The organism is Telluria sp. LT2P80 (assembly GCF_059685955.1).
Window position 1 is genome coordinate 226,864 of the sequence record NZ_JCASIO010000002.1, and the last position, 458,393, is coordinate 685,256.

Genomic DNA, 458,393 nt, shown 5'->3' on the forward strand with positions numbered 1-458,393 from the left:
CCATGTCACGCAGTTCGGCGGGCAGGCCGTCGGCGTTCGAGCGGCCGGCGAAGGGCAGGGGTTTGCCCTCGAGTGAAACCGTGCCGGAGGTTGGCAGGCGCATGCCCGACAGGATGTGCATCAACTCGCTCTGGCCATTGCCCGATACACCGGCAATGGCGACGATTTCGCCAGCCCGCACCGACAGGGCGATGTCGCCCAGCAGCTGCACGCCGTTTGCGTCCTTCAGTTGCAGGTTCTCGACCTGCAGCACCGGGGCGCCCGGCGCATACGGTTTGCGCGGCAGGTTGCCTTCGATCGGACGGCCGACCATCATGTTGGCCAGCTGCTCCTTGCTGGTGTCGACCGTGGCGACGGCGCCGGCCAGGCGGCCCGCGCGCATCACGGTCACCTGGTCGGTGATGTCCATGATCTCGCCCAGCTTGTGGGTGATCAGGATGATGGTCTTGCCCTGTTCCTTGAACAGCCGCAGGATGTCGAACAGCGATGCGATTTCCTGCGTGGTGAGCACGGCGGTCGGCTCGTCCAGGATCAGGATTTCGGCGCTGCGGTAGATCTGCTTGAGGATTTCAACGCGCTGCTGCGCGCCCACCGACAGGTCCGAAATCACAGCCAGCGGATCGACGTCAAGGTGGTAGCGCGCGCAGATTTCGCGCAGCTTCACCTCGGTCTCGCGGCGTTTCTTCGACAGCTTGAAGGCGCCTTCGGCCCCCAGCATCACGTTGTCGAGCACCGTCATGTTCTCGACCAGCATGAAGTGCTGGTGCACCATGCCGATGCCGAGCCCGATGGCTTCCTGGCTCGAGCGGATCTGCTGCTCCTTGCCGTTGATGACGAGCTGCCCGCTGTCGGCATGGTAGTAGCCGTACAGGATGCTCATCAGGGTGGATTTGCCCGCGCCATTTTCGCCGATCACACCATGGATCGAACCCTTGGCGATCGAGAAGCTGACGTCGGCGTTCGCCTGCACCGGCCCGAAGGCCTTGCTCACGTTGCGAAATTCTACGGCTGGCTGCATTGCGATCTGTCGTAAAAAGGAAGTGTGCTTATCATTCAAAAGCGCGCCGGACCGGTAATCAACCGGCGCGGCGCGCTTCGAATGGAATGAAGGTGATCAGACCGGGCAGGAACTGCCGGCGCGGTAATCGATGACCTTGATCTTGCCGTTGATGATGTCCTGGCGTACGCCGTTGACGCGCTTTTCGATTTCCGGCGTGACGACCGCGCGGTTATCCTTGTCCAGCACCCAGTCGACGCCGCCTTCTTTCAGGCCCTTGTAGGTGACGCCTGCTTTCCAGGTGCCTTTCTTGACGGCCATGAACGAGTCATACACTGCCACGTCGACGCGCTTGACCATCGAGGTCAGCATCGTGCCCGGGTGCAGGTAGTTCTGGTTCGAGTCGACGCCCACGGCCAGCTTGCCCTTGGTCTTGGCCATCTGCAGCGCGCCCATGCCGCTGCCGCCGGCCACGGCGAAGACCACGTCCACGCCGCGGTCGAACTGCGCGCGTGCCAGCTCGCCGCCCTTGGCCGGGTCGTTCCAGGCTGCTGCCGTGGTGCCGACCATGTTCTGGATGATTTCCGCTTTTGGTGCCTGCGCCCTGGCGCCCTGGCCGTAGCCGCAGGCAAACGCGCGGATCAGCGGAATGTCCATGCCGCCGACAAAGCCGAGCTTCTTGGTCTTGGACGCCATGGCCGACGCCACGCCGACCAGGTACGCGCCTTCCTGTTCCTTGAACATCACCGATTCGATGTTCGGGCCTTGCGCCACGCTGTCGATCAGGATGAAGCGCACGTTCGGGAATTCGCGGGCGACTTTTTGCACGGCTTGGGTTTGCGAGAAACCGATGGCGGCGATCAGGTCGACCTTCTTGCGCGCCAGGCCGCGCATGACTTGCTCGGCCTGGGTATCGCTATTGGCCTGGACCTCGAACACTTTCACGCCGGTCTCTTTCGTGAAGCGCTGCAGGCCCTCGAAGGCCGACTGGTTGAACGACTTGTCGAACTTGCCGCCCGCATCGTAGACCATGCCGAATTTCGGCGCGGCGATCGGTGCGGTCGATGGCGCCGCCAGCGCGCTGCCGGCAAGGCACATGGCCGCCACGGTGATGCTGAGTTGCTTGAATTTCATGGTTGAGCTCCTGGAATAGCGATATTGTACCCGCCGCATGCCTTGCGATGGGATCGGCTGCGCGATTGTCGCAGCACGGCGCCGTGCAAGTGGTTACGGTTTGTATCTGGGGAGGGTCGTTGGGGCCAGGCCCGCGCCCTTCGGGCACAAGCTGTCAAATATGCATCAAGCTGCAAGTTGATGACAAATACGATTTTACTTCCCAATTTATTCACTGGAAATATAAATGCTGACAACTTTCATCAATTATTTTGTGGCGAGGACAAGATCGGGCGCTGCTGCGGTCGTTTCGACCGGTGGCGTGGCATTGGCCACGGCATCGGCCACGGCGGCCGCAGCGGCCGGCGTCACCGGTTGGCTGAACTGGCGCGTGAGAAATCCGGCGACCATGGCGTGTGTCGCTTCCAGATATGGGATGGTCATGTGGTCGGAGTCCGGCACCACCTCGTCGGCCACCAGCGCGCCCAGCTTGGCCACCAGCAGGTCGGTGTGGAAGTGGGGCACGACGTCGTCGCTGGCGGCGCGCAGCACGTAGGTGGGGGCCTTGAGCATCGGTGCGTACTTGATCGACTCGAAGCGGTGGCGCAGCATGTATTCAATCGGCATCACGCGAAAGCGCCGCTTGGCAATCGCCAGGATCGAGTCGTACGGCGTGATCAGCACGACTGAATGCGCGGGGCGTTCGCGGGCCACCTGCACCGCGACGCCCGAGCCCAGGCTGCGGCCAACGACGGCGATGCGCTGCGGATCGACCTGGCCGCGCGTGGCGAGCCAGTCGTAGAGCAGGGCGCCATCCTCGATCATGTGGATCTCGGCCGGGATGCCTTGCGAGTCGCCATAGCCGCGGTAGTTCATCGCCAGCACGGTCATGTTGGGGAACAGCTTGCCGGCGTCGCGCGCGACCCACGACACTTCTTCGGAGCGCCCGCCGAAATACAGCACGGCCGGGCGCGGGCCGGGAATGACGGGCGTCATCAGCCAGCCGGCCAGGCGCGTGCCGTCTTTCGCGCGCAAGACGACAGGGCGGGTGCGGTGGCCGCTCGAACGGGGGCTTTTGACTTCGCGCACGAGCGTCGGATTGAACACGAGGCGGCGCTGGTTGGCCGCAACGGCAGCGGTCAGGCCCAGCCACAGCATGCTGGCCAGTCCAGTGAGTCCCGCCGCCATTTTTTTCGAGGTGTCCATGCTTGCAAGTCTACGCCTGCCGTCGAGTTTTGTTCTTAGAGGCATCCTTCTATGCATGTTCCATGACGGTTTGTCAGCCTAAAAAGTTGTTTTATTCCAACATAGCTGAGCCTGTTTGATTGTAGCGATGCCGGACGGCACGCTTGCGCCGCCGGGTCGGCTTTCCGGTAGGATTGATGCATCCGGCCTCGCGCCATCTCCTGGAGTCTTTGTGCATTTTCTTTTGACCTATGATCTGGCCCCCGACTATCTCGAACGCCGCGGTGAATTTCGCGACGCCCACCTGGCGCTGGCGTGGGAGGCGCAGGAGCGAGGCGAATTGATCCTTGCCGGCGCCATGGCCGAGCCAGCCGACAAGGCCGTCCTCGTGTTCGACTGCGAGACCGCAGAGCTGGTACAGCTGTTCGCGGCGCGCGACCCGTACGTGCTCAATGGCCTCGTGCGCGCGTTCCATGTGCGCCAGTGGAACACGGTCGTCGGTGACCTGGCGACCAATCCCGTCCGGCCGGGCTAACCTTCGTTGGACATTCACCTCGGCGCCCCATGAACATCGGGTAAGATTGCCCGCGTTTATCACCGCCGGGGAATGCAATGCAATCTGCTGTGAATCTGTGGCCACTGCTCGGCGTGGTCGTCATCGTAGTGGGGTTCGTGCTGCGCGCCAATCCGGTGCTGGTGGCCGTTGCTGCCTGCGGCGTGACGGGCGTTGCCGCGGCGATGTCCGTCATGACGCTGCTCGAAACGCTCGGCGCCGCCTTCCTCAAGACCCGTAACCTGCCACTCATCCTGCTGCTGCCGCTGGCCGCCATCGGCCTGCTCGAGCGCTTCGGGCTGCGTGACCGCGCCCAGGCCGCCATCGGCAAGGTGCGCTCGGCCACCGCCGGGCGCCTGCTGATCGTCTACCTGTTTGCGCGCGAAAGCACGGCAGCGCTGGGCCTGACCAGCCTGGGCGGCCATCCGACGATGGTGCGCCCGCTGGTCGCGCCAATGGCCGAAGCCGCGGCTGAAGCGCAACACGGTCCGCTGCCGCAGCGCATCCGCTACCGCATCCGCGCGATGTCGGCCGCCACCGACAATATCGGCCTGTTCTTCGGTGAAGACATCTTCGTTGCGTTCGGCGCCATCGTCCTGATGCACACGATCCTGCAGGCCGAAGGCATCGAGGTCAATCCGCTGCATATCGCGCTGTGGGGCATCCCGACGGCGATCACGGCGTTCGTCATCCACGCCTGGAACCTGCGCCGCCTGGATGCCGAGATTGCCCGCGCCGTGCTGGACGAGAAGGGCGCCGCATGACGCTCTCGATCGATCACTTCTATATCCTCGTCGGCCTGCTGCTGGCGGCCGTGGCCATCATGAACCTGCTGGACCGCAGCAATCCGCGCCGTGTCACCACGGCCCTGTTCTGGGGCCTGTACGCGCTGCTGTACCTGGCGGGTGAAGCGCTGCCGCTGGCGGCGGTGGGCGCCCTGATGATCGGCATGGCGCTGCTGGCCGGCTTTGGCGGCGTGAAGGCCGGCCAGCCCAGGGCGCTGGCGCCCGAAGCGCGCCAGGCCAGCGCCGCGCGGCTGGGCAACCGCCTGTTCATCCCGGCGCTGCTGCCGCCGCTGGTAACCGTCATCGGCGCGACCCTGCTGAAGGACGTGCAACTGGGCGGCCTGCCGCTCCTCGATCCGGCCCACATCACGATCGTCAGCATGGGATGCGGCGCGGTCGTGGCGCTGATTGCTGCCTGCTGGCTCACGCGCGCCACGCCGCTGCAGGGCGTGCGTGAAGCGCGCCGCCTCGTCGACGCGATGAGCTGGGCGGTCGTGCTGCCGCACATTCTGGCGGTGCTGGGCCTGCTGTTTTCCGAAGCAGGGGTGGGCAAGGCGGTCGCGCACCTGACGACAACCTATATCGGGCTGGACTCGGCATTCATCGCGGTGGCCGTGTACTGCCTCGGTATGGCGCTGTTTACGATCGTGATGGGCAACGGCTTTGCCGCGTTTCCCGTCATGGCCGGCGGCGTCGGGATCCCGGTGCTGGTGGGGGTGTACGGCGCCAACCCGGCCGTCATGGCGGCGATCGGCATGTTCAGCGCGTATTGCGGTACCCTGATGACGCCGATGGCGGCCAACTTCAATATCGTGCCGGCCGCGCTGCTGGAACTGCCCGACAAGAACGCCGTGATCCGGGCCCAGATCCCGAGTGCGCTGCCGATCCTGGTGGCGAATATCTTCCTGCTCTACTTTTTGATGAACCTGTGATGATCAAGACTGTTCTGCTGACGGGCTTTGAGCCGTTCAATGGCGCCACCATCAATCCGGCCTGGGAGGCCGTGCGCGCGCTGGAAGGCTGGCAGGGCAACGGCTTTCAGGTCGAGGTCCGCCAGTTGCCGTGCGTGTTCGGCGACGCCATCGAGGATCTGACGGCGCTGATCGACGAGCTGCATCCGGACGTCGTCATCGCGGTGGGGCAGGCCGGCGGGCGGCCTGATATCTCGGTCGAGCGGGTGGCGATCAATGTCGACGATGCGTCGATTCTGGATAACGGCGGGCAGCAGCCGGTCGATACAGCGATTGCCGCCGACGGTCCAGCCGCGTATTTCTCGACGCTGCCAATCAAGGCGATCGTGCACGCGCTGCGCGCACGGGGGCTGGTGGCGGGGGTCTCGCAGACGGCCGGCACGTTCGTCTGCAACCATGTGTTCTATGGCCTGATGCATCACGCGGCGATGCAGCCGCAACCGATCAAGGCGGGCTTCATCCACGTGCCGTTCCTGCCGGAGCAGGCGGCTGCGCGACCGGATGCGCCACCGTCGATGGCGCTGGAAGACATCATCGCCGGGGTCAAGCTGGCGGTGGAAGTCACGCTCGGCGTCGACACCGACCTGCGCGAAGCGGGCGGTGCGACGCACTGACAGCGATCAGCGCAGCTTGATCGTGGTGACGGCTTTCTCGTCACGCAGCTCGAATGCCGCATCCTCGAAGCTCGGCGGACCGAAACGGCCACGGGCATCGCGGCTGAATGCGTACGGCTCTTTCGGGATGCCCAGCACGTTGCGATCGAGCTTGCCGTTGTCGTTCTCGTCCTGGTAGGACAGCACGGCCCACGAACCGGTCGGCACGCCATCGACCGTGACGACCGTCTCGCCCGCCTTGGCCGGGGCCGAGCCCGAATACGCGCAATCCTTCAGGAAGGTCGTCTTGTCGCACACGGCGACAAGCACCTTGCCCTTGGCCGTGACGCCCTGGACGCGCACTTCGATCGATGCGGCCGAGGCGCTGCCTGCGGCGCAAAATGCTGCGGCGAGTGCTAAAGTACGGAAAGTCGATTGCATGTATTCTCCAATGGTTCAATTGTTGGTGTATCGTGTTTGACCGCCTGCCGCCGTTGCTGCGCTACCGTGCGGAGCGGTCGCATGTTAGGCTGTCGGCATCCGCTTCCATGCCCGCCACCCCATCAAGGCGCTTACTTCATTATGCTGCTCAACGCGCTCATCGTTCTCGCCACCATCGCCTTCATGGAACTGTTTTCCATCGTCGCGCACAAGTACATCATGCACGGCTTCGGCTGGGGCTGGCATCGCTCGCACCATGAGCCGCGCACCGGCTGGTTCGAAAAGAACGACCTGTACGCCGTCGTCTTTGCCGGCATCGCCATCGCGCTGATCTGGTTCGGCACGCGCGGCTACGGGCGCATCGAATGGATCGGCGCCGGCATGACCGGCTACGGCCTGCTGTACTTCATCGCCCACGATGGCCTGGTGCACCAGCGCTGGCCGTTCCGCTACGTGCCACGCAGCGGCTACTTCAAGCGCCTGTACCAGGCCCACCGCATGCACCACGCGGTCGAGGGCAAAGAGGGCGCCGTGTCGTTCGGCTTCCTGTACGCGCCGCCCGTCACCAAACTCAAGCAGCAGTTGCAGGCCCAGCAGAACCAGTTGCGGGGTCCGCGCGGCCAGGCCGCTGCCACAGACCACGCCGCACCGGCAGCTCGCGACTAGACTGAAAGCGCGAGGCCAGCGCCTGCAGCCCGCCCAGCGCGAGCAGGCGCAGCTTGGTCGCCTTCGACGTGCCGACCCGCTTGTCCCACGCGCGCGGTCCGCGCCGTTTCACTTCCACCCCGATCTGCCGATAGACATTGCGCGCCGTGGCAATCGCCCACGCCGAGCGCAGCGGCAACGCCGCCAGACCGATCGACGCTGACGCATAGTACGGCTCCGCATGGTCCACCAGGCGTGCAGCGACCGTGGCCAGTGCGGCCCGGTGGCGCGGCAGCGCAACCAGATCCGGCTGGATGCCAGCCTCGATCAGCCACGCGTCGGGTACGTAGCAGCGGCCGATGGCCGCGTCGTCGATGATGTCGCGCGCGATGTTCGTCAGCTGGAACGCGAGCCCCAGATCGCAGGCCCGGTCGAGCACCGCCTCGTCACGTGCGCCCATGATCGACGCCATCATCAGCCCGACCACGCCGGCCACGTGGTAGCAGTAGCGCAGCGTGTCGTCGATCGTGCGGTAGCGCGCCTCGTTGACGTCCATCGCAAAGCCGGCCAGGTGATCGTACGCATAGCGCGGCGCAATCGCGTGGCCCAGCGCTACTTCCTGGAACGCGGCAAAGGCCGGGTCGCGCATCGGCTCGCCCTCATAGGCGCGGCGGGTGTTGTCGTACAGCCGGTCGAGTTCGAACGGCGCATCGTGCGTGACCTGGGCTGCCGGGGCGCTGGCAAAGCCCAGCTCCTGGCCGTCGACGACGTCGTCACAGTGGCGGCACCACGCATACAGCATCAGCACGGCGCGGCGCGTGGCCGGCGGGAACAGTTTGGCCGCCGCTGCAAAGCTCTTCGACCCGACCTCGATGGTCTGGGTCGCGTGCGCCATCAGGTTCTCGCCGGCCTGCGTCGTCATCGCAGCCCTCCGGCATGCGCTCCTGCGTTGACACCTTCGAGCATCAGGCCGGCCGTGGCCTTGGCCGAACCGATCACGCCCGGTACGCCCGCGCCGGGGTGGGTGCCGGCGCCGACCAGGTACAGGTTCGGCAGTTCGGCGTCGCGGTTGTGCGGGCGGAACCAGGCGCTTTGCGTCAGGATCGGCTCGAGCGAGAAGGCCGAGCCCACGTGCGCATTGAGCTCGTCGCGGAAGTCGTTCGGCGTGAAGATGCGGCTCGTGACCAGCTGGCTGCGCAGGCCCGGCATGTAGCGCTTCTCGAGGTAGTCGAAGATGCGGTCGCGGTAGCGCGGCCCTTCGACGTCCCAGTCGATCGGCGCATTGCCCAGGTGCGGCACCGGCGCGAGCACGTAGTGGCTGCCGCAGCCCGGTGGCGCCAGCGACGGATCGGTCACGCACGGCGCGTGCAGGTACAGCGAAAAGTCGTCGGCCAGCTTGTCGCTCTTGAAGATCTCGGTGATCAGGTCCTTGTAGCGCGCGCCGAAGCAGACCGTGTGATGTTGCAGCTGCTCATGGTGCTTGTTCAGGCCGAAGTAGATCACGAACAGCGAATTGCTCCAGCGCTTCTTGCGCAGCGCTTCGCCCTGGCTGCTGCCGCGACCGTGGTTGCTCAGCAGGTTGGCGTAGGTGTGCACGACGTCGGCATTCGAGGCGACGGCGTCGGCCGGGAACCAGCGGCCATCTTCCAGCCGCACGCCGCTGGCCAGGTTGCCGACGGTTTCGATGCGCGCCACGGGGGCGTTCAATTCGAGCTTGCCGCCCATGTCCTGGAACAGGCGCACCAGACCGTTGACGAGCGCACCGGTGCCGCCGCGCGGGAACCACACGCCCCAGCGCCGCTCCAGCGCGTGGATCAGCGTGTAGATCGAGCTGGTGGCAAAGGGATTGCCGCCCACCAGCAGCGAATGGAACGAGAAGGCCTGGCGCAGATGGTCGTTCTTCACGAAGCGCGAGACCATGCTGTAGACGCTCTTCCACGCTTCGAGGCGCGCCAGTTTCGGGCCGGCGTTGATCATGTCGCGGAACGACAGGAACGGCACCGCGCCCAGCTTCAGGTAGCCCTCGTCGAACACGGCTTTCGAATAGGCGAGGAAACGCTGGTAGCCGGCCACGTCAGCCGGATTGAGGGCATGGATCTGGCGGTCGAGCGCGTCCTGGTCGTTCGCGTAGTCGAAGAAGGTGCCGTCTTCCCAGCACAGGCGGTAGAACGGCGTGACCGGCAGCATTTCGACGTAGTCGCCGATCTTCTTGCCGCACAGCGTGAACAGTTCTTCGATCGCGGTCGGATCCGTGATGACGGTCGGGCCGGCGTCGAAGGTGAAACCCTGGTCTTCGTAGACGTAGGCACGGCCGCCCGGTTTGTCGCGTTTTTCGAGCAGGGTGGTCGGCGTGCCGCCGGCCTGCAGCCGGATGGCCAGGGCCAGGCCACCGAAGCCGGCGCCGATCACGACGGCGCGCTTGGGTTCGATTTTCATCTGGTTCATTCGGAATTCCTGATCTGATGGGGTTGTGTCTTGCGAACGGCTGTAAACGCTTCCATGACCGGCACCGGCGGCTTGCCGGTCAACAGGCGCAGCTTGTCGGCGAATGTCAGGCGGCCGGCGTAAAAGCGCGCGATCATCGGCGCGCCCAGCCGGTAAAAGCGCTGCATCACCTGCCAGCGGTGGTCGGGGCTGCCGGCCATGAACAGCATGCGGTTGAGCATGCGGAAAAAGCCTTGGCGCTGCCATTCCTCGCGTGCCTCGGTGCGGATCGCCGCAAACAGTGATTGTGCCGCAAATGGCGCGGCCAGGTCGGGCAGGGCCGCGATCCGTTCGGCCAGGCGTACGGCCACCGGCAGCGAATAGCCGGTTGTCTGGTGAAACAGGCCGGCGCGCAGGCCGACGGTGGGCTGGCCATCGAGGGCATCCCAGAAGCGGTCGAAGTCGCCGGCCAGTACGATCGGCAGCGAGCCCTGTTCTTCGCGCAGCACGTCGCGGATCTGCCAGCCACGCCCGGCGGCGTAGGCAGCGATGTTGGCGCGCAGCCGCTCCGGTTCCCAGACGGCGCTGTCGACGTAATGGGTATCTTCGATCAGCACGCGGTCGGGGCCGAACGGCAGCAGGTAGACGAAGCGGTAACCGCCTTGCTGGGCCACACTCGCGTCCATGATCACCGGCTGCGTTAGGCCGTGCGGCGCGTGCAGGCGCACTTCCTGGCCCAGAAAGGTCTGGTAGCCCAGTGCCAGGTGCGGGCTGGCGCTGGGGCCGCGCCCGTCGATGACGGCGTGCGCATGCAGCAGCGTGCCGTCGGCCAGGCGCACGCTCGTGGGCATGACGGCGTCGATCCGCACGCCGGTGCGCAGCAGCGGGCCCAGGGCGGCTTCAATGGTGCGCGCAAAATCGGGCGAGGCAATGCTGGCATACCCGCCGCTCAGCGCGCGCGCGTGTTCGGGAAACACGACGTCGTAGCCCGGCCAGCGGTGCGAGATGAGCGGCGCGATCCAGCGCAGCTGGGCCGCAGTCAGGTCGCTGTCGTGGAATGACCAGGTATGGTTGCCGCCCAGGTGCCGGCCCTGCTCGAGCAGCAGGATGCGCAGTTCCGGGCGCTCGGTGTGCAGGCGCCAGGCGATCAGGCTGTTGGCCAGGCCGCCGCCGACCAGGATCAGGTCGTGGTCGATGCTGGCGCGGCTACTGTTGCTGCGCTCATCCATGGCTGGCCACCGCCGTCGGCAGGTGCAGTGCGGTCTCGATGATGGCGGCTGCGCGCGGCGCGCCACCGGCAACGCGGATCGCGTCGGACAGCGGCGCCATGCGCGCGGCGAAATCCGGCTCGGCCAGCAGCCGGCGCAGCTTGCGCGTCAGGTCGGCCACGCTGCTCATGCGCGGCGAAGCGCGCAGGCCCACGCCGCTGTACTCGACGCGCGCGGCGCCGCCCGGGTGGTCGAAGGCAATGGGCAGCGCCAGGATCGGCGTGCGCGCCGCCACTGCTTCCATGATTGTGTTCGCGCCCGCATGCGAGACGATCGCGTCGGCGCGCGCCAAGACGGCCAGTTGCGGCACGTAGGCGTGCACGCGCGTGCTGCCGATGGCTTCGAGCGCGCGCACCTGCGCGTCATTCAGTCCGCCGCAGTGGGCGATCAACAGGTCGGCATCGAGCTGCTTGCAGGCCTTGGCAATACGCTTGAAAAGCGGGTAGCGGTCGCTGACCAGCGTGCCGAGCGACGCGTAGATGAACGGGCGCGTGCCGGAGGCCGGCGGCAGGAACGGCGCCAGTTCTTCCGGGCTTAAAGCCGGCGCCACGTTGGCCGCATGCAGCGGCCCGACATGGTGAAAGTGCGCAGGCAGTTCGCGGCGCGGGAAATCGAAGCCCGGCACGATCTGCGCGATCTGCGCCAGCGGCGACAGGCATTCGTGCAGCATGCTGCGTGGCGGCAGACCAAGGCGTTCGGCCTGTGCCGCGATCGCGCGGTGGTGCGGGCCCATCATCCAGTCATACACGCGCGTGCTGCCTTCGACAATCTTGAAGGCGCGCTCGCTGTCTTCGTAGACGAACGGCATCACGGGCAATGGGATGCCCGGCTCGCGGTTGACAGGCAGGGCGCACGCGATCGAGATGAACGGCATGCCGATACTTTCTGCGACCATGCCGCCGGCCGCTTCCATCTGGTCGGCCAGCACGCAGTCGACCTGCAGTTCCTTCAGCGCAGCCGGCAGTTCGCGGCACAGCATTTCGGTGCTGGCCGCCATGTCGAGGATCACGCGGCGCAGGCCCAGCGGGCTGCCGGGATTGGCCACACGTGCGAGCATGGCGGGCAGCGAGCCGGCCGGATGGGTGGCCGCGCCAATGGCGTGAAAGCCGACGCGCGCATCCTTGACGTAGGCAGCAGCATCCGGGCGATGGAGGAAGGTGACGCGGTGGCCGCGCGTGACGAGTTCGCGCGCGAGCACCATCAGCGTGTTGAAGTGGCTATACAGGGCCGGAGCCACGACCGCGAAGTGCGTCATGCGAGGGGTGATCAGATCAAAGATTCAATTCGGGAATTCAGTTCAGGCGCAACTCGGCCAGCTGGGGACTTGGGCGCAGTTCGCGCGGCTTGGCAGGTTCGGCGATGAAGCGCGCGCCCTTGGCTTCCTTGGCAAACAGCGCGCCCATGAAGTGCCGCGTGCGGCCCTTGCCGCCGATGGCGGCGCCCAGGCAGCGGTCGGCCTCGATCAGGCAGGCCGACAGGCGGCGCTGCGCTTCGTCGAAGCCGAGCGTGTTGATCAGGGTGGCCTTACCGATATCCTTGCCCGTGTCCTTGCCCGTGATCGCGCTGTCGTTGCCGGCGCCGTCCAGGAAGTCATCCTTGATCTGGAATGCCTGGCCGGCTGCCAGCGCAAAGGCGCGCAGCTGCTGCGACACGCTCTCGTCGGCGTGGCACATGATCGATGCCATATCGACAGCGACGCCCAGCAGCAGGCCGGTCTTGAGTTCATTGGTGGTGGCAATCGCCTCGGGCGAGCGTGCGCCGCCGTGCAGGTCTTCGAACTGGCCGCGCACGAGGCCCTGGTCGCCCACCGTCTGCGCCAGCGTCGCAACCAGACGCGCGCGGGTGACGGGCTGGATATCCTGCGATTGCGACAGCACGCCAAAGGCGCGGCTGAGCAGGGCAACCGAGGCCAGGATCGCGACGTCTTCGCCGAACTGGATGTGGATTGCCGGTTTCCCGCGGCGCAGGCTGGCGTCGTCCATGCACGGCAGGTCGTCGAGGATCAGCGACGCCGCATGCACCAGTTCGACCGAGCAGGCCACATCGATCAGGGCAGGCGAGGCGCAGCCGAGATCGCGCGCAACCAGCATGACCAGCAGCGGACGCATGCGCTTGCCAGCGGACAGGGCCGACGTGCGCATGGCCTTGGCCAGGCTGTCGGACTGGCCGTTCGCGCTCAATAGTTGTTCAATGCGATCGTCGATCGCCGAGCGCAGCGTGTCGATGTCATCGAACACGGCGTCGTCGAATTTTTTCAGGCGGAGCCCGTCGTAGCGCGGCGTTGCTGTAGTCATACGAGCTCCTCTGGAAAATTGATGGTCTTGATAACTATCATACCGGACCCAAAGTTAAAAAATAATTAATTGGCCTCAATCGTGCGTAGTTTCCTGCTTAGAAATTATACACATGCATGCAAAAAGGCAATACATGGCGGGACAATCACGGTTCGATTGTTCACGCGGCTGGTGGATCGGGAAAAAGGATTTTCAGAAACGCCCGGACGACCGGCGCATCGTCCTGCACCGGGTAGCTGATATACAGGTTGGCCGACGGCGCATGCTCGTTAATGGGCAGGAAGCGCACCCCCGGCCAACCGATGCGGCTCGTCGTTTCCGGCATCAGGGCCACGCCCAGGCCGGCGCCGACCATCGCCAGCAGCGTCTGCGGCTCGGCCGCTTCCTGGAAGATGGTCGGCTCGAAGCCCGCGTTCACGCAGCATTGCATCAAGTAGCGTGGCTCGGCCGACTGGTCCAGGTGCAGCGTCAGCATCGGCTCGCCGGCGATGTCGAGCAGCGAGATCGCATCACGGCCCGCCAGCGGATGGCGCGCATTGACGGCCACGCAGAACTGCTCCTTGAAGCACAGCTCCTGGCGCAGGTTGGCGGCCTTCAGCACGTCCGCCTCGATGCGCGGCTCGCGCCAGAAGCCGACGTCGATCTGCTTGTTGCGCAGCGCCTCCCACTGGTCGTTCGGCCCCAGCTCATGGATCGTCCACGTCACGCGCGGAAAATCGGTCTGGAAGCGTTCGAGGAGGCCAGGAATCGGCCCCCACATCGCCGAGCCGACGATGCCCACGCGCAGCCGGCCCACCTGGCCGCGGTCGATCTGGCGGATGGTGTCGATCGTCATGCGCATCCGGCCCAGCAGGTCGGCCGCCTCGACCATCAGCGCACGCCCGGCCACGGTCAGCTCGAAGCTGCGCGTGGTGCGGGTAAACAGGCGCACGCCCAATTCGCTTTCGAGCTTCATGATCTGCTGCGACAGCGGCGGCTGTGAAATGTGCAGGCGCTCGGCGGCGCGGCTGAAGCTCTTTTCTTCAGCCACCGCCAGGAAGTACTTCAGTTGTTTCAGGTCGATCGACATGGGCGGCTACGCTGACGACTCAGGCCGCGCGGTGGTTCAGTGCCACGGCCAGGCGCGCGCCGATCAGCGCGTTGTGTTTGACCAGTGCGATATTGGTGGCCAGGCTGCGGCCCTCCGTCAGCTCCTTGATGCGGCCCAGCAGGAACGGCGTGACCTTCTTGCCGGTGACGTTCTGGCTGGCCGCTTCGCCCAGCGCCTGCGTGATGATGGCGTCGATCTCGGCGGGCGCCATTGCGGCGTCGGCCGGCACCGGATTGCTCACCACGACGCCGCCGGCCAGGCCGAGCTGCCACTTGGTGCGGATGAACGCCGCCTGGTCTTCGGGCGAATCGATCTGGAAGTCGGCCTGGAAGCCACTGTCGCGCGTGAAGAAGGCCGGGAAGCCCGGCTGGCCGACGCTGATCACCGGCACGCCATGCGTTTCCAGGTATTCGAGCGTCAGGCCAATGTCGAGGATCGATTTGACGCCGGCGCAGACGACCGCCACGCTGGTCTGCGCCAGTTCCTGCAGGTCGGCCGAGATGTCGAAGCTCGTTTCGGCGCCGCGGTGCACGCCGCCGATGCCGCCGGTGACGAAGACTTCGATGCCGGCCAGCTGCGCGCAGATCATCGTCGCGGCAACCGTGGTCGCGCCCAGGCGCGCCTGCGCCAGCACGTAGGCCAGGTCGCGCCGGCTCACTTTCATCGCGTCTGGCGAGGAACCCAGCAGTTCGAGCTGCTCGTCCGACAGGCCGATGCAGATCTTGCCGGCGATGACGGCGATCGTGGCCGGCACGGCGCCGGCGTCGCGGATGATCTGCTCGACTTCGCGCGCGGTGCGCACGTTCTGCGGGTACGGCATGCCGTGCGAGATGATGGTCGACTCGAGGGCGACGATCGGTTTGCCGGCCGTGCGCGCGGCGGCCACTTCGGGCGAGAGCAGGAGGAAGTTGTGCATGGGGGGTCTCTGGTTAATCAGTCATAGGGAGTTGGCGGTCGGCCGGTTGATCGAGCAAGCCGGGCGCAAGTTGCGGGCAGACGGTCTGCGCGCAACCGATGGTCATGGCGGACAGTGCCAGGCCGCGGCGGCAGGCCAGGTCGAGCGAGGTGGCGCCGCTGTACAGGCTCCAGCAGACGGCGGCGGCAAACGCGTCGCCGGCGCCGGTGACGTCGACGACATCGACGGCCGGTGCGGCCAGGCTGCGCAGGCCATCGGGCCTTGTAAACATGACGCCCTGCGCGCCGCGCGTGACGATCACGTCCTGCGCGCCGTCGGCCTGCAGGTCGGCGCAGGCGCGCGCGATCGCGGCCTCGCTGTCCATCGCGCGGTCGGCGCGCTCGGCCAGTTCACCCAGGTTCAGGATCAGCAGTCGCAGGCCGCGCAGGTCGCGTGGCAGGCGGTTGATCTTCGGTTCGGATACGGCGACGACGACCATCGGCACACCGCCCGCCAGCGCGTCGCCCAGCAACCCGGCCACGGCATCGTGCGGCAGGTTCAGGTCGGCCACGATCAGTGCGGCGCCGGCGCGCTGCGGCGCGCGGCTGGCAAAGAACGCGGGCGTGAGCGCGTCGTTGATCGCCATGTCGGCCAGCGCGACGCGCATCTCGCCATCCTCATCGAGCACCGCCGTGTAGGTGCCGCTGGCCGCGCCATCGACCAGCAGCACGCTGCGCGTGTCGATGCCCGCTTCGTCGGCATGCGCGAGCAGCGCGCGGCCCGAGGCGTCCGGGCCGACTGCGGTGATGAGGCTCGTCGGGGCGCCCAGGCGCGCGAGGTTCTCGGCGATATTGCGCGCCACGCCGCCGAACGACTCGGTCTGGCGCGCCGGATTCGACGTGCCCAGGGCCAGCGGGCCGAGCGAGCGCAGCTTGCGGTCGAGGTTCGACGCACCGATGCAGACAACGGGGCGGTGATCCGGCAGCACATAGGCGCGGCCGAGGATGCGCCGCTCGCGCACGAGCGTGGCGATGTAGTTCGCCACGGCTGAACGCGAGAGGCCGAGGCGCGCCGCCAGGTCTTGCTGAGAGATGAATGGGTTGGCGCGGATCAGCTCGTACAACTGGTCTTTTTTCGGCATCGCTCGGCAAATGATTTAAACTTATGTCCTGCAATGCTAGACATTTGTCATGGCGCCGTCAACGTCGGCGTGGTCCTGCTAATTTATCGCGAAAACATATAAATCGGGAAGAAAAAGTGTATTTGCCATACATATCGGCATTCATGCATAGTTATAATATTCAGCTGACCAGATGCCGCCGCGCCTGCGAAGGCCGCGCCAGCCTCCATCCCACCTCCCCAAATCACCAGACCTCACAAGGAATAACATGTCCAGCAATTTCCCGTTCGACGCCGCCGACATCATCCGCGCCCGCAAGCCGGGCTTCGCACCGCGCGTCGCGCTGATCCTCGGCTCCGGACTGGGTGTGCTGGCCGAACAGATGACGGACGCCGTCTCGATCAGCTACGCCGACCTGCCTGGCTTCCCGATCAGCACCGTGCACGGCCACGCCGGTGAACTGGTGCTGGGCGAACTGGCTGGCGTGCCGGTCGCCTGCATGAAGGGCCGCGGCCACTTCTACGAAGGCTACGGCCCCGGCGTGATGACCAACGCCGTGCGTACCCTCAAGCAGATCGGCTGCGAGCTGCTGTTCGTGACCAATGCCGCCGGCTCGCTGAACATCGAAGCCGATGCCGGCTCGCTGGTCGCGATCACCGACCACATCAACTTCTTGCCGGGCAGCCCGATGTCGGGCCCGAACGACGAGCGCTTCGGTCCGCGTTTCTTCAGCATGTCCAATGCGTATGACGCCGAGACGCGCGAGCAGGTCAAGGCCGTCGCGAAAGAGAAGGGCATCGTGCTGAACGAAGGCGTGTACCTGGCCGCGGCCGGCCCGCACTTCGAGACCGTTGCCGAAATCCGCGCCTTCAAGACGCTGGGCGCCGATGTCGTCGGCATGTCGCTGATCCCCGAAGTCATCGCGGCGCGCCACTGCGGCCTGAAAGTGACGGCGGTGTCGGCCATTACGAATCTGGCCGAAGGCCTGTCGCCGTTTGCGCTGTCGCACGAGCAGACCCTGAAGTACGCGGCGATCGCGGCCAAGGACATGGTCACGCTGATCCACGCGTATATCGAGCGCCTTGGTTCGACCCCACGCGCAGACGCTTAATCACACTTACCGAAAGCGAGCGATCCAATGTCCCGTGCATTCATCCTCCTGCTGGACTCCTTCGGCCTGGGCGCGCTGCCCGACGCCGACAAATATGGCGACCTTGACGCCAACACCTTCGGCCACATCGCCGAATGGGCTGCGAAGGAAGGCAAGCCGATGGCGCTGCCGAACCTCGAGCGCCTCGGCCTGGGCGCGGCCGGCCACAAGGCCAGTGGCGAATGGGCGCCGGGTTTCAGCCAGCGCGACGGCTTCACCGGCGCCTGGGGCATCGCGCGCGAACAGTCGACCGGCAAGGATACGCAAAGCGGCCACTGGGAAATCGCGGGCGTGCCGGTGCTGTTCGACTGGGGTTACTTCCCGAAGACCGTGCCATCGTTCCCGAAGGAGCTCACCGACAAGCTGCAGGAACTGACCGGCGTGCCGGGCTGGCTGGCCAACTGCCACGCCTCGGGCACCACCGTCATCAACGACTTCGGCGATGAACACGTCGCCAGCGGCAAGCCGATCCTGTACACGTCGGCCGACTCGGTGCTGCAGATCGCTGCGCACGAAGAGCACTTCGGTCTGGAGCGCCTGTACGCCGTCTGCGAAGCGGCCTATGAACTGGTCAAGCCGTACAACATCGGCCGCGTGATCGCGCGTCCGTTCACGGGTGCCAACGGCGACTACAAGCGCACGTCGAACCGCCACGACTACGCCGTGCCACCGGTCGCGCCGACGCTGCTGGACCACGTCAAGGACGCGGGCGGCGATGTCTTCGCGCTTGGCAAGATCAGCGACATCTATGCAGGGCAGGGCGTCACGCGCCTGATCAAGGGCCCGGACAATATGGCGCTGTTCGACCGCCTGCTCGAAGTAGCCGACGAAGCGGGCGACAAGTCGCTCACGTTCGTCAACTTCGTCGACTTCGACATGCACTTCGGCCACCGCCGCGACGTTGCCGGCTACGCCAACGCCCTGCACGAACTGGATGCGCGCCTGCCGGAATTCATGGCCAAGCTGAAGGACGGCGACCTGGTCGTGCTCACCGCCGACCACGGGTGCGACCCGACCGCGCCGGGTTCGGACCATACCCGCGAACACATCCCGATGATCTTCTTCGGCCCGAACGTCGCGCCGCAAGAGCTGCCGGTCGCAGACACTTTCTCGGACATCGGCGCCACGCTGGCCAAGCACCTCGGCGTCAAACCACTTTCGAACGGAATCGCACAGCTATGAGCCAGCCGCTGGACTTCAAACGCAACGTCGCCATGGACCTGGACCTTGGCCTGATCAACAGTCTCAAGGTCAACCGCAATGCGGCCGACCGCCGCGCCGCGAGCCTGGCGAACCGCCGCACGGTGAAGAAGGAATACCAGGCCGCGTGGCTGGTGCGCGCGATCGAGTGCATGGATCTGACCACGCTGTCGGGCGACGACACGCCGGGCCGCGTCGAGCGCCTGTGCATGAAGGCGATGCGCCCGCTGCGCGCTGACCTGATGGCCGCGCTGGGTCTCGAGACCCTGAGCACCGGCGCCGTCTGCGTGTATCACGAAATGATCACGCCGGCCGTCAAGGTGTTGCAGGGCCGCTTGCCGATCGCCGCTGTGTCGACTGCATTCCCGGCCGGCCTGTCGAGCATGGAAACCAAGCTGCGCGAGATCGAACTGTCGGTCGCTGCCGGCGCCACTGAAATCGACATCGTCATCACGCGCCAGCACGTCTTGCTGGGCAACTGGCAGGCGCTGCACGACGAGATGGTGGCGTACCGCCAGGCTTGCGGCGACGCGCACGTCAAAGCCATCCTGGCCACGGGTGACCTGGTCACGCTGGAAAACGTGGCCAAAGCCTCGTGGGTCTGCATGATGGCCGGTGCGGACTTCATCAAGACCTCGACCGGCAAGGAAGGCGTGAACGCCACCATCCCGGTCTCGCTGGTGATGGTGCGCGCGATTCGCGACTACCACGAACTGACTGGTTTCCAGGTCGGCTACAAGCCAGCGGGCGGCGTCTCGACGGCGAAGTCGGCGCTGCAATACCTGACCGTGATGAAGGAAGAACTGGGCAACGACTGGCTGCAGCCGCACCTGTTCCGCATTGGTGCGTCGAGCCTGTTGACCGACATCGAGCGCCAGCTCGAGCACTACGTGACCGGGAATTACTCGGCCGCCCATCGTCACGCGCAACCTTAAATCCGGATACGTCATGCCAACAATTAAAGAGATTCTTCAGACCATGGACTACGGCCCCGCTCTCGAGACCACCAAGGAAGCGCAAGCATGGCTGGACGGTCACGAGCGCCGCTTTGGCCTGTTCATCGACAACGCCTGGAGCGATGCCGGTGAAACGTTCGCCACGACCAATCCGGCCGATGGCGTCGAACTGGCGCAGGTCACGCAGGCGACGAACGACGATGTCGAGCGCGCCGTGGCAGCCGCGCGCCGTGCGCAGCCGGGCTGGGTCGCGCTGGGTGGCCATGGCCGCGCCAAGATCATGTACGCGCTTTCGCGCCTGCTGCAAAAGCATGCGCGCCTGTTCGCGGTGCTCGAAACGCTCGACAACGGCAAGACGATCCGCGAAACGCGCGATGCCGATTTGCCGCTCGTGGCCCGTCATTTCTACCATCACGCCGGCTGGGCGCAGCTGCAGGCCGAAGAGTTCGCGGACTACCGCGCCGTCGGTGTCGTTGGCCAGATCGTGCCGTGGAACTTCCCGCTCCTGATGTTGGCGTGGAAGATCGCGCCGGCGCTGGCTGCCGGTAACACGGTGGTGTTCAAGCCGGCCGAGTACACGCCATTGACCGCCTTGCTGTTTGCCGAACTCTGCCAGCGCGCCGGTGTGCCGGCCGGCGTGGTCAACATCGTCACCGGCGATGGCCGCGTGGGCGAGGCGATCGTGAATCATCCGGGCATCGACAAGATTGCGTTCACCGGCTCGACCGAAGTCGGTCGCCTGATCCGCAAATCGACCGCCGGCAGCGGCAAGAAGCTGTCGCTCGAATTGGGCGGCAAGTCGCCGTTCATCGTGTTCGACGATGCCGACCTGGACGCCGCCGTCGAAGGCCTGGTCGACTCGATCTGGTTCAACCAGGGCCAGGTCTGCTGCGCCGGTTCGCGCCTGCTGGTGCAGGAATCGGTGTACGAGCGCTTCATCAAGAAGGTCAAGGCGCGCATGGAAACGCTGCGCGTCGGTTCGCCACTGGACAAGTCGAACGACATCGGCGCACTGGTCGATCCGGTGCAGCAGCAGCGCATCCACGGCCTGGTGGAATCGGCCCGCGCCGAAGGCTGCGAAGTCTGGCAACCTACGGGCGAATTGTCGACGTCTGGTTCGTGGTACCTGCCAATCCTGATCACGGGCGCATCGACATCGGCCGCCGTGGCGCAGGCCGAAATCTTCGGGCCGGTGCTGGTGGCGATGAGCTTCCGCACCCCGGCCGAAGCCGTGCAACTGGCGAACAACACCGTCTACGGCCTGGCCGCCTGTGTCTGGAGCGAGTCGATCAGCCTGGCGCTGGACGTCGTCCCGCAGATCAAGGCCGGCGTGGTCTGGATCAACACGGCCAACCAGTTCGATGCAGGCTGCGGTTTTGGCGGCTACAAGGAATCGGGCTACGGCCGCGAAGGCGGCAAGGAAGGCATGTACGAATACCTGACGCCGCTGTCGGAAGATGCACGGCCTGCCGCGCCGGTGTTTGCCGCGAAGGGCGCACTGAAAGCAGCGGACGCCGACAGCCCGTTCGCGATCGACCGCACCGCCAAGCTGTATATCGGCGGCAAGCAGGCACGCCCTGACGGCGCCTACAGCCGCGCGATCAATGGCGCGAACGGCGCGTTCCTGGCCGATATCGGCGAAGGCAGCCGCAAGGACATCCGCAACGCGGTCGAAGCGGCGCACAAGGCGGCCGGCTGGGCCAAGGCCACGGCGCACAACCGCGCGCAGGTGCTGTACTACATCGCCGAGAACCTGGCGATCCGCGCCGACGAATTCGCGGCGCGCATCGCGCAGCAGACCGGCTCGAACGATGCCGCGCGCGAAGTGGCAGCCTCAGTCGAGCGCCTGTTCTACTGGGCCGCGTGGGCCGACAAGTACGACGGCCAGGTGCACCAGCCGCCGATGCACGGCATCACCGTGGCGCTGAACGAGCCAGTGGGCGTGATCGGCATCGTGTGCCCGAACGAAAACCCGCTGCTGGGCTTCATCTCGCTGGTGGCACCGGCGCTGGCGCTGGGCAACCGCGTGGTGGCGGTGCCGTCGGAACAGCATCCGCTGTCGGCGATCGACCTGTACCAGGTGCTCGATACGTCGGACCTGCCGGGTGGCGCGCTCAATATCGTCACCGGATCAAGCGACGAACTGGCGCGCACGCTGGCCTCGCATGGCGAGATCGACGCCGTGTGGCGCCACGACGGTTCTGCCGAGGGGTGTGCCGAAGTCGAGCGCCTGTCGAGCGAGACGCTCAAGCGCACCTGGACGGGCGGCGCGAAAGGGCGCGACTGGTTCGATCCGAAGCAGGCCGGTGGCCGCGTCGTGCTGCAGCATGCGAGCCAGGTGAAGAACGTCTGGATCCCGTACGGCGTGTAACACACCACCAATCCACAACAACGTCATTCCCGGCCAAGGCCGGGAATGACGTTTTGAAGCCAATAATTGATAGAGACGTCCCCATGTTCCTCCCCCAAGAAATCATCCGCAAAAAACGCGATGGCGGCATCCTGTCGGCCGAAGAGATCCAGTTTTTTGTCCGCGGCATCCCTGATGGCAGCGTCACCGAAGGCCAGATCGCCGCGCTCGCGATGGCGGTCTACTTCAACGACATGACGATGGATGAACGCGTCGCCTTCACACTGGCGATGCGCGACTCGGGCCAGGTCATGGAATGGAAATCACTGGACCTCCCGGGCCCGGTCGTCGACAAGCACTCGACCGGCGGCGTCGGTGACGTTGTCTCGCTGATGCTCGGCCCGATGATCGCGGCCTGCGGCGGCTTCGTGCCGATGATCTCGGGCCGGGGCCTGGGCCACACCGGTGGCACGCTCGACAAGTTCGATGCGATCCCCGGCTACAGCACCGTGCCTGATCCGGCCACCTTCCGCAAGGTGGTGAAAGACGTGGGCGTGGCCATCATCGGCCAGACCGCCCAGCTGGCGCCGGCCGACAAGCGCTTCTACAGCATCCGCGACACCACGGCGACCGTCGAATCGGTGGCCATGATCACCGGCTCGATCCTGTCGAAAAAGCTGTCGGCGGGTCTCGATGCCCTGGTGATGGATGTGAAAGTGGGCAGCGGCGCCTTCATGCCGACGGCCGAAAAATCGCTGGAACTGGCCGAATCGATCGTCAGCGTCGGCAATGGCGCCGGCACCCGCACGTCGGCCATCCTGACCGGCATGAACGAGTCGCTGTGCCACGCGGCCGGCAATGCGGTGGAAGTGCGCGTCGCCATTGACTACCTGACCGGCAAGGCGCGCCCGGCGCGCCTGCATGAAGTGACGATGGCGCTGTGCGCCGAGATGCTGGTGATTTCGGGTCTGGCAGGCACGGACGCCGAAGCACGCGCCAAACTGCAAACCGCGCTCGATTCAGGCGAAGCGGCCGAGCGGTTCGCGCGCATGGTCACGGCGCTGGGTGGCCCGGCCGACCTGATGGACAAGCCGGACGCGCACCTGGAAACGGCGCCCGTCATCGTGCCGGCGCCAGCCCTGCAGGCCGGCTACGCCGTCTCGGTCGACACCCGTGGCCTGGGCCTGGCGGTCGTCGCGCTGGGCGGCGGCCGTGTGCGGCCACAGGACAGCATCGACTTCGCCGTGGGCCTGACGGGCCTGGTTGAACTGCGTGACCAGATCGCCGTCGGCCAGCCGCTGGCGATGGTGCATGCACGTTCGGCGGAGGCGGCCGAGCGCGCCGTACGCCAGGTGCAGGCGGCTTACCGGATCGGCGACACGCAGCCGGCTGCCGAGCCAATGATTCACCGCATCGTCCGTCCTTGAGAGACTCACCCATGACCTATACGAAACTGATCGATGAAGCGCGCGCCGCGCGCGAGCTGGCCTACGCGCCGTATTCCAACTTCCAGGTAGGCGCAGCGCTGGCGTGCAAGGATGGCCGCATCTTCCGCGGCTGCAATGTGGAAAACGCCGCCTACGGCCTGTGCAATTGCGCCGAGCGCACGGCATTCTTCAGCGCCATTGCCAATGGCTACAAGCCAGGCGACTTCGCAGCGCTGGCCGTGATCGGCCAGACCGAAGGCCCGATCGCGCCGTGCGGCGCCTGCCGGCAAGTGATCCTGGAATTGGGCGGTAATGAATTGCCGGTGATCCTGACCAACCTGACGGGTGCCATCTTCGAAACGACGGCAGCGGCGCAGTTGCCGAATGCGTTCGGGGGCCAGGACCTGCAGTCCTGAAGGAAAGTGTTCATGGCACGCAGAAACGTCTGCGCGCCATGATCGCAGCTTCGGTCAATCAGCTCTTGTAATCGCCAAGTTGATCACAAAGTGATTACATATACACATCGACTCGGAGCTTGTTATGAAAAAATTGATCGTTCTACTCAGTGGCGTCGTGATCGCGGCAAGTGCCGCAGCCCAGACCACCCCGACCACACCGCAGCCAGCCAAAGCAGGGTCTGCCCAGCAAAAAGCGCCGGTGATGGGTAGCGCAGACAAGCGCGCCAACCCTGCAGCTGAGCCGGAAGACAGCGCGAATTCGGTCTCGACCGATTTCCAGGGCAGCAGCAAGCAGGAAACGACGGCGGCAGGCATGGGTCAGCCGAAGAAGCAGACCGAGCGTACCTCGAGCGCAACCCGCACCGGGACTGCCACTCAGGACGTTGAAGACAAGACCAAGAAGTAAGCTAGTGCCGGAACGGCGTTGCAACGCCGTTCCAACTGCATTACAACCTACCATCACCACATCAGATCGTCCGGAATCTTGAAGTCCGCGTACGGATCGTCTTCTTCCACTTCCTGTACTTTCTTCTTGATCTGCACGACGATCGACGCATCGCGCTGGGCGATTTTTTCGCCGATGATGCGTGGCACCAGTTCGAAGCTGCCGTTCATGTGCACGATCACCAGGCGGCCTGCGACCAGGTGCTCGACGATCTGCGACGTCACGTGGATGCGCTCGATTTTGGTACCGAACGTGAAGTTGTAGGGCACGTCGCCCTTGCCCTTCGGCTGCTTGTTTTTCTGCACCATCTGCGCGATCTGCGCCAGGATGGCTTTTTGCGCAGCGGCGGCATCACGCTGCGTGTTCAGCTCGCGTGCACGCTCGGCGTTCTTGCGCTGCAGTTCGAGAGCCGCTTCGCGCGCCTCGTTGACCGACTCCACGCCCGTACGCAGCTCGTGCTTGTGCTGTTTGCTTTTTGCCTGGGTGACCTGTTTGACCTTTTTCTTGTCGACCAGGCCGGCCTTGAGTAACTGCTCTTGCAGCGAAACCATAATGTGCTTTCCCTAAATATGACGGGCCGCCCGATCATGAAGGCGGCGCAAGGGCGCTAGCATAGCAAACAAGCGCGGCCCCGAGCCAGTCAGGCAGCGCCCCACGGATCGTAGGTGCCGACCTGCCACAAATGGCCTTCCGGATCGCGGCAGGCGAATGCGCGCCCGCCCTGCGGCGCGTCGCCGATCGGCTGGGTGATCAGCGCGCCGCTGTGAATAACGCTGGCATGCACGGCGTCGGCATCGTCCACATGGAGCCAGATCGTTTGCGTCAGCAAGCCGCCTGCCTGTGCCGGTGTCGCCAGCAGGCGGCCATAGTCGTCTTCGGCATGGGTGCCGATCATCACCATGCCATCACCCAGCGTCAGCTCGGCATGCGCGACTTCGCCCTGACTGCCCGGGATGCAGCGCCGTATCGTGAAGCCGAAATTCGTGCACAGCCAGGCGAGCATGGCAGGGGTGTCGTGGTAACGCAGGCAGGGGACGACGGTGGACGGCATGGCACGCTCCTGGTTCGGTTGGTCGGAACAGCGAAGACAATCCAAAGATGCTTGAAATTTCGACAACGGGCCCACAATGTAAGCATATCGTACCTTCCAACCGGAGACCATCATGAACCCGTCAGACGAAAAAACCTTGCAGGACTTCCTGGGCCAGCTGGTCCAGGCCCGTGGCGTGACGAAAGATCCGCAAGCCGATGCGCTGATCCAGCGCGCGGTGGCCGAGCAGCCGGACGCCGCCTACCTGCTGGTGCAGCGCGCGCTGCTGGTGGAGCAGGCGCTGGGCAATGCCAAGGCGCGCATCGCCGAGCTGGAACGTCAGACCACGAAGGGCAGCGGCGGGTTCCTCGACGCGAATACGTGGGGCAATTCGGCGCGAAGCAATTCATCCACACCAGCACCGGTGCAGGGCGCAGCGCAAGGCATGGCGCCACCGACGCGCAGCGGTGGCTTCCTGGGCGGTGCCGGCGGCGGCATGCTGGGTACGATCGCGGCCACGGCGGCTGGCGTGGCAGCCGGCAGCTTCCTGTTCCATGGCATTGGCAATCTGCTCGATCACAATGATGGGGGAGCCGGCGCGGAAGGTGGCGCCAATCATCTGCTGGCCGACGCCGGGACGGGCGACGCAAACAGCGGTGGCGCACTGGCCGACCAGGCGGGCATCGGCGCCATCGACGAACCGGGCGCGGCCGACGATCCGCTGGCCGACAGCAACCATGGCGACGAGCCGAGCGGGTTCTTCGACGGCGACGGGTCGGACGAAGGCGTCTTCGGCTGATCGGCACCGTACTGCCTGACACATCAATGGCCGACGACGACCGCGCCGCCAGCCCGAGGCCCGTTCCTGAAGCCATGTGCCCGGGCTGACCAGACGATGCCCAGTGCAACGCCAAGCAGGCAGAGCAGGGCCCATGGGAAGGCGTGCGCGCCCCAGGTTTGCAGCATCACGCCACCCAGTACGCCGGCGCCGGCAATCGCACTGTTCCAGGCCACGACGTTCATCGAGAGGGCGACATCGGCGCCGGCGCCCGCACTGTCGGCCAGCGCGGTTTGCAGCAGGGTTGCGGCGCCACCAAAGGTCACGCCCCAGACTGCAGTGCCGACATAGATCGCCAGCGGATGATCGGACCAGGCAATGAACGACAGGGCGACAAGCGCGAAGGTCGCCAGGCTGGCCAGTACTGCAGTACGCAGATGGCGATCAACTGTGCGGCCTGCAATCCAGATGCCGATCAATGCCGCCAGGCCGAACACCAGCAGGATCAGGTCGACCCGGCCCTGCAAGCCGGCGTGCGCGACGAACGGCGCGATGTAGGTATAGAGAATATTGTGCGCCAGCATCCACGCAATGACCGTTGCCAGCACGGGCTTGACGCCCGGGGTGGCCAGCACGCTGCGCATGCCGACGCGTTCGCTCGCCGGCTGTCCTGCGTAATCGGGCACCACGGCAAGCACCCAGCCGATGAGCAGCACCGACAGTGCCGACATGATGCCGAACGCGCTGCGCCAGCCCAGCATATTCCCTAGCCAGGTGCCCATCGGCACACCGAGCGCGAGCGCAATCGGCGTACCGACCATCGCGATCGCCATCGCGCGGCCCTGCTGGTGCACGGCCACCATCTTGCGCGCATAGCCAGCGAGCAGACTCCACGCCAGACCTGCCGCGGCGCCAGCGAAAAAGCGCGCCGTCATCGTCAGCCAGAAGCTGGATGACAAGGCAGTCACCGAATTGAAGATGAGAAAACCGATGATCGTCAGCAGCAGGACGTTGCGCCGCCGCCAGCCGCCCGTGGCAATGGTGAGCGGGATGGCGGCCAGTACCGAGCCGAGCGCATAGGCGGTCACGGTCTGGCCTGCCATCGCCGTCGTCACGCCGAGCTCATCCGAAATATTCGGCAACAGGCCAGCTGGCAGCGTTTCGGTCGCAATACAGATGAATCCGGTCATTGCCAGGGCAAGCAACGCGGCGATGGGAAGTCGGTCGTCATCGGCCACAGTGTTTGGCGGATGGGCAGTCTTGGCGTGCATGGTGCGCTCCTTTGTAGGGTGGGAAGCGCCGCCGAAGCACCGCTCACGGCACTTATGTACCGATTGGTACGAATGTAGGCGATGCGCGCGCTGCTTGTCAATGACTTTTGTACCGACTAGTATGGAAGTATTCGACAAGGAGACTACGATGGCGCAGATGGGCCGACCCCGACAATTCGATCGCAATGCCGCGCTGACCACGGCCATGCATCTATTCTGGGAACATGGTTACGAGGCGACGTCGCTCAGCCGGCTGAAGAGCGCACTAGGTATTTCCGCGCCGAGTTTCTATGCGGCGTTCGGTTCGAAAGAAGCCCTGTTCCAGGAAACCGTGCGCTGCTATCTGAGCACGTACGGCACCGTCACCGACTGTCTGTGGGATACCGGAATGGCGCCGCGTCTGGCCATCGAGACGGCGTTGCGTCGCTCGGCCGCCATGCAGGCGGGAAGCGGCCATCCCACCGGATGCATGGTGGTGCTGGGCGTCGTGGGCACCGGCTGCGATGCCGATGCTACGCTGACTGCTGCGCTGGACGCGTCGCGCGCCCGTACCGGCGCCGGCATGCTGGCCTGCGTCGAGCGCGGCATTGCGCAAGGTGAACTGCGCTCGGATACCGAGCCTCGCGCACTGGCGACAGTGTTCGAGAGTTTTCTTCTTGGATTGACGACGCTGGCACGAGACGGCGTTTCAGCTGCGGCGATGGATGCCGCGATCACGCAGGTCCTGCGCCTGTGGGACTTGGCATGCGTGCAACCTCAGCCAGTCGATAACGCCACGATCCGCGCCGCATCCTCCGGCGTCGCCGGGTTGTAGACGACCATCGACAGGTCCGGCCGGCTATCGACGGCAAACGATAAATATTCCAGTGCGAGCCAGCCGGCCACCGGATGGCGCAACTGCTTCGTGCCTTCGCCGTAGGTGCCGACATCCCGGCTTTGCCACAGCGCGTCGAAATCCGGGCTGCGCTGGCGCAGCTCACGGACCAGCGGGTCCGAATGGACGTCGACACCAGCGCGCGTCATGTCCGCCCGGAAGGCCGCGACGACGAACCGTGCCACGCTGTCCCAGTCGCGCTGGGCGGCGCGCGTGGCGGGGTCACAAAAGATGCGGCGCAGGATGTTGCGTTGCTCGGGTGTGGCGCTGTCGTAGGCGAACACCGCCGCAGCGGCGCGGTTCCAGGCGATGACATCCCAGCTGGCGGTCTTGACGAAGGCCGGACTCGCGGGCAAGGCATCGAGTACGCGCTGGATGCGCGGCGAGATTGCCGCGTGCGGCGCATGGTGCGGGGCGGGTGGCCGGCCCAGGGCCAGCAGGAACAGGTGTTCGCGCTCAGCGCCGGTGAGCATCAGTGCGCGCGCGATGCGCCCGGCGACCTCGGCCGACGGGGCGCCGCCCCGGCCCTGTTCCAGCCAGGTGTACCAGGTGGTGCTGATGCTGGCGCGCTGCGCGACTTCTTCGCGCCGCAGGCCTGGCGTGCGTCGGCGCACGCTGCCCAGCCCGAGCGCTGCGGGATCGAGGCGGGCGCGGCGGTCTTTCAGGTAGCTGCCCAGCGGATTGTCGCGGCTCGTTGCACCATCCATCCTGTTACCTCTTATACCCGTATAAAGTCACTACTTTACCCGGATACGCAGCCCATCGATAGTGGACATCAACCCAACAAGGAGGATGTCATGCATGTATTCATTACCGGTGCGACCGGATTCGTAGGCACTGCCGTGGTACAGGATGTACTCGCCGCCGGCCATACCGTCACCGGCCTGACGCGGTCGGAAGGCGGCGCGGCGGCGCTGTCCGCGCTTGGCGTGCGGGCGTGGCGCGGCACGCTCGACGATGTCGAGGGACTGCGCGACGCAGTCGCGGCGGTCGATGGCGTAATCCATACCGCGTTCGATCACGACTTTTCACGGTACGCCGCCAACTGCGCGCAGGACCGGCGCGCGATCGAGGCACTGGGCGCGGCGCTCAAGGGCTCGAATCGTCCGTTGATCGTGACGTCAGGCATGGTGCTCGATGTGCAGGGCAGACCGGCAACCGAAGAGGATGTGACGTTCCCGCTCAGCCCGGCGTATCCGCGTGCATCGGAACATGCTGCCAGCGCGCTGGTCGCGCGCGGTGTGAATGCGTCGGTCGTGCGCCTGCCGCCATCCGTGCACGGTGAGGGCGATCACGGCCTGGTGCCGATGATGATCGGTTTCGCCCGCACGAAAAGGGTGGCGGCATTTGTCGACGATGGCGCCAACCGCTGGTCGTCGGTGCATCGTCTGGATGCCGCGCGCGTGTTTCGCCTGGCGCTCGAGCGCGCCGTCCCGGGTGCGCGCTATCACGCCGTGGCCGAGGAGGGCGTGCCGTTTCACGAGATTACAGCGGCGATCGGTCGGCGCCTGGGCGTGCCGGTGACGAGTATCGCGCGTGCTGCAGCAGCGCAGCACTTTGGCGCGCTGGCGCATTTCGCCGGCATGGACGTGCCCGCATCGTGCAGCTGGACGCGCGAGGTGCTCGATTGGCAGCCACGCCAGGGCACGCTGATGGAGGATGTCGACAGCACGCGTTATTTCCCTGCTTGATGGGAGACGCTTGTCAGACCATCGTCATCAGTACGCCGGTTGCGGCGGCCAGGGCCACGACCAGCCAGGCCGGCGCGCGCCACGTCACCAGCAGCAGGAAGCAGCCCAGCGCCACGGCGGCGTCACGCAGGTCGAGCACGGCGCTCGTCCACACGGGGTTGTACAGCGCCGCGCCGAGGATGCCCACGACGGCGGCATTCGCGCCCATGACCACGTGGCGCAGCGCGCGCTGGCGCTGCAGTCGGGCCCAGAATGGCAGCGCGCCGTAGACGAGCAACAGGCCCGGCAGGAACAATGCTACCAGCGCCACGCAGGCGCCGCCGACGGCGGTGGCGCTCATCCCGGCCTGCGCGCCAAGGAATGCGGCAAATGCAAACAGCGGCCCGGGCAGCGCCTGGGCCATCCCATACCCTGGCAGGAACGTTTCGCTGGCGATCCAGCCGCTGGCAACGGTTTCGGCCTGCAGCAACGGCAACACCACGTGCCCGCCGCCGAACACGAGCGCGCCCGACCGGTAGAAGGCGTCAAACAAGGCGAGTGGCCGGTACTGCGTGGCAGCGGCGGCGACGGGCAACAGCACGAACAGCAAACCACACAGGACCAGCGCGGCCACGCCGCCCGCCACGCGCACCGGAAACGCGAGCGGGGCAGCGCCGTGCGGGCCCTCGCCGCGGCACCAGGCCCAGCCGGCCAGCGCACCGGCCGCGATGGCAATCAACTGGCCACCGGGACCGGCAGCAACGACCACAATTGCGATGGCGGCCAGGGCAATCACCTTGCGTTGCCAGTCGGGCGTCAGCGTGCCCGCCATCCCCCACACGGCTTGCGCAACGACAGCGACCGCCACCAGTTTCAGCCCGTGCACCGCGCCAGTGGCCAGCGGGCCGGTCGTGACGGCGGCACCGAGCGCCCAGGCGAGCATCAGCAGCGCCGACGGCAGAGTAAAACCGAGCCACGCGGCGCACCCGCCCAGTACGCCCCCGCCACGCAGCACGCCCAGCGCGAAGCCGACCTGGCTCGACGCTGGCCCGGGCAGGAACTGGCACAGTGCGACCAGTTCGCCATAGCGCGCGTCGTCCAGCCAGCGGCGGCGCAGGACGAATTCGTTGCGGAAGTAGCCCAGGTGGGCGATCGGCCCGCCGAACGAGCGCAGGCCCAGCATCAGGAAGATCCGGAAGATGGCGAACAGCGAACTGGCGCCTGCGCCATCGGCAGCAGCGTCGGTCGTTGGGGCAGTTTGATCGTGCAACATTACATCTGCTGGAACAGCGTACTGTGATTGCGGCTCACTTCGAGTGCCTCGGGATAGCCGTGCAGCGTGAGCATCTGCCGGCCACGCAGGTCGCGTCGCACTTCGGCGATCGCATCGACGCGCACCAGCGTCGAGCGGTGGATGCGCCAGAATTCGTCCGGGTCGAGCGCTTCTTCGAGTTCCTTGAGCGTCTTGCGGATCAGGTGCTGGGCGGTGGCCGTCTGCACCCGCGTGTACTTGTCGTCGGACTGGAAAAACAGCACCTCGGACGTCGCGACCATGCGCAGGCTCGTGCCCGACTGGGCCTGGATCCAGCGCAGATACGATGGTTTTGACGAGGGCGCCGCGCGACCCAGCAGCTGGTCGCCCAGTTGCGCCAGCCGGGCCAGCTGGGCGCCGATGTCCTGCGGCTTGTGCTCGAGCTGGCGGCGCAGGCGCGCCACCGTGGTATCGAGCCGCGCCAGTGTCACGGGCTTGAGCAGGTAATCGATCGCGCCGTGCTCGAATGCCTCGACCGCGTACTGGTCGTAGGCGGTCGCAAATACGATGTGGCAGTCGGCGTACAACTGCCTTGCCGCGTCGATGCCGCCCATGCCCGGCATGCGGATGTCGAGGAACGCGATGTCCGGCTTGTGCTGCGCCGCCAGCGCCACCGCCTCGACGCCGTTGGCGGCTTCGGCGACAATGCGCAGCTCGGGCCACGCCTCGTGCAGGCGCGAGCGCAACTGGTCGCGCATCAGGGCTTCGTCATCGGCAATCAGGGCAGTGGGCATGGATGGTCAACCGTCTTCGGTCATCCGGTACGGCAGGCGAATCGACACGCAGGCGCCCCCCGTTGCAGGCGCTTCGATCACGAGTTCGGCCGACGTGCCGTACAACAGCGCCAGGCGTTCACGGATATTCGCCAGGCCCACGCCGCTGCCGGCATGCAGGTTGAAGCCGACGCCGTCGTCGAGGACATCGACATGCAGCGTGGCGCCTTCGACCCGCGAGCGCACGACGATCGTGCCGCCCGCAACCTTGGGCTCGAGTCCGTGCTTGATTGCGTTCTCGATCAGCGTCTGCAGCATCATCGGCGGGAACGGCGCGCTGCCCAGAAAATCGGGCACCTCGAAGCGGACCTGGAGCCGTTCTTTCATGCGCGCCTGCATGATGGCGAGGTAGGCGCGCGAGAGTTCGACCTGCTTGCCCAGCGTGCCGCCGGTGCCGCCTTTGCCCATCGCCCCGCGCATCTGCGGCAGCGACGCGCGCAGGTATTCGATCAGGTGGCCGTGCACGCGCGCGGCTTCCTTCGGATCGGTTTCGATCAGCTGACCGATCAGCGCCAGTGTGTTGAACAGGAAGTGTGGCTCGACCTGGGCCTGGAGCGTGGCCATCTGCGCCTCGGTCAGGCGCCGTTCGAGATTGGCCACGTCGGCCTTGCTCGACGCGTCGCGCGCCAGTAGTTCGGCGCGGCGCTTGCCGCCGGCGAGTACCTTCACGCCAAACGAGACCAGGATGAACCAGATCGCCGGTTCAACCAGGTTGACGAACAGGCCGGCGACGAAGCTCAGGAACCAGACCAGGTAGAGCTGGCGCCATTCGATCAGCGCGAGCCAGTCGAAGAAGCGCCACCACAGGGCGCCCGCTTCGCGCATGGCGTCGCGCACGAAGTCGAGCGCCCGGTTGATCTGGACCGCTGCCATCGCTTATTCTCCGCTCGTGTGGCGCAGGCGGCGCTGTGGGCGGCCAAACACGGCCACGGCGACGAACTTCAGTACCAGCAGGCCAACGAACAGGGCCAGCACGATCGGCACGATGGTGACCAGCGCGGCGAGGGCGATCGCGAGCACCAGCAGCACTGGCCACGGCATGCGGGTCAGGTAGCGCGCGCCGGATTTGGCCAGGCGCCAGGTGGTGCGGCCGGCCACTTCGGCATTGCGCAGGATCGACTGGAAACGGCTGGCGGGCGTATGAATGGTTTTCACGTGCAGTCCTTTCAAAGAGTAATGACCCTACTGTAGGTATGCAACCGGCCCACGCCAAGGGCGATCCGACGAACGGTGCGATTTCTGGGGCGAGCGGTCGTCAGCGTGGATGAGCGGGGCACGGTTTTGTGTGTCAATACGGCGGCGCTGAACGATGGGTGTTACGGCGCGATGAGCTTGAGCGCTTCCTGGCGCATCACGTCGAGCATCCCAGCCTGTGGCGTGCGCGCGCAGCCGGCCAGTGTCGCGTCGAACAGCGTGTCGGCCGGCGGAAAGGTGCGGCGTTCGCCTTCGCGTTGAAAGCTGTAGATCAGTTTGCCGACGCTCTCGTAGAACACCGGCAGTTCGCGCAGGCTGCGCTCCGGGAACGTCGCGCTGTGGTAGGCCACGTCGACGTTCAGGTCGGCGCAGGTCTTGGTAGCGATGGTCCCGGTGTGATCCTTGCGGAAGCGGTACGTGACCGTGCCGCTGGGGGCGCCATCCACGCTCGTGATGTCGAGTTGCCTTGCCATGCCGAGGGCCAGCGCGTCAAGGTCAGCCGAGCGCGATGAAGCGCGCACCGTCGCTGCGGCCTTGCGGCCCCGCGTGCCGGGCGTGAGTTCGATCATGACCATGCCCTGGACGCCGCGCCGCACGAGTGCCTGCGGATAGCTGGCGTCGCTGGCGTAGATCGTGATGTCGCGCCAGGCCGGCACCGTGGCCTGCGCCGCGACCGATTGCGGGGCCAGCCCAAGAACCCCAAGCGCCAGGGCCGAACACGCTGCGATGGTTTTCATGGGAGGCCTTTGCATCGTCGTCAGGACGCCTTGCGCTCGTTCCAGTAATCGCGCAGCAGGCCGTAGAACACGGTGTCGGCGTATTCGCCGTGCACGCGCCAGCGCTGCGGCATGAAGCCTTCCTTGCGAAAACCGAGTTTTTCCAGCACGTGGGCGGACGCGTCGTTGCGCGGGTCGATGTCGGCCTCGACCCGGTTGATGCCGACTTCGTTGAAGCCGTGATCGAGCACGGCTTCGATCGCTTCGCTGGCGTAGCCATTGCCCCAGTGGCCGCTGGCGATGGCGTAGCCCAGTTCGCAGCGGTTGTACTGGTTGTAGAAGTGGTGCAGGGCGACGGTGCCGATCACTTCACGGCTGCCCGCCAGCTCGATGGCAAAGCGCAGCTCGGTCTCGTCGCGGTAGGCTTCGAGGGCGCGCGCGATGGCAGTCTCGGCCATCGAGATGTCGGTCCACGGCTCGGCGCTCCAGTAGCGCACGACGGCAGGGTCGGAAAAAATGGCATACAAGGCCCGTGCATCGGTGGCGGCCAGCGGGCGCAGCATCAGGCGTTGGGTGGTCAGTACAGGGGTGATATAAGTCGACATGGGTTTGCATTGTCATAGTTGTAAGCGTTAGCATACCATCGACTCGGGGCGTACAGACAAACGCCGCACTGTTGACCATTGCCATCGAGGCAGGAGATCGTCATGCACCAGGCCAGGCCCAGCACCATGGCATCCTTCTGGATGCCCTTCACGAACAACCGCGACTTCAAACGCGACCCGCGCCTGCTGGTCTCGGCCGAAGGCATGTACTACCGCGACTTCGATGGCAATCAGGTGCTCGACGGCGCCGCCGGCCTGTGGTGCGTGCCGTGCGGCCACGGCCAGCCGAGGATCGCGGCGGCGATTGCGCAGATGGCCGGCCAGCTCGACTTCGCGCCCACGTTCCAGATGGGGCATCCGGGCGCGTTCGAACTGGCCGAACGGCTGATCGACTTTAGCGGAGGCCGTTTCTCCCACGTGTTCTATACCAACTCCGGTTCGGAGGCGGTCGACACCGCACTCAAGATCGCGCTGGCCTACCACCGGCTGCGCGGCGAAGGCGGGCGCACGCGTTTGATCGGCCGCGAGCGCGGCTACCACGGCGTGGGCTTCGGCGGGCTGTCGGTCGGCGGCATCGGCGCCAACCGCAAGGCGTTCGGCCCGCTGCTGCCGGGTGTCGACCATCTGCGCCACACGCACGACCCCGAGCGCAACGCCTTCGCGCGCGGCGAGCCCGAACACGGCGCCGAGCTGGCCGACGACCTCGAACGCATGCTGCTGCTGCACGATCCGTCGACGATCGCCGCCGTGATCGTCGAACCGGTGGCCGGTTCGACCGGTGTGCTGATTCCGCCCAAGGGCTATCTGGCGCGGCTGCGCGCGATCTGCGACCGGCACGGCATCCTGCTCATCTTCGATGAAGTCATCACGGGTTTCGGCCGACTGACCACGCCGTTTGCGGGCGACTGGTTCGGCGTCGAACCCGACATGATGACGACCGCGAAAGGCATCACCAATGGCGCCGTGCCAATGGGCGCCGTGTTTTCCAAGGGCTTCATCCACGACGCGTTCATGGACGCGCCGCCCGGCATCGAGCTGTTTCACGGTTATACCTATTCGGGCCACCCGCTGGCGTGCGCCGCGGCGCTGGCCACGCTCGACGTGTTTGCCGAGCAGGGCATATTGGCCAATGCGGCGGCCATCCAGCCGTATTTCGAAGAAGCGCTGCAATCGCTGCGCGGCCTGCCGCACGTGATCGACCTGCGCTCGCTCGGCATCATCGCCGGCATCGAGCTGGCCCCGATCCCGGGCCAGCCGGGCGCGCGCGGCTATGCGGCCCTCAAGGCGGCGTTCGCCGAGGGTCTGTTGATCCGCACGACGGGCGATATCATCGCGCTGTCGCCGCCGCTGGTCATGGGGCGCCAGCACGTGGATGAATTGTTCGGCAAGCTCGCTGCGGTGCTGAAACGGCTGGCTTGATGGCGCTGGCGCAGGTCAGCCCGGATTGGTGCCAAGGCGCGCGACCGCAGCATTGATGCGCGCCGCCTCGGCATGGGCATCAGGCACGCCGACGACCAGCCGTGTCCATTCATTGCCCGCCAGTTCGATGACGATGGTGTGGAGCTTGCGCCGCGTGAAGACGAATTGTCTGTCGCCCGCCTTGAGGAAGGTTCCGGCTGCGACAATAAATGGAACATGCGTTCCGGGAAGGCGCAGGCCCAGCTTGAAACCGCTTGCTCCACCAAAATTGGGGTCTTCGGTCGCGCCGCGTACCTGCTGCAGGGGAACGCGTACGTCAGGGTGCAGTGCCATCAGTTTTTCCCATTTGCCCAGATGAACGATGAGCTCCCTGTCGGTCAGTTCCAGTCGTGGCATTGTCATTCCTTGCGTGGTAGATGGTCGAGTAAACGGGAGCCCAGCAATTCTGCTGCGTTTGATGCATGTGCCGCCAATGCACAACGACACAGTTCGGCGACGGGGAGGTCGAAGCTTGCCAGTTCCCGCAACGCCGTGATCATCAGATCCAGCGATGCGCCATCGCTTGCCCAGTTGCCGGCCAGCGTCTTTTGCAATACTTTTTCAAAGAGACCCCGCTTGGAACCGAAAGCTTTGTAGAGGCTGCCCCGTTGCAGTCCTGTCGCTTCGACGAGATCGTCGATCGAGCACGCTGTATAGCCGAGGCGGCCGAACACCGCCGCCGCGCTGTCGATGACATCTTCTTCGACGAAATTTCTCGGGCGGGCCATGGGACAGGATCGGGTGCTGAAAGGTTATAAGATAATCACAATGTAAGGATACTTGAACGATCAGTCAAGAATCATCAACGGATCGTGCCTTACCGGTCGATTCATTGTTACCTCGAACAGGCACGCTTCATATGAAGAAATCATTTCGCACCATCGGCATCCTCGCGTTGCTGGCACTCGGCGCCTGTGCCCAGGATCGGCACCCGGTCGATCGCCAGCTGTCGCAACTGCGTCCCGACGCCGTCATGCCGCTGGTGGGTCTGGCGTGGCCTGCCGGGACCTTGCTGTGTCCGCTAACGCCTTACCAAAGTAGAGTTCCTGACGGTACTCTCGTGGCGGCACGCGTGAATGACTATTTGAAGCGCAAGCAATTTGTTGGCGATGAAAGTCACTGGTCGCTGGTCGTCGTCAAGCCGGCGCTGGCGGGTGACGACGGTATCGAGCATTTACTGTTCAAGCGCGGGAACTATGACGTGGTGACGGAAGAGAAGCGCGTTGCGGAGGCTGCCAAGGCGCAGTCCCGGACATTCACGCAGCAAGCATGTGTGCCGGTGGAACAGGCCCGCGTGCTGGTGACACGTGATCGGTCGCAACGCAACCTCGTCAGTTTTGGAACGTCTTGAGCACGGCGCTGCACGCAGAACATGCTGGTGGCTTGCTCAAGATGGGGCGCAAGCTTGACGTCGCTGTCAACTGCGCGCTTGAATGAAACGTCCAAGGAAGTCCAGCAGCACCCGCCCCGCGATATCGGCATCATCGGCCGTCATCGTCTCGAGCGGATTGTGGCTGATCCCGCCGTTGCCGCAGCGGACAAACAGCATCGCCACGTCGGTCAATTCTGCCATGCGCATGGCGTCGTGACCGGCGCCGGATGGCAGGTCGAAGCGGGGCAGGCCGGCACGTTCGACCGCGGCGCCCAGCTGCGCCATCAGGCGCGGCGCGCAGGGTACGGCGTCAATCTCCAGCAGCTTGACCAGCCGCTCGCCGATGCCGCGCGCGGCGCAGATGGCGCTGATACCGGCCAGGATATCGGCCACTGCGGCCAGGCGCACCGCATCGTCGGCGGCGCGTATATCAAGGGACAGGCGGCACGCGCCGGGGATCACGTTGACCGAGCCGCCCGGCACCTCGAGCTGGCCGACCGTGCCGACCAGGGCCGAGCCCTGGCGGCAGCGCGCTTCCACCAGCAGCACGATCTCTGCGGCAGCAGCGGCCGCATCGCGCCGCATGCCCATCGGCGTGGTGCCCGCGTGGCTGGCCACGCCGCGCAGTTCGACGATATGGCGCGAGCTGCCGGCAATCGCGTTCACCACGCCCAGTGGCAGGCCCCGTTCGAGCAGCACCGGGCCTTGTTCGATATGGACTTCGACAAAGCCGAGGAACGACGCAGGATCGCGTGCGATGGCGGCGATGTGCGCAGGATCGTGGCCAGCCTGCGCCAGCGCGTCCCCGAGCGTAACGCCGTCGCTGTCGACCGCGCTTAATAAACCCATGTCGAAGCTGCCCGCAACGGCGCTGCTGCCCAGGAACGTGCTGCGGAAACGCACGCCTTCTTCTTCGGCAAACGCGATTACCTCCAGGTCGTACGGCAGGCGCTGGCCGCGCGCATGCAGGTCGGCGACGACGGCGATCGGCAGCAGGATGCCCAGGCGCCCGTCGTACTTGCCGCCATCGCGCACGGTGTCGTAGTGCGAACCCGTCGCCAGCGTTTTTGCGCCCGGCTGCGCGGCAGCGTAGCGGCCGACGACATTGCCCACCGCGTCAATGTGGACCGTCATGCCAGCATCGCGCATCCAGCCGGCGATGCACGCGGCGGTGCGCTGGTGGGCCGGCGTCATGTAGGCGCAGGTCAGGTTCGTCTCAACGTCGCTGATGGCGCCCAGCGCTTCGCACCAGTCCATCACGCGCGCGCCAAGCGACGGTGTCACGCCCAGCAGCGCGTTCAGGCGAATCTCGGCGATGCGGTGCACCTGGCGCAGCGCCTCGCGCAGCTCGTCGCCACGTGCATTGCCGATGCGCCGCTCGAAAGTGGCGATGATGGCCTGGCGCGACAGGCCGTGGCCGGTCGGCCCCTTGACCGCAAGGATGAACGGAAAGCCGAAGCGGCCGTTGTAGTCGGCATTGAGCGCGTGCAGCTGCGCGTACTCGTGCGGCGTGCAGCGGTCCAGTCCCGAACTGGCTTGCTCGCTCGTGGATTCGGCGGTCAGGGCGCCGGCGATCGCGGCCTTGCCGGCCAGTTCCGGGTGGGCGCGCAGCAGCGCCAGTTGTTCGTCGATGCTGGCCGCGTCCACCACCGACTGCAAGGCGCGCTTGAGCGCAGCCAGGCTGGCGAACGGGCGGGCCTGCGCTGCGCGCGCGGCGATCCAGGGCGAATGTTCGTAGATGCCGCGCAGGGCCTCGACAAAGCCGCTGGCCTCGCATGCGTTCAGCGTCGCGATCGTGGTCATGTGCGCTCCATGGTGGTCAAGCGGTCGATCATACGGTCTCGCGGTGGCTGCGCCCATATCGCCCGGCGGATGGCTGCCAGCAGCCTGCGCATATAGAGCTAGCCCTGCACCAGGGCGCGCGCCGCGCTGCTGACCTGGTCGCGCAGCCATTTGTGCTCGGTCGACTGGTGCACGCGCTGGTGCCACAACTGATAAAAGCGCATCGGCGGAAACTTCACCGGCACCGTGAAGCTTTTCAAAGGCAGCGTCTTCTCGTAGGCGCGGATGAACTGGCGGCCGGTGGTCAGGACCAGGTCACTTTGCGTGAGCATGTACGGGATCACGCCGAAGTAGGGCGACTCCACCGCCACGCGGCGCTGCAGGCCGAGGCGTTCGAGATGCGCGTCGATCACGCCGTGGTACCCGGGCAGCATCTGGGTCGGAGCAACGTGGGGCAGGTCGAGATAATCCTCGAGCGTCATCGCGTCCGGCGCCGTGCGCCGCGCATACGGACTGTCGGCGCGCATCGTGCAGATGATCGGGTCTTCGAACAGCTTCGAGATGTGCAGGTGCGCCGGCGGCTCGTCCCAGTTGGCGATCACCAGGTCCATGTCGCCGTCCGAGAGCATGCGCAGATAATCCTGGCCCGGCCCCAGCGCATGGATCACGACCTTGCTGCCGGGCGAGCCGCGGCGCAGCAGCGCCACCACATTGGGCAGGAAGCGCGCATCGAGGTAATCCGGCGCGGCGATGTGGAAGGTGCGCGTGGCGTCTTCGGGCAGGAACGGCGCCTTGCGCACGAACAGGCTTTCGGCTTCGTCGAGGATGCGCTTGGCGGGCTTGAGCAGACCTTCGCCGTGCTGCGTCGGCACCATGCCGCGCGCGCCGCGCACGAGAATCGGGTCGCCCGTCAGCTCGCGCAGTTTGCGCAGCGACGCCGAGATCGACGGCTGCGGCTGATTCAGTTTGAGCGCCACGCGCGAGACGTTTTTCTCCACCAGCAGCAGGTAGAGGATGCGGATCAGGTGCAGGTCGAGGTTGCGGGGAAGGCTGGACATGGCCGTGAAGTCTTCGTTGTATATCGAGTTGGATATGTCGAATATACGCCGATTTTGTTGTTGCAGAAATGGAAATCAGCGTATCGTCAAGCCGTCGGTCGCCGTGGTTGCACTGGCGCGCTCGCGTAGTTCCCCTTGAATCTGCGACCCTGAAGGACGCCCATGTTCGACCCCGGATACCTGGCCCCCTACGTTCTCGAATGGCTCAATCTGCTGGTGCGCTGGCTGCACATCATCACCGGCATCGCCTGGATCGGCGCATCGTTCTACTTCGTCTGGCTCGACAACACGATCAAGCCGCCGGCGCCTGGCTCGGACCTCGAGCGCAAGGGTGTCGCCGGCGAGCTGTGGGCCGTGCACGGCGGCGGCTTCTACAACCCGCAAAAATACCTGGTGGCGCCTGCGGAATTGCCAAAGGAGCTGCACTGGTTCAAGTGGGAAGCCTATTCCACGTGGCTGTCGGGCTTTGCGCTCCTGACCATCGTGTATTACATGAATGCGAAAGCGATGATGATCGACCGCAGCGTGGCCGATTTGTCGAGTGGGCAGGCGATCGGCATCGGCATCGGCAGCCTGGTCGTGGGCTGGATCGTCTACGATCTGCTGTGCCGCTCTCCGCTGGTGCAGCGCCAGCTGGCGTTTGGCGCGGTGGTCTTCCTGTTCTTGGTCGGCAGCAGCTGGGTGCTTACGCACCTGCTCAGCGGTCGCGCGGCCTACCTGCACGTGGGCGCGATGATCGGCACGATGATGGTGGCAAACGTGGCGATGCTGATCATCCCGGGCCAGCGCAAGATGGTGAATGCCATGCTGGCGGGGCAGAAGCCCGATCCGGTCCACGGCATCAAGGCCAAGCAGCGCAGCGTCCACAATAACTACTTCACATTGCCGGTGCTGTTCATCATGATCAGCAACCACTACGCGATGACCTACAACCACCCGCATGCTTGGGCGGTGCTGGGCGTGATCATGCTGGCCGGCGTGTTGATCCGCCACTTCTTCAACCTGCGCCACAAGGGCCGTATCGAGTGGCGGTACCCGGTGGCGGGGGCCGCGCTGCTGTTGGGTCTTGGCGTGCTGCTGGCACCAGCCAGGCCGGTACGCGTCGATCCGGTCGTTACCACCGCGACCACCGACGCCGCCCGCTTTGCCGAGGTCCGCACGATCATGGGCGCGCGTTGCGTCTCGTGCCATGCAGCGCAACCGACGCAGCCCGGTTTTGCGGCGGCGCCGCTGGGCGTCATGCTCGAAACGCCGGAACAGATCGGCCAACACGCCGCGCGCATCTACCAGCAGACAGTCCAGACCAGGGCCATGCCGCTGGCGAATCTGACGCACATGACCGATGCCGAACGCGCCGTGGTCAAGGCCTGGTTCGAGGCCGGCGCCAACACAGGAAACACACCATGAACGCACTGCAGACACGCCTGGCCGACTGGATCGACGCGCACTTCGATGACGAAGTGGGTTTTTTGCAGGCCGTCGTGCGGATTCCCACCGATACGCCGCCGGGCAACAACGCGCCGCATGCCGAGGCCGTGGCCGACATGCTGGAGCGCGCCGGCTGGCCAGTCGAGCGGCATGCGGTGCCAGCGCAGCAGGTGATTGACTACGGCCTGGAAAGCATCACGAATTTGATCGTGCGCCGGCCGTATGGCGGAGACGGGCCGACGCTGGCGCTCAATGCGCATGGCGACGTGGTGCCGCCGGGCGAAGGCTGGACCCATCCACCATATGGCGCCGTCATCGAAGACGGTTACCTGTACGGACGCGCGGCAGCGGTATCGAAAAGCGACTTTGCCACCTATGTGTTCGCGGTGCGCGCGCTCGAAGCACTGGGCGCGCCGCTGCGTGGCGGCGTCGAGCTGCACTTTACCTATGATGAAGAATTTGGCGGGCTGCTGGGGCCGGGCTGGCTGCTGGAGCAGGGCCTGACGCAGCCCGACTACGTGATCGCCGCCGGTTTTGGCTACAGCATCATCACCGCGCACAACGCCTGCCTGCAGCTGGAAGTGACGGTGCACGGCAAGGCCGGCCACGGCGCGATGCCCGAAACCGCGGTCGATGCGCTGCAGGCAGCCACGCGGGTGCTCAATGCCATCTACGGCGACCTGCCGCGGCTCAAGACCATCAAGTCGGGCGTACCGGGCATCGATTCGCCGACGATGCTCGTCGGGCGCATCGATGGCGGCACGAATACCAATGTGGTGCCGGGCAAGGTGGTGCTCAAGCTCGACCGGCGCATGATTCCCGAAGAAGACCCGGTCGCCGTCGAAGCGCAGGTGCGCGCGCTGATCACGGACGCGGTGGCCGGCATGCCGGGCATCCGGCTCGAGATCCGGCGCCTGCTGCTGTCGCAGGCATTGCGCCCGCTGCCCGGCGCGCAGCCGCTGGTCGAGAGCCTGCGCCGCAACGCACACGCCGTGCTCGGCGAAGCGATTCCCGCCGTCGGCACGCCGCTGTATGCGGATGCGCGGCTATATGGGGAGCGTGGCATTCCGGCCGTCCTGTATGGCGCCGGGCCGCGCACGGTCATGGAGGCGAATGCGAAGAAGGCCGACGAGCGGCTGGCGCTGGAAGACTTGCGCCGCGCCACCAAGGTGGTGGCGCTGACGCTGCTGGACATGCTGGGCGCGCCGTGAACGGTCAAGGCCGCCCGGTTGCCCCGGCCTGGCCCAGCGCTTCAGCCATCCGCACGAGCTTCACGAACTCGGCACGATAACCGTCCGGATCCGTGCCCCGTGCGTCGTTCGCCAGCGTCGCGATGTCCGCATAGCTGTAGTCACTGACCTGCGGCTCGCCGCGCAGGCGCTGGCCGAACGCGGTGACCGCCACGGCGAAGCGCTGGTCGGCCGGCGCGGCGGCCAGCGTGGCGCCCGCCGTTGCCGGGCGCACGGGCTGCTCGGCCAGGCGGCTCTTGCTCTCGCCCGGCAGCTTGTAGCGCACCCGCACGAACGCCAGCTCGTCACTTCTACCCGCCGGGACGGCTTTCTTGCCGGTGCCATAGCGCAGCGGGTCGACCAGTTTGCCTGCGCCCGCTGCCGGCGTGATCTCGTAGATCGCGGTCACCGTGTGGCCGGCGCCCATATCGCCCGCATCGACCTTGTCGTCCTTGAAGTCCTGGCGCGCGAGCATGCGCGTCTCGTAGCCGATCAGGCGATACGCCGCCACGCGGGCCGGGTTGAACTCGACCTGCATCTTGACGTCGTTTGCGATCGGGAACATGGTCGAGCCAAGTTCAGCTTGCAGCGCCTTGCGCGCTTCCAGAAGCGAGTCGATGTAGGCGGCATTGCCATTGCCCGACTGCGTCAGGCGCTGGATCAGCGCATCGTTCAGGTTACCATCGCCGACGCCGAAAATCGACAGGTAGACGCCGCTCTTGCGCTTGTCGGCGATGAAGGTTTCGAGCTGGCGCGGGTCCCTCACGCCGATATTGAAGTCGCCATCGGTGGCCAGGATGACGCGGTTGACGGCTTTCGCATCGTAGTGGCGTTGGGCCATGGCATAGGCGCGCTCCAGGCCATCGCGGCCGGCGGTGCCGCCGGCTGCCTGCAACGCATCGATGGCGTCGATGATCTTCTGCCTGTCGCTGCCCGTCGTGGGTTCGAGCGCCACTGCCGTGCCATTGGCGTAGGTAACGATCGCCACCCGGTCCTGTGCGCGCAAGCCCTGTGCAAACAGGCGAAAGCCCTGCTTGAGCAGCGGCAGGCGGTCCTGCGGGGCCATCGAGCCGGACACGTCCACCAGCAGCACGACATTCATCGGCGGCCGTTCGGCGCGCTGCAGGTCGTAGCCGCGCACGGCCACGTGCAGCAACTGGTTGTCCGCATTCCACGGGCTGGGCATGATGGCCGTGGTCAGCGCGAATGGCTGACTGGCCTTGTTCGGTGCGGCATAAGCGTAGGGGAAGTAGTTCACCATTTCCTCGACCCGCACGGCGGCCGGTGGCGGCATGCGGCCGGCGTTCAGCTGGCGCCGCACATACGCATACGACGCGGTATCGACGTCGCTGCTGAAGGTGGATACGGGTTGTTCTTCGACCAGCACCGCACGGTTGGCCTGGACGTCGGGGAAGCGGTCGGCACCCGGTGCGTACTGTGGCATCGGATAGGGCATCGTGGCGACGCGACGCTGGAAGGTCGTCGGCTGCACGCCGGCGTAACCTGAATACGAGGAGAGCGCGCTGCCGGTGATCTCGACCCGCGTCCCGGGCGCCGGCGGCGGCGGGGGCGCTGCGGTGCTATCCACTTGCAGTTGCTGGGGCGCGCTGCAGGCGGCCAGCAGCAGGGTCGCCGCAAGCAGGGGCAAGGCGGCGGGGAGGGTGGCGCGCGAGCGTGGCATGGCAGGACCTCATGACGTGATGGTTGTCATAAGGTGCACCAGCCGCGCGCCGCCGGCAATCGCGCTTACATCCTGTAATGCCTATGCACGCAGGGTATGCGCAGCGGTTGCCGGCGCGTGGATTACTTCTGCTTGAGCGAGCGCTCGAACAGCTGATAGATCCGGCGGTACTGGTCGTACCACGCTTCCGGCTGCACATAGCCATGGCGCTCGAGCGGGTAGCTCGCCATTTCCCAGTGGTCCTTCTTCATCTCGATCAGGCGCTGCGCCATGCGCACCGAGTCCTGGTACAGCACGTTATCGTCGATCATGCCGTGCGAGATCAGCAGGTGGCCCTTGAGGTTCTGTGCGTACTCGATCGGCGACGATTTTTTATATGCTTCCGGGTCGATGTCCGGCGTGTTGAGGATGTTGGCCGTGTACTCGTGGTTGTAGCTGGTCCAGTCGGTCACGGGGCGCAGCGCGGCGCCGGCCTTGAACACGTCCGGTGCGCGCATCAGGGCCATGAAGGTCATGAAGCCGCCGTAGCTGCCGCCATAGACGCCGATATTGTTGGCGTCGCCCTGCTGCTGGCCGACCAGGTACTTCACGCCGTCGAGGTAGTCGTCCAGTTCCGGGTGGCCCATCTGGCGGTAGATCGCCGTGCGCCATTTGGCGCCATAGCCTTTCGAGGCGCGGTAATCCATGTCCAGCACGATGTACCCCTGCTGCACCAGCAGGTTGTGGAACATCTGTTCGCGGAAGTAGACCGGATAACGCTTGCTGACGTTCTGCAGGTAGCCGGCGCCGTGCACGAACATCACGACCGGATAGGTCTTGCCGGCTTCCAGCTGCGCCGGGCGATACAGCTTGGCGTGTACCGGGTCGCCGCCGGCGCTCGATGGCACGGCGACGTATTGCGGCTCGATCCACTCGCGTGCCTTGAAGTCGGGCGTGCGGGTGTCGGTCAGTTTGGTGGCCGCGCCGCCCGAGACGGGCACGGTCGCGATCTGGATCGGCGTGTAGCTCGACGACCAGTGCACCAGCAGCTTGTTCTGGTCCGGCGACAGGTTGAAGCGTTCGACGCCGTCGAGCTTCGTCACTTCGCGCACCGCGCCGCCCCTGGCGCTCACGGCGCAGACTTCGTAGTCGCCCGGTGCTTCGTGGTTGCACAGCATGTAGGCGGTGCTGCCGTCCGCGTTCCAGCGCACGTCGCTGGCTTCCCATTTGCCCGAGGTCAGCGCGCGTGGCGCGGCCGACCCCATGGTGTCCTGGGTGTACAGGTGCGAGTAGCCCGATTCTTCCGACAGGTACCACAGCGTGCGGTTATCCGGCAGCCAGCCGAATTCGGCGTTGTCGTAATTGACCCAGGCGCCGTCGGTCACGCGGTTCAGGGGTTTCAGCTTGGCGTCACGCAGGTCGACGCTGGCGATCCAGCGGTCCTTGTTGTCGACCGAACGCAGCATCACGGCGACGCTGGCGCCATTGCTGCTCCAGTCGATCGCGTTGCGGCCACCCGAGACGACCACCGGCCGGTTGCCCTTGAGTGGATCCTTCTTGGCAGCGGCGCGCAGCGCGGCCAGCGGATCGACAGTGATGCCCGGAAGGGTGTCGAAGCCGATGTCCTTGACGGTATTGGTGCGCAGGTCGACCAGTTTCAGCGAGTGCGCCGGCGGCATGTTGCGGCCCACGCGCGTGCGCACGTCTTCCGTTTCTTCGTAACCCGATTCGTTCACGTAGCGCGGCATCTTGCCCACGCGGCCCTTGTCGGCGCCCTTGGCGGCGGTGACGACCAGCAGCCAGCGGCCGTCCGGCGACAGCGAACTTGCCTCCAGCGTGACCTTGTCGCCCAGGTAGACGGGCGTTGGCGCCATCGAGGCATCGACGCGGCGCAGTTCGTCGTTGCGGGCGCGCAGCGCGTCGCGGTCATCCTTCTGGCGCTTGAGGTGCTCGATCAGGCGCAGCTCGGTCGCGCGGTAGGCGTCGTCTTCGGGGGCGTTCGGGTCCTTCGCCGCGCGCGGCAGCGCGGCCGGGCCGGTAACCCGGGTCACGCGGTCCCACACATACCAGTCGGTGCCGATGCGGTACTGCACCGAGCGCTCGTCGGCCGCGTACTGCGCGTTGCCGATGCGGCTCGCGCCGCGCGTGACCTGCACCAGTTGGCCCGATTTCAGGTCGCGCTCGAACAGGTCGTTGTTGCGGATGACCAGCATGCGCGTGTTGTTGCGGTTGTAGACCACGTCGGCGCTGTCGATCTTCGTCAGCTCGGCGTCGCTCACCATCTGCGCCTTGCCGGCGTTCGCGCCAGCCTGGAACGTGTCACGCACGGGCGAGCCGGTGCGCTTCTGCTTGTAGTACACCTGCTTGCTGTCCCAGCTGAACCAGGCGTCTTCCACCGGCGTGCCGATCCAGTCGGGATGGCTCATGGCCTGGTCGAGGGTGATGGGTGTCGGTGCTGCTGCTGCCGGCAGTGCGAACGATGCCAGCGAGGCCGCGAACGAGGCCGCAAAGAGGGTGAGTGCAGGTGTGCGCATGGGTATGTGGTAAGTGAAAGAAGGGCTTTCTGGCCAGAAATGCGAATGCATTCTAGCGCAGCCACTTGCCACGGCGCGCAGATCGAATAAGGTTTTTTTACTATAAATACAAACGCCGGCAGTATGTCAATACGGCCGGCGCTCGGTAAAACAGGCGGTTTATTCTGCCTTGACTGGGCGTGTGCCCTGTTGCTTACATTGCCTTGAACGGGCCTTTTGGCGGACGTGGCAGGTACATCGAGACGCGGGCGGCAACGGTCAGCACGGCCAGGGCGATGGTCAGGTATTCGAGTGGATGCATGATTAACCCCGCACCGATGGAGCGTAACCGCCGTGGGCGATGTACAGGTCTTGCGAGAAACTACGGATGGCGGCGATGGCCGCTGCGAAGAAATTGGTTTGCTGGATAGCTGCAGTCATGTTGCGCTCCTGGTTAAATACTGTCATGTTGCGTTGCAGTATAAGAGTCATCGAGTCATAAGAAAACTTTTCATTCGTGATTCCCGCGATTCACGAAACGAATAATTGTTTTGTTGCCCACTGGAAAGATATGCGCTTGACGCATATCTCGACAGTGGATACACGCATAAGAAGGGCAAGGATTCGATGCAATGTGGCAACAAGGTACGATTCTTGCATGCAAAAACGGCATGAAACCGCGAGACACAACAACCCCACATTTGCGCATTGTTGTCGTGCTGTCCGCAACGGCACCAGGCACCGACCCCGACGCGGCCCAGGCAGCGCAGACCCGGCGCAGCACCGCGCTGCGCATTGGCCTGCTCGAATCGGGCTACGATCTGGTTGCATCGCTGCCGGCCGACGTGTTCCTGCCCGAGCGCATCGCGCAGTTGCAGCCCGACCTGATCATCCTCGACAGCGAGTCGGACGCGCGCGACGTGCTCGAACACATCGTGATCGCCACCCGCGACGCGCGCCGGCCCATCGTGCTGTTTACCGAAGATGACGCGCCGGCCAGCATGGATGCCGCACTGGAAGCGGGCGTGTCGGCGTACATCGTGGCCGGCCTGCAGGCCGAACGCGTCAAGCCGGTGCTCGACGTCGCGCTGGCGCGCTTCCGGCGCGAGCAGCGATTGCTCGACGAATTGAGCGACACCCGGCAAAAGCTGGCCGAGCGCAAGGTGCTCGACCGCGCCAAGGGCATGTTGATGACGCGCTACCAGCTGACCGAAGACCAGGCCTACCAGCGCCTGCGCAGCCTGGCCATGAACAAGAACATGAAGCTGGTCGACGTCGCGCAGCGCCTGATCGACGTGGAAGACCTGCTGGGCTGAGCGCCCGGCATCGAAGAAGAACATCAGGAGACCTATGACATTGGCAGGCAAGGGCGCATGGATCGCCGGTACCGACCGTCCCGAGATCGAGACCATCCGCATCGGCTTCATGCCGCTGGCCGACTGCGCGCCGCTGGTGATGGCGTCGGTACTGGGCTTCGATGAACTGTACGGCGTGCGCTTTGCACTGAGCCGCGAACAATCCTGGACCGGCATGCGCGAGCACCTGGTGGGCGGGCAGCTCGATGCGGCGCAGGCGCTGTACGGCATGGTGTACGGGATCCAGAACGGCATCGGCACCGGCCAGTGCGACATGGCCGTCTTGATGAACCTGAACCAGAATGGCCAGAACATCACGCTCTCGCGCACCTGGGCCGACGCAGCAGCAGAGCCGGGCGGGCTCGCGCGCCTGGTGCAGGCCGGGCAGCGCCTGACGCTCGCGCACACGTTCCCGACCGGGAATCACGCGATGTTCCTGTATTACTGGCTGGCGGCGCAGGGCGTCGATCCGATGAAAGACTGCCGGGTGGTGACGGTGCCGCCGGGGCAGATGGCGGCCAGCCTGGCGGCCGGCCATATGGATGGCTTTTGTGCGGGCGAGCCGTGGGGCCAGCGCGCGCTGCGCGACGGCGTGGGCGTGCAGGCCGCGTCGAGCGAGCAGGTATGGCCGAACCATCCCGGCAAGGCGCTGGGCACGCGCGCTGCTTTTGCTGCCACCCACCCCAATGCCTGCCGCGCCATGATCGCCGCGCTGCTGCAGGCCGCGCGCTGGCTCGACGCCTCGCGCGCCAACCGCGAAGCGGCGGCTGAGGTGCTGGCCAGTCCTGCGTATGTCAATGCCAGCCGCGAGACGCTGCAGTACTGCCTGGCCGGGGCTTCTGACGGCGCGGCCTGGCGTGGCCATAACGGCCTGCGCTTCTACGGGGACGGCGAAGCGAACTTTCCGTGGCTGTCCGACGGCATGTGGTTCATGACACAGCACCGCCGCTGGGGCTTGCTCCGTACCGATCCCGATACCGGTCCCGATTACCTGGCGCTGGCGCAGCAGGTCAACCGCATCGACCTGTATCGCGAAGCGGCCGAGCGCACCGGCACGCCACTGCCTGCCGCCACGCTGCGCACGTCCACGCTGATGGATGGGCGGGTCTGGGATGGCAGCGATCCGCACGCTTTCGCTCAAGACCTCGCACCGGCTTGACGCCAATCGCGGTGCATGCGGGTGCATCATCTTGGGGAATGGTGCACCGCAATGCAGCGTCGGGCGGGCGCCGGTTGCCGGCCATGCCCTGAACTGCGCTTGGCACGCCTCTTGCTGATACAGAGCACAGGATCAATGACGATCTCCTTCATATAACGCCAGCCCAACGACGGGCCGGCACCAGGACAACGGCGTCCGCAGCTTCTGCCCCAGGCAGCAGCGCGGACGCCTTTTTGTTTTCCAAGGACGAAAATCATGACCGGCAAAGCAGACAACATCAACCTCTTCTCGTTCCAGGGCGCGCCAATGCGCGCCTTCCACCTGACCTGGGTGGCCTTCTTCATTTGCTTCTTTGCGTGGTTCGCCTGCGCGCCGCTGATGCCCGTCATCAAAGGCGAGTTCGGCCTCTCGATGGAGCAGATCGCCAACATCAATATCGCGGCAGTGGCGATCACAATTTTTGTCCGCCTGCTGGTCGGGCCTCTGTGCGACCGCTACGGCCCGCGCAAGACCTATACGGGCCTGCTGCTGATTGGCGCGATTCCCGTGCTGGGCGTGGCCATGGCGCAGAGCTACGAAACCTTCCTGCTGGCGCGCCTGGGTATCGGCGCGGTCGGCGCCAGCTTCGTCATCACCCAGTACCACACGTCGGTGATGTTCTCGCCGAAGGTGGTCGGCACCGCCAACGCGGCTGCGGCCGGTTGGGGCAATGCCGGCGGCGGCGCAGCGCAGGCGCTGATGCCGCTGCTGCTCACGGCCGTCGTGATGCTGGGCGTGAGCCAGTCGATGAGCTGGCGCGTGGCGCTGGTGGTCCCGGGCGTCATGATGATCGTCATGGCCTTTGTTTACTGGCGCTACACGCAGGATTGCCCGGCCGGTAATTACGACGACCTGCGCAAGACCGGCGACCTGCCGGCCAGCGCCGGCAAGGGCGGCTGGGCCAGTTTCACCGAAGGCTGCCGCAACCACCGCGCCTGGCTGCTGTTCGTCACCTACGGCGCCTGCTTCGGCATCGAGATCTTCATCCACAACATCGCCGCCGTGTACTACGTCGATCACTTCGACCTGACCCTGGGCCAGGCCGGCATGGCCGCTGGCAGTTTCGGCCTCCTGGCGCTGTTCGCCCGCGCGCTGGGCGGCTGGCTGTCGGACCGCGCTGCCAGGGGCGGTGACGTCAATCGCCGCGTGACCATGTTGTTCGTGCTGATGATCGGCGAAGCGCTCGGCCTGTTGTGGTTCGCGCAGGCCGACGGCGTCGTGTTCGCCGTGGTCGCGATGCTGGTATTCGGCCTGTTCACGCACATGGCCTGCGGCGCGACCTACGCGCTGGTGCCCTTCGTGGCGCCCAAGGCGCTGGGCGGTGTGGCCGGCATCGTTGGCGCCGGTGGCAATGTCGGCGCCGTCGCCGCGGGCTTCCTGATGAAAGGCACGGGTGACATCCAGAGCACGCTCACGATCCTGAGCGGCCTGGTGCTGGTGGCCAGCCTGTGCGTGCTTGGCGCGCGCTTCGGCAGTACGTCCCGCGTCCCGTCCGCAACCGTTGCAGCATAAAGGAGAACGTCATGCATATCGTCGTCATCGGCCACGGAATGGTGGGCCACAAATTCCTCGAAACGCTCGCTGCCAGCAGCATGCAGGACCCGGCGACACCGCTGCGGGTCACGGTGCTGGGCGAAGAGCCGCGCCCGGCCTACGACCGCGTGCACCTGTCGGAATTCTTTGCCGGGAAGAGCGCGGATGACCTGTCGCTGGTCGCGCCGGGCTACTTCGAACGCGCCGAGCTGGCCGAGCGCGTCGTGCTGCGCCTGAACGCGAAGGTGGTCGCCATCGACCGCGCTGCGCAATCGGTGCTGCTGGGCGACGGCAGCACTGTCTCCTACGATCGCCTGGTGCTGGCCACCGGCTCGTACCCGTTCGTGCCGCCGGTGCCGGGGGCCGAGCGCAAGGACTGCTTCGTGTACCGCACGATCGAAGACCTCGAGAAGATGAAGGAATGCGCCTCCCGCGGCGACGGGACGCGCCAGCGCATCGGCGTCGTCATCGGCGGCGGGCTGCTGGGCCTGGAGTGCGCCAAAGCGCTGCGCGACCTGGGCCTGCAGGCGCACGTCGTCGAATTTGCGCCGCGCCTGATGGCGGTGCAGGTCGACGATGCGGGCGCGCGCGTGCTGCGCACCCGCATCGAAGAACTGGGTGTCGGCGTCCACACCGGCAAGAACACGCTGGCCATCGTCGATGGCGATGAGACGACCCACCGCATGCAGTTCGCCGACGGCACGAGTCTGGACACCGACATGATCGTGTTCTCGGCCGGCATCCGCCCGCGCGACGAACTGGCGCGCCAGGCCGGCCTTGAGCTGGGCGCGCGCGGCGGCATCGTCATCGACGGCCAGTGCCTGACGTCCGACCCGCACGTCTACGCGATCGGCGAATGCGCGCTGTGGAGCGGCCAGCTGTTTGGCCTGGTAGCGCCGGGCTACGACATGGCGCGCACCGCCGCGCGCCATGTGCTGGGCGCCGAATGCGGCTTCCTTGGTGCCGACATGAGCACCAAGCTCAAGCTGATGGGCGTGGACGTGGCCAGCCTGGGCGACGCGCATGGCACCACGCCGGGCAGCCGCAGCTACCAGTTCCTGGATGAGCGGCGCCAGACCTACCGCAAGATCGTTGTCTCGAGCTGTGGCAAGTACCTGCTCGGCGGCGTGCTGGTGGGCGACGCCGCATCGTACGGCGCGCTGCTGCAGACAATGCTCAACAAGATCGAGCTGCCCGAAGCGCCCGAATACCTGATCCTGCCGGAGAGCGGCAACACGGTGCGGCCTGCGCTGGGCGTGGACAAGCTGCCAGCCACGGCGCAGGTCTGCTCGTGCAACGACATCTCGAAGGGCGCGCTGTGCGAGGCGGTGGCCGGCGGCGCCACCACGATCGGCGCGCTGAAAAGCTGCACGACGGCCGGTACGGCCTGCGGTGGCTGCGTGCCGCTGGTGACGCAGGTGCTGAACGCCGAACTGAAAAAGCTGGGCGTGGCCGTCAACAACCACCTGTGCGAACACTTCGCGTACTCGCGCCAGGAGCTGTACCACCTGGTGCGCGTGGAAGGCATCAAGGAGTTCGGCGAACTGCTGGCGCGCCACGGCAAGGGCCTTGGCTGCGACGTCTGCAAGCCGACCGCCGCGAATATCCTGGCCTCGGTGTGGAACGATTTCGTGCTCAAACCGAAGCACGCCAGCCTGCAGGATTCGAACGACTACTTCCTCGGCAACATCCAGAAGGACGGCACCTACTCGGTCATACCGCGCATGGCGGGCGGCGAAGTGACGGCCGACGGCCTGATCGCGGTGGGCATGGTCGCCAAGAAGTACGGCCTGTACACCAAGATCACGGGCGGACAGCGGGTCGACCTGTTCGGCGCGCGCGTGGACCAGCTGCCGGCGATCTGGGAAGAGCTGATCGACGCCGGCTTCGAGTCGGGCCACGCCTACGGCAAGTCGCTGCGCACGGTGAAATCGTGCGTCGGCTCGACCTGGTGCCGCTATGGCGTGGGCGACAGCGTGGGCTTTGCCATCGAACTGGAAAACCGCTACAAGGGTTTGCGCGCACCGCACAAGATCAAGTTTGGCGTGTCGGGCTGCACCCGCGAATGCGCCGAGGCGCAGGGCAAGGACGTGGGCCTGATCGCCACCGACAAGGGCTGGAACCTGTACGTGTGCGGCAACGGCGGCATGAAGCCGCGCCACGCGGAGCTGATCGCATCGAACCTGACCGAGGCCGAGGTCGTGCGCCTGACCGACCGCTTCCTGATGTTCTACGTACGCACGGCCGAACGCCTGCAGCGCACGTCGACCTGGCGCGAAAACCTCGAAGGAGGCCTGGAGTACCTGCGCCAGGTGGTAGTCGAGGACAGCCTGGGCATCGGCGACGAACTCGAAGCGCAGATGCAGCACGTGGTCGACACCTACGCGTGCGAATGGAAGGAAGCCATCACCAATCCGGCCGTGCGCAGCCGCTTCCGCCACTTCGTCAACAGCGCGGAACCGGACAGCAACGTGGTGTTCGTGCCCGAGCGCGGCCAGGTGCGCCCGGCCACGTTCGACGAACGCCGCCGCACGATTCCCATCGCTGTGGCTTGAGGAGAATGACCATGCATCGTGACACCCAACTTGCCAACTGGACGGCTGTGTGCCGGCTCGACGAGATCGTCCCCGATACCGGCGTGTGCGCGCTGCTCAACGGCCGCCAGGTGGCCGTGTTCCGCATCGGCGACCTTGAGCCGCGCGTGTACGCCATCGATAACTACGATCCCAATTCGCAGGCCGCCGTGCTCTCGCGCGGGCTGGTGGGCAGCATCGGCGAGCGCATCGTCGTGGCCTCGCCCATCTACAAGCAGCACTTCGACCTGGCCAGCGGCGAGTGCCTGGAAGCGCCGGCGCAGTCGGTGGCGAGCTACCCGGCCCGGATCGATGGCGCCGTCGTCTGGGTCGCCGCATGAATACGACGCACAGGCCCGCGCTGGTGGTGGTCGGCAACGGCATGGCCGGGATGCGCACGGTCGAGGAACTGCTCGCGCTGGCCCCTGGCATGTACGACATCACCGTGTTCGGCGCCGAGCCGCACGTGAACTACAACCGCATCATGCTCTCGCCGGTGCTGGCGGGCGACAAGACGCAGGACGACATCGTGCTGCATCCGCGCGCGTGGTACGCCGAGCATGGCATCACGCTGCACACGGGCGACCCGGTCGTGGCCATCGACCGCCGTCGCCGCATCGTGCGTTCGCAATCGGGTGTGGAAGTGGCATATGACCGCCTGCTGCTGGCCACCGGTTCGCAGCCGTTCATCGTGCCGGTACCGGGCGCGGACCTGCCGGGCGTGGTGGGCTTTCGCGACCTGGATGATGTCGACACGATGCTGCAGGCGGCGCGCGACGGCCGGCACGCGGTGGTGATCGGCGGCGGCCTGCTCGGACTGGAAGCGGCCAATGGTTTGCTGCGGCGCGGGATGGACGTCACGGTCGTGCACCTGACCGGCAGCCTGCTGAACCAGCAGCTCGATGGCGACGCGTCGCTGCTGCTCAAGGGCGCGCTCGAGCGGCGCGGTTTGCGCATCCTGCTGGGCGTGCAGACCGAGGCCATTCTGGGTGATGGCAAGGTCGCATCGGTGCGCCTGTCCGATGGCGTCACGCTGCCGGCCGATCTGGTGGTGATGGCCGCCGGTGTGCGGCCCAACGTGGCGCTGGCGCGCGCCGCCGGCCTGCATGTCGAGCGCGCGATCGTCGTCGACGACACGCTGCAAAGCTACGACCCGCGCGTGTACGCGGTGGGCGAATGCGTCCAGCACCGCCGCGCCACCTTCGGCCTGGTCGCGCCGATCTGGGAACAGGCGCGCGTCTGCGCGGCGCACCTGGCCGGCTTCGGGCACCGCCGCTACGTGCAGCAGGCCGTGGCCACCAAACTCAAGGTCACCGGGATCGATCTGTACTCGGCCGGCGACATCGTCGGCGGGCCGGGCACGCAAGACCTGGTGCTGCGCGACCGCCGCTCCGGCATGTACAAGCGCCTGGTCCTAGACGGCAATCGCCTGACGGGCGCCGTGCTGTATGGCGACGTGGCCGACGGCCCCTGGTATTTCGACCTGATCGGGCGCGGTGTCGACATCTCGGCGCTGCGCGACCGCCTGTTGTTCGGCCCTGCGTTGTGCGACGCGCAGGCCGCCTAGAAAGAGCACCCATGAGCATTCCGATCCACGCTGTGCGTACCACCTGTCCTTATTGCGGCGTCGGCTGCGGCGTGAAGGCGACCGCGCTGCCCGGTGGCGGCGCGACGATCGAAGGTGACCCTGAGCACGCCGCCAACCGCGGCCGCCTGTGCGTGAAAGGGTCGGCGCTGGGCGAAACGCTCGATCTGGACGGCCGCCTGCTGCATCCGGCCGTGCGGCAGAACGGGGTGCTGGCGCGCGCCAGCTGGGACGAGGCGCTGGATACCGTGGCAGACGGTTTCGCGCGCATCATCGCCGAGCACGGGCCGGACGCGGTGGCGCTGTACGTGTCGGGCCAGATCCTGACCGAGGATTACTATGTCGCCAACAAGTTCATGAAGGGCTACGTCGGCAGCGCCAACATCGACACCAACTCGCGCCTGTGCATGTCGTCCGCCGTGGCCGGCCACAAGCGCGCCTTCGGCGAAGACGTGGTGCCGGGCTGCTACGAGGATTTTGAATTGGCCGACCTGATCGTGCTGGTCGGCTCGAACGCGGCCTGGTGCCATCCGACGCTGTTCCAGCGCATCGTGCGCGCCAAGGAAGCGCGGCCCGCCATGCAGATCGTCGTGCTCGACCCGCGCCGCACGGCCACCTGCGAGCTGGCGGACCTGCACCTGGCCCTGAAGCCCGGCAGCGATGTGGCGCTGTTCAACGGTCTGCTGGCGCACCTGGCGCGCGGCGATGCGTTCGATGCAGACTACGTCGCAGCGCACACGACCGGCCTGGATGCGGCGCTCGATGTCGCCAACGCAGGCGACGACGTGGCGCGTGTCTGCGGCCTCGATCCGAACGATCTGCACGCGTTCTACGACCTGTTTGCCCGCACCGATAAAGTCGTCACCGCATTCTCGATGGGCGTGAACCAGTCCAGCAGCGGCACCGACAAGGTCAACGCGATCATCAACTGCCACCTGGCCACCGGCCGCATCGGCCGCCCCGGCATGGGGCCGTTCTCGCTGACCGGCCAGCCCAATGCGATGGGCGGGCGCGAAGTGGGCGGCCTGGCCAATATGCTGGCGGCCCACCTGGACCTCGACAACGCCGGGCACCGCGATGCGGTGCGCACGTTCTGGGATGCGCCGCGCATCGCCGACAAGCCGGGCCTCAAGGCCGTGGACCTGTTCCGCGCGATCGAAGCGGGCAGCGTGAAAGCAGTGTGGATCATGGCGACCAATCCGATCGTGAGCATGCCGGACGCCGACCAGGTACGGCGCGCCCTGGCGGCCTGCGAGCTGGTGGTGGTGTCGGACGTCATGGCCAGCACCGACCTGGCGCCGTACGCGCATGTGGCGCTGCCGGCGCTGGCCTGGGGCGAGAAGGATGGCACGGTCACCAATTCCGAACGCTGCATCTCGCGCCAGCGCGCCTTTTTGCCGGTCCCGGGCGAGGCGAGGGCCGACTGGCGCGCGCTGTGCGAGGTCGCGCAGCGCATGGGCTACGCCGGGTTCGGGTTCGACAGCGCGCATGCGATCTTCGACGAACACGCGCGCCTGTCGGCCTGGAAGAATGACGACGATGGCCACCGCCGTGCCTTCCGGCTCGATCCGCTGGTGGGCATGCGCCGCGCCGCGTATGACGAACTGCAACCGGTGCAGTGGCCGCTGAACCCAGCGGGGGAGGGCACCGCGCGCCTGTTTGGCAGCGGCGGCTTTTCGTACCCGGACGGCAAGGCGCGCTTCATCGCGACAGGCGTGCGTGCGCCGGCCAATGTGCCTTCGAGTGAATTTCCGCTGGTGCTCAACACGGGCCGCCTGCGCGACCAGTGGCACACGATGACGCGCACCGGCAAGTCGCCGCGCCTGGCCGGCCACGCGGCCGAGCCCTTCGTCGACCTGCACCCGCACGATGCGTTGCTGGCCGGTGTGCGCGAGGGCGAGCTGGCCCGCATCAGCTCACGCTGGGGCGCGATGGTCGCGCGCGTGGCGCACGGCGGCGGTATCGCGCGCGGCGCCGCTTTCGTGCCGATTCACTGGAACGGGCAGACCGCGTCCGATGCGCGGGTGGGGGCGCTGGTCAATCCGGCCGTCGACCCGGTCTCGGGCGAGCCCGAATTCAAGCACACCCCGGTGCGGATCGAGCCGTTCGGCGTGGCCTGGTATGGCTTCATCATGAGCCGGCACGATCTGAGCCTTGAGGCGGTCGCGCACTGGACGCGGGTGCGCGGCAGCGGTTTCATTCGCTATGAGCTGGCCGGGCGTGCACCGGTTACGCCCGATATGGCGCGCGCGCTGCTGGGTGCAGGCGAAGATGCCGACTGGATCGAGTATCAGGATCAGTCGGCAGGCATGCTGCGCGCCGCGCTGCTGGTCGATGGTTGCCTGGAAGCCTGCCTGTTCGTGGCGCGCGCTCCCGATCTGCCGGCGCGCGCATGGCTGGGTGGACTGTTCGCCGCACCCGAACTGGGGCCGCGCGAGCGGGCCACGCTGCTGGCCGGCCGCGCCGTGCAAGCCGGGCCCGATCCCGGGCCGACGGTCTGCTCGTGTTTCGGCGTTGGCCGCAACACGATCTGCGCCGCAATCCGGGCCGGGGACTTGCAGACGCCCGGTCAGGTGACGGCCTGCCTGAAGGCGGGCGGCAACTGCGGCTCGTGCATCCCCGAGATCAAGTCGCTGCTGCACGAGGTGCGCTTCGCCGCTGCCGCCGCCGCGTGATCAGCCCGGCGGCGTTTTTGGGACGGGTTTGGAGGTGAGCAGGCTGGCCACCACCGACCCTGCCAGAATCACCCCGACTACCCCCAGCGCGATGCCGGTCGGGATCTTGTAGATATCGAGCAGCAGCATCTTGATGCCGATGAAGATCAGGATCCCCGCCAGGCCATATTTGAGCAGGTGGAAGCGGTCCGCCATGTCGGCCAGCAGGAAGTACATCGCGCGCAGGCCGAGAATGGCGAACACGTTCGACGTGAACACGATGAACGGGTCGCTCGTGACGGCGAAGATCGCCGGAATCGAATCGACCGCGAAGATCACGTCCGTGATCTCGACCATGATCAGCACCACGAACATCGGCGTGGCAAAGCGCAGGCCGTCGCGCATGATGAAGAACTTTTCGCCATGGTATTCGTCGGTGATCCGCATGTGGCCACGCAGCCATTTCAGCACCTTGTTGTCGGCCAGGTCGGGTTCGCTGTCGGCCGAGATCAGCATCTGGATACCGGTGTAGAGCAGGAATAGCCCGAAGATGTAGAGGATCCAGTGGAACTGGGCCAGCAGGAGCGCGCCGAGATAAATCAGGATCGCGCGCAGCACGATGGCGCCCAGCACCCCATACAACAGCACGCGCTTCTGGTATTGGGGCGGCACGCCGAAGAAGCTGAAGAGGGTGATCCAGACGAACACGTTGTCGACCGCCAGCGATTTTTCGATCAGGTAGCCGGTGAGGTATTCAAGGGACTTCGCCTTGGCCACGGCCGGGCCGGCAATGCCTTCGAGATACCAGTAGAACCAGGCGCCAAAGGCCAGTGCCACCGAGATCCAGATCAGCGACCAGATGGCTGCTTCTTTCGTGCTGACCTTGTGATCGCCCGACGTTTTCAGGCCAAAGAAATCGATGGCCAGCATGACGACGACGAACGCGGTGAAGGAAAGATAAAGAGTAGGTGTGCCGACCGATTCGAGCATGTTGACTCCGTGGAGTGGCAATGGACGCTGGGCGCGCGTGCTGACTGGCACGCGCTGTCATTACAGCATGAATTTTATGGGCATGCCGCACGCATGGGGGCTCTTGACGCGCGCTTGTGGTGACGGTGGCGGAAGGAGGACTTGATCGTAAAATAAGCTCGTTTGTGTTACCTGTAAGGTACTCTACCGCTGCGTCACGATTGGTTGGGGAGAGCAACGTAACGCGCGGACGACGTAAAATCTACCGGCCTGACCTCGTAAAAATTCAACGTCCCAAATTCTACGCGAGCAATATGAGCAAACTATTACGCTTCCTTTTCGGTTCGCGTCCGCCAACGGTAGCAGGGATGCGTAATGAGTTGAAAACAGCATCCATTCCTCAATTGGTTGATTTATCGCGTGACTATCACGGATTCATTCGGGAGGACGTGCTGGTTCGTGCGGCCGAGCTTCGCTCGCCGGCGCTGCTTGAGGCGATCCTGGAGCGATTGAACGACTGGGTTCCACAAGTGCGTCAAGCGGCGCGTACGGCGCTCCTGGCGCTGGTGCCGGTTCTCCCGCCAGCCGCAATCCTGAAAACGCTGCCTGTCATTGATCGGTTGCGACTCGCAAAGCGCGAGAATCATGTCGTCTGGATTGAACAGTACTACGCCATCGTTGTCGATGTCGTGGGCGCCGATGCCCTGGTTGTCGAGGCCGTAACGGGGACTGGCGAAGTGGCGCGCTCGTGCTTCAATATTGTCAGCACACATTCCCTGCTCGACGCAGGCCAGCTGGCGCAGCGCGTGCTCGAGAATGGGGCCGACTTCGTCACGTCGCTTGCGGCTTGGCGTTTGGTAGCGGGACTGAAAGTAAACGAGCTGAGAACCCTGGCAAACATCGGGTTGGCAAGTCCCTTCGGCGCGGTTCGCACGGCCGCCCTGCGCGAGTCCTTGAATTCTGGTGGCGAACAGGCCGACGCTTTAGCCGAGCAGGCCTTATTGGATCCGCAAAGTTCGGTGCGCGAAGTAGCGATGTGGCACTTGAAAGAAAGAGGCTATCCGGTTGCGCAGTTTTATGCCGACCGCCTTGCGCATGACGTTCTGACGATGCGCAAAACGCGTATTTGCCTGGCCTCACTGGCTGCCTGCGGCACGCGCGACCATGTGGCGATCATCAAACGGTTCACCGTCATGCCGCACGCCCGGACGCAGGTTGCTGCTGTCATGTCATGGGCCCGTCTGGCGCCCGATGCACGTGACGACATCTTGCGATTTGTGCTGGCCAGCCAATTTGCCAGGGTTCGGCAACTGGCTCTTGTGTTAATCGAAGACTTCGGCGCGTACATCCCTCTGGACGAAGCGGTGGCCCTGGCAGAAGAAAAATCTGACCACACACTTGCTCTTTCACTGGCACGACAAGAGCCCTGGACGTGGCTTACAACCATCCTCAACATGGCAAATAGCCAGATCGATTCACTGCACAAGGCGCATCTGATCCGCGAGCTGCAAAAATGGCTGGCGGCGTCCACAAATATCTATACCAAACCGACGGCTGCACAGGTGAGAGTCCTGATTTCTCCAGATGCCCCGCGCGTGCTCAATGACCTCGTCGGCCGAGATGTCTTTTGTGCGAATGGCGCATTCCGTCAAATATTCGAACTGCATGGTCTCAGGTGGTGAGAAATCATGTCGTTGAACAAACAACTCTGCATCAGGTTGATAGGCTCGGCTCGTTCAAACGCCGTCGCCTGAGAAATGGAGATAGGGCAAAGTGTCTAATCTAAGCCCGGACTGTGGACGCGACTCGTGCAAGGCTGAGGCCGTGTCCAAATGTCAGACCTGACCCCAGCTTTTCTTCCTCAGTTGGTCGTGCCACGTGTAAAGAAGATTGTGAGAAAAGCTGTTGTCAGCAGTTCCCGGTTTTTCATTTAGTGCCTGATCCGGCAGACGATCATGGCGCCAGGCGCCGGATCAGCGCAGCGTGCGTGCGAAGAACTCGTCGGTGCGGCTGTTGGCCAGCGTGGCCGCGTCATGGTCGTAGTGACCGCCGCCCGGCCGGGCAAACGCGTGGTCGCAACCCGGGTAGACATGGATCTCGGCGTCGGTGCTGTCGGCGAACGCTGCCTTGATCTTCTCCTGCGCCTCAGGGCCGATGTATTCATCGGCGCCGGCCAGGTGGTACAGGAACGGCGCGCCGATGTTCTTTGCTTCGGACAGGTAGTTGTCGGTGCCGCCGCCGTAGTAGGCCGCGAACGCATCGCCATCGGTGCGCGCCGCGCTCAGGTAGGTCATCAGGCCGCCCAGGCAGTAGCCGGTGACGCCGACCTTGCCGGTGCTGCCTTCCATCGTGCGCGCTGCGCTGATGGTTGCGGCAATGTCCTGCACGCCATGGTCGAAATCGTAGCTCTTGTACAGTGCGAACGCGCGTGCAACGTCGGCTTCATTTGCTTCCGACAAATCCACGCCCGGCTCTTCGCGCCAGAACAGGTCGGGAGCAACGGCGATATAGCCCTTGGCAGCGTAGTTGTCGGCGATGCTGCGTATGCCGGCGTTCACGCCAAAGATTTCCTGCAGCACGATGATGACCGGGTAGGTGCCGACGACGTCGGGACGGGCCACGTAGCAATCGAAGCCGCGTTCGGCGGTGGTGACGGTGAGTGTTTCGGACATGGAATTCCTTTAGGTTGACGGGGAGTGTGCCGGCCGGCTTGCGTGGGCGGCCGTAGCGAGACATATGATAAGACGAATGGGACCGATGCTGCCACCAGCACGATTGCAGCGCAGACTTCAGCCCTGGAGACTGACGCCCATTTGCCGGCAATAGTGAGCGAGGCGTTCGGGCAGATCCGCCGGACACACGCCGCACGCCCGGTTGCCCGGCACGGCATAGTCGATGAAGGTCGGGTAGGGCAGGGCGAGCTCGGCCATGATCGAGCGAAACTCCTGCAGCGTCTTGCCGGCGCCGAGTCGCAGGTTGCGCTGTTTTTCCTGGGCAATTGAGGAAACATGGCGCTGCTGGTAATCGTGGGCGGGATAGACCGGCGTCTCATCCGGCAGCGCGAACAGTTTTTCAGTCACGCTGCGATACAGCGCATCGGCATCCCCGTTCTGGAAATCGGTGCGACCGCAGCCGTCGATCAGCAGGGCATCGCCGGTAAAGACCCGTTCGCCCAGCAGATAGGAAAAATGGCCATCGGTATGGCCGGGCGTATGCAGCGGCAGCAGGGATATGCCGCCGACCTCGAACGGGCGGCCTTCCTCGATCGCCACATCGGCGCAGGGCAGGTTGTCGAACGCGGGCGCGGCGATCTTGCTGCCGGTGGCGTTGCGCAATGCCAGCGCTGCGGTGATGTGGTCGGCATGAATATGGGTGTCGAGCGTGAAGGCCAGTGTCAGCCCCAGATCGTGCAGGACGCCAAGGTCGCGCTCCATACTCACGATTACCGGGTCGATCAGGATGGCCTGGCCGGTCTGCGGATCACCCAGCAGATAGGTATAGGTGCTCGACAGCGGTTCGAAAAGTTGCTTGAAAATCATGGTACCTCCGGTGAGCGGTGGATCAGGACCTGCGCCGTTCGATGAGTTCAAAGATGCCCATGCCAGCCAGCATGGCGGCGCAGAAAATGAGCGGCTGTACTGCGCCCGTCGCGAGCGAAGCCAGCGCCGGACCGGGACAGAAACCGGCCAGCCCCCAGCCGGCGCCGAAGGCGAGGCTGCCCAGCACCAGCCGGCGGTCGATCCGGGTGGCGGTCGGCAGGTGCATGGGCTCGCCCAGCAGCGATTGCCGGCGCCTGGCAGCGACGCGGAACGCGGGCAATGCCACCAGGATCGCGCCGGCCATGACCAGCGCCAGCGACGGGTCCCAGCGGCCGGCCAGGTCGAGAAAACCAAGCACTTTGGCCGGGTTCGTCATGCCGGATACGATCAGGCCGATGCCAAACACGAGACCGGTAATCAATGCCATCAGGATGCGCATGCTGTTCTCCTCAAGCCAGTAGATGGCGCACGATGAACACGGTCGCGAAGCCCGCGCCCATGAACGCCAGCGTCGCCGCCAGCGAACGGGCCGAACCGCGTGCCAGGCCGCATACGCCATGGCCGCTGGTGCAGCCGGCGCCGTAGCGGGTGCCGATGCCGACCAGCAGGCCGGCGGCGATCAGCGTGCCCATGCCGGCATCGATGCGCATGGCGGGCAACGGGGCGGCCAGCATGTACACGAGTGGCGCGGCGACCAGGCCGAGCAGAAACGCGATGCGCCAGCCACGCTCGCCCCGGGCCGGCCGCAGCAGTCCGCCGAGGATGCCGCTGATGCCGGCAATGCGGCCATTGAACAGCACGAACATGGCGGCCGCCAGGCCGATCAGCAGGCCGCCGCCCAGCGCGGTCCAGGGTGTGAAGTCAGTCCAGTTTACGGTCATCGCTGCCTCCCGGTTGTGCACAGAACTGCTGGTACAGGACCTGCAGCACGGCGCTGGCCGCGTCGCTGGCCAGGCTGTAATAGATCTGCTTGCCGTCGCGCCGGGTCGTGACCAGGCGCTCTTCGCGCAGCACGCCCAGTTGTTGCGAGAGGGTGGGCTGGGCAATGCCCGACGCCGCTGCCAGCTCGCTGACGCAGTATTCGGCCTGGGTCAGCTGGCACAGCAGCAGTAGCCGGTCCGGGTTGGCCAGCGTCTTCAGCAACGCGCAGGCGCGCACGGCGGCGGCTTGCATTTCAAGCAGGTTCAATGGTTCTGAATGGTTCATGGTATCGCTTTCGTCAGACTCCATTGAATCACACTATATCGAAAAACAAAATATATTTTTGTATATTGATTAGTCTGTCACCCTGGTTTGGGCGGCGCCGACGCGTGTGCCCGGCACGGGGTAGAATTTCAGGGCATTGTGGTCGTCATGCCGTCGTCGAACGTCTTCATGGCCCACCACGACCATTGCCATATTCTGAAAGAACCGTACATGAGTCATTTCGAGCACCTCCGCAGTCACGCCATTCCTGCACTCCAGGCCACGATGGAAGAGTATGTCGCGCCGGCGTCCGGCGCGCGCCACATCCACCTGACCACCAGCGGCGCCGACATGGCGTTCCTGGTGGGCTTCCCCACCGTGCCCGACGCCAGCGATGGCCGCGCGCACATCCTCGAACACCTGGCGCTGTGCGGCTCGCAGCGCTATCCGGTGCGCGATCCGTTCTTTGCCATGCTGCGCCGCTCCACCGCGACCTTCATGAATGCGTTCACCTATGCCGACCGCACCGTGTATCCGTTCGTCAGCACCGACGAAAACGATTTCTACAACCTGCTCGACGTGTACCTCGACGCCGCCTTCTTCCCGAAGCTCGACTACCTGAACTTCCTGCAAGAGGGCTGGCGCTACACGCTCACCGATGGCGTGCTGGGTTACCAGGGCGTGGTCTTCAATGAAATGAAGGGTGCGTTCGCCGACCCGGGCCACGCGCTGTACAAGGGCCTGACCTCGACGATCCTGACCGGCACCACCTACGAGGTCGATTCGGGCGGCGATCCGCTGGCCATTCCCGAGCTCACGCACCAGATGCTCAAGGACTTCCACGCCAGCCATTACCATCCGTCGCAGGCGGTCTTCATGACGGCCGGGCCATTGCCTGCTGCCGCGGTCCAGGCCCGCATTGCCGAGCGCGTGCTGGCACGTCAGATCGATGCATCGGCACGGCGCGTGCCGCAGTTGGCCAGCGCCTTCGCGGCGCCACAGCGCAATACCGTGCGCATTCCGTCGCAGCAGGGCCGCGACAACGAATTCGGGCTGCAAATGACGTGGCTGATGGGCGAGTCGGCGATCCCGAAAGTGGCGTTTGAAGCGAGCCTGCTGTCGGCCGGCCTGCTGGGCGACGCCGCCGCACCGTTGATGAAGGCGATGGAGACGGCGGGTTACGGCCGGCCGTCGGGCTTCAATGGCCATGACGACAGCGCCCGCCAGATGCTGTTCCATGTCGGCATGGAAGGCCTCACCGAAGCCCAGGCACCCATGGCCGAAGCGCTGATCTGGGCCACGCTGGAGCAGGTGGCCGAGCAGGGCGTGGAGCATGCCACGCTGCAGGCGGCGCTGCGCGACCTGAAATACCAGCAGCGCAACACCCGCAGTGGCAGCATGCCGAATGTGCTCGAGCGCCTCTTGATCGCGCTGCCGGTCGCGATGCGCGACGGCGACGTCGTCACGGCCTTCGACAGCGATGCGATCCTGCAGGCGATGGAAAGCGATATCGCCGATCCCGCCTACTTCAAATCGCTCGTGCGTAACCTGTTGACGTCGCCTGGCCGCCTGGTCTCGACCATCGTGCCGGACGCCGCCTATTTTTCTGACCGTGACGCCGTGGAAAGCGCGCGCCTGGCGCAGGCCTCGGCCCAGTTGACCGACGCCGACCGCGCGCGCATCGCGGCCGATACCGTGGCCCTCGAAGCGCACCAGAAAACAGCGTTCGATTCGCAGGTGCTGCCGCGCATCCGGCCCGGCGACGTGAGCACGCAGCCGCGCGCCTTGCCCGCGTTTGCACCGACCGCCGACGACATCCACGCGTTCAGCATCGGTTCGAACGGCATTTCGTCGGCCAGCATCGTGTATGACGTGTCGGCCATCCCGGCCGCCGACTGGCCATGGCTGGCGCTGTACACGCAGCTGCGCGACGATCTCGGCCTGGAGGGACAGGACTACGCCGATGCCGGCGCCTGGCGCCAGCGCATGGTGCCGTCATTTGGCTTCGACCTGCAGCCGTTCCAGATGCCGGACGGCGCGCTGCGCATTGACCTGACGGTATCGGCCAACGCCCTGCGCGAGGAGCATGCCAACATCGTCGCGGTGCTTGACGCCTACATGGCCCGACCACGTTTCGACGAGGCCGTGCGCCTGCGTTATCTGCTCGAGCGCAAGGTGGAAAACACGCTGGACGACCTGGCGCAGGCCGGCAGCCACTATGCGTCCATGGCCGTGAGCGCGCCGCTGGCGCAGGTGCGGCGCTTCCAGGACGCCATTGCCGGACCGACGGCGCTGGCATTCAACGCGCGCCTGAAAACCCTGGCCGCAACGCCGGAAGGCGTGGCGCAGGTCGCGGCCGAACTGGCGCGCATCCACGCTGCCATCGTGGCGCAGCGCCCGAGCATCCTGTGCGCCGGTAGTGGCGACGATGGCCATGACTTGGCGCGCCTGCTGGCGGCGGCGTGGCCAACGTCCGGCGCCACCACGGGTGCAGCTGCGGCGCCTGGCGAGGCTGCAGAAGCCGCGCCACAAGCCCCGGCGAATGTCGCGCTGCACGCTGCAGGCCAGGTCAATCACTGCAATATCGCTTGGGCAGTGCCGATGTCGCACGACGATGACGCCGGCGCCCTGAGCGTGGCTGCCGAGCTGTTCACCAACCAGGTGCTGCACACGGCGCTGCGCGAAGCGGGTGGCGCGTATGGCGGCAGCGCCTCGTATGCAGGTGATTCGGGGGTGTTCTCGATGGCCTCGTTCCGCGACCCGCGCCTGGCGGCCACCTACCGCGATTTCGACGCGGCAGTCGACACCATCCTGGCGTCCGACTACAGCGACGAGCAGGTTGAAGAAGCCATCATCGGCGTCATCAAGAAGCTCGACAAGCCGGAAGCCCCGTGGGATGCGGTGCGCCTGGGCTGGCGCATGTACCGGCGCGGCACCGACATGGCCACGCGCGAGCGTTTCCGTCAGGGTGTGCTCGGCTGTACGCAGGCGCAGGTCAAGGCGGTCGTGCAGAAGTATCTGAAGAACGGCACGTCGAGCCGCGCGGCGTTCGCCGGCAATACCGAGCAGGATCTGGGCGGCCTGGCCGTGGTGGATCTGTCGGTGCTGGCTGGCGCTTGATGGCGGTTCACCGATGGCAGGGGGCTGTCGTCGGTCGCTGCTGGTAATACTGATTCCCTATTAAAATAGTTTAAATACTATATTTAATAGGGAATTTCTTTTTGTATATTCGGCAGGTGCAATGCCTGCTGTCGGATTCAGTTAGCCTGAATTTTTTCGCTATTCCGATGCATTGACGGCACGCAGAATCCAATCGGGAGGTCCTGCATATCATCCAATGGTATTGCGCATACGCGCGGGATGTTTTGAAGATTTTCTCAATTAAATATCTGCACGGATAATGTAAGTGGGATACGCCATGAATCTGTTTGAACCATTGGATATTCTGCCGGATATCGCGCATGTCATCGATCATGACGCCAGATCGCCATCTGGCGCTGTTCAGTCTTGTAAAACCAGGACACCGCGTATCAGTCTCAAGCAATGGAACATGTTTCACGCGGTAATTGAGTTCGATGGTTTCGATGGCGCCGCCGATCAATTGCACGTGACCCAGTCGACCGTCAGCCATGCCGTTGCCAAGCTGCAAGAGCAACTGGGCGTCGCGCTACTGGAACTGAAAGGGCGCAAAGCGCAGATCACCGCCGCTGGCCAATGTTTACTGGAAAGGTCGCGCGAATTGGTCAGGCAGGCCAACGCGCTCGAGGTGCTGGCCGACACGCTGCGCCATGGCTGCGGTCCGGACATCCGCGTGGCGATGGACCCCGGCTTTCCATCCGACCTGCTAATCCAGGCCGTGCGGCAGTGCTCGCCGTCGCTGCACGATCTGCGCCTGAGCGTCAGCGAAGTCACGCCCGACGGCGCGCGGCGCGTGCTGCATGCGGGCGAGGCCGACATCGTCATCGGCGCGCAGCCGGTGCCGGGCTTTGCCGCCAGTTTTCTGTTCGAGGTCGAGCATATCGCCGTGGCGCATCCCGCCCATCCGCTGTTTTTGGGCAAGCGCGACATCACGCATGATGAGCTCAACACGCATTCTCAAATCGTCATCGCCCCGGCGCAACAGGGTGGCGGCGCCGGCATGGGCGAGGCGGTGCTGCCTCATCCCGGTTCCTGGCGTGTGTGCAATCCTGAGCGGGCCATCGGTATCCTGCGGCAGGGCGTGGGCTATGCGTGGTTGCCCAGGTTCCAGGTACAACAGGCGCTCGACGCCCGGCACCTGCGCGCCTTGCCGCTGGCGGGCGCGCGCCATCACGGCTCACGCTTGTACCTGATGTGCGCACAGTCGGTGGCGGCGGGGTCGGTGGCCAGGCAATTTGCCGATGCGCTGCATGCTTGCAGCGCGCGCTGCCGCCAGGCAGATGCGGGCCAGGCATGAAACGCGCTCTGCAGCCAATGGCCACGCCGCTGTCGCGGCGCAGCAGAGAGGGCACGGAGTCCTCGGCGCTGCTCAGGGTCCGGCACGTGCTGCGCAACGGCTGGCTGATCGCAGCCGTGGGGTGCGCGATCGCGATCTTCGCCATTGCCGTTGCACTCAGTGTGAAGCCGGTCTATGAATCGAACATCCTGATCCAGATCACGCGCAACGCGCCCCCATCGGCCGACGTGCAGACAGAAACCCCGGCCATTACCGAAATCGAGATCCTGCGTTCGCGTTCGATCCTGGCGCGGGTCGTGAATGCCCTGCACCTCGATATCGCCGTCGAGCCGACCCTGTTTCCCGTCGTGGGCGCCTTCATCGCGCGCAGCAATCCAGGATTGTCGGAGCCCGGCCTGTTCGGCGTCGGCGGCTATGTATGGGGAAACGAGCAGGTGCGGGTGGACACCTTCAATGTGCCTGATGCGCTGCTGGACCAGCCCTTCCATCTGGTCGTCAGCGGCCCGGATAGCTATACGCTCAGCCAGCAAGAGGCGGGCATCCGGCTGCACGGCAAGGTTGGCCAGCGGCTGCGCGCCAGGTTGCTTGCTGGACCGCTGGACATCCTGGTCGCCCAAATTCACGCCAGACCGGGCGCGGCGTTCACACTGTATCGAAGTCGCCAGGGGCAGGCGGTGGACAGGCTGCAACGGTCATTGGCGATCGCCGAAAAGGGACGGCTGTCGAATGTGATCGGCGTGTCGCTGCAGGGCGCCAGGCCCGAGCTGGTCAGCCGGATCCTCAATGAAATCGGCGACCAGTATATCCAGCAGCAGACTACCCAAAAAAACGACGAGGTGAAGAACCAGCTGGTGTTCTACGACCAGCAAGTCGCGCAAGCGCAACGCCGCATTCATGAACTCGATGCCAGGCTTGACGAACTCCTGCAACAGCACGGTGCGTCCGACCTGAGCGAGGACGCACGTATCCTGGCCCAGCAATCGCTGGTGCTGCAGGCCGAACTCACGGCGAAGGAGCAGCAGAAAATCGCGTTGTCGGGCCGCGTTGGGGATCGGCATCCCGATATGCTGGTCGTGACGCGGCACATTGCCTCGATCCGAGGTGACCTGGCCGATATCGAGGCCAGGCGCAAGGGCTTTGGCGCAGCCCAGCAAGAAATACTGGCGGTTAATCGTGACAAGCTGGCGCACAGCCAGATGAGTTTTGAGCTGCTCAATACACGCCACAAGCTCGATGCATTGATGCTGTCCAATCACGTCAACGTGCGCGTTGTCGACCGGGCCCAGATACCGTTGCAGTCGGTCACGCTCGGCTTGCCGGTCATGCTCGTACTGGCTTGTCTGCTGGGCCTGGCAGGCGGTGTCGGCGCCTCGGTATTGAAAAATGCACTCGTGCGGCGCAAGCACCGGGGCGGGGCGGCCTGGGCCGTGCGGCGGCTCGCGATCGGTACGCAGGCGCCGCTGGACGACGGCAATATTGGCCCGCGGGACGCTGCGCCGCCCATTGCTGAGCAAGGCGAGGGCGCCGTCAACGCCGCCAGACGTGAGGCGCCAGCGGCTCCAGGACACGGTGAAGGGTCAGTCGACGCCGCAAGGGGCGGGGCACCGACGACGACCGTGCGGTAGTGAGCTGGCCTGCAAATGCTTGCGCCGTCTGAACCGCGCTGTCGCCGCGCCCACGGCATCCCGGCGTGCACGTTTCTACTCCTGCGTCCTACCCCAGCCCGCCATCGTGGACGTATGTCGTTCGATATTTTCTAATGGATTGATCACTAAAGAAACCAATCATAAAAATGCATCTGATGACGGAGGTAAAACGGCCAATGCATCGATATTTTCAACGTTTTTTTACTCGCCAATTTGCTAAAGTAAACACCAGTTTAAAGACGGCCTGAACGAATATCGTGCGTATCGATAACATCGTCATTCTGAGCCGTGCATGTGCCTGGCGAACGTTTTTCAGATCAAAACGGAGGGCGTAATGGCGATAAAAAATTTTAATGATGTTGAATCCGTGTTGCCGCCTGAAGTAATGCTCCCGCTTCTTGAAACGTTTTTATTGGCATTACTGGTCAGCTTGTTCATTTGCATGCTCAATATCCTCACCGAGCGTTGGCATGGCAGGTTTTCATTTGATATCGATGTCAATGGTGTCCAGAAAGTTCACAAGAACATGGTGTCACGCACTGGTGGCGTGGCCATGGTGGCGGGCGTACTGGCCGTCCCGGCGTATGGTGCTCTGGTGGGCTATCCGCTAGCGCTGCAAACCGAAACAAACGCGCTTATTTTGCTGCTGTTGCTGGCAGCACTGCCAGCTTTTTTGGCCGGCATCGTCGAAGACCTGACCAAACAAGTGTCGGTCCGTCTCCGGCTGTGCGCCATCCTGACCAGCGCCGTGCTCGCCGCCTGGCTGGTGGAAGCGCATCTGCCGCGCCTGGATATCTGGGCGCTCGACGGCGTCCTGCACTGGCTTCCCGTGTCGTTTGCCGTGACCGCGTTTGCAGTGGCCGGTGTCTCCAATGCCATCAATATCGTCGACGGTTTCAACGGCGTCGCCGGTGGCACGATCGTCGTCATTCTTGCCGGCGCTGGGTTTCTGGCATGGCAGGCCGGGGATCCCATCGTCACCCTGCTGGCCCTTGCCGGGATAGGTGCCACCATCGGCTTCCTGTTGCTCAATTACCCGACCGGCCGCCTGTTCATGGGCGACGGTGGCGCGTATTTCATCGGCTTCTGGGCGGCAGAAGTGGCAGTGCTGACGATTGTGCGCAATCCCGGCATCAACGCGTGGCAGATTCTCGCCATCTACGCGTACCCGGTCATCGAGGTCCTGTTCAGCATGTATCGCCGAAAGTTCCTGTACAGCGCCCTGGTCGGTGCGCCGGACCGCCTGCATCTGCACTCGCTGTTTTACCGCCGCGTTGCCTGCAACAAGATCCGCGTCGTCCGCTACACATGGCGCCGCAATGCGGGCGTGGCCTGCTTCGTCACCGCCTGGCTCAGCGCCGCGACGATTGCCGCCGTGCTGCTCGGCGATACCGTGCCCGCTGCGGTGGCGCTGGTCCTGGCGCAGATGGTGATCTACGTGGCGGTCTACATGCGCCTCGTGCGAGGCCATTGGGGGCGCTGCCGCCGCCTCGCCGTCATTCTCGGTCTGCGGCCCCAGCCCAGAAGCAGGGCGGTCTGACCGATGCGGTCTCGCCCACACCCAGCACATCCATCCCATTTGCCACCCCTGACAGGAACCGGTCCATGTCCAACTTCGACGATATCCAGAAGGCGCTGCGCGCGCATCCCCAGCGGTGGCTGATCACCGGCTGCGCGGGCTTCATCGGTTCCAATCTGCTTGAAACGCTGTTAAAGCTCGACCAGACCGTCGTTGGCCTGGACAATCTGTCGACCGGCTTTCAGCGCAACCTGGATGAAGTGCGCAGTCTTGTCACCGCCAGCCAATGGCAGCGCTTCACGTTCCTGCATGGAGATATCCGCGATCCGCACATGTGCCGGCTGGCCGTCGCCAACGTCGACAAGGTGCTGCACCAGGCCGCGCTGGGTTCGGTGCCACGCTCGATTGCGGACCCGCTCGCTACCAACGACGCCAATATCAACGGCTTTCTTCACATGCTGGTGGCGGCGCGCGATGCGCAGGTGACGTCGTTCGTGTATGCGGCGTCCAGCTCGACCTATGGCGACCACCCCGATCTGCCCAAGGTAGAAGAGCGCATCGGCAAGCCGCTGTCACCCTATGCGCTGACGAAGTACGTCAATGAGCTGTATGCGGACGTATTTTTCCGTTGCTATGGACTGCGCACCGTGGGGCTGCGTTATTTCAACGTGTTCGGCAAGCGCCAAGATCCAAACGGCGCCTATGCTGCCGTGATCCCGACATGGATCGCAGCGATGATGGCAGGTCGCCAGGTGCAGATCCATGGCGACGGCAACACGAGCCGCGACTTTTGCTATGTCGAGAATGCAGTGCAAGCGAATCTGCTGGCGGCGATGGCGCCGGTCGAGGCAGGCAGTGCGGTCTACAACGTGGCCGTGAACGAGGCAACGACGCTGAACGAGTTGTTCGCCTCTCTAAAAACTATTCTCACCACGCAGGGTGTAACGGCAATCATGGAACCGTGTCACACCGCGTTTCGCGCCGGCGATGTGCGCCATTCGCGGGCGGATGTGAGCAAGGCCATGCGTGAACTCGGGTATGCGCCGGCTTACCGCATCGATGCCGGCCTCAAGGCGGCTGTGCCTTGGTATCGCAAGCACCTTGGCAATCCCACGCCGGGTGCGGGCGCTGTTGCCAGCGAATTTGCCGGCACGGTTGGGGACGAGTTTGTCAGCACGGTTGCGGACGAAGTCGCCGGCGCTGTTGCGGACCACGTTACCAGCACTGTTGCCAGCACTGGCGCCAGCATCGGCGCCAGTGATAAAGCCACGGCAGGCGCGGTGTAAACCATGCCCACGCCGGCCAAGCATCTGCCGCAGGCGCTGACGATGTCGCTCAGCCGCGACGCGGAGGGCAAGTGAGTCTGCTCGATACGCTCGGCGCACGGTGCCGCATCGCCGATCCGCAGCATCTCGCGATTTTCCGCGGGCTGCTGACTGTGGCGCTGTTCACTCTGCTCGGCAAGCTGATGAGCGCGATGAAAGAAATGGCCGTCGCCTACCGCTACGGCCTTGCCGCCGAGGTGGATGCTTACCAGTTCGTGTACAACCTGGTGTCCTGGCCACTCGGCATCTGGGCCAGCGTGCTGACTGCAGTGCTCGTGCCGCTGGTGGCGCGCATGCGCGAGTCCAGTCCGCAGGCGATCCCGCGTTTTCTTGCCGAACTGGCCGGTTTTACGCTAGTGCTGGGCATGACGCTGGCGCTGCTCGGGTGGCTGGGCATCGGCGCCTTGTTGCGGTTCGACCGCAGCGGCTTGCCGGCGCACTCGGCGCAGCTCGCCGCGACGGCGCTTCCCGGCCTGATCCTCATGCTCCCTCTTGGCCTGCTGGTCGCTCTGCTATCGACGTGGCTGCTTGCGGCGCAGCGCCACGTCAACACCTTGCTCGAGTGCGTGCCAACGCTGTTCATTACAGCCGCAGTCCTGCTATTTGCTGGCGGCGGTATCAACCCCCTTGTCTGGGGCACGATTGCCGGCTGCGCCTGCCACCTGCTGGCGCTCCTGGCGCCGATGTCGAGGCGCCGCGAATTCGAAGCGCCTGTCTTCACCAGAGACTCTGCCCAGTGGCAATGGTTCTGGCAAGGCTTCGGCATCATGCTCGCTGGTCAGGCCTTGATGAGCTTTACCGTGATCATCGATCAGTTCTACGCGGTTGGCCTCGGGACCGGGGCGCTCGCCACGCTGGGCTACGCGAATCGGGTGTTGTCGCTGATTCTCGGCCTGGCAGCCATCGCCGTCTCGCGCGCCACGCTGCCGGTGTTCTCGCAGGTCAGCGCCGATGCTGAAGGGCAGGTCTACCGTGTCGCCGTGTCGTGGGCGCGCCTGATGTTCGCCGGTGGGGTCGCCGTCATGCTGTTGAGCTATCTCGCCGCGCCGTGGGTGATACGACTCCTGTTCGAGCGTGGCCAGTTCGGTGCCACCGACACGGCGCAGGTCGCCGAGGTATTGCGCTACGGCTTGCCGCAGTTGCCCTTCTATTTTGCGTCGATGGTGCTGGTGAGCTATGCACTCAGCCAACGCCGCTACGGCTTGATTGCCTGGTCCGGCGTCATCGGCTGTGGCGGTAAGGTACTTGGCAACATCTTGTTGGTGCCACGTCTTGGCGTCAATGGCATCGCGCTGGCGACGATGGCGGTGTACGGTCTCAACGCGCTGTTCTTCTGGCTGGCGCTGCGGCGCCGGTCGCCACCACGGCGCCCTGCGCCGTGTCTCTGAACCATGGAGCGCATCCAGTGAAGATCCTGTTGCTGATGCATAGCTTGTCCGCCGGGGGCGCAGAGCGCGCCGCGTGCACACTGGCCAATTTCTGGGCGGGCAAGGGGAGCGAGGTGACCATCGTCACGTTGGCGCCGGTCAGCGCCGATTTTTATCCGCTCGATCGCAGGGTAGGGCGCATTTCGCTCGATCTGGCAGGGGCCAGTCGCCATGCGCTCCATGGCCTGTGGCAGAACACAAGGCGGGTGATGGCGTTGCGGCGCCTGTTGCGCAGTCTGCGGCCAGACATCGCGCTCGCAATGATGAGCACGCCAAATGTGCTGCTGGCCCTTGCCAGCCTGTGGTTGCCAGCGTTGCAGACGATCGGCTCCGAGCGTTGCTATCCGCCGCACGCACCGCTCGGCCGCCTGTGGCATGTTCTGCGCCGTACGCTGTACGGCAGGCTGTCGGCCATGGTGGCGTTGACGGGCGAGTGCGCGCACTGGATAGACACGCGAACATCGGCGTCACGGGTGGTCGTCATTCCCAATGCCATCGCCTGGCCACTGCCGGACAATCCGCCGCGGCGCAGTCTTCCCAGACTGTGCCAGCCGCAGCGCAAGCGCCTGCTCGCCGTCGGGCGCCTCGACCCCGTGAAAAACTTCGATGCACTGATCGTCGCGTTCGCGCGCCTGGCGGGTGCCTTTCCGGAGTGGGATCTGGTCATTCTTGGGGAGGGGCCCGAGCGTGCCCGGCTCGCAGCGACGATCGGGCGCATGGGACTGGTGCAGCGCGTGGCCATGCCAGGGATGGCCGGCAATGTCGCGTACTGGTATGGCCAAGCCGATCTCTTTGCGCTGACCTCGTTTTCCGAAGGCTTTCCCAACGTCCTGTCCGAAGCGATGGCCCATGGCGTGCCTGCGGTCAGCGTCGATTGCAATACAGGGCCGCGGGACATCATCCGGCACGGTATCGACGGTCTGCTGGTCCCGCCAGATGATATCGCCGCCCTGAGCGAGGCATTGTCACGCCTGATGGGAGACGCGGCATTGCGCGGGCAGTTGGCGATCAATGCGACGCAGGCGAGGGAGCGCTTCTCGGTCGAGAAGATCGGGCAGATGTGGGAAACATTGTTTTTGTCGCTGTGCGGCAGTCAGGCACTGGCCCATGCAGGTGGCCACAAAGTCAGCCATGCAGGCACGCAAAAAGTCAGCCATGCAGGCAACCACGAAGTCAGCCATGCAGACAGCCGGTTGGTTGCAACGCAAGACCCTGCCCATGAACCCTGACCTCGCCGCCGGCAACGAAGCGAGGCTGCCCAACTGGCATGGGTCACGAACACCGCCACGCACTGACCACCGGTTTTTCGTCAGATACCACACGCTGTTGATGGCGGTTGCGCTTGGCGCCATGTACGCCAATCTGCCGGTTTATTTATATGTCCTCGATACGCGATTATTGCCAAAGTTTATTTATTTCGGCATCTTTGCATTCATTGCGCCGCTGATGGCCATGCGGTGGCAAGCGCTTGGTGATTACCTGGTGTCCCCATTCGCGTTGTGGGCATTATTATTATTTTCTTTGAATATGATCCACTTGGCTGGTTTTCCTGCCAGCGCGGACGTTGGCGGGGCAGCGTTCATGGATATGCATGCCGAAGCCAGGCGCTCCCTGATCACGACGCGCGCACAATATATTCTGTTCGCCCTGTTCCTGGGATTCGTTGCCTATATCTCCCCCGCGAGAATGTATTTGCGGATCATGTTCGTCCTGATGGCCGTCGTGCCATGCGCCGTCATCGTCGATTTTGCCAATCCAGGATTGTTGTATCCGGTTGATCTGACCGGTGCAGTGCTTGGGCGGGCGGCAGCCATGTTCATCAATCCGAACCTGGCTGGAGAAGCCATCCTGCACATCGTGGTACTCGGCTTTGCCGTGCTTGATCGCCGCTATCGGATGCCCCTGTTTTTATTGGCCGGGATCGCCATCCTGAGCACATTTTCCCGTGCCGCAATCATTGCGTGGATGGTATTGCTGGGGCTCTTTATTTACAAACGAACATTACCGAAATCCGCTGTGATATCACTGACAATTGCGATCGGTATTCTTCTCGTCTTTATCGGCAGCTTCGAAAGTTATATATCTTCCAGAGAAGAATTTGAAGACGCAGCCACCAATATTCTGTCGAGGCTCAACTTCTTCTCCAGCTTTACCTTCGATGATGATAGCTCGGAAGAGCGGGCAGGTGTGATTCAGGCTGGTTGGGAGTTATTTCTTCAAAACCCTTTATTTGGTTCAGGTGCTGGCGCCACGCATTTTTGGCGACACCGGGGAAGCACGCATAACCAGCTTCTTCTTTTAGCGGCCGAATATGGCGTCATGGGGATTTTATTATGGGGATGGATGCTCATCATGCTCTGTAAAAGCAGGTTTTTCAGCGATCCGGGGTTGCGGTATGCGATGGCATTCCTGTTCGCGTTCATGTCGATGTTCACCCATCAGATGCTCGATGCCGCCTCGTACTGGCTGGCCACGTTCGCGCTGTTATGCGCCATGCCGGGCAGTGCACCGGCCGGCTCACTGACGCCTTGGCCCTGGCCCAGGCAACGCATGGCGCGCTAGCGCCGAAAAAACGCCGTCCAGCATGTCATGACCCGACCGGCCCGGCCTGCATCACATCACGCGTGCTTGCACGCACAAACGGTATCGACGACGCGCTCTTCGTACTCAACCATGGCTTTCGCAAAATTTGTCATTTCGCTCGATTTCGAGCTGTTCTGGGGCGTCGCCGATACGCAGACGATTGCTGGCTATGGGCGCAATGTGCTGGGCGAATGGCAGGCCGTGCCCCGTATGCTGGCCTTGTTCGCGCGCTACGGTGTGCGCGTGACCTGGGCAACTGTCGGGATGATCATGTGCCGCAACTACGATGACTGGCGCGCCACCCGGCCGGCGCTCTTGCCAGGCTATGCACGCCGTTCGCTGTCACCGTATGGCATGGACCAGTTCGTACGCAGCTATCCGCGGCTGTTCTTCGCGCGGCCACTGGTCGAGCAAATCCTGGCAGCGCAGGGGCAAGAACTGGGGACGCACACCTATGGTCATTTCTATTGCAATGAAGCGGGCGCATCACCGGCGCAATTTGCGGCGGACCTCGCATGCGCGCAATCGGTGGCTGCCGGCATGGGTGCCAGCTTGCGTAGCGCGGTACTGCCACGCAATCAGATTGTCGCGGCTTTCCTCCCCATTCTGTCCCAGGCGGCGATTCAGGTTTATCGCGGCAATGCGCGGCACCCGTTGTACCGCCATGGCGACGCCGTGGTCGGCGGCATTGCCGGTCGCGCAGCACGCTTTGCCGATGCCTGCCTGCCGCTGAGCGGCAAGCGCACCGTACGCCCGCAGTCGCATGGCGCACTGGTGAATGTGCCGGGGAGCCAGTTTCTCTACCCGTGGTCGCGGCGGCACCGTGCGTTGTTGCCCCTGCGCCTGCGTCGCCTGAAGCAGGGGATGGCGCTGGCAGCGCGTGAGGGTAGTACATTTCATCTGTGGTGGCATCCGCACAATTTTGGCGTGAACCTGGATGAGAATCTGGTACAGCTCGAAGTGTTGCTGCGCCACTACCAGCGCCTGGCCGACACCCATGGCATGCAAAGCCAATGCATGGCCGACTTTGCCTCAGCATCTGCTTCCCCCTCCGCTTCTGCCTCCGCAACTGCCTTTACGTCGCCCGCCGTACCGGGCGCACGGGATCCGTCATGATGCGCCACGTCCTGCATGTCATCACCGGCCTGGCGGTGGGGGGCGCCGAGATGGCGCTGTACCGGCTCATCCTCGCGTTTCGCGATAGCCAGTACCGCCACACGGTCATTGCCCTCAGCCCAGGCGGCGGCATGTATTCGCGGTTTGTCGCGTCCGGCATCACGCTGATCGTGCTCGATGTGCGGCGCGCGCCCGTCAGCGACCTCGTGCGCCTGATTCGCCTGATGCGCACGATGCGTCCCGATATCGTCCAGACCTGGCTCTATCACGCCGATTTTCTCGGCGGCCTGGCAGCCCGGCTCGCCGGCAACCGCAATGTCATCTGGGGCGTTCGCACGACCGATGTCGACGGCGGCTGTGCGCGCAGCACCGCGCTCGTGCGCTATCTGTGCGCTTCGTTGTCGCGCTGGGTGCCGCACACCATTGTGTGCGTGGCCGAGGCGGCGCGCCGCTCCCATTCCCTGCTTGGCTACGATGCCAACCGGATGGTGGTCGTGGGCAATGGCTTCGATCTGTCGGCATTCACGCCCGGCCATGACGAACGCGCAGCGCTGCGGGCACGCTGCGGCTTCGCGGCTGACGACATCGTGCTCGGTACGCTGGGGCGTTTCAACCTCGACAAGGACTATGCCAACTTCGTCAACGCCGCCGGCCAGCTTGCCAGCCGTTACCCGCAGCTGCGCTTCCTGATGATTGGCAAGAACCTGGATGCAGACAACGCCGAACTGTTGCGCTGGATCGCTGCCACGGGTTACACGGAGCGCTTCGTCTTGCTGGGCGAACGCACCGACATTGCCATCTGCCTGTCCGCCATGGACATTTTCTGCCTCTCCTCGCGCACCGAGGCTTTTCCCAATGTGGTGGGCGAGGCGATGGCGATGGGGTTGCCGTGCGTGGCAACCGATGTTGGCGACGTCGCCGTCCTGATGGCGGACACGGGCGTGCTGGTGCCCCGGGCCAACGCCGACGCGCTCGCGCAGGGCGTGGCGGGACTGGTAGCGCTGGACCCCGCGCATCGCAGGCAAATGGGGCAGCAGGCCAGGGCGCGGATCGGCGCCCGGTTCACGATGGGGTGCGTGCGGGCGCGCTTCGAGCGCATTTATGAAGGCGTCATTGCGAGAGGGGAACTCTGATGTGCGGATTCACTGGATTTCTGGCTGCGGCGCCTTTACCGGCAACTGATCAGGTCGGCTGGCTCAGGCGCATGACCGATGCGATCTACCATCGTGGCCCCGACGACGCCGGCTACTGGTCCGACGGCGAGCATGGCATCGCCCTGGGCCACCGGCGCCTGGCGATCATCGACCTGTCCCCAGCCGGTCAGCAACCGATGCGCTCGTGTTCGAACCGCTTCGTGCTTGTCTTCAACGGCGAAATCTATAACCACCTGGCCATGCGCGACGAGCTCGAGGCGAGTGCCGGTGTGTGCGGGTGGCGCGGTCGTTCCGATACCGAAACGTTGCTTGCCGGTTTCGATGCGTTGGGCATTGCGGCCACGGTCGAACGCGCCATCGGCATGTTCGCCTTTGCCGTCTGGGACCGGCAGACGGGCGTGCTGACGCTGGGGCGCGACCGCGTCGGCGAAAAGCCCCTGTATTACGGCTGGCAGGGCAGGGGAGACGATGCGGTGTTCCTGTTCGGCTCCGAACTCAAGGCACTGCGCGCACATCCGGCCTGTGCTGCCGATATCGATCGCGCGGCGCTGTGCCTGCAACTGCGGCACAGTTATGTGCCGGCGCCGCATTCGATCTATCGCGGCATCGCCAAGCTGCCGCCGGGCTGCCTGCTCACCGTCTCGGCCGGGCGCCCGGAACCGGTGCTGCACACGTATTGGTCGGCAGCGCAGCAGTGCACGGCGGGCGCGGCCACGCCGTTTGCGGGCACGCCCGGGCAAGCCGTCGATGCGCTCGACACCTTGCTCAGGGCCGCCGTCGGCGCGCAGATGATGGCTGACGTCCCGCTGGGTGCGTTTCTGTCCGGCGGCGTCGACTCGTCGACGATCGTCGCGCTGATGCAGGCTTGTTCAACGCGGCCGGTGCAGACATTTTCGATCGGGTTTCACGAGCAGGGCTTCGACGAGGCGCCCCATGCAAAAGCCGTGGCCCGCCATCTCGGTACCGATCACACCGAGCTGTACGTGACAGCCGCGCAGGCCCAGTCCGTGATTCCACGGCTGCCGTCGATGTACGACGAGCCGTTCTCCGACTCGTCCCAGATTCCCACGTTCCTGGTATCCCAGCTGGCGCGTCGGCACGTCACGGTGTCGCTGTCGGGCGACGCCGGTGACGAACTGTTTTGCGGCTACACCCGCTATGGTTTCGCCGCGCACCTGTGGAAGTCGATCAGCGCGGCGCCGTTGCCCGTACGCCGGCTTGCTGCACGGGGCATCATGCGGATGCCGGTGGCTTCGTGGAACCGGCTGGCGCGCACGCTGAGGCCGTGTCTGCCGCGCGCCATGCGCTTTGCCAACACGGGCGACAAGCTGCACAAAGGCGCGCACATCATGGCCAGCGCGTCGCTCGACGCGGTGTACCTCGGCCTCGTGTCGCACTGGGACGATCCGGCCGCACTCGTGATCGGTGGCCATGAGCCGCCCACCTTGCTGCGCGGCGCCGCGCCGGTGCTGGCCGGGCTCGGTGGTGTCGAACGCATGATGGCGCTCGACACGCTGACCTACCTGCCTGACGACATCCTGGTCAAGGTTGACCGGGCAGCCATGAGCGTGTCGCTGGAAACGCGGGTGCCGTTTCTCGATCACCGCGTGATTGAATTCGCCGCACGGTTGCCGCTGGCGCTGAAACTGCGCGATGGCGTGGGCAAGTGGGCGCTGCGGCAGGTGTTGTATCGCTACGTGCCGCAAGCACTCATCGAGCGGCCCAAAATGGGCTTTGGCGTGCCCATTGGCGACTGGCTGCGGGGCCCGCTGCGCGACTGGGCCGAAACCCTGCTGGCCGAGTCGCGGCTGCGCAGCGAAGGCTTTTTCGAGCCTGCGCTGCTGCGCACCCGCTGGCGCGAGCACCTGGATGGCCGCCGCAACTGGCAATACCACTTGTGGGATGTCCTGATGTTCCAGTCGTGGCTCGAACAGCAGGCCGGGCCGCACCGTGAAGCGGATGACGCCGCGCTGCACTGCCCGGCGCCGCCGGCTGTCGCGGCCCCATGCCCACTGGCGACATGACCCTCGTGCATCGCGTCCGATCTTCCTGAGGATGAACACCATGAACAAGAAAATCGTTATTTCGGTTAATACCGCCTGGAATATCCACAATTTTCGCTCCGGCCTGGTCAAGGCCCTGATCGCGCAAGGCTATGACGTCATGGTCATGGCGCCCGCCGATGCCTATGCGCACCGGCTGGCATCGCTCGGCTGTCGTTTCAAGACCGTTTCAATGGACAATAACGGCACCAGCCCCAGTCGCGACTTGTCGCTGCTGGTCAAGTATTGGCGTGTCTTGCAATCGGTGCGTCCGCTGGCCTATCTGGGCTACACGATCAAGCCGAACATCTATGGATCGATTGCCGCGCACCGGCTCGGTATTCCGGTCATCAACAATATCGCGGGTCTCGGCGCGACCTTCATCAACAACTCTCCATTAACGTACCTCGTCAAGCAGCTGTACCGCTGCTCGCTCAGGCATTCGAACCGGGTGTTCTTCCAGAATGCCGATGATTGCAAGCTGTTCGTCGACGCGGGCCTGGCGCGGCCCGATGTGGCCGAAGTCCTGCCCGGCTCCGGGATCGACTTGCAGCAATTCCAGCCGGATCCGGTGCAGCTACCCGCAGCGGAGGCGTTTTGTTTCTTGCTGGTGGCCAGGATGCTTCGCGACAAAGGTATTGAGGAATACGCCGCCGCAGCGCGCATCGTGCGTCAGCAATTGCCGGGGGTGCGGTTCCAGCTGCTGGGGCCGATCGATGCGCACAATCCGAACTCGATCCCGGTTGAGCGGATCGCGGGCTGGAAAACCAGCGGTCTGATCGAGTACCTGAAAGAGACCGACGACGTCAGGCCCTACCTGGCGCGTGCCGATTGCGTCGTGTTGCCGTCGTACCGCGAGGGCGTGCCGCATACGCTGCTCGAGGCGGCTGCGATGGCACGTCCGATCATTGCCACGAACGTGGCCGGCTGCAAGGATATCGTGGAGCATCAGGCCAATGGCTTGCTATGCAATGTAAAAGATGCGGCCGACCTGGCCGACAAGATGATCCGGATGGTAGGCCTGACGCAGGCGCAGCGCCTGGCCATGGGCCAGGCGGGCAGGACCAAGGTCGTCGCGCAATTCGATGAAAACGTCGTGATTGCGCGCTACCTGAGCGCGCTGCGGCAGATCGAAGCCAATGGGCACGCACATGCCGTGCAGGGCCTCGAAACAACGGCGCAAGTCTGATATGGCGCTGCGCTTACTGACCGGCGACGCCGCACTGGCCCATATCGGCGCGCAGACATTCGTCACGGCGTGGCGGGCACTGCATGCTGCCTGCCCTTGGGCCACTGCCTGCCAGCATCCCGATTTCGTGTTGCCGTGGTACGGCTTGTACGCGGGGCTGTTCGTGCCCGTTGTCGTCCTGCAGGAAACCGACGACGGCGCGCTGGTCGGCCTGTTGCCGCTGGCTCTGGACGACAAGGGCAAGCGCCTCACCGGTGCCGGTGAATGCCATGCCGAATACCAGGGCTGGCTGCAGCCCCCCGATGCTGGCACATCGTTCATCACGGGGGCGCTGCGGGCCATCCGCGAACGCTGTCCGCGCGCCGATCTCGCGTTGCGTTACCTGCCGGCCGGCACGCCGCTGTCCTGGCTCGATGCGTGGCGCAACGATGCATCCGATGCACGACGGTGGGTGACGCTGCGGTCCGTGCGCCGGCCACTGATGCAGATCGACCCGGTCGCGATGCACCGGCAGCGCAACAAGAAAAATCACCGGCAAAATAGCAATCGCCTGGGCCGGCTGGGCGCAGTGCGGTTCGAGCAGGTCGTCGAGCATGCCCATTTCTTGCGCGTCATCGACGCCATTTGCGACCAGTATGATTTCAGGCAGGCGGCGCTGTATCGCGCAAGGCCGTTCATGCTCGACGCAGCAAAAAAGCGTTTTTACATCGCGCTGCACCGGCAAGGACTGCTGCACGTCACGATCCTGACGGTGGACGGCGCCATTGCTGCATCCCACATCGGCCTCTTGAGCGCGGGCCGGGCCGTGCATCTCGGGATCAATACCTATCACCCTGCCACATCTGCCCACTCCCCAGGCAATTTGCTCCTGGCCATGCTGGGCGTGCATCTCGCGGCGCAGCAGATGCCGCTGCTCGACCTGACGCCGGGCGGCGATGGGTACAAGGAGCATTTTGCGACGGCGCACGATCACGTCTCGACACTGACGATCCACCGCGATCTGCGCAGCTTCTTGCTGACAGCGGCGCGCCAGCGCCTGATCGATGCCGCCAGGGCACTGGCGAGCCGGGCCGGCTGGCGTCACCATGACGTACTCGCCATCGTGCATGGCATCCGGCGGCAGCGCTTGGCTAGTATCGCTGCCGGGTGGCTGCGGCGCCGCGCACGCCCTGCAGTCGTCTCTCGCACCCTTCGATCCGCGTCTCTCCGCGGGGCCGCAGGGGCGCTGCTGCCATCCCGCGACAGCTTGCCCGATGTGCTGCAATTTGACGCCAACGATGCGGCATCGGGTTACTGCGCATTCTTGAACACCGTCATGAAGCGGATGGAACGATCCGACCATTTCTATAGCCTCGTCCAGGGCAACCGGCTGGGCCTGTTTTGCTGGGCGAAAGGGGGGGCGGGGGGCGAAGGCATGGTCCTGTCCGGCTTGTACGTGCATCGGCAATGCATGCAGCCCGATCTGGTCGAGGCATTCATCGCAGGCGTCGTGCAGGACATCCGCCGCCGCGATCCCCAATCGGCGATTCACTACCAGGGCAGCCTGAGCGCTGAACTGGACAACAATCTGGCGCGCTGTGGTTTCAGCCCGGCCAACCTGCAACAGGAGCAACCGGCATGCATGCAAGCGCATTGACTCCCCCGCCCGACAGCGTCACGTGTCACGTCGGGCAACTGCCCGCCGACGTCGAAGAAGCCCTGGTGACGACCTATGCGTCGCTGCATTCGTCACTGGCGTTTTTCAAGGTGTTCCGGTCGATCGAGAATGCCAGTTGCTATCTGGCCCACAGCGCCGGCGCGCCCAGCACGGTCTTGCTGTTTACGTTCAACGGTCGCCGGATCGACGTCATCAACGAAATGATCGAGGTCCCCCAGGCCGAGATGGCGCGCTTCGTGGCGTATGTTTTCGCGCATTTTCCGCAGATTGACGTCATCAGTTTCAAGGCCATCAAGACCGCGGCCGGCGAGCTCGGATTTCCGGTGCAACAGTACCCGGCCAAGGGCAGCTATGTCGTCACGCTGCCCGCCACGCCCGATGCCTACAAGGCGGGCATCGGCAAGTCCACGCGCGCCAGCATCAACCAGGGCCTGAATGGCATCCGGCGCCACTTTCCGTCGTTCGAGTCGCGCTTTTTCGTCAACGACGATATCGACGAAGATCATATCCGGGCGATCGTTGCGTTGAGCGAACAAAAGATCAATGCCGGCGACGCCGTGTTTTTCTACGACGTGGCGCGTCTTGCCCGGTTGGCCAGACTGTGCGGATTCGTGCACGTGATCCTGATCGACGGCCGCATCTGCGCCGGCTCCGTCAATTACCGGGTTGGCGCCAGCTTCTTCGGCGACGCGATGGGGTACGACCCACAGTATGAAAAATTCGGGCTTGGCAAGTTGTGGGTCTTCCTGACGATCTGCGAAAGCATCGTGCGCGGCGGAACCCGGTTCTATCTGGGTGGCGGCGTGTTCGCTTTCAAGGAACGCTTGCTGGGCGTGCCGTTTTACATGGATGAAGTGCATCTCTATCGTTCGCCCATAAAACTGCTGCGCAACATCGATCATGCGATCGGCGCCACAATCGCTGCGGCCATGCGGTCGACCAAGCAACGGCTGCACCAGCACAAGCGGGCGACCTGGGCGCGACTCGTGTTCAAGGCGTTTTACCTGTTACAGCGCCGCAAGTGATGCTTTGCTAGCATGGTGACCAGATGAAGAGCCTGTCAACAAGGCGGCGCAACTTGCTGCTGCGTGGCGCCGCCCTGGGCGCGGCGGCGGCATTGTTGCCAGCACCGGTTGGCGATGCAACGGGAGGCCAGCCCAGGCGTACTCAGGTGAGCGGCATCAAGGCCGCCATGGTACCGCCAGCCATCGTCAGCCTGTCCGACTACGGCGGTTTGCCCGGGGCGCGCACGGCAGCGCTGGTCGGGGCATTTCGCCAGGCACTCGATGATCTGGCAGTGCAGGGCGGCGGTACGCTGCTGGTGCCGCGCGGCGTTTATGATTTTGGACGCTGCACCGACGCCGCCACGTTCGTCCTGTGCCGCAATGCGCGCGACATTGCCATCTCGGCGTACGGCGCCCTGTTTACGGTCACGACAGACGCCAACGTCATGCCCAACCTGTTTTACTTTTTCAATTTTCAGAACATCACGATTGCCGGCGCCAGCTTCGCCGATGCAGGATTCGACCCGCGGCCCGACTGGCGCGGCATGGTGTGCGTGGGCATCCAGGCGGACCGGCCGAGCCACGGCTTCACGCTGGTCGACTGCTACGCCGAACGGGTCGTGAGTCTGCTCTCGTCGCATAACAACGCCGCCACGCGGCGCTTGCTTTCCAACATTCGTGTACACGGCGAAGTGCGCTACGCGTATTACGGCGTCAACGCCAGTTTCATCAGGGAGAACGCCGATATCGATCTGGTATGTCACGACGTGCGGCGTGCCGTTATCGCGTCGGCGCTGCGCAATGCCGACATCCGGGTAATGGTGTCCAGTACCGCCCAGTGGCCTGGTAGCAATGGGCTCATCGCACTGATTTGCGGCGGCGCGAGCGTGGGCAATGTAAAAAACGTACGGATCGCGCTCGAGGCCTCGGGCGAGGGCAACTACGGCAGCCATGTTCACCTTTATCACCAGGGCGCTGAACCGGACGGCACGATCCGCAACATCGACGCTACGGTCCATGTCGCCAATGCTGCTCCCGCCACGACACTGTTTCTGTTCGACCACGAAGCCCGTTTCGTCAAGGCGACCACGTCCCGGGTATGGGACCGTATCGTGCTGCACGGCACGATTGCCGGCGACTTCGACGGCCGCGTCGTCGCCAATCCATCGGCCAGCATCACGCCCGGCACGGTCTGCCTGGACCGTCACCTGGCGCAGTACGCGCATTCCGGGCATATGCCGTTGGTGGTGCAATGAAACCTGGAGGCAACGGTCGACGATGCGATTACTGATCTACATTCACTCGCTGGAAAATGGCGGCGCCGAGCGGGTGGTCGCCAATCTGGCCAACCACTGGGCGTCGCTCGGCTGGGCCGTCACGGTGGTGACCGTGGCCCCGCAGGCGCGTGATTTTTACGTGCTCGATGCCGGCGTCGGTCGCCGCTGCCTTGATCTGGCTGGCCAGGGCGGTGGCTTGCTGGCCGGGTTCGTGCGCACGGCCCGGCGCGCGTGTGCGCTGCGCCGGGTATTGCGCGAGGTGCAGCCCGCTGTGGCCTTATCCGCCATGCACACGGCCAATGTCGTGCTGGCACTGGCGGCGCGCGGGCTGCCTGGCATGCGCACGGTCGGCTCCGAACATAACTTCCCGCCCAAGGCGCCGATGGGCGTGATCTGGGAAACGTTGCGGCGTCATGCCTACAGCCGCTTGCACGCTGTCGTCGCGCTGACGCACGAATGCGCGCACTGGCTGGAGCGCCATTCCCGTGCCCGACGCATTCCCGTGATCCCGAACCCAGTCGTTTGGCCGTTGGCGCAGCATGCGCCGCATGTCAGTCCCGCGATCTCGTGCGCGCCCGGCCGGCAGATCCTGCTGGGGGTTGGCCGGCTCAGCGAAGAAAAAAACTTCACGACCCTGATTGCCATCTTTGCCCGGCTGGCAACCGCGCACCCGGACTGGGACCTCGTCATCCTGGGCGAGGGTGCGCAGCGTGCTGCACTGGCTGCGCAGGTGCAGGCCGGCGGACTGGGGCAGCGCGTGTTCTTGCCCGGCAGTGTCGGCAATGTGGGCGACTGGTATGCGCGGGCCAGTCTGTATGCCATGAGTTCGCATTTCGAAGGCTTTCCCAACACGCTGGTCGAAGCCATGGCGTATGGCTTGCCGGCGGTGAGCTTCGATTGCGATACCGGTCCGCGGGACATCATCCGTCACGGGATCGATGGCGTGCTGGTGGCGCCCGGTGACGTCGAAGGCATGGCGTCGGCGCTCGATACCCTGATGCGTGACAGCCGTGCGCGGGCCAGATTCGCGCAGCGCGCCGTCGATGCGCGAGAGCGGTTCTCGATGGAGAAAATATCGCGCATGTGGGAAACCGTCTTCATGCCGTCAACCTGCACGCATGACGTCAAGGCTGACGTTGTTGCTGAGTGAACTACGTAGTGTCATCACGACCCACAAGCAGTAACCCCCCCGCCTGTTGTTTTACCAACCTCATCGTTTCTCTACCAGCCTCAAGCACGCTCCGGCTGCGTCACGCATTTAAAAAATTCCCAATTTGCAATTGATTAAAACAATGTTGCAACGTTTCAGTTTTCCCAAAGAAAAATATTTTGGGAACTAATTGAGCCGAAGCATCTCCAACGCCAGTGTTTGAATTTTTAAGAAGCATTTTTCTGACACACATCAGACGTTGGCGCTGAATTTCTGCTAGCCCACTACATCCATTTGGGCTGGCAGGAACCGAAAGCGGTGACTTTTTCTCAAAGAAATTATTTTTTATTTCTTGGAACCAATCGCTTTGAGGAAACTCAAACGGTTTCATGATTTTAGGAATGAGGAGATGCCATGATCGATAGCACATCGTTGTAGCCACAGCACGCCCAGCAGGGGATGTCTGTGTGCGCTTTCTCGCGTCATGTCATGGGAAGACCAATCCGTCTTCTCGTCGCCAGTTATCCACCATAGCGTTTTGCCGCGCTCCCCGCCGCTAGCTGATCGCCAGTCGATACAGCTAGTCCATTTCAGCAGGTCCTGCGGATATCCCTGCCACTCCGATGCGAGCGGCAGCGGGATCGTCACGCTCTTCGTCTGCGGATGCTTCCCGCCACTTGCGCTGCAAGCGGCGACTGGATCGTCACGCGCCGGTTGTTGGATTTTTATATAAAGCGATTATCAAATGTCACCTATTCACATCAATTCCATTCCTTCCGTACGTCGCCCAATCGGGCTCGCACTGCTGTGCGCCGGGCTTCTTTCCAGCCCGGCGCTGATGTCGGCTGCCGTCGCTGCGCCTGTGGCGCTGGCCTCGGTCACGGCGGGCCCGATGACAGCCAGCAGCGACGGCACCAATCTTAGCATCCGCATTCGTTACGCCGGCACGCCGGCCTGGGTGCGCGTGTACATCGATAACGATGCCGTGACCACGACCGGCTATGCATTCAACGGCGTCGGCGCCGGTTACATGATCGAGAATGGCCGCCTGTACCGCTACAGCGGCAGCAACGGCTCCTGGGCCTGGACCTTCGTCAAAACCGTGCCGTACGCATCGGCCAATAACCTGGCAACGATGACGGTGACTCGTGCCGAGCTCGGCGGCGCGGACAACATCAGCCTCATCACCCAGACCGATCCACCAGCGCAACTCTCGCCGATCCTGCGCCTGTCGATCACCAAGACGACGCCAACACCGACGCCAACGCCAACACCGACGCCAACGCCAACGCCAACGCCAACACCGACGCCAACGCCGACGCCAACACCAACACCAACGCCCACGCCGACGCCGACGCCGACGCCAACGCCGACCCCAACGCCAACCCCGGGCACCACGGTGCCAGTGAACTACACCGCCAGCACGGCCGTCATCACCAACCCGGAGCGCGGCTTTTATCGCCACGTTGGCTGCGAGACGCCGCTGAGCCAGTCGCAACTGACGAGCTTCCGCACATCGGGTGGTGAATCGCTGATGCTGTGCGTGTTCTATCTGCGCAGCTTCGTCAACGCACCGATCAGCCAGTCCACGCTCAATCTGTTCCAGCAACAGATGGATACGGTGCGCAAGGCTGGCCTGAAAGCCATCGTCCGCTTCGCCTACAACGACAACAACTCGCCGGTGGATGCGACCCCGGCGATGGTCAACACCCACCTGACGCAGCTGGCACCGTACCTGACGGCCAACAAGGACATCATCGCCGTCGTGCAGGCCGGCCTGATCGGTGCGTGGGGCGAGTGGGGCAACACCAACAACTATGGCGACAGCTACAACATGACCGCCAAAAACATTGCTGACCGCAAGTCTGTGGTCGACAAGCTGCTGCAAGTGGTGCCGGCTGAACGCATGGTGCAGTTGCGCATGCCGCTGTTCAAGACCAAGTTGTACACCCCAACCGCCTTGACCGCGAGCGAGGCCTACAACGGTTCGGCCAAGGCGCGCCTGGGCCACCACAACGATTGCTTCCTGTCCAATGCATCGGACTACGGCACCTACATCAATCCATCGGTGGAGTTCCCGTACCTGGCGGCGGAAACGAACTACGTCGCATCGGGCGGCGAGACCTGCAACTATGCGCCGCCACGCAGCGATTGCCCGACTGCCCTTGCCGAAATGGGCCGCTTCCACTGGTCGTACCTGAACCTGGACTACAACACGACGGTGCTGAACAACTGGAAAACGCAGGGTTGCTTCACCCAGGTCAAGCAAAAGCTGGGCTACCGCTTCGTGCTCAAGAGCGGTGCGTTCTCGCGCACGGCGAAACCGGGTGGCGGCTTCGTCGTCAACCTGCAGCTGCAGAACGAGGGCTGGTCGGCGCCATTCAACAGCCGCGACGTGGAACTCGTGTTCCGTAACACGGCGAGCGGAGCAACCCATCGCGTCAAGCTGGCAACCGACCCGCGCCATTGGCTGTCGAACCAGACCGTGACGATCAACCAGACCGTGGCGCTGCCGGCCAATATGGCGGCGGGTTCGTACTCGGTGCTGCTGAACCTGCCGGATCCACAGACGTCGCTGCGCGATCGCCCCGAGTATGCGATCCAGCTGGCCAACAGCAACACGTGGGAAGCGTCGACCGGGTTCAACAATCTGCAGCATACGGTTGGCGTTGCGCCATAAGCCGCATATGCAGCATCGCGGCCTGATGCCGAAAGGCGGGTAATAAAAAAGCCAGGCCGGTTTGCCGGTCTGGCTTTTGATTGTCTGGTCGGGGTGAGAGGATTCGAACCTCCGGCCTCTACGTGCCGAACGGAACCTCTGATTTTGTATTCGTGTCCTGGGCCGGGCTAAATTTTTATAAATCAAAGTATTGTTGAAAACTCAAAAACGTTTCGGCGTTCTCTCCAGGGCGTGCTGGGCTGTAAGCTGGCGCCTGAACGTCGGTGGCACGGCACTGGTGTAGACTGGCAACTTGTGGTTGATCGACCGCATCAGACCATCTTTCAGACCAGGACAGCACACGATGAACAGTTTTGCCTCATGGCAGGCACGGGCGGCGGAATACAGCGCCACCAACAAGCGTGACACCGTGTTGTTTCTGGCATATGAAGCGGCGTCGGCATCTGAGGCCAGTGCCGCAGGCTTTGAATTGATGGGAACGAGCTGGGACGCCAATGGCGTCGAGGTCAAGGCGTATAAAGCCAAGCCGCCGGGCGTGCCGGAATTCGGGTGTGTCATTTGCGGTAAAAATTCGCAGTACTACCATGGGGTGTATTGCTGCGGAAGGAAACGGGTTCTGATGCTGTGAACGCTGCAATCGCAGCATGACGACAATCGCAACGTGACGCGGCGCGGTATCGCGCAAGACGACCACTGATCCAGGCATGGACAAATGAAAAGCCAGACCGGCTGACGCCTCGTCTGGCTTTTTGTTGTCTGGTCGGGGTGAGAGGATTCGAACCTCCGGCCTCTACGTCCCGAACGTAGCGCTCTACCGGGCTAAGCTACACCCCGACGGTTCGGAGTGTACGTACAACCACCCCGGGATGGTCGTAATATAAAATCGCTTAGTGGTTCCTGTCAACGGCGAAGCTGCTCAGTTGCAGCAGGCTGTTCTTGAACAGGCTGTCGGGCAAACCGGCAATGGCTTCGGACGCCCGGCGCGCTGCCTGTTCGGCCTGCGCCCGCGTGTAATCGAGCGCGCCGCTCGACGTCACGGCGGCCAGCACGGCGTCGAATTGCGCTTCGTCGCCTTGCTCGATACAGCTGCGGACCAGTTCGCGCTGTTCGGGCGTGCCGTGTTCCATCAGCCAGATCAGGGGCAGGGTCGGTTTGCCTTCGCGCAAATCGTCCCCCAGGTTCTTGCCGATCTCGGCGGCGTCGCCAGCGTAGTCGAGCACGTCGTCGATCAGCTGGAACGCGGTGCCCAGCGAGCGGCCGTATTCGCCGGCGGCGGCGATCTGGGCATCGTTTGCGCCGGCGATCAGCGCGCCCAGTTCGGCCGCGGCTTCGAACAGCTTGGCGGTCTTGGAGCGGATCACGAGCAGGTAGCTCGCTTCGGTCACGTCCGGGTCGTGCATGTTCAGCAGTTGCAGCACTTCGCCTTCGGCGATCACGTTGGTGGCGTCGGACAGGATCTGCATGATGCGCATGCTGTCCAGGCCAACCATCATCTGGAACGCTCGCGAGTAGAGGAAGTCGCCGACCAGCACCGAGGCGGCGTTGCCGAACAGCGCGTTGGCGGTCTGGCGGCCGCGGCGCATCGACGATTCGTCGACGACGTCGTCATGCAGCAGCGTGGCGGTGTGGATGAATTCGACGACGGCGGCCAGCTCGTGGTGCGCGGTGCCCCGGTAGCCATAGGCATTGGCCAGCAGCAGTACCAGTACTGGACGGATGCGCTTGCCCCCGGCACTGATGATGTACTCGGCGATCTGGTTGACCAGCGTGACTTCGGAATGCAGCCGCTGGCGGATCACCGTGTTGACGGCCTCCATATCGGGCGCGATCGACTGGACGATGGTGTTCTGTTGGGCGTGTTGGGTAGCGGCTGACAAGGCTGACCTGCGTGAGCGTTGGGTTAACTATAAGAGTGAGGCGATTATACGTCATGGGAGGGCGAACCGTCGGGCTGAGAGGGGTGCGCTTGCGAGAGAGCGGGCGATGCAGCCATGGATGCTGCCCGACGCAGTGAAGCGATCGCCGAATGGTTTTGACGCACTGCACCGACTTATGTATAATCCTCTGTTCCCCGGCTTAAGATTAGTCCTGCGTGTCAAGCGCAGGTCGACGCGCCGAGGGGTTCTTTTAACATTTGATGAGGTTTCAAATCATGTACGCGGTCATAAAAACCGGTGGCAAGCAATACAAAGTTGTCGCTGGTGAAAAACTTAAAGTAGAACAGATACCGGCAGACATTGGTTCCGAACTCACGATCGATCAGGTCCTCGCCCTTGGCGAAGGCGAAAGCATCAAGTTTGGTGCTCCGCTGGTCGAAGGTGCAACGGTGCTGGTGAAAGTGGTTTCGCAGGGTCGCCACGACAAAGTGCGTATCTTCAAGATGCGTCGTCGTAAGCACTACCAGAAGCGTATGGGCCATCGCCAAAACTTCACCGAAATCCAGATCGTTTCGATCAACGGCTAATCCCCGTTTCCGGTCCCCAGCAACGTCATCCAGGAGTAAATAAATGGCACACAAAAAAGGCGGCGGTACTACCCGCAACGGCCGTGACTCAGAAAGCAAGCGCCTCGGCGTGAAGATCTACGGCGGCCAGGCAGTCAATGCCGGCGGCATCATCATTCGTCAGCGCGGCACCCCAGTGCGCGCCGGCACCAATGTCGGTACGGGCAAGGATCACACCCTGTTCGCGCTGGTCACTGGCACCGTCAAGTTCGTCAAGCAAGGCGTCGGCTCGAAGCAATTCGTGACCGTCGTTGCTAACGAAGCAGCGGAAGCAGTCGCAGCGTAATAACGCACTCGCGCCGCTTCCGAGCGGCGCTTCTTTGCAAGGCGCAAGCCTTCCATCGAAAGGCTCTGCCCACGGTAGGGCCTTTTTTAGTTTTTAAGCGGTCACAATCATGAAGTTTATCGACGAAGCAAAAATTGAAGTCATCGGAGGCGACGGCGGCAACGGATGCGCCTCGTTCCGGCGCGAAAAGTTCCGCCCATTTGGCGGTCCCGACGGCGGCGATGGCGGCACGGGCAGCTCGATCTTTGTGGTTGCCGACCGCAACGTCAACACGCTGGTCGACTTTCGCTATTCGAAAGTCCACACCGGCAAGCACGGCGAACCGGGCCGCGGCTCGGATTGCTACGGCAAGGGTGCCGAAGACATCTATATGCGCATGCCGGTCGGCACGCTCATCATCGATGATGTCAATGGCGAAATCATTGCCGACCTGACCGAACATGGCCAGACCGAATTGCTCGCCAAAGGCGGCGAGGGCGGCTGGGGCAATATCCACTTTAAAAGTTCGACCAACCGCGCCCCGCGTCAAAAGACCGAAGGCAAGGAAGGCGAGCGTCGCACGTTGCGTTTGGAACTGAAAGTCCTGGCGGACGTGGGCCTGCTGGGCATGCCGAACGCCGGTAAATCGACCTTCATCACTGCCGTCTCGAACGCGCGCCCGAAGATCGCCGATTACCCGTTCACCACCTTGCACCCGAACCTGGGTGTGGTACGCGTGTCGCACGAAAAGAGCTTTGTCGTGGCCGACATTCCGGGCCTGATCGAAGGCGCCGCCGAAGGCGCGGGCCTGGGTCACCAGTTCCTGCGTCACCTGGCGCGTACCGGCTTGCTGCTGCACATTGTCGACCTGTCGTCGTTCGAAGCGAACATCGATCCGGTCAAGGAAGCCAAGGCCCTGATCAAGGAACTCGAAAAGTACGACGAAGAGCTGCTGAACAAGCCACGCTGGCTCGTGCTCAACAAGCTCGACGTGCTGGACGAGGCCGAGCGCAAGAAGCGCGTCAAGGACATGATCAAGCGCCTGGCCTGGAAGGGCCCGGTGTTCGAGATTTCGGCGCTGAACCGCGAAGGCTGCCAGGAACTGATCAACGCGATCTACCTGCACCTGGAAGAAAAGCGCCATGCCGAGCACCGCGCCGAAGAAACCGCGATGACCGAAGAAGCGCGCGGGATTTCGTCGATCGATCCGGACGATCCACGCTTCAAGATCCTCGAAGACTGACCCTTGGCCGGCGGCGCTCCTCAGACCCTGAGCTGGTCGCGTGCCTGGCTGCGTGGCCAGTTGCTTCAGCTGGTCGCGACCGTCAGCTCGCTGGCCTCGCTGGCGGCATTGCTCGATCCCGACCGTATTGCGTCGGCGATGGGCCTGTTTTTGGTTGGCGTGAATGGCTACAGCCAGTTCTACGCCATCTATGTGGGCGTGCGCCTCGCTACCGCGGGGTTGGCGCTGTTGGCGGCCAGGCACGGCGATCTGCCGATCCTGGGCGACTTGACTGCCTTGTTCCTCCTGGCCCAGCCGGCCGGCCGCCTTGCGGCGGCTTTCGCAATCGGCTTGCCCACGGGGGTCTTATTCGCTGTCTGCGCGGTTGAACTGCTGGCAGGACTTTCCCTGCTCGCATTGCGACCGCGGGGAAAATTCCTGTCGCCATGAACTCCGCTCTCCAACAAGCTTCCCGCATCATTGTCAAGGTCGGCTCCTCCCTCGTCACCGACGAGGGCAGGGGGCTGGACCATCATGCCATTGCCCGCTGGGCATCCCAGATTGCCGCGTTGCGCGCTCTTGGCAAGGACGTGGTCTTGGTCAGCTCGGGCGCCATTGCCGAAGGCATGCTGCGCCTGGGCTTCACGAAGCGCCCCACCGATATCCACGAACTGCAGGCGTGTGCCGCCTGTGGCCAGATGGGCCTGGCGCAAATCTATGAAACCAGCTTTCGCGCGCACGGCGTGCAAACGGCCCAGGTGCTGCTCACGCACGCCGACCTGGCCGACCGCGAACGCTACCTGAACGCGCGCTCGACGCTGACCACCTTGCTGCGCCTGAAGGTGGTGCCGATCATCAACGAGAACGATACCGTCGTCACCGACGAGATCAAGTTTGGCGACAACGACACCCTGGGTGCGCTGGTGGCCAATCTGATCGAAGCCGATGCACTTGTCATCCTGACGGACCAGCCCGGCTTGTACTCGGCCGACCCGCGCAAGAACCCGGATGCGCGCCTGATCGCGCATGCCCAGGCCGGCGACGTGGCACTGGAAAGCATGGCGGGCGGCGCCGGAAGCAGTATCGGCAGTGGCGGCATGCTGACCAAGGTACTGGCGGCCAAGCGCGCTGCGCGTTCCGGCGCGCACACCGTGATCGCCTGGGGGCGCGAGCCGGATGTCCTCACGCGTCTGGCGGGTGGCGAAGCGATCGGCACGCAGTTGCTGGCCCCGACCGGCCGCCTGACGGCGCGCCGCCAGTGGATGGTCGACCATCTGCACACGAGCGGCGAAGTCGTCATCGACGCCGGCGCCGCAGCCAAGCTCACGCGCGAAGGCAAGTCGCTCCTGCCGATCGGCGTCATTGCCGTCAAGGGCGAGTTCGGCCGCGGCCAGGTGGTTACCTGTGTGGACGAAGCGGGCAAGCCGCTGGCGCGCGGATTGACCAATTATGCGAGCAGCGAAGTGCGGCGCATCATGCGTCATTCGTCGACCGAGATCGAACGCATCCTGGGCTTCGTCGAAGGGCCTGAGCTCATCCATCGCGACAATATGGTCTTGCTGTAGACAGCGAGCACTAACCAACCGGCTGTTGCGCCAATCTGACGCAACGGCAGGTTTGTATCCAAAATCGTCCAAAAATATTGCCGTATAGATTCAAGAGTTACGCTTGGGGATACACTGCGCTTAAGCGCTTCGCGCGTATATATTCAGGACCTGCCATGAAACTAAGTCGCAAATTACCACTGGGTTTTGCCGCCGTCACCTTGCTCGTCGCCTGCGCAGGCTTCTTCGGCATGGCGCAGCTGAACAGCTCGGTCGACACCTATCGCCAGGCGGTGGTCACCGAAGGCCAGGCACAGCAAGTGCAAGCGTTGCTGTCCCATTTCCGCAAGCAGGTCCAGGAATGGAAGAACACGCTGTTGCGTGGCAAACAGGAAAGCGAACGGGTCAAGTACTGGAACGCGTTCCAGAAGAACGAGACGGAAGTCGCGCAACAGGTCAAGGCCTTGCTGGACGCCATGCCGGAAGGCGAAGTGCGAACGCTGGTGACGCAGTTCGGCGCGGCGCACGCGACCATGGGTGCGGATTTCCGGCGCGGCTACCAGGATTTCGAAGCGGCCGGTTTCGATGCCGGCGCCGGCGATATCGCCGTCAAGGGCAAGGACCGTGCTCCAGCCGAGTTGCTGGTGCAGGCCCAGGAAAAGATGTCGGCCGTCAGCCTTTCCAGCGCGGCCCAGGCCGATGCGGTCGGCAAACAGGCCACGCTGCTCAGCTATAGCCTGATGCTGGTGGGCGCCGTCGTGGCCGTCATCGCCGGTATCCTGGTGTCGCGTTCGATCACGCGGCCGCTCGACGAAGCGGTCGAGGCCGCGCGCAGCGTCGCGGCGGGCGATCTGCGCACTGCGATCACGGTGCGCAGCAACGATGAAACGGGCCAGCTCTTGATGGCGCTGAAGGAGATGTCGGCCAGCCTGCAGCGCATCGTGCTCGAAGTGCGGGGCGGGGCCGAGACCATCGCGGTGGCATCCGGCGAAATCGCGCAGGGCAACCTCGACCTGTCGGCCCGCACCGAGCGCCAGGCCGGCGCGCTGGAAGAGACGGCGTCATCGATGGAAGAACTGACCTCGACCGTCATCCAGAACGCCGACAATGCACGCCAGGCCAGTGTGCTGGCCGTGTCGGCCTGCGATGTGGCGGTCAAGGGTGGCAAGGTGGTCGAGCAGGTGGTGGGCACGATGGCGTCGATCAGCGCGTCGTCGCGCAAGATCACCGACATCATCGGCGTCATCGACAGCATCGCGTTCCAGACCAATATCCTGGCGCTCAATGCAGCGGTCGAAGCCGCACGCGCCGGCGAGCAGGGCCGTGGCTTTGCCGTCGTGGCCGGCGAAGTGCGCACCCTCGCGCAGCGTTCGGCGACAGCGGCAAAAGAAATCAAGGACCTGATCGGCGAATCGGTGGCCTGCGTGGAAACGGGCGACCGGCTCGCCGGCGAAGCGGGCGTGACGATGGGTGAGATCCTGGCCAGCGTGCGCGGCGTGATGGACATCATCACCGAAATCAGCGCCGCCAGCAGCGAGCAGAGCCAGGGTATCTCGCAGGTCAACCAGGCCGTCACCGAAATGGATGTCACGACCCAGCAGAATGCGGCGCTGGTCGAGCAGGCCGCCGCCGCCGCGCAGTCGCTGCGCGAGCAGACGGTGGCGCTGACGGAAGTGGTCAGCGTGTTCAAGGTCGAAGAGCCGGCCGGCGCCGTGGCGCCGCCCCGTACCAAACTGGCACTGGCGGCTTGACACGGACCGGGTGCGCGGTAAGATGCCCGCGCGCCCGTAGTGCCGGGATGGGCCCGGCAACCGGTGGCGCACCTTGTGAGCCACCATCCGATGACGCCACTTTCACGTTCCGCCGTGGTCCAGGCGCAGCTCGACGCCTACAACGCCAAAGACCTCGATGCACTGATGGCCACCTATGCGCCGGAGGCAGCGCAATTCGCGCTGCATGGCGACCTGCTGGCGCGCGGCCACGACCAGATCCGGCCGCGTTACGAACAGCGTTTTCTCGAGCCTGACCTGCAGGCGCGGCTGCTGTCGCGCACGGTATTGGGCAACTTCGTCACCGACCTCGAAATCGTGACCCGCAACTTTCCAGAAGGTCAGGGCACGGTCGAGATGTTGTGCGTCTACGAGGTGGTGGACGGGCGCATCGTGCGCGCCTCGTTCGCGACCGGCGAGACCCGGATCTAACTTGCCGCAGGTATCGCGGCCTCAGCTGCCGTGGCCGCAGCAACAGCAGCCGGCTCGAGAAGACCCGCCGGTGCCGGCGTCTTGTCCTTGAACTCGCACAGGTCGGCAATCAGGCAATTCCAGCATTTGGGCTTGCGCGCCACGCAGGTGTAGCGCCCGTGCAGTATCAGCCAGTGGTGGGCGTCGTGCAGGAATTCCTTCGGCACGAACTTCAGCAGCTTTTGCTCGACGATGTCGACGTTCTTGCCCGGCGCGATCTTGGTGCGGTTCGAGACGCGGAAGATGTGCGTGTCGACCGCCATCGTCGGTTCGCCAAAAGCCGTGTTGAGCACGACGTTTGCCGTCTTGCGGCCCACGCCCGGCAGCGCCTCGAGCGCTTCGCGCACGGGCGGCACCTCGCCGCCATGCTGCTCGACCAGGATCTGGCAGGTGGCGATCACGTTCTTGGCCTTCGTGTTGTACAGGCCAATGGTCGCGATATAGGTCTTGAGCTCATCGATGCCCAGATCGAGGATCGCCTGCGGTGTGTTCGCTACCGGGAATAAACGGCGCATGGCCTTGTTCACGCCGACATCGGTCGACTGGGCCGACAGCAGGACCGCGATCAGCAATTCGAACGGCGTCGAAAATTCGAGCTCAGTGGTGGGCGTTGGGTTGGTGGCGCGAAAGCGCGTGAAAATTTCGTGGCGTTTGGCGGAATTCATGCAGGTCAGGTCGGGTCGGTATTGCCGGCGGCCTTCAGGCGCGCGCGTTCCATGGCGGCGGCGATGATCGCGCGCTTGCGCTCTTTTTCTGCCAGCTCTTCGGGAGTATTGGTCGCTTCGGCCGTGACTTCACGCATTTTCTGGACGGCCTTGGCGGCCAGCCGCGCGTCATTCTCGTCGCGTTCGCGGCGCAGGCGCGCTTCGCGGAAGTCGTGGCGGCTGCGCGCCGCATCGGCGGCCGGCTGGCTCCAGGCATCCCAGCCGGTGCGCTCGCCCGTGACCGGCACCATCGCGATGCAGTCGACCGGGCAGGGCGCCACGCACAGGTCGCAGCCGGTGCACAGGCTCGGCAGGATCGTGTGCATCTGTTTGGCCGCGCCCAGGATCGCATCGACCGGACACGCCTGGATGCACAGCGTGCAGCCAATGCACAGTGCTTCGTCGATGAAGGCCACAGGGCGCGGACGCTCAATGCCATTGGCCGGGTTGATCGGGATGACAGCGCGGCCCGTGGCGGCGGCCAGGCGGCGCACGCCTTCCATGCCGCCGGGCGGGCACTGGTTGATGTCGGCTTCGCCGCTGGCGATCGCTTCTGCATACGGACGGCACGCGGGATAGCCGCACTTGGTGCACTGGGTCTGCGGCAGCAGGTCTTCGAGCTGGTCGGCGAGGGGTTTGGTCACGGTGTGGCGGATCTGGTAAAGCCGACATTATCCGCCAAAATGCCGGGCGCTGCGGTGAAACCCGGCGCGCCGGCATGGCGTGGAAACGGGAGCCTCACGTGCGTGGTCAATCGAACAGAGGCGTGGGCCGTAACCTGCTGTACTATAAACCGATCCACCGACGAGGACTGACATGAACGAATTGATCGCCCCGTTGCTGTTTGCTGCCATTTTTTCTGCAGGCGACAACCTGCACACGCGCAACACCAAGGACAGCCATGCCACGGCGCCGCCCGAGCAGACCGAGGTGCTGGCGCTGCCGTCCCTGTACCGCAGCGTCGAATCCAGCGGCGAATTGCGCCGAGGCGAGCGCTTGCCTGCACGCTATCAGGCCGCCCAGTACGTGGTCGAGGACTGGCGCAAGCTGCGCCTGACCAAGCCACCGCGCGGGCATCAGTGGGTGCAGGCCAATCGCAGCTTCGCGCTCGTGGCCATCGCGACCGGCCGGGTCGAGCAGGTGGTACTGGGGCGCTGAGCGTCTCGGCAGCACAAAAAAAATGCCATGGCGCTTGCCATGGCATTGTTTATTCAGCGGTCGTTTATTTGTTGTCGCGGATGAATTCCGTGATTTTTGGGCACACGATCTCGCGCCAGCGACGGCCCGAGAAGATGCCGTAGTGGCCGGCTTTCTCGACGACAAACGCGTGTTTCATCTCTGCCGGCACACCACTGCACAGATCATGCGCAGCGCTGGTCTGGCCGATGCCCGAAATGTCGTCCAGCTCGCCTTCGACGGTGAGCAATGCCACCGTTTTGATGTCCTGCGGGCGCACTAGATTGCCGCCGACGTTCCACGTGCCTTTTGGCAGACTGAAGTCCTGGAACACGGTCTTGATCGTGTCGAGGTAGTACTCGGCCGGCATGTCGAGCACGGCGTTGTATTCGTCGTAGAACTGGCGGTGCGATTCGGCCGAATCGTCGTCGCCCTGCACCAGGTGCTGGTAGAACTCGCGGTGGCTCTGGGCGTGGCGGCCCGGGTTCATCGCGATGAAGCCGGCGTGCTGCAGGAAGCCCGGGTAGACCTTGCGGCCAAAGCCCGGGTAGTTGCCCGGCACGGAATAGATCACGGTGTTCTCGAACCACGAGAACGGCTTTTCGACCGCCAGGTCATTGACGGCGGTGGGCGATTTGCGCGGATCGATCGGGCCGCCCATCATCGTCATCGTCTTCGGCAGTTTGGGGTCCTTCTCGCTTGCCATCAGCGCAATCGCGGCCAGCACTGGCACGGTCGGCTGGCACACGGAGATCACGTGCACGTCCGGGCCCAGATGACGGATGAAGTCCTGGACATAGAAGATGTAATTGTCGAGGTGGAACGGGCCATCGGACAGTGGCACCATGCGCGCGTCGGTCCAGTCGGTGATGAACACGTCATGGTCGACCAGCAGCGCCTTGACCGTATCGCGCAGCAGCGTGGCATGGTGGCCGGACAGCGGCGCGACGAGCAGCACGGTCGGCTGGGCGAGGGCAGCGATCCCGGCGTCGGGCAAGTCCTTCTTAAAGTGCAGCAGGCTGCAGAACGGCTTTTCGAGCACGATCTCTTCGACGATGCCGACTTCTTCGCCCTTGATCGTGGTGGTCTTCAAGCCGAAGGCCGGCTTCTGGTATTCCTTGCCCAAGCGATACATCAGCTCGTATCCGGCAGCGATCCGCTGCGAAAACGGGGTGTGTGCAAATGGCGAGACGGGATTGGAAAACATCTTCGACGACGCCTCAGCCCACTGCATGAGTGGGGTCAGGAAGGAGCGTTGCATTTCGTGCAATTGGTAAAGCATAAATAAATCCTTCTATTAACTGCGCGCGCCGCAAAAGATTTGCGTTGAAGCTTCAACGATTATAGGGGATTTGCTTTTGGCTTGTGGAAACCTGAGCGGACCTGACGCTGAAGCATGCTGCACTTGTAGCATATTTACCCGTGCGCGCTTCGTTGGGCATCCCACATAAAACAAAACGCCCCGCGATGCGGGGCGTTTTAACGGGACGTTGTCGTTGCGATGTTACTGAACGACGGTGACCGGCCGTTTAGTCGAAGACTGGCGTCTCGACGCCCAGGATCTTGTGCAGCTTTGGCGACGTGGTCGTGTACTGCATGTGGATCTTCTTGTCCGGGAAGATGTAGGGCGCAGCACCGAACGCAGCCAGTGCCGCTTCGTGGAAGCCCGACAGGATCAGCTTTTTCTTGCCCGGATAGGTGTTGATGTCGCCGACCGCGAAGATGCCCGGGACATTCGTCTCGAACTTCTCGGTGTCGACCACTTTCAGCTGCTTGCGCTCGATGTCCAGGCCCCATTCGGCGATCGGGCCCAGCTTTGGCGACAGGCCGAAGAACACCAGCAGCATGTCCAGCGGAACGCGGCGGGTGACGCCGTCGGCGCCCGTGACCTTCACTTCGGTCAGCTTGCCGTCTTTTTCATCGAAGCCGGTGACCTGGCCGGTGATCAGCTGCATCTCGTATTCGTCGCACAGCGCCTTCATCTTGGCGACCGAGCTTGGCGCCGCGCGGAAGTCGTCACGGCGGTGCACCAGCACCACGGACTCTGCTTTGCCGACGAAGTTCAGTGCCCAGTCGAGCGCCGAGTCGCCGCCGCCGCAGATGACGATGTTCTTGCCGTCGAAACGTGCCGGATCCTTGACGCGGTAGAACAGCTGTTCGTTTTCGAACTTGTCGATCGCGTCGACCTTGATCGTGCGCGCCTGGAACGAACCGACGCCGGCAGCGATGAAGATGGTCTTGGTAATGAACTGGGTACCGGTCGACGTCTCGACATTGAACCGGTTGTCTTCACGGCGCTGCACGCCGGTGACTTCCTGGCCCAGGTGGAACGTTGGCTCGAACGGCTCGATCTGCTTGAGCAGGTTGTCGGTCAGTTCCTGGCCCGTGCAGACCGGCACGGCCGGAATGTCATAGATCGGCTTGTCCGGGTACAGTTCCACGCACTGGCCGCCGACAGCTGGCAGCGAATCGATGACGTGGGCCTTGATTTCGAGCAGGCCGAGTTCGAAGACCTGGAACAGGCCGACCGGACCGGCGCCGATGATGACGGCATCGGTCTCGATGGCGCCGGCGAACGAACTGTTGGGAGCGATGCTGCCCGCTTCGTGGGTGGCACTGATAGTCATGCGCTTAAATCCTGTGATGTTTGAATGGTGAGGCGAGGGCGGCCGGAGCCGCCGTGCGTAACGCCCCCGGGACCGGCGCCGGCGCACAACAGCCGGTGCGACGGCAACCTGACCGCCCGATCAGCGAACCAGTTGGTCGAGCTTGTCCGTGACGTCTTTCCACTTGTCGGCGTCGGGCAGGGCGGCCTTCGTCTTGGTAATCGACGGCCAGAAGCGCGACAGATCGGCATTGATCTTGATGAACTGCTGTTGATCGCCGGGCACGTCTTCTTCGGCAAAGATTGCATTCACGGGGCACTCGGCGACGCACACGGCGCAGTCGATGCACTCGTCGGGATCGATGGCGAGGAAATTCGGGCCTTCCCGGAAACAATCTACCGGGCATACATCGACGCAGTCGGTGTAACGACAGCTGATGCACGATTCGGTGACAACGTGGGTCATAACAGTCCTATCAGTTGGTGGGGTGTCGCATTGCCGGGCGCACGAGGGCCGGCCGGACAAGACAAAGCACTGTATTTTAGGGCAATTCGGGTTTTCTCACAAACTCGCTTATATACACAATGGACATAAGCAAATGACGAGCGGTACCGCACGGGCGTGCGGTTCGCGCACGGGTGCGGGCGTCAGGCAGCCTGGCGCAACTGTACCAGCAGATTGTGCCATCCGCTGCCGCCGATGGCGGTGCGTGTGCTGATGCTCATGCTCATGTTCACGCGCGCAGTGACGCGTCGGCTTCCAGGTCGGCTGGGGATGTGGGCAGTATGGGCAGTGTGGGCAGGTTGAGGCCGAGCGGACCGGCGTTGCCGGGTTGGGTATGCCAACGGGCGACGACGCAGGTAGCGTCTTTGTATTCGGGCAATTGCATGGTGCCGCAGCAGGCGTGCCGGTCTTGCCTGGCGCCAGGGGCATCGCACACGCAGGCCGCCAGCGGCGCGTCGGGCAGGTACACGTCTTCGGTTGCGCCAGCTGGCGATTTGCCGGTCTCGACCACTTCGCGCCGGCTGAACTGGTTGCGGATGAAGCCGCCATACGCTGCGGGCTTGCCGTCGGCCGCGACCACCAGCAGCATGCCGTTGACCACGTCGGCGAACGTGGCGGCGGTATCGGGCGCGCCGATCAGGGCGCGCAGCAGCACGCCGCCCAGATAGGCCGCCACCCGGTGCAGCACGGCGGCGTCGTCTTCGCGCTCGGGATGGCGTTCATGGGCGAACAGGTCGGCCAGCACGTCGTACACGGCGCCCGTAAACACCTGGGAAATGGCATGCACCTGGGTGCCCACCTGGCTCAGGCGCAGGTCGTTGTCGGCATTGCGCAAGCCGTTGCGGTTGCCCAGCGCCAGCCCGAACTGCTCGGCGACGTCGGCCAGGAAGGATTTGTCGTGCAGATTGGCCTTGGTCTGAGCGACGATGGCTTCGCACTGGTCGAACTGCGACAAGGCCAGAAAGACGGCAGTGAGGTCGCCGAACGATTCGTGCAGGCCGCCCGTCTGGGGCGGGGCGTCGGCCTGCAGCCAGCGCGGCTTGATGCCGTCGAGGATCGCGTGGGCGGTCTCATGCGAGACGATATCGAACGAGCGGCAGGTAAATACGCGCTCGGCGCCGCCAGCGGGGACGAAGTCACCGAACTTCAGGCAGCCCTGGGTGCGGCTGTAGAACGCGTTCATGATGTCGGGCAAGCCGTGCGGGAAGACGCGCAGCGGACTGGTGTCGATGCTGCTATTCCATTGCCATGGCAGCGGCATGGCGACGCTGGCCGCTGCCAGCACGCGCTGGTACATGGTCAGGGTCTGGCGCACGACGGCATAGGTGTGCACGGCGTCGAACTGGGGCGTGTCGGCCTGGGTGACGAAGTCGCCACAGGGGTTTGGTTCGACCTGGTCGATGCCGGGCACGCCGGGCGCGATGCGGGCGTCGCGCGGACCGGCCAGCACGGCGCCGGGCAGATACGCCGTGCGGGTGCCGATGGCGCCGACCGACGGGTCTTGCTTCCACATCAGCACGCGGGCGCCGAAGGCTTGCGGCAGCGGCTCGGCATCGACAGGCGGGTCGGGGTCGGGCTCGGCGGTGGCGGCAGCGCCGTCGACCAGGCGCGCCATGCGGCCAGGTTGACGGGACCGTGCACCGTGCGTCGCCTCGTGCGGTTGCTGGGGGGGCATTTCCATGACGGCTCCTCGCGTAATGACGGCGTTCGCTTTCATGGTCGCCCGCCATGACGGGCACGCTTTGAGACGCGTCAATTGCGGCGTGACGAATGCATCAGTTCTAGCGAACTCTGGCATACGACCGCGTCAACTGGCATCATGGCGGATTGTTCGCAATATTTAGGAAGGAATGTCCCGATGGCGGAAATCAGCATCGTCCAGCAACACACCCTGAGCCCGGCTGCGGCGCGCACGGCGGCCGAGCAAGTGGCGCAGCGTATTGCGACCGAATATGGACTGGCATGCCAGTGGGATGGCGACGTGCTGCGCTTCGAGCGCAGTGGCGTGGAGGGGGCATTGACGCTGGAAGACCAGCAGGCGGCGATGCGGATCAACCTGGGATTCCTGATGGGCGCCTTCGCGCCGGCCATCGAGGCCAAGGTGGCGGAGAAGATGCGCAAGACCTTCGCCGCCTAGTCCACTACGACAGCGATTCCCTGAATCAGCCTTTCAGCTCTTCGATCAGATCGATGTATTGCTGCTGGGCTTCTTCTTGCGGCGTGCCGGCCAGACCGGCCCAGGCGTCGAACTTGGCGCGTGCCACGAAATCGGTCATGCCCGGACGCTCGCCGGTCGCGTCGCCGCTCGAACCCTGCTTGTACAGCGCATAGATCTTCAGCAAGGTCATATTGTCCGGACGCTCCGACAGATTCTTCGAATCGAGCTGGGCCTGGGTGAATTGTTCTTGGACGCTCATGGAAACTCCTGTGATGGTGGGTTGCAGTCTTGTCGCTTGGACAAGGCGGCAGGCATCTTAGCGCAGGAGGTGGCGACGACCCGGGGATTTGGGCGTACTTTAGAGGGGAACTTCAAATGCGGTGCAGTACCTGCCATGCGCCGCAAGAGAGGCGGGGCATGGCAGTGAAGCGATGCTATGGCTTAGACAGCCAGCAGGTCGACGTCGAAGATCAGGGTAGCGTTTGGCGGAATGACACCGCCGGCGCCGCGTGCGCCATAGCCCAGGGCTGCAGGAATGGTCAGGCGACGCGAGCCGCCGATTTTCATGCCTTGCACGCCTTCGTCCCAGCCGCGGATGACCTGGCGGGCGCCGAGTGCGAACTCGAACGGATCGCCACGGTCTTTGCTCGAATCGAACTTGGCGCCGAGGCTGCCGTCGTCGTTGCGCAGCCAGCCGGTGTAGTGCACGGTGACGTGCTGGCCAGCCTTGGCTTCGTCGCCGGTGCCGGTGACGAGTTCTTCGTATTGCAGGCCAGAATCGGTAGTGATGGTGGACATGGTCTTCCTTGTTGTTCAGATTGAACGACGATTGTAGTGCATGGGTCGGGAAACCGCCATTGTCCGGGCCAGCCGTGCGCCCCGTTGCAGCCCGGCGCGCTCCCGTAGAATGCGCTCTCGACCTTCCCAACTGGAGTAGCCATGCCGCATGCCGACAGCGCGACCGTGATTCCGAGGACCGCCCCGATGAAGGGCGTCCTGCTTGCCTGGCGGCGCGCGCTGCGCTCGCAGTTCAGCGGCCGCATGCTGCTGCTCTCGCTGGTCCCGCTGCTGCTGTCGCTCACGCTGTGGGGCGTCGCGATGTGGCTGGGCCTGCAGCCGCTGCTCGACTGGCTGCACGGGCTGTTTACCGACTACGGCGGCTTCGATGCGAGCAACAGCATGCTGGGTATGCTAGGGCTGGGCATGCTCAAGGTGATGGTCGTGCCGCTGCTGGCGATTGCCTTGCTGCTGCCCCTGATGATTGCATCGAGCCTGCTGTTCATGGGCATCGTCGCGATGCCGGCCATCGAGCGTCACGTGAGTGGCCGTCACTTCCCCGCGCTCGACAGGAAAGAGGGCGGCTCGTTCGTCGGCAGCCTGGCCATCAACGTCGGTAGTACGGCCGTGTTCGCGCTGTTGTGGCTGTTCACGCTGCCGCTGTATGCCATACCGCCGCTGGCCTGGCTGGTGCAGGCCGGCCTGTGGGCCTGGGTCACGTCGCGCGTGATGAGCTACGACGCACTGGCCGCGCACGCCAGCGGGGCCGAGCGCCAGGTGCTGATGCGCACCTGCCGTCCGGCGCTGCTGACGATCGGCCTGGTCTCGGGCCTGGCCGGCGCGCTGCCCGGCATCGCGTGGATGGGTGGGGCGGTGATCTCGGTCGTGCTGTTCCCGGTGCTGGCGCTGGTGTCGCTGTGGCTGTACATCATGCTCTTTTTGTTTGCCGGGCTCTGGTTCCAGTATTACTGCCTGCAGGCACTGGTGGAGCTGCGCGCGCAGCACCTTCCAGCACATCCCGGCGCCGGCGCTTCCATTTAAATCAGTGGTGCGCTGTGCACCGGCACCATGTCGGGCGCGTTAACTGCCAGCGTCAACCGTGCATACGACGCTTGATGCGTTGCTGCCAACAGTCGTGACGCACAGGCATCGCTTGCGGTCATGCCATTTAACCAACCCGTTGTTTTTTTGCGAAAATATTCCGGTATAGGCCGATTTGTTAAACGGTATCTCGCGTGTATCTTATTGATGTGGTGGAATATTACCTATGGACGGGGCAATCTGGAGTGGGATTGCACTGCTGAAATTTGTGAACTAACAGACACCACAATCACTCGAACGGACCAGCAGCAATAGATGGCGAGCAGGTTGGCGGGGGTTGCAAGCGTTTTGATTCGGACCGGTTAAGCCATCATGGAAAGTATTCGTCGCCTCGTGCGACCAAACAATGTATTCGGCAAGCGCGCCGCCACCTCGCGGAGCGAGCCGACCATGGACGGCGCAGTTGCCGCGCCAGTCGTCGTCGCAGCGGGCGCTGCAGCGTCGGGGGCGTCTGCGTCCCCGTCCGCCCCGGATTCGGCGGGTGACGTTCCCCTGCACGATGCCTTCCCGCACCTGGCTGACAACGGCCATGGCAGCGGCGGCGGGCCGGGCGACCCGTCCGGTGGGCCGGATGGGTCGCCGCCAGCGCCGCGCAAGCGCCGCTGGAAGCTCTGGCTGGCGCTGATCGGCTTGCTGCTGATCGCTGCCGCGGCGGCCTGGGCCGTGACGGAAACGCGCACCTCGCGCCTGCAGGCGAAAATCTTCGCCGACATGGCCAGCGAACTCACGTTCCGCATGGCCAATGGCCCAAGCGATTCGATCCGCTTCCCGGCCGCCAGCCCGTACGACACCCGGCTCGGCTATGCCGGCCTGCCGAAATACCTCGAACGCCTGCAGACGCGCGATTACGCGATCGCGTCGCAGGCGCGCATCTCGCCGCAGATGGTCAAGATGGCCGATCTCGGCCTGTACGCCACCTACCACGAGAAAACCAAGGTCGGCCTCGAGATCCTCGATTGCCGCGCCCAGCCCCTGTTCACGTCGCGCTTCCCCGAGCGCTTCTACGACAAATTCGACGCCGCGCCGTCGCTGCTGGTACAAAGCCTGCTGTTCATCGAAAACCGCGAACTGCTCGACGCGAGCCACCCGCGCCGCAATCCGGCCGTCGAATGGGACCGCTTCTCGAAAGCCGTGTTCGACAAGACGCTGGCCAGTGTCGGCCTGGGCGGCGACGGCCGCGTGGCCGGCGGCAGCACGCTGGCCACGCAGATCGAAAAATACCGGCACTCGGCCGAGGGCCGCACCGGCTCGCTGACCGACAAGATCATCCAGATGGCCTCGGCCACGCTGCGCGCTTACCAGGACGGCGAAGACACCACGGGGTCGCGCCGCCAGGTCGTGCTCGACTACCTGAACACCGTGCCGCTGTCGGCCAAGCCGGGTTACGGCGAAGTCAACGGTATCGGCGACGGCATGTGGGTCTGGTACGGCCGCGATTTCGCCAAGGTCAACGCCATGCTCAAGGGCCCGATGACGAGCCCGGACGCCGTCATGGCCTACAAAGAGGCGCTGTCGCTGATGATTGCCCAGCGCCGCCCGGCGTATTACCTGGGCGCCGGCGAAAGCGACCTGGAAACCCTGACCAACAGCCACCTGCGCGTGCTGTCGCAGCAGGGCGTGATTTCGCCGCAACTGCGCGACGCTGCCCTGAGCGCCAATCTGAAACCGGCGCTGCACACGGGCGTGGCGCCGCCACCGGCGGATGCGTTCGTCTCGCGCAAGGCGGCCAATGCAGTGCGCAACCATGTGGGTTACCTGATCGGCGACTCGCGCCTGTACAACGTCGACCGCTTGGATCTGTCGGTGGTCTCGACCCTCGACGGCAATGCCCAGCAAGCCGTCACGACTGCGCTGCGCAAGCTGTCCGACGCCGAACACGCGAAAGAAGCCGGCCTGACGGGCAAGGGCATGCTGGGCAATGGCGACCCGGCGCAAGTGGTCTACAGCTTCACGCTGATGGAGCGGGGCGAGCACGTCAACTACCTGCGCGTGCAGACCGACAACTACGACCAGCCACTGGACATCAACGAAGGCGCCAAGCTCGATCTGGGTTCGACGGCCAAGCTGCGCACGCTGGTGACCTACCTCGACATCGTCGACCAGCTGCACAAGCGCTTTGGCGCGATGGACAAGATTGGCCTGATGGGCGTCGAAGTCGATGCGAAAGACCGCATGTCGCAGTGGGGCCTCGACTACTTCCGCACATTGCCTGACGGCGCCGACCGCAGCCTCAAGCCCATGCTCGACGCCGCCATGGCGCGCAAGTACTCGGCCAATCCAGGCGAGCGCTTCTTTACCGGTGGCGGCCTGCACACGTTCGGCAACTTCAGCAAGCTCGACGACAGCCGCATCATGGATGTGAACCAGGCGCTGCGCAGCTCGACCAACCTCGTGTTCGTGCGCATGATGCGCGACGTCGTGCGTTACTACATGTTCCAGTTGCCGGGCTCGTCCGCGCAACTGCTGGCCGACGCCGACGATCCGCGCCGCGCCGCCTATCTGGCGCGCTTTGCCGACAACGAAGGCAAGGTCTTCATGGCCAAGTTCTGGAACAAGTACAAGGGCAAGACGCCGCAGGAAGTCGAGACGCTGCTGTTCTCCGGCGTGCGTCCGCTGGCCTCCAAGCTCGCGGCGGCCCACCGCACCGTGGTGCCGAACGCCACGCTGGCGCAGTTTGGCGCGTTCATCGATGCATCGGTCCCGGCCAGCAACGAGATCGATCCCGACCGTATTCCGAAACTGTACGAGACCTATGACCCACGGAACATGTCGCTGGCCGACCGCGGCTACGTGTCATCGGTGCACCCACTCGAACTGTGGCTGGTGAGCTACCTGCGCACCCATCCAAAAGCGACCTGGTCCGAAGTGACGGCCGCCAGCGTCAAGGAGCGCCAGGAAGTCTACCAATGGCTGTTCAAGACGCATCGCAAGCACGCGCAGGACAACCGCATCGCCGGCCTGCTCGAGGTGGAAGCATTCCTGAAGATCCACGCGCAGTGGAAGAAAATGGGCTACCCGTTTGATTCGCTCGTGCCGTCATACGCGACCACACTGGGCGCCTCGGCCGACCGGCCGGCCGCGCTGGCCGAGATGATGGGCATCATCGTCAATGGCGGCGTGCGCAAACCGATCGAGCGCATCGATTCGCTGCACTTTGCCAAGGCCACGCCGTATGAAACGCTCGTGCGCCGCAACAAGGGCGGTGGCAAGGAACAAGTGCTGGCGCCCGAAGTCGCGCGCGCCGTGGCCGACGCCATCCAGGGCGTCGTCTCGGACGGCACCGCCAAGCGCGTCAAGACCGCCTTCGTGCAATCGGACGGCAGCATCATCGCCGTGGCCGGCAAGACCGGTACCGGCGACCAGCGCTTCGATGTGTATGCCCGTGGCGGCCGCCTGGTCGAGTCGCGCTACGTGAATCGCTCGGCGACGTTCGTGTTCAACATCGGCGAACGCTTCTACGGCAGCATGACCGCGTACGTGCACGGGCCGCAGTCCGAAAACTACGACTTCACCAGCGCGTTGCCGGTGCAGCTGCTCGTCACGCTGGCGCCGAGCCTGATGCCGATGATCGAACCGCCGGCCGCGCCAGCGCCCGTGCCCGGCCAGGCCGTCGCCGCCGCGCCGCGGCAGTGCGTGCGTTGAGGCCAGGGCAGGATCTTCCGGGCGCGCCAGTCAAGGGGCTGCGCGCCCGCCTGCAGAACTTCAGCATCGTTTCGCTGCGCGACCTGGTCGTGGCCACCGGCCCGACGATCCTGCTGGTCGCGGCGGCCGTGGTGCTCGCCTACTGGTGGGTCGACCCGGCGCCGCCGCGCACGCTGCGGCTGGCCACGGGCCAGGAAAACTCCGCCTACGAGCAATTCGGCAAGCAATATGCCAGCGTGCTGGCGCGCGACGACATCAAGGTCACGCTGCAGGGCACGCTCGGCTCGCAGGACAATCTGCAGCAGTTGCTGGCCGGGCAGGCCGATGTCGCGTTCGTGCAAAGCGGCTCGACCGACGACAGGGTTGGCAACGCCGACAGCGTCGAGCGGCGCGGCCTGGTCTCGCTGGGCAGCTTGTTTACCGAACCCGTGTGGCTGTTTGTGCGCGACGAAGCGAATGTCACGCGGTTGCCCGATCTGCGCGGCAAGCGCATCAACCTGGGGCCGGAAGGCACCGGCGTGCCGCGCCTGGTGCGCCAGCTGCTCGACGCCAACAATATCGTGCCGGGCGCATTGACGATCAGCGACCTGGCCAACACGCCGGCGACGGTCGAATTGCTGGCCGGGCGCATCGACGGCCTGGTGTTCAGCTCGGCGCCGGAAGCGCCGCTGATCCAGATGCTGCTGCAAACGCCGGGCATTCGCCTGTTCGATTTTTCGCAGGCCGAAGCCTATACGCGGCGCCTGCCATTCCTGACGCACGTGGTGCTGCCGCGCGGGATCGTCGACCTTGGCCGCAATATCCCGAACCAGGATTACCACCTGATCGCGCCAACCGCCACGCTCGTCGCGCGCGAGGAAATCCATCCGGCGCTGGTGGGCCTGCTGGTCAAGGCGGCGACCGAGATCCACGGCGGCGCCGGCTGGTTCCAGCAGCAGGGCCAGTTCCCGTCGCCGAAGTACACGGAAATCCCGGTCGCGCCCGAAGCGGCGCGCTACTACCGCGATGGCCCGCCGTTCATGCAGCGCTACATGCGGTTCTGGCTGGCCAACCTGGCCGAGCGGCTGTGGGTCGTGGTGGTGGCGCTGACGGCGCTGTTGATTCCGCTGTCCAAGATCGTGCCGCCGATTTACGTCTGGCGCGTGCGTTCGCGCGTGTACCGCTGGTACGGTGAGCTGCGCGCCATCGAACAGTCGCTGGAGGAGAGCGGGGCCGACGCCACCGAGGCGGTGCGCAAGGAGTTGCTGGGCCGGCTCGATGGGCTGGAAGACCGCGTCAACCATATCTCGGTGCCGCTCGCCTACGCGGACGAGCTGTACCGGCTGCGCAGTCACATCCACCTGGTGCGCGAGCGGGTGCGCGGCGTGCACGAGGACCAGTCAGCGCAGCCGGTGGCTTGAGCATGTCTTTTTGGAATTGACCGGGAATCCCATTACACTGGCGTCCCCAGTCATCTCTTCGAAGGCCGTCATGATCCGCCGCACGCTTCCCGCCCTTGTTTTCGGCTTGTGCCTTGCCGCTGGCCTGGCCAGCCCGTCTGCCGCGATTGCCGCGGACAGTGTCAAGGACAGCAAGCGCCCGACGCGCGAAGCCTATACCAAGTACGAGTACCGGATCCCGATGCGTGACGGTGTGCAGCTGTTCACGGTCGTCTACGTGCCGAAGGACAGCTCGCGCAGCTACCCGTTCCTGATGCAGCGCACCCCGTACAGCGCTGGCGTACGTGCCGAAGGCGAACTGCGCTATGGCGTGGACTGGCTGCCCGAGTCGCTGGGGCCATCCCGCGAATTCGAGGAAGCCGGCTACATCTTCGTGAGTCAGGACGTGCGTGGCCGTTACATGTCCGAAGGGACGTGGCAGGAAATGACGCCGCACGGCAAGGGCAAGCTGGCAAAAGGCGAGGGCCGCGAGAGCGACGACATGTACGATACGGTCGCCTGGCTGCTGAAGAACATCCCGAACAACAACGGCAAGGTCGGCATCTGGGGCATCAGCTACCCGGGCTTCTACGCCGCCGCCAGCGTCATCGATTCGCACCCGGCGATCAAGGCCGCCTCGCCCCAGGCGCCGATTGCCGACCTGTACATGGGCGACGATTCGTACCACGGCGGCGCCTTCAAGCTGGCCGCCAACTTCGACTTTTATGCCGCTTTCACGGCCGCGCCGAACCCGACGCCGCTGCCAAAGACCGGCAGCGAATTCGATTACGGCGTGGCCGATGGCTACGATTATTTTCTGAAGCACCGCACGCTGGCGAATATCGCCGCGACCATGACCGACACGCAGCGCGAGCTGTTCATGCCGAACATCGAGCACGACACCTATGACAGCTTCTGGAAAGAGCGCGCCATTGGCCCGCACCTGAACAACGTCAAGGCCGCCGTGCTGACGGTGGGCGGCTGGTTCGATGCGGAAGACGCCGCTGGCCCGTTCATCGTGCACCGCGCGCTGGAAGCGCAGAACAAGGGCGGCAACCATGCCCTCGTGGTGGGCCCGTGGGTGCACGGCGGCTGGGAGCGCGGAGACGGCGCCCGGCTTGGCCACGTCAAGTTCGACGCGAAAACAAGCGAATGGTTCCGGCGCGAGGTCCAGTTCCCGTTCTTCGAGCAGCACCTGAAGGGCGTCAAGCCGAACACCACGCTGGCGCCGGTGACCGTGTTCGAGACGGGCACGAATGTCTGGCGCCAGTACGACGCCTGGCCGCCGAAACCGGCGAAGGCGCGCACGCTGTACTTTGGCGCGAATGGCGCACTGCGCTGGCAGCAGCCGACCGCGACGATGAGCACGACCACGGGCGCAGGTTTCGATGAATACGTGGCCGACCCGGCGCGCCCGGTGCCGTACATCGGCTACCCGGCGCTGGGCGTGCCGCGCGAATACATGGTGTCGGACCAGCGCTTTGCCGCCACCCGGCCCGACGTGCTGGTGTACCAGAGCGCCGTGCTGGAAGAGGATGTGACGGTCGCCGGGCCGGTCACGCCCAAGCTGTTCGTGTCCACGAGTGGCACCGACGCCGACTGGGTCGTCAAGCTGATCGATGTCTACCCGGCCAGTTTCCCGACCCCGGCAGCCGAGCGGGGCGGCGATGTCGGCCCGCCCACGGTGAGTCTGGGTGGCTTCCAGCAACTGGTGCGTGGCAATCCGCTGCGCGGCAAGTTCCGCAACAGCTATGAAAAGCCCGAACCGTTCGTGCCGGGCAAGGTCGAACCCATCAAGTATGAACTGGGCCAGGTGAACCACACCTTCCGGCGCGGTCACCGGATCATGGTGCAGGTGCAAAGCTCGTGGTTCCCGCTGATCGACCTGAATCCGCAAACGTTCATGCGCATTCCCGACGCACAGCCCGGCGACTTCAAGAAAGCGACCCAGCGCGTGTATCACGCGCCAGGAACGGCGTCCGGGCTGGAACTGATGGTGCTGCCGAACCCGGGTAGCGCCAACTAGGTCAGGCGCCGATCCACGGCAGGCCGGCCGTGCACCAGCCGCCGATCGTCTTGCGGTGCCCGTCGCCGTCGCGATCGCCTTCGAACCCTTCCAGGATGTCGAAGGCGTTTGCATAGCCCAGCTCGGTCGCCACGCGCGCGCCGTGGCGCGAGCGCACGCCCGAGCGGCACAGGAACAGCAGCACGTCGTCCTTGCCGGCTACCTGTTCGAGCTGTGCGCCAAAGTCCGGATTGGGGGCGCCGCCCGGATAGGTGGCCCACTGCACTGCCAGGTGCTGCGCCTGGCCGATCGCGACGCGGCCCACCCAGTCGCGTTCGGCGTTGGTGCGCACGTCGACCAGCTTGACGTCCGGGCTGCTCTGGAGCAGGTCGAATGCTTCCTGAGGCGTCACTGCACCAGCGTAGGGCTGGTCAGCGCCACGCTGGCGCGCCGCCGTGAGAATCTGTTCTTTGATCATGTCGGGTTGGTCCATTCATCGTTTGTCATCGTCAATGCACCATCCTGGAGCGCAGTCGGGTGCGCTCAATTGGTGCAAGCACGTAGAATTGCTCGTTAGTGGTGCAAATCGGCGTACAGGTAAATCTTGCCATACGCCCCCGGTCGAGGCGATTTTATGGGTAAACTAACCCATTGCCCAAGAACGATTTGCGCATAGCCTCATGCACTGAAGTTGGCATCGTCGTTGACACCCAGTTGGCACATTTCGTGCTTCATCATGATGCAAGTTGTCGGTTCGCATAGACTGACATCCCTTTTTCAATTAGGAGATTCCGAATGGCAAAGTCCGCCGCAGATGTAATGCAAATGGTCAAAGACAACGAAGTCAAATTCGTTGATTTACGCTTCGCCGATACCCGCGGCAAGGAACAACACGTCACGGTCCCGGTGTCGCACTTCGACCTGGACAAATTCGAATCCGGCCACGCCTTCGACGGTTCGTCGATCGCCGGCTGGAAAGGTATTGAAGCGTCGGACATGCTCCTGATCCCGGATGCAAACACCGCCAATATCGACCCGTTCATGGAAGAGACCACGCTGTTCATGCAGTGCGACGTCGTCGAGCCATCGGACGGCAAGGGCTACGACCGCGATCCGCGCTCGATCGCCAAGCGCGCTGAAGCCTACCTGAAATCGTCGGGCATCGGCGACACCGCCTACTTCGGCCCAGAGCCAGAGTTCTTCATCTTCGACGCCGTGCGCTGGAAGCTGGACATGTCGGGTTGCTTTGTCAAGATCGATTCCGAAGAAGCATCGTGGTCGACCGACAAGGAATTTGAAGGCGGCAACAGCGGTCATCGTCCAGGCGTGAAGGGCGGCTATTTCCCAGTGCCACCAGTCGACTCGTTCCAGGACATGCGCTCCGAAATGTGCCTGATCCTCGAATCGATGGGCATCCCGGTTGAAGTGCACCACCACGAAGTCGCCGGCGCCGGTCAGAATGAAATCGGCACCAAGTTCTCGACGCTGATCGAGCGCGCCGACTGGACCCAGAACATGAAATACGTGATCTGGAACGTGGCCCACAGCTACGGCAAGACCGCGACCTTCATGCCAAAGCCAATGGCTGGCGACAACGGTTCGGGCATGCACGTGCACCAGTCGATCTGGAAAGATGGCAAGAACCTGTTCGCAGGCGACGGCTATGCAGGTCTGTCGGACACGGCCCTGTTCTACATCGGCGGCATCATCAAGCACGCCCGCGCCCTGAACGCGATCACCAATCCAGGCACCAACTCGTACAAGCGCCTGGTGCCAGGCTTCGAAGCCCCGGTCAAGCTGGCGTATTCGGCCCGTAACCGTTCGGCCTCGATCCGCATCCCGCACGTGGCGAACCCGAAAGGCCGCCGCATCGAGACGCGTTTCCCGGATCCACTGGCGAACGTCTACCTGTGCTTCGCAGCACTGATGATGGCCGGTCTGGATGGTATCCAGAACAAGATCCACCCGGGCGAAGCGGCAACGAAAGACCTGTACCATCTGCCGCCTGAAGAAGACAAGCTGATCCCGACGGTGTGCGCATCGCTGGAAGAAGCACTGGACGCACTGAACGAAGACCGCGAGTTCCTGACCCGTGGCGGCGTGTTCAGCGACAGCATGATCGATGCCTACATCGACCTGAAGATGCAGGAAGTCCAGCGCATGCGCATGACCCCGCACCCAGCCGAATTCGACATGTACTACTCGTCGTAATCGGTCCATCCAGGCTGGCACGGATGTGCATCGCGCCGGCCTGGCGGGTAGAACAAACGCGGGGAAAGCCATGCTTTCCCCGCGTTTTTTGTTGCTTGGAGTTTATATTCCTTGGGGTATAGTCGGGCGCATCTACAATAGCGTGCCCTTGCGACCAACCGGGATGGGAATGACAAATAGTGTGTTTCAGGCCAGTGTGGCCGTTTTTACCGCCGTGTTTGCCTCAGTGCTGCTGTGCGCCAGTGCGCAGGCGCAAATCTACCGTTGTACCGATGCCAATGGCCGGCCGCTGTACACCGACACCAAGGTCGGCAAGTGCCAGCTGATCGACACCGGCTACAGCGCGCCGCCGGCAGCCTCGGCCCCGATTCCTGCACCGCGCTCGGCGGGCGGTGGGGGCGGTTCATCCGCGTCGAATTCCGCCCCGGCGGCGGCGCCAAGCGCGGCCCAGTCGAACTTCCCGCGCGTGGACAATGTGCTGCAGCGCGCCCGCGACGACGAGCGGCGCGAGATCCTGGGCGATGAACTGCGCCTGGAAGAACGCAAGCTCACTGATCTGAAGCGCGTCTTCAACAACGGCGAGCCGGAGCGCCAGGGCAACGAGCGCAACTACGCCAAATACCAGGAGCGCGTGGCCTCCATGCGCGACGAAATCAACCGCAGCGAACGCAATATCGAAGCGCTCAGGCGCGAGATCGGTAATATCAGATGACCCTGCCTCCGATGGCGCCACCCGTGTACGACCCGGGCAACCCGGCCCGTTATGCCGGCCTGGACTTGCTGGCCTCGGCCGTGATGATGACCGGGCCCGATGGCGAAGTGGTGTATGCCAACGCCGCCGCCGAAAACCTGATGGAGCTGTCGTTCAAGTCGCTGCAGCGCCATCGCCTGCCCGAACTGTTTACCAATGGCGCCGAGATTGGCGTGCTGATCACGCAGGCGCTGGTGCACCAGTATGCCGACCTGCGCCAGGACCTGACGCTGCAGAGGAGCGGGCGTGAACCGCTGCACGTGAACAGCATCGTCAGCGCCCTGGGCGACGGCACGGCGCTGATCGAGCTGCGCGAGAATGTGCAGCAACTAAAACTCGACCGCGAAGAGCGCCTGATGGACCAGAGCCAGGCCAACAAGGAGCTGATCCGCAACCTGGCGCACGAGATCAAGAATCCGCTGGGCGGCATCCGCGGCGCCGCGCAACTGCTCGAACTCGAGCTGCCGCCGCACCACCTGCTGGAGCTGCAGGAATACACGCAGGTGATCATCAAGGAAGCCGACCGCCTGCAGACGCTGGTCGACCGCCTGCTGGCGCCGCACCGCAAGCCGCACATCGTCGGCGACGTCAATATCCACGAAGTGTGCGAGCGCGTGCGCAGCCTGATCCTGGCCGAATTTCCGCAGGGGCTGTCGATCCGGCGCGATTACGATGCGTCGATTCCCGAGTTTCGCGGCGATATGGAGCAGCTGATCCAGGTGGTGCTGAACATCGCCCACAACGCCGCGCAGGCCGTCGCCGGGCGCATTGCGCAGGGCGACGCCGAGATCGTCCTGCGCACCCGCGTGGCGCGTCAGGTCACGCTGGCCAAGGTCCGCTACGGGCTGGCATTAGACTTGCATATCATTGACAATGGACCGGGCATCGCGCCCGATATCCGCGACCGCATTTTCTATCCGCTCGTATCCGGGCGTGACGGCGGGAGTGGCCTCGGGCTGACGCTGGCGCAAACGTTTGTGCAGCAACACCTGGGTGTGATCGAGTGCGAAAGCCGGCCTGGACTGACGGATTTCCGGATCCTGCTGCCCCTGCCATAAGCGGGAGAAAGCGGACCGCACCGGCCGGTCCTTTATTGAATCCATGTTGCGGGAAGCACGAAACCATGAAACCAATCTGGATTGTCGACGACGATGCATCGATTCGCTGGGTCCTTGAAAAAGCCCTGGCGCGCGAAAGTCTGGAGACCCGCAGTTTCGCCAATGCGCGCGAAGCCATGACTGCCTTTGAAACCGACACGCCGCAAGTGCTGGTGTCGGATATCCGCATGCCGGGCGAATCCGGCATCGACCTGCTGCAAGCCGTCAAGGAACGCCATCCGGGCCTGCCGGTCATCATCATCACGGCGTTCTCGGACCTCGATTCGGCGGTGTCCTCGTTCCAGGGCGGCGCCTTTGACTATCTGGCCAAGCCATTCGACATCGACAAGGCCGTCTCGCTGATCCGGCGTGCGTTAGAGGAGAGTTTGCGCGAAGCGAGTGTCGAAGCGCCGCCCGCTGAAACCCCCGAGATCCTCGGCCACGCACCGGCGATGCAGGAAGTGTTTCGCGCCATCGGTCGCCTGTCGCAGTCGAATGTCACGGTGCTGATCACGGGCGAATCGGGCACCGGCAAGGAGCTCGTGGCGCGCGCGCTGCACAAGCACAGCCCGCGCGCGCAGCAACCGTTCATCGCACTGAACACGGCGGCCATTCCGAAAGACCTGCTCGAATCCGAGCTGTTCGGCCACGAGCGCGGCGCGTTCACCGGCGCGCAGGCGATGCGGCGCGGCCGCTTCGAGCAGGCCGAAGATGGCACGCTGTTCCTCGACGAAATCGGCGACATGCCGTTCGACCTGCAGACGCGTTTGCTGCGCGTTTTGTCCGATGGTCACTTCTACCGCGTGGGCGGCCACCAGCCGGTCAAGGCCAATGTGCGCGTGATTGCCGCCACCCACCAGAACCTCGAGCAGCGCGTGCGCGACGGCTTGTTTCGCGAAGACTTGTACCACCGCCTGAACGTGATCCGCCTGCGCCTGCCGTCGCTGCGCGAACGCAACGAAGACATTCCTGTTCTTACGCGCCACTTCCTGGTGCAAAGTGCGCACCAATTGGGGGTGGAACCCAAGCGCATGAGCGAGCAGGCGATGCGCTTCCTGTCGGGCCTGGAGCTGCCGGGCAATGTGCGCCAGCTGGAAAACCTGTGCAACTGGATCACCGTGATGGCCCCGGGGCAGACCGTGGAGGTCAAGGACCTGCCGCGCGACCTGACCCAGGGTTCGGCGCCGCTGACAGGGAGCAGCGTGCCGAACGTGGTGCCGCTGTCCGACGGCATCGTCGGCGCCGGTGCGCTGCCGGTGGCATCCGGCGGTGGCGTCGTGCTGCAGACAGCCGGTGCGCAATCGCCCGAAGGCTGGCTGGGGCTGCTTGAACTGCAGGCGGCCGGCATGCTGAGCGCAGGGCAGATGGACGTGATGGATATCCTGGGCCGCCAGTTCGAATCGGCCCTGATCCGTACGGCGCTCAAGCACACGCACGGGCGCAAGAACGACGCGGCCATGCGCCTCGGTATCGGGCGCAATACCATCACGCGCAAGATCGTGGAACTGGGGATCGACGGCGCGCGCGAAGAGTAGGCTTTTAGATGACAGGGTGTTGGTGTAAAGTCCTGCATCGGCGCGCTGCGCCCGTTTCATTTTCTACTCAATGCTGATCAATTGCGTCGCCTACCAGGAAGGCAAGAAGCTGTCCGATATCCCGGTCGAGGATATCAGCGAATACATCAAGCTGGATGACACCTTTGTCTGGGTCGCATTGCGCGACCCGGACCCTGCCGACATCGCGCTGATGCAGGAAGAATTCGGCCTACACGAACTGGCGGTGGAAGACGCGCTGCGCGGCCACCAGCGGCCCAAGCTCGAAGAGTACGGCGACTCGCTGTTCGTCGTCGTGCAGATCGTCGAGCTGGTGGGTGACGAGATGTCCGTCGGCCAGTTGTCCGTCTTCGCCGGCCCCAATTACGTGCTGTCGGTGCGGCGTGACGCCAACCAGGGTTTTCTCGGCGTGCGGGCGCGCGCCGAGCGCGAACCGCACCAGCTCAGGAAAGGCGCTGGCTTTGTGCTGTACGCGCTGGTCGACGCCGTGGTCGACCGCTACTTCCCCGTGGTCGACACGCTCGAATCCGAGCTCGAATCGATCGAAGACCACATCTTTTCCATGCAGGGCAAGCAGCGCGACAATGTCGAGCGCCTGTATGACCTGAAACGCAAGGCCCAGACGCTGCGCCACGCCGTGATGCCCCTGATGGATGCGCTCGGGCGCCTGTACGGCGGGCGCGTGCCGGGCGTGGTGGACGAGACCCAGGAATACTTCCGCGACGTGCATGACCACCTGCACCGCATCGCCGGCCGCCTGGACGCCGTGCGCGACACGATCAACACCGCGATCCAGGTGACCCTGTCGATGGTGGCGATCGAAGAAAACGAAGTGAGCAAGAAGCTGGCGTCATATGCGGCGATCTTCGCGGTGTTTACCGCGTTCGCCGGCGTGTGGGGCATGAACTTCGAATTCATGCCGGAGCTGAAATGGAAGTATGGTTACCCGTTCGCGATCTTTACGATGGTGTGCGTGTGCGGCTACCTGTATCGCAAGTTCAAGCGGGTGGGGTGGTTATAGGGGCTGGCGCTTGCCAGCCGTGGCGGCCGCGCCGCCAGACGCCACGATCACCAGTACGATCGCCAGCCACTGCAGGCTGGTCAGGCGCTCTCCGAGCCAGATGAAGCCGGCCAGTGCCGCGATGGCTGGCCCGCTGCTGACCAGGATGCCGAACACCCGCTGCGGCAGGCGCCGCAGCGCCATCATCTCGAGCGAGTAGGGCAGGGCGGACGACAGCAGCGCCACCGCCACGCCGCCCGCCAGCATGGCCGGCGTGAACAGCGCCATGCCCGCATGCGCCACGCCGAACGGCACCGCGAACACGCTCGCCGCCAGCAAGCCCCAGGCCACGGCCTGGCCGCCGTGTAGCGTCGAGACGCGCTTGCCGAACACGATGTACATCGCCCAGCAAAATGCCGCCGCCAGCGCATACGCGATGCCGGCCGGGTCGAGCTGCGTTGCACCAGCCACCGGCAGCAGCAGCCACAAGCCGACGCCGGCGCACGCCACCCACACAAAATCGCGCGCATGGCGCGACGACAGCACGACGACCGCCAGCGGTCCCGTGACCTCGATCGCCACCGCGATCCCCAGCGGGATGCGCTCGAACGCGCGGTAGATGCACAGGTTCATCGCGCCCAGCATCAGGCCGTACACGAGCAGGTTGCCCACATCGGCGCGCGCCGGCCGCCCAAAGCGCCATGGCCGCACGATGGCCAGCAGGATCAGCGCCGCCAGGCCCACGCGCAGGGCAGTGACGCCTTCGCTGCCGACGGCCGGAAACAGGCCCTTGGCCCAGGCCGCGCCCGCATTGACCGACACCATCGAGGCCAGGATCGCCAGACCCGGGCCCCATGCCGCATGCCGGCCCGCTGCGTTCAACGTGGCGCCATGGCCAATGCCACCGCCTCGGCCACGCGGATGCCGTCGACGGCCGCCGACATGATGCCGCCTGCGTAACCGGCGCCTTCACCGGCCGGGAACAGGCCGCGCGTGTTCAGGCTTTGCAGGTCGTCGTTGTTGCGCCGGATGCGGATCGGCGACGAGGTGCGCGTTTCCACGCCCGTCAGCACCGCGTCTTCCTTGTAGTAGCCCTTGATCTGCTTGTCGAAGGCGACAAAGGCTTCGCGCATCGCGACGATGGCGTAGTCGGGCAGCGACGTGGCCAGGTCGGTCAGGTGCACGGCCGGCAGGAACGATGGCGTGACCGAACCGAGCGACGTGGATGGCCGGCCTGCCACGAAGTCGCCCATCAGCTGGCCCGGTGCGTCGTAGGTCGAGCCGCCCAGCACGAATGCGCGCGATTCGAGCTCGCGCTGGAACGCGATGCCGGCCAGCGGGTGGCCCGGGAAATCCTCGGGCGTGATGCCGACCACGATGGCGCTGTTGGCATTGCGCTCGTTGCGCGAATACTGGCTCATGCCGTTGGTGACGACGCGGCCTTCTTCGCTCGACGCGGCCACCACGGTGCCGCCCGGGCACATGCAGAAGCTGTAGACCGAACGGCCGTTGGATGCGTGGTGCACGATCTTGTAGTCGGCCGCGCCCAGCAGCTTGTTGCCGGCGTTCGGACCGAAGCGGCAGACGTCGATCAGCGACTGCGGGTGCTCGACCCGGAAGCCGATCGAGAATGGCTTGGCTTCGATGTACACGCCGCGTTCGTACAGCATCTCGAAGGTGTCGCGCGCGCTGTGGCCGATGGCGATCGTCAGGTGGCGGGTGGGGATTTCTTCGCCGCTGGCCAGGCGCACGCCGACCACCTGGCGCACGCCGCCGGTTTCTTCGATCAGGACATCCTGCATGCGCGTGTCGAAGCGCATTTCGCCGCCCAGGTTGATGATCTCGGCGCGCATCTGCTCGACCATCTTGACCAGGCGGAAGGTGCCGATGTGCGGCTTGCTGACGTACATGATCTCTTCGGGTGCGCCGAACTTGACGAACTCGGTGAGCACCTTGCGGCCGTGGTGGTTGCTGTCCTTGATCTGGCTGTAGAGCTTGCCGTCCGAGAAGGTGCCGGCGCCGCCTTCACCGAACTGCACGTTCGACTCGGTATCGAGCTTGCGCTTGCGCCAGAAACCGAAGGTGTCGACGGTGCGCTCGCGCACGACCTTGCCGCGCTCGAGCACGATCGGGTTCAGGCCCATCTGCGCCAGGATCAGCGCAACGAACAGCCCGCACGGACCGGTGCCGACGACGACCGGGCGCGGGGTGCCGGGGGCTGGTTTGGCGGCATTGACGAACTTGTACTCGACGTCGGGGGCGGGCATCACGTGCGGGTCGCGCAGCTTTGCCAGCACGGCCTTGTCGTCGGCAACGGTCGCGTCGATCGAGTAGATCAGAACGATGGCGGATTTCTTGCGCGCGTCATAGCTGCGCTTGTAGACGGCAAAGTCGAGCAGTTCGGCGTCAGCGATGCCAAGGCGGGCCAGGATGGCGTCGCGCAGGGCGGCGTCCGGATGGTTCAGGGGGAGTTTGAGTTCGTTAATACGCAGCATGGGAGTGGTTGCTAGTGAGGCAACAAAAGTAGGACGGCAAAAGCCGTTATTTTACCCCGCCCCATCGGTGCCTGACGGTATGTCACCTAAAAAAACGAATAGTCTTTAAATCGTAAATACAAAGTATGTGTGATCTTTGAAGATTGTCACAGCCAAAGTGCGGTGGTGGTCTCCATTCGTGCCGTTTTACAACGACTTTTGTGGAACTATCGCAACGTCGAGCCGCAGAAATCCATAAAAAAATCCTGCCGCGCGCACGTCGAAAAGTGCACTGCACCAGGGAGTTTTCTGAGCTGTTTTGGTGAATGAACGCACCACGCGCGCACGCTGTCTCGTACCCACAACATTGTGCGAACGAAAATAACGAAATGCACACGCATATGCATAAAAAGTTGTTGACGCCACAACGTCCTATGCATGAACGTAGATGAACGTTCATTTTCTTTACGAAGGAAAAATGGCATGAACGTACTTACAGGGTAATGTGGGTGTACAGGGAGGGGCGCTACCGCGATCGGTGCTGGTGCGACCAACAACAGGACTGCCATGAGCGGTCCGGCAAAAAAGAGAAAGCAAATCACATGTTGAAGAAAACTGTATTAGTTCACGCATTGAGCCTGGCCTTTGGTGGCGCAGTGATTGGCATGGCTGCCATGTCGCCGGCAATGGCACAGTCGAATGCATCGGGTAGTGTCTTCGGTACCGTCGTTCCAGGCAGCAACGTGCAGGTTCTCATCGAGAATACCGACATCGGTATCCGCCGCACCCTGACCCCGGATGCACAGGGCCGTTTCGTCGCCAGCTCGCTGCCGAGCGGCACGTACCGCGTGTCCCAGTTGCGTGACGGCGCCGTCATCGGCTCGGTCAACGTCGAGACCGGCATTGGCCGCAATGGCGAAGCCATCTTCGCCGCCGCCGCACCGGCCGGCGGCGCCCAGGTCGTCCAGGTGACCGGCACCCGCGCCACCATCGACACCAGCAGCTCCGGCAGCAGCGCGACCTTCAGCGCGCGCCAGCTCGCCGCGCTGCCGATCGCCCGCAGCGTCGAAGCCATCATCCAGCTTGCGCCCAACACCACCACCGCCGACTCGCGCTTCGCAGGTGGCGCGTCGTTCGGTGGCGGCGCAGCATCCGAGAACTCGTACTACATCAACGGTTTCCCTGTCACCAACCCGCTGACCGGTCTGGGCGCTGCCCAGCTGCCATTCGGCGCGATCGCCGAAGCGCAAGTGCTGACCGGCGGCTTTGGCGCCGAGTTCGGCCGTTCGATCGGCGGCGTGGTCAATATCGTCACCAAGTCCGGCACCAATACCTGGGAGGCCGGCGGCATCGCGACCTGGGAACCGAAATCGCTGCGCGCCAAACCGCACGATATCTATTACGCCAACACGGGCACCCCGAACAACACGGGCACCGACGGCACGCTGCGCCTGGCGCGCGCCGAAAACACGCTGGATCGCAAGGTGTATGGCGCCTACGTCGGCGGCCCGATCATCAAGGACAAATTGTTCTTCTTTGCTTCGGCCGAACAAACCGATGTCGAGGAAGGTGTGGTCAACACCTTCCGCATCGCCACCAACAGCGGCAACGTGGGGTGGCGCGAGCGTGACACCAAGATCGAACGCTATATGGCCAAGCTCGACTGGAACATCACCGACAACCACCGCCTTGAATTCACCACGCTGGGCGACACGCCGGAAGTGAACAGTTCGGACAGCGGCTTCAATTACGCAACCCGCACCCGCAGCGGCGTTGTCAACTCGAGCTCGCGCCGCATCAACGTCGACAGCAACGGCGCCAAGATCAACACCCTGCGCTATGTCGGCAACCTGACCGACGACCTGACCGTGACCGCCCTGTATGGCCGTTCGAAGTCGCCGCACGAAAACTACTTCACCGGCTACAACCCGGACCTGTACCAGACCTCGGCGTCGCTCGACGCACGTGCCCCTGGCCTCAGCTACCCCAACCCGCAAAACATCAGCGGCAACATTCTGGCGCCTGGCTCGGAAGACATCGTCGATTCGGGTCGTTTTGACGTCGAATGGCGCCTCGGCGCGCACACCTTGCGCGGCGGCTTCGACCAGACCAAGGTCGAGTCGGTTGCTGCCGGCGAATTCCGCGCCGGTGGCGGCCTGTGGACCTACTTCCGCACCGGCACGCCGTCGGCGCAGATCGAAGGACCGAACGGTGTGCTGATCCCGTCACCAGCGAGCACCGGTACCGCGCTGGGCAACCAGGGCTACTACGTGACCCGCGATCTGTTCTCGACAGTCACGAATTCGTTCGGCGAACAAAGCGCGTGGTACCTGGAAGACCGCTATCAGGCGACCGATAACCTGCTGCTGACCTTTGGCGTGCGTAATGAGTCGTTCAAGAACCAGAACGATTCGAAGACCACCTTCCTGGAAATGAAGAACCAGTACCAGCCGCGCCTGGCCGCAGTCTGGGACGTCAATGGCGACGCCAGCTTCAAGGTGTACGCGACCATGGGCCGCTACTCGGTGCCGATCCCGACCCACATCTCGGTGCGTGGCGCTGGCCGCTCGACCTACACCGCGCAATACTATGGCTACACCGGCGTCGACGCCAACGGTGCGCCGACCGGCCTGACGCAGCTGAGCGAACCGCTGTCGAACAACAACGAATATGGTCAGGACAAAGTTGTCGAGACCCTGGCAGCGCGCAATATGGAACCGACCTACCAGGACGAAATTACGTTCGGCTTCGAAAAAGCCTGGTCGCCATCGCTGAACTTCGGTGCCAAGGCAATCCACCGCAAGCTGCAGTCGACCATCGATGACTTCTGCGACGTGCGTCCGTTCCAGCGTTTCGCCGCAGCCAACGGCATTGCGATCACCAACCCGCTGTTCGGCAACAGCTGCCAGACCTTCAATCCAGGTGAAGACAACGACTTCCTGGTCGACTTCTCCGGCGACACATCGAACCTCACGCCCGTCAGTCTGACTGCGGCGGACATGGGCTTCGACAAGCCGAAGCGGACCTACTCGTCGGTCGAAGCCTTCCTGGAACACCCGTTCCGCAGCGGCTGGTACGGCAAGGTGAGCTATGTGTGGTCGCGCAACAAGGGCAATACCGAAGGCCAGGTGCGTTCGGATAATGGCCAGGCGGACGTCGCCGTGACGTCGTCGTGGGATTACCCCGAGCTGATGGAAGGCGCCTACGGCTACCTGCCGAACCACCGCAAGCACCAGGTCAAGGCGTTCGGCTTTTATCAGTTCAACGATGAGATCACCGTCGGTGGCAATGCGCTGATCGCGTCGGGCCGTCCGCGCAGCTGCATCGGCAGCGCCGCCAGCCCGGGCAATTCGCCGAACTATCCGAACCAGACGTTCTATTGCGGCGGCCTGCAACGTTCGCAAAATGTCCTGACCCCGCGCGGTTCGGTTGGCAGCCTGCCCTGGACCCACCGTTGGGACATGAACGTGGCCTACAAGCCTAACTTCATCAAGGGCCTGCAGCTGCGCGTCGATGTGTTCAATATGTTCAACAGCCAGTCGGTGGCCAGCGTCACCGAGGCGTACAACAACGGCGTCAATGTCAGCAGCCTGTACCAGACGCCGCTGTCGCTGACTGCACCGCGTTATGCCCGTTTCTCGGTGATGTACGATCGCAAGTTCTGATCCGTTCGTTTTCAGGACAAATGCCAAACCGCCCTCCGGGGCGGTTTTTTATTGGGTTGCTTAAATACATTGTGTTGTATTTATCCAACTTTTGCTTTCACGCCCAATAATGGTGCATCGAAATAAAAACGGCGATTGCCACAGGTCAAACGCACCGCAATGCGCATCATCCTCAAAAAATTTTGATGATAAAAAGATCGTAAATACAAGATGTTGCATACCTTTAGCATTCGAATGACAGTTCCGCGGGTTGCACCAGTTTGATATTGCGCCGCACCACCATTGCACTTTCCCGACTTTCAAATAAATAAAGTGTTGTATTTCACACTCTGCATTATTGGTGCTCGGTTGACACTATTCTTGACGCCATGTTTTTATAGCTCCACTTGAATAACGTTTGGTTTCATCCAAGCACTTATTTAGGCTGATCGTCCCCAGTCAGACGTATGCATGAAAAATACTGCCGTCCAGAATGCGATAAGCGGTCTACCTATTCCGGCTCGATAACACGATTCCGATGCTTTGCCGGCCCAGGCGACCGGCAGGCACGAGCCTGCAGAATAGGCACTGAGCATTCTGGTGAGCAATCACCGATAAGAAAGTACGAGGAGAATCACCCATGATGTTGAAACTGAAGTCGATGCCCTTCGCGATTGCCTGCGCAATTGCCAGTGGCGCCTTGACCTGCGCAGCGCCGGCGTTTGCCCAGGCCCAGCAGGGCAGCACCGAACCAGCCGCGCAACGCGTGGTCGTGACGGGTTCGCTGATCAGCCGCACCAACACCGAAACGCCGACCCCGGTCCAGGTGCTGACCGCAGCCGACATCCAGAAGAGCGGCAAGACCTCGGTTGCCGAGCTGCTGACCGACCTGGCCGCCAACGGCGCCGGTACCCTGGGCACCGGTTTTGCCGGTGCATTCGCCAATGGCGCATCGGGCATCTCGCTGCGCGGCCTGACCGTGGGCGCGACCCTGGTGCTGATCGACGGCCACCGCATGGCACCGTATCCGCTGTCGGATGACTCCCAGCGCTCGTTCGTCGACGTGTCGTCGATCCCGTTCGATGCCATTGAAAGCATCGAGATCCTGAAGAGCGGCGCGTCGTCGCTGTACGGCTCGGACGCCATCGCCGGCGTCATCAACATCAAGCTCAAGAAAAACCTGAACGGCACCCGCATGTCGGCCGAAGTCGGCGACACGCAGCATGGTGGCGGCAAGACCAAGCGCGCCTCGATCAGCACCGGCATCGGTGACCTCGACAACGACGGCTACAACGCCTTCATCACGGCCGAATACCGCAAGCAGAACGCGATCAAGGTCGTCGACCGCGAACAGTATGGCTACGCGAACCGCGACTGGCGCGCACGTGGTGGTAACGACCTGACCCTGGGCGTGCCGACCAACATCAACAACTTCCTGACCCCGGCCAGCAGCCCATTCCTGTACAACGCGTCGAACCCGAACAACCCGGCTGGCGTCACTAACGTCAATAACCCGGCGAACTACCAGTTCCTCGACCCGACGAACTGCAACTTCACCAAATACCGCGCCGGCGGCTGCTCGGTGCGCGATGAACAGTCGAACATCCAGCCAGAGACCGAAAACGTCAACCTGATGATCGGCATGACGAAAAAGCTGAGCGAAGACTGGGAAGTGCGCTTCAACGGCTCGATGTTCCAGCGCGAAAGCACCAACAACCGCAATGCGGCCCCGGCAGCATTCAGCCCGACCAGCTTCAACGGCACCACGACCCTGGTCAATGGCGTGCTGACTTCGCGCGTGGGCGCCATCCCGAACACGACCTTTGCTGCTGGCGCACCGGTCGGCGCGAATATCACCAATCAGCTGGGCGCACCGGCCCGCCTGTACGGCTACATCCCGGATGTCGGCGCCGCCCTGACCACCAACAACAAGACCACCGCGACCCGCTTCGCAGCTGACCTCGTCGGTAGCGCCTATGGCTGGGACGTGAACGCTGCCATCGGTGGCACCCGCGTCAAGAGCGACCTGAACTACAGCGGCTACGTCAACCGTACCAACCTGTACACCCTGCTGCGCAATGGCACATTCAATGTGCTGGGCAACAATGTGCCGGGCGTCGTGGATGCCGTCTCGCCGCGTTTCAGCAACGAGATCGAATCGACGCTGAACTACGCCGACCTGATCGGCTCGCGTGAACTGCTGTCGAATTTCGGCGCCGGCCCTCTGGCCTTCGCAGCCGGTGTTCACTGGCATGAGCGCAAGCAGAATGCGCCTCCGTCGAGCCTGACGCTCAACGGCGCGGTCGCCAATACGGCAGCGTTCACGATTGGTGACGAGACCAACAGCGCGGTGTTCGCCGAGCTGCAGGCCACGCCGATCAAGAACCTGGAAATCGGCCTGTCCGGTCGTTACGACCACTACGACACCTACGGCAATTCGTTCACGCCGTCGGCCAACTTCAAGTGGGCGCCGATCCAGCAGTTCGGTCTGCGCGGTACGTTCGCACGCGGTTTCCGCGCGCCGAACCCGGCCGAAGTCGGCAATGCCGGTTCGTTCTTCACGTTCAACGCGATCCGCGATCCGATCCTGTGCGCGAATGGCAGCCAGACCACGGCCGGCAACGTGCCATCGGCTTGCTCGTTCAGCCCACCGTACGTCCAGACCACCAATCCTGATCTGCAGCCAGAGAAGTCGAAGTCGTTCACGGCCGGTATCATCGTCGAGCCAATGCGCGGCCTGAACATGACCCTGGACTACTACAAGATCCAGATCAAGAACCTGGTCGTCACGCAAGCAGGTAACGATCCAAGCTTCACGCCAACCTGGGTCCGCGGTCCTGCCAACACGATCGACATCGCCACCGGCGTGGGCAACAACACGGTGCCTGGCATCCCTGCGGCTGGTCCGATCCTGTACGGCCTGTCGCCTTACATCAACGCTGGCAGCACCGAAACCCACGGCATCGAAGCGGACATCCGTTACCGTTGGCGCCTGGCCAACGACCTGGGCACCGTCAGCGCGAACCTGAGCGCAGCCCACGTCTTTGGTTATGTGACCGAACTGGGCAGCGATTCGTACCAGCTGGCCGGCACGCAAGGTCCATCGTCGGTTGGCGGCGCAACGGGTAACCCGAAAGACCGTGCGCAGTTCACCCTCGGCTACAACCGTGGCCCGCTGGACGTGACCGCCACCGTGAACTACACGAGCGGCTTCTCGACCTTCGACCCGGCACTGGGCGCGACCGACTGCGCATCGACTGCAGCCGACGTTGGTGGCCGTACCTACTTCCAGGGTCTGGTCCAGCCGATCGGCTACTGCAACGTGTCGTCGTTCACCGTCACCAACCTGAACCTGTCGTACAAGGTCACGGATAACCTGACGATCCGCGGCGCGATCCTGAACCTGTTCGACAAGGAAGCACCATACGACGTCGCCACCTACGGCAACGCCGGTGCACAAACGTCGTACAACGCTTCGCTGCACCAGCCAGGCGCAGTGGGCCGCTTCTTCAGCCTGGGCGCGAACTACACGTTCTAAGCCTGTCGCTGTATAAAAAAACCCCGCCGGCAGCGATGCCGGCGGGGTTTTTTCATGCGCTCTCTATCTACTCAGATGGCGTCCCAGGCACCTGCCAGCACGGCGAGCGCGGCCAGCCCGGCCGTCTCGGTGCGCAGCACACGCGGTCCCATCGACAGCGACAGCGCGCCGGCGGCAACGGCGGCGTCTTCTTCGTGCGGCGTGAGCCCGCCTTCCGGACCGATCAGGAGCGTGACCGCTTGCGGCCCATTCGCACGTGCCCAACCGGCCAGCGATTCGGTCGCGCGCGGACTGAGCAGGATACGGGTCGTGCCTGCGCTCGCCGCCAGCCACGGTTGCACGTCCATCATCGGCAGCAGCTGCGCCAGCCGGTTGCGCCCGCATTGCTCGGAGGCCGCGACGATCACGCCATGCCAGTGTGCCTGGCGCTTCTCGAGCCGCTCGCCGGACAGGCGCACGACGCTGCGCGCCGCCGCCAGTGGCTGGATCGCGGCCACGCCCAGTTCGACGGCCTTTTCGATGATCCAGTCCATTTTTGAGCCTTCCGGCAAGCCCTGGGCCAGCGTCACGGAATAGGGCGCTTCGGCCTCGATCGCCTCGTGCGCGTCGATGACGGCGGTGGCGCGCCGCTTGCCGGTCTCGACCAGCGTGGCGCGGTATTGACCGCCTTCGCCATTGAATAGTGTCAGCGTGGCTCCGGGCTGCAGGCGCACGACATGCAGGTGATGCGCGACCGCTTCCGGCAGCTCGATCGTGTTGCCGCTAACAAGTGGCTGAGGACAATAAAAACGCGGCATGACACTCCTGAAATCGCGGTGGACAGGGCTGCATTTTAAATCCTGGCCACATCGGTCTGGTAAAATAACGGGCTACGGCCAGCCGCAGGCCACCAGCTTTCCAATCCCTGATCCCCGATCTCCATGAAATCTACGCAAACCACCACCCTGATGGCCAACGCGATCCGCGCGCTGGCGATGGACGCTGTTCAGCAAGCCAACTCGGGCCACCCGGGCATGCCAATGGGCATGGCCGAGATCGCCGTTGCGCTGTGGGACAAGCATTACCGTCATAATCCGGCCAATCCGGGCTGGATGAACCGCGACCGCTTCCTGCTGTCGAACGGCCATGGCTCGATGCTGCATTACGCGCTGCTGCATCTGGCAGGGTACGACCTGACGATGGACGACCTGCGCGCTTTCCGCCAGATGCACTCCAAGACGCCGGGTCACCCAGAAGTGGGCATCACTCCGGGCGTGGAAACCACCACCGGCCCGCTGGGCCAGGGCATCGCCAATTCGGTCGGCATGGCGCTGGCCGAATGGCTGCTGGGCTACGAATTCAATCGTCCGGGCTACGACGTGGTGGATCACTACACCTACGCGTTCCTGGGCGACGGCTGCCTGATGGAAGGCATCTCGCACGAAGTGGCGTCGCTGGCCGGCACCCTCAAGCTCAACAAGCTGATCTGGCTGTACGACGACAACGGCATCTCCATCGACGGCAAGGTCGAAGGCTGGTTCACCGATGACACGCAAAAGCGCTTTGAAGCCTATGGCTGGAACGTGATCCCGAAGGTCGACGGCCACAGCGTGAAAGACATCGATGCGGCCATCGAGCAGGCCAAGACCTCCGACCGTCCAACGCTGATCTGCTGCAAGACGATCATCGGCAAGGGCGCACCGAACCTGGAAGGTGGCGACAAGGTCCACGGCGCGCCGCTGGGCGACAAGGAAATCGCGGCCGTGCGCCAGCACCTGGTCTGGGATCCGATCCCGTTCGATATCCCTGCCGAACTGTACGAAGCATGGGACGCGAAAGAGCGCGGCGCCCAGGCTGAAGGCGAGTGGAACACGATGTTCGCGGCCTACCGCGGCGCGCACCCTGAGCTGGCGAGCGAATTCGAGCGCCGCATGAAGGGCGAGTTGTCGGGTGAATTCACCAAGGCACTGGACGCCGCGATCGCGAGCTGCATCGAGAAGCAGGAAACCATCGCCACCCGCAAGGCCTCGCAAAATGCGATCCAGGCACTGGCCGCGAGCCTGCCAGAATTCCTGGGCGGCTCGGCCGACCTGACCGGTTCGAACCTGACCAACTGGAAAGAATCGGTCGCCGTGCGTTCGGGCATTGCCGGTAACCACATCAACTACGGCGTGCGCGAATTCGGCATGGCCGCGATCCAGAACGGCGTGGCGCTGCATGGCGGCTTCATCCCGTTCGGCGCAACGTTCCTGACGTTCTCGGACTACAGCCGCAATGCGCTGCGCATGGCCTCGCTGATGAAGATCCGTTCGATCTCGGTGTTCACGCACGATTCGATCGGTCTGGGCGAAGACGGTCCGACGCACCAGTCGGTGGAGCACGTCTCGTCGCTGCGCCTGATCCCGGGTCTGGACAACTGGCGTCCATGCGACACGGTCGAATCGGCCGTGGCATGGGGCGCAGCAGTCCAGCGCAAGGATGGCCCGACGACGCTGATCTTCTCGCGCCAGAACCTGCCGTTCATGGCCCGCGACACCCAGCAGGTGACCGACGTCGCCAAGGGCGGCTACGTGCTGCGCGACACGCCGGACGCCAAGGTCATCCTCATCGCCACCGGCTCGGAAGTCGAGCTGGCCGTGAAGGCCTTCGACGCACTGGCTGCTGAAGGCATCGCCGCGCGCGTCGTCTCGATGCCGTCGACCGACGTGTTCGACCGCCAGGACGCCGCCTATAAAGCCAGTGTGCTGACCCGTGGCACGCCGCGCGTGGCCATCGAAGCCGGCATCACCGCCTTCTGGTACAAGTACGTGGGCCTGGAAGGCGCCGTGGTCGGTATCGACACCTTCGGCGAATCGGCACCGGCGCCGGTGCTGTTCAAGCACTTCGGCTTCACCGTCGAGAACGTGGTTGCCAAGGCCAAACAAGTTATCGCAGCGTAAGCATTCGCCAGAAAACGGACTGTCCCAGTGGGATGGTCCGTTTTACTATGTTCGTTACGAAAAAGTTTTTTTTCTACTAGGAGCCAAGCATGACGATCAAAGTTGCAATCAATGGTTATGGCCGTATCGGCCGCAATATCCTGCGCGCATTCTACGAAGGCGGCAAGAAACAGGACATCCAGATCGTGGCGATCAATGACCTCGGCAATGCCGAGTCGAACGCCCACCTGACCCGCTACGACACGGCCCACGGCAAGTTCCCTGGCACCGTCACGGTCGAAGGCGACAACATGATCGTGAACGGCGATCCAATCCGCGTGTTCGCGCAGCGCAATCCTGCGGAAATCCCATGGGGCGAGCTGGGCGTCGATGTCGTGCTCGAGTGCACCGGTTTCTTCACCACCAAAGAAAAGGCTTCGGCCCACATCAAGGGTGGCGCCAAGAAAGTCATCATCTCGGCACCTGGTGGCAAGGATGTCGACGCGACGATCGTGTTCGGCGTGAACCAGGACGTGCTGAAAAGCTCGGACACCGTGATCTCGAACGCATCGTGCACCACCAACTGCCTGGCCCCGCTGGTCAAGCCACTGCATGACGCCATCGGCCTGGAAACCGGCCTGATGACCACCGTGCACTCGTACACCAACGACCAGGTGCTGACCGACGTGATGCACGAAGACCTGCGCCGCGCCCGCTCGGCCACGCAGTCGATGATCCCGACCAAGACCGGCGCTGCCGCTGCAGTCGGCCTGGTGCTGCCGGAACTGAACGGCAAGCTGGACGGCTTCGCGATCCGCGTGCCGACCATCAACGTGTCGATCGTCGACCTGACCTTCATCGCCAAGCGTGACACCACCGTCGATGAAATCAACGAGATCATGAAGACGGCCGCCGACGGCGCGCTGAACGGCATCCTGACGTACCAGACCGAGCCGCTGGTGTCGGTTGACTTCAACCACAACCCGGCGTCGTCGAACTTCGACGCGACCCTGACCAAAGTGTCGGGCCGCCTGGTGAAAGTGACGTCGTGGTACGACAATGAGTGGGGTTTCTCGAACCGCATGCTCGACACCACCGTCGCGCTGATGAACGCCAAGTAATCTGCTGGCGCTTCACTGAAAACCCGGTTGCTGCCAGCAACCGGGTTTTTTTACGCCTGTCACAGCCCGAGGGTGCCGAATTTGTGCGCGATGCGCCGTACGGTTGTGCGCATGCTGCCCCCGTTCGGCAATGCACTCGTTTGGTGCCGTTTGGCCACTACGGATAATAGAAGCGGCGTGTCATAAACCATGCTGCATGGATCGCACCTGTCTGCACCCTTAATGGTCGAAATTGCGCCTTTTTGGTGTGACCGGGGAATCCTGTCCAGCGTGACGACCGATCCTGATAATTTGGCTAAAATTGAACTAGGTAATATAGATATTACCTATTTCATCGATTTATTCGAATAAAAATCGGTGTTTGAAAAAAGCAACACATCGTTAGCAAAATGAATTTTATTTATATTAATCATTTTCTTTCTTGATTCCATCTGCGAAACTTATTGCGTGTATGTACGTGTCATGCACGAGTATCTCTAATAAATATAAACGCAGAGAGAGGGAATCGATGAAGCCGCCTGTCCTGAAACACAGCGTCATTCTGGTCGCCATGGCCATTGCGACGTCCCCCTACGCGTCGGCGCAAAACGCCGGCAGCGAGGGTGCCCAGACCGTGTACGTCACGGGGTCGAACCTGAAGCGCACCGAGAAGGAGGGCACCCAGCCTATCCAGGTCATCACGGCGAAGGATATTCGCGAAACCGGCGCCGCCACGGTCACCGAGCTGATCCGTCTGGTGCCGTCGATGGGTTCGGACGTGAATCTCGACACCAATGACGGCGGGTTTTCCCGTGGCGTGTCGACCGCTTCCCTGCGCGGGCTGTCGTCCAGTTCCACGCTGATCCTGCTGAACGGCCGTCGCATGACGCCGGTCGCCTATGCCGATCCGAACGATGGCAACTCGACCCTGTACGATCTCAATGCGATTCCGCTGGCCGCGCTCGAACGCGTCGAGATCCTGCGCGATGGCGCCTCGGCCGTGTACGGGTCGGATGCGATTGGCGGCGTGATCAACTTCATTACCCGCTCGAACTACAAGGGCGCCGAACTCTCGGCGCGCGTCAGCGCCAACGATGACAACGAATTCAAGCGCAAGGGCGTCAACGTGGTTGCCGGCACGGGCGACCTGGACACCGATGGCTACAACGTGTTCTTCACGGCCGACCTGTCCGACCGTGACCGCGTGCTGCGCGAAAACGTCAAGGACATCGAATTCGATCAGTACCGCCGCCTGTCGAAGCGCTACGCCACGCCCTATGGCAGCACGATTTCAGGCGCGCCCGCGTTCTACCGCGAAACCGCGCCGGGCTCTGGCCAGTTCACTGCGACCCGCGCCAACGCCGCCGACCGCCTGCGCCTGAGCACGAACTGCGATCCGGCGCGCCAGTTGACCGGCTCGACGGCCATGGGCCTGGCCGCGACCAGCGTCTTCGTGGACCGCACGTTCTGTAACTACGACACCAACCAGAACCTGGAAGGCACGGGCGAGGGCAAGGATGCCAGTCTCTTGAGCCGCGGCACGATCAAGCTGGGCCCGAACGTGCGCGCCTTCGTCGAGGGCGCCTACGCCCGCACCGAGCGCCTGTACACAGCCAATCCGATCACGCTCAATACCACGCCGGTGACCAACTTCACGGCGACCGGCGTGGCACCGAGCTACCAGACGATCCTGCCGGCTGGTCACCCTGACAACCCGTTCCCGAATGCGCGCGCCTCGGTGGCCTACCGCTTCGAGAACGCCCCGCGCGGCACCGAGACGATCAATGAACAGGGACGCCTGCTCACGGGCCTGCAAGGTTCGCATTTCAACTGGGACTGGGAAGTGGGCCTGCTCTACAACGAAGCACGCCGCAAGGACAGCTACGAGGGCCGCCTGTACCTGCCGGTGCTGCGCCAGTTGAACGCCGGCGCCACGCTGGCGCAGCTCTCGGCCAACCCGGATCTGTTCCGCAGGACCCAGAGCGACGACAAATCGTCGATCACGCATTTCGATGTCAAGGCCAATACCCAGTTCGGCCAGCTGGGCGGCGGCGCGATCGGCGTCGCGGTGGGCGCCGAAGCGCGCCGTGAAAAATTGCAGATGGATCCTGGCGAGTTGCTGGCAACCGGTCAAATCTATGGCCTGGCCAACACCATCATCGATGGCGAGCGTGACGTCAAGTCGGCTTTCGTCGAAGTGCGCACCCCGTTCTTCAAGAATTTCGAGATGGACTTTGCCGGTCGCTGGGACAAGTACCCGGGCATCAAGAACAACTTTGTGCCGAAGGTGGGCGCCAAATGGACCGCGACCAACAGCCTTGCCTTCCGCGGCAGCTACTCCGAAGGCTTCCGGGCGCCGGCGTTGTCGCAGGTGACGCCAGGTGGCGCGCAATTCTTCCTCAGCAACCTGTATGACCCACGCCGCTGCGAAAGCGACGAAGTGACGCCGAAGCCAAACGCGACCGAAGTCGATTGCCGCAAATCGGCCTCCGGCACCGGTGGCGCCAACCCGAACCTCAAGCCGGAAGAATCGAAGAGCTATACCTTCGGCATTCTGTTTTCGCCGACCCCGAACTTCGATATCGGCCTGGATTTCTTCAAGATCCGCAAGGAGGGCGAGGTGGCACTCGGTTCGGCGTTTGACGCGCTGCGCGACGAGGACACCAATCCCGGCCTGATCGTGCGCGATCAGACGCCGGCCAACTTCATCACCGATGCTGCCGGCAACCCGATCCCGGGCACCGGCCCGCTGCTGACGGTGCGCCAGCCGTGGCTGAACAAGGGTTCGGTGGAAGTGCAGGGCATTGATATTGACGTTGCCTTCCGCAAGAATCTGGGCGACTGGGGCAATTTCAGCGCCAAGCTCACGTCGGCTTACCTGCACTCGTACACGCTGCAGCAAGAGCCGGGCGACCCGGAACACAATCTGGTTGGCTACAATGCCGGTCTGGTTGACTGGAACCTGAGTAGTGGCATTGACTTGCCGCGCTGGAAAACGAGTCTGTCTGCCTCGCTGACCCGCGGTGCGCATGCCTTCAGTGCCAACGTCAACTACACCGGCCCGGTTTCGCTGCTGCGCAAGTACGATAACCAGACCACCTACGAGACGGCGTTCTGCCACTACCAGCCAGCCACCAGCCCAGGTGCGCCCAGTGCCAGCATCACCGTACCGGGTTATCTTGCTGAGTTCCCGGACTGCAAGGTCAAGGAGTGGGTGCGGTTCGGCGTAGGCTACACCTACACTGGCATCCAGAACCTGTCGCTGACGTTCAACGTCCAGAACCTGTTCGACAAGGCGGCGCCGTTCGATCCGCGCTATGGCGCCACGGCCGGTGCGCCACTGGCCGGCTACAACGAAGGATTGCACAATCCGTACGGCCGCTACTTTACCGCGTCGGCCCGTTACAGCTTCTAGGCATCCACGACGATCCTTACCCGGCCTGGCCTGGCGGGTAAAGAAAAGGGCCGGAACCGCATGCGGTTCCGGCCCTTGTCCGTTACAACCTCAGCGGCTGCCGGTCAGCGCTTGTCCGGCCAGGGCGTCAGGATCTCGGCGCCATTCCTGGTCACCACCAGCATGTGTTCCCACTGCGCCGACAGCGAGCCGTCGCGCGTCATCACTGTCCAGCCATCGTCGAGCTGGATCACGTCGTCTTCACCCATATTGATCATCGGCTCGACCGTGAAGGTCATGCCTTCCTTGAGCAGCAGGCCCGTATTCTTGCGGCCGTAGTGCAGCACCTGCGGTTCTTCGTGGTAGACGCGGCCGATGCCGTGGCCGCAGTAGTCACGCACGACCGAGAAGCCGGCGCCTTCGGCCAGCGTCTGGATCGCGTGGCCGACGTCGCCCAGGCGCGCGCCCGGGCCGACCGCGCGAATGCCCGCCATCATGGCGTCATAGGTGACCTCTACCAGCTTCTTCGCTTCGGGTGACGGCGTGCCGGCAAAGTACATGCGGCTCGTGTCACCGTGCCAGCCATCCTTGATCACGGTCACGTCGATATTGACGATGTCGCCATCCTTGAGGATGTCCTTCTCGCTCGGGATGCCGTGGCAGACCACGCCGTTGATCGACGTGCACAGGGTTTTCGGGAAGCCGTGGTAACCGATATTGGCCGGCGTGGCCTTCTGTACCTTGCGGATGTAGTCGTGGCAGCGGCGGTCGAGTTCTTCAGTGGAGACGCCGGGCACGACGAATTCCTTGATCATGTCCAGCACTTCGGCAGCCATGCGGCCGGCCACACGCATCTTGGCGATGTCTTTGTCGTTCTTGAGTTTGATGGTCATACGGGGAGGGAGTCACGCGGCAGCGCCGCAGGCAAACCGCCATGATACAGCGTAGTCGCAAGGCGGGCAGGGCAGGGATGTAAAAATGCCCGCCAGGCTGGGCCGGGCGGGCATTCGGTCAGGACTTCAGGACAGGGTCTTGCGACCCCGGTCCATTAGAAGTTCTGGGTGTAGCGGACGTAGAAGAAGCGGTCCAGCAGCTGGTCTGCGTCGATCTTCGAAGCCGATGCCTGGCTGCTGTAGACGATACGTGGCGACTTGTCGAAGACGTTGTTGATACCGAACAGGAAGCGGCCATCCCACGAGGTCTTGTAGCCAACGCTCAGGTCGTGAATCGTGACCGAACCCAGCTTGTTGGCGCCGGTACCGAACGAAGCGGTCTCAACGTTTGGCATGTTGCACTCGATGAGTGCTTCAACATCCCAGCACTGGTCCTTGACCGGGCTGTAGTAACGGAAGCCCCAGGTTGCGTTCCAGTTACCCAGCGACCAGTCGATCGACGTGTTCGACTTGACGCGGTTGTAGAAGTAGTCACCGACGTACTCTGCCCAGTCCTGATCAGCACCGCTGCGGGTACGGAACTTGTCGGTGTACGACGTTTCGTTGCGGAAGCCGAACTGGCCGTAGGCGGTACGTGGCAGGCGGTACGAAATTGCCAGGTCCAGACCTTCGGTTTCCATCTCGCCCAGGTTGGCGTTACCGCGCGACAGAGCCGTCAGGTTACCGTTGGCAGGATCGCGACGCAGCGAGTTACAGAAGTTCGCATTGCCCTGGATGTAGCACTCGTCGACGACGTATTCAGCACCGATTGCGGTGATGCGGTTGTCGATCTTGATGTTGTACCAATCCAGACCAACCGACAGGCCAGGCACGAACGATGGGCTGTAGACGAAGCCGATGGTCTTGGTGACTGCGGTTTCCGGGGTCAGGAACTCGTTACCAGCGCCGCTGTTGAAAGCGACCAGCGATTGGGTGCCGCTGGCACTGGTGATCGCGCCACCAGCCTGCTGCAGCTGACGGTAGTTGACCGGGGTGCCGGTGACGCCGCCGAAGCCGGTGGCGCAACGTGCCTGCACTGCAGGGTTGCGAGCTGCTTCACCGAAGCGGGTGTCGCATGGGTCGGTGAAGGTGTCGAACGACTGCGAACCGCCGCCGGCGATATCGTCCAGGGTTGGGGCGCGGAAGCCTTCAGCCCAGGTACCGCGGAACAGCACGTCCTTGACCGGCTTGTACATGAAGCTGGCCTTGCTGTTGTTGGTCACGCCGAAGTTGCTGTAGTCCGAGTGACGGGTCGCCAGGTTGAAGCTCAGCAGTTCTGCGAATGGCTGTGCCTTCAGGACTGGGATGTTCAGCTCGGCATACGCTTCACGCACGGTGTAGCGGCCGTAGGTTGCCTGACCCGACAGGTTGGTCGAGTAGCCCGACTGCGAGAACTGGTCAGGAACGTCCGAACCCTTGACTTCGCGGTGTTCCAGGCCGACTGCCAGGCCGACTGCGCCTGCTGGCAGCTGGAACAGTTCGCCGGCCAGGTCAGCAACTGCGCTGTTGATGGTCGAGCCGTAGGTCTTGGTGCCGGTCGTGTTGACGAATGCCAGCGCTTCCGGGGTCGATGCCGATGGGCCACCCAGGATGTTGAACGGGGTGCACGATGCCAGGCCGATCGGGTTTGCCGCGGTGCCGCACTGGACGACGCCCGAAGCGTTCATGAACGATGGGCCGAGGGCTTGCTTCAGGTTCAGCAGGTTGATGTTGCCGGTGTCGGTTGCGGTACCCGAAACCTTGTTGTGGTTGTAACCAACGCTCCAGTTCCACGCCAGATCCCGGACCGTGAAGTCGCCTTCGAGGGCGGCATCGATGTGCAGCGTGCGGTTTTCATTGTCGGTGACGCGTGGCAGCTCGATGGTACGACGCTGGAAGAACAGATCCTGGCCAAGACCGGCGCCGGCAACCTGGTTGCCGTACGGGTTGTAGTAGCTGTCCTTGTCGACATAGACCTTGTAGTTGTTCTGCGACGTCGACTGCAGTGGATAGCCGGCGATCTGACGCAGCGACTGACGCTGCGAGTACATCGCAGTGGTCTTCAGGCGCATGTCTTTTGGCAGAGCGATCTCGCCTTTGACGAACAGCGTATCGAGCTTGTTCGGCGACAGCAGGTCCATGTCCTGGGTGCTGTTGTACTTGTCTTCCTGGATTGCCGACGAGTTCGTGTGATAGTTGGCCGGGTTGCGCGAATCTGCGCCCACGCCGGAACCGTCGAACGAACCGGTGTGGTTCAGGTAGCGGTTGAAGCCGCCAGCAGCAGCGCTGGTGAGTGCGCCGCCGTTGGCTGGATTGACCGGAGCGATACGACCCCATGGACCTGCGCCCAGGCCGTCAAACGGGTGTGCCGGACCGTTCTGGAAACGGGTGATGTCACGGGTCTGGGTGCCGACACGACCTTGTTCGGTGTGCGACAGGCCAAACATCAGCGATGCCTTGTCGTCGCCTGCGCCGTAGGTCAGCGAGTAGTCTTTGTTCTTGCCGTCATTCTTTTCGTTCTGACCGTTGTAGATCGACAGCTGGCCGCCCTGCATGTTCTTTTTCAGGATGATGTTGATCACGCCTGCGATTGCGTCCGAACCGTAGATCGACGATGCGCCATCCTTCAGGATTTCCATGCGCTCGATCATTGCCGACGGGATGGTCGACAAGTCGGTGTAGCCGGCAACGGTCTGGGTCCAGCGCTTGCCGTCAACCAGCACCAGCAGGCGGTTCGCGCCCAGGTTACGCAGGCTGACGTACTGGCCGCCAGCTTCGGTGTTCGACGTCAGCGAGCCCGAACGCGAGAAGTCCGGTGCGCCTGCCGACGACAGGTTGTTCAGGACGTCACCGACGGTCACCAGACCGGTCTTCTGGATCTGTTCCTGGTTCAGGATCTGGATCGGCTGAGCCGTTTCCAGGTCAACCTGGCGAATACGCGAACCGGTCACTTCAACGCGCTGTGGCGCAGCGACTTCCTGCGCGATCGCAGCGGTCATGCCAAGGGTCATACCGCCGAGGCAGATAGCGCGGACCGAACGGGACAAGAGTGTTTCCATCATGTTGCAGAACTCCTAGGGGTGTATGCGCGGCGGGACCTGGGTAAGGACCTGCCACCGAAAAATGTCGCGGGGCGACTCGCTGAAAAACGCCAACTAATTTGGTTAAACGACTTTTCAAGTCAGCAATAAAACCATTCGGGGCGCTTCACTGTCAATGCATACGCACCAGAAGGGGAAGAATGTGACAGTTTTGTTGCAGAAATGTGTATTTACGGATTTTCAATGCCACATGTAATTGACTGCGTGGTTACTTGCTGATCTAAGTTTGGCTGAATGCAAAAAAGCCCGCCCGGCTTGCGCCGGTCGGGCTTTTCGCGCAATTAAATTGCGGTTTGTGTGGTTAGTACTTAGAACGCCTGGTTGTAGCGCACGTAGACGAAGCGATCGATCGGCAATTCCGGGCTGACCGACGACGACGACGAGTTGCCGCCGGTGGCCGAGCCGGCGCTGTAGTTGATGACCGGCTTCTTGTCGAAGATGTTGTTCGCACCGATCAGCAGCTTGGCGTTCCATGGCAGTGCGTAGCCGATCGACAGGTCGCCGTACCACATCTCCTTGGCGCGGGTATAGCCCGTGCCCCAGCTGGTCTTGGCGGTCGGGTCCGAGCATTCGCCCGGCAGGGTCAGCGAGAAGCAACGGTTTTTCTGGCTGCTGTAGAAGCGGGCCGTGAAGGTCGCGCTCCAGTTGCCCATGTTCCAGTCCAGCGACGTGTTCGACTTGACGCGGAACGTGTCGTATTCGCCGGCGTATTCGACCCATTCCGAATCCGGGGTCGACTGCTGCTTGTACGTGTCGGTGTAGGTCGTTTCGCTGCGGATGCCGAACTGGCCCCAGGCCGTGCGTGGCAGGCGGTAGTTGATCGCCACGTCGACGCCTTCGGTCTCGACCTTGCCACGGTTGGTGTTGCCGATCTGCAGATCGACGACCTGGCCGCTGGCGTCACGCGTGATCAGCGAGCAGAAGTTTTCCACGTTGTACAGGAAGCATTCCTCGATCGTGTCGGTGGCCGACACGCCGGTGATCAGGTTGTCGATCTTGATGTTGAACCAGTCGACCGAGACCGACAGGCCCGGCACGCTCGACGGACTCAGGACCAGGCCCAGCGTGCGGGTCTTGGCCGTTTCCGGCAGCAGGAAGCTGTTGCCGGCGCCGGTCGTAAACGGGAACGGGGTCTGGCCGCCTGTGGCAGGCACGTTCGCGCCCGTCTGGTTCTTCTGGCGGAAGCCGGCAGGCACGCCGCGCGCCGCGCAGCGCTGGGCCACGGCCGGGTTGACGGCCGCTTCGCCGACGACGCTGTCGCAGGCGTCGAGGTAGCTGGCGAAGGTCTGCGAGCCGCCGCCGAACGTGTCGCCCAGCGTCGGGGCGCGGAAGCCTTCGGCGTAGGTGCCGCGCGTGAGCAGGTCACGCACCGGCTTCCACATGAAGCTGGCCTTGCTGTTGGTGGTCGAGCCGAAGTTCGAGTAGTCCGAGTAGCGCGACGCCAGGTTGACGCTCAGCAGCTGGGCAAACGGCACGTCCTTGAGCAGCGGGATGTTTGCTTCCAAGTAGGCTTCGCGCACCGTGTAGCGGCCATAGGTCGGATTGCCGGCCAGGCTCGACGAGTAGCCCGAGCGTTCGAACTGGCCCGGTACGTCGTCGCCACGCACTTCGCGGTGCTCGATGCCGCCGGCGATGCCGACCGCGCCGGCTGGCAGCGTGAACAGTTCGCCGCTGATGTCGGCCGTGGCGCTGTTGACGACCGAGCTGTAGGTCGCCTGGGCGGTCGACATCACGTAGTCGAGCGCTTCCGGGGTCGAGGCCGACGGGCCGCCCAGGATGTTCCACGGGGTGCATTCGCCCAGGCCGATCGGCGCGGCGGCGGTGCCGCACTGGACGACGCCTGCGGCATTGCGGAACGACGGGCCGAGGGCGCGCTTGAGGTTGATGAGGTTCAGGTCGCCATAGCCGGTCACCTGGCCGTCGACCTTGCTGTGGTTGTAGCCCACGCTCCAGTTCCACGGCAGCGTGCGCAGCGTAAATTCGCCTTCGAGCGCGGCATCGATGTGCAGGCTGCGGTTGCTGTTGTCGGTCACGCGCGGCACTTCGATCGTGCGGCGGTAGAAGAACAGGTCCTGACCGTTGCCTGCGCCGGCCACCGAGTTGCCGTATGGGTTGTAGTAGCTGTCCTTGTCGACATACACCGGGAAGCGGGACTGCGAGGTCGAGCTCAGCGGATAGCCGGCAACCTGACGTGACGATGTGCGATCGGCGTACATCGCGGTGGTCTTGAAGCGCATATTGGCCGGCAGTTCGACTTCGCCCTTGACGAAGATCGAGGTCAGCTTGGTGGGCGTCAGGAAGTGCATCTGGCTGGTCGAGTTGAACAGGTCGGCCGGCGCATTGGTGAAGGGATGGTAGTTGGCCGGATTGCGCGCGTCCTGGCCCACGCCATCACCCAGCGGACCGCCGGTATGGTTCAGCACGCGGTCAAAGCCGGTCACGGCGCCGGTCGGGCTGACCTGGCGGATACGGCCCCACGGGCCGCTGCCCAGCGCCGAATTCGGCCGCGTCGGGCCATTCGTCGAGGCGGTGATGTCGCGCGTGCGCGCCCAGACGCCTCCCTGGTCGGTATGGGTCAGGCCGAACAGCAGCGACGCCTTGTCGTCGCCGGCGCCGTAGGTAACCGAGTAATCCTTGGTCTTGCCGTCGTTTTCTTCGTTCTGGCCGTGGTAGACGCTGACCTGGCCGCCCTGCATGGTTTTCTTCAGGATGATGTTGACCACACCCGAGATCGCATCCGAACCGTAGATCGACGAGGCGCCATCCTTCAGGATTTCGACGCGCTCGATCAGTGCCGACGGGATCGTCGACATGTCGGTGTAGCCGCTGACCGACTGGGTCCAGCGCTTGCCATCGACCAGCACCAGGAGGCGCTGCGCGCCCAGGTTGCGCATGTCGAGGAACTGGCCGCCCTGTTCGCGGCTCGCGCCCAGCGACGAACCGCGCGAGAAGGCCGGTACACCGGCCGACGACATGCTGTTGATGATGTCACCCACGGTCACCAGGCCACTCTTCTGGATCTGTTCCTGGCTCATCACCTGGACCGGCTGCGCCGTTTCCAGGTCGACCTGGCGAATGCGGGAACCCGTCACCTCGACGCGTTGCAAGGTCTCTTGTGCGATGGCGGTCATCGACGTCAGCGCCAGCGTCACGGCGAGTGCGATCTTGGTACGTTGTTGCATGTGCTCTCCATCCTGAGCCCCGTGCTGCGGGGCAGTCTTATGATTGATCGGCAAACTGAGGCGTGTTCAACAAATGGCAATACTTTTTGTTGGACGTGCATACCCCTCAGGTATCAAACCATTCGGTATTAACGGGTGTCAATATGTCAGGAAGGCATTTCTGTTGCAAATACAACAGTTAACAAAAAGAAATTAATTGACTAAAAAGTCAGCAGTTTGCATGTGGTTTTGGGGTGCAATCAATACTGCTTCTGGATGGAGGTAGTGCAGAGAAAAACCATGCGCACCAAGGTGGTGCGCATGGAATCAATCGGTAAAACAGGCGTGCCACAGGCGCAGTACGCTGTCGGGATGGGCGCCCACCTGGGCCGGATCGACCCGGGTCTTGTCGTGCCCCTGCAGCCGCACGCTGTGCTGCAGCTTGCGCATCGCGCGATACGCAGCAGCAACCTGGCTGGCCAGGGCCGCGTCGATCAGGCCCAGTTCGCCGCACAGGTGCAGCAGGGCGATGTTGCCGACGTTGGCGGTCAGCTGCGCGTAGGTGTGTGCGTGGCGCAGCACCAGGTATTGCACGATGAACTCGATGTCGATCATGCCGCCCGCATCCTGCTTGAGGTCGAACTGGGTGCTGCGGTTCAGGTTCGCGTCATGCATGCGTGCGCGCATCTGCACGACCTCGTTCTTCAGCACTGCTGCCTGGCCAGAGCGGTCCTTGCGCAGCACCTGTTCACGAATCGCCTCGAAGCGCGCGCCGATGGCGGCGTCGCCGGCGCAAAAGCGCGCCCGCGTCAGCGCCTGGTGCTCCCAGACCCAGGCCGCCTCGCTCTGGTAGCGCTCGAAGGCGGCGATGGACGACACCAGCATGCCGCTGGCGCCGTCCGGGCGCAGGGCGATGTCGATGTCGAACAGGATGCCGGCCGGCGTGGGCGCCGTCATCCAGGTGATGAAGCGCTGGGCCAGCCGGGCGTACAGGGGCGGCGCGTCGCCGTCGTCGTCCTCGTACAGGAAGATCACATCCAGGTCGGAGACATAGCCCAGCTCCTTGCCGCCCAGCTTGCCGTAGGCGATGACGGCAAAGCGCGGTACCTCGCGGTGGCGGCCATTGACCGCGCGCCAGGCGTGCGTGACCACCGCGCCGACGATGGTGTCGGCCAGCGCCGACAGGTGGTCGGCCAGGTGCTCGACCGACAGTTCGCCGGCCAGGTCCAGCGCCAGCAGGCGAAACAGTTGCGCATGGTGCGTCTCGCGCAGGATGTCGAGCTGGCGCTCGGTGTCGCCGGCAGCGTCGGTCAGTTGCGTGTCGAGGGTGGCCGCCAGTTGCGGCAGCGCTTCGGCGCCGGCGTTGCGGTCGTCCAGCAACTCGTCGAGCAGGATCGGGTGCTGGGTCAGGAACGTGGCAGCCCAGCCGCTGGCATTGATCATGCGGATCACGCGCTCGAGCGTGTGCGGATATTCGGTCAGCAGCGCCAGATAGGCCGAGCGGCGCGCGATGGCCTCGAACAGGTCGAGCAGCCGCCCCAGCGTGGCGGCGTGGCTGCCCATGCCGGCGTCCTTCACGACGGTGGCGATCAGGGGCAGGGCGGCCTCGACCAGCGCCAGCAGGCGCACGCGGCTGAAGTCGGGCAGGCTGGCCAGGCGCGCGCCCTGCAGCGTGGTGGTCAGGCGGTCGGCGGCGGCGCGCGTGTCGTTGAAGCCCAGCCCGGCCAGGCGCTCAGTCAGCGCGTCGAGGTTGTCCAGGTCGTCGACCAGCGCCGGCGCGTCGGGATCCTGGTCGGGCGCTTCCTTGTCGGCGAAGATGGCGTCGAACTGCTGCGCGACGTAGGTGCGCTGCTCTTCCAGCAGCGCCAGAAGCGTGGCTTCATCGGGGCAACCCATCATGCGCGCCACGGTCAGGCGGTCGTCTTCGCTCGCCGGCAGCGTGTGGGTCTGGGCGTCTTCGAGGTATTGCAGGCGGTGTTCGAGGTTGCGCAGGAAGGTGTAGGCCGCCAGCAGGCGTTCGACGGTGTCGACCGTCAATAGCTCACGCTCAGCCAGCAGCAGCAGCGTCTTGCGCGTGGAGCGCTCGCGCAGCGCCGGATCGCGCCCGCCGCGGATCAGCTGGAAGACTTGCGCCAGAAACTCGATCTCGCGGATGCCGCCACGGCCCAGTTTGACGTTGTGGCTGCGCTCGGGATGCAGGCGCTCCTGGCGTTTCACCTCGGCGCGGATCTGCGCGTGCATCGTGCGGATCGCGTCGATCACGCCGAAGTCCAGGTAGCGCCGGAAGATGAACGGCTGCACGATCGCGTCCAGCGCCGCGATGTCGTCCGGCTCGCCCGTGACGGCGCGCGCCTTGACCCACGCATAGCGCTCCCATTCGCGGCCCTGGACGATCAGGTATTCCTCGACCATGCCGAAGCTGGCTGCCAGCGGGCCCGACTTGCCGTTGGGGCGCAGCGCCATGTCGACCCGAAACACGAAGCCGTCCTCGATCACTTCGGACAAGGCCGCGCTCAAGCGGCGCCCGAGACGGATGAAGAATTCGTGGTTCGACAGCTGGCGCTGGCCGGCCTCGGCGGCCGTGTCGCCGTCTTCCGGGTACACGAAGATCAGGTCGATATCCGACGATACATTGAGTTCGCCGCCACCCTGCTTGCCCATGGCCAGCACGATCAGGTGCTGCGGGCGGCCCGAATCCTCGCCCACCGGCATGCCGTGCGCCGCGACCAGTTCGGCCATCAGGCTGGCCACATGGGTCTGGATCGCGAAGTCGGCAAAGTCCGTCATCGCGGTGACGACTTCATCGAGGTCGGCCTGGCCGCCGAGATCGCGCGCAACGATGGTCGAGATCAACAGGTTGCGCACCCGGCGCATCGCGCGCTCGAGTGGCAATCCTTTGGCCAGTTCGCCCTCCAGCAACGCGCGGAAATCGGCGTCGGCCAGCGATGCGGCGGACAGGCTGGCGAGCTGTTCTGCGCGCTCGGGCGCGGCGCCCAGCCAGCGCGCGACGAAACGCGACGCGGTGACAGGAACGGTGGATGGGACAGGCTGTGGTGCAGCGGAAACTTCGGTCATCGTTGATCCTGGGAAACGCGATGGATGGCCGTTTCAATAGGCCATTAGTCGGGGCCGGCAGGCAGTCGATGCGTTAAAATGGCCCGCTAACAGGCCGTCGCTGCTGCCCGGGTCAGCACCGATGGTAAGGTAGACGCCGCAACGCACGCAAGCGACCTGTTTTTTTGAGCTGTACATTTTTCGGCGAGCCTTTGTTATTAGCACCTTGATGCACAACCCGGATCCGCAGGCGACGTCCGCGTCCCGGCCGCTGGCCGTACGCTGGCGCCGGTTGCGCGCGTGCTATCGCTTCGCGAACCTGACCTCGCACCATGTGCTGGGCTTTGCGGTCAAGCTGCTGCTGATCGTGTATTTCGCGCTGGCCGTGCTGTTCCTGGTGCTGCGCTACGCCATCCTTCCCAACATCGATTTGTACAAGAGCGACATCGAGCGCGTGGCCGGCAATGCGCTCGGCAGCCGCGTCACGATCTCGCAGCTGGCGGCGTCCTGGCACGGCATGCGCCCGGCGTTGTCGCTGCGCGACGTGCGCCTGCACGACCGGCGGGGCCGGCAAGTACTGGCCTTGCCGCAAGTCAACGCCACGGTCGGCTGGTGGAGCATCGCCGCGCTCGAACCCCGGTTTGCATCGCTTGAAATCATCGGCCCGCGCCTGGCCGTGCGGCGCGGCCGCGACGGCGTGCTGGTCGTGGCCGGCGTGCGGCTCGAGCAGCAGCAGGGCAATGGCGCCGGCGCCGACTGGCTGCTGCGCCAGCGCGACATCGTCATCCGCGATGGCCGCGTCGACTGGGTCGACGAATTGCGCGGCACGCCGCCGCTGGCGCTGCAGGGCGTCACGCTGGCGCTGCTCAACCGCTGGGGTGCGCACCACCTGGCGCTGACGGCGACGCCGCCGGCGCGGCTGGGTGGCCCGGTCGACATCCGCGCGCGCTTCCGGCACCGCTTCGGCCAGCAGCCGTCCGATGTCACGCGCTGGAAGGGCGAGCTGTACGCCGACCTGCGCGACGTCGATCTGGGCGCCTGGAAGCGCTTCGTCGATTATCCGATCCAGCTCGAACGGGGCCGTGGCTCGCTGCGCACCTGGATCAACGTCGACCAGGCCCGCCTGGCCGGTTTCACCGCCGACCTGGCGCTGGCCGGCGTGAATGCGCGCCTGGGCCCGGACATCGCGCCGCTGCAACTGGCGCGCGTGTCGGGCCGCCTGAGCGCGCGCGAAACACTGTTGACCGGCAAAGGCGATGGCAAGCCCACCTTCGGCGCGAACGGCCACGCGCTGCGGCTCGACGGTTTTACGGTGGTGGCGCGCGATGGCCGCGCCTTGCCGCCGGCCACGCTCGAACAAACCTGGCGCCCCGCCGCCGATGGCAAGCCCGAGCAAGGCACGCTGCGCGCGCAGGGCCTCGATATCGGCGCGCTGGCGGCGCTGGCCCAGTACCTGCCGATCTCGCCCGTGCAGCGCGGCCTGCTGGCCGATTACGCGCCGCGCGGCCAGTTGCAGGATGTCCGCGTCGAATGGGATGGGCGCTATCCGGGCGTGACGGGCTGGCGCATCCGCGGCGACGTCGCCGGGCTGGCGCTCAAAGCCCAGGCTGCGCGCCCGGGGCGCGCCGCCACGCCCGGCTTCGAAAACCTGAGCGGGCGCATCGACGCCAACGAGCGCACCGGCAGCGTCAAGCTCGATTCACAGCAATTTGCCCTGAATATGCCGGCCTGGTTCGCCGAACCGCGCATGCCATTCGACCGCCTGGTGCTGGATGCGCGCTGGCAGTTTGATGCGGGCCGGCAGTTGCAGGTCGAGATCGACGACCTGGACTTCACGCAGGGCGCGTTCAAGGGCTCGGTCTCGGGCCGCCACGTCATGCCGCTCACGCCCGGCCACGGGCCAGGGACGGCCGACTTCACCGGCAGCCTCGACGGGTTCCCGATCAACCGGATCGGCGCCTTCCTGCCGCTGGCCACGCCGCACGGCCTGCACGACTGGCTGGTGGGCGCGCTGCAGGGCGGCCAGCTGCACGACACCACGCTGCGCCTGCGCGGCGACCTCGCGCAGTTTCCATTCAAGGCTGCCGACACCGGCGAATTCCGCGTCGCCGGCCGCCTGGCAGGCGCGCGGCTCGAATATGCCCCTGGCCACCGCCATCCGGACGGCATGCCACTGTGGCCGCTGGCCGAAGCGATCGACGGGCGCATCGTGTTCGACCGTGCACGCATGGAAATTAACGGCAAGACCCTGCGCACGTTGGGCGTGGCGCTGTCGAACGTCAAGGCCGTGATCCCCGACCTGGGCGCGCATGACAAGATGATGCTGGAAATCGATGGCGCCGGCGCCGGGCCGCTGCAGGAATTCCTGCGCTACGTGGCCGCCACGCCGGTGCTGGGCTGGATCGGCCACTTCACCGAGGACACGCAGGGCACCGGCAACGCAAAGCTCGACCTGAAGCTGCGCCTGCCGCTGTCGCACATGAACGAAGCGAAAGTGCAGGGCAGTCTGCAGTTGCAGGGCAACGACGTGGTGCTGTTCCCCGAGTTGCCGGCGCTGCAGAATGCCCATGGCAAGATCGCGTTCCATGACCATGGCTTTGGTCTGGAAGGCGTCGGTGCCGATTTCCTGGGCGCGCCGCTGGCAGTGGGCGGCGGCACGACGCCCGAGGGCAGCACGCGCGTGACGCTGGCCGGCACGCTGTCGGCCGAGGGCATGCGCCGCACCGCACCGGTGCCCGCACTGGGCCGCCTGGCCGAACGCCTGTCGGGCAGCACGCCGTATCGGGGCGAGATTGTCGTCAAGGCCGGGCATCGCACGATCACGATCGATTCGGCGCTGGCCGGACTGGGCATCGAACTCCCGGCGCCGCTGAACAAGGTGCAGGACGCGAACTTGCCCCTGCACTTCGTGCTCGAGGGCGAGCCGACCGTCGAGGGCCTGGCGCGCGATGTCATCCGCGTCGGCGTGGGGCAGGGCCTGGCCGCGCGGTACGAACGCGAAAAGCAGGGCAAGGGCGCCTGGCGCGTGACCCATGGCGGCATTGGCGTCAACGTGCCGGCGCCGCGCCCGGATCAGGGCCTGATGGTGCACCTGGACATGAAGGCGCTGAACGTCGACCACTGGCTGGCGGCGGGCCGCGCCATTGCCGGCATGGACGTCAAGTCGGCTGCCCCGGCAGCGGATGCAACCCCCGCCAGCGGCGCCGATGTCACCCAGTACGTGCTGCCGGCAGTGGTGGCCGGCCGCGTCAGCGAACTGACGGTCGGCGAGCGGCGCATGGCCGACGTGGTCATTGGCGCCACCCATGTGGGCGACACGTGGCGCGCCAACCTGCATTCGCGCCAGGCCAGTGGCTATCTGACCTGGGCCGAAACGCCCAGCGGCCTGGGCAAGGTCACGGCGCGCCTGGCGTCGCTTGTGATCCCCGAATCGGCCGAAGCCGAGGTCAAGGACCTGCTCGAATCGAACAAGGGCGCCACGGCCAGCATTCCGTCGCTCGACATCGTGGCCGAGCGCTTCGAGCTGTTCAACAAGAACCTGGGGCGCCTGGAACTGAACGCCAGCAATGTGCGCGCGCTGGCCGGGCGTGAGTGGCGCATCGACCGGCTGGCGCTGAGCAATCCCGATGGTAAGCTGAACGCGTCGGGCCGCTGGCTGACCAAGGATGGCAAGAGCAATACCAGCCTGAACTTCGCGCTCGACATGGACAATGCGGGGCGCCTGCTCGACCGCGTAGGCTTCCCGGACACGATCGGGCGCGGCAACGGCTACCTGCGCGGCGACATCTCGTGGGCCGGCCTGCCGTATGCGATGGACATCCCGAGCCTGTCGGGCCAGATCGAGATGAATGTGGAGTCGGGCCAGTTCCTCAAGCAGGATCCTGGCGCAGCCAAGCTGCTGGGCGTGCTCAGTCTGCAAGCGCTGCCGCGCCTGCTCAAGCTCGACTTTCATGACGTGTTTTCCGATGGCCTGGCATTCGACGGCATCACGGCCAACGCGCTGATCACGCGCGGCGTGGCGCGCACCGATAACCTCAGGATGCATGGCGTGGCAGCGACCGTCCTGATGAACGGTACGGCCGATATCGCCAACGAGTCGACCAATCTGCGCGTGGTCGTGATCCCGGAATTCAATCTGGGCACCGGCCCGCTCGTGTACGGCCTGGCCGTCAATCCGGTGCTGGGCCTGGGCGGCTATCTGGCCCAGCTGTTCCTGCGCGCACCGGTGATGAAGGCGCTGACCTACCAGATGCAGGTGACAGGACCGTGGAAATCGCCGACCATTACCAAAATCCCCAACGGACCTGACAATATCCCTGTCAGCACGCCAGCCGCCCCCACCGCCAGCAAGGAATGACATGACGACCGTAGCCGCGATCCAGATGGTTTCCACTCCTGATCTTGAAGACAACCTGGTCACCGTACGCCGCCTCGTGGCCGAGGCCGCCGGGAAGGGCGCCACGCTCGTGGCCTTGCCCGAGTACTGGCCGATCATGGGCATGACCGATGTCGACAAGGTGGCGCTGGCCGAAGACCCGGGCGCCGGCCCGATCCAGGCATGCATGGCCGAACTGGCGCGCGAGCACGGCATCTGGCTGGTCGGCGGCACGCTGCCGATCGTCTCGCCGAGCGCGGGCAAGGTGCTCAACACCACGCTCGTGTATGACCCGCAGGGCGTGTCGATGAGCCGCTACGACAAGATCCACCTGTTCGGCTTCAACAAGGGTGCGGAATCGTACGACGAGGCCCGTACCATCGTGCCGGGCGATACGGTGGGCGTGTTCGATGCGCCGTTCGGCCGCGTCGGATTGTCGGTGTGCTACGACCTGCGCTTTCCCGAGCTGTACCGCGCGATGGGCGAATGCGCACTGATCATCGTGCCGGCCGCCTTTACCTACACCACCGGCCGCGCGCACTGGGAAGTGCTGCTGCGGGCGCGCGCCATCGAGAACCAGTGCTATGTGCTGGCTGCGGCCCAGGGCGGCATGCACGTGAATGGCCGCCGCACCTGGGGCCATAGCATGCTGGTCGACCCGTGGGGCGAGGTCAAGGCGGTGCTGCCGGAAGGCGAGGGCGTGATTGCGGGCGAACTCGATCCGGCGTTCCTGCGCGGTGTACGCGACAGCCTGCCGGCGCTGCGGCACCGGAAGATGTAAAACCGGCGTCGCCTGTACCGGGCGCAGCGATGCGAATAAACGGGATATGGCACAATGCCCGTTCCAACCGAACGCATGAATCGACCCACAATGACGCCATTCGAACCGAACCTGTCCTCCATCGCTGTCGCCCGCGACGTCCTCCTGACGCCATTCGGCCTGGACGAAGACAAGCTGCTGCGCGCGCTGGGGACGATGTTCACGCACAAGGTCGACTATGCCGACCTGTACTTCCAGTTCACCAAGAGCGAAGGCTGGAGTCTCGAAGAAGGCATCGTCAAGAGCGGCAGCTTTTCGATCGACCAGGGCGTTGGCGTACGCGCCGTGTCGGGTGAAAAGACGGCGTTCGCGTATTCCGACGAGATTTCCGAACAGGCACTGCTGGACGCTGCCGCCGCCACGCGCACGATCGGGCGCCAGGGCGCCGGGCGCATCAAGATCGCGCGCAGCACCCAGCACAGCGGCGGGCGCTCGCTGTATTTGCCCAACGATCCGCTGGCTTCGCTCGATGCGACGGCCAAGGTGACGCTGCTCGAGCGCGTCGAAAAGATGGCGCGCGCGAAAGACCCGCGTGTGGTGCAGGTGATGGCGGGCCTGGCCGGCGAATACGATGTCGTGCTGGTGCTGCGCAGCGACGGTGTGCTGGCGGCCGATATCCGGCCGCTGGTGCGCGTGTCGGTGACCGTCATCGCCGAGCAGAACGGGCGACGTGAAGTGGGTTCGTCCGGCGGCGGCGGGCGCTTCGACTATGGCTACTTTACCGACGAGGTGCTCGACCGCTATGCGACCGATGCCGTCAAGGCAGCTTGCGTGAACCTGGAAGCGCGGCCGGCGCCGGCCGGCCCGATGACGATCGTGCTGGGCCCGGGCTGGCCCGGCGTGCTGCTGCACGAAGCCGTCGGCCACGGCCTCGAGGGCGACTTCAACCGCAAAGGCTCGTCGTCATATGCCGGCATGATCGGCGAGCGCGTGGCCGCCAAGGGCGTTACCATCGTCGACGACGGCACGCTGCAGGACCGCCGCGGCTCGCTCAATGTCGACGACGAAGGCAATCCGACCCAGTGCACGACGCTGATCGAGGACGGCATCCTGAAAGGCTATATCCAGGACACGATGAACGCGCGCCTGATGAAGATGCCCGTCACCGGCAACGCGCGCCGCGAATCGTTCGCGCACCTGCCGATGCCCCGCATGACCAACACCTATATGCTCGCCGGCGACAAGGACCCGCAGGAAATCCTGGCCTCGGTCAAGAACGGCCTGTATGCGGTGAACTTTGGCGGCGGCCAGGTCGACATCACGAACGGCAAGTTCGTGTTTTCCGCCAGCGAGGCCTACATGATCGAAGACGGCAAGGTGACGTACCCGGTCAAGGGTGCCACGCTGATCGGCAATGGTCCTGAAGTGATGAACCGCATCTCGATGATCGGCAACGACATGCGCCTGGATTCGGGCGTGGGCGTGTGCGGCAAGGAAGGCCAGAGCGTGCCGGTGGGCGTGGGTCAGCCGACCCTGCGCATCGATGGCGTGACGGTCGGCGGCACGGCTTGAGCCTGTAGTGCTGTGGTATGCGGTAACAAGCTGTCTGTACAAGCCGTCATCGACGGATAAAGGGCTTGCCAAGTTTTGCGGGTTGTTGTTATAGTCAATTGACCAAACACGGACGACATCATGCGCCACGCTTTCTTTACCCGCTTTTTTTACTTTAGCCATTCCAGCCTCAGGCGGTGGAACAGCAGCGGGTACGCGCAGTAAAAGTCCCGGCAGCATCCAGACAAACCGCCAGCAATGGCGGTTTTTTTATTTTCAGACGGTATAAAACCAAACTCAACCGAGCACGAAAGAGAGTCCAGCATGCCCCGCACCGACGACCTACGCATCCGTGAAATGAAGGAACTGACGCCACCCTCGCACCTGATCCGCGAGTACCCCGTCACCCCGGCGGCCGAGCAGACCGCGGCCGGCGCGCGTGTCGACCTGCACCGCATCCTGCATGGCCAGGACGACCGCCTGATGGTGGTGATCGGGCCATGCTCGATCCACGACCCGAAGGCCGCGATCGAGTACGCGCGCCGGCTGGTCGAACAGCGCCGCCGCTTTGCCGGTGAACTGGAGATCGTGATGCGGGTCTACTTTGAAAAGCCCCGCACGACGGTGGGCTGGAAAGGCCTGATCAACGACCCGTACATGGACAACAGCTTCCGCATCAATGATGGCCTGCGCATGGCGCGCGAGCTGCTGCGCGACATCAACGAGATGGGCCTGCCGGCCGGCACCGAATTCCTCGACGTGATCAGCCCGCAGTACATCGCTGACCTGATCAGCTGGGGCGCCATCGGCGCGCGCACGACCGAGTCGCAGGTGCACCGCGAGCTGGCGTCCGGCCTGTCGTGCCCGGTCGGTTTCAAGAACGGCACCGACGGCAATATCAAGATCGCGACCGAGGCGATCAAGGCCGCGTCGCAGCCGCACCATTTCCTGTCGGTGACCAAGGGCGGCCACTCGGCCATCGTGTCGACCTCGGGCAACGAGGATTGCCACATCATCCTGCGTGGCGGCAAGGCGCCGAACTACGACGCCGCCAGCGTCGAGGAAGCCTGCCGCCAGATCGCCGCACTGGGCCTGGCCAGCCGCCTGATGATCGACGCGTCGCATGCCAACAGCTCGAAAAAACCCGAGAACCAGGTGCCCGTGTGCGCCGATATCGCCACGCAGATCGCGGCCGGCGACGATCGCATCGTGGGCGTGATGATCGAATCGAACCTGGTGGGTGGGCGTCAGGATCTGGTGCCGGGCAAGGAATTGACGTATGGCCAGTCGGTGACCGATGGCTGCATCGACTGGGACAGCAGCCTGCAGGTGCTGGACGGCCTGGCAGCGGCGGTGCGCCAGCGCCGTTTGCGCCAGGAATAAACAAGCAGGCATAAAAAAACGGCGCACCGAGGTGCGCCGTTGTTCTATCTGCCCGCCGGGATCAGAACTTGGCGGTCAGGTTCAGGAAGATATGACGGCCCATCGCGTCATACACCTGTGGGTAGGTATTGCCGTTGCCGTAGACGGCAGCGACCACGCCCGACAGCGGTGGATCCTTGTCCAGCGCGTTGTTCATGCCGGCGCGCAGGGTGAAGTTGCGGTTGATCTGCCAGCTGCCGACCAGATCCAGGTAGTTGCGTGCGCCAAGGCTTGCATCTGCTGGTTCCGATTCGGTGTCGAGGTCCACACCGCGCACATAGCGCCAGGTCGCGCCCAGTTCCACGCCATTCCATGGGGTGCCCCAGACCGCGCGCACCTTGTGACGCCATTTTGGCAGCGGCACGCCGCAGGTAGGACCGTGCAGGCCGGCGCAGTCACGCGTATCGCCGCCTGGCAAGTCCTGCTGCTTGAACTCTTTCAGGTAGGTGCCCATCAGCGACAGGTTCAGGCTGCCCCAGGCGCCCAGCTTGGTGTTCCAGTTCGCGCCCAGGTCAATGCCCTTGGTCGATGCCATGCCCAGGTTCTGGTTGGTGGCGACGATCTGCGCGGTTTCCAGTGCCCACAGGGTGCCCAGACGGTCACGCGTGATCAGCGAGCAGAACGTCGGGTCGCCCGTTGCCAGGCAGCTCTCGAGGCTGGTCGTTGCCGGCAAGCCGCCGATGATGCCATTGACCTTCATGTCGAATGCGTCGATGGTGACCGACGTGTTGCGCGTCGGGGTCAGCACCAGGCCCAGCGTGTACGAGTCGGATTCCTCCGGCGCCAGGTTCGTATTGCCGCCCGTGATCTGGTTGTACTGCTGGGCTGGCGAATCGACGATGTTGCCGTACTGGGCAGCCGTGACGCCGGTGCGTGCGCACTGGGCCAGGGTCGCGGTCGGGGTCTCGCCCGCGCATGGGTCGGACGACATGTCGTACAGGCCCAGGCCGGCCGGCGTGTACAGTTCGACCACGTTGGCGGCGCGTGCGGCGCGCTGATAGCTGAAGCGGAACTTCGCTTCCTTGATCGGTGCCCATTCGATGCCTGCGCCATACGAGCTGGTCTTCTGGCCGGTCGAATAATCCGATTTGCGATAGCTGGCGGTGACGTTGAGCTGGTCGGCGAATGGTTGCTTCTGCAGGATCGGGATACGGGTTTCGGCGTAATAGTCACGCACGCTGAAGTGGCCGCTCACGTTCTTGGTCGGGCCGCCCTGGCCAGCCAGATCGCCCGATTCGAAGGCTGCATCGTTGTCCAGCGACAGTTTTTCGGTGCGGTGTTCCCAGCCGAGCGCCAGGCCGATGCCTTCGGTGCTGGTCGGGAGCTTCAGGCCGTATTCACCCAGGTCGGTCGACAGGTTGACGCCTTGCACGGTTTGCGACGTGCTGCCACGCTGGAAGCCCGGGGTTTGCAGGTAGGTCAGTGCTTCCTTGGTGATGCCGCCGAGGCTCCAGATATTGTAGGGCACGCAGTTCGGATCGATGCCGTTCAGGGTGCTGCGGCAGACCGGTGCGCCGTTGGCGCCAGGGACGACATCCAGTGCCCGCGCGCTGCGCGCCACCGAGAAGTCGTTGAAGTAGGTTTCGGCGTAGCGGACCTTGCCGACCTGCGCGAAGACGTCGTACTTCCAGTTGCCGACATCGCCCTTGACGCCGACCACGCCGCGGTAGGACGTGTGGTTCAGGTCGTCGCGGCGGCCACCGCCTTCGACGTTGCGGCGGAAGATGACCAGGTCGGCCGTATCGCCCGGCGCGTTCAGGCCCAGCGTCTGGCGCCAGGCATTCGACAGCAGCGGGTTCTCGAAGGTGATTGCATTGGCGCCGGAAGCGTCGAGGCCGAACAGGCCGGACGGCGCGATCTGGGCGACGGTGCTGTCATCGTGGAAGCTGGCTTCGCCGTAGACGCGGGTCTTGTCGTTGATGTCGTAGTGCGTGAACGAGCTGAACGTATAGCGCTCGGACGGACGGCGGAAATAGTTCAGCGGGCCGAAGTTGTAGGCATCGTTTGCGCCGATATACGGACGCACGCCGCCATTCGCATCGGCCACGGTGAAGCTGCGCGTGCCGACCAGGAAGCGACCCGGGAAGCTGGTGCCGGAGCCGCCGCAGTTGAACGTGTCGCCCGTGGTGGAGCCGCCCAGCGAGCACGCCGTGAAGTCACGCTCCGATTGCAGCAGCGGGTCTTCCTTCTTGTAGCCCAGGAACACCACGGCATTGCCGCGGCCGTCGGCGAAGTTGCCGCCCATCGTCAGGCTGATGTCCTTGACCTTGGCGTCGGCGCTCTTGTCGCCCGGCAGCTGGAAGTTGCGGCGCGTGGCGGCATCGGCTGCCGGCCCGCCGTTTTGCTGGTGGTTGTAGAACTGGTAGTTGCTGTCGATCTGGACGCCCTGGAAGTTGTCGTCCATGATGAAGTTGACCACGCCGGCCACGGCGTCGGAGCCGTAGATGGCGCCGGCGCCGCCGGTCAGCACTTCGACGCGCTTGACCAGGCCCACCGGGATCTGGTTCAGGTCGGCAGCCGGATTGCGCGGGCTGCCTGCTGGCAGGCGGCGGCCATTGACCAGCACCAGGGTGCGATCGGCGCCGAAGTTACGCAGGTTGACAGTCGCGGTGCCGGTCGAGCCGTTCGAGACCGAGCCACCCTGGTCGGCGAAGACCTGGGGCAGGTTGTTCAGCAGGCTCTCGACCGAACGCACACCTTCGAGCTTGATGTCCTTGGCGTTGACGACGGTAACCGGGCTGATGCTTTCCAGGTTGGCCGTGGCGATGCGTGAACCGGTCACTTCCACGCGCTGAGGTTCGCCTGTGGCAGGCGCCGTGTCCTGGGCGTGGGCCGCCGAGAACGCGACGACCATGCCGCCTGCACAGATCAGTCGAACCGATCGAGATAACACTGTTTCAACCATCATGTCGATTTTCCCAGGTAAGACCTGCAGAGCGGATGTCGCCTGCAGTAATGTCATTGGATTGCCACCGCGAATAGCAGCGTCGAATTTTTACTACCTGGCAATAAAAACATTTCCAGTAAGGTAGTGTCAACGTATAAAGTCTTTACGAATCAAAAATACAACTGCGCAACGACCAGTCTGTACAAGTATGCATTTTGGTGCTAGTCATGATTCCGACATGAAAAATAATATGTGGAATATATGAAGGAAAATATAGTTTGTTCGGTATTTAATGCGGTGATATAGCACTTGATTGGCAGATATTGCCGTTTGCGCGTATGTATTCAGAACCACCGATAACACGCTGTTATGGCCGTTTTCATGTCACAAACGTCAGTACGCTGGATAACCCATGTCTATTACCCCATGACATCCTGCCTCTGTCAGCCCACGCCGATATGCGCTATCGTGTCGGGTTCGCAACGCCTGTATCGGGTTGGTGAATTTCGCGGGAAATGGCACCTTTGCCTGGTCCCGGTTCGGGAGTGTCATGCTTGCTTATATCGTCCGGCGCCTGTGGCAAATGTTGCCGACCATGGCGGGCGTCGTGCTGCTGGTGTTTGTGCTGTTCAACTGGGTCGGCGGCGATCCGGCCTATCTGCTGGCCGGCAAGATGGCCGATGCGAACGCCATCGAGAACATCCGGCGTCAGCTGGGCACTGACCAGCCGTACCCGGTGCAGCTGTGGATCTTCGTGCAGCAAATCGTGACGTTTGACTTCGGCAATGCCTGGAGCACGGGCGAACCGGTGGCGCAGATCATCACCAGCCGCCTGGGACCATCGCTCACTGTCCTGATCCCGCTCACCGTCCTCGAAGTGTTCTTCGGCATTGCGCTGGCGCTGGGCATCGCCTTCGTGCGCGGCTCGCTGACCGACCGCGCCGTGATGATTGCCTGCACGGTGGGCATGTCGATCTCGATCCTCGTGTATATCTCGGTGTTCCAGTACGTGTTTGCTTACCAGCTGGGCCTGTTTCCGGTACAGGGCTGGGGCAGCAGCCTTGGCGAGAACCTGCTGCACTACGCGCTGCTGCCGATCATCATCGGCCTGGCGGTTTCGATCGCGCCGACGCTGCGGCTGTACCGCAGCTTCGTGCTCGACGAAGTAGGGCAGGACTACGTGCGCACGGCGCGCGCCAAGGGCTTGAGCGAGCGCCGCATCGTCTGGGTCCACGTGCTGCGCAATGCAGCCATTCCCATCATCACGCACGTGATGGCGAACCTGCCGGCGCTGCTGATCGGGGCGTTTCTTCTCGAACGTTTCTTCGGCATCCCCGGCATCGGGCGCGAAGTCATTCTTGCCGTTGAACGCAGCGACTTCCCGGTGATCAAGGCGATCACGGTCTACGTGGCCGCGGCGACGATGGTGTTCAACCTGCTGGCCGACCTGCTGTACCGCGCCGTCGATCCGCGCGTGCAATTCCGATGATGACGATGCAGACGTCCGACGATTCAGCCGGCCTGTGGACGCTGGCCTGGCGCCGCCTGCGGGCGGACCGCGTGGCGATGGCAGCGCTCGCCGTCGTGACCGGCTTCCTGCTCCTGGTGCTGCTGTCAAGCACGGGCCTGGTGGCCGCCGACTGGGAAGAGGAAGTGGCCGTCAATTACGCGCCGCCGAGCTTTGTCGGCGCCGATGCGACGGCGCGCGCACTGGCGCAGGCGCAACTGCCGCGCGCGACGCCGCCGAATGCGTTCGATCCGCTCGCGGCCGAACTGGCAGCGTTGCAGGCCCAGGTGGCGGCAACGCATCCGCCGGTGGCCAAGCGCACGACGCTGCTGTTTGGCGCCGACAAATGGGGCCACGACATCGTCAGGAAAACGATCAAGGGCGGCGAAACGTCGATCGTCGTCGGCCTGGTCGCGGCGCTCCTGGCTGTCACGCTGGGCACGCTGTTCGGCGCTGTCGCCGGGTTCTTCGGTGGCTGGGTCGACGACCTGTTCAACTGGTTCTACAGCATCTTCACGTCGATTCCATCGATCCTGATGATCCTGACCGTGGCCGCCGTGCTGCAGCAAAAGGGCGTGACGACCATCGTGCTGATCCTGGGCCTGACCGGCTGGACGGGACCGTTTCGCCTGATGCGCGCCGAGTACATCAAGCACAGTGCGCGCGAATACGTGATGGCGGCCAATGCCATCGGCGCGTCGAACTGGCAGCGCATGTTCGGGCATATCCTGCCGAACGTCTCGCACGTGGCGCTGGTGCAGATGTCGATCCTCGTGGTCGGTTTCATCAAGGCCGAAGTGATCCTGTCGTTCCTGGGCTTTGGCGTGCCGGTAGGCACGGTATCGTGGGGCAGCATGCTCAACGAGGCGCAGAATGAACTCATCCTCGGCAAGTGGTGGCAACTGGCGGCCGCTGCCGGCGCCATGTCGGTGCTGGTCACCAGTTTTTCGCTGTTTGCCGACGCCTTGCGCGACGCGCTCGACCCCAAGATCAAATGACCGACGAAACCATGCCTTTGCTGAGCGTGCGCGACCTGCGCATTGCGTTCCGGGTCGACAGGCACCGCACCAGCGCCGCGCTGAAAGGCGTCTCGTTCGACGTGCCGGACAACAGCACGGTGGCGCTGGTGGGCGAATCGGGCAGCGGCAAGTCGGTCAGTTCGCTGGCCGTGATGGGGCTGCTGCCGCCCGAGACGACCATCGTCGATCCGGCCTCGCGCATCGCGTTTGCCGGGCGCGAGCTGCTCGGCCTGCCGCTGGCCGCGCGGCGCGCCTTGTGCGGCAAGGACATCGCGATGATTTTCCAGGAGCCGATGTCCTCGCTCAATCCGGTGTTCACGGTGGGGTTCCAGATCGGCGAAGTGCTGCGCCAGCACATGGGCATGGACAAGCGCGCGGCGCGTGCCCGCACGCTCGAGTTGCTGGCTGAAGTGGGCATTCCCGATCCGGCGCGCAAGATCGACGCCTACCCGGGCCACCTGTCAGGCGGCCAGCAGCAGCGCGTGATGATCGCGATGGCCATTGCCTGCGAGCCCCGATTGCTGATCGCCGACGAGCCGACCACGGCGCTCGACGTGACGATCCAGAAACAGATCATGGACCTGATTGCGCGCCTGCAGCGCGAGCGGCGCATGGCCGTGCTGTTCATCACGCACGACCTGGGCCTGGTGGGCGAGATCGCCGATCGCGTGATCGTGATGCGCCACGGCGAGGTGCGCGAGGAGGGCGCCGCCGCGCAGGTGTTCGGTGCGCCCCGGGACGCCTATACCCGGGCCCTGCTGCATTGCCGGCCATCCCTCGATGCGCGTCCGCTGCGCCTGCCGGTGATCGACGATTACCTGGCGGGGCGCGTGCTCGCTGGTGCGCAACTGCCGCAGCGTGTGCGCGGCACGAACCCCGACGATGCGCCGCTGCTGGTGGTCAGGAACCTGGCCAAAAGCTTCTGGACGCGCGAGGGCCTGTTCGGCAAACGCGAATTCAAGGCGGTGAAGGATGTGTCGTTCACGCTGGCACGCGGCAAGACGCTGGGCGTGGTCGGTGAATCGGGCTCGGGCAAGACGACGGTGGGCCTGACGCTGTTGCGGCTGCACCGCGCGACGGGCGGTTCGGCGCTGTTTGAAGGGCGCGATCTGGTGGCCATGTCCGACCGTGAATTTCAGCCCTACAAGCGGCGCATCCAGATTATTTTCCAGAATCCGTATGCCTCGCTCAATCCGCGCTTCACGGTCGGCCAGATCCTGCTGGAACCGATGCGCATCCACGGGATCGGCGCGCACGAGGCCGAGCGCGCTGCGCTGGCGCGCACCTTGCTGGGGCGCGTCGGCTTGCCGGACGCGGCCTATGGGCGCTATCCCCATGAATTCTCGGGCGGGCAGCGTCAGCGCATCGCGATTGCGCGCTGCCTGACGATGCAGCCCGAGATCCTCGTCTGCGACGAATCCGTCTCGGCGCTGGACGTGTCGGTCCAGGCCCAGGTGCTGAACCTGCTGCAGGATTTGCAAGACGAATTTGGCCTGAGCTATATCTTCATCTCGCATGACCTGTCGGTGGTGAAGTACATCTCCGACCAGGTGATGGTGATGCAGAACGGCGGCGTGGTCGAGATAGCCGATGCCGATGTGCTGTACCGCAACCCACAGCATCCATACACGAAGTCGCTGCTGGCGGCAATTCCGCGCGGGGTGTAACTACAGGTCGTTGCCGATGCCGCAAAAGACCGTTGCGAATATGCTAAACAGGCTGCCGAAACAGGTCGCATTCCTGTGCCGCGACTGCAATTCACGTACACTGTGAGGATGCCCCAGTTAGTCGAACTCATTCAAGTCTATGGCGTGCTGATCGTGTTCGGCATTGTTCTCGTCGAGCAGTTCGGCTTGCCCATTCCCGCCTACCCGATCCTGATCGTGGCCGGCGCGCTGTCGGTCGAGGCCGACGTCAGCTGGCAGCTCGTGTGGCTGGCCGCCATCACCGCCTGTCTGATCTGCGATGTGTTCTGGTTCCGCGCCGGGCGCTTCTATGGCAAGCGCATCCTGCGGCTGCTGTGCAAGATTTCCCTGTCCCCCGATTCGTGCGTCAATCAGACCGAAGACCGCTTCAGCCGGTTCGGCGTCAAGTCGCTGCTGGTGTCCAAGTTCGTCCCGGGCTTTAATACCATCGCCGCGCCGTTGTCGGGCGCGATGGGCGTGGCCCCGAAGCCCTTCCTGCTGTATGCCGTCACGGGCGCGGCGCTGTGGAGCGGCGTCGGCATCCTGCTGGGCGCCTGGTTCCACGACAGCGTCGACGACGTGCTCGCCATCCTGTCGACGATGGGCAGCACGGCGCTCGTTGTCGTCGCCAGCGTGCTGGGTCTGTTTATCGCCTTCAAGTATGCCGAGCGGCGCCGGCACCGTTCGCGCAGCGGCGCCGAGCGCATCGAGATGGCCGAATTGCTGGCGCTGATCGACAGCGGCGCACAGCCGGTGCTCATCGATGCGCGCAGCCTGACCGCGCAGGACCTCGAAGCGGCCATTCCCGGCGCGCTCATTTTCCGCGCATGCGAGCCGGGTGCATTAATGGCATCGCTCGACCGCAAGCGCGAGATTGTGGTCTACTGCAGTTGTCCCGACGATGTGACGGCCGCCCAGGTCGCACACCAGTTCGCTGCCAATGGCTTTCGCCGCGTGCGCGCGCTCAAGGGCGGACTCGATGCCTGGAATGGGCGCGGTGACACCCCGTCCTCGCTGGACCCGGCGCCCTGCTGATCGGCCCTGCCGGCATGGTCGGTGGCGTAGTGCAATTACGGTGATCAAGCCGATTTTTACGTAAGTAAGCCCTGACACATGCCATTGTCTGTAGCAAAACTACAGATAGTTCTTGTCTTGGAGGCAAAATATTTAGTAAGCTTGCGGCTTCGTCTCCACTGTGCCCGCAATGACTGCATCCATGTCCATGAACGAGATTTCCCACCTGCATGCTGGCGGTCCCCGCCTGCTGGCCGATATCGGCGGCACCAATTGTCGTTTCGCGATCGAGCGTGGTCCCGGGCAGCTCGAGGGCATCGAGATTCTGCCATGCGCGGCCTATGCAACGCTGGGCGACGCCATGCGCACCTATCTGGCCGGTCCGACCGTCCAGGCGCTGACCTCCAGCCCGATCCGGCATGCGGCGCTGGCAATCGCCAACCCGGTTACGGGTGACTATGTGCGCATGACCAACCACCACTGGGAATTTTCGACCGAGGCATTGCGGGTCGAATGCGGCTTCGAGATTCTGATGGTGGTCAACGACTTTTCGGCGCTGGCCCGTTCGCTGCCGCATCTGGGCGAGCACAAGCGCCAGGTCGGCGGTGGCGTGCCCCAGCCGGATACGGCGCTGGGCCTGATCGGCGCTGGCACTGGCCTGGGCGTGTCAGGCCTGATCCCATGCGCCAGCTCATGGACCGCATTGCGCAGCGAAGGCGGGCACGTGAGCTTCGCGCCCATCAACGATGACGAAATCGCGATCCTGCAATTTGCCTGGCGCGAATATGACCACGTCTCGTTCGAGCGCTTCCTGTCCGGCGCCGGTGTCGAACTGATCTACCGCGCGCTGGCCGATCGCGCCGGCACTCCCGACGAGCGCCTCAGCGCCGCCGAGATCTCGCGCCGCGCGCTGTCGGGCGAATGCCCGCTGTGTGACGACGTGCTCGAGGCATTCTGCGGCATGCTCGGCACCGTGGCCGGCAACCTGGCCGTCACGCTCGGCGCGCAGGGTGGTATCTATATTGGTGGCGGCATCGTTCCGCGCCTGGGTGCGCGCTTCGACCGCTCGTCGTTCCGCCGCCGCTTCGAACAAAAAGGGCGCTTCGTCCATTACCTGACGGCCGTGCCGACCTACGTCATCACCGCCGAATACCCGGCTTTTGTTGGTGTGTCTGCGATTTTGTCGGAAAAACTGTCAGACTGACGCTACTAGCTACCCGCCGCGTGGATGGTCGCTTGTCCACTACGCGGTTTTATCGGGTACAATGGCCGCCAGTTGCAAGAAACGTCGTCGTCCCTCCGCGTGCCGCACAGGCCGCTCCCCGGCGCCTCCCGAACATGGCGAGTGCGCCGATGCGCCGCGTTTCCCAACGAGCATCAACACTCAGAGGCAGGTTGCCCGCGACGGGTTCCTTGCCCTTCGTGTAATAGACTGTCCGGCGCATCAGCCCCGGACCCACGGATTCCAGTATCAGGCAGCAGATCGCAAACAGCAGGCTAGCCGCCCATGCGCCGGCGCCGCTCGTTGCGTGGTCGCCGGACGCTAACTGTGTGTGCCCTGATTCTGTTGCGCGGATTCTGTTTCTGCTACCGCTACTGTTTGTGGATTGACGACATCGCACTATGAATACTGACGAGGCCAAGCGCGTCCTCGAAACCGCTTTGCTGTGCGCCCGCGAGCCGATGTCGATCCACGGCATGAAAAAGCTGTTCGCCGACGTCGACGGGAGCGGTCGCAGCCAGGGCGCCGGCGTTGGTGCCGATACGATCAAGATATTGCTGGAAGAACTCCGCCAGGACTGGGACGGCCGCGGTATCGAGATCGTCAGCCTGGCCTCGGGCTGGCGTTTCCAGAGCCGTCCCGAAATGAAGCCGTACCTCGACCGGCTGTCGCCCGAGAAGCCGCCGAAGTATTCGCGGGCGACGCTGGAAACGCTGGCCATCATTGCCTATCGCCAGCCGGTCACGCGCGGCGATATCGAAGAAATTCGCGGCGTGGCGGTCAATTCGCAGACGATCAAGATGCTCGAAGACCGCGGCTGGATCGACGTGCTCGGCCACCGCGAAGTGGTAGGGCGCCCGGCGCTGCTGGGCACGACACGCCAGTTCCTCGATGACCTGGGCCTGGCGTCGCTGTCTCAATTGCCGCCGCTGCAGGCGCTGGCCGAGGGGCCGGATGCACGCAGCCTGGAAGCACTGGAAGCAGCACTGAACGACAATTTTGAGAAGGCGGACGCCGGCGCGCCCGTCTTACATCCGGACACTTCACCGATTGAAGTGTCGATACCAGACCTGACAGACGACGGAATTGCCGAGGCGGGTCAGCACAATAAAGATACGAATGATGAACCCAACTGAACCAACCGAAAACAAGCCTGTCGACGCAGCCGAGACCGCCGTCGCCAAGCCGAAGCGCCGCACCAAGGCCATGATCGCCGCCGAGGCTGCTGCTGCAGTCTCCGCGCCGGTCGACGCCGCCGCTGAAGCGCCGGCCAAGCCGAAGCGCACGCGCAAGGTCGCCGTCGCCAGTGAATCCGGCGCCGCCGCGCCAGTCGCTGCCGAGTTGGCTGGTGATGCACCAGCTGCCGACGCACCAGCCGCGAAAGTGCGCAAGCCACGCGCGATGAAGGCCGCGAAAGAAGTCCAGGCCGCCAAGGAAGAGCTGGCCGCAGCGCCGGCCGCCGACGGCGCCGAGGCTGCACCTGCGCCTGCACCGAAGCCGCGCGGTCCCCGTCAGATGCGCGAAAAGCGCGCCGAACGCGAGGCACTCGAGCAGCTGGCGGCGCCTGCCGTTGCTGCTGCCGATGCTGCGCCAGAAGGCGATGCGCCGGCTGAAGGTGCTGGCGCCGAGGCCGCTGCTGCCGTCGACGGCGCGCCACAAGGCCGCGGCCGTGGCCAGCAAAAGCCGGGTATGCGCAACCAGCAGAGCAACCGTCCGGTGCAGGGCGCCGGCCGCCAGGGTCAGCCGGTCAAGCAGATCGGCCGCAATGGCAAGCCAGGCAAGCCCGGCGGCAAACCGCAGCCAATGGACGAGGCCGATAATGTGTTCTCGTTCGTCACGTCGGACGATTTCGACGCCAACGACGGCGCGCGCCGCAATGCGCCGGTCAAGGCCGTGCGCCGCGACCTGACCGCCGACGACGACGCGCCGAAGCTGCACAAGGTGCTGGCCGAAGCGGGCCTGGGTTCGCGCCGCGACATGGAAGACCTCATCGTTGCCGGCCGCGTGTCGGTCAATGGCGAGCCGGCCCACATCGGCCAGCGCATCCTGCCGACCGATGCGGTGCGCATCAATGGCAAGCTGATCCAGCGCCGTGTGAGCAGCAAGCCACCGCGCGTGCTGGTGTACCACAAACCGGCCGGCGAAATCGTCAGCCATGACGATCCGGAAGGCCGTCCATCGGTGTTCGATCGCCTGCCGTCGATGAAAGCAGGCAAGTGGCTGGCCGTTGGCCGCCTCGACTTCAACACCGAAGGCTTGCTGCTGTTTACCACGTCGGGTGACCTGGCCAACCGCCTGATGCACCCGCGTTATAATATTGACCGTGAATACGCGGTGCGTACGCTGGGCGAGCTCGAAGAAGGCATGCGCCAGAAGCTGCTGGCCGGCGTCGACCTCGACGACGGCAAGGCGGCGTTCTCCAAAATCCAGAACGGTGGCGGCGAAGGCATCAACCGCTGGTACCGCGTGGTCATCGGCGAAGGCCGTAACCGCGAAGTGCGCCGCATGTTCGAGGCGGTCGGCCTGACTGTCTCGCGCCTGATCCGTACCCGTTACGGCGCGATGACGCTGCCAAGTGGCCTGAAGCGCGGTCGTTGGGAAGAATTTGAAGAAAACGATGTCCGTTCGCTGATGACGGCGTTCGGTGTCGAGAAAAAAGCGGCGCCGGAGAAAAACGCCAAGTCGGGCGGCAAGCCGGGCAAGGGTCCGCGTCCGAATGGTGCGCGCGACAGCGAGCGTGGCAACGAACGTGGCGGTGAGCGTGGCAACAGCCGCGGCCCTGAGCGCGGCAACGTGCGCAGCGCTGGCGGCGACGATGAGCGTGGCAACGACCGCAGCGATGGCAACCGCATCGACCGCGCCGACGCCAACCGCAATGTCGATCCGTTCGGTCCGCAAGCAATGCGCGTGGGCAGCACCCGCGGCCAGGGTATCCTGAATGGTCCGGTGCCCGGCAACAAGCCAGTCGGTGGTCGTCCCGGTGGTCAGGGTGGCGGCAAGGGCCGCGGTGCCGGTTTCGGCGGCGGGCAGGGCGGCAAGACGGGTGGCGCTGGCGCCAGCAGCCGTCCACGCCAGCCCGATCCGTTGCAGACCACGTTCGGTTTTGCCAACACCGGTGGCGGCGCACGCCGCGGCGGTGCGGGTGGCGGCCAGGGTCCGCGGCGCGGCGCCGAGCATGCGGCACCGCGCCGCGGCCGTCGCGGCTAAGCCTCATTCAGTGCAGGCTGCCGATGGCAGTCTGCTAACTGTTGTATAGCTGCTCATTTTGGCGTGCGGATTGCGAGGCACGCCGAAAAGCAGTATAATTTGCAGCCTAATCGAAGACCTTCCCGACGTGTTGTTCAGCGTGCATCCGGTGTAAGCGTCATATTTTGATTGGGGTGTAATGACAAAAAGATGGGCAGATGCCCATTTTTTTTTTGGTAAATCGTTTTAGAAGCCCTGGAGAAGTGCCGTGCAGCAGTTTGATTTAATCGCCACGACAGTCAGTGGTCTCGGTTATGAACTCGTCGACGTGGAACGAGGCGACCGCGGGATCCTGCGTGTGTATATCGATTTTCCGGCTGCCGACGCGGACGAAAAGGGCCCGATCACGGTCGAGGATTGCGCCAAGGTGAGTCACCAGCTGTCGCATGTCTTCACCGTGGAAAACGTCGATTACGAACGACTCGAAATTTCGTCGCCGGGCCTCGATCGCCCGGTACGAACCCTCGCCGATTTCGCGCGCTTTGCCGGCCTTGAGTGCACGGTCAAGCTGCGCGTCGCGGTGCCGGGCAGTGATAACCGCAAGACGTTCACCGGTATCCTGCGCGGCGTCGAGAACGATAAGGTCGGCTTGGAATTTGACAGTAAAGATGGCCCGGCGTTGATGGAATTTACGCTGGCCGAATTGGATAAGGCACGTTTAGTGCCGCAGGTGGATTTTAGGAGTCGCAAAGCATGAGTCGCGAAATTTTGTTACTGGTGGATGCGCTTGCGCGCGAAAAGAACGTCGACAAGGAAGTCGTTTTCGGAGCGCTCGAGTTCGCGCTGGCACAGGCCACGAAGAAGCGTTATGAAGGCGAAGTCGACATTCGCGTGTCAATCGACCGTGACACCGGCGAATTCGAGACTTTCCGCCGCTGGCACGTCGTTCCCGACGAAGCCGGCCTGCAACTGCCTGATCAGGAGATCCTGCACTTTGAAGCCAAAGAGCAGATTTCGGACATCGAAGTCGACGAATACATCGAAGAGCCGATTGAATCGGTCGACTTCGGTCGTCGCTTTGCCCAGGACACCAAGCAGGTCGTGCTGCAGCGCGTGCGCGATGCCGAACGCGAGCAGATCCTGCAAGACTTCCTGGAACGTGGCGACTCGCTCGTCACCGGCACCATCAAGCGCATGGAACGCGGCGACGCGATTGTCGAATCGGGCAAGATCGAAGCACGCCTGCCGCGTGACCAGATGATCCCGAAAGAGAACCTGCGTATCGGCGACCGTGTGCGCGCTTTCATCCTGCGTGTGGACCGCAATATGCGTGGCCCGCAGGTGATCCTGTCGCGTACTGCGCCTGATTTCATCATGAAGCTGTTCGAACTCGAAGTCCCGGAGATCGAGCAGGGCCTGCTGCAGATTAAATCCGCAGCCCGCGATGCCGGCGTGCGCGCCAAGATCGCCGTGTTCACGGCCGACAAGCGCATCGACCCGATCGGTACCTGCGTCGGGATGCGCGGTTCGCGCGTCCAGGCCGTGACCGGTGAACTGGGTGGCGAGCGTGTCGACATCGTGCTGTGGTCCGATGACCCGGCGCAGTTCGTCATTGGCGCCCTGGCGCCGGCGAATGTCTCGTCGATCGTGGTCGACGAAGAAAAGCACGCGATGGATGTCGTCGTGGACGAAGAAAACCTGGCCATCGCGATCGGCCGTTCGGGCCAGAACGTGCGCCTGGCGTCCGAGCTGACTGGCTGGAAGATCAACATCATGACGGCCGAGGAATCGGCCAACAAGGTGGAGCAAGAATCGGCGGCCATCCGCGCGCTGTTCATGCAAAAACTGGACGTCGACCAGGAAGTGGCCGACATCCTGGTGGAAGAAGGCTTCTCGAGCCTGGAAGAAATCGCGTATGTGCCAATTTCCGAAATGCTGGAAATTGAATCGTTCGACGAAGACACTGTCAACGAACTCCGTACCCGTGCACGCGATGCGCTGGTCACCGAGGCGATTGCTTCCGAAGAAGGCCTCGAAGGCATGGAAGAAGCTCTGGTCAATCTGGAAGGCATGGACCGTACCGTTGCCGGCAAGCTTGGCCTGGCTGGTATCAAGACGGTCGACGCATTCGCGGCACTGGCCTATGACGAGTTTGGCGCCATCCTGGCGCTGCCGTCGGAACGTGCCCGCGACCTGATCAAGAGTGAATTTAATGATGTGACCGACGACGAGATGAAGCTGGTCGATGGCAAGTACGACGACCGGGCGAAAGCACTGCAGGCGAAAGCCTGGAGCCTGGCTGAAACGGCCAAAGCTTGAGCAAATCTTTATCATCTGTCGCGACACATAGAAAAGAGGACTGAATGGCGAGTAACAACGTAGCCCAATTTGCCACCGAGCTGAAGATGCCTGCAGACCTGCTGCTGACGCAGCTGCGCTCGGCCGGCGTCGAAAAAAGTTCGACGTCAGATCCGTTGTCGAAAGATGATAAGGACAAGCTGCTGAACCATCTGCGTCGTACCCACGGCGCGAGCGACACCGGTGAAAAGAAAAAGATCACGGTAACGCGCAAGGAAACCAGCGAAATCAAGCAAGCTGATTCGTCGGGCAAATCGCGCACCATCCAGGTCGAAGTCCGCAAGAAGCGCACCTTCGTGCAGCGCGACGACCTGGTCACGACCAAAGCACCTGAAGAGCCAGTCGTCGACGTTGCTGAACAAGCACGTCGCGAAGAGGAAGCAGCGCGCCAGAACGAAGCGATCGCCCGCCAAGAGGCTGATCTGCGCGAGAAGCAAGAGCGCCTGATCAAACTCGAAGCCGAAGAAAAGGCGCAAGCCCAGGCAGCGCAAGAGCAGGCCAAGCGCGATGCGGCTGAACAAGCCAAGCGCGACGCCGCCGAGAAATCGGCTGCTGCTGCCGTGGCTGCCGGTGCTGCCAAGGAAGCTGCTGCCGGCGCGAAAGAAGCCGCTGCCGGTGCTGCTGCTGACGAGTCGGCCAAGCGCGCCGCTGAAGAAGTCAAGGCCCGCAATGAAGCGGCAAGCAAGGAAGCGGCCGAACGCGTTGCCGCTACCGAGCGCGCCCGCAAGGCCGTGGCTGACGAAGTCGCGCAGATCAAGCTGATGATGAGTCAGCCGCGCCGTGTCATCAAGGCACCTGAGCCAGCACCGAAGCCGGTCGTCGCACCAGCGGCCCCGGCCGGTACGCTGCACAAGCCTGCCGACAAGAAGCCTGGCGAAGTCAAGAAAGACGACGCCAAAAAGCCTGGCGACAAGAAGTCGATCAAGTCGGCCAATGTGTCGTCGACCTGGTCGGACGACGCTAAAAAGCGTGGCGGCCCGAGCGTGAAAACGCGCGGCGGCGCAGGCAGCAGCACCGGTGGCCGTGATGGCTGGCGTGCTGGTGGCGGCCGTGGCGGTCGTCGTGGTCATGATGACCGCGAGACCAACTTCCAGGCGCCAACCGAAGCGATCGTGCGCGATGTGCACGTGCCGGAAACCATCACCGTGGCCGAACTGGCCCACAAGATGGCGATCAAGGCATCGGAAGTCATCAAGCAACTGATGAAGCTGGGCCAGATGTGCACGATGAACCAGGTGCTCGATCAAGAGACCGCGATGATCCTGGTGGAAGAGATGGGCCACAAGGCCTTCGCTGCCGCCGAGGATGATCCAGAAGCACTGCTGGCCGACAACGGCGAGCACGCCGAATTCGAATCGACCTCGCGCGCACCGGTCGTCACCGTCATGGGTCACGTCGACCATGGTAAGACGTCGCTGCTGGATTACATCCGTCGCGCCAAGGTCGCCTCGGGCGAAGCGGGTGGTATTACCCAGCACATCGGTGCATACCACGTGGATACCCCACGCGGCATGATCACCTTCCTTGACACCCCGGGTCACGAGGCGTTCACCGCCATGCGTGCCCGTGGTGCCAAGGCGACCGACATCGTCATCCTGGTGGTGGCGGCGGACGACGGCGTGATGCCGCAAACCAAAGAGGCAATTGCTCACGCAAAAGCCGCTGGTGTCCCGCTGGTCGTGGCGATCAACAAGATCGACAAGCCGGGTGCCAACACCGACCGCGTCACGCAAGAGCTAGTCGCTGAAGGCGTCGTGCCTGAAGAATACGGTGGCGAATCGCCATTCGTGCCGGTGTCGGCAAAAATCGGTACCGGTATCGACGATCTGCTGGAGCAAGTGCTGCTGCAGGCCGAAGTGCTGGAACTGAAGGCGCCGACCGAAGCGCCGGCCCGTGGCCTGGTGGTCGAAGCCCGTCTGGACAAGGGCCGCGGCCCGGTGGCAACGATCCTGGTGCAGTCGGGTACGCTGAAGCGCGGCGACGTCGTGCTGGCGGGTTCGTCGTTCGGTCGTGTTCGTGCCATGCTGGACGAAAACGGCAAGGCAGTCACCTCGGCTGGCCCATCGATTCCGGTCGAAATCCAGGGTCTGACCGAAGTGCCGACCGCCGGCGAAGAAGTCATGGTCATGGCCGACGAGCGCAAGGCGCGTGAAATCGCCCTGTTCCGTCAAGGTAAGTTCCGTGACGTGAAGCTGGCCAAGCAGCAAGCCGCGAAGCTCGAGAACATGTTCGAGCAGATGGCCGAAGGCGAAATCAAGAACCTGCCGCTCATCGTCAAGACCGACGTGCAGGGTTCGCAAGAGGCACTGGTCGGTTCGCTGCAGAAGCTGTCGACCTCGGAAGTGCGGGTCCAGATCGTGCACGCAGCGGTCGGCGGCATCACCGAGTCGGACGTCAACCTGGCAACCGCGTCGAAGGCAGTCATCATCGGCTTCAACGCCCGTGCCGATGCCCAGGCGCGCAAGCTGGCCGAGTCGAACGGCGTGGACATTCGTTACTACAGCATCATTTACGATGCAATCGACGAAGTCCGTACCGCTCTGTCGGGCATGCTGGCGCCAGAAAAGCGCGAGACCATCACCGGTCAGGTCGAGATTCGCCAGGTCATCCTGGTCTCGAAAGTCGGCGCGATTGCCGGTTGCCTGGTCACCGATGGTGTCGTCAAGCGTTCGTCGTCGGTCCGTCTGCTGCGCAACAACATCGTGCTGTGGACTGGCGAGATCGATTCGCTCAAGCGCTTCAAGGACGACGCAAAAGAAGTGCGCGCCGGTCTCGAGTGCGGCCTGTCGCTGAAGGGCCAGAACGAAATCCAGGTCGGCGACGTCCTGGAAGTGTTCGAAGTCACCGAAGTGGCACGTACGCTGTAAGCGACACGTTGGCGTAACATGGGGGCCAGGACGCTTCGCGGCAACGTCGCGAAGGGCCTGGCCCTTTTATTTTGGCTCTCTGATTTTCCAGAAAAAGATGCAGCAACATCATGGCTAAACACAGCAAAAGCATTCCCAAGCGCGGCCTGCGCGTGGCCGACCAGATCCAGAAGGATCTGTCGGAACTCATCGCCTTCGAACTGAAGGACCCTCGCGTCGGCATGGTCACGATCAGCGAAGTACAACTGACCCCTGACTATGCCCACGCCAAGGTGTATTTCACCCTGCTCAAGGATGGCGTGGAGGAAGTCAAGCAGACGCAGGAAGGCCTGAACAAGGCGTCCGGCTACCTGCGCAATATGCTGGGCAAGCGCCTGCACATCCACACGCTGCCGGCGCTGCACTTCGTGCATGACACGTCGACCGTGCGCGGCCTGCAGATGTCGGCCCTGATCGACCAGGCTAATGCGACGCGCTCGAAGGATGACCCGGAATCGAATCCGGCGCCTGAGGTGGATGTCGACCTGGACCAGTCGCAGGAGCAGGACCAGGATCAGGATCAGGATCAGGACAGCGATGCTGGTGACGACGCCGACAAGGCGAACAAAGCGTGAACGGTCGGCCCGCCAAAAAACCGCGCGACCTGGTCAATGGCGTGCTGTTGCTCGACAAGCCGGTGGGCTTCTCGTCCAATGACGCGCTGATCAAGGCCAAGCGCGTGCTCAATGCGAAGAAGGCCGGTCACACCGGCACGCTCGACCCATTTGCCACCGGCCTCTTGCCGCTGTGCTTTGGCGAAGCGACCAAGTTTTCGCAGGACTTGCTGGAGTCGGACAAGACCTATCTGGCCACGGTCCACCTGGGCATCACGACGACCACCGGCGACACCGAAGGCGAGGCCGTCGAGACCAAACCCGTCGATGTGACGCTGGACCAGATCGAAGCCGCGCTGGCCCGCTACCGCGGCCCGATCCTGCAAACGCCGCCCATGTACTCGGCGCTCAAGCGCGACGGCAAGGCACTGTACGAATACGCACGTGAAGGCATCGTGCTCGAGCGCGAAGCGCGCCCGGTGACGATCCACTCGCTGACGCTGGTTGCGTACGACGCGCCGTTCCTGAAGATCGCCGTGACCTGCAGCAAGGGCACGTATGTGCGCGTGCTGGGGGAGGACATCGGCGCCGCGCTCGGTTGCGGCGCGCACCTGAACGCACTGCGCCGCACCGAAGTCGGGCCGTTGACGATCGAGGGCATGATTACGCTGGACGATCTGCTGGCGCACCCCGACCCGTTGTCGCTGCTGCAGCCGGTCGACGCCTTGCTGTCGAGTTTTCCGGCCCTTGAACTGACGCCCGAGCTGGCGCGCCGTTTCCTGCAAGGGCAGCGCCTGGCGCTTGGCAAGGAAGACATCGTCGTTCCCGAACAGCAGGGCAGGGTGCGCATCTATCATGCTGGCAGCCTGCTGGGCACCGGTATTCTTGGGGAGTATGCGATCCTGGCCCCCGAACGCCTGATCTCGACCGCACCCCAGGGTTGATGTCACGCGGCAGTCATAAACGGGCGCTACCCTTGCAGGCAGCGCCCCGTCTGTCCAGTGACCGGGCAAGCTCTTGAAATACCTCGCTATTTCCAACCACCCCGGTTAGAGCGGTACTTTACCTGCTATACTAGTCGGTTTCCGAAATCAGCAAGTGCGCGGCAACTTCGCGGCACCATCGCGGCAACATCGTCGCAGTACCTCGGCAGCATCGCGGTACAGCGCAGCAGATACTCGGCAGATCGTACACTTCCGTACAACGCAACTTCTCAGAGACCATGTCAAACACCAAACGCGCGATTCGTAATATCGCAATCATCGCCCACGTTGACCACGGCAAAACCACCCTGGTGGACATGCTGCTGCGTCAATCCGGTACGTTCCGTGAAAATCAGCAGGTGGAAACCCGCGTGATGGACTCGAACGACCTCGAAAAAGAACGCGGCATCACCATTCTGTCGAAGAACTGCGCTGTCGAGTACGAAGGTACCCACATCAATATCGTCGACACCCCAGGCCACGCCGACTTCGGCGGTGAAGTCGAGCGCGTGCTGTCGATGGTTGACTCCGTGCTGCTGCTGGTCGATGCGCAAGAAGGCCCGATGCCACAGACCCGCTTCGTGACCCGCAAGGCACTGGCCCTGGGCCTGAAGCCAATCGTCGTCGTCAACAAGGTCGACCGTCCAGGCGCGCGCGCCGAATGGGCCATCAACCAGACGTTCGAACTGTTCGACAAGCTCGGCGCGACCGATGAACAGCTGGACTTCCCGATCGTCTACGCATCGGGTCTGAACGGCTATGCCGGCCTGACCGAAGATGTCCGCGAAGGCGACATGAAGCCGCTGTTCGAAGCGATCCTGCAACACGTGCCAGTCCGTGACGACAATCCGGACGGTCCGCTGCAGATGCAAGTCACGTCGCTCGACTACTCGTCGTACGTCGGCAAGATCGGCATTGGCCGTATCTCGCGCGGCCGTATCAAGGCTGGCCAGGACGTCGTCGTCGTGAACGGCCCAGGCGCAACCCCAATCAAGGGTCGCATCAACCAGGTCCTGAACTTCAAGGGCCTGGAGCGCGTGCTGGTCGATGAAGCCGTCGCTGGCGACATCGTCCTGATCAACGGTATCGAAGAAATCGGCATCGGTTCGACCATCTGCGCACCGGACACCCCGGACGCACTCGAAATGCTGACCGTCGACGAGCCTACGCTGACCATGAACTTCATGGTCAACAACTCGCCACTGGCCGGCCGCGAAGGCAAGTTCGTCACCAGCCGTCAGCTGCGCGAACGCCTCGACCGCGAACTGAAAGCCAACGTCGCACTGCGCGTTTCGCCAACCGACGACGACACGATCTTCGAAGTCTCGGGCCGCGGCGAGCTGCACCTGACGATTCTGCTGGAAAACATGCGTCGCGAAGGCTTCGAGCTGGCAGTGTCGCGTCCACGCGTCGTGTTCAAGATGGTCGATGGCGTGCGCCATGAGCCGTTCGAGAGCCTGTCGGTCGACGTCGAAGAAGCCAACCAGGGCGGCGTGATGGAAGAACTGGGTCGTCGTCGTGGCGACCTGCAGAACATGGAATCGGATGGCAAGGGCCGCGTGCGTCTCGAGTACCTGATCCCGGCGCGTGGCCTGATCGGCTTCCAGGGCGAATTCATGACCCTGACCCGCGGTACCGGCCTGATGAGCCACGTGTTCCACGAGTACGCACCAGTCGACAACAGCAAAGGCGAAATGGCCGGCCGTCGTAACGGCGTGCTGATCTCGCAGGATGACGGCGCTGCCGTTGCCTACGCGATCTGGAAACTGCAGGACCGCGGCCGCATGTTCGTGTCGCACAACGACCCGGTGTACGAAGGCATGGTCATCGGCATCCACTCGCGTGACAACGACCTGGTCGTGAACCCGATCAAGGGCAAGCAGCTGACCAACGTGCGTTCGTCGGGTACCGACGAAGCGGTGCGCCTGGTGCCGCCAATTCAGATGTCGCTGGAATACGCGGTCGAATTCATCGAGGACGACGAACTGGTCGAGATCACCCCGAAGAGCATTCGTCTGCGCAAGCGCTACCTGAAAGAGCACGAGCGCAAGAAAGCCAACCGCGAAGGTTAATGCCTTCCCCTCACCGGCAATCGAGATTGCCGGTGAATGAAAAAACCCCGCTGCATGCAGCGGGGTTTTTTTTTATTCATCAACGCGATGCGTTGAAGCAGCGCGATGTCAGACGTCCAATGGGTGGCAAGTGTCAGCGCAATCCGAGCAGCGCCTGCACCCGTTCGCGGCTCACGCCCACCAGTGCCGACGTGATGGCCAGCAGCGACTGGTAATCGTGGCTGGTGGCGGTACCGGAGAAATCCGCGGCCAGCAGCGCCAGTTCGGCTTGCGGCAACTCCGATTGCGCCGTGCGCGCCGTGGCCTGACTCAGGGCGAGGGCGGCGGCATCCTGCGAGCGGCGCACGCGCGCCAGCGCCTGCACCACCTCGCGCAACCCCTGGCGCAGGGCGTCCGGATTACCCAGTTGCCATTCCCGTGGCGCCAGCGAGGCTGGCAGCGCGGTCGTATCGACGCGGCCACGGCCCGTCACGGCAATGGCGTCCTTGACGCCGTCGAATGTGGCCTCGGGCGTCGTGAAGACGAGCGCGCGCTCCGTGTCGAGCCCGGCACGAATGCCGACCGGCGCCAGCGTGCGGTCCAGGCGCCGGGCGATCTCTTCCTCCGTCATGCCCGGTTCGAACGTGGCCGCCAGTTGCGGGCCGCCGATGCTGCCGACCGAAAAGCCCAGGGTCTGGTTGCCGGCCGCCTGCAGGCTGGCGATGTCCAGGCCGTCGATACGAAAACGCTGTTGTGCGACCCGGTCGCCGTCAAAGCCGAGCTCGGCATCGAGCCCGGCGCCGCCTTCGCTGCGGCGGGTGTCAAGCGTGTCGCCCAGTTGGCGCGCCCGCGCTTCGAGCTGGCGCGATGCCGCGCCGCGCCCGGCCAGGCGGGTACTTAAATCTGCCTTGAGCGCTTCGAGCTGGGCGGCGATGCGCGCCAGATAGTCGAGCGCCTGCTGGGCCTGCGCCACGCCCGTTTGCAGATCGGGGCCGTGCAAAGCGCTGCGGCGCGGTGCGCGCGCAGTGGCCGCCGTGGCGGATCCCGTCACCGGTTCGGCCGCAGACGGCTGCGCGGTAACGACGCGGGCCGCCATGGCGCCAGCGCGGACGAGGCCGGCCAGCGTGCTGCTACCCGGAACGGCCGGCGGGGTAATGGTGCGGGTCAGGGCGTCCATGGGCATCACAGCGCATCGAACAGCGACAGGTTGCCGATCTTGGCGTAGGCCTTGTAGGTCGCCTGCAGGGCCGATGAGTAGCCGCTGAGCTCAGTCGCGGCGACGCCGACGTCGAGCTGGCCGATGTCGAGGATGGCCATCTGGTTCGACAGGCTGATGTTGGCGTGGTTGGCCTCGAGCGTCCGGATGACGTTCTGGCGCCCGCCCATCGTGGCGATCTTGCTCGAGACCAGCCCCTGGGTCGTGTCGAAGCCCTTCAGGTTGGCTGTCAGCACCGCACGTACGGCAGGGTCATTGGCGCTCGCGCCAGGGGTCGACAGCACGCGGATGGTCTCGTCGAGCTGATTCAGCAGCGATTCCAGGCCCGCCAGGTCTTCGTTGGCGGGCTGGGTCAGGCCACTGCCGACCGTGACGTTCTGGCTGTTGGTGTTGCCCGCATACGTGTAACGCGCACCCGGTACGGCGGCCGGATCGTAGGCCAGCGGCGCCGTCCGCGTCAGCGTGCCCGAGAACAGATGGTTGCCTTCGTGGTCGACCGTATTGGCGCTGAAGAACAGGCTGTCCTTCAGCGCCTGCAGCGGCGCCAGCATCGCTTTCAGGTCGGCCGGGGCATTGCTGCCGTCGGAGGCCCATACCAGCAGGTCGCGGCCCTCGTTCATCTCGCCCACCATATTGCTCAGGTAGCCTTCCGATTTGGACAGGCGCAGCTGCAGCGCGCCGATATTGTCGCGGTATTGCTGGACCGACGATTCCTCGCGCTCCAGGCGCGACAGGCGCACGCTGTCGACCGGGTCGTCCGACGGCAGCAGGATGCGCTTGTTGCTGGCGATCTGCTGCATGATCTGGCTGACCCGCTCCTGGTTGACCTGGAGCGAGGCGTTCATCGTCGATTGGTACTGGGAAGTGGCGATACGCATGATTGTTCCTTTAGCCCATCATCGCGAGCGTGGCGTCGAACATCGAGTTGGCAATCGAGATCACCCGCATGTTCGCTTCGTACATCCGCTGCAGTTCCACCAGCTTGACTGCTTCTTCGTCTTCGTTGACGCCGCTGGTCGATTGCCAGTCGTCAACCGCTTGCGTGCGCACGGTGTCGGTGGTCTTGAGGGATGCTCTGTTGAGTTTGCTGTCGATGGCCAGTTTGCCCAGCAGCTGGGTATCGGCGTCGCTCAGCAGGACAGTCCCGATCCCGGGCAGCGTGACCGGCTGGCCCTTCAGCGCGGCAAGTTGTTGCAGATTGGCGGTATCGCCTGGCAAGCCGTCGCCCGAGAAGGCCAGGTCTTCGGCCTTGAAGCCGGCAACGACCTTCAGTGCATTCGCGCCGCCGCCCGGGGTGTAGACGAACAGCGGTGTGCCGGCCACGGCGGGGCCGCTGGCAGGCGTGCTGAACCCGAACGCCAGCTGGGCATTGACGCGCTCGGCAATGGTGCGGCCCAGCGTGTCGACATCATCCTGCAGCGGCTTGAGGGTTGTGATTTCGTACAGGCTCAGGCCACCGATCTGACCCCCCATTTTCGTGGCGTCCAGCGTGAAGGTGGCACTGGCAAACGTGATCGAAAACGCCTGCGGCGCACTCGTCGTCGCGGCGGCCTGCAGCGTGCCGTGCATGCTGCCGATCACCAGCGCCTGACCGCTCTTGAGCGCGACATCGCGGCTGCCATCGGCGTTGGTCGATACTTCCAGCGCCATCTTCGACGCCAGTGCGTCGATGGCGTTGTCGCGCGCATCGATCAGGCCAGAGGCCGAGACGCCGCCCGCCTGGGTTTCCATGATCTGCCGGTTCAGGCTCGCGATCGTGCCGATGTCGCTGTTGGCCGCATCGACCAGCGCGCTGCGCTGCTGGCGCACCGACGTGATCTGCGCGTTAAAGACATTGTTCATGCCGTTGATGCGCTCGCCCATCAGGCTGGCAGACGTCAGCACCTGCTGGCGCAGCGGGGTCGAACCGGGGTCGCCAGCCACGGCGTTGATGGCCTTGAAGAAATCGTCGATGCCGGCCGACAGGCTGGCCGAGGCGTCGCCCATCACGCTTTCGAGCTGCGTCAGGTAGGGCTGCGACTGGGCGTAGGCGCCTTGTTCCGACGCGGCGCGCCACATCGCCTGGCTCTTGTAGTTGTCCGAGAAGCGCATGAGCGAGCTCACCTCGACACCATTGCCGGCCGACCGCCCGCTGGCATCCGGGCCCAACGACGTAAACAGCGCCGATTGCCGGGTGTATCCCTTGGTTTGCAGATTCGCGATGTTCTGGCTGCTGGCCGACAGCGCGATCTGGGCGGCGAGGGCGCCGGACAGGGCATTGTTGATGATCGTCATGGTGGAACTCGTTTCGGGACAGGGTTAACCTGATAAGGCGACCAATCCTTGCCGCTTGTTAAGCTTTACTGCAGATTGGCGTTGCCGGTGCAGACGGTCAGGTCTTGCCGCCGCCAGCGCCCGGCACCAGCTGGCGCAGGATCGCATCGGCAATGCCGAACGCGCGCTGGCCGGCCATATTGCCTGCCAGCAGATCGTCGGCCATGTCCTGCATGTCCTGGTTCACGCGGTTGTTGAACACGCTGTCCTCGCTGGCCATCTCGCGGGTCGAGGCGCGCATCGTGCGCAGCATGTGGCCGATGAAGAAGCGCTCGAATTCCACCGCAGCCTTGGTGGCCTTGGCGACGTAGGCCGGATCGGCCGGCGGTTCAGCGGCAGGGGCGACATTGTCGGCATTGAGCGCCAGGCTTGTATTGCGAAGTTCGTCGATGCGCATCAGATCACCACCAGTTCGCCTTCGATCGCGCCGGCCTGGTCGAGGGCCTGCAGGATCGCCATGATGTCGTCGGGCGAGGCGCCCAGGCTGTTGACGGTGTCGATGATCGTCTGCAGGCGCGCGCCGGGCGGCCAGCGGAACATCTGGCCTGAACCCTGGTCGACCGACAGCTTCGATTCGGGCGTCACGGCGGTCTGGCCGTTGCTGAGCGGACCCGGCTGGCTGACACGCGAACTCTCCGAAATGATCACCTTGAGCGAGCCGTGCGTGACGGCGGCGGCTTTCACGCGCAGGCCGTCGGCAATGACGACGGTCCCGGTGCGCGAATTGAACACGACGCGTGGCACCTCGACGCCCGATTCGACGGTCAATGCCGTCAGGCGCGCCATGAACGCCACGCGCTCGGTCGGATTGCTCGGCGCGATGACATCGACGCTGGTGCCATCCTGCGTGGTCGCCACCGGGCCGTAGCGCTTGTTGATCGCATCGACGACATTGGTTGCCGTCTCGAAATGCGGCTGGCGCAGGCGCAGCGTGATCTGCGGGCGGGTGGCGAAGTCGCTGGCGATCTCACGCTCGATCTGGGCGCCGTTGGGCACGCGGCCGGCGGTCGGGGTATTCACGGTGACCGACGAACCGCTGCGGCCCGTGGCGTTCAGGCCGCCGACCACGACATTGCCCTGGGCCAGTGCATAGACTTCGTTGTCGGCCGCGCGCAGTTGCGTCAGCAGCAGCGTGCCGCCGCGCAGGCTTTTCGAGTCGCCCAGCGACGAAACGGTCACGTCGATCGTCTGGCCACGGCGGTAGCCGGGCGGGAAGGTGGCCGAGACCATAACGGCCGCGACGTTCTTGTTCTTGGCGTCTTCGCCCTCGGGCAGGCGCACGCCGAACTGCTTGAGCATGTTGACGACCGACTGGCTCGCGTATTTCACCTGGGTCGAGTCGCCGCTGCCGTTCAGGCCCACGACGAGGCCATAGCCGACCAGCGGATTGTCGCGCACGCCTTCGACACTGACGAGATTGCGCAGGGCCTGGGCGGCGTGGGCGGGGTGGATGGGCAGCAGGGCGCTCGCGCAGAACGCGGCAAACAGCAATGGCGCAAAACGGCGCGAAATCATGGAGATCCTCAGAACGGCATCAGGGGGCTGTTGAAAAAGCGCGTCAGCCAGCCCGGCGTGTTGGCCTCGGCCAGCGCGCCGCGGGCGGAATAGGCGATGCGGGCATTGGCCACGCGCAGCGACGAGACGCGGTTGTCGGTATCGATGTCGGCGGCGCGCACAAAGCCCTTCAGGCGCACGAATTCTTCGCCCTGGTTCAGCATCAGGTTCTTTTCGCCGGCCACGCGCAGCAGGCCATTGGGCAGCACTTCCTGCACGATCACGGTCAGCGCGCCGGACAGCGCATTTTGCTGGGTGCTGGTGGCGTCACCCTCGAAATCGCGGTCGGCCGAGATGTCGATCCCGGTTTTTCCGTAGACCTTGCCGAGCGCGGCCAGCGGCGCGATGCCGACCGACGACCCCTTCGAGATGCTGGTGCCGGCGCGCTTGCTCGCCTGCGTGGTCTCTTGCAGGATCACGGTGACGGCGTCGCCCACGCGGTAGGCGCGGCTGTCGGACGTCAGCGAGACCGTGTCGGCCGTGAACACGCCGCCTGACAGACCGGCGCGCACCGGACGCTGCAGCGGCATGGCGTCGTCGTCGGCCAGGGACACCGGCATCGGCGACGAGCAGCCGGCCAGGACCAGCCCGCACAGGGCGCCGGCAAGGGCGGTGACAATTGCGCGCATCAGCGTGCCGCCGCCGCCAGGGTCTGCAGCATATTGTCGGCTGCCGACAGCACCTTGGTGTTCATCTCGTAGGTGCGCTGGGCTGCGATCATGTCGACCATCTCTTCGACGACCTGCACGTTCGAGCCTTCCAGCGAGCCTTGCTTGAGCTTGCCGAATGCGGCGTCGCCCGGGCGGCCTTCATTGGCCGCGCCGCTGGCGGCGGTTTCCTGGAACAGGTTGTCGCCCAGTGCCAGCAGGCCCGTCGGATTGATGAAGGCGGTCAGGTTCAGCTGGCCGATTTCCTGCGGCGCCGGCTGGCCCGCGATCGTGACCGAGACGACGCCGTTCTCGCCGATCGTCACGCCGGCGGCATTCTGCGGAATCGTGATCTGTGGCACGATCGGCAAGCCCTGCGCGTTGGTCAGCGTGCCGTTGGCATCGACCTGCAACTGGCCGGCGCGGGTGTAGGCCGGTTCGCCGTTCGGGCGGCGCACCTGCAGGAAGCCGGCGCCCGAGATGGCGACGTCAAGCGGTTGGCTGGTCTGTTGCAGGCTGCCGTTGGTGAAGGCTTTCTGGGTGCCGACCACGCGCACGCCGTTACCGAGCTGCACGCCATTGCTGACGGTGTTGTCGGCGTTCTGGGCGCCCGGTTGCGCATCGACCTGGTAGAACAGGTCTTCGAACACGACGCGGTCGCGCTTGAAGCCGACGGTGTTGACGTTGGCCAGGTTGTTGGCGATGGCCTGCAGCTTGGCGTCTTGCGCCTGTACGCCGGTCTTGCTGATCCACATTGCTGGATTCATGGTTGCTCCCTGTGAGGTTGTGCCGGCGTCAAGCGCCGAGCAGTCGGTTGCCCGATTCGTTCATGCTGTCGCTGGCCTTGAACATCTTCATCTGCATCTCGAAGCTGCGGTTCAGGGCCATCACGGCGACCATTTCTTCCACTGCCGAGACATTGCTGCCTTCGAGTACACGGCTGCGTACGTTGATGTTCTGGTCGGCCGCGAGCGGCTCGCCGCCACGGGCCACGATCAGGCCCGCCTCGTTCTTGGTCAGTTCGGCGCCTTCGGCGCTCACCAGCCGCAGCCGATCGACGACCTGGGTCACGGTGCCGCCTTCGGGCATCACCGAGATCGTGCCGTCGTTGGCGATGTCGACCGCCGTGTGCGGCGGCAGCACGATCGCGCCGCCTTCGCCCAGCAACGGGCGGCCGGCGACCGACAGCGCGCCATTGGCGTCGATGGCAATGGCGCCGCTGCGGGTATAGGCTTCGCCGCCAGCCCATTCGACCGCCAGGTAGCCGTTGCCGGCGACGGCCACGTCCAGTGGACGGCCGGTCTCGCGCACGGTGCCGGTGCGGGTGGAAATGGTGTAGGCTTCCGAGCGCGACTGGTGCACGCTGTCGTAGCCGTAGCCACCCAGCGACTGCACCGACGCCAGTTCGATATTGGCGCGAAAGCCCGGCGTGTCGGCATTGGCCAGGTTGTTGGCCCGTACCTGCTGCGCGCGCAGCGTGCGTTCGGCGCCGCTGACGGCGGTAAAGATGAGCTTATCCATGGCGTGGCGCTTACAGGGCCTGCATCAGCGACTGCATCATCTGGTTCTCGGCGGTGATGACCTTCGAGTTCGCCTGATAATTGCGCTGCGACGTCATCAGGCCGACCAGTTCCGACGTGATGTCGACGTTCGAGCCTTCCAGCACGCCCTTGGACAGCTTGCCGCCCAGGCCCACGCCCGGCGTCGTGTACAGCGGCGCGCCTGAATTGGCATTCGCGATCCAGGCGGTATCGCTGACCGACACCAGGCTGCCTTCGTCGGGGAAGGTGGCAATGGCGATCGTGCCGACCACCTGCTGCTGCTCGTTGCTGTACTTGGCCACGATCGAACCGTTCTCGGCCAGCTCGACACCGACGAAGGTGCCCGAGGCATAGCCGTCGGCGCGGTTGGTGGTGTTGGTCGCTTCGCCGGCAAACCTGGACGTGCCCGTATAGTCGAAGCTGAACGTCATGTCGGCTGCGCCCGTTGCGGCGCCGGGGATGGTCAGGGCCGTGCCGCTCGTCGTCGCCGGCAGGATCTGGCCATTGGTGCCGAAGTTCATGGCAAAGCCGGCGCCGGCCGGCGCCGCGCCATCGAGGCTGTAGTGCACGGTCACGGTGTCGGCATCGGTCTTGACGAAGTACTGCGATACGGTGTGCTGGGTGCCGAGCGAGTCGTAGACCACCGACTGCTTGACCATATTGTAGGTATTGGCGTCGGTTGGGCTGAAGGCGGTGGCCGGGACTTTCCAGTCGCCCGACATATTGCCGGCGTAGCTGACCTTGGTGGTGGCCACGGCCGGGATCTGGCCGGTCGGGATGGCGATGTCGCCCATCGTGCCAAGCACGCCGCCCACGCTCGGGCCGTAGCCCTGGACCTTCTTGCCAGTCGAATCGACCAGCAAGCCATCGGCGTTGGTCGAGAAGATGCCTACACGCGAATACGACACGACGCCCTGGGCATCGCGGCTGGTGAAGAAGCCGCGGCCCTGGATCGCGGCGTCCATGCCGCGCCCGGTGCTCGACAGGCTGCCGTTCTGGCTGATGTTCTGGGTCAGCGACTGCACCTGCACGCCATTGGCCTGGTCGCCGGCATATACCGAGGCGAAGTTGGCGCGGCTGCTCTTGAAGCCGTAGGTGCCGGCGTTGGCGATATTGTTCGACAGCGTCGTGAGCTGTTCGTTGATGGCCTGGATGCCCGACAGGGCGATATTGAAGCTCATGGCTGATCCTTTTAATTGAACGTGACGGGCGCATCGGCGCCGGTGGTCTTGCCGTTGAAACCCGTGATCCAGCCCGGCTCGACGTCGCCGATGCCGGCCACCTGCATGACGATGCCGCCGGTCGACGACAGGCGCACGCTGTTCAGGCGGCCGTCGATTTCCACTGCCGGCTGGGTGCCGTCAGCCGCTTCGGCGGCGATGCTGTATTTGCCCGCTGGCAGGCCGAGTTTGGCCGGGTCGATCGTGAAATGCTGCGCGCCCGCGGCATGCGGCGGCAACTCGATCCGTGTCTGTGTCCCGGTGGCGCCCGTGAGCACCAGGTGGGTCAGGCTGCTGGCCCCGCCCAGCTGGACGCTGCCCTGCAGCGCCGTCTCGCCCAGCTGCACGCGGCCCGTCTCGACCGAGACCTGGTTGCCGACCTGGCCGCCCATCGCCAGCACCTGCAGGCTTTGCAGCATGGTGGCGCTGGCAGCGGTGGTCTGGGTCATGTTTTCCAGCGCTTCGGTCTGCGACAGCTGCGACAGCTGGTTGACGAACGTGGCCGGATCCGATGGCGCCAGCGGATCCTGGTTGCGGATCTGCGCGACCAGCAGCTTGGTGAACATGTCCTTGTTGGCGCTGACGGGGCTGGCCGCCGGGGCGACGGCGTTGCTGTTCGCGTTGCCGTTCGTGTTGCCATTCAGGCCGAACGCATTCGACGTGGTGGTGACCATGATCAGCTCTCTCCCATGCGGATCAGCGACTGCTGCATCGACTTGATGCGGCCCATGACCTCGACATTGGTCTCGAAGGCGCGCGAGGCGGCCATCATGTCGGCCATTTCGGCCACTTCGTTGACGTTCGCGTAGAACACCATGCCGTCGGCATCGGCCAGCGGATTGTCCGGTTCGTGCATGCGGCGCAGCGGCGCGCTCGACTCGACCACGTCGAGCACCTGCACGCTGGCGGTGCCGGCGTCGCCCACCATCGCGGCGAACACGGGCTTGCGCGCGCGGTAGGCATCGGCTTCGGTGCCCGCGACTGCGTTTGCGTTGGCCAGGTTGCTGGCGATCGTGTTCATGCGCACGGTCTGTGCCGCCATGGCCGAGCCGGCAATCTGTGAAATATCCTTGAATCCCATGGGATGCTCCTGGTTGGTCTTATTGACCGGAAATGACTTTGTTCAGACCGCGCAGCTTCATGTTGATAAAGGTAAGGCTGGTCTGGAAGTCGGACGCGTTCTGTGAAAACGCTGCCTGCTCGACGCCGATTTCGACAGTGTTGCCGTCGGCGCTGGCCTGGTACGGGACGCGGTACAGCGGGCCGTCGGCCGACAGGGTCGGCATGCCGTCATCGGCATCGCGCTGGTCTTGCAATGCACTGGCGAAATCGATGTCGCGGGCGGTGTAACCCGGCGTGCTTTCGTTGGCGATGTTGGCGGCCAGAACGCGGGTGCGTTCAGCGCGCAGCTGCAGCGCGTCGGCGTGTACGCCCAGCGCCTGCTTGAAATTGATCGACATGGCGATTCTCCGTGAAGTGCAGTGGGATTGGTTAAAATGACTGTTTCCGCCTGACCAATATTGTCCACCTATGAGTTTCCCTAAGGCAATACTGATAATTGTAGCGTGTGTGTTGTGCACCACAGCATGGTCAGCGCAAACTATTTCTGCGCAGATACAAAAAATTGCACGTGATGAGCTCGAAAAAGTGGCGGCCGCCAGCGGCTTGTCCGAACCCGAGTTCGACCTGACCGTGGTCAGCAGCCGGCCGGCGCCAGCGTGCAGCGTGGCGCCCGCCATCGAGGCCGTCGACACGCGCCAGCCGGCGCGCATGCGTTTTGTCGCGCGTTGCCCGGATGGCAGCGGCTGGCGCCATGAATTCATCGTGCGGGCGCGGGTGTCGGCCATGGTGGCCGTGGCCAGCGCGCCTTTGTCAGCCAATACGGTGCTGGGCGCGTCCAATGTCGCACTCGAGCGGCGCGACATCACCAATATTGCCGATCCGGTCGGCGTGCTGGCCAATGTCGTCGGCCAGTCGAGCCGGCGCAGCCTGCGCGCCGGCGATGTGTTGCGCGCGGGCAGCCTGGCCGCACCGGTCGTGGTCAAGCGCGGCGATGGTGTCGTGATGGTGGCGCGCCAGGATGGCATCGAAGTGAGCATGGCCGGCGAGGCGCTCGACGCTGGCGCGCGCGGCGCCGTGGTCCGGGTCAAGAACAGCGCCAGCGGCCAGGTCGTGCGCATGCGCGTGGTCGGCGCCGGCGCGGTCCAGCCGCCTGACTTGCCGTTGGGCGACTGACGGATCAAGCCGGGCATCATTCAGCTATCCCCTGCAGCTTGCCGGCGATGCGCGCCAGCTTCGACGCATAGTCGGGGTCGGTGGCGTAACCGCCGCGCGCCAGTCCCTGCGCAAACGCCTGCGCATCGTTGCCCGTATTGAGCGCGGTGCGGTAGCGCGGGTTGTCCAGCAACACGCGGGCGTAATCCTGGAATGCACTGGCCGCATCCGGATAGGCGCGAAAGCGCTCACGGGTGGTCAGCGCCGCGCCGTTCACGTATTCGGTGGTGGTCGAGTCGCCCGTTGCGCCATTCCAGCGCGGCCCGGCCTTGATGCCGAACAGGTTGTGGCTGCTCGCGCCGCCGGGGGCGCGCAGCGGCCGCTGGCCCCAGCCCGATTCTAGGGCAGCATGGGCCTGCACCAGTTCCGGCGTCACGCCGAGCTGCTGTGCCGCCTGGCGTGCCCAGGGCGCGATGCTGTCCAGGAATGCCTGCTGCTGGGGCGGCCTGGCGACGGCGTTTGGCGCGGGGACGCCATCAGCGCCGTCAGCGCCCTCGGTGCCATCCATGATCAGGCCGGTGGCGCGCGCGCGCAGCAGCGCACCTTCGGCGCTCAGTGCGCTGGCAGCGCCGCCATCCGGGTCGCCATGCTGGATGTAGGCAGCCACTTCACTGGCCACATCGTTCAACAGGCTGCCAAACCCCGTGCCCCCGCCGGAAGCGGCGGTCGGGCGCGTTGCGTTCGCTGCGCTCGTTGCGGCGGTTGGCGCGGTCGCGCGGGTCGTCAGGTCAACGTGGCGCATACAACTGCTCCTCGCCGTGCAGCACGCGCTGCATGATGCCGTGCTGTTCGGCCAGCAACTGGCCGTTGCGCAGCGTCGCATCCTTGCAGGCGCGCACCGTCTGCTCCAGCGCCTGCCAGGCCGCCTCGAAGGCGGCGCGCGGCGCGGGCGCCAGCGTCGCGCTGTACTGCGTCATCGTTCCCTGCGGACCCAGCAGTGCGCGCACGAGATTCACGCGCTGCTGGCGGCGCGCTTCCATGGCGTCGAGCAGCGGGGTGAGTTCATCGGCCAGCGCGCTCAGTTCGGCGCTGCGGTGGCGCACGGCGGCGTCGAACTGGCGTTCGAGCAGCATCAGGATGTTGGCTGCTTCCTTGACATCCTGCGTGACGCCATCGGCAAGCAGCGTGTTGGCCTGGGTGCGGGTGAGGGTGGCCATGCTCAGCGTCCCGAGTGGAATTTTTGAATCAGCCCGGCCAGGCGCCCGGCATCGAACGGCAGCTCGCCGCGTGCGAGCGCTTCGCGCAGCTCGGCCACGCGCACGGCGTCGAAGTCCGGCATCGCGCTGAGCGCATCGGCTGCAGGCTGCAGCACTGCCGACTGCAAGGCGGCTGCCGGCGCCGCCGATGCTTCGGTCTGGACCGGTACCGAGACCGCACCGGCGCCAGGCGTCACGGTGGTGATGGCGGACGACGATGTGCCGGAGATTTTCATGCGGTTACCTCGTGATTTGGTGTTGATGGTCATGGCGATGTCGGCAGCTGGCCGCGCAGAGTTTCCAGTGCCGCTGCATCGGGCAGGCTGACGGTCGCACGCGCATTTGCGGTCCCAGCCAGTGCCTTGCCAGCTGGTGCGCCGGCGGCCGGTGCGCCGAACATGCCGGCCACGGCGCGCGACTGCGCGCCCGTCAGGATCAAGAGTTCGATGCGGCGGTTCTTGCCGTCGAGCGGCTGTTCGGGATGCAGGGGCCCGCGGTCGGCCATGCCCACCACCTGCAGCACGGTGTCGGTGCGCATGCCGCCGGTGAGCAACTGGGCCCGCGCCGACAGCGCGCGGTCGGTCGACAGCGCCCAGTTCGAATAGGCGCCGCGGTCCATGCCGGCGTAGCGGCTGGCGTCGGTATGGCCGACGATCAGCATCTGGTTGCGCATCTGCGCGAACAGCGGCCCCATTTTTTGCAACAGGCGCGCAAAGCGCCCGGTCGGCAGCGCGCTGCCGCGCATGAACATGCCCTGCTTGTCGGTATCGTGCAGCATCACGCGCAAGCCGTAGGGCGTGACCACGGTGGCCAGGTTCGGCGCCAGGCCTGCTTCGGCCGACAGCTCGGTGAGTGCTTTGGACAGCGCGGACAGGTCGGCCTGCGTTTCATAGCCGACCTTCGGTGCGTTCGCATCGCCCCCGCTGCCCGGATTGCCGGGGCCGCCATTGCCCGTGTGCGGTACCGGGAAGCGTTCGATCAGGCTGCCGCTGGGTTCGCTGGCGATGGCCGGCTTCTGGCCCTGGCCTTCGAGCATGCCGCTTTCGGTCGCCTCGCTGATGATGGCTTTCAGATTCTGCTGCTCGCGCGACGCGATCAGCCACAGCACCAGGAACAGGGCCATCAGCGCCAGGCAGAAGTCGGCGAACGCGACTTTCCAGGCGCCGCCATGCTCGTCATGCTGGTGCTTGCCGCCACCGCGCTTGACGATGGTCGATTCGTGCTTGTCGTTCGTTTTCGACACGTGTTACCCCGTCATGCGGTCGGCAGCGCGCCGGCGCTTGTTCTGCGATTCGTCTTCGCCGCCCATCGCATTGATCCACTGTTCGAGCTGGGCAAAGCTGGGCTTGGTATTCAGCTGGATCAGGCGACGCCCGGCGTCGATCGCCAGCAGGGCAGGCTTGCCGGCCACGTGGGTGCACAGCACGACCTTGACGGTTTCCATCGTCGAGGCGTCCGAGTTGACCCGCTGTTTCATCAGGTTGGCCAGCGGCTCGAGCACGCCGTAGCAGGCGAAGATGCCGATGAACGTACCGACCATGGCCGCGCCGATCTTTTCGGCGATCTCGCCCGAATCGGCGCCGCCCGAGACCGAGTACATCGCCATCACGATGCCCAGCACGGCCGCCAGGATGCCGAAGCCCGGCATCGCCTCGGCGATCTTCTGCAGCGACTTGGCCGGTTGCGTCAGCTCTTCGTGGATGGCTTCGAGTTCCTGTTCGAGCACGCCTTCGAGCTCGTGCGCGTTGATCTTGCCCATCGCCATCAGGCGGAAGTTATCGACGATGAATGCCAACAGCTTGGTTTCGTCCAGGATCGCCGGATAGCGCTGGAACAGCGGACTTTCGGCGGGCGCCTCGACGTGCGCGTCGAGTGCCTTCAGGCCACCGGCGGCAGTCTGCAGCAGCTCGTACATCAGGAGCAGCAGCTGGCGCTGGAATTCCGAGTCGTGCTTCTTGCGCGCCGCCACCTTCTTGAGCTGGTGGCCCAGTTCGGCCAGGACGTGCCTCGGGTTGCCGAGCACCAGCGCGCCCAGCGCGGCGCCGCCGATGATCAACAGCTCGATCGGGTGGAAGATCGAGGTAAAGGTGCCGCCCATCAGGGTAAAGCCCCCGAAGACGGCGCCAAGCACGATGGCGATACCGAGTAATTGCTGCATGACGTGGTGCCTTTCTGGCGGTTTCTGTGGTGTCGGTTCAGTCGCGCCGGAGCGCGGTCTTCATTTTTGCCAGCGCGCTCTTGTTGAGCTGGCAGACGCGCGCGTCGGACAGGTCGAGCACGGCGGCGATTTCCTTGTAGCTCAGTTCGAACTCATAGATCATCTGGATCACGCGCTGTTCCTTGTCGTTCAGCCTTGCCAGCGCCTGTTCCAGGCTGCGCCGCACCATGTAGGCGTCTTCGGGGCCGGGCGTGTGCTGCTCGGCGCCGACCGCTTCCTGCAGGATCTCGTCGAAGCTGAGCATTTCTTCGGCGCTTTCGGCCAGCAGATACTGTTGATATTCATCCGGACTCAGGCCCAGTGCGCCCGCCGCTTCCTGTTCGGTCGGCTCGCGGCCCAGGCTGCGGGTGAGTGCGCGCAGGGCGTCGCGCTGACGGTGACTGTCCTGGCGCACGGCGCGCGGGCGCCAGTCCTGGCGCCGCAATTCGTCCAGGATTGCACCGCGCACGCGCAGCGCGGCGTAGCTCGAAAACCCGGTATCCGGCGTGCCATAGCGACGCAGCGCTTCCAGCAGGCCCATCAGGCCGATCTGTTCCATGTCCTCGCGCCCCATCGCGCCCGAGACCTGGCTGCCGAGCTGGCGCACGATGCGCTTGACCAGCGGCGCATACGCCACCAGGTGACGCGACTCGTCCTGCGGCGACAAGCCCGCGCTGGCCACCACGTCACCATATTCGCTGGCGGCGGCATCGACGTAATCGGTCATGTAGGCCACGGCGTCTCCGGGATCAGGCTGCGTATCACTCGATGATCAGCTTGCCGACCATGACTTCGGAAAACGGCTTGATGTGGTTTTCCTTCGCATAGTTGGCGTTGAAGACCTTGTTCAGCTCGGCCGCGTACTGGTCCACCGTCATGGCGGACGCTTCGGTCATCGTGCGGGCCGACAGGGCGGACACCACGATGCTGCGCAGCAGCGGCAACTGTTCCTTGGTGGCCTTTTCGTCCGCCGCCGTGGTGGCCAGCACCAGGTCGACCGACAGGTAATGGGTGGCCTGCTCGGCCGGCGCGCGGCGCAGCATGACGATGACCTTGTCCAGCGTGACATACTTGGTCAGCTTGGTCTCGGGCGCCGGCTTGGCGGCCACGGCGGCGCCTGCGGTCCTGCTCGTGTACCACATGGCGCCACCGGCGGCGGCGGCCGCCAGGACGGCGACTGCGGCAATGGCGATGATCAGTTTTGATTTCATGGGGGTCGTGTCAGTTCATCGAGAAAAGCGTGGCGCCGGCGGCGGTTTCGTCGTGCAGCGCGCGGCCAGGGGTGCGCGCCTGTTCCTGTTCCTGGCGCGAACGCCCCTGGGCATCGGCCTGGCCCTGGCCCGGCGTCTGGCCACCGGTCTGGGCGCTGGCCTGCATGCGCGGCACGTCGCTGACGTTGACCGAGACACTGCTGTACTGGCGCCCCGCGAGGTCGCTGCGCAGGCTGTCGCTGACGGCATTCAGCTGGCGCAAGACGTCGCTGTTGGAGGCGGCGATGTGGATCTCCAGGTTGCCACCGCTGTGGCGAATGGCGATGTCGATGCGGCCGAGCATCGGCGGCTCGAGGCGGATCGTGGCCTGGTCGATGTTGCGGCCAAGCTGGAGCTGCAGGCGCTCGCCCAGCGCTTCGTGCAGGTTCTGGCGCCATGCGGTCGGCGGGCCGGCCAGCACGATGCTGTCGGCGCCGCGCGCGCCGGCCGGCTGCGTGGCGGCGCTCACGCCCGGCGCCGTCGTGACGCTGGCGACCTCGGCGCTGGCCTCGGCCGCGGCCTCACCCGACACCGGCGCGGCGGCAGGCATGGCGTTCGGCTGCGCCGTCACCGGCTGGGCGGCGCCCGGGCCAGGCCCGGCTGCTGCTGCCGGCATGCCGGCGGCCTGCACGGCAGATGGCAGGATCGGCGGCGCTGCGGCGGTCAGCACATTGACCGTTGCCGGTGTGGCGTGTGCGCCGCCCGCCTGGGCGACGGCATCCGTGACGCCGACGGCATCGTCGGAAGGCGCAGCAGCGCCATCACCGGCAACGCCGGGCTTCGCACCCTGCATCGCCAGCATCATCGCTGGCAGTGCGGCCGGCGCCACCAGCGGCGCCATCGCGGCCAGCAGGACGTCAGGCGCGTGCGCTTCTTCGGGCGCTGCCTTGGCGTCGCCGGCGTCGGCGTCCGGCGTGGTCACGGTATCGCCCTGCGGCGCAGCGGCGGTCTCGGGCAACGCTTGCTCCCGTGCGATCCAGTGACCAAAGGGCAGGGCCGCCGCTGGCGGCGTCGCAGGCGCCGGGGCAGGCGTGTCAGCACCGGCTGCGCCGGCAGGCGGCGCCAGCGCATCGGGCGCCGTTGCCGGCGCGGGATTGCCGGCCACGCTGCCGGCCGCGCGCATCGCAGTATTCATGGCACTGTTCATCGCAAGGTTCATTGCACAATCTCACCAGGTTCGGTTGCGCCCGCGAGGGCATAGGCTATCCAGCCTTCCTTGTTGTCGCGCATCTCGTCCATGCGCGCCTGCAGGCCGGCAGCAGCAGCGGCGCCCGCATGGGCGGCGCGCTCGTGCGCTGCCTGCAGTTGCCGCAGGGCCGCACGCTCGGCGGCGCTCCACGGGCCCTTGACGGCCAGTGCCTGCAACTGGCGCGCCAGGTCGCGCACGGCCCGCTCGAGGCCATCCCAGTCGGCGCCGCTGACGGCGGCGTCGAGCTCTGCGCTCAGGCGGCCGATGATGAGTGACCTATCCATTGCGTTCCTGGACGCCTTTCCAGCCCTGGCGAATGGTCGACAGGATGCGGGTGACTTCATCGACCATGTCCGGGTCGAGCTTGATGCCGGCCGTGTGCAGGCGGCCCGCGCAGAAGTCGTAGATGCGTGCCAGGTTCGCGACCGTGTCGCCGCCGCCGTCGAAGTCGAGCGAGCTGGCCAGGCCATTGATGATCTCGACGCACTTGTTGATGCTGTTTGCCTTCTGTTCGTAGCGGCGGGCGACGATGTGCGCGCGGGCGCGCGCCAGTTCGTCGAGCAGGCCGTCGGTGAGCAGCAGCACCAGGTCGACCGGCGAGGCGCGCGTGGTCTGCGCGTCGAGGTTCACTGCGTGGTAACTGCCGTAGGCTTCTTGATAGGACATGGTGGGAATCCGGCTGTGGTTATTTGTCGTTGCTGAACAGGGCATCGAACAGGGATACGTTGTTGTTCATCACGGACTGCATCGTCTGCAGCTGCGTGAATTGGCGCAGGTAGCGCTGGTAGGCGGCTTCGTGCTGCCCGTCGAGCGAAGCCTGGCGGTCGCTCAGGCGCGATTGCTGGGTGGTGGTCTGTTCACGGCGCTGCCTGATCTGGCCGTCGACGCTGCTGCTCCAGGTTTTCAGGTAGGTGTCGAGCGCACCGGCGATGCCGGTCGGGGCCGATGAACTTGGCGCGCCGATCAGCGTGTCCAGGCCGGTCGGATTGACGGCCAGCTGGCTGGTCAGGCGCGCCGCATCCAGTTCGAGCGTGCCGCTGCGGGTGGAAATGATGCCGTAGGCCGCGAGCGAATCGCCATTGGCGGGCCGCAGCAGCGACCCGAGCCGGTCGCCCAGCGCGCGCACGCCACTGTCATGCGCGAACGCGCCCCCGGCCACGCCCTTGGCAGCGTCGCCGCTGGCGGTCAGCTTGCTCAGCGTGGTCTTGAGCTTGTTGTAGGCGTCGACGAACGCCTGCACGTTGGCCGTGGTGGTCTTGGTGTCGGCCGACACGGTCAGCGTGACGGGCGTCGCGCCGGTCGTCTGGGCCCGGGTGAATGTCATGCTGACGCCATCGACGGCGGTGAATGTGTTGCTGGCCTGCGTGATCGCGGTGCCGTTCTCGGCGCCGACGCGGATTTCGGCATCCTGGGCCTCGACCAGCACCCGGCGCCGCGCCGGATCGGCATTCGCGTCAACCAGGCTGGACGTACCGGTGATGCCGCTCGTATCGAGCGTGATGGCCGAGTTCAGGCCGGTATCCCGGGCGGTGAGCACCAGCTCCGCCGTACCGCCGGTGGTGACGATCGAGGCCGTGACCTTGCCCCCGTTGCCGGCTGCGCCATTGATGGCGGCGGCCAGTTCGCGCGTGCTCAGCGCGCCGCCGTCGGTATTGGCCGCGGCCATGTCGACGTCGAAGGCGAGGGCCCCGCCCATGTTCAGTTTGAGCGTGCCCGCCACGCCGGTGCTGTCGGTCAGGCCCGTGAGCGAGACCTGGCTGGCCGTGGCGATCTGCTTGACGAAGAACGCATACGTGCCGGCGGCGGCCTTGCTGCTGGCCGTGGCGCTGCCGATCGTGGTGTCGCCAAACACGGCGGACTGGGCGAACACCTTCTTGTTCGCGCCCGTGAGCGCCGCCAGGCTGGTCTGGAACGCCAGCAGCGCCGAATTCATCTCGGTCAGGCCGCGCTCGGCGGCCGTGGCGGCGGCAAGCTGCGTCGTCAGGATCTGCTGGCGCGGCGCGACGTACTTGTCCGCCAGATTCGTCGCGGTCGGGACGGGATCGTAGACCGGTGAGGTGATTGCCGTTGCCATGGGATGGGTTCCTTGTGGTTGCGTGTGCGTGTGCGTGTTCGTTCGGGTTGGGCTCAGGCCCGTCCGGCCAGCCAGGATTGGGTGGCGATATCGTCTTCGCGCTTGCGGGTGGCGCGCTCCTGCCCGGCGGCCTGCGCACTCTGTTCGCGCGCCAGTACCTTGCCCAGCAGTTCGCGTCCGACCCAGGCATCCCTGAGCCGGTCCTGCGAAACCGCCATGTTCGCCTGGTGCAGCGACAGGTCGACCCGGTGGCTGTCGGCCAGCGCCATCACGCCCTGCTTGTAGGCGCCGCAGTTCAGCGCCATGGCAGGATTGATCTGAAGCGCCGCGCCCGATGCGCCGCTGCCGTGCGTCAGCGCCGTCAGGCGTTGCAGATTGTTCTGGTAGCGCACCCGGGTCGCTTCCTGGCTCGCCAGATCGGCTTCCAGCCGTTCGACCTGGGTCGAACGCAGTTGCACCAGGGTGCCCAGGCTGCGGATCGTCGTCGAACGTGTCATGCCATGATCGCTTTCAGGGCGTCGATGCAGTTGTCGATGGGCGCGCCTTCGCGCGTGCCCTGGCACAGGAAAGTCTCGATATGCGGTTGCAGCGCCACGGCGCGGTCAGTCTCCGGGTCGGCGCCCGGCACGTACGCGCCCAGCGGGATCAGGTCGCGCACGCGCGCATGGCGCGCCAGGGCCGCCTTGAGCTTGCGGGCGGCCAGCGTGTGCTCCGGCGTGACCACCTGCGCCATGCAGCGCGAGATCGATTGCGCAATGTCGATCGCCGGGTAGTGGCCGCGCTCGGCCAGTTCGCGCGTGAGCACGATGTGGCCATCGAGGATCGCGCGCGCCGAGTCGACCACCGGATCCTGCTGGTCGTCGCCTTCGGCCAGCACCGTGTAGATGGCGCTCATGCTGCCTTGCGGGTTCTCGCCATTGCCGGCCGATTCGACCAGTTGCGGCATGTTCGAAAACACCGATGGCGGATAGCCGCGCGTGGCCGGCGGCTCGCCCAGCGACAGCGCCACTTCGCGCAGCGCCATCGCGTAGCGCGTCAGCGAATCGCACAGCAGCAGCACGTTCTGGCCGCGGTCGCGGAAATGCGCCGCCACCGCATGGCACAGCTCGGTCGCCATGACCCGCATCAACGGGCTGTCGTCGGCCGGTGCGACCACGAGAACGGCGCGCTTCAGGCCTTCGGGCCCGAGCGAGCGCTCGACGAATTCGCGCACCTCGCGATTGCGCTCGCCGATCAGGCCGACTACGATCACATCGGCCACGGTCTGGCGCGTGATCAGGCCCAGCAACACCGATTTGCCGACGCCGGAACCTGCCATCAAGCCGACGCGCTGGCCCTTGCCGATCGTGAGCATGGCATTGATGGCGCGCACGCCGACGTCGAGCGGCTCGTCCACCGGGGTTTTCTTCAGCGGATTCACGCGCGGCGGGGCAGGGGCGAGCGGGTGGTCGCCACCCAGGCGGCCCAGGCCATCGATCGGCTCGCCCAGGCCGTTGACCATGCGGCCCATCCAGCTCGGGCCGATCATCAGCTCGGCCTTGTCCGCCGCCGGCAGCACACGCGCGCCGGTGGCCAGGCCGGTCGCCTTCTTGAACGGCATCAGGTACGAGACCTTGTCGCGAAAGCCGACCACCTGCGCATCGAGCCACTCGCCATCGACCGTTTCGATGCGGCAGCGCTGGCCCGTGTGCAGGCGGCAGCCGCTCGCTTCCAGCAGCAGTCCCTGGGCGCCAACCAGGCGCCCGGTGGGCGTGGCCACCGGCACCGCGCCGAGTTCGACGGCGCGCAGCGAGTCGGCCAGCGAATGGGCCAGTGAGTGCGCCAACCCCGTCATGCCCGTTCCCCTTCACCGAGCAACTGGTTCTGGACCTGTTCCATCACGGCCGCGAGGCGCCCCTGGCAACCGGCATCGACTTCATGGTCGCCCGAACGCACGCGGCATTCGCCGGCGTCGAGCGCCGGGTCGGGCAGGATCGTCCATTTCTTGGCGCGCTTCGGATCGAGCTCCAGCACGCGGCGCAGTTCTTCCGGATTCATGAACACTTCGACCTGGTCGCGCGACGGCGGCATCACGGCCAGCGCTTCCTCGACCAGCGAGAGCAGCTGCACCGGTTGCAGCGCCAGTTCGGCGCGGATCACCTGGCGCGCGATCTTGCCTACCAGCTCGACCACTTCGGTGCGCTGCGCGGCGCGCAGGTCGGTCTTGAGTTTCTTGAGGCTCTTGAGCATCGCATCGACCGGTTTGGCCAGTTGTTCGAAGCTCTCGAGCGCCATCGCCCGGCCTTCGTCGATGCCCCGTTCGAGGCCTTCGATCTTGCCTGCGGCAATGCCGTCGGCGCGACCCTGGTCCAGCCCCGCCTCGTAGCCGTCACGCTGGCCCTGGCGATAACCGTCGGCCAGCGCGCTTTGCCACTCGTCGGCGGCATTGCCACCGGCCGCGCCGGCGGACGCGCCGGCAGGGCGCGCCGCGCTGAACTGGTGCAGCGGCGGAAAGTGGTAAGTGCGAAACGGTTTCATTCGGCGGTCGCTTCGGCAAACAGCTGGATGTCGATCTCGCCAGCGTCGGCCAGCTCCTTGACCGTGGTCATGATTTCGCGGCGTGTCTGCTCGATGCGCGACATCGGCACCGGGCCCGAGCGGCGCATCAGGTCTTCGAAGCTTTGTGCCTGGCGGCGCGGCATCGCGGCCAGGATGGTGTCGCGCAGCGGCGCTTCGGCGCCTTTCAGCGCGATCGCCCACTGCTCCAGCGGCACGTCGTCGAGCAGGCGCGAGATGACCGGTTCGGTCTGGCGCGACAGGATGAAGAAGTCGTACATCGACATCTCGATCTGCGAGACGACTTCGGGATCGTGGGCGCGCAGCAGTTCGACCATGCCGGCGCGGTTGTCCTGCAGGCGGTTGAGGATGTCGGCGACCTGGCGCACGCCTTCGACGCTGGCGCTTTGCGTATCGAACGCGGCCAGGCAGCGGCCCACCAGCTCTTCGAGCTCGTGCAGCACGTCGCGGTTGATCTCGTCCAGGCGTGCCATGTTCAGCAGTACCAGTTCACGGCCTTCCACCGGCAGTGCTTCGAGGATCTGCGAGGCGAGCGCGGGCGGCAAAAAGGCCAGGAACACGGCCTGCATCTGCACATGCTCGCTCGAGACGAATTCGGCCAGCCACTTCGGCGACGCGTACTGCAGGCGCGCCATTTTCGGGCGGATCGCATCGCCATAGATCGAATTGAGCACGCTGTTGGCGATGTCGCTGCCCAGCGCCAGGTCGAGCGAGCGCTTCAGGTAGCTGCGCGAGGCGCCATGCAGGCCGCTTTGCTGGCGGTAATCGTCGAAGAACGTCTGCAGCGCCGATTTGACGGTGTCGACCTTGATGCCGCTCATGCGCGACATGACCTGGGTCAGTTCCATCAGTTCGTCGCGCTCGAGACAGCGCAGCACGGCCGCAGCCTGTTCTTCGCCGATCGACAGCAGCACGATGGCCGCCTGCTCGACCGGGGTCAAGCCGGCCTCGAGGTCGCTGTCTTCGATGTTATTCAGTTCGGCCATGTTTTTTCTGTACCCATTGTTTGACGACTTCAGCAACGCGCTCCGGCTCCTTGGCCGCCAGCACTCTCAGGTGATCGACCATGACGTCGACCGGCGAGCCGGACGGCGGCAAGTCGTAGTTCTCGAGCAGGGGAATGACGGCGCCCGGGCTGCCCTGGGCAGGTGCTTCGAGCGCCGCCACGCTGCCAGGCAGCGCGGTGAGCGGCGCTGCGGCAGTGGCGCCCGGCAAGGCCGGAGTGGCCGGGATGGCCGGCGTGGCCGGCGACGGCGCCAGGCGCGTGGTGGCAGCGCGCAGCAGCGGCCGGGCCAGCAGGAAGTAGGCCAGCAGCGCGCCGACGGCCCACAAGGCCCAGCTCGCCATGTCGACGATGTTGTCGCGTTGCTGCCACCAGGCCTGTTCCACCGGGGCGGCCGGGAACTTCATGGCCGACACGGCCAGCACATCGCCCCGTGCAGCGTCGATGCCCAGGCCACCGGCCAGGATCTTCTCGATATTCGTCAGTTCGGCCGGTGTCCAGGCCTTGCCGTCGGCGGCGCTGGTCGCGTTGAGCACCACGGCCACCGACAGTTTTTTCAGCCGGCCCCGCTCGCGCTTGATCTGCGTGATCGCGCGGTCGTAGGCGTACTGGCGGGTGGTGGCGTTCTTGCGCGCGCTGCCATCGTCGGTTTTTTCGGCAGGCGGGGCGCCCGCCGCGTCCGTGACGGCCGGCGCCGGCGGCCGGTTCGACAGCGTGCCCGGCACGCCCATCGCCATGCGGCTTTTTTCCATCTCTTCGCGCATGGCTTCGCTCGTGACCTTTGGGGCTTCGCCGTATTTTTCCTGGGTTTCTTCGATGCGGTCGTTGTCCACGGCAGCCGTCACGCTGACCTTGTAGTTGGCCGCGCCGAGGATCGGCGCGAGCAGGTCGTTGACGTTGGCGCGCACCTCGTCGGCGTGGCGTTTTGCGGCCGTGTCGCCCTGCGCGGCGCCATCGAAGCCGTCGGCCAGGTCGATGCGCGAGGACAGGTAGTTGCCGGCCTGGTCGACCAGCGAGACGCGCTGCGGCGACAGGCCCGCCACGCTGCCCGAGACCATGTTGACGATCGCGGCGATCTGTTCGTTGCCCAGGCTGCGGCCCGGCTTGACGGCGACCACGATCGACGCCGAGTTGCCGTCGGCATTGCCGGTCACGAACGAGCTGGTCTTCGCGATGGCCAGGTGCACGCGGGCGCTGGCGATCGAATCCATCGTCAGGATGCTTTGCGCCAGCTCGCCTTCGAGGCCGCGCCGGAAGCGTACGTCCTGCACGAACTGCGACACGCCCAGCGGGTCGTTGCGGTCCATCAGCTCGAGGCCGGCCGGCAGCTGGGCGGTGACGCCCTTGGCCGCGAGCAGCATGCGCACCTTGCCCAGCTGCGACGACGGCACCAGCACCTGGCCGCTGTCCGGATGGACGCGGTAGGGAATCTGTTCCGCTTCGAGCACCGTCATCATGTCGGCGGCAACGACTTTCTCGCGCGCGCCGAAGACCGGCTTGTAGCTCGATTGATCCTGCCACATGAACATCATGACGGCAGCGGTGACGGCCACTGCCAGGCCCAGCATCAGCGACAGATTGTTGCGCAGCAGCGGTGGCAGCGCGGGCAGCGCGAACTTGCCGCTGAAGGGGGGCTTGAGGGAGGAGAGCACGTGAGCGTCGCTTGTCAGGTAGATCAGATCGGGAGCTTGAGCAGTTCGTCGACTGCGCCCATGACCTTGTTACGTACTTGCATCAGCATCGAGAACGAGAGACTGGCTTCCTGGCTGGCCAGCATGGCACCGACCAGGTCATCGCTCTTGCCGGTTTCAACCGCTGTCACGCGGGCGCTCGCGGCCTGATCCTGGGCATCGACGCCGGCGATGGCGCTCTGCATCGCCTGGGTAAATGAAAACGCCCCGGCGCCACCTGTCGGTGCGCCGAGTTCGGCAAACGAGGCAGCAGCCGGTGCAATTGCCAGACGATTTGCGTCGTTGGTCAATTGCGACAGATCAGCCCGGATCAGGCCAGCAAGTTCGGTTGCCATCATGGTTTCCTTGAAAATTTAATGTTGCTAATCGACCACAAAAAGCATGGGGTTTTCCAGTGATTTCCGGTCAGAAATTGTTAAATACTGCCGAGTATGGCGCGCCAAATATCATCACGACACAATGCGATACCAGTAGCGTCCTTGTTCAAAATCTCCTATGGGAAGTGGAGAATGATGCGGTGCAATGACTCAATATTACCGTAGGGCAAATGATAAATCAAAGCGATATGTCAAAGTTCCGACGGTAAAAGTCGCTGTATAATTATTGCTGCCTGGAATCAAATCAATGTGACATTTACTTCCGATTAAGACAGATGCCAATCAATCAACTTGACCGACGACGCGACCACCAGGTGCTCGATCCGTGCCTGCTGGGACGGCCGGTGCATCTGCTTCCAGCCTTTGCTGCCGGGCTGGCCGAGGCGATTGGTGCCGAGATGGCATCGCCCGGCGGGCGCCGGCACTGGGGTGCTTACCGTCTCGAACACCTCGCGTTCGAACGGGCGCCCGAGCAGCCCGGACTGCGCTGGCTTGGGGTCAGCGGACCCTATGGCGTGGCGGCTGTCGCCTTTGAACGAACCCTGCTTCTGGGGCTGCTGGAAGGGCGTTACGCACGCCGTCAACCAGCGACTTCTGCTGCGGTGCAGCAGAGCCCGGCGCTGGAGCGGGTCACGGCGACCGAAGAGCGTCTCGCTGTCACACTTGCCCAGCAACTGGCCGGCCAGCTCGATGCACGTGTGGCCGATGGCCTGGCCCGGCTGGACAGCGCGCCCGCACCCGTCAAGACCGGCGCCGGCGCCGCGATCGTGCCGGCGGGCGCACCCGGCAAGACCGGATGGGTGCTGCGCGCCGTGTTGCGCGCCCAGTACGGCCGGCGCGATACCGATGAGCCCACCCAGGCTGCGCCGGAAGGGCAGATCTGGATCGGGCTCGACCACGCCCTGATGGCCTGCGTACTGCAGGGCATCAAGGCCGACCGCGGCGCCGTGCGCGCGGCAGGTAGCGCGCGCATGCCGGGCGAGCCGCTGGCCACGCGCCTTGAAGTCAAGCTCGACGGCTGCCTGGTGAGCAAGGAGATCACGCTCGCCACGCTGTTCGGCCTGCAGGTCGGGGATGTGATTCCCGTGGCGCTCGGTCGCGCCGATGTCGTGCTGGACAACTCGCGCCTGTTCACCGCCGCAGTAGCAGAGCACAAGGGCAAGCTGTGTTTAACCTCATTTGAAGATGCCGAATAATGGACATGAATCTCAACGAGCAACTGGGTGGCGACGTCATCATTGACGACCTGGACGGCGAAGATGCGTTGCAAGCCGCCGCCGGGCGCACCGGTGCGCGCCAGCTGCCGCAGATGATGCGGCGCATCCCCGTCACGCTGACCCTCGAAGTCGGTTCGGTGCGGATCTCGCTGCAGGAGCTGATGGACATCGGGCCATCGTCGGTACTGCCCCTCGATTCGCTCGCCGGCGAGCCGCTGGTCATCAAGGTCAACGGCACCCCGATCGGCCGCGCCGAAGTCGTGGTCGCGGGCGAGCAGTACGGTCTGAAGGTGATCGATCTCGAAGGCCTGAACCTGGACATTCTCGCGCCATGATGTGCTTTACCGGGGGCGTCAGGGCCCGTGCCCCTGCGCTTCTGTCAGCGCTGCTGGTGGGTCTGCTGATCGCGGTCCCCGCTGCGGCCCAGAACCAGGACCTGCTGGCCGGCGTGCTGCCCGGCGCCACGTCCACCAGTGCCGGCATGAGCGTCAAGTCGCAGATCCTGGTGCTCATGACGCTGCTCGGGCTGCTGCCCGTGATGGTCATGATGATGACCTGCTTCACGCGCTTCGTGATCGTGCTGTCGCTGCTGCGCCAGGCCCTCGGCCTGCAGCAGGGCCTGCCCACCCGGATCATCACCGGCATCGCGCTGATCCTGACCATCCTCGTGATGCGCCCCGTGGGCGAACAGGTCTGGACCCAGGCCTTCCTGCCGTACGACCAGGACAAGATCGGCCTCGAGACCGCGCTGCGCATCGCCGAACAGCCCGTCTCGCGCTTCATGCTGGCCCAGACCAGCAAGGCGTCGCTGGCGCAGGTCGCCCGCCTGGCCGGCGAATCGACGGCCCAGCCGCCGCAGCAGCACAGTTTCCCCGTGAAGCTGGCCGCCTTCGTGCTGTCCGAACTGAAGACCGCGTTCCAGATCGGCGCGATGCTCTTCATCCCGTTTTTGATCATCGACCTGGTGGTCTCGTCGGTGCTGATGGCGATGGGCATGATGATGCTCTCGCCCCTTGTCATTTCCCTGCCGTTCAAGCTGCTGCTGTTCGTGCTGGTCGATGGCTGGACGCTCACGGTGAGCACACTGGTTGGCAGCATCCATGCTTACTAGTATCAAACCCGGCCTCACCACGGGAGAATCGCGATGAGTCCCGATATCGCCGTCGACCTCGTGGTCGAGGCCCTGCAGATCGTCATGCTGATGGTGATGGTGCTGGTGATCCCGGGCCTGCTGGTTGGCCTGCTGGTGGCGCTGGTGCAGGCGGCCACCCAGATCAACGAACAGACGCTGAGTTTCTTGCCGCGCCTGCTGGTGACGCTGCTGGCCGTGATCCTGGCCGGCCACTGGATGACGTCGACGCTGATGGATTACTGCGTCTCGGTGTTTCAGCGTGCGGCAACGCTCGTCGGCTAGGGCAGGGCGCGCGCCGATGGAACTGTACGGCTTCCTGATGCCGCTGATCGGCGCCTTGTGGTGGCCGTTCTGCCGCATCATGGCGATGATGATCACCGCGCCGGTACTGGGCGACGGCACGATCCCCATCCCGGTGCGCGCATTGCTGGCGGTGGTGCTGTCGTTTTTGATGCTGCCGCTCACGAGCAAGGGTGCGATGCCCGACGCGTTTTCGCTGGCCGGCGTGCTGGCGATGTTCGAGCAGGCCGTGATCGGCGCCGTCATCGGCCTGGCGCTGCAGTTCGCGATGGCGGCCATCAGCATGCTGGGTTTCCTGGCCTCGAGCCAGATCGGCTTTTCGATGGCGACCATGAACGACCCGGTCAATGGCCAGGCGTCGGATGTGATTTCCAGCCTGATGGCGCTGGTGGCGATGCTGGTGTTCTTTGCCATCGACGCGCACCTGGTGCTGGTGGCGGTACTGGGCCAGAGTTTTTTGGCCTGGCCGGTGGGCGGCGGCTTGCAGCCGATGCTGCTCGAAGCCGTGGCGCTGAACCTGAGCTGGGTGTTCGCCGCCGCGATCCTGCTGGCGCTGCCGCTCGTGTTTTCCACCGTGGTGGTGCAGATCGGCTTTGGTTTTCTGAACCGCGTCGCGCCCAGCCTGAACCTGCTTTCACTGGGTTTTTCGCTGGTGACGATTTTTGGCTTGCTGATGCTGATCCAGCTGGTGCGCTTCATCCCGGAGCACTACATCGCGATGACCAACCAGGTGCTGGAAATGCTGACCGAACAAATGAGGCTGGCCCATGGCCGATAGCAGCAGCGGCGACAAGACCGAAAAACCCTCGGCGCAAAAGCTCAAGAAAGCGCGCGACGAGGGACAGGTAGCGCGTTCGCGCGACCTGGCGACGGCCGTCGGCATCCTGATCAGCCTGAAGGTCTTCATGCTGATGCTGCCCGGTTACCTGGACGACATGCGCCACCTGTTTCGCCTCGTGTTCGTGCCGCTGGGCGAGGCGGGCGACCTGGAAAACGCGATGTCGACCGTGTTCTCCGCCGCGCTGCTGCTGCTCGTGCACATGGTGCTGCCATTGTTGGCCGTGCCGATGGCCATCGTCATCGCCGGCGCGATCCCGGGCGGCATCGTCGCCAGCGGCAAGAACCTGGCGCCGAAATTCAGCCGTCTCAATCCGCTGACCAATCTGGGTAACCTGTTCAAGCAGAAGCACTGGGTGGGCTTCCTGACATCGGCGGCCAAGGCGATCGTGCTCGGTATCGTGCTGTGGCATGTCTCGAATGGCAGCATCAAGGGTTATATCGAGTTGCAGCGCATGCCGCTGGACGACGCCATCGGCGCCGGCGGCACGCTGGTGTTCGACGCGCTGATGGCGCTGGTGGCGGTGTTCATCCTGTTCGCGCTGATCGACGTGCCGGTGCAGAGTTTTCTCTTCATGCGCAACCAGCGCATGAGCAAGCAGGACCTCAAGGAAGAGCACAAGAGCAGCGAAGGCCGCCCGGAAATCAAACAGCGCATCCGCCAGCTACAAAACCAGCTGGCCCAGCGCAGCGTGCGCAAGTCGGTGCCGACGGCCGATGTCGTGATCGTCAATCCCGAACATTACGCGGTGGCGCTCAAGTACGACGTCGACCGCGCCGAGGCGCCGTTCGTGGTGGCCAAGGGCGTCGACGAGATGGCACTGTTCATCCGCCGCGTGGCTGCCGAGCACGGGCTCGAGGTGGTGGAGCTGCCGCCGCTGGCGCGCGCGATCTATCACACGAGCCAGGTGCAGCAGCAGATTCCCGCGCCGCTGTACCAGGCCGTGTCGCAAGTGCTGAATTATGTTTTACAACTGAATGCGTTCCGTGCAGGCAGGCGCCAGGCGCCGCCCCGGTTCCCCAACGAGGTGGTCGTACCACCGCACCTGAGTGAGGCTCAAGCATGACTGTGACGAATACCTTCAACGCCTTCGTGGGAGAGCTGCGCCGCCACAAGTTCGCCGCGCCCGTGTTCCTGATCGCGCTGCTGGGCATGATCATCCTGCCGCTGCCGCCGATCCTGCTCGACGTGCTGTTCACGTTCAACATCGTGCTGGCGCTGATTGTGATCCTGGTGGCCGTGACAGCGCGGCGCCCGCTCGACTTCTCGGTGTTCCCGACCGTGATCCTGGGCACCACGCTGATGCGCCTGGCGCTGAACGTGGCGTCGACCCGCGTTGTCCTGCTCAACGGCCACGAAGGCACGCACGCGGCCGGCCAGGTCATCGAATCGTTCGGCAACGTCGTCATCGGCGGCAATTTCGTCGTTGGCCTGGTGGTGTTCGTGATCCTGATGATCATCAACTTCATCGTCGTGACCAAGGGCGCCGAGCGCATCTCGGAAGTCTCAGCCCGCTTTACGCTCGATGCGCTGCCGGGCAAGCAGATGGCGATCGACGCCGACCTGAATGCCGGCCTCGTCAACCAGGAGCAGGCGACCACGCGGCGCAAGGACGTCGCCGCCGAAGCCGACTTTTACGGCGCGATGGACGGCGCCTCGAAATTCGTGCGCGGCGACGCCATCGCCTCGATCCTGATCCTGATCATCAACCTGATCGGCGGCGTCGCCATCGGTGCGCTGATGCACGACCTGCCGCTGGGCGACGCATTCCGCGTGTACGCGCTGCTCACGATCGGCGATGGCCTGGTGGGCCAGATTCCGGCGCTGCTGCTGTCGGCGGCCGCCGCCATCCTGGTCACGCGCATCGGCGAGTCGGGCGACCTCGAACAGCAGGTCGGCCATCAGCTGCTGGCCCAGCCGGGCGTGCTGTACTCGGCGGCCGGCGTGATGATGATCCTGGCGATCGTGCCGGGCATGCCGTGGTGGTTCTTCACGGTGGCCGCGGGCGTTCTGGCGTGGGTCGGCTGGATGATGGCCAAACGCATTGGCGCGCCGGACGTGGCGGGCGTGGCAAAGATCGAAGCGGCGCTGCGCGATGATCGCGTGCCCGAACTCGATTGGCAGGCGCTGCCGGTGGTGCAGGCGGTCACGGTGGCGGTAGGCTACAAGCTGGTGGGCATGATCGACCGCGCCCAGGCCGAGCCGCTGGCCAAACGCATCAAAGGCGTGCGCCAGAGCCTGTCGGAGCAGATGGGCATGCTGCTGCCGGCGATTTCGGTGCGCGACGACCTGGCGCTGCGCCCGACGCAATACGCGATCAGCCTGTCGGGCACCGTCGTGGCCGAGGCCGAAGTCATGCCCGACCATCTGCTGGCGATCCCGTCGCCGAACGTGTACGGCGAACTCGATGGTATCCCCGGCATCGAGCCGGCGTACGGGATGGCGATCACGTGGATTTTGCCCGAGCAGAAGGCGCATGCGCTGGGGCTGGGCTACCAGGTGGTCGAAGTGCCGAGCGCGATTGCCACGCACGTGTCGAAAGTGGTGCGCGAATACCTGCACGAATTGTTCCGCCACGAAGACGTGCCGGCGATCCTGGAACGCCTGACGGCGCTGTCGCCCAAGCTGGCCGCGGCGCTCGACAAGGCGCTCACGCACACCCAGCTGCTGCGCGTGTTCCGCGTGCTGCTCACCGAAGGTGTGTCACTGAAGGACATCGTGGTGATCGCCACCACGCTGCTCGACAGCTCGGAGACGACCAAGGATCCGATCCTGCTGGCGGCCGAAGTGCGCTGCGCGCTGCGGCGCCAGATCGTCTCGACGCTGTTCGGCAAGAAGAAGGACATGCCGGCCTTTAACCTGTCGGCCGAACTGGAAAACATGCTGCTCGGCTCGCTGAACCAGGCGCGCCAGAACGGCGGCGGCAAGGTCGCGCTGGACAATTACCCGATCGACCCGCAACTGCTGGCGCAACTGCAGATCAATATGCCGGTCGCGCGCGAGCAGATGAAGGGCCAGCACACGCCGCCGCTGCTGCTCGTGCTGCCGCAGGTGCGGCCACTGCTGGCCCGCTATGCGCGCCTGTTCGCGCCGGGCCTGCACGTGCTGTCGTACAACGAGATCCCTGAAAACCGCGACGTGTCGATCGTCGGCACGGTGGGCTGATCAGCCGTTCGCCACCAGGCGCCGCGTGATCACCGGGCCGTCCGGCCCCAGGTGAAACGCCAGCTTGCGCTCGCGCAGCGCGGCGTCGCCTGCGGTAGCGCGGTCGAAGCGGCGCAAGTGCTCGGTCCAGGATGGATCGATGATCTGCTCGGTGAACAGGCCCGGATCGCTGACGTCGCGCAGCAACGTCCAGCTCAGCGCGCCCTGGCGCAGCCGCGCGCGCCGGCTCAGTTCCATCAGCGCCATGAAGGCTTCGGTGCGCTCCGGGTCGATCCGGTATTCCACCGTCAGCACGAGGCGCCCGCCATCCTGCAGCGGCGAGAGAGATGGCGCCAGCGCCTTGAGCGCGGAGGATGGCGTCATGTCTTCGAGCAGCTCGCGGTCCTGAATCAAACGCAGCACGAGCGCCATCACGACGACGCTGCTGCCGGCCGCATACAACAGGCTGTGCTGCACGCTGTCGAGCGTCGCCACTTGGCCCCAGACCGCGGCGCCCGTCGCGCTCGCGCCCATCAGGGCCATCTGGTAGATCGACATCCCGCGCGCCCGCACCCAGTCGGGCAGGGCCATCTGCATCGACACGCTCAGCGAATTGGCGGACACGATGAAGGCCATCCCCGACAGCCACATCGCGCCGGAGGTCAGCACCACGTTCGTGCTGACCGCCGCCACCGCGATCATCGCCGCCGACAGCACGGTGCTGGCCATGACGAGCGTATCGCGGCTGAACGCCTGGCGCATGCGCGGCAGGAAGAACACGGCGCTGATCGCGCCGCCGCCCATGCAGGCCAGCAGCAGCGTAAACACGCCGGCGCCGCCGCCGCCCTGCGCGCGCGCGACCAGCGGCAGCAGCGCCATCAGTGCGGTGGAGTGGAAGAACGACGCCGCCACCCGCGCTAGCACCGCCTTGACGCGGTTCGAATGCCGCGCAAACTGCAGGCCGACGCGCATCGCGCCGCCGATCCGCTCGCGCCCCAGCGGACTTGGCACGTGCGTGCGGCGCCAGCGCATGATCACGAAGCCCGAAATCACCGACAGCACCGCATTGAGCACGAACACATACGCGCTGCCCAGGCTCGCGATGATGGCGCCGGCCGCCAGCGGCCCGGCAATGCGCGACGCGTTCATCGCCACGCCATTCAATGCCAGCGCCGCCGGCAACTGCGCGCGCGGCACCAGTTCGGGCACGATCGCCGAGAACACGGGCCAGCGCATGGCCAGGCCAATGCCGTTGGCGAACGTGAGCGCCAGCAGCACGGGTGGCGTGATGGCGTCGGCCAGGATCACCGCGCACAGGATCGTGGCCACGACGGCGACCCAGAATTGCGTGATGATGAAATAGCGCCGCCGGTCGAGGATGTCGGCCAGCGCGCCGCTGGGCAGCCCGAGCAAAAACACGGGCAGCATCGATGCGGTCTGCACCAGCGCGACCCAGATCGGCGCGGTCGTCAGCGACGTCATCATCCAGGCCGCGGCCACGTCGTTCATCCACATGCAGGTGTTGGCGATCAGCCACGTCAGCCACAGCATGCGGAACACGGGCGCGCGCATCGGCCCGAACGCCGACGGCGGCGGCGCGGCGTCGTTGGCCGAGGGCGCGGGGGCTGGGGTCTGGGATTTGGTCATGCCGGTGAGCTCACCGGCAGCGGCGCGGCTGGCCGCGTGCATCTGCAGCGTGTCATTGATAGGGCGAATGCGTGAAGACAAGCGCCATTGTAGTCGCCGCAGCGCCGGGGGCGGCGCGCTGCTCAGCCGGCTCGATCAGTCAGCTGCGCCCGCGCTGCGCGGGCAGCAGCAGCGCCAGTTCGGCCACGGCGCGAAACACGGCGGGCGTCAGCGCCTGCGCCGCCTCTTCGGCGTTGGCGATCATCGCATGGCTGCGCCCGGGGGGCAGGGCGTCGCGAAAGCCCCAGCGCAGCACTGTCAGGCCAGCGCGCTTTAACACGGTTTCGAGTTCGGGCTGCAGCCAGCGCAGGCGCGTGAGCGCGCTCGCGTCGGGCGCGCAGACCTCGATCACCAGGCCCTGCGGCGTCGGTTCGACCTGGATCACGACGGCGCTGCCGTCGGCCAGTTCGAGTTCGAGCCGCAGCGCAGCGCGCGCACGGCGCCGGCGGCCGGGAGGCTTGTCGGCCTCGTCGGCCAGCACGGCCAGGTGCTGCGGCTTGTCGCCGGCGCCATGGACCGTGAAGCGCCATGCATCCTGGTGCGTGGCGAGCAGCTGGGGCTGGTGTACGACCTGGCCCTGTTGTCCGGCAGCGAGCATGGCCGGCGACAAATGCCCGCCCATGTCAGCCAGCGCGCGGCTGGTCAACTGGCTGCCATGGTTACGCACCTGGCTGCGCCAGGCGCGCGCCAGGCCGGCGCCGTCCTGCTGCTGATAGGCGAGCTGGCGCGCCATCAGCACCTGGTCCGGCCGCATCGCGGCGCCATCGCCGTCGGAGGCCGGGCCCGGCTGGCCGGTGGCCTGGGTTTCCGGCGCCAGTGGCGCTGAAAACGGCAGCGGCAGCGTATCGGCGCCACCGGCCAGGACGGCGGCCGGGGCCACCACGGCGCCGACCTGCAGTGGCGCGAGGGTTGGCGGGGGCAGCGCGGCAACGGGGAACATCTGGGCCATTGGAATGCCTGTCAAAAACGAAAAAAGGCCAACCGCGTGGCTGGCCTTTGAACTCTACCCGGGGTGAGGCCCGGGTATGCGGCCATTATTGCAGCAGCGACATGACCATCGACGACATGCTGTTCGACTGCTTGAGCATGGCGGTGCCGGCTTGCAGCAGCATCTGGCTCGACGTCATGTTGGCGCTTTCGGTGGCGAAGTCGACGTCCATGATCAGGCCGGTAGCTTGCTTGGTGTTGGTGCTGATATTCGACAGGTTGTTGTTGACGTGTTCCAGGCGGTTAGCGGCGGCGCCCAGGCTCGAACGGACTTTGTTGACCGATGCCAGTGCGGTGGTCAGGTTGTCGATCGCGGTGGAGGCATCGTCAGCGGTTGTGATTTCATCACCTCCGGTGCCGGCGGTGTAAGCTGCAGTCGCGGCCGTTACGTCGTCAGCAATGGCTGCGACATCGTCGATCATGTCAATCGACATAACTTCCGCAGAATCAGCACCAATCTGGAATTTCATTGCGGCGCCGATAGTACCAGCCACCAGCAACGTCTCACCACCGAACTTGGTGTTCTTGAGCACGTTGCCAAGTTCGGTACCCAGTGCGTCGTATTCGGATTGCATCGAAATTTTGTCAGCGTCACTCGACGACGTATCGGCAGCCTGGGTTGCCAGATCCTTCATGCGAATCAGCATGTTCGACACTTCATCCAGCGCACCTTCCGCGGTTTGCAGCATCGCGGTCGAGTTCTGGGTGTTACGCATGGCAACGGCCATACCCGAGGTCTGGGCTTTCAGGCGCGAAGCGATTTGCAGGCCGGCGGCGTCGTCCATTGCCGAGTTGATGCGGTAGCCGGTCGACAGGCGAGTCATCGAAGTCGACAGATTGCTCTGGGTCTTCGAGATGGCGTTTTGTGCGGACAGGGCGGCTGCGTTGGTGTGAAGGCTCAGCATGATGGACTCCGAAAAATGTAGGGGAAGAATTCTGTATGTCGAGTGCGTCACTCGCTCTCATGAGTACAAGGCGACACATTTCCGTACGGCATTAAATTCTTTATCGAATTTGTTGAAATAAATTTTTCAGTCGGTATTCAAGCCTGCGCTGACCGCCTCACCTTGTCGAACGTCGCAGCAATAGCAAGCGTTCGAGAATGCGAATGATGATGATAATGATTCTCATCTCTGTTAGAATCCCGGTTTTTCGCACCTTACGATCGCCAAACCATGACTCAACACGCCAATGCTCCTCTGCGCCCACCCGTCGAATCGATCCTGTCGCGCCTGATCAGGAGTGCTCTCGTTGGCGCTGTCGCCTCGGCGCCGATGCTGGTGCTGCCGTTTGCCGCCAATGCGCAGGAGGCAGGGCCCGCGGTAGAGAAGGTGATCATCACCGGTGCGAAAGTACAGGCCGATCCGGCCTACGCCGGCGGCCAGATCGGGCGCAGCGGCGGCCTGGGCATTCTGGGCGAGGCGGACATCATGAAGACGCCGTTCTCCACTACCAACTATACGTCGCAGATCCTCGAAGACCAGCAGGTACGCACGCTGGCCGACGTCGTCGTCAACGAAGCGTCGGTGCGCGTGATGACGTCGACCGGCGGTTTCAGCGAAGACTTCCAGATCCGGGGCTTCAATGTCACCAGCGGCGACGTCGGCCTGAACGGCCTGTACGGCCTGTCGTCGTCGAACCGCATGCCGGCCGCCATCATGGAGCGCGTTGAAGTGCTCAAGGGCCCTGGCACGCTGATGTATGGCATCAGCCCGAACGGCAGCGTTGGCGGCAATATCAATATCGTGACCAAGCGCGCCGGCGACCAGCCACTGACGCGCGTGACGGCCACCTATGAAAGCCAGGCGCTGTTTGGCACCCATGTCGACGTCGGCCGCCGCTTTGGCGACAACGGCGCCTGGGGCGTGCGCGTCAATGGCGTGATCCGCGGCGGCGACACCAATATCGACGACGGCAAGCAGGAGGTCGGCCTGGCTGCGATCGCACTCGACTACCGCTCGCCGAAACTGCGCTGGACCCTGGACAGCTACGGCCAGCAAGAAAAGACCGACAACTTCCGTGCGCAAAACAGCTTCCGGCCCGACATCGCGTCGATCCCGGCGCCGCCGTCGGGCCACCGCGCCGTGTACCGCGGCGCCGACCTCGAGTTCCGCGATGCGACGATCGCCTCGCGCCTCGAATACGACGTGTCGAAGCAGTTGATGGTCTACGCGACGGCCGGCTACCACTACGGCGCCAGCGAGCAGGATTTCCCGACGGCGCGCGCACTGAATGCCGTCGACGCTGCCGGCAACTTCCGCCTGACCAACGCCTGGTACGACGCCTATGGACGCAGCAAGACCGGCGAAGTCGGCGCCCGCCTGAGCCTGGACACGGCCGGCATCAAGCACTTCATCACCGCCTCGGTCTCGCGCCTGGACAGCGAAGCGGGCAGCTTCTATCTGACCGCCCCGGCCAGCTCGTCGCAGCTGTCGAACATCTACAACCCGGTGGCGATCACGCCGATGACGGGCAACCGTCTGGCGCCCACCAAGACGTCGGAAACCGAGCTGTCGAGCGTCTCGCTGACCGATACGCTGACGTTCCTCGATGGCCGCGTGCTGTTCACCGGCGGCTTGCGCAAGCAGAAGGTAGCGGCCGACAACGTGGCGCCAAGCGGCGCGGTGACAAGCTCATACAGCGAAAGCGCCGTGTCGCCGCTGGCTGGACTGGTTGTCATGCCGATGGAGAACGTGTCGCTGTATGCCAACTTCACGTCGGGCCTGACCCGCGGCAGCACCGCCCCGGCCACGGCCGCGAACGCCGGTGAAGTCTTCGCGCCATTTAAGTCCAAGCAATACGAAGTGGGCACGAAAGTCGATACCGGCCGCGTCCTGCTCGGCGCTGCCGTGTTCCAGATCGACCGTCCAAACGCCATCACCGATCCGCTGACGACGGTCTACAGCCTCGACGGCACGCAGCGCAACCGCGGCCTGGAACTGTCGGCAGTCGGCGAAGCCGCACCGGGCCTGCGCCTGATGACGAGCGCCACGTTCTACAACGCCAAGCAGCAGCGCACAGCCGGCGGCATCAACGAAGGCAAGAAAGCCACGGGGGTGCCGAAGAACGCGTTCAACGCCGGCGTCGACTGGGACTTGCCATGGATTAGCGGCCTGAGCCTCAATGCCCGCGCGATCCACACGGCGGAGCTGGCGCAGAATGTCACCAATACCGTGTATATCTCGTCGTGGACGCGTTTTGACTTGGGCGCACGTTATCGTACCGAGCTGATGGGCAAGCCCGTCGTGCTGCGCGCCAGTGTCGAAAACGCCGCTAATAAGCGCTACTGGCTGTCGAGCAGCACGCTGGCGACGGTTGGCACGGCCGCAGCCCCGCGCACGGTCCTGGTATCGGCGCAGGTCGATTTCTAAGTCATACTGCGTTGTCAGCTGGGACCTGCCTGCATGGGGACTGCAGGCAGGTCTTGCGTTTTTTGGCAGCGCCGGTATGAAGTACGAGATTCGGAACAAAAATTCGTTTCAGGTGTTGTTTTGCGGTAACTGAATCGCGTGTATTCTGTTGCTCTAGGGTATAGTTCTTCACATATTTTGCGAACATGTGATGAAACTTATAACCTTTGAAATCAGCGATCGTTCCCTTGCGATCACCACCGTGAAAAAAGCTGGAGAGCAGTGGGACTGCGTAATATCGGCTTCCAGCCATGCCGGTGACGGCGCGATGTCAGCCATCGTCCAAAAACAGGTCAAGTTTGACGGCGCCTATTGCGCCGATCTGGTGCTGGAGAAGGCGGTTGATTTCAGTGGGGCGTTCCTGCAACTGATGATGTAGCGTCGTTTGCCCTGGAATGTACCCGTTCCTTGGGCAGCTGGATGCGATAGAATCCACCGTTCGATTGTCGCCGTACTTCGCTCGGCAGACGAACTTCTTCTTTCTTCCTGATCGAGGTCATCCCCAATTCTCTGCAACGAGTGTCGCGCAGGGCGGGGCAGGCGCATACAAGCATACATCGCAATGACAGCAACTAACTATGGCGGACGGCGTCTGAGTGTCGCCCCGATGATGGACTGGACCGACCGCCACTGCCGCGTCTTCCATCGGCAGATCACCCGCCACACCTGGCTCTACACCGAGATGGTCAACACCGGCGCGCTGGTCTATGGCGATGCCGAGCGTCACCTGCGCTTCGACGACATCGAGCATCCGATCGCCCTGCAACTAGGCGGCAGCGATCCGGGCGATCTGGCCAAGAGCGCGAAGCTCGGCGAGCAGTGGGGCTACGATGAGATCAACCTGAACTGCGGCTGCCCTTCCGAGCGCGTCCAGAAGGGTTCGTTTGGCGCCTGCCTGATGAACGAGCCGCAACTGGTGGCCGACTGCGTCAAGGCGATGCGCGACGCCGTCTCGATCGACGTCACCGTCAAGCACCGCATCGGCATTGATCACAATGAAGAATACGGCTTCGTGCGCGACTTCATCGGTACGGTCGCCGATGCCGGCTGCAAGACGTTCATCGTGCACGCCCGCAATGCGATCCTGAAGGGCCTGTCGCCGAAGGAAAACCGCGAGATCCCGCCGCTGCGCTACGCCGTGGCATATGAGCTAAAGCGCGAGTTTCCTGACCTCGAAATCATCATCAACGGCGGCATCAAGAGCGACGACGAGATCGCGCTGCACCTGCAGCACGTCGACGGCGTCATGCTCGGGCGCGAGGCCTATCACAACCCATGGACGATGGCCGACTGGGACGCCCGTTTCTACGATGCCCCTGGCGCGGCACGCACGCGGATCGATGTGCTCGAGGCGATGATCCCGTACATCGAAGCGCAACTGCGCCAGTACGGCCCGCTGGGCTTGAAACTGAACAGCATCACGCGTCATATGTTGGGCCTGATGCAGGGCTTGCCGGGCGCACGCGCTTTCCGCCAGACGCTGTCGGACTCGAAGCAGCTGGCGCTGGGCGATGCACGCCTGCTGCTTGCCGCTGCCGCCCGGATGCCAGCGACCGCATAAGCACACCTCACCGACAAAAAGCGTGCCTTGGCACGCTTTTTTTTCGCCTGTCGACAAAGCGAGACATTTCCTTGTCGAAACTATCTTGAAGTTTCAAATTTGCTTGCCGAAGAGCAACCTCAGTTCCATAATGTTTCCCTGTTCCAATTCTTGAACTCTATCAGCGCTGTTGTTGCGGTGAAACAATTCATTCGAGAAAGAGATTTTCTCGCTGGTTGAGGAAATCTTGATTTATCCTTTAGGAAATAGCTGAAAACTATAAGAAACATAGATTTCACTTGCGCATCGTACGGTGTATCGCGTGACGCGATCTCAACCGGGCGAGTTTCGATCAATAAGTTACAGGAAAAACACGAATGAATTTGAATAACATGAAGGTCGGCACCCGTCTGGCCCTCGGTTTTGCACTGGTTCTGGTACTGCTGGTCGCAGTCGCGGTGGTCGGTATCCTGCGCATGGCGCAGATCCAGGATCGCCTCGATCACGTGGTAAGCGTCAGCAACGTATCGACCGGTCTCGTGGTCGAGATGCGCAACAATGTCAGCGATCGCCTCGCTTCGCTGCGCGTGCTGACCCTGATGACCGACCCGGCCGACATGGAACCGGAAATCGTCAAATTCAAGGAACAAACCGCCAAGTACGATGCGGCCCAGGCCAAGCTGGCGGCGCTGTTCGCACAGTACGCCAATGCCCAGGAAAAGACGCTGCTGACGCAGATTAAGGAACACGAGGCCACCGCGATGCCCGCCATCGCCCGCGCTACCGAACTGTACCTGGCCGCAAATGCGATGGACGCTACCCGCGTGATGATTCGCGAAGTGCGTCCCGTGCAGCGTAGATGGACCGACGCCCTGAACGCGTTGTCGGCCCTCGAAGACAAACAGAATGCCCAAAGCAAGGCCGATGCCGAAACAGCGTTCGCCAATGCCCGTAACTTCATGCTGATCCTGCTGGTCCTGGCTGTCGTCATGGGGATCGTGGCTGCCGTGGCCATCACCCGCAGCCTGCTCAAGCAGCTTGGCGGCGAGCCAGCCTACACGGCCAAGATCGCCGGCAGCATCGCCCATGGCGACCTGTCGATCGCCATCGATACCAAAGAATCGGACCGCGGCAGCCTGCTGGTCGAAATGAAGGAAATGCGCAACAGCCTGGTTGGTATCGTCGAACAAGTGCGTCGCGGTACGGAAACCATCGGTACCGCCTCGCGTGAAATCGCCGCCGGCAATATCGACCTGTCGTCGCGGACCGAACTGCAGGCAAGCTCGCTGGAAAAGACCGCCTCGGCGATGGAGCAGCTGACCGCGACCGTGAAGCAGAATGCCGACAGTGCCCGCGAAGCCAATGCGCTGGCGGCAACCGCGTCGGACGTGGCCCGCAAGGGCGGCGACGTGGTGTCGCAAGTGGTCGGCACGATGGGCGAGATCAATACGTCGGCCAACAAGATCTCGGACATCATCGGCGTTATCGATGGCATCGCCTTCCAGACCAACATCCTGGCGCTGAACGCGGCAGTCGAAGCGGCCCGTGCCGGTGAACAGGGCCGTGGCTTCGCGGTCGTGGCATCCGAAGTGCGCAACCTGGCGCAGCGTTCGGCAGCGGCAGCCAAAGAAATCAAGACGCTGATCGGCGACTCGGTCGAGAAGGTCGAGCGCGGCAGCAAGCTGGTTGGCCAGGCCGGCGTGACGATGGACGAAGTGGTCTCGAGCGTCAAGCGCGTGACCGACATCATGAGCGAAATCGCCAACGCCAGCGCCGAACAAAGTGCCGGCATCGCCCAGGTCAACACGTCGATCATCGAGATGGACAGCATGACGCAACAAAACGCTGCGCTGGTCGAACAAGCCGCCGCAGCCGCACAGAGTCTGCAGGATCAGGCAGGCGAGCTGGCCCGCGTGGTCAGCATCTTCAAGCTGGAAGAGGGCGAAGAGCACCACGTTCCAGCCCACGCCAAGGCCCCGGCAGCGGCGCCGGTCGTGACCTCCACGGCGGTGGTGGCGCGCCCGGTCGTCAAGCGCCCGGCACCACCGGCACTGAAGAAGCCGGCCGCAGCCCCGGCCGCACCGAAAAAAGCGGGTGAAGCAGTTGCAGCGCCGAAGCCGAAGAAAGCCGCCGTCAGCGCCACCGCCAGCGCCGACGAGTGGGAAGAGTTCTGATTTTTTAAGTAGTCGACCAGCGCCGGCCCGCCGTGCGGCGCACACCCAGACCATTGCCGTTCAATTCAAAAACCTTAAGTGGGGAAACCATGAAAAACCTGTCCGCCAAACTGTTCGTTGCACTGACCCTGACCGCCGCTGCCGGCGCGAGCTTCGCCGCTGAGACCTCGGCCCAGTTCGATCCAAAGAAATGCAGCATCGAGTACCCGAAGGCGTCGCTGATGAATGAAGAGCAGGGCACGACGACCGCGTCGTTCCTGGTCACCGCGGACGGCACCGTGACGGAATCGAAGATCGACAAGTCGAGCGGCTTCAAGAACCTGGACCGCGCGCTGGTCAAGGGCCTGACCTCGTGCAAGTTCAAGCCGGGCACCAAGGACGGCGCACCAGCACAGACCTGGACCAAGATCGACTACGCTTTCAAGCTGGACTGATCCACGCTCTCTTTACGTTTCCTTTCACGCAGCCGGCCCATGTGCCGGCTGCGTCGTTTCAGCCCCTGCAGCACTGTCTTGCGCGCCTTATCCCCTCCGCACCAAACAATCTTGGTTGTTACAAGATTGTTGCCATATGTTACTACTGTAATGACTTGGTTCAATCCCGTTTTTTACCGCATGTGCCCGCTATAGTAGGTTCATACAAACAGAAACCGAAACGGAGCACACCATGAAAACCTTCCTCTCGACCGCTACTGCTGCCGCTGCCGCGCTCCTGATCGGCACCTCGGCTTTCGCACCGGTGCAAGCCCAGCCGCATCATCAGCGCGCCGACGTCATCATCATCAAGAAGGCGCCGCCAGCGCTGCGCCGCGAAGCCGTGCCGAATGCACGCCGTGGTTTCGACTGGGTGCCGGGTTACTGGAACTGGAACGGTCGCCGCCACGATTGGGTGGGCGGCCATTGGGAAAAAGTGCGTCCGGGCTATGCCTATCAGCGCGCACAGTGGCGCCAGGACCGTAATGGCTGGCACCTTGACCGCGGTGGCTGGCGCCAGGAAGTGCGCGGCCGTGACAACGGTCCACGCGGCGACCGCGATCGCGACGGCGTCCCGAACCGCCACGACGACCGTCCGAACAATCCAAACCGCTATTAATGGGTCAGGCAGCGGCGCCGCAGTGCACGGTTCAAGCGACCGTGCCGTCGCCGCCGCAGACCTGGTTACGGCCTGACAGTTTTGCCTGATAGAGCAGGGCGTCAGCACGTTCTACCAGGGTACTGGCGGCAATCGCCACGCCTTCCCCGGTCGTGCTGGCCACCGTCGACGTGTACACGCCGGCGCTGATCGTCACGATCCCGGCGTCATTGCCGGCATGCGCGATCTGCAGCGCCATCACGGCGCAGCGGATGCGCTCGGCGACCATCCTGGCCCCGGCTGGGTCGGTATCCGGCAGCAGCGCCACGAATTCCTCACCCCCATAACGCGCCGCCAGATCGGCCGGGCGCACCAGGCTGTTCCGCAGCGCCGCCGCTACCTGGCGCAGGCAGGCGTCGCCCGCCACGTGGCCATAGGTATCGTTGAAGCGCTTGAAGTAGTCGACGTCGATCAGCACGATCGACAGCGGCAGCCCGCTACGCGCCGCGCGCGCATTTTCCAGCGTCATCGCCGCTTCGAAACGGCGCCGGTTGGCGATGCCGGTCAAGCCATCGTGGTCGGCCAGCACGGTCAATGCGCGGTTATGTTCCTGCAGTTGCTCGCGCGCCCCCACCAGTTCGTTTTGCAGATGGTCGCGAATCATGATCTGGCGCACCAGCCGCCAGCCAAAAGCCAGCAGCAGCACGATGGCGACAAACGTGATCGTGGCTTGTGTCAGCACCGACTGCAGCCATTTTTCGAGGATTTCCTCCCTCGATTGCGCGGTCGCGACAATCAATGGATAGGTGTCGAGGTGGCGGTAACTGTAGAGCCGCTCGATGCCGTCGATCTTCGAGCGCCGCATGCCGGAGCCCACCGGCCCCTGGCTCAGGTACATCTGCTGGATCGGGCCGTTGCTGACATTGGTACCGATCAGCGACTCGCTGTGCGGCAGGCGGTAGACCATCGTGCCATCGTCGAGCGTGAGCATGACCACGCCGGCGCGGCCGACGTCGAAGCTTTCGTACAGGGTCGAAAAATACGCGATGCGGATGGTGCCCAGTGCCACGCCGGCGAACGTGCCGTCGGGATGATCGAGCCGGCGCGATACCGGCAACACCCATTCGCCGCTCGACCGGCTGCGCACTGGCTTGCCCACATGCACGCCGCGATCCCGGTGTTGAGCGTGATATTGAAAGTATTCACGGTCGGCATTGTTGTACTGCGGCGTGCGGTCTTGCGACGTCATCAGCCAGCGCCCGTCGGCGCCGAACACAAACAGCGCATGCAGCTCATCGACCTGCGAGGCCATATTCTTCAGATGCAGCTGCAACCGGGCGCGCGCCGCGCCGCGCTCGGTGCCATCGGTTTCCACGCGCTCGACCACGCCGGAGAGCACGGTATCGACAACGCGCACGGCGCTTTCTCCCTGCGCCGCCAGCGCGTGCGACATATTGGCCGTGGCCACGGCCACTTCGGCCAGACGTTCCTGACGCGCACGCCAACTGTCGGAGATCTGGATCACCAGCAGCAGCAGGCAGAGTGCCACGACGAACAGCACGGCATTGCGCACGGCGGGGCGCTTTTCAGCGGTCAGGCGGGAGATTTCGGGAACGGCACTGGTGTCTGGCATCGGGGGGGATGGCGAGCCGCCATTGGTACAAACGCCCGAGGTCGTCAGCAACAGGGACTCTGATTACTTGTAGAAAACCAACAGATTGTCGCACAGCGCTGCCGCTGCACCCGGATTGTCGCCGCCCTGTTACAACTGCTGCATAGCTCAGGCCACACGCAGGCCCAGCTCGCTGATCAGTTCGGCCGCCTGGCGCGGTGTGATCCAGGCGCCCTGGAACAGCTTTACGTCCGCCAGTGTCAAGCCCGAGAGATCCGCTTCGCGCAGGTCGGCATTGTCGAAGCGCGCCTGTTTCAGGCTGGCATTGCGCAGGCTCCCGCCCTCGAACACGGTGTCCCGAAAGTCGCAGGCGGCCAGGTCGGCATCGGAAAAGTCGAGTTCTTTCAATGTCGATTTGCGAAACGACATGCGGCGCAGGTCGGCGCCGATCAGCAGGCATTCTTCAAAGGTCACGCCCAGGTGCGCCGCTTCTTCGAAATTTGCACCGGTCAGTTTGCAGCCCTTGAAGGTGAGTGAGGCAAGGCGCGCGCGACGCCAGCTGCTGTTATTCAGGTCGCAGCTCTGGAACTGCGCGTCGGTCAGGTCGGCCGCTTCGAAATCGGCTTGTCGGCCGCGGCAGCGCTGCCAGGTGGTCTGCGCCAGTTTGGCGGCGTAAAACGAGGTTTCGGCAATGCTGCAATTGATGAAACTGCTGCCGCGCAGGTCGAGCCGCGACAGATCGGCAGCATCGAGCATGCAATCGAGAAAAGTGACGTTGCCGCTGGCAAGTGCCGCATCGATCGCGTCACGGCCGGGAAATTGGGTAAATGTATGCATTGATTTATGTTGGAAAAGCGGATGCCAAAGAAGGGAACCGTTCTTCAAGTTCCCGGATTGCGCTGATGGCACGCAATATCACGTCAGGGAGCCAGCACATCGCCAGCGACATAATGACTGCGGCAGTCTACCTGAATTCTCCCCTGCCCAATCCGTACAACATTCCACCAAGAATTGAAGGCGTTTTGAAAGGCGGCGCGGGTGTTGTTCGCATGATGAGCAAGGCACCAGCTGCGTTTCCACTTGGACAAAAAAGAAGGTAAGATAGTGTTGCTCCCTTTATGTTTTTGATAATCCCTTATTCTTGGTTAAGCATATTGAAAATAGTTGAAGGGTAATCGTGTTTGAGAAATTCGGAATACAAGATGGATCATAAGAAAACGGCTGATTGGGATCTCGCTTCCGGCAGCTGGACAATGGCAGCCAACGATGGCGAGATTCGCCTGAATCGCACGGTGATGGGTAATCCCGTCGCCGCCTCATTGGGTTCTGCAGATATTGCCGCCATCATGAACATGCGCCGTGCGCACGGTGCGTCAACGCTGTATCCCCCCGATTTCAATTTTTCGCCCATTGACGGCGCGCAACTGGCGCCCAATGCACCGAGCGGTGCCAGCTGGATCGCGCCAAGTGGCGCGTCGGCCATCACTGATGCCGGGATGCCGGAAGCGGTTGGCCTGAAGCGCACGCGCCACAGCGTGCCGGTTGATCGCCTGCGCCGGCATGACGCCGACAGCATGGCCGACATGGAATTGCCGCTGCCACCGCCCGGCGAGTACGAATTTTTCTCGGGCACGTTCGGCACCGTCGGCGCCGTGTTGCTGGCGCTCGATACGGGCAAGGGCACGCTGTTCGGCTGGCTGCCGGCGTCGAAAAAATGGCAGCCGTTGCTCGGCACCGGCACGCGCCTGCTGTCCGAATCCAATTTACCGGTTCATGCCTGGCGCGCCGAGATGGCCGCCGCGTTCAACAGCCGCCTGTATATCCCCACCGAACATGGCCTGGCGATGCTGGTGCCCGATTTCGCGGCGCTGCAGTTCCGGATCGATTACGTCGGCAACGCCCCGGTCGTGGGCGCACCGGTAGCCTTCGATCACCAGGTCTGGGCGCCGATTCGTCATGAAAACGGTGTGGTCCAGTTCGTGTTTGCCGACGCCCATGGCGTGGCCGGTCCGCCACTGCGCGTCGATGGCAGCTGGACTTTGGGCGAGATGGGGGCGCCGTGCGCCTATGGCCGGCTTGCGGTCTGGCCCTGCGCGGAAGGGCAGTTGCGCCTGCAGAAAATGACCGACGGCAGTGTGGCGGCCACGTTCCTGGCCTGGCCGGAGGGCATCACGCCGCATTTCGAATTCGGCAGCGCGCACATAACGCGCTCGGGTTCTCTGTGGCAGTTGTGCTTTGACAGCCGCCTCGACAGTTATGTGTACGTGCGCCTTGGCGTGAACGAGCACGAACAGGTCGCCGCGCTCAATCCGCGCATCGGCTCGGGTACCATCAACTATCGCTTTGCCACCAAGCTGAAAACCGATCCGTGGGTCGAGCCGGAACATGGCGACGATGGCGCGGCCAACACGGTCGTGGTGCCGCTGCTCGAACTGGGCGAGCGCAGCGCCGTACTGGCCCTGCGCATCGACAGCACGGCTGGCCTGGGCACCTTGCTCAATTCGGCTGAACGCATGCGCGCCCAACTGGTCTACGATGATGAGAACAACGACATCGTATTCCACACCATCGCGGTCAGCAAACCATGGGAACTGCGCCTCTTCCTGCACAACGGTTACTTGTGGGCCTACCACCCCGGCATGCAGCGCATCCTCGGCTGGGACGTCCAGCAATGATGCCGCGCGCGTGGTGTGCGGCGCTCGCGAGCGTCGTCCTGGGTCTGTGCGCTGTGCCGGCGCAGGCCATCCAGCAAGCGTTTCTGGTGCAGAACTCCGGCTGGATGGAGCCGTTCTATGCCGATCCGCAATCGCAGTTCAAGCCGCTGATCGCCGCCGTGGCCAATGCCGCCGCGCGTCCGGGCGACAAGGTCATGGTGCTGGCGTTCAGCCAGTCCAGCGGCAACAATGTCTCGCCGCAATTGCTGGGGCAGGGCGATGGCGCCGCCCAGGTGGCCGGCTGGCTGGCGCCGCTCACGCCTGCGCGCAAGAGCGCCAGCGCCCTGGCCGACACCGATTTTCGCGAAGCGGTGACCAAGACGATCGGTGAGACGTTCAAGTCGCGCCCCGGCATCATCTGGATTTTCACCAACAACAAGAACAGCCCCGGCAATGATCCCGCCACGGCGGCGCGCAACCTGGAGTTCTATCGGCTATTGCACCTGGAGCCGTCGATTACGCGCACCGTGGTGTTCCCGCTGCGTATGCCGGTGCAGGGCAAGTTCTTTGCCGCCAAGGGCTTGATGGTCTACGGGCTTGCCTACGGCAAGGAAGCGGGCGACGAGCTGGGCCGCATGGTGGCAGAAGGCCGGCTCGCCAGCATCCTGACGAAACCGCCGGCGCGCCTGAAACCGGTGGACCAGGACGGCGTGCGCATCGTGCCGCAGGCGGTACTGAATACCCCGAACATGACGGCCTCGATGGGCACCGACAAGCGCACCGTCGTGCTCGACGTGGACGCTGACAAGCTGGTCCCGCAAGTGCGCCTGAAAGCGTCGTTGCAGAACCTGTTCTATCCCTACCTGATTGCGCAGGCCACCGTCGATGGCCAGTTGCGCACGCGCGCCGGCACGACGCCGCTCATGGTGACACCGACCGCCGTGAACAATCTCGCGCCCGGCGCCAGCCAGTCGATCGAGGTGAGCTTCAAGCTGCCGCTCGAAGAAGTGCCGTCGGCCTGGTCGCGCCAGGCCATTGCGGCGATGGGCAAGCAAGTGATCATGCCGATGTCGGTGAGCCTGGGCCTGCGCAATCAGCGGCTGGCCTTGCCGGCATCGTTCAAGACCGAGATGCAAGAGCTGTTCCCGGGCGACCCGCTGTCAGACGTGTTCGTGCCGCCCGACAGCGTGAAATCGTCCACGGCACAGGTGCCATTGATCGTGCGCGTGCAATATCCGCTGACGCCCGTGCTCGTGATCGTCGGCGGCGTGCTGGCGTTGCTGCTGGCGCTGGCTGCGCTCGCGTTTCTGGCGATGAAAACCACGCGCTATCCGATCATGGTCAACGGCGTGCGCCGCAATGTGCTGCTCAAGCCGTTCAAGTCGCTGGCCATCAAGGCCGACGACGGCGCCCCGGTCGGCGAAATCCGGCGCGGGCTCGGTCGCCCGAGCGTGGTCCAGGTCGAGCCGGGCCAGACGTTGACGATCGCGTCGTAATCCATTCAAGTAGTCTTTATCCCATTCAGGAGAACGTGGCATGACGCAGCAAGCAAAAGATAACGCAGGCTTTGCCCTGCCGGCACCGGTCGAAGGCCAACAGGCGCCAGCAGCGGCGGCGACCCCCGCGACCCCCGCCACGGGAACGCCCGAGACGGTCGAATCGCTGCCGGTGACCACCGACGTCGACACGTCGTCGCGCGATGCGCTGATCGGCGGCGGCGTGCTGCTGGTGCTGTTCATTGCGTTCTTCTTTGCCAAAAATGCCTACGCCAACACGCTGGTGGCAAAACGTATTCAACCGGGCAAGGCGAATGCGGCCGGCTGGTGGCTGTTCATCTTTTTGGCCAGCCTGTCGACCGGCGTCGTGCTGGCAGCGATCAATGCACCGAAGTTCATGGCGCCCCTGATCATCGGACCGCTGACGCTGATCGGCCTGATTGCGCTGGTGCTGATGCTGCTGTCTTCCCGCAAATAAGTACCCAGACCAGGAACAACGCGACATGGCAGATAATCTGAACCAAACGATCGGCGCCGGCACGGGCGAGCGCAAGCAGGAGCAGAGCATCGACCTGCGCCCGACGCTGTTCATCGGCATTGGCGGCACCGGCATGGAAGTGCTGATGCGCGTACGCCGCCGCATCCTCAACACGCTGTGGGGCGGCAACGGCGCGCGCACCCGCGTCGACAGCCTGGCCGAATTTCCGGTCGCGCAGTTCATCCAGTTCGACCTCGACACGGGCGCCGTCATCGACAGCGGCCGCGCCCAGGCCGAAGACCTGCAATTTGACCAGGTCAAGTTCACCGACGAAGAGAAAATCGTCGAAGCGTTCGACATGGACAAGTACAGCCGTGACGACGACGCGCTCGAGAAATACCCGCACATCAAGGAATGGCTGTCGCTGACGCCGAAGAAAATCCGCGAACTGGGCATCGATCCGTCGAAGGGCGCGGGCCAGATCCGCGCCGTCTCGCGCCTGTACCTGTTCGACAAGTACACCAAGATCCGTGACAAGATCCGCCTGAAGCTCAAGACGCTCAAGGCCGGCCTGTCGCACGAGCAGCAACTGGCGCGCCTCGGCCTGCGCATGGAAACCGAGAAGTTCCGCATCGTCATCGTGGGGTCGGTGGCCGGCGGCACCGGTTCCGGTGCCTTCCTCGACATGGGCCTGCTGGCGCGCTGGCTGGCCAAATCCGAGGTGGGCAATGCCGACGTCGAACTGATGCTGTTTTTGCCGACCGGCTACGCGGGCGCCAACAAGGAGCGCACCGAAGCGAACGGCTACGCCGCGCTGATGGAACTCGAATCGGCCATGCTCGGCAACAAGGGCTACGTGGGCCGCTGGGATGCCTACGACCAGCCGGAATTGCCGCGCGAGCCGTACAGTGAAGTCTATCTGATCGACTCGGGCAACCTGGCGCAGCAGCACACGAACGACGTCAAGGATGTCTACCACATGGTGGCCGACACGCTGTTCGAAGATTTTGCCTCGGGCGACTTCGCGCGCCGCAAGCGCTCGGTGGCCGTGAATCAGGCGCAGCACAAGAACTTCCTGCACGACGCGCTGGTGCCGAAGAACCGTTTTGCCGACATGCGCCTGTCGTACTCGAAGCGCTTCTCGTCGTTTGGCCAGGCCGTGCTCGACACGCGCCAGGAAGCGCGCCGCGAAGAGCGCGCGCACCGCTGGGCCGGCGCGATGCTCAAGGCCTTCTTTGGCGTGGGCGGCGCCGACACCGGCGTGAACCGCGCCACCGACAAGCAGCGCGACGAATTCATGGCGGCCCAGATGGCGCTGCGCGCCGCGCCGTTCAGCGACTTCCCGACCTTCTCCGACCGCAACGTCGAGCTGAAACGCTCGAGCGGCGAGTTCCTCGACTACGCCCTCGTCGACGACCTGCTGCAGGACAAGCACGGCCTGCTGCTGGCCGGCGTCGAGCAGCGCGTCAATGCGCGCATCGACAGCATCCGTACCGGGTTCGATCGCGCCGAGTGGCCGACGCAGGTGCGCGAAACCGTCCAGCAGCTCGAGCGCGACTCGGTGCGCGACCAGGATTCCACCGCTGATACCACCGAAGACCGCGTGGTCAAACGCCGCCGCGAAGTGCTGGAACGCATCAAGCTCGCAATCCGCGACCAGCTCTACGCCTACCTCGACAACAAGGATTTCGGCGGCCTCGAATACGTGCTGTCGCTGGTCGAGCAGATCAAGGACCGCCTGGAAGCACCGGGCACGGGCCTGATCAGCGCGCTCAAGCTCAACAGCGAGCGTTACCGGGAAATCAAGGAAGCGGTACGCACGCGCGAATACGAACGCCTGCTGGCCAACCTCGAACAAACCAAGGGCGGCTTCTTCAGCAGCAATAACGAAAAGCAGGCAGTCACGGTGCTGGACCACCTGCGCACCGAAATCGCCAACGCGCTCAAGTTCCACCTGCGCGCCAAGGCGGCCGACGAAGCGGCGATCCTCATGGCCGACCTGTCCGCCTGGCTGGGCAAGAAGAACGGTGTCGACGCGCAGGGCCGTCCCATCTGGAACGGTCTGGTTGGCGAATTGCAAGCCGGCCGCGAAGCCGTGCTGGCCATGCTGGGCCAGCTGCAGCACGCCAACGCCATCATCCAGCAAGACCTGAACAAGGACCACGCCACGTTGATCACGGTGCCAGTGGCCGAGCGCAACGTGCCGATGCCGAACGCGCTGCAACTGCGCGAATGGGCCGACGAAGCGTTCAAGGACCTGGGCGGCTCGAAGGTGCTGTTCCCGATGCTGGGTGACGCCGCCCAGCGCAGCGAGATCATCAACAAAGTCAAACGCATGGCCGAGCGGCAGTTGACGCTGGCCGGTGCAGGCGACGCGGACAACGTCGACCACGATCCGTTGATCGAGGCGCTGGAACAGATGAATCCAGCGGAACGGATGGACCGCTTCCGCAAACTGCTGGCCTGCGCGATGCCGTGGATCGATGCGAATTTGTCGGGCGACTTCACGGTGAAGGCCGACCAGTTCAAGTGCTTCGTGGGCGTGGCCAATGCCGACCGTTTTAAACGCCTGTTCGGCGCCGAACTCAATACCTGCGTGCCGACCCAGGCCAATATCACCGCGGCGCAATTGTCCATTGTCGAGACCGGCGTGCCGGGCCGCGCCGTCTGCTACTGCGAACTGTCCGGCATCCCGATGACGGTGCTGCGCGGCATGGAAGGGTGGCGCACCAGCTACCGCAAGGAAGCCGAAAAGAACCCGACTCACACGCACATCGACTCGACCCAGTTTAGCCATCCGATGGCGCCGACGACCGACGAGATCAATCGCCTGGCCGAAGACTTCAAGCAGTACCTGCAAGCGATCATGCTGGGCATCCTGACGCGCTCGACCCAGCGCGTGATCCCGCGCGGGCAGTACCAGTTTGCTGTCGCGCGCGGCGACGTGCGCCGCATTGGCAACGAACGGGCGATTCGCCAGAACGGCTTGCCAGCCACCTACCGCGACGCCATTGTCGAGCGGGTGCAGGAACGCCTGGCTGAACTCGACGCGAGCCAGACCGTCGCCCTGGCGGCGCTGGCCAGCTACTACGAGACGGCCGTCTACACACCGAAACTGGTGGAAGACGCCACCGGCGCGCAGGACGATCGCAAGGGCTTTGCCAGCGCGATTGCCGGCGAAGCCAAGCGCGAGCTGGCCGAGAAGGCCCGCCGCAAGGGCATGAGCCAGCGCGACATCGACCGCGCCGACGAGCAATTGCTTGAGGTGCTGACGGAGTGGGCGAGCGTCGTGCCGGATTCCGATGAAGACGCGTACGACTGGGAAGTGCGCGAGCCGGGCGAGGATGGTCATCTGCGCCTGAAATACGTGATCAAGCCGGACGCGTTCAATGCCGGCAAGTTGGACGCGTTGCTGGCGCCGCAGGCCACTGCGTCTGTTGCCACGTTCCCTGCCGGCACGCCGGGCATGCCTGGCATGCTGCCGCCGCTGGGCGCGACGCCACCGCCACTGGGCATGCCGCCACCGCTCGTCGAGCATCAATATCATCTGGGCATTGGTGGGCAGCAGTTCGGGCCGTACACCGCCCAGCAGATCGTGCAGATGGTGCAGACGGGGCAGGTTGTGGTTGCTGGCACGAAGGTGTGGCGCGCCGGTCTTGCAGCCTGGGGTGAGCTGGGGCAGTTGCCGGAATTGACGATGCTGTTCGCAGCGCCGGCACCTGCATCGCCGCCGCCGTTGCCACCGATGCTGTGAGGACGAGACTTTGAAACAGTGTTCTGGCTGCAGCGCGACGCTGCAGGGCGAGGTAGCGTTCTGTCCATTCTGTGGTGAAGGGGTGGATGGGGCGGTGCGCAAGGTGGGGCAGGTTGCTGCTCCTGCTCCTCCTGCTGCTGCTGCTGCGGTGCCGGTATCAGCGCCGCCGAGCGTGCCTGTGCCTCCCGCTCCTGCCGCACCTGTCGTAACGCCGCAATCTGCTGCCGCGCCGACGGCAAGCGTCCCGCCGGCTGCTGCCGTGCCACCGCCATCTGCGCCCGCAACGCCTTCCCGCCCTGCGGCCGATCGCGCGCCGATACCGCCCGCAACGCGCAAAGGCGGGAAGGGCAAGTGGATCGCCGGCGGGATCGCGCTGCTGCTGGTTGTGCTCTACAACGTGGGTTCCGGGGACAAGCCGGTGATCGAGGAAAACGCCTGCGAATCGGCCTTCGACCTGGGCACCCAGGCGGTTACTTCGGGCGACCTTGCCGCCGCGCGCACCCAGGCGCTGCGGGCCAGCGCCGAATGCGGCGACAAGGAGCGCCCCAAGGTCAACACCTTGCAACGTGCGATTGCGGCAGCGGAAAAGACCGACAATGCCTGCCAGCGCAATTTCCGCGCAATCGACGGCTTGCTGCAGGACAGCCGGCCTGGTCGTGCGCGCGCGGGACTGAACGAATTGACAGCGGCGTGTTCAAACAAGCCGGAGGCCGAAGCCTTGCGCACCAGGCTGGAAGTGACCCAGGAATCCATCAAGGCAGCGCTGGCTGACGTGCGCAGTGCGCTCGATGCACGTGACCAGGCGCAAGCCAGGGCCGCACTGGCCAAACTGACGGGCCTGAACCGCGATGAACCCAGCCTGAACCAGCTCAAATGGGAGGTCGACGCGCTGGATGCCGCCGCTGCCGCTGCAGCCCAACCGGCGCCGCCTGCCGAGGTCTTCATGCCGGGCGCTGCACCGGTCCAGCGTGCACCAAGTCAGGTGCAGGAGCCAATTGCGCCGCGTGCGCCGACTGCGCCAAGTGGTTCAGGTACACAAGACGGGGGCGCAGCGCAGCGCACGTCGATGGCGACGATGTTCCTGCGCGATGCCGAGCAGGCGCTGTTGCAGAGAAAATTTGATGCCGCCAAAACCTATGTAGAAAGCGCGCGCCGGGCCGACCCGAACAATCCGCAGCTCGACAGCATGATGCAGCAGATCCGGGATCGCGAACGCCAGATGCTGCAAGAAGAAACCACCATCAGATAAAGTAGTCTCATCAGGGAAAACCATGAAAACGCCAATGAAAAAGATCGTTGTCCTGACGTTGCTGACGAGCCTGGTATCAGGCTGCGCCACCACGGGCCAGAGCGGCATGTCGCAAACGCAGTACCCGCAAGGCGGCGTCGCCGCCGAGCAGGACCCGTGTGCCGTCGGCTCATCGGCACTGATGGGCGCCGCCGCCGGCGCACTGCTGGGAGCTCTGATGGATGGCAAACGCGGCGCAGCACGCGGCGCCGCCGCCGGTGGCATCGTGGCCGCACTCGGCTGCGTGGCGATCAACTCGCAATCACGCCAGACCCGCACCGCCGCCCAGGTCGACAACGACTTCATCCGCACGCGTGGACGCCTGCCAGCCGAGCCGCAAGTGGTGTCGTATCAACCGCGCTTGAATGCCAGCACGGTGCAGCGTGGCAAGCCGGTGGTGGTCAACTCAACCGTCGAACTGGTCAATGGTGCGACGACACCGGTCATGCAAGTGCGTGAAGAGCTGGTGGTGTTTGATCAGGATGGGAAGCAGTTCAAATCAGGCTCGAAGGCGCTGACCAACAACTCGGGCGGGCGTTTCGAGAACTCATTTGAAATCACGCTGCCAAAAGATGCGTCGCAGGGACGCTATGCACTGCGGACCAATTTGTATGTCAACGGCAAGCTGTCGGCGTCGCGGGATATGAATACGCAGTTGGTGTGGAATGGAGCAGAAGTAATGATGGTTGCCAGTCGTTGAAAATTGGCTTGATCATGACAGCTTGAATTTCAAATTATTGAACGGCTAAAAATTTTCAGCACAAAGATTCGATGTCAGGATGAAACTTAAAAATCGCATTACGTTTCCTCGAGAGTTATAAAAGTAACCCGATCAAAACGGCATGTGATTTTTTAAATCAGTAAGCGTAAGCCGAAATTTACTTTTCTACGCGCAAGGCATAATTACTTATTGATTGTCTTTATCTTTACTAAATGCCTGATCCACATTATCAACAAGGCACCAGAGATGAATTCATTGTCATTTTATTGCTTAAAATTTTCTGATTTTCCCTGGGATTGTGATTGCATCGTCGATGCTATTGCTCTCGACGATGCAACTCCAAACAATGTTTTCATCCCACTGGTTCGGCACGTCATCATATTAAACTGGCATTAACTCTCTGCTATCTTTTCTTCATTGCTTCACGGCGGAGAGAAGTAAGTCGCCTACGCGGCTTACTTGATCGCCATGGCTGAATCTGCAAAAGCGGACGCCCTGCAGGAAGGGCGGGGCGGCCGGCCCGTGTGCCGTGACCGGCCGCAAGTCAGCGCACCAAATGTTTTGCGAGCATTTTCATCCCTCTGGTACGCTGCTCTTCCGTGTTTTGCAATACCAGCTCGAGGTCCTCGTTTTGCAGTTTGCCGATACGCTCGGCTTTGGACAAGACGCTTAGGCTATTGACCCTGTCATAGGTTGCCGTATCCCCGAGGATCGTAGCAAGGCCCTTGCCACCCAGGTCGGCTGCAAGGTTGTTCGCGACTGCTTGAATTCCGGCAGAACGCTGCCCAGCTGTTCCTTGTAGCAGGAGATTTGCCTCGTCCGGCGTCAAGGCAGTGGCGAGCTTACCTGCGCTCACCAGCACACGCAGGCTGTTAACGCGGTCATAAGTCTCCGTGTTACCCAATACGATAGCGGCGTCTTTTCCATTTAATTGTTGCTCCATGCGTGAGGCGAGCGCAGTGATACCCGATGGGCGTTGACCTTCGCTTCCCTCCAGGATTGCATTTGCTTCGGCGGCGGAGAGCGCCGGTTCGACTTTGCCCAGACTGACAAGCAACTTGAGACTGTTGATTCGGTCATAGGTCGTCATGGAGTCGAGAATGCTGACGATGTCCTTGCCGTCGAGTTCCGTGGTAAGACGCGAGGCGATGAGCTTCAAGCCGGCGGGGCGCTGGCTACCCGCACCGTCGAGAAGGGCATTGGCATCGGCTGCACTCAAGCCCATCGGCAAGCGCTCGGCTAAAGAGCGTAAGGCGTTGATCCTGTCATAGGTTTCGGTACCACTCAGCAAAGGCAAGAATGTGCCGACTTGCAGCGGTCCGGAAGCGGCTGGAGCCACTGCTGCTGGTGGCGAAGAAGACGCTGATGCGGCTGCAGGGTGTACCGGAGCCAGCGCTGCGGGTGCCGCGGCAGACGCGGGCAGTGGCGGCGATATCGCAGCCTCAGTACGTGGCAAGGCCGCCGTCTGTACATCCCCTGGGTCTGCCAGATTGCCTTTCAACATCCAGCCAGCGCCCGCTAGCAAGACGAGTAAGACAGCCGCACCAGCCAACTTTAGGGGGATATTGTTCTTGGTGCGGCGCGGAGTGACAGGCGCCGCCGGCTTGCCGGCCGTGCTTGCTAATACCGAGTTGATCCGGTCAGCCAATTCATCGAGCTTGTTGTCAAAGTCATCGAACAGGTCGACAAACTGGCGATTCGACAACTGATATTGGAAGGATCCCTGCGGCACGACGTCTTCAATACGCGCTGGTATGAGAATTTTTTTGCTGGCGAGTGACAATTCCTTGGCGATTTCCGGCGATAGGTTCGCCATTGAAGAAAATACGAGCACCACGACTTCGCAAGCGTTGATTGCGTCGACAATACAGGACTGGTAATCAGCACCGGGCGGAATATCCTTGGTGCAGATCCAGCAACCGATGCCATTCTTTTTTAGACGATCGTAAATTTTCTCAGCAATTTTTCGGTCGGCGCTGGAAAAAGAAATGAAAACCTGCATATGCCGGGATCCTGTTTTGAAATAAAAAAGTGGAAAAGCTGTGGTGCCCGCAAGAGCAGCGAAATCGCTGGGGTTTTGCGGATGTTACTAATTATAGCTTAATCAATAACGTGAACTGACATGATATTTTGAGGCATGCCGTGCCTGGAAGCCGTATAGCGCGGCGACTTTTATCGATCAACCACGCGCTCATAGGTATTCCTGAAAATATCCTCCCTGACGACGCTGCAGTCACCGGAGGCATGCTGTACCAACCAGTCGCCTGCAGAGCCTGCCAGTTGACCACGCCCCGCCGACAGTGAAATCTTCACAGGAGTCGAGAGTTGTACCGCCTGCACGGTCCGGGGCAGCGATTGATACTGTCCGCTTTCACCATCGCCAGTCAGTGCCCTCGCGACATACCTTGAATGAAATACTTCAATCGGCACGGGCCATCGCTCCCCCGCGGTGCCGGTAATGATGGCGTCTCCCTCCCTGCAGAGCACTGGCCCTTCGAGGGTGGCAATGACCTGTTCGCGGACAGCAAATTCGACGGCGAAAAGGTCGGGCTTTCTACGGTATGAGGCGGAATTGGGGAACTGGGCTATATCCATGTTTACTATGGCCTTTCCTGTATCAAGCCGGGGTAGAATCATGCACTGGATGGCCAGCCGGAGCTGCGAACCGCCCGATTACGCGGCCTGCAGGCTGCGCTAATTGCCGTTCTTGGGCAAGCAAGCGCAAGATATAAATAATCGAAGCATCTTTCTGTTTGCTTTGCTCGCCGAGCCTCTCGAACATGACTAAATCGTGGTGCAATCGTTTGTCGGCGTTATCCGGGTGCTTCGGAGCATAGCGCCATCCGCTCAACAACCGCTCCGATACCCACCGGGTGTGCTCGATGCGTGACAATAATTCCTTTTCGCCAGCAGAAAGCTCTTGAACGAACAAGTCCTTATCGATAGCGCGTTGCTTGATAGGCAGGTGCCGCACTGTATCGCGACTTGACTCTCTCATCCACTCTGGCAACCCGGCCCAGTATTCATCCAGCGTTAACCAGTCCATACGAGCAGCATCGCTTCCCCCGCCTCGCAGCGAATTGGCCAAATCGACTACACTGGCCGTAGCAAGCTCAGGTGGTAAAGTTTTATGGCCATGTTCTTGGGTAAAGTATAAATGCACCAGGGCCGCCTCGCGCTCAGTGTGCTGACGCAAAAAGGCTTCATTGTCACAAAGCTGTAGACCTTGGCCCAATGCGTCGAAAACACGCACACGCGCGGATGCCTTTTCGATAAAGTGTCGCAAAGGTTCCAGACCGGTATTCGTACTGACGTAAATTGGGAACTGTAGCTGGGGCGTCTGGAGCAAGAGGGCATTAGTGACAGCCAGACCGGATTCCGCGTTCTCGGCGCAGACATAGGTAACAGAGACCGTCGACATGATTTTTCGAACAAGATCGCTGGCCGCGAAGCCATCTACCGGCGCTTCGATGATCTCTAGATCGATAATCGGCAGCATGCCTGCGCATTCACCCCAGGCTTCAGGATCTTGGTGGCCGTCTAGAGCAGGAAATCGCGTTAGCAGGCGTGCGCGGCTGGCGGTTGCGCAAGGAGTAATCAAGGTCACTTTTAATTTCTGCGAACAGGTGTAATGCCCCAGTCGCGCAAACTGTTCAACGAGCTGCTGGCCAAACCACGAGTAGCCAATGATCATGGCGTGTGGTTGTTTGTCGCGGTTTGCTGGTTGGGAGCAAAACAGGTCCGGGCCTATCTGTACCAGCGCGCGTCGAGCACTCTCTTTCCAGGAATTAAAAGGAACAACGTTCAAATGCAAATCGTCCAGCCAGTCCCTGGTGGAAATCAAGGTCTGCCGGGAGAGATAGTCGTCGAACACATGGACCAGGCAAGTAATCTGCCGTCCCACTGCCGAAGGTGACATTGCTTTTTTGACGGATTCGAGTACTCGCAGATTCACTTCGTCTGCACCCGCGACAATATAAATGACCGAGGCGCGATTAATGGCCAATCGCCCCAGTACTGCCTCATCGGTAGCATCGCCTTCTACCACCTTCACGCCCTCCCGCTGCAGCTTCTCGAGGTCGGCCTGGCCATGCGCGAGCGTGAGCAAGACGATGCTTTTCCTGTGCGCAATATCTTGCTTGAGGTGAGATGATGCAATCATTTTGGCCTGGTCGCCACTGCCGCAAATGAGGATGTGATTCGAGCAGCGTCTTGCCATCCACTGGTCAACGCTGCGTCCGGCCAAGGTCATATACGCCTTGATCAGCGCCCAAGAGGCAAGTGCGGGCAGCCCGAGCCGGCTGACATGATATAGCCATGAAGGCGTTGTGCCCTCGGGCTTATCGTAGTTAAGCACGATCATCTGCAAGGTATAGAAAACCGCATCCCAGGGCGTCACCCCCAGTCCGATCAGAGAGAAAAACCCGGCCACAAGGCCAGCAGCAAAGAGGACAGCGATAACGGGCGTGGCATTCTTCCTTATCCACGTACTTAAGTTCCTGAGCATTTCAATCATTGTATGAATTCCTTGCTGAACCGCCCAAGCCTCAACCAGCGCGGACAACGTGGACGCCAGCCATGCCGCCGTGTCCGATGATTAGTAAGAGCGCAACGTGCTCACATTTTTTGCAGTTCGGCGATACGCTTTTCGTAATTCCCGATCATCGCCGCATACTGGACCTTCATCTGGCCATAGCTGACTGACCTTCCAAGGCCGTTGTCGTCGGGGGGCATATGCACATCCGCGTCATCGGTACGCCAGCGATTTTCGCACGCAATGTTGCGAACGAAACCAATATTCCACTTCGTGCTCTCAATTACTCTCATCCGGATGTCTCTTTTGATGCTGGCGCTATCCTGGGTCGGCGCTTTCAACAGGTCAACATAGGTTTTGCACAGTAATTTCTTTTTCGTTTTCGGATCTGAAGGGATGCTATTTCCTTATATCAACAAGACGCTATAAGCGATCTTGAAGTCCTTCAACAGCGGGGCGCCGGCAGATACAAGAAGCGATGCGCGTTTGAAGCTGTCCTGACCCTTTGCACGCCATCGCGCTGCCATGCCGACACCGCTGAGGGTTAGGCAAGCCTAATTTCAAGGGACTGGAAATCCTCGCGACTTCATCAATCCGCGCCTCGAGGGGACTGGAAAACGCATCCACCCACTGCGCATTCGCGACAAAAAATTCCAGCTCACTGGCAGGCAGCACTTCCCGCAGGCGTATCAGGATAATCGTCTTCCGATAGCTGAATGTTCGCTCAATTTCACTCACCGCCGGTTTTGACTGGTTGGACTTTTCCATTGGCACCTTTACCGTCACAGCGCACTGTCGAATCGCTTCGATGATCGAGACCCCGTACTGCTGACCTGCGGGAATATTCCGGGGCGCGATCCAGCAGCTGATTCATTGCGGTTCAAGAAACTCACGGATCTCATCTCTCAACCTGAAGTTCTTGCTGGTATGGCTGATGAATACAGATCTGCCGAAAGTCCTGCCTGTTCCCGACAGCTGTTCCATGTTCTTTTTTAGACGTGTGAACGACGCAGTAGCGGGTTGGCTAGTGAGCTGGAAAGCAGATCAGCTTGTAGCTGCACATCTGACTTCACCGTAAAAATGACGCGGCATTAGAAACACATCGAGGAAGTCCTTCAAGGGCGTCATCCGCTGGCCAAGCTGGGTTACAAGTAGCTTTATTTGAAAAAAAGGTAGTAGCGGAAACAAAAAAAGGGTTACAAGCCGAAGCGTGTAACCCTTTGTTTTTACTGCCGAATTCTGTGGGGTGGCTGATGGGGCTCGAACCCACGACAACAGGAATCACAATCCTGGACTCTACCAACTGAGCTACAGCCACCACTGAACTACTACATCTGTCTCGTTGTTTCCGCGACAGAACAAGATTATATAAACTTTAGCCCGTGCTTGCAAATTTAATTGCATGTCGAAGCAGAGGGCGCTTGCGGCTCGGCAATGTCGACCGCGTACACAGGCGGGTCGATCCCCAGCAGGCTGCGAAACGCCGCCGTCAGCGCCGCCGCACTGGCCGTCGTATAGCCCGTCAGGCCAGCTGGCAGCGTATCCGAACCAACATCACGCGCCAGCCCACCAGCCACCAGCAAACGCGCCAGTTGCCGCGCCACAGCGTCCCCTGTATCCACCAGCGCGACATCACCACGCCCCGCATCCACCAGCAGCCGCTCGATCGCCCCACGCACCAGCGGATAGTGCGTGCAGCCCAGCACCAGCGTATCGGCATCCTGCGCCAGCAGCGGCGCGATGAAGCGCTCCAGCATGGCCGTCGTGACGCTCGATTCAATCTCGCCGAATTCGATCTGGTCGGCCAGGCCCACGCACGGCTGCAGCAGGAAGTCGACGCCCGTATCGCGATGGATCTGTTCACGCAGTTGCAGGAACTTGGCGCCGCGCAGCGTGCGCTCGGTGGCCAGCACGCCCACTTTGCCATTGCGGGTCAAGGCAGCAGCCGGCTTCAACCCCGGTTCCACCCCAACGACCGGCATCCCCGGATGCGTCTCACGCAGCACGCGCACGGCCGCCACGGTGGCCGTATTACACGCCACCACCAGAGCCTTCGCACCTTGCGCAATCAGAAAATCAGCAATCGCCAGCACGCGCGCAATGACCAGCGCTTCCGGCTTGTCGCCATACGGCGCATAGCCGGAATCGGCGACATACAACAGGTGTTCATGCGGCAGCTGCGCCTGGATGTGGCGCAGCACCGAGAGACCGCCGACGCCCGAGTCGAACATGCCGACCGGGGCGTCGTGGCAAAGCGTGGTGGAAACCATGCTGGAGGGGAGAGGTGTTATGCGATGTTGATCGGCACGCCGCGCAGCGATTCGATCTTGGCCGACCATTCCTTCGGGCCGGTCGTGTGGACCGACGTGCCGGTCGAATCGACGGCGACGGTCACTGGCATGTCGGTCACGTCGAACTCGTAGATCGCTTCCATGCCCAGGTCCGCAAAGCCGACCACGGTGGCCGACTTGATCGCTTTCGACACCAGGTACGCCGAACCGCCGACCGCCATCAGGTACGCCGATTTGTGCTTCTTGATCGACTCGATTGCGGCCGGGCCGCGCTCGGCCTTACCGATCATCGAGATCAGGCCGGTCTGCTCGAGCATCATGTCGGTGAACTTGTCCATGCGCGTGGCGGTCGTCGGGCCAGCCGGACCGACCACTTCGTTGCCGACCGGGTCGACCGGGCCGACGTAATAGATCACGCGGTTGGTGAAGTCCACTGGCAGCGATTCGCCCTTGGCCAGCATGTCCTGGATGCGCTTGTGCGCAGCGTCGCGACCCGTCAGCATTTTGCCGTTGAGCAGCAGCGTCTGGCCAGGCTGCCACGAAGCGACTTCTTCCTTGGTCAGCGTGTTCAGGTCGACGCGCTTGGATTTCTGCGTGTCCGGCGTCCAGTTCACGTCAGGCCAGCTCGACAGCGCAGGCGGTTCGATGTAGACCGGGCCCGAGCCGTCCAGCACGAAGTGCGCGTGGCGCGTGGCGGCGCAGTTCGGGATCATCGCCACGGGCTTGGAGGCCGCGTGCGTCGGGTACATATTAATCTTCACGTCCAGGACGGTCGTCAGGCCGCCCAGACCCTGCGCGCCGATGCCCAGCGCATTGATCTTGTCGCACAGCTCGATGCGCAGCTCTTCGAGTTTGTTGTTCGGGCCGCGCTGGCGCAGCTCGTACATGTCGATGTCTTCCATCAGCGACTCTTTGGCCATCAGCATCGCCTTTTCGGCGGTGCCGCCGATGCCGATGCCGAGCATGCCCGGCGGGCACCAGCCCGCGCCCATCAGCGGCACGGTTTTCAGCACCCAGTCGACCAGCGAATCCGATGGGTTGAGCATGACGAACTTGGTTTTGTTTTCCGAGCCGCCGCCCTTGGCCGCGACTTTCACGTCGACGGTTTCGCCTTCGACCAGCTCCATGTGGACCACGGCCGGGGTGTTGTCCTTGGTGTTCTTGCGCTCGAAATGCGGGTCGGCCACGATCGAGGCGCGCAGCTTGTTGTCGGCGAAGTTGTAGGCGCGGCGCACGCCTTCATTGACGGCATCCGTGACGGTGCCCGTGAAACCCTCGAAGCGCACGCCCATGCCGATTTTCAGGAACACGTTGACGATGCCGGTGTCCTGGCAGATCGGGCGCTTGCCTTCGGCGCACATGCGCGAATTGGTCAGGATCTGGGCGATCGCATCCTTGGCGGCCGGGCTCTGCTCGGCCTCGTAGGCGCGCGCCAGGTGCTGGATGTAATCCGCAGGGTGGTAGTAGCTGATGTACTGCAGTGCTGCCGCGACCGATTCGATCAGGTCGTCTTGGGTAATCACGGTTGCCATGTTCGCTCTTTCAGGGGTACCAGGAATGTTTGTTTTAAGCGTGCTTGTCGTTGTGCGTGCTCATCACGATGCGGTCGGTGTAGGCAATCGCCATGGCCGAGAGCAGGAACGCGAAGTGGATCAGGGTCTGGAAGAACAGCGTCTTCACATCGTATGACGACGCGTTGATGAAGGTCTTGAGCAGATGAATCGACGAAATGCCGATGATCGCCATGGCCAGCTTGGTCTTCAGGACCGACGCGTTCACGTGCGACAACCATTCTGGCTGGTCCGGGTGACCATCCAGATGCATGCGCGACACGAACGTCTCATAACCCCCGATGATCACCATGATCAAGAGGTTCGAGATCATCACCACATCGATCAGGCCGAGCACGACCAGCATGATGATGGTTTCATTGAGCCGGGTAGGGCGAATAGCGCCCGGAACGCTGACGGCATCGATGATGTGTTTGAGCGAATCGGCGTTGCCCATGGCGGCGCCGATCAGGTCGACGAGTTCGACCCAGAAGTGAAAGACGTAGACGCACTGGGCCAGGATCAGGCCCAGGTAGAGCGGCAGTTGCAGCCAGCGGCTCGAGAAAATCAGCGAATTGAGGGGCGACAGCTTGCGAAAAGGCTGGTTCGGCGGCAGAGACGACATCGGGATGGAACTCCAGGAAGTGCGAGAAAATTCAGCACGGCATTTTACACCGGCGCCAGCGTTCCGGTGGCGTCGGCAGAGCACTTGCCCGCTTTGCAACGGACGGCGTTAGAATGAATCGGGCGGCGCCAGCCAGTCGCCGGGGGGCGATGTGTAAGGGCTCAGTAAGCGAGCGCCCCTATGGTATCGGCATAACCCACTAACTAGAATGGAGACTGATATGTCCGACAACGAGACGACGCAGGAGCAATCCCAGGGCCTGCAAGAGCACCGCGTGTTCCAGCCGCCGCACGAATTTGCCGCCAACGCCACGGTCAGCGGCATGGCCGCGTACGACAAGCTGTGCGCCGAAGCCGCCAGCGACTACGAAGGTTTCTGGGCCCGTCTGGCGCGCGAGAACCTCGACTGGCACAAGCCATTTACCAGCACGCTCGACGAGTCCGACGCGCCGTTCTACAAATGGTTCGGCGACGGCCAGCTCAATGCGTCGTACAACTGCCTCGACCGCAATCTTGAAAACGGCAACGCCGACAAGACCGCGATCATCTTCGAAGCCGACGACGGCGCCGTCAATCGCGTGACCTACCGCGAGCTGCACGAGCGTGTCTGCAAATTCGCCAACGCGCTCAAGTCGCGCGGCATCAAGAAGGGCGACCGCGTCATTATCTACATGTCGATGTCGGTCGAAGGCATCAGCGCGATGCAGGCCTGCGCCCGTATCGGCGCGACCCACTCGGTGGTCTTCGGCGGCTTCTCCGCCAAATCGCTGCAGGAGCGCATCATCGACGCCGGCGCGGTCGCGGTCATCACGGCCGACGAGCAGCAGCGCGGCGGCAAATCGCTGCCACTCAAAGCCATCGTCGACGAAGCCCTGGGCATGGGCGGCTGCAACACGGTCAAGGACGTCATCGTCTACAAGCGCACCGGCGGCGACGTCGCCTTCCAGGAAGGCCGCGACCTGTGGCTGCACGAGCTGGTCGAAGGCCAGTCGGCCGACTGCGAGCCGGAATGGGTCGACGCCGAGCACCCGCTGTTCATCCTCTACACGTCCGGCTCGACCGGCACCCCGAAAGGCGTGCAGCACTCGACCGGCGGCTACCTGCTGTGGGCCGCGCTGACCATGAAGTGGACGTTCGACCTGAAGCCCGACGATGTCTTCTGGTGCACGGCCGACATCGGCTGGATCACCGGCCACACCTACATCGCCTATGGCCCGCTGGCCGTCGGCGGCACGCAGGTCGTGTTCGAGGGCGTGCCCACCTTCCCGAACGCCGGCCGCTTCTGGAAGACGATCGAAAAGCACAAGGTCAGCATCTTCTACACGGCGCCAACGGCGATCCGTTCGCTGATCAAGGCGTCGGACGTGGACGAGAAAGTTCATCCGAAGAATTCCGACCTCTCGAGCCTGCGCCTGTTGGGTTCGGTCGGCGAGCCGATCAATCCGGAAGCCTGGATGTGGTACTACAAGAACGTCGGCGGCGAGCGCTGCCCGATTGTCGACACCTTCTGGCAGACCGAAACGGGCGGCCACATGATCACGCCGCTGCCAGGCGCGACGCCGATGGTGCCGGGTTCGTGCACGCTGCCGCTGCCGGGCATCATGGCTGCGATCGTCGATGAAGCTGGCGCCGACGTACCGAACGGGCAGGGCGGCATCCTGGTCGTCAAGCGCCCATGGCCGTCGATGATCCGCACCATCTGGAACAACCCGGACCGGTTCCGCACCAGCTACTTCCCGGACGAGCTGGGTGGCAAATACTATCTGGCGGGCGACGGCGCGATCCGCAACAAGGACACGGGCAACTTCACGATCACGGGCCGCATCGACGACGTGCTGAACGTGTCGGGTCACCGCATGGGCACGATGGAAATCGAATCGGCGCTGGTGGCCAATTCGCTGGTGGCCGAAGCGGCGGTGGTAGGCCGGCCGGACGACACGACGGGCGAATCGATCTGCGCCTTTGTCGTGCTCAAGGGCGCGCGGCCAACGGGCGAAGAAGCGAAAAAAATCGCCAATGAACTGCGTGCCTGGGTGGGCAAGGAGATCGGTCCGATCGCCAAGCCAAAGGAAATCCGCTTTGGTGACAACCTGCCGAAAACCCGCTCCGGCAAGATCATGCGCCGCCTGCTGCGCGTGCTGGCCAAGGGCGAGAACATCACGCAGGATGTGTCGACGCTCGAGAATCCAGCGATTCTGGAGCAGCTGAAAGAATCGGCGTAATTACGCCACTGGTGCCGGCCTTCGGGCCCGAACGAAAATGCCCGTCTTCGCAATGCGATGACGGGCATTTTTTATGACGTAGGGTGGATGGCTCTGCCATCCACGCGTCCAACCACCATCACAACTTCTGCAACTGCTCCTTTGCATACGCCGCACCCGCACCGGTCGGCGCCAATTCAAGATACGTGGTGAACGCCGCCCTGGCTTTCTGCGGCTGCTTCGACCTGACATACGCATCACCCAGATTGCGATACGCGATTGCCCGCGACGGATCGATCTTCACCGTATTTTCAAACCAGCGCGCCGCCTCGACAAAACGATCCTGTTTGTAAAACACGAAGCCCAGATTGTTTGCCGCCAGCGCAAAATCCGGCCGCAGCTTGAGCGCTTCGGTAAACTGCGCCTCGGCCTGCGCATACTGCTTCTCCCGATACAGCTGCAGCCCCAGATCGTTGGCACGCTGCGCCTGCTGCCGGCTTGACACCGGCACCGCCGCCGGCGCCTTGAGCCGCGTCTCGCCGCCTTGCAGGTCCTTGACCACGACGGTGCCCGTTGCCTTCGACGCCTGCGCATCCAGCCGCGTGTTGAGCGCGATCGCATCATTCGACAACTGCGCCGTGCCGGCCGTGAGGAACTCGGTTTCTTCGGGCAGCTCGAATACGAAGTCGCCGCCTTCCGATCCCGGCAAGCTGCCAAAGGCCGGCGTCTGCTGCGACACGCTGGAGACGGCCGGCGCCACATACGCTGCCAGCTCGGTGGCCGTGATCAGGCCATCGCCATTCAGGTCGCCTTTGCCGCCCAGGCCTTGCATCAGCGTCCAGGTAAACACCGAGTGGCCATTTGGCCCGCCGTCGGCCACCAGCTGGTCGGTGCCGCCCGCCGTGAGCATCTGCCGGCCCAGGCGGCGCGCGTTATCGCGCAAGAACGAGGCATTGGCTGCGCCGCGTGTCAGACCAAGGCCGCTGTAGCAGGCGTCCATCACGAACAGCGCATGCTTGGCGGGCAGGCTCTCGGCGATGTTCTGGATTTCGGTCATCGGAATCGCATCGGTGGCCAGGTTGTTCGGGTCGGCGTCGAACGGCACGATGTAGCCCAGATCGCGCCCCGAACTGAGTTTGCGCGTGGCGCCGTGCCCGGCAAAGAACACGAACACGCGGTCGTTCGGCTGCAAGCCGCCATGGGCCAGGCGATCGTGGAATGCAGCTAGGATGCCCTGGCGCGTGGCCTGTTCATTCTTTAGCGTGATCACGCGTTCCTGCGCGAAGCCGAACTTCTGCACCAGCAGCCGCTCGACGCCTTCGGCATCGCGCACCGCATATTCCAGGCGCGGCCACTTCGGATAATTGTCGATGCCCACCAGGATTGCCCACGAATTGGCATAGCCGGTGGCCGCGGCGCGTGGCGCCGGCGTGGGCGCTGCCTTGCTGTCGACCTGGAACGTGGCGCCATCCCAGCCGGCAAATTGATAGCCCTCAGCGGCCAGCCGCTCGAGAATCATCGGCAGCGCCTTGACGGTGCGCTCATGGATATCGTGGAACAGGATGATGCCGCGGCCTTCCTTCTCGACGCTGCGCAGCACGCGGTCGGCAATCGACGACGGCACCGGATCGGCCCAGTCGAGCGAATCGATATTCCACATCATCGACGTGAGCTGCGCATCGGCCAGCAATTGCATGCCTTCGCGATTGCGCGCGCCGTACGGAAAGCGAAACAGCGACGAGCGCTGCGGATCGACCGCTTTGAGCAGCGTGTCGGTATCGAGGATTTCAGATTTGAGTTTCGCGCCCGTCTGCTTGGACAACTGCGCGTGCGTGAGGCTGTGATTGGCGAGCACGTAGCCGGCGTCCTTGAGCTTGCGGCTGACCTGGGCGTTCGCCCCCAGCTTGGCCGCACCCTGCGCATCGAGTGCGCCCAGGTTGCGCCCGACGTTGAAGAAGATCGCCGGCGCGTTGTACTGCTTGAGGATCGCGGCGATTTCTTCGCTGTAGCGGCGGTGCGGGCCGTCGTCGAAGGTGAGCAGTACGGTCTTTTTAGGCAGCGACTTGCCGAAGATCTCGGCGCCTTCGCGGCTGGCCTGCGCTGGCGCGCCCGGCTCAGAAGCAGCCGGTTCCGGCTCGGGCGCAGCGGGGTAGGGCAGCACGACGCCGTATTCCTTCAGGATGCGTTCGCGCGTGTAGAGCGTTTTCAGGTAGGCGATGTAGCTGTCCCACTTCTCGCGTTTCAGCTCGATCGCGCGGGTGTCGTAGCGCCGGAAGATCGCGCGGATCTCCTTCTCGTAATTGCGCTCGATCTCGGCCAGCGCGTCGAGGTCTTCCGAAATCCGCTTGTGCAGCTTGATCGCGGCGAGCGACGAATCGCTGGCGATCTGCGCCTGCAGGCTGCGCAGGGTTTCGCGAAACGCCAGGCGGTCGGCGTCGTACAGGCCGTCGCCCGACTCGATGTAGTCGAGCAGGGTGCTGATGGCGTCGAAGCGGCGTGGGTTGTTTGACGCGATCAGGGTAGCCAACGCCGTCTCGACGCGGCCGATGCGTTCCTGGTTTTCGTGGAACAGCTGCTGGCCGATGCGGTTCGCCTGAGCACGCTCGGCGGCGGGCAAGGTGGCCTCGTCGTGGGTCAGGACGATGATCTTGCGGTAGGCATCCAGCATGGCGCGCAGCTCGGTTGCGATGGCGCTGGCGTCCTGCGTGCTAGTGGCGGTTGCCGGGGCAGGCCTCGTTTCTGGCGCCCCGGTCGGGGTGCGGTTCACGAGCCAGGAGCCGGCGCCGGCGCCAGCAGCAGCCACGGCGAAGATGATGAAATAAAGTGATGTGCGTTTCACGACGTATCCGTTGCGGGTAGCGTGCCGGATGGGCAGGCCAGCCGGGAACGATACCATTCACGGGTCATGCGTGAAAAGAGGGCGAGCAGGGCGTTGCAGGATCGGTCTTGTACTACCAGGAATTGTTGTTATAATGAGCGGCTTCGTGGAATGCACACGTCGACCATCAGGAGAGATGGATGAGTGGTTTAAGTCGCACGCCTGGAAAGCGTGTGTAGGTTCATAGCCTACCGGGGGTTCGAATCCCCCTCTCTCCGCCAAGGATATACAAGGGCCGCTTCGATGCGGCCCTTTGCATTTGTACTATTGATTTGATGTGTGCTATTCGGTTCGATGCTATCTTGCTTGTTCAGTATCTCTTGGGCAAGCATTATGGACTTTATCGAATGGATGAAATTAACCGGATTGTCTGAGAAATCTGCCAACAGCTATCAGGGTGCGATCAAAGGACGTTTGACCAATTGGGCTCGGATTCATGGACTCACAACGAACTCGATTGCAGAGATTCCCAACCTCCCAGAGTTCCTCGCCCTTTCTGAAAAGTTGAGGCAAGCCCCTGAATTTCTTGACCGGAATAAGACCGGCAATGGGATGTACGCTGCTGCACTCAGCAACTATCAAAAATACCTCCAAGCCGTTGACGCTCTTCCAAAAAGAAAACAAGCAGAGTATGGGCCGCACCGACAGCAGGTAGCAAAAATCGAGTCCGCGTTAAGTGAATCGTTTGATCCGAAAAATCAAGAGGACGGGCGCGAACGAGTGTTGCGTGAAATCGTGCAGCGGCGGGGGCAACACAAGTTTAGGAAAAGCCTCATTGCCGCCTATGGTGGGCACTGTGCGATTACTGGATGTTCAGTAGCGCCTCTCTTAGAGGCTGCACACATCACGCCATACCTGGGGCCGGAGACAAACGCGGTTACAAACGGTTTGTTGCTTCGCGCAGACATTCACACCTTCTGGGACCTCGGGCTGATCGCGGTGGATCCTAGGGCTCACACTGTGTGGGTGAGCGCCGAAATCACAGACTCGACATACCAAGCCCTAACCGGAGTCCGTCTAAGGCCTCCGCTCGATTTGGCACAATGGCCGTCAACCGCAGTGCTTGACCAGCAATGGAATCTCGCGCATGCAAAATTTGCGGTGGCTGGTTCGAAGGGGTAGAAGCGCAGCTTACGAGCAAGCCGGGGAGCAGGTCTGGCAAACGAATACGGCCTAAACTGTAATGCGCCATATTCGTCGGCATGGCAGAGCTTGTGTCTGTAAGTCTGACCCTCTCAACCTGACCCCAGCTATGAAGGCCATGCATTCGCCAAGCTATGTGACCCGGTCAGTGAGTGTCACCCCGTTCAGTGTCAGTCGATGCAGTTGCACTGTGTGGCTGCACAGCCGACTTTTCGGCGTTGTCCTGACTGCGTCCGTCATCCGCGATTATTCGAATGCTTAAGATGAGGCTACCTGTCAGGTCGCAACAAACACGTGACGTGCTCGGTCTAGATTGACAATCTTGACCCACTGACCAAGGCAAGCCAATGATAAAACATGCACAAGTAACCGCCACGCCTTCTGTAAATGCCGGGATGAAAATGAGTTCTGAAGCGCGGGCCCGAATGCGTCGGTTGGAACGGGATGTATTCAAATACTACGACGATATGGGCACTGGAAAGGGAAACTGTACATGGGGCCCCGGCATCCTTGCCCACAGAGGCCCTTGTAGCAAAGAGGAACTGGCGAGGCCGGTCAGCGCAGCTGCCGTCGAGGCTGAGTTCGCCCGCCGGGTCGTAGAAGCGGAAGGCGGCGTTATACGCATGGTGCGCGTGCAGAAGCTGCCGCAAGACCAGTTCGATGCCCTGGTGAGTCTGACCTATAACGCAGGGGTCCACGGAACACGCAACGTGTACTCGTTGGTAGACACTGGCCGTTTAGCTGAAGCTGCTCGTCAAATTCGCACGATGACATCAGTACGGGTGAACGGCAAAAGTGTGGTGGCGCGAGGCCTCATTGCGCGCCGAGCAGGAGAGAGTGCGCCGTTTGACACAACTGCCAAATCTGCCGCGATGGCAAAAAAATAAACCAAGGAGCCGAACATGTCGTTTTTATCCATCGTTGGCAGATTGGCTGTCATGACTACCCTGTTTGCCTTCGTCGCCCATACAGCGCATGCCAAGAAGCCAGAAAAGGACGCCGACATTCTTGGGACATGGACGCTGACTAAAGTCTTGGATTCGGCTGACATCGCCTCGCTGACTGATCAGCAAGCTGCGGCACTGGTCGGCAAGGTCCTGGTTGTTCGGCGTGACAGCGTCATGTTCAATGGAGAGCCTTGCCGTGCACCAGAATTGACGCGTCGCCGCCATGACGCAGCCAAGTACGTTCGTGAAGGCTATCACGCTCGAGTCGGCGGTCTCGGTTTGCCTGATATCGTCACGGTGGTAGACCTGGACTGTACTGAAGTGTTTTTAAAAGAGAGAGAAAAGATCGTCGTGTTTTGGCAAGGTTACTTCTATGATGCAGTGAGGCAACCGCAAGCAAAGCGCTGACGTTCCCGGCCTGCATGACCTTTAGTTGCTTCCACATGCTGACTTGACTCAGCCTGGCGCACAACGCGTCCGCGTTTTCCGGCATACCTTCGCGCGATCCTGTGCCGAGAGGTGTTCTTCCGGCAAAGAGCGATCAACTAAAGGTCAGCGCAGGCTCGAGGTTCACGCAAGATGAGGTGCAGGTCGAGGCGGGCGCTCGCATCACACCACCATATATAATTGCAAAGTAGCCAACTTTGCCAATTATATGAATATTTCTAATCCTGTCTTCGCTGTCGCTTTAACGCTGTTGGCATTCCTGGCGATCAGAATCACATTTGTATTTGAAGAAAAAAGTCCCCCTCCGATGCGGTTTGGCACGATCAATGGTTTGCGTGGCTATCTCGCACTCTTCGTGATGTTGCACCATGCGTGCATGTGGTTCGTATTAGTTCAGACAGGCAAATGGGATGTACCTCGGCCAAGTCTATACGGACCTCTTGGCCAGGCCAGCGTTCTCATTTTTTTTATGATCACGCGTTTTTTATTCTATGACAAACTAATGAATGCGCGGGAGCGCAGGTTTGACTGGGCTGCGTTTTTAATCGGTCGTTTTTTTCGTATTGCGCCGCTTTATTATGTGGTCCTGATATTTGTATTTTTAACCGTAGCCTATCTGTCAGACTGGCGCGTCATCGACAGCCCGCAGGTAATTTCACTCGCCGTCGCGAAATGGTTGCTGTTCACCATTCCCACTGCAGCGCCACTCAACGGCCACACCGATTCCTGGATCATCATGGCTGGCGTGACGTGGTCGCTCCGCTATGAGTGGTGTTTCTATCTGGCTCTGCCATTGATTTCGCTGGCTGTAGGGCAACGTCCAGGTTGGCTCTTGTTGCTGGTTTCGGTCGCAGCACTCATCATCGGCTGGCGGATCGGATTGAATAGTCGATTCGCAGCCGTATTTGTAGGTGGCATCCTGGCAGCGTACCTGGTGCGTAATCCAAGATTTACGCGATTCTGTGAAAAAAAGGTAGCATCGGTATTGGTGCTGCTTTGTTTTGCTGCAGCCCTTCAATTCGACAATCTACTGAAGATTGCGCCGTGTATCGCGCTGATCACCGCCTTCTGCGTGATTGCCGGCGGTGCAAATATGTTCGGCCTGCTCTCGTTGCCGACATCTCACAGGCTCGGCGAACTCGCTTACGGCATCTATTTAATCCACGGCATCGTGCTATTTACGGCGATAAATTTTGTTGTCGGCAAAGATGTCGCGGCTGATATGTCGGTGCCAATATACTGGATGTTTGTTGCGGTGCTGGCGCTGATCACTCTGGCCCTGTCTGGCATGGCATACCACTATGTCGAGAAGCCAGGGATCTCTCTGGGCAAGCGACTTCGCAAGCGAAGCACATGATCCCTGGCCGGCCTTGATGGTCTAGGCCTTCGATTCATTCAGACAGGCCTTGGACCAAACGCTCGCGCGCGTTGATCAATGATCACCGCGCGCCGTACGCATCACGACCGCTTGTAACGCAGCCACACGCCGCCACCGTCCTGCACCTCTGCCGATTCGAGTTTCAGATAACTCGGCTGCTTCCAGGATTCTTCGGCAATTTCAAACGACGCAGGATGATGGCCACGCCCGTCGATCAGCGGCAGTATCAACACGCTGACTTCATCGACCAGGCCGGCATTGACGAACGAGCCGCTGACGTGCGGCCCGCCTTCGACGATCAGTCGCTTCGTGCCCAGCTCATCGGCCAGGGTCTGCACGACCTGCGCCAGATCGATATCGGTTTTGCCCGCGAAAAAATACGACACCTCGATCGACTGCAGATAGGCCAGATAGTCGTCCGACACGGCCTCCGTCAGAACCGCGACCACGTGGGAGCCGAGTGCTTCATTGCTCTTCCAGGCAACCTTGCCGTGACCATCGATGGCAATGGCGTAGGTCTTCGCATCACGCTTGGCGAAATAGGGCGTACGTGGAATCGGCTCCTTCGCCAACCCTTTCGGATAACCTTCGCCATGCGCGATTTCTTCCATGGTCGTACGGCCACAAATCCAGCCATCAAAGTCAAACGTCGCGGCGAGCTTTTCGTACAGCTCGCCCGCAGCGTTCTTGAATGGCCGATCCCAACCATCGGTCAGCGCGTGCCCGTCGATGGATGACATCATGTGGCAAATAACATAGGGTTTCATTAAATTCTCCAGAACGAGACATCAACAAATTGCTCGTCAATTAAAAGGGTCATGCCTCGTCATCAAAGTCGGCAGACAAACTCAGATCACGTTGCATCGAGATGTCGCGAACGCGTTCCTCCAAGCGCTCAACAACGGCAGTGAAACCCCAGGCGCCGAGCACGAGATGCCGTGGCGCGTCGGCGCCATTCGCAATCGTGACCATGGCCTGCGCGGCCCTGACCGGGTCGCCGGCCTGCGCGCCACTCGTTTCTTTCGTCCCGGCCAGGCGTTTTCCCGCCGTATCAGCGTAATCGGCGATTCCACTTGCTGTCTGGCGCAAGGAGCGGCCCGCCCAATCCGTGCGAAATGGCCCAGGCTCGACGCAGGTCACGCCGATTCCCAGCGGAAGTACTTCGGCGCGCAGCGCGTCCGACCAGCCCTCGACCGCATGCTTGGATGCGGCGTAGTAGCCGGACCCCGGATAACCGATGAGGCCAGCGACCGAGGTGATGTTGAGGATGTTGCCCTTGCGCTGCTCGCGCATCAGCGGAAGGACCGCCCGCGTCATGGCAAACAGGCCGAAGACGTTCGTGTCGAATTGCGCACGAATTTCCGCTTCTTCACCTTCTTCGACGGTGCTCTGGTAGCCGTACCCCGCGTTGTTGACCAGGACGTCGATGCGGCCGAATTGGTCGCGCATCGTAGCAACGGCTGCATCGATAGCTGCCGGACGCGTGACATCGAGAGACAGTGCGAGTACGCGGTCCGGTGCGCTGCGTTTGATGTCTGCAATGGCGTGCTTGTCGCGCGCGGTGACGACCACGCGCCAACCGCGCTGAACGATCAGTTCAGCCAACGCCCGGCCCAGGCCAGTCGAACAGCCGGTAATGAACCAGACCGGCGTGTTGTCCTGCTCCATAAAGCGCTGCATTACTTCTTCAAGTGCTCGCGCACCTTGGCCGCACTGTTGCCCACCTGGCCAACCACACGCTCCAGCTCTTCCTTGCTGATGCCCAGGGCTTCAGTCCAATAACGGACCTCATGAGCCTCGGTGAGACTGATGAGGTTGCGGTCCGGGTTGCCTTTGTTCGAAAGATTATCTGACATGGGGTATCTCCTCAAAACTGCAGGATGCGCGGCCAGAGAGTACTGAGTCAGTGCGTGATTTCACGAACCGCTGAACAACTTCATGTAGCAGACCGGCAGGGCATGCCTGCCATCCGGCGGCGCCTTCCTACCTGTCTGTTGTTTTCGCTGCATGCTGTTCGTCCATTGTTTTATGCAATTCGTCCAGCGTGGGTGTCCTGTCACTGCGGTTCGCCAGGTGCTTCGGAAAAAAGCCATTCAAAAATGCATAATAGCAACAAGATTGCAATATAAATATTGATCTTGCATATTGAGAACCTGCTAGAATATTTACAGGCAATAAAAATTGATCATCATCCACAAAAGTTTCATTGTCCGGGCCATGTCGATCCCAGGAAAATGCCGCTATCTGTCACCAATGTCGATATTCCACGGAGTCCGTCCCATGCGCATCAAGTCAGTCCTGCTGTTCCTGTCAGCCTTCATCACGTTCAGCGCGGGGATCGCCCACGGCAGCCCGATTCTGGTCAAGAACGGCGACTTCGAGTTGACCTCCAAAGGGGGTAACAAGAAGGTCAACGGTACGCATCTTGAATCTGACCGCACGACGCTGACCGGCTGGACCAGCAGCGAAAACGGCGGCAAGGGCGGCGGATATAACTTCGTATTGGATAGTACGATCGCGAACACCCCGCGGTCAGCGCTGTGGCTCGAAGGGAAGGGCAATGGCTACACTGCATCTCCAACCGGCGGCAATTTCTTTGCGTCGGATTCCCAATACCATCCGGGCATGCTGTCTCAACTGATCAGCGGCCTGACGATCGGCACCAGCTACTTGCTGACGTTTGATTACGCGCTGGCGCAGCAGGTCGGTTTCTATGGCGCCAACTACGACAACTTCTGGGAAGTGGGCTTCGGTAGTGCCACCGCCAGCACCGCGCCTTTGAGTATTGCCGACAATGCATTTAGTGGATGGAAAACGGCCACCATGGCGTTTACCGCGACCAATGCCAGCGAAATGCTGTCGTTCCTGGCCCGGGGCACCGCACCAGGCGCTCCACCATTCATGCTGCTAGATAATGTTGCGTTGAATGCAGAAGTGCCGGAGCCGGCAACGTGGATGCTCATGATCGGTGGCCTGGGCCTGCTAGCCTTCAACGCACGCCGCCGCCGCAACGCACGGATGTGATTTGGCAGGCCCGGTAGCGTCGCGCTTGCCCACAAAGGCACTTCCCGCTACCGGCTTGCTGTCGGTTGATCCTCATTTCGCACGCTGCATTTGCCATGAACGTTTCCCCCGCCGAATTCGCCGCCACCGCACTGCGCCTGTGCGTCTGGCTGATCCTGCTCACGGCCCTGTTCGTGCCGCTGGAGCGCTGGTTCGGCGTGCGCCACGACGGCCCAAACGGCGAGTTGCGCCATAACCTCGCGTATTACTTCCTCAGTAGCCTGGTGCCCATTGTGCTGCTGAGCGCGCCGATGGCGCTGCTGGCTGCGCTGGCCGCCTGGGTGGTGCCGGATGCGTTGATCACCGCCATCGCCGGCTTGCCCCTTGCCGTGCGCGTGGTGCTGGCCTTCGTGATCGCCGAGACCGGTTTCTACTGGGGCCACCGGCTCAGCCACGAGCTGCCGTGGCTATGGCGCTTCCACGCGCTACACCACAGCACCGAACGCATGCATTTTCTGGCCAACACGCGCAGCCATCCCGTCGACATGGTCATCACGCGCCTGTTCGGCATCGTGCCGCTGTATCTGCTGGGCCTGGCCAGCCCGACGGTGGTCGGCAGCGCCGCGCCCGCCGCATTGATCGTGCTGGGCACGTTGTGGGGCTTCTTCATCCACGCCAACCTGCGCTGGCGCTTCGGCCCGCTCGAATGGCTCGTCACGACGCCGGCCTTTCATCACTGGCACCACAGCCGGCACGAGCACATCAACCGCAACTATGCGTCCACGTTGCCATTCCTGGACCGCCTGTTCGGCAGCCACTACCTGCCGCGCCACTGGCCGGCCGAAGTGGGCACGGACACGCCGCTCGCGCCCACTTTGAGCCGCCAGTTGATCGAGCCACTGCTGCCAGTACCGACGGTCAAACCGGCCGCCGAACGGTCATTTTGAAGGGCGACGCCAATACAACGGCGGCCCCCGGGATATGGTTGATTGACGGCGTGATCGCGTACAATGACGAGCCAATCACTACCAAACACACCTAATGGAATGGCTTTTTGACCCAAATATCTGGGTCGGCTTGTTCACCCTTGTCGTGCTCGAGATCGTCCTTGGCATCGACAACCTGATCTTCATCGCCATCCTGGCGGACAAACTCCCCCCGCACCAGCGTGACAAAGCCCGCCTTGTCGGCCTGTCGCTCGCCATGATCATGCGCCTTGGCCTGCTGACCGTCATCGCCTGGCTGGTCAAACTCACCGCACCCCTGATTGCCCTCGGCCCGCTGACGTTCTCCGGACGTGACCTGATTTTGCTGGTGGGCGGCTTCTTCCTGCTGGCCAAGGCCACGATGGAGCTGCACGAGCGCGTCGAAGGCAAGCTGCATGTCGCCACCGGCAAGCGCGCCTACGCCAGCTTCGCGGCCGTCGTCGCGCAGATCATCGTGCTCGATGCCGTGTTCTCGCTCGACGCCGTGATCACCGCGGTCGGCATGGTCGACGAGCTGGGCGTCATGATGGCCGCTGTCGTCATTTCGATGGGTGTCATGCTGTTTGCGTCCAAGCCGCTCACGCGCTTTGTCAACGCGCATCCGACCGTCGTCGTGCTGTGCCTGAGCTTCCTGCTGATGATCGGCCTGTCGCTGATCGCCGAAGGCCTGGGCTTCCATATTCCGAAGGGTTACCTGTACGCGGCGATTGGCTTCTCGGTCGTCATCGAACTGCTCAATCAGCTGGCGCGCCGCAACTTCGTCAAGCAGGATGCGCACATCCCGCTGCGTGATCGCACGGCCGATGCGGTGCTGCGCCTGTTGGGCAGCACGCGCGGGATCGAGCCGGGCGACGAGCCGGCCCCGGTGACGAGCAAGCAGCAGAAGCAAAAGCCCGACGAGCCGACGTTCGAGCTCGAAGAGCGTAATATGGTCAGCGGTGTACTGAGCCTGTCACAGCGCTCGGTGCGCTCGATCATGACCAACCGCTCGGACATCTCGTGGATCAATATCGAGGACGATGCCGATACGATCCGCGCCCAGCTCCTGGCCACGCCGCACGGCTTCTTCCCGGTCTGCCGGGGCGAGCTCGATGAAGTGATCGGCGTCGCGCGCGCCAAGGATCTGATCGCCGACCTGGCGCTGTCGGGCGCGATCGATGCGAACCATATCCGCGTGCCGATCATCCTGCCCGATGCCAGCGGCGTGCTCAAGGTGATGGATCGCCTGAAGCGCTCGCACGGCCAGCTGGTCATCATCGCCGACGAATACGGTACCTTGCAGGGTCTGGTCACGCCAATTGACATCCTCGAAGCCATCGCCGGCGAATTCCCGGACGAAGACGAGCAGCCCGTGGTGCAGGACCTGGGCGGCGGGCGCTGGCGCGTGGATGGCACGGCCGATCTTCACTACCTGGAACAGGTGCTCGAGGTGGACGCGCTGGTGGGCGACACCGACGACTACACGTCGCTCGCCGGCCTGATGCTCGAGCGCTTCGGCACCTTGCCGCTGGTGGGCGACGGCATCGAGATCGAAGGCTTGCGCATGGAAGTCGAAGAAGTGCTGGAACGCCGTATCGCGTCGGTGCTGGTCACGCGCATCGCCGATCCGCTTTGACGACAAGTTGAACGACCGTTTTTGACAGGGACACGATCATGCAAGCACTCTCCCGGGGCCAGCGCCTGCCCCTGTCCACCGTGGCGCCAGAGGGCGTCCTGCAGGCGGGCGTGTCGGCCCAGGGCCTGGTACTCGATGTCGCGTGCTTTGCGCTGGATGCCAGCGGCAAGCTGGCGGACGAACGCTACATGACCTTCTTCAACCAGCCTGCGACGCCGTGCGGCGGCGTGGCGCTGGATGCGGTCGGCCAGGATGCCGAGGGCTTCAGTTTCCAGCTCGTGCGGCTACCTGGCTGGGTCGAGCGCGTCAGCATCGTCGCCAGCACCGAGGGCGCAGCGACGATGGCGCAACTGCAGACCGGTTATTTGCGTCTCGTTGGGCCGCAAGGCGAGTTCGCGCGTTTCACGTTCAGCGGCAGCGACTTTGCCGGCGAGCGCGCTGTCATGCTGGGCGAGCTGTATCGCAAGGATGGCGGCTGGCGTTTCATGGCCGTGGGGCAGGGCTTCAACGGCGGCCTGGATGCGCTGGTGCGCCACTTTGGCGGCGCAGTGGCGGAGGCGGCGCCCCCGGCGCCCCCGGCGCCTTCAACACCATCGGTCGACCTCGAAAAGCGCGTGGCCCAGGCCGCACCGCAGCTGGTCAATCTGGTCAAGTCGGCTGCCGTGTCGCTCGAAAAAGCGGGCCTCGCGCAGCATCGTGCCAAGGTCTGCCTGGTCCTCGACATCTCCGGTTCGATGAGCGCCTTGTACAGCAAGGGTCTGGTGCAGAAATTCGCCGAGCGCATTCTGGCGCTGGGCTGCCGTTTCGATGACGACGGCGAGATCGACGTGTTCCTGTTTGGCCGCAACGTCCATCAGGGCGAGGCGATGGATCTGTCGAACTGGCCGAACTACATCAAGGGCATCATCACGCGCCACCCGCTCGAAGGTGATACCCGCTACGGCGCCGCGATCGAAGCCGTGCGCCGCCACTACTTCCCGGATGCGTGTGGTGGCGAACGCCGTGCCGTCGCCAAGGCCGCCGTGCCGGTGTACGTGATGTTCGTTACCGACGGCTCGACGTCCGACAAGCCGCTGACCGAACGCCAGCTGCGCTGGGCCAGCCGCGAGCCGATCTTCTGGCAGTTCATGGGCATCGGCAAAGGGCGCAAGTCCAAAGCGAAAGCGCTGGCCAGCTTCGCCGACTCGGATTTCCCGTTCCTCGAAAAACTCGACGAGCTCGATGGCCGCCTTGTCGATAACGCGGATTTCTTCTCGGTGGCCTCGCCCGACGAGCATCCCGACGTCGCGCTGTACGACCTGTTGATGAACGAATACCCGCAGTGGGTGAAGCAGGTCAGGGCGCTTGGCATGATCGGCTGACGCGCGGTAGAAGGGTTCGCATTTGTCATGCAAACAGGCCCCGAAATACCGCTCTTCTCAATCGTTAGAAACCGGTAGTCGCACGTTACTCTTGTCGCATTGTCAGGACGTCGTTACGTCCACAGACCGTGTACAACAGGAGAAACAACGTGTTCGAAGGATTCATCCAGCTCACCCCAACGGGCGTCGCGCTCACCATGGCCGGGTCGTACATCATGACCGTGTTTGCCAGCGAACTGTATCTGCACCGTTCGCGCAGCCACCGCGCGATCACGTTCCACCCGATGCTGTGCCAGCTGTTTCGCCTCTGGATCTGGCTGACGACCTACGGCGTGACCGCCAAGGCCTGGGTGGCGGTGCACCGCAAGCACCACGCCAAGTGCGACACGGTCGACGACCCGCACAGCCCGCAGATCCACGGCCTCTGGACCATCCTGACCAAGGGCACGCTGCTGTACCGGAAGGCCGCCCGCAACGCGGACCTGATCAAGGCCTACGGCGTGGGCATCAAGGAAGACTGGATGGACGCGCACCTGTACACGAAGCACCGCTTCCGCGGCGCGTTCCTGTTCCTGGCGCTGGAAATGCTGGCGTTTGGCGTGACCAACGGCTTCTTGATCTGGCTGTTCCAGTTTTCGATCCTGCCATTCTGGGCCTCAGGCTTCATCAACGGGATCTTCCACGTGGTGGGTTACCGTAACTTCGAGACGAAGGAAGCGTCACGTAACTTCTTCCCGATCGGGATCATCTTCGGTGGCGCCGAACTGCACAACAACCACCACGCCAACCCGGCGTCGGCCAAGCTGTCGATGAAGTGGTGGGAGTTCGATGCGGGCTGGCTCGTCATCCGCATCCTCTCGTTCGTGCGCCTCGTGAAGATCAACCATGTCGACCGGTTACCGGCGCCGGACTCGGCGCAGGCACGGCGGCACGCGGCGGGTTGACGCCTGCCGGGCGCAGCTTCTTGCCAAGCCTGCGCCACCCGATCACCACGCCCGTCACGCTGAGCAGCAGACCACCGAGGCTCAGCACGACCAGCACGATGTCCCATAGCGGCCGCCGTTCCAGCAGCGGCAGCCAGTCCCACGAATGCAGCATCGCGAACAGCCAGCGGCTGGTGCGCTTGCCGCTGTCGATGTGGCCCAGCACCGCACCCGTATGCGGGTCGAGATGCACCCAGGTCGCGTGCGGATCGTCGAACACGAGACGTAATGCCGGTAGCGGCTTGTCGGCGCCGCCCATCATCGTGTGCGCATCGCGCGCGTAGTAATACAGGTCATACGCAGCCAGTTGCTCGACCCGTGCGACGGGTGCATCGACCAGGTGCGTGGCTGCAGCCCACAGCGCCGCCGTGTCGAGCGTCACCGGTCGCGCCGTGTGGCTGTCCAATACCTGCGGCGCGCCGCCCGCGTGGTACGCCAGCACGCGGTTCTGGCCCAGCACGCGCACCCAGCGCAACTCGCGCACCGCGCCCGTGCTGGCGGCCAGCAGCATCGGCGGCGCGGCGTCACGGCCCGTCAGCGTCAAGGGCCCGCCCTGCATCGCTTCGATGCGCAGCTTGGGCGCGCCGGTATCGAAGATGTGCCACGGGTTCATCGACATCAGGCCGCTGAAGATCCACGCGACCGTCACCAGCGCAAACAGCAGACCCGTCACGTGGTGCCAGCGCATCATCGCGCCCGGATACGGCGTGCGTGCGCCGCTCCGGTACGGCGTGCGAAAGCGCCAGCGCAGGATGCCGGCCACGGTGCCTGACAGCGCGGCCGCGATGCCGGCGATGGCCAGGTAATTGACGATACTGGTCCAGTAAGGCTGGAACACGTTGCCGCGAAACGGATACAGCCAGTGGATCCAGGCACCGGCGTAATTCCACAACTGTTCGCTGCGCGTTGCGTCGCGCACGACTTCGCCGGTTTTCCCGGACACGTACAGCAGCGTGCGATCGGCATTATTCACCTCGACCCGGTGCAGCGGGCGCTGCGCATCGAGCCCGCGCGAATGGGTGAAGGCGTCTTCATCGATGACGTCCCGGTAAAGCACGTTCACGCCGGGGCCGGCCCAGGCGCCAGCGCTGGCCAGCGCATCGGCCGCGTTCACCGATTCCACGCGCGCGCCGCTGATGGCGTCGATGACGATGGCGCCGGTCTTGCCGCTGGCGATCGGCGTCGCCACGTACACGGCGCGTCCGCCACTGGACGCCGCCAGGCGTAACCCGTCCAGCGACCCGGTGACGCCGGCCCTGGCCAGTGCCACGTCTGGTGCCAGCAGCGGGGCGTTCTGCGACAGCGCCGGCAAATGCGCCAGCCGTTCGGCATCGGTCAGCTTCGGGTAACCGACGTACATCATGACGATGCCCGATGCGAACCACATCGCAAACAGCACGCAACCACCGATGCCCAGCCAGCGGTGGGTCAGGAACAGCCAGCGTTTGAGTTGTGCTTTCATGCCCGACTCCCCGTCAGAACGCCACGCGCAGCGACACGTCCGCCGTGCGCGCCGCGCCCAGGTACGCCATCGTGCTGTTCACGTTGGCGGCGTAGATCCGGTCGGTCAGATTGCGCACGCGCCCGACCAGCGTGACGTCGCGGTTAATCTGGTAGGCCAGGCCAAGGTCGACGAACGTATAGGCCGGCCAGTACAGCGTGTTGGCCGCATCCGCATACACCTTGCCGACCCGGCGCACGCCGACGTTCGTCTGCAGCGCTGGCGTGATGGCGTACGACAGCCACAGGTTGGCCACGGTTGCCGGCGTGTTGACCGGCGTTTTCCCGGCCAGCGACACGTTGCCCTGGCGGTAGTTCTGGTATTCGGCATCCACGTACGTGACATTGCCCTGCAGGCCAAGGCGGCGCGTCGGCTGCAGGCCGATGGCCAGTTTGACGCCTTGCGACGTCTGCTCGCCCACGAGCAGGGTCAGGGCGCTGTTGTTCGGGTCCTGCGTCGCGATGTTCTTGCGCGTGATGTGGTACGCGGCCAGCGTCGCCGTGCCCTTGCCATCCCAGAATCCCAGCTTGCTGCCCACCTCATACTGGCGCCCGGTGGTCAGCTCGCTGTTATTGCGCACGTCCGCAAACGAGGCGGTCGACAGCACGCCGGACGGCGGATCGGCCGCCGTCGCAGTTTGCGCATACAGGTTCATGTCGGGCGTGACGTCCCATACCAGGCCAAGGCGGCCCGTCGTCGGCGTGTAGCTGCGCGCGAAGCTGGCCGGGCTGGCGCTGGTCACCTCCCGGCGGTTGGTCAGGTCGAGTTCAATGCGCTCGTGGCGCAGCGCGGTCACCAGGTTCAGGGTGGGCACCAGCGCCGTGCGGTTCTCGATATACAGCGCCGTTGTCGTGACCTTGTTGTCGCGGTCGGGGCGGAAGCCCGGGCTCATGCCCGGCACCGTGAAGAAGCGCTCGGTGACGAAGTCGTACGGGTCGACCGTGCTGACCGTGGCGGGCAGACTGTTCGGAAAGCGCGTCTGCTTGTTGACGCTGACGTCCAGGCCAAAGGCCCAGTCGCTGCGGCGTGCGCCGATGCGGCTCTTGTAGACGCCGTCGAGGCGATCGCCCACCATGCGCTGGTGGTGGCGCTGGAGCAGGGCGGCCGAGCGGATCACGGCCGTGTTGGACGGGTTGAAGCGGTAGGTCTCGACATTGCGGTAGTCGCGCAGCGCATCGTACAGATACAGCGTGTTCGTGAACTGCAGCGCGTCGCTCACCTGCCACTTGCCGATCGAGCGCAGCCAGTGCACGCGCTGGTCGTAGACGCCGTCGGCGCTGTTGTAGTTCTTGAAGCGCGTGGCCTCGAGAATGCGCGCCTGGCCCGCGATCGGATTGGCCAGCGGCGTGCCCCAGTAGGGCCGGTCCACGTCTTCCTGCTGGAATTCATAGGCCAGCGTGTGCGTCACGCCGCGCCCGAATTGCGACAGCAGGGACGCCGCAAGCTGGGTCGAGCGACTGTCGACGCCGTCGATCGGGCTGCCGGTGTCGCGGTGGTTGATGTCGATGCGCACGTACTGACCATCGCTCAGTTGGCGGTTCAGGCCGACCGACGCTTCTTTCAAGCCATGCGCGCCAAGCCGTGCCTGGGCTTCTGAAAACTCGCGCGCTTCGGCCAGTTTGGTGATGTAGTTGATCGAGCCGCCGACGGCGCCCGAGCCATACAGAAAGCTCGACGGCCCGCCGATGGCTTCGACGCGGTCGATGATCCAGCTGTCGACAGGGCGCGCGGCGATCGCATACTGGACGTTGATGCCGTTGAACAGCTGGCTGATCGAGCCGCTGCCGAAGCCTCGGTAGCTCACGCCAATATTGCCCGGCGCATTGTGGGCGGTCACGCCGGGGATCGCGCGCAGGATTTCCTGCGTGTCCTGGGCACCCCGCATGTCGATCAGTGCGCGGTCGACAACCGTGACCGTGGCCGGGGTTTCACGTGCGCTCAAGCCAAGGCGGCTGGCGGTATCGAGCGGCGTGTCGAGGTTGAGCAGGCTGCCGGCGCGCGGTGCGTCGGCCGTGATCTCGACGGTGGGTATGGTCTGGGCGTGCACCTGCCACGGGACGACGAAGGTAAAGCCCAGGGCGAGCGCGATCGTGCGCGGCCGCGTGTGAAGACATGGGGTCATTGCATTTCCTGTGCGCGCGACGAACGGCGATGGCGTGCCGCGCATGGTCCACCGGTGCTGCATGAAGATGCAGCGCCGGAATCAAGGGTGAGGACGGATCAGGAAAGGGAGGGGGGCGGCCCGCGCGATTGCGCAGCTGTCCAGGCGAATTGCGGACGTGGCGCCTGATAGAACAGGGGCGGGTAGGGATCGCGCTCGACGCTTGCCACCAGCAGTGCGCCGGCGTAGGGCGGCGGCGCCATGGCGGCGTGCTGGTGCGAACAGCACAGGTCACAGTGCGACATGTCGGGCACCGGTGGCGCCGTCGTCTGGCCCGCATCGTCCACGACCAGGACGTGGCGGGTGCCGCTGGCGCTGCAAATCTCGCTCAGGTAAGTGCTGGGCGGCTGGGCGGTGGCCAGGGCCATCGCATGCGACAGTACGGGCGTGAACAGGCCGAACAGGAACGCCACGAGGACGGTCCAGCCAAATAGCGCGCGAGTTGTGCGAAGCCTGTGCATCGGCAAATTATAGTCCTGGCAGCGCGCCGCGAACGACGATTGGTCAATTTGTCCATCTGGCCGGGCGGCACGCCACATCGCGCACGATTGCTATAATCGCGGCCTGTGCCCTTCGCCCAAGATTGATGAACACCATGCAGCGCACCCTTGTGATTTCCCCCAACTGGATCGGCGACGCCGTCATGGCCCAGCCCTTGCTGCGCCGGCTGCGGGAGCGTCATCCCGACCGGCCGATCGATATCGTCGCGCCCACCTGGGTAGCCCCGGTCTGGCGCGCAATGCGCGAAGTCGACACGGTGCTCGAGTCGCCGTTCAAGCATGGCGCGCTGCAGTGGAAAGAGCGCAAGGCGTTCGCAAAAATGCTCAAGGCGCGCGGCTATGCCGACTCATACGTCTTGCCCAATACGCTCAAGTTCGCCCTGATCCCGTGGCTGGCCGGCATCCCGCGCCGCGTGGGCTACAAGGGCGAGATGCGCTATGGCCTGGTCAATGTCATGCACCACGACGACAAGAGGGCGCCGCGTCCGATGGCCCAGTTCTACCAGGCGCTGGCCGATGCGCCGGTGCGCGACCTGGCGCGGCCCGAGCGTCTGCCCGAACCGGTGATGACCGTGGCGCCAGCAGAAGCGCAGACCGCGCTCGCGCGCCTGCAGCTGCCGGGCGGCGCGCACGTCGTGTTTGCGCCGGGCGCCGAATTCGGCCCCGCCAAGCGCTGGCCGTCCGCGTACTTTGCCGAGCTTGCGCAAACGATCCTGGCGCATCGCCCGGATGTACAGATCCTGCTGCTCGGCTCACCGAAAGACCGCGGGGTCTGCGACGAGATCACGGCGATCGCGCCGCAGGCGCATAACCTCGCCGGGTCGACTTCGCTGGCCGAAGCCATCGCGCTGATCTCGCGCGCTGCTGCCGTGGTCACGAACGACTCGGGCCTGATGCACATCGGCGCGGCGCTGGGGCGGCCCGTGGTGGCCATCTATGGCCCGACCGATCCGCGCCACACGCCGCCGCTGTCGCAGCTGGCGCAGATCCTGTGGCTGCACATCGAATGCTCGCCGTGCCAGCAGCGCGAATGCCCGCTGGGCCACCAGAACTGCATGAAGCAGATCCTGCCGCAGGCTGTCTGGCAGCCCTTGCAATCCATGCTTGCCGCCGCGTGATGCGGGCAAGCCAAACGATTTAACAGAGGACCCCATCATGATTCTGGTTACCGGCGCCGCAGGTTTTATTGGCGCGAACCTCGTGCATGCGCTGTCAGCGCGCCAGCCGTTCAGCGTGTTCGCCGTCGACAATATGTCGCGGCCCGAAAAATTTCATAACATCGTCGACGCCGAGATCGCGGATTACGCCGACAAGGAAGACTTCCTGGTGCGCCTGAAGGCCGGGGAGTTCGACAACAAGTTCACCGCCGTGCTGCACCAGGGCGCGTGCTCGAACACGATGGAGACCGATGGCCGCTACATGATGAAGAATAACTACGACTACACGGTCGCGTTGTTCGAATTCTGCCAGCGCCAGGACATCCCGTTCATCTACGCGTCGTCAGCCGCCGTGTATGGCGCCGGCACCGTGTTTCGCGAAGAGCGGCCGCTCGAGCGGCCACTGAACGTGTACGGCTACTCGAAATTCCTGTTCGACCAGTACCTGCGCCGCTACTGGGCCACCAAGGGCAAGGATGCGGGCAGCCAGGTCGTTGGCCTGCGCTACTTCAACGTCTACGGACCGCTGGAAGGACACAAGGGCACGATGGCGTCGGTGCCGTTCCACCAGTACCACCAGTTCCTGAAGGACGGCAAGGTGCGGCTGTTCGGCGCCAACGATGGTTACGAAGCCGGCGCGCAGATGCGCGATTTCGTCTACATCGATGATGTCGTCAAGGTCAACCTGTTCTTCCTGGACCATCCCGAACAGCGCGGCATCTTCAACCTGGGCACCGGTCGCGCGCAGCCGTTCAACGACCTGGCGGTGGCCACCGCCAACGCATTGGCCAACGAAGGCAAGCCGGCCTTGACGCTGCAGGAGATCGTCGACCAGGGCCTGCTCGAGTACCTGCCATTCCCGGACAAATTGAAGGGCAAGTACCAGAGCTTCACGCAGGCCGACATCTCGGCACTGCGCGCAGCCGGCTACAACGAACCGTTCACCGACGCGGCCACCGGCGTGGCGAAGTACATGGACTGGCTGCGCGCGCAGCCGGTGCGTTAAGGCCGACGTTTACATCACGTATACACCGGGGGCCAAGCTTTATACCCGGTTTTTACGCCTGAATCGCTAACCTGCTCGTGTTCCATGCAGCGCTATCGTGCGCCGCCTGGGTTCCAACACAACCACGAGCAGACACCATGAACGCATCGATTCAAGCACGGCGCGCCGTCCTGGCGGCAGCCGCCATGCTGGCCATCAGTGGCGCGGCCCAGGGCCAGGTCACCGACACCGTCGCGCTGGCCGAACCTTCCGCAGCCGCATCCCCCGTCACCTTCAACGCCGCGATCACATCGGACTACCGCTACCGCGGCATTTCGCAGACGCGCCTGCAACCGGCAGTGCAGGGCGGTCTTGATTACGTCCACGCCGCTGGCTGGTACGTCGGCGCCTGGGGCTCTACCGTCAAGTTCGCGAAGGACGCAGGGGGCGACGGCGACGTGGAGATCGACCTGTACGCGGGCAAGCGCGGCGAGATCGCGGTCGGCCTGTCCTCGGGTCTGACGTACGACGTCGGCGTGCTGCGCTATCTGTATCCGGACAATGGCCTGGGCCAGGTCGCCGGCTTCGTCAACGCCAACACCACCGAGGTGTATGCACAACTGGGTTACGGCCCTGCCTACATCAAGTATTCGCACGCCACCACGAACCTGTTTGGCTTCGTCGACAGCGAAGGCAGCGGCTACCTCGACATCGGCGCCAATCTCGACGCCGGCCATGGCATCACGGTGCAGCTGCACGCCGGCCGCCAGCGCGTGGACAACAATCCGGCAGCCGATTACACCGACTGGAAGATCGGCGCCTCGCGCAGCTTCGCGTTGGCCACGGTCGCCGTCGCGTATGTCGGTACCAACGCCAGCAAGAGCGCGTACGCCTCGCCAAGAAACGGCAAGTTCACGGGCCGCGACGCGCTGCAGCTGAGCCTCAGCCGCACCTTCTGAATCCAACCACCAGAATAACAACCTCGCTGAAAGCGAATGTCCATGGATCTCATCTATATCGGCGCGCTCCTCGTCTTCGTCCGCCTGACTTGCCTGCTGGTGAGCGGTTGCGGACTCCTCGGAGGCAAGCAATGAATCTCTCCTACGTGATCGGCGGCCTGGCCGCCTGCGCGCTCCTCGTCTATCTCCTGATCGCCCTCTTCAAACCGGAGGACATGTGATGGCCACCACTGAACTGATGACGCAGTTCCTGCCGCTGCTCGCGCTGTTTCTGGTCGTGCTGCTGGCGCTGGCCTGGCCACTGGGCGCGCTGCTGGCGCGCATCGGCGCCGCCGACATCCAACCGGGCGCCGTGCCCGGCCTGGGCTGGGTCGGCGGCATCGAGCGCGTGCTGCTGCGCGCTGCGGGGCCCGCTGCCGGCGCCGCCCAGACCTGGAAAGCCTATGCGCTGGCGCTGATCGCGTTCAATGCGGTGGGCGTGATCTTTGTCTATGGCCTGCAGCGCCTGCAAGGCTGGCTCCCGCTCAACCCGGAAGGCATGGCGGGCGTGAGCCCCGATTCGAGTTTCAACACCGCCGTCAGCTTTGTCGCCAACACCAACTGGCAAGGCTACAGCGGCGAGCAGACGATGAGCATCCTGACCCAGATGGTCGGCCTGGCCGGCCAGAACTTCTTTTCGGCCGCCACCGGCATCGCCGTCGCGTTCGCGCTGATTCGCGGCTTTGCTGCCCGTTCGGCCGGCGCGATCGGCAATTTCTGGGTCGACGTCACGCGCTCGACACTGTATGTGCTGCTGCCGCTGTCCGTGATCCTCGCCGTGTTTCTGGTGGGGCAGGGTGTGGTACAGAGCCTGGCGCCGCACGCCGAAGCGCAGATGATTGAGCCGGTCACCTACACGCAGCCGGCCAGCGATGGCCAGGCGGCAGTCGAGACACGTGCCGAGACGCAGGTCATTCCAATGGGTCCCGTCGCTTCGCAGGAAGCCATCAAGATGCTGGGCACGAACGGCGGTGGCTATTTCAACGCCAATTCCGCGCACCCGTTTGAAAACCCGACCGCGCTGTCGAACTTTGCGCAGATGATCGCCATCTTCCTGATCCCGGCCGCGCTGTGCTTCGCGTTCGGCCGCATGGTGGGCGACACCCGCCAGGGCTGGGCCGTGCTGGGCACGATGACGCTGATCTTCGTGATTGCGGCCATCGGGGCCTTCTCCGCCGAGCAGCAAGCCAATCCGCTGCTGGCGCCACTGGGCATCGACCAGGTGGCAAGCAGCCTGCAGTCGGGCGGCAATATGGAAGGCAAGGAGACCCGCTTCGGCATCGCCGCATCGAGCCTGTTCGCCGTCGTGACCACGGCCGCATCGTGCGGCGCCGTCAACGCCATGCACGACTCGTTCACGCCGCTGGGCGGCATGGTGCCGATGGTGATGATGCAGTTCGGTGAAGTGATCTTCGGCGGTGTCGGCTCGGGCCTGTACGGCATGCTGGTGTTCGCGATCCTGACGGTGTTCATCGCCGGCCTGATGATCGGCCGCACGCCGGAATACCTGGGCAAGAAGATCGGTGCGTTCGAGATGAAGATGGTCGCCGTCGTCATCCTGGTCACGCCGTGCCTGGTCCTGCTGGGCACCGCACTGGCCGTTACCACCGGCGCTGGCGCAGCCGGCGTGGCCAATCCGGGCGCGCACGGCTTCTCCGAAATCCTGTATGCGCTCACGTCCGCCGCCAACAACAACGGCAGCGCGTTTGCAGGCTTGTCGGCCAATACACCGTTCTACAACACGCTGCTGGCCGTGGCCATGTGGTTCGGCCGCTTTGCCGTGATCGTACCGGTGCTGGCCATTGCCGGCTCCCTGGCCGGCCGCCAGCGCCTGCCCACCACACCCGGCACCTTGCCCACCCATGGCCTGATGTTCGTCGCCATGCTGGCCGCGATCGTCGTGCTGGTCGGTGTTCTCAACTACGTCCCGGCGCTGGCGCTCGGTCCTGTGGTCGAACACCTGCAATTGTTCGGAGAATGACAATGGATCAATCAGTGACCAACCCAACTGAAGCAACCCCGGTGCAGGCGCCGCGCAAGTCGCTGAACCTGTTCGATGGGGCGCTGGTCTGGCCGGCGGTGCTTGACGCGCTCAAGAAGCTCCATCCGCGCACGCAGCTGCGCAGCCCAGTGATGTTCGTCGTCTACATCGGCAGCATCATCACCACGCTGCTGTGGTTCCAGGCGCTGGCCGGGCACGGCGAAACAAGCGCCGGCTTCATCCTGGCCACCGCTGTCTGGCTGTGGTTCACGGTGCTGTTTGCGAACTTCGCCGAAGCGCTGGCCGAAGGCCGCAGCAAGGCGCAGGCGGCATCGCTGCGCAATCTGCGCCAGACCGTGACGGCGAAAAAGCTCGAGGCGCCCAAGCATGGCGAGCCATGGCAGGCCTGCCCGTCGGGCGATCTGCGCAAAGGCATGTTCTTTTTGGTCGAAGCTGGCGACGTGATTCCCGTGGACGGTGAAGTGGTCGACGGCGTGGCCTCGGTCGACGAAAGCGCCATCACCGGCGAATCGGCGCCCGTGATCCGCGAGTCGGGCGGCGACTTCGGCTCGGTTACCGGCGGCACCCGCGTGCTGTCGGACTGGCTGGTGGTGCAGGTGAGCGCTAATCCTGGCGAGACGTTCCTGGACCGGATGATCGGCATGGTCGAAGGCGCGTCCCGCAAGAAGACGCCGAACGAGATCGCGCTGACCATCCTGCTCGTGGCGCTGACGATCGTGTTCCTGGTCGTGACGGTGACGCTGCTGCCGTTCTCGCTGTTTGCCGTGCAGGCGTCCGGCAGTGGTTCGCCGGTGACGCTCACCGCACTGGTGGCGCTGCTGGTGTGCCTGATTCCGACGACGATCGGTGGCCTGCTGTCGGCCATCGGCGTGGCCGGCATGAGCCGCATGTTGCAGGCCAATGTGATCGCCACGTCGGGCCGCGCGGTGGAAGCGGCCGGCGACGTCGACGTGCTCCTGCTCGACAAGACGGGCACCATCACGTTCGGTAACCGCCAGGCCGCTGCCTTCCTGCCGGCGCCCGGCGTGACCGAAGAGGAACTGGCCGACGTGGCGCAACTGGCTTCGCTGGCCGACGAAACGCCGGAAGGCCGCAGCATCGTGGTGCTGGCCAAGAACCGCTTCAATCTGCGCGAACGGGCAATGGAGTCGCTTGGCGCGGTGTTCGTGCCGTTCACGGCCCAGACGCGCATGAGTGGCGTGGACCTGGGTGAGCGGCAGTTGCGCAAGGGCGCCGCCTCGGCACTCCGGCGTCACATGGAGTCGCTCGGCGCGGTCTGGCCCGGCGACGTGGAACGCAGCGTCGACGAAGCGTCGCGCCGTGGCAGCACGCCGCTCGTGGTGGCCGACGGCAGCCGCGTGATGGGCGTGGTCGAACTCAAGGACGTCGTCAAGGGCGGTATCCGCGAGCGCTTCGCCGAACTGCGCCGCATGGGCGTCAAGACCGTGATGGTCACTGGCGACAACAAGCTCACGGCGGCGGCAATTGCGGCCGAAGCGGGGGTCGATGACTTCATTGCCGAAGCGACGCCGGAAGAAAAGCTCGCGCTGATCCGCAGGTATCAGAGCGAAGGCAAGCTGGTGGCGATGACGGGCGACGGCACCAACGACGCACCGGCGCTGGCCCAGGCCGATGTCGCGGTGGCCATGAATTCGGGCACGCAGGCGGCCAAGGAGGCCGGCAATATGGTCGACCTGGATTCGAATCCGACCAAGCTGCTCGAGATCGTCGAAATCGGCAAACAGATGCTGATGACGCGCGGCGCGCTGACGACGTTCTCGATCTCGAACGACATCGCCAAGTACTTCGCGATCGTGCCGGCCATGTTCGTCGCCACCTATCCCGAGCTGAAGGCGCTGGACGTGATGGGGCTGACCAGTCCATCGTCGGCCATCATGTCGGCCGTGATCTTCAATGCCCTGATCATCGTGGTGCTGATCCCGCTGGCGCTGCGCGGCGTGCGTTATCGCGCCATCGGCGCGGCGGCCCTGCTGCGCCGGAACATGCTGATCTACGGCTTTGGTGGCCTGCTGCTGCCGTTCGCCGGCATCAAGCTGATCGACATGGCGCTTGCTGCGCTCAATCTGACCTAGGAGTTTTCATGCAATCGATTCTTCGCCCCGCACTCGTGCTGTTCGCGGTGCTCACGCTGATCTGCGGCGTGCTCTATCCACTGGCCGTGACCGGGATCGCCCAGTCGGCGTTCCCCGTCCAGGCCAATGGCAGCCTGGTGGAACGGGATGGCAAGACCGTCGGCTCGGCGCTGATCGGCCAGTCATTCACTGCGCCAGGCTACTTCTGGGGCCGGCCATCGGCCACCGGCCCGATGGCCAATAACGGCGGCGGTTCGGGCGGCTCGAACCAGGGCCCGCTCAACCCGGCCCTGCAGGAAGCGGTCAAGGGCCGCGTGGCTGCGCTGCGCGCACTCGACCCGTCCAACACCGCGCCGGTGCCAGTCGACCTGGTGACGGCGTCGGCCAGCGGTCTCGATCCCGAGATCAGTGTGGCGGGCGCGCAGTACCAGGCAGCGCGGGTAGCGCGTGCGCGTGCGATGCCGGTCGAACGGGTCGGCGCGCTGATCGAACGGCACACCGAGCTGCCGCTGCCTGGCTTGCCAGGTGCGCCGCGCGTGAACGTGCTGGCGCTGAACCTGGCGCTGGACCAGGCAGCCGGCGTGGCCAGCGGCCCCGAAAGCGGTCATACTCGCTAGATGATGCCGCACGACGACCAGCGACCCGACCCCGACGCACTGCTTGCGCAACTGCGCGAGCAGGACCGGCGCGCAGCGCGTGGGCGCCTGCGCATTTATTTCGGCGCCTCGGCCGGCGTGGGCAAGACCTACGCCATGCTGCAAGAGGCGCGCAAGCTGCAGCGCGAGGGCGCCGCACCGCTGGTGGGCGTGATCGAAACCCACGGACGCACCGAGACGGCGCGCTTGCTCGACGGGCTCGAACTGCTGCCGCGGCGGCGCATCGACTATCGCGGCAAGACGCTCGACGAATTCGATCTCGATGCCGCACTGGCGCGTGCGCCCGGTGTCATCCTGGTCGACGAACTGGCGCATTCGAACGCGCCCGGTTCGCGCCATCCCAAGCGCTGGCAGGACGTCGAAGAACTGCTGGCGGCGGGCATCGACGTGCTCACCACCGTCAACGTGCAGCACCTGGAAAGCCTGAACGACGTGGTGGGCGGCATCGCGGGCATCCGCGTGGCCGAGACAGTGCCCGATCGCGTGTTCGACAGCGCCGACGAGATCGTGATGGTCGACCTGACGGCCGATGCGCTGCTGGCGCGCCTGAAAGAGGGCAAGGTGTATCAGCCGCAGCAGGCCGAGCGCGCGGCCGGTAATTTCTTCAGGAAGGGCAACCTGATCGCGCTGCGCGAACTGGCGCTGCGCCGCACGGCCGACCGCGTCGAAGGCGACGTGCGCGCCTGGCGCGAAGCGCAATCGATCGACGCGATCTGGAAGACCGGCGCCGGCCTGCTGGTGTGTCTCGGGCCGGGAAGCCACGCCGAGCACGTCGTGCGCAGCAGTGCGCGCATGGCGTCGCAACTGGGCACGGCCTGGCATGCGGTGTATGTCGAAACGGCGCGCCTGGGCAAGCTGCCCGAGACCGCGCGGGTGCGCATCATGGACACCCTCAAACTCGCGCACAGCCTGGGCGCCACCACGGCCGTGCTGTCGGGCGAGGACATCGCGGCCAGCACGCTCGATTATGCGCGCGACCATAATCTGTCGCGCATCGCGCTGGGCCGGGATGGCTCGCGCTGGCCGTGGCGCCGGCGAACCGCGCGCCGGCTTGCGCGGCTCGCGCCGGGTGTGGACCTGATCGAGATCGGGCAACCGGCGGTGCCGCCTGCTGCGGTCAGCGGCGCCACGGCGGCTATGGGTGCAGCAGCAGAGCCAGGCCAGCCATTGCTGCCGCACGCGTTGGCTGCCGGTGCCAGCCTGCTCACGGCGCTGGTGGCTACGCCACTGAGGCCGTGGCTCGATCTGGCCAATATCGTCATGCTGTTCCTGCTGGTGGTGCTGCTCGTGGCCATGCGTTTCGGGCGCGCGCCATCGGTTACCGCCACCTGCGTCGGCGTGGCCAGCTTCGATTTCTTCTTCGTGCCGCCGCGTTTCGATTTCGCGGTGAGCGACGTGCAGTACCTGATCACGTTCGCCGTGATGCTGGCCGTCGGCCTGATTACTGGGCACCTGACAGCTGGCCTGCGCTTCCAGGCGCGCGTGGCGGCGCAGCGCGAGCGGCGCGTGCGCGCGCTGTACGAATTCGCGCGCGAGTTATCCGGTGCGCTGGCGGCGTCGCAGGTGTTCGAGTCGAGCCGCACCGTGATCCAGAATGCGTTCGGCGCACGCGCCACGCTGCTGGTGCCCGATGCCGACGGGCGGCTCGGCATGCCGGCGGCGGAAGATGGCGGCGCAACTGGACCGGCGCCCGGCAACGTCGACCTGGGCATCGCCCAGTGGGCATATGACCACGCTCAGCCGGCGGGTCTGGGCACGGACACGCTGCCCGCATGCCCGTTGTTCTATCTGCCGCTGGTGGCGCCGATGCGCACACGCGGCGTGCTGGCGATCGAGCCGGAAGGCGGGCGCTGGGTCCTGATTCCCGAGCAGCGGCGCCAGCTCGACGCACTGGCGGCGCTGGCCGCGATCGCGCTCGAGCGTGTGCATTACGTCGAGGTAGCGCAGGCGGCATTGGTGAACATGGAATCGGAGCGGCTGCGCAATTCGCTGCTGGCGGCGCTGTCGCACGATCTGCGCACGCCGTTCACGGCGCTGGTGGGCTTGTCCGAATCGCTGCTGCGTGGCGAGCCGGCGCTGCCCGATAAATCACAGGCGCTGGCGCAGGCGCTGCACGATGAAGCGGTGCGCATGGGGACCCTGGTGGCGAACCTGCTGGACATGGCGCGCATCGAAAGCGGGGAAGTGCGCTTCAACCTGGAATGGCAGGCGCTCGAAGAAGTGGTCGGCAGCGCACTGCGCGCCTGCGGCGCGGCGTTGCGCCAGCACACGGTGACGGTGCGCCTGCCGCCCGATATGCCGCTGGTGCGTTTCGACGCCGTGCTGATCGAACGCGTGCTGTGCAACCTCGTTGAAAATGCCGCAAAATACACGCCAGCCGGCTCGCGCATCGAGATCTCCGCGCTGGCGCGCGGGGCCTGGATCGACGTCACGGTGAGCGATGACGGTCCGGGCCTGCGCGCCGGCAGCGAAGAAGCGATCTTCGAAAAATTCACGCGCGGGGAGCGCGAATCGGCGCTGCCCGGCGTAGGCCTGGGCCTGGCGATCTGCCGCGCGATCATCGGCGCGCATGGCGGCATGATCCGCGCCTGCGCATCAACCCTGGGCGGCGCCGGCTTCGTGTTCTCGCTACCGGCCGGCAGCCCCCCTGAACTGGACTTGCTATCGATGGAGACAAACGATGCTTGACGTGCCTTGCGCACTGCTGGTCGAGGACGAGCCGCAAATCCGCCGCTTCGTGCGCGCCGCGCTCGAACAGGAAGGCTGGCAGGTGCACGAGTCGGTGAGCATGGCGCGCGGCCTGATCGACGCCGGCACGCGCCGCCCCGATCTGATCGTGCTCGACCTCGGCCTGCCGGATGGCGATGGCATCGACTTCATCCACGACGTGCGCAAATGGTCGGTGGTGCCGATCATCGTGCTGTCGGCGCGCGTGGCCGAGAGCGAGAAAATCCGCGCCCTCGACGCCGGCGCCGACGACTACCTGACGAAACCATTCGGCACCGGCGAACTCCTCGCACGCGTGCGCGCCACGCTGCGCCGCCAGCGCCAACCCGCCGCCGGCGGCGACAGCAAAACACACTTCAGCGACGTGTCAGTGGACCTGCAAGACCGTGTGGTGACGAGAAATGGCGAACACGTCCACTTAACGCCTACCGAATACCGCCTGCTCGCCGTCCTGGTCAGCAACGCCGGCCGCGTGATGACCGCCCCGCAACTGCTACGCGCCGTCTGGGGCCCGGGCCACGCCGAAAGCAGCCACTACCTGCGCATCTACATGGGCCACCTGCGCCACAAACTCGAACCCGACCCCGCCCAACCCCGCCACCTCCTCACCGAAACCGGCGTCGGCTACCGCCTCTGGCTGGGCTAATAACCCCCAAATCAATGTTAAATAAATTAGGGTCAGAGTAGAATTAAAAAGCAATTTTTGAAGTTGCCAGTTAATTCGACTCTGACCCTAATTAATTTGCAACGCTTTCCCAAAATATAAATTAGGGTCAGAGTCGAATTGTTTGACAACATTCGGTAATTGCCCAATAAATCTACTCTGACCATCATTGATTCTGGCTTTTGATGCGCAATTTTTTTGCTCTATGGAATTCTTTGGAAAAAGAAAGATCCGCGCATAATTTAAATGCAACGTTAATTCGACTTAATGAAGCCAGGAATCAAATTATCGAAAAATGGCGATCAATTGCTCAATAATTCGACTCTGACCCTAATTAATTTGCAAGAGTTACTGCAAGAATAAATTAGGGTCAGAGTCGAATTGTTTGACAACTTTGGGTAATTGCCCAATAAATCTACTCTGACCCTATTTTTTAGGGAGGCCTTGGCCGCCGATGGGTTCGGTTTCGAAGCGTTCGCCGAAGCCGGCGATCAGGGGGCGGGCTTGTTTGATGGCGGCTTGGACTGACGGGAGGGTCAGTGAGGCCTTGTGGTTGTCTTGCGAGTCCCAGGTTTCGGTGATCCAGATGGCGTCGGCGTCCTGTTTGTCTTTGGCGATGATGTAGGCCAGGCAGCCGGGCATGGCGGTGGTGCCTTCGAGCAGGATGGCGATGAGGGCGTCGCGCTGGCCCGGCGTGGCGAGCATTTTTCCGATCAGACCGTACATGCGGGGTGTCTCTTTCATCGTGGTGGTGGTGACGGGGGCGGTGGCGCAGGCTTGGGTCAGCGGCAGGGCTGCCAGCGTCCCCAGCATCGTGCGGCGGGATACGGTCATGCCTGTCCTCGCGTGGAATTGTTTCTTGAGAAGTATAGGTGTGGCTCCTGGTGCCGCCAAGCACAAACGGGCGTCTTGGCGCATTCGATGCAGGTCGGGTTAAGATGGCTTTTCCATCATCCTGTCACGAAAGCCTCGATGCGACTTCATCCTCTTGCCCTGGCCGTCAGCGCCTGCATTTTCTCCGTCTCCCAGGCTGCGCATGCGCAGCAGCCGGCCGCCGTGTCCGAGACCGCTCTGCGCGCCCATTTGTCCTTCCTCGCTGACGATCTGCTCGAAGGCCGCGGCACCGGCCAGCGCGGCGGCGACCTGGCCGTGCGCTATCTGGAAACCCAGGCTGCGCTGATTGGCCTCAAGCCCATCCCCGGCGGTGGCTATCGCCAGAAGGTCGAGATCGAGGGCAGCAAACTTCTGAGTGGCAGCGCCACCTTCACCGCCGGCGGCAAGACCTTCAAGCCGGCGCTGGGCAAGGGCATTGTCATGGGCACCAAGAGCGGCAACGAGAACCTGTCGTTCGATGCGCCCCTCGTCTTCGTCGGCTATGGCGCCGCCGCACCCGAAGAAAAGTGGGACGACTACAAGGGCCTCGACGCCAAGGGCAAGATCCTCGTCATGATGGTCGACGATCCCCAGCCCACCGCAGAAGAGCCCAACCGCTTCGCCGGCAAGGCCTACACCTGGTACGGCCGCTGGATCTATAAATTTGAGGAAGCCGCGCGCCGCGGCGCCGCCGGGGTGCTGTTGATCCACACGACGCCATCGAGCTCGTATCCGTGGAGCGTGCCGGCCAATGGCTTCGGCAACGAGCGCTTTGGCCTCAAGGGCCCGGGCAATCCGATGGAAGGCTGGCTGCACGAAGACACGGCGCGCGAGCTGTTCGCCGCCGGCGGCCATGACCTCGACAAGCTGCGCGCGCAGGCCGAGCGCCGCGACTTTCGCCCGGTCGACCTGAAGATCGCGGGGCATGTCGAGTTGCGCTCGGCGATCCGGCCGGTCGAGCAGTTCAACGTCATCGGCATCGTGCCTGGCACCGACGCCAAGCTGAAAGAGCAGGCCGTCGTCTACTCGTCGCACTGGGATCACATGGGCATGGCCGAACTGAAAGCCGGCGACGATCCGAAGGCCGACCGCATCTACAACGGCGCGATCGATAACGCGTCGGGTACCGCAGCGCTCCTGGTGATGGCAGCCGAAGCGGTCAAGAAGCCGGCCAGGCGCACCCAGATCTTTTTGTGGCCCGCCGCTGAAGAGCAGGGCTTGCTGGGCGCGGCGGCGTATGTCGCCAACCCGGTCTGGCCGCTGGCGCAAACGGCGGCCGACCTCAATCTCGACAGCCTGAACTTCGTCGGCCGCACCCGCGATATCGGTGTCGCCGGCGCGGAGCGCAGCAGCCTGTTCGAGACCTCGACCCAGGTGGCCAAGTCGATGGGCCTGAAGATCGCGCCAAGCTCGCCGGACATGTCGGGCGCCTACTTCCGCGCCGACCACTTCGCGTTCGCCAAGGCGGGCGTGCCGGCATTTAACGTCGGTTCAGCCGTGTTCTCGGGCGATGGCCACTTCGAGTTCGAACAGCACCAGAACGAATCGAGCACCAACATCAAGGGCTTCAAGGACCACTACCACCAGGTCAGCGATGCATACCGGCCCGAGTGGGATTTGTCGGGCATGGTGCAGCAAGCGCAATTCACGCTCAACCTGGGTTACGCGGTCGCGAACGCGCCGGGCATGCCGACCTGGAAGAAGGGCGAAGCCTTCGGCAGCGTCAAGCGCAAATAGGTTCGGCGCCGGCCCTCACACGGGTCACACGGCGGCGGCGGCGCCACTGGCCGCCGCCGTCAGGATGCGATCCAGGTCGGTCATGTCCACCGGCTTGACCAGATGATGGTCGAAGCCGGCCTGGCTGCTGGCATCGCGATCCTGCGACTGGCCATAACCGGTAACCGCCACCAGCAAGGCATTCGCGGTCGCCGGTGCTGCGCGCAGGCGGCGCGCCAGTTCATGGCCATCCATCCCGGGCAGGCCGATGTCGAGCAGGCAGGCGTCGGGCACGAACTGCGCGGCGCGCCGCAAGGCGTCGAACGGATCATGTTCGACCGCCACCTCATGTCCCGCTGCGCTGACGTACATCGCCAGCACCTGCGCCGCGTCGATATTGTCGTCCACCACCAGCACCTTGAGCTGCTGCAGCGCGCCTGCCTCGGGCGTGTTTGCAGCGCTGCCGCCGGCGCTGCGGGCTTCGCTGCGCGGCAGCGTCACGATGAAGGTGCTGCCCAGTCCCTGGCCGGGGCTCTCCACGCGCACGCTGCCGCCATGCAGCTGCACCAGGCTGCGCACGAGCGCGAGCCCGATTCCCAGGCCGCCCTGCGTGCGGTCCGGCGTGCGCTCGCCCTGCACGAACATCTCGAATGCACGATCCAGTTCTTCGGGCAGCATACCGATGCCGTTGTCTGCCACCACGATGCGCAGGCGCGACGCGTCCAGTTCGAGCGCCACGCGCAGCTTGCCGCCGGCGGGCGTGAACTTGACTGCGTTGTGCAGCAGATTGCCCACCACCTGCACCAGCCGTTTGCGGTCGCCCATCACCCAGGCCGGCGTCGCCGGCAGCGATGAGGTCAGCGTGTGGCCTCGCTGGCGCAGCGGTTCCTGGACCTGTTCCATCGCTTCGGCCAGCACCTCGTTGACATCGAGGCGCACCTTCGACAGCGTCACCAGGCCGCGCGTGACGCGCGACACGTCCAGCAGGTCGTCCACCAGGCCGGCCATGTGCCGTGCCTGGCGCGCGATGATGCCGCTGATCTGGCGTGTGCGCGCCGGGTCGAGCGTGTCATGGCCCAGCAACTGCGCGCCGGAGGCGATTGGCGCCAGCGGATTGCGCAGCTCGTGCGCGAGCATTGCCAGGAATTCGTTCTTGCGCTGGTCGGCCTGGCGCAGCGCTTCTTCGGCGTTGACGCGGTCGGTCACGTCCTGGATCGTGCCGCGCAGCGCCGACACGCGCGCGTCGCCGTCCTGCACTGCCTCGCAATGCAGGTCGATCCAGATGCGGTGGCCTTCGGCGTGCAATACCTGCAGTTGCAGCCTGCCGCTGCCGCCGGTGCGTTGCAGCTCGCGGATCAGCGCACTGGCGCGCTGCCACGATTCTTCGGGCAGCACCGACCCGCGCTGTTCGTCGAATGGCGGCAGCTCACGTCCGTAGATGTGCGGCACCGATTCGGACGTGAACAAGTCGCCGCCCGGCAGTTGCATGTGCCAGGTGCCGAAGCGCGCCATGCGGTGCGCGTCGCGCAGTTCGGCTTCCTTGATGGCCAGCGCTTGCGCGCGTTCGCCCAGCAGCGTCGATGCGGCGCTGATCGCCTCGGCCACTTCGGCCGCTTCCTTGACGTGCACTTGCGTGAAGCGGGGCGGTGTTTCGCCTTTGCCCAGCGCCACGGCCGGCGCGGTCAGGGCCTGGACCGAACGCGCGAGGCGCCCGCCAATCTGCCAGGCCAGCCACAGGCCGACTGCAAACAGCAGCAGCACGCCGGTCAGCAGCGCAGCCAGCGGCTCGAACAGCACCTGGTTCAGGTTCGAGCGCGGCATGCCGATGGCGACGTGCCAGCCGGTGGCTTCGGAGCGCGAGTAGAAGGTGAGCAGGGCGGTGCCTTCCTGCGACACCGACTGGACGATCCCTTCGCGCTGGTGCTGCATGGCGCGGAACAGCGGATCGGTGACGCGGTTGCCGACGAAGCGCTCGGGGCTCAGGTTGCGCGCGAAGATGGTGCCGCCGGCGTCGACTACTGACGCCCGCGCGCCATCCGACACGGATCTGGGTGTGAGCATGTCGTCGAAATACCCGGGCCGTACGCCGATGCTCAGCACGTAGGCCACGCTGCCGTCGATCACTACCGGCACGTCGACACTGACGGTGGGCTCGCCGACGACCTTGCCGATGAAAACGCGCGAGATGCCTGGCCGGCCGCTGGCAAACACTTTCTCCAGCGAGTCGGACGGTTCGAGCGGAAGGCGTTCGCCATAGACGACAGCGGTATTGAGAATCTGCTGGCCGCTGCGCTCACGCAGCACGGCAGTCATGCCGTCGCCGGCCAGTTGCAGCGCCTCGCGCGCCTGCCGGTGCACGAGTGGGAAATCGCGGTCCTGGAGCGCGTCGAGCGTCGACAGGGTCTGGGCGATGACCTGCGCCTGCAGCAGCTTGCTGTCGACCGTGTGAACGAGCGCGCGCACGGTCTGCATCGTGTTGCGCTCGAACTGGGCGCGGTTTTTCTGGTACTGATGGACGAACAGGAGCGATGCGCCGACCACGCCCGGCAACAGTGTTACCAGAACCAGCCAGAGCAAATAAGCCCGCAGTGGTCTGCGGGGCATAGTGGACGATATGCCAGTCACATTGCTTTCCAGAACGTTTAATCCGGCAAATTCTACGCCACAAACCAAAAGTACATGCTTTCCTTTAGTGAGGCTGGCAGTGGGCTGTGTCGGTCAGCGCCGGTTACGCGTGAACAGGGTCTTGTAATAAATTGCCGTCGCGTGCCAGCGGCCATTGGGTGTACACGCGTACTCAGGCAATTCGCCAACCCGCTCGTAGCCGCTTTGTTGCACCAGTCGCTCGGCACCGGAGCCCACCGCCGCATCCAAAAACAACAAACCGCGGCGCAGGGCCAGTGCCTCGATCTCGAGCGCTTGCATCAGCGCCATCCCGATGCCACTGCGCCGTACGGTGCAGTGTACGAGCAACTGTTGCACTTCGGCGCGGTTGTGGCCATTTGGCTTCGTACACAATGCAAGCTGGATACTGCCGACCAGCACGCCGGCACGTTCCGCTGCCAATAGTACGCGCTGCCCCAGCCCGACTTCATCCGCGATGCCTTGCCAGTATGTGTCAAGCTGATCCTGGTCAAGACCATTGACGAATCCCAGTGAATGGCCATCGGCCACCGCATCGAGCAGCAACGTGCCCAGCGACGGCATGGATTGGGCGATGGTGCGTGGATCGAGTCTGCGGATGATCATGGAATTCCCTGAACAGAGGGTGAATGGATTGTCCGTTTATCTCAAGCACGATGCATGCCAACGTGTCGTGGTTCATATGGCCACTGTGTCATCCTGTTGTGGGCGCACCATACTTTCGACCTAAACCAAGTTTTATTTTCTGGTATTGACATGGATCTATCGACATGACGAAAGGTCGCTTGTAATGTTCTCGCAGAGTAACTATTTTCGGCGCCTGGCGCTGCACAAGGATGACCATGACAGAACCAACCAAGAAACGCCGTGCCATGACACTGGCAAATCTGCGCATCGGCAAGCGACTGGCACTGGGCTTTGGCTTGATCTGCATCATGCTGGTCGTGATGATCGTACTGAGCAATGCGATGCTGGCCCGCACCAATGCCGGCACCGCCGAGATCGTCAATGAACGCATGCCGCGCATCGCATTGACCACCCAGATGCAGGACCGGATCAACGATATCGCCATCTCGCTGCGCAACATGATCCTCAGCGAGAGCGGTTCCGACCACCGGCGCCAGGTCAAGGACATCATGGCCGCGCGCGCCGCGATGGACGCCATCCTGGTCAAGCTGCGGGCGTCGCTGCACAACCCGAAAGCGCTCGAACTGCTGGCCCAGATGGAAAAGGAAACCGCGCTGTACAAGGCCGGGCAGGATGCAATGATCAAGCACCTCGAGGCCGAGGAAGTCGACGAGGCGCGCGCGCTGCTTGGCGAAGACCTGGGCCCGCTGCTGATGCGCCTGAAGCGGGCGACGTCCGAGCAGACCGCGCTGCAGGTCGCGATCGCGGACGAAGCCGCGCGCGACGCCGCCGTCACCTATCGCAATACCAGTCTGCTGATGTGGGGCCTGGGCGGCGTGGCATTGCTGCTCTCATTGCTGGCGGCGTGGGCGATCACGCGCTCGATCACGCGGCCCCTGGCGCGCGCGCTGGATGTGGCCAACACGGTTGCCGCCGGCGACCTGACCAGCCGCATCGAGGTAACCACGGATGACGAAACCGGCCAGTTGCTGCAAGCCCTCAAGACCATGAACGAAAACCTGGCGCGCACCGTCGGCACCGTGCGCGTGGGGACCGACACGATTGCGTTGGCCGCTGCCGAAGTGGCAGCGGGCAACCATGATCTGTCGATCCGCACCGAGCAGCAGGCCGCGGCGCTGGAAGAAGCGGCGTCGTCGATGGAAGAGCTGACGGCGACCGTGCGCCAGAATGCGGACAATGCGCGCCAGGCCAATGTGATGGCGGGCCTGGCCTCGAGCGTCGCCTCGCGCGGCGGCGACGTGATCGAGCAGGTGGTCGGCACGATGGACGGCATCAACGCGTCGTCGAACAAGATCAACGACATCATCGGCGTCATTGACGGCATCGCATTCCAGACCAATATCCTGGCCCTGAACGCGGCGGTGGAGGCAGCCCGCGCGGGCGAGCAGGGCAGGGGCTTTGCCGTGGTGGCGGGTGAGGTGCGCAATCTGGCGCAGCGCTCGGCGGCGGCGGCCCGTGAAATCAAAGGCCTGATCCAGGATTCCAGCGGCAAGGTCGCCGAGGGCGGCAAGCTGGTGGCGCAGGCCGGCCAGACCATGCGCGAGATCGTCGACAGCGTGCGCAGCGTGACCGACATCATGACCGAAATCAGCGCGGCGAGCCTGGAGCAGACCGCCGGCATCGAGCAGATCAATCAGGCTGTGACGCAGATGGATGAGGGCACGCAGCAGAACGCTGCGCTGGTCGAAGAAGCGGCAGCGGCGGCGACCTCGATGCGCGAGCAGGCGGCCCGGCTGGCGCAGGCGGTGGCGGTGTTCCAGATCGACGGGGAGCAGATGCAAGGTGTGTCGGCGGCAGCGCCGCAAGCGGTAGCGCCGACGCAGGCAGTCCCGGCGCCTGCACCGGTCGCTGAAACGACAGCGGTACCGACCCGGACCCCGACCCCGGCCCCGCGCAAGGCGATCGCAGCAGCCAAGGTACCACCCAAACCAGAGGTAGCGGCCGGCGCAACGCCGGTGGCGGCCGGGGATTGGGAAGAGTTCTGACATCGCACCAGGCCTGAATTTCACCGGCCAAACGGCATCGGCACTGAAAACGGCAAGCTGCGGCTTGCCGTTTTTTTTTGCACGAACAACCAACACATGCGCAAAGAAAGCGTGCGCATCGTCCAGTATTCATTGCAATCACGCTGGCATTGCCTTTTCGTTAGCGTGCATGCATCGTTATCGTCCGCGTTAGAACTTACCCTGCTTGCCGAAAAGAAACACAACGAAATCTCACGGCATTGGAAGGTAATACCATGGAACACGCAGTCAACGATCGCGAAGTGCTCTCTTTCCGTCTCGGCAAGGAAGAATATGGCATCAGTATCCTCAAAGTGCAGGAAATTCGCGGCTACGAGGCGCCGACTCGCCTGGCCAATGCGCCCGAATTTCTCAAGGGTGTCATCAATCTGCGTGGCCGGATCGTGCCGGTGGTGGACATGCGCATCAAGTTCGGCTTTGCCAATCCGACCTATGACAGCCTGACGGTCGTGATCATCCTGAACATTGCGCAGCACGTGATCGGCATGGTGGTCGACAGCGTCTCCGAGGTCGTCACCCTCGAAGCCGACCAGATCCGGCCGGCACCTGCCATGGGCTCGCTCGATGCGGGCTACCTGCGTGGTCTCGGTACGGTCGGCGAACGCATGCTGATCCTGCTCGATATCGACGCCCTGATGCAATCCGAAGAACTCGGCCTCGTGCCGTCGCTCGCGCTGGCTGCCTGAGCCGCTCCGCAGAAAGAACCACCCCATGAAACTCGGTAATCTGAATATCGCCACGCGCCTGTCCCTTGGCTTTGGTATCGTCGGCGTCATGCTCATCGCGATGATCTTGATGAGCAATACGTCGCTGCTGCGCGTGAACAATGGCACCAGGGATCTCGTCGAGCACCGCATCCCGGCAATCGAGATGAGCAACCGGCTCGAAGGCCAGATCAACGTCATCGCCATTGCGCTGCGCAATATGATGCTCAACGCCGAGCCGACCGATCGCCAGAAGCAGGTGGATGCGATCGGCAAGGCCCGTGCGACGATCACCGCAACGCTGGCCGAGATCGAGCCGCTGCTGACGGCGCATCCCGATGAACTGGCCATCCTGCGTACCATGCAGAGCACGAGCACCAGCTACCTGACCGGCGTCACCGAACTGCTCGCCCTGATCAATGCAGGCGAGGAAGAGCCGGCCAAGGTCTACCTGACCAACGAACTGCGTCCACGCCTGGCCAGGCTGAAGGATGCCACTGCCGCCGAACTGGCGCTGCAGAAGGATCTGAGCGCCAAGGCTGCAGCAAGCGCCGCAGCAACCTATGACAGGACAATGTTGCAGACCTGGGCGCTGGGCGGTCTGGCGCTGGCGTTCGCGGCCCTGGTGGCCACCTTGATCACGCGCTCGATCACCGTGCCGGTACGCCGCGCGCTGGAAGTGGCCAATACCGTCGCCGCCGGCGACCTGACCAGCCGCATCGACGTCACCACGCAGGATGAAACCGGCCGGCTGCTGCAAGCGCTCAAGACCATGAACGAAAGTCTGGCGCGCACCGTGGGCGCCGTGCGGATTGGCACCGACACCATCGCGGTTGCCGCCAGCCAGGTGGCGGCGGGCAGCCAGGACTTGTCGGGCCGCACCGAGCAGCAGGCCGGCGCGCTGGAAGAAACGGCATCGTCGATGGAAGAACTGACATCGACAGTCAAGCAGAACGCCGATAATGCGCGCCAGGCCAACAAGCTGGCCGAGACCGCGTCGAACGTGGCGGCGCGCGGCGGGGAAGTAATCCATCAGGTCGTCGACACGATGGACCAGATCAACGCATCGTCGAACAAGATCAGCGACATCATCGGCGTGATCGACAGCATCGCGTTCCAGACCAATATCCTGGCGCTCAACGCGGCGGTGGAAGCCGCGCGTGCCGGCGAGCAGGGCCGCGGCTTTGCGGTCGTGGCCAGCGAAGTGCGCAATCTGGCGCAGCGCTCGGCGGCGGCGGCCAAGGAAATCAAGACGCTGATCGGTGACTCGAGCAGCAAGGTTGCCGACGGCAGCAAGCTGGTGGCGCAGGCAGGTTCGACGATGCAGGAAATCGTCGACAGCGTCCGGCGCGTGACCGACATCATGACCGAGATCAGCGCCGCCAGCGTCGAGCAGACCGCCGGCATCGAGCAGATCAACCAGGCCGTGGCGCAGATGGACGAGGGCACGCAGCAGAATGCGGCGCTGGTCGAGGAAGCGGCGGCGGCGTCGGCGTCGATGCAGGAGCAGGCCGCGATGCTGGCTGCCGCCGTGGCGGTGTTCCGGATCGATGCCGGACAGATGGCCGATGCGGCGCCAGCCGATGTTGCTGTCGTTCGTGCCAAGCCGGCAGCGGCGCCGGCACCGGCAGTGAAAAAGGTTGCCATTGCCCATGCCAAGCCGGCCCCGGCGCCGGCCCCGACGCGCACGCAGGCCAGGACGCCTGTCGCTGCGGACGAGTGGGAAACGTTCTAAGCCGGTCAGGACCGGCATGCCCGGATGGCGGGCAAGCAAAAAACGGCAAGCCGCAGGGCTTGCCGTTTTTTTGTTGCGTGGCCTGAACGTGGCAGGTGCTGTCATTGTCAGCGATCGATGAGAGCGCTGGCATGACCCCATGACTCCATGACCCCGTGCCGCCGTAACCCCGCTGTTCCATGACGCCGTACGCCACGTCTTCCCTCTGAGGCCGGTACGCTATCCGGTGCACCCAACGCATCCCCTATTTAACGTTGACAGCGCCGGCCGACAAACCGCAGACGTAAAAAAACGGCAGACCGTGAGGTCTGCCGTTTTTATGTCCGTCGCGCATCAGGCGACATGCGCCCGATGCGGTAAGGCGTCGCTTAGAACGAGTGACGCACGCCGACGTTGTAGACCTGTGGGTCCGCGCCGAAAGCCGTTGCTGGCAGGGCCAGCGAGCCAGCTGGCGAGCTCAGCGAGAACACGCCGTTGTTGTTGTTACGCAGTTTTGCGTACGATGCGTACACGTTGGTGCGCTTCGACAGCGTGTAGGTGTAGGCAACGGTAACTGCCTTGCCTTCTGCGCCGCTGGCCAGTTCTTGCTGCTGGTAGTTCAGGAAGACGCGGTTGGCGCCGAAGCCATACGACACGCCGGCGTTCTTCTGCTCGTACTTGACGCTTGGCAGGATGCCGGTTTCAGGATCAGCAGCCATGTAGCCAGCGCGCACTTCGAAGTCGCCGAACTTGTAGCCGATACCTGCGTTGTACTCTTTGTCGTCGCCGGTCGCCAGGCGCTCGACGTTCTGGTAACCAGCACCCAGGTACAGGCCAGCGTTTGCGTATTCCAGCGAGACGCCGGTCACGTCGCCCGATGGATCGATGCTGCGCTCACCGGCGCCGTAGGCTGCGCGCAGGGTGAAGCCGCTCAGAGCATTGCTCTGGTAGTTGACCGAGTTCGACAGGCGACGGGTCAGACGGTTGGCGCCGAAAGCTGCCAGGTTCGAACCGTAGAAGCCCTGGCCCAGGGTGTCCGATGCGCCGGCAACAGCAGCGATCGGGCCGTATTCACGACCGACGGTCACGGTACCGAAGGCGCCTTGCAGGCCCACGACAGCGCGGCGCTGGAACATGTTCGAATCGGTTGCGCCGGTATCGACGGCAACAGCGGCTTCGATGTTGAACAGTGCCTTCAGACCATTGCCCAGGTCTTCGGTACCGCGGAAGCCGATGCGGCTTGCCGATTGGGTACCCGACGACACAACGGTGCGGCTGCTCTCGCCAGGCGCATCGTTGTTTTCAACGCCGATCGACGCATCGACCATACCGTACATGGTGACGCTGGTTTGGGCTTGGGCGACGAGTGGCAGTGCCGACACGAGGGCGATGGCAAGAATTTTGTGCTTCATGGATGAATCTCCAGTGTTTGTTTGTGAAATAGCCTAGTAATCATGACATGCCCGACGGACATCTGTCACCGGGTTCGCCCAAGCGGAATTGACGTAACGGCGACCGCAATCGGCATCAAAAAAATCCCCCGAGAGCCAGATTCTCATAGGAGAACCGTGGATTCCGGCAGCCTTTCCAGCGTCGCGAATCGCGCCCGCGAAGCGCCTAAAATATTGCTGAAAATCAACCAGAGGCGTTGCAGCGACGCCACATTTTTGGCCTTGACAGCTGCTGCAATGCGCAATAACGGTGCACGCATGCGTTCCGCTGCCCATCGAGCCATGGGCGCGTCTGCATGACAGTGCGACCCATCCAGTCTCGAATCCGGCCATGTGGCCGTTTTTTTTGCACCGCAATAGTGCATCGGAACCTTTGTCCCCGTCACGCCGACAGCAACCTCGATCACTTGCAATGTCGATACGTAAATCGGTATCGGAACTGCGGAAAAATTGATTGGAACGTTCTCGGTGCATCTTCTACCATTCCGTACAGCATCGAAACAATAAAGTCGCACAGCGACGTATAACGATTAAGGAGACATATGACACGGTATTCGCCGGGCAGCATTGCGCCCACATTTTCCCCAACCCGCCGCATTCAGGTCCGCCGCAGGTTTGCCTTGCGTGCCACGGTCGCGGCCCTGGCCGGCGCTGGCCTGATGAGCGCGGCGACGGTCGGTGCCCAGGAAGTCGGCGCCGCCACGGCGGACATCCCGGCCGCCAGCGCGCCGTCAAATGCCGAAAACAACACGGCGCGCGCCGGCGCCGATCGCGATGCGGCCGTCGTGACCGTCACCGGAACCCGCCAGGCCGCCCAGAGCGCGCAGGCCATCAAGCGCAACGCCGAGCAGGTGCTCGATTCGATTGTCGCCGACGATATCGGCAAATTCCCCGACAAGAACGTGGCCGAGATCCTGGGCCGTGTGCCGGGCGTGCAGGTCATCCGCCAGAACGGCGAAGCCGGCAACGTCGTCATCCGTGGGCTGGGCGGCATCACCACGCTGTACAACGGTCGCGAGATGTTCACCGCCGCCGGGCGCAGCCTGTTCCTGGCCGATGTGCCGGTCGCCATGCTGCAGCGCGTGGACGTCTACAAATCGCAGGGCGCCGACATGGTCGAAGGCGGCACCTCGGGCGTCATCGACGTGCGCACCAACCGGCCATTCGATTTCAAGGGCGCGCAGGCCGCCTTCAATGTCCGCGGCGAGCACCGCGACAAGGCCGACAAGATCGATCCGAACGTCTCGGGCCTGTTGTCGAACCGCTGGAAAACGGCCATGGGCGAGATCGGCCTGCTCGGCGGCCTGTCGTACCAGCGCGGCCGCTACCATGACGAAACGGCCTTCGTGGGCGAACCACGCACGATCGACCGCGGCATCATCGGCGCACCGTCGATGGGCCGCGTGATGAGCGGCGGCGATCGCGAACGCCTGGCCGGTAACCTGTCGGCCCAGTGGCGCCCGTCGAGCGACCTCGAAGTGTACGCCGAGAGCTTCTCGACCAAGATCGACCACGACTCGCAAAGCATCTTCTTCGTTGGCGACCTGCCAATCAACAATCCCGGCTCCACCGTCACGCCGATGCCGGGCTCGAACTATCTCGGTTCGATCAGCAATCCCAACGTGAACACGTTCACGCTGAGCTCGACCCAGGCGCGGCGTGACGATTCGGAAACCCACCAGGGCGCCGTCGGTGCGATCTGGAAGGCCACGCCCGGCGTGCGCGTCAGCGGCGAGGTGGTGCGCACGGTCAGCAAGTACAGCCAGAAGAATCCGATCCTCGACACGGTCATGAACATGTCGAAGTCGATCAATGCCGAAGTGCGCGACGGCGGCGGCTATCTGGAATACCCGGGCACCGACATGACCGATCCGGCCAACTGGACGATGTTCGCACTGTTCGATAACCACAACCGCTCGCGCGGCGCCGCCACCGACTGGCGCGGCGACGTGGCCTGGACGCCGGAGGCCGACGGCTTCTTCAAGGAACTCAGCGTGGGCGCACGGCACGTCCAGCGCGACGCCTCGTTCGTGCACGAGCTGAATGGCTACACGGCCGCGCCGAATTCGTTCACGCCAAACGCGATCAAGGTCACCGATTTCCCGGGCCTGAACTGCACCAGCCCCAAAACGGGCGGCAATTACGGGATGAACCAGTTCTATGCGCCGTGCCGGGACTACCTGCTCGACAACACGGGCGCCATCCGCCAGGTCATCAAGGGTAATCCGAATCCGCAACCGGACAATCCGCTGTCGTTCTACTCGGACCGCGAACAGTCGAGCGCCGCCTACATCAAGGCCAACTTCGGCTTCGATGCATGGTCGCTGCCGATCGACGGCACCGCTGGCCTGCGCTACGTGAAAACCAAGCAGCGCATCAGCGGCTTCTCGTCCACGGCCGGCGTGGTCTCGCCCGTCACCGTGTCGAGCACCACCAACGACGTGCTGCCGAGCCTGTCGATGCGCGCCCACTTCAGGCAAGACCTGATCGGCCGCCTGTCGGCCAGCAAGGCGATCGAACGGGCGCCGTTCGGTGACTTCAATCCGGGCCTGACGCTGTTCCCGTCCACCACCACGACGCTGGCCACCGGCAGCGCCGGCAACCCGAACCTCAAGCCGCAAGAGGCGCGGAACGTCGACGTGGCGCTGGAGTGGTACTTCGCACCGGCCGGCTCGATCACCGGCACGCTGTTCCAGCACGACTACGAAAACTACCTGCGCCGCAGCGCGCGGCCGGAAACCTACGACGGCATGACCTACAACGTCAGCCGCCCGTACAACGCGGTCGAGGGCAAGCTCAAGGGCGCCGAACTGGCGTACCAGCAGTTCTACACGAAGCTGCCGGGCTGGCTGGGCGGGCTCGGGATGCAGGCCAACGTGACCTGGATGGATGGCGGCCTGGCCGAAGCCGACGGCACCATCAATACGTTCGCCGGCATGTCGAAGCTGTCGGCCAACCTGGTCGCGCTGTACGAGTACGGCAAATGGTCGGGCCGCATCGCCTACAGCTGGCGCGACAAGTTCACTGCCGAGTACAACTACCGCGCGCTGCCGTACAACATCGTCGTGGATCCGCTCAAGACGCTCGACGCCTCGGTGTCGTACAAGCTGACCGACAAGCTGACGGTCACGCTCGACGGCAGCAACCTGCTGGACCAGTCGTACCACGACTACCACAGCGTGCCCGAGCTGCCGCGCGACGTGCGCCGCTACGACCGCGTCGTGGGTCTGGCGCTCAGGTGGCGCAATTGAGGGGTGCCGGCCGGCCTTCCTTGATGGCCGGCTGACCTGTTCCAACCGGGCGCCGCGGGATTTCCTGCCGCGCCCCGTCGTTGTTTTGATTGGATGGAAAACGTGCAAACGCAAAAACTCTCGACGCTTGAAAAAGTCGGCTTCGGCGCCGGCGACATGGCGCTCAATGTGGTGATCTCGTCGATGATGCTGATCATCACCTTCTTCTACACCGACATCTATGGCCTGCACGTGCGCGACCTGGCGGTGCTGTTTGTCGTCGTCAAGATCGTTGGCGCCGTGGTCGACCTGGCGATGGGGCAGGTGACCGATTCGGTATTGACGCGCTGGGGGCGCTACCGCCCGTGGCTACTGCTGCTCGCGGTGCCGTACGGCCTGTCGGTGTTCCTCGTGTTTTCCACACCAGGCTGGGACTACGACGCGAAGCTGATCTGGGCCTATTCCACCTACATCCTGATGACCATCATGACCGCCGGCGTGGGCATTCCGTACATCTCGCTGATCAGCGGCCTGACCGCCGATCCCCAGCAGCGCCTGTCGGCCAATGGCTACCGGCTGTTCTTCGCCAAGGTGGGGGCCTTCATGGTAACGATCGTCGTGCCGGTCCTGGCCAGCGCCTGGGACGGCGCGCATCCCGCTGCCGGCTACCAGGCGGCGATGGCGGTGATGGCGGCCATCGGCGTACTGCTGTTCGTGTTCTGCTTTTTCACCACCACCGAGCGGGTCGTGCACAAGGTCGAGAAGCAGCCGCTGATGGCGCAGGTGCGCGTGCTGCTCAAGAACGACCAGTGGCTGATCCTGTGCGCCGTGTGCGTGACCGGCACCATCGGCTACGTGATCCGCGGCTCGGTGGCGATCTACTATGCCAAGTACTACCTGGGCGGCGACACGGCGGCCGTATCGGCGTTCCTGTCGACCGGCGTGGCGGCGGCGATCCTGGCGATGGTGGTCTCGACCTGGACCACCAAGTTCTATTGCAAGGTCAAGCTGTTCCGGCATTCGCAGATCGCGGTGGCGGTGCTCAGCGTGATGATGTATTTCCTGGTGCAGCCCGGCGACATGGTGCTGGCCTTCGTCCTGTATTTCCTGCTCTCGCTGGTGGTCGACCTGCACGCGCCGGTATTCTGGTCGGCCATCGCCGAGACGATCGATTACGGCCAGGTCAAGACCGGCAAGCGCGTCTCGGGCTTCGCGTTCGGCGGCATCTCGGTATGCCAAAAGATCGGCATGGGCGTGGCCGGCTACATGGTCGGCATTCTGCTCGACTACTTCCGTTACGTGCCGAACCAGTCGCAATCGGCGCTGGCGCTGCAGGGCATCGCGCTGATGCTGTCGGTGATTCCGGGCTTCTTCCACTTCTTGATGGGGATGCTGATGTTCAAGTACCGGATCAGCGACGACTATTACACCACCGTCAAGCAGGACATGCAGGCGCACGGCTACGCCACCACCTGACAATCACACACAGAGAACAAGATGCAAGAAACCATCCTCCAGCCGCTGATCGAGCAACGCGCCGATCCTTACATCTACAAGCACACCGACGGCTACTATTACTTCACCGCGTCGGTCCCGCTGTACGACCGCATCGAACTGCGCCGCGCGACGACCATCGCCGGCCTGGCCACCGCGCCCACGGTCGACGCCTGGCACAAGCCCGAGACCGGCCCGTATTCCGAGCTGGTCTGGGCTCCCGAGCTGCACTTCAATGATGGCGCCTGGTACGTCTACTTTGCCGCCGCGCCCAGCCGCGCGATCAAGGACGCGTTGTTCCAGCACCGCATGTACGCGATCCGCAACCGCCATCCCAACCCGCTGGAAGGCGAGTGGGAATTCATGGGCCAGGTCGACACCGGCATCGACAGCTTCTGCCTCGATGCGACCACGTTCACCCACAAGGGCACGCTGTATTACCTGTGGGCGCAGAAAGACCCCGCCATCGAGGGCAATTCGAACCTGTACATCGCCCCGATGAAAACGCCGTGGCAGATCGAGGGTGCCTCGATCCTCTTGAGCAAACCGGAGCACGACTGGGAAACGATCGGCTTCTGGGTCAACGAAGGCCCGTCGGTCCTGCGCCGCAACGGCAAGATCTTCATCAGCTACTCGGCCAGCGCGACCGACCACAACTACGCGATGGGGTTGCTGTGGGCCGACGAAGACGCCGATCTGCTCGATCCGCACTCGTGGACCAAGTCGGCGCAGCCCGTTTTGCGTACATGCTACGATCACGGCGTTTATGGGCCGGGCCACAACAGCTTCACGCTGGCCGAAGACAACGACACCGTGATGCTGGTCTACCACGCGCGCACCTACACCGAGATCGTCGGCGATCCGCTCTGGAATCCGGACCGCCACACCTTCGTGAAACCGCTGCGCTGGGACGACCAGGGCATGCCGGTGTTCGGCCGACCCTCTGTCTATTAAGGATCACATCACCGTGCAAACCGGTATCACGCAAGCGCCATTCGGCCACCTGCCAGGCGGCGCCGCCGTCACCCAGTTCACGCTCACCAATGCCCATGGCATGGTGGCAAAGATCATCGATTTCGGCGGCATCATCACCGAACTGCACGCGCCGGACCGCGACGGCAGGTTCGCCGACGTGGTGCTCGGCTTCAATTCGATCAAGCCATACTGCACCGACAGCCCGTACTTCGGCGCACTGATCGGCCGCTACGGCAACCGCATCGCCAGGGGGCGCTTCACGCTCGATGGCGCGCAGGTCCAGCTGCCGGTCAACAACGGCAACAACCATTTGCACGGCGGCGCCGGCGGCTTCGATCGGGTCCTGTGGACGGCGACGGTCGATGGCACCAGCCTGCGCCTGGCCTACCGCAGCGTCGACGGCGAGATGGGCTATCCCGGCAACCTCGATGTCACGGTCGTCTACCAGCTCAATGACGCCAACGAACTGGTGGTGCGTTTCCACGCCGTGACCGACAAGGCCACGCCGGTCAACCTGACGCAGCACAGTTACTTCAACCTGGCCGGCGACGGCGACATCCTGGGGCACTACCTGACCATCGATGCCGACAGCTTCGTGGCCATCGACAGCGAATCGATTCCCACCGGCGAACTCACGCCCGTTACCGGCACGCCGTTCGACTTTCGCCTGCCGCGCCAGATTGGCGAGCGGATCGGGCAGCCCGACAAGCAGCTGCGCCACGGCAGCGGCTACGACCACAATCTCGTCCTGAACAGGCCGCAAGGCACGGGGTTGACACGGGCGGCGCGGGTGAGCGAACCCGTCTCGGGCCGCGTGCTGGAACTGTGGACGCAGGAACCCGGCGTGCAGTTCTACAGCGGGAACTTCCTCGATGGCTCGCTGCACGGCAAGGGCCGCAGCTACGGACACCGCAGCGGCTTGTGCCTGGAGCCGCAGCATTTCCCCGATTCGCCGAACCAGCCGCAGTTCCCGAGTGTGATCCTGCGCCCGGGCGAGGTGTATGCCACCGAGTCGCGCTTTCGCTTTACCACCGAGGCCGCGTGATGGAGGTGCTGACCGACACCCGGCACGAGCTGGGCGAGTGCGTGCTGTGGTGCGAGCGCACCGGCCGCCTGCTGTGGACCGATATTCCCGCCGCCACCCTGTGGGCATACACGCCGGCCACCGGCCGCACGGCCAGCTGGCCGATGCCCGAGCGCCTGTGCTGCTTCGCGCTGACCGGCAGCGACGACCGCCTGCTGCTGGGGCTGGCGTCCGGTCTCGCGTTCTTCACTTTCTCGAGCGGCAAGGTCACGCGCATCTGCGATGTCGAACCGGACATTCCAACCACGCGCATCAACGATGGCCGCTGCGATCGCCAGGGGCGTTTCGTGTTCGGCATGTTCAACCAGGCCGAACATCCGAAGCACGCTTTGGGGGGCTTCTACCGCCTGAACCTCGACCTGTCGCTCGAACGCCTGCCACTGCCCAACGCCGCCATCGCCAACAGCATCTGCTTCAGTCCCAACGGGCGCCGCATGTACTTTGCCGACTCGGCGCAAAAGGCCATCCTGTACGCCGACTACAACCCGTGCAGCGCCGAAGTGGGGCGCGTGCACACGTTCGTCGCGGCCGATGCCGTGCCGGGGGAGCCCGACGGTTCGACGATCGATGCCGCCGGCTTCCTGTGGAGTACGCGCTGGGGCGCCGGCATCGTGGCGCGCTTTGCGCCCGACGGCCAGCTCGAACGGACAATACCGCTGGCGGCGCCGCAGCCCAGCTGCCCAGCCTTCGGCGGGCCTGACCTGACGACACTGTTCGTCACCAGCGCCCACCTTGGCATGACCAATGCCGAACGTGCGGCCGCGCCGCTGTCGGGCGCATTGTTTGCGCAGGCGCTGGAGATCCGCGGCCTGCCCGAGTCGCGTTTCCTGCACGTTTGACGGCTCATCAGCGATACGAAAAACGGTATCGATCTTCGTTAAAATTTGATTAGTAAGTTATCTGCCCGGACTTTAGACTTCCTCTCGGTAATCAAGTGATATGGACAGCGGCACCATGCACGCTTCATCCAGAGAATAACGAGGAGATACGATGTCCGAGGCAAAGAAAAAGACGCCGCTGCGCTCTGCGGCATGGTTTGGCACGCAGGATAAAAACGGGTTCATGTACCGCAGCTGGATGAAGAACCAGGGCATACCCGACCACGAATTCCAGGGCAAGCCGATCATCGGCATCTGCAACACCTGGTCCGAACTGACCCCGTGCAATGCGCACTTCCGCAAACTGGCCGAGCACGTCAAGCGCGGCATCCTGGAAGCGGGCGGCTTCCCCGTTGAATTCCCCGTGTTTTCGAATGGCGAATCCAATCTGCGCCCGACGGCGATGCTGACCCGGAACCTGGCCAGCATGGACGTCGAGGAATCGATTCGCGGCAATCCGATGGATGCGGTCGTGCTGCTGGTCGGCTGCGACAAGACCACGCCGGCGCTGCTGATGGGCGCGGCCAGCGTCGACCTGCCGACGATCGTCGTCACCGGCGGGCCGATGCTCAACGGTAAACTGAACGGCAAGGACATCGGCTCCGGCACCGCCGTCTGGCAGTTGCACGAGCAGGCCAAGGCCGGCACGATCACGATGCACGAATTCCTGTCGGCCGAAGCGGGCCACTCGCGCAGCGCGGGCACCTGCAACACGATGGGCACGGCGTCGACGATGGCCTGCATGGCCGAAGCGCTGGGCACCTCGCTGCCGCACAACGCCGCGATTCCCGCCGTGGATGCGCGCCGCTACGTACTGGCGCACATGTCGGGCATGCGCATCGTCGAGATGGTGCACGAAGACCTGCGCCTGTCGAAGATCCTGACGCGCGCAAACTTCGAGAACGCCATCCGCGTGAATGCGGCCATCGGCGGCTCGACCAACGCCGTGATCCACCTGAAGGCCATTGCCGGGCGGGTGGGCGTGCCGCTTGAACTGGAAGACTGGACCCGCATCGGCAAGGGCACGCCGACCGTGGTCGACCTGCTGCCATCGGGGCGCTTCCTGATGGAAGAGTTCTATTACGCGGGCGGCTTGCCGGCCGTGATTCGCCGCCTGGGCGAGGGCGGTCTGATTCCCAACAAGGATGCGCTGACCGTCAACGGCAACACGCTGTGGGAAAACTGCGTCGCCGCGCCGATCTACAACGACGAGGTCGTGCGCCAGCTGGACAATCCGCTGATCGCGGACGGCGGCATCTGCATCCTGCGCGGCAATCTCGCGCCGCGCGGGGCCGTGCTCAAACCGTCGGCCGCCTCGCCGCACCTGATGCAGCATCGGGGACGCGCCGTGGTCTTCGAAGACTTCGATCACTACAAGCAGCGCATCCTCGACCCCGATCTGGACGTCGACGAAAACTCGGTGCTCCTGATGAAGAACTGCGGCCCGAAAGGCTATCCGGGCATGGCCGAAGTGGGCAATATGGGCTTGCCACCCAAGCTGCTGGCCCGGGGCATCACCGACATGGTGCGCATCTCGGATGCGCGCATGAGCGGCACCGCGTATGGCACCGTGGTGCTGCACGTCGCGCCGGAAGCAATGGACGGCGGCCCGCTGGGCATCGTGCAGGACGGCGACATGATCCAGCTCGATTGCCAGAACGGGCTGCTCAACGTCGAACTGCCGGATGCCGAGATCGTGCGCCGGCTGGCCGAGCGCGCCGAAAAGAACAAGCCCGTGCAGCACAGCGGCTACCAACGCCTGTACCTCGATCACGTGATGCAGGCCGACGACGGCTGCGATTTCGATTTCCTCGTCGGCTGCCGTGGCTCGGCGGTGCCGAAGCATTCCCACTGAACCAAGAACCGAGGAGACCAGAGCATGCTGCTCATCCAATTTCTGACCGACGCGCAGGAGCGCCGGGTCGGCATCCTGACCGGCGCCACTATCCGCGTCATCGATGGCTACACCACCACCCTGGAGCTCGCACGCGCTGCGATCCGCGCCGGCCAAAGCCTGGCCCAGCTTGCCGAGGGCGCTGCCGGTGCGCAGCACGTCGACTATGACGCCACCGCGCAGGCCGGCCGCATCCTGCCACCGCTCGACCACCCGGACGCTGCCCACTGCTACGTGACCGGCACCGGCCTGACCCACCTGGGCAGCGCCGATGCACGCGACGCCATGCACCAGAAGATCGGCGGCGATATCGCCGCGCTCAGCGACAGCATGAAGATGTTCCGCATGGGCGTCGAAGGCGGCAAGCCGGCGACCGGCACGGCCGGCGTGCAGCCGGAATGGTTCTACAAGGGCGACGGCTCGATCGTGCGCGCCACCGGCCAGAACCTCGAGATGCCGGCCTTCTCGCTCGATGGCGGCGAAGAGCCGGAGATTGCCGGCCTGTACCTGATCGGTGATGACGGGCACCCGTACCGCCTCGGTTATGCCATCGGCAACGAGTTCTCCGACCACGTGACCGAGCGCCAGAACTACCTGTACCTTGCGCATTCCAAGCTGCGCAACTGCGGTCTGGGGCCGGCGCTGCTGGTGGGCGAACTGCCGGCGCACGTCGCGGGCGTCTCGCGCATCATTGGCGCGGATGGCCAGGTGCGCTGGGAAAAGCACTTCGTCAGCGGTGAACAGAACATGTCGCACACGCTCGAGAACCTCGAGCACCACCACTTCAAGTACGGCTTGTTCAAGCGCGCCGGCGACGTCCACATCCATTTCTTCGGCACCGCCACGCTGAGCTTTGCCGACGGCGTCCAGGTCAGCGAAGGGGAAACCTTCGAAGTCGCTTCGCCCACCTTCGGCCCGGCGCTGCGCAACCGCCTCGCGGTGCAAGCCACCCCTTACACGAAAGTGACCGCCTTATGAACATCACCGGCGACGCCATCATCAACGGCCTTGCGGAGCGCGGCGGCGCGGGCGCGTTCCAGGCCTGGGCGCCAGGCCAGCGCGAGCACATCGAGCCGGCCTTCCACATGGTCACGCCCGAGCAGATCGACCGCGCCTGCACGCTGGCCGGCGACGCCTTCGACGCGTTTCGCGCGACGGGCGACGCGGCCCGTGCGCAGTTTCTCGAGACCGTGGCCGAGCAGGTCCTGGCCCTCGGCGACGCGCTGATCGAGCGTGCGATGCTGGAAACCGGCCTGCCGCGCGTGCGCCTGGAAGGTGAGCGCATGCGCACCGTGGGTCAGCTGCGCCTGTTTGCCACGCTGCTGCGCGAAGGGTCATGGAACGATGCGCGCCTGGACACGGCGCTGCCCGAGCGCGTCCCGCCCCGGCCCGACCTGCGCATGCGCCTGATCGGCGTCGGCCCGGTGGCCGTGTTCGCCGCCAGTAATTTCCCGCTTGCGTTCTCGGTCGCCGGTGGCGATACGGCGTCCGCGTTTGCGGCCGGTTGTCCGGTCGTGCTCAAGGCCCACTCGGCCCACCCGGGCACGTCGGAGCTCGTAGGCCGCGCAGTCGCCCGCGCCGTCGCGCAATGTGGCTTGCCGGCCGGCGTGTTCGCGCTGTTGAGCGGAACCGGCAACGGCATTGGCCAGCGCCTGGTGGCGCACCCGGCGATCCAGGCCGTGGGCTTTACCGGCTCGCGCTCGGGCGGCCTGGCCCTGATGGCGGTGGCGGCCGCGCGCAGGCAGCCGATTCCCGTGTATGCCGAAATGAGCTCGATCAATCCGGTATTCCTGCTGCCCGAGGCGCTGGCCAACCGGGGCGAGGAGATCGGCAAGGGCTTCGCTGCGTCGCTGACCATGGGCGTCGGCCAGTTCTGCACCAATCCCGGGCTGGTGCTGGCGGTCGACGGGCCGGGCCTGGATGCGTTTACCAAGGTCGCAAGCGACGCCCTGGCGGCGTCCGGCAGCGCCGTGATGCTCAACCAGGGCATTGCAGACAGCTACCGCAAGGGCGTCGAGGCGCTGGCCGGCAACGACGCGATCACGACGCTCGCACGCCTGGCGCACGAAGAAGGCAAGGGCGGCGCGGCGTTGTTTCGCACGACGGCCGACGAATTCCTTGCGCGCACCGAGCTGCACGACGAAGTGTTCGGCCCCGCCTCGGTGCTGGTGGTCTGCAAGGATGCGGGCAAGATGCGCGACGTGGCCGAGGCCATCGAGGGCCAGCTGACCGCCACGCTGCAGCTCGACGCGGGCGACATCGCCGCCGCCAGAGCGCTGCTGCCGACGCTGGAGCGCAAGGTCGGGCGGATCCTGGCCAACGGGTATCCTACCGGCGTCGAGGTGTCGACGGCGATGGTGCATGGCGGGCCGTTCCCGTCGACGGCCGACGGCCGCAGCACCTCGGTGGGAACGGGCGCGATCAGCCGCTTCCTGCGGCCGGTCTGCTACCAGAACCTGCCGGCCGCACTGCTGCCGGAGGTCCTGCAGGATGGTAACCCGCTGGGCGCCTGGCGGCGCCGGGATGGCGCGCTCACCAAAGAGTGAGCGGGCAGACAACAACAAGATGGAGACAAGCATGCAACACATGGCGAACTACCCGAGCCTGAGGGACAGGCGGGTGTTTGTGACGGGCGGCGGCACCGGCATCGGTGCGGCGATCGTGGAAGCGTTCGTGGCGCAGGGCGCCATCGTCGCGTTCGTGGACATCGCGCGCGACGCCAGCGAAGCGCTGTGCGCGCAGCTGGCCGGTGCCGGCCACCGCGCGCCGCATTATCGGCACTGCGACATTACCGACATCCCTGCGCTGCAGCGCACGATGGCTGAACTGGCCGCGCAGCTGGGCGACTTCGAGGTGCTCGTCAACAATGCGGCGAACGACCAGCGCCACGATATCCAGGACGTCTCGCTCGATTACTGGAACGAGCGCATCGCCATCAACCAGCGCCCGATGTTCTTTACCTGCCAGGCGGTCTTGCCGGGCATGAAAAAGAAGGGCGGCGGCTCGATCATCAATTTCAGTTCGATGTCCTGGCATGCCAAAGGCGCCGGCTATCCGGTGTATGCGACTACAAAGTCCGCCGTGATCGGCCTGACGCGCAGCCTGGCGCGTGACCTGGGACCGTTCGGCGTGCGGGTCAACACCGTCACGCCCGGCTGGGTCATGACGCAGCGCCAGATCGACTTGTGGGTGGACGACGCGGCCGAAGCCGAGATCAAGAAAGCGCAGTGCCTGCCGGGCAAGCTGATGCCGGAGGATGTCGCGCGCATGGTGCTGTTCCTGGGCGCCGACGATAGCCAGATGTGCACGGCGCAGGATTTCGTTGTGGATGCCGGCTGGACCTGAGATGCGCCGGCCGTCACATCGCGGTAGTGATAAGTAAATCAAGCCTGCAAAAAAAAGCAGGCAAAACCAATGGAGACAATGTTGAAAGCACTCAAACCCCTCATCCTCGCATGCGGTCTGGCCGCCATGCCTGCCTTTGCCCAGGTCAGCGTGTCGGTCGACACCGGCAAGCCAGGCCCCGTCATCAACAAGAACGTGTATGGCCAGTTTGCCGAGCACCTTGGTACCGGCATCTACGGCGGCCTGTGGGTTGGCCAGAACTCCTCCATCCCGAATACCCGCGGCTGGCGCAATGACGTCGTCGGCGCCCTGAAGGAATTGAAGGTCCCGCTGGTGCGCTGGCCGGGCGGCTGCTTCGCCGACGAATACCACTGGCGCGACGGCATCGGCGCGCGCAACAAGCGCCCGGTCAAGGTCAACACGCACTGGGGCGGCGTGGCTGAGGACAACGCCGTGGGTACGCATGAATTCTTCGATCTGGTCGAGATCCTGGGCACGGAAGCCTACATCAACGGCAACCTGGGTTCCGGCACGCCGCAGGAGATGGCCGAGTGGCTCGAGTACATGACGTCGGACACCAAGTCGTCCCTGGCCGAGCTGCGCCGCAAGAACGGCCGCAAGGCGCCGTACAAGGTGGCTTATTTCGGCATCGGCAACGAAGCCTGGGGCTGCGGCGGCAACATGAAGCCGGAATACTATGCCAACCTGTACAACCACTACGCGACGTTCCTGAAAACGCCACCGGATGCACGCCCGAAAATGATCGCCAGCGGTGGCAACGACAACGACACCAGATGGACCGAGGTGCTGAGCAAGGAAGCCGCGCGCGGCACCGACGGCATCAGCTTCCACTACTACACGCTGCCGACCGGCGTATGGGAAAAGAAGGGCGCCGCCACGGGCTTCCCGGAATCGGAATGGTTCTCGACCATGCAGCAAACGCTGCGCATGGACCAGCACATCAAGCAGAACGTCGCCATCCTCGACAAGAACGACCCCGAGAAGAAAATCGGGTTCTACGTCGACGAATGGGGCACCTGGTACGACGTCGAACCGGGCACCAATCCGGGCTTCCTGTTCCAGCGTAACACCCTGCGCGACGCGGTCGTGGCGGCGCTGAACTTCAACATCTTCCATGCCCACGCCGAGCGTGTCCGCATGACGAATATCGCGCAGATGGTCAACGTGCTGCAGGCGATGATCATCACCGACAAGGAGAAGATGCTGCTGACGCCAACCTACCACGCGTACAAGATGTACATCCCGTTCCAGGATGCGACGTCGCTGCCGGTGGCGGTCGACAATGACGTGGCCTATTCGAGCAATGGCAAGGGTGTGCCGGGCATCAGCGCCACGGCGGCGCGCGCCAAGGATGGCAAGGTGTATATCGCGCTGGTCAACACGCACCCGACGCGCGCCAGCGATGTCACGCTCAATGTGGCGGGGCTGACGGTCGGTGGCGTTGCAGGCCAGGTGCTCACGGCCGACGCCATGGATGCGCACAACACGTTCGAGAAGCCGCAGGCGATCAAGCCGGCGCCGTTCAGCGCCAGGGCGCAGGATGGCAAGCTGACGATCAAGGTCCCGGCCAAGGCCGTGATGGTCTTCGCGGTCGAGGCGTAAATGCGGGCCGCACACCTCGTGTGGGCGGCGCTGGTGATCGCCAGTGCGGCCGGCGCGGCCAGCGCCGCCGGCGGCGCCAGTGCCGCGCAGGTCGGCGTGCACGACCCGGTCATGGCGAAGCAGGGCGGGCGCTACTACCTGTTCAGCACCGGCCCCGGCATCACGTTCTACAGTTCGACCGACCTGACGACGTGGAAGCCGGAAGGCCGCGTCTTCAAGGAGGGCCCGGCCTGGGCGACACGGGCCGCGCCGACCTTTGATGGCCATATCTGGGCGCCCGACATCTATCACCATGACGGCAAGTACTACCTGTACTACTCGGTGTCGGGCTTCGGCAAGAACACCTCGGCCATCGGCGTGACCGTCAACACGACGCTCGACCCGCGCTCGCCCGCCTACAAGTGGGAAGACCAGGGCCCGGTCGTGCAATCGGTGCCGGGGCGCGACCTGTGGAACGCCATCGACGCGCAGGTGATCGACGACGCCAAAGGCACGCCGTGGATGTCGTTCGGCTCGTTCTGGGGCGGCCTGAAACTGGTGAAGCTCGACGCCAGCCGCACCAGGCTGGCCGAGCCGCAGGAATGGCACACGATCGCGCGCCGCGAACGGCCGGCCTTCACGCCGGACGACGAAGCCGGGCCGGCGCAGATCGAGGCGCCATTCATCTTTCCGAAGAACGGCTGGTACTACCTGTTCGCATCGTGGGACCTGTGCTGCAAGGGCAAGGACAGCACGTACAAGGTGGTGGTGGGCCGCGCGAAAACGATCACCGGGCCCTACCTCGACCGTAACGGCGTCGACATGGCCAGGGGCGGCGGCACGCTCGTGATCGCGGGCGACAGCGACTGGCGTGGCCTGGGCCACAACAGCGCCTACACGTTTGACGGCAAGGACTACATGGTGCTGCACGCCTACGAGACCGCCGACCGCTTCAAGCAAAAGCTCAAGGTGCTGGACATGGGCTGGGACCGCGATGGCTGGCCGGTGCTCGATCAGAAGGACCTGAATCGCTACCAGAGCGCGCTGCAGCCATGAAGCTTCGCCTCCTGGCATGGCTGCTGCTGGGAGCGGGTACGCTGGCGCAGGCGGCCGCACCGTTCCCGCTGGCCGACGTGCGCCTGGGCGCAGGGCCGTTCCTCGACGCCCAGACCACCAACCTGAACTACCTGATGGCGATGGAGCCGGACCGCCTGCTCGCGCCGTTCCTGCGCGAGGCCGGCCTGGCACCGCGCAAGCCAGGCTACGGCAACTGGGAATCCTCAGGCCTGGATGGCCACATGGGCGGGCATTACCTGTCGGCGCTGGCGCTGATGTACGCGTCGACCGGCGACGCGGAAACGCTGCGCCGCCTGAATTACATGGTCGCCGAGCTGCAACGGGCGCAGCACGCCAATGGCGACGGCTACCTCGGCGGCATCCCGGGTGGCCGCCAGGCCTGGCGCGATGTCGCGGCCGGCAAGCTCGAAGCCGATGGCTTCTCGGTCAACGGCAAGTGGGTGCCGTGGTACAACCTGCACAAGGTCTATGCAGGCCTGCGCGATGCCTACCGCTATGGCGGCAATGCCGATGCCCGCGCCATGCTCGTCGCGCTGTCCGACTGGGCGCTGGCCTTGACCGCGCGCCTGTCGCCGGAACAGATGCAGGCGATGCTGCGCAGCGAGCATGGCGGCATGAACGAGATCTTCGTCGATGTCGCCGAGATCACCGGCGACCGGAAGTATCTCGACCTCGCACTGCGCTTTTCGCACCAGGCGATCCTGCAGCCGCTGGCGCGGCAGGATGACCAGCTCACCGGCCTGCATGCCAATACGCAGATCCCGAAAGTGATTGGCTTTCAGCGCATCCATGATGCGACCGGGCGCAAGGACATGGGCGACGCGGCCAGGTTCTTCTGGCAGACGGTGGTGGAGAAGCGCTCGGTGGCGATCGGCGGCAACAGCGTCAAGGAGCATTTCCACAGCCGGGACGACTTCGCGCCGATGGTGCATGACGTCGAAGGACCGGAGACCTGCAATACCTACAATATGCTCAAGCTGACGCAGATGCTGTTCGCGGCCGAGCAGAAGGGCGCGTACGGCGACTATTACGAGCGCGCGCTGTACAACCATATCCTGTCATCGCAGCGCCCGCAGGGCGGGTTCGTGTATTTCACGCCGCTGCGGCCCAATCACTATCGCGTGTATTCGCAGCCCGACCAGGGCATGTGGTGCTGCGTGGGCTCGGGCATCGAAAGCCACGCCAAGTACGGTGAATTCATCTACGCGCACGAGAAGGACACCTTGTTCGTCAACCTGTTCATGGCCTCGACCCTCGACTGGAAAGCGCAGGGTGTCCGGCTGACGCAGGCGACCCGCTTCCCGGATGCCGAGACGACGCGCCTGACGATCGACCGCGCCACACCCGGCTCGAACACGTTCACGGTCAAGATCCGCTATCCGGGATGGGTGGCACCGGGGCGCATGACGGTGCAGGTCAATGGCAGGGCGGTCAAGCTTGATGCACGGCCGGGCGGCTACGTGGCGCTTACGCGCAGCTGGCGCAGCGGCGACCGGATCGACGTGCGTCTGCCGATGACCACGCACCTGGAGCAGCTGCCGGACAAGTCGAACTATTACGCCGTGCTGCACGGACCGGTGGTGCTGGCAGCCAGGACACGGATGCCGGGCGACGAGCGGCTGCAGTACCTCGCCGACGACGCGCGCATGGGGCACATCGCATCCGGCCCGGTCTGCCCGATGGAATCGGCGCCGATGTTTGTCAGCGATTCGGTGGACTTCATCCGCAGGTTCAAGCCGGTGGCCGGCAAGCCGCTGACGTTCACCGCGCCGGGGCTGGTACATGGTGCGGACGGACCGGCCACCGAGTTCGTGCCGTTCTTCCGCCTGCACGAGTCGCGCTATACGATGTACTGGCAGCACGCGACGCCGGTGGGGCTGAAGGCGCAGCAGGCGGCCAATGCAGCGGGCGAGGCAGAGCGCCTGGCGCTCGATGCGCGCACGGTCGACCAGGTCGCGCCGGGCGAGCAGCAACCGGAGTCCGACCATTTCTTCAAGGGCGAGGGCATCGACGCCGGTGTCAGTAACGGACGCCACTGGCGCCATGCGTCGAAGTGGTTCAGCTACGAGCTGAAAGATCCGAAGCAGCAAGCCGCCGTGCTGCGGCTGACATATGCGAAAGCCGATGCGGGGCGGCGCTTCACGATCCTGGTCAATGGGCATTTGCTGGCCAACGTCATGCTGACCGGCGACGCGGCCGGGGATTTCTACACCGTCGACTATCCGATTCCGGCCGCACTGCGCGACCCCGCGCAAGGTCTGCTGAACGTGCGCTTTGTCGCGCAGGCCGATTCGGTGGCCGGCGGGCTGTACGGACTGCGGCTGCTGCGCTGACGTTGACGCCAGGCGCCGCTACAGCATCCGCACCCAGTTGCCCTTGTACAGAATCGGTCCAGTCGGTCCACCGGCGCCGGGCGAACCGCCGCGCGGTTCGAGCGAGACGGCCAGCGTGGCGATGTCGTCGCCGATGGCGCCGCCGGTCAGCGGCAGCTCGATCGCGCCTTCCGGCGGGATCACGCCGAGCGAGCGGGGTGCGCCTTCCTTCGGAACGGCCCACAGCTGCAGCGATTTGTCGGCGGCGACCGGTGCGTTCTCGACCAGGCGCGCCGTGAACACGCGACGCTCGCTGTCGGCGGTCAGCAGCAACGCCGTGCGGGCCTTGTCATCGATTAGCGTGGCGACCAGATCGACCTGCGGGGCCTCCACCAGCGTCGAGCGCAGTATGCCCACCATCAGCAAGGTCGCGGCCAGTGATGCCAGGCTCAGCGAACGCCAGAACGTCAGCGACTCGGTGCGCCAGAACTGCCAGGCCGCGTGCGCACGTTGTTGAGCCTGGCCCAGGCCCAGACGGCGCTCGATCGCGCGCCATACCTGGGCACGCGGTGTCTGCGCACCCGAGAATTCGGCCATCGGCATCAGGCGCTCCTGCCATTCGGCCGTCAGGCGCCGCAGGACCGCGTCGTCACGCAGATAGCGTTCGAAACGCCGGCGCGCGCCGCCCCTGAGCGTGCCGAGGACATATTCGGCCGCCAGCTTGTCGCACAGTTGCGGGTTGTTGCTGATATTCATGCTCGTTCGCCTTTAACCAGGCACGTCTTGAGCCGCTCCAGGCTGCGGCGGATCCAGGTCTTGACGGTACCAATCGGTATCGCCATCTGCTGCGCCACTTCGCTGTGCGACAGGTCGTGGAAGAAGGCCAGGCCAACGACTTGCCGGTGCGCGCCTTCGAGCAACGACATGCAGTAGGCCAGCGCCTTCGCATCATGGCTGATGAGCAGCGCGTCGATCGGCGTGGCGCGCGGGTCCTGCAGGGCCGCCATGATCTCGGCATCGAAGACAGGGCCGTCGATGTCGAGATCGTGGGCACAGCGGCGCAGCAGGTCGAGCGATTTGTTGCGCACGATCGTCGTCATCCAGGTCATGGGCGCGGCCAGGTGGCGCTGGCAACCGGCGGCGCCGTTCCAGATTGCCACGAATCCATCTTGCAGTGCTTCTTCAGCCAGTTCGCGCTTGCCTAATATACGTAGCGCGTAGCCAAACAGTTTCGGGGAAATCGTGTCATACAACGCGCGAAAGGCTGCCGCGTCACCTTGTGCTGTGCCGTGCAGCCATGTTGCCAGCTGTTCGGGATCGGGATGAAGGGTATCTGGCACTGCCATCCTTGGAAGTTGTGTGAGTGAAAAATCCGGTGATATTGACAATATCATATCGTCCCGCCAGCGCCCGCACGGATGGCCGACACCCTGGTTGAATAGTTTTTTTGAAATAGTTGAAACCGATTCAATCGTGCGTCAGTACAAGCTATACGCGCTGCATCAGCGGTGGCAGTCAGGTTTCCTGACTGAAATACCTGAGCAGACGCCAGCCCATTTACTTGATCGCATCAACCGGAGACACACCATGACAGACACGAATGTGACATTGGCACTGCTCGAATCACGCAAGGAAAAGCTGGAAAAGCGCCGCTCGTTCTTCAAGAACGTGGGAGGGATCAGCGTCGGTATGGTAGGCGGCACCTTCCTGTCCGCCTGCGGCGGCTCGGTCAAGGACGCGATTGCGCAGGCCGCGCAGCCGACCGACATCGACATCCTCAACTTCGCGCTGAACCTCGAGTACCTCGAAGCGCAGTTCTATTCGTACGCGGTGTTCGGCACCGGCCTGGCTGCGAGCCTGACAGGTGGCACGGGCACGCAGGGCGCCGTGACGGGTGGCCGCGCAGTCGCATTCAAGGATCCGCTGGTCGCGCAATACGCCAAGGAAATCGCGCAGGATGAAATCGCCCACGTGGGCTTCCTGCGCGCAGCGCTCGGTTCGGCGGCGGTTGCCCAGCCGGCCATCGACATCGGCGGCACCGATCCGAACGGCGCGTTCTCGAACGCTGCCCGCGCGGCCGGCCTGGTGGGCCCGGGCGTCGCCTTCGACCCGTATGCCAGCGATGAAAACTTCCTGCTCGGCGCGTTCATCTTCGAGGACGTCGGCGTGACCGCGTACAAGGGCGCCTCGCCCCTCATCACGAACAAGACGTTCCTGGAGGCGGCAGCCGGTATCCTGGCGGCCGAGGCGTACCACGCCGGTATCGTGCGCACCGTGTTGTACACGAAAGGCTTGACGGCGCCGACGCTGCGCACCGCAGCCACGGCGATCTCGAATGCGCGCGACAGTCTCGACGGTTCGACCGATGTCGATCAGGGCATCGTGAATGCCACCGACAGCACCGTGTCGAACATCGTGCCGCTCGATAAGGATGGCATTGCGTTCAGCCGCACGCCGGGCGACGTGCTCAATATCGTGTATCTGACCAAGGAATCAGTCACGATGGGCGGCTTCTTCCCGCGTGGTGTGAACGGACTGCTCAACATGAGTTCCGCCTACGTCTGATAGCCAGTAAGACCAGCGTGATGCGGTAGCCTTCTGCCGCATCACGCTGGATACCAGAAAAAGTATCACTCGGCGCAAAAAATTGATTGGATCAGTATCACGCTTTGTCCTACGATTGCAGAACAACAATATCGGAGACAAGTGATGCGATTCACCCGCAGGAAGTTCCTGGGCGTAGCCACGGCCGCCACTTTTGCAGCAACCCACCCGGCACTCGCCGCCAAGCCTCTCACCATCGGCTTTTCGCAGGTCGGCGCCGAGAGCGAATGGCGCACCGCCAACACCACCTCGATCAAGGACGCCGCCAAGAAGGCCGGCGTCGTCATGAAATTCGCCGACGCCCAGCAGCGTCAGGAAAACCAGGTCAAGGCCATCCGCTCGTTCATTGCCCAGCGCGTCGACATCATCGCGTTCTCGCCCGTCGTCGAATCGGGCTGGGACACCGTGCTGCGGGAAGCCAAGGCCGCGAAGATCCCCGTCATCCTCACCGACCGCGGCGTGAAAGTGGCCGACCCCTCGCTGTACGTGACGCTGCTCGGTTCCGACTTCGTGGAAGAGGGCCGCCGCGCCGCCCGCTGGCTGGTCGAGCACGCGAAGAAGAACCCGGGGCGCGCCTACAATATCGTCGAGCTGCAAGGGACCGTCGGCTCGGCACCGGCGATTGACCGCAAGGCAGGCTTCGCTGAAGTGATCAAGGGTGAGCCGCGCCTGAAGATGCTGCGTTCGCAAACCGGCGACTTTACCCGCACCAAGGGCAAGGAAGTGATGGAAGCGTTTCTCAAGTCCGAGGGCAAGAACATCACCGTCCTGTATGCGCATAACGACGACATGGCCATCGGTGCCATCCAGGCGATCGAGGAAGCTGGCATCAAGCCCGGCAAGGACATCCTCGTGATCTCGATCGATGGCGTGCGCGGCGCATTCGAGGCCATGTTGCAGGGCAAGCTGAACGTGACGGTCGAATGCAACCCGCTGCTCGGTCCCCAGCTGATGCAGGCCGCGCTGGCGGTCAAGGCGGGCAAACCGGTCCCCAAACGCATCGTGGTGAACGAGGGCGTGTTCCCGGCTGAAGTGGCCGCGAAGGAATTCCCGAACCGTCGCTATTGAGGCGGCCATGCTTCCCACGACAACGCAGGTGCCGGTCCTGGAAGTGACCGGCATCCACAAGCAGTTTCCCGGCGTGCGCGCGCTGTCGGATGCGGGCCTGCGCCTGTATCCGGGCGAAGTCCACACGCTGATGGGCCAGAACGGCGCGGGCAAGTCCACGCTGATCAAGGTGCTCACGGGGGTCTACCAGCCCGATCGCGGCAGCATCGTGTTCGCTGGCGAAGCGATCGCGCCGCGCTCGACGCAGGACGCGCAGGACCTGGGCATCAGCACCGTGTACCAGGAAGTGAACCTGTGCCCGAACCTGTCGGTCGCCGAGAACATCTTCATCGGCCGCTACCCGCGGCGCTGGGGCATGATCGACTGGCGCCAGATGCGGCAGCAGGCGCAGGCACTGTTGACGCGCCTGCAGGTGCACATCGACGTGCGCCAGCCGCTGGCCAGCTTCCCGCTGGCGGTCCAGCAGATGGTGGCCATTGCGCGCGCGCTGAGCATTTCGGCGCGGGTGCTGATCCTGGACGAACCCACATCGAGCCTCGACGAAGCCGAAGTCCAGCTGCTGTTTTCCAACCTGCGCGCGCTGCGCGAGCAGGGCATGGCGATCCTGTTCGTGACGCACTTCCTGGAGCAGACCTACGCGATCTCGGACCGCATCACCGTGATGCGCAACGGCGAGCGGGAAGGCGAATACCTGTGCGGCGACTTGTCGCGCCTGGCGCTGGTCAACAAGATGATCGGTGCTGCGCCCGATGCCCAGGCGCTGCCTGCCACCGGCCAGCAGGCGGCGCAGGCGCCCAGCGCCGTGGCGGGCGAGATTGTCCTGCGCACGCGCGGCGCCGCCCGGCGCGGCGTGCTTGCGCCGCTGGACCTGGTGCTGCGCAAGGGCGAGCTGTTGGGCCTTGCCGGCTTGCTGGGGTCCGGCCGCACCGAAACCGCGCGCATGCTGTTCGGCGCCGACCGGATCGACAGCGGCGCGATCGAGATCAAGGGCCGCGCGCGCGCCCTTGCCACGCCACGCGATGCCATTGCGCACGGAATCGGGTTCTGCTCCGAAGACCGCAAGCACGAAGGCGCGATCCTCGACCTGTCGGTGCGCGAAAACCTGATCCTGGCCCTGCAGGCGCGCCAGGGCCTGCTGCGCGCGATTCCGCTGCGCCGCCAGCAGGCGCTGGCCGATCACTATGTGCAGCAACTGGGGATCAAGACGGCCAGCATCGAGACGCCCATCGGCACGCTCTCGGGCGGCAACCAGCAAAAGGTGCTGCTGGCGCGCTGGCTGGCCACCGAACCAAGCCTGATGATCCTCGACGAACCGACGCGCGGCATCGACGTGCGCGCCAAGCAGGAGATCATGGATTACGTCACGAGCCTGTGCCGCAAGGGCATGTCGATCCTGTTCATTTCGTCCGAACTGCCGGAAGTGCTGCGCGTGAGCGACCGCATTGTCGTCATGCGCGACCGCAAGGCCTGCGGCGAGTACCGGCGCGGTGAACTCGACGACAGCACGGTGCTGCACGTGATTGCCGGGGAGGGCGCGTGATGGCCGTCAACGACATCCCGGCGCTGCAGCCGCCCGCGCGGGCGCCTTTGGCATCGCGCATGCTGGCGCACCGCCTGTTCCGGCCCCTGGCCGCGCTGGCCGTGCTGCTGCTGATCGACTTCCTGCTGATTCCCGGCTTCTTTCACCTTGAGGTCCGTGACGGCCACCTGTATGGCGCGCTGGTCGACATCGTCAACCGCGCGGCGCCCCTGATGCTGGCGGCGATCGGCATGACGCTGGTGATTGCCACGCGCGGCATCGACATCTCGGTCGGCGCCGTGGTCGCGCTGTCCGGCACCGTCGCCTCGATGCTGATTGGCGGCACGATGGTGATGCAGGATGGCGTGCCGGTGTATCTGGCCGACACGCCGATGCTGGTGGCGATTGCCGCCGCCCTCGGCGCAGCGCTGCTGTGCGGCCTGTGGAATGGCGCGCTCGTCGCCGGCCTGGGCCTGCAGCCGATCGTCGCGACGCTGATCCTGATGGTGGCGGGGCGCGGCCTGGCCCAGTTGCTCACCGATGGCCAGATCGTCACAGTCTACTACCAGCCGTACTTTTTCCTGGGCAGCGGGTATCTGTTCGGCTTGCCGTTCGCGCTGTTTGTCGTGGCCGTGGTGTTCGGCGTCACGGCGCTGCTGCTGCGCCACACGGCGCTGGGGCTGTTCATCCAGGCGGTGGGCATCAACCCGGTGGCGGCGCGCCTGGCCGGTATCCGCACGGCGGCGCTGATCGTGTTCGTCTACGTGTTCGCGGCCACCTGCGCCGGCATGGCGGGGCTGTTGATCAGTTCCAACGTGAAGAGCGCGGACGCCAACAACGCCGGCCTGATGCTCGAACTCGATGCCATCCTGGCCGTCACGCTGGGCGGCACGTCGCTCGCGGGCGGCAAGTTCAGCCTGGCCGGTTCGCTCGTCGGGGCGCTGATCATCCAGACGCTCACCTACACCATCTATTCGCTGGGCGTGCCGCCCGAGGTCAATATGGTCGTCAAGTCGGTTGTCGTGTTCCTGGTCTGTATCTCGCAGTCAGACCAGTTCAGGCAGTTGTGGCAGCGGAGGCGCGCATGAATGTCCGCCTGATTGCGAAGGCCCCGTCCTTCACATCCCTGGTCACGGTGGCGCTGCTGGTGGCGATGCTGCTCGTCGGCGGCGCGCTGTACGACGGCTTCCTGTCGCTGCAAGTGCTGCTCAATCTCCTGATCGACAATGCGTTTTTGCTCGTGATCGCGATCGGCATGGGCTTCGTGATCCTGTCCGGCGGGATCGACCTGTCGGTAGGCGCCGTGCTGGCGCTGGCGACGATGATCGCGGCCTGGCTGCTGCAGGTGGCGCACTGGCCACCGCTGGCGGTGATCGCGTTTGTGCTGCTGCTCGGCGCCGGCTTTGGCGCGGGCATGGGGGCGATCATCCATTACTTCCGGCTGCAGCCGTTCATCGTCACGCTGGCCGGCATGTTCCTCGCGCGCGGCCTGTGCTACCTGATCAGCATCGAGTCGATCACGATCGACGATCCGCTGTTCGTGGCGATGTCGCAAACCCAGCTGCCGTTTTTCGGCGGCTTCCTGTCGCCCGGCGCACTGATCGCGCTGGGCATGCTGGGCCTGGCCATCTGGCTCGCGCACTACAGCGGCTTTGGCCGCGCCGTGTATGCGATCGGCGGCAATGAAACCTCGGCCGCGATGATGGGACTGGCGGTCGGACGCACCAAGGTGCTCGTGTATGCCCTGAGCAGCTTCTGCGCCGCACTGGCCGGCGTGCTGTTCGCGTTCTACATGCTGTCCGGCTACGGACTGCATGCGCAGGGTACCGAACTCGATGCCATCGCCGCCGTCGTCATCGGCGGCACGCTGCTCACGGGCGGCTACGGCTACGTGGCCGGCGCGCTGTCGGGCGTGCTGGTGCTGGGCACGATCCAGACGCTGATCGCCTTCGACGGTACGCTCAGTTCGTGGTGGACGAGGATCGTGATCGGCGGCCTGCTGTTCGTGTTCTGCGTCGTCCAGCGCGTGATGGCATTCGGAAGAAAATAAAAGAAGGAGACACCATGAAACACACCATGTTCGCCGCGCTGCTGTGCGCGAGCGCCTGCGCGCAAGCCGCCAACCCGATCGTCCGGGACATCTTCACGGCCGACCCGGCCGCGCTGGTCGACAAGGGCCGCGTGTACCTGTACGTCGGCAAGGATGACGCACCGGCGGGCGGCAAGGATTACGTCATGAACGAATGGCGCGTCTACTCGAGCTGCGACATGCAGCGCTGGACGGACCACGGCTCGCCGCTGCGTTATTCCACCTTCAAATGGGCCGGGCGCGATGCCTGGGCCTCGGACATCGTCCGGCGCGGCGACAAGTATTATTTCTATTCGACGGTCGACCATGCGACGATTCCCGGCAAGGCGATCGGCGTGGCTGTGTCGGACAGCCCGACCGGCCCGTTCGTCGATGCACTGGGCCGGGCCCTCGTGACGAACGACATGACGAAGCAGACGCAGATCCTGTGGGATGATATCGACCCGGCCGTGTTCATCGACGACGATGGCCAGGCTTACCTGTATTGGGGCAATACGGTCATGAAGTATGTAAAACTCAAGCCGAACATGATCGAGTTTGACGGCCCGATCCAGACCACCGGCCTGGACAATTTCGTTGAGGCGGCCTATGTGCACAAGCACAAGGGCACGTATTATCTGACCTACTCGCGCCACTTTCCCGAAGAAACCGTGGCCATGCGCGGTCCGGGCGTGCATGGGCCGTGGTCGATGGATGGCGTCATCATGGAAAAGAACACGAATGTGAAGACCATCCACCAGGCAATCGTCGACTTCAACGGCAAGTCGTACATCTTCTACCATAACGGCAAGCTGCCCACGGGGGGCGAATTCCGCCGCTCGGTCGCGGTCGAGGAGTTGCACTACGCGCCGGACGGCAAGATCCTGCCGGTCGCGCAAACGACCGCCGGCCCTGCCGCCAATCCATCGCCGGGCTGCACGTGATCTGATGGAGACGACCAACCCCAACTGGTTCTTGAAGGCGCGCCTGAAAACGCGCCAGTTGCTGCTGCTGATTGCGCTGGATGATTACCGCAACATTCACCGGGCGGCCGAAGAACTGCACATGACGCAGCCGGCGGCATCGAAACAGGTCAAGGATCTGGAAGAGATGCTCGACGTGCGCCTGTTCGAACGGCTGCCGCGCGGGATGGAGCCGACCATCTACGGCGAAACGATGATCCGCCACGCCCGCATGGCCCTGACCAGCCTGGCGCTGGCGCACGACGACATCGTCGCGCTCAAGGCCGGCCTGGCGGGCCAGGTCGAGGTAGGCGTGATCATGACGCCGGCAATGGCGCTGCTGCCGCGCGCCATTGCCCGCATCAAGGAGCAGGCGCCGCTGCTGCGCATCGGTGTGCAGCTTGAGTCGAGCAATGTGCTGCTCGATAAGCTCAAGCATGGCACGCTCGACTTCATGATCGGGCGCATCCTCGAGAAAGAAGATTCCACCGGGCTGATCTACGAAGAACTGACCGAAGAGCCGGCCTGCGCGGTCGTGCGACCCGATCATCCTTTGTTGGAGAGTAAGAACCTGACGCTCGAGGAACTGGTCGGGCGGCCCTGGATTCTGCCGCCACCGGGCAGCATCCTGCGCCATCGCTTCGACATGATGTTCCTGCGCGCCGGTCTGCAGCCGCCGGTGAACGTCGTCGATACGACAGCGCTGTTGCTGGTCACCGCGCTGTTGCAGCAAACCGACGCATTGCACGTGATGCCGCAGGAAGTCGCGCAATATTATGCGTCGCTGAACGTGATGCGGATCTTGCCGATCGATTTGCCCTGCAAGATGGATGCGTTTGGCATCATCCGGCAGCAGGATCATCTGCTGTCTCCGGGCGCCGAGTTGCTGCTGGGCGCCGTGCGGGCGGCTGCTGCAGAGATTTACTAGGCTTGTGGCATCCCCGCCACGCTCGCTCGACACCTCCGGTGTAACGGGCGCGGTCCCGTTTGCTTGCTCGCTATAATCGCCCCAACAAGAATATATTGGCGGCGCTGCAGCAGGGCAGGATCAGATGTTTCAGGATATCGAGCTCGCCAGCCTTGCAAGAACCACACTGGGTATTCCTAATGAGTAATCTGAGCGGCTTCATGCCGATGGTCGGCGGCAGTTCCACGCTGTCCGGCGACCCCGCCGTACTGGATGCGCCTGCACCAGTTCTGGCTGCGCCGTCGGCGCCGTTTGCGTCTTCTCCTGCAGCATTTGCCCCTCCACCCGCATCCACCGAGCGTGCGCTGGCCGGGCTCGCATACTTGCATCCGGATGCCTGGCCCGAAGGCCTGCGCGCCATCGCCGACCTCATTCAGGCGTCGCGTTTCCCCATGTTTCTGGCGATCGGCCGCGAGCTGCGCCTGTTCTACAACGACGCGTATTCCGACCTGCTGGGTGACAAGCACCCGGGGGCGCGCGGCGCGCCGTATGCCAGCGTGCGTCCCGAGTTGTGGGAGCGCATGCGGCCGTATTTCGACGAAGTCCTGGCCGGCGAATCGGCCCAGCTCCAGCACGCGCTGATGGAATTCGAGCGCAACGGCAAGCGCGAACGGCGCTTTTTCTGCGTGTCCCTGTCGCCCGTGCGCCATGCAGGGCAGGTGGCCGGTGTCTATTGCGTACTCACCGAAACGACATCCGACGTGCTGTCCGATTACCGTCATGCCTTCCATCAGAAGCTCGGCGAAGCGCTCGACGGCCTCGATGACGCCGCCCACATCATGCGCGCGACGAGCGCCATGACCGGGCAGACGCTGGGCGTGGCGCGCGTGGGCTACGGCGAAGTCGACGTCCTTGGCCGCACCGTCAGCATCGACCGTGACTGGACCGATGGCCGGATGGCCAGCCTGGCCGGCAGGTCGTATCCCCTTGACGCGTTCGGTCCGGTGGTCAATGCCAAGCTGCGCCAGGGGCGCAGCGTGCGCATCGACGACGTCGATGCCGACGAACGCAGTGCGCCGCATGCCGCAGCCTACGACGCCATTGGCGCGCGCGCGCTTGTGATGGTGCCGATCATCGAGGAAGGGCGTTTGTGCGCCGTGTTCTACCTGCACGAACCGATGGCGCGCCACTGGACCGAACAAGAAGTGGCCCTGGCCGAGGACGTGGCGCGCCACACGCGTGAAGTGGCGCGCCGCTCGCGCGTCGAAGAAAGCCTGCGCGACGAGAGCCGTATCCTCGAAACGGTCAACCGCGCCGGGCGCGCGCTGGCCTCGACGCTCGACCTGGACACGCTGGCCCAATCGATCACTGATGCCGGGGCCGAACTGAGTGGCGCGCGCTTCGGCGCGTTCTTCTGCAACCCTGCAGGCCGGGGCGACCCGCTGCACGATCCGGTGGATGCGCCGATCGCCACCACGGCGCATGAACAGATGCGCCTGTACGCGCTGTCGGGCGCGTCGCGCGAGCAGTTCGACCGGCTCGCGCCCCCGACGGCGGCCATCTTCCGCCCGCTGATCGAAGGCGGGGCACCGGTGCGCAGCGACGACATCACCTGCGATCCGCAGCACGCTGCGCTGGTGGCCGACGGCACGCCGCTGGCGCAGCTGCGCGTACGCAGCTATCTTGCGGTGCCGGTCTTGTCGCAATCGGGCAAGGTACTCGGTGGCCTGTTCCTCGGCCACCCGGCGCCGGCCATGTTCACCGAACGCACCGAGCGCATGGTTGCCAATCTCGCCGCGCAAGCTGCCGTCGCGATGGACAATGCGCACCTGTACGAGATCGCGCAAACGTCGGCGCTCGAACGCGATGCGCTGCTGCAGAGTGAGCGCCTGGCGCGCGTGCAGGCCGAGCGCCTGAGCCATACCAAGGATGAATTCCTGGCCATGCTGGCGCACGAGCTGCGCAATCCGCTCGCGCCGATCAGCAGCTCGGCCAGCTTGCTGAGCATGCAGTTCGCGAACGAACCGCGCATCTGCCAGACCAGCTCCATCATCAGTCGCCAGGTCAAGCACATGAGCCGCCTGATCGACGACCTGCTCGACGTGTCGCGCGTCACGCGCGGGCTGGTCAAGCTCAAGCTGGCGACGGTCGATTTTCGCGATGTCGTGAACGGGGCACTCGACCAGACCCGCCCGCTGGTGCTCGAAAAAGCGCACCACGTGACGGTGCAGCTGCCCGAGACGCCCGTGTATGTGCGGGGCGACCAGACGCGCCTCGTGCAGAGCGTGGCCAACATCGTCGGCAATGCCGCCAAGTACACGCCCAGGGCCGGCACGCTGGCGCTGCGCCTGGTGGCCGGCGACGGACGCATGATGCTCGAAGTGCGCGACAACGGTTCCGGCATGCCGCCCGACCTGGTGCCCAATGTGTTCGACCTGTTCACGCAGGGCGCACGCACGCTGGCCCGCTCGCAGGGCGGGCTGGGACTGGGCCTCACGCTCGTCAAGCGCCTGATCGACCTGCACGATGGCGAGGTCACCGCGCACAGCGATGGCGTCGGCTGCGGCAGCACGTTCACGCTCTGCCTGCCTTGCGTGAGCGCGGGCGCCGGCAGTAATGACGACGACGCTGCGCCGCCGTCCGAGGCCGACCCGGTACGCGCTGCGCTCGGCCGCCAGCTGCGCGTGCTGATCGTCGACGACAACACCGACGCAGCCGACAGCCTGGCCACGCTGCTGCAGGTGCAGGGCCACGCCACTGCCGTCGAATACGACGCCGCCTCGGCCCTGCGCCGCGCGCGCGTCGAGCATCCCGACGTGATGCTGATCGATATCGGCCTGCCCGACATCGACGGCTACCAGTTGGCATCGAGCCTGCGCGCGCTGCCTGACATGGCGGCCACCGTGCCGGTGGCGGTGACCGGCTATGGCCAGGCGAAGGACCGCGAACGGGCGCTCGAGGCCGGCTTCGTCCATCATCTGGTCAAGCCGGTCGACATGACGGCGCTCGTGCGCATCCTGGATGCGAGCGCGGCGCAGGCGGCGCAGGCCGAGGCAACGGCCGCATCGGTCTGAGTCTGCGCCGTAGTCTTGCCGCCTTTCATGGCGGGAGTATGATGATGCTCCTGTCAATGAAAGGATGAGCATGACCAAATTCGTCATCACCGCACCCGACACGGCGTCCGTGGCCGTCGCCGGTTCCAGCGCCCGCTTCCCGGTGCGCCGCGTGTTCTGCGTGGGCCGCAACTATGCAGCGCACGCGCGCGAAATGGGCAGCGACCCGAATCGCGAACCACCGTTCTTCTTCACCAAGCCGGCCGATGCCATCGTACCGGCCAGCGGCGCGGTGCCGTATCCGCCATCGACGAATGACCTGCACCACGAGATCGAACTGGTCGTGGCGCTGAAAGCCGGCGGCAAGGACATCGACGCGGCGCAGGCGCTCGATCTGGTGTGGGGCTATGGCGTGGGCCTGGACCTGACCCGGCGCGACCTGCAGGCCGTGGCCAAGGACGCGGGCCGGCCATGGGACATGGCCAAGGGCTTCGATGCGTCGGCCCCGTGCAGCCCACTGCATCCGGTCAGCGACGTGGGGCATCCGGCCCAGGCGCGCATCTGGCTGGAAGTGAACGGCACGCTGCGCCAGGAAGGCAACCTCGATGAAATGATCTGGCCCATCGCGGACGTGATCGCGTCGCTGTCGCGCCTTGTGACGCTGGCGCCGGGCGACCTGATTTATTCGGGCACGCCGTCCGGTGTCGGCGCCCTGCAGCCGGGTGACCAGGTGCGCGGCGGCGTCGACGGCGTCGACACGTTCGAGCTGACCATCGCGCCACGCTGACGGTCAGCTTCTCCAGAATCTTTGTTCTGCGTCAACACGTGCGGAATTTGATACGCTAGGGATATCGGCGCGCGTGGGGAGGTGGCAATGACACAAGTTGCATTGATAGCAGTGCATGGCATGGGCGAGACCTTGCCCGACTATGCCGACGGCCTGATGGCGGGGCTGCGTACCCGCCTGGATGCGCTCGCCAGCCAGGTCGTCATGCGCTCGGTCTACTACCAGGGCATCCTGCACGATAACCAGCGCCTGGTCTGGGATCGCACCGCAGCCACCGGCCAGGTGCGCTACGCCGCGCTGCGCAAATTCGTCCTGTACGGCCTGGGCGACGCCGCCGGGCTGGAAAACCGCAAGGAAGATCCCGGCTCCGTCTATGAGCAGGCCCAGGGCGAGATCGCCAGCGCGCTGCTGTCGGCCCACGCCGCGCGGCCCGGCATGCCGGTCGTGTTCGTCGCGCATTCGCTGGGCTGCCAGGTGCTGTCGAGCTATCTGTACGATGCGCAGAAGGCGGCCGCCGGCAAGCCGGTCGGCGCGGGTATCTGGCGTGATATCGGTGCCTGGGCCGGTGCAACGCTCGGCCGGCTGCTGACAGCAAGCGAACTGGCGTTCATCGGCGGCGGCACCTGCGTCGGGCTGGTCACCACCGGCTGCAATATCCCGATTTTTGTGGCTGCGCACCAGGAAATGCACATCATCCCGATTGCGCCGCCGACGTCGCTGTTCAAGTGGATCAACTTCTATGATCCCGACGACGTGCTGGGCTGGCCGCTGCAGCCGCTGTCAACCGGCTACCGCACGCTGGTCGAGGACCGCGCGATCAATGCCGGCGGCGGGGTGGGGGACTTGTTGCTGCGCAGCTGGAATCCGCTGGCGCACAACACCTACTGGGACGATGACGCGGTGCTGGACGCCATCGCCGCGATGCTGCGCCGGCTGGCGGCGTAGAGGGCTTCCCGGCGCCTAGGCCGCCAGCGCCGGCACCGCGCGCGCTGCCAGTTGCGGGCGCATCTGCCCGCCGCTCTTGCCCAGTTTGAACGCGGCGGCCACCTGCGCCAGTTGCGCTGCCTGCTCCTGCATGCTCGCTGCCGCCGCGGCAGCCTGCTCGACCAGCGCCGCGTTCTGCTGCGTCACGTGGTCCATCTGCGTGATCGCCTCGTTGACCTGGTTGATGCCCACGCGCTGCTCCTGCGTGGCGGTGGTGATCTCGGACATCATGTCGGTCACCCGTGCCACGCTGGCCACCACGTCGTCCATCGTGGTGCCGGCCTGTTGCACGAGCGCCGTGCCGGCATTCACCTGCGTCATCGAGTCGCCGATCAGGCCCTTGATTTCGCGCGCCGCGCCGGCCGAGCGCTGCGCCAGGTTGCGCACTTCGGATGCCACGACCGCAAAGCCGCGCCCCTGTTCGCCGGCACGCGCTGCTTCCACGGCGGCATTCAGGGCCAGGATATTGGTCTGGAAGGCGATGCCGTCGATCACGCCGATGATGTCGACGATCTTGCGCGCCGAGGCGTCGATCGAGCCCATCGTGTCGACCACCTGGCCGACGATGGCGCCGCCACGCGCCGCAACATCCGAGGCCGTTTTTGCCAGGCCGTTGGCCTGCACCGCATTGTCGGCATTCTGGCGCACGGTGGCGGTCAGTTCTTCCATCGAAGCAGCCGTCTCTTCGAGCGAGCTGGCCTGCTGCTCGGTGCGCGCTGACAGGTCGAGGTTGCCGGCGGCGATCTCGCTCGACGCCGTCGAGATGGCATTGGTGCCTTGCTGGACCTGCGAGACCACCCGCACCAGCGAGCCGTTCATCGTTTCCAGCGCGCGCATCAGGTCGCCGACCTGGTCTTTCGGATAGCTCGCGAACGTGTGGCCAAGGTCGCCCGAGGCGACCGTTTCGGCCACGTCGAGCGCGGCGTCCAGCGGCCGGGTGATGCTGCGCGTGACGAGCACGGCCGCCACGGCGCCGATCGCCGTCGACAGCAGGGCCAGCAGCAGCACCAGTTGCGTGCTGCGTTCGTTTGCCGCCTCGATGGCCAGCGCCGTCTGGTCGATGCTCTTGCGCTGGATCTGCAGCAGGCTCTGGACCCGGGCGCCATAGGCGGCAGCAGCTGGCGCGAATACCTGTTCATAGGCCTGTTCTGCCGCGGCCGAGTCACCCGACGTGCGCGCGTTCATCACGGTTTCCTTGGCCTTCTGGTAGGTCTTGCGCAGGCCCAGGATGTCCTGCAGCGTGGCTTTCTCTTCGGGCGAGTCGAGCAGGGCTTCGACTTTCTTGAGGATGACCGTGGTATCGGCAACGCTATCCTTGATCGGCTTGGCGAACACGGCCGACAGGGTGCTGTCGGTGCTGCGCGCGATCAGCGAGGTGCGCGCGATGGCCGAATAGGTCAGCACATACCAGTCCGAGACCAGGCGTTCCTTGGTCAGGGGCTTTTGCATCATCTGCTGCGTCGCCTCGGCGCTGGAACGCGTGGTGTAGAGGGCGAACGAGGTGCCGGCCAGCGACAGGACGAGCATCGTGGCAAAGCCAAGGGTGAGGCGGGAGCCGATACGGAGATTTTTTAACACGATGTCATCACTTTGAAGAAAGGATTGAGCGCCGAGGAAATGCCTTGCGGCAAGTATCAACCCTTTAAGCTTCAAATGAAATAGCAAGAAGACAGGATGTTGTAATGACGCCGCACAAGCCGGATGCGGCGTTATCTGGCTTATGCCTGACGCGCCAGCTTGAACAGCGTACGGATGTCACCGGCCACGGCGCCGCGCGCATTCTTGATGACAGGCTGGCGATAGCGTTCGAGCAGCTCGCGCCGCGCCGCGTTCAGCAGGCCCAACTGGTCGAGCACCGCGTACACGGTCGGGTGCAGCGCGCGTACATTGCCATCGGTGATCTTGATCGCGATGCCGATCCCGGCCGAGCGGATGCCGATCGCCTGCACGGCGTCGGCGCCGATCTTCGTGACCCAGTCGCCACCGCCCGCCGTCATCCAGTGCAGGTCGGTGCGCTCCTCGCCCGAGACCAGATCGGGGCGGGCGATCATTGCGTCGCGCAGCGTGCCCATCGCGCCGCCCAGCTGCGGGTCTTGCGGGCCATGCGCGAGGCGCGCGTACAGGTGCGCCAGGCGACTGAGCGGCATCGCGTAGTTGGGGGCCGAACAGCCGTCCAGGCCAACCGGCATGGCTTCGGGCACCATGCCGATGGCGTCGGCCAGCGTGCTGCGCACGGCCTGCTGCAGCGGGTGTGCGCGATCGACGTAGTTCGCCGTGGGTGCATCGTGCAGGCGGCACCAGGCCAGAAAGCCGCTGTGCTTGCCGGAACAGTTGTGGTGCAGCGGCGTCCAGTGCGCGTCCTGCGGAGGCTTCTGGCCGGTGAACTCGTAGTGCAGCGGCACCGCGCAGCCGCATTCGAGGTGGCCGGGGTCGAGCCCGATCTTGTTCAGGATCGAGCTGACGCCGTCGAGATGCTTGTCTTCACCCGAATGGCTCGCGCACAGCAGCGCGACTTCGTCGCCGGAGAGGCCAAAGCGCGCCGGGCCGTCGGCCAGGATGAAGGGAAGGGCCTGGAACGGCTTGAGCGCCGAGCGCGTGAAGGTGGGGTAATCCGGGTCGCCGGCGGACCACAACAGGCGGCCGTGCGTGTCGACGACGGCGACCGATCCAAGGTGCACGTTCTCGATCACGTTACCGCTGTCGGGGTAGCCGCGCGTGGTCGCGGCGAGGGGAATGACTGGCATGGGAGAGGGTACATTGGCGTTGGAGGAACCCTACTGTACGACATACCTACGCAATGCAGACACACAGTTGAAATAAGGCGCGCTTTCATATATGCACCTCCCGTTCACCCCGCCGATTGCGCACTTCGTCGTGCATTTCCGGCGCTTGATGCCCCTGGTGCTTGAACAGGTTTTGCGGCTCGCTAGACTGGCTTCATCGTCAGGCAACGCAGCGCTGGCGACACGGACTTCTTCGCCACCGACCTGAAAGGAATTTCCATCATGCGCCTCTCCCGCCTCGCCTTCTTCGCCGCCGCTGCTGTTGTCTCGCTGGCCAGTACCGCCCAGCCGATAACTGCAACCAGCCCTGACGTCGTCAACGTGCACGCTGCGCAGCCAAAGAAAGTCTATATCGATCCGCTGATGTACAAGCGCATGCAGGGCGCCTATAAACTCGAGGACGGGCGCACGCTGCACGTGACGGGCAAGAGCCGCAAGCTGTACGCCGACCTGGGTGACGGGCCGCAGGAAATCGTCCACGTGGGCCGCGACCGCTTCGAGGCGGTCGGCAAGGACATGAGCGTGCGCTTTGACGGCGGACCGTTCCCGCACACGGTGCACCTGAAGGACGATGCCGGCCGGGTGCTGGCGTCAAGCCAGCGTTGAGCCGAAGCGGCCGGCCTGGTAGTCGGTGATCGCCTGCGTGATTTCATCGCGGGTGTTCATGACGAACGGCCCGTGCGAGACGACCGGTTCGCCGATCGGATCGGCATGCCCGAACAGCAGCAGCGAGCCGGACTCGGCGACGATCTCGAGCGCGTCGCCCTCCGTGCTCAGCTCCACCAGTTGGTAAGCGTTGGCGAGATCGCCGTGGTGACCCACGCCGATGCGTCCACGCACCACATACAGCAGCACGTTGCGACCTTGCAGGCCGGTGATGCGCAGTCGCCCGCCGGCCTGCATCGCGACCGTGCTCATGAACACGCCGGTCAGCGATTGCACCGGGCCCGTGCTGCCGTCCCACGCGCCCGCGATCAGGTTCAGCGTGACCTTGCCATCGTCGAGCGATAACGCGGGAATGCGGTCCTGCTGCACGCCGGTGTAGGCAGGCGCCGTCATCTTCAGGCGCGCCGGCAGGTTGACCCATAACTGCAGGATCTCGAGCGGGCCGCCCGTCTCCAAAAACGCGCGCGGCGAGACCTCGGCATGCACGATGCCGCTGCCGGCCGTCATCCACTGGATGCCGCCGGCATGGATCACGCTTTCATGGCCGGCGCTGTCGCGGTGGGCCAGCATGCCTTCGACGATGAAGGTGACGGTCTCAAAACCCCGGTGCGGATGCGGACCAAATGGCAGGCCGCGGTTGTGCGGACCATAGGTCTGCGGACCATGATGATTCAGGAACAGGAACGGATCGATCTGGTCGAGCTGCGGCGAGGGCACGGGGCGCTGCGTGAGCAGGTCGCCGATGTCGTCGCGCAGCGCGGCGTGGGTGCGCAGGAAGGTCTTGTCAGTCATGGTGTGGATGCCGTTTAGTCAGGATGCGTAACGATACGCTGAAAGTGGCTGTCGCGTTCACAGCGGTGGCAGAAGACGCTATGCTGGACGTTTGCGTGTCTGCAACCCTTGGAGATCGGCCCCGTATGTACAAGAACGCCTGCCTTGCCAGCCTGTTGCTGGCTTCATCCACTGTCCTGGCTGCCGCACCTGCTGCCGCACCTGCTGCCGCATCTTCTGCATCCTCGGCTGCAGCGCCCAGCGAGGCCGCCGTCAGCGCGGCCAAGTATGCGGTGGCCACCTACCGCAACGACGTCATCGACACGCTGGCCAAACTGGTGAGCTTCAATACGGTGGCCGATCCGCGCTACCCGTCGGACCAGAACCCGGTGCATGCCGCGTTCAAGGCCACGCTCAAGGCAGAAGCCGAACGCATGGGGCTCGACTACACCGATCACGGCTGGACGGTCGTCATCGGCCTGGGCAAGGGAACAGAGCGCGTCGGCATCGTCACGCATGGCGATGTGCAGCCGGTGGACCCGACCAAGTGGAAGAAGTCGCCGTTCGTGCTGGACCGCACGAGCGAGCCGGGCAGACTGATCGCGCGCGGCGCCGAGGACGACAAGGGCCCGATCGCCACCGCGCTGTATGCGATGAAGACGATCCGCGATCGCCAGATTCCGCTCACCAAGCGCATTGAACTGTACGTGTACATGGGCGAGGAATCCGACTGGGGCCCGCTGACCGAATTTCTCAAGACGCACGTGCCGCCGCAGATGAGCATCACGCTCGACGCCGAGTATCCGGTGGTGACGGCGGAGAAGGGCGGCGGCCTCGTGGCCGTGACGGTGCCGAAGGCCGGCGCGCAGGCGCCCGTGGAGGGCGATGCCTACATCGCCGCGTTCGGGGGCGGTTCGTTCAACACGCAGATTCCGGAAGACGCCGAAGCGCTGGTGGCCAATGCGACGCCACAGATCGAAGGCCAGATCCGCGCGCGCGGCGCGCAGCACGAGGGCATGACCTACACCTACACGTGGCAGGGCAAGGACCTGGCGGTGCGCGCCAAGGGATTGTCGGCCCACTCGTCCAAGCCGCAGGAAGGCGTGAACGCGGTGAGCATGCTGGCCGATGCACTGGCCGTGCGGCCGTGGGCCAATACGACCGCCGGCGGCGTCGTCAACTACCTCAACGAGATGGTGGGCACGGGTTACTACGGCGAGAAATTTGGCAGCGGCGCCGGCAACATCGCCTACCGCCACAAGTTCATGGGCCCGCTCACCTTCAAGCCGACCGTGATTCGCCAGCTGGACGACGGCATCGAAGTGGCGATCAATGTGCGCCGCCCGCAAGGCAAGACGGGCGCGCAGCTGACCGATGAAATCAACGCCGCACTGAGCCAGTGGCAGGCGCGCCAGGTCCCGCTCACCAACATCAAGGTCGGCGTGCGCGATCCGTGGGTGCTGAACGACGCGCCGCAGGTGCCGACGTTGCTGGCGACCTTTGCCTATTTCACCGGCATGAAGGATGCGAAGCCGGTCGCCATCGGCGGCGGGACCAACTCACGCCTGTTCCCGAATGCCGTCAGCTTCGGGCCATCGATGCCGGGCCAGAAATATTCCGGGCATTCGGAGCACGAATTCATCACGACCAAGCAGCTGCTGCTGAACCTGCAGATGTACACGTCGGTGCTGGTCGAGCTGGCGCGCTGAGCAAGCGCGCTCTGCAGCCCTGCAGGAATGCCGAAACTTGCCACGGCTGACCTGTAGGGCTGCTTCTTGCCAGGTAGTGTAAAAACTTCTAATTTTTACGTAGGCGCCGGACTACAATATCCCTGCCGTGGAGTGTCCGCGAGGGTGCTCTCCCTTGTGAATCATCGTTGTATGCCAAGGGCGGTATCGTCTTGATACAGCCACAGTATTGTCGCCTGGAAAAGTACGAAGTTCCGGGCAGAAAATGTGGCAAATACAGCATGATAGGATCGGCTTGGAGCCAAGCTCCTGCAGCCGCGAGCGCGCCAATGCGTCGATGTTGGCGTGCGCGTTCGCGCCGGATGTGACCGAACCTTATTGATTGCCATGCACAGTAAAGAACTCAAAAAACCGGACGGACGCAACCTTACCCTCTACAGCAACCGGCCCATCCCCGATGGCCTTGTTGCCCCCAGCCCGTTTCCGGATCCACAGCACGCCAACCCGCACCTGCGCTGGCATCCGCTGCGCGGCGAGTGGGTGACCTACGCCGCGTTCCGGCAGAACCGCACCTATCAGCCGCCACCGCAGTACAACCCGCTGGCGCCGACGATCGATCCTGCCAATCCCACCGAGATGCCGGCCGGCGACTACGAGATCGCCGTGTTCGACAACCGCTTTCCGTCGCTTGCGCTCGAGTCGCACGATCCCCCATCGGTGACGGTACAGACCGCGCCGGCCAATGGCCAGTGCGAAGTGGTCGTGTTCACGCAGGATCCGAACACGGCGCTGGCCCACCTGCCGCTGTCGCGCATTGCGCTCTTGTTGCAGGTGTGGGGCGATCGCACCACGCGCGTGGGCAGCCACCCGCACATCCAGTACGTGCTGCCGTTCGAGAACCGCGGCGCCGAAGTGGGCGTGACGCTGCACCACCCACATGGCCAGATCTATTCGTACCCGTTCGTGCCGTCGGTCCCGGCGCGCATGCTCGCGCAAGAGCGCGACTACTACCAGCAGCACGGCACGAGCATGCTGTGCGACATGGCGCGCGACGAAGCGGCCGATGGCAAGCGCGTGCTGTACCAGGACGATTTCGCCATCGCCTTCGTGCCGGCCTGCGCCCGTTATCCGTACGAGGTCTGGGTGATGCCGACCACGCCGTGCAAGGATTTCGCGGCGCTCACGCCGCCGCAGCGCGACTCGCTGGCGCGTGCGCTCAAGACCGTGCTGCTCAAGTACGAGACGCTGTGGAACCGGCCGTTCCCGTACCTGATGGCGTGGTACCAGGCGCCGACCGACGGCGCCGAGCATCCCGAGACGCAGTTGCACGCCCAGTTCTATCCGCCGTACCGTACGCGCGACCGTCTGAAATACCTGGCCGGCACCGAGCTGGCCGCTGGCATGTTCGCGATGGACGTGCTGCCCGAGACCACGGCGTACGAATTGCAGCAGGTCGAGATCGACCTGGAGGAGGGCGCATGACGGACATCGATATGCGCGCCCAGGAGGTCGCCGACAAACTCGCGCTGCTGCGCGCCACCCTTGCCGCCAGCGGCGCCGGCGCCGTGCGCCTGCGCGGCACCGACTGGTTCGCGTGGGTCACGGCAGGCGGCTCGAGTGCCGTGCTGCACACCACCGACACGGGCATTGCCGAAGTGCTGGTCACGCCGGGCGACGCTTGCGTGCTGACCGACCAGATCGAAGGCGAGCGCCTGCGTCTTGAAGAAGTGCCGGCCGGGTTCAGCTTTCATATCGAACCATGGGCCGAACCCGAGCTGCGCGAGCATTTCGTGCTCGCTGCGGCCGAGGGCCGGCCGGTGCTGTCGGACCGTCCGCAGGCCGACGAACTGCCGTTGCCACTGCCGCTCCGTCAGCGCAAGCTGGTGCTGGGCGACGCCGAACAGGCGCGCTACCGGCTGCTGGGACGCGAAGCGGCCGAAGCGATGACCGACGTGCTGCACCGTGCCCGGCCTGACTGGACCGAGCAGCAGCTGGCCGGTGCCGGCGCCGAGGCGCTGTGGCGCCGCGGCATCCATCCGGCGCTGGTGCTGGTGGCCGGTGCGCGGCGCTTGCCGCTGTTTCGCCACGCGACGCCGTCGCACGAGCCGATCGGCGAGCGCGCCATGCTCGTGTTCTGCGCGCGCCGTCATGGCCTGTACGCCAACCTGACGCGCTTCGTGGGCTTTGGCGGCGCCGCTGCCGCGCCGGCAGCGCAGCGCGCACTGATGGCGCTCGAGGCCACCGGCCTGGCGGCCGTGGCGCCGGGCAAATCGCTGTCGTCGGTGTATCACGCGCTGGCCCAGGCCTATCACCACGCCGACGTCGAAGACGCGATCCGCGAGCACCACCAGGGCGGCATCACCGGCTACCTGGCGCGCGAGATCGTGGCCACCCCCAGCACGGCCACGCAGCTCGAACAGGGCATGGCATTTGCGTTCAATCCAAGTTATAACGGTATGAAGATCGAAGATACATTCCTGCTCGGCCCCGACGGACTCGAAAACCTGACCTTCGACCCGGCCTGGCCGTCGGTGGATATCCAGGGCCGTCAGCGGCCGCTCTGGCTGGAGGTGGACGCATGACCATCACGACCGATACTTTCTTTGGCGGCGCCCCTGAAGTGAACGCGTCAGCCCCGGGGCGCGTGAATCTGCTGGGCGAACACACCGACTACAACGACGGGTACATGCTGCCGGTGGCCACGCCCCAGCGTACGCTGGTGGCCATGAGCCGCAGCGGCGACGACCACTTTCATTTCTATTCGCCCAACTTCGACGCGACTGTGACGTTTGCGAAGGACAGCAGCGCGCCGCAGGGCTTCGGCAGCTATATCGAGGGCTGCATCCGCCTCGTGCAGGCCGAGGGCATCGAGGTGCCGCCGCTGCGCGTGTATGTCGAGACCGATCTGCCGGTGGGGTCGGGCCTGTCGTCGTCGGCCGCGCTCGAAGTGGCCACGCTGCGCGCCATGCGCGCGTTGCTGGGGTTCGAGCTCGACGACGTCAAGCTGGCGCGCATCGCCCAGCGCGCCGAAATCGAATACGCGCACGTCAACTGCGGGATCATGGACCAGATGGCCTCGAGCCTGGCCGATGAAACCAATATGCTGTTCATCGATGCGCGCACGCTCGAACATCACCTGGCCGCGCTGCCGCCGGACACCGAACTGATCGTGATCGATTCGGGCGTGGCGCGCACGCTGGCGGCCAGCAAGTACAACGAACGCCGCGCCGAATGCGAAGAAGCCTCGCGCATTTTGGGCGTGACGGCGCTGCGCGACGTGGTCGACCCGGCCTCGGTCGAGATGCTGCCGTCGCCGCTGCGCGAACGGGCCCGCCACGTGGTGCAGGAAAACCTGCGCGTGCTCGAAGCGGCCAAGGGCGTCGACGCCGAGCGCTTCGGCGAACTGATGAACGCATCGCATGCGAGCCTGCGTGACGATTACGAAGTCTCGATCCGCGCGCTCGACGTCCTGTGCGAGGCGCTGCGCGCTGCGCCAGGCGTGCTGGGCGCCCGCCTGACCGGCGCCGGCTTCGGCGGCGCCTGCGTCGCCCTGTGCCGCAAGGGTCAGGCGCAAGAAGCAGCCGCCACCGCGCTGGCGGCGTATCACGACCATCATGGACCAGGCAATGACGTCCAGGGACGCATCCTGATTCCGGTGCCAACTGACAGAAAGGACAAGAATGAATCAGTTTGAATATCCGCGTCCACAACTGGTGCGCGACCAGTGGCAGAACCTGAACGGCACATGGCAGTTCTGCTTCGATGACGAAGGGCATTACACGCTGCCGTCGGACGTGAAGGAATGGACGCACGAGATCACCGTGCCGTTTGCCCCGGAAACCGCGATGAGCGGTATCGAGGACACGGGCTTTCACCGCTTCGTCTGGTACCAGCGCGAATTCGAGGTCATGCCCATGGAGGGGCGCACGATCCTGCACTTCGGCGCAGTCGACTATAGCGCGCGCGTCTGGGTCAATGGCCAGCTGGTCGTCGAGCACGAGGGTGGTCACACGCCGTTCTCGGCCGATATTTCCGGCACCTTGAACGCGGATGGCAAGCAGGTCGTTACCGTCTGGGTCGAGGACGATCCGGCCGATCTGGCCAAGCCGCGTGGCAAGCAGGACTGGCTGCTCGATGCGCACTCGATCTGGTACCCGCGCACGACGGGCATCTGGCAGACGGTATGGCTCGAGCAGGTCTCGCAGACGTATATCCAGAAACTGCGCTGGACGCCCGTGTTCGAGACTTACGAAATCGGCTGCGAAGTGTTCGCCACCGGCGATATCCAGGATGAGCTGTTTGTCGAAGTCAAGATCTGGCACGGCGACCAGTTGCTGGCCGACGATTACTACAAGCTGCTGGGCGGTGAAGCGAACCGCAAGATCGCGCTGTCCGACCCGGGCATCGACGATTCGCGCAATGTGATCCTGTGGAGTCCGGAACGCCCGACCCTGCTCGATGCCGAAGTGACGCTGCGCTGTGGCGACGTGGTGCTCGACCGCATCCGCTCGTACACGGCGCTGCGCTCGGTGTCGATCAACCGTGACCGCTTCATGCTCAATGGCCGCCCGTACCAGCTGCGTCTGGTGCTGGACCAGGGCTACTGGCCGGAATCGTTCATGACGGCCCCGTCCGACAACCACCTGAAGCGCGACGTCGAGCTGGCCAAGCAGATGGGCTTCAATGGCGTGCGCAAGCACCAGAAGATCGAGGACCCGCGCTTTTTGTACTGGGCCGACAAGCTGGGCCTGATGGTGTGGGAAGAAATGCCATCGGCTTATCGCTTCAGCCCGCGCGCGATCACCCGTATGGTCAAGGAGTGGACCGAGGCAATCGAACGCGACTACAGCCACCCGTGCATCATCGTGTGGGTGGCCTTCAACGAGTCGTGGGGTGTGCCGAACCTGACGCTCACGCAGGCGCATCGCAATGCCGTCGAGGCGCTGTACCACCTGACGCGCACGCTTGACTCGACCCGCCCCGTGATCGGCAACGATGGCTGGGAGGCGTCGGCCACGGACATCCTGGGCATTCACGACTACGACAGCGATCCCGAGAAGGTGCTGGCGCGCTACGCCGTCACCGATCCGGTGCGCACGCTGTTCGACCAGCGCCGCCCGGGTGGCCGCATCCTGACGCTCGACGGCTTCCCGCATCGGGGCCAGCCGATCGTGCTGACGGAATTCGGCGGCATCGCCTACGATCCGAAGCAGACGCCCAATCCCGACGAAACCACGTGGGGCTACAGCCGTGCGCACACGGCCGAAAGCTATCTGAAGCAGTACCGGCGCCTGCTGCAGGTGGTCAACGAGACGTTCATGTTCAGTGGTTTCTGCTACACGCAGTTCACGGACACGTTCCAGGAAGCCAATGGCTTGCTGAACGCCGACCGCTCGCCGAAACTGCCGCTCGAGGTCATCAGCGCTGCCACGCGCAATATTCCGCTGTTTCACCGCGAGGTGGAAGAGGGCAAGGACCCCGGCACGCCGTAACGTCGCAGGCAGGGCAGGGTCGTCAGGGCCTGCCCGCTGAGGCAGTCATGGAATGCTGCAAGCAAAAGGCCACATGTCGCGTCAGCGCATGTGGCCTTTTTACAGCCGTGCAGACGGTTTTATCAGACGCGACGCAAGGTGCGGCTGTCGACCGGTTGAATGCAAGACCCCTAGCGGACCTGACGACACCTTGCATCATTGCGATTTGTAGCGTGCCAGGATATTCACTCGCTCACCTTGGTGCCCAACTTTGCTGCCCCACTTACGTAACTGGGAAAGCTGTTCGCGCTCGTCCTGGAGACTAAGGGGATTGAGAGAGCGTCGCACGACATAGATGTCCAGTATAGGCTCTTCGTTGCAACGCACCGGTGGGCGTGTGCGAGAGTCACGCGCCATGGCTGCAATATCAACATCGTCGAGGACAACATGCCGGCACTCGTAATTTCGTAACGCAACAGCAGCCACGCTGCGTGAGCGCATGTCGACGATCACTGCCGCCTTCTCCATGCAGCTCAGGCGGCGACACCCGTCGATCATGGCGTAGGAGCCGAACTGGACGGGTTCTTCATCTCCAGGGATACCGATAAACTCATCAATCGTCCGGGCTAACGACGCGTTTGGGATATAGGCGTCAATATGCATGCCTGCGAATACAGATTTGCTATCCGGGTAGACAAGGCGGGCGACATCGTGAAAACCCAGCGGCGCGGATTGTGCCGAAGCCGTGGTTAACGCGACAAGCGCTAAAAGAACTTTACCGAACATTAAATCGCTCCCTGGGACGTGGACAGACGATGGTGGCTCAGCTGGGACGTGGTGATCTTGGCGCACCTGTTGCTGGTTCTGCTGTCCGCTCCTGGGCGGGAAGCGAAAGTTCGTCCCGGTCAGTGTAACTCGGCAAGAAGCGATCGACTTCGCTACTTGACGCCCGGTAGTCGCAGTACTGTCCAAACGTCGCTTCGATGTCGGAAAATTACAGTGCTGTCAGCGCGGACGCGCAGGATTGCGGCCGGACGCCTGCGGCATCGGGATGCGCGCGAGCAGTGCGCCCAGTGCCGTGGCTGCGACGGTCGCGGCGCTGACATCGACCAGCCAGTCGTGCACCGTGCCCGAACGGTAAGGCAGGAAGTGCTGCACACCCTCGTCGACAGCGCCCATCAGCGCAATTGCCAGCACTGCCTTGAGCGCGCGTTGCAGCGTGCTGCCGGTGCTGCCCAGGAACCAGAGCGTCGCGAGGCCGGCATAGGCCAGGCTGTGCAGCACGATGCCCGACGCGTATTCGCCCACCTCAGCGCGCGCACCGGGCACGGAGCCGGCAATCACGATGCAGGTAAACATGAGCAGCGCCGCAGCGTGCATGGCTCGGCGGTGACGTGGTTCGGCGTACAACAGGGGAGACAGGGCTGGCATGGCGACGTGGTGACAGTACAGAAACGGTGACGGGGCAAACGTCAACGTTACCATGCCGGGCGCACCTTGTGTGCCCGTTGCCGCCGGCCCGTGCGCCAGCCGCCCACCACGGCGTGCGTCAAATGGTCAGTGCCGGGGCGCCGTGGGCGTAATGGGCGTCGAAACAGCTGGCGCAGTCGGCGCAGAACAGGTGGGCTACGCGCACGCTCGCCTGTCGTAACACGAGTTTCAGGTGTGCCCGCCGGCACTTGGGACACACTTCGCGGACGCTGCCGAACGTGAGCAGATTGAGGGGGACGCTGTCGCGGTCGATATCGTCGACCACGGCGCGCGGATTGAGTTCGCTAAGAATGAGGTCGCTTGAATCCTGATGGCGACGGCAACTGTCTGGCGAAAGCGATGTTTCTGGTACACGTAAACTCATCGGACAATCTCCCGTGGTCGTTTCGTTGTACGCGGTCTCCACCCGCTGGACAAGGTGGGACGTCGCAGCTTCATGATAGCCCTATTGAAGACGGCTTCAAGCACATAGACAATATTTTCTGGCCCGAGTTGCCACAATGCCGAAAAAAAATGCCCGCTCAGGGCGGGCATAACCCGGGATCGGGCCAAGAGTGCGGAAACCGGGTTGGTGTGCAGCGCACGGAGCGCTCCACACCTGCTGGCACCACGCATATCGGTTACGTGTGTGTCAGGTGCGTTCGAGTATAGGCAGCGATTGTGACGGGTCCGTGACCGTCGTCAAGGTTCCGACGGGACAGTGGAAAATGTAGTGAGGACATTGGGCTCATGACAATACGGCCACAAACAAGGCGGACCGCACAAACCGTCCAGGCAAAAAAAAAGCCCGCTGTGCGGGCTTGAAACTATTTTCTTGGAGGAGAATAGTGGAGACAGGTGTAACTATAGGGATTTGGTGACCGAGCGTCCAATTGCGTTTTCGGATACCAGACATGTGATCTGTCAATATCTCTCGAACGTGGCCCGCGACGTATCAATCACGCACCGGCACCGTGTAGTTCAGCGCCATGCGGCCACCGTCGGCGTACAGGGTCTGGCCCGTCATGTACGAGGCATCGTCGCTGGCCAGGAAGGCAGCGATCGACGCGACTTCTTCCGGTTCACCGCACCGGCCCAGCGGTGTGCGCGACAGGATCGTGTGCCGTGCTTCCGGGCTGCCGAGCACCGCTTTTTTCGCCAGTTCGGTCAGGATCGTGCCGGGACCGATGGCGTTCACGCGAATGTCGTACTGGGCCAGGGCGATGGCGGCCACGCGCGTGAGCTGGTTGACGCCGCCTTTCGAGATCACGTACGGCACCTGGTTCGGGATCGTCAGTTCGGCATTCACACTCGACATGTTGATGATGCAGCCGCCTTCGCCGCGCGCCACCATGTCGCGCGCCGCCGCCTGGCTGCACAGGAACATCGATTTCAGGTTGATGCGCAGCACGCGGTCGAAATCGTCCTCGTGCAGGTCGAGGAACTCGGCCGCGTGGGTGACGCCGGCATTGTTGATCAGGATATCGATGCGGCCAAACGCGGCCAGCGTGGCCGCGATCATCGCATCGACCTCGACCTTGATGCCGACGTCGGCACGGCAGGCGCGGGCTGCGTCGCCCAGGCTGGCAGCGGCTTGCTCGACTTCGGGCCGGATATCGACGAGCATGACGCGCGCACCTTCGCGCACGAGGCGCTCGGCGCAGGCCAGGCCGATGCCCTGGCTGGCGCCAGTGACGATGGCGATTTTCTGATGTAGTTTCATGGCGGGCTTTCGACGCTGTGGCAAAAGCCGCCATTCTACTGCTGCTAGAGCATGATGGGCCGGTCAGGCAACTCGTTGGTGCGCTCGCCGCTGGCCGGGAAGTGCTGGTGCAGCAGGTCATTGACCTGCGCCACTGCCGCCAGCGTGGCGTCATGGAAGTGCCCGCCCTTGAAGCCTGCCGTCATCGTGCGGCACACCGCCTGCCAGGTGGCGGCGTCGATCTTGCGGTCGATGCCCCGGTCGGCCACGATGTCGATCTTGTGCTCGGCCAAATTCACGTAGATCAGGACGCCGCAATTGTCTTCGGTGTCCCACACGCCATAGTCGGCGAACAGCGCTAGGGCGCGCTGGCGGTTGGTGATGCCGTCCCAGGCCGCGTCGAAGGGCAGGGCCTTCTCGACGATCAGGCGCACTTCGCCGCGGTGAGTGCGCTCACCGGCATCGATGGCCTCGGCAATTGCCGTCAGCGTCGCTTCAGGAAACGCGCGCCGCGCTTCGCCCGCGCTGCTGGTGGCGTGGCGCCACGCGCGTGTCATTTTTTGTGCGATCGATCCCATTACCAGTCTCCCGAGGCGCCGCCGCCGTCAAAGCCGCCACCACCACCAGAAAAACCACCGCCGCCGAAGCCACCGCCGCCGCCACCGCCGCCAAAGCCGCCGCCGCCACCGTTGCTCATATTGCCGATGATATTGCCGAGAATGAAGCCGGTCGTCGCGCCACCCCAGTTCGAACGGCCACGGCTGCTGGCAACCGTACGGCCGCGCTTGCCGCCGAAGACCGAGCGCAGCAGGAAGGCACCGATCAGGATCGCGAAGATGGCGATCAACGGAATTCCGCCACCGCCCGCAGCTTCCTGTCGTTGTGGTGCTTGCTGCGCAGGTGCCGGGAAGGCTTCCTGGTTCAGCAGCGTGGCGATGGCGCCCACGCCGGCCACCAGGCCTTCGTAATAATGTTGTTCCCGGAAATGCGGCGCGATCACGTCCTGCAGGATGCGCTTGGATTGGGCGTCGGTCAGCACACCCTGTACGCCACGGCCAGCCTCGATCCGCAGGCGGCGCAGCGCCGATGGGTTGCCAGGTGCAACAACCAGCAGCACGCCGTCGTCGACGCCCTTGCGGCCCAGTTTCCAGGCATCGGTAACGCGGATGCTGTAGGCCTCGATGGCTTCGGGTTCGGTCGATTTGACGAGCAGCACGGCGATCTGGCTGCCCGTCTTGGCCTCATAGTCGGCCAGCACGGCTTCCAGGCGCTGGCGCTGGGTGGCGTCGAGCATGCCGGCCTGGTCAGTCACGCGCGTGGTGAGCTTCGGCACCTCCTTGAGCTGGGCATGGGCCGTCCCCGCACCGGCGAGCAGCGTCGCCATTGCGAACAGGAGCGTGGAAAACAAGCGCAGGAAGGCCGTCATCGCCAGCCTTACTTGCCGAAGTCGACTGCTGGTGCGGTCGAGATCGCTTTTTCATTCTCCACCGTGAACGATGGCTTGGTCTCGTAGCCGAACACCATGGCTGTCAGGTTCTTCGGGAACTGCCGCACGGTTACGTTGTAGTCCTGGACCGAGGCGATGTAGCGCTGGCGGGCCACCGTGATGCGGTTCTCGGTGCCTTCGAGCTGCGAGGCCAGGTCACGGAAGCTGGTGTCGGCTTTCAGGTCCGGGTATTTTTCGGACACCACCATCAGGCGCGACAGCGCGCTCGACAGTTCACCCTGCACCTGCTGGAACTTCTGGAACGCTTCCGGGTTGTTCAGCACTTCCGGGGTGATCTGGAAGCTGGTGGCCGAGGCGCGGGCGCGCGTGACGGCCTCAAGCGTTTCGCGTTCGTGCGAGGCATAGCCCTTGACCGTGTTGACCAGGTTCGGGATCAGGTCGGCGCGGCGCTGGTACTGGTTGACCACTTCGCTCCAGGCGGCCTTGGTCGCTTCATCCTTGGTCTGGAAATCGTTGTAGCCGCAGCCCGAGAGCAGGACGCCGGCGAGGATGGCGCTGCCGAGCAGGCGGGTCCAGCGGGAGATAAAGGTCGTAGTCATGGCAGTAAAGGTCCGTGCAAGTTGTCGAATAATCAAAATATACCTGAAACGCGCCGCAATTGGTGTTCCTGCAACCCCGAGGGGCAGGGGACCGCATGGCGGCGGGTACAATAATGGGTTTGCAATTATTCGGATACAAGGGGCTCGAAGTGACTTTCATTCAAAAACTGGCGGCTGCATGGACCCGCAACGATTCGCTGCTGTGTGTCGGCCTCGACCCGGACCTGGCGCGCTTCCCGGCGCACCTGACCGGCCAACCAGATGCGATCGTGCAGTTCTGCAAGGCGATCATTGACGCCACCGCCGACCTGGCCTGCGCCTTCAAGCCGCAGATCGCCTATTTCGCCGCGCTGGGCGCCGAAGACCAACTCGAAGAAATCTGCACCTATCTGCGCGAGACGTATCCACACATCCCGCTGGTGCTCGACGCCAAGCGCGGCGACATCGGCGCGACCGCGCACCAGTATGCGCGCGAAGCCTTCGACCGCTACGGCGCCGATGCGGTGACCGTCAATCCGTACATGGGCTTCGATTCGGTCGAGCCGTACATGGCCTGGCCGGACCGCGGCGTGATCGTGCTGTGCCGCACGTCGAACGCGGGCGGCTCCGACCTGCAATTTTTGGACGTGGGCGGGCGCCCGCTGTACCAGCACGTGGCGCAACTGGTGGCCGACAAATGGAACCGCAACGGCCAGTGCGCGCTGGTGGTGGGCGCCACGTTCCCGGAAGAGATCGCGCAGGTGCGCGCACTGGTGGGCGACATGCCGCTGTTGATTCCGGGCGTGGGCGCACAGGGCGGCGACGTCGAGGCGACCGTCAAGGCCGGCCGCACGGCGGGCGGCGCCGGCATGATGATCAATTCGTCGCGTGCGATTTTGTATGCGACGCCGCAGGATGGTGAAGACTTCGCGCAGGCAGCGCGGCGCGTGGCGACGGAAACGCGCGACGCGATCAATGCGGCGCGTAACGCGGCTTGATGAAACCATCGCGCTGTTTGGTGTAACGGCGTAACGGCGTAATGACGTAATGGCGGTAGGGTGGACGGCCAAGCCGTCCACCCTACGTTTCGTCGACTTTCAGTGCAGTTCGGGCGCGATCATTTCTGCATAGTCGTACAACGCGCCCAGAATCGCCTCGGCCCGCTCGTCGGCCGTCTCCGACAAGGCATCGATCTCCTGGAACAATTGATCGATCGTTCTGGCCCCGCCGGCGCCCTCGAACAGGCGCGCTGCGCGGTGCGCCTCCCAGGTTTGCATTTCTTCTTCCGACAGCGTCTCGGGGAAGTTGCGCGCCCGGTAGCGCAGTAGCAGTTCGTTGAGGCGCTCGTCCTCGAAGCTGACGCGCTTGCCGGTCAGGGCCGCGGGTTTTTGCATGCGGATCGATTCCAGCTGGCGCCGGTCATCCTTGCTGACGAAGCCGCCATACAGATCTTCATCCACATCGACGGGCGTGCCGGATGCCGGCTTTTGCAGCACCTGCGCCCAGACGGCGCGCAGGTCGGGGCCGGCAGCGGCCAGTGCGGCATGTGCGCGGCCCTGTTCGAGATCGATATCCCAGCGCGTGGCCAGTTTAGGCTGCAGCGTCTTGAGATTGGCCACCAGCATCGGCGACTTGTTCAAGTGCACGCTCTTGATCGGCAGGCGCGTGACGCCTTCCGGCAAGTCGTCGGTGCGCGTGAACATGCGCGTGCGGATCGTCTCGGCGTCCAGCGCGAACAGTTCGGACGGATCGTAGCGGCAATCCCAGACCAGGATTTCGTTCTTGTTGGTCGGGTGCTGCGCCAGCGGATAGACGAGGGCCAGGCAGCCGTGCTCGACCGGGAACATGCCGGACACGTGCAGGAAGGGCTGGCGCGCTTCAGGGGCCTGGTGCAGGCCGATCTCGGCGGCGACGCGGTCCTTGCGGCGCAGCTCCAGGCAAAAGTCGAACAGGCGCGGCTGCTTGCTGCGGATCAGGCGCGCCAGCGCAATGGTCGCGCGCACGTCCGACAGCGCATCGTGCGCGGCCTCGTGTGCCAGGCCGTTGGCAGCGCTCAGGTGTTCCAGCTTGAAGCTCGGCTTGCCATCGTCGCGGGTCGGCCACACGATGCCGTCCGGGCGCAGCGCATGCACCATGCGCACGACGTCGAGCAAGTCCCAGCGGCCGCAGTTGTGCTGCCACTCGCGCGCGTACGGATCGATCAGGTTGCGCCAGAACAGGTAGCGCGTGACTTCGTCGTCGAAGCGGATCGTGTTGTAGCCGACGCCGATCGTGTCGGGCTGGCTGAACGCGGCCTCGATCTGGCGCGCGAACTCGTGCTCGGGCACGCCGTGTTCGAGACAGTGCTGCGGCAGGATGCCGGTGATCAGGCACGATTCCGGATCGGGCAAAAAATCATTGGCCGGCTGGCAGTACAGCATGATCGGCTCGCCGATCTCGTTGAGTTCAGCGTCGGTGCGGATCGCGGCGAACTGGGCGGGGCGGTCGCGGCGCGGGGTCGCGCCAAAGGTTTCGTAGTCGTGCCAAAGGAAGGTATGCGGGCTCATGTCTTGTTGTTGTCTTGGCTGCAATCACAGCGTCGGCGACATGGTGGCACAGATGCGCCGTCCCGTCACGGCCCGGCGTCACGGTCCGTGCGGGACGGCGTTGGATGCTAGTTGCAGACGCGGTTGCGTCCGGCTTCCTTGGCCCGGTACAGGGCGGCGTCGGCCGCCGCCATCAGTGCGTACTCGTCGCCGTTCTCGCCCAGGCTGGCCACGCCGAACGACGCGGTCAGGTGCGGCAGTTCCACGCGCATGTCGGTAAACACCACGGTGTCGCGCAGGCGCTGGCACAGGCGCTCGGCCACCATCGTGGCCAGTTCGATGCCGGTGTCGGGCAGCACGGCCAGCATTTCCTCGCCGCCGAAGCGCACGGCGAAGTCGGATGGGCGCAGCGCATCGCGGATCAGGCTCGCTGCGGCCGACAGCGCCACGTCGCCAATGATGTGGCCGTGGGTATCGTTGAATTGCTTGAAATGGTCGAGGTCGATCATGACGATCGACAGGCCGCTGCCAGTGCGCGCTGCGCGCGCCGCCAGCTTCGGTAGCATGTCATTGAGCCAGGCGCGGTTGTACAGGCCCGTGAGCGGGTCGTTGAGCGACAGCTGGCGGTAGAATTCGCCAAGCTTCTGGCGGCGGCGCAACAGCGCATTGGTGGTGCGGATACGGAACGACAGCAGGCGCAGCAGATTGCGCGCCAGCACGCTCGAGTGGTCAATCAGCGTCCAGACGACGCTCGATTCGATCACCAGGAGCTCGCTGTCTTCCAGCGCCGTCATGGCCGCCAGGTTCGCGGCATCGTCCAGCACGGCCTGGTCGCCGACGCTCTCGCCTGGCAAGACGCGGGTGGTGCCGGTTTCGTCGCCTGCGTGCGCGTCCGATTCGATTTCGAGCTGGCCCGAGAGTACGATATACAGGTGCGCCTGGCCACTGTCGTCGATGCGCTCGCCCTGCGGCACGCGCACGATGGCGCAGTCGGCCAGCATCGCGGCGACGCCAGGGTCGGTTTCGTCGCGAAACAGTTGCAGGTCGTTGATATTGGTACGGCTGGTGCCGAAGGTGCCGATCTGTTCCAAGTGAGTCCTCGAGCGGTATGCCGCGTTGGCATGCGTGATTGCATGTGTTATTACATCAGCGGGATCATAGCCGATTGTGCCACCCTTGCGCGTTTGGCGAAACTTAAACCATCATGACGACATCTTCACATGACATCCAGCACCACTGAACTGACCGACGCGCTGGGCCAGGTGCACCTGCCGGCGCCCGGCGCGCGCATCGTTTCCCTCGTGCCGTCGATCACCGAATTGCTGTGCGACCTGGGCCTGGCACCGCAGCTTGCCGGCCGCACAGGGTTTTGCATTCATCCGCAGGCGCTCGTTGCCGCCATTCCCAAGGTCGGCGGCACCAAGGACGTCAATCTCGACAAGATTCGTGCCCTGGCGCCGACCCATGTTGTCGTCAATCTCGATGAAAACACGCGACCGACCTACGACGCGCTGGTGGAGTTCGTGCCACACGTGATCGTCACGCATCCGGTCGCGCCGCAGGACAATCTGGCGCTGGCCCGCCTGCTGGGCGGTATCTTCGGCGTGCAGGATGCCGCCGAATCCTGGTGCACCGCATTCACACAGGCATTGGCCGCGCTGCGTGCCCGGCCTGCCGGTCCATCACGCACGGTGCTGTACTGCATCTGGCAGGATCCGTGGATGAGCATCTCGGCCGATACCTATATCGCTGCGATGCTGGCCGAGCTCGGTTGGCGCGTGCCGCACCTTGGCGAAGACCGCTACCCGCGCTTCACGTGGTCGGACAGCCTGGTCGACGAGCTTGACGCCGTGCTGCTGTCGACCGAACCCTATCGCTTTACGCAGGCGCATGTGGACGCACTGGAAAAACAGATCGGCATTCCCGTGCTGCTGGTCGATGGCGAAATGCTGTCGTGGTATGGCAGCCGCGCGCTGGCCGGTGTGAATTATCTGGAGACGTTGCGGGAAATGCTGGAAGGTGCGCCGCGCTGAGTGCGGCGTTGGTATTGCCCCTGCGCCCATGGCGGGCGCAGGGTAGTGCAGGTACCGATCAGTTATCGGTCAGGTGCTTGTCGGCCGTCGGATCGATCTCGCCGTCAGCGCCGACCACCGGAACGGCAGTATGGCGATGCTTGTCGTGCAGGCGACCGATGGTGCTGTCGAGTGCGCGGGCCAGTTTGCCGCTGGCGTTGTTGATGGCCTGGTGCAGGTCGTTCGCGTGATCGTGCACGACGATCGGCGCCACGCCGGCCAGACGCGCTTCGAGCATGCAGTGGTTGCCGCCGTCCGCTTTCTTTTCCTTGTTTTCGTCGCTCAGGTGAACGTCGACGCGGGTCACTTGCTCGCTGAAACGACCAATGGAAGCGCGCACGACGGTATCCACGTGCTCGTCCAGGCCCTGGTGCTTGGTGATGGTGTTATCGGTATTGACATTGATCTGCATGGATGGCTCCTGTAATCGTTATGGCTTTATCTTACACGCCCCGCGATTTTTACCGCGTCCGCTCCGCCAACCGTGCTCGACCCGGCATACGACCATCAGACCACGTCTTTTTCGCGCGCTGCCTCATGGTGCGGAAAACGGTCCATCCGCGACAGCACCGGGAACAGCATCGCCCACACGCCCGTCACGACCAGCGTCGCCACGCCGCCGAGCAGGATCGCGCGGGTCAATCCCAGCCAGCCAGCCGTGACGCCGGACTCGAATTCACCGAGCTCGTTCGAGGCGCCGATGAACACCGAGTTCACGGCGCTCACGCGTCCGCGGATATCGTCGGGCGTTTCGTACTGCACCAGCAGATGGCGGATATACACGCTGACCATGTCGCCCACGCCCAGCAGGAACAGCGCGCCGAAGGCAACCGCGAAGTGGTCGGTCAGGCCCAGCACGATCACGCACACGCCAAACAGGGCAACGCCGCCGAACATCCAGGCGCCGACGCGGCGCGTGATCGGGAACATCACCAGCGCGACCGAGCACAGGGCCGCGCCCATGCCCGGCGCGGTGCGCAGGAAGCCCAGGCCGGACGGCCCGGCGCCCAGGATGTCATGTGCGTAGGCCGGCAGCAGGGCCGTCGCCCCACCGAACAGCACCGCGAACAGGTCGAGCGAAATCGCGCCCAGCACGATCGGGCGCGAGCGCACGAAGCGCAAGCCTTCGAGCAGCGTGTGCCAGCTGACGGGCGCCTTGTTGATCACCTGCGCGATGGTGCGCGTGTTCGTCATGAGCAGCACCGCCAGTGCCAGCAGCGAGGCGGCCGTCATGTGCACCGTCTGCGGTCCCAGCACGTAGAGCAGGCCGCCCACGATCGGGCCGAGGATCATCGCCACGTGCATCGTCGAGGAACCCAGCGCCACGGCCTGGCTGAAGTCACGGTCCGGCACCAGGTTCTTGAGCACCGCCTGCGAGGCCGGCATCATGAAGGCGCGCGCGCTGCCGAACAGCACCAGAATCGCGAACACGGGCCACACGGTCGTGCTGCCGCTGGCCGTGAACGCAATCAGCATGGCGCTGCACAGCAGTTGCACGGCCATGCAGCACAGCACGATCAGGCGCCGGTTGTAGCGATCGGCCACATGGCCGGCCCACAGGATCAGCACCAGGAACGGCGCAAACTGCGCCAGGCCGATCAGCCCCAGGTCGAACAGGCTGCCGGTGATCTGGTACACCTGCCAGCCGATCGCCACGCTCTGCATCTGCACGGCGAAGGTGGCGAGAAAGCGCGCCGACAGGTAGAACGCCAGGTTGCGGTTGCGCAGGACACCCAGGCGCCCGGTCGGTGAGATCAGCGGCATGGACCCTTACTGGCTGGCGAGATCGGCGGCGGTCGTGAACGCGTCGGCGAAGAATTCGTCTTCGGGCAGGCCGCACAGCGCCACGTAGTCGCGGCGCGCCGCATCGACCATGAGCGGTGCGCCGCAGGCATACACCTGGTGGCCGGAGAGGTCGATGATGTCCTGCACGACAGCTGCGTGCACGTAGCCGGTGCGGCCTGTCCAGGCATCCTCGGGCAGCGCATCCGAAATCACCGGCACGTAGGTGAAGTCGGGCAGCGTGGTTTCCCAGGCGCGGCACAATTCGTCCATGTACAGGTCTTGCGGGCGGCGGCCACCCCAGTACAGCGTGACCTTGCGCGTGGACTTCAGGTGCATCAGGTGCTCGACGAGGGCCTTGACCGGTGCGAAGCCGGTGCCGGATGCCAGCAGCACGATCGGCTTGTCGGAATCTTCGCGCAGGAAGAACGTGCCGAGCGGGCCTTCGAAGCGCAGGATGTCGCGCTCTTTCATGGCGCCGAACACGTGGTCGGTGAACAGGCCGCCGGGCAGGTGGCGGATATGCAGTTCGAGCGGACCTTCGAACGACGGCGCATTCGCGATCGAGTAGGCGCGACGCTTGCCGTCCTTGAGCAGGAATTCGATGTACTGGCCGGCGCGGTAGGCCAGCAATTCATTGGCCGGCAATTGCAGGTTGACGATGGCGACGTCCGGCGCGGCCTTGCGGATGCCGGCAACGCGGGTAGGCATCTTGCGCAGCGGGTAATCCGAGCTGCCGCCCACTTCGCGCGCTTCGATCACCAGGTCGGCCGACGGCATCGCGCAGCAGAACAGCGCCATGCCGGCAGTCTTTTCGATGTCGGAGAGGGCGCGCTGCTGGTAGGGCTTGTGCTCGATGGCGCCATCGAGCACCTTGCCCTTGCACGAGCCGCAGGCGCCATTCTTGCAGCCATACGGCAGGCCGACGCCGGCGCGGATGGCGGCGGCCAGGACGGTTTCATCGGCTTCGCAGCCGAACTGGCTGCCGCTGGGCTGGACGGTGATCTGGAAGGTCATGCGAATGAAGAAGTTGGGGCGCGAACGCGGGTGGTTGGTGGGGTGCGCCGGCGTGCGGCGAGAGGCCGCCATTCTACACCCGCCCTTGTTTTGCCGGGCGCGCCCTGTGCTACAGTTGCCGCCTCCACGACCCCGCGATTCTTCCATGACCATGCCATCCCGCCCCGCTTTTGCCCGTCCGCGCCTGTTGATCATCGGCTGCGGCGACGTCGGCATGCGCCTGCTGCCACTGCTGGCCGGGCGCTTCCGCGTGTTTGCACTGACCAGCCAGCCGGAGCGCTGCGCCGAACTCCGCGCGGCCGGTGCGGTGCCGGTTGTCGCCGACCTCGACCAGCCTTCAACGCTGGCGCGCCTGCGCAATCTGGCGCCGTGGGTGCTGCACCTGGCCCCGCCCCAGCCCGACGGCGATACCGACCGCCGCACGCGCCACCTGGTGGCGGCGCTGGGCGACGTGCGCCGCATCGTGTATGTGAGCACCAGCGGGGTGTATGGCGATTGCGGCGGGGCGCTGGTGAAGGAGTACCGGCCGGTGGCACCGAAGAACGGGCGTGCCCGGCGCCGTGTCGACGCCGAGCGCATCCTGCGCGCGTGGGCCCTGGTGGCCGGTGCGACGCTGTCGATCCTGCGCGTGCCAGGCATCTATGCCGCCGACCGGCTGCCGCTGCGCCGGCTGGAGCAGGGCACGCCCGCGCTGCGGTTTGAGGACGATGTGTACACCAACCATATCCACGCCGACGACCTGGCCCGCATCGTGCTGCTGGCCTTGATGCGCGGCCGGTCCGGGCGGGTCTATCACGCGGTCGACGACACGCGCATGAAGATGGCCGACTACTTCGACGCCGTGGCCGACACCTTCGGCATGCCGCGCTCACCGCGCCTGCCGCGCGCCGAACTGGCGCAGCTGGTCTCGCCGGTGCTGCTGTCGTACATGTCCGAGTCGCGCCAGCTCGACAACACGCGCCTGCGGCGCGAGCTGCGCGTGCGTCTGCAGTACCCGGACGTCGCCACGGCGCTGGCGCGCCTGCGGCGCTAACCCACGCCGTCGCCTATGCCCGCTTGCCGGGCGACGCGCAGAATGCGATCTTGCTCGTCATGAGGGCCGGCAGGCCCGGTGAGGCGCAGAAGGTGCTGTCTGTGCCTCTGGCGACCGGCTTGCCAGGCGAGGCGCAGAAGGCGGTGGCATTCGCTGCGGCTGCCGGTTTGCCCGGGGACGCACAGAACGCGGTGGCGCCGGCCGGCTTGCCTGGCGACGCGCAGAACGCAGCGTCGCCCCTGACCACGACACCGAACTCGGCCTCGTACAGCGCGCGCATGCGCTCGCCCGCCTGGACATGCTCGCCTTCGGTGCCGGCGGCGATGCCGACGTACGGATAGTGGTGCAGGAAGAAGCCGAAGGCGGCCTCGCAGTCGCGCGCGTACTTCATGGTGTCGAGGATGTGGTAGTGCCAGAAGGTGTCGACATCGACCGTTGGCGAGGCGCCGGCATCCGGGTACTTTTTCATGAGGAACAGGAAACGCCGGTATTCGGTTTCCACGGCGTTGGTGCGCATTTCGGACCAGCCTTCGCCGGACGCTTCGTGCATCAGCTTCATCTTGATCGGATTCAGGTCAAGCGCCTCGAAAGCGGCGTATTCGGTATGGGTCGACATCATGATCACCTCGTGTATGTTTGTGGATGAATCGGACAATGCTGGCGGCTGTCACGGTGTTTGAGGCGGTATTTCCGTAGCGCATTATCGGGAAATTCCGGTGGTATTGACCTGTGACAGACACAGCCATTGTCATGCGCTGGCTCAGCTCAGCAGTTGCGCTAGATCAAACTTGGGAGCATGGACGAGCGCGGTGACGGGCGACGTCGTCACCGTTGCTGGGAAAGGGGACGCCTCAGGCGGCGACGGGCGAGATTGGGGTGCTGTCAGTGCGCAGGCCAGGGCCAGCTGCCGCCGGGGTACCGGCCCCTGGAGCACCATCCACCGGAATACTGACCACGATCGTGGTGCCGCTGCCCATGCCGCTGCTGTTGATCGAGAACGAGCCGCCCAGGATGGCGATGCGTTCCTCGATGCCCACCAGGCCGAAGGAGCCGTGGCGGTTGCGGCTGCCCGGCTGCAGGCCGACGCCGTTGTCGCGGATCGTCATGGTGAGCATGCCGGCATGCTGGTGCAGCGTGATGCCGACCTCGGTGGCACGCGCGTGGCGCGCCACGTTGTTGAGCGACTCCTGCAGGATGCGGAAGAACGCGGTCGCACTGTTGTCATCGATGCGGTGCTCGCCATCGTCGTCCACCAGCTCGCAGGTGATGCCGGTGCGGCGCGCGAAGTCGGCCACCTGCCAGTCGACGGCGGCCGACAGGCCCAGGTCGAGTACGTTCGGCCGCAGGTCGTTGATGATCTGGCGCACGCTGCGGATGGTGACGTCGATCTGGCGCACCGTGGCGGCGGCGCGCGCGTGCAGGCGCTGCTGCGCCCCGCGGGTACGGTTGGCCAGCAGTTCGGCCTCGATTTTCAGCGCCAGCAGGTTCTGCGCCAGGTCGTCGTGGATTTCGCGCGCAATGCGCTTGCGCTCGCCTTCCTTGATCTGCTCCGCGTGGGCGGCAAGCAGGCGCAGTTTTTCATGGCTGGCCTGCAGCTTGGTCTGCGAGGCGCGCAGTTCGCGCGTCATTTCCTCGGCCATGCGCAGCGCGTTGCGGCGCGACGAAGCCAGCGTCTGGAACAGCGCGTAGAGCAGGGCGGTACTCATGCCGGCCGCAAGCGCTGCCAGCCATGGGTAATACATGTCGAAGCGGGTGTACATGTCGGACCTGGGAATGCTGAAGTCGGCGCGCCAGACGCGCTGGTTGAATTCAATGGGCAGGCTGGCCGCAAAGATCCCGTCGTCGGTCTGCGGGGTGGCCGGATTAGGTCGGGCGCTCGTGGCCAGGCTGTCGTACAGCACGGCGCGCGGCGGCGCTTCGCCCGGTTCGGGCGCCAGTGCGGTCAGCTCGGTCAGCACCAGGCGCACGCCCTTGACGGGAAATTCATCGAGCACACCGGCGACCAGCGGCGCAAGGCCGAAGCCAAGACCGGCCGAACCGATATACGCCAGGCGCCGTGCCTGTACGCTGTCATTGGGCAGGTCACTGCGGTAGACCGGCAGGCGCAGCGCCAGCGCGCTCTGGTTGGGGCCCGGCCGCAAGGCGATGCGGGTGCCCGAGGCGCTCAAGCTGCCGGTATCGCGCGCCACGGCCAGCGAGCGCCGGGTCGTGCCGCGCGCTTCCAGGTCCAGCCCCAGCCGGTCGAGCAGATTCAGTGGTAATGGTTCCATGTACACCAGCACCGTGTAGGTATCGCGATCCGGCGCCGTCAGCAACGGGGTGTGCGCGACGCCGCGCCGCGCCAGGCGCTTTTGCAACTCATCGTTCAGCGCCGGCAGGCCGTCGGCGCGCACCGCGCGCGCGTAGTTGATGTTGACGATGCCGGGGAAGTGGCGCTTGATGTCGAGTTCACCGACATACTGGTGGAACTGGGCGGCGCTGGTATCGGGTTCGGCGCGAAACAGGCCGGCGACCCCGCGCAGCACGTCGCTGTAGCTCTTGATCCGGGCGTCGATATTGTTCTGGGCGGCGCGCGCCATGGCGCGAAAGCGTGTCTGCGCATCGCTTTCGATCGCGCCGGACGTCGCACAATAGGCGCCGGCCCCGAACGCCAGCGACAGCACCACGCCGACGATCATGGCGGCGGGTACGAACGTCCCGGCTTGGCGGTCTGGATGCATGGCGGATCTCACGAACGTGAGGCTGGTTGTGGACGTGCGCGCGTGTCGCATGTTTCCACGCTAAGCATTGTCGGCCTCTACCGTAGCTAGCAGGTTTACTAGGTTCTGCAATCTGCCGGCTCTTTGATGAGAACACGGCGCCCGGCTCGTTGCGAGCGGGGCGCCGTGACACAGTTGGCGTGGGCCGGCCTAGTTGAAGCTCAGCCCGTTGTTGCTGGCGTTACTGACTTTCTTGCCCTTCAGGTCGACCGTGAAATGGTCGCTCGGCTTGGCTGAACCCAGGCCCTTGAGAATAGCAAAGACGCCCTTGAACTGCTGCTGGAACGGCACGTGCACCGGGTTCTGGTCGGACGGCTTGTCGCCGATGCGCACGATCGGCGCTGGCGAGGCAGGGAACGCCGCCATCAGCACCTTGTACTGGTTCACGCGTGCCTGGCCCATGTCGCGCAGGGCCAGTTCGCCCGCATACACGGTGCGGTGGAAGTCGCCGTAGAACGCGTACGGGGTGAGGTTCGCAAAGTCGTCCAGGCGCAGGCCGGCGGCCGTGGCCAGGCGTTCGGCGCGCACCGTGGCGTCCTGCCAGTCGGTGGCCAGCGTCGAGGCCGCAACCGTGGTGGTCTGGGGCGTGCCGGCGGCGGCGCATGCGGCGCTCAAGGGCAGAATGCCGGGCGCGTCCTTCAGTTGCGCCAGCGTGACCTTGGTCTGCAGTTGCGACAGGATCAGCATCTGCTTGCCGTTCAGGGCCATCGCGGCTTCTTTCATCTCGCACGGCCAGTACTCGTCCATGAAGCGCAGGCGCGACAGTTCGCCGAAGTACTGGTGCGTGAATTCGCCGTACGAGCGGGTGTCGAGGATGCTGCGGTCCCAGCGCTTGGCGACATCGGCGTTAACCGAGCTGCCCTTGAGGTAATCGTTTTCGACCACGTAGTGCGGGAACAGTTCGGCAAAGCGCGGCACCGTCGACAGTGGCATGGTCTGGACGTCGATCGTCTCGGCATCCTTGTAGGTCACGACCTTGTAGGCGGCGCCATACACGGCCAGCGACGGCGACTGCACGTTGACGAGGTAGTTGCCGCTGCCATCGGTGTGGTCGTTGGTGCCGTTGAAGTGCATGTGGCCGCCCACGTGCAGGCGCAGGCCCGTGGCCGCCACGGCATTGGCGACGCTCGCGTCCGGCACGCGCGCCGTCTGGAACGCGCCCGACTTGAACACGTCCTTCATGGCCTGCGTCTGGTTGGCGTAGAAGTCCATGGTCGGGTAGTGCGAGAAGGCCATCAGCTGCTTGCCCTCGGCCTTGGCGCGCGCGGCGACCGACTTGATGTAGTCCATCAGGAACATCTTGTGGGTGATCACCTTGTTCCAGCCGGCGTTGCCAGCGCCGTCGAAGCCCTTGAAGCTGGTCGGGTTGGCCGGATCGAACTTCGCGTTCGGCACGAACACATTGGCGTCGATCGACAGCAGCCACAGGCCCTTGACCGGCTCGACCAGATACGTCGTGTCGATCAGCTTCGTGCACTTGGTGAAGGCTTTGCCGAGCTTGGCCTCGCCAGCAGCTTTATAAGAGCCGCCCGAGCCTTCGGCGCAGATCTCGAATTCGCGGCTCTTGCCGCCAGACTGCGCCAGGGCTGCGTCATACGTGTATTTGCCGGCGTCGTACTTGCTGAACGGGGTTTCCCACAGCAGGTCGGCCTTGTTCGGCATGAAGCCGAATTCGCCCATCTTGACCATCAGGCGTTCGGTGCCTTGTTCCATGACCTGGTCGGTGCAGATCACCGTCGGGTCCTTGGCGATGCACGCTGGATTGCCTGTGGCGTAGATTTTCTGTTCCTTGCCGTCCTTGGTCAGAAAGTCGTTCTTGCCCGCTTCGTTGTCGTCAAACGGCTCGACCGGGTCGTGGTTGCCGGGTGCGATGAAAAAACGCATGCCCTTGGCCTGGTACTGCTTCATGATCTCGGCGATACCGTCGACGTTCATCGGCTGGGCATCGTCGGTATAGTCGCCCGGGAGCGCAACGACGCGGATGCCCTTGGCATAGGCGTCGTCGAGTGCGGCGTAGAAGGCGAAGTAGTTTTCGTTGAACAGGCGCGTGGAAGTCAGCTGCGCATACATCGTGCGGATGGTCGCGTTCCTGCCGTCTTTCGTCGGGATCCCGGCGAACTGGCTGCTCTTGAAGTCGCCGTAGACATTCTGGAAGTGGACGTCGCTCATGAAGGCGACGGCGGTGCTCACCGGCACTGGTGCCGGTGCCGGTGTTTGCACCGGCTGCGTGACGACAGGGGCGTCGCTGTCGCCGGGACTGCAGCCTGCCAGCAGGGCCAGCAGGGAAAGCGCCGCGCAGGTGGCGGCGCGGTGATGCATTGGACGGGTCATGCAATTACTCCGGTCATCAAGATGCCCGGAGGATGACATCGTTACATGACCGGATGGTTACATGACCGGCTGTAGAACCCGCTGCTTACTTGCCCCAGCTGTCCTTGAGCGTCGTCACCCGGTTGAAGACCGGCTTGCCCGGCGTCGAATCGACGCGGTCGGCCACGAAGTAGCCATGACGCTCGAACTGGAAGCGCTGGTCGCCCACGGCGTCCTTCAGGCCCGGTTCCAGATACGCGGTGATGGTCTCGAGCGCGTTCGGATTGAGCACCGTCTTGAAGTCCTTGCCGCCGGCGTCCGGCTGCGGGTCCAGGAACAGGCGGTCATACAGGCGCACTTCGGCTTCCAGCGCGCTGGCGGCGCTGACCCACGTGATGTTGCCCTTGACCTTGTAGTTGTCCGCGCCCGGCGTGCCCGACTTCGAATCCTCGAAGTACTTCACGTGCACGGCGGTGACGTTGCCGTCGGCATCCTTGTCGAAGCCCGTGCACTCGACCACGTAGCCATACTTCAGGCGCACGCGGCTGCCCGGCAGGTCGCCCTGCGGCGGCGTGAAGCGGAAGTAGCCCTTGACCGGCGTTTCCATGAAGTCTTCCTGCTCGATCCACAGTTCGCGCGTGAACGGGAAGGTGCGCTTGCCCATCTCGGGATGGTGCGGGTGCACGGGCGAGCTGCACTCGTGCGACTCGCCTTCAGGGAAGTTGTCGACGATGAGTTTCAAAGGACGCAGCACGGCAATGGCGCGCGGCGCTTTCGGGTCGAGATCATCACGCAGCGCGCCTTCGAGCGTGCTCATGTCGATCCAGCCGTCAGCTTTCGACACGCCGATGCGCTCGCAGAACAGCTGCAGCGATTCGGGCGTGTAGCCGCGGCGGCGCAGGCCAACGATGGTCGGCATGCGCGGGTCGTCCCAGCCGGTGACGGTGCCATCGTCGACCAGCGCGCGCAGCTTGCGCTTGGAGGTCACGACATAGGTCAGGTTCAGGCGCGCGAATTCGTACTGGCGCGGCACGGGCTTGTTGAAGAAGCCGCCCTCGGCCAGCGTCTCGACCAGCCAGTCGTAGAACGGGCGGTGATCCTGGAATTCCAGCGTGCACAGCGAGTGCGTGATGTTTTCGATCGCATCCGAGATCGGGTGCGTGTAGTCGTACATCGGGTAGATGCACCAGGCGTCGCCCGTGCGGTGGTGGTGCGCATGGCGGATGCGGTACAGGGCCGGATCGCGGTTCGTCATGATCGGCGACGACATCGCGTCTTCGCTCATCTTGGCGCGCAAGATGTGCTCGCCATCCTTGTACTTGCCGGCTTTCATGTCGCGGAACAGCTGCAGCGATTCTTCGGTCGGGCGGTCGCGGAAGCGCGAGTTGGTGCCCAGCGTGCCGAAATTGCCGCGGTTCTTCGCCATCTCTTCGGCGCTCTGGCTGTCGACGTAGGCTTTCCCGTTCTGGATCAGGTACTCGGCCATCGCGTACAGCTGGTCGAAGTAGTCGCTGGCGTAGTACAGGTGTTCCTGGCCGTCTTGCTGCCACGAGAAACCAAGCCACTTGACGCTGTCGATGATCGTGTCGACGTATTCCTGGTCTTCCTTCTCGGGATTGGTGTCGTCGAAACGCAGGTGGCACAGGCCGCCGTAGTCGCGCGCCAGGCCGAAGTTCAGGCAGATCGATTTGGCGTGGCCGATGTGCAGGTAGCCATTCGGCTCGGGCGGGAAGCGCGTGATCACGGGCGGCAGGCCCTCACGGGCATGCGTGCCGGCGGCCAGGTCGGATTCGACGATGGCACGCACAAAGTTCGACGACGGTGCGTTGCCCGGCGCCGGGGAATTCTTGTCGTTGCTCATGAGATAGTTCTGGGAGGGTAAGGTGTCGGGCATTTTACCGTAGACAGCGACCCTGTAGCATGCCCTCGTCGTTACCCTGCCTGCTGCCACCGCCATCCCGCAAAAGCAGGCACCCGCGCCCCGTCGAACCTTTTCTATAGGATAATCTCTCTTTAAACCGTGATTCATTGCCAGACGGCTGACGCCGGGAGAGTTTCTGTTGGAAAATTTATATGCGATCCTCGGCGTGGCCCCGAATGCCACCGACGACGAGATCAAGAAGGTCTACCGCTCGCTTGCCATGCGCTATCACCCGGACCGCAATCAGGCGCCGGGCGCCGAGGCGCGCTTCAAGGCGGTGAGCAAGGCCTACGAGATCCTCTCCGACCGCGCCAGGCGCGACGAATACAACCAGAGCCTGAACCACCGCATCGTGCTCGACGCCGAAGCCGAAGCCTTCGAGCTGTGGCGTTCGCTGTTCGCCCTGAACGGCGTCAACCTGCCCGCGCACTGACGCCTTGGCCGCGCATGCGGCCCGCCATACCCATCTACAGGACACACTATGAAAAACGTACATCCCGAATTCTCTTTCCAGTCGCGTGAACTGGAAGGCCAGATCGAAGGCACCCTGGGCGACCCGCCGAACCGCAAGAACTACGACATGATGGTGAACGCCCTGGTGTCCGAATACGCCGACGGCGGCGGCATCGACGACGTCAACATGATGGCCTTCGCACTGGTCGACAAGATCCGCTTCCTGGACGCCAAGGGCCTGATGGGCGAAGCACTCGACTACGCCGACGGCGACCCTGCCAAGGTGTTTGCGATGGCCGAATGCACCGGCGACGATGGCGCCAAAATGTACGAAGCGATGACGACCAACTTCCCCGAGCTGGCGCGCCAGGCGATCATCACCGCATTCCTGTTCAAGAACCAGAATCGCTGGGACGATGAAGACCAGTCGCTCGAGCAGCTGGGCCGCAATGACGATGGCGACGATGTCGATGAAGACGGCGAAGCAACCGACGACTTCAGCGGCCTGTTCGACGAAGGAGACCGCGATGAGCGATGACACCGGCAGCAAGAACGAACACCTGCCAGCCCTGACGCAGCAGGTGGGCGACCTGGTGCTGGCCGGCTCGCTCGACCACGCCGAAGAGGTGTTCTCGAAAGCGGCCGACGAGCATGGCGACTACGCCGTGGCGCAGGTGCTCAGCGACCTGCCACCGCAGGTGACGGCGCTGCACCTGGCCGGCTTTGACGGCGGCAAGACGTCGCTGGCCACGATGCTGGTACCGCCCAAGGCCTGGGCCGACAGCCTGGCCTACATCGCCGCGACTTGGCCCGACAACCTGATCGAGGACGATCCCGAGCGCATCGCCGAAAACCTGTTCAACCACGTCCATGGCGTGGTGTATGCGCAGGACGACGAAGAGCGCCGCAACGAGCTGCTCGAAGCGGCATCGGCCACCGACCATGGCGCGACGATCTTCGCGATCATGTGGTCGCTGGCCCCGCGCGAAATCCTCGAAGTGGCAGGCGAAATCCTGTCCAAGGGCCGTTACGTGAGCGGCCAGACAAGCGCCGACAGCGACATCGTGCCGCTGGCGGTCGACCTGGCCAAGGCCAGCGAAGATGGCTGGGAGCGTTCGCTGCTGGAGCTGTTCCCGGAATTCAGGCACAGCGCCGAGATGGCCGAAATCGAACTGCCGGACGATCCGGATGAAGAGTCCGAATTCATGCAGCGCTCGACCCGCGACCTGCTGCTGCGCCTGCGCAAGCAAGTGCCGTCGGTGCGCAGCATGCCGCGCCGCAGCCCGCGCCGCAGCCTGGGCTCGGACATCTTTTCGTGACGGCAGGCCCCAGCATGTTGCCTGCCATTGTCATTGAAAAGCCGCCCCGGCTGATCCGCGCGATCCGGCTGCTGCCGGTCGATGCCACGCCCGATGAAGCAGCGATCCTGGCCGACGAACTGTCGGGGATCACCGCCATGGTGGCCGAAAAGTTCACCAACGACCGCACCGCCGAGGGCATCGGGCGCGCGCTGCTGTTGACGGTCGGCGGCATCTCGCTGGGCCTCGAGCACCTGATCCAGACCGAGGAAGAGGGCGACCTCGATGCGCTCGACATCCTGATCGGGGAGGGCGCCGAGCACGCGTTCCAGGCGGGCTTTCGCCTGATCCGCGAGCTGGCCGCGCTGCCCGAGGACAGCCTGGTGAGCGAGTACGATCTCGACCCGATCTATGCGCAGCGGCGCCTGAAAGAACTGTTCGTCGACATCTGCACGGCCGATCCGGGCGAAACGTGGTCGGGCTACGAACGCTACCTGGGCCAGGTGCGCCAGCGTCAGGAAGTCCAGGCAGTCGTCAAGGCGGCCGAGTGGCTGCGCAAGCACCATTACGAGGGCGCGGTCGTCGATCCGGACCTGAATGCCGAAGGCGTGATCGCGATGGCGGTCATCTTCGCGGCCGAAGGCGGCGCGCGCATCACGGCGCGCACCGGCCAGCGCGAGTTTGAACGCTTCGTCAAGGCGGTGCGCAAGCACAATCCCGACTTCGAAGCCGGCTGGGCCGAGCTGATGGCACGCGTGCCGCCGGCGCACAAGCCCGTGATCGCCGCGCGCATCGCCACCTACCGCGCCAGTTGCACGGTGCTGCAACTGATTGGCACGACGGCGACGATGAAGCAGCTGTTCGCCGAAATGGAAAACTACGCCGGGTCGGAGCTCGATCCCGAGTATCCATGAAGGCTGCCAGGTGAGCGCGCCGGGCGCCCGCATTGCCGCCGGCAGCGCGGCGTTCCGGCGCATCAACCGCGCCATGGCGTTTGGCGGCTTTTCCACTTTTGCACTGCTGTATTGCGTGCAGCCCTTGATGCCGCTGCTGGGCCGCGACTTCGGGTTGTCACCCGCGCAGAGCAGTCTGGTGCTGTCGGTGGCGACCGCCACGCTGGCTCTCGCGCTGCTGGGCTCCAGCAACGTCGCCGAGCGCTTCGGGCGCAAGAAGGTCATGGTCGGCTCGATGCTCAGCGGCGCCGTCCTCACGCTGGGCTGCGCCTTTGCCTCCGACTACCTCCACCTGGTGGCGCTGCGCGCCTGCATGGGCCTGATGCTGGGCGGCTTGCCGGCCGTGGCGATGGCCTACCTGGGCGACGAGATCGAACCCACATCCCTTGGCCTGTCGATGGGCATGTACATCAGCGGCAGTGCCTTCGGCGGCATGACGGGGCGGGTGCTGTCGGCCTTCATCAGCGATTTCGCCTCGTGGCGCATCGCACTTGGCGTGCTGGGTGCCGCCGGGCTGTACGCGGCGTGGGAATTCTCGCGCAGCCTGCCAGCCTCGCGCCATGGCGCCACGCTGCCGGCCCGCGGCCCCGGCTTTGTCGCCGGTGTACGCATTCACTTGCGCGATCCGGGGCTGCCGTGGCTGTTCGCGCTGTCGTTCCTGCTGATGGGCGCGTTCATCACGCTGTACAACTACATCGGCTACCGTCTGCTGGGCGCGCCGTTCAACCTGCGGCCAAGCGCCGTCGGGTTGCTGTCGCTGCTGTACCTCTTGGGCATCGTCAGTTCGATGTGGGCTGGCAAGCTGGCCGACCGGCTCGGGCGGCGCAACGTGTTGTGGCTCCTGATGGGGCTGATGATCGCCGGGTTGCTGATTACGCTGGCCGATTCGCTGGTGGCCATCGTGCTGGGCGTGGGCCTGGCGACCTTTGGCTTCTTCGCGTCGCACTCGGTGGCCAGCAGCTGGGTAGGGCGCCGCGCACGGGCGCCGCAGGCGCTGGCCTCGGGCATCTATCTGTTCTTCTATTACCTGGGATCGAGCGTGGTGGGCTGGTCGGGCGGGTATGTCTACGAGCACTGGGGGTGGACCGGTGTCGTGACCTTGCTGGCGGGGCTGCTGGGAGTGGGGCTGGGGATTGCGTTGCATCTGCGGCGCCTGGCGCCGTTGCCGGTGAACTACTAGCTGGAGTAAGCAGGGGGCAATACTGACTGGCAGGGCAATACCGATGCCGTGCGCCGGCCGAAAACCGGTCGCACAAGTAAAAACGCCACGCTGCGAAGCGTGGCGTTGTCCGATCAGCGGCGAGCTGCGCGGTTTTGCGGGCGCGGTGCGCCGCCGGTTTTGCCAAGGTGACGGAAAGTGATCCGGCCCTTGCTCAGGTCGTACGGCGACAGTTCGAGGCTGACCTGATCGCCGGCAATGATGCGAATGTGGTTCTTGCGCATTTTGCCCGAGGTGTAAGCGATCAGCTTGTGGCCGTTTTCGCAGTCGATACGATAACGCGAGTCCGGCAGCACTTCAGCCACGACGCCATTCATTTCGATGAGTTCTTCTTTTGCCATGATGGAGCTCCTGTAAATTTTAATATTGGGTAATCACACCAGCCTGGCGCGCGGCGCACGGGCTGGCGGATGATGCGGCCTGCGTGAAGCAGGCGGTGTCAGGATGGGAATAATATTGACTTCGCTGGGTGTTGCGGCCCGTGTGCCATCTCGTGCCGTGGCGTCGCGCTTTGCGCGAATCATTTGTCCACAGGAACACGATATGGGGACGGTAGTAGAATTTTCCAGTGGCAATCTCGTGTTGTCATTCCTGAAACTTTGTAATCGTGGAGGAGTGATCGATGCCATACAAGCGATAGTGTAGCACGGTTGCCGCTCTGCGGCTCATGCGCACGCATAATGACGATATAATCTGCTTAACTTCCGTTGCAAAAAGCAACGCTTTTCACCAGGTCTTTCGCGTGCAGCAGTTGCCCCACGTGTCGATCGGCCGACTTTCCTGGGCTGCTCTCATGAACGACCGCACTTCCGCCAATATAACGGGCCGCATTTCCACCGGCATCGCCGGCCTTGACGACATCCTGGGTGGTGGCTTGACGCCCCAGCGCGTGTATCTCGTCGAAGGCTCGCCCGGCGCCGGCAAGACCACGCTCGGCCTGCAATTCCTGCTCGACGGAATGGCGCGGGGCGAAGCCGGCCTGTATGTCACCCTGTCCGAAACCACCGACGAACTGATTGCGGTGGGTCAAAGCCATGGTTGGGACCTGACCCCGCTGTCGATTTACGAGCTGGCAGGTGAAGACGACCTTGATCTTGACTCGCAGCAGTCCGTGTTCCATCCATCCGAGATCGAGCTGGGCGAAACGACGCGCAAGGTCATGGACCGGGTCGACCAACTGCAACCGGTACGGGTGGTGTTCGACAGCCTGTCCGAAATGCGGTTGCTGGCCCAGAATCCGCTGCGCTACCGGCGCCAGATTCTTGCGCTCAAACAATTCTTCTCCGCGCGCGGCTGTACCGTCCTGCTGCTCGATGACAAGACCAACCAGTCCGACCAGCAGCTGCACAGCATTGCCCACGGCGTCATCAGCCTGGAGCAGATTGCGCGCGACTATGGCAAGGAACGGCGCCGCGTCAATATCCTCAAGATGCGCGGGATTCGCTTCCGTGGCGGCTACCATGACTATGCGCTCGACACCGGCGGCATCACGATGTACCCGCGCCTGGTCGCCGCCGAACACGTGCGCGACTTCGTGCCGCTGGTCGGTTCGAGCGGTTCCGACGGCTTCGACGCGCTGCTGGGCGGCGGCCTGATTCGCGGCACCAACACGCTGATCGTCGGCCCGTCCGGCATCGGCAAGACCACGCTGTCCACGCGCTGCCTGCTGGCCGCGCTCGAGCGTGGCGAAAAGGCGGCCTATTACCTGTTCGACGAAGGCCTGGGCACCTTCTTTGCCCGCAGCACGCAGCTTGGACTGGACCTGCGGCCCTACCTGGCCACCGGCCAGCTCGCGATGTGCCACTTCGATCCGGCCGAACTCTCGCCTGGCGAATTCGCGCAGCTGCTGCGCGACGCCGTCGAACAGCAGGGTACACGCTTCATGGTGATCGACAGCCTGAACGCCTACCTGCAGGCAATGCCGGGCGAACAGTTCCTGACATTGCAGATGCACGAACTGCTGTCGTACCTGAACCAGCAGGGCGTGACGACCATGATGATCCTGGGCCAGCATGGCCTGATGGCCGAAGGCCGCACCGACGTCGACCTGAGCTACCTGAGCGACAGCACGGTGCTGATGCGCTTCTTTGAGACGAGCGGCAATGTGCGGCGCGCCATCAGCGTGATCAAGAGCCGCACCACGCAGCACGCCCAGACAATCCACGAGCTGCAGCTGGGCCACGGCGGCGTGCGTATCGGCGCGCCGCTCGTTGGTTTCGAGGGCGTGCTGACCGGCATCCCCAATTACCGCGGCGCCACGCCCATGATGGTTCCGGTTCCAGATGCCGGGCAATAGTCAGCCGCGCAGCGCGCACGAAGAGCGCATCCTGATCTTCGCGCCGCGCGGGCGCGACGCCGACGTCATGGCGTCGGTGCTGCAGCGCGATGGCCTCGAGTGCAAGGCCTTCACCGACTTCGCCCAGCTCGCCGCGGCGATTGAAGAGGGCGCCGGCGCGGCCATCCTGGCCGAAGAAGCGCTGCAGAACATCGATGCCAGGGCCTTGCATGCCTGGCTCGAGGCGCAGGCGCCGTGGTCTGACTTTCCGTTCATCGTGTTGCTGGCCAAGACCGTCGGCCTGCAGCAGGGCGCGGCGCGCGAGCGCCTGGGCGACTACGGCAATGTAATCCTGCTCGAACGCCCGCTCAATGCGCAGACGCTGCGCAGCGCCAGCATCTCGGCCCTGCGCGCGCGCCGCCGCCAGTACCAGGCACGCGACGTGCTGGCCGACCGCGAGCGCACGGCGCAGAGCCTGCACGACAGCCGGCAGGAACTCGTCGCCCTGAACGAAACGCTCGAATCGCGCATCGACGAGCGCACCCGCGCGCTGGCCCAGGCCAACGACCGCCTGATGAACGAAATCATCGAGCGCGAGCGCGTGCAGCAGGCGATGGCGCAGTACCAGAAGATGGAAGCGGTCGGGCGTCTGACCGGCGGCATCGCGCACGACTTCAACAACCTGCTCAATGTGATCCAGGGCAGCATGGATCTGATCCTGTTGATGTCGAAGGACGATGTGGCCAAGGGCCGCGCCGAGATCGCGCGCCGCGCCTGCCAGCGCGGCGGCAAGCTCACGAGCCAGTTGCTGGCGTTCGCGCGCAACCAGAGTCTCGACCTGCGCGAAACCCATATCGGCCTGCTGTTCGACGGCGTGCGCGAACTGGTGGCCAGTTCGGTGGGCTCGGCCATCCGGCTGCGCTTTGCCGTCGACGACGACTGCGCCGCGGTGCTGGCCGATGGCAACCAGATGGAGATGGCCTTGCTGAACCTGGCCATCAATGCGCGCGACGCGATGCCGGCCGGCGGCGAGCTGGTGTTTGCAGCGGGCCTGTCGGCGCCGCCGGCCGGCTTGCTGGCCGAGGGCGACTATGTGCGCATTGCGGTGACCGACAGCGGCGAAGGCATGGCGCCGGATCTGGTGGCCAAGGTGTTCGAGCCGTTCTTCACGACCAAGGGTGTCAAGGGCACGGGACTGGGCCTGAGCCAGGTGTACGGCATGGCGCAGCAATCGGGCGGCGCGGCGCGCATCCTCAGCGAACAGGGCGTGGGCACCACAGTGGAAATCTGGCTGCGCGCCGCCACCAATATCGACGAGGCCGAGCCGGCGCCATTGGCGCAGATGCCGGTCGCAAGCCACCCGGCGCGCATCCTGATCGTCGAGGACGACGACTTCGTGCGCGCCTCGATGGTGTCGTCGCTCGAAGCGCTCGGCCACCAGGTGACGCAGGCAGCCGACGGTGAAGCGGGCCTGGCGGCCCTGCAACGGGCGCGCCCGGAACTCCTGATCACCGATTACCTGATGCCCGGCATGACGGGCGCCGACCTGATGGTGCGCACGCGCGCGATGTTCCCGGGCCTGCCGATGATCATCGCCACCGGCTACGCCGACATGAAGGCGATCGAGCAGGTGATCGGCGACGATATCGTGCTGCGCAAGCCGTTCCAGCTGGCCGAACTGGCCGTGAGCGTCGGCCAGGCCCTGGATCGCCAGCGCCAGCGCGAGAGCGCGGTCCTGGCGTAACGCGCACGCAGTGCGCGATTCAAGTCTGATTGCGCCTATATAATCCGACAGACGCCACTTGCCAACGGACCACCGTGACAACCGCACCCGACCCATTCGACTACGAAGCCGCCATCGGCGCCTGCGCCCGCGGCGACCGGCATGCCCTGCGCCGGCTGTATGACCAGGAAAGCCCGCGCCTCCTGGGCGTGGCACTGCGCATCGTGCGCGACCGCCAGAGCGCCGAAGACGTCGTGCACGACGCTTTCGTGAGCATCTGGACCCGCGCCGGCACGTTTGATGCCACGCGTGGTTCGGGCCGCGGCTGGATGTACACGATCGTGCGCCACGCAGCGCTCGACGCCGTGCGCGATGGCGCCCACGAAGTCGGCGTCGACGAAGACACGCTCGATGCGCTCGACGCCGACGCCTTCGATCCCAATATGCAGGACGCTTTCGAGCTGCGCCAGGACATGGGCCGGCTGCACGAGTGCCTGACCCAGCTCGATCCGGCCAAGCGCAACAGCATCCTGCACGCCTATGTGGATGGCTTCTCGCACAGTGAAATCGCCGAGCGGCTCAAGTCGCCGCTGGGCACGGTCAAGGCCTGGATCAAGCGCGGCATGAGCGCGCTGCGGGAGTGCATGGTATGAACGCAACACACGATTACGACGAACTCGCCGGCCAATACGTGCTCGGCACGCTGCCGCGCGCCCAGCGGCTCGAGGTCGACGCCGCGCTGGCCAATAACGCATCATTGCGCGCCGCCGTCGCCTTCTGGGAAGAGCGCCTGCTGCCCCTCACCACACTGGTCGAACCGAGCACGCCACCGGCGTCGCTGTGGGCGCGCATCGAGCGCAGCCTGGGGCCTGTCAGCAAGCCAGTGACGGTCGCGCGCGCTGGCTGGTGGGAGCGTCTGGGACTGTGGAGGGGCCTGGCTGCCGGCGGTTTTGCCGCTGCCGCCGTCATGGCGGTAGTGGTGGGCCTGCGCGTCAACGACCTGCAGCAGCCGCACTATATGGTCGTGCTGGCCGCGCCGCAGAACGCGGCGCCTGGTTGGGTGCTCAAGATGACGGGCGCGACGACGCTGCGCCTCGAACCGCTGGTGGCGACCGCCGTGCCGGCGCAGCGCGCGCTGCAGTTGTGGACCAAGGCCGACGACTGGTCCGGTCCCGTGTCGCTGGGCCTCGTCAAGCCGGGCGAGACTGTCGAGGTCAAGCTCGACAAGCTGCCGAAGATCGTGCCGAACCAGCTGTTCGAGATCACGCTGGAGCCCGAAGCCGGCTCCCCGATCGGCAAGCCGACCGGCCCGATCCTGTTCATCGGCCGCGCCGTCGTCATCTAGGGTCAGGCGGCATCAACGAAAAAGGGCGTTCCCGCATCAACGGGAACGCCCTTTGTTCAATCTACGGGTTGATTAACGCAGCCAGATCAACGCAGCCAGATCGCGATGTCCTTCACGCCCGGCATGCCGCTGCCGATGCGCGATGCGGCCGGGTTGGCGGCGCCGCCGATCAGCGCGCCGGCGCCGGTGGTGATGTCGACGCGGTACAGCGACGTCGGGCCACCGTCGGTGGTGCGCAGCGCTGCCAGCACCAGGCCGTTCGCGCCGCCGGCGATGTCCATGCCGCCGTCGCCGGCGATCGTCACGCCCAGCGGGCCGACATTGACCAGCGTGCCGTCATTTGGCGGGTTCTGCAGGGCCAGCACCGAGCTGGCGCTGTCGACGTCGAACAGCTGCGTCGTGGTCGCGTTCAGGATGCTGTTCGTATAGGCGCCTGCTGCCACGACCGGGGCCACGCCGGCGCGGTTGATGACGCCATCGGTGGTCGTCGCGCCGGTGTCGACGTTGATGCGCAGGTTCTGGCCGCTGTTGCTGATCACGCGCAGGCGGTCGGCCACCGGATTGAAGTCGACGGCAAACGCGGTGCCGGCAATCGCGGTATACGGCAGCGTGGTGTCGGTGCTGTCAGCGGCCAGCGTGGCTTTCACGGTGGCGACGCCGGTGGCCGGATCGATCGTGATCAGGCGCGCGGTCGAGGTCAGGCCGTACAGCATATTGTCACGCGGACGCACGTCGATGCCCAGCACGACTTCGCCCGCGGCCAGGCCACTGATGGCGACATTGGTGTCGAGCGTGTTCGGCGTACCGACCTTGAAGCCGACTAGGCGGTTATCGTCGGTCAGGCCCAGCACGACCGGCGTCTGCGCCGCGCGCAGCGCGATGCCGCGGATGTCTTCGGTCACGCCCAGCGCGCCCACCAGCGTGGTCGGTGCGGTGGTGGCGGCCAGGTTCACGCCATACAGATTGCGTGCGCCGCCGACGGTGGCCACCATATAGCCCATGTTCGTGCGTGCATCGATGTCGAAGCCGTTGACGGCGCCGGCGACGATGCCCAGCGGGACCGGGTTGGCCAGCGTGCCGTTGTTTGGCGGGTTCTGGGTGTACAGCGTGTTGTTGACGGCATCGATGCCGAACAGCGTCGTCGAGCCGGTGCCGGCGAACGAGTTGGTGTAGGCCGAGGCGGAAATCGCCGTGTTCGCTGCGCCGCCGTTGATGCTGCCATCGGTGGTCGTCGCGCCGGTGTCGACGTTGATGCGCAGGCTCTGGCCCGTGTTGCTGACGATGCGCAGGCGGTCGGCCATCGGGTTGAAGTCGACGCCGAAGTTGGTGCCGGCCAGTGCGGTGAATGCGTCGGTGGTGTCGGCGGCATCAGCGGCCAGGCGCGACTTGTTGGTGGCAGCGCCAGTCGCCGGGTCGAGCGTGTACAGACGGCCGGTCGAGCCGACGCCGTACAGCATGCCGTCGGCTGGGCGCATGTCGATGCCGACCAGGTTTTCGCCGCTCTGCAGGCCGGTGACCAGCACATTGGTGCGGATGGTCGCAGGGGCAGCGCGGTCGAACGAGATCAGACGGTTGCTGACAGTCAGGGCAACCACATCGCCAACAGTCGCGGACGCCGGCGGCGGGGTGATCGGCGCCGGCGCGGCGTTGTTGTCGTCGTCGTCGCTGCCGCAGGCGGTCAGCGCAAGGGCGATCGAAGAAACGAGGACGAGCTTGGCGAATTGTGGTTTTTTCATGATGTGTCCTTATTAGTAGAATGGGTCGTCAAAGTGGATCAGGGCGCATGGCCCGCGGGCAGGCTGCCATGTCGACACGGGTACTACGCACCAGATGCAGGATTGGATGCAGCCGGATGAAAATAAATTTTTCTGCGTAGCCCGGCGGGTGCATCCAGCCTGCGTGCATGTGAGAATGCACGCATTTTGATGACAATGTCGCATGTTACTGTAGGGAAATTCTGGTGCAGCCGTCCTGCACCAGCAACCCCTGTTTCAACGGTGTCGTCATGCGTGTTTCCCTGGGTGAGGTCGTGTCCGTGGCCGCCTTTTCGCTGGCCGGGTCGGTCTCGTGCCTCAAGGCCTGGTCGGTCTTGTCGGGTACCCCATTCACGCCGGGCTTCTACATTGCCGGCGCGATCTTCAGTCTGCTGATCTGTTCGTTTTTTTTGCTGGCGTTCGCGTCGGTGCGGGCCTGGACCCGGGTGCGCTGAGGCAGCCCTGACGGCCGGGCGGCCGCCAGAATGGAGGGAAATGGCGCTAGACGACGCCGCGGTTCTGCAGGGCCGCGATCTCGGCGTCGCTCTTGCCCAGCACATCGCGCAGTACGTCCCGCGTGTGCTGGCCCAGCGTGGGCGGTGCCACGGTGCTGGTGGCCGGCGTGGCCGACATGCGGATCGGATTGCGCACCAGCGTCACTTCGCCGGCGCTCGGATGCGGCAGCGCGATCGCCATCGCGCGCGCCTGCACCTGCTCGTTGGCGAACACCTCCCCGACGTCGTTGATCGGCCCGCATGGCACGCCATGTTCTTCCAGCAGCGCGATCCAGTCGGCCCGCGTTTTTTCGCCGACCATGTTAGCCAGCAGCGGCACCAGCACATCGCGATGCTGCACCCGCAGCGGATTGGTGGCAAAGCGCGCATCGAGCGCCAGCTCGGGCCGGCCGCCCGCTTCGACGAACTTCTGGTATTGGCCATCGTTGCCGGCGGCGACGATGATGTGGCCATCCAGGCAGGCAAAGGTCTGGTACGGCACGATATTGGCGTGCGCATTGCCCCAGCGCTTCGGGGCCTTGCCGCTGTTGAGGTAGTTGCTGCCGACATTGGCCAGCATCGCCACCTGCGTGTCGAGCAGCGCCATGTCGATCCGCTGGCCTTCACCGGTGCGGTCGCGGTGCGTCAGTGCGGCCAGTACGGCCACCGTCGCATACATGCCCGTCATCAGGTCGGTCAGCGCGACACCGGCTTTTTGCGGCCCGCCGCCAGGCACGTCATCCCGCTCGCCCGTCACCGACATCAGGCCGCCCATGCCCTGGATCAGAAAGTCGTAGCCGGCACGGTGCGCGTACGGCCCATCCTGGCCGAAACCGGTGATCGAGCAGTAGACCAGGTCGGGTTTGAGCGCCTTCAGGCTCGCGTAGTCGAGGCCATAGCGCGCCAGGTGCCCGACCTTGAAGTTCTCGAGCACCACGTCGCATGACAGCACCAGTTCGCGCAGTAACGCCTGGCCTTCGCTGCTGGCGATGTCGACCGTCATCGAGCGCTTGCCACGGTTGGCCGTCAGATAGTAGGCCGCTTCCTGCGTATCGCGGCCATCGGCGTCCTTCGCATACGGCGGGCCCCAGGCGCGCGTGTCGTCGCCGCTGCCGGGACGCTCGATCTTGATCACATCGGCGCCCAGGTCGGCCAGGTTCTGCGCGCACCACGGGCCAGCCAGCACGCGCGACAGGTCGAGCACGCGGATGTGGCCGAGCGCCTTGGGCAGCGATGTGGAAGCGGAAGTGGAAGCGGAAGATGGCGTCATGGTGGAGGCAGGGTAGGCAATCATGAAGCGCCGATTATAACGGGCCGGCCGTGGGCTGCGGCGCTAGCTGGGCAGCCGCGGACAGCGCGCGTTCACGGTCGACGATGGCGTCGATCGTGCGTTCTTCGAGCCCCATCGCCCCGAGCACGAAGCTGGACAATTGCAGGCTCGCTTCCAGCGTTTCCGGCACCACGACCGAGGCGCCGGCCAGGCGCAGGTCGCGCGCGTGCTTCTCTTCGCGCGAGCGGGCAAACAAGGCCACATGCGGGAATTCGCGCCGGATGCCGTGCACGGCCTGCAGCGCCGCGAGCGGCTGGTCCATCGTCAGCACGATCGCGGGCGCCTCGTCGGCGTGCACGCGGCGCAGCAGCTCGGGGCGCGCCGCGTTGCCGAACCAGACCGGCCAGCCGTCTGCGCGCAGTTGCGCCACCAGCCGCGCATCGGTTTCGAATGCCACGAACGGAATCTTTTGCGCAGTGAGCAGCTTGCCCAGTTGCTGGCCGACGCGGCCGAAGCCGGCAATGATGACCTGGCCGCGCACAGCACTCAGGGCGGCATGATCGTGCTGCGCGGCCAGCTGGTCCCCGCGCGTTTCCAGCTGGTCGCCAATGGTCGTGCCCAGGCGCGCCAGCAGCGGTGTGATGAACAGCGACAGGCCGACCGCCAGCATCACGCGCGCGCCCAGCGCCGGGTCGAGCACGCCGCTGGTGGCCGCATAGCCGATGACGATGAAGGCGAACTCGCCGCCCTGGCCCAGCAGCAGGCCACCTTCGACGGCGCGGCCCCACGGCAGGCCACCAATCCGGAACAGCAGGGCCACGACAACGCCCTTGATCAGCACCAGCCCAAGGACGAAGATTGCCAGCCAAAGCGGTGCGTCGAGGATCTGACCGGTGTCGATGCTCATCCCGACCGTCATGAAGAACAGCCCCATGAGCAGCCCCTTGAACGGCTCGACCATCAGCTCGACCTCGTGCTTGAATTCGGTCTCGGCCAGCAGCAGGCCGGCAATCAAGGCGCCCAGCGCCATCGACAGGCCGGCGGCGGCCGACAGCGCCGCGATGCCGAAGGTCGCGAGCAGGACCAGCGCCATGAACACGTCGGGCTGGCGCTGGCGGGCAAAGGCGCGAAACAGCGGATGCACGACGCGCCCGCCCACGAGGTAGATGAGGGCAATCGCGCCGGCGGCCTTGGCCAGCGTGATCGCGGCCAGCAGCAGCGCGCCGTTGCCGTCGCCGGCGCCCTTGGCCAATGCGCCGATCAGGATCAGGATCGGCACCACGGCCAGATCCTGCAGCATCAATACGGCAAACGCGGCCTGGCCCAGGCGCGTGCCGGTGCTGTGCTGCTGGTTCATCAGCTGCATGACGACGGCGGTGGACGAGAGCGAGAGCACGAGGCCGAGGATCACCGCGGTCTGGCCCGGCAAGCCATACAGGTACAACGCGGCGCCGATCAGCGTGGCGCTGGCCGCGACCTGCGCGGTGCCGGCACCGAACACCCAGCGCCGCATCGACCACAGGCGCGCGGCCGACAGTTCCAGTCCAATCATGAACATCAGGAACAGCACGCCGATTTCAGCCAGCATCGAGATGCCGGGGCCGGCAGGGAAGGTGAGGAATGACAGCCACGGCGTGTGCAGGGCCAGCGCGCCCAGGCCGAAGGGGCCGAGCAGGGCGCCGACGGCGAGAAAGCCGAGCACCTGGTTGATGCGCAGGCGCTGCAGGGTGGGGATGAGGATGCCGGCCAGGATCAGGAACAGCAGGATTTCACGCAGAAAGGGAAAAGCGTGGTGGTCGTTCACGGAAGTACCTGTTCATGGAGGGTTGGCGCAATTGCCAACCCTACCACACCGACGGGTCAGGTCCCCGAGTGGATGGCCTCATCCAGTTCGGCCTGGCGCTCGCCGCCTGCGACGTCCTGGCGTCGTTCGGCCTGCGCCTCGAGCTCGCGCCGTTCGTCACGATCGGCATTGCGCAGGTCGATGTAGCGGCGCAGCGCATCGTCGAGCGTCGGCAGCAGCGCGCCCCGTTCGCTGGCGAGCGCGCAGTAGCGTGGCCGCGGCGCCGTGAAGCCGAATTCCTCGGCCGCTTTTGATTCCAGACTGCTGGCATCGATGCCGGCCAGTTCGGCCGCGCGGCACGCCAGCCCGGCCCAGGTCAGCTCGCCCTGGTTGGCCAGGTGCCAGATGCCCGCTTCGCCATCGACCGCGAGGTCGAGGCACGCATGCACCAGGTCGGGCACGAAGGTCGGCGACACGGTCAGGTCACCGGCTGCGACGAACGGGTCGCCCCGCTCCAGCGCAGCGAGGGCCTGGGTGACGAAGTTGTGCTCGTCCCACGGCCCGAAGAAGGCGCTGGTGCGTACGACCAGCGCGCCCGGATGATTCAGCAGGACGACGCGCTCGGCCTCGGCCTTGCTGCGGCCGTACACGCCCAGCGGCGCCACCGGATCGGATTCGACATAGGGCCGCTCGTTGCTGCCATCGAACACGAGGTCGCTCGAGAACGTGGTCAGGTGGATGCCATGCTGCGCGCAGGCGGCGGCCAGCGTCGCCGCGCCCACGGTGTTTTCGCGCATGCAGCGTTCGAGTTCGTTCTCTGCGTCGTCCACGCGCACGTAGCCGCAGGTATTGATCACGGCCCACGGCTTGTAGCGGGCCAGTGCACGCTCGACCGATTCCTGATCGGCGATATCCATGTCCTGGCGCGACAGCAGGCGGTGCGCCAGGTTGCGTTTTTCGCAGATACGGGCAAATGCGCGGCCCAGCGTGCCGGTGGCGCCCAGGATCAGGATCGGCGGGGCGCTCGTGTCGACCACGCGCTGCCCGTCGGCGGCGGTGGACGTGACCGAGTCGGGCGTCGCGACCGGCTGGCAGACGAAGCGGCCCGGGCGGCGCCACCAGCCTTGCGCGCGCAGCACCGGATGCGACAGCGGCTCGCCGGAAGCCAGTTCATTCATCATCGTGGCCAGCGCAGTGCGGCGGGGCAGCGGCGAGCGCACGTCGAGCGGGCCCGGCTCGTAATAGCCATGTTCGGCAGTGACGAGGCAGTTCCAGTCGAATGACCCGAGCAGCGCCCAGACGGTGACGGCGCGCACGTCGACGCCGTTGGCGCGCGACTGCTGCGCGGCTTCCCAGATTTCAAGCAGCCAGCGCATCTGGTCTTCGCGGTTGGCGTCGATGTGCGCTTCGGTGATCGCCAGCGGGATGCCGTAGCGGTCCCAGATTTCCTGCAGCAGCGGGGCGATGCCGGGCGTGGGCGTGGCCAGCACGCGCGACGCCTCGACGTCGGCGCAAGGGAGGTCGTCGGCCATGCCGCGGTGGTGCGCCGGATAGCGCTCCGGGCGATGGTCGAGCCAGCGCTCGCTCGTGACGTAGTAATTGCAGCCGATGATGTCGGGCGGGCACGGGTTGTCACGGAACCAGAGGAGTTCGGCGGCATCGGCGCCATTGCGCAGCAGGTAGTTCCACAACGGGTGGTCGGGCACGACCATCCCGCACAGCAGGTCCCAGCCGAGCCAGCGGCGCTCGTTGTAGAACTCGGCGACGTCGCTCAGTTCGGGCGTGCTGTAGGTCTTGCCGAGATCGTCGGTCTGGATCAGCTTGGCATCCGGATTGACCGCGCGGATCGCGCGCATCGACAGCACGGTGGCGCGGCACTGGTTGAGCAGCGCCTGGATGAAGGTGCGGTCGTCGCGCCCGTGCGGATACCAGACGCCGTACAGGCCGGCAAAGCGCGCCGTCGTGCAGATCTCGTTGACGGGCGTGTAGTACTCGAGCCAGGGATAGCGCGCGGCGACGGCGCCGGCGTAGTCGGCCAGGGCCTGCGCAAAGCCGGGGTCGACCAGGCTCGTATGGCGTGGACCGCTGCCGTGGTGGACCAGGCCGGCAATCGGCGTGACGCCGGCGGCGCGCAGGGCGTTCAGGCGTTCGTCGGGCCAGTGCCAGTTGGCGTGCTCGAGGCCATCCGGGGCCGTGCGTTCCCACAGGATCGGATAGCGGATGGCGCGGATGCCGAGGCCGGCGAAACGCTCGATGTCGCAAGGCCGGTCGGTGTGGCCGTTGCGGTCGAGCTGGCTGAAATACGCGTCCTGCACGCGGTTGACGGTGCATTCGAGGCCGCCCCAGAGTTCGAGGGGGTGGTCCTGGTGGTTCTGGCTGTTCGTGCTCTTGTTCATGGCTTTTTTCCTTAATATTATTACAACTAGCTGGTCGGCATGAAGTGCTCTGACTGATCTATGCTGTGTTGGGAGAGCCCTGCTGCCGAGTCATGGACCGGGTGGCGGTTGACAGCGCGGCGGCAACCTGCAACCATGCGGTCCATGATCTTTCCGAAAGCACATCCTATTCTTCTTTCCTGGTGGCGCCGCTGACAGCGCGCGGCCACGGGAAATGATGTGCATTTCATAGCCGCCTCGATTCAGGCGGCGTTCATTGTTGATACGCAGCGATCGGGGCATAGAACCAGGAACCTCGATGACACTGCCTACTTCAACTACGACTTCTACCGATATTGCAACGACTGCTGCAACGACCGCCGCAGCAACCCCACCTGCCAACTCGATCATCCTCACCGGTGACCGGCCAACGGGCCCGCTGCACCTGGGCCACTTCGTCGGCAGCCTGCGCGATCGCGTGGCGTATCAGCATCAATACCGTCAGTTCGTCATGCTCGCCGACTCGCAGGCCATGACCGACAATATGGATGACTTGGGTAAGGTACACCGGAATGTGGTCGAAGTGGCGCTCGATTACCTTGCTGTCGGGATCGATCCGGCCAAGACGACCGTGTTCATCCAGTCGCAAATCCCCGAGCTGACCGAGCTGACGTTCTATTACCTGAACCTCGTGACCGTCGCGCGCCTCGAGCGCAACCCGACCGTCAAGGCCGAAATCGTCCTGCGCGGCTTCGAGCGCGACATCCCGGCGGGCTTTCTGACCTACCCGGCCAGCCAGGCCGCCGACATCACCGCGTTCAAGGCGAACATGGTGCCGGTGGGGGAAGACCAGATCCCGATGATCGAGCAGTGCAACGAGATCGTGCGCAAGTTCAACCGCATCGTCGGGCGCGACATCCTGGTGGAAGCCAAGGCCTTCGTGCCCGAAGTGGGGCGCCTGCCGGGCATCGACGGCAAGGCCAAGATGAGCAAGTCGCTGGGCAACACGATCAACCTGGGCGCCAGCCCTGACGAGATCCGCGCCGCCGTCCGGAACGTCTACACCGACCCGCTGCACCTGAAGGTCTCCGATCCGGGCCACATCGAAGGCAACGTCGCCTTCACGTATCTTGACGCATTCGATACCGACAAGGATGGCCTGGCCGAGATGAAGGCGCATTACCAGCGCGGCGGCCTGGGCGACAGCATCGTCAAGAAGCGCCTCGAAGGCATCCTGCAAGAGATGCTGGCGCCGATCCGCACGCGCCGTGAAGAGTTCGCGAAAGACCCGGCGTACGTCATGCAGATGCTGAAGGAAGGCACGATGAAGGCGCGTGAAGTGGCGGCGGCGACGACCGATGAGGTCAAGAAGGCGCTGGGGCTGTCGTACTTCTGATTGGTATCGCACGGCGATGCTGGCAGTAGCGCAGCGCAAGGCCGTGTTGACTATCGGTAGCGTAGAGCGTCCGGGGATGGCAAGCTGCCTGCTTGTCCATCACCCTGGAGTTGATCATGAGCAAAGGCTTGCGCCTGACTGAAAAATGGATGCAGCGCGCCCTGTGGCTCGTTGCGTTCGTGTTTGCCGGCTTTTTGATCGGGCTTGGCAGCCTGATCGTGCAGAACGTGCGCGATGTTGAAGAACCACTGACGCTCGAGCAATTCATGGACCCGGCCCAATTGGCCAGTGTGCAGGCCGAGCGGGAAGCAGCGCACAAAGCGCAGGAACAGGCCCAGACGCGCCTGGAGCAGGCGACCCAGAAACACACGGTGGCCAGCGCGAATACTGCTTCGGCACGCGAGACGTTCGGCAACTGGCTGGCGACGCGGCAGGTGACGGCGCGGCCCGAGCAGGATCCGGAATTAATCAAGCGCACCGAAGCACTCGATGCGCTGGCAAGCGCCGAGCGCACGGCCCTTGCAGCAGTGGAGACCGAACTGCAGAAATTGCTGGACGCAACCCAGGCCGGGGAGCGTGCCGGCAGCCGCTGGCGTGCGCTGGAAGAGCCTGCCGAGATGGCGTTGTCAGAAGCGCAGGCTGCGCGCGATCTTCGCGTGTTTGGCTATCGGCTCGCGCTGACCCTGCCACTCCTGCTGGTGGCCGGCTGGCTGTTCAAGCACAAGCGCAAGACGCCCGACTGGCCGTTCGCCTGGGGCTTCATCCTGTTTGCGTTGTTCACGTTCTTCTTCGAGCTGGTGCCGTATCTGCCGAGCTATGGCGGGTACGTGCGCTACATCGTCGGCATCATCCTGACGGTCGTTGCCGGGCGTTATGCGATCCGGTGGTTGCAGGGATATCTGGCACGCCAGAAGCTGGCTGAAGCCTTGCCCGATGCCGAGCGGCGCCAGGGGATGCGCTATGACGTGGCCCAGACCCGGCTGGCGAAAAGCCTGTGTCCCGGGTGCGAGCGGGCGGTCGACCTGAAGGATGGCAAGAACGATTTCTGCCCACACTGCGGCATCGGCCTGTTCAACCGCTGTACTGCCTGCACGACGCGCAAGAATGCGTTTGCACGGTTCTGCTTCGCGTGCGGCGCGGCGGCCAACACGACACTGGCCGACTGAATGAAAAAAACCGCAGCCGGCGGGGCCGGTTGCGGTTTCGTGGAGTGCGCGCTACGGGGTATCAGTCACGCAGGTCAGCTGGCACCTTGCCGCCATTGGCTGCCAGCTTGTTCATGACCTGGCGGTGCAGCCAGATGTTCATCTTGGCCGAATCGTTCATGTCGCCCGTGTAGTTCAGCTCAGCGGCGAGTTCCTTGCGCGACTGCAGGCTGCTGTCCAGACCCAGCAGCTTGAGCAGGTCGACGATCGACGAACGCCAGTTCAGTTGCTGGCCCGACGAGGCGAGCATGCCGTTAAGAACTTGCTCGACGTCGACCGGCTGGGCTGGCGCCGCTGCTGGTGCTGGCGCTGCTGCTGGTGCGGCGGCCGTTGGTGCTGCCGGTGCTGCGGTCGGGGCAGCAGGTGCAGCCGTTGGCGTTGCCGCCGGTGCTGCGTCTTTTTTGCCTGGGAAAATTTTATGGAAGATGTTGCTCAGGATACCCACGGGACCCTCCTTTTCTGGTGATTGTTTACGGATATTGTTTGCCATGTAGCCCAGTGCAACGGCCAGGGCGGCGCCCCCGGCAGCCTTGATCAGCGTTGGATGCTCGGCGTAGAAGTCGCTCATGCGATCGACGATGCCGGGATTCTGCTGTTGTGCTTTTTCAGCCAGTTCCTGTACCTGCTCAGGCGAAACCTGCGCTGCCTGTTCAGGTGTGACCTGCGTTGGCACATTGTTGCCAAAGATCTTGCTCAATGCGCCACCGGCGACCGACGACAGCACGCCGCCGCCCGCGCCGCCCAGCAAGCTGGTCAGCATGCCGGCACGTTGATTCTGGTCGCTCTGGCCAAACAGCTGGCTGACCATTTGCGGGAACGGTGGGGTCTGGTCGGAGCGCAGTGCGCTCGCGATGCCTTGCGCGACGCTGGCCCGGGGCGCGTTCTGCGCTACCTGGTCGAAGTCGGCGGCAGCATTGCCGTTGGTGCTGGCGGCGCCTGCGCCACCAAGATATTGCTGCAACAAATTACCTAAATCAAAAGCCATGTGTTCTCCTGCTGGGTGAATGCCGGGATGGATGACCAGCGTAGGCGTTTTGATATCGACCGCTCTGTACGATGACGAACCCACGGTGCATCGATCATCAACGATCTGCGCTCTGTGAACGTTAAGTGGGTGTTGCGCGGGAAAGAGAAGCGCCGCATGTGTTTGCCAGGTGGACACGCCAGTACCGCAAACGGTAAGCTGCCGCTATGCCCTATGTCCCTCTCGCCGTGTTCCTCCTCCTGTACCTGTTTGCCAGCCTGGCCTGGAACATGTCCCAAGTGGTTGGCGCCGCCTACCTCGTTACCAGCCTGACCTGTTTCGTGGCCTACGCGATGGACAAGTCAGCGGCGCGCGCCAGCACCTGGCGCACGCCGGAAGCCACGCTCCTGCTGCTGGGCCTGATCGGCGGCTGGCCCGGCGCCGTGCTGGCGCAACAGTGGCTGCGCCACAAGACCAGCAAGCAATCGTTCCAGTGGAAGTTCCAGGCGACGGTGGCGCTGAACCTGGGCGTCTTCGCATTCCTCGCTTACCGCTTCGGCCAACCGGCCTTTGCATGATCATGATGAAGAACGATCCCGTGTGGCCATGGCCCCGCATCCTCGCGCACCGTGGCGGCGGCACGCTCGCGCCCGAAAACACGGTGGCCGGCTTACGCTGCGGCATCGCTGCGGGCTTTCGCGCGATCGAGTTCGACGTCATGCTGGCGCGCGACGGTGTCCCCGTGGTGCTACACGACCCTGGCCTGGGCCGCACGGTGCGGGGTAGCGGCAGCGTGTTCGAGCACGATGCACTGGACCTGGCCGCGATGGATGCTGGCAGCTGGTTCGGCCCGGCGTTCGCAGGCGAGCCGGTGCCGTTGTTCGACGCCTTCGCGCGCCTGTGCATGGCCCACGGCATCTGGATGAATATCGAGATCAAGCCGGCGCCCGGCTACGAACGCGAGACGGGCCGCGTCGTGGCGCAGATGACGGCCGCGCTGTTCGCTGACGCGCTCGCATCTGGCGACACAGCTGCGATGCCGCTGTTGTCGTCATTCAGCGACGTCGCGCTGGCGGCGGCGCAGGCGGCGGCCCCGACCCTGCCGCGCGCCTGTCTCATCAGCGCACTCGGCGCCGGTTGGCAGGCCAGGGCGCAGGCGCTCGGCGCGCGCGCCATCCATACCAACCACTTGCACCTGAGCCAGCTGCAGGCACGCGCTGTCAAGAACGCCGGCTACGGCCTGTTCTGTTACACCGTCAACGATGCCGGCCGGGCGCGCGAACTGCTGGCCTGGGGTGTGGACGCCTTCTGCACCGACCGCATCGACCTGATCACGCCCGATGTCGCCTGACGTCAGACCTTGGCACTATATTTACATTGTGACCTAAAGTAACAGGTGAGGGGTGACGTTAAGAACTGACGATCATTCCGACAGTGTTGCCACCATGGCGCTTTCCATCTCGACGAATACCCTGTCGCTCAGTACGCAGCGCAGCATGCGCACGCATGACACCGAGCAAGCAAAGGTCATCGAGCGCCTGAGTTCCGGCATGCGCATCAACCGTGCATCCGACGATGCGGCCGGCTAGGCGATCACCTCGCGCCTGACGTCCAGCCTGCGCGGCAACAGCCAGGCGATGCGCAGCCTGAGCGATGCGACATCGATGCTGCAGGTGGCCGATGGCGCCATGGCCAGCGTGACCGAGACCCTGCAACGCCTGCGCGAAATGGCGGTGGCCGCCGGCAACGGCAGCTACACGGACGGCGACCGCGGCGCGCTGCAGAAGGAAACGCAGGCACTGTTGCAACACATTACGCAGGTGGGCACCGACACCAGTTTCAACGGGGACGCGGTGTTTTCGCAGGACACCGTCAGTATCGGTGGCGACGAGCGGCGGCGCGCCGTGCTCGACGGCCTGCAGTCAGGCTGGCTCAGCTCGGCTGAGGACATGATCAAGCAGCATTACGGACTCATGGGCGACGGCGCCAAACTGACCGTCAATCTCGACACCACAGATGGCGCCTACAACGTGCTTGCCTCGGTATCCGGCACGTCGTCCGGCGGTAAGCTGAACAATCTGCACCTGAACCTCGACATGGCCGACTTCGGCACCGCCGTCACGCCCGACGGTGGCAGCGCGCCGCTCTACAGCGACCGCATCGTTGCCCATGAAATGGTGCATGCCGTCATGGGCCGCACGATGAACATGGGCGCGCTGCCCCAGTGGTTTGTCGAAGGCACGGCTGAACTGATCAATGGCGCTGACGAACGGCTGGCCGGCGCCGGCAGCATCGCGGGCGTGGTCTCCAACATCGCGGGCGGCGGTTTTTCGTACGAAGGCGGGTATGCCGCCAGCCGCTACCTGCACGACCGCATGAAAGGCCTGGGCGTGGAGGGTGGTATCAAGGGCATCATGCAATATCTGAACAACAACCAGTCGGCCGATCTCGACGCGGCGCTCAATGCCGTGTCAAAAGGCGTGTACACCAGCAATGCCGCGTTCCTGGCCGACTTCGGCGCCAACGGCGCGCAATTTATCAATACAAAAATGAATCTGACCAATGCCGATACGGGCGCCATCGGCGGCTTGGATGCCGACGGCGGCAACGTGCGCGATGCCCGCGCCGTCGTGCCCGCCAGCGGGACCAGCAATGCCGCAGACGGCCTGGCCGGTTTCAATGTCGTGTACCCGGACGAGGGCGGCGCCAGCGGCGTGCGGCGTGTGCAGGTGCAGGCGGGCGACAGTGTCGGTGACCTGATCGACCTGCAATTCTCGTCGATGAATGCGCGCGCCCTGGGCCTGGCCAATCTCGACATGACGCGCTCCACTGTGGCGCTGCTGACCATCGACCGGGCGCTGGAGTTCGTCAATGAGCAGCGCGTGCGCACCGGCGCCTCGAGCAACCGGCTGGATCTGGCCGCAGGTGCCCTCGAGACGAGTTCGCAGAACATGCAGGCGGCGCGCTCGCGCATCCAGGACACGGATTACGCGAGCGACACGGCGCGGCTGACCCGCACGCAAATCCTGCAACAGGCGGCGTCGGCGATGCTGGCGCAGGCCAACGGGCAACCACGCTCAGTTCTGAGCCTGCTGCGCTGAGAATGGATCGGGGAGCTAGGCTATAATCGTTCCTTTATAGGCACGCTGCCTCACTCCGCCCAACGATCAGACATGAAATCCTCCGACATCCGCGAAAAGTTCCTCAAGTTCTTTGAATCCAAAGGCCATTCCATCGTGCGTTCCAGCCCGCTGGTGCCGGGCAACGACCCGACCATGCTGCTGACCAACAGCGGCATGGTGCAGTTCAAGGATGTCTTCCTGGGCCTGGATTCGCGCCCGTACTCGCGCGCGACGTCCGTGCAGCGCTGCGTGCGCGCCGGCGGCAAGCACAACGACCTGGAAAACGTCGGCTATACGGCGCGTCACCACACGTTCTTCGAGATGCTGGGCAACTTCAGCTTCGGCGACTATTTCAAGCGCGATGCGATCCAGCTGGCCTGGGAACTCCTGACCAAGGTCTACCTGCTGCCAGCCGAAAAGCTGACCATCACCGTGTACTTCGAGGATGACGAAGCGTACGACATCTGGGCCAACGAGATCGGCGTGCCTAAAGAGCGCATCATCCGCATTGGCGACAACAAGGGCGCGCGCTACGCATCCGACAATTTCTGGCAGATGGCCGATACGGGTCCATGCGGTCCGTGCACCGAGATCTTCTACGACCACGGCGCCGACATCTGGGGCGGCCCACCGGGCTCGGCCGAAGAAGACGGCGACCGCTTCATCGAAATCTGGAACCTCGTGTTCATGCAGTTCTACCGCGACGAATCCGGCTCGCTCACGCCGCTGCCGAAGCCGTCGATCGACACCGGCATGGGCATGGAGCGCCTGGCTGCCGTGCTGCAGAACGTGCACAGCAACTACGAAATCGACCTGTTCCAGAACCTGATCAAGGCCGCTGCCCGCGAAACCGCCGCGCCCGACCTCGACAACAATTCGCTGAAGGTCATCGCCGACCACATCCGCGCTGCGTCGTTCATGATCGTCGACGGCATCATCCCGAGCAGCGAAGGCCACGGCTACGTGCTGCGCCGCATCGTGCGCCGCGCGCTGCGCCACGGCCACAAGCTGGGCCAGACCAAGCCATTCTTCTACAAGCTGGTCGCTGACCTCGACATCGAGATGGGCGAAGCCTATCCTGAACTGCGCACGGCCAAAGAACGCGTGGCGCAGGTGCTCAAGGCCGAAGAAGAACGCTTTGGCGAGACGCTGGAAAACGGCATGAAGATTCTCGAAGCCCAGCTGGCCAAGGATCCGAAGAACCTCGATGGCGGCACCGCCTTCACGCTGTACGACACCTACGGCTTCCCACTGGACCTCACCGCCGACATCTGCCGCGAACGTGGCATCACGCTCGACGAAGCGGGCTTTACCGCCGCGATGGAACAGCAAAAGAAAACGGCGCGCGCTGCCGGCAAGTTCAAGATGGCGGCCAACGTCGAGTACGCGGGTGAAAAAACGAAATTCGTCGGCTACGATTCGCTGGCCCACAACACGCACGTGCTGGCGCTGTATGCCGACGGCGTGAAGGTCGAGCAATTGAGCGCCGGCCAGGCGGGCATCGTCGTGCTCGACACGACGCCGTTCTACGCCGAGTCGGGCGGCCAGGTGGGCGACCAGGGTATGATTGGCGACGGCGCCATCCGCTTCGAAGTCGAAGACACGCTCAAGATCCAGGCCGACGTCTTCGGTCACCACGGCGTGCTGCGCGAAGGCACGCTGAAGGTCGGCGCAACGGTCGACGCACAGGTCGACACGGCCAAGCGTGCACGTACCATCCGCAACCACTCGGCAACGCACCTGATGCACAAGGCGCTGCGCGAAGTGCTGGGCACGCACGTGGCACAAAAAGGTTCGCTGGTCGATCCTGACAAGACCCGCTTCGACTTCAGCCACCCGCAGGCGCTGACGCTGGACGAAATCACGCAGGTCGAGACCATCGTCAACCGCGAGATTCTCGAAAACCACGCGACGCAGTCGCACAATATGTCGTTCGACGATGCGGTCAAGCACGGCGCCATGGCGCTGTTCGGCGAGAAGTACGGCGACACCGTGCGCGTGCTCGACATCGGCACCTCGAAAGAGCTGTGCGGCGGCGTCCACGTGACGCGCACCGGCGACATCGGCCTGTTCAAGATCGTGTCCGAAGGCGGCGTCGCTGCCGGCATCCGCCGCATCGAAGCCGTCACGGGTGAAGGCGCACTGGCTCTGGTGCAATCGATCAACCGCAAGCTGATCGAAGCGGCCGGCGCCCTGAAGACCAATCCTGACGAACTGACCAGCCGCATCGGCCAGGTGCAGGATCAGGTGAAGCTGCTCGAAAAAGAAGTCGCTGCACTGAAGTCGAAGCTGGCGTCGGGGCAGGGCGACGAGCTGATCGCACAAGCCATCGACGTCAACGGCATCAAGGTGCTGGCGGCGACGATGGAAGGCGCCGACGTGGCGACACTGCGCGAAGCAATGGACAAGCTCAAGGACAAGCTGGGCACGGCCGCCATCGTGCTGGCAAGCGTCCTCGAAGGCAAGGTCAGCCTGATCGCAGGCGTGACCAAGGATGCCACCGGCAAGGTCAAGGCGGGTGAGCTGGTCAACTTTGTGGCCCAGCAGGTGGGCGGCAAGGGCGGCGGGCGTCCGGACATGGCGCAGGCCGGCGGTACTGACCCATCGGGCTTGCCGGCAGCGCTGGCCGGCGTGGCGGGCTGGGTGGGCGAGCGCGCGTAAGCACGCCGCCTGCAAGAAAAACGCCGCCTTCGGGCGGCGTTTTTATTTCGGCACGCCGCTGGTGGCGTTCGATGAATACTGCGTAGGCTAACGCCGCTTCCAATGTCCGGGGATGTTCTTGCCCGGCCATTGCTTGTCGACTTTTTCCTTGAACGCGCAAAAATCCGGCGCAACGAACTCGCCCGACTGAACGCCGCGGCATTCCCACATCACGGCGCTTCTGTGTGCGAACTGGTCCCACGCATAGTCATAGTCGATCGGGGCCGGTGTATTCGGTGCAATGTCGATTACGGCATCCGGTCCGCCCTTCCCCTGGCCGGGTCGGTCTTGAAGCTTGTCCTGGGAATAGGCGACGGGAAGTAACTGCATCGCGATGAAGAGCGAGAAGGCAATAATTTTCATGTTCTGATATCCCCGGGTTGGCACATACGATGACGGCAGCTTAGCAGGTTGCCGGGCTGGAAAAGTCATCGACTGTCTCGAACGAGTCCAGGAACATTCGCAAGCACCTGCGCAATAAAGTCAATGAAGACCGCTGCACGCCGGGGCAGGCGCCGTTCTGCGGAATACAGCACATTGACGGGCACAGGCGGCGCCCCATGCCCGGTCAACACCGCTACCAGTTCGCCGCTCTGCAGTTCCCTGGTCACCATCCAGGCCGGCAGGTAAGCGATCCCCAGGTCGTTCAGGACGGCGCGCCGGATGCCGTCCAGACTATTGAGTCGCACACGTCCGCTGACCTTGCGATCGCCATCCCTGAACGGCCAGCTGTCATTGCCGGCCGCCAGCAAGGTATACACAAGGCAGTCGTGCGCAGCCAGGTCGCCGGGTTCCAGCGGTGTACCACGTTGTTTCAGATACGTCCTGCTTGCCACGCAGATGCGCGCAGATTGACCGACGCACCGCGCACGCAGGGTGCTGTCACTTAACTTGCCACCCCGGATGGCGATATCGATGCCTTCGGCCACCAGGTCGATGTACGCGTCGCCCAGGCGACATTCCACATCGACATGCGGATAGTGCTGCAGAAAATCCGGCAGGGCGGGTATCAATAGTTCAGTGCCGATACTCTCCGGGCACGCAATGCGCAGCAGTCCATGCGGATCTTGTTCACCGTGCGCCTCTGCTTCGACTTCTCCGATGATGTCGAGTGCCAGGCGCGCTTGCGCGTAGTAGCGCTGGCCCTCGGCCGTGGCGACCATCTGCCGCGTTGAGCGATGCAACAGCCGCGTACCCAGCGACTTCTCCAGTGCCGCCACGTGCCGGCTGACGTTCGGTTGCCCGATCCCGAGCTCCCGCGCGACAGCTGAAAAACTACCGGTTTCGACGGCGCGCACGAAGCATCGCATCCACAACAATTTATCCATTCCTGCCCGCGTGAATTGGTTTTATGCAGCGAGAGCATAAATGATATGGCCGCAGCATGGCTTCTCATCCATGCAGTCAGCAATCAGACTGCACGGATCGACCCCATGCACATAGCTCGTGCCCTGGATCTCACCATGACAGGAACCCATATGAATACTGCTTCCACTGAACGCTTCGTCAGCCTGGTCGGCACCTATGAAATCGATCCGCTGGACGCTGCGGCGTTCGCACGCATCGCGACGGCGTCGGTTGACCAGACCGTCAATAAGCCAGGCTGCCTGTATTACATCGCCTCGCAAGACCTGAAGCAGGCCAACGTGTTTCACCTGGCCGAAGGCTGGGCCACGCAAGAAGCGCTCGATGTTCACCTCGGCAGTCCTGATTTTCTGGCGATGCTGGAGCAGGCATTCACACTGCGCATCGTGCGCCGTGAAATTTACGTGTCGGCGTCGGCAGGGCGCACCTTGCTGGGTTGATCGACGCAATCCGGCCGCATATTCGGTTGTCGGACATGGATTGACCCGCCCATCAACGTTCGAATCGAACCAGCCCCCATTTTATTGCGCGAGATTGTCTGACCGTCTATTGCACGCGCCGATTTGGTTCGCATCTTGGCTGCATGATGCACCGCCATAGTGCTTTTTCGTGAGCATCCAGTACAGACTCGGTAGCAGCTCGTCAAGCTTTTAACACTTGGTTGCAGGCTCGCAACAATCTATGACTATTTTGGTGCGCTGCGTCATACTGTGGGAATTGGAGTAGTATTCGAGTTCCAGCACCCTCCTTACTGATCAGGAATGCGATGAGCGACATCATTTTCGACACTGACACCGACACCATGGAATTCCAGAGAGATCTGGATGCGCGGGGGCTCAATTGCCCACTGCCCATCCTCAAAGCGAAGAAGGCGCTCGCCGAAATGGAGAGTGGCCAGGTGTTGCGTATCGTGGCCACCGACACCGGCTCCGTGCGCGACTTTCAGGCGTTTGCCAAACAGACCGGCAATGCGCTGCTGGCCCACACCTTCGAACACGGCGAGTTCACGTTTCTGATGCGCCGCAAGTAGTCCAGGTTGCCGTGTTGCGCCTGTCGACGCGGCGCACACACTTGCCATGCCGGGGTCTGTGCCCCGTTTGTTTTCCCCGAATTCATGACAGACCGAGTACTTTAGGTGTTTTCCTCTACTAAAAAATCGCACGCTCGTGCTTTAATTTGGCCCGTTGCCCCGATTTCTCATATAATCTGAGCCACTTTAGTCTGTCTCCATCTCATTTTAAAAGGCACCCTATGAAAGTCCTGGTACCCGTCAAACGCGTGGTCGACTACAACGTCAAGGTTCGCGTCAAGTCCGACAACAGCGGTGTGGATATCGCCAACGTCAAGATGTCGATGAACCCGTTCGACGAAATCGCGCTGGAAGAGGCGACCCGCCTGAAAGAAGGCGGCAAGGTTACCGAAGTGGTGGCAGTGTCGATCGGCGTGCCGCAGTGCCAGGAAACCCTGCGCACCGGCCTGGCCATCGGCGCCGACCGCGCGATCCTGGTCGAGACCGCCGGCGACACCGAGCCGCTGGGCGTGGCCAAGATCATGAAGGCGCTGGCTGACAAAGAGCAGCCACAGCTGATCATCCTGGGCAAGCAGGCGATCGATGACGACTCGAACCAGACCGGCCAGATGCTCGCAGCACTGCTGGGCTGGCCACAAGCGACGTTCGCGTCGAAAGTGGTGCTCGAGGACGGCAAGGTCACCGTGACGCGCGAAGTCGACGGCGGCCTGGAAACCGTGGCGCTCAAGCTGCCTGCAGTCATCACCACCGACCTGCGCCTGAACGAGCCGCGTTACGTGACGCTGCCGAACATCATGAAGGCCAAGAAAAAGCCGCTCGAGACAATCAAGCCGGAAGACCTGGGCGTGGACGTGGCGCCGCGCCTGAAGACCCTGAAAGTCGTCGAGCCAGCCAAGCGCTCGGCGGGCGTCAAGGTCCCGGACGTGGGCACGCTGGTGCAGAAACTGCGCACTGAAGCCAAAGTCATCTGAGCCGTTTGTCGTCATTTACAAGATAGGAATCAACATGGTCGCATTAGTCATTGCTGAACACGACAACGGCTCCCTGAAGGGCGCTACCCACCACACCGTTACCGCAGCCGTTCAGTGCGGCGGCGATGTGCACATCCTGGTCGCCGGTTCGGGTTGCGGCGCCGCTGCCGAAGCTGCCGCGCAGATCGCGGGCGTTTCGAAAGTGCTGGTCGCCGACGCGCCGCACTTCGCCGACGGCCTGGCCGAGAACGTGGCCGAGCAGATCCTGGCGATCGCCGGCAGCTACTCGCACATCCTCGCGCCTGCCACCGCCTACGGCAAGAACATCCTGCCGCGCGTGGCCGCCAAGCTCGATGTCGCGCAGATCTCCGAGATCACCAAGGTCGATTCGCCCGACACGTTCGAGCGTCCGATCTACGCCGGTAACGCGATTGCCACCGTGCAGTCGGGCGACAGCGTGAAAGTCATCACCGTGCGCGGCACGGCGTTCGACTCCGCAGCCGCTGGCGGCTCGGCCGCCATCGAAGCCATCGCTGCCGTCGCAGACGCGGGCACGTCGAGCTTCGTGGGCCGTGAACTGGCCAAGTCGGATCGTCCGGAACTGACCGCTGCCAAGGTGATCGTCTCGGGTGGCCGTGGCATCGGCTCGGCCGACAACTTCAAGATTCTCGAGCCGCTGGCCGACAAGCTGGGCGCGGCGATGGGTGCGTCGCGCGCCGCCGTCGACGCCGGCTTCGTGCCGAACGACTGGCAAGTTGGCCAGACGGGCAAGATCGTCGCGCCAACGCTGTATATCGCCGTCGGTATTTCCGGCGCGATCCAGCACCTGGCCGGCATGAAGGACTCGAAAGTCATCGTCGCCATCAACAAGGACCCGGAAGCGCCGATCTTCTCGGTGGCCGACTACGGCCTGGTGGCCGACCTGTTCGAAGCCGTGCCGGAACTGGTCAAGGAACTGGGCTGATCGCCAGGCGCGGCGTCGTTGTACGCCGCGCCGACAGCCGCCAATGACGCCGTTCCCGCCCGTGCAGGAACGGCGTTTTTTTTGCATAAGAATTTATTCAGGAGACAATGGTGAGCTACAACGCCCCGCTGAAAGACATGCAGTTCGTGCTGACTGAACTGGCCAATCTGGCCGAGATCAATGCGCTGCCCGGCTGTGAAGATGCGACGCCTGACACCGTGGAAGCGGTCCTGGAAGAAAACGCGAAATTCTGCCGCGACGTGATCGCGCCGCTGAATCGCGTGGGCGACAAGGACCCAAGCTACTGGAAAGACGGCGCCGTCACCACGACCAAAGGTTTCCGCGAGGCGTTCAAGGCCTACGCCGAGGCTGGCTGGCAGGGCGTGCAGCACCCGCAGGATTTCGGCGGGCAGGGCTTGCCCAAGCTCGTGGCCACGCCGTGCATGGAAATGCTGCACGGCGCCAACCTGTCGTTCGCGCTCGTGGCGTTGTTGTCCGACGGCGCCATCGAGGCCTTGCTCACCGCCGGCTCGGACGCGCAAAAAGCGCGCTTCCTCGAGCCGCTGGTGTCGGGCCGGTGGACCGGCACCATGAACCTGACCGAGCCGCAGGCCGGCTCCGACCTGGCCGCCGTGCGCACCCGCGCCGAGCCGCAGGGCGACGGCACCTATAAACTGTTCGGCACCAAGATCTACATCACGTATGGCGATCACGACATGACCGAGAACATCGTGCACCTGGTGCTGGCGCGCACGCCTGACGCGCCGCCGGGCGTGAAGGGGATCTCGCTGTTCATCGTGCCCAAGTTCATGATCAACGACGATGGCTCGCTGGGCGCGCGCAACGACGTCGCCTGCGTCTCGATCGAACACAAGCTGGGCATCAAGGCCAGCCCGACGGCCGTGCTGCAGTTCGGCGACAACGGCGGCGCCGTCGGCACGCTGGTCGGCGAAGAAAACCGTGGCCTCGAATACATGTTCATCATGATGAATGCGGCGCGTTTCGGCGTGGGCATCCAGGGCGTCGGCCTGGCCGAGCACGCGTACCAGGGCGCTGTGGCCTTCGCCAAGGACCGCGTCCAGTCGCGCGATGTGGCGGGCTCGAGTGGCCCGGTGACGATCATCCACCACCCGGACGTGCGCCGCATGCTGATGTCGATGCGTTCGCAGACGGAAGCCGCGCGCGCGCTGGCCTATGTCGGTGCGGCACTGTCCGATCTGGCCCATCACCATCCGGACGAGGCCACGCGCACGGCGAACCTGGCCATCTATGAATATCTGGTCCCGGTCATCAAGGGCTGGGCGACCGAGATGAGCGAGCAGGTCGCGCGCGACGGCGTGCAGGTGCACGGCGGCATGGGCTTCATCGAAGAAACGGGCGCAGCGCAGCACTACCGCGACGCGAAGATCCTGACCATCTATGAAGGCACGACGGCGATCCAGGCCAATGACCTGGTGGGCCGCAAGACGGTGCGCGATGGCGGCGCCGTGGCCAAGGCGCTGATCGCGCAGATCCGCGATGTCGAGCGCCAGTTGGGCGACGCGCAGAACGCCGATTTCGCAGCCATTGCGCAGCGTCTGCAAGAGGGCAGCGCGGCGCTCGAGCAAGTGGTCGAGTATGTGGTGGCCAATATCAGGACGGACGTGAAGGCAGTGTTTGCCGGCAGCGTCACGTATCTGAAGCTGGCCGGCATCGTGCTCAGCGGCTGGCAGATGGCCCGCGCGGCGCTGGCCGCGCAGAAGCGGCTTGACGCAGGCGAGGGCGATGCCGCCTTCTACCGCGCCAAGATCGGCACGGCGCGCTTCTTTGCCGACCACATCCTGTCGCAGGCGCCGGGGCTGCGCACGTCGATCGTCGATGGCGCGGCGGGCGTGCTGGCGCTGGAGATCGAGCAGTTCTAAGCAGGCATGCAGGCCGGCACGCGCCTTGGGTAGTGCCGGTCACGTCGTGGTGTCTTAAGGCTCGTTGAACGCGTGGACGGAAAAACCGTCCACCCTACCGTGGGCATGTAGGGTGGACGGCTCTGCCGTCCACGCGTTCAACAAACCGTTGCCCACCACGATCGTACGCAACCCGCGTTCTTCACCCGTACGCGCCGCCCGTGTACACCACATCCGACAACCGTGCGATCGTCCCGATCAGCACGGTCGTTGCCACCAGCATCGTAATCACCAGCAGCAGCACCAGCACCCAGTTCGAGCGTGACTGGCGCCCGCTATGCGCGTTGTATTGGGCATCCCACTTTTCATCCGGCGTCAGCCCGATCACCAGTGCCTCGACAAAGCCAGCGATGTACGACACCAGCAGCGGCAGCACGATATAGAACGGATGCGGCTTGACCGCACCGTACAGGATCCCCGTGACCGGCAGGCAGCACAGGTGCAGCAGACCGATCCGATCGGCGCCCGGTTTCAGATAAAAGCGGTGAATGCCAAACCCACCCAGCAGCAGGGCGAGCAGGGTGGCGACAGTCTTGTTTTTGTGCGCAGCAGCCATGGATGTTGTCAATCGTTCAGGAAAGTCAAAGTATCGTCCAGATTGGCGCGAATGGCACGCTTTCGGCGATTGACAGCGTATTCCAGGGCATTTGGGCAGATGGCTGGTAGCGGTATGGCGCGAAATCGGTGATAATGGTTGATTCTCCTGGGACTGCGCGCCCTGTATCATTAACGCTTGCTGCTGTTCGGTGTCGCGCGCTATAATCGTCGACTTTCTCCGTCCAGAACAACTTTTTCGGAAATATTATGGTCGTTATTCGTTTGGCTCGTGGTGGCGCAAAAAAGCGTCCGTTCTTCAATATCGTTGCAACTGATTCGCGCAATCGTCGCGATGGTCGTTTCATCGAGCGTATCGGTTTCTACAACCCGATGGCATCGGGCGCTGAAGTCAGCCTGCGTATCGCTGCTGACCGTCTGTCGCACTGGCAAGGCGTTGGCGCACAACTGTCGCCAACCGTCGCTCGCCTGGTCGCCCAGCAAAAGCCAGCTGCTTAATTTTAATTAAGCAAGGTACGCAGGTTTGAACGATTCAGCAGCGAGCAACGCAGGTACGGGAACTTCGGTTCCTGCCGATCTGGCCGAAGTGGGATACGTGTCCGGTGCTTATGGCATCGTCGGTGGCATTCGTGTCACGCCGCACTCCGCTGACGCCGATGCGCTGCTGAACGTGAAAACCTGGTGGGTCAGCAAGCCGACTCTGCACGCCGTTACGGTGCGCAGTGCAAAACTGCATGGCGGCGATGTCGTCGCCACGCTGGTCGGCCTGCAGGGCCGCGATGCTGCCGAAGCGCTCAAGGGCGCCACGGTACAGATCGCACGCAGCGCGTTTCCCGCGCTCGAAGAAGATGAGTATTACTGGTCCGATCTGATCGGGCTTGACGTGGTCAACCTGCAGGGCGAAGCCCTGGGCAAGGTGGCCGACATGATGAGCAATGGCGCGCAATCGATTTTGCGCATCGTGCCGGTGCCCGATCCGTCGTCCGACGAAAAGGCCCCCGAGCGCCTCGTGCCGTTCGTCGACCAGTTCGTCAAGACTGTCAGCCTCGACCAAAAACTGATTACCCTGGATTGGGGTCTCGATTTTTGAACCCGTCCACGTGGGCTTGAGATCCGATGCAATTTGACGTCGTGAGCTTGTTCCCGGAAATGTTTGCCGCATTGACGCAGTCCGGGGTGACCCGCCGTGCGTTCGAGCAGCAACGCTGGGGCTTGCATCTCTGGAATCCACGCGATTTCACGCAAGACCGTCACCGCACCGTCGATGACCGCCCGTATGGCGGTGGTCCCGGCATGGTGATGATGGCACGGCCGCTCGAAGCGACCATCGATGCCGCGAAGGCGCGCCAGCAAGACCTCGGTCTGCCCAGCCCGCGCGTGGTGTTCATGTCGCCGCAAGGCAAGCCGCTGACCCATGCCCGCGCGATGGCACTGAAGGACGAGCCTGGTCTCGTCATCCTGTGCGGTCGCTACGAAGCGGTGGATCAGCGCCTGCTCGACCGCTGCGTCGATGAGGAAATTTCTCTCGGCGACTTCGTGCTGTCGGGTGGTGAATTGCCGGCAATGGCCCTGATGGACGCCGTGGTACGCCTGATTCCCGGCGTGCTCGGCGACGATGCCTCGGCCGTCGAAGACAGTTTCGTCAACGGCCTGCTCGACTCGCCGCACTATACGCGGCCTGACGTGTACGAAGACATACCGGTGCCACCTGTCCTGATGGGTGGCAACCACGCCGAGATCGTCAAGTGGCGCCGCCAGCGCATGCTGGAAGCCACCGCGTCTAAGCGGCCGGATCTGCTGGACGCGGCGCGCGCCGCCGGCCAGCTGACCAAGAAGGACGAACAGTTTCTGGCAGGGTTGGTCAAACCTGCCGAGTAAGAATGTGGCGTCGCAAGACGCGTAACGAATATGTGTTGCAAGACGCATGCAAAAGCGGGCACGTTGTCCGTTGTTCAACCCCATCCTCTACTGGGCGAAGGTAGCGCCGGCAAGATGGTTTATGGAGTCATAAAAATGAATCTGATTCAACAACTCGAGCAAGAAGAAATTGCGCGCCTCGGCCGCAAGATCCCTGATTTCGCACCTGGCGATACCGTTATCGTCAGCGTCAACGTCGTCGAAGGCACCCGCAAGCGCGCCCAGGCATACGAAGGCGTCGTGATTTCCCGTCGTAACCGTGGCCTGAACTCGAACTTCATCGTTCGCAAGATCTCGTCCGGCGAAGGCGTCGAGCGTACGTTCCAACTCTACTCGCCGCTGATCGCTTCGATCGAAGTCAAGCGTCGTGGCGATGTGCGTCGTGCGAAGCTGTACTACCTGCGTGAGCGTTCGGGCAAATCGGCGCGTATCAAAGAAAAACTGCCACAGCGTCGCGTCAAAGCAGCGCCAGCAGCTGCAGCTGAGTAATAGCCATCGTGCGCAAGCACCTTTGCTAATAAAAAGGCATCCGCAAGGATGCCTTTTTTACTATCCGCAGCGTTATTGAAAGAACGTTATTTTGGCCAAGCTCGTGTTCGACCCCACCCAGTTGCCCGTGATTAGTCTGGCCGGCGAGGCCGCGGTCGCGCCCGCGCGGCTCAATCCCACAGCGCTGCGTCAGCGCTTTGCGCAAACGCTGGCGTGGGACCCGGAAATTTCGACCGAGACCGACGACCGCCTGGCGGCACCGTTTCGCCGCGCTGCCGTGCTGATCCCGCTGGTCGAGCGGCCCGAGGGCGTGACGGTCCTGCTCACGCGCCGCACCGACCACCTGACGAGCCACGCCGGCCAGGTCAGCTTTCCCGGTGGCCGCTCGGAAGATTACGATTCGTCGCCCATCGAAACCGCGCTGCGCGAAACCGAAGAAGAAATCGGCCTGTCGCGTCACCGCATCGAGATCATCGGCGTGCTGCCCGACTACGCCACCATCAGCGCGTACCGCGTCACGCCGGTCGTAGCCCTGGTCGCGCCACCGTTCACGTTGCAGGTGGACCCGGGCGAAGTAGCAGAAGCGTTCGAGGTGCCGCTGGCCTGGCTGATGGACGGCCAGCATCACCAGCGGCGCGAAATCGACCTGCCGCAGGGCGGCAGCCGGGCCTTCTACACGATGCCCTACGAGCAGTATTTTGTCTGGGGCGCAACGGCCGCCATGCTGCGCAACCTGTTCCACTTCTTGCGGGCTTAAGGGAATGTTATTACCCGAAATTTGATTCTGGCGTGCTTCTCCGCTATCGTAGCGGGGCAGTCGTGTTGCCATAACAAAAAAGGGTTCCTGAATGACATTCTTTTCCATCCTGTGCGCGCTGCTCATCGAGCAACTGAAACCGCTGCGCGCGGACAACCAGGTGTACGGCGCCATCAAGGCGCTGACGATTCGCATCGAAACCTGGTTCAACGCCGGCGAGCAGACCAATGGCCGCATGGGATGGTTGCTGATGATGGGTGCGCTGATGCTGCCCACCTGGCTCGTCTACTGGGTGTTCATGCACTACAACCTGGTCTTCCTGGCCTTCGTCTGGAATGTCCTGATCATCTACCTGACGATGGGGTTTCGCCACTACAGCCACTTCTTTACCTCGATCCAGTTCGCGCTCAACGCCGGTGACGAGTCCCGTGCGCGCGCGCTTCTGGCCGAATGGACGCGGCTCGACACGGTTGGCATGGACAGCACGGAGATTACCCGCATCGCCGTCGAGAAAGCCCTCATCACGACGCACCGCAATGTGTTCGGCGTGTTCTTCTGGTTTTTGATGCCGCTCGGCCCGGCCGGCGCCGTGATGTACCGCGTCTCGGAATACCTGTCGCGTGCGTGGAACGAGCCCGACCACATGCGTAACGAAGCGTTCGGCGAGTTTGCCGCCAAGGCGTTCTATTGGATCGACTGGATGCCTGTGCGCCTGACGGCGGTGGCATTCGCCGTGGTGGGCAATTTCGAAGACGCCGTGTATGCGTGGCGCAATTTCGCCAACCGGTGGGTGGATGAAGCGCGCGGCATCATCCTGTCGGCCGGCGGCGGTGCGATGGGTGTGCGGCTTGGCACGCCCAACGAAAATGCCCCACAATTGTTGCCGGCGGACGCCGCCATGGTCGACCTGAGCGACAGCGAAACGGACATCCTGCCGGGCGAAGAACCGACGATCCGTGCGCTGCAAAGCACGGTCGGCCTCGTGTGGCGTGCGCTGATTCTGTGGATGATTTTGCTATTGCTGACCTCGAGCGTGGCCTGGCTGCGCTAGGGCAGAGGAGGGGGCGCCGCCCGCTTCCTCGTCCTCAGGTCTTCTATAAGATATAATAGTGGCTTCACTTAGCCCCTCAGGACTATGACCGACTTAGCGCAGACCAAGGACGAGGATCTCTCCGGAGAATTTTTTGTCCTGGGCATCACGAACAACGGCAAGCAATTCCGCCCGAGCGACTGGGCGGAGCGGCTGTGTGGCGTCCTGGCAGCTTATTGTCCCGGCACCGGCGGCCCCAATGCCCACCTGAAGTTTTCTCCTTACGTCTACCCGACCCTCGTCAACGGGATCAAGGCCGTCGTCGTCAACCGCAAGCTGCAGAAGATCGAACCACTGGCGTATCACTTCGTGCGCAGCTTTGCCACCGATAACGACATGCAGATCGTCGAGGCGTGCTTCGTGCCGCTGCCCGGCGAGAAGAAGCCCGAAGCCTGAACCTTCAGTACCACGCCACTGGCGCCTTGATCACATCAAGGCGCCAGTGTTCGTTTGGGGCCGGGCTTCAGCACGCATCGGATGCTTCCTGTCAACCCATCAACCGAAGGGGCATGCTGAGCTTGCCCATCTGCTACTATTTCGGCCGCAGGCGGGACGGTTGGCGTCCTGCCCCAATGATCGGACATCATGGATTCAAAGAACAAGCTGCGCGGTATGTCCGCGCATGTCGCGGCGCTGTGCCTGGCGCTGATCACCATTGCGCCCGCCGGTGCGCAGCCTGCAGTCAACGCACCTGCTGTCAATGCACCTGCGGCCAGCGCCCCTGCGGCCAGCGCCGCCAAAGCAGTGCTGCCCAAGGGCGTGACGCTCGGCCCGGCAGTCGAAGGCATCACTGAATATCGCCTGGCCAACGGCCTGAAAGTGCTGCTGTTCCCGGACGCTTCGCGCCCGACCGTGACGGTCAACTTGACCTATTTGGTCGGCTCGCGCCATGAAAACTACGGCGAAACGGGGATGGCCCACCTGCTCGAACACCTGCTGTTCAAGGGTTCGACAAAGAACCGCGACATCACCAAGCAGTTCTCGGAGCGGGGCATGCAGTTCAACGGCACCACGTCGCTTGACCGCACCAATTACTATGAAGTGTTCCAGGCGTCGAAAGACAATCTCGACTGGGCGTTGCAGATGGAAGCGGACCGCATGGTCAACTCGTTCGTCTCCGCCAAGGACCTGGCGTCCGAGATGACGGTCGTGCGCAACGAGTTTGAAAGCGGCGAAAACCAGCCGGGCAACGTGCTGTTCAAGCGCATGCAGAGCATCGCCTACGACTGGCACAGCTATGGCCGCTCGACGATCGGCAACCGCAGCGACATCGAGAACGTGCGGATCAAGAATCTGCAGGATTTTTATCGCACCTATTACCAGCCGGACAACGCCGTGCTGCTGGTGGCCGGCCAGTTCGAGCCGGCTGCCACACTGGCGAAGATCCAGCGCCTGTTCGGGGCCATCCCGAAACCGAAGCGCACCTTGCCCGTGTTCTGGACCGAAGAGCCGACCCAGGACGGCGAGCGCAGCTTTACTGTGCGGCGCCAGGGTGACATGCAGTTCGTCGCGATTGGCTACAAGATCCCGTCCGACCTGCACGCGGACGCCGAAGCGCTGGGCTTTGCGTCGCAGATCATGGGCGACGCACCCAACGGCCGCCTGCACAAGCTGCTGGTTGAAACCGGCAAGGCCAGCCAGGTGTTCAGCTTTGGCCAGACCGGCTATGCGCCTGGCCTGCAGTACTTCGGCGCCGTGGTCAAACTGGGCGAACCCATCGAGCCGGTGCGCGAGGCACTGGTCCAGGCCGTCGAAGAATTCGCCAGCAAGCCGCCCACGGCGGAAGAACTGGAGCGCGTGCGCCGTTCGTGGCTGAACACGATCGAGCGCAGCCTGAACGATCCGCAGGCGGTGGGCGTGGCGCTGTCCGAGCCGGCGTCCCTTGGCGACTGGCGCATGTTTTTCGTCAGCCGCGAGCGCGTGCAGAAGATGACGGCCGAACAGATCGCCGCCAGCGCCGGCCGCTACTACCTGCGCACCAACCGCGTGACCGGCACCTTCATTCCCGAAGAATCATCGAAACGCGCCGCGCTGCCAGCGGCGCCTGCCGTGACGGACGTGCTGAAGGACTTCAAGCCGGCGGTGTCGAACCTGGTCGCGGAAAACTTCGACCCGAGCCAGCAGAACATCATGCAGCGCACCACGTTGACGACGGCGGGTGGCGTGAAGCTGGCGCTGCTGCCGAAGAAGAACCGCGGCGAGACCGTCACGGTTGACCTGCGCCAGCACTTCGGTACCGAGCAAAGCCTGTTCGGCAAGGGCACGGTCCAGGGCCTGACGTCGGCGATGCTGATGCGCGGTACCACGCGCTACACACGCGCTGAACTGGCGGACGCGTTCGACAAGCTCAAGATGACGGGTGGCCCGACGCATTTCCAGACCACGCGCGAACACCTGCCCGAGGCATTGAAACTGGTGGCGCACGTGCTGCGTGAGCCGGCATTCCCGGAATCAGAATTCGAGCAACTGCGACAGCAGATCCTGGTGGGGCTGGAAGCGAGCCGCAATGAGCCCGACAGCGCCGCTGCGCGCGCCATGGCGCTGCACTTCAACCGTTATCCGAAGGGCGACGTGCGCCATGCGAACTCGCTCGAGGAAGACGTGGCCGAGGTCAAGGCGGCGCGCCTGGCCGATCTGAAGGCGTTCCATGCCGACTTCCACGGCGCCCAGCCGGCCGAGATGGCGATCGTGGGTGACTTCGACGCGGCCCAGATCACGCCGCTGGTGAATACGCTGTTCGGTGCCTGGCGCGCGCCGCAGCCGTTTGCACCGGTGCTGACCGGGCATGCCGATGTGGCGCCTCTCGCGCGCACTCTCAACACGCCCGACAAGGAAAATGGGTCGTACACGGCGCGCCTGAACGTCGACCTGAACGTCGAGGACCCGGACTATCCGGCCCTGATGCTGGCCAACTACATCTTCGGCGAAGGCGGCCTGAAGTCGCGCCTGATGGACCGGATCCGCCAGAAGGATGGCTTGTCGTATGGCGGTGGCTCGAACCTGATGGCGGGCACGCTCGACCGCTTTGGCGTGTTCTCGATCGGCGCGATCGCGGCGCCGCAGAACCTGGCCAAGCTCGATGCGGCAGTACGGGCCGAATTGACGCGCGCGGTCAAGGAGGGGTTCACGGCGGAAGAGCTGGCCGGTGCCCGCTCGGGACTGATGCAGCAACGCCTGCAGACACGCACGAACGACGCCGCGCTGGCCAGCGGCTGGACGTCGTACCTGTACCGCGACAAGACGTTCCTGTGGTCGCTGGAACTGGAGCGCAAGCTGAATGCGGTCACCTTGTCCGAGTTGAACGCAGCGTTCCGCAAGGCAATCGATCCGGCAAAACTGTCCGTCGTGATGGCTGGCGATCAGTCCAAAGTCGGGGAGCCGGTCAAACCGATAGTCGCTATGCCCTAACTGCAACAGTTGCCCCACTTAAATGTCCTGGATTGTGACGCCGGGGGAAGCATGCGTTAAAATGTTTCCCTTCGGAATCATCGTATCACCCAGGGAGTATCATGAAAGGCATCAGCAAATTGCCGGTAGCAGGCGGCATGTCGTTCACCGGCAAGGTTGTCCTGGTCACTGGCGCGGCCAGCGGCATCGGTCGCGCCATTGCCCTGGCCTTTGGTCGCGCCGGCGCCTGTGTGGTCGTGGCCGACATCTCGATCGAGGGTGGCCACGCGACGGCGGGCATGATCGTGGAAAACGGCGGCAAGGCGCTGTTCGTGCAGTGCAACGTCACACGTGCGCCTGAGGTCGAGGCGCTGGTGGACAAGACGATCAATTACTACGGTCGCCTGGACATCGCGGTGAATAACGCCGCCGTGGACGAAGAGCACCATCCGCTGGCCGACACCGACGACGAGCAGTTCGACCGCATCATGAACGTCAACGTCAAGGGTGTCTGGCTGTGCATGAAATACCAGCTGCGCCGGATGCTGGCGCAGGGCGGCGGGGCGATCGTCAACATGGCGGGCGTGGCCGGCCTGGTGGGCAGCCCGAACCATGCGGTCTACGGTGCCAGCAAGCATGCCGTCGTGGGCCTGACCAAGAGCGCTGCCGCCGAGTACGCACGCGAGGGCGTGCGCATCAACGTGCTGTGCCCGGCAGCGGTGAAGACACCGATGCTGGCCCGTGCGATCGAGCGTGATCCCGGCATCGAGAAAAAGCTCAAGGCAGCCCATCCGATGGGCCGCTTCGCCGAAGCCGGTGAAATCGCGCAAGCCGCCCTGTGGCTGTGCTCGGACATGGCCTCCTACGTCAATGGCCACGAGATGGTCATCGACGGCGGTTACACGGCCGTCTAGGTTCGCCGGCCCAGGTCTTACTTGGTTACTTGGGTCGGGGCTGCTTGAGGTCCTGGCTGGCCACGGCGACGCGGCCGGCGCGCACTTCGCCCACGGCAATCGCCACAGCGCGCGCGACGTTGCGCGCTTCTTCCTGCACCGCATGGTCGGCGTCGAACGTCTCGTGGCTGTCGGCATACGATTCGTAGTAGCCGATGAAGCGGTTGAGCTGGCCGAAGCTGCCTGAACTGATCAAGCCCATCCATTCCAGCCAGTCCGACAGCGAACGGCGCACGCCCTCGATGCCGGCCACGTCGCCATGCACGATGAGGCCGAATGCGCGACCGGCCAGGTGCTTTGGATATTCCCAGCCGTCGCGTTCGATCTGCTTGGCGATCTCGGCTTTCTTGCCCTGGGTTGAGGTGGGATCGGGATTGCCGCCGTCGGCGCAGACCAGGCGGTCGATCATCTGCTTGAGCACGCCCGGCGTCTGGTACCAGTAGACCGGCGTGATGATGATGACACCGTGCGCCAGCACCCAGCGCTCGTAGATCTCGTTCATCCAGTCATTGACCTGGCGCTCGGCGTGGTTCGGGTAGCAGCTGCATGGCCAGTGGCACAGCGGCATCGCGGTCGACACGCAACCCTTGCACGGGTGGATGTGGCGGTCGTAGTCGGAGTTGATCAGGCTGAGGTCGAGGATGTCGGCCTCGATGCCCTCAGCCTCGATGATCTCCCGCGCCATCTCGGACATGCGCCAGCTTTTCGAGATTTCGCCGGGGCAGGTGCCGTCGTTGCGGGCCGAGGCATTGATGATCAGGATGCGGCTTTTGGTGTCCGGGTTCTTCTGATGTTGTTCGGCTTCGAGCAGCCGGTCACGCGCGGCTTTCCAGTCGATCGACAGGTCGTAGTCGGGATCGGCAAAGCCGGGGCCGGCCTTGACGGTACGGGGCGCCTTGCGGCCGTCCTGGTAGGCATCCCAGGCCACCGCCTCGATGGCGGCCAGCTCGTTTTCCAGTGCGTCGTAGCCGGGGTCCTGGAAGGTGCGGCGAAATTGCAGGTGAAATTCGTTGCGCCCCAGTTTGGCGGGCGCCTGGCCCTTGCGTACCGTCGTCATAAGTTCTCCAATGTGAATGGGGTAATTATCCCGAGGAGTGGTCAAAGGCTATGTTCGGACGCGCACACAGAATCGCTGCACGAATCAAGTTTGCGTCCAACGCCGACAATACCACCTTGCGCTGATGGCCAAGCGCGGCCAGCCCGATATCCAGAGGCGTCGAGAAGGCTCCGCCATCGAGCGACACGATGACATGCTCGAGGCCGCAGAATTGCGCAGCGGAGATTCCGGGCCACAGCGCCGGATGGCCGCGCCTGCCAATCAGTACGTAATGCTCGTGGAACAGGTGCTGGCTGCAAAAGCCGGGGTCAGGTCTGACATTCGGACACGAGCTCAACAAAACGTCTATTTGTGAAAGCCTTGATGAAGGAACGAAGGACGAGTCCGTGTCCAAATGTCAGACCTGACCCCGGCTAGTTGATGAAGGAACGAATGAAGAGTCCGTGTCCGAATGTCAGACCTGACCCCGGCTATGCACCGTTGCTCGTAGAATTGATTCGGCAGAGATGATCAGTCCGAATTCCAGGTTCTTAATTGTGCTGCACGCTGTGTCGCATGTTCACGGCGGCAGTTCATTTTGTACCATGATTGCAGGCTTGCTCCGGGACGCAATTCGTATTTGGCATCGCAGTCCAGATCCCGGAACTTGATCCATTCACGCTGCGCTTTGATCAATCCCTCCCGAGCCTTCGAGCCCTCAAGGTTCGCAAGCAGTTGCGTGTAGGCCGAATTCAGACTCTGCTCTGGTTCCTTGAGCTTGTCCTCCTCACATCGTAGTGAGTCGAACGAGGTGCCGTCGTTTGTGCATCGCAGACTTTGCGCAAAGGCTGCTGTCGACAGCATGGCAAACGCGACGCCACAGATCCAGGTACATCGATTCATCGATTCATCCTCAAAATGGTTGTGATCGATGGCGGAGGTTCACACGAGCATGAGCGCGTCATGGCAATGCATGAAAAAAGCGGGCCAGACCCAGGGCCCGGCCCGCTTTCACGGGTCCATCGACAGCAGCAGTCTTACTTCTGCTGCTGCAGCAGCACCAGCCAGTACTTGGCCAGGTCGCCGGCACCGCCGCCGCCCTTGACGGTCTGGAAGGTCGAGATTGCTTCGGCTTTTTTGCCGGCGCGAACTTGTGCCATGCCGAGACGCAGCTTGGCTTCTTCCGCGTTCTTCAGGCCGCCCTTGGCGATACCTTGCTGGATGAAGCCGACACCCTTGTCGCCCTGGTCCATGGTCGCGTACGCCCAGCCCAGGTTGACGAGGCCGGCACCGGTCTTGGCCTTGGCCGCGCCTGCTTCACCGGCAGCGATGTTCTTGGCATCGTCTGCTGCGCCCTTGTTGGCCTTGTCGCGCAGTGCGTTGTGGGTCTTGGCATTGGCGCCTTTGCCCAGCACGCCGGCAGCGTAACCGGCATCCATCGTTTTCTTCGCTTCGGTCGGGAAACCGTCACGCAGCGACAGCTCGGCCAGGTCGACGTATTCCTCGGCCGCCATCTGCTTGACGGCAGCGGCTTCCAGGCGATACACGTTGATCATGTTGGTCTGTGCATCGAAGCCCGACTTGCGTGCCACGCCGCGGTTGAGCAGGTCGGTCCAGAAGTCGTCGCTCGGGTAGTGGGCGACCAGCTTTTCCAGTGCAACCAGGTAACCGGCATCGTCCTTGACCTTGTTGGCCGACGAGGCCAGGAGGCGCAGGTCTTCTTCGCTTGGCTTCTGGCCGGCTTTTTCAGTGGCTTCGATGGCTGGCAGCAGCGCCGTCTTGGCGCTGGCGTAATCGCCGCCCAGATAGTAGGCGCGGGTCAGTGGCGCGGCGACTTTTTCAGGCGTCGGGCTTTCTTTCTGGTAGCGCTTGAACCACTCGATCGCCTTCGGGTAATCCTTGGCGTTGTAGTGCATATTGGCCAGGGCCTGGATGAAGTCGGCCTGCTCGTTCGGCGCCAGACGGCCCGATGCGATGACGGCTTCGAGGGCCGGGATCGAGATGGCGTTGTCGTTCGTTGCCGAACCCAGCGACAGCTTCATGCGGTTGACGACGTAGTCTTCGTACGGCGTGCGGTTCGGGAAGGCTTCGGCCTGCGTCACGCGGCTCTGGATTTCGGCGTAATTCTTTGCATCCATCAGCGGCTTGATCTGCGCCGGGTCGAGCAGCTTGAACAGCTCTGGGCGGACGGTGTCCTTCGGCGCTGCAGCGGCGGCGGCAGGCTTGTCCTGCGCGTTGACGGCAGGAATCACGGCAGCGGAGCTCAGGCCGACGGCGGCCAGCATCAGGCAGAGGCGGGCGAGACGGAATTGGGACATTGGTTATCCTTCTATCTAGACAAAAAATATACGAAATGTGCGTTTTGCAATATAGCAAAAATGCCAAGCTCGGACAAAAAAGTATTGTCCCATATATCCAGCTTTTTCTGGATTGGCAATTGTGCCGCAGCACGGGCCGCCATGCCCGTGTCGTTACATCGCGTTACTTTGCCGCTGTCACGGCCCGTCAAAACCCGGCACCGGGCAGACTCCCGGTGCGTCGATCTCGCCGGCCAGCCAGGCCACGGCCGCGGCCAGTGCCGGCGGCGCGAAGCCATAGGTGAGCAGCGCAGGACCGGGGAAGTCGAGCGCCTGGTACGGATTCCACAAGGCCAGGTGCAAATCGGGCCGCCAGGTCGCGCAGGCCTGCGGCCCGTAGCGGCGGCGCGCGGTCGAGGCCAGGATCGTGAAGCGGCCATCGGCCGGCAGCGCGCGCCAGTCGAAGGTCTCGCTGTCGGCGAAGGTCACCAGGTCGACGTCGTACAGCTGCGACAACGCTGCCGCGATGCTGGCCGCCGGCACGCCGGCTTCCGACACGCCGTCGCTGACCACGTCGGCGCGTGCGACCACGCGCACGCGCGCACCGCGCTCAGGGCGCTGCGGCGAGCGCAATGCTGTCAGGCCCGCGCGCCAGGCGCGCGCCATCAGTGCGCGGTCATCCTCTTCGGCCGCGTACGCAACCGCACCGGCCGGATGCGCATCGGCCAGCTTGCCAAGGCGCGCCAGACGCGCCTGCACGGCGGCCAGCGGCAGCACGCCGTCGCGGATCGCCGCGGCGATCGCTTGCACGGTCTCGATCTGCGTAGCGCGCGTGCCGATGGCCATGACCATGTCGGCGCCGGCCACCAGCGCATTGACAGCTGCCTGGCCGACGCCGTAGCGGTGGGCGATCGCGTGCATGTCCATGCCGTCCGTGATGATCACGCCATCGTAGCCAAATTGCTCGCGCAGCACGCCGGTGAGGATCGCATGCGACATGGTGGCCGGATTGACGGGGTCCAGCGCCGGATAGACGATGTGCGCCGTCATCATGGCCGGTGCGTGTGGCGCAGCAATCTGGAACGGGGCGAATTCGAACTGTTCGAGTTCGGCGCGCGATTTGTCGACGTACGGCAGATCGCGGTGCGAGTCGACATGCGTGTCGCCGTGGCCGGGGAAGTGCTTGACGCAGCAGGCCACGCCTTCGCGCTCGCTGCCTTCCATCCAGGCCAGCGCAATGCGCGTTGCCTGCCCGGGATCGGCGCCGAACGAGCGCTCGGCAATCACCGGGTTGCGCGGGTTGTTGTTCAGGTCCAGCACCGGCGCGAAGTTCCAGTTGAAGCCCAGTGAGCGCACCGCGCGCGCCACGGCTGCGCCGACGTCGCGTGCCAGGTCCGGATCATTGGCCGCGCCGAGCGCCATCGCGCTGGGCGGGGCCGGCACCCAGGTCGAACGCACGACAGCGCCGCCTTCCTGGTCAAGGGCGATCAGGGATTGTGGCCCGATCGCGTCACGCAGCGCGCCCGTGAAACGCGTCAACTGCGGCGCGTCGCGCATGTTCTGGCGGAACAGGCAGGCGCCGCGAATCCGGTAGGTACGCAGGAAGGCGTCGGTCTCGGCATCGAGTTCGGTGCCGAACAGGCGCACCATCACCAGTTGGCCGGCCAGGTCGAGGTAGTCGTTCATGGTCGAGATTCGGGCGGTTAGTTCGTCTTGGTGACTTTGCTCAGGTGGCGCGGCTGGTCGGCATTCATGCCGCGCGCCGCCGACAGTGTGGCTGCCATTGTATAAAACGCCTGCGCCGCGACGATCGGGTCGAGGTCGGGGATCGCGGCGGTGGGCAGCGTCAGGTCGCGGCTGGCGATGTCGGCCGGCGCGGCGAGCAGGACGCGCGCGCCCCGTGCACGCATGTCGTCGGCCAGCGCCACCAGGCTGGCCTGGGTCGGGCCGCGCGTTGCGAAGATCAGCAACGGATAGCCGTCTTCGATCAGTGCCATCGGGCCGTGCTTGATTTCGGCGCCCGAAAATGCTTCGGCCTGCAGCGCCGAAGTTTCCTTGAACTTGAGCGCTGATTCGAGTGCGAGAGGGAAGCTGATGCCGCGGCCCACCACCATGATGTTGCGCGCCGGCGCCAGCACGTCGATGGCGGCCGACCAGTCGCCATCCTGGCCGAAACTGCGGGCAGCGCGCAGCGCGTCGGGCAGGGCGGCGATGCCGTCCTTCAGTTCGGGGTCGTTCTGCCAATCGGCGACCAGGCGCGCGCCGGCTACCAGGCTGGCGATGAAGCTCTTGGTCGCGGCCACGCTCTGCTCCTTGCCGGCATGGAGCGGCATCGTCCACTCGGCGGCGTCGGCCAGCGGCGAAGCGGCGTCGTTCACCAGCGCCACCGTGACGGCCCCACCGGCGCGGAAGTACTGCATCGGCTCGACCACGTCGGGACTCTGGCCCGATTGCGAAATGGCGATGGCCAGCGTGTCGCGCGCGATGATCGGCGACTTGTACAGCGTGATGAGCGACATCGGCAGCGACGTCACCAGGCGGCCCATGCGCGACATGATCAGGTAGGCCAGGTAGCCCGACGCGTGATCGGAGCTGCCGCGCGCCACCGTCACGGCGCTGTGCAACTGGGTCGCACGGAGCTGTTCGCCCAGCGCGGCGTAGCGGTCGGCGTCCTGCGTCAGGGCGTGGGCGATGCAGTCGCCGGACGACAGGGCCTCTTGCAGCATCAGCGATTGGTGACCGTCAGCAGTGGCGGGCGTGGCATTCACAGGCATTCTCCTTCGATATAAACAGCTTTGATGTTCAGGGCGCGGTCCAGGACCACGAAGTCGGCGTGACAGCCAGGCGCCAGGCGGCCGCGCCGGGTCTCGCCGAGGTAATCGGCAGCATGGGTCGAGACGCGCTTGCTGGCGTCTTCGATCGACAGCCCCATGCCCACCAGGTTGCGCAGCGCCTGGTCCATCGTCAGCGTGCTGCCGGCCAGCGTGCCGTCGGCCAGGCGCACGCCGCCCATGCATTTGTGGACCACCTGGCGGCCCAGCATGTACTCGCCATCGGGCATCCCGGCAGCCGCTGTCGAATCGGTCACGCAGAACAGCTTGGGGATGCAGCGCAGGGCAGCGCGGATCGCGCCCGGGTGCACGTGCAGCAGGTCGGGAATGATCTCGGCGTATTCGGCGTGCGCGAGCGCGGCGCCGACCATGCCGGGGTCGCGGTGGTGCAGACCGGGCATCGCGTTGAACAGGTGCGTGAAGCCGGCCGCGCCGTGTGCAAGGGCCGCCACGCCGACGTCGTAATCGCCGTTCGTGTGGCCGATCTGGACCCGGATGCCGGCCTTCGTCAATTGCCGCACGAGGGCCATGTGGCCGTCGATCTCGGGCGCCACGGTGATCAGCTTCATCGGTGCCAGTGCGTGAAAGCGCATGACTTCATCGAGATGCGCTTCGCGTGCGAACGGTGGCTGGGCGCCGAGTTTGCCGGCGTTGATGTACGGGCCTTCCAGGTGCACGCCAAGGATGCGCGCCTCGCCCTTGCCGCGCGCCGCGCAGGCCGCGCCGATGGCGCTCAAGGCCCGGTCGATGTCTTCGACGGGCGCGGTCATGGTTGTGGCGAGCAGGCTGGTGGTGCCGTGCTTCGCGTGCAGCGCGGCGATCACGTGCGGGGCGTCGCCGCCTTCCATCATGTCGCGGCCCGCGCCGCCGTGCGCGTGCACGTCGATAAAGCCCGGCACGATGTAGACGTCGTCGTTGTTGGCCGGGTCGACCCGGCGGCCGTCGATGCCGTCGACGCGCGCACCGAAGCGCAGCGCGCCGTGCACCCAGCCGGCCGGTGTGAGGATATTGCCCTTGATGGGGTGGCGAGTGTCGTTGGTCATGCGTTGGCGTCCTTCAGATGCAGTTCGATCATGCGCAGCGCGCCGGCGGCGGAGTCGCCATGCGGGGCACTGCAGCGGGCCAGCGTTTCGGCCGGCAGGAAGGCACGCAGCGTGTCACCCAGGCCGCCGCACAGTGCCAGCGGCAAGCTGCCCGACGGGTCGAGGGCGCGCGCGATGCGGGCCGCTTCTGCACCCGCCTGCGTCAGGATCCCGGCGGCCACGGGATCGGTGGTGCCGTGTGCCACGACGAAGCGCGCCAGGCCCGCGTAGTCGGTCTGCGTGGCGTGGCCGAGCCAGACCTGGATCGGATCGCGTGCGCCGCCGCAGGCGGCAATCACGGCGTCGGCCAAGGCGCCGCCTTCGGTGCGGCCGTCGAGCACCTGCTGGATGTGGCCGATCGCGCGCAGGCCCATCCAGGCGCCGCCCGCTTCGTCGCCGGCAGGGAAGCCCCAGCCGCCGACTTCGACCCGCGTGCCATCTGGCCGTAGTGCTTCGCCGACGCTGCCGGTGCCGATGGCGACGATCGCGCCGGGCTGCCCGCCATGGGCGCCCATCAGCGTCGTGAAGCCGTCGGTGTCGAGCACCAGGGCGCCAAAGCCGGGATCGGCGGCGCGGAAAGCGGCCGCCCATTCCTTGTTGTGGACGCCCGCCATGCCCAGGCCGATTGCGCAGGCTGACATGGGGACGGTGTCGATGCCGATTGCGGCGAAGGCCTGGCTGGTGGCCGCAATCACCGCGCTCCAGGCTTTGTCGATGCCGTGGCGAAGACCGGATGCGCCACTGCTGCCGGTTGCGAGCACGGCGCCGTCGCGGCCGGCCAGGCGCACGCGGGTGTTGGTGCCGCCGCCGTCAACGCCAATGAGATAGTCGATCATGGTGTCCAATGAGTGCCGGGAAAAGGGTCATCGCACTATAGGCAGGGCATTCTGGCATGTCAACAGGTATTTAACTGGTATTGATTATGACGAGTGGACGGTTAGGCGGTGCTCTCCTGATGAGAAGCGAGTATGCAATCCAGTAAGAAAATTGGTATCGTAATTGGTATTGTGGCTAATCCGATTAACGACCGGCACATTTGTCCGCGGGAAAAGGGCAACTTGCCGTGACGTCAAAGTGGTATTGTTCATGAACTATCCCACGTGAATAACCCCAATGCCCGACCTCTTGCCCCCGCACCTCCCGCCCTCGAACCTGGCGTTTGCCACCGGTGGCGGGGACATGGGCGCGCTGCTGCGCACGCTCGACTGGGCGCACCATCCGCTTGGCCCGCTGGCGGCCTGGCCGCAACCCCTGCGCACTGCAGTGAGCCTGATGCTCGGCGCGCGCCAGCCCATGTACGTGGCCTGGGGCCCGGCGCTGCACCTGCTCTACAACGATGCCTATCGCGTCGTGCTGGGCGCGCGCGGCGAGCATCCCGAACAGACGTTAGGCCAGCCGTTTGCCGAGGTCTGGGCCGATGTGTGGGAAGAAGTCCGCCCGATGCTGTCCGCCACGCTGCACGGCAATCCGGTGCACGAAGAAGACCATGGCTTCGTCGTGCACCGCAACGGCTACCCGGAGCAGATCTACGCCACTTTCTCGACCATCGCGCTGCGCGACGAAGCGGGGCAGGTGGCCGGCGTGTGCTGCATGTGCGCCGAAACCACGGCCCAGGTGCTGGCCGCGCAACAGCGCGACCACGCGCTGCACGCGCTGGAAACGACCAATGAAAAGCTGCGCATCGCGGCCGATGCCGGCGAATTCGGCCTGTTCGACCATTCGCTGACCCACTGTGACATCGTCTGGAATACGCACGCGCGCACGCATTTCGGTGTGCCGCCCGACGGGCCGGTGACCCACACGCTGATCGACGCCGCGTTCCATCCGGATGACCGCGAGCGCGTCGTGGCCAGGGTTGCGGCCCTGCTGGCCGCGCCGGGCGATGGCCACTACTGCGACGAATACCGCACGGTGAGCGCCATCGATGGCCGCGAACGCTGGATCGCAGCCAGCGGGCGCCTGCTGCGCGATGCTGCTGGCGCCCCGGAACGTCTGGTTGGCACCACGCTCGACATCACCAGCCGCAAGCTGTTCGAAGCAAGCGCGCGTGCCACTGCCAGCGAGGCCATGGCCGCAGCCGAAGCGAACGCCAAGTTCCGCACGTTCTTCGAGCAGGGCACGCACTTCGGGATTCTGATGACACCGGGCGGCACGCTGATCGAAGCCAATCATGTGGCCCTCGACGCCGGTGGCTATGCGCGCGACGATGTGCTGGGGCGCCCGTTCCAGGCCTGCGGCTGGTGGAGCGGCTCGCCGAAGGTGGCGGCCGAGATCGCAGCCTGCGTCGCGCTGGCCGCGAGCGGCGAGCGTGTGCGCCGCGAGCTGCCGTACTTCGTGGCGGGCGGGGGCGAGCGCTTCATCGATCTCGTGATCGCCCCGGTCATGGGCGACGATGGCGCCTTGCTGTTCGTGGCCGCCACCGGCAGCGACATCACCGAGCGGCGCCAGGTCGAAGAGCGCCTGCGCATGCTCGATGCGATCGGCGAAGCCACGCGCGTCGCGCACGATCCGAAGACGATCATGGGCGAGGCCACGCGTTTGCTGGGCCAATACCTGGACGTCACGCGCGTGGCCTATGCGGACGTCGAGGCGGACAACGACCGCTTCACCATCCGCCACGACTGGGTGACGCCGGGCGCAATCAGCACCGTGGGCGTGTATTCGCTCGATCTGTTCGGCTCGCGCGCCCGCGCCGACATGCGCGAAGGCCGTACGCTGCTGATCCACGACGTCGGGCGCGAACTGACGGACGAAGACGGCGCCGCGATGTTTACCCAGATCGATGTCAGTGCCATCATCTGCTGCCCGCTGGTCAAGGGCGGCAAGCTGGCGGCGATGATGGCGGTGCACCAGCGCACGCCGCGCGTCTGGACGGCGGGTGAGGTGGCGCTGGTCGAGGCGGTGGTTGAGCGCTGCTGGGCGCACATCGAACGGGTGCGCGCCACGGAAGCGCTGCACGACGCCGACCGCCGCAAGTCGGAGTTTCTCGCCACGCTGGCGCACGAACTGCGCAATCCGCTGGCGCCGATCCGCAACGGTCTCGAACTCATGCGCATGGGTGCGGACAAGCCGGGCAGTGCCTTGCGGCTGGGCGGCGTGCGCGCGATGATGGAGCGCCAGGTCGGTCACATGGTCCACCTGATCAACGACCTGCTCGACATCGCGCGCGTCTCGAGCGGCAAGCTGGTGCTGCAGATGCAGCCGGTCGACCTGCGCGACGTGATCGCAACGGCCATCGAAACCAGCAAACCGCTGATCGACGCTGCCGGCCATGCGTTGTCGGTCGATCTGCCGCTGCTGCCGGTGCCGGTCGACGTCGATCCGGTGCGCATCAGCCAGGTGGTGAGCAATCTGCTGTCGAATGCGGCCAAGTACACGCCGCACGGCGGGCGTATCGTACTGACGGCGCGCATCGAGGGTGATGAAGCGGTGGTGACGGTGCGCGATAACGGCGTGGGCATCGCGGCCGACATGCTGGCGGCCGTGTTCGAGATGTTCACCCAGGTGGCGCGCAGCATCGAGCGCGCCAATGGCGGGCTGGGGATCGGACTCTCGCTCGTGCGGCGCCTGGTCGAACTGCATGGCGGCGCGGTCAGCGCGCAGAGCGCCGGCGTGGGCATGGGCAGCAGCTTTGCCGTGCGTCTGCCGTTGATGACGGCGGCGCTCGTCGCTTCGCCGGCGCCTGCGCCGGCGGCGGCCGGCGCGCAGCATGGCGGGCAAGGCGTCGCACTCCAGGTGCTGGTCGCGGACGACAACGTCGATGCCGCCGCCACGCTTGCGGCGCTGCTCGAGATCGCCGGCCACGCGGTCCGGGTCGTGCATGACGGCGCGGCAGCGGTGGAAGAAGCCGCGCGCTTCCAGCCTGACCTCGTGTTTCTCGATATCGGCATGCCGCTCCTGGACGGCTACGAAGCGGCGCGCCGCCTGCGCCAGTTGCGCGCGCTCGACGGCGTCATGCTGGTGGCGCTGACCGGCTGGGGCACCGAGGAAGACCGCGCGCGCTCGCGCGCGGCGGGTTTTGATCGCCATCTGCTCAAGCCGGCCTTGCCGGACGATGTCGATGCGGTGCTGGCAGCGGCGGCAACACGCGCGTTGGCGTGATCCGGCACTTGGCTGTCCGGGCGCCACGCAGTGTCATAATGGGCGCCGATGAAGGAGAGTATCGCCATGATCTGCCCGGTTGTTGCCTGCCGTACCACTAAGCTGCTGCCGCTGCTCGCCGGCCTCGTGCTGTCCTGCACCGCAGTGGGGGCAGGCGCGGCGCCATCGACGTTCGGGCCGGTGATCGGCAGCGCGCTCCTGTGCCGCAGCCAGCTCGATAACGCCTACTTCCACGCCTATCTCACCGAGTTTTTCGGCCCGGCCTACAAGCGCGAGGGCGGGGCATACTGGTTTCGCACCGAGGCGTCGCTGTGGGGTTCAAATGTGGAACAAGTGATGGTCAGCGACGACACGAGCGCCGTGGTGTTCGTGGCCGCGATCCTCGAGGCCAAGCCCGACGAACTGGAAAAGTCGGTGCGCGCCGCCGCGGGTACGCCGTTTCGCGCGGCAGATGCCTCGCGTTACCCGTTGCGCAAGTCGATCCCGGGCAGCACGATCGCTTACGCGAACGACAAAAGCAAAATATACTGCGCCAAGTTCAAACCGCAGAGCGTCCCGCAGAGCATCCCTCAGAGCACCCGTTAGTCATTCATGTACAACCACTATTTCCAGCTCACGCACTCGCCATTTTCGATCGCCCCCGATCCGCGCTACCTGTTCATGAGCGAGCGGCACCGCGAAGCGCTGGCGCACCTGTTGTACGGGATCGGCAGCGGCGGCGGCTTCGTGCTGCTCACCGGCGAGATCGGCGCCGGCAAGACCACCGTCTGCCGCTGCTTCATCGAACAGGTGCCCGCGAACTGCCGCCTGGCGTACATCTTCAATCCGCGCCTGACGGCGCAGGAGCTGCTGCAGACCGTGTGCGACGAGCTGCATATCGAGGTGGCGCCGGCGGCCGCTGGCGCGGGCGTGAAAGGGTATGTGGATGCAATCAATCGCTACCTGCTGGCCTCGCACGCGCAGGGCCTGAACAACGTGCTGGTGATCGACGAGGCGCAGAACCTGTCGAGTGACGTGCTCGAGCAACTGCGCCTGCTGACCAATCTCGAAACCAGCGAGCGCAAGCTGCTGCAGATCATCCTGATCGGCCAGCCCGAACTGCGCACGATGCTCGCGCGTCCCGAACTCGAACAACTGGCCCAGCGCGTCATCGCGCGCTACCACCTGGGGCCACTGGGCGAAGCCGAGACGGGCGCGTATATCGCGCACCGGCTGGCCGTGGCCGGCGCGGTCGGCGTGCCATTCCCGCCCGCCCTGACGCCGCTGGTGCACCGCCTGGCGCATGGCGTGCCGCGCCGGATCAACCTGCTGTGCGACCGCGCGTTGCTGGGCGCCTACGTGGAAAACAGTCCGCAGGTCACGCGCGCCATCCTGCGCCGGGCGGCCGCCGAAGTCTTTGCCGACGATCCGGCCGCGCGCCGTGCGCCGCGGCGCTGGCCGCTGCTGGCCGGCGGCGCGCTGGCCTGCGTGGCGCTGGGCGCGGCGGCGTGGCAGATGCTGCCGCAGCATGCGGCGCGGCCGGCAGCGGCCAGCGTTGCGGCGGTCAAGCCGGCGCCGGTCGTGGCGAGTGCACCGAGTACACCCAAGCCTGTCGCCATCCCGGCCGCTGCACCCGGTGCGCCGTTGCCGACGCTCGAGAGCGAAACCGCGGCGCTGGGGGCCCTGGCGGCGCTGTGGGGACCGTCATTTGCCAACCTGGCCGGCGCCGATCCAAAGGCGATTTGCGAGGCCGCGCTGCGCGCCAATCTGCGCTGCCATGCGGGGCGGGGCGGCGTGTATGAACTGCGCCTGCTCGACCGGCCGGCCGTGGTCACGCTGCACGACGGATCGCGCACCGGCCATGCGGTGCTGGTCGGGATGGACGAGCGCAGCGTCACGCTGGCGCAGGGCGACCGGCGCGAGCGCGTCGACATTGCGGCCTTTGTCGCACGCTTCGGGGGCGAATTCACCACCTTCTGGCGCATGCCGGCGGCGTTTCGCGACGTCGTCGCCCAGGGCGACCGCGGGCCGGACGTCGACTGGATAGCCCAACGACTTGCAGGCCTGCACAGCGCCACGGCGCCGGCGCTCGATGCGCCGCTCGACGCGCGCACCAAGGAATGGCTGCGCGCCTTCCAGGCCGCGCAAGACCTGCAGGCCGATGGCGTGGTCGGGCCACGTACTTATATGCGTCTGAACCAGTTGTCGAACGTGGCCGAGCCCCGTTTGCTGGCCGCTGGCGGGACGGGAAGCTGATATGTCGTACATCCTCGAAGCACTCAAGAAGGCGCAAGCCGAACGCCAGCTGGGCAATGCCCCGACCATTCACGCACCGGCGCCGTCGTATGCCGCGCCGCGCGCAGGGCAGGGCGCGCAGCGGCGCTACCTGGCGCTTGGCGTGGGCGTCGTCGTGGTTGCCGCAGCAGTGGCGCTGCTGTGGCCGCGTCTGGCGGGCGAGGGGCCGGTGCGGTTGGCAGCCGTGACGCCGCCTGCGACGGTGGCGGCGACTGCGCCGGCTACCGCCCGGGTAGCGATGTCTGCACCGCCCGCTGTTGTGACAACCGCGCCCGCCCCGGTTATTCAGCCTGCACCTGCACCTGCACCTGCACCCGCGCCGGTGGCCGAAGCCCGGCCGGTACGTGTGAAGCCCGCACCGGCGCCGGTCGTGTCGACCGCATCATCATCACCACAGCCGCCGCTGCCGCAGCGCGAAGCCGCACCTGCACCTGCCACCGCGGCCCCGCAACCAGTTGGCGACGACCAGCTACGCACCCTGCAGCAACTGCCGGATACCCTCCAGCGTGAAATCCCGAAGGTGGCCTTTGGCGGCTACATCTATTCGCCGACGCCCGGTGAGAGCCTGCTGCTGGTCGACAAGATGCTGCGCCGCGAAGGCGAGGAAGTCGCGCCGGGTCTCGTGCTCGAGCGGCTCACGCCGAAGGCCGCCGTGATGAATTATCGTGGGACACGCTACCGTGCCGCATACTGAGTTGCCGGATCAGCGCGCGTGCGGCCCTGTGCTGGCGGTGGTCGGCTGGTCGGGCAGCGGCAAGACGACGCTGCTCGAACATCTCGTTGCCGGCCTGTCCGGCGCCGGCCTGCGTGTCAATATCGTCAAGCACAGTCACCACGATATCGAGCTCGAGCCGCCGCGCAAAGACAGTGCGCGCCTGCGTTTGGCCGGGGCGGCCGAGGTCATGATCGCCTCGCCGTACCGGATCGCCATCATGCGTGAGCTGCGCGCCGCCCCCGAGCCGCCGCTGGCCGAGCTGCTGGCGCGCCTGTCGCCCGCCGACCTGACGCTGGTGGAAGGCTACAAGTGGGAGTCGCTGCCGAAGCTGGAAGTGCATCGCCCGGTGCTGGACAAGCCGGCCTTGTACGCCGACGATACGACGATCGTGGCAGTGGTCTCGGACGTGGCCCGTCCCGCGACGCTGCGCGCCGGCGTGGCCTGGCTCGACCTGAACGACATCGGCGCGGTGCTGGCCTGGGTGAGTCAATGGGCGGGCGCCAACCCTCAAGTTCTGGTCGGCGGCGTCGTTAAAGACTGACGAGTCTTATTCTGGAGGAATATATGGACGTCACGAATATTGCCAAGCTGTCGACCAGCATGGCAGAAACGGGTATCCGTCAGGAAGTGGGCATGACGATGCTCAAGCGCGCGATGGACATCGAAGCCTCGTCGGCAGCCCAGATGATCGCCTCGCTCCCGCAGCCGCAGAACCTGCCGGCGCACCTGGGCAATTCGATCAACACCAAGGCGTAAACGACCCGGCGCGATGCCGGGTTGTCGTTATGGCGCGGTATATTGCTTAGTGAAACGCGCGCAGGATGCGCGATTCGCCCGAGCGGTCCGCGAACTGCTCGTTGGCAAGGCGAGTGGCGGCCATCATGCGTTCAAGCTGGGCATCCTCGAAACGCGACAGTTCTTCATTCGCCGCTTCCAGCGCCAGCGACAGCTTGGTCCGGGCGTTCTGGTACAGCGCGCTCGAGTATTGATCCGTGTTCTTGAGCAGTTCTTCCGCGTTTTCGATCACGAGACGCAGGTCACCGATCAGTTGCTCTTGCGACTGTGCGCGGGTTTCAGGGGTTTCCATCGCTTTCACCTATAAGCCGTTGATTAACGTCTTAAAATATAAACAAGGAAGCCCTGTTCTGTTTGTTAGGCCGCAAACATAAGAAGCTGTCTTTCTGTCTATTTTTTATTGAACGGTGATTTCGACGTCGCCCAGCGTGACGACCTGGCCGGTGCGGATCTTGGCCGTCTTGCGCAATTCCTGCTTGCCGTCGACCTTGACCACGCCGCTGGCGACCAGGTTCTTGCCGGCGCCACCGCTGTCGACCAGGCCGGCCAGCTTGAGTAGCTGGTTGACTTCGACAAATTCCGATGTCAACTCGAATTCGATTTTTTGCATGTTTTCCTCGGGTGTAAAAAGGGCGGCCTGATGGGCATGCGGCCGCCCGGGTGCTGGGTGTTTATTCGACCGGATCGGGCCGCGTCATGTCGATTGGCACAATCCACTGGTCAAACTGCTGATCGTCGACAAAACCGCTTTGCAGGGCAGCCTGGCGCAGGGTCAGGCCTTCCTTCGATGCGGTCTTGGCAATCTGCGCGGCGCGATCATACCCGATGTGCGGGGCCAGTGCCGTCACCAGCATTAGCGATTTTTCCATCAGTTCGCCGATCCGGACCAGGTTCGGCTCGATGCCTTGGGCGCAGTGCGTGTCGAACGAGCGCATGCCGTCGGCCAGCAGGCGCGCACTTTGCAGGAAGTTATGGGCGATCATCGGCTTGAACACATTGAGCTCGAAGTTGCCCTGCGAGCCGCCGATGGTGATCGCGACATCGTTGCCGAACACCTGGCAGCAGAGCATCGTCAATGCTTCGCACTGGGTCGGATTGACCTTGCCCGGCATGATCGAGCTGCCCGGTTCATTCTCGGGGATGGTGATTTCACCCAGGCCCGAGCGCGGGCCGGACGCCATCCAGCGGATGTCGTTGGCGATTTTCATCAGTGCCGTGGCCAGCAGCTTGAAGGCGCCATGGGCCGAGACCATCGCGTCATGCCCGGCCAGCGCCATGAACTTGTTCGGCGCCGACTTGAACGACAAGCCGGTGCGCGAACCGAGTTCGGCTGCGATGCGCGGTGCGAAATCGGGATGCGCATTGAGGCCCGTGCCCACGGCGGTGCCGCCGGCCGCCAGTTGCAGCAGGCCTGACAAGGTGGACTTGAGCGCGCTTTCGGCAAATTCGAGCTGGGCCACGTAGCCGGAAAATTCTTGGCCGAGCGTCAGCGGCGTCGCATCCTGCAGGTGGGTGCGGCCGATCTTGACGATCGGCTCGAAATCGCGCGACTTGCGCAGCAGCGTGCCGCGCAATTGCGCCAGGGCAGGCAGGACTTCCTTGGCCAGTGCCCAGGCAGCAGCCACGTGCATCGCGGTGGGGAAGATGTCGTTGGACGACTGGCCCATGTTGACGTGGTCGTTCGGGTGCAGCAGGCGTGCTTCGCCGCGCTCGCCGCCGAGCAGCTCGGAGCCCCGGTTGGCCAGCACCTCGTTCATGTTCATATTGCTTTGCGTGCCAGAACCGGTCTGCCACACGGCCAGCGGGAATTCGCCGGGGTGGCGCCCATCGAGCACTTCGTCGGCCGCGCGGATGATGGCGTCGGCCTTGTCGGCCGGCAGCTTGCCCAGCGAGCGGTTGACGGCAGCTGCGGCGCGCTTGACCTGGGCGAGGGCGGCGACCAGTTCGGGCGCCATGCGTTCGGTCGAGATGTGGAAGTGGTGAAGCGAGCGCTGGGTTTGCGCACCCCATAAATTGTTTTGTGGCACTTCGATCGGACCAAAGCTGTCTTTCTCAATCCTGTTTTCCATGGACATGTCCTGATATGCAAGAGGCTGGGATTAAAGAGTTTATCCCAATGTCCGTTAATGACGCTTGGGCTTCACTTTTGTTAGTTGCTATGGCCAGCCGCCTCCCTGTATTCATCACGTGTGCTTTGCTCTCCTGCGGCGTCGGCGCAGCCGAGCTCGGCGAACCGCGCATCAGTTCGTACATCGGCCAGCCGCTGGTGCTGGAACTCGAGCTGACTGCGCTGGCGTCGCCCCCGACCCCGGTTCAGGCACGCCTGGCGCACCCGGACGTGTACCGGGGCGCGAACATCGGCATGCCGGCCGTGCTGTCGACGCTGGCCATGCGTGTGAACCAGCGCGATGGCCGTCAGTTCCTGCGCGTGACGTCGTCGGCGCCCGTTGAATCTAGCCGCCTGCATTTGTACCTTGACCTGGCCGATGGCGGGACGCGCGACGTGCGTCTGGTGACGCTTTTCATTGCGCCGAATCCGAATCCGCCCGCGCCGGCGGTTCCATTGCCGGTTCCGGCGCCGGCGCCGGTGCCCATGCCCATGCCCATGCCCGCGAAGGCGCCGGTGCCGGTCGTGGCGGACCTTTCTGCTGCGCCCGTTGTGGCGGCCAAGCCAATGGTGGTCAAACCAAGGCCACCGAAGCCGCCAAAGCCACCACGCCCGGTCATGCCGACGGCGCCGCTCGTCGCCGAGAAGGTAGCGCCGGCGCCCGAAGCGGTTGCAGCCACGCAAGCACCGACGCCATTGTCCAAGCCGCTGCCTGTGCCAGTGCCTGTTGCTCTGCCTGCACCTGCATCTGCCGCGACCTGCGCGCCAGCGTCCTCGGTCGACAGCACAACCGTGTGCGCCGCGCTCGATGTCAAGAATGCCCAGTTGCGCGAGCAGATCGGCACGCTGGAAGACAAGGTGCGTGTGCTGCAGGTGGCGCTGGGCGCCAGCCCGTCCGCCGTTGTGCAGGACAAGGTCGCGCCGCGGGCCGCGCCACGGCCATCCCGCAAGCGGCCTGCGCCGGAACCGGAAGCCTCCACACCGTGGGGCTGGATCGCCGGGGCAGTGGTTGCTGTCCTGGCGCTGGTGGGGGGCGCGCTGTTCATCCTGCGCCGCCGCAAGCGGGCAGCGCCGATGATCCAGCCCATGCCGCGCGCTTCGCTGATGGCGCGTCTGCGGCAGCGTTTCGCGCGCAAAACGAAGGCGCCGGCGCCGGTCGAACCACAGCTGGACGAGTCGCACAATGAAATGTCTACACAACTTTGATTCTGCGCTATAATGGTCCGGTGATCGACAAGGTCACAGACAGCACAGGGTCTGGCGCAGTCACCAACGATAGGTGGCGCGGCAAGCAGACGACCGTTGAGGAAACGCCTGTGTCTGGAAGCAGTTCGCTTGCCTACAGTGGCAACGGACGCCGGCAGCAACCGGCACGAGGCGACGCCAGCAGATAGCTGGGGTTCGTCCTCTCACCGAATTCGCCACCCGGCTTCAAGCCCGGTGGCCTCCAAAGCGCCCACCGGGCGCTTTTTTATTGACTGTGCCATAAAAAAAGCACCCGAAGGTGCCTTGATCGACGATTCGATGGCGGATCAGTGTGGATGCAGGGCGCGATCGACTTGCGCATCCCACGGATCGGTAACGTCACGGATGGCGCGGTCATTGGCCATCAACTGTTTCAGCAGGTCGACCTTGCTGATGCGCTTTTCGCCCGTCAGTGCCGGCATGCCGGCTGTTGCCGGGGCTGCCTGAGCCCGGGCTTCCATATTCAATTGTGCAAACTCTTGCCAGTCGCGGGCCTTGGCGGCGTGCGTCATCTGGCCCGTTAGGCCAGCCAGGTTTTCGTAAATCGCAAGGACATCGTCTGCGTTCATAGGGTTACCAAAGCATGGTTTCTCAGGCCGGATTGCCGGTTGTCTGAATCATTTACGGCCTGGCTGATGGGAATTTTAGGGTAACCTGAAAAATATTTTCGATGCATTTTGCATGGGTGTGCATGCCGCAAGCAGCGCCCCCGCTGGCATACTATGCGCATGAACCATGACGACATCTCCCGCAGTACTCTCCAACACTACAACGAGCATGCCGAGGATTTCTTTGCCGGTACGATTAACCATGACGTAAGTCAAAACATTGACGCCTTGCTGGGTGCGATCACAACGCCAGCGCCGCATACGATCCTCGATCTGGGCTGCGGGCCCGGACGTGACCTCAAGACCTTCAGCGGCCTCGGCCATCGCGCCATCGGCGTGGATGGCAGCGAACGGTTTGTCGGCATGGCCCGGCAATACAGTGGTTGCGAGGTATGGCAGCAAGATTTTTTACACCTAAATTTACCGCCCGCACGGTTCGATGGCATTTTTGCCAATGCGGTACTGTTCCACGTTCCCAGCGCGGCGTTGCCAGACACGCTCGATCAATTGTTCGGCACGCTCAATCCGGGCGGGGTGCTGTTCACCTCGAACCCACGCGGCGAAAATCAGGAAGGCTGGAACGGCGACCGCTACGGCGCCTATCACGACTACGACAGCTGGGAGCGCTTCATGCTCGCAGCAGGCTTCGTGGCGCTGCATCACTATTACCGGCCACCCGGTTTACCGCGCGAACAACAACCGTGGCTGGCAAGTGTCTGGCGCAAACCCATGTGTTAAGCGCCGTACAGAACTGACCGGAAGTTACTCCTAGTGTGAAGCCTCATCCACGTCACGGGCAAGGAGATTGCAATGAACAAGGATCAAGTCAAGGGCAAGACCAAGGAAGTCGCCGGCAAGGTGCAGGAGAAAGTCGGCGAAGCCGTCGGCAGTCGCCAGCAGCAGAGTGAAGGCATGTCAAACCAGGCTGAAGGCAAAGCACAAAAGAAAGTTGGCGACGTCAAGGAAATCGCAAAAGGCAATCGCTGATGCACTTCTGCTGATGTATCGCTGCTGATTCTTACGGCAGCATCAACAACAAAGCCGCGCAGTGCGCGGCTTTGCTTTTATCAGGACGCCTTCGCGGGTCTGTCCCTGGATCTGTCGCCCAGTATGTCTTCGATATACAGCATCTTCACCAGCACGGACAGCACGGCCGCCAGTGGCGTAGCCAGCGCAACACCGGCGAAGCCGAACAGCGTGCCGAAGATCAGCTGCATCACGATTACGAGTGCCGGCGGCAACTCGATGGCTTTCGCCTCGATCATCGGCTGCAACACATAACCTTCGAGCATATTGATCGCCGCAAACAGCAGCAGCGCGTACAGGGCCAGGTCAGGGCTGATCGACAGCGCCAGCAATACGGCCGGAATGCCCGCCATGATCGGACCCAGGTAGGGGATGAAGTCGAGCAGGCCCGCAATCACGCCCAGGATCAGCGCCAGCGGCACGCCGAGCAGGCTCAGGCCAATGGCCGTGGTGACGCCGACGATCAGCATCGACACCGCCTTGCCCAATAGCCAGCTCGACAGATTGTCGCCAATTTCTTGCAGTACTTCACGTGCGCGGCCCCGCTTCTGTTGCGGCACGAGGCGAATGAAGCCACCCGTATACACGCCGGGGGAAGCGGCAAAATAAATACCCACGAAAATGATGATGACAATATTGCCCAGCGCGCCGATGACGCCACTGAAGAAGAGGCCAGCATTCGGCACGAGCGAACCCATCTGCTTGACGATGTCTTCCGGTGGCGGCAGCTCGGCCACGACGCGCTTGAGGACAGGATGTTGGGCGACTTCAGCCTGGAGGCGCTCGACGGCTGCGGGGATTTCCTTGGCCAGTTGACCCGACTGCTCCGAAATCTGCGGCGCCATGGCCCACCCGCCGAGACCGAAGACGGCAGTGAGCAGCAGCACGACGATGACCAGGGCGATATTGCGCTTGATGCCGGTGCGTTGATGCAGCAGCGCGCTCAGTTTGTAGAGCAGGATCGAAAACAGGATGCAGGCAAAGATCAGCAACAGGGCGTCGGCAGCAAGCACGACTGCTGCCAGGCCCAGGATGAAGAGGACGCCGATACCGTTGACAAGCGTGACGCGGCGCGCGAGTTTGCGCTGGGTGAGGGGAGTTTCGGGTGTCGTGGTGCCGGAGGAAGGCGGCGTATGGGGATTCATGGTGGTGTCTTGATCGTACGTTGAAAGGTATTGTTAAAACAGATGTCGTTACAGCTGGTGTTGTTAAAACAATAGCATTCTCAATGGCAAGATGGCGCGCAATTCGACATGCGCGTTGTGTGCGTGCGCTAACAGAAGAGCCGGAAAGATTCCGTTAATCTGTACTCATCGCATCGCCAACCGGCCATGCCAATCACAGGAGATCACCATGAACAAAGACCAAGTCGAAGGCAAACTGAAAGAAGTTGGCGGCAAAATCCAAGAAGGCGCCGGCAAACTGGTGGACAGCAAGGAACAGCAGGCCAAAGGTCTGGCGAACCAGGCTGAAGGCAAGGTCCAGCACGCAGCTGGCGACGTGCGCGAAGCCGTCGAAGACGCAGCTGACGACGCAAATCGTCCACGTCCACGTCCATAATACGGACTCCCTCACCAGCCGCGCATAACGGCAGGTGGATGGGAAAAGAAAAAGCCGCATCGTTTACGATGCGGCTTTTTTACGTCTGGCATGACAGCCTTACTTTGCCGGCGTCTCGCCCAAATGGCGCTTGAAGTACGCTTCGATCAAACCATACACATGGCGCTGGTTGGTGCGCCCCGAGATGCCATGCTTCGCGCCCGGATACGTCATCAGGTCGAACTGCACGTTGCGCTTGACCAGCTCATCAATCAGGAGCGTCGTGTTCGAGAACAGCACGTTGTCATCGGCCATGCCGTGCACCAGCAGCAGCGGCGACTTCATGCCATCCAGGTGCGCAAACACGCCGCTGCGCTTGTACGCTTCCGGATCGCTTTTCGGCGTCGCGCCGACGAACTGTTCGGTGTAATGGGTGTCGTACAGCGACCAGTCGGTCACTGGCGCCACCGACACGCCCATCGCGATCTTGTCCGATGCGGCTGACAGCAGGCGCAGCGTCATGAAGCCGCCGTAGCTCCAGCCGAACACGCCGATGCGCTTTGGATCGACAAAGCTCTGCTTGGCCAGCCAGTCGATGCCAGTCACCTGGTCTTCGACTTCGTGCTTGCCCAGATTGTTGTACAGCACGTCGGTGAAGGCGCGCTCGCGGCGGCCCGAGCCACGGTTATCGAGGCGGAACACGACAAAACCCTGCTGCGCCATGTATTGGTCAAAGTAATTGCCCCAGGCGCGGGTCACGCGTTGCGAATGCGGGCCGCCGTAGGTGAACAGGAACACCGGATACCGCTTGGTCGCGTCGAAATTGGCCGGTTTGATGATCGAATAGTGCAGCGTCTGGCCATCGTTGGCCTTCATCGTGCCGTATTCGGTCGCCAGGTGGTCGGCCATATGACGCGTGTACGGGTGGTTGGCATTGAGCTCGTTCTTTTCAATCCACTCGACCATCGCGCCATCGGCGCGGCGGATCGACACTTGCGGCGGGGTACGCGGATTCGAATAGGTGTCGACGAACAGTTTGCCATTGCCGGCAAACGCGGCGTCGTGCCAGCCGTCGCCCTGCGTGATGCGGGCCGGCTTGTCGGCGCTGCTGCCGTCCAGGGCCAGCGCATAGGTCTGCTTGTCGATCGCGGCGTCGCGGTTCGACGACACATACACCTTGCCGGCGCCTTCATCGACGGCCAGCACATCGTCCACGCCCCATGCACCGCGCGAGATCGGGTGCAGCAGCTTGCCGTCCAGGTCGTATAGATACAGGTGGTTGTAGCCGCTGCGCTCCGAGGCCCAGATGAAGGCCTTGCGGTTTTTCAGGAAGCGCAGATCGTTGTGGATGCTGACCCAGGTCTTGGAGTTTTCCGAGAACAATGGCCGCTGCGCCAGCGAGCCGACATCGACCGCCACCAGGTCCAGGCGCTTCTGGTCGCGCGTCTGGCGCTGGTACACGAGCGTCTTCGCGTCGGCGCTGAAATCGGCGCGCACCAGATAAATATCCTTGTCCGCGCCCAGGTCGACCTTGCGCTGCACGCCGGTGGCCGGGTCGACCAGCATCAGGTCGATCAGCACGTTCGGATCGCCCGCGGCCGGGTAGTGCTGGTCGATCACCTCGGTGCGATCGGCGAAGATCTCGAAGCGGCGCACGACCGGCACCGGCGCTTCATCGTAGCGGCGGTAGGCAATGGCCGAATCATCCGGCGCCCAGTAGTAGCCGGTGGTCTGGCTCATTTCTTCCTGCGCGATGAATTCGGCTGCGCCATTGTGCACGGTGCCCTTGCCATCGGTGGTCAGCTGGCGCTCGGCGCCGCTCTTCAGGTCGATCACAACCAGGTTCTGGTCGCGCACGAACGAGACATAGCGGCCGCGCGGCGAGATTTTCGGATCGGTCACGCTGCCCGAGGCAACCTTGCGTGCGTTCTCTGGCTTGGCGGCATCGACGAGGTACAGGTCGCCACCGATCGGCACCAGCAATTGCTTGCCATCCGGCGACCAGAAATAATTCAGGATGCCCGACAGGCCGGCGGTGCGGGCGCGTTCGCGGCGTGCTTTTTCTTCGATCGACAGGGCCTCGTTCGGCACCAGTTGCTTGGAATCCACCAAGCGCTGCGTGGCCTTGCTCTTGGTGTTGTATTCCCACAGGTCGAGACGGTACTGGTCGTCGGCGCGCGGGCGCAGGAACGTCACGCGTTCACCGTCGGGCGACACGCGCAGATTGCGCACACTGGCGCCGGCCAGCGAAGCGTCGCCATAAATACGGTCGAGGGTCAGACGTTCAGCCATGGCAGGAACGGCCGTGAGAGCGGCCAGAAGGACGAGGAGAGGGCGCATAGTTTCTCTGATGGATGTTTAATTAACAGCAACCGCGAGACGATACCAGAGTCAGACTGCCAGCGCTGTAATGACATGTCATAAAAACTAGGACACCAACGCTTTCACCACACCCTCGCGAATACGCTGGCGCGCCAGCTTCTCGAATTGCCAGGTCAGCAGCACTGCCGCGACCGTCAATGCGAACACGAGGCCGATCCAGAAGCCGGTGGCTTCCATCGGCGCCGCGGGCGTCCACGGGAACCATTGCGGCGCCAGCCCCAGCACGCAACCGAGTGGCAGCGACAAGCCCCAGAACGAGACCAGCTGGATCACCATCGGCGGGCGCGTGACCTGATAGCCGCGAATCGCCGAGGCGGTGGCAACCTGGGTGGCATCTGACAACTGGAACAGCGCCGCGAACAGCAGCAGGTGAGCGGTCACCTGCTGCACGGCCGGATCGGATGTGTAGGCCGCCGCGATTTCCCAGCGGAAGATGGCAATGAACAATGCCGCCAGTGCGCCGAACGTCAGCGACACGCCCACGCCGACCCAGCCGACGAAGCGGGCCCGCACCGGGTCGCCTTCGCCCATCGCCTGGCCGACGCGGGTGAGCATGCCGATGGCGAAACTGAGCGGCAGCATGAACACGAGCGACGCAAAATTGAGCGCAATCTGGTGCGCTGAGACTTGCACGACGCCATAGCGCGCCACCAGCAGGCTGATCAGACCAAAGGCGCTGACCTCGGCAAAATACGTCACGCCGATCGGCAGGCCCAGGCGCAGCATGCTGCCGATCGCTGCGGTGTCCGGGCCCTCGAAGCGGTCGAACGGATAGGTCATGCGGTAGGCCGGCGAGCGCCGCACCCACCACAGCATCACGCCCAGCATCAGCCACATGCCGCTGGCCGTGGCAATCGCGCAGCCAACCGCGCCCAGGCGCGGAAAGCCCAGTTCGCCAAACACGAGCAACCAGCTCACCAGGGTGTTGTACAGCAGACCGAAAATGGCGATCCACATGATCGGCTTGGTCTGGTTGATGCTGGTCGTGTAGCCGTACAGCGCGCGGTAGACGCCAAACGCCGGCAAGCCGACGCTGATCACGTGCACGACCAGCGACGCCCGCGCGGCGACGTGGGCATCAAGCCCGACATGGTCGAACAGCAGCGTGCACAGGTTGGCAAACAGCATTGCGACGGTGCCGACCAACAGGCCTTTCCACATTGCCTGGCGCACCGAGTGGGGTACCTGATCGTGCCGCGCGGCGCCCATTTCGTGCGCGACAACGGTGTTGATCGCCATCATCGTGCCCATCACGGTGACCAGCACGATCGACCACACGGCCGTACCGAGCGACACCGCCGCCAGTTCTTCGGCGCTGACGTGCCCGGTCATGGCGACATCGACCACGCCCATCCCGACGGTGGCCAGCTGGCCGACCAGCACGGGCCACGACAGGCGCCACAAGGTGAGAATTTCGGTACGGATCGGTGTGGCGGAGGTGGTCATGATGCGGGCTCGACTAAGGGAACCCGGGATTTTACTGACTTATTGTCAAGGTCGGTGGAAGCCGCACTGTCCACGCGCTGCAACGTGTCGTTTATCCGCGCGCATCCATTGCGCTTTCACAACGGCCATGCGCGCGATCTGACCGACCGTAGCGTGTCAGCCTGAGGGAGAATGCAATGAAAGCGCTGTTGCCCTACTACGAGCGCGAGCTGGTCTACCTGAACACGGTCGGCCGCGAGCTCGCCCACCAGTATCCGAAGCTGGCCGCCGAGCTCGGCCTGGGGCCGGAAGGCAGCGAGGATCCGCACATCCGGCGCCTGATCCAGGCATGCGCGCTGCTCAATGCGCGCACCGCGAAAAAGCTCGATGACGATTACCCGGAATTCACCGAGGCGCTGCTGGCCAGCCTGTATCCGCATTTCCTGCACGGCATCCCGAGCTGCTCGATCGTGCGCGTCGACGACAGCGACCGCCACGCCAGCTCGGCCACGCTCGGCCATGTGCACGTGGTGCCGCGCGGCACCGAGATGACGTCGCTGGCCGCAGGCGGCGCGCCATGCCGCTTCCGCACGACGGCCGACCTGATGCTGGCGCCCGTGACGGTGACGCGCGCCTGGTTCTCGCCGGTGGCGCAGGTGCCGCCGCCGCTCCGGCTGCCGGCCCGCGCCAGCGCGCGCATCAGCATCAGTATCGACAGCGCCATGCCGTGCCGGCTCTTGCCCAGGCTAGGCCTGGCGCGCCTGCGGCTGTACGTCGACGGCGATGCGCTGTTGACAGCCGCGCTGATTGACAGCCTGTGCCTGCACACGCTCGAAACGTGGGTCGAGACAGAAGGGCAGGACCGCTGGCGCCGCCTGGACCGCCCGGCCTTGTCGCTCGGCGGCCTCGAGCCTGATGAAGCCCTGGTACCCGAACCGGCGCATGCCCATCCCGCCTACCGCTTGCTGACCGAATACTTTGCCTTCCCCGACAAGTTCCACTTCCTGGACGTCGACCTGGCGGCACTGGCGCCGATGTTTCCCGCCGGCGCGCGCCGCTTCACGCTGCACGTGCTGCTGACCGGCCTGCACGCAGACGCCGGCCCGGCGCGCATCCTGCGCGCGCTGTCGCACCAGCATTTGCTCGCGGGCTGCGCAGCGGTGGTCAATTTGTTCCGGCAAGCGGCGGCGCCGGTGCGCGTCACGCACCGTTCGGCCATGTACGACGTGGTGCCGAGCCGGCATGAAGACCACGTCGAGGTCTATAGCATCGACGCAGTACAGCTGCTGACGACGCGTGGTGGCAAAACGACGGACGTGACCTATCGCCCCTGTTATGGCCTGCGCCATGGCGAAGGTGGCGAAGGCCAGCGCTACTGGTTCAACCGCCGCATTGATGGAGGCGACCGCCGGCACCGCATGCAGATCGCCTTCAGCGACGACGACACGGCGCTGGACGGGGTCGACCCAGCGATCGCATCGCTCGACCTGACCTGCAGCAACGGCCCGGCGGCCTGCGCGGTAGGCGTTGGCGCACCGGGCGGCGACCTGGCCAGCGAAACGGCGACAGGCGGCGTGCCCATCCGCCTGTTGCGCAAGCCATCCGCGCCGCTGCACTTCGGCAACCGCGATGGCACCGGCTGGCGCCTCGTGGCCCAGCTGGCGCTGAATCACCGTTCACTGGCCGAGCTCGACACCTTCCGCGACACGCTGGCGCTGTACGACCTGGCGCGCTCGGGCAGTTCGCAGCGGCAGATCGCCGGCCTCACCGCGCTGACCACGCTGCCGGCCACGGCGTGGCTGCGCAACCGGCACGGCGCCACGCTCGTACACGGCACCGAGGTGCGGCTGACGCTGGACGAAGAAGCGTTTGCCGGCAGCAGTGTGTTCGTCTTTGCACAGGTGGTCAGCCGCTTTCTGGGGCTGTATGTTCACCTGAACAGTTTCACGCGACTGGTGTTGATCTCTGGCCAGAGCGGCAAGGAACTGCTGCGCTGTGAGCCACGCAGTGGCAGCCTGACGCTGGTGTAGTGGGTGATTGCCGACCTGCTGGCGCATCCGCAGCGCTACGAATTTTTCCAGGCGGTGCGCCTGCTGCTGCGCTGGCTCGGCCGGCAGGGGATCAGCCCGGAGCAGGCGCTCGGCGGCGCCATCCGCTTTCGCAACAGCGTCGGGCTGGGCTTTCCACCGAGCGAGATCGAGGCCATCGAGCCCGGCACCGGGCACATGCCGGCAATCACGATCACACCCGCGATGATGGGCTTACTTGGCACGATGGGCGCCTTGCCGCTGCACTACACCGAACGGTTCGCCGCCTGGGCGCTGCGCAACCGCGACGACGGGCCGCGCGCCTTTCTCGATCTGTTTTCCAGCCGCCAGGTGGCGCTGTTCTACCGCGCCTGGTGCAAGTACCGCGTGCGGCAACCGCTGGCGGCGGGCGTCGACCGTTTTCAGCCGCTGCTGCTGGCGCTGGCTGGCGGGGCGTCGGGTCAGCAAGACATGGCTGGCGCCGACGCCATGGCCCGGTTTGCCGCGCCGCTGCGCAGCCGCGTGGTCAGCGCCGATCTGATCGCCGGCGTGCTCGGCGCCTGCTTTGGCGTGGCGGTGCAGGTCGAGCAATTTACCGGCCGCTGGGATGTGCTCGAACCGGGGCAGCGCACGCTGCTGGCCCAGGGTAATTGCGTGCTGGGAGCCGGCGCCACGGCAGGGGCGCGGCTGCTGCGGCCCGAACTCGGCATGCGCATCCGCCTGGGTCCGGTGAATGCCGCTACGTTTGCCCGGTTCCTGCCGGGGCAGGAGGGTAGCCGGGCATTGTCTATTTTGCTGGCGCGCTTCGCGATTGACGTACCGTTTCGCGAACTGCAGGTGGTGCTGCGGCGCGAGGCGATTCATGGTGTCCGTCTGGGTGGTCTCACGCGGCTGGGGCTGGATGATTTTCTGTGCACGCGCAGTGCTTCATCGGACCGTGACGACATGTGCTACCTGCTCGGCTGACTTATTCGATTCCTGAAGGCATACGCGCGCCACACAAGCTGTGCACGGCCTACAATCGATGTCAACGAATTAACACACCATCGACCAGGAGGTACCATGCAACAACCAGACAACATGCAGCCGGCGGATCACCTTGAGCCAGCGGCAACCCAATCTGTCGACGCACGGCGTGTCGCTGTACTGATGACCGACGGGGTCGAGCAAGTCGAATACACCAAGCCGCGCGCGTTCCTCGAAGCGCAGGGCGTGACGGTCGTGCTGGTCTCGCCAAAGAAAGTGGGCGAGCAGATCCAGGGCTTCAATCACCTGGAACCGGGTGACAAGTACGCGGTCGAACTGAACGTGAAAGACGCCAACCCGGACGACTTCGATCTGCTGCTGCTCCCGGGCGGCGTGGCCAATCCCGACAATCTGCGGTCGAGCCCGGAATCAATCGCCTTCATCAAGGCATTTGGCGATGGCGACAAGCCGATTGCCGCGATCTGCCACGGCCCATGGCCGCTGATCGACGCCGGCATCGCCGAGTCGAAGCACATGACCAGCTGGCCGACGCTCCAGATCGACCTGGTCAATGCCGGCGCCGAATGGACCGATGACGAAGTGGTCGTGGACGGCAAGCTGATCACGAGTCGCAAGCCGGACGATATTCCGGCATTCAACGAAGCCATCATGAAGCAATTGATGGTGCAACAAGAGGCCGGTACCGATCCGGGGCCGACCTCGTGATGTACTAGTCGTCAGCGGCCGGGCCGCGTCACTGCAAGTGTTCCCACAGCGTGACGCATCCGACCGCGATCAATACCAGCCCGCCGAAGATCTCGGCGCGCTTGCCCGCCAGGGCGCCGATACGGCGACCGACCAGCATGCCCAGCGTCACCATCGTCAGCGTCGCCAGGCCAATGGCCAGCGCAGGCCAGACGATATGGGTGGCCGTAAAGGCCAGACTCACGCCGACGACCATGGCGTCGATGCTGGTGGCGAAACCCGTCAATGCCAGCAGCCACAGCGGCCGGTTCGAGTCTTCGGCGTCTTCCGGCGGGGATAAGCCTTCGTGGATCATGCGCACGCCCAGTCCGCACAGAAGGACGAAGGCGACCCAGTGATCCCAGCTCTCGACGTAGGAAGCGGCAATGCTGCCCAGCGCCCAGCCGACCAGCGGCGTCACACCCTCGATCACACCGAACAGCAGGCCCACCTTCAACGCATCCTTGAACCGTACATGATGGCGGCGTGCGCCCATGGCAATGGCGACGGCAAAGGCGTCGGTAGACATGGCGAAGGCGAGGATGAGGATGGCAACGAGAGACATGACAGCTTTCCGATCGGGCACGACAAAAGGCATGTCGCGTGGCCCGAACGTCACGCAAACATGCCAATGGTCTTGCCAACCAGAAGGCTTGCGCACCATGACGTTGAGCGTCAAGTATGTTGATGCGACAAACTTCCGAAAGAGGAAGCAGGCTACTCCCCAAGGGCGGCGCTATGGTAACTCAGCGGTAGGGAATCGGCAAGGCGCGTTATGTGTGCGTGATGAGACCGTTAAGGATGCGTTAGGGCCACGTTGGCAGCATCAAGCGAGCACGGTGCGCCGTCCAGGTGCCCACGTCAGGGTGCGGCCGATCGGCAATTCGACGCCGTGATGGAACAGGGCGCCGGCAATCATGCTGGCAATCCAGGCAAGAATGACGCCGCCAGTCTGCACCAACACGTCCTGTGGCGCGAAACGGGTGAACGCCGCATTGATGACCAGGCACACAGGAAAATGCACCAGGAACACGGAGAACGAGATGTTCCCGGCAACGCGAATGACACGCCATTGTCCGCGGGCAGTCACTGCAGTCCGCACACGGCCGAACACGACCAGTGAACAGGCAACGATCAGTGCGAGCGCAATACGGCTGCGAAAGTCGACCGTCAGCGCAAGCAGCGCCGGCGCAGTCATCATCAGCAGTACGACAGCAGTCGAGCGCGGCCGACGGGCGGGATCGCTCGCCCACCACGCTAGCGCGCCCAGGCCATAACTGCCGAGAAAGTAGGGTGCCCAGACGTCCCAGTCGGCATCGAGGTTGAAGTACAGCAGCGAGGCGCCGGCGGCAATGGCCGTCAGAGCAGGGATCAGGTACGCCGCCATGGGCTGTGCCGATGCGCGGCTGCAAGCCCACAGCAGGACGCTGAACATGGCATATAGCTGCAGGTCGATGGCAACGTACCAGGCGCCGGCCGAGAGCGCGTCATAGCCAAGCACGTCGTGCAGCAGGAAAGCATGGGCGAGCAGCTGCCCGCCGCTGGGCGGTGCGGAGATGGCGTCATGGGTCATCCAGAGGCCTGCGAGCCATGAGGCGGCCACGGCCAGCAGGATTGCAACGAAGAATGGTGGGGCTAGTTTGATGTAGCGGCGCAGGATGGTTTTTAACGGATTCGCCGGGCCGGACAATGCCTGGGGTGACAATGATTTTGCGGCAAGGAAGCCGCCGATGACCAGGAAGACCTGGACCGCGATGCGGGCGTCCTGGGCGAGCCAATCGATCAGGTCGGGGAGTGCCTCGCGGGTGTAGTCGGCCATGGGGCCGTAGAAGGCCAGGTGGTGAAGGACGATCAGCTGGGCGGAGATGGCTTTCAGCAGGTTGATTGTGGCGAATTCAGTTGGGTATTGCTGCAGGGTTGACGGGGTAGGGGTGGGAGTGGACTTCATGTGCTTTCCGGGATACTGCTGACGCGCTTGGTGGGGCGCTATCATAGCTGATCTTGCTAGAAAGACATGGTGGGGCGGTGTGTGGGGGCGGTTTGTTTTGGGGTGGCTTGCGGCGATGCCCCTCTCCGATTTAGACCTGCTGCGTTTTAGCAGAGGCGGAAGGGCAAGCAATCGCGGAGCGATTTCCCTCTGGTCGGGCGAATCGGAGAGCCTTGCGCTTGCAAGCGCAAGGCGGATTTCCGGCGGGGAGCGGTGCTCCCCGAATTCCCGGAAATCCCCCGCGTCCGCAAGCACTCTACAGACAGTTCTACATACTTAGCACTATCATTTAATTTAGCCCGTACAGCGCGGATGTGCACGCTTTGGACAGGCGAGTTACCTTAAATTTCGGAAACAACCAAGTAACCCGGCTGAGTCCTAGCCTCTGTAAATGACTCTACTAGTCTTGCGACTCACCCCAGAGGCGAGGTGTTGTAGAGCTAGCAGCAATTAAGCTGCTTGTGCGTACGAGTTATCGTTTGCAGTTATTGATTTCTGGATGTATTTACGAGGTAACCAGTCCTCGGTATGCCCTGCGCTGCTTTGCAACCCACGTCGAAACCAGGTCGCCCCCAGTGTCGAGAAGTTTTATTGTACCCCATGCGTGGGTGATGTACACCCGTTTTCATGAGAAACGCCTTAAAGTCGCTGTTGGTGAAAAACCCACAATGCATGCTCGAATTGCAATATGCTCGTCGGATTCATTGTGTAACGACAGGGCTCGTAATGACATGTATTGTTTGTGGCGGTTCGCAGATCGCGGGACTAACTGGCTGGCACGCAACATGCCGCGGTTGCCGTTATGAAAGCGCCGCGTTGACGCCGGCGATCAATGCGCCAAGCACCGTGCCCATGGATGAAGCACAACGCGAGGCGGCCCTGAAGGCATTGCGCGTCCAGAATTTCAACACGATCGTCGGCTATGCCAAACAGCATGTTTCGTCCAGCAAACCGCGGCTGCTCGACGTAGGCAGCGCTCATGGCTGGTTTCTGGAGGCAGCGCGCGGCCAGTTCGATGTGCTGGGGGTGGAGCCCGATGCCGATGTGGGTGGACGGGCGGCTGCGCGTGGTTTGCCGGTACGCTCGGGGTATTTTCCCGATGTCGTGGGCCGCGACGAGCGCTTCGATGCGATCGTTTTCAACGATGTGATCGAGCATATTCCCGATATCCATAGCGCACTGGCAGCTTGCCACACGCATCTGAATGACGGCGGCATCCTGATCCTGAACCTGCCCAGCAGCCGCGGCTTTTTCTATCGCGTGTCCAAGGTGTTGGCCCGGATCGGCTGGCGCGGACCCTTCGAGCGCATGTGGCAAAAGGATATGCCGTCGCCGCATGTCCATTATTTTGACCCGCACAACCTGCGCGAACTGGTGCTCAGGCAAGGGTTCACGATGGCAAAAACGGCCGAGTTGCCTGCACTGCGGGCGGAAGGCCTCATGGAACGGCTGCGCTACGTGGGCAAGGCCGCACCGGTGTCCCTGTATCTCCAGTACATCGTGATTCGCTGCGCCATCCCGGTCCTGAGCGTTTTCCCGAGCGACATCATCGTCAGTATCTTCAAGAAAAAAGCCGCAAGCTGATCAGCTTGCGGCCAAGGGGAGGTGTAAGGTTGTCGCGTGCTTAGCGGTTGCGGTTGGCAATTTCATTGCCGAGCATGCCGCCGCCGATCACGCCGGCCACGGTGGCCAGTTTCTTGCCATTGCCGCCGCCGATCTGATTGCCGATCAGGCCGCCGATGACGGCGCCGGTACCGATGCCGACATAGTTCGGTTGTGCTGGCGCTGGTTCTGCGTAACGCGGCTGTTCATAGCGCACTGGCTTCGGCGCTGCGTGCACCACGCGGGTTTTCTCGACCACGCGCACCACCGGCTTTTCCTTGATGATCACCGTCGGCTGCTGCTGTTGCTGAGCCACTGGCTGGGCATACGCCAGCTGATTGGCGGGCACCATCGCCGGCACCATCCCAGGGACCAGTTGCTGCTGGTTAGCCGCGACCGGCACCAGTTGGCCGTTCTGGACCATATAGCCGTTAGGCACCTGCAGGCCAGGCTGCTGCATGCCAGGCTGCTGCAGATTGTAGGGCGAGGTGGCGGCCAGTGGCATTGGCTCGGGTGCGCTCTTGGACGATGGCAGCAGACCAGTGATCGCTGCGGCACCGGTCAGGCTGACGATGATGACCGACGCTGCTGCGGCTGCCATCATTGGGTGAATGCGGTTGGTGGTGTTTTCCATGATCTGCTCCAGTAAGTTATTGCTTGTTTGTATGGATGTAGATTACTGGCGAGGCCGCTTCCAAGCTAGACGCATCCCTGTATCAATCGTAAAGAGATGTAAGCCCCCACCCTTGGCTGGCACAAACAAAAATGGCGCCCGCAGAGGGCGCCATCGTGGAACGAAGTCATTCTGAAATCAGTCGGACCGCGCGATCAGGCCGCCCGATCTGCGCGCGATGTACTGTCCGCAGCATCGCGTAATGCAGCCAGCAATTGCTCCGGCGTGTCGAACAGGTAATCAGCGCCCCAGGTCGACGGTGCAATCGCGCCGCAGTAACCCCAGGCGCAGGCCACCGTGATCATGCCGGCTGCCTTCCCGGCTTCGATATCGCGCAGGTCGTCACCGACATACCAGCACTGTTCTGGTGCGACGCCCAGGCGGCGGGCCCCTTCGAGCACGGGCGCAGGGTGCGGCTTGGCAAACGCCGTGGTGTCACCGGAAACGATGCAGCCGGCGTGCGCCAGCGCGATCTGCGGCACCAGCGGGTCGGTGAAGCGCGAGGGTTTGTTGGTGACGATGCCCCATGCCATGCCGGCTTGTTCGATGCCGGTGAGCAGTTCGTTGATGCCGTCAAACAGCGTCGTATGGGCAGACATCGCGGTCTGGTAGCGGTCGAACCAGGCCAGGCGCAGTTCTTCGTAGCCATCGTCGCCCGGCGCCAGGCCAAAGGCCGCGCCGATCATGCCGCGCGCACCGGCCGAGGCCGTAGGACGCAGCACCTCGTACGGTGTCTCGGCCAGACCGCGCTCGGTGCGCAGCCAGTTGACGGCCGCAGCCAGGTCGGGCGCGGTGTCGGCCAGCGTGCCATCGAGGTCGAACAGGACGGCGCGCGGCGCCGGAATCGAAGCAGGAAAGGTCATCGGATCACAGGGGTTTGGTGCACGCCACCATGTAGTTCACACTGGTGTCGCTGTTGAGCGAATAGATCTTGGTCAGCGGGTTGTAGGTCAGGCCCTTCAGGCCATCGACCTGCAGGCCGGCCTGGCGCACGAACTGCGACAGCTCGGCCGGCGTGATGAACTTGCCGTAGTCGTGCGTGCCGCGCGGCAGCATGCGCAGGATGTACTCGGCGCCGATCACGGCGAACAGGTACGACTTCGGATTGCGGTTGAGCGTCGAGAAGAACAGGTGGCCGCCCGGTTTGACCATGGCTGCCGCGGCGCGCACGATCGAGGCGGGGTCGGGCACGTGTTCCAGCATTTCCATGCAGGTGACCACGTCGAACTGGCCCGGCTCTGCCAGGGCCATGTCTTCGGCGGCGATGTGCTTGTAACGCACCTCGACCCCGGATTCCAGACTGTGCAGGTCAGCGACCTTCAACGCTTTTTCAGACAGATCGATGCCCGTCACTTTGGCGCCTTTTTTCGCCATCGCTTCGGACAGCACGCCGCCGCCGCAGCCGATGTCGATCACGTTCTTGCCGGCCAGCGGCACGCGCGCGTTGATCCATTCAAGGCGCAGGGGATTGATCTCGTGCAGCGGCCGGAATTCCGAGGTTGGATCCCACCAGCGGTGGGCCAGTTCGCTGAACTTCTGAATTTCTGATGGGTCTGAATTTGTCGTCGTCATAGCTTGGAATAATAACGGAAATGGTGCGAGAGAATAGCGCGCATGAAAAAACCCCGCCGTGGCGGGGTTTTCATGGAACCGGTGAGGGTTCTGCGGGGCCTGATTACTTGGCGGCGCCGCGGGTACCGACCACTTCGATTTCCACGCGACGGTTCTGTGCGCGGCCTTCGGCAGTCGCGTTGTCCGCTTTAGGCTGGCTCTCGCCCTTGCCTTCGGTGTAGATGCGGGTTTCTTCGATGCCCTTGCCCTTCAGGTAAGCCTTGACAGCTTCTGCGCGGCGGATCGACAGTTTCTGGTTGTACGCATCGGTACCGACCGAGTCAGTGTGACCGACGGCGATGATGACTTCCAGGTTCATGTCGCCCAGCTTGCCGCTCAGCTCGTCCAGCGATGCCTTGCCGGCTGGCTTCAGGATCGCCTTGTCAAAGTCGAAGAATGCGTCGGCCGAGTAGCTGACTTTTTCCGAGGTTGGCACTGGGGCTGCTTCAGGCACTGGTGCCGGTGCTGGTGCAGGGGCGACTGGCGCTGGTGGCGCGACGCACTTGCCGTTTTCAAGCTTTTCTGGCTCGACGCACAGTGGCGCGTCGCAACCTGGGACCGCATCAGCCGGGGTCCAGTAGCCGGTACGCCAGCACAGACCGAAAGGATTGCGTGCGATCACGCCGCGGCTGTCCTGCACATAAGCGCTGTATGGGGTGCGCGCTTGCAGGTCAGTGGTCAGCGGCGCATAAGGTGGGGCGCTTTGGGCAGAAGCGACGCCCGCGATGGCGGCCGTTGCTGCGAACAGAACAGTGATCATTTTTTTCATATTCTTTTCCTTTCGGTAAATTCCGTGTCGATTCAGACAGTCTCCATGTGGTCATAACAATAACATGGTGGCTGCTCTGTCCGTTTCGTATTGTGAAACAAGCAATTGACTTCCTGGCCATTCTGCCACACGCACCAAAATCGTACGACTGCACCTAAATCAAACACCGAGCATTTGTTGCTTGACGTTGTTTAAGCGCAACATTTATGCAAGCAGGCGTCGCTGGTGACGACAATACTGGAACTTTTAGTGAGTCCGGTCCGGATTTCCCGTGCCAAAAAGGCATGACCCGGAATTGAGCAACTACTATGTTGCGCGTGGTAGAATCGCCCGCTGTAACTTATAACTTTCGCCTGAAAGCAGTCGACCCGCCAATGGATCAATTCGCAAAAGAAACAGTCCCGATTTCCCTCGAAGAAGAGATGCGCAAGAGCTATCTCGATTACGCGATGAGCGTGATCGTGGGCCGCGCACTGCCGGATGTCCGCGACGGCCTGAAGCCGGTGCACCGCCGCGTCCTGTACGCGATGCACGAAATGAACAACGTGTGGAACCGGCCTTACCTGAAGTGCGCGCGCGTCGTCGGCGACACGATGGGCAAGTTCCACCCGCACGGCGACTCGTCGATCTACGACACGCTTGTGCGCATGGCGCAAGACTTCTCGCTGCGCTACACGCTGGTCGATGGCCAGGGCAACTTCGGTTCCATCGACGGCGACAGCGCCGCAGCAATGCGTTACACCGAGTGCCGCCTGGACAAGATTGCCGGCGAAATCCTGGCCGACATCGACAAGGACACCGTCGACTTCCAGCCGAACTACGACGGCAAGGAAAAAGAGCCGACCGTCCTGCCAACCCGCATCCCGAACCTGCTGATCAACGGTTCGTCGGGCATCGCGGTCGGCATGGCCACCAATATTCCGCCGCACAACCTGTCCGAAGTGATTGCCGGCGCGATGCACGTGCTGCACAACCCGGATTGCACGATCGACGAGCTGATCGAGCTGATTCCGGCGCCGGACTTCCCGACTGCCGGCATCATCTACGGCGTCTCGGGCGTGCGCGACGGTTACCGCACCGGTCGTGGCCGCGTCGTCATGCGCGCCAAGACCCACTTCGAAGAAGTCGGCCGTGACGGCGCCCGTACGGCGATCATCATCGATGAGCTGCCGTACCAGGTGAACAAGAAGTCGCTGCTCGAGCGCATCGCCGAAAACGTGCGCGACAAGAAGCTCGAAGGCATTTCCGACATCCGCGACGAGTCGGACAAGTCGGGCATGCGCGTCGTGATCGAGCTCAAGCGCGGCGAAGTTCCCGAAGTCGTGCTGAACAACCTGTACAAGCAAACGCAGCTGCAAGACACGTTCGGCATGAACATGGTGGCGCTGGTCAATGGCCAGCCAAAGCTGCTGAACCTCAAGCAGATGCTCGAGTGCTTCCTGTCGCACCGCCGCGAAGTCGTCACGCGCCGTACCGTGTTCGAACTGCGCAAGGCGCGCGACCGCGGCCACATGCTCGAAGGCCTGGCCGTCGCGCTGGCCAATATCGACGATTTCATCGCGATCATCAAGGCGGCGCCATCGCCACCGGTTGCCAAGGTCGAGCTGATGCAGCAAGCCTGGGATTCGTCCCTGGTGCGCGAAATGCTCAACCGCACCGAGACCGGCGCGGCCGGCGGCATCGAAGCTTTCCGCCCGGAGCACCTGCCGAAGCATTACGGCATGCAGCCAGACGGCCTGTACAAGCTGTCGGACGAACAGGCGCAAGAGATTCTGCAGATGCGTCTGCAGCGCCTGACGGGCCTGGAGCAGGACAAGATCGTCAACGAGTACAAGGAAGTGATGACCCACATCGCCGACCTGCTCGACATCCTGTCCAAGCCGGAACGCGTCACCACGATCATCGTCGACGAAATGACGGCGATCAAATCGGAGTACGCCGACAATGGCAAGGATGCCCGCCGTTCGGCCATCGAGCACAATGCCAGCGACCTCGAAACCGAAGACCTGATCACGCCGCAGGACATGGTCGTGACGCTGTCGCACTCGGGCTACATGAAGTCGCAGCCGGTGTCCGAATACCGCGCGCAAAAGCGCGGTGGCCGTGGCAAGCAGGCGATGGCGACGAAAGAAGACGACTGGATCGACCAGCTCTTCATCGCCAACACGCACGACTACATCCTGTGCTTCAGCAACCGTGGCCGCATGTACTGGCTCAAGGTCTGGGAAGTGCCGCAAGGCTCGCGCAACTCGCGCGGCAAGCCGATCGTCAACATGTTCCCGCTGCAGGACAACGAAAAGATCACCGTCGTGCTGCCGCTGCAGGGCGAGAACCGCACCTTCCCTGAAGACCATTACGTCTTCATGTCCACCTCGCTGGGCACCGTGAAGAAGACGCCACTGCGCGACTTCTCCAATCCACGCAAGGCCGGCATCATCGCGGTCGACCTGGACGAAGGCGACGTGCTCGTCGGCGCGGCGCTCACCGACGGCAAGCACGACGTGATGCTGTTCTCCGACGCCGGCAAGGCCGTGCGCTTCGATGAGAACGACGTGCGCCCGATGGGCCGTACGGCGCGTGGTGTGCGCGGCATGAACCTCGAAGAAGGCCAGGAAGTCATCGCACTGCTGGTGGCCGAGAACGAGCAGCAAACCGTGCTGACCGCGACCGAAAACGGCTTCGGCAAGCGTACCCCGATCACGGAGTACACCCGTCATGGCCGCGGCACGAAGGGCATGATTGCGATCCAGACCTCCGAGCGTAACGGCAAGGTGGTGGCGGCGACGCTGGTCGAGCCAAGCGACGAGATCATGCTGATCACGACGGGCGGCGTGCTGATTCGCACCCGCGTGTCCGAGATCCGCGAGATGGGCCGCGCGACGCAGGGTGTGACCCTCATCGCCGTGGAAGACGGCACCAAGCTGTCGGGCCTGCAGCGCATTGTCGAAACCGACCTCGAAGAAGTCGAGTTCGAGCCTGCGCCAGAGTAATATCGTACTGAGCAGGGGCGTGCTGTCGTCCCTGTTGCTGCCATCCCGAATGGCCGGCCCGGCAGGCCGGTCATTGTCTCAAGTCGCCGGGCTCTGCCACCCGCATGGACTCCTGATGAAACACTTTCTTCGTTCCCTGACCCTCGTTGCCGCTGTCGCTGCTGCGCCATCGTTTGCCGTGGCGCAGACTGCGCCGGCCCCGGTGGCTACGGCCGCTGCCGTCAGCCCGCAAGCCAACGCCGCCGTCAAGGAACTGCTCGACGCGATGGACGTGCGCAAGATGATGACCGCGTCGTTCGCCGAGATGGAAAAGGCGCTGCCGCAGATGATGCGCGCCCAGCTGACGTCCGTGATCAACGCCGATCCGGGCGCCGATGCCGAGAAAAAGAAGGCCGCACTGGCCAAGGTCGAGCAGGTCTTGCCCGTGGCGTCGCAAGCCATCAACCGCATGTTCAAGGATCCGGCGCTGATCGATGAAATGATGGTCGAAATCGCGCCGCTGTACGCCAGGAACTACACGGTCGCCGAACTGAAGGAACTGACCGCGTTCTACCGCACGCCGCTGGGCCGCAAGATGCTGGCCCTGAGCCCGCGCCTGTCCGCCGAAAGCATGGCGATCGGCCAGCGCATCGTCGCGCCGCGCCTGAATGGCATGATGCAGGAAGTCATGCAGAGCACACAAGGCAAATAACCCTCCACGAAAGGACCGCATGACCCAGATCTTCAATTTCTCGGCCGGCCCCGCCGTACTGCCGAAAGAGGTGCTCCAACAGGCTGCGCACGACATGCTCGACTGGCATGGCAGCGGCATGTCGGTGATGGAGATGAGCCACCGTGGTCCCGAATTTTCCAGCATCCACCGCCAGGCGCTGGCTGACCTGCGCGAGCTGCTGAACGTGCCGGCCAATTACAAGATCCTGTTCCAGCAGGGCGGGGGGCTCGGGCAGAACGCCATCGTGCCGCTCAACCTGGCCGGGCGCCGGCCAGATCCGGTGATCGACTTCGTCCACACCGGCACCTGGTCGGGCAAGTCGGCCAAGGAAGCGGCGCGCTTTGCGCGCGTGAACATCGCGGCGACGGGCGAGCCTGAACACTTCACCCGCGTGCCGGCGCGCGACACCTGGCGCCTGAGCGACGACGCCTCGTACCTGCACATCTGCACCAACGAAACCATCGACGGCGTCGAATACCCGGACGCGCCCGACGTGCCGGCCGGTCTGCCGATCGTGGCCGACATGTCGTCGCACATCCTGTCGCGCCAGATCGACATCTCGAAGTACGGCGTGATCTTCGCCGGGGCGCAAAAGAACATCGGCCCGGCCGGCCTGACGCTCGTGATCGTGCGCGATGACCTGCTCGACTTTGCGTCGCCCCAGTGCCCGTCGGCCTTCCACTGGAAGACCTGCGCCGAGCACGATTCGCTGTACAACACGCCGCCCACCTACGCGATCTATATCGCGGGTCTCGTGTTCGCGTGGCTCAAGCAGCGCGGCGGCGTGGCGGCCATGGAAGCAATCAATATCGAAAAAGCGCGCCTGCTGTACGCCGCGCTCGACGCCGATGATTTCTACGCCAACCGCGTGGATCCGGTTTATCGCTCGCGCATGAACATTCCGTTCTACCTGCGCGACGAATCACTGAACGAGCAATTCCTGGCCGGCGCGAAAGAGCGCGGGCTGTTGCAACTGAAGGGCCACAAGTCCGTCGGCGGCATGCGGGCATCCATCTACAACGCGATGCCAATCGAGGGCGTACAGGCCCTCGTCGATTATTTGAACACGTTTGCAGGACGGTAAGCCGTCGCGGTTGAGCACGACGTAGGGTGGACGGGTATCCCGTCCACGCGTCCAATGCGCCGCTGATGCGCCCGAACGCAAACAACATCGACCAACCAGCATAACGATGACAGACAAACTTACCCCCTTGCGCGAACGCATCGATGCGATCGACGCACAAATCCTCCAGCTGTTGAGCGAGCGCGGCCAGGTCGCGCAGGCCGTCGGCCACGTGAAGGCCGAAACCAACGCGCCCGTGTTTCGCCCCGAGCGCGAAGCCCAGGTGCTGCGCGGCGTGGCCGAGCGCAATCCCGGTCCGCTCAAGAACAGCGACGTCCAGACCATCTTCCGCGAGATCATGTCGTCCTGCCGCGCCCTTGAAAAACGCGTCACGGTCGCGTTTCTCGGTCCCACCGGCACCTTCAGCGAGCAGGCCGTGTTTCAGCAGTTCGGCACGGCCATCGATGCGCTGCCGTGCGTGTCGATCGATGAAGTGTTTCGCGCCACCGAGGCCGGCACCGCCGACTTTGGCGTGGTCCCGGTCGAGAATTCGTCCGAGGGCGCCATCAACCGCACCCTCGACCTGCTGCTGGCAACGACCACCATCATCAGCGGCGAAGTCTCGATCGCGGTCCACCACAGCCTGATGACCAAGACGGGCACGATGGACGGCGTGACCGTCGTCTGCGCCCATTCGCAGGCGCTGGCACAATGCCAGGTGTGGCTGAACCAGCATTACCCGAACATCGAGCGCCGCGCGGTGGCCTCGAACGCCGAGGCGGCCGTGCTGGCCAGCCAGGATCCGACGGTCGCCGCAATCGCCAGCGAGATGGCGGGCGAGCAGTATCGCCTGGGCGTCGTGCAGGCGCACATCCAGGACGATCCGCACAACCGCACGCGCTTTGTCGTGATCGGCCAGTTGCAGACCGGCCGCTCGGGCAAGGACCGTACCGGCATCGTGCTGGCCGTGCCGAACAAGGCCGGCGCCGTCTACAACCTGCTCGCGCCTCTTGAGAAACACGGCGTGTCGATGACGCGTTTCGAATCGCGCCCGGCCCGCATCGGCACCTGGGAGTACTACTTCTACGTCGACATCGAGGGTCACGTGCACGACGCCGCCGTTGCGCGCGCGCTCGAGGAACTCAAGGACAACGCCGCCTTCTTCAAGGTGCTGGGGTCCTACCCGCAAAGCCTTTAAACGATTACGAGAGAGATTTTCATGTCGACATTTGGTCCTGAATACGTCCGTGCCATCGCCCCCTACCAGGCCGGCAAACCGATCGCCGAAGTGGCCCGTGAATATGGCCTCGACGAAGCGAACATCGTCAAGCTGGCGTCGAACGAAAACCCGTTCGGCATTCCGGCGTCGAGCCGCGCCGCGATGCTCGAAGCGGCAGCCGACCTGGGCCGCTACCCGGACGCCAACGGTTTTGACCTGAAGACCGCGCTGGCCAAGCGCTACGATGTGCCGCTCGAGTGGCTCACGCTCGGCAACGGCAGCAATGACATCCTCGAGATCGCGGCGCACGCCTTCGTCCAGAAAGGCGAAGCGGTCGTGTATTCGCAGTATTCGTTTGCCGTGTATGCGCTGGCCACGCAGGGCGTCGGTGGCCGCGCGATCGTCGTGCCGGCCGTCGACTACGGTCACGACCTCGATGCGATGGCGGCCGCCATCGATGCCGACACGCGCCTCGTGTACGTCGCCAACCCGAACAACCCGACCGGCACCTTCATCCCGGCCGCGCAGATCGAAGCATTCCTGCAAAAAGTGCCGGCGCGCGTGATCGTCGTGCTCGACGAAGCGTACAACGAGTACCTGGCGCCCGAACACCAGTTCGAGTCGAGCGCCTGGGTGCGCAAATACCCGAACCTGATCGTGTCGCGCACGTTCTCGAAGGCCTATGGCCTGGCTGGCCTGCGCGTGGGCTTTGCCATCGCGCAGCCAGCCGTCACCGATCTGATGAACCGGATCCGCCAGCCATTCAACGTCAACTCGCTGGCGCAGGCCGCTGCAGTCGCGGCGCTGAACGACACGGCGTTCCTGGACCAGGGCGCGCGCAACAACGCGGACGGCTATCGCCAGATGATCGCTGCCTTTGAAGAACTGGGGCTCGAGTACGTGCCGTCGTTTGGCAACTTCGTGCTGGTGCGGGTCGGCGACGACGACGGCGCCGGCGCGCGCGTGAACGTGGCGCTGCTCAAGCAGGGCGTGATCGTGCGCCCGGTCGGCAACTACGGCCTGCCGCAGTGGCTGCGCATCTCGATCGGCCTGCCGCAGGAAAACGCGGCCTTCATCGCGGCGTTGAAGAAGGCGCTCGGCTGAATGCTGGACAAGATCGTTATCGTTGGCGTCGGCCTGATCGGCGGGTCGTTCGCGCTGGCGCTCAAACGCGCCGGGCAGGTGCGGGAAGTGGTCGGCATCGGCCGCCATCCCGAGGCACTGGCCCGGGCACTGGCCCTTGGCATCATCGACCGGGTCTGTGACGACTACGCCGATGCGTTGAACGGCGCCGACCTGGTCATGCTGGCCGCGCCGGTGGCGCAGACGGGGTCGATCCTGGCCGCGCTGCTGCCGCACCTGGCGCCCGGCACGGTCATCACCGATGCCGGCAGCACCAAGTGCGACGTGGTTGCAGCAGCCCGCGCGGTACTCGGCGAGCGCGTGCACCAGTTCGTGCCCGGCCACCCGATCGCCGGCAGCGAAGCGAATGGCCCCGATGCCGCACTGGCCGGCCTGTACCAGGGCAAGAAGGCCGTGCTCACGCCATTGCCCGAGAACGCAGCAAGCGACGTCGAACGTGTCGCCGCCGCCTGGCGCGCCTGCGGCGCCGTGATCCACCAGTTGACGCCCCAAGACCACGACCGCGTGTTCGCTGCCGTCAGCCATCTGCCGCATTTGCTGGCCTACGCGCTGGTGGATGACCTCGCCGGCAAGCCGCACGCCGACATGCTGTTCCAGTACGCCGCCAGCGGCTTTCGCGACTTCACGCGCATCGCCGGTTCGTCGCCCGAAATGTGGCGCGACATCAGCCTGGCCAACCAGGCTGCGCTGCTGACCGAGCTGGATGCCTATCTGGCACAATTGACGACGATGCGGAGCATGCTGGCTGCCGGCGACGGGGCCGGATTGCACGATATTTATGCGAACGCGCAGCGCGCCCGCCACGAGTGGCAGATCGCCATCGAAGCTGGCCACGGGCAAAATGCGCTGCGCGCGCCTCTTCAGGAAAACACATGACGCAGCAAAAACACTATCCGCAGCATATCGACCTCGAACCCGTGCTGCACGCGCAGGGCGTGGTGCGGCTGCCGGGCTCCAAGAGCATCTCGAACCGCACGTTGCTGCTGGCCGCGCTGGCCGAGGGCACGACGACCATTCACGACATGCTCGCGTCGGACGACACGATGGTCATGCTGGGCGCACTGCGCTCGCTGGGCATCCGCTGGGATGAAGTCGACGAGCGCACGGTCATCGTGCATGGCAACGGCGGCGTGCTGCCCGAGCCTGCGGCCGATCTGTTCATGGGCAATGCCGGCACCGCGATCCGGCCGCTGACCGCGGCGCTGGCCGTCATCGGCGGCGACTACACGCTGCACGGTGTCTCGCGCATGCACGAACGCCCGATCGGCGACCTGGTCGACGCACTGAACGCCGTCGGCGCGCAGATCGAGTACACGGGCGAGCAGGGCTTTCCGCCGCTGCGCATCCGTCGCGGCCACATCACGGCCAACCGCATGGCCGTGCGCGGCAATGTGTCGAGCCAGTTCCTGACCGCGTTGCTGATGGCCGCGCCGCTGATGGCCACGACGCATCCGGTGTCCATCGATGTCGTCGGCGAGCTGATTTCCAAGCCGTACATCGAGATCACGCTGAACCTGATGCGCCGCTTCGGCGTCGAGGTCGAGCAGAATGGCTGGGCCTCGTTCACCGTGCAGCCGGGCCAGCGCTATCAAAGCCCGGGCACGATCCACGTCGAAGGCGATGCGTCGTCGGCGTCGTACTTCCTGGCCGCCGGCGCGATTGCGGGCGGGCCGGTGCGCGTCGAAGGCGTCGGTGAGCACAGCATCCAGGGCGACGTGCGCTTTGCCGATGCGCTCGAACGCATGGGCGCCATTGTCACGCGGGGCGAGAACTGGATCGAGGTGCAATCGAATGGTGTGCTGAAAGCCATCGACGCCGACTTCAACCACATCCCGGATGCAGCGATGACGATCGCGGTGGCGGCGCTGTACGCCGACGGCCCGAGCACGCTGCGCAATATCGCCAGCTGGCGCGTGAAGGAAACCGATCGCCTGAGCGCGATGGCGACCGAACTGCGCAAGGTCGGCGCCGAGGTGGAGGAGGGGCCCGACTACATTCGCATCACGCCGCCGGATGAGCTTAAACCCGCCACGATCGACACCTACGACGACCACCGGATGGCGATGTGCTTTTCGCTCGCGTCGCTGGACGGCAAGGCGCGGCGCGGCAATGCCATGAGGATCAACGATCCGAAGTGCGTCGCCAAGACCTTCCCCGACTATTTCGAAGCGTTTGCGGGCATTGCGCGCAACGAGCTGTTTTAATTGACCCGCCCCGAGCCCATGCCCAATTCAAACGTACCAGTCATCACCATCGACGGCCCGACCGCTTCCGGCAAGGGCACCGTGGCCAGCCGCATCGCCGACCGCCTGGGTTTTCATCTGCTCGACTCGGGCGCGCTGTATCGCCTGACGGCGCTGCAGGCGCTGCGCGGCGCGCTGCCGCTGTCGGACGAAGCGGGTATCGCGAAGCTGGCCCAGCAGCTGCCGGCGCGCTTCCGGGATGACGTGATCTACCTGGCGGATGAGGATGTAAGCCACGCGATCCGCGCGGAAGAGGTGGGCAATATGGCGTCGAAGATTGCCGCCTTGCCGAGCGTGCGCCAGGCGCTGTTTGACCTGCAACTGGGCTTTCGCCAGGCGCCGGGACTGGTGGCCGACGGGCGCGATATGGGCACGGTGATCTTTCCCACCGCCAAGCTCAAAGTGTTCCTCACCGCAAGTGCTGAGGCACGCGCGCAACGCCGGTATAAGCAATTGATTGACAAAGGCTTTTCTGCTAATATGAACGACCTGCTTGCAGATTTACGGGCTAGAGACGAACGCGACACCCATCGCGCAGTCGCTCCCCTGGTCGCAGCAGCTGATGCGCATATCCTGGATACCTCTGCGATGGGGGTCGACCAGGCGGTCGGGCAAGTCCTGGCCTGGTATGCGCAGAAATAAGACTTTGAATGGCGTGGTGGCGGTGGTGTCAACCGGTTGGAGTTCAAACCGTTAGACAGCAGCGCCTGAACGTCATTCCCGCGCAGGCGGGAATCCCGGTTCGATGCGTCACCATTGGCTTGAGTCATCGCCATGGTGGTTTGCAAGTAAATCTGGATCCCCACCTGGGTGGGGACGGTGGTCTCCCGGTTGGCATCTTCTTTGTTGAAGGTGGCACTTGAAGACCTTGTCCTTTGGTGCTTGCGACAGCATATTGGCCATCGCAAGCGTGTTTTAACCTAACCCAGTTCAGTCCGCACTATCGTCGGTCTGCTGGCTCACATGAAATAACCAACTTTTTTATGTCTACTGCAACTACCCAAGATACTGGTATGGAAAGCTTTGCCGCCCTCTTCGAGGAATCGCTGTCGCGTCAAGACATGCGTTCGGGCGAAGTCATTTCGGCTGAAGTCGTGCGTCTGGATCACAACTTCGTGATCGTCAACGCAGGCCTGAAGTCGGAAGCGTTCATTCCAATCGAAGAATTCAAGAATGACCAGGGCGAACTGGAAGTCGCAGTAGGCGACTTCGTTTCCGTGGCCATCGAGTCGCTGGAAAACGGCTTTGGCGACACCATCCTGTCGCGCGACAAGGCCAAGCGTCTGGCTTCGTGGCTGGCGCTGGAAAAAGCAATGGAATCGGGCGAAATCGTCACCGGTACCGTCAATGGCAAAGTCAAGGGCGGCCTGACCGTTCTGACCAACGGCATCCGCGCGTTCCTGCCGGGTTCGCTGGTTGACACCCGTCCAGTCAAGGACACGACCCCATTCGAAGGCAAGACCCTCGAATTCAAGGTCATCAAGCTGGACCGCAAGCGTAACAACGTCGTGCTGTCGCGCCGCGCTGTCATCGAAGCATCGATGGGCGAAGAGCGTCAGAAGCTGATGGAAACGCTGAAAGAAGGTACCGTGGTTACCGGTATCGTCAAGAACATCACTGACTATGGCGCATTCGTCGACCTGGGCGGCATCGATGGTCTGCTGCACATCACCGACCTGGCATGGCGTCGTGTGCGTCACCCGTCCGAAGTCCTGTCGGTTGGCCAAGAGATCACCGCCAAGGTCCTCAAGTACGATCAAGAGAAGAACCGCGTCTCGCTGGGCGTCAAGCAGCTGGGCGACGATCCATGGACCGGTCTGTCGCGTCGTTACCCACAGAGCACCCGCCTGTTCGGTAAAGTCACGAACCTCACCGACTACGGCGCATTCGTCGAAGTCGAGCAGGGTATCGAAGGTCTGGTCCACGTGTCCGAAATGGACTGGACCAACAAGAACGTGGCACCAAACAAAGTTGTCCAGCTGGGCGACGAAGTGGAAGTCATGGTTCTGGAGATCGACGAAGAGCGCCGCCGTATTTCGCTGGGCATGAAGCAGTGCAAAGCAAATCCATGGGACGACTTCGGCATGACCCACAAGAAGGGCGACAAGGTCAAGGGTTCGATCAAGTCGATCACCGACTTCGGCGTGTTCATCGGCCTGCCAGGCAACATCGATGGTCTGGTGCACCTGTCGGACCTGTCGTGGACCGAAGCCGGCGAAGAAGCCGTGCGTCGCTTCAAGAAAGGCGACGAACTGGAAGCCGTGGTTCTGGCCATCGACGTCGAGCGCGAGCGTGTTTCGCTGGGCGTGAAGCAACTGGAAGGCGACCCGTTCAACACCTACTCGTCGATGAACGACAAGGGTTCGCTGGTCACTGGCACCGTGAAATCGGTTGAGCCAAAAGGCGCCGTGATCTCGCTGAGCGAAGAAGTCGAAGGCTACCTGCGCGCTTCGGAAATCTCGCGTGACCGCGTTGAAGATGCTGGCACCCACCTGAAAGTCGGCGACACCGTCGAAGCTCTGGTGATCAACATCGATCGCAAGGCTCGCAGCATCCAGCTGTCGATCAAGGCGAAAGACAATGTCGATACGCAAGAAGCCATGAGCAAGCTGTCGAACGACAACAGCGCTGCTTCGGGCACGACCAGCCTGGGCGCACTGCTCAAGGCCAAGTTCGACAACAAGAACTAATCAGGTAAGCCCTGAGGAGCTTGCAGATGACCAAATCCGAGCTGATCAACCGACTGGCTGAGCGTTATTCTCAGCTGGTGGCAAAGGATGCGGAATTTGCTGTCAAGACCATCCTCGATGCGATGACCAACGCCCTGGCGACTGGGCAACGCATCGAGATCCGTGGTTTCGGCAGTTTCTCGCTGAACAGCCGTCCACCGCGCATCGGTCGCAATCCGAAGTCCGGCGACAAGGTGATGGTGCCCGAAAAACGGGTGCCGCACTTCAAGCCGGGCAAGCAGTTGCGCGAGCAGGTGGACGCGATGGTCGGGCAACCGATCATCAACGATTGAGTCAGTGCTTGCACCAAGAAACGGCATCCGCGAGGGTGCCGTTTTTTTTGGCCTGTCGGGTCAGCCAATGGCCCAACGCCGCACGCTATTTTGAAATATGATGGCGGATATGCGACACTTCGCCCTTACACCATTGTCTAGCGGAACCTGTTGATGAAATTCGTCTCGACCATTGTCGGATTTGTCCTGTTCATCCTGTTCTTCGGCTTCGCGCTGAAAAACACGAAAGAGGTCGACCTGCATTTTTTCCTCGACTATGAATTGCGCGGCCCCCTCGTGCTGATGCTGCTGGCGTTTTTTGTTGCCGGCGCCGCTTTCGGCATCCTCGCCCTGGCGCCGACCGTGTTCCGTCAGCGCCGCGAAAAATGGCAGCACAAGTACACCATCCAGGCTCTGCAAAGCGCCGCTGGTACCGGTGTGGTCGCCACCACGCCACCGCCGCCGGATGCGGTTCCACCGGTTGCACCCCGCCACTAACAACAAGAACACCATGGATTTCGAACTCTGGATGCTGCTTGGCATCCCCTTCTTCTTTGGCCTGGGCTGGCTCGCAGCCCGGGTCGACATCAACGAGGTGGTCTCCGAGTCGCGCACGCTCCCGCGCGGCTACTTCAAGGGCCTGAACCACCTGCTCAATGACCAGCCCGACAAGGCCATCGATTCGTTCATCGAGATCGTCAAGCTCGATCCCGAATCGAGCGATATGCACTTCGCGCTGGGCAATCTGTTTCGCCGCCGCGGCGAGACCGAGCGCGCCATCCGCGTGCACCAGAACCTGCTGGCGCGTCCCGACTTGCCGAGCGAAGAGAAAGCGCATGCGCAGTACGAGCTGGGCATCGACTACCTGAAAGCCGGTCTGCTGGATCGCGCCGAGGAATCGTTCAATGGCCTGGCCGACACGCCGTATGCGGTGCAGGCGCGCCGTTCGCTGCTGGAAATCTACCAGCGCGAAAAGGAATGGAAGCGCGCCATCGAGGCGGCCGAAGACTTGCAGGCGTCCGGCGCCGGCGCACGCCAGATCGAGATCGCCCAGCTCTATTGCGAACTGGCAGCCGACGCGCTGGTGCACATGGCACCGAGCGACGCGATGCTGCTGCTGGACAAGGCGCTGGAAGCGAATCGCCACAGCGTGCGCGCGACCATCCTGCGCGGCGACGCGCTGCTGGCCCAGGGCGACGTCGAAGAAGCGCTCAAGACCTGGCGCCGCGTGGAGCAGCAAAGCGTGCCACACGTGGCCCTGGTGGCCGCGCGCCTGATGGATGGCTACCGCAAGGTGGGCCGCCCGCAAGAGGGCGTGAACCTGCTGCGCTCCTACCTGGCCGAGGCCTCGTCGATCGACCTGATCGAAGTGGTGTTCAAGGCCGTGATCGAACTCGATGGCGTCGAAGCGGCCAAGGGCCTGGTGGTGGAAGAGCTGCGCCGCAATCCGACGCTCCTTGGCCTGGACAAATTGCTTGAAGCGCGCCTGATGGATGCACCTGCCCATGTCTGGGAAGAGCTGTCGATGGTCAAGAACCTGGTGCAGCGCTACACGCAGAAGCTGGCGCGCTATCAGTGCAGCCACTGCGGTTTCAAGGCGCGCCAGTTCTACTGGCAATGCCCGGGCTGCAACCGCTGGGATTCGTATCCGCCACGCCGCACCGAAGAACTCAATGTGATGAACTGACGGTTCATCGAACGATCTCAATGACAAGCGCTATGCCCATGACCCCGAGCCGCCTGCTGGTGGCCGACGAATATCGCCAGCAGGCGGCCCCTGAACTGTCCGCCGTGCGCCTGCTGGTGGTGGGCGACGTGATGCTCGACCGCTACTGGTTCGGCGACGTCTCGCGCATCTCCCCGGAAGCGCCGGTGCCCGTCGTGCGCATCGAGCGGCGCGAGGAGCGCCTGGGCGGCGCTGCCAACGTGGCGCGCAATGCCGCCGCGCTGGGCGCCTACACGGGCCTGCTGGGCGTGGTGGGGGCCGATGAGGCGGGCGATGAGGTCGAGCGCCTGCTGCAGGGCGCGGGCATCCACAGTTACCTCAAGCGCGACGACGCCATCTCGACCATCATCAAGCTGCGCGTCATCGGCCGCCAGCAGCAGATGGTGCGCATCGATTTCGAGGACGCGCCCACCGAGACCGTGCTGCGCGATAAGCTCAGCCAGTTCAAGGCGCTGCTGCCCGATTACGACGTGATCATCCTGTCCGATTACAACAAGGGCGCGCTGGTCAATGTCGCCGAGATGATTGCCTTGGCGCGCGCCGCCGGCAAGATCGTGCTGGTGGACCCGAAAGGCGACGACTTCACGCCGTACAAGGGCGCGAGCATCCTGACGCCCAACCGCGCCGAACTGCAGCGCGTCGTCGGTGGCTGGAAGAGCGAGACGCAGTTGCTCGAAAAAGCGCAGGCGCTGCGCGTGGAACTGGGCCTGGATGCGCTGCTCCTGACACGCTCCGAAGAAGGCATGAGCCTGTTCACGGCCGATGACGTGCTGCACGTAAACGCCGACGCGCGCGAAGTGTTCGATGTGTCGGGCGCCGGTGACACGGTGATTGCGACGCTGGCCACGATGCTGGGCACGGGCGCGCCGCTGGGCGAAGCGCTGGTGACGGCCAACCGCGCCGGCGGCATCGTCGTCGGCAAGCTGGGCACGGCCACCGTGACCCGCGACGAGCTGTTTCCGGGTTGAGTCGCACCTGATCTGCCTCAAGCCCGGCCCGTCAACGACGCGCCGGGCGATCCGTTGAAAGACCGATGGGCGGCGTCGCCGTCCAGCGTCTTCAACCAACGGAGAAATTCAATGATCAAGAAACTGATGCTTGCCTTTGCCGCACTGGCCGTCTCGGGGAGCATGGCGTTTGCCCAGGTCGACGTGAACAAAGCCGATGTCGCCGCGCTCGATGGCGTCAAGGGCGTGGGGCCGAGCATGTCCAAGGCCATCCTCGACGAGCGCGCCAAGGGCGAGTTCAAGGACTGGCCCGACCTGCAAACGCGCGTCAAGGGTCTGGGCGATAAAAAGGCCGCCAAGCTGAGCCAGTCCGGGCTGGTGGTCAACGGCAAGGGCAAGGAAGGTGTCGCCGCCAAGCCCGCCGCCGCCAAGGGCGACAAGTCGGCGGCCAAACCGGCAGAGACAAAAACCGCAACATGACATGTATTGACTGACAGCGTCACGGGCGCGTGGCAAGATGTTCCAGCTCTTCAAGATCGTGCTTGAACATCAATATCAGAAAGGTCGTCATGCCTCACGCCCGTGTTTCAACCGCCTTGTTGGCAGCCCTGCTGGCTGCTGCAGGCGTCGCTTCAGCTGCTACGCCAGTGGCCACGCCCGCCACACCGAAACAACCCGATATCACCGCGCAGCAAGCCCAGATCACGAAGATCCTCGGCGAAGTCTCGCAGCAGCGCATCGAAGGCCATATCCGCAAGCTGGTCAGCTTCGGCACGCGCCATACGATGTCCGAGACCGAGTCGCCAACGCGCGGCATCGGCGCTGCCCGTCGCTGGATCAAGGCCGAGCTCGAGCGCTGCGGCGCCGGCACGCCATTGCAGGTCACGTATGACAGCCACGTGGCGCCCGTTTCGGCCCGCATCACCAAGCCCACCGAGATCGTCAACGTCGTCGCGACGCTGCCCGGCACGCAGGCCGCTTCCAAAGAGCGCATGTACGTCGTCAGCGGTCACTATGATTCGCGCGCTTCGGACGTGATGGACGCCACCTCGGACGCGCCAGGCGCGAACGACGATGCATCGGGCACCGCCGCGATCATGGAACTGGCGTGCGTGATGGCCAAGTACAAGTTCGATGCGACGCTGGTGTTCATGGCCGTGGCCGCCGAAGAGCAGGGCCTGATCGGCGCCCGCCATTGGGCTGTCGGCGCGCGTGAAAAGAACTGGAACGTGGCCGGCATGTTCACCAACGACATCATCGGCAGCTCGAAGGGCGACGACGGCAAGGTCGACAACAAGCAGGTGCGCCTGTTCGCCCAGAGTATCCCGGCGACCAAGGAAATGAGCGAGGCCGTGCGCCAGCTGGTGGCCACGGGCGGCGAGAACGATTCGCTCTCGCGCCAGCTCGCGCGCCACACGAAGGAGCAGGGCGAGCGCTACGTGAAAGGCTTCAAGGTCAGCGTGATCCAGCGGCATGACCGCTATCTGCGCGGGGGCGACCACATGCCGTTCCTCGAGCAGGGCTACGCCGCGCTGCGCTTTACCGAACCAGCCGAAGATTTCGCGCACCAGCACCAGGATCTGCGCACCGAAAACGGCAAGGTGTATGGCGACACGATCGACCACGTCGACTTCGACTACATCGCCAAGGTCACACGCGTGAATGGCGCCGCGATGGCCTCGCTCGCAATGGCGCCTGCCGCACCGCAGGAGGTCAAGCTGCGCACTGCGGCCCTGACCAATGATTCGACCCTCGTCTGGAAAGCGAATGGCGAGCCCGATCTGGCCGGCTACCGCATCGTCTGGCGTGACACGACCAGCGCCAACTGGGAAGGTTCGAAGTGGGTTGGCAACGTGACGGAAGCCACGCTCGACCTGTCGAAGGACAATGTCTTCTTCGGCGTGCAGGCGGTCGACAAGGACGGTAACGTCAGCGTCGCGACGTATCCGCTGCCGCTGCGCTGAGCCGGTATCGCTACCGTGAAATCGTCCATCGTCATGTGCATCATTGCGGTGGGCGGGTGCGCACTCGCGTCGCCGGCTGCGGCGCAGGTCTACAAATGCGTCGATCCCAAAACCGGGGCCAAGACCTATTCCGACTCGGGCTGCGCCCGCAGCGCGCAGCGCACGACGATGGAGGCACTTCCGCCAGTCGTCACGCGTGCGCCGCAGGCAGCACGGCCTGCACCGGTGCAGGACTGGCGTGCAGACGACGCGCGTGCGGGCCTGCAGCCAGCCGTGGCCGAGCCGGTCGGCTCGATCGCGCCGCCGCAGGGTGACCCGAACTCGTACGAGTGCGAGCAGGCGAAGAGGAAACTGGCGGTGCGCCGAAGCCGCGTCACCAACTTTGCTTCCGATGCCAAAGAACCCATCATCGATGTCAACCGCATTTGCGGTTACTTCATGAATCCCAACCCCATGCCAGGCCAGCTGACGCGCCAGGGTACGCGCTGAACACCATTCCCTGCTGGCGTTTGCAGTCGTGACCGGCGGCTGCGCCGACGCCCGTGTGCGTCTCGGATTAAAATGGTGTTTTGGTATCGCAAGGAATAGAGAACGCAATGGCATACAAGACCATCGAATCCACGATCGGCAACACGCCGCTCGTGCAGCTGCAGCGCCTGCCGGGCGCGGAGTGCGCGGCCCGCAACAACATCATTCTGGGCAAGCTCGAAGGCAATAACCCGGCTGGTTCCGTGAAGGACCGCGCTGCGATGTCGATGCTGCGCGGCGCCGAACTGCGGGGTCAGATCAAGCCGGGCGACACGCTGATCGAGGCGACCAGCGGCAATACCGGCATCGCGCTGGCGATGGCTGCGGCCATCCTCGGCTACAAGATGATCCTGCTGATGCCCGACAATCTGTCGATCGAGCGGCGTCAGAGCATGGCCGCCTACGGTGCGCAGATCATCCTCACGCCAAAGACCGGCGGCATGGAATACGCGCGCGACATGGCCGAGCAGATGCAGAAAGACGGCCAGGGCATCATCCTCGACCAGTTCGCCAATGACGACAATCCACGCGCGCACTACGAGAGCACCGGCCCGGAAATCTGGCGTGACACCGAAGGGCGCGTCACGCACTTCGTCAGCGCCATGGGTACCACCGGCACCATCATGGGCGTGTCGCGCTATCTGAAGGAACAGAACGAGGCCGTGCGTATCATCGGCGCGCAGCCCGAAGAAGGCTCGTCGATCCCGGGTATCCGCAAGTGGCCCGAAGCCTACCTGCCCAAGATCTATGACAAGGCGCGCGTTGACCAGGTCGAGAGCGTGAGCCAGGCAGCGGCCGAGCAGATGGCGCGCCGCATGGCAGCCGAAGAGGGTATCTTCTGCGGCATCTCGGCCGCCGGCGCCTGTGAAGTGGCGCTGCGCATCGCGCAGACCGTCGAGAACGCGACCATCGTATTCATCGTCTGCGACCGGGGCGATCGCTACCTGTCCACGGGTGTGTTTCCTGCCTGAAGCAATGGCACGGCCAATGTGAATACCGCGTTGACTGTGCCCATAAAAAAAGCCGCCTGATGCCCGGGCGGCTTTGTGAATCAGTCCTTGGACTGCCTAGACCTTTCCATCGGCTCCAAGCCAATTTCCTTCGGTCGTCCGCCAATGCGGCGGCTCATACGCCCGCGCGGGCGTATGCACTACTGGTTCCGGCCGTACCATATGGCGACGGCCCGTTCAATCCTGGCCAGACGAACAACGCAGGCGCCCGGAAGCGCCCGGCGTTGCTCAGTCCTTCATTGCCGGGACTGCGCCTTCTTTTGGCTTGAACTGCTTGTCGCTGATGCGGAATTTTGCACGGCGATCGCCCATCAGGTAGCGCAGGTCGCGGATCGACAGGTCGCTCACCTCGTGCATGCGGATCAGCAGCGAGGCGCCGACTGGCAGGCGGTGGTGACGGATTTTCGAGATCACCGGCGGCGCCACTTCCAGTGCGCGCGACAGCGCTGCGTCGTTCTTCAGGCGCAGGTTCTCGATCAGCGTATCGAGCAGGCGATTCGGGTTGTACTGAAGCAGCTCGTCGCCTTCCGAATCGCTGTTCATATCAATGCCGACTTGGTTAGTCATGATTCATAGTCCTTAGGGGTTAGTGCGGAGTCATCAACATCTACAACGTCGAGTCCGGTTTTACTTTCGTAAATTTCTATTCAATTGTACAACTATTTCGATACCGATACTCATGAGCAAGCCGGAATCGTTTCTTTCGATTCGGTTATCGTTGTCTACTTGCAACAATAGCCGCAATGCAATTCTCTCATATAGTCACGTGAAACAACTATTGTTTTTTGATTAATCAATAGTGTACGGGCATCCAGCATTTGATGCCGCACAGTATGGGAATTGCTGACTTAATGGAAAGAAAATGGGGGGTATGACTACATTCGTAATATATTTACTACGAATAATGGCAAGATACCTGCGCATACCCCTGGGGAGTATGCGAGCGGGTGCTGGTCAGCAATATTGAAAGTTGGAGGGAAACTTGTTACAAAGGATTACAAAATTTCCCGCTTGGAAAGGGAGCGTGACGTGCCTCACTCTGGCCGGGCAGCGCGTACCGCACGTCCCAGGTCGACTACCGACATTGCATAGAAATAACTGCGATTGTATTTGGTGATGGCATAAAAATTATCGTTGGCGACCCAGTACTCGGTCGGCTCAGCGCCATTTTGCAGGTCAATTAAACCGTACAGGTTCTCCGCCGGCAGCGGCGTGCTGGTGACCACGCCAGCAGCGCGCAGCGCTTCCGGTTTCAGCGTCGCTTCCAGACCGAGTCCGAGCAGCGATTCCCAGGCGCGTGCTGGCGAGACGTCGGCGGCGTACGCGGTCGGCCCGCGGTGCTCGGGGTTCCAGCCATGCTGGATCAGGAAGTTGGCGACGCTGCCGATTGCATCGACGCTGGAGCCACGCAGATCGACGCGGCCATCGTTGTCGAAGTCCACACCGTATTTGAGGATGTTGCTCGGCATGAATTGCGGCAGACCGACTGCACCGGCGAACGAGCCGAGCAGCGAGAACGGGTCGTAGCCGCGCTCGCGTGCCAGCACCAGCGTGTTGGCCAGCTCATCGCGGAAGAACGCCTGGCGCGCAGCCTGGTTCGGTGCGGCCGGATAGGCGAACGCCAGCGTGGTGAGCGAGTCGAGCACGCGGAAGCGCCCGGTGTCGCGGCCATAGATGGTTTCGATGCCAATGATGCCGACGATGATCTCGGCCGGCACGCCATACGCTGCTTCGGCGCGCTTGAGCGCTTCGGCGTTGGCTTCCCAGAAGCGCACGCCGGCGCGGATGCGGATCGGCTCGATGAAGCGGGCGCTGTAGGCTTGCCAGTTCTTCGGCTTGCCCGGCGGCGCCGGCTTGACCAGCTGCACGGCCGTATCGATGTAGCGCACCTGGCCAAACAGCGTCTCGAGCGCCGCGCGTTCAAAGCCGTGCTGCGTCACCATTCCGTCGATGAATTCGCGCACCGGTTGCCATTCCAGAAAGTTGACGTGCTCGTTGTCGGTATCGACGACGCTGGCCACGGCGGCGCCGGCTGCCGCGACTGGCACAGCCTTGGCGGCCGTGCGGCGCGCCTTGGACGATTTGGCGTTCGTCGACTTGGCTTTCGCTGCGGCTTTGGCTTTGGCGGCCTTGGTCTTGGCTTGCGCGCTGCGCGCCTGGCTGTCGGAAGAAGGGGCGGCGAGCGCATCGCCATGCGCGCTGGCGGCAAGCGCGAGCGCGGCGAACAGGGTAACAATTAATTTCATCTGACTTGCGACAATAGACGTTTCAAGGTGGTGTGGAGCCGGGGATCGGCTGCGGGCGCGGCGTAGCGCCAGGCGCTGTAACGACGCAGGAAGGCGATGGCGGCCTCGCGGGCGGGCGGGCTCAGGGGCTGCGCGCCGGCGGCGGTAGCAGCGTCGGTGGCGAGGATGCGCGCCGCGTAGGCGCTGGGCCCTTCGTCTTGTGCGCGCGGCAGGCCGGCCTGGCCCAGGCGCTTGCACAAGACCGAGTATAGAGCATCGATCGGGTCGATTTCGCGACGGCGCCGCAAAATTTTCATGCCCCACCAGGCCAATCCGGCCAGCACCAGCGCGACGCCGAACGGCCAGCCGAGCAACTTGTCCTGCAAGCCCTGCACGACGCTGCGCTGGCGTTCCGGCGTGTAGTTCAGTACCCACTGGTTCCAGCCGTTGTTGAGCGCGCCCATCGCGTTACGCACATCGGCCAGCCAGGCGCCGGCTTGCAGTCCGAACGGGTTCACGCCGCGCAGCGCGTCGATGCCGAATGGCGCGGGCCGCTCCGTGGCCCGGTTCGTCCCCGACTGCACGCGCTCCGGCGCCACCGCCGCCGTCGGATCCACGCGCAACCAGCCGCGGCCCGCGATCCAGACTTCGGCCCAGGCGTGGGCATCCGACTGGCGCACCGTCATGAAGCCGTCGATGGGATTGAGCTCGCCCCCCTGGTAGCCGGTCACCACGCGCGCCGGCACGCCGGCCGCGCGCATCAAAAACACGAACGCGCCCGAGTAATGTTCGCAAAAGCCGGAGCGCGTCCCGTACAGGAATTCGTCGACCGTATGGCGCCCCAGCAGCGGCGGGGCCAGCGTGTATTCAAACGGCTGCTCGCGGAACTGGCGCAGCACGGCGTCCACCCGTGCGGCCGGGTCGCCCAGCGCGCGCAAGGCCATGCCGGCAGCCAGTGCGCGCGGGTTGAAGCCATACGGCAGCAGCAGCCAGCGATTGGTGTCAGCGAGCACAGGACCATTCTGCAGCGCATACTCGACATGCGAGCTGGCGCGGTAGCGCACGCGGCTCGCCAGCGGCGTGTCGGCCGTCAGTTCGAACTGGGGCGAGATGCGCAGCTCGTGGCCCGGCACGACGGGCAATTCGCCCGGCATCTCGAGCGCGAACACCCAGCGCGACTGAGATGGTTCGAGCGTGACTTCGTATTCCAGTCCCGGCCCGCCGACCGACAGGCGCAGGTTGCGGCCCGATGCGATGTTGTCGCCGCGACGCCAGGTCAGGCCATCGAAGGCGTCGAGCACGGGGCCGCGCCAGTACAACTGGGGCGGCAGTGGCGGGCGGCCAAAGAAGCGTACCCTGAACGCCGGTTCTTCGGACAGCGCCAGGTTCGACATCTGGCCCGGCGCCATCTGGTCCGACAAGCCCGAGGTGCCGGCGCCCGGGCCGCCCGGCATGCTCCACAGCGGGCCCTGGATGCGCGGGAACACGAAAAACAGCGCGATCGCAATCGGCGCCGCAAAGGCCAGCATGCGCGCGGCCATCGCCAGGCGCGTGCGCAGCGGCGGCACCGCGCCGGTGAACTGGAACGACAGCTGCGTGGCCAGCAGCAGCAGCACCGACGCGATCATCATGATGGCCGTGCCGATCCCCTGCGCGTAAAAGAAGTTGGTGAGCACCAGGAAGAAGCACAGGAACACCACGACGAACAGGTCGCGCCGCGCGTGCATCTCGAGCATCTTGAAGGCCACCAGCAGCACCAGCATCGCCACGCCGGCATCCTTGCCGAGCAGCGTGTCGTAGCTGAACTGCACACCGACCATGGCGGCAATGGCGATCGGCAGCAGGACGATGGTCCTGGGCATGCGCTTGCCGCGCAGCGTGATGGCGGCGCGCCAGCCCAGCGTGGCCGCGCACAGCAGCGACACCCACCACGGCAGATGCAGTGCGTGTGGCGCCAGCACCAGCACCGCGCTCCCCAGGAGCAGGAGTGTGTCGGCCTTGTCGCGTGGCAGCGGAGTACGCAGGACGTTCATGCGCGGCCCTCGATGCCGTACAAAGCGAGCGCGCGCAGGCATGCGGCCTGGTGCGCCGCGCCGCTGCCGGCATCGATGCGCACGGCGCCCAGGTAGAAGGCATAGGGCAGGGCGCGGCTTTCGGCATCCAGCACCCAGCGCGTCAGGCGCGCCAGGCGCAGTTCGATGTCAAGGTTGCGTGGCAGGCGGTCGAAGTCGAGCACCAGTTCGTCGCCGCCACCGCCTTCGAAGTGTTTCGTCACCAGCTGGCCGCCGATGCTGGGATCGAGCCGCGCGATCTGGCGCCAGGCCATCTGGCGCGGCGAGTCGCCCGCCTGGTAATTGCGCACGCCGGCAAAGTCGTCATGGCCGGCCGTGCGCACGCTGTTGCCGCCGCCGCCCTGCAGCGGCAGGCCGGGTGCGCCGTCTTCGGGGCGTGGGTAGACCAGCACGCGCGCGGCCGGCCGCCAGTAGCTCCAGGCGACGAACAGGCCAAGGGGAAAGCGCGTCGACAGCTTCACGCGCGCCGGCGCCGCCCAGCCACGCGCCGTGGTCGGCAGCGTGAGGGTGACGGTGGCCTGCGTGCCGGCGGCGATGTCGGCGACGTGGCGTGGCTCGGGCCAGTCGGCAAAGTCGGCCCGCACGGCGTAGCGCGCCAGGCGCGTGCGGTTGATCACATGCAGCTCGAACTGCGCGACCTCGCCCGCGAACACGGGCGCCGTGCGGCCCTGTTGCAGGCGCAGCTGCGCCAGATTGCGGTAGGTGCCGACCATGTCGACCAGTGCGCACGACAAAGCCAGGAAGGTGAGGCCGAAGCCCAGGCCCAGCCCGTAATTGACCGAGCCGACCAGCAGCACGGCCAGCAGCAGCACGAAGCCCAGGCCCGCGCGCGACGGCACGATGAACACGCGGCGCTGGCTGATGACCACCTCGCCCGCGTCGAGTGCGCCGCCGCGCGGCAGCCATGTGCCGGCCGTGCGGCGCAACCAGCCCCGTAGCGCCAGCGCCATCAGACCGGGACCGCCTTTTGCAGTTGCAGCACCAGGTCGCGGCTGGCCAGCGCGGTGCCGTGCGCGGCGCGCAGTGGCCGCAGGCGGTGCGCACAAACCGGCACCAGCACGGCCTGGATATCTTCGGGGATCACGTGATCGCGCCCTTCGAGCGCAGCCCAGGCGCGCCCGGCCTGCAGCAGCGCGATCGCGGCGCGTGGGGACAGGCCTTCGGCGAACATGCCGTTCTGGCGCGACGCCTGCGCCAGCGCCTGCACATACGTGATCAGCGCGTCTGACGCGTGGATCGTGCGCAGCTGATGCCGTGCCGCGGCCAGCTCGGTGGCCTGCATCGCCGGCTGCAGGGTCTTGAGCATCGCGCGCCGGTCTTCGCCCATCAGCAACGCGCGTTCGGCGGCGGCGTCCGGGTAGCCCAGCGTCAGGCACATCAGAAAGCGGTCGAGCTGCGACTCGGGCAGCGGGAACACGCCGACCTGGTTGGCCGGGTTCTGCGTGGCGATGACAAAGAAGGGCTCGGGCAGCGCGCGCGTGACGCCATCGGCCGAGACCTGGTGTTCTTCCATGGCTTCGAGCAGGCCCGACTGGGTCTTGGGCGTGGCGCGGTTGATCTCGTCGGCCAGCAGCACCTGCGTGAAGATCGGACCAGGGTGGAACACGAACTCGTTCTTTTCGCGCTCGTAGATCGAGATGCCGGCCACGTCGGCCGGCAGCAAATCGCTCGTGAACTGTACGCGGTTGAAGCGCAGGCCCAGCGAAATGGCCAGCGCGTGCGCCAGCGTGGTCTTGCCGACGCCCGGCAGGTCGTCGAGCAGCAGGTGGCCGCCGGCCAGCAGGCAGGTCAGGGCCAGGCGCACTTGCTGGTCCTTGCCGACCACCACCTGGTTGACCTGGCGTGCGACGGCGTGCAATTTGTTGAACATGGTTGGCTTTACGTTATTCGGTACATGGAACAGGTTGGCGAACCTGGCGCGCATGCATGATTGACAAGGCGGCACAGCAGCGCTGTGGCCTGCCGTGGTAGATTAGCGTCATTGGCAATCTTCATACGTCGACAGCAACAGCCGTCCCAAGGGATTCTATGCGAGAACGGCGCGGCAAGGTGTGAATGGATGAGCACAGGCGGAGACCGAGCATCATGAGTACAGCGATTTACAGCCACCCCGACTGCCTGCGGCACGAGATGGGCGATTGGCATCCCGAGTCCCCGGCCCGCCTGCGGGCGATTGACGACCAATTGATCCTGGCGCGCCTGGATGGCCTGATCGAGCAGCGCAGTGCGCCGCTGGCCGACACCGCGCAGATCCTGCGCAACCACACGGCGGGCGCGCTGGCGCTGGTGCGCGATCATGTGCCCGCCACGCCGGGCGACTACTACCCGCTCGATGGCGATACGTCGCTCAACCAGTACAGCTACCAGGCGGCGCTGCGCGCAGCCGGCGCCGCGGTGGCGGCAACCGACGACGTCATCGCCGGCACGGTCACCAACGCCTTCTGCTCGGTGCGCCCGCCGGGCCACCACGCCACGCCGACCGAGCCGATGGGCTTCTGCCTCTTCAACAACGTGGCCATCGCCGCGCGCCACGCGCTCGAGGCGCATGGGCTGAAGCGCGTGGCGATCATCGACTTCGATGTCCACCACGGCAACGGCACGGCCGACGCGTTTCGTGACGATCCGCGCGTGCTGATGGCGAGCTTCTTCCAGCATCCGTTCTTTCCCTACACCGAGCCCGAACCGATTACCGCCACCTGCGTGAACGTGCCGGTGCCGGCGCGCTGCGAGGGCGACACCGTGCGCCAGCTGGTGCAGGAGCAGTGGCTGCCGGCGCTGCATGCTTTCAAGCCGCAGATGATTTTTGTCTCGGCCGGCTTCGATGGCCATCGCGACGACGATATGGGCGGCATCGGGCTGGTCGAGGCGGACTATGCGTGGATCACGCGGCAGGTGCTGGCGGTGGCCAACCAATACGCCGGCGGGCGGATCGTCAGCTGTCTCGAAGGCGGCTACGAGCTGTCGTCGCTGGCGCGCAGCGTCGTGGCGCACCTGAAGGTGCTGGCCGATCTCGAATAGCCGGGAACCGCGGCGGCATTCTGCTCTCTAACGTAGCACCGGCACGCGCCGGGCAGCGAGGAGACCAGCATGAGCGAGGAGACCAGCATGAAACACCGCCGCATCCCGTACGCCCTCTACATCTTCTGCACCCTGTGCCTGCTGCTGGCCAGCACCGTGGCGGGCGCCACCAACTACACGCTCTGGATCAACGGTCGCAGCGGCGGCGGCGCGCCTGGCAACTACAGCGACTTTCGCTACTGGGGCCCGGCCGCTACCCCTGCCGGCGTCAACAAGCAGGCAGTCAACTGGGATGGCCGCAGCAGCATTGCCTCGCAAAGCGGGCGCGTGCGCGATGCGCTCGACTGTTTCTGCACGGGCCAGAACTGGTGCTATGTCGCCGCCTATAGCGCGGGCGACCTGCTGCTCGGGTACACGCTGGCCAATGACGGCGGTTCGGCGCGCGCCGTGACGAACGCCAGCGCGAACGCCAGCGGTGTATGCGCCGCCAGCGGCGGCGTGCAGACCGGCTGGAACCTCAAATGGGTGCGCGTTGCGGCTGGCGCGGCGGGCGGCTCCGAGCTCGCCAACGCCGGCGCCTGGACCACCTCCGAGCCGCTCGTGCAAGACCTCAAGACCAGCACCGCGCGCGCCATGTACAACCACAACGACACCCGCAACGTCTGGTTCTATCGCTACGCGGGCGCGCGCGGCACCGCGTACTCGTTCCTGCTACGGGGCCAGGACGACGAAGTCGTGGCCTACCACAGCAGCGGCGGCGTGGCCGGCAATGCAGGCCGTTCGCTGTGTAATCCGGGTGACTGGCTGTGCGACGATTTGCGCCTGGGCACCGCGCCAAACCAGGGCGGGAGTGTCAAGTGGAGCTGGCACTCGGTCGTGTTCCGCGACGACGGTGAACGCTTCAACCACTATGGCGACGGCAACTGGGCCGGCATCATCGGAGTCATGCGTGACGCGATGGTCGATACGGCCAACTAGGCGCCGCCTCGTTTGGCTGGCACTGTTTGTCGCCGGTGCGCTCATGGTTGGACTGTTCTGGCGCGAGGACGATCCGGCGCTGCCACTTGCAGCGTCGGCGCCGCCGGCTGGATTGCATTTTCTCGGGCCGGTGCCGGTCATGACCCCCGCCGGCGACGACCGTACCGTGCGCCGCCGTCAGCTTGCCGGGCAGGTTCGATTGACGCAGCACACCTATTGCAGCTACCTCCAGCACACCCGCTACCCGCATGCATCGCGTCCGGCCGCGCAGCATCCCGACCAGCTGTATCCGAACCAGCCGGTGCGCGAATCGAACCCGATGCGCATCGATGGCGGGGACAGCGATCCGGGCGTGCTGGTGCAGACCGCGCAGTCGCGCGTCTACCTGGCGGCGGGCGAGACGGTCGAGTTTTCGCTGCGCGCCGTCGACGCGCACGGCGCCGCGCTGCCGCTGGTGGTCACGCGCGCACTGGCCCAGGGCATGGGCGCCACGGGCAATCGCCCCGCGCCCCGTGTAACGCTGGCGTTTTCGCAGGATGATGACGGCCACTGGCGCGCCACGTTCGCGCCGCAGGCGGGCGCACTGGCCGGCTTTCACGGCACCATCCGCAGCGAAGTGCGTTTCAGCGCGGCCGGCCGTGCGGGTGTCGTGTTGTTCGACGTGATTTATTCGCCCGAGTTGCCGGCCGTGTGGGCGGGCGCGCCGCGTGAAGCGATCGGCGCGGACGCCCTTGAGTTCACGCTGCCGCTCGATGTGCGCCTGGCTGGCCGCTACGTGGTCAGCGGCCGCATCGACGATGCGCTTGGCCGCCCGTTTGCGCTGGCGAGCTTCAACGAGCTATTGGGGCAGGGCATGCAGTCGGTCGCGTTGCGCGTGCACGGCAAGCTGCTGCACGACGCCGATCCTGCGCCGCCATTGCCGCTCGTGCTGCGCGATGTCGAAGGCTATCTGCTGCGTGAGAACGCGGATCCGGATCGGCTGCTGCTGGCGCGCCGTGAGGGCCCCGTGCTGGTGAGCCGCACGCTGTCGCTGGCCGGCGTGCCCGATCACGTATGGCAGAGCGAGGAACGGAGCCGCTACCTGGCCGAGTATGCGAAAGACCGCGCGGCGGCGCGCGAGCGCTTGGCGGCGTTCGATCCGGCGGCCACCTTGCCGCCTCTTGAATGCAGCGAACCGGTGCTGGTTCAGTAAGGCACCAGCGGCAACTCGACCAGCGCGGACACCGCGATGGCGCAGCACAGCAAGCCGACGCCATACCAGCGCACCATCGATCGTTTCAGTCTGTCCCGTGCGCGCATATGTCGTCTCCGCTGCGTCCCGCCACCATGCGTGGCCAAGGGCCAGTGTGCACGCCGAATATGTCAACAGTGTTGCAACGGCTCAACGTCATGTGCAAGAGAAAGACCAGCTGTGGCGGGTTCGCGACGCCCGCGCGCGCCACCAGCGTAAAATAGCACCTTGAACGAAAGATAAAGAAAGCAACAGCATGTCGATACAATGGTTCCCGGGCCACATGAACGCGGCCAAGAAGGAAGCGGCCGAGCAGATGGAGAACATCGATCTGGTGATCGAAGTCCTCGATGCACGCCTGCCCGAGGCGAGCTGCAACCCACTGGTGGATCAGTTGCGCAAGTTCCGCCAGCGTCCCAGCCTCAAGATCCTGAACAAGATCGACCTGGCCGATCCGGTCGCCACCGCCGCCTGGAAAGCCTATTACGATGCGCAGGAAGGCGTGACCGCCTACCCGATGACGACCAAGAAGCCGGCCGACGTCGCCCGTATCCCCGATCTGGCCTTGTCGCTGGCGCCGCACCGCGGCGTGCCGACCAAGCCGCTGCGTATCATGATCATGGGCATTCCCAACGTCGGCAAATCGACGTTGATGAACGCGCTGCTGAAAAAACGCGTGGCCAAGGTGGGCGACGAGCCGGCCGTCACCAAGGTCCAGCAGCGCCTGTACCTGAACAAGAACGTGGTCCTGGTCGACACGCCCGGCATGCTGTGGCCAAAGATCGCCATGGCCACCGATGGCCTGATGCTGGCGGCAAGCCATGCCATTGGCACCAATGCGCTGGTCGAAGAAGAAGTGGCCGAATACCTGGGCGAGCTGCTGCTGCAGCGCTACCCGCACCTGCTCACCGCGCGCTATGGCCTGAAAACGGAGGGCATGGATGGTGTCGGCGTCATCGAAGGCGTGGCGATGCGCCGGGGCTTCCGTGTACGCGGCGGTGAGTACGACTACGAAAAGGCGGCGCACTCGCTGCTGCAGGATTACCGCCAGGGCGCCCTGGGCCGCATCAGCCTGGAAACGCCGGATTCGCGCGCAGCCAGCCTGGTCCTGCACGCGGCCGAAGTGGCCGAGAAAGCCCGCCTGGCCGCCGAGAAGCTCGCTGCCAAGCTCGAAGAGCAGTCGCGCGGCAAGCGCGGCAGCTGACCCGCCAGGGCGCGTGCCGACACGGTATAATCGCGCCGTTTTGGTGCTCTCGCGCGCATTCCAGCGCGCGAAGTTAAACGGGAAACACGACAGGGCTGCGCCGCGCGCCGTCCTGGAAGTGTGCTGCCCCCGCAACGGTCAACAAGCGCCGCGTCCGCACATCCTGCGCCGCGGCAGACAATCTCGATAACCACTGTCCGCACGACAGGAAGGTGAGGGCGTCCGCTTGCCAGCCCGGATACCGGCCAGGACAGGTGGAAGCGCAAGGCGCTTCCTTCGACGCCAGGCTGCGGGGACGCAGCGGGGCGCCCTTTACCGAGAACACACTCATCATGACTTTTGCAGCTCCCGCGCGCCGCGCGCCCCTCGTTGTGGCGTGCGCCTTCGCCGTGTCCACCTTCGCCACCATCGCCACCGCACAGGAAACGCTGGCGCCGGTCGTCGTCACCGCCGCCCGCTTCCCGGCCACCGCCACGCCAATCGGCGCCACCGTGATCACCGCTGACCAGATCCGCAGCGCCGGCGTGGCCGACGTCAACGCGGCCATCCGCAAGATTGGCGGCGTCTTCGGTCGCCAGAGCCTGGACGGCTCGCCCGACTTCAGCCTGGACCTGCGCGGCTTCGGCACCAACAGCGCGCAAAACGTGGTCGTGATGGTCGACGGCGTGCGCCTGAATGAAAATGAGCTGGCCAGCACGGTGCTCTCGAGCATCCCGGTCGACACGGTCGAGCGCATCGAGATCACGCGCGGCGGCAGCAGCGTGCTGTACGGCGATGGCGCCACCGGCGGCGTGATCCAGATTTTCACCCGCCGTCCGCAAGGCAGCGGCACGCGCGGCACCCTGTTCGTGGAAGGCGGGCGCTTCGATGCGCTCGACCTGCGCGCCTCGATCGCGCATGGCGCCGGCCCGTGGTCGTTCGACGCCGCCGTGGCCGACCGCCGCACCGACAACTACCGCGACAACAACAAGTACGAGCAGACGAGCTTCAGCGGCGGCGTGCAATATGCGTACGCCTCGAACGGCCGCGCTGGCCTGCGTTTCGAGAGCTCGCGCTCGGACTCGCGCCTGCCGGGTTCGCTGAACGAGGCACAGTTCCAGGCCAACCCGACCCAAAGCAACACGCCGGATGATTTCGGCTCGCTCGACACCGACCGTGTCAGCGCGTTCGTCGAACACCGCATCGGCGCCATCGAACTGGCGGCCGAACTGTCGCACCGCGAGCGCGATGTCGGTTCGACATATGTGTTCTCGGGCTTCCCATCGGCCTTGCGCTACCAGTCCGAGCAGACCCAGTTCTCGCTACGTCTGCGCCACACAGCCACGCTCGGCGACAAGCGCAATGAATTCGTCACCGGGATCGACCTGACCCGCTGGGATCGCCAAGTAACGTCGAGCTTCTCGGCAGGCGACGCCAAACAGGCGTCCAAGGCGATCTACGTGCGCGACGAACTGACCTGGAACGCGCCGCACAATGCGCGCCTGGCCGTTGGCGCGCGCCATGAACGTTTCGACAAGGACTACGCCGACCCGCTCGCGTTCACCGCCCCGGAAGACACCGAGCAGTCGGTCAATGCGTTCACGGTCGAAGGCAGCTTCGACGTCGCGCGCGACGTGACCGTGTTCGCCAAGGCCGGCCGCAGTTACCGCATCGCCAACATCGACGAAAACTCGTACCGCGCCACGACGGACGTGCTGGCGCCGCAAACCTCGCGCGACCTCGAACTGGGCGTCGCCTTCGGCAACGACGCGCGCAAGGCCACAGCGCGCGTGTTCCGTCACCGCCTGACGAACGAAATCTTCTTCGATCCGACGCTGGCCGGCGGCTTTGGCATCAACACCAATCTCGACCCGACCCGTCGCCAGGGTGTCGAAGTCGAAGGGCAGGCGCTGCTGGCGAACAACCTGCGCCTGACCGGTGCCTGGCAGTACGTGCAGTCCGAGTTCCGTGATGGCCCGAACGCCGGCCGCGAGATGGTGCTGGTGCCGAAACACGTCGTGACGACGCGCCTGGCCTGGACGCCGGGCAATGGCCAGAGCGCCGATGTCGGCGCGCAGTGGGTGGCCAGCCAGCGTTTCGGTGACGACTTCGCCAACAGTTGTGACGCCCGCGTGCCGTCGTACACGACGGTCGACGCCCGCTATGCGCGCCGCTTCGGCCCATGGGAAGCGTCGGTATCGGGCCTGAATCTGCTCGATCGCCAGCACTACAGCTATGCGTTCAGCTGCCGCGCCGGGATTTATCCGAGCGATGGCCGACAGCTGAAGGTGTCGCTGCGTTACGACTTCTGATCCATGTTCTGCCGGGCGCGGACGGCTGATGTATTTGCATGCATGTTTCAGCGGTAAGCAAATGCAATAAATCGCGCCCTGCAGACAGGGAAAGGGCAAAAAGTGGTAATCTCGCGATCGTTCGCTCAATCATATATGTGGAAGGATGTTATGCGCACTCTGCGTTTTGCCCTCGTTGCTGCCGCCCTGGTTGCCGGTTTCGCCAATGCTTCGCCGACTGATCCACGCGTCGGTTCCGAATACACCGTGCTGGCCGCGCCGCAGCCGACCCAGACCGTCGGCAAGAAGGTCGAAGTCGTCGAATTCTTCGCCTACCACTGCGGCGCCTGCAATGCGTTCGAGCCGACGCTCAATGCATGGATCAAGAAGCAGGGTGACAACATCGTGATGCGCCGCATCCCGCTGCCATTCCAGGGCCCAAGCGACCCGGAAGCACGCCTGTTCCTGACGCTCGACGCCATGGGCAAGCTGGAGCAGTACCATGACCGCGTGTTCCGCGCCGTGCACGTCGAGCGCAAGCGCCTGATGAAGGATGAGGACATCATCGCCTGGGCAACCTCGAACGGGCTGGACAAGGCCAAGTTCATGGAAGCCTGGAACTCGTTCGGCGTGCAGACCAAGCTCAAGCGTCTGCCGGCTGTTGCCGAAGCGTACAAAGCAAGCAGCACGCCGACCGTCGTCATCGATGGTAAATACGTCGTGTCGCCGGCTACTGTGGCACAATCGAACAAGATCCAGGACATGGGCCAGCTGATGACGGCCACTGGCCAGGTCCTCGATGCACTGGTAACGAAAGCAGCCCAGACCAAATGACCAACGACGTCGAACGCGATATCCTCAAGATCTATGAAGGGTCACGGCCCAAAGAGGAAGAGCTGTTTGAGACCAGCCGCGTGAACCATGTCGCGTGGTCGCTGGCGGCGATCTTCGCCCTGGTGGCCATCTGGCTGGCCATCGCGCTGGTCAATGCCGAAAACCAGCGTCATGCGCTGGCGACGAACAAGTGCCCCGACATGGTCTTCAAGTCCGGTGTCGACAAGGCCTGTCTCGTCACGGTCAATTCGCGCGATCACTGGTGGCAGCATCTGTGGCATGCGGTGACGAATGTGCGTCCGCTGCCGAGTAATGTCGGGCAGTAAAGGTTGTTGGTAGCAAGTTGAACGGCGTCCGATGGACGCCGTTTTTCATGGCTCAGTCAGTGTTATCTGTTGATGACACTGATAGCAATGCAAAGCAATTGCTCCGGCAAAATAACTCGCTTTCCATCCAGCGCCCAGCGCCAGCCCAGGTAATTGGTCAGGTAGCGCGACGCCACGCCGCGAAAGCCCTGTAGC

At 64.2% G+C, this 458,393-nt stretch carries 388 protein-coding genes, 3 tRNA genes, 1 other RNA gene, 4 pseudogenes and 2 riboswitches (1 of these 398 running past the window's edge); of the genes and pseudogenes, 229 read left to right on the plus strand and 167 right to left on the minus strand.

The genetic code is table 11. From position 1 onward, the window contains the following. From AC56LW_RS07355 to AC56LW_RS07365, 3 genes are all read right to left on the minus strand, one after another. Nucleotides 1-1,018, minus strand: partial view of an ABC transporter ATP-binding protein gene (locus AC56LW_RS07355; protein WP_499633186.1) — the 5' portion only. Its footprint begins 512 nt before the window's first position; 1,018 of the gene's 1,530 nt are visible here — the first part of the coding sequence; the start codon lies at nucleotides 1,016-1,018; its stop codon lies off the left edge, out of view. Between the two features lie 96 nt (nucleotides 1,019-1,114). Further along, nucleotides 1,115-2,131, minus strand: a complete 1,017-nt coding sequence (locus AC56LW_RS07360; RefSeq protein WP_499633188.1) for a BMP family lipoprotein — start codon at nucleotides 2,129-2,131, stop codon at nucleotides 1,115-1,117. A gap of 246 nt (nucleotides 2,132-2,377) precedes the next feature. Beyond that, complete coding sequence (locus AC56LW_RS07365; protein WP_499633189.1) at nucleotides 2,378-3,316, minus strand: alpha/beta hydrolase; 939 nt, start codon at nucleotides 3,314-3,316, stop codon at nucleotides 2,378-2,380. Nucleotides 3,317-3,527: 211 nt separating this feature from the next. Between AC56LW_RS07365 and AC56LW_RS07370 the strand changes: the two genes are divergently transcribed. The 4 genes from AC56LW_RS07370 (at nucleotide 3,528) to pcp (ending at nucleotide 6,218) form a co-directional block, all read left to right on the plus strand. After that, nucleotides 3,528-3,830 (plus strand): YciI-like protein, encoded by a 303-nt coding sequence (locus AC56LW_RS07370; protein ID WP_183557384.1) that lies wholly within the window; start codon nucleotides 3,528-3,530, stop codon nucleotides 3,828-3,830. A 77-nt stretch (nucleotides 3,831-3,907) separates the two neighbouring features. Continuing rightward, entirely contained in the window at nucleotides 3,908-4,612 is a 705-nt protein-coding gene (locus AC56LW_RS07375; RefSeq protein WP_499453587.1) for a DUF969 domain-containing protein, read from the plus strand. Beyond that, a complete protein-coding gene (locus AC56LW_RS07380) occupies nucleotides 4,609-5,565 on the plus strand; it encodes a DUF979 domain-containing protein (protein WP_499633191.1) in 957 nt (318 codons plus the stop codon). Before AC56LW_RS07375 ends, AC56LW_RS07380 begins: the two co-directional genes overlap by 4 nt. Nucleotides 5,566-5,567: 2 nt before the next feature. Further along, entirely contained in the window at nucleotides 5,568-6,218 is a 651-nt protein-coding gene (gene pcp, locus AC56LW_RS07385; RefSeq protein ID WP_499633673.1) for a pyroglutamyl-peptidase I, read from the plus strand. Nucleotides 6,219-6,224: 6 nt separating this feature from the next. Here the strand turns inward: pcp and AC56LW_RS07390 are convergent, their stop codons facing one another. Continuing rightward, the gene (locus AC56LW_RS07390; RefSeq protein WP_183557394.1) at nucleotides 6,225-6,638 is read right to left on the minus strand and encodes a DUF2141 domain-containing protein; all 414 of its coding nucleotides are present in this window, start codon (nucleotides 6,636-6,638) and stop codon (nucleotides 6,225-6,227) included. A gap of 141 nt (nucleotides 6,639-6,779) precedes the next feature. Here AC56LW_RS07390 and AC56LW_RS07395 point away from each other — a divergent pair, with 141 nt between their 5' ends. Then, nucleotides 6,780-7,304, plus strand: coding sequence for a sterol desaturase family protein (locus AC56LW_RS07395; protein WP_499633193.1), 525 nt, complete (start codon nucleotides 6,780-6,782; stop codon nucleotides 7,302-7,304). On the opposite strand, the gene crtB is transcribed toward AC56LW_RS07395, so the two are convergent. The 8 genes from crtB to AC56LW_RS07435 form a co-directional block, all read right to left on the minus strand. After that, the gene (gene crtB, locus AC56LW_RS07400; protein WP_499633195.1) at nucleotides 7,210-8,205 is read right to left on the minus strand and encodes a 15-cis-phytoene synthase CrtB; all 996 of its coding nucleotides are present in this window, start codon (nucleotides 8,203-8,205) and stop codon (nucleotides 7,210-7,212) included. The two genes, AC56LW_RS07395 and crtB, sit on opposite strands and share 95 nt — an antisense overlap. Continuing rightward, nucleotides 8,202-9,728 carry a phytoene desaturase gene (locus tag AC56LW_RS07405; RefSeq protein ID WP_499633196.1) on the minus strand — a complete coding sequence of 509 codons (1,527 nt, stop codon included), beginning with the start codon at nucleotides 9,726-9,728 and terminating at the stop codon, nucleotides 8,202-8,204. The genes crtB and AC56LW_RS07405 overlap by 4 nt, the downstream gene beginning before the upstream one ends. Beyond that, nucleotides 9,725-10,936 (minus strand): lycopene beta-cyclase CrtY, encoded by a 1,212-nt coding sequence (gene crtY, locus AC56LW_RS07410; protein ID WP_499633198.1) that lies wholly within the window; start codon nucleotides 10,934-10,936, stop codon nucleotides 9,725-9,727. The genes AC56LW_RS07405 and crtY overlap by 4 nt, the downstream gene beginning before the upstream one ends. Next, nucleotides 10,929-12,230, minus strand: a complete 1,302-nt coding sequence (locus AC56LW_RS07415) for a glycosyltransferase (RefSeq protein ID WP_499633199.1) — start codon at nucleotides 12,228-12,230, stop codon at nucleotides 10,929-10,931. Before AC56LW_RS07415 ends, crtY begins: the two co-directional genes overlap by 8 nt. A gap of 37 nt (nucleotides 12,231-12,267) precedes the next feature. Continuing rightward, nucleotides 12,268-13,269 carry a polyprenyl synthetase family protein gene (locus AC56LW_RS07420; protein ID WP_499633201.1) on the minus strand — a complete coding sequence of 334 codons (1,002 nt, stop codon included), beginning with the start codon at nucleotides 13,267-13,269 and terminating at the stop codon, nucleotides 12,268-12,270. A gap of 160 nt (nucleotides 13,270-13,429) precedes the next feature. After that, nucleotides 13,430-14,338 (minus strand): LysR family transcriptional regulator, encoded by a 909-nt coding sequence (locus tag AC56LW_RS07425; RefSeq protein ID WP_499633203.1) that lies wholly within the window; start codon nucleotides 14,336-14,338, stop codon nucleotides 13,430-13,432. 19 nt (nucleotides 14,339-14,357) lie between these two features. Beyond that, on the minus strand, nucleotides 14,358-15,275 hold the full coding sequence (locus AC56LW_RS07430) for a pseudouridine-5'-phosphate glycosidase (protein WP_499633205.1): 918 nt from the start codon (nucleotides 15,273-15,275) through the stop codon (nucleotides 14,358-14,360). Between the two features lie 13 nt (nucleotides 15,276-15,288). Further along, nucleotides 15,289-16,395, minus strand: a complete 1,107-nt coding sequence (locus AC56LW_RS07435; protein WP_499633207.1) for a carbohydrate kinase — start codon at nucleotides 16,393-16,395, stop codon at nucleotides 15,289-15,291. Between the two features lie 247 nt (nucleotides 16,396-16,642). On the opposite strand from AC56LW_RS07435, the gene xapA reads away from it, so the two are divergent. From xapA to AC56LW_RS07470, 7 genes are all read left to right on the plus strand, one after another. Continuing rightward, complete coding sequence (xapA, locus tag AC56LW_RS07440) at nucleotides 16,643-17,485, plus strand: xanthosine phosphorylase (protein ID WP_332530159.1); 843 nt, start codon at nucleotides 16,643-16,645, stop codon at nucleotides 17,483-17,485. A 27-nt stretch (nucleotides 17,486-17,512) separates the two neighbouring features. Then, a complete protein-coding gene (locus AC56LW_RS07445) occupies nucleotides 17,513-18,706 on the plus strand; it encodes a phosphopentomutase (protein WP_332530160.1) in 1,194 nt (397 codons plus the stop codon). After that, nucleotides 18,703-19,659, plus strand: a complete 957-nt coding sequence (gene deoC / locus AC56LW_RS07450) for a deoxyribose-phosphate aldolase (protein ID WP_332530161.1) — start codon at nucleotides 18,703-18,705, stop codon at nucleotides 19,657-19,659. The genes AC56LW_RS07445 and deoC overlap by 4 nt, the downstream gene beginning before the upstream one ends. 13 nt (nucleotides 19,660-19,672) lie before the next feature. Next, a complete protein-coding gene (locus tag AC56LW_RS07455) occupies nucleotides 19,673-22,051 on the plus strand; it encodes an aldehyde dehydrogenase family protein (protein ID WP_499633209.1) in 2,379 nt (792 codons plus the stop codon). An 83-nt stretch (nucleotides 22,052-22,134) separates the two neighbouring features. Continuing rightward, nucleotides 22,135-23,457 carry a thymidine phosphorylase gene (gene deoA / locus AC56LW_RS07460; RefSeq protein WP_332530162.1) on the plus strand — a complete coding sequence of 441 codons (1,323 nt, stop codon included), beginning with the start codon at nucleotides 22,135-22,137 and terminating at the stop codon, nucleotides 23,455-23,457. An 11-nt stretch (nucleotides 23,458-23,468) separates the two neighbouring features. Continuing rightward, complete coding sequence (locus AC56LW_RS07465) at nucleotides 23,469-23,873, plus strand: cytidine deaminase (protein WP_332530163.1); 405 nt, start codon at nucleotides 23,469-23,471, stop codon at nucleotides 23,871-23,873. A gap of 124 nt (nucleotides 23,874-23,997) precedes the next feature. Then, nucleotides 23,998-24,321, plus strand: coding sequence for a hypothetical protein (locus AC56LW_RS07470; RefSeq protein WP_332530164.1), 324 nt, complete (start codon nucleotides 23,998-24,000; stop codon nucleotides 24,319-24,321). 53 nt (nucleotides 24,322-24,374) lie between these two features. Here AC56LW_RS07470 and AC56LW_RS07475 read toward each other — a convergent pair whose 3' ends face one another. After that, nucleotides 24,375-24,911 (minus strand): DUF2058 domain-containing protein, encoded by a 537-nt coding sequence (locus AC56LW_RS07475; RefSeq protein ID WP_183557442.1) that lies wholly within the window; start codon nucleotides 24,909-24,911, stop codon nucleotides 24,375-24,377. Between the two features lie 89 nt (nucleotides 24,912-25,000). Next, nucleotides 25,001-25,411: a VOC family protein gene (locus AC56LW_RS07480; protein WP_332530165.1), complete on the minus strand. Its 411-nt coding sequence runs from the start codon at nucleotides 25,409-25,411 to the stop codon at nucleotides 25,001-25,003. Between the two features lie 112 nt (nucleotides 25,412-25,523). On the opposite strand from AC56LW_RS07480, the gene AC56LW_RS07485 reads away from it, so the two are divergent. Continuing rightward, nucleotides 25,524-26,189, plus strand: a complete 666-nt coding sequence (locus AC56LW_RS07485) for a DUF2076 domain-containing protein (protein WP_332530166.1) — start codon at nucleotides 25,524-25,526, stop codon at nucleotides 26,187-26,189. Between the two features lie 23 nt (nucleotides 26,190-26,212). Here AC56LW_RS07485 and AC56LW_RS07490 read toward each other — a convergent pair whose 3' ends face one another. After that, complete coding sequence (locus tag AC56LW_RS07490; RefSeq protein WP_499633212.1) at nucleotides 26,213-27,439, minus strand: MFS transporter; 1,227 nt, start codon at nucleotides 27,437-27,439, stop codon at nucleotides 26,213-26,215. Nucleotides 27,440-27,560: 121 nt separating this feature from the next. On the opposite strand from AC56LW_RS07490, the gene AC56LW_RS07495 reads away from it, so the two are divergent. Next, nucleotides 27,561-28,253 carry a TetR/AcrR family transcriptional regulator gene (locus AC56LW_RS07495; RefSeq protein ID WP_499633214.1) on the plus strand — a complete coding sequence of 231 codons (693 nt, stop codon included), beginning with the start codon at nucleotides 27,561-27,563 and terminating at the stop codon, nucleotides 28,251-28,253. Here AC56LW_RS07495 and AC56LW_RS07500 read toward each other — a convergent pair. Then, entirely contained in the window at nucleotides 28,196-29,020 is an 825-nt protein-coding gene (locus AC56LW_RS07500) for a helix-turn-helix transcriptional regulator (protein WP_499633216.1), read from the minus strand. The genes AC56LW_RS07495 and AC56LW_RS07500 overlap by 58 nt on opposite strands. 90 nt (nucleotides 29,021-29,110) lie before the next feature. Between AC56LW_RS07500 and AC56LW_RS07505 the strand changes: the two genes are divergently transcribed. After that, a complete protein-coding gene (locus AC56LW_RS07505; protein ID WP_499633217.1) occupies nucleotides 29,111-30,004 on the plus strand; it encodes an SDR family oxidoreductase in 894 nt (297 codons plus the stop codon). A 13-nt stretch (nucleotides 30,005-30,017) separates the two neighbouring features. On the opposite strand, the gene chrA is transcribed toward AC56LW_RS07505, so the two are convergent. From chrA to AC56LW_RS07535, 6 genes are all read right to left on the minus strand, one after another. Beyond that, a complete protein-coding gene (chrA, locus tag AC56LW_RS07510; protein WP_499633219.1) occupies nucleotides 30,018-31,256 on the minus strand; it encodes a chromate efflux transporter in 1,239 nt (412 codons plus the stop codon). Beyond that, nucleotides 31,256-32,029, minus strand: a complete 774-nt coding sequence (locus AC56LW_RS07515; RefSeq protein ID WP_258836443.1) for a LytR/AlgR family response regulator transcription factor — start codon at nucleotides 32,027-32,029, stop codon at nucleotides 31,256-31,258. The genes chrA and AC56LW_RS07515 overlap by 1 nt, the downstream gene beginning before the upstream one ends. Nucleotides 32,030-32,035: 6 nt before the next feature. Continuing rightward, on the minus strand, nucleotides 32,036-32,941 hold the full coding sequence (locus AC56LW_RS07520) for a sensor histidine kinase (RefSeq protein WP_499633221.1): 906 nt from the start codon (nucleotides 32,939-32,941) through the stop codon (nucleotides 32,036-32,038). A 3-nt stretch (nucleotides 32,942-32,944) separates the two neighbouring features. Continuing rightward, the gene (locus AC56LW_RS07525) at nucleotides 32,945-33,223 is read right to left on the minus strand and encodes a hypothetical protein (RefSeq protein WP_332530174.1); all 279 of its coding nucleotides are present in this window, start codon (nucleotides 33,221-33,223) and stop codon (nucleotides 32,945-32,947) included. A 161-nt stretch (nucleotides 33,224-33,384) separates the two neighbouring features. Next, on the minus strand, nucleotides 33,385-33,999 hold the full coding sequence (locus tag AC56LW_RS07530; protein ID WP_499633222.1) for a TonB family protein: 615 nt from the start codon (nucleotides 33,997-33,999) through the stop codon (nucleotides 33,385-33,387). Between the two features lie 20 nt (nucleotides 34,000-34,019). After that, a complete protein-coding gene (locus AC56LW_RS07535; RefSeq protein ID WP_499633224.1) occupies nucleotides 34,020-34,583 on the minus strand; it encodes a GNAT family N-acetyltransferase in 564 nt (187 codons plus the stop codon). A gap of 126 nt (nucleotides 34,584-34,709) precedes the next feature. On the opposite strand from AC56LW_RS07535, the gene aptA reads away from it, so the two are divergent. Further along, a complete protein-coding gene (aptA, locus tag AC56LW_RS07540; RefSeq protein ID WP_499633226.1) occupies nucleotides 34,710-36,002 on the plus strand; it encodes an omega-aminotransferase AptA in 1,293 nt (430 codons plus the stop codon). A 15-nt stretch (nucleotides 36,003-36,017) separates the two neighbouring features. Here the strand turns inward: aptA and AC56LW_RS07545 are convergent, their stop codons facing one another. Together AC56LW_RS07545 and AC56LW_RS07550 are read right to left on the minus strand one after the other, a co-directional pair. Then, on the minus strand, nucleotides 36,018-36,398 hold the full coding sequence (locus tag AC56LW_RS07545; RefSeq protein WP_499633227.1) for a hypothetical protein: 381 nt from the start codon (nucleotides 36,396-36,398) through the stop codon (nucleotides 36,018-36,020). A gap of 2 nt (nucleotides 36,399-36,400) precedes the next feature. Continuing rightward, complete coding sequence (locus AC56LW_RS07550; protein WP_499633229.1) at nucleotides 36,401-36,769, minus strand: TetR/AcrR family transcriptional regulator; 369 nt, start codon at nucleotides 36,767-36,769, stop codon at nucleotides 36,401-36,403. A gap of 131 nt (nucleotides 36,770-36,900) precedes the next feature. Between AC56LW_RS07550 and AC56LW_RS07555 the strand changes: the two genes are divergently transcribed. After that, nucleotides 36,901-37,392 (plus strand): hypothetical protein, encoded by a 492-nt coding sequence (locus AC56LW_RS07555; protein ID WP_499633231.1) that lies wholly within the window; start codon nucleotides 36,901-36,903, stop codon nucleotides 37,390-37,392. Nucleotides 37,393-37,458: 66 nt separating this feature from the next. Here the strand turns inward: AC56LW_RS07555 and AC56LW_RS07560 are convergent, their stop codons facing one another. Both AC56LW_RS07560 and AC56LW_RS07565 read right to left on the minus strand, forming a co-directional pair. After that, a complete protein-coding gene (locus AC56LW_RS07560; protein ID WP_499633232.1) occupies nucleotides 37,459-39,216 on the minus strand; it encodes an allantoate amidohydrolase in 1,758 nt (585 codons plus the stop codon). Between the two features lie 98 nt (nucleotides 39,217-39,314). Next, nucleotides 39,315-40,253, minus strand: coding sequence for a LysR substrate-binding domain-containing protein (locus AC56LW_RS07565; RefSeq protein WP_332530180.1), 939 nt, complete (start codon nucleotides 40,251-40,253; stop codon nucleotides 39,315-39,317). Between the two features lie 162 nt (nucleotides 40,254-40,415). Between AC56LW_RS07565 and AC56LW_RS07570 the strand changes: the two genes are divergently transcribed. Next, entirely contained in the window at nucleotides 40,416-41,660 is a 1,245-nt protein-coding gene (locus AC56LW_RS07570; protein WP_499633234.1) for a urate hydroxylase PuuD, read from the plus strand. Beyond that, nucleotides 41,657-42,892: a M20/M25/M40 family metallo-hydrolase gene (locus AC56LW_RS07575; protein ID WP_499633236.1), complete on the plus strand. Its 1,236-nt coding sequence runs from the start codon at nucleotides 41,657-41,659 to the stop codon at nucleotides 42,890-42,892. Before AC56LW_RS07570 ends, AC56LW_RS07575 begins: the two co-directional genes overlap by 4 nt. Before the next feature lie 4 nt (nucleotides 42,893-42,896). On the opposite strand, the gene AC56LW_RS07580 is transcribed toward AC56LW_RS07575, so the two are convergent. Together AC56LW_RS07580 and AC56LW_RS07585 are read right to left on the minus strand one after the other, a co-directional pair. After that, nucleotides 42,897-44,591, minus strand: a complete 1,695-nt coding sequence (locus AC56LW_RS07580) for a vWA domain-containing protein (RefSeq protein WP_499633238.1) — start codon at nucleotides 44,589-44,591, stop codon at nucleotides 42,897-42,899. Nucleotides 44,592-44,713: 122 nt separating this feature from the next. Beyond that, nucleotides 44,714-47,104, minus strand: coding sequence for a S9 family peptidase (locus AC56LW_RS07585; RefSeq protein WP_499633240.1), 2,391 nt, complete (start codon nucleotides 47,102-47,104; stop codon nucleotides 44,714-44,716). A gap of 650 nt (nucleotides 47,105-47,754) precedes the next feature. Here AC56LW_RS07585 and AC56LW_RS07590 point away from each other — a divergent pair. From AC56LW_RS07590 to AC56LW_RS07620, 7 genes are all read left to right on the plus strand, one after another. Beyond that, nucleotides 47,755-48,399: an ANTAR domain-containing response regulator gene (locus tag AC56LW_RS07590; protein WP_332530185.1), complete on the plus strand. Its 645-nt coding sequence runs from the start codon at nucleotides 47,755-47,757 to the stop codon at nucleotides 48,397-48,399. A 34-nt stretch (nucleotides 48,400-48,433) separates the two neighbouring features. Then, nucleotides 48,434-49,597 carry a CmpA/NrtA family ABC transporter substrate-binding protein gene (locus tag AC56LW_RS07595; protein WP_499633242.1) on the plus strand — a complete coding sequence of 388 codons (1,164 nt, stop codon included), beginning with the start codon at nucleotides 48,434-48,436 and terminating at the stop codon, nucleotides 49,595-49,597. Nucleotides 49,598-49,852: 255 nt separating this feature from the next. Next, a complete protein-coding gene (locus AC56LW_RS07600; RefSeq protein WP_499633244.1) occupies nucleotides 49,853-51,148 on the plus strand; it encodes an MFS transporter in 1,296 nt (431 codons plus the stop codon). A gap of 11 nt (nucleotides 51,149-51,159) precedes the next feature. Beyond that, on the plus strand, nucleotides 51,160-53,724 hold the full coding sequence (gene nirB / locus AC56LW_RS07605; protein WP_499633246.1) for a nitrite reductase large subunit NirB: 2,565 nt from the start codon (nucleotides 51,160-51,162) through the stop codon (nucleotides 53,722-53,724). Between the two features lie 11 nt (nucleotides 53,725-53,735). Beyond that, on the plus strand, nucleotides 53,736-54,083 hold the full coding sequence (gene nirD, locus AC56LW_RS07610; protein WP_499633248.1) for a nitrite reductase small subunit NirD: 348 nt from the start codon (nucleotides 53,736-53,738) through the stop codon (nucleotides 54,081-54,083). Further along, nucleotides 54,080-55,309 carry an NAD(P)/FAD-dependent oxidoreductase gene (locus AC56LW_RS07615; RefSeq protein ID WP_332530190.1) on the plus strand — a complete coding sequence of 410 codons (1,230 nt, stop codon included), beginning with the start codon at nucleotides 54,080-54,082 and terminating at the stop codon, nucleotides 55,307-55,309. The genes nirD and AC56LW_RS07615 overlap by 4 nt, the downstream gene beginning before the upstream one ends. An 11-nt stretch (nucleotides 55,310-55,320) precedes the next feature. Beyond that, complete coding sequence (locus AC56LW_RS07620) at nucleotides 55,321-58,002, plus strand: molybdopterin-dependent oxidoreductase (RefSeq protein WP_499633250.1); 2,682 nt, start codon at nucleotides 55,321-55,323, stop codon at nucleotides 58,000-58,002. Here the strand turns inward: AC56LW_RS07620 and AC56LW_RS07625 are convergent, their stop codons facing one another. Beyond that, nucleotides 58,003-58,971 (minus strand): TerC family protein, encoded by a 969-nt coding sequence (locus AC56LW_RS07625; protein ID WP_499633252.1) that lies wholly within the window; start codon nucleotides 58,969-58,971, stop codon nucleotides 58,003-58,005. Nucleotides 58,972-59,264: 293 nt separating this feature from the next. Between AC56LW_RS07625 and AC56LW_RS07630 the strand changes: the two genes are divergently transcribed. Further along, nucleotides 59,265-60,632, plus strand: coding sequence for a hypothetical protein (locus AC56LW_RS07630; RefSeq protein ID WP_499633254.1), 1,368 nt, complete (start codon nucleotides 59,265-59,267; stop codon nucleotides 60,630-60,632). Between the two features lie 291 nt (nucleotides 60,633-60,923). On the opposite strand, the gene AC56LW_RS07635 is transcribed toward AC56LW_RS07630, so the two are convergent. From AC56LW_RS07635 to AC56LW_RS07655, 5 genes are all read right to left on the minus strand, one after another. Beyond that, complete coding sequence (locus tag AC56LW_RS07635; protein ID WP_332530194.1) at nucleotides 60,924-61,622, minus strand: dienelactone hydrolase family protein; 699 nt, start codon at nucleotides 61,620-61,622, stop codon at nucleotides 60,924-60,926. 117 nt (nucleotides 61,623-61,739) lie between these two features. Beyond that, nucleotides 61,740-62,489: an MBL fold metallo-hydrolase gene (locus AC56LW_RS07640; protein WP_499633256.1), complete on the minus strand. Its 750-nt coding sequence runs from the start codon at nucleotides 62,487-62,489 to the stop codon at nucleotides 61,740-61,742. Between the two features lie 22 nt (nucleotides 62,490-62,511). Continuing rightward, nucleotides 62,512-62,928, minus strand: coding sequence for a YeeE/YedE family protein (locus AC56LW_RS07645; RefSeq protein ID WP_499633258.1), 417 nt, complete (start codon nucleotides 62,926-62,928; stop codon nucleotides 62,512-62,514). Between the two features lie 10 nt (nucleotides 62,929-62,938). Continuing rightward, complete coding sequence (locus tag AC56LW_RS07650; RefSeq protein ID WP_499633260.1) at nucleotides 62,939-63,370, minus strand: YeeE/YedE family protein; 432 nt, start codon at nucleotides 63,368-63,370, stop codon at nucleotides 62,939-62,941. Continuing rightward, complete coding sequence (locus AC56LW_RS07655; protein WP_332530198.1) at nucleotides 63,351-63,695, minus strand: ArsR/SmtB family transcription factor; 345 nt, start codon at nucleotides 63,693-63,695, stop codon at nucleotides 63,351-63,353. The genes AC56LW_RS07650 and AC56LW_RS07655 overlap by 20 nt, the downstream gene beginning before the upstream one ends. 210 nt (nucleotides 63,696-63,905) lie before the next feature. Between AC56LW_RS07655 and AC56LW_RS07660 the strand changes: the two genes are divergently transcribed. The 16 genes and pseudogenes from AC56LW_RS07660 (at nucleotide 63,906) to AC56LW_RS07735 (ending at nucleotide 87,198) form a co-directional block, all read left to right on the plus strand. Next, entirely contained in the window at nucleotides 63,906-66,794 is a 2,889-nt protein-coding gene (locus AC56LW_RS07660) for an insulinase family protein (protein WP_499633262.1), read from the plus strand. A gap of 298 nt (nucleotides 66,795-67,092) precedes the next feature. After that, nucleotides 67,093-68,109 (plus strand): LysR family transcriptional regulator, encoded by a 1,017-nt coding sequence (locus AC56LW_RS07665; RefSeq protein ID WP_499633263.1) that lies wholly within the window; start codon nucleotides 67,093-67,095, stop codon nucleotides 68,107-68,109. Continuing rightward, nucleotides 68,106-69,734, plus strand: coding sequence for a Wzz/FepE/Etk N-terminal domain-containing protein (locus tag AC56LW_RS07670; protein WP_499633265.1), 1,629 nt, complete (start codon nucleotides 68,106-68,108; stop codon nucleotides 69,732-69,734). The genes AC56LW_RS07665 and AC56LW_RS07670 overlap by 4 nt, the downstream gene beginning before the upstream one ends. Nucleotides 69,735-70,089: 355 nt before the next feature. Beyond that, nucleotides 70,090-71,295, plus strand: a complete 1,206-nt coding sequence (locus AC56LW_RS07675; protein WP_499633267.1) for an MraY family glycosyltransferase — start codon at nucleotides 70,090-70,092, stop codon at nucleotides 71,293-71,295. 65 nt (nucleotides 71,296-71,360) lie between these two features. Further along, a pseudogene (locus AC56LW_RS07680) lies at nucleotides 71,361-72,377 on the plus strand (SDR family oxidoreductase); the annotation flags it as partial. A 254-nt stretch (nucleotides 72,378-72,631) separates the two neighbouring features. Beyond that, on the plus strand, nucleotides 72,632-73,987 hold the full coding sequence (gene murJ / locus AC56LW_RS07685; RefSeq protein WP_499633269.1) for a murein biosynthesis integral membrane protein MurJ: 1,356 nt from the start codon (nucleotides 72,632-72,634) through the stop codon (nucleotides 73,985-73,987). A 17-nt stretch (nucleotides 73,988-74,004) separates the two neighbouring features. Then, complete coding sequence (locus tag AC56LW_RS07690) at nucleotides 74,005-75,255, plus strand: glycosyltransferase family 4 protein (RefSeq protein ID WP_499633271.1); 1,251 nt, start codon at nucleotides 74,005-74,007, stop codon at nucleotides 75,253-75,255. Then, nucleotides 75,182-76,588: an O-antigen ligase family protein gene (locus AC56LW_RS07695; RefSeq protein WP_499633272.1), complete on the plus strand. Its 1,407-nt coding sequence runs from the start codon at nucleotides 75,182-75,184 to the stop codon at nucleotides 76,586-76,588. The genes AC56LW_RS07690 and AC56LW_RS07695 overlap by 74 nt, the downstream gene beginning before the upstream one ends. Before the next feature lie 27 nt (nucleotides 76,589-76,615). Next, complete coding sequence (locus tag AC56LW_RS07700) at nucleotides 76,616-77,725, plus strand: polysaccharide deacetylase family protein (RefSeq protein ID WP_499633274.1); 1,110 nt, start codon at nucleotides 76,616-76,618, stop codon at nucleotides 77,723-77,725. Then, on the plus strand, nucleotides 77,722-78,858 hold the full coding sequence (locus AC56LW_RS07705; protein ID WP_499633275.1) for a glycosyltransferase family 4 protein: 1,137 nt from the start codon (nucleotides 77,722-77,724) through the stop codon (nucleotides 78,856-78,858). Before AC56LW_RS07700 ends, AC56LW_RS07705 begins: the two co-directional genes overlap by 4 nt. Next, complete coding sequence (gene asnB / locus AC56LW_RS07710; RefSeq protein ID WP_499633277.1) at nucleotides 78,858-80,903, plus strand: asparagine synthase (glutamine-hydrolyzing); 2,046 nt, start codon at nucleotides 78,858-78,860, stop codon at nucleotides 80,901-80,903. The genes AC56LW_RS07705 and asnB overlap by 1 nt, the downstream gene beginning before the upstream one ends. A gap of 40 nt (nucleotides 80,904-80,943) precedes the next feature. Continuing rightward, complete coding sequence (locus AC56LW_RS07715; protein WP_499633279.1) at nucleotides 80,944-82,110, plus strand: glycosyltransferase family 4 protein; 1,167 nt, start codon at nucleotides 80,944-80,946, stop codon at nucleotides 82,108-82,110. A gap of 1 nt (nucleotide 82,111) precedes the next feature. Then, nucleotides 82,112-83,746, plus strand: a complete 1,635-nt coding sequence (locus AC56LW_RS07720) for a GNAT family N-acetyltransferase (protein WP_499633281.1) — start codon at nucleotides 82,112-82,114, stop codon at nucleotides 83,744-83,746. Further along, a complete protein-coding gene (locus AC56LW_RS07725; RefSeq protein WP_499633283.1) occupies nucleotides 83,728-84,792 on the plus strand; it encodes a GNAT family N-acetyltransferase in 1,065 nt (354 codons plus the stop codon). The genes AC56LW_RS07720 and AC56LW_RS07725 overlap by 19 nt, the downstream gene beginning before the upstream one ends. Nucleotides 84,793-84,815: 23 nt before the next feature. Then, nucleotides 84,816-86,027: a hypothetical protein gene (locus AC56LW_RS07730; RefSeq protein WP_499633285.1), complete on the plus strand. Its 1,212-nt coding sequence runs from the start codon at nucleotides 84,816-84,818 to the stop codon at nucleotides 86,025-86,027. Nucleotides 86,028-86,049: 22 nt separating this feature from the next. Further along, nucleotides 86,050-87,198, plus strand: coding sequence for a glycosyltransferase family 4 protein (locus AC56LW_RS07735; RefSeq protein WP_499633287.1), 1,149 nt, complete (start codon nucleotides 86,050-86,052; stop codon nucleotides 87,196-87,198). Nucleotides 87,199-87,298: 100 nt separating this feature from the next. On the opposite strand, the gene AC56LW_RS07740 is transcribed toward AC56LW_RS07735, so the two are convergent. Continuing rightward, nucleotides 87,299-87,589, minus strand: coding sequence for a hypothetical protein (locus tag AC56LW_RS07740; protein WP_499633289.1), 291 nt, complete (start codon nucleotides 87,587-87,589; stop codon nucleotides 87,299-87,301). A 354-nt stretch (nucleotides 87,590-87,943) separates the two neighbouring features. On the opposite strand from AC56LW_RS07740, the gene AC56LW_RS07745 reads away from it, so the two are divergent. Together AC56LW_RS07745 and AC56LW_RS07750 are read left to right on the plus strand one after the other, a co-directional pair. Then, nucleotides 87,944-89,878, plus strand: coding sequence for a DUF4832 domain-containing protein (locus tag AC56LW_RS07745; protein ID WP_499633291.1), 1,935 nt, complete (start codon nucleotides 87,944-87,946; stop codon nucleotides 89,876-89,878). A gap of 343 nt (nucleotides 89,879-90,221) precedes the next feature. After that, nucleotides 90,222-90,506 carry a hypothetical protein gene (locus AC56LW_RS07750; RefSeq protein ID WP_332530216.1) on the plus strand — a complete coding sequence of 95 codons (285 nt, stop codon included), beginning with the start codon at nucleotides 90,222-90,224 and terminating at the stop codon, nucleotides 90,504-90,506. 129 nt (nucleotides 90,507-90,635) lie between these two features. On the opposite strand, the gene AC56LW_RS07755 is transcribed toward AC56LW_RS07750, so the two are convergent. Both AC56LW_RS07755 and ispB read right to left on the minus strand, forming a co-directional pair. Next, nucleotides 90,636-90,712, minus strand: a tRNA-Pro gene (locus tag AC56LW_RS07755). A 53-nt stretch (nucleotides 90,713-90,765) separates the two neighbouring features. Beyond that, complete coding sequence (gene ispB / locus AC56LW_RS07760) at nucleotides 90,766-91,755, minus strand: octaprenyl diphosphate synthase (RefSeq protein ID WP_332530217.1); 990 nt, start codon at nucleotides 91,753-91,755, stop codon at nucleotides 90,766-90,768. Between the two features lie 275 nt (nucleotides 91,756-92,030). On the opposite strand from ispB, the gene rplU reads away from it, so the two are divergent. The 7 genes from rplU (at nucleotide 92,031) to AC56LW_RS07795 (ending at nucleotide 97,613) form a co-directional block, all read left to right on the plus strand. Next, entirely contained in the window at nucleotides 92,031-92,342 is a 312-nt protein-coding gene (rplU, locus tag AC56LW_RS07765; protein WP_183549341.1) for a 50S ribosomal protein L21, read from the plus strand. Between the two features lie 43 nt (nucleotides 92,343-92,385). Next, nucleotides 92,386-92,667 carry a 50S ribosomal protein L27 gene (rpmA, locus tag AC56LW_RS07770; protein WP_332530218.1) on the plus strand — a complete coding sequence of 94 codons (282 nt, stop codon included), beginning with the start codon at nucleotides 92,386-92,388 and terminating at the stop codon, nucleotides 92,665-92,667. 109 nt (nucleotides 92,668-92,776) lie between these two features. Beyond that, nucleotides 92,777-93,889: an Obg family GTPase CgtA gene (gene cgtA, locus AC56LW_RS07775; protein WP_183549345.1), complete on the plus strand. Its 1,113-nt coding sequence runs from the start codon at nucleotides 92,777-92,779 to the stop codon at nucleotides 93,887-93,889. A 3-nt stretch (nucleotides 93,890-93,892) separates the two neighbouring features. Beyond that, nucleotides 93,893-94,318, plus strand: coding sequence for a hypothetical protein (locus AC56LW_RS07780; RefSeq protein WP_499633293.1), 426 nt, complete (start codon nucleotides 93,893-93,895; stop codon nucleotides 94,316-94,318). Continuing rightward, nucleotides 94,315-95,433, plus strand: coding sequence for a glutamate 5-kinase (gene proB / locus AC56LW_RS07785; RefSeq protein WP_332530220.1), 1,119 nt, complete (start codon nucleotides 94,315-94,317; stop codon nucleotides 95,431-95,433). The genes AC56LW_RS07780 and proB overlap by 4 nt, the downstream gene beginning before the upstream one ends. A gap of 155 nt (nucleotides 95,434-95,588) precedes the next feature. Further along, nucleotides 95,589-97,163: a methyl-accepting chemotaxis protein gene (locus AC56LW_RS07790; protein ID WP_499633295.1), complete on the plus strand. Its 1,575-nt coding sequence runs from the start codon at nucleotides 95,589-95,591 to the stop codon at nucleotides 97,161-97,163. A gap of 90 nt (nucleotides 97,164-97,253) precedes the next feature. Continuing rightward, nucleotides 97,254-97,613 (plus strand): nuclear transport factor 2 family protein, encoded by a 360-nt coding sequence (locus AC56LW_RS07795; RefSeq protein ID WP_499633297.1) that lies wholly within the window; start codon nucleotides 97,254-97,256, stop codon nucleotides 97,611-97,613. Here the strand turns inward: AC56LW_RS07795 and nth are convergent. Together nth and rsxB are read right to left on the minus strand one after the other, a co-directional pair. Then, nucleotides 97,610-98,317: an endonuclease III gene (gene nth, locus AC56LW_RS07800; RefSeq protein ID WP_499633299.1), complete on the minus strand. Its 708-nt coding sequence runs from the start codon at nucleotides 98,315-98,317 to the stop codon at nucleotides 97,610-97,612. The genes AC56LW_RS07795 and nth overlap by 4 nt on opposite strands. Before the next feature lie 5 nt (nucleotides 98,318-98,322). Continuing rightward, nucleotides 98,323-99,000, minus strand: coding sequence for an electron transport complex subunit RsxB (gene rsxB / locus AC56LW_RS07805; protein WP_499633300.1), 678 nt, complete (start codon nucleotides 98,998-99,000; stop codon nucleotides 98,323-98,325). A 172-nt stretch (nucleotides 99,001-99,172) separates the two neighbouring features. On the opposite strand from rsxB, the gene AC56LW_RS07810 reads away from it, so the two are divergent. After that, nucleotides 99,173-99,514 carry an RcnB family protein gene (locus tag AC56LW_RS07810; RefSeq protein ID WP_499633302.1) on the plus strand — a complete coding sequence of 114 codons (342 nt, stop codon included), beginning with the start codon at nucleotides 99,173-99,175 and terminating at the stop codon, nucleotides 99,512-99,514. A gap of 64 nt (nucleotides 99,515-99,578) precedes the next feature. Here AC56LW_RS07810 and AC56LW_RS07815 read toward each other — a convergent pair whose 3' ends face one another. The 4 genes from AC56LW_RS07815 to AC56LW_RS07830 form a co-directional block, all read right to left on the minus strand. Continuing rightward, the gene (locus AC56LW_RS07815; RefSeq protein WP_499633303.1) at nucleotides 99,579-100,814 is read right to left on the minus strand and encodes a polyhydroxyalkanoate depolymerase; all 1,236 of its coding nucleotides are present in this window, start codon (nucleotides 100,812-100,814) and stop codon (nucleotides 99,579-99,581) included. A 247-nt stretch (nucleotides 100,815-101,061) separates the two neighbouring features. After that, nucleotides 101,062-102,159, minus strand: a complete 1,098-nt coding sequence (locus AC56LW_RS07820) for an NAD(P)/FAD-dependent oxidoreductase (protein ID WP_258836386.1) — start codon at nucleotides 102,157-102,159, stop codon at nucleotides 101,062-101,064. A 120-nt stretch (nucleotides 102,160-102,279) separates the two neighbouring features. Next, on the minus strand, nucleotides 102,280-102,603 hold the full coding sequence (gene fdxA / locus AC56LW_RS07825) for a ferredoxin FdxA (RefSeq protein ID WP_482897632.1): 324 nt from the start codon (nucleotides 102,601-102,603) through the stop codon (nucleotides 102,280-102,282). A gap of 268 nt (nucleotides 102,604-102,871) precedes the next feature. Further along, the gene (locus AC56LW_RS07830) at nucleotides 102,872-104,323 is read right to left on the minus strand and encodes a hypothetical protein (RefSeq protein WP_499633304.1); all 1,452 of its coding nucleotides are present in this window, start codon (nucleotides 104,321-104,323) and stop codon (nucleotides 102,872-102,874) included. A 177-nt stretch (nucleotides 104,324-104,500) separates the two neighbouring features. On the opposite strand from AC56LW_RS07830, the gene AC56LW_RS07835 reads away from it, so the two are divergent. Next, nucleotides 104,501-104,779, plus strand: a complete 279-nt coding sequence (locus tag AC56LW_RS07835) for a polyhydroxyalkanoic acid system family protein (RefSeq protein ID WP_183549374.1) — start codon at nucleotides 104,501-104,503, stop codon at nucleotides 104,777-104,779. 25 nt (nucleotides 104,780-104,804) lie between these two features. Here AC56LW_RS07835 and AC56LW_RS07840 read toward each other — a convergent pair whose 3' ends face one another. Beyond that, entirely contained in the window at nucleotides 104,805-105,059 is a 255-nt protein-coding gene (locus AC56LW_RS07840; RefSeq protein WP_499633305.1) for an acyl-CoA-binding protein, read from the minus strand. 182 nt (nucleotides 105,060-105,241) lie between these two features. Then, on the minus strand, nucleotides 105,242-105,598 hold the full coding sequence (locus AC56LW_RS07845) for an FKBP-type peptidyl-prolyl cis-trans isomerase (RefSeq protein ID WP_499633306.1): 357 nt from the start codon (nucleotides 105,596-105,598) through the stop codon (nucleotides 105,242-105,244). Between the two features lie 141 nt (nucleotides 105,599-105,739). Between AC56LW_RS07845 and AC56LW_RS07850 the strand changes: the two genes are divergently transcribed. From AC56LW_RS07850 to AC56LW_RS07865, 4 genes are all read left to right on the plus strand, one after another. Continuing rightward, the gene (locus tag AC56LW_RS07850) at nucleotides 105,740-106,618 is read left to right on the plus strand and encodes an EI24 domain-containing protein (RefSeq protein ID WP_499633307.1); all 879 of its coding nucleotides are present in this window, start codon (nucleotides 105,740-105,742) and stop codon (nucleotides 106,616-106,618) included. A 372-nt stretch (nucleotides 106,619-106,990) separates the two neighbouring features. Continuing rightward, on the plus strand, nucleotides 106,991-110,320 hold the full coding sequence (locus AC56LW_RS07855) for a transglycosylase domain-containing protein (protein WP_499633308.1): 3,330 nt from the start codon (nucleotides 106,991-106,993) through the stop codon (nucleotides 110,318-110,320). Then, nucleotides 110,317-111,720, plus strand: a complete 1,404-nt coding sequence (locus tag AC56LW_RS07860; RefSeq protein ID WP_499633309.1) for a TAXI family TRAP transporter solute-binding subunit — start codon at nucleotides 110,317-110,319, stop codon at nucleotides 111,718-111,720. The genes AC56LW_RS07855 and AC56LW_RS07860 overlap by 4 nt, the downstream gene beginning before the upstream one ends. Before the next feature lie 70 nt (nucleotides 111,721-111,790). Continuing rightward, entirely contained in the window at nucleotides 111,791-113,764 is a 1,974-nt protein-coding gene (locus AC56LW_RS07865) for a CocE/NonD family hydrolase (protein WP_499633310.1), read from the plus strand. Between the two features lies 1 nt (nucleotide 113,765). Here the strand turns inward: AC56LW_RS07865 and AC56LW_RS07870 are convergent, their stop codons facing one another. Further along, on the minus strand, nucleotides 113,766-114,221 hold the full coding sequence (locus AC56LW_RS07870) for a rhodanese-like domain-containing protein (RefSeq protein WP_499633311.1): 456 nt from the start codon (nucleotides 114,219-114,221) through the stop codon (nucleotides 113,766-113,768). Between the two features lie 317 nt (nucleotides 114,222-114,538). Between AC56LW_RS07870 and glnA the strand changes: the two genes are divergently transcribed. From glnA to corA, 5 genes are all read left to right on the plus strand, one after another. Next, nucleotides 114,539-115,954, plus strand: a complete 1,416-nt coding sequence (gene glnA, locus AC56LW_RS07875) for a type I glutamate--ammonia ligase (RefSeq protein WP_183549392.1) — start codon at nucleotides 114,539-114,541, stop codon at nucleotides 115,952-115,954. A gap of 196 nt (nucleotides 115,955-116,150) precedes the next feature. Further along, nucleotides 116,151-116,666, plus strand: coding sequence for a DUF4124 domain-containing protein (locus tag AC56LW_RS07880; RefSeq protein ID WP_332530232.1), 516 nt, complete (start codon nucleotides 116,151-116,153; stop codon nucleotides 116,664-116,666). Continuing rightward, nucleotides 116,663-117,763 carry a nitrogen regulation protein NR(II) gene (glnL, locus tag AC56LW_RS07885; RefSeq protein WP_183549396.1) on the plus strand — a complete coding sequence of 367 codons (1,101 nt, stop codon included), beginning with the start codon at nucleotides 116,663-116,665 and terminating at the stop codon, nucleotides 117,761-117,763. Before AC56LW_RS07880 ends, glnL begins: the two co-directional genes overlap by 4 nt. 65 nt (nucleotides 117,764-117,828) lie before the next feature. Then, nucleotides 117,829-119,337 carry a nitrogen regulation protein NR(I) gene (gene ntrC / locus AC56LW_RS07890; RefSeq protein ID WP_332530234.1) on the plus strand — a complete coding sequence of 503 codons (1,509 nt, stop codon included), beginning with the start codon at nucleotides 117,829-117,831 and terminating at the stop codon, nucleotides 119,335-119,337. 70 nt (nucleotides 119,338-119,407) lie between these two features. Next, nucleotides 119,408-120,376 (plus strand): magnesium/cobalt transporter CorA, encoded by a 969-nt coding sequence (gene corA, locus AC56LW_RS07895; RefSeq protein ID WP_332530235.1) that lies wholly within the window; start codon nucleotides 119,408-119,410, stop codon nucleotides 120,374-120,376. Here the strand turns inward: corA and AC56LW_RS07900 are convergent. After that, nucleotides 120,371-121,180, minus strand: a complete 810-nt coding sequence (locus AC56LW_RS07900) for an EamA family transporter (protein WP_499633675.1) — start codon at nucleotides 121,178-121,180, stop codon at nucleotides 120,371-120,373. The genes corA and AC56LW_RS07900 overlap by 6 nt on opposite strands. A gap of 53 nt (nucleotides 121,181-121,233) precedes the next feature. Further along, on the minus strand, nucleotides 121,234-122,850 hold the full coding sequence (locus AC56LW_RS07905; RefSeq protein WP_183549403.1) for an NAD(P)/FAD-dependent oxidoreductase: 1,617 nt from the start codon (nucleotides 122,848-122,850) through the stop codon (nucleotides 121,234-121,236). A gap of 581 nt (nucleotides 122,851-123,431) precedes the next feature. On the opposite strand from AC56LW_RS07905, the gene AC56LW_RS07910 reads away from it, so the two are divergent. Together AC56LW_RS07910 and AC56LW_RS07915 are read left to right on the plus strand one after the other, a co-directional pair. Continuing rightward, nucleotides 123,432-126,494: a TonB-dependent receptor gene (locus AC56LW_RS07910; protein ID WP_499633314.1), complete on the plus strand. Its 3,063-nt coding sequence runs from the start codon at nucleotides 123,432-123,434 to the stop codon at nucleotides 126,492-126,494. A gap of 619 nt (nucleotides 126,495-127,113) precedes the next feature. Further along, a complete protein-coding gene (locus AC56LW_RS07915) occupies nucleotides 127,114-130,011 on the plus strand; it encodes a TonB-dependent receptor (protein WP_499633316.1) in 2,898 nt (965 codons plus the stop codon). A gap of 71 nt (nucleotides 130,012-130,082) precedes the next feature. Here AC56LW_RS07915 and AC56LW_RS07920 read toward each other — a convergent pair whose 3' ends face one another. Continuing rightward, nucleotides 130,083-130,808, minus strand: a complete 726-nt coding sequence (locus AC56LW_RS07920; protein ID WP_332530238.1) for a 16S rRNA (uracil(1498)-N(3))-methyltransferase — start codon at nucleotides 130,806-130,808, stop codon at nucleotides 130,083-130,085. Nucleotides 130,809-130,931: 123 nt separating this feature from the next. Between AC56LW_RS07920 and tkt the strand changes: the two genes are divergently transcribed. The 3 genes from tkt to AC56LW_RS07935 all read left to right on the plus strand — a co-directional run bounded on the left by tkt (nucleotide 130,932) and on the right by AC56LW_RS07935 (nucleotide 137,423). After that, complete coding sequence (gene tkt / locus AC56LW_RS07925) at nucleotides 130,932-132,929, plus strand: transketolase (protein WP_499633318.1); 1,998 nt, start codon at nucleotides 130,932-130,934, stop codon at nucleotides 132,927-132,929. A gap of 89 nt (nucleotides 132,930-133,018) precedes the next feature. Next, nucleotides 133,019-134,029 carry a type I glyceraldehyde-3-phosphate dehydrogenase gene (gene gap, locus AC56LW_RS07930; RefSeq protein WP_258836371.1) on the plus strand — a complete coding sequence of 337 codons (1,011 nt, stop codon included), beginning with the start codon at nucleotides 133,019-133,021 and terminating at the stop codon, nucleotides 134,027-134,029. Nucleotides 134,030-134,537: 508 nt separating this feature from the next. After that, a complete protein-coding gene (locus AC56LW_RS07935) occupies nucleotides 134,538-137,423 on the plus strand; it encodes a TonB-dependent receptor domain-containing protein (RefSeq protein WP_499633320.1) in 2,886 nt (961 codons plus the stop codon). 104 nt (nucleotides 137,424-137,527) lie between these two features. Here AC56LW_RS07935 and map read toward each other — a convergent pair whose 3' ends face one another. From map to glnE, 4 genes are all read right to left on the minus strand, one after another. Further along, entirely contained in the window at nucleotides 137,528-138,295 is a 768-nt protein-coding gene (gene map / locus AC56LW_RS07940) for a type I methionyl aminopeptidase (RefSeq protein WP_499633322.1), read from the minus strand. 155 nt (nucleotides 138,296-138,450) lie between these two features. Beyond that, nucleotides 138,451-141,312: a TonB-dependent receptor domain-containing protein gene (locus AC56LW_RS07945; protein ID WP_499633324.1), complete on the minus strand. Its 2,862-nt coding sequence runs from the start codon at nucleotides 141,310-141,312 to the stop codon at nucleotides 138,451-138,453. Between the two features lie 410 nt (nucleotides 141,313-141,722). Then, nucleotides 141,723-144,596, minus strand: a complete 2,874-nt coding sequence (locus AC56LW_RS07950) for a TonB-dependent receptor domain-containing protein (RefSeq protein ID WP_499633326.1) — start codon at nucleotides 144,594-144,596, stop codon at nucleotides 141,723-141,725. Between the two features lie 306 nt (nucleotides 144,597-144,902). Further along, nucleotides 144,903-147,650: a bifunctional [glutamate--ammonia ligase]-adenylyl-L-tyrosine phosphorylase/[glutamate--ammonia-ligase] adenylyltransferase gene (glnE, locus tag AC56LW_RS07955; protein WP_499633328.1), complete on the minus strand. Its 2,748-nt coding sequence runs from the start codon at nucleotides 147,648-147,650 to the stop codon at nucleotides 144,903-144,905. Nucleotides 147,651-147,858: 208 nt separating this feature from the next. Here glnE and AC56LW_RS07960 point away from each other — a divergent pair, with 208 nt between their 5' ends. The 4 genes from AC56LW_RS07960 to aroG all read left to right on the plus strand — a co-directional run bounded on the left by AC56LW_RS07960 (nucleotide 147,859) and on the right by aroG (nucleotide 155,698). Next, the gene (locus AC56LW_RS07960; RefSeq protein ID WP_499633330.1) at nucleotides 147,859-151,986 is read left to right on the plus strand and encodes a YhdP family protein; all 4,128 of its coding nucleotides are present in this window, start codon (nucleotides 147,859-147,861) and stop codon (nucleotides 151,984-151,986) included. Nucleotide 151,987: 1 nt separating this feature from the next. Beyond that, entirely contained in the window at nucleotides 151,988-152,785 is a 798-nt protein-coding gene (locus AC56LW_RS07965) for a carbon-nitrogen hydrolase family protein (protein ID WP_332530246.1), read from the plus strand. Nucleotides 152,786-152,875: 90 nt separating this feature from the next. Then, the gene (gene tldD, locus AC56LW_RS07970) at nucleotides 152,876-154,336 is read left to right on the plus strand and encodes a metalloprotease TldD (RefSeq protein ID WP_258836361.1); all 1,461 of its coding nucleotides are present in this window, start codon (nucleotides 152,876-152,878) and stop codon (nucleotides 154,334-154,336) included. A gap of 303 nt (nucleotides 154,337-154,639) precedes the next feature. Then, entirely contained in the window at nucleotides 154,640-155,698 is a 1,059-nt protein-coding gene (gene aroG / locus AC56LW_RS07975) for a 3-deoxy-7-phosphoheptulonate synthase AroG (RefSeq protein ID WP_332530247.1), read from the plus strand. 61 nt (nucleotides 155,699-155,759) lie between these two features. Here aroG and AC56LW_RS07980 read toward each other — a convergent pair whose 3' ends face one another. After that, nucleotides 155,760-158,591, minus strand: coding sequence for a TonB-dependent receptor domain-containing protein (locus AC56LW_RS07980; RefSeq protein WP_499633332.1), 2,832 nt, complete (start codon nucleotides 158,589-158,591; stop codon nucleotides 155,760-155,762). A 583-nt stretch (nucleotides 158,592-159,174) separates the two neighbouring features. On the opposite strand from AC56LW_RS07980, the gene AC56LW_RS07985 reads away from it, so the two are divergent. From AC56LW_RS07985 to typA, 13 genes and pseudogenes are all read left to right on the plus strand, one after another. Further along, complete coding sequence (locus AC56LW_RS07985) at nucleotides 159,175-160,113, plus strand: ABC transporter permease (protein WP_499633334.1); 939 nt, start codon at nucleotides 159,175-159,177, stop codon at nucleotides 160,111-160,113. Then, nucleotides 160,113-161,129 carry an ABC transporter permease gene (locus AC56LW_RS07990; protein ID WP_499633676.1) on the plus strand — a complete coding sequence of 339 codons (1,017 nt, stop codon included), beginning with the start codon at nucleotides 160,113-160,115 and terminating at the stop codon, nucleotides 161,127-161,129. The genes AC56LW_RS07985 and AC56LW_RS07990 overlap by 1 nt, the downstream gene beginning before the upstream one ends. Next, nucleotides 161,126-162,817, plus strand: coding sequence for an ABC transporter ATP-binding protein (locus AC56LW_RS07995; protein ID WP_499633336.1), 1,692 nt, complete (start codon nucleotides 161,126-161,128; stop codon nucleotides 162,815-162,817). The genes AC56LW_RS07990 and AC56LW_RS07995 overlap by 4 nt, the downstream gene beginning before the upstream one ends. Nucleotides 162,818-162,925: 108 nt before the next feature. After that, complete coding sequence (locus tag AC56LW_RS08000; protein WP_499633338.1) at nucleotides 162,926-163,870, plus strand: VTT domain-containing protein; 945 nt, start codon at nucleotides 162,926-162,928, stop codon at nucleotides 163,868-163,870. 187 nt (nucleotides 163,871-164,057) lie between these two features. After that, a complete protein-coding gene (locus tag AC56LW_RS08005) occupies nucleotides 164,058-165,053 on the plus strand; it encodes a glucokinase (RefSeq protein ID WP_499633340.1) in 996 nt (331 codons plus the stop codon). Nucleotides 165,054-165,472: 419 nt separating this feature from the next. After that, entirely contained in the window at nucleotides 165,473-166,207 is a 735-nt protein-coding gene (gene scpB / locus AC56LW_RS08010) for an SMC-Scp complex subunit ScpB (RefSeq protein ID WP_332530253.1), read from the plus strand. After that, nucleotides 166,194-168,278: a 23S rRNA pseudouridine(2605) synthase RluB gene (gene rluB, locus AC56LW_RS08015; RefSeq protein ID WP_499633678.1), complete on the plus strand. Its 2,085-nt coding sequence runs from the start codon at nucleotides 166,194-166,196 to the stop codon at nucleotides 168,276-168,278. The genes scpB and rluB overlap by 14 nt, the downstream gene beginning before the upstream one ends. A gap of 247 nt (nucleotides 168,279-168,525) precedes the next feature. Further along, nucleotides 168,526-169,014: a ribosome maturation factor RimP gene (gene rimP, locus AC56LW_RS08020; RefSeq protein ID WP_183549472.1), complete on the plus strand. Its 489-nt coding sequence runs from the start codon at nucleotides 168,526-168,528 to the stop codon at nucleotides 169,012-169,014. Beyond that, nucleotides 169,011-170,576: a transcription termination factor NusA gene (gene nusA, locus AC56LW_RS08025; RefSeq protein WP_183549475.1), complete on the plus strand. Its 1,566-nt coding sequence runs from the start codon at nucleotides 169,011-169,013 to the stop codon at nucleotides 170,574-170,576. The genes rimP and nusA overlap by 4 nt, the downstream gene beginning before the upstream one ends. A 44-nt stretch (nucleotides 170,577-170,620) precedes the next feature. Then, the gene (gene infB / locus AC56LW_RS08030; RefSeq protein WP_499501170.1) at nucleotides 170,621-173,482 is read left to right on the plus strand and encodes a translation initiation factor IF-2; all 2,862 of its coding nucleotides are present in this window, start codon (nucleotides 170,621-170,623) and stop codon (nucleotides 173,480-173,482) included. Between the two features lie 110 nt (nucleotides 173,483-173,592). After that, nucleotides 173,593-173,967: pseudogene (gene rbfA / locus AC56LW_RS08035) on the plus strand (30S ribosome-binding factor RbfA); the annotation flags it as partial. Nucleotides 173,968-174,092: 125 nt separating this feature from the next. Further along, on the plus strand, nucleotides 174,093-175,019 hold the full coding sequence (gene truB / locus AC56LW_RS08040; RefSeq protein ID WP_499501171.1) for a tRNA pseudouridine(55) synthase TruB: 927 nt from the start codon (nucleotides 174,093-174,095) through the stop codon (nucleotides 175,017-175,019). A 278-nt stretch (nucleotides 175,020-175,297) separates the two neighbouring features. Continuing rightward, on the plus strand, nucleotides 175,298-177,130 hold the full coding sequence (gene typA / locus AC56LW_RS08045; RefSeq protein ID WP_183549484.1) for a translational GTPase TypA: 1,833 nt from the start codon (nucleotides 175,298-175,300) through the stop codon (nucleotides 177,128-177,130). Nucleotides 177,131-177,263: 133 nt separating this feature from the next. Here typA and AC56LW_RS08050 read toward each other — a convergent pair whose 3' ends face one another. The 12 genes from AC56LW_RS08050 to flgB all read right to left on the minus strand — a co-directional run bounded on the left by AC56LW_RS08050 (nucleotide 177,264) and on the right by flgB (nucleotide 187,060). After that, a complete protein-coding gene (locus AC56LW_RS08050; RefSeq protein WP_499633342.1) occupies nucleotides 177,264-178,286 on the minus strand; it encodes a hypothetical protein in 1,023 nt (340 codons plus the stop codon). Nucleotides 178,287-178,291: 5 nt separating this feature from the next. Next, nucleotides 178,292-179,203: a flagellar hook-associated protein FlgL gene (flgL, locus tag AC56LW_RS08055; protein ID WP_499633344.1), complete on the minus strand. Its 912-nt coding sequence runs from the start codon at nucleotides 179,201-179,203 to the stop codon at nucleotides 178,292-178,294. 10 nt (nucleotides 179,204-179,213) lie between these two features. Further along, on the minus strand, nucleotides 179,214-180,599 hold the full coding sequence (flgK, locus tag AC56LW_RS08060; RefSeq protein ID WP_499633346.1) for a flagellar hook-associated protein FlgK: 1,386 nt from the start codon (nucleotides 180,597-180,599) through the stop codon (nucleotides 179,214-179,216). A gap of 97 nt (nucleotides 180,600-180,696) precedes the next feature. Then, nucleotides 180,697-181,035, minus strand: a complete 339-nt coding sequence (locus tag AC56LW_RS08065) for a rod-binding protein (RefSeq protein ID WP_183549494.1) — start codon at nucleotides 181,033-181,035, stop codon at nucleotides 180,697-180,699. Beyond that, the gene (locus tag AC56LW_RS08070) at nucleotides 181,035-182,153 is read right to left on the minus strand and encodes a flagellar basal body P-ring protein FlgI (RefSeq protein ID WP_332530264.1); all 1,119 of its coding nucleotides are present in this window, start codon (nucleotides 182,151-182,153) and stop codon (nucleotides 181,035-181,037) included. Before AC56LW_RS08070 ends, AC56LW_RS08065 begins: the two co-directional genes overlap by 1 nt. A gap of 8 nt (nucleotides 182,154-182,161) precedes the next feature. Further along, nucleotides 182,162-182,821 (minus strand): flagellar basal body L-ring protein FlgH, encoded by a 660-nt coding sequence (gene flgH / locus AC56LW_RS08075; protein WP_499633348.1) that lies wholly within the window; start codon nucleotides 182,819-182,821, stop codon nucleotides 182,162-182,164. Then, complete coding sequence (gene flgG / locus AC56LW_RS08080) at nucleotides 182,821-183,606, minus strand: flagellar basal-body rod protein FlgG (protein ID WP_183549500.1); 786 nt, start codon at nucleotides 183,604-183,606, stop codon at nucleotides 182,821-182,823. The genes flgH and flgG overlap by 1 nt, the downstream gene beginning before the upstream one ends. Before the next feature lie 28 nt (nucleotides 183,607-183,634). Further along, nucleotides 183,635-184,360, minus strand: coding sequence for a flagellar basal body rod protein FlgF (locus tag AC56LW_RS08085; RefSeq protein ID WP_499633350.1), 726 nt, complete (start codon nucleotides 184,358-184,360; stop codon nucleotides 183,635-183,637). 10 nt (nucleotides 184,361-184,370) lie between these two features. Then, a complete protein-coding gene (locus AC56LW_RS08090; RefSeq protein ID WP_332530267.1) occupies nucleotides 184,371-185,561 on the minus strand; it encodes a flagellar hook protein FlgE in 1,191 nt (396 codons plus the stop codon). Between the two features lie 11 nt (nucleotides 185,562-185,572). Then, entirely contained in the window at nucleotides 185,573-186,274 is a 702-nt protein-coding gene (locus AC56LW_RS08095; RefSeq protein WP_499633352.1) for a flagellar hook capping FlgD N-terminal domain-containing protein, read from the minus strand. 2 nt (nucleotides 186,275-186,276) lie between these two features. Further along, complete coding sequence (flgC, locus tag AC56LW_RS08100; RefSeq protein WP_258836342.1) at nucleotides 186,277-186,681, minus strand: flagellar basal body rod protein FlgC; 405 nt, start codon at nucleotides 186,679-186,681, stop codon at nucleotides 186,277-186,279. Nucleotides 186,682-186,700: 19 nt separating this feature from the next. Beyond that, nucleotides 186,701-187,060, minus strand: a complete 360-nt coding sequence (gene flgB / locus AC56LW_RS08105) for a flagellar basal body rod protein FlgB (protein ID WP_332530270.1) — start codon at nucleotides 187,058-187,060, stop codon at nucleotides 186,701-186,703. A gap of 187 nt (nucleotides 187,061-187,247) precedes the next feature. Here flgB and flgA point away from each other — a divergent pair, with 187 nt between their 5' ends. After that, entirely contained in the window at nucleotides 187,248-187,835 is a 588-nt protein-coding gene (gene flgA, locus AC56LW_RS08110; RefSeq protein ID WP_499633354.1) for a flagellar basal body P-ring formation chaperone FlgA, read from the plus strand. A gap of 16 nt (nucleotides 187,836-187,851) precedes the next feature. On the opposite strand, the gene AC56LW_RS08115 is transcribed toward flgA, so the two are convergent. Genes AC56LW_RS08115 through fliE form a run of 17 tightly spaced genes read right to left on the minus strand, consistent with a single transcriptional unit; the run spans nucleotide 187,852 to nucleotide 201,365 of the window. Then, nucleotides 187,852-188,616, minus strand: a complete 765-nt coding sequence (locus AC56LW_RS08115; RefSeq protein ID WP_499633356.1) for a glycoside hydrolase family 73 protein — start codon at nucleotides 188,614-188,616, stop codon at nucleotides 187,852-187,854. Further along, a complete protein-coding gene (flgN, locus tag AC56LW_RS08120) occupies nucleotides 188,603-189,031 on the minus strand; it encodes a flagellar export chaperone FlgN (protein ID WP_499633358.1) in 429 nt (142 codons plus the stop codon). Before flgN ends, AC56LW_RS08115 begins: the two co-directional genes overlap by 14 nt. A gap of 2 nt (nucleotides 189,032-189,033) precedes the next feature. Next, nucleotides 189,034-189,306, minus strand: coding sequence for a flagellar biosynthesis anti-sigma factor FlgM (gene flgM, locus AC56LW_RS08125; RefSeq protein WP_482897688.1), 273 nt, complete (start codon nucleotides 189,304-189,306; stop codon nucleotides 189,034-189,036). Between the two features lie 29 nt (nucleotides 189,307-189,335). After that, nucleotides 189,336-190,313, minus strand: coding sequence for a flagellar motor protein MotB (locus AC56LW_RS08130; RefSeq protein WP_499633360.1), 978 nt, complete (start codon nucleotides 190,311-190,313; stop codon nucleotides 189,336-189,338). A 3-nt stretch (nucleotides 190,314-190,316) separates the two neighbouring features. After that, complete coding sequence (gene motA, locus AC56LW_RS08135) at nucleotides 190,317-191,228, minus strand: flagellar motor stator protein MotA (protein ID WP_332530275.1); 912 nt, start codon at nucleotides 191,226-191,228, stop codon at nucleotides 190,317-190,319. 37 nt (nucleotides 191,229-191,265) lie between these two features. Continuing rightward, nucleotides 191,266-191,994 carry a FliA/WhiG family RNA polymerase sigma factor gene (locus tag AC56LW_RS08140; protein WP_499633680.1) on the minus strand — a complete coding sequence of 243 codons (729 nt, stop codon included), beginning with the start codon at nucleotides 191,992-191,994 and terminating at the stop codon, nucleotides 191,266-191,268. Nucleotides 191,995-192,028: 34 nt separating this feature from the next. After that, entirely contained in the window at nucleotides 192,029-192,478 is a 450-nt protein-coding gene (locus AC56LW_RS08145; RefSeq protein ID WP_499633363.1) for a flagellar basal body-associated FliL family protein, read from the minus strand. A gap of 10 nt (nucleotides 192,479-192,488) precedes the next feature. Further along, entirely contained in the window at nucleotides 192,489-193,652 is a 1,164-nt protein-coding gene (locus tag AC56LW_RS08150) for a flagellar hook-length control protein FliK (protein ID WP_499633364.1), read from the minus strand. Between the two features lie 20 nt (nucleotides 193,653-193,672). Next, nucleotides 193,673-193,990: a hypothetical protein gene (locus AC56LW_RS08155; protein ID WP_499633365.1), complete on the minus strand. Its 318-nt coding sequence runs from the start codon at nucleotides 193,988-193,990 to the stop codon at nucleotides 193,673-193,675. Beyond that, nucleotides 193,983-194,372 (minus strand): flagellar export chaperone FliS, encoded by a 390-nt coding sequence (gene fliS / locus AC56LW_RS08160; RefSeq protein WP_332530279.1) that lies wholly within the window; start codon nucleotides 194,370-194,372, stop codon nucleotides 193,983-193,985. Before fliS ends, AC56LW_RS08155 begins: the two co-directional genes overlap by 8 nt. Before the next feature lie 19 nt (nucleotides 194,373-194,391). Beyond that, nucleotides 194,392-195,780: a flagellar filament capping protein FliD gene (gene fliD, locus AC56LW_RS08165; RefSeq protein ID WP_499633367.1), complete on the minus strand. Its 1,389-nt coding sequence runs from the start codon at nucleotides 195,778-195,780 to the stop codon at nucleotides 194,392-194,394. A 53-nt stretch (nucleotides 195,781-195,833) separates the two neighbouring features. Then, on the minus strand, nucleotides 195,834-196,277 hold the full coding sequence (locus tag AC56LW_RS08170) for a flagellar FliJ family protein (protein WP_499501197.1): 444 nt from the start codon (nucleotides 196,275-196,277) through the stop codon (nucleotides 195,834-195,836). Next, nucleotides 196,274-197,614 (minus strand): flagellar protein export ATPase FliI, encoded by a 1,341-nt coding sequence (gene fliI / locus AC56LW_RS08175; protein ID WP_499633368.1) that lies wholly within the window; start codon nucleotides 197,612-197,614, stop codon nucleotides 196,274-196,276. Before fliI ends, AC56LW_RS08170 begins: the two co-directional genes overlap by 4 nt. After that, nucleotides 197,611-198,297 (minus strand): flagellar assembly protein FliH, encoded by a 687-nt coding sequence (fliH, locus tag AC56LW_RS08180; RefSeq protein ID WP_499633370.1) that lies wholly within the window; start codon nucleotides 198,295-198,297, stop codon nucleotides 197,611-197,613. The genes fliI and fliH overlap by 4 nt, the downstream gene beginning before the upstream one ends. Further along, nucleotides 198,294-199,322, minus strand: a complete 1,029-nt coding sequence (locus AC56LW_RS08185; protein ID WP_499501200.1) for a FliG C-terminal domain-containing protein — start codon at nucleotides 199,320-199,322, stop codon at nucleotides 198,294-198,296. The genes fliH and AC56LW_RS08185 overlap by 4 nt, the downstream gene beginning before the upstream one ends. Further along, nucleotides 199,306-200,991: a flagellar basal-body MS-ring/collar protein FliF gene (fliF, locus tag AC56LW_RS08190; RefSeq protein WP_499633372.1), complete on the minus strand. Its 1,686-nt coding sequence runs from the start codon at nucleotides 200,989-200,991 to the stop codon at nucleotides 199,306-199,308. Before fliF ends, AC56LW_RS08185 begins: the two co-directional genes overlap by 17 nt. A gap of 23 nt (nucleotides 200,992-201,014) precedes the next feature. Further along, a complete protein-coding gene (fliE, locus tag AC56LW_RS08195; protein ID WP_332530286.1) occupies nucleotides 201,015-201,365 on the minus strand; it encodes a flagellar hook-basal body complex protein FliE in 351 nt (116 codons plus the stop codon). A 317-nt stretch (nucleotides 201,366-201,682) separates the two neighbouring features. Between fliE and AC56LW_RS08200 the strand changes: the two genes are divergently transcribed. From AC56LW_RS08200 to AC56LW_RS08230, 7 genes are read left to right on the plus strand one after another with little or no spacing between them, the layout of a single operon-like run. Further along, entirely contained in the window at nucleotides 201,683-202,603 is a 921-nt protein-coding gene (locus AC56LW_RS08200; RefSeq protein WP_499633374.1) for a FliM/FliN family flagellar motor switch protein, read from the plus strand. A 5-nt stretch (nucleotides 202,604-202,608) separates the two neighbouring features. After that, nucleotides 202,609-202,959 (plus strand): FliM/FliN family flagellar motor switch protein, encoded by a 351-nt coding sequence (locus tag AC56LW_RS08205; protein WP_332530426.1) that lies wholly within the window; start codon nucleotides 202,609-202,611, stop codon nucleotides 202,957-202,959. Beyond that, a complete protein-coding gene (gene fliP / locus AC56LW_RS08210) occupies nucleotides 202,959-203,735 on the plus strand; it encodes a flagellar type III secretion system pore protein FliP (RefSeq protein ID WP_183553437.1) in 777 nt (258 codons plus the stop codon). The genes AC56LW_RS08205 and fliP overlap by 1 nt, the downstream gene beginning before the upstream one ends. Nucleotides 203,736-203,768: 33 nt before the next feature. Next, entirely contained in the window at nucleotides 203,769-204,038 is a 270-nt protein-coding gene (gene fliQ, locus AC56LW_RS08215) for a flagellar biosynthesis protein FliQ (RefSeq protein WP_332530288.1), read from the plus strand. A 16-nt stretch (nucleotides 204,039-204,054) separates the two neighbouring features. Continuing rightward, nucleotides 204,055-204,834: a flagellar biosynthetic protein FliR gene (gene fliR / locus AC56LW_RS08220; RefSeq protein ID WP_499633376.1), complete on the plus strand. Its 780-nt coding sequence runs from the start codon at nucleotides 204,055-204,057 to the stop codon at nucleotides 204,832-204,834. Further along, nucleotides 204,824-205,960 carry an EscU/YscU/HrcU family type III secretion system export apparatus switch protein gene (locus AC56LW_RS08225; RefSeq protein WP_499633378.1) on the plus strand — a complete coding sequence of 379 codons (1,137 nt, stop codon included), beginning with the start codon at nucleotides 204,824-204,826 and terminating at the stop codon, nucleotides 205,958-205,960. Before fliR ends, AC56LW_RS08225 begins: the two co-directional genes overlap by 11 nt. Next, nucleotides 205,957-208,059, plus strand: a complete 2,103-nt coding sequence (locus AC56LW_RS08230) for a flagellar biosynthesis protein FlhA (RefSeq protein ID WP_499633380.1) — start codon at nucleotides 205,957-205,959, stop codon at nucleotides 208,057-208,059. Before AC56LW_RS08225 ends, AC56LW_RS08230 begins: the two co-directional genes overlap by 4 nt. Here AC56LW_RS08230 and AC56LW_RS08235 read toward each other — a convergent pair whose 3' ends face one another. From AC56LW_RS08235 to AC56LW_RS08245, 3 genes are all read right to left on the minus strand, one after another. Then, complete coding sequence (locus tag AC56LW_RS08235) at nucleotides 208,060-209,685, minus strand: MFS transporter (protein ID WP_499633683.1); 1,626 nt, start codon at nucleotides 209,683-209,685, stop codon at nucleotides 208,060-208,062. A 139-nt stretch (nucleotides 209,686-209,824) separates the two neighbouring features. Then, nucleotides 209,825-210,673 (minus strand): hypothetical protein, encoded by an 849-nt coding sequence (locus AC56LW_RS08240; protein WP_499633382.1) that lies wholly within the window; start codon nucleotides 210,671-210,673, stop codon nucleotides 209,825-209,827. 85 nt (nucleotides 210,674-210,758) lie between these two features. Beyond that, nucleotides 210,759-211,616, minus strand: a complete 858-nt coding sequence (locus AC56LW_RS08245; protein ID WP_499633384.1) for a flagellin N-terminal helical domain-containing protein — start codon at nucleotides 211,614-211,616, stop codon at nucleotides 210,759-210,761. Nucleotides 211,617-211,886: 270 nt separating this feature from the next. Between AC56LW_RS08245 and AC56LW_RS08250 the strand changes: the two genes are divergently transcribed. The 6 genes from AC56LW_RS08250 (at nucleotide 211,887) to AC56LW_RS08275 (ending at nucleotide 218,927) form a co-directional block, all read left to right on the plus strand. Continuing rightward, nucleotides 211,887-214,082: a TonB-dependent receptor gene (locus AC56LW_RS08250; RefSeq protein ID WP_499633385.1), complete on the plus strand. Its 2,196-nt coding sequence runs from the start codon at nucleotides 211,887-211,889 to the stop codon at nucleotides 214,080-214,082. A gap of 190 nt (nucleotides 214,083-214,272) precedes the next feature. Further along, the gene (locus AC56LW_RS08255) at nucleotides 214,273-214,500 is read left to right on the plus strand and encodes a hypothetical protein (RefSeq protein WP_332530294.1); all 228 of its coding nucleotides are present in this window, start codon (nucleotides 214,273-214,275) and stop codon (nucleotides 214,498-214,500) included. A 183-nt stretch (nucleotides 214,501-214,683) separates the two neighbouring features. Next, on the plus strand, nucleotides 214,684-215,682 hold the full coding sequence (gene dusA / locus AC56LW_RS08260) for a tRNA dihydrouridine(20/20a) synthase DusA (RefSeq protein WP_499633387.1): 999 nt from the start codon (nucleotides 214,684-214,686) through the stop codon (nucleotides 215,680-215,682). Nucleotides 215,683-216,038: 356 nt separating this feature from the next. Then, complete coding sequence (locus AC56LW_RS08265; RefSeq protein WP_499633389.1) at nucleotides 216,039-217,835, plus strand: methyl-accepting chemotaxis protein; 1,797 nt, start codon at nucleotides 216,039-216,041, stop codon at nucleotides 217,833-217,835. Between the two features lie 89 nt (nucleotides 217,836-217,924). Further along, complete coding sequence (locus tag AC56LW_RS08270; protein WP_183549598.1) at nucleotides 217,925-218,269, plus strand: energy transducer TonB; 345 nt, start codon at nucleotides 217,925-217,927, stop codon at nucleotides 218,267-218,269. Between the two features lie 232 nt (nucleotides 218,270-218,501). Then, on the plus strand, nucleotides 218,502-218,927 hold the full coding sequence (locus AC56LW_RS08275) for a YXWGXW repeat-containing protein (protein WP_332530299.1): 426 nt from the start codon (nucleotides 218,502-218,504) through the stop codon (nucleotides 218,925-218,927). A 31-nt stretch (nucleotides 218,928-218,958) separates the two neighbouring features. Here AC56LW_RS08275 and AC56LW_RS08280 read toward each other — a convergent pair whose 3' ends face one another. Together AC56LW_RS08280 and AC56LW_RS08285 are read right to left on the minus strand one after the other, a co-directional pair. Beyond that, on the minus strand, nucleotides 218,959-220,539 hold the full coding sequence (locus AC56LW_RS08280) for a sensor domain-containing diguanylate cyclase (protein WP_499633391.1): 1,581 nt from the start codon (nucleotides 220,537-220,539) through the stop codon (nucleotides 218,959-218,961). Nucleotides 220,540-220,686: 147 nt separating this feature from the next. After that, the gene (locus AC56LW_RS08285) at nucleotides 220,687-221,355 is read right to left on the minus strand and encodes a pentapeptide repeat-containing protein (protein ID WP_499633393.1); all 669 of its coding nucleotides are present in this window, start codon (nucleotides 221,353-221,355) and stop codon (nucleotides 220,687-220,689) included. Here AC56LW_RS08285 and AC56LW_RS08290 point away from each other — a divergent pair. The 7 genes from AC56LW_RS08290 (at nucleotide 221,346) to AC56LW_RS08320 (ending at nucleotide 230,888) form a co-directional block, all read left to right on the plus strand. Next, nucleotides 221,346-221,618 (plus strand): hypothetical protein, encoded by a 273-nt coding sequence (locus AC56LW_RS08290; protein WP_499633395.1) that lies wholly within the window; start codon nucleotides 221,346-221,348, stop codon nucleotides 221,616-221,618. The two genes, AC56LW_RS08285 and AC56LW_RS08290, sit on opposite strands and share 10 nt — an antisense overlap. A 102-nt stretch (nucleotides 221,619-221,720) precedes the next feature. After that, complete coding sequence (locus tag AC56LW_RS08295; RefSeq protein ID WP_499633397.1) at nucleotides 221,721-223,193, plus strand: hypothetical protein; 1,473 nt, start codon at nucleotides 221,721-221,723, stop codon at nucleotides 223,191-223,193. Next, the gene (locus AC56LW_RS08300; RefSeq protein WP_499633399.1) at nucleotides 223,190-224,668 is read left to right on the plus strand and encodes a hypothetical protein; all 1,479 of its coding nucleotides are present in this window, start codon (nucleotides 223,190-223,192) and stop codon (nucleotides 224,666-224,668) included. The genes AC56LW_RS08295 and AC56LW_RS08300 overlap by 4 nt, the downstream gene beginning before the upstream one ends. Nucleotides 224,669-224,708: 40 nt before the next feature. Next, nucleotides 224,709-225,146: a hypothetical protein gene (locus tag AC56LW_RS08305; RefSeq protein WP_332530305.1), complete on the plus strand. Its 438-nt coding sequence runs from the start codon at nucleotides 224,709-224,711 to the stop codon at nucleotides 225,144-225,146. A gap of 25 nt (nucleotides 225,147-225,171) precedes the next feature. Continuing rightward, nucleotides 225,172-228,900, plus strand: coding sequence for a tubulin-like doman-containing protein (locus AC56LW_RS08310; protein WP_499633401.1), 3,729 nt, complete (start codon nucleotides 225,172-225,174; stop codon nucleotides 228,898-228,900). Between the two features lie 10 nt (nucleotides 228,901-228,910). Then, complete coding sequence (locus AC56LW_RS08315) at nucleotides 228,911-230,149, plus strand: hypothetical protein (protein WP_499633403.1); 1,239 nt, start codon at nucleotides 228,911-228,913, stop codon at nucleotides 230,147-230,149. Between the two features lie 34 nt (nucleotides 230,150-230,183). Then, on the plus strand, nucleotides 230,184-230,888 hold the full coding sequence (locus AC56LW_RS08320; protein ID WP_332530308.1) for a hypothetical protein: 705 nt from the start codon (nucleotides 230,184-230,186) through the stop codon (nucleotides 230,886-230,888). Between the two features lie 565 nt (nucleotides 230,889-231,453). Here AC56LW_RS08320 and AC56LW_RS08325 read toward each other — a convergent pair. From AC56LW_RS08325 to AC56LW_RS08365, 9 genes are all read right to left on the minus strand, one after another. Continuing rightward, complete coding sequence (locus tag AC56LW_RS08325; protein WP_499633405.1) at nucleotides 231,454-232,911, minus strand: toll/interleukin-1 receptor domain-containing protein; 1,458 nt, start codon at nucleotides 232,909-232,911, stop codon at nucleotides 231,454-231,456. Nucleotides 232,912-233,081: 170 nt separating this feature from the next. After that, entirely contained in the window at nucleotides 233,082-233,504 is a 423-nt protein-coding gene (locus AC56LW_RS08330; protein WP_499633407.1) for a PGDYG domain-containing protein, read from the minus strand. Nucleotides 233,505-233,526: 22 nt separating this feature from the next. After that, entirely contained in the window at nucleotides 233,527-235,425 is a 1,899-nt protein-coding gene (locus tag AC56LW_RS08335) for an NAD-binding protein (protein WP_499633409.1), read from the minus strand. A 101-nt stretch (nucleotides 235,426-235,526) separates the two neighbouring features. After that, a complete protein-coding gene (locus AC56LW_RS08340) occupies nucleotides 235,527-235,784 on the minus strand; it encodes a hypothetical protein (protein WP_332530312.1) in 258 nt (85 codons plus the stop codon). An 82-nt stretch (nucleotides 235,785-235,866) separates the two neighbouring features. Next, the gene (locus tag AC56LW_RS08345) at nucleotides 235,867-236,211 is read right to left on the minus strand and encodes a hypothetical protein (protein ID WP_499633411.1); all 345 of its coding nucleotides are present in this window, start codon (nucleotides 236,209-236,211) and stop codon (nucleotides 235,867-235,869) included. Between the two features lie 474 nt (nucleotides 236,212-236,685). Further along, nucleotides 236,686-236,761 (minus strand) — tRNA-His (locus AC56LW_RS08350). Nucleotides 236,762-236,837: 76 nt separating this feature from the next. After that, entirely contained in the window at nucleotides 236,838-237,713 is an 876-nt protein-coding gene (gene murI / locus AC56LW_RS08355; protein WP_499633413.1) for a glutamate racemase, read from the minus strand. 17 nt (nucleotides 237,714-237,730) lie between these two features. After that, nucleotides 237,731-239,266 carry a fumarate hydratase gene (locus AC56LW_RS08360; protein ID WP_499633415.1) on the minus strand — a complete coding sequence of 512 codons (1,536 nt, stop codon included), beginning with the start codon at nucleotides 239,264-239,266 and terminating at the stop codon, nucleotides 237,731-237,733. Nucleotides 239,267-239,300: 34 nt separating this feature from the next. Beyond that, nucleotides 239,301-239,909: a TIGR00645 family protein gene (locus AC56LW_RS08365; RefSeq protein WP_499633417.1), complete on the minus strand. Its 609-nt coding sequence runs from the start codon at nucleotides 239,907-239,909 to the stop codon at nucleotides 239,301-239,303. Between the two features lie 220 nt (nucleotides 239,910-240,129). On the opposite strand from AC56LW_RS08365, the gene acs reads away from it, so the two are divergent. Beyond that, a complete protein-coding gene (acs, locus tag AC56LW_RS08370; protein ID WP_332530315.1) occupies nucleotides 240,130-242,130 on the plus strand; it encodes an acetate--CoA ligase in 2,001 nt (666 codons plus the stop codon). 118 nt (nucleotides 242,131-242,248) lie between these two features. Here the strand turns inward: acs and AC56LW_RS08375 are convergent, their stop codons facing one another. Further along, complete coding sequence (locus AC56LW_RS08375) at nucleotides 242,249-244,948, minus strand: polysaccharide deacetylase family protein (protein ID WP_499633419.1); 2,700 nt, start codon at nucleotides 244,946-244,948, stop codon at nucleotides 242,249-242,251. A gap of 169 nt (nucleotides 244,949-245,117) precedes the next feature. Here AC56LW_RS08375 and AC56LW_RS08380 point away from each other — a divergent pair. The 5 genes from AC56LW_RS08380 (at nucleotide 245,118) to AC56LW_RS08400 (ending at nucleotide 248,881) form a co-directional block, all read left to right on the plus strand. Further along, nucleotides 245,118-245,208 (plus strand) — tRNA-Ser (locus tag AC56LW_RS08380). A gap of 112 nt (nucleotides 245,209-245,320) precedes the next feature. Continuing rightward, entirely contained in the window at nucleotides 245,321-246,109 is a 789-nt protein-coding gene (locus AC56LW_RS08385) for an HNH endonuclease (RefSeq protein ID WP_499633421.1), read from the plus strand. Between the two features lie 368 nt (nucleotides 246,110-246,477). Further along, entirely contained in the window at nucleotides 246,478-247,017 is a 540-nt protein-coding gene (locus tag AC56LW_RS08390) for a glycoside hydrolase family protein (RefSeq protein ID WP_499633423.1), read from the plus strand. Between the two features lie 15 nt (nucleotides 247,018-247,032). Further along, complete coding sequence (locus AC56LW_RS08395; protein WP_499633425.1) at nucleotides 247,033-247,485, plus strand: hypothetical protein; 453 nt, start codon at nucleotides 247,033-247,035, stop codon at nucleotides 247,483-247,485. Nucleotides 247,486-247,732: 247 nt separating this feature from the next. Further along, entirely contained in the window at nucleotides 247,733-248,881 is a 1,149-nt protein-coding gene (locus AC56LW_RS08400; protein WP_499633427.1) for an acyltransferase family protein, read from the plus strand. A 101-nt stretch (nucleotides 248,882-248,982) separates the two neighbouring features. Here AC56LW_RS08400 and AC56LW_RS08405 read toward each other — a convergent pair whose 3' ends face one another. From AC56LW_RS08405 to AC56LW_RS08415, 3 genes are read right to left on the minus strand one after another with little or no spacing between them, the layout of a single operon-like run. Beyond that, nucleotides 248,983-249,669 (minus strand): dihydrofolate reductase family protein, encoded by a 687-nt coding sequence (locus AC56LW_RS08405; RefSeq protein ID WP_499633429.1) that lies wholly within the window; start codon nucleotides 249,667-249,669, stop codon nucleotides 248,983-248,985. Between the two features lie 49 nt (nucleotides 249,670-249,718). Then, nucleotides 249,719-250,570, minus strand: a complete 852-nt coding sequence (locus tag AC56LW_RS08410) for an oxidoreductase (RefSeq protein ID WP_499633685.1) — start codon at nucleotides 250,568-250,570, stop codon at nucleotides 249,719-249,721. Between the two features lie 11 nt (nucleotides 250,571-250,581). Then, the gene (locus AC56LW_RS08415; RefSeq protein WP_499633431.1) at nucleotides 250,582-250,758 is read right to left on the minus strand and encodes a DUF3606 domain-containing protein; all 177 of its coding nucleotides are present in this window, start codon (nucleotides 250,756-250,758) and stop codon (nucleotides 250,582-250,584) included. Between the two features lie 424 nt (nucleotides 250,759-251,182). On the opposite strand from AC56LW_RS08415, the gene AC56LW_RS08420 reads away from it, so the two are divergent. From AC56LW_RS08420 to AC56LW_RS08440, 5 genes are all read left to right on the plus strand, one after another. Beyond that, nucleotides 251,183-251,926: a PEPxxWA-CTERM sorting domain-containing protein gene (locus AC56LW_RS08420; protein WP_499633433.1), complete on the plus strand. Its 744-nt coding sequence runs from the start codon at nucleotides 251,183-251,185 to the stop codon at nucleotides 251,924-251,926. A gap of 95 nt (nucleotides 251,927-252,021) precedes the next feature. Beyond that, nucleotides 252,022-252,852: a sterol desaturase family protein gene (locus tag AC56LW_RS08425; RefSeq protein ID WP_499633435.1), complete on the plus strand. Its 831-nt coding sequence runs from the start codon at nucleotides 252,022-252,024 to the stop codon at nucleotides 252,850-252,852. A gap of 94 nt (nucleotides 252,853-252,946) precedes the next feature. Beyond that, nucleotides 252,947-254,506 carry a TerC family protein gene (locus AC56LW_RS08430; RefSeq protein WP_499633437.1) on the plus strand — a complete coding sequence of 520 codons (1,560 nt, stop codon included), beginning with the start codon at nucleotides 252,947-252,949 and terminating at the stop codon, nucleotides 254,504-254,506. Nucleotides 254,507-254,544: 38 nt separating this feature from the next. Further along, a complete protein-coding gene (locus AC56LW_RS08435; RefSeq protein WP_499633439.1) occupies nucleotides 254,545-255,867 on the plus strand; it encodes a VWA domain-containing protein in 1,323 nt (440 codons plus the stop codon). Between the two features lie 149 nt (nucleotides 255,868-256,016). Continuing rightward, on the plus strand, nucleotides 256,017-256,811 hold the full coding sequence (locus tag AC56LW_RS08440) for a fatty acid desaturase (protein ID WP_332530331.1): 795 nt from the start codon (nucleotides 256,017-256,019) through the stop codon (nucleotides 256,809-256,811). On the opposite strand, the gene AC56LW_RS08445 is transcribed toward AC56LW_RS08440, so the two are convergent. From AC56LW_RS08445 to AC56LW_RS08455, 3 genes are all read right to left on the minus strand, one after another. Then, the gene (locus tag AC56LW_RS08445; RefSeq protein ID WP_499633440.1) at nucleotides 256,747-258,312 is read right to left on the minus strand and encodes a PepSY domain-containing protein; all 1,566 of its coding nucleotides are present in this window, start codon (nucleotides 258,310-258,312) and stop codon (nucleotides 256,747-256,749) included. The two genes, AC56LW_RS08440 and AC56LW_RS08445, sit on opposite strands and share 65 nt — an antisense overlap. Nucleotides 258,313-258,325: 13 nt before the next feature. Then, nucleotides 258,326-260,473, minus strand: coding sequence for a TonB-dependent receptor (locus AC56LW_RS08450; protein ID WP_499633442.1), 2,148 nt, complete (start codon nucleotides 260,471-260,473; stop codon nucleotides 258,326-258,328). Between the two features lie 98 nt (nucleotides 260,474-260,571). Further along, nucleotides 260,572-260,925, minus strand: coding sequence for a DUF2946 domain-containing protein (locus AC56LW_RS08455; protein ID WP_499633444.1), 354 nt, complete (start codon nucleotides 260,923-260,925; stop codon nucleotides 260,572-260,574). A 182-nt stretch (nucleotides 260,926-261,107) separates the two neighbouring features. Between AC56LW_RS08455 and waaF the strand changes: the two genes are divergently transcribed. The 9 genes from waaF to kdpE all read left to right on the plus strand — a co-directional run bounded on the left by waaF (nucleotide 261,108) and on the right by kdpE (nucleotide 272,276). After that, a complete protein-coding gene (gene waaF, locus AC56LW_RS08460) occupies nucleotides 261,108-262,130 on the plus strand; it encodes a lipopolysaccharide heptosyltransferase II (protein ID WP_499633446.1) in 1,023 nt (340 codons plus the stop codon). A gap of 34 nt (nucleotides 262,131-262,164) precedes the next feature. After that, nucleotides 262,165-263,175: an ADP-glyceromanno-heptose 6-epimerase gene (rfaD, locus tag AC56LW_RS08465; RefSeq protein WP_332530429.1), complete on the plus strand. Its 1,011-nt coding sequence runs from the start codon at nucleotides 262,165-262,167 to the stop codon at nucleotides 263,173-263,175. Between the two features lie 137 nt (nucleotides 263,176-263,312). Continuing rightward, entirely contained in the window at nucleotides 263,313-264,113 is an 801-nt protein-coding gene (locus AC56LW_RS08470; RefSeq protein ID WP_499633448.1) for a TorF family putative porin, read from the plus strand. Nucleotides 264,114-264,244: 131 nt separating this feature from the next. Continuing rightward, nucleotides 264,245-264,334 (plus strand): potassium-transporting ATPase subunit F, encoded by a 90-nt coding sequence (locus AC56LW_RS08475; RefSeq protein ID WP_332530337.1) that lies wholly within the window; start codon nucleotides 264,245-264,247, stop codon nucleotides 264,332-264,334. Further along, nucleotides 264,334-266,133 (plus strand): potassium-transporting ATPase subunit KdpA, encoded by a 1,800-nt coding sequence (kdpA, locus tag AC56LW_RS08480; protein ID WP_499633450.1) that lies wholly within the window; start codon nucleotides 264,334-264,336, stop codon nucleotides 266,131-266,133. Before AC56LW_RS08475 ends, kdpA begins: the two co-directional genes overlap by 1 nt. A 14-nt stretch (nucleotides 266,134-266,147) precedes the next feature. Beyond that, the gene (kdpB, locus tag AC56LW_RS08485) at nucleotides 266,148-268,247 is read left to right on the plus strand and encodes a potassium-transporting ATPase subunit KdpB (protein ID WP_499633452.1); all 2,100 of its coding nucleotides are present in this window, start codon (nucleotides 266,148-266,150) and stop codon (nucleotides 268,245-268,247) included. 8 nt (nucleotides 268,248-268,255) lie between these two features. Continuing rightward, entirely contained in the window at nucleotides 268,256-268,864 is a 609-nt protein-coding gene (gene kdpC / locus AC56LW_RS08490; protein ID WP_499633454.1) for a potassium-transporting ATPase subunit KdpC, read from the plus strand. Next, nucleotides 268,865-271,591: a two-component system sensor histidine kinase KdpD gene (kdpD, locus tag AC56LW_RS08495; RefSeq protein WP_499633456.1), complete on the plus strand. Its 2,727-nt coding sequence runs from the start codon at nucleotides 268,865-268,867 to the stop codon at nucleotides 271,589-271,591. Beyond that, on the plus strand, nucleotides 271,584-272,276 hold the full coding sequence (gene kdpE, locus AC56LW_RS08500) for a two-component system response regulator KdpE (protein ID WP_332530341.1): 693 nt from the start codon (nucleotides 271,584-271,586) through the stop codon (nucleotides 272,274-272,276). The genes kdpD and kdpE overlap by 8 nt, the downstream gene beginning before the upstream one ends. Before the next feature lie 444 nt (nucleotides 272,277-272,720). Here kdpE and AC56LW_RS08505 read toward each other — a convergent pair whose 3' ends face one another. After that, nucleotides 272,721-273,128: a putative quinol monooxygenase gene (locus AC56LW_RS08505; RefSeq protein ID WP_332530342.1), complete on the minus strand. Its 408-nt coding sequence runs from the start codon at nucleotides 273,126-273,128 to the stop codon at nucleotides 272,721-272,723. A gap of 138 nt (nucleotides 273,129-273,266) precedes the next feature. On the opposite strand from AC56LW_RS08505, the gene AC56LW_RS08510 reads away from it, so the two are divergent. Further along, nucleotides 273,267-274,904, plus strand: a complete 1,638-nt coding sequence (locus AC56LW_RS08510; RefSeq protein ID WP_499633458.1) for a M28 family peptidase — start codon at nucleotides 273,267-273,269, stop codon at nucleotides 274,902-274,904. Between the two features lie 24 nt (nucleotides 274,905-274,928). Here AC56LW_RS08510 and AC56LW_RS08515 read toward each other — a convergent pair whose 3' ends face one another. Further along, the gene (locus tag AC56LW_RS08515) at nucleotides 274,929-277,460 is read right to left on the minus strand and encodes a hybrid sensor histidine kinase/response regulator (RefSeq protein ID WP_499633460.1); all 2,532 of its coding nucleotides are present in this window, start codon (nucleotides 277,458-277,460) and stop codon (nucleotides 274,929-274,931) included. Between the two features lie 141 nt (nucleotides 277,461-277,601). Continuing rightward, nucleotides 277,602-278,132 carry a GNAT family N-acetyltransferase gene (locus tag AC56LW_RS08520; protein ID WP_499633462.1) on the minus strand — a complete coding sequence of 177 codons (531 nt, stop codon included), beginning with the start codon at nucleotides 278,130-278,132 and terminating at the stop codon, nucleotides 277,602-277,604. Nucleotides 278,133-278,398: 266 nt separating this feature from the next. Between AC56LW_RS08520 and AC56LW_RS08525 the strand changes: the two genes are divergently transcribed. From AC56LW_RS08525 to AC56LW_RS08535, 3 genes are all read left to right on the plus strand, one after another. Then, nucleotides 278,399-280,159, plus strand: coding sequence for a methyl-accepting chemotaxis protein (locus tag AC56LW_RS08525; RefSeq protein ID WP_499633687.1), 1,761 nt, complete (start codon nucleotides 278,399-278,401; stop codon nucleotides 280,157-280,159). A 254-nt stretch (nucleotides 280,160-280,413) separates the two neighbouring features. Then, nucleotides 280,414-280,884 carry a chemotaxis protein CheW gene (locus AC56LW_RS08530; protein WP_499633464.1) on the plus strand — a complete coding sequence of 157 codons (471 nt, stop codon included), beginning with the start codon at nucleotides 280,414-280,416 and terminating at the stop codon, nucleotides 280,882-280,884. A gap of 25 nt (nucleotides 280,885-280,909) precedes the next feature. Beyond that, nucleotides 280,910-282,637 carry a methyl-accepting chemotaxis protein gene (locus AC56LW_RS08535; protein ID WP_499633466.1) on the plus strand — a complete coding sequence of 576 codons (1,728 nt, stop codon included), beginning with the start codon at nucleotides 280,910-280,912 and terminating at the stop codon, nucleotides 282,635-282,637. 368 nt (nucleotides 282,638-283,005) lie between these two features. Here AC56LW_RS08535 and AC56LW_RS08540 read toward each other — a convergent pair whose 3' ends face one another. Both AC56LW_RS08540 and AC56LW_RS08545 read right to left on the minus strand, forming a co-directional pair. Further along, nucleotides 283,006-284,028, minus strand: coding sequence for a porin (locus AC56LW_RS08540; protein WP_499633468.1), 1,023 nt, complete (start codon nucleotides 284,026-284,028; stop codon nucleotides 283,006-283,008). A gap of 143 nt (nucleotides 284,029-284,171) precedes the next feature. Then, nucleotides 284,172-284,474 (minus strand): hypothetical protein, encoded by a 303-nt coding sequence (locus AC56LW_RS08545; RefSeq protein ID WP_499633470.1) that lies wholly within the window; start codon nucleotides 284,472-284,474, stop codon nucleotides 284,172-284,174. Between the two features lie 135 nt (nucleotides 284,475-284,609). On the opposite strand from AC56LW_RS08545, the gene AC56LW_RS08550 reads away from it, so the two are divergent. The 12 genes from AC56LW_RS08550 to AC56LW_RS08605 all read left to right on the plus strand — a co-directional run bounded on the left by AC56LW_RS08550 (nucleotide 284,610) and on the right by AC56LW_RS08605 (nucleotide 301,979). After that, on the plus strand, nucleotides 284,610-287,318 hold the full coding sequence (locus tag AC56LW_RS08550; protein ID WP_499633472.1) for a TonB-dependent receptor: 2,709 nt from the start codon (nucleotides 284,610-284,612) through the stop codon (nucleotides 287,316-287,318). A 93-nt stretch (nucleotides 287,319-287,411) separates the two neighbouring features. After that, nucleotides 287,412-288,773 (plus strand): MFS transporter, encoded by a 1,362-nt coding sequence (locus tag AC56LW_RS08555; protein WP_499633474.1) that lies wholly within the window; start codon nucleotides 287,412-287,414, stop codon nucleotides 288,771-288,773. A 21-nt stretch (nucleotides 288,774-288,794) separates the two neighbouring features. Continuing rightward, the gene (locus AC56LW_RS08560; protein WP_499633476.1) at nucleotides 288,795-289,745 is read left to right on the plus strand and encodes a glycoside hydrolase family 43 protein; all 951 of its coding nucleotides are present in this window, start codon (nucleotides 288,795-288,797) and stop codon (nucleotides 289,743-289,745) included. Nucleotides 289,746-289,758: 13 nt separating this feature from the next. Then, nucleotides 289,759-290,811: an aldose epimerase family protein gene (locus AC56LW_RS08565; protein WP_499633478.1), complete on the plus strand. Its 1,053-nt coding sequence runs from the start codon at nucleotides 289,759-289,761 to the stop codon at nucleotides 290,809-290,811. Beyond that, entirely contained in the window at nucleotides 290,808-291,689 is an 882-nt protein-coding gene (locus tag AC56LW_RS08570; RefSeq protein ID WP_499633480.1) for an SMP-30/gluconolactonase/LRE family protein, read from the plus strand. The genes AC56LW_RS08565 and AC56LW_RS08570 overlap by 4 nt, the downstream gene beginning before the upstream one ends. A gap of 151 nt (nucleotides 291,690-291,840) precedes the next feature. Further along, nucleotides 291,841-293,583 (plus strand): IlvD/Edd family dehydratase, encoded by a 1,743-nt coding sequence (locus tag AC56LW_RS08575; protein ID WP_332530356.1) that lies wholly within the window; start codon nucleotides 291,841-291,843, stop codon nucleotides 293,581-293,583. A 24-nt stretch (nucleotides 293,584-293,607) separates the two neighbouring features. Further along, entirely contained in the window at nucleotides 293,608-294,600 is a 993-nt protein-coding gene (gene araD1, locus AC56LW_RS08580; RefSeq protein WP_499633482.1) for an AraD1 family protein, read from the plus strand. Beyond that, nucleotides 294,597-296,168 carry an aldehyde dehydrogenase (NADP(+)) gene (locus tag AC56LW_RS08585; protein WP_499633484.1) on the plus strand — a complete coding sequence of 524 codons (1,572 nt, stop codon included), beginning with the start codon at nucleotides 294,597-294,599 and terminating at the stop codon, nucleotides 296,166-296,168. The genes araD1 and AC56LW_RS08585 overlap by 4 nt, the downstream gene beginning before the upstream one ends. A gap of 31 nt (nucleotides 296,169-296,199) precedes the next feature. After that, the gene (locus AC56LW_RS08590) at nucleotides 296,200-296,967 is read left to right on the plus strand and encodes an SDR family NAD(P)-dependent oxidoreductase (protein WP_499633486.1); all 768 of its coding nucleotides are present in this window, start codon (nucleotides 296,200-296,202) and stop codon (nucleotides 296,965-296,967) included. A gap of 78 nt (nucleotides 296,968-297,045) precedes the next feature. Next, the gene (locus tag AC56LW_RS08595; RefSeq protein ID WP_499633488.1) at nucleotides 297,046-298,590 is read left to right on the plus strand and encodes an alpha-N-arabinofuranosidase; all 1,545 of its coding nucleotides are present in this window, start codon (nucleotides 297,046-297,048) and stop codon (nucleotides 298,588-298,590) included. Further along, nucleotides 298,591-299,625 carry an arabinan endo-1,5-alpha-L-arabinosidase gene (locus AC56LW_RS08600; RefSeq protein WP_499633489.1) on the plus strand — a complete coding sequence of 345 codons (1,035 nt, stop codon included), beginning with the start codon at nucleotides 298,591-298,593 and terminating at the stop codon, nucleotides 299,623-299,625. It abuts the gene before it with no gap. Beyond that, on the plus strand, nucleotides 299,622-301,979 hold the full coding sequence (locus tag AC56LW_RS08605) for a beta-L-arabinofuranosidase domain-containing protein (protein ID WP_499633491.1): 2,358 nt from the start codon (nucleotides 299,622-299,624) through the stop codon (nucleotides 301,977-301,979). Before AC56LW_RS08600 ends, AC56LW_RS08605 begins: the two co-directional genes overlap by 4 nt. Before the next feature lie 18 nt (nucleotides 301,980-301,997). Here AC56LW_RS08605 and AC56LW_RS08610 read toward each other — a convergent pair whose 3' ends face one another. Both AC56LW_RS08610 and AC56LW_RS08615 read right to left on the minus strand, forming a co-directional pair. Next, nucleotides 301,998-302,714 carry an anti-sigma factor gene (locus AC56LW_RS08610; protein WP_499633493.1) on the minus strand — a complete coding sequence of 239 codons (717 nt, stop codon included), beginning with the start codon at nucleotides 302,712-302,714 and terminating at the stop codon, nucleotides 301,998-302,000. Continuing rightward, nucleotides 302,711-303,304, minus strand: a complete 594-nt coding sequence (locus AC56LW_RS08615) for a sigma-70 family RNA polymerase sigma factor (RefSeq protein WP_499633495.1) — start codon at nucleotides 303,302-303,304, stop codon at nucleotides 302,711-302,713. Before AC56LW_RS08615 ends, AC56LW_RS08610 begins: the two co-directional genes overlap by 4 nt. Nucleotides 303,305-303,545: 241 nt before the next feature. Between AC56LW_RS08615 and AC56LW_RS08620 the strand changes: the two genes are divergently transcribed. The 10 genes from AC56LW_RS08620 (at nucleotide 303,546) to AC56LW_RS08665 (ending at nucleotide 315,871) form a co-directional block, all read left to right on the plus strand. Further along, entirely contained in the window at nucleotides 303,546-304,523 is a 978-nt protein-coding gene (locus tag AC56LW_RS08620; RefSeq protein ID WP_183549775.1) for a ferritin-like domain-containing protein, read from the plus strand. A gap of 144 nt (nucleotides 304,524-304,667) precedes the next feature. Then, complete coding sequence (locus AC56LW_RS08625; RefSeq protein ID WP_499633497.1) at nucleotides 304,668-305,630, plus strand: ABC transporter substrate-binding protein; 963 nt, start codon at nucleotides 304,668-304,670, stop codon at nucleotides 305,628-305,630. A 7-nt stretch (nucleotides 305,631-305,637) separates the two neighbouring features. Continuing rightward, nucleotides 305,638-307,170 carry a sugar ABC transporter ATP-binding protein gene (locus AC56LW_RS08630; RefSeq protein WP_499633499.1) on the plus strand — a complete coding sequence of 511 codons (1,533 nt, stop codon included), beginning with the start codon at nucleotides 305,638-305,640 and terminating at the stop codon, nucleotides 307,168-307,170. Nucleotides 307,171-307,229: 59 nt separating this feature from the next. Next, the gene (locus tag AC56LW_RS08635; protein ID WP_332530431.1) at nucleotides 307,230-308,237 is read left to right on the plus strand and encodes an ABC transporter permease; all 1,008 of its coding nucleotides are present in this window, start codon (nucleotides 307,230-307,232) and stop codon (nucleotides 308,235-308,237) included. After that, a complete protein-coding gene (gene yjfF / locus AC56LW_RS08640; protein ID WP_499633501.1) occupies nucleotides 308,234-309,199 on the plus strand; it encodes a galactofuranose ABC transporter, permease protein YjfF in 966 nt (321 codons plus the stop codon). Before AC56LW_RS08635 ends, yjfF begins: the two co-directional genes overlap by 4 nt. A gap of 14 nt (nucleotides 309,200-309,213) precedes the next feature. Beyond that, entirely contained in the window at nucleotides 309,214-310,161 is a 948-nt protein-coding gene (locus AC56LW_RS08645; protein ID WP_499633503.1) for a glycoside hydrolase family 43 protein, read from the plus strand. Nucleotides 310,162-310,165: 4 nt separating this feature from the next. Next, entirely contained in the window at nucleotides 310,166-311,107 is a 942-nt protein-coding gene (locus AC56LW_RS08650) for a LysR family transcriptional regulator (protein WP_183549798.1), read from the plus strand. A 179-nt stretch (nucleotides 311,108-311,286) separates the two neighbouring features. Beyond that, a complete protein-coding gene (locus AC56LW_RS08655; RefSeq protein ID WP_499633505.1) occupies nucleotides 311,287-314,160 on the plus strand; it encodes a hybrid sensor histidine kinase/response regulator in 2,874 nt (957 codons plus the stop codon). A gap of 70 nt (nucleotides 314,161-314,230) precedes the next feature. Continuing rightward, the gene (locus AC56LW_RS08660; protein ID WP_499633507.1) at nucleotides 314,231-314,926 is read left to right on the plus strand and encodes a fumarylacetoacetate hydrolase family protein; all 696 of its coding nucleotides are present in this window, start codon (nucleotides 314,231-314,233) and stop codon (nucleotides 314,924-314,926) included. A gap of 87 nt (nucleotides 314,927-315,013) precedes the next feature. Next, entirely contained in the window at nucleotides 315,014-315,871 is an 858-nt protein-coding gene (locus tag AC56LW_RS08665; RefSeq protein ID WP_499633509.1) for a hypothetical protein, read from the plus strand. A 15-nt stretch (nucleotides 315,872-315,886) separates the two neighbouring features. On the opposite strand, the gene AC56LW_RS08670 is transcribed toward AC56LW_RS08665, so the two are convergent. Both AC56LW_RS08670 and AC56LW_RS08675 read right to left on the minus strand, forming a co-directional pair. Further along, nucleotides 315,887-317,437 (minus strand): methyl-accepting chemotaxis protein, encoded by a 1,551-nt coding sequence (locus AC56LW_RS08670; RefSeq protein WP_499633690.1) that lies wholly within the window; start codon nucleotides 317,435-317,437, stop codon nucleotides 315,887-315,889. A gap of 191 nt (nucleotides 317,438-317,628) precedes the next feature. Then, nucleotides 317,629-318,654: an asparaginase gene (locus AC56LW_RS08675; protein WP_499633511.1), complete on the minus strand. Its 1,026-nt coding sequence runs from the start codon at nucleotides 318,652-318,654 to the stop codon at nucleotides 317,629-317,631. A gap of 261 nt (nucleotides 318,655-318,915) precedes the next feature. On the opposite strand from AC56LW_RS08675, the gene AC56LW_RS08680 reads away from it, so the two are divergent. After that, nucleotides 318,916-319,299: a hypothetical protein gene (locus AC56LW_RS08680; RefSeq protein WP_499633513.1), complete on the plus strand. Its 384-nt coding sequence runs from the start codon at nucleotides 318,916-318,918 to the stop codon at nucleotides 319,297-319,299. Here the strand turns inward: AC56LW_RS08680 and AC56LW_RS08685 are convergent. Beyond that, complete coding sequence (locus AC56LW_RS08685; protein ID WP_332530380.1) at nucleotides 319,285-320,151, minus strand: pirin family protein; 867 nt, start codon at nucleotides 320,149-320,151, stop codon at nucleotides 319,285-319,287. The two genes, AC56LW_RS08680 and AC56LW_RS08685, sit on opposite strands and share 15 nt — an antisense overlap. A gap of 125 nt (nucleotides 320,152-320,276) precedes the next feature. On the opposite strand from AC56LW_RS08685, the gene AC56LW_RS08690 reads away from it, so the two are divergent. The 5 genes from AC56LW_RS08690 to AC56LW_RS08710 all read left to right on the plus strand — a co-directional run bounded on the left by AC56LW_RS08690 (nucleotide 320,277) and on the right by AC56LW_RS08710 (nucleotide 327,310). Then, nucleotides 320,277-321,839: a dipeptidase gene (locus AC56LW_RS08690; RefSeq protein WP_499633515.1), complete on the plus strand. Its 1,563-nt coding sequence runs from the start codon at nucleotides 320,277-320,279 to the stop codon at nucleotides 321,837-321,839. A gap of 366 nt (nucleotides 321,840-322,205) precedes the next feature. Further along, a complete protein-coding gene (galT, locus tag AC56LW_RS08695) occupies nucleotides 322,206-323,300 on the plus strand; it encodes a galactose-1-phosphate uridylyltransferase (RefSeq protein ID WP_332530382.1) in 1,095 nt (364 codons plus the stop codon). Continuing rightward, complete coding sequence (locus AC56LW_RS08700; protein ID WP_499633517.1) at nucleotides 323,297-324,400, plus strand: M24 family metallopeptidase; 1,104 nt, start codon at nucleotides 323,297-323,299, stop codon at nucleotides 324,398-324,400. The genes galT and AC56LW_RS08700 overlap by 4 nt, the downstream gene beginning before the upstream one ends. Further along, the gene (galK, locus tag AC56LW_RS08705; protein ID WP_499633519.1) at nucleotides 324,397-325,512 is read left to right on the plus strand and encodes a galactokinase; all 1,116 of its coding nucleotides are present in this window, start codon (nucleotides 324,397-324,399) and stop codon (nucleotides 325,510-325,512) included. The genes AC56LW_RS08700 and galK overlap by 4 nt, the downstream gene beginning before the upstream one ends. After that, nucleotides 325,499-327,310 (plus strand): glycoside hydrolase family 2 protein, encoded by a 1,812-nt coding sequence (locus tag AC56LW_RS08710; protein ID WP_499633521.1) that lies wholly within the window; start codon nucleotides 325,499-325,501, stop codon nucleotides 327,308-327,310. Before galK ends, AC56LW_RS08710 begins: the two co-directional genes overlap by 14 nt. A gap of 195 nt (nucleotides 327,311-327,505) precedes the next feature. Here AC56LW_RS08710 and AC56LW_RS08715 read toward each other — a convergent pair whose 3' ends face one another. The 7 genes from AC56LW_RS08715 to AC56LW_RS08745 all read right to left on the minus strand — a co-directional run bounded on the left by AC56LW_RS08715 (nucleotide 327,506) and on the right by AC56LW_RS08745 (nucleotide 332,507). After that, nucleotides 327,506-328,075 (minus strand): hypothetical protein, encoded by a 570-nt coding sequence (locus tag AC56LW_RS08715; RefSeq protein ID WP_499633523.1) that lies wholly within the window; start codon nucleotides 328,073-328,075, stop codon nucleotides 327,506-327,508. Nucleotides 328,076-328,294: 219 nt separating this feature from the next. Continuing rightward, complete coding sequence (locus AC56LW_RS08720) at nucleotides 328,295-328,720, minus strand: VanZ family protein (protein WP_499633525.1); 426 nt, start codon at nucleotides 328,718-328,720, stop codon at nucleotides 328,295-328,297. A gap of 118 nt (nucleotides 328,721-328,838) precedes the next feature. Next, entirely contained in the window at nucleotides 328,839-329,144 is a 306-nt protein-coding gene (locus AC56LW_RS08725; RefSeq protein WP_499633527.1) for a hypothetical protein, read from the minus strand. A 570-nt stretch (nucleotides 329,145-329,714) separates the two neighbouring features. Then, complete coding sequence (locus AC56LW_RS08730; protein WP_499633529.1) at nucleotides 329,715-330,482, minus strand: SDR family NAD(P)-dependent oxidoreductase; 768 nt, start codon at nucleotides 330,480-330,482, stop codon at nucleotides 329,715-329,717. A gap of 44 nt (nucleotides 330,483-330,526) precedes the next feature. Then, entirely contained in the window at nucleotides 330,527-331,039 is a 513-nt protein-coding gene (locus AC56LW_RS08735; RefSeq protein ID WP_332530390.1) for a TPM domain-containing protein, read from the minus strand. Continuing rightward, nucleotides 331,039-331,887 carry a TPM domain-containing protein gene (locus AC56LW_RS08740; protein WP_499633531.1) on the minus strand — a complete coding sequence of 283 codons (849 nt, stop codon included), beginning with the start codon at nucleotides 331,885-331,887 and terminating at the stop codon, nucleotides 331,039-331,041. Before AC56LW_RS08740 ends, AC56LW_RS08735 begins: the two co-directional genes overlap by 1 nt. A gap of 8 nt (nucleotides 331,888-331,895) precedes the next feature. Beyond that, on the minus strand, nucleotides 331,896-332,507 hold the full coding sequence (locus AC56LW_RS08745) for a LemA family protein (RefSeq protein ID WP_258836249.1): 612 nt from the start codon (nucleotides 332,505-332,507) through the stop codon (nucleotides 331,896-331,898). 149 nt (nucleotides 332,508-332,656) lie between these two features. Between AC56LW_RS08745 and pyrF the strand changes: the two genes are divergently transcribed. Next, nucleotides 332,657-333,484: an orotidine-5'-phosphate decarboxylase gene (gene pyrF, locus AC56LW_RS08750; RefSeq protein ID WP_499633533.1), complete on the plus strand. Its 828-nt coding sequence runs from the start codon at nucleotides 332,657-332,659 to the stop codon at nucleotides 333,482-333,484. Nucleotides 333,485-333,583: 99 nt separating this feature from the next. Here the strand turns inward: pyrF and sbcB are convergent, their stop codons facing one another. Further along, nucleotides 333,584-335,032, minus strand: a complete 1,449-nt coding sequence (gene sbcB, locus AC56LW_RS08755; RefSeq protein ID WP_499633535.1) for an exodeoxyribonuclease I — start codon at nucleotides 335,030-335,032, stop codon at nucleotides 333,584-333,586. Nucleotides 335,033-335,139: 107 nt separating this feature from the next. After that, entirely contained in the window at nucleotides 335,140-336,102 is a 963-nt protein-coding gene (locus AC56LW_RS08760; protein ID WP_499633537.1) for a GGDEF domain-containing protein, read from the minus strand. Nucleotides 336,103-336,231: 129 nt separating this feature from the next. Here AC56LW_RS08760 and AC56LW_RS08765 point away from each other — a divergent pair, with 129 nt between their 5' ends. Further along, entirely contained in the window at nucleotides 336,232-337,044 is an 813-nt protein-coding gene (locus AC56LW_RS08765; RefSeq protein WP_499633538.1) for a helical backbone metal receptor, read from the plus strand. Between the two features lie 58 nt (nucleotides 337,045-337,102). Here the strand turns inward: AC56LW_RS08765 and AC56LW_RS08770 are convergent, their stop codons facing one another. From AC56LW_RS08770 to AC56LW_RS08780, 3 genes are all read right to left on the minus strand, one after another. After that, complete coding sequence (locus tag AC56LW_RS08770) at nucleotides 337,103-337,495, minus strand: HPF/RaiA family ribosome-associated protein (protein WP_499501372.1); 393 nt, start codon at nucleotides 337,493-337,495, stop codon at nucleotides 337,103-337,105. A 95-nt stretch (nucleotides 337,496-337,590) separates the two neighbouring features. Further along, nucleotides 337,591-338,847: an MFS transporter gene (locus AC56LW_RS08775; RefSeq protein ID WP_499633540.1), complete on the minus strand. Its 1,257-nt coding sequence runs from the start codon at nucleotides 338,845-338,847 to the stop codon at nucleotides 337,591-337,593. A 6-nt stretch (nucleotides 338,848-338,853) separates the two neighbouring features. Then, nucleotides 338,854-339,882 (minus strand): CDP-6-deoxy-delta-3,4-glucoseen reductase, encoded by a 1,029-nt coding sequence (locus tag AC56LW_RS08780; RefSeq protein WP_499633692.1) that lies wholly within the window; start codon nucleotides 339,880-339,882, stop codon nucleotides 338,854-338,856. Nucleotides 339,883-340,033: 151 nt separating this feature from the next. Here AC56LW_RS08780 and AC56LW_RS08785 point away from each other — a divergent pair, with 151 nt between their 5' ends. Further along, on the plus strand, nucleotides 340,034-340,915 hold the full coding sequence (locus tag AC56LW_RS08785) for an NAD(P)H-binding protein (RefSeq protein ID WP_499633694.1): 882 nt from the start codon (nucleotides 340,034-340,036) through the stop codon (nucleotides 340,913-340,915). Nucleotides 340,916-340,928: 13 nt separating this feature from the next. Here AC56LW_RS08785 and AC56LW_RS08790 read toward each other — a convergent pair whose 3' ends face one another. The 4 genes from AC56LW_RS08790 to AC56LW_RS08805 form a co-directional block, all read right to left on the minus strand. Then, nucleotides 340,929-341,534: a glycine-rich domain-containing protein gene (locus AC56LW_RS08790; RefSeq protein ID WP_332530399.1), complete on the minus strand. Its 606-nt coding sequence runs from the start codon at nucleotides 341,532-341,534 to the stop codon at nucleotides 340,929-340,931. 232 nt (nucleotides 341,535-341,766) lie between these two features. Then, entirely contained in the window at nucleotides 341,767-343,635 is a 1,869-nt protein-coding gene (locus AC56LW_RS08795) for a sensor histidine kinase (protein ID WP_499633542.1), read from the minus strand. Nucleotides 343,636-343,824: 189 nt separating this feature from the next. Further along, complete coding sequence (locus AC56LW_RS08800; protein WP_499633544.1) at nucleotides 343,825-346,005, minus strand: metallophosphoesterase; 2,181 nt, start codon at nucleotides 346,003-346,005, stop codon at nucleotides 343,825-343,827. Between the two features lie 85 nt (nucleotides 346,006-346,090). After that, nucleotides 346,091-347,845, minus strand: a complete 1,755-nt coding sequence (locus AC56LW_RS08805; RefSeq protein ID WP_332530402.1) for a glutamine--tRNA ligase/YqeY domain fusion protein — start codon at nucleotides 347,843-347,845, stop codon at nucleotides 346,091-346,093. Between the two features lie 199 nt (nucleotides 347,846-348,044). Here AC56LW_RS08805 and AC56LW_RS08810 point away from each other — a divergent pair, with 199 nt between their 5' ends. Genes AC56LW_RS08810 through AC56LW_RS08830 form a run of 5 tightly spaced genes read left to right on the plus strand, consistent with a single transcriptional unit; the run spans nucleotide 348,045 to nucleotide 351,789 of the window. After that, on the plus strand, nucleotides 348,045-348,338 hold the full coding sequence (locus tag AC56LW_RS08810; protein WP_332530403.1) for a DnaJ domain-containing protein: 294 nt from the start codon (nucleotides 348,045-348,047) through the stop codon (nucleotides 348,336-348,338). Between the two features lie 48 nt (nucleotides 348,339-348,386). Further along, entirely contained in the window at nucleotides 348,387-348,896 is a 510-nt protein-coding gene (locus AC56LW_RS08815; protein WP_332530404.1) for a hypothetical protein, read from the plus strand. After that, a complete protein-coding gene (locus AC56LW_RS08820) occupies nucleotides 348,886-349,677 on the plus strand; it encodes a hypothetical protein (protein WP_183549872.1) in 792 nt (263 codons plus the stop codon). Before AC56LW_RS08815 ends, AC56LW_RS08820 begins: the two co-directional genes overlap by 11 nt. A gap of 14 nt (nucleotides 349,678-349,691) precedes the next feature. Beyond that, nucleotides 349,692-350,570 carry a hypothetical protein gene (locus tag AC56LW_RS08825; RefSeq protein ID WP_499633546.1) on the plus strand — a complete coding sequence of 293 codons (879 nt, stop codon included), beginning with the start codon at nucleotides 349,692-349,694 and terminating at the stop codon, nucleotides 350,568-350,570. A gap of 10 nt (nucleotides 350,571-350,580) precedes the next feature. Beyond that, nucleotides 350,581-351,789: an MFS transporter gene (locus AC56LW_RS08830; protein WP_499633548.1), complete on the plus strand. Its 1,209-nt coding sequence runs from the start codon at nucleotides 350,581-350,583 to the stop codon at nucleotides 351,787-351,789. 113 nt (nucleotides 351,790-351,902) lie between these two features. Here the strand turns inward: AC56LW_RS08830 and infA are convergent, their stop codons facing one another. After that, on the minus strand, nucleotides 351,903-352,169 hold the full coding sequence (gene infA, locus AC56LW_RS08835) for a translation initiation factor IF-1 (RefSeq protein WP_183549881.1): 267 nt from the start codon (nucleotides 352,167-352,169) through the stop codon (nucleotides 351,903-351,905). Between the two features lie 452 nt (nucleotides 352,170-352,621). Here infA and AC56LW_RS08840 point away from each other — a divergent pair, with 452 nt between their 5' ends. The 4 genes from AC56LW_RS08840 (at nucleotide 352,622) to AC56LW_RS08855 (ending at nucleotide 357,171) form a co-directional block, all read left to right on the plus strand. After that, nucleotides 352,622-354,124 (plus strand): ATPase domain-containing protein, encoded by a 1,503-nt coding sequence (locus tag AC56LW_RS08840; RefSeq protein WP_499633551.1) that lies wholly within the window; start codon nucleotides 352,622-352,624, stop codon nucleotides 354,122-354,124. After that, nucleotides 354,111-355,847, plus strand: coding sequence for a response regulator (locus AC56LW_RS08845; protein ID WP_332530408.1), 1,737 nt, complete (start codon nucleotides 354,111-354,113; stop codon nucleotides 355,845-355,847). Before AC56LW_RS08840 ends, AC56LW_RS08845 begins: the two co-directional genes overlap by 14 nt. Before the next feature lie 74 nt (nucleotides 355,848-355,921). Continuing rightward, complete coding sequence (locus AC56LW_RS08850; protein ID WP_332530409.1) at nucleotides 355,922-356,479, plus strand: sigma-70 family RNA polymerase sigma factor; 558 nt, start codon at nucleotides 355,922-355,924, stop codon at nucleotides 356,477-356,479. Next, nucleotides 356,476-357,171, plus strand: coding sequence for an anti-sigma factor (locus tag AC56LW_RS08855; RefSeq protein WP_499633553.1), 696 nt, complete (start codon nucleotides 356,476-356,478; stop codon nucleotides 357,169-357,171). Before AC56LW_RS08850 ends, AC56LW_RS08855 begins: the two co-directional genes overlap by 4 nt. 86 nt (nucleotides 357,172-357,257) lie before the next feature. On the opposite strand, the gene AC56LW_RS08860 is transcribed toward AC56LW_RS08855, so the two are convergent. Beyond that, nucleotides 357,258-358,907, minus strand: a complete 1,650-nt coding sequence (locus tag AC56LW_RS08860; RefSeq protein WP_499633555.1) for a DUF4394 domain-containing protein — start codon at nucleotides 358,905-358,907, stop codon at nucleotides 357,258-357,260. Nucleotides 358,908-359,176: 269 nt separating this feature from the next. Here AC56LW_RS08860 and AC56LW_RS08865 point away from each other — a divergent pair, with 269 nt between their 5' ends. Further along, a complete protein-coding gene (locus tag AC56LW_RS08865) occupies nucleotides 359,177-359,380 on the plus strand; it encodes a hypothetical protein (protein ID WP_499633557.1) in 204 nt (67 codons plus the stop codon). A 46-nt stretch (nucleotides 359,381-359,426) separates the two neighbouring features. On the opposite strand, the gene AC56LW_RS08870 is transcribed toward AC56LW_RS08865, so the two are convergent. Genes AC56LW_RS08870 through AC56LW_RS08880 form a run of 3 tightly spaced genes read right to left on the minus strand, consistent with a single transcriptional unit; the run spans nucleotide 359,427 to nucleotide 364,868 of the window. After that, complete coding sequence (locus tag AC56LW_RS08870) at nucleotides 359,427-360,689, minus strand: CaiB/BaiF CoA transferase family protein (protein WP_499633559.1); 1,263 nt, start codon at nucleotides 360,687-360,689, stop codon at nucleotides 359,427-359,429. A 34-nt stretch (nucleotides 360,690-360,723) separates the two neighbouring features. Further along, nucleotides 360,724-362,493: a cation:proton antiporter domain-containing protein gene (locus AC56LW_RS08875; RefSeq protein ID WP_499633561.1), complete on the minus strand. Its 1,770-nt coding sequence runs from the start codon at nucleotides 362,491-362,493 to the stop codon at nucleotides 360,724-360,726. Between the two features lie 56 nt (nucleotides 362,494-362,549). After that, on the minus strand, nucleotides 362,550-364,868 hold the full coding sequence (locus AC56LW_RS08880; RefSeq protein WP_499633563.1) for a family 1 glycosylhydrolase: 2,319 nt from the start codon (nucleotides 364,866-364,868) through the stop codon (nucleotides 362,550-362,552). Nucleotides 364,869-365,166: 298 nt separating this feature from the next. Here AC56LW_RS08880 and trpS point away from each other — a divergent pair, with 298 nt between their 5' ends. Further along, nucleotides 365,167-366,243 carry a tryptophan--tRNA ligase gene (gene trpS, locus AC56LW_RS08885; protein WP_499633565.1) on the plus strand — a complete coding sequence of 359 codons (1,077 nt, stop codon included), beginning with the start codon at nucleotides 365,167-365,169 and terminating at the stop codon, nucleotides 366,241-366,243. 116 nt (nucleotides 366,244-366,359) lie between these two features. Further along, nucleotides 366,360-367,409, plus strand: coding sequence for a serine endopeptidase (locus AC56LW_RS08890; protein ID WP_499633567.1), 1,050 nt, complete (start codon nucleotides 366,360-366,362; stop codon nucleotides 367,407-367,409). A gap of 61 nt (nucleotides 367,410-367,470) precedes the next feature. Here AC56LW_RS08890 and AC56LW_RS08895 read toward each other — a convergent pair whose 3' ends face one another. Next, nucleotides 367,471-367,893 carry a DUF3597 domain-containing protein gene (locus AC56LW_RS08895; protein ID WP_332530914.1) on the minus strand — a complete coding sequence of 141 codons (423 nt, stop codon included), beginning with the start codon at nucleotides 367,891-367,893 and terminating at the stop codon, nucleotides 367,471-367,473. 746 nt (nucleotides 367,894-368,639) lie between these two features. Here AC56LW_RS08895 and AC56LW_RS08900 point away from each other — a divergent pair. The 4 genes and pseudogenes from AC56LW_RS08900 to alaS all read left to right on the plus strand — a co-directional run bounded on the left by AC56LW_RS08900 (nucleotide 368,640) and on the right by alaS (nucleotide 374,195). Continuing rightward, nucleotides 368,640-368,990, plus strand: a complete 351-nt coding sequence (locus AC56LW_RS08900) for a DUF1294 domain-containing protein (protein WP_499452772.1) — start codon at nucleotides 368,640-368,642, stop codon at nucleotides 368,988-368,990. Nucleotides 368,991-369,010: 20 nt separating this feature from the next. Continuing rightward, nucleotides 369,011-369,763 (plus strand): glycerophosphodiester phosphodiesterase, encoded by a 753-nt coding sequence (ugpQ, locus tag AC56LW_RS08905; RefSeq protein WP_499633696.1) that lies wholly within the window; start codon nucleotides 369,011-369,013, stop codon nucleotides 369,761-369,763. A gap of 94 nt (nucleotides 369,764-369,857) precedes the next feature. After that, a pseudogene (locus AC56LW_RS08910) lies at nucleotides 369,858-371,513 on the plus strand (flagellinolysin). 72 nt (nucleotides 371,514-371,585) lie between these two features. After that, nucleotides 371,586-374,195, plus strand: coding sequence for an alanine--tRNA ligase (gene alaS, locus AC56LW_RS08915; protein WP_499633569.1), 2,610 nt, complete (start codon nucleotides 371,586-371,588; stop codon nucleotides 374,193-374,195). Nucleotides 374,196-374,282: 87 nt separating this feature from the next. Here the strand turns inward: alaS and AC56LW_RS08920 are convergent, their stop codons facing one another. Next, on the minus strand, nucleotides 374,283-374,597 hold the full coding sequence (locus tag AC56LW_RS08920) for a hypothetical protein (protein ID WP_499633571.1): 315 nt from the start codon (nucleotides 374,595-374,597) through the stop codon (nucleotides 374,283-374,285). Nucleotides 374,598-374,662: 65 nt separating this feature from the next. Beyond that, nucleotides 374,663-375,562 carry a LysR family transcriptional regulator gene (locus AC56LW_RS08925; RefSeq protein ID WP_499633573.1) on the minus strand — a complete coding sequence of 300 codons (900 nt, stop codon included), beginning with the start codon at nucleotides 375,560-375,562 and terminating at the stop codon, nucleotides 374,663-374,665. A 150-nt stretch (nucleotides 375,563-375,712) separates the two neighbouring features. Here AC56LW_RS08925 and AC56LW_RS08930 point away from each other — a divergent pair, with 150 nt between their 5' ends. The 5 genes from AC56LW_RS08930 (at nucleotide 375,713) to AC56LW_RS08950 (ending at nucleotide 380,465) form a co-directional block, all read left to right on the plus strand. Then, entirely contained in the window at nucleotides 375,713-376,039 is a 327-nt protein-coding gene (locus tag AC56LW_RS08930; RefSeq protein WP_332530690.1) for a putative quinol monooxygenase, read from the plus strand. A gap of 362 nt (nucleotides 376,040-376,401) precedes the next feature. After that, complete coding sequence (locus AC56LW_RS08935) at nucleotides 376,402-376,629, plus strand: sulfurtransferase TusA family protein (protein WP_183553472.1); 228 nt, start codon at nucleotides 376,402-376,404, stop codon at nucleotides 376,627-376,629. A 221-nt stretch (nucleotides 376,630-376,850) separates the two neighbouring features. Next, entirely contained in the window at nucleotides 376,851-377,600 is a 750-nt protein-coding gene (locus AC56LW_RS08940) for an electron transfer flavoprotein subunit beta/FixA family protein (RefSeq protein ID WP_183549925.1), read from the plus strand. A 34-nt stretch (nucleotides 377,601-377,634) separates the two neighbouring features. Then, a complete protein-coding gene (locus AC56LW_RS08945) occupies nucleotides 377,635-378,564 on the plus strand; it encodes an electron transfer flavoprotein subunit alpha/FixB family protein (protein WP_332530691.1) in 930 nt (309 codons plus the stop codon). 110 nt (nucleotides 378,565-378,674) lie between these two features. Continuing rightward, a complete protein-coding gene (locus AC56LW_RS08950; RefSeq protein ID WP_499633575.1) occupies nucleotides 378,675-380,465 on the plus strand; it encodes an acyl-CoA dehydrogenase in 1,791 nt (596 codons plus the stop codon). 181 nt (nucleotides 380,466-380,646) lie between these two features. Here the strand turns inward: AC56LW_RS08950 and AC56LW_RS08955 are convergent, their stop codons facing one another. After that, complete coding sequence (locus AC56LW_RS08955) at nucleotides 380,647-381,060, minus strand: NINE protein (RefSeq protein WP_499633577.1); 414 nt, start codon at nucleotides 381,058-381,060, stop codon at nucleotides 380,647-380,649. Between the two features lie 248 nt (nucleotides 381,061-381,308). On the opposite strand from AC56LW_RS08955, the gene rpsP reads away from it, so the two are divergent. The 9 genes from rpsP to AC56LW_RS09000 all read left to right on the plus strand — a co-directional run bounded on the left by rpsP (nucleotide 381,309) and on the right by AC56LW_RS09000 (nucleotide 389,613). Then, nucleotides 381,309-381,557, plus strand: a complete 249-nt coding sequence (gene rpsP / locus AC56LW_RS08960) for a 30S ribosomal protein S16 (protein WP_183549939.1) — start codon at nucleotides 381,309-381,311, stop codon at nucleotides 381,555-381,557. A gap of 25 nt (nucleotides 381,558-381,582) precedes the next feature. Further along, the gene (gene rimM / locus AC56LW_RS08965) at nucleotides 381,583-382,149 is read left to right on the plus strand and encodes a ribosome maturation factor RimM (RefSeq protein ID WP_183549942.1); all 567 of its coding nucleotides are present in this window, start codon (nucleotides 381,583-381,585) and stop codon (nucleotides 382,147-382,149) included. A 26-nt stretch (nucleotides 382,150-382,175) separates the two neighbouring features. Further along, a complete protein-coding gene (gene trmD / locus AC56LW_RS08970; RefSeq protein ID WP_258836217.1) occupies nucleotides 382,176-382,937 on the plus strand; it encodes a tRNA (guanosine(37)-N1)-methyltransferase TrmD in 762 nt (253 codons plus the stop codon). A gap of 135 nt (nucleotides 382,938-383,072) precedes the next feature. Continuing rightward, the gene (gene rplS, locus AC56LW_RS08975; protein ID WP_183553473.1) at nucleotides 383,073-383,465 is read left to right on the plus strand and encodes a 50S ribosomal protein L19; all 393 of its coding nucleotides are present in this window, start codon (nucleotides 383,073-383,075) and stop codon (nucleotides 383,463-383,465) included. A gap of 91 nt (nucleotides 383,466-383,556) precedes the next feature. After that, a complete protein-coding gene (locus AC56LW_RS08980) occupies nucleotides 383,557-384,222 on the plus strand; it encodes a CoA pyrophosphatase (protein WP_499633580.1) in 666 nt (221 codons plus the stop codon). Between the two features lie 91 nt (nucleotides 384,223-384,313). Further along, nucleotides 384,314-385,273: a CobD/CbiB family protein gene (locus AC56LW_RS08985; protein WP_499633582.1), complete on the plus strand. Its 960-nt coding sequence runs from the start codon at nucleotides 384,314-384,316 to the stop codon at nucleotides 385,271-385,273. 84 nt (nucleotides 385,274-385,357) lie between these two features. After that, complete coding sequence (locus AC56LW_RS08990; protein ID WP_183549952.1) at nucleotides 385,358-385,708, plus strand: DUF3579 domain-containing protein; 351 nt, start codon at nucleotides 385,358-385,360, stop codon at nucleotides 385,706-385,708. Between the two features lie 189 nt (nucleotides 385,709-385,897). After that, nucleotides 385,898-388,720 (plus strand): M16 family metallopeptidase, encoded by a 2,823-nt coding sequence (locus tag AC56LW_RS08995; RefSeq protein ID WP_499633584.1) that lies wholly within the window; start codon nucleotides 385,898-385,900, stop codon nucleotides 388,718-388,720. 101 nt (nucleotides 388,721-388,821) lie between these two features. Next, a complete protein-coding gene (locus AC56LW_RS09000; RefSeq protein WP_499633586.1) occupies nucleotides 388,822-389,613 on the plus strand; it encodes an SDR family oxidoreductase in 792 nt (263 codons plus the stop codon). Nucleotides 389,614-389,638: 25 nt separating this feature from the next. Here AC56LW_RS09000 and AC56LW_RS09005 read toward each other — a convergent pair whose 3' ends face one another. From AC56LW_RS09005 to AC56LW_RS09040, 8 genes are all read right to left on the minus strand, one after another. Then, nucleotides 389,639-390,709, minus strand: coding sequence for a flavodoxin family protein (locus AC56LW_RS09005; protein ID WP_499633588.1), 1,071 nt, complete (start codon nucleotides 390,707-390,709; stop codon nucleotides 389,639-389,641). Between the two features lie 25 nt (nucleotides 390,710-390,734). Then, a complete protein-coding gene (locus AC56LW_RS09010; protein ID WP_499633590.1) occupies nucleotides 390,735-391,103 on the minus strand; it encodes a type 2 periplasmic-binding domain-containing protein in 369 nt (122 codons plus the stop codon). Nucleotides 391,104-391,219: 116 nt separating this feature from the next. Then, nucleotides 391,220-391,591: a lysozyme inhibitor LprI family protein gene (locus AC56LW_RS09015; protein WP_499633592.1), complete on the minus strand. Its 372-nt coding sequence runs from the start codon at nucleotides 391,589-391,591 to the stop codon at nucleotides 391,220-391,222. 134 nt (nucleotides 391,592-391,725) lie between these two features. Continuing rightward, complete coding sequence (locus tag AC56LW_RS09020) at nucleotides 391,726-393,006, minus strand: tetratricopeptide repeat protein (RefSeq protein ID WP_499633594.1); 1,281 nt, start codon at nucleotides 393,004-393,006, stop codon at nucleotides 391,726-391,728. A gap of 177 nt (nucleotides 393,007-393,183) precedes the next feature. Continuing rightward, on the minus strand, nucleotides 393,184-394,671 hold the full coding sequence (locus AC56LW_RS09025; RefSeq protein WP_499633596.1) for a glycoside hydrolase family 3 protein: 1,488 nt from the start codon (nucleotides 394,669-394,671) through the stop codon (nucleotides 393,184-393,186). 17 nt (nucleotides 394,672-394,688) lie between these two features. Beyond that, complete coding sequence (locus AC56LW_RS09030; RefSeq protein ID WP_499633698.1) at nucleotides 394,689-395,711, minus strand: SIS domain-containing protein; 1,023 nt, start codon at nucleotides 395,709-395,711, stop codon at nucleotides 394,689-394,691. A 38-nt stretch (nucleotides 395,712-395,749) separates the two neighbouring features. After that, nucleotides 395,750-396,859 carry an N-acetylglucosamine-6-phosphate deacetylase gene (nagA, locus tag AC56LW_RS09035; protein WP_499633598.1) on the minus strand — a complete coding sequence of 370 codons (1,110 nt, stop codon included), beginning with the start codon at nucleotides 396,857-396,859 and terminating at the stop codon, nucleotides 395,750-395,752. Next, nucleotides 396,856-397,734 (minus strand): glucosamine kinase nucleotide-binding domain-containing protein, encoded by an 879-nt coding sequence (locus tag AC56LW_RS09040; protein ID WP_499633600.1) that lies wholly within the window; start codon nucleotides 397,732-397,734, stop codon nucleotides 396,856-396,858. Before AC56LW_RS09040 ends, nagA begins: the two co-directional genes overlap by 4 nt. Before the next feature lie 277 nt (nucleotides 397,735-398,011). On the opposite strand from AC56LW_RS09040, the gene AC56LW_RS09045 reads away from it, so the two are divergent. The 6 genes from AC56LW_RS09045 to AC56LW_RS09070 are packed head-to-tail and all read left to right on the plus strand — an operon-like array spanning nucleotide 398,012 to nucleotide 404,744. Continuing rightward, nucleotides 398,012-400,999: an ATP-binding protein gene (locus tag AC56LW_RS09045; RefSeq protein ID WP_499633601.1), complete on the plus strand. Its 2,988-nt coding sequence runs from the start codon at nucleotides 398,012-398,014 to the stop codon at nucleotides 400,997-400,999. 48 nt (nucleotides 401,000-401,047) lie between these two features. Beyond that, nucleotides 401,048-401,584, plus strand: coding sequence for a hypothetical protein (locus AC56LW_RS09050; protein WP_499633603.1), 537 nt, complete (start codon nucleotides 401,048-401,050; stop codon nucleotides 401,582-401,584). Between the two features lie 6 nt (nucleotides 401,585-401,590). Continuing rightward, nucleotides 401,591-403,234: an AAA family ATPase gene (locus AC56LW_RS09055; protein WP_499633605.1), complete on the plus strand. Its 1,644-nt coding sequence runs from the start codon at nucleotides 401,591-401,593 to the stop codon at nucleotides 403,232-403,234. Nucleotide 403,235: 1 nt separating this feature from the next. Beyond that, a complete protein-coding gene (locus AC56LW_RS09060) occupies nucleotides 403,236-403,967 on the plus strand; it encodes a general secretion pathway protein GspB (protein WP_499633607.1) in 732 nt (243 codons plus the stop codon). Continuing rightward, nucleotides 403,954-404,529 (plus strand): molybdopterin-guanine dinucleotide biosynthesis protein B, encoded by a 576-nt coding sequence (gene mobB, locus AC56LW_RS09065; RefSeq protein ID WP_499633609.1) that lies wholly within the window; start codon nucleotides 403,954-403,956, stop codon nucleotides 404,527-404,529. The genes AC56LW_RS09060 and mobB overlap by 14 nt, the downstream gene beginning before the upstream one ends. Before the next feature lie 23 nt (nucleotides 404,530-404,552). Next, nucleotides 404,553-404,744: a putative motility protein gene (locus tag AC56LW_RS09070; RefSeq protein ID WP_332530710.1), complete on the plus strand. Its 192-nt coding sequence runs from the start codon at nucleotides 404,553-404,555 to the stop codon at nucleotides 404,742-404,744. A 46-nt stretch (nucleotides 404,745-404,790) separates the two neighbouring features. On the opposite strand, the gene AC56LW_RS09075 is transcribed toward AC56LW_RS09070, so the two are convergent. The 3 genes from AC56LW_RS09075 to fumC form a co-directional block, all read right to left on the minus strand. Continuing rightward, nucleotides 404,791-405,075 (minus strand): DUF883 domain-containing protein, encoded by a 285-nt coding sequence (locus AC56LW_RS09075; protein WP_332530711.1) that lies wholly within the window; start codon nucleotides 405,073-405,075, stop codon nucleotides 404,791-404,793. A gap of 105 nt (nucleotides 405,076-405,180) precedes the next feature. Beyond that, complete coding sequence (locus AC56LW_RS09080; RefSeq protein WP_183550004.1) at nucleotides 405,181-405,393, minus strand: RNA-binding S4 domain-containing protein; 213 nt, start codon at nucleotides 405,391-405,393, stop codon at nucleotides 405,181-405,183. Nucleotides 405,394-405,454: 61 nt separating this feature from the next. Then, the gene (gene fumC, locus AC56LW_RS09085; protein WP_499633612.1) at nucleotides 405,455-406,852 is read right to left on the minus strand and encodes a class II fumarate hydratase; all 1,398 of its coding nucleotides are present in this window, start codon (nucleotides 406,850-406,852) and stop codon (nucleotides 405,455-405,457) included. 89 nt (nucleotides 406,853-406,941) lie between these two features. Here fumC and AC56LW_RS09090 point away from each other — a divergent pair, with 89 nt between their 5' ends. Continuing rightward, complete coding sequence (locus AC56LW_RS09090; RefSeq protein ID WP_499633614.1) at nucleotides 406,942-408,096, plus strand: FimV/HubP-related protein; 1,155 nt, start codon at nucleotides 406,942-406,944, stop codon at nucleotides 408,094-408,096. 326 nt (nucleotides 408,097-408,422) lie between these two features. Here the strand turns inward: AC56LW_RS09090 and AC56LW_RS09095 are convergent, their stop codons facing one another. Continuing rightward, nucleotides 408,423-408,704, minus strand: a complete 282-nt coding sequence (locus AC56LW_RS09095) for a flagellar protein FliT (protein WP_499633616.1) — start codon at nucleotides 408,702-408,704, stop codon at nucleotides 408,423-408,425. 159 nt (nucleotides 408,705-408,863) lie between these two features. On the opposite strand from AC56LW_RS09095, the gene AC56LW_RS09100 reads away from it, so the two are divergent. Both AC56LW_RS09100 and AC56LW_RS09105 read left to right on the plus strand, forming a co-directional pair. Continuing rightward, nucleotides 408,864-409,481 (plus strand): class I SAM-dependent methyltransferase, encoded by a 618-nt coding sequence (locus AC56LW_RS09100; protein WP_499633618.1) that lies wholly within the window; start codon nucleotides 408,864-408,866, stop codon nucleotides 409,479-409,481. A 72-nt stretch (nucleotides 409,482-409,553) separates the two neighbouring features. Then, nucleotides 409,554-409,730 (plus strand): CsbD family protein, encoded by a 177-nt coding sequence (locus tag AC56LW_RS09105; RefSeq protein WP_332530716.1) that lies wholly within the window; start codon nucleotides 409,554-409,556, stop codon nucleotides 409,728-409,730. An 80-nt stretch (nucleotides 409,731-409,810) separates the two neighbouring features. On the opposite strand, the gene AC56LW_RS09110 is transcribed toward AC56LW_RS09105, so the two are convergent. Beyond that, a complete protein-coding gene (locus AC56LW_RS09110; RefSeq protein WP_499633620.1) occupies nucleotides 409,811-410,914 on the minus strand; it encodes an AI-2E family transporter in 1,104 nt (367 codons plus the stop codon). 208 nt (nucleotides 410,915-411,122) lie between these two features. Between AC56LW_RS09110 and AC56LW_RS09115 the strand changes: the two genes are divergently transcribed. Continuing rightward, on the plus strand, nucleotides 411,123-411,329 hold the full coding sequence (locus tag AC56LW_RS09115) for a CsbD family protein (protein ID WP_332530718.1): 207 nt from the start codon (nucleotides 411,123-411,125) through the stop codon (nucleotides 411,327-411,329). A 99-nt stretch (nucleotides 411,330-411,428) separates the two neighbouring features. Here AC56LW_RS09115 and AC56LW_RS09120 read toward each other — a convergent pair whose 3' ends face one another. Together AC56LW_RS09120 and AC56LW_RS09125 are read right to left on the minus strand one after the other, a co-directional pair. After that, entirely contained in the window at nucleotides 411,429-413,648 is a 2,220-nt protein-coding gene (locus AC56LW_RS09120) for a S9 family peptidase (protein WP_499633622.1), read from the minus strand. 87 nt (nucleotides 413,649-413,735) lie between these two features. Next, the gene (locus AC56LW_RS09125; RefSeq protein ID WP_499633625.1) at nucleotides 413,736-415,136 is read right to left on the minus strand and encodes an MATE family efflux transporter; all 1,401 of its coding nucleotides are present in this window, start codon (nucleotides 415,134-415,136) and stop codon (nucleotides 413,736-413,738) included. Between the two features lie 176 nt (nucleotides 415,137-415,312). On the opposite strand from AC56LW_RS09125, the gene tssF reads away from it, so the two are divergent. From tssF to AC56LW_RS09140, 3 genes are all read left to right on the plus strand, one after another. Further along, on the plus strand, nucleotides 415,313-417,145 hold the full coding sequence (gene tssF, locus AC56LW_RS09130) for a type VI secretion system baseplate subunit TssF (RefSeq protein WP_499633626.1): 1,833 nt from the start codon (nucleotides 415,313-415,315) through the stop codon (nucleotides 417,143-417,145). A 3-nt stretch (nucleotides 417,146-417,148) separates the two neighbouring features. After that, nucleotides 417,149-418,108 carry a type VI secretion system baseplate subunit TssG gene (gene tssG, locus AC56LW_RS09135; protein WP_499633627.1) on the plus strand — a complete coding sequence of 320 codons (960 nt, stop codon included), beginning with the start codon at nucleotides 417,149-417,151 and terminating at the stop codon, nucleotides 418,106-418,108. Between the two features lie 96 nt (nucleotides 418,109-418,204). Next, the gene (locus tag AC56LW_RS09140) at nucleotides 418,205-418,834 is read left to right on the plus strand and encodes a type 1 glutamine amidotransferase domain-containing protein (RefSeq protein WP_332530723.1); all 630 of its coding nucleotides are present in this window, start codon (nucleotides 418,205-418,207) and stop codon (nucleotides 418,832-418,834) included. A 28-nt stretch (nucleotides 418,835-418,862) separates the two neighbouring features. Here AC56LW_RS09140 and AC56LW_RS09145 read toward each other — a convergent pair whose 3' ends face one another. From AC56LW_RS09145 to ssrA, 3 genes are all read right to left on the minus strand, one after another. Further along, nucleotides 418,863-419,417 (minus strand): manganese efflux pump MntP, encoded by a 555-nt coding sequence (locus AC56LW_RS09145; RefSeq protein ID WP_332530724.1) that lies wholly within the window; start codon nucleotides 419,415-419,417, stop codon nucleotides 418,863-418,865. A gap of 3 nt (nucleotides 419,418-419,420) precedes the next feature. Further along, a riboswitch (yybP-ykoY riboswitch) is annotated at nucleotides 419,421-419,594 on the minus strand. An 84-nt stretch (nucleotides 419,595-419,678) separates the two neighbouring features. Then, entirely contained in the window at nucleotides 419,679-420,800 is a 1,122-nt protein-coding gene (locus tag AC56LW_RS09150; RefSeq protein WP_499633628.1) for an acyltransferase family protein, read from the minus strand. A 279-nt stretch (nucleotides 420,801-421,079) separates the two neighbouring features. Beyond that, nucleotides 421,080-421,413: a transfer-messenger RNA gene (ssrA, locus tag AC56LW_RS09155) on the minus strand. 278 nt (nucleotides 421,414-421,691) lie between these two features. Here ssrA and AC56LW_RS09160 point away from each other — a divergent pair. Then, nucleotides 421,692-422,423, plus strand: a complete 732-nt coding sequence (locus tag AC56LW_RS09160) for a class I SAM-dependent methyltransferase (protein ID WP_499633630.1) — start codon at nucleotides 421,692-421,694, stop codon at nucleotides 422,421-422,423. A 40-nt stretch (nucleotides 422,424-422,463) separates the two neighbouring features. Here AC56LW_RS09160 and AC56LW_RS09165 read toward each other — a convergent pair whose 3' ends face one another. The 4 genes from AC56LW_RS09165 to ompA form a co-directional block, all read right to left on the minus strand. After that, on the minus strand, nucleotides 422,464-423,075 hold the full coding sequence (locus AC56LW_RS09165; RefSeq protein ID WP_499633632.1) for a glycine zipper 2TM domain-containing protein: 612 nt from the start codon (nucleotides 423,073-423,075) through the stop codon (nucleotides 422,464-422,466). A 194-nt stretch (nucleotides 423,076-423,269) separates the two neighbouring features. Beyond that, nucleotides 423,270-423,977, minus strand: a complete 708-nt coding sequence (locus AC56LW_RS09170; protein WP_499555239.1) for an HAD family hydrolase — start codon at nucleotides 423,975-423,977, stop codon at nucleotides 423,270-423,272. Nucleotides 423,978-423,981: 4 nt separating this feature from the next. After that, nucleotides 423,982-424,686: a bifunctional 2-polyprenyl-6-hydroxyphenol methylase/3-demethylubiquinol 3-O-methyltransferase UbiG gene (gene ubiG / locus AC56LW_RS09175; protein ID WP_332530729.1), complete on the minus strand. Its 705-nt coding sequence runs from the start codon at nucleotides 424,684-424,686 to the stop codon at nucleotides 423,982-423,984. A 103-nt stretch (nucleotides 424,687-424,789) separates the two neighbouring features. Then, entirely contained in the window at nucleotides 424,790-425,494 is a 705-nt protein-coding gene (ompA, locus tag AC56LW_RS09180) for an outer membrane protein OmpA (RefSeq protein ID WP_183550055.1), read from the minus strand. A gap of 374 nt (nucleotides 425,495-425,868) precedes the next feature. Here ompA and gyrA point away from each other — a divergent pair, with 374 nt between their 5' ends. The 17 genes from gyrA (at nucleotide 425,869) to cysM (ending at nucleotide 444,001) form a co-directional block, all read left to right on the plus strand. Beyond that, nucleotides 425,869-428,484 (plus strand): DNA gyrase subunit A, encoded by a 2,616-nt coding sequence (gene gyrA, locus AC56LW_RS09185; RefSeq protein WP_332530730.1) that lies wholly within the window; start codon nucleotides 425,869-425,871, stop codon nucleotides 428,482-428,484. Nucleotides 428,485-428,599: 115 nt separating this feature from the next. Further along, nucleotides 428,600-429,175: a DUF2059 domain-containing protein gene (locus tag AC56LW_RS09190; protein ID WP_499633635.1), complete on the plus strand. Its 576-nt coding sequence runs from the start codon at nucleotides 428,600-428,602 to the stop codon at nucleotides 429,173-429,175. 19 nt (nucleotides 429,176-429,194) lie between these two features. After that, nucleotides 429,195-430,280: a 3-phosphoserine/phosphohydroxythreonine transaminase gene (serC, locus tag AC56LW_RS09195; RefSeq protein WP_499633637.1), complete on the plus strand. Its 1,086-nt coding sequence runs from the start codon at nucleotides 429,195-429,197 to the stop codon at nucleotides 430,278-430,280. 106 nt (nucleotides 430,281-430,386) lie between these two features. Beyond that, a complete protein-coding gene (gene pheA / locus AC56LW_RS09200; protein ID WP_183550066.1) occupies nucleotides 430,387-431,457 on the plus strand; it encodes a prephenate dehydratase in 1,071 nt (356 codons plus the stop codon). A gap of 21 nt (nucleotides 431,458-431,478) precedes the next feature. Then, nucleotides 431,479-432,582 carry a histidinol-phosphate transaminase gene (gene hisC / locus AC56LW_RS09205; RefSeq protein ID WP_499633639.1) on the plus strand — a complete coding sequence of 368 codons (1,104 nt, stop codon included), beginning with the start codon at nucleotides 431,479-431,481 and terminating at the stop codon, nucleotides 432,580-432,582. Next, nucleotides 432,583-433,497, plus strand: a complete 915-nt coding sequence (locus tag AC56LW_RS09210; RefSeq protein ID WP_499633641.1) for a prephenate dehydrogenase — start codon at nucleotides 432,583-432,585, stop codon at nucleotides 433,495-433,497. Further along, a complete protein-coding gene (aroA, locus tag AC56LW_RS09215; RefSeq protein ID WP_499576630.1) occupies nucleotides 433,494-434,825 on the plus strand; it encodes a 3-phosphoshikimate 1-carboxyvinyltransferase in 1,332 nt (443 codons plus the stop codon). Before AC56LW_RS09210 ends, aroA begins: the two co-directional genes overlap by 4 nt. A gap of 18 nt (nucleotides 434,826-434,843) precedes the next feature. Next, complete coding sequence (cmk, locus tag AC56LW_RS09220; protein ID WP_499633643.1) at nucleotides 434,844-435,506, plus strand: (d)CMP kinase; 663 nt, start codon at nucleotides 434,844-434,846, stop codon at nucleotides 435,504-435,506. A 341-nt stretch (nucleotides 435,507-435,847) separates the two neighbouring features. Continuing rightward, a complete protein-coding gene (gene rpsA, locus AC56LW_RS09225; RefSeq protein WP_183550082.1) occupies nucleotides 435,848-437,554 on the plus strand; it encodes a 30S ribosomal protein S1 in 1,707 nt (568 codons plus the stop codon). A 26-nt stretch (nucleotides 437,555-437,580) separates the two neighbouring features. Continuing rightward, nucleotides 437,581-437,886 (plus strand): integration host factor subunit beta, encoded by a 306-nt coding sequence (locus tag AC56LW_RS09230; protein ID WP_183550085.1) that lies wholly within the window; start codon nucleotides 437,581-437,583, stop codon nucleotides 437,884-437,886. A 153-nt stretch (nucleotides 437,887-438,039) separates the two neighbouring features. After that, nucleotides 438,040-438,363 (plus strand): LapA family protein, encoded by a 324-nt coding sequence (locus tag AC56LW_RS09235; RefSeq protein ID WP_183550089.1) that lies wholly within the window; start codon nucleotides 438,040-438,042, stop codon nucleotides 438,361-438,363. A 13-nt stretch (nucleotides 438,364-438,376) separates the two neighbouring features. After that, nucleotides 438,377-439,552, plus strand: coding sequence for a lipopolysaccharide assembly protein LapB (gene lapB, locus AC56LW_RS09240; protein ID WP_499633645.1), 1,176 nt, complete (start codon nucleotides 438,377-438,379; stop codon nucleotides 439,550-439,552). Nucleotides 439,553-439,590: 38 nt separating this feature from the next. After that, complete coding sequence (gene rfaE1, locus AC56LW_RS09245) at nucleotides 439,591-440,559, plus strand: D-glycero-beta-D-manno-heptose-7-phosphate kinase (RefSeq protein ID WP_499633700.1); 969 nt, start codon at nucleotides 439,591-439,593, stop codon at nucleotides 440,557-440,559. A 111-nt stretch (nucleotides 440,560-440,670) separates the two neighbouring features. Continuing rightward, the gene (locus AC56LW_RS09250; protein ID WP_499633647.1) at nucleotides 440,671-441,018 is read left to right on the plus strand and encodes a ComEA family DNA-binding protein; all 348 of its coding nucleotides are present in this window, start codon (nucleotides 440,671-440,673) and stop codon (nucleotides 441,016-441,018) included. An 89-nt stretch (nucleotides 441,019-441,107) separates the two neighbouring features. Next, on the plus strand, nucleotides 441,108-442,502 hold the full coding sequence (locus AC56LW_RS09255) for a M20/M25/M40 family metallo-hydrolase (protein WP_332530740.1): 1,395 nt from the start codon (nucleotides 441,108-441,110) through the stop codon (nucleotides 442,500-442,502). Between the two features lie 15 nt (nucleotides 442,503-442,517). After that, nucleotides 442,518-442,991, plus strand: a complete 474-nt coding sequence (locus tag AC56LW_RS09260) for a DUF4124 domain-containing protein (protein WP_499633649.1) — start codon at nucleotides 442,518-442,520, stop codon at nucleotides 442,989-442,991. A gap of 107 nt (nucleotides 442,992-443,098) precedes the next feature. Continuing rightward, a complete protein-coding gene (gene cysM, locus AC56LW_RS09265) occupies nucleotides 443,099-444,001 on the plus strand; it encodes a cysteine synthase CysM (protein ID WP_499501472.1) in 903 nt (300 codons plus the stop codon). A 267-nt stretch (nucleotides 444,002-444,268) separates the two neighbouring features. Here the strand turns inward: cysM and AC56LW_RS09270 are convergent, their stop codons facing one another. The 5 genes from AC56LW_RS09270 to AC56LW_RS09290 form a co-directional block, all read right to left on the minus strand. Next, nucleotides 444,269-444,607 (minus strand): hypothetical protein, encoded by a 339-nt coding sequence (locus AC56LW_RS09270; protein ID WP_183550106.1) that lies wholly within the window; start codon nucleotides 444,605-444,607, stop codon nucleotides 444,269-444,271. Between the two features lie 467 nt (nucleotides 444,608-445,074). Then, a complete protein-coding gene (mltB, locus tag AC56LW_RS09275) occupies nucleotides 445,075-446,286 on the minus strand; it encodes a lytic murein transglycosylase B (protein ID WP_499633650.1) in 1,212 nt (403 codons plus the stop codon). After that, complete coding sequence (locus AC56LW_RS09280; RefSeq protein ID WP_499633651.1) at nucleotides 446,283-448,298, minus strand: transglutaminase TgpA family protein; 2,016 nt, start codon at nucleotides 448,296-448,298, stop codon at nucleotides 446,283-446,285. Before AC56LW_RS09280 ends, mltB begins: the two co-directional genes overlap by 4 nt. Then, complete coding sequence (locus tag AC56LW_RS09285; protein ID WP_499633653.1) at nucleotides 448,295-449,287, minus strand: DUF58 domain-containing protein; 993 nt, start codon at nucleotides 449,285-449,287, stop codon at nucleotides 448,295-448,297. Before AC56LW_RS09285 ends, AC56LW_RS09280 begins: the two co-directional genes overlap by 4 nt. Beyond that, a complete protein-coding gene (locus AC56LW_RS09290; protein WP_332530745.1) occupies nucleotides 449,287-450,207 on the minus strand; it encodes an AAA family ATPase in 921 nt (306 codons plus the stop codon). Before AC56LW_RS09290 ends, AC56LW_RS09285 begins: the two co-directional genes overlap by 1 nt. 215 nt (nucleotides 450,208-450,422) lie before the next feature. Here AC56LW_RS09290 and AC56LW_RS09295 point away from each other — a divergent pair, with 215 nt between their 5' ends. The 7 genes from AC56LW_RS09295 to AC56LW_RS09325 all read left to right on the plus strand — a co-directional run bounded on the left by AC56LW_RS09295 (nucleotide 450,423) and on the right by AC56LW_RS09325 (nucleotide 458,198). Continuing rightward, the gene (locus tag AC56LW_RS09295) at nucleotides 450,423-451,355 is read left to right on the plus strand and encodes a histone deacetylase family protein (protein ID WP_499633655.1); all 933 of its coding nucleotides are present in this window, start codon (nucleotides 450,423-450,425) and stop codon (nucleotides 451,353-451,355) included. A 69-nt stretch (nucleotides 451,356-451,424) separates the two neighbouring features. Further along, a complete protein-coding gene (locus AC56LW_RS09300; RefSeq protein ID WP_499633657.1) occupies nucleotides 451,425-452,333 on the plus strand; it encodes a hypothetical protein in 909 nt (302 codons plus the stop codon). 43 nt (nucleotides 452,334-452,376) lie between these two features. After that, on the plus strand, nucleotides 452,377-453,525 hold the full coding sequence (locus AC56LW_RS09305; protein ID WP_499633659.1) for a hypothetical protein: 1,149 nt from the start codon (nucleotides 452,377-452,379) through the stop codon (nucleotides 453,523-453,525). Nucleotides 453,526-453,847: 322 nt separating this feature from the next. Beyond that, complete coding sequence (ylqF, locus tag AC56LW_RS09310) at nucleotides 453,848-454,768, plus strand: ribosome biogenesis GTPase YlqF (protein WP_499633702.1); 921 nt, start codon at nucleotides 453,848-453,850, stop codon at nucleotides 454,766-454,768. A gap of 25 nt (nucleotides 454,769-454,793) precedes the next feature. After that, nucleotides 454,794-455,032: riboswitch (cobalamin riboswitch) on the plus strand. A gap of 68 nt (nucleotides 455,033-455,100) precedes the next feature. Beyond that, nucleotides 455,101-457,059, plus strand: coding sequence for a TonB-dependent receptor (locus tag AC56LW_RS09315; RefSeq protein WP_499633661.1), 1,959 nt, complete (start codon nucleotides 455,101-455,103; stop codon nucleotides 457,057-457,059). Between the two features lie 150 nt (nucleotides 457,060-457,209). Further along, the gene (locus tag AC56LW_RS09320) at nucleotides 457,210-457,872 is read left to right on the plus strand and encodes a thiol:disulfide interchange protein DsbA/DsbL (protein WP_183550131.1); all 663 of its coding nucleotides are present in this window, start codon (nucleotides 457,210-457,212) and stop codon (nucleotides 457,870-457,872) included. Beyond that, on the plus strand, nucleotides 457,869-458,198 hold the full coding sequence (locus tag AC56LW_RS09325; protein WP_183550134.1) for a hypothetical protein: 330 nt from the start codon (nucleotides 457,869-457,871) through the stop codon (nucleotides 458,196-458,198). The genes AC56LW_RS09320 and AC56LW_RS09325 overlap by 4 nt, the downstream gene beginning before the upstream one ends. 62 nt (nucleotides 458,199-458,260) lie before the next feature. On the opposite strand, the pseudogene AC56LW_RS09330 reads toward AC56LW_RS09325, so the two are convergent. Next, nucleotides 458,261-458,393: pseudogene (locus AC56LW_RS09330) on the minus strand (IS1595 family transposase); the annotation flags it as partial.

What these genes read in the sequence shown, in the direction of transcription:
- deoC (WP_332530161.1), top strand. Translation starts at nt 18,703, where the DNA reads ATGAGCCAGCCGCTGGACTTCAAACGCAACGTCGCCATGGACCTGGAC.
- AC56LW_RS07695 (WP_499633272.1), top strand. Translation starts at nt 75,182, where the DNA reads ATGCAGGCAACCACGAAGTCAGCCATGCAGACAGCCGGTTGGTTGCAA.
- AC56LW_RS08785 (WP_499633694.1), top strand. Translation starts at nt 340,034, where the DNA reads ATGCCATCCCGCCCCGCTTTTGCCCGTCCGCGCCTGTTGATCATCGGC.
- ylqF (WP_499633702.1), top strand. Translation starts at nt 453,848, where the DNA reads ATGAACGCGGCCAAGAAGGAAGCGGCCGAGCAGATGGAGAACATCGAT.
- AC56LW_RS08295 (WP_499633397.1), top strand. Translation starts at nt 221,721, where the DNA reads ATGGATCATAAGAAAACGGCTGATTGGGATCTCGCTTCCGGCAGCTGG.
- AC56LW_RS09070 (WP_332530710.1), top strand. Translation starts at nt 404,553, where the DNA reads ATGGACGTCACGAATATTGCCAAGCTGTCGACCAGCATGGCAGAAACG.
- AC56LW_RS07665 (WP_499633263.1), top strand. Translation starts at nt 67,093, where the DNA reads ATGAATCTGTTTGAACCATTGGATATTCTGCCGGATATCGCGCATGTC.
- serC (WP_499633637.1), top strand. Translation starts at nt 429,195, where the DNA reads ATGACCCAGATCTTCAATTTCTCGGCCGGCCCCGCCGTACTGCCGAAA.
- AC56LW_RS08265 (WP_499633389.1), top strand. Translation starts at nt 216,039, where the DNA reads ATGAATTTGAATAACATGAAGGTCGGCACCCGTCTGGCCCTCGGTTTT.
- tkt (WP_499633318.1), top strand. Translation starts at nt 130,932, where the DNA reads ATGAAATCTACGCAAACCACCACCCTGATGGCCAACGCGATCCGCGCG.
- AC56LW_RS08550 (WP_499633472.1), top strand. Translation starts at nt 284,610, where the DNA reads ATGACACGGTATTCGCCGGGCAGCATTGCGCCCACATTTTCCCCAACC.
- AC56LW_RS07850 (WP_499633307.1), top strand. Translation starts at nt 105,740, where the DNA reads ATGCCGCATGCCGACAGCGCGACCGTGATTCCGAGGACCGCCCCGATG.
- AC56LW_RS07560 (WP_499633232.1), bottom strand. Translation starts at nt 39,216, where the DNA reads ATGACCACGATCGCGACGCTGAACGCATGCGAGGCCAGCGGCTTTGTC.
- AC56LW_RS08870 (WP_499633559.1), bottom strand. Translation starts at nt 360,689, where the DNA reads ATGACGCCATCTTCCGCTTCCACTTCCGCTTCCACATCGCTGCCCAAG.
- AC56LW_RS08710 (WP_499633521.1), top strand. Translation starts at nt 325,499, where the DNA reads ATGAATCAGTTTGAATATCCGCGTCCACAACTGGTGCGCGACCAGTGG.
- mltB (WP_499633650.1), bottom strand. Translation starts at nt 446,286, where the DNA reads ATGAAATTAATTGTTACCCTGTTCGCCGCGCTCGCGCTTGCCGCCAGC.
- AC56LW_RS09025 (WP_499633596.1), bottom strand. Translation starts at nt 394,671, where the DNA reads ATGAACGACTACCTCGACCTGGCCGGCCAACTGGTGATGGTGCGCCTG.
- AC56LW_RS08245 (WP_499633384.1), bottom strand. Translation starts at nt 211,616, where the DNA reads ATGCTGAGCCTTCACACCAACGCAGCCGCCCTGTCCGCACAAAACGCC.
- AC56LW_RS07585 (WP_499633240.1), bottom strand. Translation starts at nt 47,104, where the DNA reads ATGCGCACACCTGCACTCACCCTCTTTGCGGCCTCGTTCGCGGCCTCG.
- AC56LW_RS08390 (WP_499633423.1), top strand. Translation starts at nt 246,478, where the DNA reads ATGATAAAACATGCACAAGTAACCGCCACGCCTTCTGTAAATGCCGGG.
- AC56LW_RS08935 (WP_183553472.1), top strand. Translation starts at nt 376,402, where the DNA reads ATGGAATTCCAGAGAGATCTGGATGCGCGGGGGCTCAATTGCCCACTG.
- AC56LW_RS08200 (WP_499633374.1), top strand. Translation starts at nt 201,683, where the DNA reads ATGCCAATCAATCAACTTGACCGACGACGCGACCACCAGGTGCTCGAT.
- glnL (WP_183549396.1), top strand. Translation starts at nt 116,663, where the DNA reads ATGACCCTGCCTCCGATGGCGCCACCCGTGTACGACCCGGGCAACCCG.
- kdpC (WP_499633454.1), top strand. Translation starts at nt 268,256, where the DNA reads ATGCAATCGATTCTTCGCCCCGCACTCGTGCTGTTCGCGGTGCTCACG.
- AC56LW_RS07555 (WP_499633231.1), top strand. Translation starts at nt 36,901, where the DNA reads ATGAAGAAATCATTTCGCACCATCGGCATCCTCGCGTTGCTGGCACTC.
- tssF (WP_499633626.1), top strand. Translation starts at nt 415,313, where the DNA reads ATGAAAGCGCTGTTGCCCTACTACGAGCGCGAGCTGGTCTACCTGAAC.
- AC56LW_RS07405 (WP_499633196.1), bottom strand. Translation starts at nt 9,728, where the DNA reads ATGAACCAGATGAAAATCGAACCCAAGCGCGCCGTCGTGATCGGCGCC.
- corA (WP_332530235.1), top strand. Translation starts at nt 119,408, where the DNA reads ATGCTGATCAATTGCGTCGCCTACCAGGAAGGCAAGAAGCTGTCCGAT.
- AC56LW_RS08115 (WP_499633356.1), bottom strand. Translation starts at nt 188,616, where the DNA reads ATGCGCCACGTTGACCTGACGACCCGCGCGACCGCGCCAACCGCCGCA.
- AC56LW_RS07640 (WP_499633256.1), bottom strand. Translation starts at nt 62,489, where the DNA reads ATGATTTTCAAGCAACTTTTCGAACCGCTGTCGAGCACCTATACCTAT.
- AC56LW_RS08700 (WP_499633517.1), top strand. Translation starts at nt 323,297, where the DNA reads ATGACGGACATCGATATGCGCGCCCAGGAGGTCGCCGACAAACTCGCG.
- infB (WP_499501170.1), top strand. Translation starts at nt 170,621, where the DNA reads ATGGCGAGTAACAACGTAGCCCAATTTGCCACCGAGCTGAAGATGCCT.
- AC56LW_RS09165 (WP_499633632.1), bottom strand. Translation starts at nt 423,075, where the DNA reads ATGGAAAACACCACCAACCGCATTCACCCAATGATGGCAGCCGCAGCA.
- AC56LW_RS08155 (WP_499633365.1), bottom strand. Translation starts at nt 193,990, where the DNA reads ATGGATAGGTCACTCATCATCGGCCGCCTGAGCGCAGAGCTCGACGCC.
- AC56LW_RS08475 (WP_332530337.1), top strand. Translation starts at nt 264,245, where the DNA reads ATGAATCTCTCCTACGTGATCGGCGGCCTGGCCGCCTGCGCGCTCCTC.
- AC56LW_RS09325 (WP_183550134.1), top strand. Translation starts at nt 457,869, where the DNA reads ATGACCAACGACGTCGAACGCGATATCCTCAAGATCTATGAAGGGTCA.
- AC56LW_RS08825 (WP_499633546.1), top strand. Translation starts at nt 349,692, where the DNA reads ATGTTGCCTGCCATTGTCATTGAAAAGCCGCCCCGGCTGATCCGCGCG.
- AC56LW_RS07390 (WP_183557394.1), bottom strand. Translation starts at nt 6,638, where the DNA reads ATGCAATCGACTTTCCGTACTTTAGCACTCGCCGCAGCATTTTGCGCC.
- AC56LW_RS08600 (WP_499633489.1), top strand. Translation starts at nt 298,591, where the DNA reads ATGCGGGCCGCACACCTCGTGTGGGCGGCGCTGGTGATCGCCAGTGCG.
- AC56LW_RS08985 (WP_499633582.1), top strand. Translation starts at nt 384,314, where the DNA reads ATGACATTCTTTTCCATCCTGTGCGCGCTGCTCATCGAGCAACTGAAA.
- AC56LW_RS07455 (WP_499633209.1), top strand. Translation starts at nt 19,673, where the DNA reads ATGCCAACAATTAAAGAGATTCTTCAGACCATGGACTACGGCCCCGCT.
- AC56LW_RS07575 (WP_499633236.1), top strand. Translation starts at nt 41,657, where the DNA reads ATGAACGCACTGCAGACACGCCTGGCCGACTGGATCGACGCGCACTTC.
- AC56LW_RS09315 (WP_499633661.1), top strand. Translation starts at nt 455,101, where the DNA reads ATGACTTTTGCAGCTCCCGCGCGCCGCGCGCCCCTCGTTGTGGCGTGC.
- AC56LW_RS07430 (WP_499633205.1), bottom strand. Translation starts at nt 15,275, where the DNA reads ATGCACAACTTCCTCCTGCTCTCGCCCGAAGTGGCCGCCGCGCGCACG.
- rpsA (WP_183550082.1), top strand. Translation starts at nt 435,848, where the DNA reads ATGTCTACTGCAACTACCCAAGATACTGGTATGGAAAGCTTTGCCGCC.
- AC56LW_RS07740 (WP_499633289.1), bottom strand. Translation starts at nt 87,589, where the DNA reads ATGAAACCGTTTGAGTTTCCTCAAAGCGATTGGTTCCAAGAAATAAAA.
- AC56LW_RS08995 (WP_499633584.1), top strand. Translation starts at nt 385,898, where the DNA reads ATGGATTCAAAGAACAAGCTGCGCGGTATGTCCGCGCATGTCGCGGCG.
- AC56LW_RS08275 (WP_332530299.1), top strand. Translation starts at nt 218,502, where the DNA reads ATGAAAACCTTCCTCTCGACCGCTACTGCTGCCGCTGCCGCGCTCCTG.
- infA (WP_183549881.1), bottom strand. Translation starts at nt 352,169, where the DNA reads ATGGCAAAAGAAGAACTCATCGAAATGAATGGCGTCGTGGCTGAAGTG.
- AC56LW_RS09235 (WP_183550089.1), top strand. Translation starts at nt 438,040, where the DNA reads ATGAAATTCGTCTCGACCATTGTCGGATTTGTCCTGTTCATCCTGTTC.
- flgH (WP_499633348.1), bottom strand. Translation starts at nt 182,821, where the DNA reads ATGCGCGCAATTGTCACCGCCCTTGCCGGCGCCCTGTGCGGGCTGGTC.
- pheA (WP_183550066.1), top strand. Translation starts at nt 430,387, where the DNA reads ATGACAGACAAACTTACCCCCTTGCGCGAACGCATCGATGCGATCGAC.
- crtB (WP_499633195.1), bottom strand. Translation starts at nt 8,205, where the DNA reads ATGACGACGCAGGCCGGCGAGAACCTGATGGCGCACGCGACCCAGACC.
- fumC (WP_499633612.1), bottom strand. Translation starts at nt 406,852, where the DNA reads ATGGAAAACAGGATTGAGAAAGACAGCTTTGGTCCGATCGAAGTGCCA.
- AC56LW_RS09285 (WP_499633653.1), bottom strand. Translation starts at nt 449,287, where the DNA reads ATGGCGCTGGCGCTACGGGGCTGGTTGCGCCGCACGGCCGGCACATGG.
- flgL (WP_499633344.1), bottom strand. Translation starts at nt 179,203, where the DNA reads ATGCGTATCGCCACTTCCCAGTACCAATCGACGATGAACGCCTCGCTC.
- AC56LW_RS09170 (WP_499555239.1), bottom strand. Translation starts at nt 423,977, where the DNA reads ATGACCTTTCCTGCTTCGATTCCGGCGCCGCGCGCCGTCCTGTTCGAC.
- AC56LW_RS08430 (WP_499633437.1), top strand. Translation starts at nt 252,947, where the DNA reads ATGGAATGGCTTTTTGACCCAAATATCTGGGTCGGCTTGTTCACCCTT.
- AC56LW_RS08425 (WP_499633435.1), top strand. Translation starts at nt 252,022, where the DNA reads ATGAACGTTTCCCCCGCCGAATTCGCCGCCACCGCACTGCGCCTGTGC.
- AC56LW_RS08555 (WP_499633474.1), top strand. Translation starts at nt 287,412, where the DNA reads ATGGAAAACGTGCAAACGCAAAAACTCTCGACGCTTGAAAAAGTCGGC.
- AC56LW_RS09015 (WP_499633592.1), bottom strand. Translation starts at nt 391,591, where the DNA reads ATGAATCGATGTACCTGGATCTGTGGCGTCGCGTTTGCCATGCTGTCG.
- AC56LW_RS09305 (WP_499633659.1), top strand. Translation starts at nt 452,377, where the DNA reads ATGGTTGGACTGTTCTGGCGCGAGGACGATCCGGCGCTGCCACTTGCA.
- flgM (WP_482897688.1), bottom strand. Translation starts at nt 189,306, where the DNA reads ATGAAAATCTCCGGCACATCGTCGTCCGCCATCACCACCGTGACGCCT.
- AC56LW_RS08205 (WP_332530426.1), top strand. Translation starts at nt 202,609, where the DNA reads ATGAATCTCAACGAGCAACTGGGTGGCGACGTCATCATTGACGACCTG.
- glnE (WP_499633328.1), bottom strand. Translation starts at nt 147,650, where the DNA reads ATGACCGAAGTTTCCGCTGCACCACAGCCTGTCCCATCCACCGTTCCT.
- AC56LW_RS09250 (WP_499633647.1), top strand. Translation starts at nt 440,671, where the DNA reads ATGATCAAGAAACTGATGCTTGCCTTTGCCGCACTGGCCGTCTCGGGG.
- AC56LW_RS08665 (WP_499633509.1), top strand. Translation starts at nt 315,014, where the DNA reads ATGACACAAGTTGCATTGATAGCAGTGCATGGCATGGGCGAGACCTTG.
- AC56LW_RS07840 (WP_499633305.1), bottom strand. Translation starts at nt 105,059, where the DNA reads ATGAGCGTCCAAGAACAATTCACCCAGGCCCAGCTCGATTCGAAGAAT.
- kdpD (WP_499633456.1), top strand. Translation starts at nt 268,865, where the DNA reads ATGATGCCGCACGACGACCAGCGACCCGACCCCGACGCACTGCTTGCG.
- flgC (WP_258836342.1), bottom strand. Translation starts at nt 186,681, where the DNA reads ATGGGATTCAAGGATATTTCACAGATTGCCGGCTCGGCCATGGCGGCA.
- flgB (WP_332530270.1), bottom strand. Translation starts at nt 187,060, where the DNA reads ATGTCGATCAATTTCAAGCAGGCGCTGGGCGTACACGCCGACGCGCTG.
- AC56LW_RS08415 (WP_499633431.1), bottom strand. Translation starts at nt 250,758, where the DNA reads ATGTCAGATAATCTTTCGAACAAAGGCAACCCGGACCGCAACCTCATC.
- AC56LW_RS09090 (WP_499633614.1), top strand. Translation starts at nt 406,942, where the DNA reads ATGGCCAGCCGCCTCCCTGTATTCATCACGTGTGCTTTGCTCTCCTGC.
- AC56LW_RS07625 (WP_499633252.1), bottom strand. Translation starts at nt 58,971, where the DNA reads ATGCTCGAATCGGTCGGCACACCTACTCTTTATCTTTCCTTCACCGCG.
- AC56LW_RS07835 (WP_183549374.1), top strand. Translation starts at nt 104,501, where the DNA reads ATGGCGGAAATCAGCATCGTCCAGCAACACACCCTGAGCCCGGCTGCG.
- AC56LW_RS08585 (WP_499633484.1), top strand. Translation starts at nt 294,597, where the DNA reads ATGAACATCACCGGCGACGCCATCATCAACGGCCTTGCGGAGCGCGGC.
- AC56LW_RS07700 (WP_499633274.1), top strand. Translation starts at nt 76,616, where the DNA reads ATGACCCGACCGGCCCGGCCTGCATCACATCACGCGTGCTTGCACGCA.
- fdxA (WP_482897632.1), bottom strand. Translation starts at nt 102,603, where the DNA reads ATGACCCACGTTGTCACCGAATCGTGCATCAGCTGTCGTTACACCGAC.
- AC56LW_RS08820 (WP_183549872.1), top strand. Translation starts at nt 348,886, where the DNA reads ATGAGCGATGACACCGGCAGCAAGAACGAACACCTGCCAGCCCTGACG.
- AC56LW_RS08360 (WP_499633415.1), bottom strand. Translation starts at nt 239,266, where the DNA reads ATGGCAACCGTGATTACCCAAGACGACCTGATCGAATCGGTCGCGGCA.
- AC56LW_RS07725 (WP_499633283.1), top strand. Translation starts at nt 83,728, where the DNA reads ATGCATGCAAGCGCATTGACTCCCCCGCCCGACAGCGTCACGTGTCAC.
- AC56LW_RS09150 (WP_499633628.1), bottom strand. Translation starts at nt 420,800, where the DNA reads ATGAAGTCCACTCCCACCCCTACCCCGTCAACCCTGCAGCAATACCCA.
- AC56LW_RS08730 (WP_499633529.1), bottom strand. Translation starts at nt 330,482, where the DNA reads ATGAAACTACATCAGAAAATCGCCATCGTCACTGGCGCCAGCCAGGGC.
- AC56LW_RS09300 (WP_499633657.1), top strand. Translation starts at nt 451,425, where the DNA reads ATGAGCGAGGAGACCAGCATGAAACACCGCCGCATCCCGTACGCCCTC.
- AC56LW_RS07465 (WP_332530163.1), top strand. Translation starts at nt 23,469, where the DNA reads ATGACCTATACGAAACTGATCGATGAAGCGCGCGCCGCGCGCGAGCTG.
- deoA (WP_332530162.1), top strand. Translation starts at nt 22,135, where the DNA reads ATGTTCCTCCCCCAAGAAATCATCCGCAAAAAACGCGATGGCGGCATC.
- fliD (WP_499633367.1), bottom strand. Translation starts at nt 195,780, where the DNA reads ATGGCAACGGCAATCACCTCACCGGTCTACGATCCCGTCCCGACCGCG.
- AC56LW_RS07545 (WP_499633227.1), bottom strand. Translation starts at nt 36,398, where the DNA reads ATGCCACGACTGGAACTGACCGACAGGGAGCTCATCGTTCATCTGGGC.
- AC56LW_RS08930 (WP_332530690.1), top strand. Translation starts at nt 375,713, where the DNA reads ATGAATACTGCTTCCACTGAACGCTTCGTCAGCCTGGTCGGCACCTAT.
- ompA (WP_183550055.1), bottom strand. Translation starts at nt 425,494, where the DNA reads ATGAAAAAAATGATCACTGTTCTGTTCGCAGCAACGGCCGCCATCGCG.
- AC56LW_RS08145 (WP_499633363.1), bottom strand. Translation starts at nt 192,478, where the DNA reads ATGAAATCAAAACTGATCATCGCCATTGCCGCAGTCGCCGTCCTGGCG.
- AC56LW_RS07965 (WP_332530246.1), top strand. Translation starts at nt 151,988, where the DNA reads ATGACGACCGTAGCCGCGATCCAGATGGTTTCCACTCCTGATCTTGAA.
- AC56LW_RS08945 (WP_332530691.1), top strand. Translation starts at nt 377,635, where the DNA reads ATGGTCGCATTAGTCATTGCTGAACACGACAACGGCTCCCTGAAGGGC.
- AC56LW_RS09230 (WP_183550085.1), top strand. Translation starts at nt 437,581, where the DNA reads ATGACCAAATCCGAGCTGATCAACCGACTGGCTGAGCGTTATTCTCAG.
- AC56LW_RS08590 (WP_499633486.1), top strand. Translation starts at nt 296,200, where the DNA reads ATGCAACACATGGCGAACTACCCGAGCCTGAGGGACAGGCGGGTGTTT.
- AC56LW_RS07675 (WP_499633267.1), top strand. Translation starts at nt 70,090, where the DNA reads ATGGCGATAAAAAATTTTAATGATGTTGAATCCGTGTTGCCGCCTGAA.
- aroA (WP_499576630.1), top strand. Translation starts at nt 433,494, where the DNA reads ATGACGCAGCAAAAACACTATCCGCAGCATATCGACCTCGAACCCGTG.
- AC56LW_RS08610 (WP_499633493.1), bottom strand. Translation starts at nt 302,714, where the DNA reads ATGAATATCAGCAACAACCCGCAACTGTGCGACAAGCTGGCGGCCGAA.
- AC56LW_RS08505 (WP_332530342.1), bottom strand. Translation starts at nt 273,128, where the DNA reads ATGACCGTATCCCGCCGCACGATGCTGGGGACGCTGGCAGCCCTGCCG.
- AC56LW_RS08940 (WP_183549925.1), top strand. Translation starts at nt 376,851, where the DNA reads ATGAAAGTCCTGGTACCCGTCAAACGCGTGGTCGACTACAACGTCAAG.
- AC56LW_RS07750 (WP_332530216.1), top strand. Translation starts at nt 90,222, where the DNA reads ATGAACAGTTTTGCCTCATGGCAGGCACGGGCGGCGGAATACAGCGCC.
- cgtA (WP_183549345.1), top strand. Translation starts at nt 92,777, where the DNA reads ATGAAGTTTATCGACGAAGCAAAAATTGAAGTCATCGGAGGCGACGGC.
- alaS (WP_499633569.1), top strand. Translation starts at nt 371,586, where the DNA reads ATGAAATCCTCCGACATCCGCGAAAAGTTCCTCAAGTTCTTTGAATCC.
- AC56LW_RS09110 (WP_499633620.1), bottom strand. Translation starts at nt 410,914, where the DNA reads ATGAATCCCCATACGCCGCCTTCCTCCGGCACCACGACACCCGAAACT.
- flgG (WP_183549500.1), bottom strand. Translation starts at nt 183,606, where the DNA reads ATGAATCCAGCAATGTGGATCAGCAAGACCGGCGTACAGGCGCAAGAC.
- AC56LW_RS08065 (WP_183549494.1), bottom strand. Translation starts at nt 181,035, where the DNA reads ATGCGCATCGACGAACTTCGCAATACAAGCCTGGCGCTCAATGCCGAC.
- AC56LW_RS07950 (WP_499633326.1), bottom strand. Translation starts at nt 144,596, where the DNA reads ATGCAACAACGTACCAAGATCGCACTCGCCGTGACGCTGGCGCTGACG.
- AC56LW_RS07905 (WP_183549403.1), bottom strand. Translation starts at nt 122,850, where the DNA reads ATGCTGCGTATTAACGAACTCAAACTCCCCCTGAACCATCCGGACGCC.
- AC56LW_RS07845 (WP_499633306.1), bottom strand. Translation starts at nt 105,598, where the DNA reads ATGTCCACCATCACTACCGATTCTGGCCTGCAATACGAAGAACTCGTC.
- AC56LW_RS07990 (WP_499633676.1), top strand. Translation starts at nt 160,113, where the DNA reads ATGACGATGCAGACGTCCGACGATTCAGCCGGCCTGTGGACGCTGGCC.
- AC56LW_RS08865 (WP_499633557.1), top strand. Translation starts at nt 359,177, where the DNA reads ATGCGTGTTTCCCTGGGTGAGGTCGTGTCCGTGGCCGCCTTTTCGCTG.
- AC56LW_RS08470 (WP_499633448.1), top strand. Translation starts at nt 263,313, where the DNA reads ATGAACGCATCGATTCAAGCACGGCGCGCCGTCCTGGCGGCAGCCGCC.
- AC56LW_RS07790 (WP_499633295.1), top strand. Translation starts at nt 95,589, where the DNA reads ATGAAACTAAGTCGCAAATTACCACTGGGTTTTGCCGCCGTCACCTTG.
- AC56LW_RS07475 (WP_183557442.1), bottom strand. Translation starts at nt 24,911, where the DNA reads ATGGTTTCGCTGCAAGAGCAGTTACTCAAGGCCGGCCTGGTCGACAAG.
- yjfF (WP_499633501.1), top strand. Translation starts at nt 308,234, where the DNA reads ATGAATGTCCGCCTGATTGCGAAGGCCCCGTCCTTCACATCCCTGGTC.
- AC56LW_RS07900 (WP_499633675.1), bottom strand. Translation starts at nt 121,180, where the DNA reads ATGGTGTCGGTCAATGCGGGCGCGGCCTGGGCCAAGGGCCTGTTTCCG.
- AC56LW_RS07820 (WP_258836386.1), bottom strand. Translation starts at nt 102,159, where the DNA reads ATGACTATCAGTGCCACCCACGAAGCGGGCAGCATCGCTCCCAACAGT.
- gyrA (WP_332530730.1), top strand. Translation starts at nt 425,869, where the DNA reads ATGGATCAATTCGCAAAAGAAACAGTCCCGATTTCCCTCGAAGAAGAG.
- scpB (WP_332530253.1), top strand. Translation starts at nt 165,473, where the DNA reads ATGAATACTGACGAGGCCAAGCGCGTCCTCGAAACCGCTTTGCTGTGC.
- acs (WP_332530315.1), top strand. Translation starts at nt 240,130, where the DNA reads ATGTCCGACAACGAGACGACGCAGGAGCAATCCCAGGGCCTGCAAGAG.
- AC56LW_RS07520 (WP_499633221.1), bottom strand. Translation starts at nt 32,941, where the DNA reads ATGGCAGCGGTCCAGATCAACCGGGCGCTCGACTTCGTGCGCGACGCC.
- fliS (WP_332530279.1), bottom strand. Translation starts at nt 194,372, where the DNA reads ATGTCCTATCAAGAAGCCTACGGCAGTTACCACGCAGTGAACCTCGAC.
- AC56LW_RS09095 (WP_499633616.1), bottom strand. Translation starts at nt 408,704, where the DNA reads ATGAACGCAGACGATGTCCTTGCGATTTACGAAAACCTGGCTGGCCTA.
- AC56LW_RS07945 (WP_499633324.1), bottom strand. Translation starts at nt 141,312, where the DNA reads ATGACCGCTGCGATCGCGCAGGAAGTCGCTGCGCCACAGCGCGTTGAA.
- rfaE1 (WP_499633700.1), top strand. Translation starts at nt 439,591, where the DNA reads ATGACCCCGAGCCGCCTGCTGGTGGCCGACGAATATCGCCAGCAGGCG.
- fliP (WP_183553437.1), top strand. Translation starts at nt 202,959, where the DNA reads ATGTGCTTTACCGGGGGCGTCAGGGCCCGTGCCCCTGCGCTTCTGTCA.
- AC56LW_RS08000 (WP_499633338.1), top strand. Translation starts at nt 162,926, where the DNA reads ATGCCCCAGTTAGTCGAACTCATTCAAGTCTATGGCGTGCTGATCGTG.
- AC56LW_RS08575 (WP_332530356.1), top strand. Translation starts at nt 291,841, where the DNA reads ATGTCCGAGGCAAAGAAAAAGACGCCGCTGCGCTCTGCGGCATGGTTT.
- AC56LW_RS08645 (WP_499633503.1), top strand. Translation starts at nt 309,214, where the DNA reads ATGAAACACACCATGTTCGCCGCGCTGCTGTGCGCGAGCGCCTGCGCG.
- AC56LW_RS08860 (WP_499633555.1), bottom strand. Translation starts at nt 358,907, where the DNA reads ATGAAAAAACCACAATTCGCCAAGCTCGTCCTCGTTTCTTCGATCGCC.
- AC56LW_RS07920 (WP_332530238.1), bottom strand. Translation starts at nt 130,808, where the DNA reads ATGCCGCGTTTTTATTGTCCTCAGCCACTTGTTAGCGGCAACACGATC.
- AC56LW_RS07670 (WP_499633265.1), top strand. Translation starts at nt 68,106, where the DNA reads ATGAAACGCGCTCTGCAGCCAATGGCCACGCCGCTGTCGCGGCGCAGC.
- AC56LW_RS07615 (WP_332530190.1), top strand. Translation starts at nt 54,080, where the DNA reads ATGAATACGACGCACAGGCCCGCGCTGGTGGTGGTCGGCAACGGCATG.
- AC56LW_RS08540 (WP_499633468.1), bottom strand. Translation starts at nt 284,028, where the DNA reads ATGAAGCACAAAATTCTTGCCATCGCCCTCGTGTCGGCACTGCCACTC.
- AC56LW_RS08655 (WP_499633505.1), top strand. Translation starts at nt 311,287, where the DNA reads ATGAGTAATCTGAGCGGCTTCATGCCGATGGTCGGCGGCAGTTCCACG.
- AC56LW_RS08520 (WP_499633462.1), bottom strand. Translation starts at nt 278,132, where the DNA reads ATGATCATCCGCAGACTCGATCCACGCACCATCGCCCAATCCATGCCG.
- dusA (WP_499633387.1), top strand. Translation starts at nt 214,684, where the DNA reads ATGACAGCAACTAACTATGGCGGACGGCGTCTGAGTGTCGCCCCGATG.
- AC56LW_RS09120 (WP_499633622.1), bottom strand. Translation starts at nt 413,648, where the DNA reads ATGCGCCCTCTCCTCGTCCTTCTGGCCGCTCTCACGGCCGTTCCTGCC.
- AC56LW_RS08770 (WP_499501372.1), bottom strand. Translation starts at nt 337,495, where the DNA reads ATGCAGATCAATGTCAATACCGATAACACCATCACCAAGCACCAGGGC.
- AC56LW_RS08240 (WP_499633382.1), bottom strand. Translation starts at nt 210,673, where the DNA reads ATGGCCCAGATGTTCCCCGTTGCCGCGCTGCCCCCGCCAACCCTCGCG.
- AC56LW_RS09295 (WP_499633655.1), top strand. Translation starts at nt 450,423, where the DNA reads ATGAGTACAGCGATTTACAGCCACCCCGACTGCCTGCGGCACGAGATG.
- AC56LW_RS07960 (WP_499633330.1), top strand. Translation starts at nt 147,859, where the DNA reads ATGCACAACCCGGATCCGCAGGCGACGTCCGCGTCCCGGCCGCTGGCC.
- AC56LW_RS08230 (WP_499633380.1), top strand. Translation starts at nt 205,957, where the DNA reads ATGACTGTGACGAATACCTTCAACGCCTTCGTGGGAGAGCTGCGCCGC.
- AC56LW_RS07865 (WP_499633310.1), top strand. Translation starts at nt 111,791, where the DNA reads ATGATCCGCCGCACGCTTCCCGCCCTTGTTTTCGGCTTGTGCCTTGCC.
- galT (WP_332530382.1), top strand. Translation starts at nt 322,206, where the DNA reads ATGCACAGTAAAGAACTCAAAAAACCGGACGGACGCAACCTTACCCTC.
- AC56LW_RS09040 (WP_499633600.1), bottom strand. Translation starts at nt 397,734, where the DNA reads ATGATCGACTATCTCATTGGCGTTGACGGCGGCGGCACCAACACCCGC.
- AC56LW_RS08735 (WP_332530390.1), bottom strand. Translation starts at nt 331,039, where the DNA reads ATGGGATCGATCGCACAAAAAATGACACGCGCGTGGCGCCACGCCACC.
- AC56LW_RS08560 (WP_499633476.1), top strand. Translation starts at nt 288,795, where the DNA reads ATGCAAGAAACCATCCTCCAGCCGCTGATCGAGCAACGCGCCGATCCT.
- AC56LW_RS08685 (WP_332530380.1), bottom strand. Translation starts at nt 320,151, where the DNA reads ATGACTGACAAGACCTTCCTGCGCACCCACGCCGCGCTGCGCGACGAC.
- AC56LW_RS07395 (WP_499633193.1), top strand. Translation starts at nt 6,780, where the DNA reads ATGCTGCTCAACGCGCTCATCGTTCTCGCCACCATCGCCTTCATGGAA.
- AC56LW_RS07980 (WP_499633332.1), bottom strand. Translation starts at nt 158,591, where the DNA reads ATGGTCGTCGCGTTCTCGGCGGCCCACGCCCAGGACACGGCGCCTGCC.
- AC56LW_RS08090 (WP_332530267.1), bottom strand. Translation starts at nt 185,561, where the DNA reads ATGAGCTTCAATATCGCCCTGTCGGGCATCCAGGCCATCAACGAACAG.
- AC56LW_RS08280 (WP_499633391.1), bottom strand. Translation starts at nt 220,539, where the DNA reads ATGCCAGACACCAGTGCCGTTCCCGAAATCTCCCGCCTGACCGCTGAA.
- AC56LW_RS08805 (WP_332530402.1), bottom strand. Translation starts at nt 347,845, where the DNA reads ATGAGCAACGACAAGAATTCCCCGGCGCCGGGCAACGCACCGTCGTCG.
- AC56LW_RS08305 (WP_332530305.1), top strand. Translation starts at nt 224,709, where the DNA reads ATGACGCAGCAAGCAAAAGATAACGCAGGCTTTGCCCTGCCGGCACCG.
- AC56LW_RS07445 (WP_332530160.1), top strand. Translation starts at nt 17,513, where the DNA reads ATGTCCCGTGCATTCATCCTCCTGCTGGACTCCTTCGGCCTGGGCGCG.
- AC56LW_RS09320 (WP_183550131.1), top strand. Translation starts at nt 457,210, where the DNA reads ATGCGCACTCTGCGTTTTGCCCTCGTTGCTGCCGCCCTGGTTGCCGGT.
- AC56LW_RS08925 (WP_499633573.1), bottom strand. Translation starts at nt 375,562, where the DNA reads ATGGATAAATTGTTGTGGATGCGATGCTTCGTGCGCGCCGTCGAAACC.
- fliQ (WP_332530288.1), top strand. Translation starts at nt 203,769, where the DNA reads ATGAGTCCCGATATCGCCGTCGACCTCGTGGTCGAGGCCCTGCAGATC.
- AC56LW_RS07595 (WP_499633242.1), top strand. Translation starts at nt 48,434, where the DNA reads ATGACATTGGCAGGCAAGGGCGCATGGATCGCCGGTACCGACCGTCCC.
- AC56LW_RS08140 (WP_499633680.1), bottom strand. Translation starts at nt 191,994, where the DNA reads ATGACCGATTACGTCGATGCCGCCGCCAGCGAATATGGTGACGTGGTG.
- AC56LW_RS08410 (WP_499633685.1), bottom strand. Translation starts at nt 250,570, where the DNA reads ATGGAGCAGGACAACACGCCGGTCTGGTTCATTACCGGCTGTTCGACT.
- AC56LW_RS09045 (WP_499633601.1), top strand. Translation starts at nt 398,012, where the DNA reads ATGCCCGACCTCTTGCCCCCGCACCTCCCGCCCTCGAACCTGGCGTTT.
- AC56LW_RS07565 (WP_332530180.1), bottom strand. Translation starts at nt 40,253, where the DNA reads ATGTCCAGCCTTCCCCGCAACCTCGACCTGCACCTGATCCGCATCCTC.
- AC56LW_RS08300 (WP_499633399.1), top strand. Translation starts at nt 223,190, where the DNA reads ATGATGCCGCGCGCGTGGTGTGCGGCGCTCGCGAGCGTCGTCCTGGGT.
- AC56LW_RS08745 (WP_258836249.1), bottom strand. Translation starts at nt 332,507, where the DNA reads ATGACTACGACCTTTATCTCCCGCTGGACCCGCCTGCTCGGCAGCGCC.
- AC56LW_RS08250 (WP_499633385.1), top strand. Translation starts at nt 211,887, where the DNA reads ATGACTCAACACGCCAATGCTCCTCTGCGCCCACCCGTCGAATCGATC.
- AC56LW_RS08235 (WP_499633683.1), bottom strand. Translation starts at nt 209,685, where the DNA reads ATGACCAAATCCCAGACCCCAGCCCCCGCGCCCTCGGCCAACGACGCC.
- AC56LW_RS08365 (WP_499633417.1), bottom strand. Translation starts at nt 239,909, where the DNA reads ATGTCGTCTCTGCCGCCGAACCAGCCTTTTCGCAAGCTGTCGCCCCTC.
- AC56LW_RS08085 (WP_499633350.1), bottom strand. Translation starts at nt 184,360, where the DNA reads ATGGATAAGCTCATCTTTACCGCCGTCAGCGGCGCCGAACGCACGCTG.
- AC56LW_RS08675 (WP_499633511.1), bottom strand. Translation starts at nt 318,654, where the DNA reads ATGCCAGTCATTCCCCTCGCCGCGACCACGCGCGGCTACCCCGACAGC.
- AC56LW_RS08185 (WP_499501200.1), bottom strand. Translation starts at nt 199,322, where the DNA reads ATGGCCGAACTGAATAACATCGAAGACAGCGACCTCGAGGCCGGCTTG.
- AC56LW_RS09060 (WP_499633607.1), top strand. Translation starts at nt 403,236, where the DNA reads ATGTCGTACATCCTCGAAGCACTCAAGAAGGCGCAAGCCGAACGCCAG.
- fliE (WP_332530286.1), bottom strand. Translation starts at nt 201,365, where the DNA reads ATGGCAACCGAACTTGCTGGCCTGATCCGGGCTGATCTGTCGCAATTG.
- AC56LW_RS08815 (WP_332530404.1), top strand. Translation starts at nt 348,387, where the DNA reads ATGAAAAACGTACATCCCGAATTCTCTTTCCAGTCGCGTGAACTGGAA.
- AC56LW_RS08270 (WP_183549598.1), top strand. Translation starts at nt 217,925, where the DNA reads ATGAAAAACCTGTCCGCCAAACTGTTCGTTGCACTGACCCTGACCGCC.
- AC56LW_RS07485 (WP_332530166.1), top strand. Translation starts at nt 25,524, where the DNA reads ATGAACCCGTCAGACGAAAAAACCTTGCAGGACTTCCTGGGCCAGCTG.
- galK (WP_499633519.1), top strand. Translation starts at nt 324,397, where the DNA reads ATGACCATCACGACCGATACTTTCTTTGGCGGCGCCCCTGAAGTGAAC.
- fliI (WP_499633368.1), bottom strand. Translation starts at nt 197,614, where the DNA reads ATGACGGGGTTGGCGCACTCACTGGCCCATTCGCTGGCCGACTCGCTG.
- cysM (WP_499501472.1), top strand. Translation starts at nt 443,099, where the DNA reads ATGGCATACAAGACCATCGAATCCACGATCGGCAACACGCCGCTCGTG.
- AC56LW_RS09145 (WP_332530724.1), bottom strand. Translation starts at nt 419,417, where the DNA reads ATGTCTCTCGTTGCCATCCTCATCCTCGCCTTCGCCATGTCTACCGAC.
- AC56LW_RS09210 (WP_499633641.1), top strand. Translation starts at nt 432,583, where the DNA reads ATGCTGGACAAGATCGTTATCGTTGGCGTCGGCCTGATCGGCGGGTCG.
- rplU (WP_183549341.1), top strand. Translation starts at nt 92,031, where the DNA reads ATGTACGCGGTCATAAAAACCGGTGGCAAGCAATACAAAGTTGTCGCT.
- AC56LW_RS07630 (WP_499633254.1), top strand. Translation starts at nt 59,265, where the DNA reads ATGAGCAAACTATTACGCTTCCTTTTCGGTTCGCGTCCGCCAACGGTA.
- murI (WP_499633413.1), bottom strand. Translation starts at nt 237,713, where the DNA reads ATGGTTTCCACCACGCTTTGCCACGACGCCCCGGTCGGCATGTTCGAC.
- AC56LW_RS09075 (WP_332530711.1), bottom strand. Translation starts at nt 405,075, where the DNA reads ATGGAAACCCCTGAAACCCGCGCACAGTCGCAAGAGCAACTGATCGGT.
- AC56LW_RS08775 (WP_499633540.1), bottom strand. Translation starts at nt 338,847, where the DNA reads ATGCCGCTGATCTCACCGACCGGGCGCCTGGGTGTCCTGCGCAACCGC.
- AC56LW_RS07570 (WP_499633234.1), top strand. Translation starts at nt 40,416, where the DNA reads ATGTTCGACCCCGGATACCTGGCCCCCTACGTTCTCGAATGGCTCAAT.
- AC56LW_RS08855 (WP_499633553.1), top strand. Translation starts at nt 356,476, where the DNA reads ATGAACGCAACACACGATTACGACGAACTCGCCGGCCAATACGTGCTC.
- flgN (WP_499633358.1), bottom strand. Translation starts at nt 189,031, where the DNA reads ATGGCCACCCTCACCCGCACCCAGGCCAACACGCTGCTTGCCGATGGC.
- crtY (WP_499633198.1), bottom strand. Translation starts at nt 10,936, where the DNA reads ATGGATGAGCGCAGCAACAGTAGCCGCGCCAGCATCGACCACGACCTG.
- sbcB (WP_499633535.1), bottom strand. Translation starts at nt 335,032, where the DNA reads ATGAGCCCGCATACCTTCCTTTGGCACGACTACGAAACCTTTGGCGCG.
- AC56LW_RS08840 (WP_499633551.1), top strand. Translation starts at nt 352,622, where the DNA reads ATGAACGACCGCACTTCCGCCAATATAACGGGCCGCATTTCCACCGGC.
- AC56LW_RS09160 (WP_499633630.1), top strand. Translation starts at nt 421,692, where the DNA reads ATGGATGAAGCACAACGCGAGGCGGCCCTGAAGGCATTGCGCGTCCAG.
- motA (WP_332530275.1), bottom strand. Translation starts at nt 191,228, where the DNA reads ATGCAGCAATTACTCGGTATCGCCATCGTGCTTGGCGCCGTCTTCGGG.
- AC56LW_RS09080 (WP_183550004.1), bottom strand. Translation starts at nt 405,393, where the DNA reads ATGCAAAAAATCGAATTCGAGTTGACATCGGAATTTGTCGAAGTCAAC.
- AC56LW_RS08720 (WP_499633525.1), bottom strand. Translation starts at nt 328,720, where the DNA reads ATGCCAGCCCTGTCTCCCCTGTTGTACGCCGAACCACGTCACCGCCGA.
- AC56LW_RS08395 (WP_499633425.1), top strand. Translation starts at nt 247,033, where the DNA reads ATGTCGTTTTTATCCATCGTTGGCAGATTGGCTGTCATGACTACCCTG.
- AC56LW_RS08310 (WP_499633401.1), top strand. Translation starts at nt 225,172, where the DNA reads ATGGCAGATAATCTGAACCAAACGATCGGCGCCGGCACGGGCGAGCGC.
- AC56LW_RS07500 (WP_499633216.1), bottom strand. Translation starts at nt 29,020, where the DNA reads ATGGATGGTGCAACGAGCCGCGACAATCCGCTGGGCAGCTACCTGAAA.
- ubiG (WP_332530729.1), bottom strand. Translation starts at nt 424,686, where the DNA reads ATGACGACGACAAATTCAGACCCATCAGAAATTCAGAAGTTCAGCGAA.
- AC56LW_RS08330 (WP_499633407.1), bottom strand. Translation starts at nt 233,504, where the DNA reads ATGGATATAGCCCAGTTCCCCAATTCCGCCTCATACCGTAGAAAGCCC.
- rpsP (WP_183549939.1), top strand. Translation starts at nt 381,309, where the DNA reads ATGGTCGTTATTCGTTTGGCTCGTGGTGGCGCAAAAAAGCGTCCGTTC.
- AC56LW_RS09005 (WP_499633588.1), bottom strand. Translation starts at nt 390,709, where the DNA reads ATGACGACGGTACGCAAGGGCCAGGCGCCCGCCAAACTGGGGCGCAAC.
- AC56LW_RS07375 (WP_499453587.1), top strand. Translation starts at nt 3,908, where the DNA reads ATGCAATCTGCTGTGAATCTGTGGCCACTGCTCGGCGTGGTCGTCATC.
- AC56LW_RS08715 (WP_499633523.1), bottom strand. Translation starts at nt 328,075, where the DNA reads ATGTTCGGTAAAGTTCTTTTAGCGCTTGTCGCGTTAACCACGGCTTCG.
- AC56LW_RS07435 (WP_499633207.1), bottom strand. Translation starts at nt 16,395, where the DNA reads ATGCCGAAAAAAGACCAGTTGTACGAGCTGATCCGCGCCAACCCATTC.
- AC56LW_RS07515 (WP_258836443.1), bottom strand. Translation starts at nt 32,029, where the DNA reads ATGCCCACTGCCCTGATTGCCGATGACGAAGCCCTGATGCGCGACCAG.
- AC56LW_RS08225 (WP_499633378.1), top strand. Translation starts at nt 204,824, where the DNA reads ATGGCCGATAGCAGCAGCGGCGACAAGACCGAAAAACCCTCGGCGCAA.
- AC56LW_RS07365 (WP_499633189.1), bottom strand. Translation starts at nt 3,316, where the DNA reads ATGGACACCTCGAAAAAAATGGCGGCGGGACTCACTGGACTGGCCAGC.
- AC56LW_RS09000 (WP_499633586.1), top strand. Translation starts at nt 388,822, where the DNA reads ATGAAAGGCATCAGCAAATTGCCGGTAGCAGGCGGCATGTCGTTCACC.
- AC56LW_RS08170 (WP_499501197.1), bottom strand. Translation starts at nt 196,277, where the DNA reads ATGACACGTTCGACGACGATCCGCAGCCTGGGCACCCTGGTGCAACTG.
- AC56LW_RS08740 (WP_499633531.1), bottom strand. Translation starts at nt 331,887, where the DNA reads ATGACGGCCTTCCTGCGCTTGTTTTCCACGCTCCTGTTCGCAATGGCG.
- AC56LW_RS07530 (WP_499633222.1), bottom strand. Translation starts at nt 33,999, where the DNA reads ATGAAAACCATCGCAGCGTGTTCGGCCCTGGCGCTTGGGGTTCTTGGG.
- AC56LW_RS08445 (WP_499633440.1), bottom strand. Translation starts at nt 258,312, where the DNA reads ATGAAAGCACAACTCAAACGCTGGCTGTTCCTGACCCACCGCTGGCTG.
- AC56LW_RS08690 (WP_499633515.1), top strand. Translation starts at nt 320,277, where the DNA reads ATGTACAAGAACGCCTGCCTTGCCAGCCTGTTGCTGGCTTCATCCACT.
- AC56LW_RS09270 (WP_183550106.1), bottom strand. Translation starts at nt 444,607, where the DNA reads ATGACTAACCAAGTCGGCATTGATATGAACAGCGATTCGGAAGGCGAC.
- nusA (WP_183549475.1), top strand. Translation starts at nt 169,011, where the DNA reads ATGAGTCGCGAAATTTTGTTACTGGTGGATGCGCTTGCGCGCGAAAAG.
- AC56LW_RS08595 (WP_499633488.1), top strand. Translation starts at nt 297,046, where the DNA reads ATGTTGAAAGCACTCAAACCCCTCATCCTCGCATGCGGTCTGGCCGCC.
- tldD (WP_258836361.1), top strand. Translation starts at nt 152,876, where the DNA reads ATGACGCCATTCGAACCGAACCTGTCCTCCATCGCTGTCGCCCGCGAC.
- AC56LW_RS07855 (WP_499633308.1), top strand. Translation starts at nt 106,991, where the DNA reads ATGGAAAGTATTCGTCGCCTCGTGCGACCAAACAATGTATTCGGCAAG.
- AC56LW_RS08335 (WP_499633409.1), bottom strand. Translation starts at nt 235,425, where the DNA reads ATGATTGAAATGCTCAGGAACTTAAGTACGTGGATAAGGAAGAATGCC.
- AC56LW_RS09190 (WP_499633635.1), top strand. Translation starts at nt 428,600, where the DNA reads ATGAAACACTTTCTTCGTTCCCTGACCCTCGTTGCCGCTGTCGCTGCT.
- AC56LW_RS07360 (WP_499633188.1), bottom strand. Translation starts at nt 2,131, where the DNA reads ATGAAATTCAAGCAACTCAGCATCACCGTGGCGGCCATGTGCCTTGCC.
- AC56LW_RS08615 (WP_499633495.1), bottom strand. Translation starts at nt 303,304, where the DNA reads ATGGCAGTGCCAGATACCCTTCATCCCGATCCCGAACAGCTGGCAACA.
- araD1 (WP_499633482.1), top strand. Translation starts at nt 293,608, where the DNA reads ATGCTGCTCATCCAATTTCTGACCGACGCGCAGGAGCGCCGGGTCGGC.
- AC56LW_RS08290 (WP_499633395.1), top strand. Translation starts at nt 221,346, where the DNA reads ATGTATGCATTGATTTATGTTGGAAAAGCGGATGCCAAAGAAGGGAAC.
- AC56LW_RS07745 (WP_499633291.1), top strand. Translation starts at nt 87,944, where the DNA reads ATGTCACCTATTCACATCAATTCCATTCCTTCCGTACGTCGCCCAATC.
- xapA (WP_332530159.1), top strand. Translation starts at nt 16,643, where the DNA reads ATGTCCAGCAATTTCCCGTTCGACGCCGCCGACATCATCCGCGCCCGC.
- glnA (WP_183549392.1), top strand. Translation starts at nt 114,539, where the DNA reads ATGGCAAAGTCCGCCGCAGATGTAATGCAAATGGTCAAAGACAACGAA.
- AC56LW_RS07495 (WP_499633214.1), top strand. Translation starts at nt 27,561, where the DNA reads ATGGAAGTATTCGACAAGGAGACTACGATGGCGCAGATGGGCCGACCC.
- AC56LW_RS08890 (WP_499633567.1), top strand. Translation starts at nt 366,360, where the DNA reads ATGAGCAAAGGCTTGCGCCTGACTGAAAAATGGATGCAGCGCGCCCTG.
- AC56LW_RS08725 (WP_499633527.1), bottom strand. Translation starts at nt 329,144, where the DNA reads ATGAGTTTACGTGTACCAGAAACATCGCTTTCGCCAGACAGTTGCCGT.
- AC56LW_RS08620 (WP_183549775.1), top strand. Translation starts at nt 303,546, where the DNA reads ATGACAGACACGAATGTGACATTGGCACTGCTCGAATCACGCAAGGAA.
- fliH (WP_499633370.1), bottom strand. Translation starts at nt 198,297, where the DNA reads ATGAAACCGTTTCGCACTTACCACTTTCCGCCGCTGCACCAGTTCAGC.
- AC56LW_RS09050 (WP_499633603.1), top strand. Translation starts at nt 401,048, where the DNA reads ATGAAGGAGAGTATCGCCATGATCTGCCCGGTTGTTGCCTGCCGTACC.
- AC56LW_RS08670 (WP_499633690.1), bottom strand. Translation starts at nt 317,437, where the DNA reads ATGCTCGTCCTGTCGCTGGCCGGCACCTCGTTCGCCCTCTACACCACG.
- flgK (WP_499633346.1), bottom strand. Translation starts at nt 180,599, where the DNA reads ATGACGATCATCAACAATGCCCTGTCCGGCGCCCTCGCCGCCCAGATC.
- AC56LW_RS07935 (WP_499633320.1), top strand. Translation starts at nt 134,538, where the DNA reads ATGAAGCCGCCTGTCCTGAAACACAGCGTCATTCTGGTCGCCATGGCC.
- nirD (WP_499633248.1), top strand. Translation starts at nt 53,736, where the DNA reads ATGCATCGTGACACCCAACTTGCCAACTGGACGGCTGTGTGCCGGCTC.
- AC56LW_RS08400 (WP_499633427.1), top strand. Translation starts at nt 247,733, where the DNA reads ATGAATATTTCTAATCCTGTCTTCGCTGTCGCTTTAACGCTGTTGGCA.
- chrA (WP_499633219.1), bottom strand. Translation starts at nt 31,256, where the DNA reads ATGTTGCACGATCAAACTGCCCCAACGACCGACGCTGCTGCCGATGGC.
- AC56LW_RS07730 (WP_499633285.1), top strand. Translation starts at nt 84,816, where the DNA reads ATGAAGAGCCTGTCAACAAGGCGGCGCAACTTGCTGCTGCGTGGCGCC.
- AC56LW_RS08530 (WP_499633464.1), top strand. Translation starts at nt 280,414, where the DNA reads ATGGAACACGCAGTCAACGATCGCGAAGTGCTCTCTTTCCGTCTCGGC.
- AC56LW_RS08780 (WP_499633692.1), bottom strand. Translation starts at nt 339,882, where the DNA reads ATGACCTTCCAGATCACCGTCCAGCCCAGCGGCAGCCAGTTCGGCTGC.
- AC56LW_RS08790 (WP_332530399.1), bottom strand. Translation starts at nt 341,534, where the DNA reads ATGATGTCGACCCATACCGAATACGCCGCTTTCGAGGCGCTTGACCTG.
- kdpA (WP_499633450.1), top strand. Translation starts at nt 264,334, where the DNA reads ATGGCCACCACTGAACTGATGACGCAGTTCCTGCCGCTGCTCGCGCTG.
- AC56LW_RS09105 (WP_332530716.1), top strand. Translation starts at nt 409,554, where the DNA reads ATGAACAAGGATCAAGTCAAGGGCAAGACCAAGGAAGTCGCCGGCAAG.
- AC56LW_RS07995 (WP_499633336.1), top strand. Translation starts at nt 161,126, where the DNA reads ATGACCGACGAAACCATGCCTTTGCTGAGCGTGCGCGACCTGCGCATT.
- AC56LW_RS08650 (WP_183549798.1), top strand. Translation starts at nt 310,166, where the DNA reads ATGGAGACGACCAACCCCAACTGGTTCTTGAAGGCGCGCCTGAAAACG.
- AC56LW_RS07480 (WP_332530165.1), bottom strand. Translation starts at nt 25,411, where the DNA reads ATGCCGTCCACCGTCGTCCCCTGCCTGCGTTACCACGACACCCCTGCC.
- rluB (WP_499633678.1), top strand. Translation starts at nt 166,194, where the DNA reads ATGAACCCAACTGAACCAACCGAAAACAAGCCTGTCGACGCAGCCGAG.
- rpmA (WP_332530218.1), top strand. Translation starts at nt 92,386, where the DNA reads ATGGCACACAAAAAAGGCGGCGGTACTACCCGCAACGGCCGTGACTCA.
- AC56LW_RS08955 (WP_499633577.1), bottom strand. Translation starts at nt 381,060, where the DNA reads ATGGCTGCTGCGCACAAAAACAAGACTGTCGCCACCCTGCTCGCCCTG.
- AC56LW_RS07795 (WP_499633297.1), top strand. Translation starts at nt 97,254, where the DNA reads ATGACGCCACTTTCACGTTCCGCCGTGGTCCAGGCGCAGCTCGACGCC.
- AC56LW_RS07600 (WP_499633244.1), top strand. Translation starts at nt 49,853, where the DNA reads ATGACCGGCAAAGCAGACAACATCAACCTCTTCTCGTTCCAGGGCGCG.
- AC56LW_RS07590 (WP_332530185.1), top strand. Translation starts at nt 47,755, where the DNA reads ATGAAACCGCGAGACACAACAACCCCACATTTGCGCATTGTTGTCGTG.
- AC56LW_RS08880 (WP_499633563.1), bottom strand. Translation starts at nt 364,868, where the DNA reads ATGAACAAGAGCACGAACAGCCAGAACCACCAGGACCACCCCCTCGAA.
- AC56LW_RS08510 (WP_499633458.1), top strand. Translation starts at nt 273,267, where the DNA reads ATGCGACTTCATCCTCTTGCCCTGGCCGTCAGCGCCTGCATTTTCTCC.
- AC56LW_RS07870 (WP_499633311.1), bottom strand. Translation starts at nt 114,221, where the DNA reads ATGATCAAAGAACAGATTCTCACGGCGGCGCGCCAGCGTGGCGCTGAC.
- AC56LW_RS09100 (WP_499633618.1), top strand. Translation starts at nt 408,864, where the DNA reads ATGAACCATGACGACATCTCCCGCAGTACTCTCCAACACTACAACGAG.
- kdpE (WP_332530341.1), top strand. Translation starts at nt 271,584, where the DNA reads ATGCTTGACGTGCCTTGCGCACTGCTGGTCGAGGACGAGCCGCAAATC.
- AC56LW_RS08660 (WP_499633507.1), top strand. Translation starts at nt 314,231, where the DNA reads ATGACCAAATTCGTCATCACCGCACCCGACACGGCGTCCGTGGCCGTC.
- AC56LW_RS08605 (WP_499633491.1), top strand. Translation starts at nt 299,622, where the DNA reads ATGAAGCTTCGCCTCCTGGCATGGCTGCTGCTGGGAGCGGGTACGCTG.
- lapB (WP_499633645.1), top strand. Translation starts at nt 438,377, where the DNA reads ATGGATTTCGAACTCTGGATGCTGCTTGGCATCCCCTTCTTCTTTGGC.
- AC56LW_RS09030 (WP_499633698.1), bottom strand. Translation starts at nt 395,711, where the DNA reads ATGCTGCAAGAGGCCCTGTCGTCCGGCGACTGCATCGCCCACGCCCTG.
- AC56LW_RS08900 (WP_499452772.1), top strand. Translation starts at nt 368,640, where the DNA reads ATGCCCTATGTCCCTCTCGCCGTGTTCCTCCTCCTGTACCTGTTTGCC.
- AC56LW_RS07635 (WP_332530194.1), bottom strand. Translation starts at nt 61,622, where the DNA reads ATGTCCGAAACACTCACCGTCACCACCGCCGAACGCGGCTTCGATTGC.
- AC56LW_RS07650 (WP_499633260.1), bottom strand. Translation starts at nt 63,370, where the DNA reads ATGACCGTAAACTGGACTGACTTCACACCCTGGACCGCGCTGGGCGGC.
- AC56LW_RS08920 (WP_499633571.1), bottom strand. Translation starts at nt 374,597, where the DNA reads ATGAAAATTATTGCCTTCTCGCTCTTCATCGCGATGCAGTTACTTCCC.
- AC56LW_RS07830 (WP_499633304.1), bottom strand. Translation starts at nt 104,323, where the DNA reads ATGGAAATGCCCCCCCAGCAACCGCACGAGGCGACGCACGGTGCACGG.
- AC56LW_RS07645 (WP_499633258.1), bottom strand. Translation starts at nt 62,928, where the DNA reads ATGCGCATCCTGATGGCATTGATTACCGGTCTCGTGTTTGGCATCGGC.
- AC56LW_RS09290 (WP_332530745.1), bottom strand. Translation starts at nt 450,207, where the DNA reads ATGTTCAACAAATTGCACGCCGTCGCACGCCAGGTCAACCAGGTGGTG.
- AC56LW_RS07720 (WP_499633281.1), top strand. Translation starts at nt 82,112, where the DNA reads ATGGCGCTGCGCTTACTGACCGGCGACGCCGCACTGGCCCATATCGGC.
- AC56LW_RS07415 (WP_499633199.1), bottom strand. Translation starts at nt 12,230, where the DNA reads ATGACGCACTTCGCGGTCGTGGCTCCGGCCCTGTATAGCCACTTCAAC.
- nth (WP_499633299.1), bottom strand. Translation starts at nt 98,317, where the DNA reads ATGAATTCCGCCAAACGCCACGAAATTTTCACGCGCTTTCGCGCCACC.
- AC56LW_RS09020 (WP_499633594.1), bottom strand. Translation starts at nt 393,006, where the DNA reads ATGTCCCAATTCCGTCTCGCCCGCCTCTGCCTGATGCTGGCCGCCGTC.
- AC56LW_RS09115 (WP_332530718.1), top strand. Translation starts at nt 411,123, where the DNA reads ATGAACAAAGACCAAGTCGAAGGCAAACTGAAAGAAGTTGGCGGCAAA.
- AC56LW_RS08345 (WP_499633411.1), bottom strand. Translation starts at nt 236,211, where the DNA reads ATGGAAAAGTCCAACCAGTCAAAACCGGCGGTGAGTGAAATTGAGCGA.
- AC56LW_RS08450 (WP_499633442.1), bottom strand. Translation starts at nt 260,473, where the DNA reads ATGACCCCATGTCTTCACACGCGGCCGCGCACGATCGCGCTCGCCCTG.
- AC56LW_RS08070 (WP_332530264.1), bottom strand. Translation starts at nt 182,153, where the DNA reads ATGATTTCGCGCCGTTTTGCGCCATTGCTGTTTGCCGCGTTCTGCGCG.
- AC56LW_RS07470 (WP_332530164.1), top strand. Translation starts at nt 23,998, where the DNA reads ATGAAAAAATTGATCGTTCTACTCAGTGGCGTCGTGATCGCGGCAAGT.
- AC56LW_RS08800 (WP_499633544.1), bottom strand. Translation starts at nt 346,005, where the DNA reads ATGACCCGTCCAATGCATCACCGCGCCGCCACCTGCGCGGCGCTTTCC.
- AC56LW_RS08255 (WP_332530294.1), top strand. Translation starts at nt 214,273, where the DNA reads ATGAAACTTATAACCTTTGAAATCAGCGATCGTTCCCTTGCGATCACC.
- AC56LW_RS08420 (WP_499633433.1), top strand. Translation starts at nt 251,183, where the DNA reads ATGCGCATCAAGTCAGTCCTGCTGTTCCTGTCAGCCTTCATCACGTTC.
- AC56LW_RS07735 (WP_499633287.1), top strand. Translation starts at nt 86,050, where the DNA reads ATGCGATTACTGATCTACATTCACTCGCTGGAAAATGGCGGCGCCGAG.
- AC56LW_RS07660 (WP_499633262.1), top strand. Translation starts at nt 63,906, where the DNA reads ATGAGTCATTTCGAGCACCTCCGCAGTCACGCCATTCCTGCACTCCAG.
- AC56LW_RS08990 (WP_183549952.1), top strand. Translation starts at nt 385,358, where the DNA reads ATGACCGACTTAGCGCAGACCAAGGACGAGGATCTCTCCGGAGAATTT.
- AC56LW_RS07420 (WP_499633201.1), bottom strand. Translation starts at nt 13,269, where the DNA reads ATGACTACAGCAACGCCGCGCTACGACGGGCTCCGCCTGAAAAAATTC.
- AC56LW_RS07715 (WP_499633279.1), top strand. Translation starts at nt 80,944, where the DNA reads ATGAACAAGAAAATCGTTATTTCGGTTAATACCGCCTGGAATATCCAC.
- nagA (WP_499633598.1), bottom strand. Translation starts at nt 396,859, where the DNA reads ATGACCAACGACACTCGCCACCCCATCAAGGGCAATATCCTCACACCG.
- trpS (WP_499633565.1), top strand. Translation starts at nt 365,167, where the DNA reads ATGACACTGCCTACTTCAACTACGACTTCTACCGATATTGCAACGACT.
- AC56LW_RS09280 (WP_499633651.1), bottom strand. Translation starts at nt 448,298, where the DNA reads ATGAACGTCCTGCGTACTCCGCTGCCACGCGACAAGGCCGACACACTC.
- cmk (WP_499633643.1), top strand. Translation starts at nt 434,844, where the DNA reads ATGCCCAATTCAAACGTACCAGTCATCACCATCGACGGCCCGACCGCT.
- AC56LW_RS07505 (WP_499633217.1), top strand. Translation starts at nt 29,111, where the DNA reads ATGCATGTATTCATTACCGGTGCGACCGGATTCGTAGGCACTGCCGTG.
- aroG (WP_332530247.1), top strand. Translation starts at nt 154,640, where the DNA reads ATGCCCCGCACCGACGACCTACGCATCCGTGAAATGAAGGAACTGACG.
- gap (WP_258836371.1), top strand. Translation starts at nt 133,019, where the DNA reads ATGACGATCAAAGTTGCAATCAATGGTTATGGCCGTATCGGCCGCAAT.
- AC56LW_RS08005 (WP_499633340.1), top strand. Translation starts at nt 164,058, where the DNA reads ATGAACGAGATTTCCCACCTGCATGCTGGCGGTCCCCGCCTGCTGGCC.
- AC56LW_RS07810 (WP_499633302.1), top strand. Translation starts at nt 99,173, where the DNA reads ATGAACGAATTGATCGCCCCGTTGCTGTTTGCTGCCATTTTTTCTGCA.
- AC56LW_RS08630 (WP_499633499.1), top strand. Translation starts at nt 305,638, where the DNA reads ATGCTTCCCACGACAACGCAGGTGCCGGTCCTGGAAGTGACCGGCATC.
- AC56LW_RS09140 (WP_332530723.1), top strand. Translation starts at nt 418,205, where the DNA reads ATGCAACAACCAGACAACATGCAGCCGGCGGATCACCTTGAGCCAGCG.
- asnB (WP_499633277.1), top strand. Translation starts at nt 78,858, where the DNA reads ATGTGCGGATTCACTGGATTTCTGGCTGCGGCGCCTTTACCGGCAACT.
- rplS (WP_183553473.1), top strand. Translation starts at nt 383,073, where the DNA reads ATGAATCTGATTCAACAACTCGAGCAAGAAGAAATTGCGCGCCTCGGC.
- AC56LW_RS08535 (WP_499633466.1), top strand. Translation starts at nt 280,910, where the DNA reads ATGAAACTCGGTAATCTGAATATCGCCACGCGCCTGTCCCTTGGCTTT.
- AC56LW_RS07490 (WP_499633212.1), bottom strand. Translation starts at nt 27,439, where the DNA reads ATGCACGCCAAGACTGCCCATCCGCCAAACACTGTGGCCGATGACGAC.
- AC56LW_RS09055 (WP_499633605.1), top strand. Translation starts at nt 401,591, where the DNA reads ATGTACAACCACTATTTCCAGCTCACGCACTCGCCATTTTCGATCGCC.
- AC56LW_RS08635 (WP_332530431.1), top strand. Translation starts at nt 307,230, where the DNA reads ATGCTGGCGCACCGCCTGTTCCGGCCCCTGGCCGCGCTGGCCGTGCTG.
- trmD (WP_258836217.1), top strand. Translation starts at nt 382,176, where the DNA reads ATGCAATTTGACGTCGTGAGCTTGTTCCCGGAAATGTTTGCCGCATTG.
- AC56LW_RS08320 (WP_332530308.1), top strand. Translation starts at nt 230,184, where the DNA reads ATGAAAAAGATCGTTGTCCTGACGTTGCTGACGAGCCTGGTATCAGGC.
- AC56LW_RS08435 (WP_499633439.1), top strand. Translation starts at nt 254,545, where the DNA reads ATGCAAGCACTCTCCCGGGGCCAGCGCCTGCCCCTGTCCACCGTGGCG.
- AC56LW_RS07580 (WP_499633238.1), bottom strand. Translation starts at nt 44,591, where the DNA reads ATGCCACGCTCGCGCGCCACCCTCCCCGCCGCCTTGCCCCTGCTTGCG.
- typA (WP_183549484.1), top strand. Translation starts at nt 175,298, where the DNA reads ATGTCAAACACCAAACGCGCGATTCGTAATATCGCAATCATCGCCCAC.
- ntrC (WP_332530234.1), top strand. Translation starts at nt 117,829, where the DNA reads ATGAAACCAATCTGGATTGTCGACGACGATGCATCGATTCGCTGGGTC.
- AC56LW_RS08285 (WP_499633393.1), bottom strand. Translation starts at nt 221,355, where the DNA reads ATGCATACATTTACCCAATTTCCCGGCCGTGACGCGATCGATGCGGCA.
- hisC (WP_499633639.1), top strand. Translation starts at nt 431,479, where the DNA reads ATGTCGACATTTGGTCCTGAATACGTCCGTGCCATCGCCCCCTACCAG.
- AC56LW_RS07705 (WP_499633275.1), top strand. Translation starts at nt 77,722, where the DNA reads ATGATGCGCCACGTCCTGCATGTCATCACCGGCCTGGCGGTGGGGGGC.
- AC56LW_RS07815 (WP_499633303.1), bottom strand. Translation starts at nt 100,814, where the DNA reads ATGCTTTACCAATTGCACGAAATGCAACGCTCCTTCCTGACCCCACTC.
- AC56LW_RS07985 (WP_499633334.1), top strand. Translation starts at nt 159,175, where the DNA reads ATGCTTGCTTATATCGTCCGGCGCCTGTGGCAAATGTTGCCGACCATG.
- AC56LW_RS08765 (WP_499633538.1), top strand. Translation starts at nt 336,232, where the DNA reads ATGACATCCAGCACCACTGAACTGACCGACGCGCTGGGCCAGGTGCAC.
- AC56LW_RS08680 (WP_499633513.1), top strand. Translation starts at nt 318,916, where the DNA reads ATGCGCCTCTCCCGCCTCGCCTTCTTCGCCGCCGCTGCTGTTGTCTCG.
- proB (WP_332530220.1), top strand. Translation starts at nt 94,315, where the DNA reads ATGAACTCCGCTCTCCAACAAGCTTCCCGCATCATTGTCAAGGTCGGC.
- AC56LW_RS08625 (WP_499633497.1), top strand. Translation starts at nt 304,668, where the DNA reads ATGCGATTCACCCGCAGGAAGTTCCTGGGCGTAGCCACGGCCGCCACT.
- AC56LW_RS07535 (WP_499633224.1), bottom strand. Translation starts at nt 34,583, where the DNA reads ATGTCGACTTATATCACCCCTGTACTGACCACCCAACGCCTGATGCTG.
- AC56LW_RS08385 (WP_499633421.1), top strand. Translation starts at nt 245,321, where the DNA reads ATGGACTTTATCGAATGGATGAAATTAACCGGATTGTCTGAGAAATCT.
- waaF (WP_499633446.1), top strand. Translation starts at nt 261,108, where the DNA reads ATGCAGCGCACCCTTGTGATTTCCCCCAACTGGATCGGCGACGCCGTC.
- AC56LW_RS08050 (WP_499633342.1), bottom strand. Translation starts at nt 178,286, where the DNA reads ATGGACGCCCTGACCCGCACCATTACCCCGCCGGCCGTTCCGGGTAGC.
- AC56LW_RS07910 (WP_499633314.1), top strand. Translation starts at nt 123,432, where the DNA reads ATGTTGAAGAAAACTGTATTAGTTCACGCATTGAGCCTGGCCTTTGGT.
- AC56LW_RS07550 (WP_499633229.1), bottom strand. Translation starts at nt 36,769, where the DNA reads ATGGCCCGCCCGAGAAATTTCGTCGAAGAAGATGTCATCGACAGCGCG.
- AC56LW_RS09125 (WP_499633625.1), bottom strand. Translation starts at nt 415,136, where the DNA reads ATGACCACCTCCGCCACACCGATCCGTACCGAAATTCTCACCTTGTGG.
- AC56LW_RS08845 (WP_332530408.1), top strand. Translation starts at nt 354,111, where the DNA reads ATGCCGGGCAATAGTCAGCCGCGCAGCGCGCACGAAGAGCGCATCCTG.
- AC56LW_RS07915 (WP_499633316.1), top strand. Translation starts at nt 127,114, where the DNA reads ATGATGTTGAAACTGAAGTCGATGCCCTTCGCGATTGCCTGCGCAATT.
- fliR (WP_499633376.1), top strand. Translation starts at nt 204,055, where the DNA reads ATGGAACTGTACGGCTTCCTGATGCCGCTGATCGGCGCCTTGTGGTGG.
- AC56LW_RS08095 (WP_499633352.1), bottom strand. Translation starts at nt 186,274, where the DNA reads ATGGTCACCACCACGTCGAATGCGTTCGGCCTGAATGGCAACACGAAC.
- AC56LW_RS07425 (WP_499633203.1), bottom strand. Translation starts at nt 14,338, where the DNA reads ATGTCGATCGACCTGAAACAACTGAAGTACTTCCTGGCGGTGGCTGAA.
- AC56LW_RS08795 (WP_499633542.1), bottom strand. Translation starts at nt 343,635, where the DNA reads ATGCATCCAGACCGCCAAGCCGGGACGTTCGTACCCGCCGCCATGATC.
- nirB (WP_499633246.1), top strand. Translation starts at nt 51,160, where the DNA reads ATGCATATCGTCGTCATCGGCCACGGAATGGTGGGCCACAAATTCCTC.
- AC56LW_RS08325 (WP_499633405.1), bottom strand. Translation starts at nt 232,911, where the DNA reads ATGCAGGTTTTCATTTCTTTTTCCAGCGCCGACCGAAAAATTGCTGAG.
- aptA (WP_499633226.1), top strand. Translation starts at nt 34,710, where the DNA reads ATGGCATCCTTCTGGATGCCCTTCACGAACAACCGCGACTTCAAACGC.
- map (WP_499633322.1), bottom strand. Translation starts at nt 138,295, where the DNA reads ATGACCATCAAACTCAAGAACGACAAAGACATCGCCAAGATGCGTGTG.
- AC56LW_RS08405 (WP_499633429.1), bottom strand. Translation starts at nt 249,669, where the DNA reads ATGAAACCCTATGTTATTTGCCACATGATGTCATCCATCGACGGGCAC.
- AC56LW_RS07655 (WP_332530198.1), bottom strand. Translation starts at nt 63,695, where the DNA reads ATGAACCATTCAGAACCATTGAACCTGCTTGAAATGCAAGCCGCCGCC.
- AC56LW_RS07620 (WP_499633250.1), top strand. Translation starts at nt 55,321, where the DNA reads ATGAGCATTCCGATCCACGCTGTGCGTACCACCTGTCCTTATTGCGGC.
- AC56LW_RS08525 (WP_499633687.1), top strand. Translation starts at nt 278,399, where the DNA reads ATGACACTGGCAAATCTGCGCATCGGCAAGCGACTGGCACTGGGCTTT.
- AC56LW_RS08150 (WP_499633364.1), bottom strand. Translation starts at nt 193,652, where the DNA reads ATGAATACTGCGATGCGCGCGGCCGGCAGCGTGGCCGGCAATCCCGCG.
- AC56LW_RS09255 (WP_332530740.1), top strand. Translation starts at nt 441,108, where the DNA reads ATGCCTCACGCCCGTGTTTCAACCGCCTTGTTGGCAGCCCTGCTGGCT.
- AC56LW_RS07380 (WP_499633191.1), top strand. Translation starts at nt 4,609, where the DNA reads ATGACGCTCTCGATCGATCACTTCTATATCCTCGTCGGCCTGCTGCTG.